Genomic DNA, 444,593 nt, shown 5'->3' with positions numbered 1-444,593 from the left:
GGCGCGGGCGTGGGCGAACGCCTGCTCCACGCTGCCTTTCGCCATCCGTGCGGCGGCGGAGTACTCCGCCACCATCGACCGGCGGATCGTCTCACGATGCACCGGGGACGCCGCGACGTCGGCATCCATCACCTCGATCCGCGCCGCCAGCAGCGCCGCCGCACGCGCCTCGAGCCGATTGATCTCGGCCCGCACCCCCACCCACTCGTCCAGCAGCTCACGCTGCCGGGCGAACGGATCAACAGGTGCGGTGGCCATACCAAGAGACTAGAACGCACCTCCGACATTCACCCCGGCCGCGACAGCAGCGGAGCTATCCGCGCGCGAGCCAGCGCTCCGTCTGGCGCGGATGCGTGAAGCGCACGACGGTGAGATGCGGATGCCGCGCCTCGACGCCCGGCATCCGCTCGGTCCACTTGTGCAGCGTCCTGGCCTGCCACCGCAGGATGTTGTCCTCGGCGCTGCGGTCGAAGAAGTCGAGTGCTGACCTCCGGTTCGGGAATATGCTGCCCGGGGCATGCGGTTGTCCCTGATGTGAGCGAACCCATCTCGATCGACATCTGGTCCGACATCGCCTGCCCGTGGTGCTACATCGGCAAGCGCAATCTCGAGAAGGGGCTCGCGGCCACCGCCGACGACGCGGACGCGCCGCGGGTGAACATCACCTTCCACTCCTTCGAGCTCTCGCCCGACACGCCGGTCGACTTCGACGGCGACGAGATCGACTTCCTCGCCGGGCACAAGGGCATGCCCCGTGAGCAGGTGGAGCAGATGCTCGCGCAGGTGACCGCGGTCGCCGCCGACGCCGGACTCGAGTACCGCTTCGACCTGCTGCAGCACACGAACACCGTCAAGGCGCACGAGCTGCTGCATCACGCGAAGGACAGGGGGATGCAGCACGAGATGGAGGAGCGGCTGATGTCGGCCTACTTCACGGAGGGCCGGCACGTGGGCCGCATCGACGACCTCGTCGCACTGGCCGCGGAGGTGGGACTGGATGCCGGCGAGGCGCGCGCTGTGCTGGAGTCCGGCGCGCACCTCGACGCCGTTCGCGCCGATCAGGTGCAGGCCCGCGCCTACGGCATCAACGGCGTGCCGTTCTTCGTGATCGACGGCCAGTACGGCGTCAGCGGAGCGCAGCCGCCGGAGGCCTTCGAGAGCGTCATCCGCGATGTCTGGGCGCAGAAGAGCGCTGCGATCGCCGCGAGCTGATCGGCCTGAACACGCCTGGGGCCCGCGCGGCGGATCAGCGCTGCGCGGCGACCAGCGCGTTCTCGATCGCCGCCACGATCTCCGGCGAGTCGGGAGTCTGACGCGGACGGAACCGCTGCACGCTGCCGTCGGGGCCCACCAGGAACTTCTCGAAGTTCCACTCCACCCGACCGGCCTTGCCGGCGGCGTCCGGAGTCTCTTTCAACGTCTTGTAGAGGTCGTGTGCGCTGCGTCCGTTCACCTTGACCTTGTCGTTGATCGGGAAGGTGATGCCGTAGCTCGTCGAGCAGAACTCGAGGATCTTCTCGATCGAGCCCGGCTCCTGACCGAAGAACTGGTTGCAGGGGAAGCCGACGACGCTGAAGCCACGACCGCCGAAGCGCCGCTGCAGCTCCTCGAGCTGCGTGTACTGCGGAGTGAGCCCGCACTTCGAGGCGACGTTGACCACCAGCAGGACGTCGGCGCCGATGTCGTCGAGGGTCTTCTCGACACCCTCGGCGTCGGTGAACGGGATCTGTCGCAGGGTCGCATCGGCCATCTCCACAGCCTAGGCGCGCTGTGCCCGGCCCCGGCCGCAGTCTGGGAGAATGGAGAAGACATGACTATCGCCGCTGACTTCGCACTCGACACCATTCCGGCTCCGGCACTGCGCATCGGACCGATCGAGCTCGACGTGCCCGTCGTGCTCGCGCCCATGGCGGGCATCACCAACACCGCGTTCCGGCGTCTGTGCCGCGAATACGGGGCCGGTCTGTACGTCAGCGAGATGATCACCTCGCGCGCGCTCGTCGAGCGCAACGCCATCACGATGCGGCTCATCCAGCACCACGAGAGCGAGACCCCGCGCTCGATCCAGCTGTACGGCGTCGACCCCGCGACCATCGCGGAGGCCGTGCGGATCATCGTCGCCGAGGATCGCGCGGATCACATCGACCTGAACTTCGGCTGCCCGGTGCCCAAGGTCACCCGCAAGGGCGGCGGAGCAGCTCTGCCGTGGAAGATCGGCCTGTTCTCGGACATCGTGCAGCGTGCGGTGAAGGCCGCCGGCGACGTGCCGCTCACGGTGAAGATGCGCAAGGGCATCAACAAAGACCACCTCACCTTCCTCGATGCCGGTCGCGCGGCGGAGGATGCCGGCGCCGCCGCCGTGGCGCTGCACGCGCGCACCGCGTCGGAGTACTACTCGGGCCACGCGGACTGGAGCGCAATCGGCGAGCTGAAGCAGGCGGTGACCAGCATCCCGGTGCTCGGCAACGGCGACATCTGGTCGGCCGACGACGCGGCGCGCATGATGGCGGAGACCGGCTGCGACGGAGTCGTCGTGGGCCGCGGATGCCTGGGCCGGCCGTGGCTGTTCGGCGAACTGGCCGCGGCGCTCGGCCCTTCGACAGGCTCAGGGATCCATTCGACAGGCTCAGGGATCCATTCGACAGGCTCAGGGACCCATTCGACCGGCTCAGGAACCAGGTCCGCTCCCGTCGTCGACGCGACGCTCGGCTTCGTCAAGGACGCCTTCCGCCGGCACGCCGAGCTGCTCGTGGAGTTCTTCGAGGACGAGGACCGCGGATGCAAGGACATCCGCAAGCACGTCGCCTGGTACTTCAAGGGCTACCCGGTGGGCGGCGAGCTGCGCGCGGCGCTCGCGCGCGCATCCACTCTGCAGGAGATCGACGACCTGCTCGGCACCCTCGGCGACGCGCCGTACCCCGGCGCCGGCGCGGAGGGCCAGCGCGGCCGCGCCGGTTCGCCGAAGCGCACCGCTCTGCCCGAGGGTTGGCTGGACTCGCGTGAGATCGGCGAGGGCGTCGGCGACATGATGCGCGGGGCGGAGACCGAGAACGATGGCGGCTGATCCTTCGGCAAGCTCAGGAACCCAGAGTTCGGCAAGCTCAGGAACCCGGAGTTCGACAGGCTCGGGAACCCGGAGTTACGGGGAGCATGATGCCGAGCGCTTCTTCGCCGAGACCCACCGCTCCGAGCGCGACGACTTCTCCCGCGACCGCGCACGCGTGCTGCACTCCGCGGCACTGCGCAGGCTCGCAGCGAAGACTCAGGTGCTCAGCCCCGCCAGCACCGCCGACTTCGCCCGCAACCGGCTCACGCACTCCCTCGAGGTGGCGCAGGTCGGCCGCGAGCTCGCGAGCGCCCTGGGTGTGTCCGCCGACGTGGTCGACACCGCATGCCTGAGCCACGACCTCGGGCATCCGCCGTTCGGGCACAACGGCGAACGGGCACTGAACGAGTGGGCCGAGGACATCGGCGGCTTCGAAGGCAACGCCCAATCGCTGCGCATCCTCACCCGCCTCGAGGCGAAGGTGCTCGACGACGACGAGCACTCGGTCGGTCTCAACCTCACCCGTGCGAGCCTGGACGCCACGTGCAAGTACCCGTGGACGGTCGACGAGCCCGTGCCCGATCCCGGCGGCCGGCTGAAGTTCGGCGTGTACCCCGAGGACGAGCCGGTGTTCCGGTGGATGCGCGAGGGGGCGTCCGGCCGCGAGCGCTGCATCGAGGCTGAGATCATGGACCTCTCCGATGACATCGCCTACTCGGTGCACGACTTCGAGGATGCGATCGTGAACGGCTATGTCGACGTGGCGCAGCTGTCGGATCCGGTCGAGCATCACCCGCTCATCGGTCGCATCCAGCAGTGGGTCGGCTACGACTACACGCGCGACGAGCTCGCCGACGCGCTGTACCGGCTCACGCGGGAGACGATGTGGATGCGGTCGTTCGACCGCTCGCGTCGTGATCTCGCCCGGCTGAAGAACCTCACAAGCGACATGATCGGCCGCTTCGCGCGAGGTTCGGTGGCGGCGACCAGGGCCGCGTACCCGGGCGAGACGCTCGCGCGCTACAGCGCGCACGTCGTCATCCCACGCGAGGTCGAGACCGAGATCGCGGTGCTCAAGGGCATCATGGGGCAGGCCATCGTCACGATCGACGCCCGCAAGGGCGTGTATCAGGAGCAGCGACGGGTGCTGCACCGCCTCGCCGACGCGCTGTGGTCGACGGACGCGCTGTGGTCGGCCGGTGCGGACGTGCTCGAACCCGCGTTCTCCGCGGACTTCCTCGCCGCCGACAGCGACGCGCAGCGCGCACGCGTGGTGGTCGACCAGATCGCCAGCCTCACCGATCAGACCGCCGTCGACTGGCACAACCGGCTCGTGGGCGAGATCGACCCCGCCGAGGTCGGGATCTGGTCGCCTCGGCACGCGCGCCCCGGCATCCGCCGCCGCGCCGAATCCCGGGTGGTCATCGAAGGGGCGCTCTGATGCCGCGGATCCTGCAGGCCGACGTCGAAGAGGTCAAGACCCGCACGAACATCGCCGACATCGTCGGCGAGCGGGTGGCGCTCAAGTCCGCCGGCGTGGGATCCCTCAAGGGACTGTGCCCGTTCCACGACGAGAAGAGCCCCAGCTTCCACGTGCGCCCGCAGGTCGGGTACTACCACTGCTTCGGATGCGGTGCCTCGGGTGACGTGTACTCGTTCCTGCGCGAGATGGATCACGTCAGCTTCACGGAGGCCGTCGAGCGCCTCGCCGCCCGGGTCGGGTACTCGCTGCACTACGCGGACGGCGGTGCGGCGCCGGAGACCAGCGGGCGCAGCCGGCTGTATGCGGCCAACACCGCGGCGGGCGAGTACTTCCGCGCCCAGCTGCTGAGCGCGGAGGCGGAGAGCGCGCGGCGGTTCCTCGGCGAGCGGGGCTTCGATGCCGGGGCTGCAGCGCACTTCGGGGTCGGCTACGCGCCGCGAGGCTGGGACAACATGCTCAAGGCGCTCACCGCGAAGGGGTTCACGCGCGATGAGCTCACCGCCGCCGGGCTGGTCTCGGCCGGCCAGCGCGGCGTCTACGACCGGTTCCGCGGGCGGGTGGTCTGGCCCATCCGGGATGTCACCGGCCAGACCATCGGCTTCGGCGCGCGCAAGCTCTACGACGACGACCAGGGTCCGAAGTATCTGAACACCCCGGAGACGCCGATCTACAAGAAGGCGCAGGTGCTCTACGGCCTCGACCTCGCCAAGCGCGACATCAGCCGGGGAGACCCCCGGCGCGTGGTCGTCGTCGAGGGCTACACCGATGTGATGGCCTGCCACCTCGCCGGTGTCACCACCGCCATCGCGACCTGCGGCACCGCGTTCGGCGCCGATCACATCAAGGTGCTGCGCCGGGTGATGGGCGATGACTCGGCGGCGGGCGAGGTGGTGTTCACGTTCGACGGCGACGAGGCCGGCCAGAAGGCGGCACTGCGTGCCTTCAGCGAGGACTCCCGGTTCACCGCGCAGACGTTCGTCGCCGTCGCGCCCGACGGTCTGGACCCCTGCGACCTTCGACTGCAGCGCGGGGATGCTGCGGTGCGTGGCCTGATGGACGCCAAGGTGCCGATGTTCGAGTTCGCGATCGACCGCAAGCTCGCCGGCTTCGACCTGTCGACCGTCGAGGGGCAGGTTGGCGCGCTGCGCGCCGCAGCCCCCATCGTCGCCGAGATCCGCGACGAGCTGCTGCGCCCCGGATACGAGCGCGTGCTCGCCCGCCGGCTCGGCATGGATCCCACCGCCGTGCACCAGCGGGTCGTCCGGGCCGCGCGCGGGGAGCGGGAGCAGCCGGTGCTGCGCGCGCGCGAGACTGCGGATGCTGCGCCGCAGGGCGCCACCAGGGTGCGGCTGGCCGACCTGCCGCGCACGCCCGAGGTGGCACTCGAGCGCGACGCGCTGATGGGGGTGCTGCAGTACGGCCACCGCCTCGAGCAGGCGAGCCTCGCCCGCGCGCTGAGCGAGTCGTTCCGGCATCCCGCCCTCGACGCCGTCCGCGAGGCCGTGGCGGCTGCCGGCGATCGCACCCGGGTGGGCTGGGCGACGACGGCCGCGGATGCCGTGCGCGAGCCGTACCGCGCTCTCGCGGGCGAGCTGCTGATGATGCCGTTCCCCGCCCGCGATGAGGAGGGCGCCCTCGCATCCGCGGCGGATCTGTGCCGACGGCTGATCCTGCGCTCGATCGAGCGCGAGAAGCACGAGCTGCTGGGCGCGGTGCAGCGGGTGCCGGCGGACTCCGACGGCGGTCGCGCGCTGCGGATGCGGCTGCGCGATGTGGATGCCGAGCGCATGCGCTTCACCGAGTCCTGAGCACGAACCGCCTCGGAACGGGCAGGATGGTGGCTATGCCTGCCGACAGCGAGTTCGCGATCGACTGCCACGATCTGGTCATCGACCGGAGCGGGCACGGCGGAACGACGCGCGCCGTGGACGGCGTGACGTTCTCGCTGCGCCCCGGCGAGCTGTTGTGCATCGGCGGTGCGACGGGGTCGGGCAAGTCGACCCTGGTCACCGCGCTGGCCGGGATGGGCGATGCGTCCGTGAAGGTCGCCGGCGGTCGCGCGACGGTGTGCGGTGTGGACATCCGCCGGCCCGGACGCCGGCGGCGCAGCCTCACGGCGCTGACCGGTCACGTCGGCCAGGGTGCCGGCGCGTCGCTGCCACCCCGGCTGACGGTCGGTGAGGCGATCTCCGAGCCCATCACCTCGCGTGAGAAGAAGGTCAACACCAAGGCCCTGGCGATCCGCGTGGCGTCGCTGCTGGACGAGCTGCACCTGCCGCTCGGACTGGCCTCGAAGTTCCCGTACGAGCTGAGCGCCGGTATGCGCCAGCGTGTCGCGATCGCACGTGCGCTGATGCTCGAACCGCTCGTGCTCATCGCCGACGAGCCGCTCGCGAACCTCGACCTGGAGGTGCGGCCGGTGGTCTTCGACGCCATCACCCGTCGGCGCACCGAGCGGGCGATGGCGGCCCTGCTCGTCACGAACGACGCCGCGTTCATCCGCGAGCTCGACGCCGAGGCCCTGCTGCTGAAATCCGGCCATGTCGTCGCCCGAGGCAGGGGCGCGAACCTGATCTGGGCGCCGAACGCCGAGGCCGATGTGGCGCCCTGACCGCGCCACGCCCGGGCCGCGCCCGTGTTCAGCAGTGCTCGTCGAGTTTGCTAAGCTGGGGGAGTTGCCCGCGCAGCGGGGAACGACCGAATGATCCTCGGTAGCTCAATTGGCAGAGCAGCCGGCTGTTAACCGGCAGGTTCTTGGTTCGAGTCCAAGCCGGGGAGCTCTTCACGAGCGGCCCCGCCATCACGGCGGGGCCGCTCGGCGTCTCCGGCCCGGTGTCAGAGCGGCCGGCGTGTCAGAGCAGCTCGGCGTGTCAGAGCAGCTCGGCGCGCAGCTGCTCCGCCGACTTCGGCGAGAGCAGACCGGGGGCGATGTCGAACGGCGTCATCGCACCGTGGTGACCGGAAGCCGCCAGTCGCGCCGCGGCGCGGGCATACGCGACCAGGACGCTGGAGGTGAACTCCGGATTCGACTGCAGCGCGAGCTGGAACTGCATCGTCTGCGCCGCGTCCTCGGAGGTGGTGCCGCTGCGGATCACGAAGCCGCCGTGCGGCGCCCCGGCGTGCTCGCGCGCGAGCTCCTCGGCCAATACGAACCGCACGGTGGTGTCGTAGGGCTCGAAGTAGTCGGGCATGGTCACGATCGCCTCGCGCACAGCATCCGGATCGGCACCGTCGTCAAGCACGACGAAGCACTCCCTGGTGTGCTTCTCACGTGTGCTCAGCTGCGGCTGGTCGCCGGCGCGCACGCGCGCCACCGCCTCCTCCGACGGGATCGTGTACTGCACCCCGGCCGCGACGCCGGGCACGCGGCGGATCGCGTCGGAGTGGCCCTGACTGAGCCCTCGGCCCCAGAACGTGTACGTCTCGCCCTGCGGCAGGATCGCCTCGCCGTACAGCCGCTGCAGCGAGAACAGGCCCGGGTCCCAGCCGGTGGAGATCACGGCCGTGGTGCCGGCGCCGCGTGCGGCGGCGTCCACCGCAGCGAAGTGCTCGGGGATGCGCGCGTGGGTGTCGAAGCTGTCGACGACGCTGAAGCGGGATGCCAGCGCCGGCGTCTGCTCGGGCAGATCGCTCTTCGATCCGCCGCACAGGATGAGCACGTCGACCTGGTCGCCCTGCCCCTCCAGTGCGCTGAGCGGACGCACGGCGACATCGGCCTCGAGCGTGCGCACCGCAGCCGGGTCGCGACGCGTGAACACGCCGACAAGGCGCATGTCGGAGGTCAGCGCGAGCGCACGCTCGACTCCCCGTCCCAGGTTGCCGTAGCCGACGATGCCGACGCAGATCGGACCTGCCACGGTCTCCTCCCTCGCCACGGTCAGACCCCGGCGTCCTTCATCGATGTCTCCAGCCTCGATCCGTCCCCGGCATACAGCACGCACTGCACGACGCGGTCGTCGAGCTGCGTCCAGCCGTCCTCGGTGGGGGAGAAGTAGGCGAACTCCAGCATCGACTCCTCGTACGAGACGCCGACGTACCCCTCGAACGCGTCCCCGCACTGCTCGAACGCCTCGCGCTCGATCAATGCGGCCGGCGGATAGACGCCGTCCTTCATCTCGAACTCGTGGTACACCTCCTCGTCGTGCGGCTCGGTGCACGAAACGATCCTGGTGTCGCTGAGCTGGCCGCTGGAGATGTCGTCCTCGAGCTTGCAGTCGCCCACCTTCAGATCGAAGATGTCGGTGCTGTCCACACCCGCGGCCGTCGGGTCGGGGGAGGACTGCGGACGCTCGTCGTTCGATGCGCCGTCGATCGGGATGCTGAGGGCGGTGCAGCCGGTGAGCGGAAGGCCGATGAGAGCGGCGACCGCGACGGCGGCACCGGTCAGGCGCGCACGATTGCGGAGGATGCGGGGCATGGGTGACTCCTCGAGGAAGCGACAGGGAAGGCGGCCGACGGGCCGACTCTCAGCACCGTAGTGATCGCTCAGGACGGCGGCAAATCCGTTCCGCGTTCAGCCCTCGAGGTCGTCGACGCCCGGCATCCAGCTGTGCGAGCCGCGATTCCAGCCCCGCTTGCGCGCGATCTTCTGCACCGTCTTCCAGTCGCCTTCGTCGAGGCGATCGACGTACAGCACGCCGTCGAGATGATCGAACTCGTGCTGCATGATCCGCGCTCGCCAGCCGCCGACCTCGATGCGCACCTCGCGGCCGTCGAGGTCGATACCCGTCACGAGCACGCGGTCGGAGCGGCGCAGCGCGAAGCGCTCCCCTGGGAACGACAGGCATCCCTCGGACTCCTCATCCGGATCGGGAGCGCCCGGCTCGAGCGGCGCCATCCACAGCACCGGATTGATGACCTCGCCGCGCCACGGATTGTCGTCGTCGTCCACGTACGAGTACACGTAGATGCGCAGTCCGACCCCCACCTGCGGTGCGGCCAGTCCCACCCCGGGAGCGATGTCCATGGTCTCGTACATATCGGCGACCAGCGTGCGGATCTCATCGGTGATCTCGCTCACCTCGCTCGCCGGCGCGTGCAGAACAGGATCGCCCATGATGCGGATCGGAAGAACAGCCACGCCACAACCCTAACGGCAGCGGTCCTGCCGATAGGGTGAAACGGTGCAGCACGGCGTGGACTTGGCAGGGAACGTGAGCGATCAGCTCGTCGGGGTGTTCCAGAACCCGGCGCTGCTGCTCGGCATCCCGCTCGCCCTCGCCGGAGCCGTGTTCATGTCGCTGGGTGCGCAGTACCAGCACCGCGGGGTGGAGAAGGTCGAGAAGCTCAGCGGCACCCAGGGTGCCTCCGGGCTCAGTGCCGCGCAGATCCGGGGGCTGCTGACGCGGCCGTCCTGGATCATCGGCACGATCATGCTCGGCTTCGCGATCGCCTGTCAGCTCAGCGCGATCGCCATCGCACCGCTCATCGTCGTGCAGCCGCTCGGGGCGATCGCGCTCGTCGTCACGACGCTGCTGAACGCCCGGATCTCGGGTCACGCCCCCACCCGGCAGTCGCTGGTCGCGATCGGCGCGTGTCTGGGCGGCATCTTCCTGTTCGTGATCCTCGCCGCGCTCTACGCGACCGAGCGCCCCATCAGCAACGACGACCTGTTTACGATCCTGACCACCCTGCTGGTCGTGATCATCGCGCTCGGAGCGTGCTGGCTGATCCTGCGTCGCCGGATGCGGGCGCTGTTCTACGTCACCGGCGCCGGCATCCTGTACGGCTTCGTGGCCACCCTCGCCAAGGCGGTGATCAGCCGCATCCAGGCGGCGAACTTCGAGTGGCTCACCGTGGTGTGCGTGATCGCCCTCATCGCCGCTGCGGCGGTGGGCGCGTACTTCGTGCAGACCGCGTACAGCTCCGGCCCGCCGGATCTGGTCATCGCCGGTCTCACCGTCGTCGATCCCATCGTCGCCGTGCTCATCGGCGCGCTGGTGCTCGGCGAGGCAGCCGCGGCGCCCCTGCCCGTGGTGATCTTCTTCGTCATCGCCGGCATCATCGCCATCTGGGGCGTGTTCAGCCTGGCGCGCTACCACCCGCAGGTGCTGAGCGGCAGCCAGGCTGCTCAGTAGTCGCGATCGATGAGGTCGGGCGAGACCTCTGCGGCTGCCGCCTCATCCACGAAGAACACCGTGCGACGGCGGCCTTTCGCACCCGCGGCGGGCACGCTCGCGTAGCTGGCACCCGCCAGCGCCAGCCCCAGCGCGGAGGCCTTGTCGGCGCCGGTCAGCACCAGCCAGACCCGCTTGGACGAGTTCAGCACCGGGCGGGTCACGGTGACCCGCTCCGGCGGCGGCTTCGGGGAGTTGCGCACCGGCAGCGCCGCGGCATCCGTCACCGTCACCTCGGGGCGATCGGGGAAGAGCGATGCGATGTGCCCGTCGGGTCCGACACCGAGGAAGCAGACTGCGAACGTGGGCCACTCGCCGTGCACGCTCGCGAAGCGCGCCAACTCCGCGGCGTACGCCTGCGCCGCCTCGTCGAGGCTCACCCCGTCGCTGGGCGCGGCGACTTCGTGGATGTTCTCGGCCGGCACCGGGATGTGATCCAGCAGCGCGGTGCGCGACTGCAGCGAGTTGCGGTCCGGGTCGTCCCGCTCCACGAAGCGCTCATCGCCCCACCAGAAGTGCACGAGCGACCAGTCCAGCTCCGCCACGCGCGGATCGGCGGCGGCCGCGGCGAGCACTGCACCGCCCATCGACCCACCGGTCAGACAGACGTGCGCGATGCGGCCATTGCGCGTGCGGGCCTGCAGGCGGGTGAGAAAGCGGTCGGCGACACGCTGCGCGAGGGCGGCGGGCGTCGACTCGACGACGACGGTCTTCGTCGATCCCTGGACCTTCATCGGCTCACACTCTCTGCTCGGGCGGACCGAGGCGCGACCAGCCGTCGGTGATGACTCGACCATAGAGCAGATCGGCGTCGAGGCGGCGCAGCTCCTCGGCGAGGCACTCGCGCAGCGTGCGCCGCGGCAGGTGCAGCTCGTGGTCGGGCTGCCCGGGCTGAGTGAGCACCGCGACGGTCGGCGAGGGCCGCTCGAGGAGGATGTCGCCGCTGGCGCGGCTGAGCCGGACGGACTTGATGCCCTCCTGCCACTCCGAAGGGTCCTCGTACGACCAGGTGACGCGCACCTGCAGCGCCATCTGCAGCCAGGCGGCGAGAAGCGCAGTGGACGGCGATGCCGCCGCGCCGCGCACCTCAGCGGAGGTGACCTCCTCGAACGGCGGCTGGTCGAGCACCGCCGCGAGCTGCTCGCGCCAGTGGGTCAGCCGCGTCCAGGCGAGGTCGGTGTCGCCGGGGGCGTGCGTCTTGCCCAGCAGCGACAGCCGGTCGCGCACGTCCGGGGTCGTGGCGGCGTCGGTGATCCGCCGCTGCGCGATCCGCCCGAGGGGGGACTCCGCGGCATCCGTGGGCGCCTCGTCGGGCCACCAGACGACGACCGGCGCGTCGGGCAGCAGCAGTCCGGTGACCAGGCTCTCGGCATTGCTGGCCGCATCGCCGTACGCGCGCAGCACGACCACCTCGCTGGCGCCCGCGTCGCCGCCGACGCGGATCTGCGCGTCCAGGCGCGACTCGCCCTCGCCGGCGGTGAGCACGATGACCCGCATGGGATGCTCGCGCGAGGCGTCGTTGGCGGCTTCGATCGCCGCCTCGGCGACGCCCTTGCGGGCGGCGATGATCAGGGTGAGCACGCGGCCGAGGGCGACGGCGCCGCCCTCCTCGCGCACCTTGACCAGCTGCTTGCCCACCTGGCTGACGGTGGTGTCGGGGATGTCGATGATCACGGGCGCCTCCAGACTCGTCCGTCGCGTGCCAGCAGGTCGTCTGCCGACGAAGGGCCCCAGGAACCGGGGGCGTACTGCTCCGGGCGGGTGTTCAGCGAGGCCCAGTAGCGCTCCACGGGGTCGAGGATCTTCCAGGAGAGCTCGACCTCCTCATGGCGCGGGAACAGCGGCGGATCACCCAGCAGCACGTCGAGGATGAGCCGCTCGTAGGCCTCGGGGCTCGCCTCGGTGAAGGCGTGCCCGTAGCCGAAGTCCATCGTCACGTCGCGCACCTGGGTGCCGGCGCCGGGGACCTTCGAGCCGAAGCGGATCGTGACGCCCTCATTCGGCTGCACGCGGATCACCAGGGCGTTCTGCCCGAGCTCGGAGGTGTGCCCGCTGAGCAGGTGCTGCGGTGCCCGGTTGAACACCACGGCGATCTCGGTCACGCGGCGACCCAGGCGCTTGCCGGTGCGGAGGTAGAACGGCACCCCCGCCCAGCGCCGGTTGGCGATCTCGAGCTTGAGGGCGGCATAGGTCTCGGTGGTGGACTGCGGGTCCATGCCCTCCTCCTGCAGGAAGCCGTTGACCTTCTCGCCGCCCTGCCATCCGCCGGCGTACTGCCCGCGTGCAGCGGCGTGCGAGAGGTCCTCCGGCAGGCGCACGGCTTCGAGCACCTTCTCCTTCTCGGCGCGCAGGTGCTCGGCTGAGAGGCTGTTGGGCTCCTCCATGGCGGTGAGCGCGAGCAGCTGCAGCAGGTGGTTCTGGATCACGTCGCGCGCTGCGCCGATGCCGTCGTAGTAGCCCGCGCGGCCGCCTACGCCGATGTCCTCGGCCATGGTGATCTGCACGTGGTCGATGTGGTTGCGGTTCCAGATCGGCTCGTACAGCTCGTTCGCGAAGCGCAGCGCGAGGATGTTCTGCACCGTCTCCTTGCCGAGGTAGTGGTCGATGCGGAAGATCGAGTCGGCCGGGAACGCCACCTCGAGTGCGCTGTTGAGCGCGCGGGCCGACTCCAGGTCGTCGCCGAACGGCTTCTCGATCACCACGCGGCGCCAGCAGCTGTCGTCGTCGCTGTGCTCACCGACCAGGCCCGACTCCTTGAGCTGGCGGGCGACGGTCGGGAAGTCCTTCGGCGGGATCGAGAGGTAGAAGGCGTGATTGCCCATGGTGCCGCGCTCGACATCCAGCGTCTCGACCGTCTCGCGCAGACGTGTGAAGGAGTCGGGGTCGTCGAACGTGCCCTGCACGAAGCGGATGCCCTGCAGCAGCTGCTGCCAGGTCTCCTCGCGGAACTCCGTGCGCGAATGCTCCTTGACGGCGTCGTAGACGACCTGCGCGAAGTCCTGGTCCTCCCAGTCGCGTCGCGCGAAGCCGACCAGCGCGAATCCCGGCGGCAACAGGCCGCGGTTGGCCAGGTCGTAGACGGCCGGCATGAGCTTCTTGCGCGAGAGGTCGCCGGTCACGCCGAAGATCACCAGGGCGCTGGGCCCGGCGATGCGGTTCAGGCGGCGATCGTCGGGATCGCGCAGCGGATTGCGTCCGCGGGAGATGGGGACAGTCATCGGCGGGGGATATCTCCAAATCGTGGGGACGAAGTCACTGGGCGGCCTCGAAGAGGGCCAGTACATCGTCCACGGCGTCTGTGATGGTGAGGGTCACGACGGGGCGCCCGAGGCCCGAGAGCACGGCCGCATCGCCGGCCGCCTGCGCCTCGATCAGCTGACCGAAGGTGAACGGCCGACCGGGGATCTCGAGGTCGACGTCGGTGCGCTGGACGATCTGCAGGAACACACCCTGCGCCGGACCGCCCTTGTGGTACTGACCGGTCGAGTGCAGGAACCGCGGCCCCCACCCGAAGGTGGTCGGCCGTCCGCAGTCGGCGGCGACCATCTCGCGCAGGCCCTGCAGCTGGGTCATGTCGGTGCGATCGACGTACGCCTGGATCGCGACGTAGCCGTGCTCGCCCAGCCGCTCCCACAGGGCGTCCAGAACGCCTGCCAGCGAGCCGGATGCCGCGAGCGCGGGGTCGGAGGCGCGAACCTCGATGCCGCTCTGCACGAACGCCGGCGCGGATGGCGCCGGTCGGGCATCGAGCAGGCCGCGCGCAGCGGACTTCGCGTTCTCGACGTCGGGCTGATCGAAGGGGTTGATCCCCAGCAGCCGTCCGGCGATCGCGGTGGCGTACTCCCACAGCAGGAACTGCGCGCCCAGGGTGCCGCTCACGAGGATCTCACCGGGGTGGCGCTCGGTGAGGTGGAACTCGTCCGCGTCGTCGACCAGACGCACGATCTGCAGGTCCGCCGGGCGCGACTCCAGCTCGGGGGAGACGGGCAGCAGGACGACGGGCAGGATGCCGGCGCCGGCCTTGCCGGTGGATTCGGCGATCAGCTGCTCGATCCAGTCGGGAAGCCCGTCGATGTGCGTGCCGTCGCTGACCAGACCGAGCTTGTCGCGGCGAGGCTCGACCCCGGTGATCGCGGCGGCCAGCCGCAGCGCGGGGTTCTCCGCGGCATCCACGGCGAACTGCAGCAGCGACGCCTCGGCCTCGTCGAGCAGCTCGGCGATGTCCGCGCCGGCGAGGCCGGCGGGCACCAGCCCGAACGCCGTGAGCGCCGAGTAGCGTCCGCCGACGTTCGGATCGGCACTGAAGATGCGGTATCCGGCATCCCGAGCCGATGCCTCCAGCGGCGAGCCCGGGTCGGTGACCACCACGATCCGCTCGGCAGGGTCGATGCCGAGATCGCTGAAGGCGGCCTCGAAGGCGCGTCGGTGACTGTCGGTCTCGATCGTCGTGCCCGACTTCGACGACACCACCAGCACGGTACGGGCGAGGTCGTCGTCGAGGGCGCGCAGCACCTGCGCGGGCGCGGTGCTGTCGAGGATCGTCAGCGGGACGCCGGCCGTGTTCGCGATGACCTCGGGAGCGAGCGACGAGCCGCCCATCCCCGAGAGCACGACGCGATCGATGCCGCGCGCCCTAAGGTCGTCGCGCAGAGCGACGACCTCAGCGACGAGCGGGCGCGAGTTCGAGACGGCGTCCACCCAGCCGACGCGCACGGATGCGTCAGCCGAGGCATCCGCACCCCACAGGTCGCTGTCGGACGCGGTGACACGTGATGCGACGAGGTCGTCGACCAGCCCGGGCACGAGCCGCTCGACCGCAGCCTGCGCCGCCTGCGACACGTGCACCGAGACGGTCATCGTGCGGCTTCCAGGACCTCTGTGACACTGTCGAGCAGCCCGTGCCACGAGTCGATGAACTTGGCCACGCCCTCCTCTTCGAGCACTCGGGTGACGTCGTCGAAGTCGACACCGACGGACTTGAGACCGGCCATGACCTCATGCGACTGCGCGTAGGTAGAGGTGATGGTGTCGCCGGTGACCTCGCCGTGGTCGAAGGTCGCCTCCAGGGTCTTCTCGGGCATCGTGTTGACGACGCCAGGGGCCACGAGCTCCGTCACGTAGAGGGTGTCCGGCAGGGAGGGGTCTTTGGTGCCGGTGGACGCCCACAGCGGACGCTGCAGGTTGGCACCCAGGGCGATGAGGTCCTGCGCCCGCTTCTCGGCGAACTTCTTCTCGAAGAGTTCGTAGGCGAGGCGGGCGTTGGCGAGCCCCGCCTTGCTCTTCAGCGCCAGCGCCTCCTCCGTACCGATCTCCTCCAGACGCCGGTCGGTCTCGGTGTCGACGCGCGACACGAAGAACGAGGCGACCGAGTGGATGCTCGACAGATCGAAGTCGGCGGAGTGCGCGCGCTCGAGGCCCGTGAGGTAGGCGTCGATGACGTCGTTGTAGCGCTCCAGGCTGAAGATCAGAGTGACGTTCACGCTGATGCCGGTGGCGATCGCCTCGGTGATCGCGGGCAGGCCGGCCTTGGTCGCCGGGATCTTCACCAGCAGATTGGGGCGGTCGATCTTCTGCCACAGCTCCTTGGCCGACGCGACCGTGCCCTCGGTGTCGTGGGCGAGGTCAGGGGACACCTCGATCGAGACGCGTCCGTCGACGTGGTTCGTCGCCTCCCATACCGGGCGGAAGACGTCGAGGGCGTCCCGCACATCCTGGGTGGTGGCGGCAAAGATCGCCTCGGACGCGCTGGCACCCGCGACGGCGAGCTCGTGCGTCTGCTCGTCGTAGGAGGTGTCGTTCTCATCCATCAGCGCGGTGGCGAAGATCGTCGGATTTGTGGTCACGCCGACGACGTTGCGGGTGTCGATCAGCTCCTGCAGGTTGCCGGACTCGATGCGGGTGCGCGACAGGTCGTCGAGCCAGATGCTGACGCCCGCGTCTGCGAGCTTCTTGGTGGGGGTGCTCATGATCTCTTGCTCTCCTTCTGCAGTGCTCAGCGTGCGGCCGCGGCGAGGGTCTCGCGGGCGGCGTGCACGACGGCCTCGGCTGTGATGCCGAACTTCTCGAACAGCGTCTTGTAGTCGGCGGAGGCGCCGAAGTGGTCGATGCCGATGGAGCGACCACGGTCGCCGACGATGCCCCGCCAACTGGCGACCGAACCGGCCTCCACCGACACGCGTGCGGTGACCGATGCCGGCAGCACCGACTCGCGGTACGCCTCGTCCTGCTCGGCGAACCACTCCAGCGAGGGTGCCGACACCACGCGGGCGTTCACGCCCTCCGCGGCGAGCGTCTCGCGTGCGGCGACCGCCAGCTGGACCTCCGAGCCGGTGGCGATGAGGATCACGTCGGGGGTGCCGTCGGGCGCCTCGGCGAAGACGTACGCGCCCTTGACGGCGTGCGACGCGGCGGCGAAGGTGTCGCCGGATGCCGTGTCTTCCCCGCGCTCGAAGACCGGGACGTTCTGACGCGTCAGGGCGAGCCCCGCGGGGCTGGCGTGCCGGCGCAGCAGCTCGAGCCAGACCACGGCGGTCTCGTTCGCATCGGCCGGGCGCACCACGGTGAGGTTGGGGATCAGCCGCAGCGAGGCGAGCTGCTCGATGGGCTGGTGCGTGGGCCCGTCCTCGCCCAGCGCGACGGAGTCGTGGGTCCAGACGAAGATGCTCGGCACGTTCATCAGCGCCGCGAGACGCACGGCGGGACGCATGTAGTCGCTGAAGATGAGGAAGGTGCCGCCGAAGGCGCGGGTGGGTCCGTGCAGCACGATGCCGTTGATGATCGCCGCCATGGCGTGCTCGCGGATGCCGAAGTGCAGCACCCGTCCGTAGGGGTTGCCCTTCCACTCGTGCGTCGACCACTCGGTGGGGATGAACGAGGCGGCGTCCTTGATGGTGGTGAGGTTCGACTCGGCGAGGTCGGCGGAGCCGCCCCACAGCTCGGGCAGCTGGGCGGCGAGTGCGTTGATGACCTGCCCGGATGCGGCGCGGGTGGAGACGTCCTTGCCCGCCTCGAACACGGGCAGCGCGTCGAGGATGTCGTCGGGCAGCTCGTGCGCCTCCAGGCGGTCCAGCAGCGCCTTGCGCTCGGGGTTCGCCTCGGCCCAGGCGTCGAACGACTTCTGCCACGCGGCGCGGGTCTCCGCGGCGCGCTGACCGAGCTCGCGGGTGTGCGCGAGCACGTCGTCGTCGACGACGAAGTGCTTGTCGGGGTCGAAGCCCAGCACCTTCTTGGTCGCGGCCAGCTCGTCGGCACCCAGCGCGGATCCGTGCACCTTGCCGGTGTTCTGCTTGCCCGGCGAGGGCCAGCCGATGATGGTCTTCAGGATGATCAACGAGGGCCTGGTCTGTTCGCCCTGCGCGGCCGTGATCGCGTCGTTGAGCTCGGCGACGTCCTCGACGTACTGACCGGTCTTCTTCCAGTCCACCGTCTGGACGTGCCAGCCGTAGGCCTCGTAGCGCGCGGCGACGTCCTCGGTGAACGCCACGTCGGTGTCGTCCTCGATGGAGATCTGGTTGGAGTCGTAGATCGCGATGAGGTTGCCCAGCTGCTGGTGCCCGGCTAGCGAGGAGGCCTCGCTGGTGATGCCCTCCTGCAGGTCGCCGTCGCCCGCGATGACGTAGACGAAGTGATCGAACGGGCTGGTGCCCGCAGCGGCATCCGGATCGAACAGCCCGCGCTCGTACCGGGCGGCGTAGGCGAAGCCCACCGCCGAGGCCAGACCCTGACCGAGCGGACCGGTGGTGATCTCCACACCCTTGGTGTGGCCGTACTCGGGGTGTCCGGGGGTCTTCGAGCCCCACGTGCGCAGCGATTCGAGGTCCTCGAGCTCGAGTCCGAAGCCGCCGAGGTAGAGCTGGATGTACTGCGTGAGCGAGGAGTGCCCCACCGAGAGGATGAAGCGATCGCGGCCGAGCCAGTCGGTGTCGGCGGGGTCGTGGCGCATGACGCGCTGGTAGAGCAGGTACGCCGCCGGAGCGAGACTCATCGCCGTGCCGGGGTGACCGTTGCCGACCTTTTCGACGGCATCGGCCGCCAGCACCCGCACGGTGTCCACCGCACGTCGATCGATCTCATCCCAGTGAAGTTCTGCCACGGTCATACTCCTTCAGACGCTTGCGGAGGCTCCCGTATTCCAGCGCGCGCCACTTCGGCGGGGAAGGGGATTGCGCTCGAAGCGGGGTGTGTGAGTGGGTCTCAGCATACCGACCGCACCCGTCGCCGTATCGGCGTGTTGCGCGCCTGGCGGGAGGCCGTCGCGACACGCCCGGTGGCCTAGACTGGAGGGACGTCCGTCATGCCAGCACAAGGAGGGGATCGCGATCACGACGACATCGCCGACCGCCGGGACTCACCACTCGACCGGTCAGAAGATCCGCGGCTACATCGCCCTCACGAAGCCCCGTGTGCTGGAGCTGCTGCTCGTGTCGACCGTGCCGGTGATGTTCCTCGCGGCAGACGGCATGCCCGATCTGTGGCTCGTGCTCGCAACGGTCATCGGCGGCGCGATGAGCGCGTCGTCGGCGGCATCGTTCAACATGTACCTCGATCGCGACATCGACGTGCACATGAAGCGCACCGAGAACCGGCCGCTCGTGACGGGCGAGGTCTCGCCGCGCGGTGCGCTGGTCTTCTCATGGGCGCTGGCGGTGGCGTCCACCGTCTGGCTGGCGCTCACCACGAACTGGCTCACCGCCGGGCTCTCGGTCAGCGCGATCTTCTTCTACGTCGTGATCTACACGATGATCCTCAAGCGCCGCACCGAGCAGAACATCGTGTGGGGCGGGATCGCCGGATGCTTCCCGGTGCTGATCGGCTGGACGGCCGTCACCGAGTCGCTGGACTGGCCGCCGCTGGTGCTGTTCGTGCTCGTGTTCCTGTGGACGCCGCCGCACTACTGGCCCCTGTCGATGAAGTACAAGGACGACTACGACGACGTCGACGTGCCCATGCTCGGCGTCACGCGCTCGGCATCGCAGGTCGGACTGCAGGTCATCCTCTACGCGTGGGCGACGGTGGTCTGCTCGCTGCTGCTGGTGCCCGTCGCGCACATGGGCCTGGTGTACACCGTCTCCGCGATCGTGTTCGGCGGATGGTTCATCTACGAGTCGCACCGGCTCTACAACCGCGCCGTGCACGGCAGCGAGGCGCGTCCGATGCGGGTCTTCCACGCCTCGATCACCTACCTGACGCTGATCTTCCTGGCCGTCGCGGTCGACCCGCTGCTGCCCTTCTGATCCGCGCGCGGCGCGCGGCTCAGTCGGCGCGCGCGGGGATCGGTCGGCGCAGCTTCAGCACGATCACCGTGTAGGTGGCGCCGGCCAGCGCCGCGATCACCATGTGCGCGCCGACCAGCACCGGGGGCAGCCCCTCGCGCGCCTGCCAGACGCCGATGACGACCTGCACGCCGATCACGGCGATGAGCGCGAACAGCCATCCGCGGATCGGCAGGCGCAGGATCACGGCGCCGATCGTCAGGGCGATCACCAGGGCCGTCAGCGTGTAGCCCGGCCAGGAGTGCACGTGGGCCAGCACGGTCGCGTCGAAGCCGTTGCGGACGACATCGGCATCGCCGGAGTGCGGGCCGGAGGCCGTGGTCAGCACGCCGAACAGGATGGTGACCGCGACCGCGAGGCCGCTGACATGCGCCAGCACGGTGAACCACCGCGGGGCGACGCGCTCGCGCGCACCCGCGGGCTCACGCGAGCGCACGAGGTACGCCGCGGTCACGCAGACGAGCGTGAGCGAGGCCACGTAGTGGAAGCCGACGATGAAGGGGTTCAGACCGGTGAGCACGGTGATGCCGCCGACGAAGGCCTGAGCGATCACGCCGATCAGCACGATCCAGGCGAGCACGACCAGATCGCGCCGCGTGGGGATCGTCCGCGCCGACTGCACCGCGGCGACGATGACGACGGCCAGCAGCGCGGCGGAGAAGAACGGGAAGCCGGGCAGCCCGGAGACGGCGGCCACGGCGTAGGCGACGGCGCCCGCACCCAGTCCGGCCAGCGCGAACTTCAGCGCGGTCGTGAACGGCCGGCGCCCGCCCACCGCGTGCAGGGTGCTCAGCAGCACCACGATCGCCAGCAGACCGACGATGCCGGTGATGGTGCGGTTGCCGAACTCGATCACGCCGTGGAGGCCCTGCTCGGGCGTGGGCACGAGCGACTCCGGGGTGCACAGCGGCCACTCCGAGCAGCCCAGGCCCGACCCGGTCAAGCGCACCGCGCCGCCGGTGCCGATGATGACGACCTCGAAGATGAACGAGAGCCAGGCGAACACGCGCACGCGGCGATCGATCGAGGCGGGCAGCCAGCGCAGCCGCTCGGGCGTCTGCCTGCGCGCGATCATATCCGGTGCGGCGGTGTCGGTCATGGTGCCTCCGGTCCGTGGAGTCGACGGGTGGGCGCGGCCCGCCCGTCAGGCGGAACCTGTAGAATCGGGTGGTGGTGAAAGACGCGCACGTCGCGTCGTCCGTCACTGACAGTTTAGGCGCGTGTCGCGTGCCGAAGATGAGGGCCCATGATCGGCATCCCTTCCCCTGCAGACTCGATGGGGATCCGGTATGCCGGGGCGGATGACACCGTCTGGGCCATGTGAGGAGAGTGTGTCATGTCGGATGTGCTGATCGACCGCCCGGAGCTCGAGAGTCTGGGGGTGTACGAGTTCGGCTGGCACGACCCCGATGCCGCCGGGGCCAGCGCCAAGCGCGGAATCTCCGAGGACGTGGTGCGTGACATCTCCGCCCTCAAGAGCGAGCCGGAGTGGATGCTGAAGACCCGTCTCAAGGGTCTCTCCCTCTTCGACCGCAAGCCGATGCCGACCTGGGGCGCCGACCTCAGCGAGATCGACTTCGAGAACATCAAGTACTTCGTGCGCTCCACCGAGAAGCAGGCGCAGAGCTGGGAAGACCTCCCCGACGACATCAAGAACACCTACGAGCGGCTGGGCATCCCCGAGGCCGAGCGTCAGCGTCTCGTCGCCGGCGTGGCCGCGCAGTACGAGTCCGAGGTCGTCTACCACCAGATCCGCGAGGACCTGGAGGCGCAGGGCGTCATCTTCATGGACACCGACACGGCGCTGCGCGAGCACCCCGAGTTCTTCGAGGAGTACTTCGGCACCGTGATCCCCGTCGGCGACAACAAGTTCGCCGCGCTGAACACCGCCGTCTGGTCGGGTGGATCGTTCGTGTACGTGCCCAAGGGCGTGCACGTGGAGATCCCGCTGCAGGCCTACTTCCGCATCAACACCGAGAACATGGGCCAGTTCGAGCGGACGCTCATCATCGCCGACGAAGACAGCTACGTGCACTACATCGAGGGCTGCACGGCGCCGATCTACAAGTCGGATTCGCTGCACTCCGCGGTGGTCGAGATCATCGTGAAGAAGAACGCCCGCGTGCGCTACACGACGATCCAGAACTGGTCGAACAACGTCTACAACCTCGTCACCAAGCGCGCCGTCGCCCACGAGGGCGCGACGATGGAATGGGTGGACGGGAACATCGGCTCCAAGGTGACCATGAAGTACCCGTCGATCTACCTGATGGGCGAGCGCGCCAAGGGCGAGACCCTGTCGGTCGCCTTCGCCGGTCCCGGTCAGCACCAGGACGCCGGCGCGAAGATGGTGCACATGGCCCCCTACACGCAGTCGTCGATCGTCTCGAAGTCGATCGCGCGCGGCGGCGGACGCTCCGGCTACCGCGGCGAGGTGCGCGTGGATCCGGCCGCACACCACTCGGCGAACTCCGTCGTGTGCGACGCCCTGCTGGTCGACACCCAGTCGCGCTCCGACACCTACCCGTCGATCGACATCCGCGTCGACGACGTGCAGCTCGGCCACGAGGCGACGGTGTCGAAGGTCAGCGCGGAGCAGCTGTTCTACCTGCAGTCGCGCGGCATCGAGGAGACCGAGGCCATGGCGATGATCGTGCGCGGCTTCATCGAGCCCATCGCACGGGAGCTGCCGATGGAGTACGCGATGGAACTGAACAAGCTCATCGAGATGGGCATGGAAGGCAGTGTCGGCTGATGACCGCCCCCACTCAGGCGCCCGAGCTGGCGCCGCAGACGAACGCGCACATCGACCCGGCCGCACAGGTCGCCGACGCCGGCTTCGTCCCGGTGCAGACCCGCTCGGAGCGCCCGCGGTCGTTCGACCCGGATGACTTCGGCGCCCCCACCGGACGCGAGGTGAACTGGAAGCACACGCCCGTCGCTCAGCTGAAGCCGCTGTTCACCCCCGTCGACGGCGCCGCGGGCATCACGCGCAGCGTGAGCCACGAGCAGTACCTCGGCGCACCGCTCGCGCACGGCACCGCGCCGCGCGGGCAGTTCTTCGTCCCGGAGGACGTCGTCTCGGCAGTGGCCTGGCAGGGTGCCGCTGACGCCGTGCACGTGCGCATCCCGAACGACGAGGAGGTCGCCGAGCCGATCGTCGTGACACTGCACGGAACCGGCGGCCGCGCCGACGACCACCTCGTCATCGAGGCCGGGCGGCACAGCGTGGCGACGGTCGTGCTGCAGCACACCGGCATCGCACAGTACGCCCAGAACGTGGAGATCATCGTCCGCGACGGTGCGAAGCTCAAGGTCATCTCGGTGCAGCGCTGGGACGACGAGGCCATCCACGCCTCTGCGCACCAGGCCCGCGTCGACCGCGATGCGGAGCTGACCCACATCGTGGTCAGCCTCGGCGGCGGCATCGTGCGCGTCAACCCGAGCGTCGAGCTCGCCGGCACCGGATCGCACGGCTACCTGTACGGGCTGTCGTTCGCCGACTCCGGACAGCACCTCGAGAGCCAGGTCTATTTGCACCACAAGGGCGCGCACACCACGGGTGACGTGCTCTACAAGGGCGCTCTGCACGGTGCGAGCGCGCGCAGCGTGTGGATCGGCGACGTGCTGATCGGACCGGATGCCACCGGCACCGACTCCTACGAGGCGAACCGCAACCTGGTGCTCACCGAGGGCGCTCGCGCGGACTCGATCCCCAACCTCGAGATCGAGACCGGCGACATCGCCGGTGCAGGTCACGCGAGCGCGACCGGTCGGTTCGACGACGAGCAGCTGTTCTACCTGCAGGCGCGCGGCATCTCCGAGGAGGAGGCACGCCGCCTGGTGGTCTTCGGCTTCCTCACCGAGATCGTCCAGCGCATCGGCATCCCGTCGCTGCAGGACGAACTCGTGGACGCTCTCGAGGGCGAGCTGGCCGCCGTGACCGCCGACGTCGCACTGAGCAGCCCGGGAGAGGCGAAGTGAGCGCGCAGCGCGCATGCGGCGTCAGCGAGCTCGAGCAGGACACTCCGCTGCGCGTCGAGCTCGACGGTGTCGCGATCTCGATCGTGAAGGACTCGGATGACATCATCCACGCGATCGGCGACCGCTGCACCCACGGCGACATCTCCCTCTCGGAGGGCTTCGTGGAAGGCAAGACGCTGGAATGCTGGGCCCACGGCTCGGCGTTCTCGCTCGAGACCGGCCGCCCCCTCAACCTCCCCGCTTACGAGCCCGTCCCGGTCTTCGTCGTGCAGATCGACGGCGACGACGTGCTCATCGACCCCACTGTCACAAAGGAAGTCTGAATGTCTGTTCTCGAGATCCGCGACCTGCACGTAACGGTCGAGACCGACCAGGGCGAGACCCCCATCCTCAACGGGATCGACCTGACCATCAACACGGGTGAGACGCACGCCATCATGGGCCCGAACGGCTCCGGCAAGTCCACCCTGGCCTACACGATCGCCGGTCACCCCAAGTACACCGTCACGCAGGGCACCATCACCTTCGACGGTGAGGACGTGCTGGAGATGAGCGTGGACGAGCGCGCCCGCGCGGGCCTGTTCCTCGCGATGCAGTACCCGGTCGAGATCCCCGGTGTCACCGTGACCAACTTCCTGCGCACCGCGAAGACCGCGATCGACGGCGAGGCGCCCTCGATCCGTCAGTGGACCAAGGACGTCAAGCAGGCCATGGGCAACCTGCGCATGGACCCGAAGTTCGCGCAGCGCAACGTCAACGAGGGCTTCTCGGGCGGCGAGAAGAAGCGCCACGAGATCATGCAGCTCGAGGTGCTCAAGCCCAAGTTCGCCGTGCTCGACGAGACCGACTCCGGTCTGGACGTCGACGCGCTGAAGATCGTGTCGGAGGGCGTCAACCGCGCCAAGGAGGCGACCAACCTCGGCGTGCTGCTGATCACGCACTACACGCGCATCCTGCGCTACATCCGCCCGGACTTCGTGCACGTCATCGTCAAGGGCCGGATCGTCGAGGAGGGCGGCTCCGAGCTCGCGGACCGTCTCGAGGAAGAGGGCTACGACCGCTTCCTCGACCCCGCCGAGCCCATCGAAGCGTAGGCTGGGAGCATGACCGCGACGCTCACCCCGGAGAAGTACGACGAGGTCACCGAGGCGCTCAAGGACGTCATGGACCCCGAGCTGGGGATCAACGTCGTCGACCTCGGGCTGATCTACGACCTGTCCTGGGATGACGAGAACGACGCGCTGGTGATCCACATGACGCTCACCAGCGCCGGCTGCCCGCTCACCGACGTGCTCGAGGAGCAGACCGCGCAGGCTCTGGACTCGGTGGTGGATCAGTTCCGCATCAACTGGGTGTGGATGCCGCCGTGGGGCCCCGAGCGGATCACGGACGACGGGCGCGACATGATGCGCGCCCTCGGATTCGCGATCTGAGATGACCGCGCGTCGCGTGTGAGCGCGCGTGCAGCGGTCGCGACGATCTGGGATCGGCCGCGGCTGGGGATCACCGTCGGATCGGTGGTGCTGATCTTCCTCGCCGCGATCGAGGCCCTCGCGGTCACGACCGTCATGCCGGTCGTCAGCGCCGACCTGAACGGCGAGGCGCTGTACGCGGCGGCCTTCTCGGGCACGCTGGCCACCAGCGTGGTCGGCATGGTCGCCGCCGGCACCTGGAGCGACCGCGCGGGCCCGCGCGCACCGCTGTACACGGCGGTCCTGCTGTTCGCGGCGGGGCTGCTCGTGTCCGGCCTCGCGCCGGACATGCGAGTGTTCCTGTTCGGCCGGCTGGTGCAGGGGCTCGGAGCGGGCGGGCAGACGGTGGCGCTGTACGTGGTCGTCGCGCGCGTGTACCCCGCGCAGCTGCACGGGCGCATCTTCGCGGCCTACGCTGCGGCCTGGGTGGTGCCCTCGATCGTCGGGCCCTTCCTCGCCGGCGTGGTGACCGAGCTGCTGCACTGGCGGTGGACGTTCCTGGGCGTCGCGGTGCTGACCGCCGGGGCCTTCGCGCTCGTGGCGCAGCGACTGCGCGCCGTGCCGCTCGACCGGCATGCCGCCTCCCGCGACCCGGCTGCGGAAGGCCCGCCGTCGAGCGGTGGCGAGCCGAACGGCGCGACATCGCAGGTCGCGGCCCGGCTGCTGCTCGCGTGCGTCGTCGCCGCGTGTGCGGTGCTGGTCGGCTTCACCGCCGACCTCGACCCGAACCTGGGCGTTCCGCTCGCAGCGGTCGGCATCGCCGTCACCGGCGTGGCGATCCTGCCGCTGCTGCCGCCGCGGTCGCTGCGCGCCGCTCCCGGTCTGCCCAGCGTGGTGCTCACCCGCGGGCTGGTCGCCGGGGCCTTCTTCGCCGCCGAGGCGTTCATCCCGAAGCTGCTCATGCAGGAGCACGGCTTCTCTCCCTCCACCGCTGGCCTCGCGCTGACGCTCGCCGCACTGGGATGGTCGAGCGCGTCCGCCGTGCAGGGACGCTACGGCGATCGGCTCGGCAGCACGCGCATCGTCGCGATCACCGTGACCCTCATGATGACCGCCCTGCTCATGGTGCTCGCCGTGGTGCTGCTGCGACCCGGGGCGTGGATGGTCGTGCTCGGCTGGGGCCTCGCCGGGGCGGGCATCGGCCTGCTCTATCCGCGACTGACCGTGCTCACCCTCGCCTACTCGTCCGAGCGGGACGAGGGCTTCAACTCGGCGGCGCTGTCGATCTCCGACGCCACCGGCTCGGCACTGGCCGTGGCTGTCGCGGGTCTGGGGTTCATCGCGCTGCCGCTGCTGGGCAGCGGCTACACGACGGTCTATCTCCTCGCCGTGCTGCTCGCGCTGCTGACGCTGGTGCCGGGACTCAGGATGGGCGACGGGCCGCGTTGATGCCGGACAGCGCGTGGATGCCGGCGCGGAAGACGTCCATCGCGCGTGCGGCAGGGTCTGCGGCATCCGCAGTGACGGCGCCGACACTCTGCGCGTGCATCCGCTGCTGCAGCAGGGTCACGTGGCCGAGGATGAACTCGAAGACGGCATCGGCGAGGGCGTCCCTGGTGCCGCTCGGGGGCAGGGACGCGGCCAGCGCGCGCTGCGCGCGATCGGCGCCCAGCCGCAGCGCGTAGGTGCTCATGACCACTTCCGCTCCGTCGCGGAAGGCGAGCAGCGCGTCGTGGATGGCGAGCGCGACGTCCATCAGCTCACGACCGTCGTCCGCGTCGGGCACCGCGACGAGGATGCGCTCGGCGACCGCCGCGAGCAGGGCCTGCTTGCTCGGGAAGTGCCAGTACAGCGCACTGGGCTGCACTTCCAGCGCCGTCGCCAGACGCCGCATCGACAGGTCGGGCAGGCCCACCTCGTCGAGCAGCCGCAGCGTGGACTCGACGATGCCGGAGCGATCGTGGCGCGGAGGGGACATGGCCCGAGTATAGTGAACGCTGTTCAGGTGAACGGTGTTCAGGAGAACGCCGTCCGCTTCGCTCCATCCTCGGAGGACCCATGACCGATGACCGCCGTCCGCTCAGCGCGGACCTCGCCCGCATCGCCGTGTTCGCGGCGCTCGTGATCGTGCTGGGCACGGTGATGGTGCCCCTTCCCGGCGGCGTGCCCATCACCGGCCAGACGCTGGGCGTGATGCTCGCCGGTCTCGTGCTCGGTGCGCGCCGCGGGCCCCTGGCCATCCTCACAGTGCTGGCTCTGGCGGCGATCGGGCTGCCGGTGCTGGCCGGCGGACGCGGCGGACTGGGCGCCTTCGTCGGCCCCACGGCGGGCTACCTGATCGGCTGGGTGGCCGCCGCCGCCGTGATCGGTCTGATCGCGCACTCCGGGCGTCTGAGCTGGTGGCGGGCCGGCCTCGCCGCACTGATCGGCGGCATCGGCGTCGTGTACCTCTTCGGCATCCCCGTGCAGGCGTGGGTCACCGGCGTCCCACTGGATCTCACCGCGCTCTCCAGCCTCGCCTTCCTGCCCGGCGACCTGCTCAAGGCCGCTCTCGCGACGGCCCTCGCGCTCGCACTGCGCCGGGCCTACCCGCGCGCCTTCCCCGCCCGCGCACTCCCGGCTTCTGACGCCCGGCACGCCCGCGACACCCGCACGGCCGTCCCCGCATCGTGACCGGCGCCGAGGTCGTCTTCGACGGCGTCGGCTGCCGTGTGGACGACACGGTCATCCTGCACGATGTGACCCTCGAGCTGCGCGCACGTCGCACCGCGGTGATCGGCGGCAACGGCTCGGGCAAGTCCACCTTCGCGCGGATGCTGAACGGGCTGCGCACCCCGACCAGCGGAACGGCACGCGTGCTCGGGCTGGATCCGTCGCGGGACGGGCCGCAGCTCCGGCGCCGGGTGGGGTTCGTGTTCACCAATCCCGAAGCACAGATCCTCATGCCCACTCCCGCGGAGGACCTGGCCCTGTCCCTGTCTGGGGTGCCTCGGGCGGAGCGGGCAGAGCGGGTCGCCGCCCTGCTGCAGCGCTTCGGGCTCGACGGGCGCGGAGAGCAGCCGGCATCCACCCTCTCCGGCGGGCAGCGTCAGCTGCTCGCCGTGGCCGCCGTGCTCGCCACCGAGCCCGACCTCGTCGTCGCCGACGAGCCGACCACCCTTCTGGATCTGCGCAACGCCCGGCGGATCGGCGATCTGCTGCTCGGTCTCGACGTGCCGGTGGTGATCGTCACGCATGACCTCGAGCTCGCGGCACGGTGCGACGAGGCGGTGCTGTTCGCCGACGGCGCGGTCAGGGCGGCGGGCGTGCCGGATGACGTCATCGCGTGCTACCGGGAGTCGGTGCGTGCGTGATCTCCCTGTATCGACCGGGCAGCAGCATCCTGCATCGATGGTCCGCGGGCGGGAAGCTGGCGGCGCTGATCGTCGTGGCGCTCGTGATCTCGCTGGCACGGCCCGGTGCGACCGCGACCGCGGTGCTTCTGGCGGCGGCATCGGCGCTGCTGCTGATCGCCGGGTTCGGGGTGCGCGGCCTGCTGCGCGCCTGGTGGGCGCTGCGGTGGCTGATCCTCGTGCTGGGCGGCGCGCTGTGGCTCTTCGTCGACGCGCAGACCGCCGTGCAGAGCACCGGCCGGGTGGTCACGCTGCTTCTGCTGGCCGAGCTGCTGACCGCCACCACGCGCACCGGCGACCTGCTCGACGCGCTGCGCGGGGCACTGCGACCGCTGCGGCGCGTCGGAGTCGACCCGGATGCCGTCGCGCTGACCATCTCGCTCACCATCGCGATGATCCCCGTGCTGGCCGGCTTTCTCGACCAGGTGCGCGATGCGCAGCGTGCGCGGGGGGTGCGCCTCGGACCGCGCGCGGCCCTGCCGCTGCTGGTGCTCACCATGAAGCACGCCGACGATGTCGGCGATGCCCTCGCCGCGCGCGGTCTCGCGCGCTGACCCGACGCCGACCGCGTGCGGCGCCCGGGGAGCGCTCAGGGGCACGTCCTATACTGGGAGGCTGGCCATTCGGCCGCTCACCCACCCCCGAAGATCGGATGACGCTGTGCTTGCCGTGCATGAACTCGAGATCCGCGTCGGAGCGCGCGTGCTCATGTCGGACGTGTCGTTCCGCGTCGCCGCCGGCGACAAGATCGGCCTTGTCGGTCGCAACGGCGCCGGCAAGACCACGCTGACCAAGGTGCTCGCCGGAGACGTGCTCGCATCCGAGGGCAAGGTGACCCGTTCGGGCGAGCTCGGCTATCTGCCGCAGGACCCCCGCACCGGCGACCCGGAGATGCTGGCGCGCACACGCATCCTCGACGCGCGTGGACTGGGCTCGATCCAGCTGACGATGGCGCAGGCCTCGCAGGACATGGCGTCCGACGACCCGAAGGTCGCCGACCGCGCGATGCGCAAGTTCGCGAACGCCACCGAGCGCTTCGAAGCACTCGGCGGTTACGCGGCCGAGGCGGAGGCCGCGTCGATCGCGCACAACCTCTCGCTGCCGGACCGCATCCTCGACCAGCCGCTGAGCACGCTGTCCGGTGGTCAGCGCCGCCGCATCGAGCTCGCCCGCATCCTGTTCTCGGATGCCGAGACGATGATCCTCGACGAGCCGACCAACCACCTCGACGCCGACAGCGTGGTGTGGCTGCGCGAGTTCCTGAAGAGCTACAAGGGCGGACTGATCGTCATCAGCCACGACGTCGACCTCGTCGGCGAGACGGTCAACCGCGTGTTCTACCTCGACGCGAACCGCCAGATGATCGACATCTACAACATGAACTGGAAGAACTACCTGCGCCAGCGTGTGGCGGACGAGGAACGGCGGAAGAAGGAGCGCGCGAACGCCGAGAAGAAGGCCACTCAGCTGCAGCAGCAGGCGGCGCGGTTCGGTGCCAAGGCGTCCAAGGCGGCGGCCGCGCACCAGATGGTCGCGCGCGCCGAGAAGCTGCTGTCCGGCCTGGACGAGGTGCGCCAGGTGGACCGGGTGGCGAAGCTGCGCTTCCCGAAGCCGGCGCCGTGCGGCAAGACGCCGCTGATGGCCTCCGGCCTGTCGAAGTCGTACGGGTCACTGGAGATCTTCACCGACGTCGACCTCGCGATCGACCGCGGCTCGAAGGTGGTCGTGCTCGGCCTGAACGGCGCGGGCAAGACCACGCTACTGCGCATCCTCGCCGGAGTCGACGCGCCCGACACCGGCCAGCTGGAGCCGGGTCACGGGCTGAAGGTCGGGTACTACGCGCAGGAGCACGAGAACCTCGACGTCGACCGGTCGGTGCTGGCGAACATGATGTCGGCGGCCCCCGACATCACCGAGACCGAGGCGCGCAAGGTGCTCGGCTCGTTCCTGTTCACCGGCGACGACGTGCTCAAGCCCGCGGGTGTGCTCTCCGGGGGTGAGAAGACGCGTCTCTCGCTGGCGACGCTGGTGGTGTCCTCGGCGAACATGCTGCTGCTGGACGAGCCCACGAACAACCTCGACCCGGCCTCGCGCGAGGAGATCCTCGGCGCGCTCGCGCACTACGAGGGCGCGGTGGTGCTCGTCTCGCACGACCCGGGCGCGGTGGAGTCGCTCAACCCGGAGCGGGTGCTCATCCTGCCCGACGGGGTGGAGGACATCTGGAGCCGGGAGTACCAGGAGCTCATCGAACTGGCCTGACGCCGAACGACGGTCACGCGCTCGCGCAACTGCGGGGATCGACAGCGGGTGGTCAGCGGGACACGGCGTCCAGCAGCGCGTCCTCATCGTCGGCGTCGCGATCGCGACGCCGACGCGGAGCGCGCACGGGGATCTCGCCGGCATCCTCCTTCGCCTTCACGATCTCGGTGCGGATGGCGTAGCCGATGAAGGCGAAGCCCATGACGGCGAACAGGATCCACTGGATGGCGTACGACAGGTGCGGACCGGGGTCCTCGGTGGGTGCGGTGAAGCCGCCCAGCCGGTCGGCGGCCGCCGGCTCCTCGGCGATCAGCTCGCCGTAGCCGCCCGTCGCCAGCGCGGCATCGACCCGCTCGGCGATCGTCGGGAGGTGGATGGTGGGCACCTGCCCCTCCGGGGCGCCGCGACCGGATGACGGCAGCCGCTCACCCGGTCGCAGCCGCACGGTGACGGTCGTCTCACCCGCCGGGGGAGCGGGAACGCTCTTCGGCACCGGATCCTCGCCCGGCGAGATCCAGCCGCGGTCGACCAGCAGCACCAGGCCGCTGTCATCGCGGAACGGCACGAGGACCTCGAAGGCGCTGGTGCCGCCGTGCGGGCGATTGCGCACCAGCAGCTGCTTCTCGGGCAGGTATTCGCCGTGCAGATGGACCGGGCGCCATTCGTCGGCCGGATCGAGCGCGCCGTCCGCGCCGATGAGGGCGGCGGCCGGGACAGGATCGGCGTCGTAGTTGCGCTCGACGAGGGCGATCTGCGCGGTGCGCGTCTCGTTGCGATCGAACTGCCACTGCGAGAGGAACACGCAGGCGACGGCGAAGGCGATGGCAACCAGCAGGTACCCGCCCCAGCGCAGCAGACGGCGGCTCACCCCGGGGCCCCGACCGCGTCGTCGCCGCCCACGGGCAGGGGCTCGATGCGGACGGGGAAGTCGCGCGCCCGCAGGTACTCGCTGAGGAATCCGACGTGCTCATCGCAGGCCGGCCAGATCTTACGGCGGTCCTCCGCATGGATGCGCGGGTTCCGCCAGACGATGTGGTGCGTGGCGTCCTCACGGCAATCGGCTCGCGCGCACTGGCTCGCGCCGCTCATCGTTCATCGGCTCCGCGATCGTCACGCTGCTCGACGATGGTGATGACCTCGGGGTCGGCCACCGGCGGCGTGGATGTGACGACCGGCGTGGACGCCTCCAGCTGGCGGGCGGGCGACTCGACGGCCGTCGGGGTGCTGTCGGAGCCCGCGTTCGCGTAGACGACCGCGATGTAGGGCAGGAAGATCGCCGCTGCGGCGAACGCCCAGGTCCACCAGCCGATGGGCTGGACGAACGCCATGAGCAGGAAGCACACGGTGCGGATCGCCATGGTCAGCGCGTAGCGGCGCACGCGATGCGTCGCCTCGTCCTGCGGCGACTGCGGCAGGGAGGTGACGGCGGGGGCGTGGCGCTGTGATCTCACGGTGCTTCCAGCCTACGCCGCGCGCGAGGGCCGCGGCGCGCGTCAGCTGAAGGACGGCGCGTCAGCTGAACGAGACGGGGGAGGTCGCGACGGTGCCGAGCAGGGCTACGCCGAACACGACCGCGGCGATCACGAGCAGCAGGCTGATCGCCAGCGGCACGTACCCGAGGATGAGACCGGTCAGCGCCATACCGGATCCGCCGAGGCCGGGGTCTCGCCGGATCTGCGCGCGCGCCATGTGGCCGAGCACGACCGCGGCGAGCGGCACGAGCACGGGCACCAGCAGGAAGGCGATGAGCGGGCTGCCGACGATCCCGACGATGCCGCACACGAGCGCGGCCACGGCCAGCCCGCTGGGGGGACGGCGGGTACTGTACGGCGACGGATACCCGTACCCCTGCGTGTAGGGAGCCGGTGCCGGCGGCTGGTACGGCGGGGGATCGTAGGGTCCCGGTGGATTGTTCGCGCTCATGGCGTCCCCTCTGCGGTGCTCTCGTCCGCTCTGCAGGCTCGCAGGCACCGCGCACCCTGTCAAATGGCGCGGTCGGATCGCGGTGATGGCGTCGGTAGGATGGCGTGCGGTCCGTCCCCCCAGTCAGGAGCCCTCATGAGCGCTGAGCGCGTCGTCCTCGTCACCGGTGGAAACCGCGGCATCGGCCGCGCCATCGCCGAACGCTTCGTCCGCGAGGGGTACCGGGTCGCGGTGACCGCGCGCAGCGGCGAGGGGCCCGAGGGCACGCTCACGGTGCGGGCGGACGTCACCGACGCGACGGCCGTCGACGCGGCCTTCTCCGAGGTCGAGCAGAAGCTCGGCCCGGTCGAGATCGTGGTCGCCAACGCGGGCATCACCAAGGACACCCTGCTCATGCGTATGAGCGAGGACGACTTCGACAGCGTCGTCGCGACCAACCTCGGCGGCACCTTCCGTGTCGTCAAACGCGCCTCCAAGGGCATGCTGCGGGCACGGTTCGGCCGCGTCATCCTCATCTCCAGCGTCGTCGGACTGTACGGCTCGGCGGGGCAGGTCAACTACTCCGCGTCGAAGAGCGCACTGGTCGGCTTCGCGCGTTCGCTCACGCGCGAGCTCGGCGGGCGCGGCATCACCGCGAACGTCGTGGCTCCGGGCTTCATCGAGACCGACATGACGGCAGAGCTGCCGGAGGAGACGCAGAAGCAGTACAAGGCGAGCATTCCGGCGGGCCGCTTCGCGAGCCCGGACGAGGTCGCCGGGGCGGTCGCGTGGCTGGCCGGTGACGACGCCGCCTACATCTCCGGAGCCGTCATCCCGGTGGACGGCGGCCTCGGCATGGGGCACTGAGCGCACATCGCACAGGCGGGTGCCGGCGCGCATCGGCGCTCACGGCAGCAGCGGGATGACCTCGGCGAGGTCCTGCGGTCCCACCACGAGCGCCGCCGCCGCGCGCACGGCCGGCTTCGCGTTGAAGGCGATCCCGAGGCCGGCGACCGCCATCATGGTGAGATCGTTCGCACCGTCGCCGATCGCGAGCGTCGCGTGTGCGGGGACGCCGAGCTCGTCCGCCCAGTCCCGCAGGGCGGCGGCCTTGGCGGCGGCATCCACGATCGGCCCCTCCACCGTCCCGGCCAGCGCATCGCCGGCGAGCGCGAGCCGGTTGGCGCGCCAGCGGTCCACGCCGAGGCCGGGGGCGATGTCGTCGAGGATCTCGTGGAACCCGCCCGAGACGACTCCCACCACGCCGCCGCGCTCGTGCACGGCCGCCGTGAGCGCCTGCACGCCGGGCGTCGGCTCGATGCGCGCGCGCACGCGGGCGAACGCGGAGGTCGGCACGCCCTCGAGGGCGCGCACGCGCGAGCGCAGGCTCGCGGCGAAGTCCACCTCGCCGCGCATGGCAGCCTCGGTCGCAGCCTGCACTTCCTCGCGTCGGCCGGCCTCGTCGGCGAGCAGCTCGATCACCTCGTTGCGGATCAGGGTGGAATCGGCATCGAGGACGACGAGGAAGCGCGCGGCGGTCACCCGTCCGAGCGTAGCGGTCAGCGGGTGATGCGCACGCCCTTGCCGACGACGGTGATGCCGGAGTCGGTCACGGTGAAGCCGCGTTCCAGGTCGCGCTCGCGGTCGACGCCCACGGTGGCCCCGTCGTCGAGGGTGACGTTCTTGTCGAGCACGGCGCGGTGCACCCGCGCGCCCAGGCCGAGGTGCACCTGATCGAGCAGCACGGAGTCGGTGATCGTCGAGCCGCCCAGCGCGACCCCTCCCAGCCCGATCACGCTGCGCTCGATGTGCGTGCCCGACAGCACCGAACCCGCCGCGACCACGGAGTCGATCGCGTTCCCGATGCGCCCGACGGCGTCGCGGACGAACTTCGCCGGCGGCATGTTCACGTTCTGCGTGCGGATCGGCCAGGCGGTGTTGTACAGGTTGAAGATCGGCAGGGTCGAGATGAGATCCATGTGCGCGTCGAAGTAGGAATCGATCGTGCCCACGTCGCGCCAGTACGAGCGGTCGCGAGGCGACGAGCCCGGCACGTCGTTCTGCTTCATGTCGTAGTAGCCGGCTTCGCCGCGCTCGACGAAGTAGGGGATGATGTCGCCGCCCATGTCGTGGCCGGACGAGGCGGACTCGCCGTCGGCCTCCACGGCGGCGATGAGCGCATCGGTGTCGAAGACGTAGTTGCCCATCGACACGAGCACCTCGTTGGGGGAGTCGGCGAGGCCCGCCGGGTCGGCGGGCTTCTCGAGGAAGTCGCGGATCCGGCCGGTCTCGGCATCCGCGTCGATCACGCCGAACTGTGAGGCGAGGGCGAGCGGCTGCCGGATGCCGGCGACGGTCGCCGGCGCTCCGGATGCCACGTGCGCGGCGATCATCTGCTGGAAGTCCATCCGGTAGACGTGGTCGGCGCCGATGACGACGACGATGTCGGGCTTCTCGTCGTTGATGAGGTTCAGGCTCTGCAGGATCGCGTCGGCCGACCCCGAGAACCAGCGCTTGCCCAGTCGCTGCTGTGCGGGCACGGATGCCACGTACGAGTCGAGCAGCGCCGACATCCGCCAGTTCTGGGAGATGTGCCGGTCGAGGCTGTGCGACTTGTACTGGGTCAGCACGACGACCTGCCGCAGCCCGGAGTTGATGAGGTTCGAGATCGCGAAATCGATCAGTCGGTACTGACCCCCGAAGGGCACGGCGGGTTTCGCGCGGTCCGCTGTGAGGGGCATGAGTCGCTTGCCCTCGCCGCCGGCGAGGATGATCCCGAAAACCTTCTTTGGTGCCGACATGCGTCAACCATAGAGGGCCGAGCGGTCGATGTACTACCGTGCAGTCATGCGCGTCGACATCATCACCAAGGAGTACCCGCCGGAGATCTACGGCGGGGCCGGTGTGCATGTGGCCGAGCTCGTGGCGGCGCTGCGCTCGAGCATCGAGGTGCAGGTGCGCGCCTTCGGCGCCGAGCGCGGTGAGCCCGGCACCAGCGCCTACCGCACCCCGGGCGAGCTCGCCGGAGCGAACCCGGCGGTGCAGACCCTGGGCACGGATCTGGTGATGGTGGGCGACATCGCGGGCGCCGATCTGGTGCACAGTCACACCTGGTACGCCAATTTCGCCGGTCATCTCGCCTCTCAGCTGCACGGCATCCCGCACGTGCTCACCGCGCACAGCCTCGAGCCGCTGCGGCCGTGGAAGGCCGAGCAGCTCGGCGGGGGCTACGCCGTCTCGAGCGGCATCGAGAAGCTCGCCTACGAGAACGCGGCCGGCATCGTGGCCGTCAGCGCCGGTATGCGCCAGGACATCCTGCGCAGCTATCCGCAGGTCGATCCCGCGCGCGTGCACGTGATCCACAACGGCATCGACGTCGAGCGCTGGCGCCCGGTCGACAACCCCGCCCTGCTGCGCGGCATGGGCATCGACCCCGCCCGACCCTCGGTCGTCTTCGTCGGACGCATCACGCGTCAGAAGGGTCTGCCGTACCTGCTGCGCGCCGCGCAGCAGCTGCCGAAGGATGTGCAGCTGGTGCTGTGCGCCGGGGCGCCCGACACTGCGGAGATCATGGCCGAGGTGCAGGAGGGCGTGCGCTTGCTGCAGCAGAGTCGCGAGGGAGTCGTGTGGATCGAGCGGATGCTGCCGCGTGACGAGTTGTCGGCCATCCTCACCGCGGCGACCACCTTCGTCTGCCCGTCGGTGTACGAGCCGCTCGGCATCGTCAATCTCGAGGCCATGGCCTGCGGCGCCGCTGTGGTCGGCACCGCGACCGGTGGCATCCCCGAGGTCGTCGCCGACGGCGTGACCGGGCGCCTCGTGCCGATCGAGCAGCTGCAGGACGGCACCGGCACGCCGGTCGATCCCGACCGCTACGTCGCGGATCTCGCTGCGACGCTCACCGAGGTGACCTCGGATCCGGCTCGCGCCAAGGAGTACGGCGAGGCCGGACGCGAGCGCGCGCGGACGCATTTCAGCTGGGGTGCGATCGCCGACACCACCCGCGCGCTGTACGAGGAGCTGACCTCCTGAGCCGATAGGCTGGTCGCCATGTCGAGCGCTCTGGAATTCACCGATGTCGTCGTGCGTCGGGAAGGTCGCAACATCGTCGATCGCGTGACCTGGTCGGTGTCGGAGGAGCAGCGCTGGGTGGTGCTCGGCCCCAACGGCGCCGGCAAGACCACCCTGCTGCAGCTGGCCGACACACTCATGCACCCGACCTCTGGCACGGTGAGCGTGCTCGGCGAGATCCTGGGACGCACCGACGTGTTCGAGCTGCGTCCGCGGATCGGCTTCGCCTCCTCGGCAATGGCCCGCCGCATCCCGCGCGATGAGACCGTGCTGAACACCGTGATGACGGCCGCGTACTCGGTGATGGGCCGCTGGAACGAGGCCTACGAGGGGATCGACGAGCGACGCGCGCGCCGTGTGCTGGCCGACTGGCGGCTGGATCACCTCGCCGAGCGGCTGTTCGGCACTCTCAGCGACGGCGAGCAGAAGCGCGTGCAGATCGCGCGCGCGGTGATGACCGACCCCGAGCTGCTGCTGCTGGACGAGCCGACAGCGAGCCTGGACCTGGGCGCGCGGGAGGAGCTGCTGCAGCTGCTCAGCGGATACGCCGCCTCACCAACGACGCCGGCGATGGTCATGGTCACGCACCACGTGGAGGAGATCCCGGTGGGCTTCACGCACGTGATGCTGCTGCGCGAGGGCCGCATCGTCGCCGCCGGCCCGATCGAGCAGACGCTCACCGCCGACGCGCTCACCGAGGCGTTCGGCATGCCGATCGTGCTGAGCGAGGACGGCGGACGCTACGCCGCGCGCGCCACGGCATCCTGAGAGCGCACGCGGGCGGAAGCACCCGGGCAGAGGTGCTAAAATTGCTCCTCGGTGCGCTCGCACCGCAGACTTCCCTCGTCCCTGGCAGAATCCAGGGCACCACGTAAGGAATCCCATGAAGACTGACATCCACCCCGACTACCAGGCCGTCGTGTTCCGCGACCTCGGCTCGGGAGAGACCTTCCTCACCCGCTCCACCGTCACCAGCGACAAGACGATCGAGCTGGACGGCGTGGAGTACCCCGTCGTCGACGTCGAGATCTCCTCGGCCTCGCACCCGTTCTACACGGGCAAGCAGCGCATCATGGACTCGGCCGGTCGCGTCGAGAAGTTCAACCAGCGCTTCAAGGGCTTCGGCGGCGCCAAGTAAGAGCCGCTCACACAGAAGGCCCCGCCTCGGCGGGGCCTTCTGCATGTCCGGCCCTGCCTTCGCTGGAGCGCTCAGTCCCGCACCGGCCACGCGCCGTCGAGCGGGTCCTCGGGGTCCAGTCGCCCGATCCTCACGAAGTGCTCGGTGAGGCTCTCCGCCTGCTCCCGTGCCCAGGCGATCTGCCGGGTGTGCAGTTCGAGAGCGGTGGCGGGAAGCGCGAATTCGCGAGCCAGCGCCAGGGCCACGCGCCCGACCGCGACCGCGTCGGCGGATGCCTCATGGGCGGCGTCGAGCTCTACGGCGTAGTGCTCGGCGACGACCGTGAGCGTGCGCTTGCCTCGGCGGTAGCGGTCGACCGCCTTGTCGATGACGAGCGGATCGATCACGGGTGCCGGCGCGCTGAGCTCGGGGATGCCGTACCGGCGGGCCTCGTGCGCGAGCAGCGAGAAGTCGTAGGAGGCGTTGTAGGCAACGATCGGCAGGCCCTGCGCGAACAGCATCCGCAGCGCCGCCGTGACCTCCGCCACCACCTCGTGCGCGGGTCGTCCGTGTGCACGGGCGTGCGCGGTGCTGATCCCGTGCACTGCGCTCGCGCCGTCGGGGATGGGGATGCCGGGATCGGCGAGCCAGTCGCGCGCGGCGATCTGGGTGCCGTGCCGGTCGAGCACGCCGATGTGCGCCGTGACGATGCGATCGCGCGTGACGTCGACGCCGGTGGTCTCGAGGTCGAACACGCCCACGCGGGTGAGCCAGGACGGATTCTCGATCGGAAGGGTCATGCCCTCACCGTAGGACCGGCCGCCGACATCGCGGCGTGCGCAGGGCCGGTCCGCACGTTCACTACGCTGTGCTGGTGACCTGGACGGTATGGCTCTCGCTACTCGCGGCCTGTGTGGTGATCAGCTTCACGCCCGGTGCGGGGGCGATCAACACCATGAGCAGTGCGCTGACGCAGGGCTGGCGACGGTCCCTCTGGGGCGTGCTGGGGCAGCAGGCGGCGCTCGTCGTGCATGTGGCGATCGTCGCGGCCGGGATGGGGCTGCTGGTGGCGCGCTCTCCGCTGCTGTTCGAGACGATCCGCTACGTCGGCGCGGCGTATCTCGTCTATCTCGGGATCCGGCTCATCCTCGCCCGGCCAGAGGCCGGGGGTCTGCAGGAGACCACGCGAGCGCGCGAGCATGCCGCGTCCATCTTCCGGCGCGGCTTCTGGGTGAACCTGCTCAACCCCAAGGCGGTGGTGTTCTTTCTCGCCTTCGTGCCGCAGTTCGTCCGGCTCGACCGCGACCCTCTGCCGCAGTACGCGATCCTGCTGGGCACCGTGATCGTCGTCGATGTGCTGGTGATGTGGTTCTTCTTCGCCGCCGCGGCGAAGCCGTTCCGCCGCTTCACCCGCCAGGCGCGCGGCCAGCACGTGCTCAACACGATCTTCGGGGTGCTCTTCGTGCTGGTCGCGGGGCTGCTGCTGTTCGTGCACTGAGCCGCGCCTCGCACCGCAAGGAGCATCGTCCTGCACAGTCGACGATCTGCGCGGGTTCTCCACCTGCGGTGGGAACAGCGTGCACGGCGCGACCGGCGCTCGGTGCACGCTGTTCCCAGCCGGGCCCGCCCCGGGATGACTGAGGAGCACGAGATGACTTTGATCCACGACACCGTCACGATCGCGGGGAACATCGGCAACGACCCGACGTTTCGCACCATGCCCAGCGGCGTGCCGGTGCTGAACTTCCGCGTGGGGTCCTCGTCGGGGTACCGCGATCGCCGCACCGGCGAATGGGTGGAGGGACAGACCAGCTGGTACGCCGTGTCGGCGTTCCGCGACCTCGCCGAGCACGGCCGGGCGTCGCTGCGCTGCGGCGATCCGGTGATCATCACCGGGACGCTGAAGGTGAAGGAGTGGGAGAACGACGTGCGCAAGGGGGTCAGCGTCGACATCGTCGCCGATGCCATCGGACACGACCTCAACCGCGGCACGAGCGCGTTCGTCCGCCGGCCGAAGGGCTCGACGGCGAGCGCTCCCGCCGCTGCGACGGCAGACGTCTCGAGCGCCGGCACCTTCTCTGCCGGACCTTTCGCTCCCGCCGCACCGGCGGACGACGGCCCGGCCCTGGACGAGGTACCGGCGGACATGCGCGACGCCTGGGGCCGGCACGGCCTGATCGATACCACGGCGGGGGAGGAGGCCGCCGAGGAGCCGCTCGACGAGACCACCTTCGCATAGTCGGTCAGGCTCGGCGGAGGACCTCGGGGACGCGAAGAGACTGCTGCCCGTGCCTCGAGGATCCTCCGCCCCGTGGTGAGCGGCACGCAGCGAAGGCCCGGGCGGGACGGGTAGGCTGGATGGTCGGCTCCCTCGTGGAGCCGAATCCGTGTGCGTGTCGACAGAAGGAGAGCTGCCCGGTGGCCGAGTACATCTATTCCATGGTGCGAGCCCGCAAGGCGGTGGGCGACAAGCTCATCCTCGACGATGTCACCATGGCGTTCCTGCCGGGCGCGAAGATCGGCATGGTGGGCCCCAACGGCGCTGGCAAGTCGACGATCCTGAAGATCATGGCCGGGCTGGACACCCCCTCCAACGGCGAGGCCAAGCTCACGCCGGGGTTCAGCGTCGGCATCCTCATGCAGGAGCCCGAGCTGGACGAGTCCAAGACGGTGCTGGAGAACATCCAGGACGGCGTGGCGATCAAGCCGAAGCTGGACCGCTTCAACGAGATCTCCGCCCTGATGGCCGACCCCGACGCGGACTTCGACTCGCTGCTCGCGGAGATGGGCGTGCTGCAGGAGGAGATCGACGCCGCGGACGGCTGGGACCTCGACTCGCAGCTCGAGCAGGCCATGGACGCGCTGCGCACGCCGCCCGCCGACGCCGCCATCGCCCCGCTCTCCGGGGGTGAGAAGCGTCGCGTCGCGCTGGCCAAGCTGCTGCTGCAGAAGCCAGACCTGCTGCTGCTCGACGAGCCCACCAACCACCTCGACGCCGAGAGCGTGCTGTGGCTCGAGCAGCACCTGAAGGACTACAAGGGCGCGGTCATCGCGATCACGCACGACCGGTACTTCCTCGACAACGTCGCGGAATGGATCGCGGAGGTCGACCGCGGCCGCCTGATCGGCTACGAGGGCAACTACTCCACCTACCTCGAGAAGAAGGCCGAGCGCCTCGACATCCAGGGCAAGAAGGACGCGAAGCTCGCCAAGCGCCTCAAGGACGAGCTCGACTGGGTGCGCTCCAGCGCGAAGGGCCGGCAGACCAAGTCGAAGGCTCGTCTGGCGCGGTACGAGGAGATGGCAGCGGAGGCCGAGCGCACCCGCAAGCTGGACTTCGAGGAGATCCAGATCCCCGCCGGCCCGCGCCTGGGCAACGTGGTCATCGAGGCGAAGAAGCTGGAGAAGGGCTTCGGTGACCGGATGCTCATCGACGGGCTCAGCTTCAGCCTCCCGCCGAACGGCATCGTCGGCGTGATCGGCCCCAACGGCGTGGGAAAGACCACGCTGTTCAAGACCATCGTCGGCCTCGAGCCGCTCGACGGCGGCGACCTGAAGATCGGCGAGACGGTCAAGATCAGCTACGTCGACCAGTCCCGCGCCAACATCGACCCGAACAAGACGCTGTGGGAGGTCGTCTCCGACGGACTCGACTTCATCACCGTCGGCAAGATCGAGATCCCCTCGCGCGCCTACGTGTCGAAGTTCGGCTTCAAGGGACCCGACCAGCAGAAGAAGGCCGGCGTGCTCTCCGGCGGTGAGCGCAACCGTCTGAATCTCGCGCTCACCCTGAAGGAGGGCGGCAACCTGCTGCTGCTCGACGAGCCCACCAACGACCTCGACGTCGAGACCCTCAGCTCGCTCGAGAACGCGCTGCTCGAGTTCCCCGGCTGCGCGGTGGTCATCACGCACGACCGGTGGTTCCTCGACCGCATCGCCACGCACATCCTCGCCTACGAGGGCACCGAGGAGAACCCGGCCCAGTGGCACTGGTTCGAGGGCAACTTCGAGGCGTACGAGGCGAACAAGATCGAGCGGATGGGTCCCGAGGCGGCCCGCCCGCACCGCACCACGCACCGCAAGCTCACGCGCGACTGATCGCTGCCGAGATGACCGACGGCCGGCGCCTGCACATCCCCATCCACCTGCGCTGGGGCGACCTCGACGCGTTCAATCACGTCAACAACACCTCGATGCTGAAGCTGCTCGAGGAGGCGCGCGTGCGCGCCTTCTGGAAGCCCGGCCCCGGGGAGCAGGCGCCGGAGACCGCGGTTCTCGACTCCGGCATCGATCAGGGTGTGCTCACGCTGATCGCGCGGCAGGAGATCGAGTACCTCGCGCCGGTGCCGTACCAGCGGCGGCCGCTCGAGGTGCAGATGTGGTTCGGCAAGCTCGGCGGCTCGAGCGTGGACGTCTGCTACGAGGTGCACAACCACCCCGACAGCGACCAGCGGACGATCTACGCCCGCTCGACGGCCGTGATCGTCCTCGTCGATGCCGCCACCGGCCGACCGGTGCGCATCGCCGAGGACATGCGCGCGGCCTGGGAGCCGTTCGTCGGCGAGCCGATCAGCTACGCGCGTCGCTGAGCGACGGGTCGTCGCCGGAGGGCACCCGTACCATGACCTCCTGCGCGACCGTCGCCAGCAGCGCGCCTGCGCGGTCGTAGATCCGCCCCGTGGCGAGGCCGCGGCCGCCGCGCGCGTTCGGCGACTCCTGCACGTACAGCACCCACTCGTCCGCGCGGCCGAAGCGGTGCCACCACATGGCGTGGTCCAGGCTCGCCACCTTCAGTCCCGGCGTGCTCCACGTGATGCCGTGACGACGCAGGATCGACTCCTGAATGGTCATGTCGCTGAGATAGGCGAGCGCGGCGCGGTGCAGGCGAGGATCGTCCGGCATCCGCGATCGCAGCCGCATCCACACCGCCTGGTGCGCGATGCGCTCCCCGGCGACGTCCACGAAGAGCGGCCCCTGCACATGGCGCACATCGGCGGGTCGCTCGGCGAGCATCTTCCTGGTGAGGGGATGCACCTCGCCCACCAGCTCCTCGTCCGGGCGCAGCTGCTCGGGACCCGGCACATCGCCCGGCATCGGGATGGCGTGCTCGAGGCCGGGGTCCTCGTCCTGGAATGAGGCGATCATCGAGAAGATCGGCACCCCGCCCTGGAACGCCTGGCAGCGACGCGTGGAGAAGGAGCGGCCGTCGTGGATGCGGTCCACGGCGAAGGTGATCCCGCTGGAGGTGTCGCCGGGACGCAGGAAGTAGCCGTGCATGGAGTGCACCACGCGCTCCTGCGGCAGCGTGCGCTCGGCGGCGACCAGCGACTGGGCCAGCACCTGGCCGCCGTAGATGCGCCCGGTCGGCATGAAGTGCGAGCGACCCGTGAAGATGTCCTCGGTGGTGCGCGCCTCCGAGGCGGACAGGTCGAGAACGTCGAGGAGGGCGTCGACGGATCGGCGGGCGGCCTGCTCAGCGGTCATCCGACTAGTTTAGGAGGAGTGACCAGACCTCTCGTGCTCGCCGACGCCCAGACCGCACGGGACGTGCTCACCTTCGCCGGGCGTGCCGCCAGGGCGGGCGCGGACGGTGTGCGGCTGCAGGCCGCGGGCGGTGTGCTCGCACTGACCTCGGCGGCCCTCGCCCCGCAGCACATCTTCGATGCCACCCCCACGATCCTGGCCATGCGCATCGTGCACGCCGACCCCGAGCTGCGCTGCGACATCGTCGTGGACGAGCTCACCCCTGGCGCCCAGCCCGCCGAGCTGACCCTGCCCGACACGGGGCGCGCGCCGGCGTGGGCGGGGGTCTCGCCGCCGCGCGGGAGCTGGGAGCACGTCGGCGAGCTGAGTGCGCAGATCGTCGCCGAGCGCGCGCAGTGGGGCATCTCGGCCGTCGCGCGGGGAAGCGCGCCGGGGGCCGGGGAGGAGGCGGTGCGCGAGCTGCGCGCGCGCGTGTGGGGCGAACCCGATGACGCCCTGCGGGATCTGCCGCGAGGGGTCGCGTTCGCGGCGCACGCGTTCGGCTTCCTGGCCGCCGGCCCTGCGGCCTTCGGCGCGGACGCCGAGCAGGTGCGCATCACCCGATCCGGGCGCTGGACGCGCCTCGCCTTCGCCCGCGGTCACGTGCTCAGCCGCGGTCCGTCGGTGACCGGGCTCACCGCGGTGCGCCTTACCGGCACGCTCGACTAGCGTCCCGCGGCACGGCCGGCCTGGCGGCCGGAGAACAGGCAGCCGCCGAGGAACGTGCCCTCCAGCGCGCGGTAGCCGTGCATCCCGCCGCCGCCGAAACCGCTCGCCTCGCCGGCCGCGAACAGGCCGGGGATGGGCGCACCTGCCGCATCCAGCACGCGGCCGTCGAGGTCAGTGTGCAGCCCGCCGAGCGATTTGCGGGTCAGCACGTGCAGGCGCACGGCGATCATCGGAGCTGCCGACGGGTCCTGCAGACGGTGCGGTGCGGCCGTGCGGATCAGCCGGTCGCCGCGGTAGGCGCGCATCGAGCGCAGCAGGCCGATCTGGGCGTCCTTGGTGAACTCGTTCTCGACTTCGCGGTCGCGCGCGATCACCTCCGCGCGCACCCGCTCGAGGTCCAGGGAGTCGCCACCCGCCAGCGCGGCCATCCCGGTCAGCAGCGCGTCGAGGTCCTCCTCGACGACGAAGTCGGCGCCCCGATCGAGGAACGCCTGCACGGGGGCGGTCGGGCCCTTCGCGAGCCGGGACCTCAGCAGCAGGCCGACATCGCGCCCGGTGAGGTCGGGGTTCTGCTCGCTGCCGGAGAGGGCGAATTCCTTCTCGACGACCCTCTGCGAGGTGATGAACCAGGAGTGGTCGTGGCCGATGCGGCGCAGATGGGCGAGCGTTCCCAGTGTGTCGAAGCCGGGGAACAGCGGCACCGGCAGACGTGCGCCGGTCGCGTCGAGCCAGAGCGAGGACGGGCCGGGCAGGATCCGGATGCCGTGCCCCGGCCACACCGGGTCCCAGTTCTCGATCCCCTCCACGTAGTGCCACATCCGGTCGCCGTTGATGACAGACGCCCCGGCGGCGCGTGCCACCTCCTGCATCGATCCGTCGACGTACGCGGGGACGCCGGTGAGCATCCGCTGCGGCGGAGTCCCGAGCCGCTCGGGCCAGGAGGCGCGCACGAGGTCGTGGTTGCCGCCGATCCCGCCGGAGGCGATGATCACGGCATCCGCCCTGATCTCGAACTCGCCCACCCGCTCCCGCGACGAGGCGACGCCGCGGGGACGGTGGCTGCGGGCGAGGACATCGCCGCGCGCACCGACGACGAGGCCGTCGTGCACGATCAGCTCCGACACCCGGTGTCGGCCGAGCACCGTCGCACGTCCTTCGGCCTCCGCACTCTCCACCGCGGCGAGGAACGGCGCGACGATGCCGGGACCGGTGCCCCAGGTGATGTGGAACCGCGGCACGGAGTTGCCGGGCCCGATCGCCCCGCCGCCGCCGCGCTCGGCCCATCCGACGACGGGGAAGAATCCGACGCCGTGCTCGCGCAGCCAGCTGCGCTTCTCGCCGGCCGCGAACTGCAGGTACGCCTCCGCCCAGCGACGCGGCCAGGCATCCTGCGGGCGGTCGAAGCCGGCGTTGCCGAACCAGTCCTCGCTCGCCAGCTCGAGGGAGTCGCGGATGCCCATCCTGCGCTGCTCGGGGGAGTCGACCAGGAACAGCCCGCCGAACGACCACCACGCCTGTCCGCCGAGGTCCTGCCGCGCCTCCTGATCGATGACGGTCACCCGTCGTCCGGCGCGCAGCGCCTCGGTCGCCGCCACCAGCCCCGACAGCCCCCAGCCGATCACGAGCACATCGGATGCGGGGCTGCGGGGGATGGTGGTCATGTGGTCTCCGTCGACTCCTGAGCGGCACGATGCTCGAGCGTCGGCCGGCCCTGCGGGGCGTGGCCGATGCCCGATGGCTCGAACGTGTTCACCATGGCATACGCGGCGCGTTCCAGGTAGTCCCAGAGCGTCGCCTCGTGCAGGGGGGAGAGGGCGACCTCGTCGAGGGCGGTGCGCATGTGGCGCAGCCACCGGTCGCGCGCATCGGGGTCGACGTGGAAGGGCACGTGGCGCATGCGCAGACGCGGATGCCCCCGTCGCTCGCCATACGTGGTCGGCCCGCCCCAGTACTGCACGAGGAACCACGTCAGCCGCTGCGCGGCAGGTCCGAGATCCTCCTCGGGGTACATCGGCTTCAGCACCGGGTCCAGCGCCACCTCGCGGTAGAACACCGACACGATGCGCTCGAAGGTGGGATAGCCCCCGACCTCGTCGTAGAACGTCACTGCGCGCCGCCTTCCTCATCGCTGCTCTTGCGCCGTCGCCAGATGCCGCGGTCGACGATCCGCGGCACGCCGGTGACCGCGGTGGGCCGGGTGACCGGCGGGTTCGCGCCGCGCACCCGCCGGGCGCCTTCGAGCCCGGTGAGGGTCACCGCCGCCATTCGCGGAATCGCGATGTCGCGCTCGGACAGCGCCGAGCGCAGGCGGCGCCGCAGCTCCTGCGAGACGTCGTCCATGGCGTTCGCGCGCGTCTTCACCACCACGCGCATGACCAGGGCGTCGCCGTCGATGCTCTCCAGCCCCCACACCTCCGGCTTGGCGATGATCCTGGTGCGCCATTTCGGGTCCTTCGCGAGCCCCTGCGCGGTGCTCAGCATGGTCTTCTCGACCACGTCGAGGTCGGCGTCGGGTGCGACGCCCAGGTCGACGATCGCGCGTGCCCAGCCCTGCGACATGTTGCCGATGCGGGTGACCTCGCCGTTGCGCACGTACCAGAGCGTGCCGTTGACGTCGCGCACCTGCGTGATGCGGACGCTGACGTACTCGACGACACCGGATGCCAGGCCGAGATCGACCACGTCGCCGATCCCGATCTGATCCTCGGCAACGAGGAAGATGCCGTTCAGCACGTCCTTGACGATGTTCTGCGCCCCGAAGCCGAGCCCGGCGCCGACCGCGGCGGTGAGCAGGGTGAGCGAGCCGAGCAGGCTGGGGAGGATGGCGTTCACGATGAGGACCAGCGCGATCACCACGAGCATCACGTTGACGATGTTCTGCAGGATCGAGCCGAGCGTGCGGGTGCGCTGGACGAGGCGCATGTCGGCGAGCGGTGATCGCTCGAGGGCCTGAGTGTCGTCGACGCGCGCCTTCGACTTGGCGCTGTTCACGATGCGCTGCACGACGCGGCGGATGACCAGGCGCAGGATGAACCCGATCGCCACGCAGCTCGCGATGATGATGACGACAGCGAGCGCCCGGCCGCCGATCGTCACCAGGATGTCCAGCATGCCGCTCCACCACCCCGGATCTGCGGGGTCGGGGGCGGGAGTCTCGGCGGCGAAGCGGATGTCCATCACCTCGAAGGGTCAGTCCTCCGCGTCGCGCGCCTGCGCCGCCAGTGCGCGCTCCACATCCGCCAGGTTCTCGTGCACCAGGCGCCGCAGCGCGGGCGCCGCGTCCTGGTGCGCGGACAGCCACGCCCGCGTGGCGTCGCGCAGCTCGACGCTCGCGAGCGAGCGTGGGAACAGCCCGACGATGAGATAGTCGGCGATCTGGTAGGTGCGGCCCTCCCAGATCGGCAGCAGCATGTCGAAGTACGGCTCGATGAACTCCCCGAGCACGTCGACTCCCGACGGGTGCACGAAGCCCTGGGCGGCCGAGCGCACGATGGTGTTGGGCAGCTCGTCGTTGTCGATCAGCGACGACCAGGCGGCGTGCTTGGCCTCGGCGGTGGGCAGCGCGGCCCGCGCCTGCGCGGCGAACTCGCCGCCCTTGGCGGTGTTGTCGGCGGCCAGGGCCGCATCGATCGAGCCCGCGTCGGTCGCCCCGGCGGCGGCGAGGCCGACCAGCAGCAGCCACGACAGGTCTGCGTCGATCTCCAGACCGGGCAGGGTCTCCTCGCCGGCGCGCAGCCGTCCGACGATGCCGGCCTGCTCGGGCGTGGCGATGGAGTTCGCGAAGGCGGTGACGAGCTGCAGCTGTCCGTCGCTGCCCGGCGCGGCCTGCTGGGCGAGCGCCCACAGGCCATCGGCGATCTTCTCCCGCGCGGCCGCGCGATTGTGCGGTGCGATGTAGATGTTCGCGGCGAGCTGCAGCTGCGCGAGGGTGGTGCGCACGGTGGTCGACTCGGTCTCCTGACCGATGTTTCCCAGCACGAGGTCGATGTAGTCGGTGGCCGTGCTCTCGGCATCCCGGGTCTGATCCCACGCGGCTCCCCACACGAGCGAGCGCGCCAGCGGATCCGCGATGTCGGAGAGGTGCGCGATCGCGGTGGCCAGTGAGCGCTCGTCGAGGCGGATCTTCGCGTAGGCGAGGTCGTTGTCGTTGAGCAGCACCATGTCCGGCCGCTTCAGCCCCTGCAGCTCGGGCACCTCGGTGCGGTCGCCGTCGATGTCGACCTCGACGTAGTGCGTGCGCACCAGCTCGCTGCGGCCACCGGCCTCGGTGAGCGAGTAGAAGCCGATCCCCATCCGGTGCGGACGAATGGTGGGGTAGTCCGCCGGAGCGGTCTGGGTGACCGCGAAGCGAGTGATCGTGCCGGCGGCGTCCTCGGCGATGACCGGGGCGAGGGTGTTCACGCCGGCCGTCTCGAGCCACTTGCGCGCCCAGGTGCTGAGGTCACGGCCGCTGGTGGTCTCCAGCTCGCTGAGCAGGTCGCTGAGCTCGGTGTTGCCCCAGGCGTGCTTCTGGAAGTACTGCGAGACACCGGCGAAGAACGCGTCGATGCCCACCCAGGCGGCGAGCTGCTTGAGCACCGAGCCGCCCTTCGCGTAGGTGATGCCGTCGAAGTTGACCATGACGTCTTCGAGGTCGTTGATCTCGGCGACGATCGGGTGGGTGGAGGGCAGCTGGTCCTGACGGTAGGCCCAGGTCTTCTCCATCGCGTTGAAGGTCGTCCAGGCGGCTTTCCACTCGGTGGCCTCGGCCGTCGCGATCGTGGAGGCCCACTCGGCGAACGACTCGTTCAGCCACAGGTCGTTCCACCACTTCATGGTGACGAGGTCGCCGAACCACATGTGCGCGAGCTCGTGCAGGATCGTCACGACGCGCCGCTCCTTGACGGCATCCGTCACCTTGCTGCGGAAGACATAGGTCTCGGTGAACGTCACCGCACCCGCGTTCTCCATGGCACCGGCGTTGAACTCCGGCACGAACAGCTGGTCGTACTTCTCGAACGGGTACGGCACACCGAACTTCGACTCGAAGTACGCGAAGCCCTCGCGCGTCTTGTCGAAGATGTAGTCCGCGTCCAGGTGCTGCCACAGGCTCTTGCGGCCGTACACGCCGAGCGGGATCACCGCACCGGAGGAGCTGGTGAGCTCCGAGAACGTCGCCTCGTAGGGACCGGCGATGAGCGCGGTGATGTACGACGAGATGCGCGGTGTGGGCGCGAAGCCCCACGTCGCGACCTTCTGCGTTCCGGAGTCCGTCGACGAATCATGCACGATCGGCTCGGGAGTGGGGGAGTTGGAGACGACCTTCCACGCGGCGGGCGCCGTGACCGTGAACTGGAACGTCGCCTTCAGGTCGGGCTGCTCGAAGACGGCGAACACGCGCCTCGAGTCGGGCACCTCGAACTGCGAGTACAGGTAGACCTCGCCGTCGACGGGGTCCACGAAGCGGTGCAGGCCCTCACCGGTGTTGGTGTACAGGCAGTCGGCGTCGACGATCAGCACGTTCTCGGCCTGCAGATCGCCCAGCGCGATGCGCGAGTCGGCGTACGCCGCCCCCGGGTCGATCTGCTCGCCGTTTAGGGTGATCTCACGCACGTCGCGCGCGATCAGGTCGATGAAGGTGAAGCTCCCGGGCGTCGCGGTGAACCGGACCACACTGCGCGAGCCGAACACCTCCGCGCCCTTGGTGAGGTCGAGCGAGACCTCGTACGACTGCGTGTCGATGAGGGCACGGCGCTCCTGCGCTTCGAGACGAGTGAGATTTTCTCCAGGCACGGCTGATTTCTCCCATTGGTGGAGGGGTGTCGAACTGCCCGACGCTGCTGGCGCCGACGGCAACCCTGACAGCCTACGCCAGCACCACGGCGGCGTGCAGGGATGCGCGGGAGTCGTTCCGCGCCCGCTCATAGGAAGCGGATGCCAGGATGGTCGCGTGAGCAGCTCAGAACCCATCGTCGTTCCCCACGCGTCGTCCGCCGCCGCCGGCGGCGCTGCGCACGTCACCGAGCCCGTCGCGTACGACGGCATCCTGCTCGCCGGCTTCGGCGGGCCGGAAGGTCAGGATGACGTCATCCCGTTCCTGCGCAACGTGACGCGCGGCCGGGGCATCCCGGATGAGCGGCTCGAGGATGTCTCGCACCACTACCGTCACTTCGGCGGCGTCAGCCCCATCAACGCGCAGAACCGCGCGCTGAAGGCGGCGCTCGAAGCGGAGCTCGCGGCCCGCTCGATCGATCTGCCCGTGTACTGGGGCAACCGCAACTGGGCGCCCTATCTCAACGAGGCGGTCGCCCAGGCGGCGGACAACGGCGACACCACCCTGCTCGCCTTCGCCACCAGCGCGTACAGCTCGTTCTCGAGCTGCCGGCAGTACCGCGAGGACTTCGCACGGGTGCTCGACGGCAGCCCCTACGACGGCGTGGTGACGATCGACAAGATCCGCCCCTTCTTCGACCACCCCGGGTTCGTGCAGGCCTTCGTCGAGGGCGTCCACGACGCGATCCGCAGCCGCCTGGACGAGGGGATGGCGCCGGGCGAGGTGCAGGTGCTCTTCTCGACGCACAGCATCCCCATGGACGACGCGAAGCGCTCCGGCCCGCGCGACATGGACCTCGGCGAGGGCGGCGCGTACGCCGCCCAGCACGAGGCGGTCGCGGCCTGGGTGATGCACCGCGTCGCCGAGCTCGCCCCCGCCGCCGCCGACGTGCCGTGGGAGCTGGTGTACCAGTCCCGCTCCGGTCCCGCCTCGCAGCCGTGGCTAGAGCCCGACGTGTGCGATGTCATCGCTGAGCTGCCCGCCCGCGGCCGTCGCGCCGTGGTCGTCGTTCCGGTCGGCTTCATGAGCGACCACATGGAGGTGCTCTGGGACCTCGACACCGAGGCCAAGGAGGCCGCCGAGGAGGCGGGACTCGCCTTCGTCCGCACGCCGACCCCCGGCGTCTCGCCGGCGTTCGTCGCCGGGATCGTCGATCTCGTCCAGGAGCGCCTGGAAGGACGCCCCGTCGCCGATCGCGCGCACACCACCGACCTCGGACCCTGGTTCGACGTGTGCCGTCCCGGCTGCTGCGAGAACATCCGCGCGGGATTCAAGCCCGCCGCGGCCGGCATCGCCCCCTGACCCTTCGACAGGCTCAGGGACCCATTCGACAGGACGGACACCGCTCCCGGCGCTGAATAGGATGGGAGCCATGCGCATCCACATCGCCACCGACCACGCCGGACTCGATTTCTCGCACCGGCTGCAGGAGCACCTGCGCAGCGCCGGCCACGAGGTCGTCGACCACGGACCGGTCGAATACGACGCGCTCGACGACTACCCGGCGTTCTGCATCCGCGCCGCACAGGCGGTCATCGCCGACCAGGAGTCCGGGGTCGCGGCGCTGGGCGTCGTGTTCGGCGGATCCGGCAACGGCGAGCAGATCGCCGCCAACAAGGTCGCGGGGGTGCGTGCGGCGCTGGTGTGGAACCTGTCGACGGCGCAGCTGGCCCGCGAGCACAACGATGCGAACGTCATCTCGATCGGCGCGCGCCAGCACAGCTTCGACGAGGTGACGTCGTTCATCGATCTGTTCATCGCCACGCCGTTCACCGGCGAGGAGCGGCACGTGCGCCGGATCGGCCAGATCGCCGCCTTCGAGAGGGACGGGTCGCTGCTGCCGGACCCGAGGGCCTGACATGCCCGAGGGGCATTCCGTCCACCGGATCGCACGGCAGTTCGCGCGCAACTTCGTGGGCCGGCCGGTGCAGGCATCCAGCCCGCAGGGCCGCTTCGCCGAGGGCGCCGCGGTACTGCAGGGACGCGAGATGCTGCAGGCGATGGCCGTGGGCAAGCAGATGTTCCTGGAATTCGAGGACGCGGTCTGGCTGCGAGTGCATCTCGGGCTGTACGGCGCATGGGATTTCGCCGGTGAGATCGTGGCGGACGCGACCATCGCCTCGGCGAACGGACGGATGGGCCAGACCAATCAGCGCGGCACCGACCTCGACGAGGCGATCTTCGACGACGCGGGTGAGAACTCGCTGACCTCGATCGGGGCGCCGCGACGCACGCGGGTGCACGTGCGCATGTCGGAGCAGACCAGTGGGCTGTCCGACGAGGGCGACGAATGGCCCCCGCCGGTCGTGGGGCAGGTGCGGCTGCGGCTGCTGAACGAGACCACGTGCGCCGATCTGCGCGGACCGACCGCCTGCGCGCTGCAGAGCACGGACGAGATGCTCGCCACGATCGCCAAGCTCGGACCCGATCCCCTCGTCGGCGATGTCGACGAGGGCGAGGAGCGCTTCGTGCGCACGGTGCGTCGCAAGCCCACCCCGATCGCGCTGCTGCTGATGGATCAGGCGGTCATCAGCGGGATCGGCAACGTCTATCGGGCGGAGATGCTGTTCCGAGCCCGCGTCGAGCCGCACACTCCCGGCCGCGACGTTCCCGAGGAGGTCGTGCGCGAGCTGTGGCGCGACTGGGTGCGGCTGCTGTCGATCGGCGTCGAGACCGGCCAGATGATGACGATGGACGGGCTGGGGGAGGCAGAGTACCGCGCGGCGATGGCCAGCCGCGACGATCGGCACTGGGTGTACCACCGGGCTGGACTGCCCTGCCGCGTGTGCGGCACCGAGATCGCACTCGAGGAGATCGGCGCGCGCAAGCTCTACTGGTGCCCGTCCTGTCAGCGCTGAGCTGCAGCGCCGACAGCGACGCGCGCGGGCGCGCCGCGTGCGAATCTGAGTGCCCGCTGTGAATAGGATGGCGGAATCCGTTCGCAACGACGCATGACAGGAGACGCTCATGGATCTGTCCGGCCTGGAAGCCGTGCTCGGCAACATCAGCTCGTGGATCTGGGGGCCCTGGTTCCTCATCCCGCTGCTGCTGGGCACCGGGCTCTATCTCACGATCCGGCTCGGGGGCCTGCAGTTCCTCAAGCTGGGTGCCGCGCTCCGGCTCGGCCTGTTCACGCGGCGTGATCCTGGCTCGGACGGCGACATCTCCCAGTTCCAGGCGCTCACCACCGCCCTCGCCGCCACGGTGGGGACGGGCAACATCGTCGGCGTCGCGACGGCCATCGGCATCGGCGGCCCCGGCGCGCTGTTCTGGATGTGGGTGACCGGACTGCTCGGGATGGCGTCGAAGTACTCCGAGGCGTTCCTCGGCGTGCGCTTCCGCACCACGGATGCCGCGGGCGAGAAGTCCGGCGGACCGCAGTACTACCTGGAGCGCGGCATCCCGAATCGCTTCGGCAGGTTCCTCGCCATCTTCTTCGCCATCGCCGCCGTCATCGCCTGCTTCGGCATCGGCAACATGACGCAGGGCAACTCGATCTCGGCGAACCTGCAGAACAGCTTCAACGTGCCCACCTGGGTCACCGGCATCGTCCTCACGGTGTTCGCGCTGCTCGTGCTCGTCGGCGGCATCAAGTCCATCGGCCGTGTCACCGCCGGTCTCGTCCCGGTCATGATCATCTTCTACGTGCTCGGCGCGATCTACATCCTCGTCGCCAACATCGGCGGCGTCCCGGCGGCGTTCGCGCAGATCTTCACCGACGCGTTCACCGGCACCAGCGCGATCGGCGGCTTCGCCGGATCCGCGATCATCATCGCCGTGCAGATGGGCGTCGCCCGCGGGATCTTCTCCAACGAGTCCGGCATGGGCTCGGCCGCGATCGCCGCCGCGGCGGCGAAGACCAGTCACCCCGTCCGTCAGGGTCTCGTGTCGATGACCCAGACCTTCATCGACACGATCATCGTCGTCACCTGCACGGGCCTGGTGATCATCACCACCGGCGTCTGGAACATGACGGACCCCGAGACCGGCGAGCAGATCAACGCGGCGCTGATGACGGGCGAGGCGTTCTCGCACGGACTGCCCGGGGAATGGGGGCACTACATCGTCACCATCGGCCTCGTCCTGTTCGCCGGATCCACGATCCTCGGCTGGTCTTATTACGGTGAGCGCAGCATCGAGCGTCTGCTCGGTCGCCGGGCGGTGATGCCGTTCCGCATCCTGTTCTCGCTGGTCGTGTTCGTCGGCTGCACGGTGCAGCTGGGTGTGGTGTGGGCGTTCTCCGACGTGATGAACGGGCTGATGGCCCTGCCGAACCTCATCGGCCTGCTCGTGCTCTCCGGTCTCGTCGCGCGTGAGACGAAGAAGTACCTCGACAACGATCCGAAGCTCACGGCCACGACCGAGCAGGTCGAGGCGTTCATGGCCGACGATCAGGCGTTCCAGGACTGGAAGACGCAGGCCATCCCGGTCGTGCGCAGCGCGGCGCGGTGAGCTCGTCGCCCATGCCGGGCGAGCGCGTCGATGTGGTGCGCGCCGCCCGGCTCTTCGGCTCTGCCGCAGTGGCGTTCGGGGACGAGCCGGTCGACCTGATCCTCGCAGACGGATGGATCGCCGACATCGCCCCGACCGGCGCGCTGCGCACCGCGGGTCGGGTGCTGGACGTCGCAGGCGCCCGCGTCGTGCCGGGGCTGTGGGACCATCACGTGCACACCGTGCAGTGGGCGCTGCACGCGGAGCGTACCTCGCTCGCCGCCGTCGGCAGCGCGGCAGAGGCCGCGCGGCTGATGAGCGAGGTCGAGCCGCTGGGCGACGGGCGCCGCATCGGCGTCGGGATGCGCGACGCGCTCTGGCCGGACGATCCCACGCTCGCGCTGCTCGACGAGCTCACCGGCGAGGTGCCCACCTATCTCATCAACGCGGACGTGCACAGCGTGTGGATGAACAGCGCCGCTCTGCGCCGCGAGGGATTCCCGCCGACGCCCGACGGGATGCTGCGCGAGGAGGACGCCTTCGAGATCTCGCGGCGCCTGAACGCCGCCGACGACGCGTCCGCCGACGCTGCGGTGCTCCGGGCGGGGCAGCGCGCCGCTGCGCGCGGGGTGACGGGGACGGTCGACTTCGACATGGCGTGGAACGCCGCCGCATGGCGGCGCCGGGCGGACGCCGGCTTCGCCGCCCACCGGGTGGAGTTCGCCTGCTACGCCGCCGACTTCGAACGGGCGGTCGCCGAGGGCCTGCGCACAGGCGACGAGTTGGCCGGCACCTCCGGTCTCGTGCACGTCGGTCCGCTCAAGCTCATCACCGACGGCTCGCTGGGCACGCGGACGGCGGCGTGCTCGCACGCCTACGACGATGACCCCGCCAACTTCGGCGTGCTCACGATCGACCCGGATGAGCTGCGCGAGCTGCTCACCCTGGCCACCGCGGCAGGTATGGAGGTCGCCGTGCACGCGATCGGGGACCGGGCGGTGGCATCGGCACTCGACGCGTTCACCTACACCCAGGCGCGCGGCACCATCGAGCACGCCCAGCTCGTGCGCCACGCCGACCTCGCGCGCTTCGCCCGACTCGGCGTCGTCACCAGCGTGCAGCCGGAGCACGCGGTCGACGACCGCGATCTGGTGGGATCGCTGTGGCAGCACCAGCAGGCGCTGAGCCATCCGCTCGCCTCGCTGCTGGCCGCCGACATCGCGGTGCGCTTCGGTTCGGACGCACCTGTCGCGCCACTGGATCCCTGGCTGACCATCGCCGCGGCTGTGCACCGCACCGGCGATGAGCGCGCGCCGTGGCAACCCGAGGAGCGGGTGGGCGTCGAGGCGGCTCTGCAGGCGAGCGCGCGGCATGGGACGGCCGAGACCTCGATCGGCGCTCTCGCCGATCTCGCGGTGTGCGGATCCGATCCGTTGACCGCCGGTCGCGACGAGCTGCGCCGGATGCCGGTCTCGGCCACCCTGCTCGGCGGCAGGATCACGCACCGGGCCTGAACGCGAGAGGGCGCCGCAGCCGAAGCTGCGACGCCCTGTGCACCGGCCGCGCTCAGGCGGCGATGTGCGAGATGAGGAACCAGCGGTCCTTCTCCAGCCCGCGCTGGATCTCGATGGCCACGTCCTGGCTGGTGAGATCGACCTCGTCGAGGCCCTCCACGGCAGCCTTCACTTCGACCAGGATGGCGTCGATCTCGCCGACGACCGCACGGATCATCTCGTCGGACTGTGCGAAGCCGGCCGGCACGCCGGTCTGGCCGGCCTTGTCGGCGACGGTCTGCACACGGGCGTCGATCGGCAGCCCCAGGGCGACGATGCGCTCGGCGGCGGTGTCGGCGAAGTCCCCGGCGTGCGCGACGATGGTGTCGAGCAGCTCGTGCACACCGACGAAGTTCGCGCCGCGCACGTGCCAGTGCGCCTGCTTGCCGTTCACGGTCAGCGCCTGAAGGCCGTGCACGACGGGGGAGAGGAACTGTGCGGCGGCGGCGGCGACGGTGGGGTCGACGGCGACAGTGGGGACGGTCTGGGCCTTGCTCATGTGAACCTCCGAGTGTCTGCTTCCGGTCTTTCGAGTACAACGCTACTCAGCCGGACGCATTCCGCAAGCAAGCCAAGGCAACGCTTACCGCGCGCGAGATCCGCGGAATCCCGCGGAAGTGCGGGTAGTGTCGCACCATGAGCATCGCCGCTGCCGCATCCGTCATCGCACTCGGCCCGCACGCGCCACAGGTGCCGTCCGACGCCTTCGTCGCCGACGGTGCGCGGATCGTGGGCGAGGTGCGGCTGGGGTCGGCGTCGAGCGTCTGGTACAACGCCGTGCTGCGCGCGGACTCGGCGTCGATCACGATCGGGCGCGCCAGCAACGTGCAGGACAACGTCTCGGTGCACGTCGACGCGAGTCATCCGGTGGTGATCGGCGACCACGTGTCGATCGGACACAACGCCGTCGTGCACGGCTGCACCATCGGCGACGGGTCGCTGGTGGGCATGGGCGCGGTCGTGCTGAGCGGGGCGGAGATCGGACGCGGCTGCCTCATCGCCGGGGGAGCGGTGGTGCTCTCCGGAACGCGGGTGCCGGACGGCTCGCTGGTCGCCGGTGTGCCGGCGTGGGTGCGCCGGCCGCTGAGTGCGCAGGAGCGCGAGGGTCTGATGGAGAATTCCCGGATCTACCTCGAGCACACACGCACCCACGCGGCGGCGATCGGCGAATCCCACAGGTAAGCTGGTGCTCTGCGGGGCGGTGGCCAAGCTGGTGAAGGCAGTGGGCTCATAACCCAACGATCGCGGGTTCAAGTCCCGCCCGCCCCACCGTGATCAGCCCACCGACTCAGGGGATGCCCGCTCCGCGGCGGGTCAGCGATGGCGGTCGTCGGATCCTGACCGCTCGCCTTCCCGGTCCGGCTCGTCGTCCGCGCTGAGCCGGATGCGGCGGCCCTCGGCGATGTCCTTCTTCTCCTTCTCTGCGCGCTTGTCGCTCTGGCGGGTGTCACGCGGGGGGAGCTGGACGTCTCGCTCGGCCGCGATGCCGGCCTGCAGTTCACGGCCGCGCTCGAGCTCGGCGTCGAACTCGGCGCCGAAGAGCAGGGCGAGGTTGGCGATCCACAGCCACAGCAGGAAGACGATCACGCCGGCGAGCGAGCCGTAGGTGCGCTCGTAGTTGGAGAAGTTGCTGACGTACACCACGAATCCGACGGTGGCGATCGCGAGGACGACGATCGCGAGCACCGCGCCCACGCTGATCCAGCGGAACCGGGGCTGCTTGACGTTGGGGGTGGCGTAGTAGAGCACCGCGATGAGGAACACGACGATGAACAGCAGCAGCGGCCAGCGCAGGATGGCCCACGCGATGCGCACCGCCTCGCCGGCTCCGATGGCCCTGCCGACGGCGTCGATCAAGTCGCCGGAGAGGGCGAGGGCGACCGCCGCGATCGCGAGGGCGACCACGGTGATGACCGTGACGAGCAGCTGCATCGGCCGGAGCTTCCAGAACGGACGGCCCTCGTCGATCTCGTAGATCCGGTTCATGGCTCGGCTGAAGGCGCCCACGTACCCGGATGCCGACCAGAGGGCGACCAGCAGGCCGGTGACCAGCGCGAGTCCGGCGCCGGGCGCATTGGAGAGCTGCTCGATCGGGCCGCGCAGAGCGTCGACGGTGTCTGCCGGCGCGACGTCGCGCAGGATGCCGAGCACCGCGTCAGCGGCGGCGCCGTCCTGACCGAACACGCCCAGCAGCGAGAAGATCGCGATGAGCGCGGGAAAGGTCGACAGCACCGCGTAGTAGGTCAGTCCGGCCGCGGCATCCATGCACTGGTCGGCGGAGAACTCGCGTGCGGTCTTGCCGAGGATGTACTTCCACGACCGCTTCTCGACGTCGGTCAGCGAGTCCGGCTTCCGATCCGCATCCGGTGCCGGTGCGTGCTGCTTGGTCGTGGTGTCGTGCTGCTCGGCCATTTGCCTCTCCCCTCCAAATGAGGAGGGCGGGAGTCGCCTCCCGCCCTCCTGAATCGGTCAGCTCCCGCTGACGTTGTCCTTCGCCTGCTGCGCCTGCCCCTTGACGGTGTCGGCCGCGTCCGCTCCCTCGGCCTTCACGGTCTCCACGGCGTCCGCAGCCCGGTCCTGCACGGCGGCCGCGGCATCGCGGGCGGGCTCCTTGAGATCATTCGCGACCTCCTTGGCGACGTCGCCGACCTCGTCCACCAACGGCTGTGCGGCGTCGCGCACCGACTGCGCCATCTCCTTCTCCCGGCGAGAGGCGGGGATCAGCGAGGAGATGAGCAGACCGGCGCCGAAGGCGATCAGTCCGACGGCGAGAGGAGCACCCTCGGCCTTCGCCTTGACGTGGTGGGCCATGTCACCGGCGTCGTGTGCGACGCCGTGCGCCATGTTCGAGGTGGCGGAGCCGGCGTCGTCCGCCGCGCCCATGACCCGGTCGCGCGCGGCGTTCACTGCGCCGCGCACCTTGCCGACCTGACGCTGGGCGATCTTCGACGGCGTGACCTTGTCGGCCAGTGCGTCGACGTCGTATCCGAGTTCGGCCCGGGTCCGCTCGATGTCCGCGCGGATGGCATCTGGTGAATCGCTCATCGGTTCTCCTCATTTCTCTTGAATGTCGGGGGGATCTCCTGCAGCGTCTCGACGGTCTGCGGCGCCCCCTGCACCTTCTTCATCTGGTTGCGGCCGACCACGAACAGCACGGCCGCGATGATCGCCCACACGACGGCGACGATGACTCCGGCCCATCCGCCGCCGACCAGGGTCGCGAGCGCAGCCCAGAGGGCGATCGACAGGAACAGCACGACCATCGAGGCCGCATATCCCGCGCCGCCCAGCATCCCGGCGCCCTTGGCGGACGTGGTGGCGGACTGCTTCAGCTCGGCCTTCGCGAGGGCGATCTCCTGGCGCATCAGCGTGGACAGGTCACGCGTGACCTCCCCGAGCAGCTCGCCCAGGGACGTCGACGCGGCGCGCTCCTCAGAGGGTGTCGGGTCGCTCATGTGTCACCCCCTGTCCGGTGGAGCCGTCGCCGGGGTACGCGGAACCGCCGCGTTCGGCGGCCGACTCGGTGTACAGCGGTGTCTCGTGCGAGGCAGGAGGGGGCGGTACCGGGGTGCCGGTCGCGCCGGCTCCGGCGATGCCGGCGCCGGGGGCGCCGACCATGGGGGCGCCGGTTCCGGAAGCGCCGGTTCCGACGGGCGACCCCACCGCAGGAGGAACAGGTGGCGCCGGCGGCATCGGCGGTACGGCCGCCGTCGTCGCGGTCGGAGCCAGGGCCGTGCTGGGCCGCGAGGACGACGAGTCGTCCTTCGCGTTCGCTGCCAGAGCGCGGGTGAGGCGGCCGGCCACGATACCGGCGACGAGTGCACCGCCGATGAACGCGCCAGGACGGCGGCGAGCGAACGACTTCACGTCCTGCATGACCTCCCCGGGCTCACGATCGCCCAGCCACGTCGCCATGCCGGAGATGCGGTCCGACGCCTTCTGCACGAGGTCGCTGGCGACGCCGTTGCCGTCGGAGTTGCGCGCCATCGAGCTCAGCTCGGAGCCGAGCGAGTCCAGCCCGCCGGCCAGCCGCTGCTGCTGCTTCGACGCCTGCTCGCTCAGCTCCTGGCGGGTCTGATCGAACAGGTCCTTCGCCTGGGCCTTCGTCTCGTGAGCGACCGCCTTCGCTTCGTCCTTGGCGGTGCCGGTGACGTCCTTCGCGGCATCCGTCGCGGTGTCCTTGAGGTCACTCGCCTCCTGCTTCGCCGTGTCGACCGCGCCGGGCCCGCCGCCCGTGCCGTAGGGTGTGCCGCCACTTACGGCGTTGGTGCCGTCTGACATGGTCTCTCCTTCGTTCGGTTTCCTTCGGTGTACTGCTGTGCCGGACGCGCGGTCCCCACCGCTCGTTCGGTGTAAGCGATCTTCAGCCACGCCGCGCGGCTGCAGATAGGGGTTGCGCATTCCCGGGAAGTGTGGGGGAAGCAGCGCATCGCCGCCATCCGAAACGCTGCTTCGCCTGAGGTACCTCGCGCCGCGAGCTGTCGGACTGAGTTGCGCGTCACTTGTCGCTGAGCTTGTCCCGGATCACGCCCTCGGCCTTGTCGATCACGTTCGGCCGGCCATCGGTGCCGTAAAGTCGCGGGTCCGGACGGGTGGGCGGGGGCATCGGCACCGATCGCTCGGGCGCTGCGAGGTAGGTGAACTCGCCGCCGTCCGGCGCCGGTCCGGAAGCCCACGATCCCTTCGCAGCGTCCTCGCCGTCGGAGAAGTTGATGTACTGATGGCTCGCGTCGCGCGCCTCCTGCGAGCGCGGGAAGTTGCTGGGCACGGGGATGTCCTCCACGCCCTCCTCACGGAGCTCCTGAGCGGCGGCGATCCACTGGTTCTGGTGCATCGTGTCGCGCGCGAGCAGGAACGACAGCAGCTCGCGCACGCCGTGATCGTCGGTCATGTTGTAGATGCGCGCGACCTGCAGCCGTCCCTGCATCTCGGCGTTGGCGTTCGCGGTGAAGTCCGCGAGGAGGTTGCCGCTCGCGGTGACGTACGAGCCCATCCACGGGTTGCCGTTGCTGTCGACGGGGCGGGCGCCCGCTCCCGAGACGATGGCGGACTGCACGTCCATGCCGCCCATCACCGCCCCCAGCACCGGGTCGGAGGCCGCGGCGGCTTCGGACTGCTCCACCGGGCTCTTCTCGAGCAGCTGCGCGATCATGATCGCCAGCATCTCGACGTGGCCGAACTCCTCCGCCCCGATGCCGTAGAGCAGGTCGCGGTACTTGCCGGGAATGTGCGCGTTCCAAGCCTGGAACCCGTATTGCATCGCCACGGTGATCTCGCCGTACTGCCCGCCGAGCACCTCCTGCAGCCGCCGGGCGAAGAGCGCGTCGGGCTTCGCCGGACTCGCTGAGAACTGCATCTCCTGCTTGTGGAAGAACATCGGAACCCCTTCGTCGTCGATGCCGCCGGCCGGCGGCGGAGCGGCAACCGTAGGCCGGTGGCGCGATCTCGACCAGGGGGGTTCCGTGTGCGAAAGCGCAGGCGTAACCTGCACCCGGATCGGACGGCTATGCGGAAGTGTCCTCGCCGGCGTCGGACGAACCGGCGTCCGCGGCATCCGCAGCGCCCTCCGTGTCGGTCTGCGGGCCGCCGATCACGCCGATGCCGACCGCGCTGTGATCAGGCTCGGGCTGGTCGGGGTGCTCCGCCTTGGGCTCCTGACCGGGGTCCTTCTCGGTGCTCGGCTCCTGCAGCTCCTCGGTGGTCGGCTCCTCGTCGCCGCGTGCGTGCGTGTTCTGCTGGTCGTCCGACATCGGGTCTCCTCTCGTCGCGTGAGCCGCGGTCGCGGTCTCCTGTCTTCCCCACGGTGCCCGGCCGAACCATGCCGGTGCAAGGGCTTGACGCGGCCGGCGCAGGACTAGCACCGGGCGCGTTCGCGCGGCAAGGCGGACGCCCGTGCGAAGCGGATGCGAGAGCATGAGGGCATCGGGTCGGATCCGGACGGGAAGCCATCATGAGCACACACGCCAATGCAGGACGCGGCAACGCGAAGCAGAGCAACGCGAAGCAGGACCACGCGAAGCGGGGCGACGCGAAGCAGAGCGACAGGGGCCAGGGGCGCGCGCGACTCGACGACGGGGAGCACCGCGCCGCGGCCGCGCTCATCATCCGTCGCGCCGCGCGCGGCTTCTTCCGCAACTACTGTCCGGATGCCGCTGCCGGGCTCACCTTCTACGCGCTCCTGGCGATGTTCCCGACGTTCATCGCGGCGTTCTCGGTGATCGGCGTGTTCGGTGAGAAGCGGGGGGCGGCGAAGGCCGTGCTCGACATCGTCCGAGAGGTGGCGCCGGATGACGTGATGCAGGCGCTGCGACGCCCGCTCGAGGAGGTCGCATCCGCGTCAGGGGCGGGCTGGCTGCTCGTGCTGGCTCTCGCGCTGGCGCTGTGGTCGGTCGCGCGCTACGTCACGGCGCTGGGCCGGATCATGAACCGCATCTACGGCGTTCCCGAGGGGCGGATGTTCTGGAAGGCGAAGCCCGCGCATCTGCTCGTGACCCTGGCTGTCTTCGTCCTCGTCACCATCGCCGTCGGCCTCGCGGTGATCAGCTGGCCGCTCGCGCAGGCCCTGGGCGAATCGATCGGGGCGGGGGAGACCGCACTGACCATCTGGCGCATCGCGCGCTGGCCCGCTGTGGTGATCGTCGTCTGCCTGATCGTGGCCATCCTCTACTACTTCGCTCCGAACATCGACCATCCCCGGTTCCGTCTGATGAGTCTCGGAGCACTGGTCGCGATCGCGGTGTTCGCTCTGGCCTCGCTCGGGTTCGGCTTCTACGTGACCAGCCTCGCCGACTACGACCGCGTGTACGGCTCGTTCGCCGGCATCGTCGTCTTCCTGCTGTGGCTGTGGATCGGCAACATCGCGCTGCTGATCGGGGTGCTCTTCGACGCCGAGGTCGAGCGCACGCGCGAGCTGCGGCGCGGGGAGCCGGCCGAGCGGGAGCTGCAGGTGCCGCTGCGCGACACCGAGCGGCTGGAGAAGCTCGCCGAGAACGACCTGATCGATGAGCGCCGCTCGCGGCGATTGCGCCGCTCGCGCCGCTGAGCGCGCGGGCGCTGCTGTCGCGCCATCCATGGCGATCCGACGCCCGCATTACACTTGCGGCGGGGGAGCGAAGGAGCAGCGATGACGGAACCGCGGCACGATCCCACGCGCGATGGTGCAGTCATCCGCGGCCACGTCGAACGCGAGCGGGGCCGTCTGACAGCCCGACAGCGTCCCTCCCCGGACGACGCCGATCGGCCCCCGGTCTCGAGCAGCGAGCTGCGTGCTCGCGGTCCGGCGGAGTTCGTCGAATCGACGCGCCCGCGCGTGAACCGTCCCGTCCTCATCATCTCCTCGTTGATCGTCCTCGCGTTCTCGCTGTGGGCCATCCTCCTGCCCGCTCAGGCGTCCGGGACGATGCAGCAGGTTGTCGGCTGGATCGCCACGAACCTGGGCTGGTACTACGTCCTCACCATCACCCTGATCATCCTGTTCGTGCTGTGGGTGGCCCTCTCCCGGGAGGGATCGGTGCGGCTCGGCCCCGATCACTCCCGCCCGCAGTACAACCTGTTCACCTGGGTCGCGATGCTGTTCGCGGCAGGTGTCGGCATCGACATGCTGTTCTTCTCGGTCACAGGACCGGTGACGCAGTACCTGGCGCCACCGGCGGTGACGCCAGAGTCTCTGCAGGCGGCGCAGGACGCGGTGGTGTGGACGATGTTCCACTACGGCGTGGCGGGCTGGGCAGTATATGCGCTGCTCGGGATGGCGATGGGGTACTTCGCCTACCGCTGGGGGATGCCGCTGTCGATCCGGGCCGTGCTGTATCCGCTGCTGGGCAAGCGCGTGCGCGGTCCGGTGGGAGCCACCATCGACGTGTTCGCGCTTGTCGGCACGGTGTTCGGGGTCGCCACCTCGATGGGCATCGGCGTCGTGCTGCTCGATGTCGGCTTCGCGTGGATCTTCCATCTGCCGAAGGGACTGTCGCTCGAGATCGCCCTGGTCGTCGTCTCCGTCGTCATGACGATCATCGCGTGCACCTCGGGCGTGGACCGCGGCATCCGAGTGATCTCCGAACTGAACCTGTGGGCCGCCGGAGCCATGGTGCTCTACATCCTGTTCACCGGACAGACCGCGTTCCTGCTCAACGCGATGGTCGAGAACGTCGGGCGGTTCCTGCTGACGCTTCCCGAGCGCACGCTGCAGACCTTCGGCTACGTCGAGGGCGGCGCAGAGTGGATGGCCGGCTGGACGCTGTTCTTCTGGGCGTTCTGGCTGGCCTGGGGCCCGTTCGTGGGGCTCTTCCTCGCTCGCATCTCGCGCGGGCGCACGCTGCGGGAGTTCGTGATCGCCGCGGTCACGGCCCCGGTGCTGTGCGACTTCTTCATCGTGAGCATCTTCGGCAACTCCGCCCTCAAGCGTGTGATGGACGGCGACCGCGCCTTCGCTGAACTCGCCGTCGCCGACCCGGAGGGCGGGTGGTACGCGCTGCTGGAGTCCTTTCCCGGCGCGGCGTTCCTCATCGGGCTGGCTACGCTGTCGGGGCTGCTGTTCTATCTGACCAGCGCGAACTCGGGCGCCATGGTGATGTCGAACTTCTCGTCGATCATCCGCGATCCCGGTCAGGACGGCCCGAAATGGCTGCGCATCTACTGGGCGCTGCTGACCGCAGTGCTGACGATCGCGATGCTCGTCGCCGGCGGGGTGACCACGATGGAGTACGCGACGCTCATCTTCGCCCTTCCTGTCACGGTCATCGCCTACCTCGTGATGGCATCGTTCTCGAAGGTGCTGCGGATGGAGCGCGCTGATCGCGAGGGGCGCACGCTGCGTCCGCGGCGGGCGGCACCCGGCGGCGGACAGGCGCCGGCGAAGAGCTGGCGACAGCGTCTGGCCGGCATCCGCTCGTACGCGTCCCGCGAGGCGGTGGTGCAGTATTCGCAGTCGACGGTCCTGCCGGCGCTGCAGGAGGTGACCGCGGAGTTCACCGAACTGGGCTACGACGTCGCGCTGACCACGGTGCCCGACCTCGACACGGGGGTGCCCGAGCACGTGCTGCGCGTGGCGATCGCTCCCGGCGAGCGGGATTTCCTGTATCGGGTGGCGGGCGTCGTCGCCCCGGTGCCGCTGTTCGGCGGTCGCACGATGACCAAGGGCACCGATGTCTACGTGCGCCTGGAGGTGTTCACCCAGACCGGCTCGGAGGGCTACGACATCGTCGGCCTCACCCGCCTGCAGGTGATCGAGGACGTCCTGGACCGCTACGAGGCGCACCTCGCCTTCCTGCAGTACTCCAGCGAGCACGCCTACGATTCGGTGCTCACTCCGCCACCGGCTGCGCCGGCGACGGACGCGATCGATGTGACCGGCGAAGAGCGTCCGGATCCCGGCGGTGCCACGGCTCGCGACGGTGCCTAGGGTCAGAGCGCCTCGCGCAGCAGCCGTGTGAGTGCGAGCGCATCGTGCGGCGCATAGCCGCGGGCGTCGTTGTCGAAGTACACGAACACGTCCCGTTCATCTGCGCCGCCGGTCCTCGCCCAGTGTCGGCACCGGTGCGCCCACAGCGCCAGCTCCTCGGCGGTGTAGCCACTGGCGTACAGCTCGGCCGCGCCGTGCAGGCGCACATAGACGAACGCGGCCGTGCCCGGTTCGAACTGCGGCCATCGCCCGGCCGTGTCGGCGACGGTGAGAGCGACGCCGTGCTCGTCCAGCAGCCGCCGTGCGGCGGGATCGGCGAATGACTCCGAACGCGGCTCGATCGCGTAGCGCAGCGGTCGGTCGACGTCGTCCTCCAGCCAGGTTCGACCCGTCATCCGCTCGTCGTGCTCCCGCGCGAGCGCGAGCGCCTCGTGGGTGGTGCGCGGCAGCACGTCGAGGAAAGATGCGAGCACGTCGGGCTCGAAACGCTGACGCTCGGGCAGCTGCCACAGGATCGGGCCGAGGGTGGGGCCGAGCGCGAGCAGGCCGGACGAGAAGAAGTTCGCCAGGGCCGCGCGAGCATCGCGCAGCCGCAGCATGTGCGAGATGTACCGCGATCCCTTCACCGCGAACACGAAATCGTCGGGCACCGCTGCCCGCCAGCGCAGGTAGCTCTGCGGACGCTGCAGGGAGTAGAACGACCCGTTCAGCTCCACCGTGGGCATCCGCTCGGCGAGATAGGTCAGCTCCGCGCGCTGCACGAGACCGGTCGGGTAGAAGTCGCCGCGCCACGACCGGTAGCGCCAGCCGGAGGTGCCGACGCGGAACGAGCCCGCTGCGGCCCGGTCGTGTGCGCTCGCGTCGCGGGCGCTCGCGTCGCGGTCAGTGCTCATCACCCGATGCTAGACAGAACCCGGCGGGCGGGAGCAACCCCCTGTGGGCGGAGGCCGCCTCGGACCATCATGGGAAGACGACGCCGGTCGGCGGCGCGGAGAGAAGGGAGCAGCGTTCATGCGCGATCACCAGGACGATCGGGTCGAGGTACCCGAGGCGGATGCGCTCGAGCAGCGCCGTGATGTGCACGAGGAGCCGCACGATCCGGAGCAGAGCGTGACAGGGCCCGAGCCCGAGGTCGCCGCTCAGCAGCTCGAGGCCGACCCGGCCGACGTCGCCGAGCAGAGCATCGACGTGCCGCTCGACGACGAGGAGCACGAGCAGCCCTGACCCCTCGTCACATCACGTTGCCGATGTAGGAGTACTTGACGAAGACCTCCGCGGCGATGCCGGATTCCTCCAGCACGCCCTGCAGGGCGGTCATCATGTAGTGCGAGTCCCACCCCATGTAGAGGAAGTGCGATTCGTCGAACTCATCCCACTGTCCCTTCCATGCCATCTCACCGTAGAGGGGCCCACCGTGCTTCGCGCTGTAGGCGAGGGCCGCGGCGCGGTCGTCCGTCCACGCCCGACGGAAGATGCGGTTGAACAGGGCGCGGACGTCCTTGACCTCCCAGTGCTCCCCGCGGTACTCGCAGTAGTCGAACTCGCGCTCCCAGCCCGCCGGCCAGCCGCGGCGGCGCACGGCGTCCAGCACGGGTGTCAGACCGTCGTCGTCGATCTCACCCACATCCGGGCGCGCCCAGATCCGCAGCAGCTCCGCGGTCAGGCGCACCGTGCGTGCGGAGATGGCGGCGGTGCTCCACGCGGGGATCTGCGCCAGCTCCCTGGTGGCCGAGACAGCGCTGCGGGCATAGGCCTGATCGCGCTTCTCGGGGAACGAGGCGCCGAAGACGCGGAGGGTGAGCGAGTCCTCCAGCAGCGTGAGGTTGCCGAGCGTCGGCGTGAGCGCGCGGTGGGCGTTCTGTTCGTCCTCGCTGTACTCGTTCCACGGGCGAATGCCGTCACCGCTCCACGAGGTGGCGGGAACCGGCGGGACGATCGTCTCGACGTCGTAGCCCGACAGATCGTCGATGCCCTCGATGCGACCGAGCACGTACGCCGGGTGGGGGAGCTCGCCGTACTTCAGCACCGCGCTGACGCGCTCGTCGGAGGGCGTGATGCGGCCGATGGCCCGCATGAGCGCGTCGTGACCCTCGGAGCGTGCGCGACACAGCCGGGCGATCAGGCGATCGGTGGGCAGCCCGACGATCGCGCGACGCAGGAACAGCGCCTGAACCCACTCCAGCACCTCGATGAGCTGCTCTCGCGTGATGAGCCCGCGCCGGTGATCGCCGTACGCGCTCATCACGAGCGGGTAGGCGGTGCGCCCGAACGTGTTCAGTCGCTGCAGCTGGCGCCGGATGCCGGCGTCGGGCTCACCTGCGGGTTCGAGCAGGATGCCGTAGATCTCCGCGTACGCGCGCCAGACCGACGCGTCCGGGCGCAGAGCGTCCGGGTCCAGCCGCGGAAAGGAGCCGCGGAAGGCGGCGTAGACGCCGTGCTCGCCCGCGGCATCGATCTCGCGGCCCGTGGTCATCATCAGGTAGTGGCGCCAGAAGGCGCCGATCGACTCGCCCGTATGCTGCTCGATCGGCAGCCAGAACTCCTCCTCGATCCGCAACTGCTCCGCGTGCGAGAGGCCCATCAGGATGTAGTTGTGGATCAGTTCGTGATCGCGCAGCGGCTGGCCCGTCGAGTTCAGGCTCTCGAAGATCTGCTGCGCGCTGGCGGCGGGGCCGAGCGTGATCGACACGTGCTCCAGACGCTGCAGGCCCCGCCAGATGGCGGCCGCTTCGTCGGCGTGGACCTGGCTGCGGAAGAACGCATAGTTGTCGTCGAAGCGGGACTCCCGATCGGCGTCGTCCCGGCGGTCGAGCACCACGGATTCGTACAGGTGCGCCCACGCGTCGTGCGGGCGGAGCTTGGTGCGGCGGGGGTCGTCGGCGCGCACGAGGACGCGCTCGAGCGCGGCTGAGAGCGGCGGGTCGCTCTCGCGCACGGCGTGGTGCAGCGCGGCGATGAGCAGCATGATCGTGGTGATGCGCTGCTGGCCGTCGATGAGGATCATGTCGCCGCCGTCGGCGCCCGCATCCACGTCTCGACCGGAGAGGATCGAGCCGATGAAGTGCCGGTGCCCGTCGTCCTCGCCGGCCACCGCGCGGATGTCGGAGAGCAGCTTCTCGCACCCGCCGATGTCCCAGCGGTACTGGCGCTGGTAGACCGGGACGACGATGTTGGTCGTGGGGGCCGAGAGCCATTCGATGGTCCCCGTTGCGTGCGCTTCGACATTGGTCGCCGTTGCCATGGCTGCGTGATTCCTCCGTGCGGCGGGGTGACGAGCCGCCGCGTCGAGTCTAGTCCGCGCCCATTTTCCCCGGCCCGGTCACCGGGAGCGCCGGGGAGCGGGAGGTAGGCTTGCCTAAGTAGGGCCTGTTAAAACGTGCTTGCCCCTAACGAAAGGACATGACTCAGATCATGGGATACATCAAGTCCGCCGCACTCGAGGACAAGGGATTCGTCATCCTCGACAGCTACGACAAGGAAATGGACCCGAAGGAATGGCTCGACATCGAGTATGTCGATTGGAAGTCCTCGGGTGACACCCGCTTCTCGCCGCTCGCCAGCGCCAAGGGCGAGATCGAGTGCAACGGCTTCTGGAACCACAAGCCGCCGCGCACCGACAAGGACGGCGTGTGGATCGAATCGCAGACCGCGATCGCCCCGACCCTCACCGCCCGCGCTCAGGAGCCCGGCGCGAACGTCGGCCGCTGCCGCGTCATCGAGCTGCAGCCGACTCCGTACGGCGAGTGCCTCTACAACCTGCACCAGGACGACAACAACCGCCTCAACCCGGACGGCACCGGCTGGGTCGTGCGCGGATTCTTCAACCTCACCGACGATAAGGACAGCTACTTCGTCCTGCGTGAGAACCGCACCGATCCGAGCGTCGAGTACCGCATCGCGCTTCCGGCCGGTGCTCAGCTCATCGTCGACACCCAGCGTCTGTGGCACGCCACCACGCACAACGGCACCGAGCCGCGCTACTGCCTGATCACCTCGTGGGAGTCGGGCCCCGAGCTCGACGCGTACATCGAGAAGTACCACGGCACCGACCAGCACGAGCAGGTCGAGGTCGCGCAGGACGTGCTCGAGGCCGGCTACGCCGAGCAGGCCCGTCGGGATGCCGCTCGCGCCGCCTACTACGCCGCGAAGGGCCAGCAGGCCAAGCTCGCGATGAGCGAAGCGTAACCCTTCGACAAGCTCAGGGACCCATCATGACAAGCTCAGGGACCCATCATGAGAACGGCCCCGGTCACCAGACCGGGGCCGTTCCGGCATCCGGAGTCACACGCTTGTGATTCGTTGCGTTCTGGGCGATAATCGCCGTACAACCGCATAGTTCGCCGCATCTTCGGATCAGGTCGTAGGGGAAGACGTACCTGATGAAACGGAGAGATCATGGCGACGGGATACGCACGCGGAGTGGTGTTCATCCACTCCGCTCCTCGCGCGCTCTGCCCGCACCTGGAATGGGCGGTCGGACGCGCTGTCGGTCGTGCCGTCAGCTTCGACTGGAGCGACCAGCCGGTCCAGCCCGGCACACGCCGCGCGGAGTTCTACTGGGACGGACCGGCGGGGACCGGTGCTGCGCTCGCGACGGCCATCCGCGGCTGGGAGCACCTGCGCTTCGAGGTCTCGGAGGACCCGACGCCGGGCAGTGAGGGCGGCCGCTGGCTGCACACGCCCGACCTCGGCATCCATTACGCGCAGACCGACACCGCCGGCAACATCGTGATCGGCGAGGACCGCATCCGCTACGCGATGGAGATCGCGGCAGGCAGCGCGGCCGAACTGCAGCGCGAGCTGGACGTGGCGCTGGGCTCGGCGTGGGACGAGGAGCTCGAGCCGTTCCGCCACGCCGGCGACGACACGCACGTGGTCTGGCTGCACAAGGTCGGTTGAACCGCGGTTCAGGGCGCGACGTACAGCAGCTCGAACCGCTCGCAGAGCACCGGCATGTCCGGCGCGAAGCCGCGCGGGCCCTCGGAGTGCTCTCGCCAGAACCGCTCGTGCACGGCCCGCCAGTACTGCAGTGTGCGATCTCCCTCGCCCTCGGCATGGGCGTGCTCCGCGGTGACCGCGTCGAACGGCACCACCTCCACAGCAGTGGTGCGAAGCACCGCGCGCGGACGGGCGCCGCCATCGAGGATCACACTGTGCTCGCCGACGACGGGCAGCGCATCGCCGGTGCTCTCGTAGTCCCAGACCGACGACGCCGTCGCGGTCTTGCGGCCCTCGATGACGAGGGCGAGCAGCGAATCCGCGTGCTCAGGGGTCGCGCCGAACGCCCATGCCGCGGGCACCGCGGACGGAAGAGCGGGCACAGCCGCGCGCGCGGCCTGCCAGAACCGCGTCAGTGCCGCCGGGTCCGGCTCGGTCACGAGGCGCTGCGGAAGGCGACGACGGCGTTGTGCCCGCCGAAGCCGAAGGAGTTGCTGATCGCGAGCAGGCTGCCGTCGCCGAGCGGCTGCGGCTCGGTGGACAGCTTGAACGGCACCGCCGGGTCGGGCTCGGTCATGTTGATCGTGGGCGGGGCGACCCGGTCGCGCAGCGCGAGGATCGTGTACACCGCCTCGAGCGCGCCGGTGCCGCCGAGCAGGTGGCCCGTGGACGCCTTGGTGGCGGAGACGGGGATGTCGTCGATCCGATCGCCGAAGACGCGCTTGAGCGCCTCGTACTCGTTGGGGTCGCCCACCGGAGTCGATGTCGCGTGGGCGTTGATGTGCGCCACCTCATCGGGGGACGCGCCGGCCTGGGCCAGAGCGGCCTCGACCGCGCGAGCGGCTCCGGCACCCTCGGGGTCGTTGCCGGTGATGTGGTACGAGTCGGCGGTGACACCGCCGCCCACCAGGTAGGCGTAGATCTTCGCGCCGCGAGCGGTCGCGTGCTCCTCGGTCTCGAGCACGAGTGCCGCGCCGCCCTCGCCCATGACGAAGCCGTCGCGATCGATCGCGCCCGGCCGTGATGCTGTGGCAGGGTCGTCGTTGCGTCGTGACAGGGCCTGGGCGGACGCGAACGAGGCGACGGTGATCGGGTGGATCGCGGATTCCGCGCCGCCGGCGATGACGACGTCGGCGAGGCCGTCCTGCAGGTGCTGGTACGCGTTCGCGATCGACTCGGTGCTCGAGGCGCAGGCGCTGACGACCGTGCGGGCGTACGCCTTCGCATTGAAGTGCAGCGAGAGGTTGCCGGCGCCGGCGTTGGGCATGAGCATCGGCACGGTCAGCGGCATGACGCGACGCGGGCCCTTCTCACGCAGCGTGTCCCACGCGTCGAGCAGCGTCCACACTCCGCCGATGCCGGTTGCCCAGTCGACGCCCAGACGCTCTGGGGCGACCTCCGGCGCACCGGCATCCTCCCACGCCTCGCGCGCGGCGATCAGCGCGAACTGCGTCGACGGGTCCAGCCGCTTCGCCTCATGACGAGGCAGCACCTCCTCCGGGCGCACGACGGCCTCCGCGGCGAAGTGCACGGGGATCTGGTACTTCTCGACCCAGTCGTGGGTCAGCGTGCGGGCGCCGGACACGCCGGCGAGCAGGTTCGCCCAGTTCTCGGGAGCCGTGCCGCCCAGGGCGGACGTGGCGCCGATGCCGGTGACGACGATGCGCTTGGTCATGAGGGTCCTTCGGGGGCGGGGTCGGAAGCGGAATCAGGGCAGGAAGGAGGATGCCACGCCCCGCACGGGGCGGGGGTGGCATCCGCGGGTCTCACTCCTGGCCGGCGACGATGAAGTTGACGGCGTCGGCGACGGTCTTGAGGTTCTTGACCTCGTCGTCGGGGATCGTGACGCCGAACTTCTCCTCGGCGTTGACGACGATCGTCATCATCGAGATCGAGTCGATGTCGAGGTCGTCGGTGAACGACTTCTCCATCTGGACCTCGGAGGCGTCGATGCCGGTCTCGTCGGTGACCAGCTCGGCGAGGCCGGCGAGGACCTCATCCTGGGAAAGGGCCATGGTGTTTCTCCTTTTCGGAAATGGTTGGGAACCGGTGAACAGTCTAGGGACTCCGCCGCGCGGCTCAGGGGAGCACGACGACCTGCGCGCCGAACACGAGTCCGGCGCCGAAGCCGATCTGCAGGGCCAGACCGCCGCTGAGCTCCGGGTGCTCCTCGAGCAGACGGTGCGTGGCGAGCGGGATGGAGGCCGCGGAGGTGTTCCCCGTCGTTTCGATGTCGCGGGCGATCACGGTGGTCTCCGGCAGCTTCAGCTGCTTGGCGAACTCCTCGACGATGCGCAGGTTCGCCTGGTGCGGGATGAACGCGGCGAGATCGGATGCCTGCACACCGGCGCTCTCCAGCGCTTCGCGCGCGACCTTGGCCATCTCCCACACCGCCCAGCGGAACACTCGGGGTCCCTCCTGGCGCAGCGTCGGCCAGGGGGCCTTGCCGTCGCGGAAGTCGGTGAGCGTGTGGTTCATGCCGACCAGGTCGGCCTTCGACCCGTCCGAGCCCCACACGGTCGGGGAGATGCCCGGGGTGTCGCTCGGGCCGATGACGACCGCACCGGCGCCGTCGCCGAGCAGGAAGGAGATGCTGCGATCGGTGGGGTCGACGACGTCCGAGAGCTTCTCGGCGCCGATCACCACGGCGTGGCGGGCGGCACCGGCGCGGATGAGCGCGTCGGCCTGTGCGATCGCGTAGGCGTAGCCCGCGCACGCGGCGTTCATGTCGTAGGCCGCGGCCGGGTTCGCCCCGATCCGGTCGGCGACGATGGCCGCGACCGACGGCGTCTGCTTGGGGTTGCTGATCGTCGCCACGATGACGAGGTCGATCTCGGCGGGGTCGACGCCCGATCGGCTGACGGCCTCGGCGGCGGCATCGGCGGACAGCTCGATGACCGTCGTCTCTGGCACTGCACGGGTGCGGGTGATGATGCCGGTGCGCTGGCGGATCCACTCGTCACTGGAGTCGATGGGGCCGACCAGGTCGTCATTGGGCACGGCGTTCTCGCCGCGTGCCGCACCCACCGAGTAGATGCGGGTGTGGGCCGGGCCGGTGGCCTGCTTGAGGATCACTGGGATTCACTCCGTTCGCTGGGTTCTGCCCGTTCGCTGGGTTCTGCCTGGTCGCCGGGGGCTGCCGAGCTCAGCAGCTCCACGGCTGCGTCGAGGTCGTCCGGGGTCTTCACGGCGACGTTCGGGACGCCGCGCAGCCCGCGCTTGGCGAGACCGACCAGTGCGCCGGCCGGGGCGACCTCGATGAACCCGGTGATTCCCGCCTCGGCGAAGGACTGCATGCACAGATCCCAGCGCACGGGCGACGAGACCTGGGTGACGATGCGCTTCAGCGCGTCGTGTCCGTCGGTCACGACCGCGCCGTCGCGGTTCGACCACAGAGTCAGCGCGGGGTCCGCCGCGCTGACACCGGAGACGGCTGCGCGCAGGGTCTCGACCGCGGGAGCCATGTAGGAGGTGTGGAACGCGCCGGCGACCTGCAGCGGCATGACCCGCGCGCCGCGCGGGGCGCGCTCGGCCAGCTGCGCGAGCGCGGGCAGCGCCCCCGCGGCGACGATCTGGCCGGCGACGTTGTAGTTAGCCGGGGTGAGCTCCAGCTCCTCGAGCAGGGCGATGACCTCGTCGGCGTCGCCGCCGAGCACTGCGCTCATGCCGGTGGGCGTGTGCGCGGCGGCATCCGCCATCGCTCGGCCCCGGATGCCGACCAGCCGCATGGCGTCCTGCCCGGCGAGCACCTGCGCGCCGACGAGGGCTGCGAGCTCGCCGACCGAGTGGCCGGCCACCCCGTCCGCGGTGCGACCGGCGCGGCGGGCGAGTTCGTCGGCGGCGATGAGCGAGGCAGCGACGATGAGCGGCTGCGCGATGCGGGTGTCGCGGATCGTGTCGGCATCCGACTCGGTGCCGTGAGCGATGAGGTCGACCTCAGCCGCGTCGGAGTATGCGGCCAGCTGGTCGGCGACGCCGTCCAGCTCGAGCCAGGGTGCGAGGAACCCGGGAGTCTGCGAGCCCTGTCCGGGCGAGGCGACGACGATCACCAGTCCAGTCTGCCAACGATCCGCTCCGCATGGTGGATGAAACATCACAACAATGTCGGAATCGATTGTGCGTGGCGCACAGTCGGGCTGCGGTCAGCGGCGGCGCGGCAGGGGACGACGACGCGACGGCTCGGCGGCGCCGATCGATCCGAGGATCAGCGCGGTCTGCAGGATGAGCGCCTCGCGCGGCCCCGTGGCGTCCCACCCGATCACCTCGGTCACGCGCTTGAGCCGGTAGCGCACCGTGTTGGGATGCACGAACAGCTCGCGGGCGGTGGCCTCCAGCGAGCGGCCGTTGTCGAGGTAACTCCACAGCGTGGTGACCAGATCGGTGGAATGGGCCTGCAGCGGGCGGAAGATCCGCTCGATCAGCGTCTGCTTCGCCAGCGTGTCGCCCGCGAGGGCGCGCTCGGGGAGCAGGTCGTCGGCCTCCACCGGTCGCGGAGCTCCTCGCCACGCCTTCGCCACGGCGAAGCCCGCGAGCGCGGCGCGCGCGCTCTGGCCCGCGTCGACGAGGGCGGAGACCGGAGGACCCAGCACGACGTACCCCGAGCCGAACGAGGGCTCCAGTCGCTGCGCGATCTCGCTGAACGGCAGCTCCTCGCCCTCGACCTCCTTGCCCGGCACGCGGGCTCGTCCGATCACCAGCACCAGCCGTGACCCCTGCACGCCGATGAGGACGTCCACCGAGAGGCGACGAGCGGTGCGGCGCACGAGGTCGACGTCGAACTGCGGCGGGGTGGTGCCCACTATCACGCACACCTCGCCGTGACCGTGCCAGCCGAGGGCCGCGATGCGGCTCGGCAGCTCCTCATCGGCCTCACCGGTGAGGATGGAGTCCACCACCAGCGCCTCGAGACGGGCATCCCACAGCCCCCGTGCCTCCGCAGCGCGCGCGTACACGTCGGCCGACGCGAAGGCCACGTCCCGCGAGTACAGCAGGATCGCCTCGCGCAGATCCTCGCCGCGGCCGGCCACGCGCTCCTCGGTGACCTCGACCGTGACGCGGATGAGCTGCAGCGTCTGCTGCAGGCTGACGCTGCGCAGCAGCTCGCGCGGAGCGGCGGCGAAGATGTCGGCGGCGATCCAGGGCGTGGAGGTGGGGTCCTCGTACCACTGGATGAAGGAGGTGATGCCTGCCTGGGCCACCAGCCCGACGGCGGAGCGCCGGGCCGGTGGCATGTCGGCGTACCAGGGCAGGGTGTCCTCGAGCCGCTTGATCGTCACCGTGGCGATGTCGCCGGAGATCCGGCGCAGCCAGGCGAGCGTCGCGGCCTTGTCCATGGCCTGCTGGGTGGTACTGCTCACAGGGTCAGCTCTCGCCGCCCGCGTTTCCGCTGGTGCCCGCGTTCACGTCGAACAGCCGGTACTTCTCGATCGCCTGGCCCACCACGGAGCGGTCGACCTTGCCCTCGTCGGCGAGCGCCTGCAGGGTGCGCACCACCATCGAGGGGCCGTCGATCTTGAAGAAGCGACGGGCCGCGGCGCGGGTGTCCGAGAAGCCGAAGCCGTCGGCGCCCAGCGTGTAGTAGGGGTTCGGCACCCAGTTGCGGATCTGGTCCTGCACCGCGTGCATGTAGTCGCTGACCGCGATGACGGGGCCCTCGGCATCCTGCAGCTTGCGCGTCAGGTACGCCGTCTGCGGCTCCTCCTCGGGGTGCAGGAAGTTGTGCTCGTCGACCGCGAGGCCGTCGTGACGCAGCTCGCTCCACGAGGTCACCGACCACACGTCGGCGCTCACGCCCCAGTCGCTCTGCAGCAGCTGCTGCGCCTCCAGAGCCCACGGCACGCCGACGCCCGAGGCGAACAGCTGGGCACGGTGGCCCTCGCCGCTGCCGGGCTTGATGCGGTGGATGCCGCGGATGATGCCGTCCACGTCGACATCCTCGGGCTCCTTCGGCTGCACGAGGGGCTCGTTGTAGACGGTGATGTAGTACATCACGTCGGGGTCGGGGTGGCTGCCGCCGTACATCCGCTCGAGGCCCGAGCGCACGATGTGCGCGATCTCGTACCCGTATGCGGGGTCGTAGGAGACCGTCGCCGGGTTGGTCGAGGCGAGCAGGGGGGAGTGACCGTCGGCGTGCTGGAGTCCCTCACCGGTCAGGGTGGTGCGTCCCGCAGTGGCTCCGATGATGAAGCCGCGTGCCATCTGGTCGCCGGCCGCCCACAGGGCGTCGCCCGTGCGCTGGTAGCCGAACATCGAGTAGAAGATGTAGATCGGGATCAGCGGCTCGCCCTGCGTGGAGTACGACGTGCCAGCGGCGGTGAACGCCGCGACGGCGCCGGCCTCGTTGATGCCGACGTGCACGATCTGGCCCTGCGGGCTCTCCTTGTACGCCAGCAGCAGCTCGCGGTCCACGGAGGTGTAGTGCTGACCGTTCGGGTTGTAGATCTTCGCGGTGGGGAAGTACGCGTCGATGCCGAACGTGCGGGCCTCGTCCGGGATGATCGGCACGATGCGGTTGCCGAAGTCCTTGGCGCGCAGCAGGTCCTTGAGCAGGCGCACGAACGCCATCGTGGTGGCGATCTCCTGCGTGCCGGAGCCTTTCTTCGGCAGCGCGTAGGTCGCGTCGTCGGGCAGCGTGAACGCGGTGTGCTGCGTCCGGCGCTCGGGGATCATGCCGCCCAGGCTGCGGCGCCGCTCCAGCATGTACTGGATCGTCTCGTCGTCCTTGCCGGGGTGGTAGTACGGCGGCAGGTACGGGTTCTCCTCGAGCTGCGCGTCGCTGATCGGGATCTGCATGGTGTCGCGGAACGTCTTGAGGTTGTCCAGCGTCATCTTCTTCATCTGGTGGGTCGCGTTGCGGCCCTCGAAGTGCGGGCCCAGGCCGTAGCCCTTGACGGTCTTGGCGAGGATGACGGTGGGCTGACCCTTGTGCTCCATCGCGGCCTTGTACGCCGCGTACACCTTGCGGTAGTCGTGACCGCCGCGGCGCAGGTGCCAGATGTCGTCGTCGGAGAGGTCCTTCACGAGGTCGGCGGCGCGCTCGTCGCGGCCGAAGAAGTTCTCGCGGATGAACGCACCTGATTCGGCCTTGTAGGTCTGGTAGTCGCCGTCCGGGGTCGCGTTCATGATGTTCAGCAGCGCGCCCTCGGAGTCGCGGGCGAGCAGGTCGTCCCACTCGCGCCCCCAGATCACCTTGATGACGTTCCAGCCCGCGCCGCGGAAGAACGACTCCAGCTCCTGGATGATCTTGCCGTTGCCGCGCACCGGGCCGTCCAGGCGCTGCAGGTTGCAGTTGATGACGAAGGTGAGGTTGTCCAGACCCTCGTTGGCCGCGACCTGGAGCTGACCGCGGCTCTCGACCTCGTCCATCTCGCCGTCGCCGAGGAAGGCCCAGACGTGCTGGTCGGCGGTGTCCTTGATGCCGCGGTTGGTGAGGTACTTGTTGGCCTGTGCCTGGTAGATGGCGTTGATCGGACCCAGACCCATCGACACGGTCGGGAACTGCCAGTAGTGCGGCATCGACCGCGGGTGCGGGTACGACGGCAGCGCGTGGCCCGCGTGCGACTTCTCCTGACGGAAGCCGTCCATGTCGGCCTCGCTCAGGCGCCCCTCGAGGAAGGAGCGGGCGTAGATGCCGGGGGAGGCGTGGCCCTGGATGAAGATCTGGTCGCCGCCGTTGGGGTGGTCCTGACCGCGGAAGAAGTGGTTGAAGCCGACCTCGTACAGCGACGCCGCGCCGGCATAGGTGGAGATGTGTCCGCCCACGCCGATGCCGGGGCGCTGCGCACGGTGCACCGTGATGGCTGCGTTCCAGCGGATCCAGTGCCGGTAGCGGCGCTCGATCTCCTCGTCGCCGGGGAAGTCGGGCTCGTTCTGCGCGGCGATCGTGTTGATGTAGTCGGTGGTGGGGACCATCGGCACACCCAGGTGGCGCTCCTTGGATCGCTTGAGCAGGCTGAGCATGATCTCCCGGCCGCGGCCGGGGCCCTTGGCATCCACCAGCTCATCGAGCGACTGCTGCCACTCGCCGGTCTCCTCCGGATCGCTGTCGAGAGGTGCCTGGGAGTACGGATCCTGGTCGTGGACGGTCACGTGGAGCCTTTCGTCAAGCTGGCAGGTCGTGCCAATGAAACGGGATGCCGCATCCGGAGCCTTGTCGGCTGCGCACAACGCGGACTGTGCTCAGCCTATATCCGTTCCCGAGGACGGGTATCGGCAATTCCGCACCGTAGAATGTGGGTGTCAGGGCCTTTAGCTCAGCTGGTAGAGCGCCACGTTTACACCGTGGATGTCGTCGGTTCGATCCCGGCAGGGCCCACCGTTCCTTCTTCATAGAACCCTTCATAGAACCCGGCCGTCTCAGCGGAACCGCACGCCGGCTCCTCGAGACAGGGCCGCCGACAACGCCTGCTCGGTTCCCGCTCGGATCCGCGGACGTCGCCACTGCCGGTGCGCATCCCACCACGCCGGGCCGCGGATCTCCGGCACTCCGCGCTGCATCCGGATCTCCCACCCGCTGGTATCGAGCGTGCGGTGATGATGCCAGCACAGCGCGACACCGTTGTCGGTGTGCGTGGGGCCGCCGTCGGCGTACTCGCGGACGTGATGCAGCTCGCACCAGTTCGCCGTCACGTGGCATCCCGGGATGACGCACTCGCGGTCGCGGAGGATGATCGCGCGGCGCTGCAGCGCGGTGAAGATGCGCGCGGTGGTGCCGAGGCCGACGATCGCACCGCGCTCGTCGAAGAGGACCCGCTGCACGCCACCGGCGCAAGCGGTGTGCCGGGCAACGGACGCGGGGACGTCCCACCCCGTGCCCTCGATGCTCGCGCGCTCCGCCCCCGATGCGAAGCCCTCAGCACTGATCGAGACGACGAGCGTCGGTGCGGCTCCGCCGAGCAGCGGGAAGCCGCCGGTGGCGGCCGCCGCGGTCAGTATCGATGCGAGCGCGTCGTGCCGCATCTGTGCCGGGCTGCGCGGGTCCACCGGATCCGGCAGCTCGCCGTCGCCCCCCGACCCGTCATCTGCTCGGTCGAGCCCCGGGGCCATCGCATCCGCGACCGCATCGGACTCCGCATCGGCTCCTGCGTCCGGCCGAGCGACCGGGTCCGCCTTGGGGGAGAGCAGGCTGTCGAGCAGACGCTGCAGCTGCCCGGCGACTTCGGGCAGAAGCGCGCCGGACACCGGCACGGTTCCATCTCGCAGCCGGCCCAGCGTCAGGCCGCGCCGGCGGTGCGCTCGCGCGTCTTCCGGCTCTTGCCCGTCGGGATCGAGCAGCAGCACGATCCGCTGCGCGAGGGCGCCGAGTTCGTCGGTGGTCGGCGGCGGACCGGCACGGCCGTCTTCCGCCGCGAGGTCCAGGCCGCGGGCCGCCTGCGCGAGGACGGCGTCCGCGTCGTCTCTGTCAGCCACGCTCAGGCGCGTGGCCACCCGGTCGAGAGGCGCGGTGCAGGCCAGTAGCCCGGCGATGGACAGATCTCCCTCACGCAGAGCGCGGCCGAGCTGCTCGTATCGCGCGGGCAGCGCAGTGCCGGAAGACAGCTCCATCTCGCGGTGCGTCGCCTGCGCACCGGCGACGTAACGGCGCGCGGCCGCCGTGTCGGTGCGCAGCGCACGCCGCAGCAGCTCGGTCGCGTCGCGGCATCCGGCCCTCTCACTGACCCGCGCCTCTCGCGGCTGCAGATCGCGGTCGAGGACCCGCCCGGTCGCGGTGGTGATCACGGCATCCAGCCGGCGCTGCACGGCGCCGGCGCGCACGAGCACCTCGATCAGCTCCGCGGCGGAGGCCGCATCGAACTGATCGTCGGGCTCGTCGGACATCGCGGAGGACTGAAGCAGCTGCTCGAGCTGATCCAGGACCGTGGCCGCCGTCGATGTCATACCGCCATTGAACAGGGGGCCACCGACATCGGAAGCGCTGATCAGGCGATGTTCTCGAACTGTGGATAAGTCATCGGCGATGACGGTTGTGCAGAAGGAGTGACCGCGCCGACCGTCACATCTCCTCGTGCGTGGCGGGGTCTGCGTCGAACAGCCGGCCGTCCTCCCGCCCGAGCGCCGTGATCGCCTCGACTTCGGCGTCATCGAGCACGACAGCGGCGGCGGCGAGGTTCGCGCGCTGGTGCTCGGCCGAGGATGCCTTCGGGATCGAGACCGTGCCGCGGGCGACGTGCCAGGCGATCACGGTCTGCACCGGGGTGATCTCGTGGGCGCGGGCGATCTCGACGATCACGGGTTCCTGCACGACCTCCTTCGCCCGCCCGAGCGGGCTCCACGCCTCGGTGAGGATGCCGCGCTCGGCGTGCAGGGCCAGGGCCTCGGCCTGCGGGAAGTAGGGGTGCACCTCGATCTGATTGACGACCGGCCGCACCCCGGTAGCGTCCTCGATGCGCTCGAGATGCTCTGGCAGGAAGTTCGACACGCCGATCTGGCGCACCGTGCCGCGCTCGCGGGCGTCGACGAGCGCCTGCCAGGCCTCGACGTACAGGTCACGGTCGGGGTTCGGCCAGTGGATGAGGTGCAGGTCGGTGATGTCGAGCCCGAGCCGCAGACGGCTCTCCTCGATGCTCAGGCGCGCGGGCGCGGCGGCGTGATGCCGCCCGGGAAGCTTGGTGGTCACGACGATCTCGTCCCGTTTCACGCCCGAGGCGGCGACGCCGGCGCCCACGGCTCCCTCGTTCTCGTAGTTGAACGCCGTGTCGATGAGGCGGTATCCGCTGCGGATGCCGGCGGCGACGGCATCCGCCCCCGCATCGCCGTTGAGACGGTACGTGCCCAGACCCACCGCCGGCAGACGGAAGCCGTTGTGGGCGGTGAACTGCGGCATCTGCTCGGACATGCTCTCTCCTTCGTGATCGCGGTCCCGCCAGCCTACGGCGCGGGCAGCGGCCGAGACGGTCACGGCTGGCACCATGGACTCATGTCCGAGATCGTGGTACCCGACCCCGCGCAGCGCTGTCCCTGCACGAGCGGCGATGCCTGCGGCAGCTGCTGCGGGCCGGTGCTCGCCTCCGGTTCGGCGCCGACCGCGGAGCGGCTCATGCGCTCGCGGTTCACGGCGTTCGCGATCGGCGACAGCGCCCACCTGCTGCGCACCTGGCATCCGTCGACGCGGCCCGCGACGCTCGACCTCGACGACAGTGTGCGCTGGACCCGTCTGGACATCCTCGACCGGCAGCAGGGCGGGCCGTTCGACGAGGAGGGCGTGGTCGAGTTCGAGGCGTTCCACCGCGGGCCGCACGGCGCCGGGTCGCTGCACGAGCGCAGCCGATTCGTGCGGGAGCGGCGCCAGTGGCTGTACGTCGACGGAGTGACCCGCAGCGGATAGATTTGAGGGGTGAAAGCCAGCCCCGAGAACCAGCGCCGACTCCTCGACATCGCCGACCTGGATCGGCGGATCGCCCAGACCGAGCGGGCGCGCACGCAGCCGGCGCAGGGACCGCGCATCAACGAGCTCGCTGCGCAGCGCCAGCGCCAGATGGGCGAGCTGACCACGCTCACCGGCGCGCTCGACGATGCGCGCGCCGAGCTCGGGCGGCTGGAATCGGACGTCGCCCTCGCCACCCAGCGCCGCGATCGCGACGCCCAGCGCCTGGAGTCGGCCACCGATGCGAAGCAGGCGCAGGCGCTCGAGAACGAGATCGACAGCCTCGGCCGGCGCATCAGCATGCTCGAGGACGCGCAGCTGGAGGCGATGGGACGCGTCGAGGAGGCGCAGGCCGCCGTCGACGCCCAGCAGGCCCTGGTGGATCAGACGCAGTCCGAAGGGGCGCAGCTGACCGCCGCGGCGAAGGCGGAGATGGCCGCGGCCGGCACGGAGGGGGAGCACCTCACCCGGGACCGCGCTGCCATCGCCGCGTCCATCTCGGCCGAACTGCTGGCGGAGTACGAGCGGCGCGCCGCGCGTGGCGGCATCGGCGTGGGTCTGCTGCGGCGCGGCATCTGCGAGGGATGCCAGATGGTGCTCGCCGGCATCGAGCTGAACGCGGTGCGCAACGCCGCCGTGGATGACGTGGTCTCGTGCCCCGAGTGCGGCGGCATCCTCGTGCGCACCGAGGAATCCGGGCTGTGACCGTCCGCTGCCGTCCGGGCGGCAGCGCTGATGCCGCACGTCGGTGAGAGACCGGATGCGGTGACGCGACCCGCCGAGCCGCCGCATGCCCTGGTGGGGCGCCGGCCGAGCGGGGAGTGGCTGATCGAGCTGCACGCCGAGGCCGGGACCGATGCGACGATCATCGAGGTTCGCGCCGGCGAGCTCGTCGCGCGGGTGCGGGAGATCGAGCAGCGGCTCTCGCCGCGCTGGACGGTGCGCAGTCTGCGCACGTTCTACCCACCGCTGCTGGCCGCCGGCGTGCGCCTGCGCCGCGCGCACGATCTGCTGCTCTGCCACGCGATCCTGCGCGACACCGCGTCGCTCTCGCACCCGCTGGCGGCGTCTGGTCGCTGGGTGCGCGGGGACGAGACGGCGGATGCCACGGCTCCGCCGAGCCTGTTCGATGCGGACGTCGTGGGCGCAGAACGCGACGACGACATCGACGAGGTGCGTGCCCAGTGGCGCGCGCAGCTTGCGGCACTGGCCTCGGCGCCCGACACCCGCCTGGCGCTGCTGTGCGCGGCGGAATCGACCGGTGCGCTCATCGCGGAGGAGATGACTGCGGCGGGCCTGCCGTGGAGCACCGCGACCCATCGCGGCATCCTCGCGCAGCAGCTCGGGCCGCGACCGCTGCGCGGAGCACGTCCGGCGCGGATGGCGGAGCTCGCCACGGAGATCGGGCACCGCCTGGATGACGCGAGCCTGAACCCCGACAGCCCACCCCGCCTGCTGCGCGCGCTGCACCGGGCGGGCGTGTTCGTCGAATCCACCTCGCGCTGGGAGCTGTCGCGCGTGGAGCATCCGGTCGTCGCACCGCTGCTGGAGTACAAGAAGCTCGCCCGGCTGTTCGCGGCCAACGGATGGGGATGGCTGGATGAATGGGTGCGCGACGAGCGGTTCCGCCCGATCTACCTCACCGGCGGCGTGGTGACCGGGCGCTGGGCCTCTTCCGGCGGCGGAGCGCTGCAGATACCGCGGCAGCTGCGCAGTGCCGTGCGGGCCGACCCCGGCTGGGTCCTCGTCGACGCGGACGTCGCCCAGCTCGAACCGCGGGTGCTCGCCGCGATGTCGCGTGACAGCGCGATGGTGGATGCCGCGCGCGGCCGGGACCTGTACGAGGGCGTTGTGCGCTCGGGAGCGGTGGCGACGCGCGATGAGGCGAAGTACGCCGTGCTCGGGGCGATGTACGGCGCGACCACCGGCAAGAGCGGCCAGCTCGTGCCGCGGCTGCGCACGGTGTACCCGCGGGCGATGGGGCTCGTGGACGCCGCGGCGCGCACCGGCGAGCAGGGCGGGGTGGTGAGCACGCTGCTCGGGCGCAGCTCGCCGCGACCCGACAATGCCTGGCGTCTCGCCCAGTCGCAGGCCGGCGGGCCGGATGCCGCAGGCGCCGAGGAGAGCCGCGCGCGCCGCAGCGCCCGCGATCGCGGGCGCTTCACCCGCAACTTCATCGTGCAGGGCACGGCCGCGGAGTGGGCGCTGCTGTGGCTGGCCGAGATCCGTCATCGCCTGATGGCGCTGCCACCGGCATCCGTGCCGGCGACGGCATCCGGCCCCGTCTTCCGCGAGCGCGCTCACCTCGCCTTCTTCCTGCACGACGAGGTGATCGTGCACGCCCCTGCCGAGCAGGGCGAGGCGGTCGCGGGCATCCTCCGTGATGCTGCCGATGCGGCGACCGCACGGCTGTTCCCGGGGTTCGCCGTCGATGTGCCGCTCGACGTGCACGTCGCGGAGGACGCGGCGAAGGACGGATAGCGGGGCGCGTAGACTCGAGGTGCGAGTGGGTCGGCCGGACGGCCGCGTGGCGCGTGAGCGCACCGAGGAACGTCCGGGCTCCACAGGGCAGGGCGGTGGGTAACACCCACCCGGAGCGATCCGCGAGACAGTGCCACAGAGAGAAGACCGCCCCCTCGGGGGTAAGGGTGAAAGGGTGGTGTAAGAGACCACCGGGGAGCGCGGTGACGCGCTCCGCCAGGTAAACCTCGCCCGGAGCAAGACCAGACAGAGGACGTCGACGCGGCCCGCCGAGTCCTCGGGTAGGTCGCTGGAACGACACGGCAACGTGTCGTCGAGAGAGATGGCCGTCAAGGGAGCGAAGAACTCCTGAACAGAACCCGGCGTACAGGCCGGCCCACTCGCCCCCGAACACCCAGAAGGACCCGACCACCGGAGTGATCGGGTCCTTCTGCGCGTGTGGGGCGGGTCAGCCCACAGACAGCGCGGCCGCGCCGATGATGCCGGAGGCGTTGCGGTGCACGGCCGAGACGATCGGGGTCTTCAGCTCCAGCAGCGGCAGGAACTTCTCGGGGTGCTTGGACACCCCGCCGCCGACGACGAACAGATCGGGGCTGAACAGGAACTCGACGTGCGAGTAGAACTGCTGCAGCCGCGCCGACCAGTCCTCCCACGACAGGCTCTCGCGCTCCATCGCGGAGTACGCGGTCCAGCGCTCGATCGACTCCCCGTCGCGCTGCAGATGGCCCAGCTCGGTGTTCGGGATCAGCTCGCCGTTATACAGGAAGGCCGAGCCGATGCCCGTGCCGAGCGTGGTCATGATGGTGAGTCCGCGCGCGTCGCGCGCCGCGCCGTGACGCGCCTCGGCGACGCCGGCGGCATCCGCGTCGTTGACGAAGGTGATGCTGCGGCCCAGGCCGTCCTCGAAGAACTTCTCGGCCTCGAAGTCGACCCACTCCTTGGAGATGTTGGCCGCCGACAGCGTCCTGCCGTACTTGACGATCGCCGGGAACGCGACGCCGAGGGGCAGCGTGGAGTCGCCGACGCCGAGCGTGTCGAGTACGTCGCGCACGGTGTCCAGCACGTCTGCGGGGTGCGCCCCCTCGGGAGTGGGCACGCGCACCCGATCCGAGTCGAGAGTGCCGGTGGCGAGGTTGACGATGCCCGCCTTGATGCCCGTTCCGCCGATGTCGACGCCGATTGCCTGTGCCATGGCGAATAGCCTAGCGAGGACGCGACCTGCGATTAGGATCGTGACGACACCCCCGACGAAGGAGCTGACATGTCCGACGGCGACGAGAAGTACTGGTACAACCTCAGCACGGGCGAGGTCGAGTTCGGCATGCAGTCCGCTGCGGTTGACCGGGTGGGTCCGTTCGACACGGCGGAGGCAGCGGCGCAGGCGCCGGAGACGCTGCGGCAGCGCTCGCGGGCGTGGGCCGAGGAGGATGCCGCCGACGACGCGTGGGGTGCGAGCTCTCTCGAGTCGGGAGAGTGACGATGGACAAGCAGCGCGACTTCGTGCTGCGCACCATCGAGGAGCGGGGCGTGAAGTTCGTCCGGCTCTGGTTCACGGATGTGATCGGCACGCTGAAGTCCGTCGCCATCGCGCCTGCCGAGGTGGAGGGTGCCTTCGCGGAGGGGATCGGCTTCGACGGCTCCGCCATCGAGGGGCTCACGCGCACCTACGAGTCGGACCTGCTCGCACAGCCCGATCCGACCACCTTCCAGATCCTGCCCTGGCGCGGTGAGGTCGACCCGACCGCGCGCATGTTCTGCGACCTGACCACCCCCGACGGCCGCCCCGCGGTCTCGGATCCCCGCAACGTGCTGCGTCGCGCCCTCGCGAAGGCCGCCGACGCCGGTTTCACCTTCTACACGCACCCCGAGATCGAGTTCTACCTGCTGAAGTCGTCGGAGATCGGTCCCGAGGGGCCGGTGCCCGCCGACAACGCGGGGTACTTCGACAACGTCCCCGGCGGCACGGCGCACGACTTCCGGCGCAGTGCGGTGCGGATGCTCGAGGACCTCGGCATCTCGGTGGAGTACAGCCACCACGAGGGCGGACCCGGCCAGAACGAGATCGATCTGCGCTACGCCGACGCGCTGACGACGGCCGACAACATCATGACCTTCCGCACCGTGGTCAAGGAAGTGGCGATCGAGCAGGGCGTGTATGCGACGTTCATGCCCAAGCCGCTCAACGACCATCCCGGCAGCGGCATGCACACGCACCTGTCGCTGTTCGAGGGCGACGTGAACGCCTTCTACGAGGCCGGCGCGGAGTACCAGCTGTCCATCACCGGGCGCCGCTTCATCGCGGGCCTGCTGCGGCATGCGAACGAGATCGCCGCCGTGACGAATCAGTTCGTAAACTCCTACAAGCGACTGTGGGGCGGTGACGAGGCGCCGAGCTTCCTCACCTGGGGCCACGCCAACCGGTCCGCGCTCATCCGGGTGCCGATGTACAAGCCCAACAAGGGCCAGTCCACTCGCGTGGAGTACCGTGCGCTGGACTCCGCCGCCAATCCGTACCTCGCCTACGCTCTCATGCTCGCCGCCGGGCTGAAGGGCATCGAGGAGGGGTACGAGCTGCCGCCGGAGGCGGAGGACAACGTGTGGTCGCTGAGCGACTCCGAGCGCCGCGCCCTCGGGTACGCGCCGATGCCGGCGAGCCTGGATCACGCCCTCGAGTACATGCGCGACTCGGAGCTGGTGGCCGAGACGCTCGGCGAGCAGGTCTTCAACTACGTGCTGCTGAACAAGCAGAAGGAGTGGGAGGCGTACCGCGGTCAGGTGACCCCGTTCGAGCTCAAGAACAACCTCGGGCTGCTCTGAGGCGCGGCGATGGCGCGTCCTGATGCGTCCGTGTCGCTGTCGGCGCTCGCCCGGCTCGGCTTCGTCGAGCTGACGTCGGCGTCGGCAGATCTGAGCGAGCTGAGCGAGCTGACCGGTCTGGACCGCGTCGAGCTCGCGGAGGGGATGAGCGCTGCGGATCCGGATGCCGCGGTGCGCGGCCTCCTGCACGTGGCGCGCCGCGACCGCGACCGCGTGGCGGCGGTGCTCGCCGATCCGGATGCCAGGGCCGGCGCATGGCGTCTGTTCGGCGCGTCACGGGGACTGGCGGCGTTCTTCGAACGGCATCCGCAGCTCTTCGAAGCGGCGGCGCTCACCCGCACGCAGCTGCCGGACGCGGACGAGCTGCGCGCACGGATGCGAGCGGCCGTCGGCGACGAGGACGGCTTCGCCGACGTCGCGCATCCGGTGCCGGCGCTGCGGATCGCCTATCGCCGCTGCCTGAGCGAGATCGCGGCCGTGGATCTCGCCGCCGCGGAGCCGACCATGGTGATCCCGGAGGTGTCCGCGGCCCTCGCCGACGCCGCCGGCGCAGCGCTCGAAGCGGCGCTCGCGGTGGCGCGCACCCAGCTCGCCTCCTCCGGCCGCGTCGGCACTCGCGCGGAGATCGCGGCGACCAGGCTCGCCGTCATCGGGATGGGCAAGGCCGGGGCGCGTGAGCTGAACTACCTCAGCGACGTCGATGTGATCTTCGTGGCGGGCACGGCCGACGAGGACGTGCTCCCCGAGCCGCGCGCGATCGACATCGGCACCCGGCTGGCTCGGGAGACCATGACCGTGCTCTCCGGCGTCGATGTGGAGCCGCCGCTGTGGGAGGTGGATGCCGCCCTGCGCCCGGAGGGCAAGCAGGGGGCGCTGGTGCGCTCGCTGGCATCGCATCGCGCGTACTACGAGCGCTGGGCGAAGAGCTGGGAGTTCCAGGCGCTGCTGAAGGCGCGGCCGCTCGCCGGCGATGCGCAGCTCGGCGCGGCGTACATCGACGCCGTGCAGCCGAAGGTGTGGGCGAGTGCGGAGCGATCCGACTTCGTCGATAGCGTGCAGCGGATGCGCGAGCGTGTCACCGATCACATCCCCGCCGAGGACGTGTCCTTCCAGATCAAGCTCGGCCCGGGCGGACTGCGCGACATCGAGTTCACCGTGCAGCTGCTGCAGCTCGTGCACGGACTCAGCGACGAGCGGCTGCGCACCCGGGGCACGCTGGAATCGCTGGACGCACTGGTGGAGGGCGGTTACATCGGCCGCGCCGAGGCGGCTGCGTTCGGCGAGCAGTACCGCATCCTGCGCCTGCTCGAGCACCGTCTGCAGATGCACGATCTCACCCGCACGCATCTCATGCCCCGCGACGACGAGGGCATGCGGCGTCTGGCACGCGCGACGGGCCTGGCCGACAGCGCGTCCGGTCTGCAGGCGGTCTGGGACGAGGTGCGCCGCGACGTGCGCGACCAGCACGTGCGCCTGTTCTACCGCCCCCTGCTGGCGGCGGTCGCCGCCCTTCCCGCCGAGGAGCGGGCGCTGTCCACCGCGCAGGCCGGCTCGCGCCTGGCCGCCATCGGCTTCCGGGACCCGGCCGGCGCGCTGCGTCACATCGCCGCGCTGACCTCGGGCCTGAGCCGCAAGGCCACGATCCAGAAGCACCTCATGCCGGTGATGCTGCGCTGGTTCGCCGACGGCACGGACCCCGATTACGGGCTAGTGGCCTTCCGGCGGATCAGCGAGCGGCTCGGCGACACGCACTGGTTCCTGCGCATGCTGCGCGACTCCTCCGGCGCCGCGGAACGGCTGACCCGGCTGCTCTCCAGCTCCCGCTACGTCGGCGAGCTCATGGAGTGGATCCCGGAGTCGGTGGCGTGGCTGGACACTCCCGCCGCGCTGCGACCGCGCGGCGGAGCGGCTCTCGACGAGGAGGCCCGGGCGATCCAGACCCGGCATTCCACCACCACGGCGGCGCTGCGCGCCGTGCGCGCGTTGCGGCGCCGAGAGCTGCTGCGCACCGCGATGGGAGCGGTGCTGGATCAGGTCGGCGTCGACGAGATGGCGCGCGCGCTGACCGAGATCACCGAGGCGACCATCCAGGCGGCCCTGCGAGCCGTCCGACGCGAGGTCGTGCCGCCCGAGGACGACGTGATGGACTTCTCGATCATCGCGATGGGTCGCTTCGGCGGCGCGGAGCTCGGTTTCGGCTCGGACGCGGACGTGCTGTTCATCTACGATCCGAACGGCGTCGACCCGCAGCGCGCGCAGCGGCACGCCGGCGCGATCGTCGCGGGCCTGCGCGAGCACCTCGCCGACCATCGGGTGCCCCTCGAGCTCGACGCCGATCTGCGTCCGGAGGGACGCAACGGACCGATCGTGCGCACCCTGGAGGCGTACACCCAGTACTACCGGCGCTGGTCGCTGTCGTGGGAGGCGCAGGCGCTGCTGCGCGCGCGCGGCGTCGCCGGCAGCGCCAAGCTCATCGCGCGCTTCACCGAGCTCGCCGACAGCATCCGCTATCCGGAGCGCGTCTCGATGCAGGACGTGCGGGAGATCAAGCGGATCAAGGCGCGCATGGAGGGGGAGCGGCTGCCGCAGGGCGCCGACCCCCGCCGGCATCTCAAGCTCGGTCCCGGCACCCTCAGCGATGTGGAGTGGATGGTGCAGGTGCTGCAGCTGCAGCACGCCCACCGCGTGCCGGATCTGCGCACCACCTCGACGCTGCAGGCGCTGGATGCCGCGGTGCTCGCCGACCTGTTCCCCGCAGCGGACGCCGAGCGCCTGCGTGAGGCGTGGGTGCTGGCCAGCCGGCTGCGCTCGGCGATGACGCTGCTGACCGGACAGACCAGGGACGTCCTGCCCGGCGAGATCCGGGAACTGGACGGCGTGGGGCGGCTTCTGGGATATCCTGACCGCTCCGCCACCGTGCTCGAGGAGGACTACCTCCGCGTCACGCGGCGGGCCCGCCGCGTCTTCGAGAAGCAGTTCTACGGCTGACGCCCAGCCGTGATGAAGGGGAAGCAGATGGCACAGCGTTTCGGAATCGTCTGGAATCCGACCAAGATCGACGGTGACGCGCTGCGGGATGCGGTCACCGCGGCCGTGCCCGCCGACACGGAGCTGATGTGGTGGGAGACCGCGGCCGACGATCCCGGCCGGGCGATGACAGCCGAAGCCGTGCATGCGGGCTGCGACGTGGTGGTCGCCGTGGGCGGTGACGGCACCGTGCGCACCGTCGCCGAGATCCTCGCCTCGGTGGGGGAGAAGGCGCCGGCGCTCGGCATCGTGCCGCAGGGCACGGGCAACCTGCTGGCGCGCAACCTCGGCATCCCGGTGGGGAGCATCCCCAAAGCGCTGGACGTCATCGCGGCCGGCAACGAGCGTCGCATCGACATGGGCTGGACCAGGACCGACGACGCCGAGGTCGAGACCGGATTCCTCGTGATGGTGGGCTTCGGTCTCGACGCGCACATGCTCGCCGAGACCGACGACGACCTGAAGGGCAAGGCGGGCTGGCTCGCGTACGTCGCCGCGATGGGACGCGCCGTGACGGCATCCGAGACCGTCGACTTCCGCATCACCCTCGACGACGGTGAGCAGCAGGCATTCAGCGGGCACACGCTGCTGATCGGCAACTGCGGCGACATCCAGGGCGGCTTCACCCTGCTGCCCGACGCGGTGGTCGACGACGGACGACTCGACCTCCTTCTCATCAGCGCCGAGAACGTCACTCAGTGGCTGCAGACGCTGCGCACGGTGATCTGGGACAACGGCATCCGGCGCCTGCTGGGCGGCGACGATGAGACCGTCAGCAACGATTTCACGCAGAACCTGACCGGCGAGGCGATCGCCGTCGCGCTGTCGGGACCTGTGCCCTTCGAGATCGACGGCGAAGAGGCCGGCAGCATCTCCAAGCTCGCCGTGCGCGTGCAGCCGGGTGCGCTGCGCGTGCTCTGCTGAGCCGTGGCGCGGAAGGATGCCGCACCTCGCATAGGCTCAGTGGGAAAGGAAGGTGCATGACCGCCCCCGACGCCCCGCTGCCTCCCGCTCGCATCGTGATCCCGTGGCGTTCCGCCCCTTCACGCATCGACGCGTTCGAACGCGTGATCGCGTGGTACGGCGAGAACCTCCCGCAGGTTCCGCTGGAGACCGTCGACACCGGCGACGTGCCCTTCGTCCTCGCCGCCTGCCGCAACACCGCGATGCGCAACGCGGCGATGCACGAGGTCGTGGTGATCGGCGACGCTGACACCATCCCGGAGCGTGCGCCGTTGATCGCGGCGATCCGCGCCGCCGCCGAGAGTCCCTTCGTGCACCTGCCCTACGACGAGTACCGCTGGCTCGGGCGCACCGGCTCGGCGGACCACGCCGTCGGTGTGCGGCTCGAGGACTGCGCCGTCGAGCAGTACGTGGACGGCGCCTGTTCGGGTGTGTACGTGGCGACGCCGCGCACATGGGCGAGTCACGGCGGGCAGGACGAGGGATTCCGCGGCTGGGGCTTCGAGGATGCGGCCTGGTTCCTCGCGCACTCGACGATCCTCGGGCAGCCGCCGGTGCGCCATCCCGGTCGTGTGTACGCCCTGCATCACGTCGGTGAGGTGCGCGAGGGTGCAGGGTACGACGCGAACGCCGCGCGCATGGAGCGCTACCGGGCCGCGGCCGGCGACCCGACGGCGATGGCGCGGATGGTGGGCGCGGTGCGCTACGCGGGGCCGTCGCCCGCAGCAGAGCGGCAGACGGTCGCGTAGGCGATCAACGGGCCCGGCTGCGCCGCCTGCGCTGCGGCCGCCGTGTTGAGCGTCGTTCGCCCGGAGAAGGCGGGATCGGCGAGCTCGCGCAGGGCTGCAGCCAGCTCGTCCACTGACGCCGCGTTCGGGTCGAGAGCGCGGCCCGTGCCGGTGCGCTCGATCGCGGCGGCGCCCGCGAACTGGTCGGTCGAGAACGGCAGCACGAGCACAGGGACCGCGTGGCCGATCGCCTCGGTGACCGAGTTGTTCCCGCCGTGCGTCACCGCCGCAGCCGCCGACGCGAGCAGTCGTATCTGCGGCAGGTACTCGGCGACCAGCCAGTCGGCGGGGATCGGGCCGAGCGCTGCGGCATCCGTCGTCCCCGTGGCGATGGCCGCACGCAGACCGGTCGCGCGCAGCGCCGCCGCGACTCGCGCGAGTACATCGCCACGCACGGACAGGAAGCTGCCGAAGCTCACGTACACGTACGGGCTGCCTGCGGCGATCCAGCCCTCGACGTCCGTTGCGACGGCCTCGTCGCGGGGAGTCGATCCGAGAAAGCGATGCGGCGGGAGCGTTCGCCCGTCGCCTGCGACGAGTTCGGCGGGGTAGTTGTAGAGCACGGTGTCACCATGCAGTGCGAACGCGTCGGTCACCGGCCGGGAGCGCGGGTCGAGCGCCGCGGCCGCGTCGTTCCACTGCGAAGTGAAGCGCCGCGACACCACCTCGCACAGCGCGCGCAACTCGGTCAGCTCCGCCGGCTGCGGGCTGAAGGCCGCCGGCCACGCGGGCGGGTAGCCGTACACCTCGCCCGCGACCGGCAACGCGCTCGGGTGCCCGAGCACGACGTCACCGTAGGCGATCCCCCGGGTGTGCAGGGCCAGGCGCGCACTGTAGGCGAGGTGATCGACGAGGATCGCGTCCGGGGCGACCTCATCGATCACCCTCAGCGTCGCGCGCGCCCGGTCAACCGGCTGCCACATGAGGTCGGTGAGGCGTTCGCGCGCCTGATAGGAGAGCGTGGGCACCATGCCAGTGCGCGTCGCGGCGAAGAAGCCCTCGAGGGAGGCGGCCTCCTCGGCCTGCTGCTCGGAGCTGCGGATGACTCCTGCGTTGGCACCGCGACCGAGGGGCAGGTCGACCCGACGATATCCGAAGTGCGCGACGATCGCCGCGGTGGCCGGGCCCGTGGCCACCACGACCTCCTCGCCGACATCCCGCCACGCCGTGCCGAGAGCGGCCAGCGGCAGCAGGTGCGAGGCGTAGTCCGGGCTGATGATCAGCAGGGTCATACCAGCAGCTCCGCAGCGCGCTGCAGCTCGGCCTCGGTGTGCGCGACCGATTCGTACACCGGGGCGAGCTTCGCGGCCATGCCCTGGATCGTGAAGCGCTCAGCCACCAGGTCGCGCGCACGTGCGGCTGCGCCCTCGTCTGCCGCAGCTGCACGTGCGGCGGCGTGACGCAGAGCACGTTCGGTCGCGGCCACCAGCTTGTGCGGGTCGGCGGTCTCGGTCAGGAAGCCCGTGTCGCCGTCCTCGACGTAGGTGGCCGGTCCGCCGCTGTCCGGCGCGACCACGAGCAACCCGGTGGCCATCGCCTCGAGGATCGCCAGGCCGAACTCCTCTTTCAGACTCGCGCACACGTACACCCCGTCGGGTGCTGCCCGGTGGGGAAGCCCGAAGCGCGCGGCCGCCAGCCACTCGGCGGCGACGTCGTTGGAGCGGTGGCCGGTCAGCAGCAGTCCGCGCGTCGCGTGCTGTGCGGGCGGGACGGCGGCGCGGATGCGGTCCAGCTGATCGCGCTCGTCGGCCGAGGGATGCGCGAGGTCGCCGCCGATCACGAGAAGATTCGCTGCGTCGGCGAGCGGACCCTCGGCCCATGCGCGCACGAGCGTGGCCATGCCCTTGATGCGATGCATCCGTCCGACCGTGACGAGCAGCGGCAGACGCCGGCGCTCGGCCGGCAGCGCGTCGAGCATGGCCGCGAGCTCGGCGAGCGCGCCGGAGGGCTCGGCGCCGTCCGCGACCGCGCGGGCCTGTGCGATGGCGCGGTCGACGACGTCGAGGTCGACGCCCTCGGCCACCACCGTGTGACGTTCGGGGCGCGAGGACATGTCGATGCCCACGAGCGCGCGCATGTCGCGCTCGAGCTGCGGTCGGGGGAAGAACACGGAGTGCGCGGCGGATGCGGCGAGGCTCTGCACCAGATGCGTACGGAACCAGAAGTGCTCGGCAAGGTCTGCCGCGCCGAAGTCCTCCCGGGTGAGCGTGCCGGAGCGCTCGAGCGAGGCGATGACGCTATGCGGGTCGGGCGCGACCGTGAACACGGTCGGGATGCCGAGCTCGCGGGCGACGTCGGCGGCGGCAAGGCTGCCGACATCCGCCATCCGCAGGTGGAGCACGTCGACCCGTCCCGCCGCACGCAGCAGGCGCCGGATGCCACGGCGCACGCTCACGCGCAGCGGCCAGGCGGCGGCCGAGCTCAGCGGCGGCGCGCTCAACGGGATGTGGCCGTACAGATGGCCCGCCTCGCCGCCGGCGACCTGCAGCAGGTCGGGGCCGGCCTGGGCGGCCGTCCCGCGCGAGAGGGTGAGAACGCGCTGCACGGCGGTGGGCTGGGCGACGAGCGCGTCACCCAGCCGCACGAGCAGAGTGGCGATGCCGCCGTTGTCACCGGCGCCTGCCGATGACAGCGACGGATCCACGTCGGCGTGCAGGAACAGCTGGGCCATGGTGAGTCCTTCGCTGCTCTCGCGAACGATCGGCGCGGGCTCGGCATCGATGAGGGCGAGTCGCGCGAGATCGCCCAGCACGCCGTCCTCGACGACGAGATCCTCCAGCGTCGAGATCGCGGCGGGGTCGCGCCGCTGACCGAGCGCGGCGACCGCCGCCTCCCGGACTGCCGCAGGGGCGGAGGCGTCGCTCGCCCACCCCCGCAGCGGGCGCACCGCGAGCGGATGGCGCACGAGCCCCAGGGTCTCGACGAGGCGGGCACGCGCGTCAGCGGGGAGCGTGCCCGTGCAGGCCGTCTCGAGGGCCACCGCGAGCAGCTCGCCCGCACCCGTCGACCACTTCTCGAGCGTGTGCTGGGCGAGCATGCCGGCGAAGCCGCCGTCGGCGACGAGGCGCACGAGGCGCCCGATGGCCTCTGGACGCGCTGGCCGACGCCCGAGCGCGTCGGCAGCGTGCTCGACGATGAAAGCCCGTGGTGAGGACAGCAGGCTCGACAGCACCCGCGCTGCCGCCTCGTCGTTCATCTCGGCGAGGGCGTGCACGGCGGCGATGGCAGCGAGGTCGTCGTCGGTGGAGAGCGCGGCCGAGAGCACGCGCAGGGTGCGCACGCCGGGGTCGCGGCCGGCTTCGAAGGCCAGATCGTCGGCGGCGCGCAGGGCGTCGACGATCGAGGCGGATTCGGTGATGCGGTCCATCGCCGTCTGAATACCCATGCTGCCTCCCGAACGGGCGCCGACACAGGCACCGAGAAGAATGGTACTGGGGCAGGGTGATCACAGCCTACGGTTGACAGGGCGTCGATCTTCGGCTCCGAATTCCGAGCGAAGGACAGGCATGAGCGTTCTCACCATCGGCGACATCGGCGTGCTGTCGGGCATGATCCATATCGGTGACGAGGCCATGTTCGAAGCAGCGCGCGACGAGCTCGCCGTGCGCGGTCTGGGCGTCGTCGGCATCTCATCGGCGCCGAGGGAGTCCGCTGCGCGCTACGGCGTGCTCAGCGTGCCGCGTCTCGGCTTCGTCGGGCTCGACCGCGATGCCGCCGCACGACGCTCCAGGCTTCTCGTCGATGCCGCCCGGGGACACACCGCCCTCGAGGCGGAGGACCCGGCCGCTGAGGTTCTGAACGCCCTCGCCGAGGCATCCGGGGTGCTCATCGCCGGAGGTGGCAACCTCGCATCGCGTTGGCCGGTGCACGTCTACGAGCGCACGACGCTGGCCGCGATGGCGCGAGTGCGCGATCTGCCCGTCGTGGTGTCGGGGCAGACATTCGGACCCGATCTCGACGACGCCGACGCGGAGCGGGTCGCCGCCATGACGCGTTCCGCCGCCCTGACCGGCGTGCGCGAGCACGCATCGGCGGAACTCGCCCGCCGGTGGGCCGCACAGGTGCACACCGGCGTCGACGACGCGTCGTTCCTCGGCGGTGGACCGACTGATCACGACGGACCGACCGCATCCGATCGCGTGCTGGTGAGCCTGTCCGGCTGGTTCGCCGGCCGTCCCGCGGCCGAGGTCGAGCACGCCATCGCGGCGCTGCTCGATCATGCCGCCGACACGGTGGGATCCGTCGTCTTCCATGCGCACTTCGGTCCCGAGTCGGCGGGTGCCGAGCCTGCCGGCGATGCTGCGCTGCACGAGCGGGTGCGTGCGCGGATGCGGCGCCCGAGCGAGGTCGTGCCCAGCGGCGACTCGCTGACCGCGGCGCGACTGGCCCGCACGTCGCGCCTGCTCGTGACCAGCCGCTATCACCCCGCCGTGTTCGCCGCGCCGGCGGGCGTACCGATCCTGGCTCTCGCGGCCGACGAGTACACGCGCATCAAGCTCAGCGGCGCGCTCGGTCACTGGGGGCAGGATGACGTCGTCGACCTGGATGCTCTGACGGATGCTCTCCCGCGCCTCTCGGCGATCGCCGCGTCCACGGCAGCCACGACGGATGCCGCCGCCGAGCGCATCGACGACCACCGCGCCACCGCCGCGGGCTGGTGGGACGCCGTCGCCGACGCACTGCGCTGACGCTCCGCGTCCCCTCTCTCAATGCGAGAAACCACTTCCCGCGTGAGACACGCGTTCGCGCGTGGTGTCTCCGGCAGGAAGTGGTTTCTCGGTAGGGGTGATGCTCAGCAGCCGTAGTACAGCTCGTACTCGTACGGGTGCGGGCGCTGGGCCATCGGCAGGATCTCGTTCTCGTACTTGTATGAGATCCAGGTGTCGATGAGCTCCTGGCTGAACACGCCGCCCTCGAGCAGGAAGTCGTGGTCGCGGCGCAGCGCCTCCAGCGAATCCAGCAGCGAGTTGGGCACCTGCGGGATGTTCGCGGCCTCCTCCGGAGGAAGCTCGTACAGGTCCTTGTCGATCGGCTCCATCGGCTCGATGCGATTCTTGATGCCGTCCAGTCCGGCCATCATCTGCGCGGCGAACGCGAGGTACGGGTTGCTGGAGGCATCCGGCACACGGAACTCGATGCGCTTGGCCTTCGGGTTCGATCCCGTCAGCGGGATGCGGATGGCGGCCGAGCGGTTGCCGGCGGAGTAGGCGAGGTTCACCGGCGCTTCGAAGTGCTTCACCAGGCGGTGGTAGCTGTTCAGCGTGGGGTTGGTGAAGGCCAGCACGGCATCCGCGTGCTTGAGCAGGCCGCCGATGTACCAGCGGGCGATGTCGCTGAGCTGGCCGTAGCCGGCCTCATCGAAGAACAGCGGCTTGCCGTCGAGCCACAGCGACTGGTGAGTGTGCATGCCCGACCCGTTGTCGCCGTACAGCGGTTTCGGCATGAAGGTGACCGTCTTGCCCCACTCCTCGGCGGTGTTCTTGACGATGTACTTGAACTTCAGCACGTCGTCCGCCGCGCGCACCATGGTGTCAAAGCGATAGTTGATCTCCGCCTGACCGGCGGTGCCCACCTCGTGGTGCGAGCGCTCCAGGATCAGGCCGGCGGCGCCGAGACGCAGGCACATGTCGTCGCGGATGTCAGCCTGCTTGTCGACCGGCGCGACGGGGAAGTAGCCGCCCTTCATCGGCGTCTTGTTGCCGAGGTTGCCGCCCTCCTCCTTGCGTCCGGAGTTCCAGGCCGCCTCGTCCGAGTCGATGCTGTAGAAGCTGCGGCCCGGGGTGACCTCGTAGCGGACCTCGTCGAAGATGTAGAACTCCGCTTCAGGGGCGAAGAACGCGGTGTCCGCGATGCCCGTGGACGCGAGGTACTTCTCGGCCTTCTTGGCCACCTGACGCGGGTCCTTCGCATAGATCTCACCCGTGCGCGGGTTGTAGATGTCGAAGACCATGATCAGCGTCTTCTCGATGCGGAACGGGTCGACGTAGGCGGTCGTCACGTCGGGGATGAGCTGCATGTCCGACTCGTGGATGCTGGCGAAGCCGCGGATCGAGGAGCCGTCGAAGAGCTGTCCGTCGCGGAAGAAGTCCTCGTCGACGGTGGAGGCGGGGATGTTGAAGTGCTGCTGGACCCCGGGAAGGTCGGTGAATCGGATGTCGAGGAACTTGACGTCGTTCTCCTCGATGTAGCGGATGACCTCTGCGGGCTCTGTGAACATGGACGACTCCTGATCGGCTATCGGTTGCATCAACCTTACGCAGGTTATGCCGAGGGGATTTCCCGGCCGTGTCGGTCGTGTTTCCAGCGTGTTACAGCCGCTGGGTAGGCTGGAGCGGTGAGTGATTACCCCGGCGAACGCCTCGGCATGCCCGCATCCGGACCCGGGAGCATCGCCCGTCCGGGACGGCGGATCGGCGCTCTGCTGATCGACTACACCGCCGCGACGATCATCGCGATCGGCTTCCTCGGCTACGACCCGCTGGCGCTGCCGTCCGAGGCGGGGTGGCGGCAGTTCGCTCCGATGATGGTGTTCGCCGTGCTGCAGATCGTGTTCCTGCCGACCGCGAACGGCAGCCCCGGACACCGGATGCTGGGGATGCGCGTGCAGCGCCTGGACGGCGCCTGGGTGGGGCTGTGGCGTCCGATCGTGCGGACGCTGCTGCTGGTGTTCGTGATCCCGGCGGTGATCTGGGATGCGGATCAGCGCGGGCTGCACGACAAGGCGGCCGGCACGGTGCTCATCCGCGGCTGAGTCGCGGGTCCGCGTCCTGCACTGGGTCGCTCAGCCCGTCGAAGCGTCAGCGCCCGCGGTTGCGGCGCCGCGCCTGCACGGGCGCACGCCCGCCGACATAGGAGCGCGCCGGGTCGACCACGAATCCCTGGCGCAGCGCCTCCCGCCCGATCAGCATCCGAAAGCCCATCTCGTCGCGGTTGGTGAGCGTCACCTCGGCGTCCACGTCGTGGCCGACGAGCCGCACCGACGTGACGATCACCACGCGGTGCTCGCTGTGGCCGGACGAGCTGCGCACCGCACGGCGATCGTGCACGCGCGCTTCGTGCACCACGGCATCCGCCGTGCTGTCCTGCCAGGGGTGCACGCTGAAGCGCACCCAGTCCTCGCCGTCGCGCTCGAACTCGACCACGTCGAAGGCGTGCAGCGACGACGTGCGCGCGCCGGTATCGACCTTCGCCTTGATCCACTCGATGCCCAGCCCCGGCAGGCCGACCCACTCGCGCCACCCCGTGGGCGTGTTTGAATGAGAGGACCGGTTCACCCCTACATCCTGGCAGGAATCATCTGTGAAGATCGCCGTCCTCTCCCGCGCCCCGCAGTCGTACTCCACACAGCGTCTTCGCGCCGCGGCGCAGCAGCGCGGTCACAACGTCAAGGTACTGAACACCCTGCGGTTCGCGATCGATCTCACCGGTGACGAGCCGGACCTGTTCTTCCGCGGCAAGCAGCTCAGTGAGTACGATGCGGTCCTGCCGCGCATCGGCAACTCGATCACCTACTTCGGCACGGCCGTCGTGCGCCAGTTCGAGCAGATGGACGTGTACACGCCGAACACCGCCAACGGCATCTCCAGCGCGCGCGACAAGCTGCGCGCCAACCAGATCCTCTCCCGGCACAACATCGCCATGCCGCCGACGGCGTTCGTGCGCAACCGCGCCGACGTCCGTCCGGCGATCGAGCGCGTCGGCGGCGCCCCCGTCGTCATCAAGCTGCTGGAGGGCACGCAGGGCATCGGCGTGATCCTCGCCCCGCAGGTGAAGGTGGCTGAGGCGATCATCGAGACTCTGCACTCCACCAAGCAGAACGTGCTGATCCAGAGGTTCATCGCCGAGAGCCGCGGACGCGACATCCGCGCGCTCGTCGTCGGCGACCGTGTCGTGGCAGCCATGCGCCGAGTCGCCGACGGCGACGAGTTCCGCTCGAACGTGCACCGCGGCGGTCGGGTGGAGCCGGTCACGCTCGACCCGGTGTACGAGCAGACGGCCGTGCGCTCGGCGCAGATCATGGGACTGCGGGTCGCCGGTGTCGACATGCTCGAGAGCGACGAGGGGCCGCTGGTCATGGAGGTCAACTCTTCACCGGGCCTGCAGGGCATCGAGACCGCGACGAAGCTCGACGTCGCCGGTGCGATCATCGACTACATCGCGAACCAGGTGGCGTTCCCCGACATCGACGTCCGTCAGCGCCTGAGCGTGTCGACCGGCTACGGGGTGGCGGAGCTGATGATCCACGCGAACGCCGAGCAGGTCGGCCGTCAGCTCGGGGATCTGGGGCTGTGGGACCGCGACATCACCGTGCTCACGCTGCACCGCGGGGTCAGCGTGATCCCCAACCCCCGCAAGCACGTCGTGCTCGAGGCGGAGGACCGGCTGCTGTGCTTCGGCAAGCTCGAGGAGATGCGCTCGATGATCCCCGAGAAGCGCCGCCGCCGTCCGCGCGTGCGCCGACTGCCGAAGGAGCCGCTCGGCGAGTGACGTACGAGAACGGCCCCTCTCGATCGAGAGGGGCCGTTTCGCATGCGTGCTCGTGCGCTGAGCTCTTCAGATCAGCGCACGGACGCCGCACGTCAGCGCGGGCGCTGCGAGCGCACCCGGGTGGGGTCGATGCCCTTGGGGATCGGCAGCGACGACAGCGACTGCGAGACCGACTCGATGCGCCGGATGACCGCGGCCATGGTGGCCTTGTCGATCGCCTTCGGGTACTTCTTGATGGTCTTGGCCAGGTCGGCGATGGCGACGTCGTCCTCGCCGTGCCCGACGTAGAGCACGTGCACCGGCACCCCGTGCGCCACGCGCTGTGCCTTCTGGCGCTCCTCGTTGATGAGGCGGGTCAGGCGACCGCGAGTGCCCTCGCCGACGATCACGATGCCGCCGCGACCGACGACGCGGTACACCGCCTCCTGCGTCTTGGGGTTGATTCCGACGGGAGTGTCGGAGGCCGACCAGCGCCGGCCGAGGCTGGTGCTGAGCACGTGACCGCTCGCCCCCGGCATGCCGTCGATCTTCGCGTACATGGCCTTCGTCGACAGCCGCGTCATCAGGAACATGGCGCCGAGCAGACCGAACATGAGACCGGTGATGCCCCACAGCACGAGGCCGAGCACGCTGCCGCCGCCGATGAGGAAGCCGATGATGAGGCCGATGAGCACTCCGCCGACGAGGATCGCGATCTGCGCCCACGGCAGCCAGCCGTACACGTCCCGGGTGAACCGGAACAGGGAACGCATCTGCGAGAAGAAGCCGGGTCGCTTCTCGGTGTCGGGAGCACTCTTTGCCATGCGTACAGCCTACCGATTCCAGACGGCGCGCATCCGCCGGATGCCGCGGTCACGGCTCTTCCTGCACGGCTGCGAACGCGGCGCGGGTTGTCCACAATCCGGCGCCGGACGGGTTCGCGTGCTCGTCTCTCGCGGTGAGATGAACGGATGGACGACACGGCAGTGCTGGTGCCCGGCGCGCACCGCGGCATCCGGCTGGTCGACGCCCGTGAATCCGCCGTCCCCGGCGAGCTCATCACCGACGGGGACGCGCTGCGAGTGCGGGTGGACGCCGCAGCGGTGCCGGACGCGCTCTGGCGCTTTGCGGGCGCGGAGCACGTCGCGGGCGTCTGCGACGTGGTGCGTCGACGCGACGGGCACGACGCGCTGCTGCCCTGGTGCACGGAGCGGGTCGAGGTCTTCCTCGGGAAGCGCATGGCTGCCGACGCTGCGCTGGCCCCGGGGGAGACGGTGACGCTCGTGGGCAGCCTGCTGCGCGGAGTGGTGGAGGTGGGCGAGGATCAGGCGACGGGGCAGTGGTGGCTGACCGACGAGATGCGACCGGTGTTCGTCCCGGGGGAGGGCGCCGCGTGCGAGGTGGCAGCGCGGGCTGTGGTGGGGCGACTGCGTGACTCCTGCGCGGACCGGGCGCTGCAGCGCACCCTGGCCGAGATCGATGCGGGGCTGGCGGACCGCCGAGTGGTCGCCGGCCGGGCGGACGGCTGGGAGCGCGAGCTCACCGAGCTCGCGTCGCCCAGGGCACTGCGGCGGGAAGCGCAGCTCGACGGCCCCGCTGCCATGCGTCCGCGGCGTGCCCGCGAGCTCTCCATGGCCGTTCCGGCGGCAGCGGGACCTGTCAGCGACACCGGGCTGCCGGTGACAGAGCGGCGAGGCGCGGTGCAGGGCCGGATGCTCGAGGGTGTGCGGCTCGTGATCCGGTCGGCAGGGGATGCGGCTCGCGGATCGCTGGCGGTGCTGCGCGGATCGCTGCAGGGCGTGCTGCCTGCCGCGCGTGCGCGCATCGCCCGCGGTGTGGACATCCACCCAGGGCTGCATGAACGCACCGGGGCTCCGGCGGGAGGGCGGCGGAGGCGCGGAAGAGCCGCGTCGACGCAGCAGCGGTCGCCGCGGCGACGGATGCTGCTGGTCGGCGCCGCCGTCGCGGGCCTCGTGCTCGCCGGGGGGATGCTGTGGCCGGAGTCGGATGCCGGCTCGGCGGCGAATGGCGCCCGCGCAGCGGACGCGCAGCGGCCTGCCGCTGATGACGACGAACGCGGGGCCGAGGCGGGGACGGCGGATGCTGGCGCCGGGACGGCGGCGCCGGTCGACGCGGGATCGTCCGCGGGCGGCGCGCCGGCCGATCGCCTGGAGCAGCAGGGCGCGGCGCTGCTGGAGCGCATCGCGTCGTGCACGGCCGACGGCGATCAGAACTGTGCGGCGGCGATCGCGGCAGGGTCGGCATCGCTCGTGCAGGAGCGGCTGCGGGGCGCGGCGGGGTCGCGCGCCGTCACGCTGGTCGACGACTACGGCGATGTCGCCGTGCTGCGTTTGGGTGCCTCCGGCGATCGCGGGGAGCAGATGCTCGTGCTCGTGGGGCAGGAAGACGGATGGCTGGTCCGCGACGTATACGACGTCGCAGACCAGCCATCCGGTCAGGGCTGAGTGCTCAGATCCCCAGGTTCGCGCCGAACTCGGCAGCCTCCAGGCGGGCCTTGATCGCGCCGAGGAAGCGGGCGGCATCCGCACCGTCGATCGTGCGGTGGTCGTACGAGATCGCGAGGTACACGTACGAGCGCACGGCGATGGCATCCACACCGTCGACCGTCACGACCCCGGGCCGCTTGAACACCACGCCGGTGCCCAGGATCGCCGACTGCGGCAGGAACACCAGGGGGGTGTCGAACAGCGCGCCGCGTGAACCGGTGTTGGTCACCGTGAACGTGCCGCCGGCCAGCTCGTCGGGCTTGAGCTTGTTGTCGCGGGTGCGTGCGGCGAGATCGGCGATCTCCTGCGCGAGCTGGGCGATGTTCTTCGTCCCCGCGTCGCGCACGACCGGCGTGAGCAGGCCGCGCTCGGTGTCCACGGCGATGGAGATGTTCTCCGACGCCGGGTAGACGATCGAGTCGCCATCCACGGTCGAGTTGATGATCGGGAAGGCCTGCAGCGCCTCTGCAGCGGCGAGCGTGAAGAACGGCAGGAACGAGAGCTTCGCGCCGGTCTTCTGGTTGAACTCGTCCTTCTTCGCCGAGCGGAAGGCCGCCAGCTTGGTGACATCCACCTCGACGAACGTCGTCAGCTGCGCGGTCTGCTGCATCGACGCCACCGCGCGCTCCGCGACGACCTTGCGCAGACGCGACATCTTCTGGGTGGTGCCACGCAGCGGCGACACCTCCAGGGGCGCGGCTGTCGGGGCCGGGGCGGCCGCGGCCGGAGCCTGCGACTTCGACTCGGCGGCCTTGAGCACGTCCTCCTTGCGGATGCGTCCACCGACGCCGGTGCCCTTGACCGTCGACAGGTCGATGCCCTGCTGGCCGGCCAGACGACGCACGAGCGGCGTCACGTAGAGCGAGTCCGACTCGCTCTCGTCCTGTGCCGGTGCCTGCTGCTGTGCCGGTGCCTGCTGCTGGGCCGGTGCCTGCTGCTGGGCCGGCGCCTGCTGCTGGGCCGGTGCCTGCTGCTGCGGGGCGGGAGTCTGCTGCTGCTGCGGTGCCGGAGCCTGCTGCTGCTGAGCCGGAGCCTGCTGCTGCTGAGCCGGAGCCTGCTGCTGGGCGGGTGCCTGCTGCTGTGCCGGAGCCTCCTGCGCTGCGGGTGCGCCCGAGCCGATGCGGGCGAGCACAGCGCCCACCTCGACCGTCTCGTCCTCTCCCGCGAGGATCTCCTGCAGCGTGCCGGCGACCGGCGACGGGATCTCGGTGTCCACCTTGTCGGTGGAGATCTCCAGCAGGGCCTCGTCGACCGCGACGTCATCGCCGACCTGCTTCAGCCAGCGGGTGACGGTGCCCTCGGTGACGCTCTCACCCAGCTCGGGCAGCACCACGTCGGTCGCGTCGCTCGCTGCGGCCGGGGCCGCAGCGCCGGACTGGTCGGCCGCCTGCTCTGCCTCGACCTCGTTCTCGGGCGGGGACGCCGGCGACTGCGCGGTGGCCGCGTCGCTGCTCTGCGCGTCGGACGACTGAGGCTGCTCGGCGGGAGCCTGGTCGGAGGGCTGCGAATCGCCGCCGCCGGCGTTGCTTCCGTCGCCGATGCGCGCGAGGAGCGCGCCCACCTCGACGGTCTCATCCTCGGCGACGAGGATCTCCTCGATGACGCCGCTCACGGGGGAGGGGATCTCGGTGTCCACCTTGTCGGTCGAGATCTCCAGCAGGCCCTCATCGGCCTGCACGGTGTCGCCGACCTGCTTCAGCCAGCGAGTGACCGTACCCTCGGTGACGCTCTCCCCGAGTGCGGGAAGGACCACGGCTGTGCTCATGACGAGTCTCCTTCAGAATTTGTGATGCCCCAAGCTTAGTGAACCGGGGGTGCTCGAATGTTGGTGCGTTCCTACAGTGCGTGCAGTGGTTTTCCGGCGAGTGCGAGGAAAGCCTCCCCGAGCGCTTCGCTCTGCGTGGGGTGGGCGTGCACGAGCGGCGCGATGTCCTCGGGGTGCGCCTCCCACGCCACAGCGAGCTGTCCCTCGGTGATCAGCTCTCCGACCCGATCGCCGAGCAGGTGCACGCCGAGGACGGGACCGTCCTTGCGGCGGACGACCTTGACCATCCCGCCGGTGCCGATGATCTCGCTCTTGCCGTTGCCGGCGAGGTTGTACTCGTACGACACCACCGCGTCCGCACCGTGCTGCGTGACGGCGGCCTCCTCGGTGATGCCGACCGACGCCACCTCGGGGCTGCAGTAGGTCACCCGCGGGATCTGCGCCTCCGGGACGGCGGGCACATCCATTCCCGCGATCCGCTCGGCGACGGCGATGCCCTGCAGGAATCCGCGGTGCGCGAGCTGCAGGCCGAAGACGATGTCGCCGACAGCCCACACTCCGGGCACTCCGGTGCGCAGCTGCTCGTCGACCTGCACGAATCCGCGCTCGAGGCGCACACCGGCCTCCTCCAGCCCCAGCCCCTGGGTGGCCGGACCGCGTCCGACCGCGACGAGCAGGTAGTCGGCGGTGAAGGTCTTGCCGTCCTCCAGCGTGACCGTCACCTCGCTGTCATCCTGCTCCGCCTTCTCGAAACGCGTGCCGAGGGAATAGGCGATGCCGCGACGGCGGAAGGCGCGTTCGAGGCCCTTGCTCAGCGTGATGTCCTCGTTGGGCACCAGGTGGGGCAGTGCCTCGATGATCGTGACGTCGACGCCGAATGAGCGCCAGACGCTCGCGAACTCCACGCCGATCACGCCGCCGCCGAGGATCACCACTCGAGAGGGGACCTCGTCCAGGGCGAGAGCCTGCTCGCTGGTGAGGATGCGACCGCCGATCTCCAGACCCGGCAGCGAGCGGCTGTACGAGCCGGTGGCCAGCACGACGTCGGCGCCGACGTAGCGGTCGTCGCCGACGCGCACCGAGCGGTCCGCCTCGAGGTGCCCCTCGCCGGCGATCGTGGTGATGCCACGCGCCTTGATCAGGCCCTCGAGGCCTTTGAACTTCTTCGCCACGATGCCCTCGCGGTAGGCGCGTACGCCCGCCGGGTCGATGCGCTCCAGCTGGGCGGAGACGCCCACCGAGGCGGCCGAGCGCACGTGATCGGCGACCTCTGCCGAGTGCAGCAGCGCCTTGGTGGGGATGCAGCCGCGGTGCAGGCAGGTGCCGCCGACCTTGTCCTTCTCGATCAGCGCGACCTTCCGGCCCAGCTCCGCGGCGCGCAGCGCGGCGGCGTAGCCGCCGCTGCCGCCGCCGAGCACCACCACGTCGAACTCGTGGGTAGCCATCAGGACTCCTCACCCGACGCGGCGGTGCAGGCGCGGGCGAACGCGATCAGCGAGCGCACGGTGGCGCCGGTCGGGCCCTTCTCGGTGAAACCGTACGGCGCGCCCTTGTGCTCGCCAGAGCCGGCGATGTCGAGGTGCACCCACGGGATGCGCGGAGCGTCTTCGGCATCCGACACCCGGCCGACGAAGCGCTGCAGGAACAGACCCGCGAACAGCGACCCGCCGGAGCGATCCGACATGTTCGCGTTGACCATGTCGGCGATGGGGGACTCCAGGCTCTCCTCCATGAACTCCGGCAGGGGCAGCGGCCACGCGTCCTCGCCGACTTCGCCGGCGGCCGCGAGATACTCCGCGACGGCCTCGTCCTGGCCCATCACGCCGGTGTGCCGCATGCCCAGCGCGACGATGATCGCCCCCGTGAGGGTCGCGACATCGATGATGACGTCCGGGTTCTCACGGCTCGCCGCGACGAGACCGTCGGCCATGACCAGTCGTCCCTCGGCGTCGGTGTTCAGCACCTCGACCGTCTGACCGTCGAGCATGCGCAGCACGTCCCCGGGACGGGTGGCGCGGCCAGACGGCATGTTGTCGGCGATGCACATCCACGCACTGACCCGCACCGGCAGCTGCAGGGCGGCGATCGCGCGGATGGTGGCGAGCACGGTCGCCGCTCCCGCCATGTCGAACTTCATCCCGACCATGCCGCTCGCGGGCTTCAGGGAGAGCCCGCCGGTGTCGAAGGTGATCCCCTTGCCGACCAGCGCGATGTGGCGGACGGCGTCCGCCGGTGCGTAGTCCAGGCGCACCAGGCGCGGCGGGCGGTCTGAGCCGCGCCCCACTCCGATGATGCCGCCGTAGCCCTGCTCCTCGAGCTGCTTCTCGTCGAGCACCTGCACGTCGATGGGCAGCTCCGACACGGCCTTGACCGCCTCGTCCGCCAGCTGCGCCGGGCTCTGCCACTCGGCGGGTGTCGTCACGAGGTCCTTCACCAGCGCCATGGCCTCCGCCACGGCGCGCGCGCCGCGCAGCGCATCCTCCGACAGCTCGGCGTGCAGCACGAGGGCGTCCGCACGAGCGGGCTTCTTCTCGGAGCGGTAGTCGTCGAAGCGGTAGCCGCCCAGAAGCGCCCCCTCGGCCGCGGCATCCGCGAACCGGTCGAGGTCGCCGGCGAAGCCGATGGCGAGCGTGCTGAAGCCGGTCAGGCTGCGCACACCGGTGGCGACGGCGTCACGGACAGCGGCGGCGTCCGGACGAGGTCCGGCGCTGACCACGGCGAGCGGCAGCGACGTCACTGTCGGCACGTGCACGCGGGTGAAGGCGGAGGGTGTTCCCTTGTACCCGATGCCTGCCAGGGTGTCGGCAAGACCCTCGAAACCGGCGAGTGCGTCGGTGGAGGGATCGGGGATGACGAGCACTGCGGCGTCTGCGGTGCCTCCGGGGAACGGATCGGTCGTGTGGGAGATCACGGGAAGCGTCATACCTTCCATCCTATGGAGGCGGTGTTCGCTGTGAGCGCCGAGCCGGGCACCCCTGGCGCAGGTGGGCCTCGTAGCATGGAGACATGCCCTCTCCCGCAGACCTCTACGAGTCGGTTCCCGGTGCGCCGGACGTGCCGACCGGCCTGCCGCTGGTCATCCTGCTGACCGGCTTCACCGACGCGGGCAGCGCGGTGGCCGGACTGATCGAGCACCTTCAGGCGACGACCGAACCGCGGGCGCTCATGACCTTCGACGACGACCTCCTGCTGGACTACCGCGCGCGTCGGCCGATCATGCTCTTCGATCAGGACCACCTCACCGAGTACCGGCCACCGCACCTCGAGCTCGCGGTCGCGCACGACGCGCTCGGACAGCAGTTCCTGCTGCTCTCCGGTTACGAGCCCGACTTCGCGTGGAATGCGTTCTCACGCGCGATCGTGGACCTCGTCGACGCGTTCCAGGTGTCGACAGTCACCTGGGTGCACTCGATCGCCATGCCGGTGCCGCACACCCGCCCGCTCGGCGTCACCGTCAGCGGCAACCGCCGCGATCTCACCGCCGTGCACTCGGTCTGGCGCCCGCGCACGCAGGTGCCGGCGACGGCCGCGCATCTGCTCGAGTACCGCCTCATCGAGCATGACGCGCGGGTCGCCGGCTTCGTGCTGCTCGTGCCGCACTACCTCGCCGACACCGATTACCCCGACACGGTCATCGCCGCCGCGGACAAGCTCATGGCCGGCACGGGCCTGGTGCTGCGGATGGACGAGGTGCACGCGCGCGGTGAGGACTTCCATGCGCGGGTCGCCGAGCAGGTGCAGGGCAGCGAGGAGCTGCTGCAGATGCTGCACAGTCTCGAGCAGCGCTACGACGCCTACATGGCCGGGCGCGACGAGGACGGCGACGACGGCGGCATCAACGAGCGCGATCTGCCCAGCGCCGACGAACTCGCCGCGGAGCTGGAGCGGTACCTCGCGACACGCCGCCCCGGCGACGACGACAAGCAGCGCTGACGGCGTCCGCGTGTCGGAAAGGGCGATCCTTGCGCTGGTGTGTGTGATAATGGAGGTTCGACCCGTTGTCAACAGTCATTCCACGCGGATGCCCTTGACAAGGGTCTTACTAGTGTCCGAAATGGCTCGGAGCGTGCGCACCGCTCCGTGAAAGGCGAAACGTGACTCCTGCCACGAGCAAGAACCCCCGGACGACGACGAAGACGAGCACCGCCGCCGCGGCCGAGGCGCCCGAGGTCGATGCGGCCGAGATCGCCGACGCGCCGGCGAAGAAGGCCGCCGCCAAGAAGGCTCCGGCCAAGAAGGCGCCGGCGAAGAAGGCCGCCGCCGGCACCAAGGCCGCGCCCGCCCGCCGGGCGAAGAAGAAGGACGACGAACCCGAGGCTCACGACGAGCCCGTCGATGTCGAGGACGCCGAGGAGGAGGAGGGCGACAAGAAGCCCGTCTTCACCGAGCCGCTGCCGACCGGCGCGATCGTGCTGACCTCCAAGGACGAGGACGACGTCCCCGTCTACTCCACGCAGATCACCGGCGCGACCGCGGATCCGGTCAAGGACTACCTGAAGCAGATCGGAAAGGTCGCGCTGCTGAACGCGGCCGAAGAGGTCGAGCTGGCGATGCGGATCGAGGCCGGTCTGTTCGCCGAGGAGAAGCTGTCGGCCATGTCGGCCGCCGAGAAGTCCAGTCAGCTGGGGCTCGACCTGCAGTGGGTCGCCCGCGACGGTCAGCGCGCGAAGAGCCACCTGCTCGGCGCCAACCTGCGCCTGGTCGTCTCGCTCGCGAAGCGGTACACCGGTCGCGGCATGCAGTTCCTGGACCTCATCCAGGAGGGCAACCTCGGTCTCATCCGCGCGGTCGAGAAGTTCGATTACACCAAGGGCTTCAAGTTCTCGACCTACGCCACCTGGTGGATCCGCCAGGCCATCACCCGCGCGATGGCCGACCAGGCGCGCACCATCCGCATCCCGGTGCACATGGTCGAGGTCATCAACAAGCTGGCCCGCGTGCAGCGTCAGATGCTGCAGGATCTGGGCCGCGAGCCCACGCCCGAGGAGCTCTCGCGCGAGCTCGACATGACGCCCGAGAAGGTCGTCGAGGTGCAGAAGTACGGCCGTGAGCCGATCTCGCTGCACACCCCGCTGGGCGAGGACGGCGACAGCGAGTTCGGTGACCTGATCGAGGACACCGAGGCGGTCGTGCCTGCCGATGCGGTCGGCTTCACCATGCTGCAGCGCCAGCTCGAGCAGCTGCTGGACTCGCTGTCCGAGCGCGAGGCCGGCGTGATCCGCATGCGCTTCGGACTCGGCGACGGCCAGCCCAAGACGCTCGACCAGATCGGCGACACGTTCGGGGTGACGCGCGAGCGCATCCGGCAGATCGAGTCGAAGACCATGGCCAAGCTGCGCCACCCGAGCCGGTCGCAGTCGCTGCGGGACTACCTCGAATGATGTCCAACGCACCCCAGGCGCGCTCAGCAGGCCTGCGGTACGTCTTCCCCGTGCTGGCGGGCAAGCTCGCGCGCTTCGCGACCCGTCTGCGCGGGGGAGGGTCCGCGTTCCCGGGCTATCTGACGAACCGGCTGGCGCCCACGCTGCTGCCCACCCTGGCCGACCAGTTCCCGTACGGCGTCGTCTTCGTGCTGGGCTCGAACGGCAAGACGACCACGACGCACATGATCAGCGAGGTGCTGCGTGCGCACGGGCTGAAGGTTTTCACCAACCCGACCGGCGCGAACCTGCCGCAGGGCGTGACCAGCGCGCTGCTGGCGGATGCCACACTCACCGGACGCATCCGCGCTGACGTCGCGGTGCTCGAGATCGACGAGGGCTTCGCCGCCGACCTCGCCGACCGGCTCTCGCCGTCGGTGATCCTGTCGCTGAACGTGCAGGTCGACCAGCTGTACCGCTTCTACGAGACCGAGCGTGTCGCGGACATGATGCTGGATGCCTCCCGACGCGCGTCCGCGCACGTCGTGATCAACCGCGACGACCCGTATCTGTCGAAGATCGACGTGGACGAGATGCGCGCTCCGGTCACCTTCTTCGGCGTGGCTCCCGAGATCGTCGCGGCATCCGCGCACGGCCTGGCCAACGCGGTCGACACGCGCAGCGGCACCGCCGGCATCCTCGAGCGCGACGCGTTCGCCGAGGTGCGCGCGGTGTCCGGACGTGACGTCGTCATCGCGGTCGGCGCGGCGGACGCCCGCATCACGCTGCCCGCCCGCGGCCTGCACTACGCCGCCGATGCGGCCGCCGCCCTTGCTGTGGCATCCGGCGTGCTCGGCGACCGCTTCGACACCGCCCGCGCGGCCACCGGGTTCGCCAGCATGGCCCCGGCCTACGGCCGCGGCGAGGTGATCCCGCTGCGCCGCGATCCGAACGGCGAGCAGGTCGAGTTCGTGATGTTCAAGAACGGCCCGAGCATCCAGATGAATCTCGACGCGCTGGACGACACGCCCGAGCGCGCCCTCATCGCCATCGACGAGGGCACCCCCGACGTCTCATGGCTCTACGACGTGGACTTCGCTGCGCTGCCCCGCGTCGACGTCGTCACCGGTGAGAAGGCGCACCAGCTGGCCCTCGCGCTGGCCTATGCCGGGGTCGAGATCGGCACGGTCGAACCGGACATGGAGAAGGCGGTGCAGATCATGCGCTCGTTCCCCCAGACCACGGCGGGGCGTCAGACCTGGTTCGTGAACTACGAGCTCATGATGATCGGCCGCCGCATCCTCGGCTACGGCGACCAGGAGGTGGCGCGCCGATGAACACGGTCCACATCGTCCAGCTGTACCCGGCCGAGCTCGGCATCACCGGCGATCGCGGCAACGTGCGCGCCGTCGAGCAGCGTCTCACCGCCCGCGGGGTCGAGCACCGCACGACGCGCGTGGCGCCGGGCGAGGCGACCCCCGACGACGCCGACATCGTCATCGTCGGCAACGGACCGCTCTCCGCACTGCGCGGCGTGCACGCCGATTTCCTCTCCCGCGCTGACGCGCTGCGCGCCCTCGTGGACGACGGCGCAGCGCTGTTCGCCGTGGGCGGGTCGGCGGAGCTGCTCGGTGCGCGCATCGAGCTGACCGACGGCGACAGGGTCGCCGGGGTCGGGATCCTGCCGTACCGTGTCGCGCGCACCCGTGACCGCCGCGTCGGCTACATCACCGTGGACACCCCGGATGCCAGGGTCGTGGGCTTCGAGGATCACGCGTCGGAGTGGACGCTCGACGATCCTGCAGACGCTTACGGAACGGTCATCGCCGGGCGCGGCAGCTATGCCCGCGGGGCGGGCCGTGGAGAGCTCGTGCGGCACCGCAACGCCATCGCCGGCAACGTGCAGGGCCCCGTCCTGCCGCTGAACCCTGCGCTGGCCGATGTGCTGGTGTCCGCCGTCGCGGACCGGCGCGGCCAGGCCGTGCCCGCGGCGCGTGCCGAGGAATTCGACGAGTACGCGCGCGGTGCCCGCGAGGCGATCGAGCGCGTCATCCACGACAAGGGCTTCAAGACGATCCAGCTCTGATCGGGACTGGCGGCGCGGAGGAGGCCCATGCAGAACGACGACCTGCTGTCCAGTGGTGCGGCGCCGCGCGTGCTCCTCTCGCGCGGTGCGCTCCTGCGTGCGACCGAAGCGCTGCCGGTTCGCGGCGCACGCGTCGATCTGCGTCATGACGGGTACGGCCACGGCGCGCTGGCGTGCGCGCGGATCCTCGCCGAGGCGGGGGTCCGCGAGGTCGTCGTCGACGATCACCGCCAGGCGGCTGCGCTGACCGCCGAGGGGATCGGCGCGCGCAGCAATGGCGCGGGTGACGTCGACCCGGCGATGCTGTTCGGCATCCCCTCGGATGCGGACCCGGCGCCCGCGACGGACCCCGTGATGAGCCTGCAGGGCCGGGTGCTCTCGACGAAGGTCCTTCGCGCGGGGGAGGCCGTCTCGTACGGGTACACGCACCGCGCGAGTGCGGACACGCGGGTCGCGCTGGTCACCGGCGGCTATGCGCAGGGGATCCTGCGCGCGCTGGGCAACCGGGTGCGGGTGCAGCTCGGGCAGCGGATGCTGCCGATCGTGGGAAGGATCGCGATGGACGTCTGCGTCATCGACCTCGAGGGGACCGACGTGGATGCCGGTGCGCCCGTCACCTACTTCGGCGGCGAGGGCGCCGCGCGCACCGCCCTCGCGGGCTGGGCGGGGGTCACCGGCCTCACCGCGCTCGAGATGGCTGTCGTCATCGGCCGGCACGGTCGCCAGGAGTGGGTCTCATGACCGATCCTGTGCTGGAGATCTCGCGCTCCGCGTTCGGCCGGAACATCGCAGCGGTGCGTGAGCGCATCGCGCCGTCCGAACTGCTCCTGGTGATGAAGGACGACGCGTACGGCTTCGGCGTCGAGTGGGCGGTGCCCCAGGCCGCGCAGGCCGGCGTGGCGTGGTTCGGCGGTTACGACATCGCGACGGCCCTGCGCATCCGCGCGCTCACCGACCGACGCGTGTACGCCTGGGCGACGTCGGGCACTGCCGAGATCGAGGCCGCGCTGTCGGCGGGCATCGACCTGGGCATCGGCTCACGCGCCTATCTGCGCGACGTGATCACGACGGCCGCCCGCATGGGCAGGACCGCACGCGTGCACCTGAAGATCGACACCGGTCTGCACCGCAACGGATTCCGCCCCGAGCAGTGGCCGGATGCCGTGCAGGAGGCGCTCGAGGCGGAGCGACAGGGCGCCCTTCAGGTGGTCGGGGTGTGGAGCCACCTCGCGGAGGCCAGCGACACCGAGGACGACGCGGCGCAGCGGGTGTTCCTCGACGCGGTGGCCCAGCTGCGGGCAGCCGGCGGGTCGCCCGAGGTGCTGCACCTCACCGCGTCGGCGGCGGCCTGGTGGCGACCCGAGCTGCGCGGCTCGCTCAGCCGCATCGGCGCGTTCTGCTACGGCATCCGCTCGGCCGACGGCCCCGCGCTCGACGGGCTCACCCTGATCGGGCGGCTGAGCGCGGAAGTGCTTTCGGTGGACGAGGGGGGCGTGCGCGTGGGGATCGGCGCCTTCCATGGCCTGCCCTCGATCCTCGCCGGCGCGGGGGTCGGCACGCCGGGCGGTCGCCGGCGCATCCTGTCCATCGCCGGCGCCGACATGCTCGTGGCGGCGTGGGACGGTGCGGCTGAGGGCCAGCGGGTCACCGTGTTCGGTCCGGGCGGGGACGGGGAGTCGGATGCGACCTCCCTCGCCGAGCGGATAGACACCGTCGGCGAGGAGATCATCACCCGGCTCACGCCCGCCGTACGGCGGGTCGTGTGCGATTGAGGGGCGTCAGGCCTCGATGAGACGCGCGGTCTCGTCGTGCCACGAGGTGGCGACGGCGCGCAGCTTCTCCTCGTACTTGCGTCCGTGGTGCGCGCAGAACAGCATCTCGGTGCCGTTGACCTCGGCGGCGATGTAGGCCTGCGCTCCGCAGGAGTCGCAGCGGTCCATTGCGGTGAGGCGGTACTCGTCGGTCTCGCGCTCTGTCGTGGCGTTCATCTCGGTGCCTCCTCAGCGGTCGGATCCCTTTGAGATCGTGCTCAATACAACCACGGCACGCTGGGATGCATGCCCGGATCGCGGCGTGTTTCGCTGTGCGCGTACGCGGGGCCGGGCGGGCCCCACGAGCGGGGAGTGTCGGCGTCGGGTCCGGCACTCGCGGAAATAGGATGGATGACTGTGACTGCCGAGTACTCCGCCCATCATCTGCAGGTCCTCGAGGGGCTCGAGGCCGTGCGCAAGCGACCCGGCATGTACATCGGCTCGAACGGCTCCCCTGGCCTCATGCACTGCCTCTGGGAGATCATCGACAATGCCGTGGACGAGGCGGTCGCCGGCAACGGCACGAAGATCGACATCACCCTGCACGACGACGGCAGCGTCGAGGTCGCCGACCGCGGCCGCGGTGTGCCCGTCGATGTGGAGCCGCGCACCGGCCTGACCGGTGTCGAGGTCGTCTACACGAAGCTGCACGCGGGCGGGAAGTTCGGCGGGGGCTCGTATGCGGCATCCGGCGGTCTGCACGGCGTCGGCGCCTCGGTCGTCAACGCGCTCTCGGAGCGACTGGACGTGGAGGTCGACCGCGGCGGGAAGACGTACGCGATGTCGTTCCACCGCGGCGAGCCGGGGAACTTCGACGACGACGGCGCGCCCCGACCGGATGCCCCGTTCACCCCGTTCGAGCAGCGCAGCGAGCTGCGCGTGATCGGCAAGGTCGCCAAGGGCGTCACCGGCACCCGCGTGCGCTACTGGGCCGACCGGCAGATCTTCACCAAGGACGCCGCGTTCCAGCTCGGCGAGCTGGAGACGCGCGCGCGGCAGACGGCCTTCCTCGTGCCGGGGCTCGAGATCGTGGTGCGCGATCAGCGCCCTACCGCCGAGGAGGACGCCGGTCCGGTCGAGACCTCGTATCGCTACGAGGGCGGCATCTCGGAGTTCGTGGACTTCCTCGCCGCTGACCCGCCCGTCACCGACACCTGGCGCATCCAAGGCAGCGGCTCGTTCACCGAGACCGTGCCCGTGCTGCAGCCGGACGGGCACATGAAGGCCACCGAGGTGCAGCGCGAGTGCGAGGTCGACATCGCGCTGCGCTGGGGCACCGGCTACGACACCACCGTCCGCTCGTTCGTGAACATCATCGCCACCCCCAAGGGCGGCACGCACCAGCAGGGTTTCGAGCAGGAGCTGCTGAAGACGCTGCGCGGCCAGGTCGAGCAGAACGCGCGCCGGCTGAAGGTCGGCAACGACAAGCTCGAGAAGGACGACGTGCTGGCCGGACTCACCGGCGTGCTGACGGTCACCGTGCCCGAGCCGCAGTTCGAGGGGCAGACCAAGGAGGTGCTCGGCACTCCTGCGGTGCGCACGATCGTCGCGCAGGTGGTGCGCAAGCAGCTCGCCGAGCGGTTCGCCTCGACGAAGCGCGACGACAAGAACCAGGCGTCGATGCTGCTCGACAAGATCGTCTCGGAGATGAAGGCCCGCGTCTCGGCGCGCGCGCACAAGGAGACGCAGCGGCGCAAGACCGCGCTCGAGTCGTCGTCGCTGCCCGCGAAGCTCGTCGACTGCCGATCGAAGGACTTCGAGCAGAGCGAGCTGTTCATCGTGGAGGGCGACTCCGCGCTGGGTACCGCACGTCATGCGCGCAACAGCGAGTTCCAGGCGCTGCTGCCCATCCGCGGCAAGATCCTCAACGTGCAGAAGGCGTCGGTCAGCGACATGCTCGGCAACGCGGAGTGCGCGGCGATCATCACCACCATCGGCGCCGGCTCCGGCCGCTCCTTCGATCTCAGCGGCGCGCGCTACGGCAAGGTGATCCTGATGAGCGACGCCGACGTCGACGGTGCGCACATCCGCACCCTGCTGCTCACCCTCTTCTTCCGCTACATGCGCCCCCTGGTCGAGGCCGGACGGGTGTTCTCGGCCGTGCCGCCGCTGCACCGGGTGATCGTGATGAACCCCGGCTCGAAGCCCAACGAGACGATCTACACATACTCCGAGGGCGAGCTGCACGCGCTGCTCGCGAAGCTGCAGAAGGCCGGCAAGCGCTGGCAGGACCCCATCCAGCGGTACAAGGGCCTGGGTGAGATGGATGCCGATCAGCTGGCTAACACGACCATGGAGAAGTCCGGCCGGCTGCTGCGGCGGGTGACGATCGAGGACGCCGAGTCGGCGGATGCCGCGGTGCGCACCTTCGAGCTGCTGATGGGCAGCGAGGTCGCTCCGCGCCGCGAGTTCATCATGACCTCCAGCGACCGGCTCAGCCGCGAGGCGATCGACGCCTGACCCGGCTCCTGAGCTTGTCGGAGGCCTGAGCCCTTGGAAGTGGCTCCCTGAGCTCGTCGAATTGGCTCCCTGAGCATGTCGAAGGGTCAGCCGATCGCCGTGCCGATCGAGTCGATCGCGGCGTCCAGCGGCTGGCCCGACCCGTCGCGCTTGGCTCCTGTCGCGGGCAGGGCGCGCACGGCGCCGTCGGCGGCGACCGGGCGCGGATCGGCGCCCACCCAGGCCAGCGTCAGGCGGTTCTCGCCCTTGAGGAAGGCGTGCGCGCGCACGCCTCCGGTGGCCCGGCCCTTGGCGGGGAACTCGGCGAACGCCGAGACCTTCGCGCGTCCGGCATCCGCTCCGGGCAGCACGGCATCCGAGCCGGAGACCGTGACCGCGACCGCCTCATCGGGGGAGGAGACGACCGTGAACGAGATCACCTCTGCAGCGGCGCTCACCTTCATGCCGGCCATGCCGCCGGCCGGTGCCCCCTGAGGGCGCACGCTCGCGGCGGGGAAGTGCAGCAGCTGCGCGTCGGAGGTGACGAACACCAGCGCGGCGCCGTCCGGCGCGGGGGCTGCCCCCACGACGCGGTCCTTCGGCTTCAGGCCGATGATGTCCAGCTCCGCTCGCGCCGCCAGCGTCGAGGGCACCACGCGCTTGACGATGCCGTCCTTCGTGCCGAGCGCGAGCGGGGTGTCATCGTCGAAGCGGATGAGCGCCAGGACGCGTTCTGTGCGGTCGGTGAGCCCGAGGTAGTCGGAGATGCGCACGCCCGCGCCCAGTCCGACCGAGGAGGCCGGGACGGCGGGGATGTCCACGGGGGTGAAGCGCAGCACGCGGCCGGCGCTGGTGACAGCGCCGATCTCGCTGCGCGTCGTGGTCTCGATCCGCGCCTGGATGGCGTCGTGCTTGCTGCGACGCGCGGGTGTGACGATCACCGCGCCCGGTTCCAGGTCTACGCGCACGGCGCGCCCGGTCGTGGACAGCAGCAGCGTCGTGGGCGCATCCGCGATCTGCAGCTCGGCGGCGGATTTCGTGCTGCGCGTCTTCGGGGGAGCGGCGTTGAGCAGCAGGGTGCGCCGGTGCGTGCCGAACTGCTCGGCGACGGCGTCGAGCTCGCGCGCGACCTGCGCGCGCACCAGGCCCGGCTCGGCCAGCAGCGTCTCGAGTTCGGCGATCTCGGCCAGCAGCTTGTCGCGCTCGGTCTCGAGCTCGAGGCGCGAGAACTTCGTCAGCCGGCGCAGGCGCAGCTCGAGGATGTACTCGGCCTGCACCTCGTCGAGGTCGAACACCTGCTGCAGCCGCGCGCGTGCGGTCTCCGAGTCGTCGGAGGAGCGGATGACCTGGATGACCTCGTCGATGTCGAGGATCGCGACGAGAAGTCCGCGCACCAGGTGCAGACGCTCGTTGCGTCGCGCCAGGCGGTAGCGGCTGCGCCGGGTGACGACGTCGATGCGGTGCTGCAGGTACACCCGCAGCAGCTCCTTGAGGCCGAGGGTGCGCGGCTGGCCGTCGACGAGCGCCACGTTGTTGATCGAGAACGAGTCCTCCAGCGGCGTGAAACGGAACAGCTGCTCGAGCACGGCAGCGGGGTCGAAGCCGGTCTTGACCGTGAAGACCAGCCGCAGGCCGTTCTTGCGATCGGTCAGGTCCTGCACATCGCTGATGCCCTGCAGCTTCTTCGCGCCGACGGCGTCCTTGACCTTCTCGATGACGCGCTCGGGGCCGACCTGATACGGCAGCTCGGTGACGACGATGCCGGTCTTGCGCGGCCCGAGCGGCTCGATGCACGTCTTCGCGCGAAGCTTGAACGCCCCGCGCCCGCTCTCGTACGCCTCCGTGACGCCGTCCAGGCCCATCAGGATGCCGCCGGAGGGGAAGTCCGGACCGGGCACGAACTCCATCAGCTCGGCGGTGGTGGCATCCGGATTCTCGAGCAGATGCGTCGCCGCCGCGACCACCTCGATGAGGTTGTGCGGCGCCATGTTCGTCGCCATGCCGACCGCGATGCCGCTGGCGCCGTTGACGAGCAGGTTGGGGAACGCCGCCGAGAGCACCGCCGGCTGCTGGAACTGCCCGTCGTAGTTGGGAACGAAGTCCACGACGTCCTCGTCGAGGCTCTCGGTCATGGCCAGGGCGGATGCCGCCAGACGCGCCTCGGTGTAGCGCGACGCGGCGGGGCCGTCATCGAGCGAGCCGAAGTTGCCGTGCCCGTCGACCAGCGGCACCCGCAGCGCGAAGTCCTGCGCGAGGCGCACCAGGGCGTCGTAGATCGCGGAATCGCCGTGCGGATGCAGCTTGCCCATCACCTCGCCGACCACGCGGGCGCTCTTGACGTGACCGCGATCCGGTCGCAGGCCCATCTCCGCCATCTGGTAGAGGATGCGGCGCTGCACGGGCTTGAGCCCGTCGCGCGCGTCGGGGAGGGCGCGCGAGTAGATGACCGAATACGCGTACTCGAGGAACGAGCCCTGCATCTCCTGAGACAGATCGATGTCCTGGATGCGCTCCTGGACGGGCTCGGATGACGAGGGCTTTGGCATGGACTTCCTGCTGGTCGCTCGGGCGGGACTCGCGACAGCGCTCGGGCGCGGTGCGTCGGGCCACCTGTGCGAGACTGACCCGGATGCCTCTCATCCTACCGACCGGCCTCGACTCCACTCGGAACATCACCGGGGTGGCGGCGCAGCTGCTGGGCGCCCTGCGTGGCGGCGCTGTCGAACTGCCGACCGCCCGCTCGGCCGTGCTCGTCGTCGTCGACGGTCTGGGGGCGCTTGCGCTGCGCGGCCACGCCGGGCACGCACGCACCCTCGCCGCGGCGATGGCGAAGAAGGACGTCGCCGGCTCGGTGTTCCCCACCACCACGGCTGCGGCGCTGACCAGCATGCTGACCGGCGTGGCCCCCGGTGCGCACGGGCTCGTGGGCTACCGCGTGCGCGATCCGCGCCGCGACGTGCTGGCGAACGTGCTCAGCGGCTGGGAGTCGGACGGGATCGACCCGCTGGACTGGCAGACCGCGCCGACGGTGTTCGAGCAGGCGGCCGCTCTCGGGGATGCCGCCTTCGCGGTCGGCATCGCCGAGCACGCGGGCAGCGGCTTCTCGCGGGCGACGCTGCGCGGGGCCGATTTCCGCTCCGCGGCCACCGCTGCCGAGCGCGTGGAGCTGGCCTGGGAGCTCGCCGACGCGCACGACGGCGCTCTGGTGTACTGCTATCTGCCGGAGGTCGACAAGGCCGGTCACCGCCACGGCATCGATTCCGCGCAGTGGGTCAGCGCGCTGGAGAACGTCGACGCCGCGCTGTCGCGGCGGGTGCCGGACGGGGTGGGTGTCGTGGTGACGGCCGATCACGGGATGGTGGATGTGCCGCACCACCGCCAGCTCGTGCTCGAGGCCGCGGACGGCTGGCACGACGGCGTCCGGCACATCGGCGGCGAGCCGCGGATGCTGCACGTGTACGCCGAGCCGGATGCCGACCACGCCGCGCTGCTGGCCCGATGGCGTCGCGACCTCGACGGGCATGCGGATGTGGTCAGCCGCGCCGAGGCGATCGATGCGGGCCTGTTCGGGCCGGTGGCGGACGCGGTGCGCGCGCGCATCGGCGACCTGCTGGTCATCGCGCGAGGAACGACCGCGCTCTACGACGCCGAGGCCGAGGACCAGCGCGGACGGGGCATGATCGGCCAGCACGGTGCGCTGACCGCGGAGGAGTGGCGGGTGCCCTTCATCCGGTTGGGCGTGTTCGCGCACTGACGAGCGGCGCTCGGCAGCTCACTCGTCGGTGCGCGCCCCGAACACGATCTCGTCCCACGACGGCATGGCGTTGCGGCGCTTGCGGCGCCCGCTGGGCTGCTCGGCGGGCTCGGGGTCGGGCGCCGGAGCCGGTGCGGGCTGCTCCTCCCGCTCGTCGAGCGCGTCGAACAGAGCGATCGGCGAGGGATCCTCGCCGTCCTCCTCGATCAGCGGCGCCGATTCGCGCTGACCACGGCGGCGGCGCAGCGCCTCGAGCAGATCGGCGGTCTCGGAGCTCGTGCGGTGCTCCTCCGGTGCGCGGCGCGCGGCGGCGTCCTGTGCGGCGACGCTGGAGTGCTCGGTGGTCGGGGCCTCGTCGGCGTGCTCCTGCGGAGGCAGCAGGCGCGGGCCGAAGGCGCCGGAGTCGAAGCGGCTGTCGTCCTTGTACGGCGACACGCGCTCCGCGTCGACGGCACGCAGCCGCGGGATCAGACCGTCCGGTAGCGAGCCCTGACGCGACAGCTGGGTGGCGTCGGCGTTGACGGGGGAGAGGGTGCTGCGGCGCGGGTCGAAGATCCAGCGGGCGTCGTGCGAGACCTCGCTCGCGGTGAACTCGAGCTTCACGGTCCAGCCGTGCTCGTCCTTCCAGCTCGCCCAGCGTTCGTCGGTGGCGGCGAGGTCGGCGAGCTTCGCGCGCACGGCGGTGCCGAAGGTGGGCTGGGCGTCGGGCTCGACCTCGCTGCCGATGAGCACCGGCACGGCGAGGGCCTGATTGACGATGTGCTCGCGCTCAGCGAGCACCGGCCCCTCGAAGCGCGCCACGTCGGATTCGCTCACGCCGAGCAGCGCGGCCACCTCGGCCGCGGAGAGTCCTGCGCGGATCTGCGCCTGGATGTCACGCGGGCTGGCGGCCAGACGCGTCGGCGCCGGCTCGGTCTCGCGGGTCGCGCGACGCACCTCCCGGTGCAGGACGTCGTCGATGGGCAGCGCGAAGCGCTGCCCGGACTCGGTCGCGAGGACCAGGACTCCCGCTTCCGTTCCGACGATGGTGACGTTTTCCATACCGATGCCCCTCTGATGGGATGTGCGTTCATGCTGTCATGCGCGAGGGCGCCCGGGCGGGAATACGCCGGGCGTGCCGCGAGTTTCCCCGGACGGACCGACAGGCATTTGCGAAATGGGTCGCAGTGGTGCAAACTATGGCCCGCCGATCACCCGAAATCGGATCCCCCCGCCCCGACACCCGTACCACGGAAGTGGAGATTCACCGCATGGCCACCGATTACGACGCCCCTCGCAAGAGCGAAGACGACTCCGAGTCGATCGAGGCGCTCAAGGAGCGCGTGCCGAGCAGCCAGACCGGCGCCGGCGACGTCGAGGACTCCGACAACCCCACGGGTTTCGAGCTCCCCGGCGCTGACCTCTCCGACATGGAGCTCGATGTCGTCGTGCTGCCCGCGCAGCAGGACGAGTTCACCTGCATGAGCTGCTTCCTCGTGAAGCACCGCTCTCAGCTCGACCACGAGGGCGCGGACGGCCCCATCTGCAAGGAATGCGCCGCCTGACCGCATCCGCACGATCCACGCACGCGCCCCGGCCCTCTCGGCCCGGGGCGCGTTCTGCGTTCACCTGCCGGCACAGCCGGTGGGCCCGGATCAGGCGAGCTCGATGCGCGCCGCGCGGATCGCGGCCGCCAGTCGATCGGGCGTGCGTGACGAGATCGTCCAGCTGTGCACCGGGTCGGCCGGGTCGGTGAGCGGCACCACGACCACGCCGTCCACACCGCCGCGCAGCAGGTTCCATCCGTCGCGGGCGATGCCGTGCGTGCGCCGCACGCGCGCCTGCTCGCCGGTGAAGTGCTCGGGTTCGCCGAGCCAGCGCACGTCGATGCGCGCCCGGCCGGCGTACAGCACGCCATCGGCGACGCGCACGGTGGGCGAGAGCGCGATGCTGAGCGCGACCAGCAGCAGCGACACGACCGCCCCCACCGCCAGCGCGAGGTTCGCGTCGAGCGGTGTGAGCACGAGCGCGACCATGGGTCCGGCCAGGGCGATCGTGACCAGCAGCCACAGCCCCGGGCTCAGCCGCTCGCGGTAGCTCTCCCGCACGTCGGGTCGAATGTTCTGCATTAGCCTCATGGGGTGACTCATTCCGTTGCCGTTCCCATTATCGCCGCGACCGCGCCGGTCTACGCCCACCCCGGGGACGCCGGCGCCGACCTGGTCGCCGCCGAGGCCGTGCGTCTGGAGCCGGGGCAGCGCGCGCTGATCGCGACGGGCGTGCGGATCGCGCTGCCGGACGGGTACGCCGCGTTCGTCGTGCCCCGCAGCGGCCTCGCCGCCCGGCACGGCATCACCGTCGTCAATGCTCCCGGCACGGTGGACGCCGGCTACCGGGGCGAGATCAAGGTGACCCTGCTGAACACCGACAGCCGGGAGGCGTACGATGTGGCGGTCGGCGACCGGATCGCGCAGCTGATCGTGATGCCGGTCGTGCAGGCCCGCTTCGAAGCCGTGGACGTGCTGCCCGACAGCGTGCGCGGCGAGGGTGGATTCGGGTCGACCGGCTATACCCAGGGAAAGAGCGAATGACCGAAGAGATCGAGCCGACGCTGAAGTCCGCGCCCGAGGACCGTGCCACGGCCGGGCCCTTCGACGACAGCGAGGCGAACCCCGTGCGTCCCTACATCGACCTGGGCGGGATCAAGGTGCTGCCCCGGGAAGGGCTCAACCTGCGGCTGGAGGTCGAGGAGCAGACCAAGCGCATCGTCGCGGTCGGCCTCGACTACGCGGGTTCGTCGCTGCAGGTGCAGCCGTTCGCCGCGCCCCGGTCGCGCGGGCTGTGGGATGAGACCCGCGTGCAGCTGCGCGATCAGATCCGCACGCAGGGCGGGCGCGTCGAGGAGCGCGAGGGTCCGCTCGGCAAGGAGCTGCTCGCGGAGGTGCCCGCCTCGGCCGTGGAGGGCTCCGGAATGCGTCTGGCGCGCTTCGTCGGCGTCGACGGACCGCGCTGGTTCCTGCGCGGAGTGATCGGCGGCGATGCGGCATCCGACCCGTCTGCCGCTGAGCAGGTCGAGGACCTGTTCCGCTCGATCGTGGTCGTGCGTGGCGGATCGCCGATGCCCCCGCGCGACCTCATCCCGCTGAAGATGCCCTCCACGCCGGGCTCGGCGTGACCCGCGAGGACGACCAGCGCGAGCGTCCTGCGGAGGAGCCCTCGGCCGCCGACGTGCTCGGCGCGGCTCTGGGCGGAGCGGCCCGGCGCGCCGGTCTCGGCGCCGAGCCGGGGGAGCGCACCCAGCACGTCGTGTGGAGCGCGATGGGCGGCTGGCGCGGTGTGCTCGAATCCGTGCTGCCGAGTCTTGCCTTCGTCGTCCTGTTCACCGTGCGTCCGCAGCCGCTGCTGCTCTCGCTGGGCGTCTCGGTCGGCATCGCCGCGGTGTTCACGCTCGTGCGACTCGTGCAGAAGTCGCCACCGGCCGCCGCGGTCGGCGGTCTGGTCGCCGCCGGGGCGGCGGCCGCGCTGGCACTGTGGACCGGCCGCGGCGCCGACAACTTCGTGCCCGGACTGATCACCAACGCCGTGTACGGCACGGCGATGGTGGTCGCCGCGCTCGGGGGCTGGTCGATCATCGGACTGGCCGTGGGCTACCTGATGGGAGAGGGTACCGCGTGGCGCGCCGACCGGCGCAAGCGCCGGGCGTTCTTCTGGCTCGGTCTGGCCTGGGGCGTGCTGTTCCTGCTGCGTCTCGCCGTGCAGCTGCCGCTCTACCTCACCGATCAGGTGACCATGCTGGGCACGCTCAAGCTGATCATGGGACTGCCCCTGTTCGCACCGATGGTGGCGGTGACCTGGCTGGTCGTGCGGGCACTGTACCCACGCGCGAGATGAGCCCCGGCGGTCGCTGCCCATCTGCTAGATTTATCTTGACATCAAGATAAATGGCGGTTCTCGCCGAGCACCGCTGACAGGGCGCGGACGGTAAGGCCAGCCTTGCTAGCCCTGACGCTCGTTCGGCGAGCAAGATGGAAGGCGCCTGTCGCTCCCATCCGATCAGAAGGAGACGGATTCGTGTCCACGGTGAACAGCTTCGGTGCCAAGAGCACCCTGACGGTCGGCAGCACCGACTACGAGATCTTCCGCATCGACGCGGTGCCCGGTCACGAGAAGCTGCCCTTCTCGCTGAAGGTGCTGCTCGAGAACCAGCTGCGCACCGAGGACGGCGCGAACGTCACCAAGGCGCAGATCGAGGCCCTCGGCTCGTGGGACCCGTCGGCGGACCCCGACACCGAGATCCAGTTCACACCGGCGCGCGTGGTCATGCAGGACTTCACCGGCGTGCCCTGCATCGTCGACCTCGCGACCATGCGCGAGGCGGTCACCGCGCTGGGCGGCGACCCGAACCGGATCAACCCGCTCTCACCGGCCGAGATGGTCATCGACCACTCCGTCATCGCCGACCTGTTCGGCCGACCCGACGCGATCGAGCGCAACGTCGAGATCGAGTACCAGCGCAACGGTGAGCGGTACCAGTTCCTGCGCTGGGGCCAGACCGCGTTCGACGACTTCAAGGTCGTCCCCCCGGGCACCGGCATCGTGCACCAGGTGAACATCGAGCACCTCGCCAAGGTGATCTACGACCGGGACGTCGACGGCGTGCTGCGCGCGTACCCCGACACCTGCGTCGGCACGGACTCGCACACCACGATGGTCAACGGCCTGGGCGTGCTCGGCTGGGGCGTCGGCGGCATCGAGGCCGAGGCCGCCATGCTCGGTCAGCCGGTGTCGATGCTCATCCCCCGCGTGGTCGGCTTCAAGCTGACCGGCGAGATCCCCGCCGGCGTGACCGCCACCGACGTGGTGCTGACGATCACCGACTTGCTGCGCCAGCACGGCGTGGTGGGCAAGTTCGTCGAGTTCTACGGCGCCGGCGTCGCATCCGTCCCGCTCGCCAACCGCGCCACGATCGGCAACATGTCGCCGGAGTTCGGCTCGACCGCGGCGATGTTCCCCATCGACGACGTCACCCTCGACTATCTGCGCCTCACGGGCCGCGACGAGCACGCGGTCGACCTCGTCGAGCAGTACGCCAAGACGCAGGGCCTGTGGCACGACGCAGACAAGGAGCCCTCGTACTCCGAGTACATGGAGCTCGACCTGTCGACGGTCGTCCCCTCGATCGCCGGCCCGAAGCGCCCGCAGGACCGCATCCTGCTCTCCGAGGCCAAGGAGCAGTTCGAAAAAGACATCCTCAACTACGCCTCGCCCTCCGAGGGCGCAGTCGAGGTGGAGGGCACCTTCCCGGCGTCCGACCCGGGCACCGCCCCCGGCGTGGAGCGCGAGCACGTCTCGGAGGAGGGCGTGTCGTACCAGCACGAGAGCGCGCACAACGAGTCGATGCTGATCTCGGGCAGCGACCACGGTGCCTCCAACCCGGTGCCGGTGACGACCCCGGACGGCCAGCAGTACATCCTCGACAACGGCGCCGTCACGCTCGCGGCGATCACCTCGTGCACGAACACCTCGAACCCGTCGGTGATGATCGCCGCCGGCCTGCTCGCCCGCAAGGCGCGCGAGCGAGGCCTCAAGCAGAAGCCGTGGGTGAAGACCACGCTCGGCCCCGGCTCGAAGGTCGTCACGGACTACTACGAGAAGTCGGGCCTGGACAAGGACCTCGAGGGCCTCGGGTTCTACACCGTGGGCTACGGCTGCACGATCTGCATCGGCAACTCCGGTCCGCTGATCGAGGAGGTCTCGACCGCGATCAACGAGAACGACCTGGCCGTCACCGCCGTGCTCTCGGGCAACCGCAACTTCGAGGGCCGGATCAGCCCCGACGTGAAGATGAACTACCTCGCCAGCCCGCCGCTGGTGGTCGCCTACGCCCTCGCCGGCTCGATGCACTTCGACTTCGAGAACGACGCGCTGGGACAGGATGCCGACGGCAACGACGTGTTCCTCAAGGACATCTGGCCGGCGACCGAGGAAGTGCAGGAGATCATCGACAGCTCGATCTCGCGCGACCAGTTCATCAAGCAGTACGAGACGGTCTTCGACGGCGATGAGCGCTGGCGCAACCTGCCGACCCCCACCGGGCCGATCTTCGAGTGGGACGAGAACTCGACGTACGTGCGCAAGGCGCCGTACTTCGACGGCATGGAGCTGACGCCCGCCCCGGTCACCGACATCACCGGCGCGCGCGTGCTGGCCACCCTGGGCGACTCGGTCACCACCGACCACATCTCCCCGGCCGGCAACATCAAGGCGGGCACGCCCGCGGCGCAGTACCTCACCGAGCACGGCGTCGAGCAGCGCGATTTCAACTCGTACGGCTCGCGTCGCGGCAACCACGAGGTGATGATCCGCGGCACGTTCGCGAACATCCGCCTGAAGAACGCGCTCGTCAAGGCCGTCAACGACGGCAGGCAGATCGAGGGCGGCTTCACGCGCGACTTCACCCAGGACGGCGGTCCGCAGGCGTACATCTACGACGCCTCGCAGAACTACCAGGACCAGAACATTCCGCTGGTGATCTTCGGCGGCAAGGAGTACGGCTCCGGCTCGTCGCGCGACTGGGCGGCCAAGGGCACGAACCTGCTCGGTGTGAAGGCGGTCATCTGCGAGAGCTTCGAGCGCATCCACCGCTCGAACCTCATCGGGATGGGCGTGGTCCCGCTGCAGTTCCCGGCGGGCGAGACCTGGGAGAGCCTGGGCCTGGACGGCACCGAGATCGTCTCGATCGAGGGTCTGACCGCCCTCAACGAGGGCACCACGCCGAAGACGGTCAAGGTCACCGCGACGCCGAGCGAGTTCTCGGCCGAGGGCCGTGAGCCGATCGAGTTCGACGCGGTGGTGCGCATCGACACCCCCGGTGAGGCGGACTACTACCGCAACGGCGGCATCCTGCAGTACGTGCTGCGCTCGCTGGTCTGACCCGCGAAGGGAGGGGCTCGGATGCCGTGGCATCCGAGCCCCTTCGTCATCCCGCGTTAGAATGGCGGGATGCGCGCGACCATCCTGTCGCGCGGACGTAGAGTCGCGGAGGAGCGCTCATGCCGATCCTGCCGAGCATCACCGGTCCACGTGACCTCGACGCGCTCTCGCCGGCGGAGCTGACCGAGCTCGCCGCCGAGATCCGCGCTTTCCTGGTCGAGAACGTCGCTCGCACCGGCGGTCACCTGGGTCCGAATCTCGGCGTGGTCGAGCTGACCATCGCGCTGCATCGGGTGTTCTCATCCCCCGAGGACCCGTTCATCTTCGACACCGGCCATCAGTCCTATGTGCACAAGCTGCTCACCGGTCGTCAGGACTTCTCGCAGCTGCGCTCGCGCGGCGGCCTGGCGGGCTACCCGCAGCGGGCCGAGAGCGCGCACGATGTCGTGGAGTCCTCGCACGCCTCCAGCTCGCTCAGCTGGGCCGACGGGGTGTCGCGGGCGCTGACGGCGACCGGACGCGCCGACCGCCATGTCGTCGCGGTGGTCGGCGACGGCGCCCTCACCGGCGGCATGACCTGGGAGGCGCTGAACAACATCAGCGACGACAACGACCGCAATCTCGTGATCGTCGTCAACGACAACGGCCGCTCGTACGCGCCCACGATCGGCGGCATGTCGCGGTACCTCAACCGGGTGCGCACCACCGGCGCCTACCGTGACCTGCACCGCCGCTCCGACCGGCTGTTCCGCGCGTTCGGCCCCCTGGGCCGCGCGGTGTTCCGCGGCGTGCGCGGCGGCACGCACGGCTTCCTGGCCCGCTTCACGAACAACGTCGCGCTGTACTCCAACCTCGACATCAAGTACCTCGGCCCCGTGGACGGGCACGACATCCCGGCCCTGCTCGAGACGCTGCGCCTGGCGAAGGACTACGGCGCCCCGGTCATCGTGCACGCGATCACCGAGAAGGGCCGCGGGTATCAGCCCGCGCGCGATGACGAGGCCGACCAGTTCCACGCGGTGGGACGCATCGACCCGAAGACCGGCGGTGCGCTGTCGTCCTCCTCGGGCACCGCCTGGACGTCGGTGTTCGCGGACGCACTCGTGCAGGCCGGCCAGCGCGACGAGCGCGTCATCGCGATGACGGCGGCGATGCTGCGCCCCACCGGGCTCGCGCCGTTCGCGGAGCGCTACCCCGAGCGCGTCTACGACGTCGGCATCGCCGAGCAGCACGCCGTCGCCTCCGCGGCCGGGCTCGCCTTCGGCGGGCTGCACCCGGTCGTCGCCATCTACGCCACGTTCATGAACCGCGCCTTCGACCAGGTGCTGATGGACGTCGCCCTGCACCGCGCCGGCGTCACCTTCGTGCTCGATCGCGCCGGCGTCACCGGTCCGGACGGTCCGAGTCACCACGGTGTCTGGGATCTCGCGATGCTGCAGCTGGTGCCCGGCATCCGCATCGCCGCACCGCGCGACGGGCAGCGGCTGCGCGAGCTTCTCGACGAGGCAGTGACCGTCGACGACGCGCCGACGGTGCTGCGGTATCCGAAGGGCGACGTGCCCGACGCGATCCGGGCGCTGGAACGCCTGGCGGACGGCACCGACGTGCTCGCGCGTGGCGGGACGGACGATGTGCTCATCGTTGCGATCGGCGCGTTCGCACCGCTCGCGCTCGACGTGGCATCGCGGCTCGCGGACGCCGGTGTCGGCGCGACGGTGATCGACCCGCGGTGGGCGGTGCCCGTGCAGCCCGCGGTGGTCGAGCTCGCTGGACGGCACCGCCTGGTCATCACCCTCGAGGACGGCATCCGCGTCGGCGGCGTCGGCACCCGGGTCCGCCAGGTGCTGCGGGAGGCGGGTGTGGACACGGCCGTGGACGAGCTGGGTCTGCCCGGGGAGTTCCTCGAGCACGCCACGCGCGACGAGATCCTCGCCGACGCGGGACTCACCGCCGAGAAGATCACCTCCGACGTGCTGGCGCAGGTCAGCGGCACGCGGCTGCCGGTGGCCAAGGGAGCCGTGCGCACCGACGAGGACGTGCCGCTGCACGGCAACCGCTGACCTGCGGCTCAGCCTTCTTCCGCGAGCTCGGCGGCGACCACCTGCTCGACCAGCGGCAGCCAGCGACGGCGCTCCTCGTCGTCCAGGCCGATGCGTGTGCGCCGGTCCAGCACGTCCTCAGCGGTGCGTGCGCCTTCGCCGCGTACAGCCCGCTCGGCCGCCGCGCGCACCGACTCCTCGGTCGGCCTCGTCGGCGCGTCGTCCCACGCGCTGCTCGCGGTAGCGACGAGCGGCAGCGCGGATGTCGCACTGGCGGGGGCGCTGATGCCGCGGATGCGCAGCGCCAGGTCGACCGCGTCCTCGGCCATCCGTCGGTAGGTGGTCAGCTTGCCGCCGAGCACGGTGATGAACCCCTCGTCGGACACGGCGACCAGATGCCGGCGCGAGATGTCGGCGGTGGACTCCGCGCCGGTGTCGACCAGGGGGCGCAGACCGGCGAACGAGCCGCGGATGCTGCCGTGGCCGATCGGCTCGGTCAGCACCCGATTCACGCTCGCGAGGAGGAAATCGACCTCCGCGGCGGTCGGAGCCGCCGTGCGGGGAATCGGGCCGGGAGCATCCTCGTCGGTGAGGCCGACGATCACGCGGCCGGAGTGCTGCGGCAGCGCGAACACGTACCTGCTGGTCGAGCCGACCCTCGGCACCATGAGCGCGGCGGCGGGGTACCCGAGGTGGGCGGCGTCCAGGACGACGTGCGTGCCGCGACTGGGGCGCACCGCGATCGACGGGTCGAGCCCGCCCGCCCACACCCCGGTGGCGTTGATCACGCTGCGCGCCCGCAGCGTGAGAGTTTCTCCGGTGATCTCGTCCACCGCGTCGGCGCCGTCGCCGCGGAGGACCGTCGCGCGGACCCGGGTGAGGATGCGGGCTCCGCAGGCGGCCGCGGTGCGCGCCACGTCGACGACCAGGCGCGCGTCGTCGACGAGCTGACCGTCGAATGAGAGCACACCGCCGCGCAGCCGCTCCGCGCGCAGGGCGGGGACCAGACGCAGCGCCGTGCGCGGTGACACCGGCCGCGGCGCGGGCAGGACCGTCCCGGGTGTGCGGGCGTACCGTCGCAGCAGGTCGCCGAGGCACAGCCCGAGCCCGCCCGTCACCCGCTGTCCGGCGGTCACGCCGGGCAGGAAGGGCAGCAGCTGCGGCATCGGCCGGATCAGATGCGGTGCGATCACCGTCATCAGCAGGTGCCGCTCCCGCGCGCTCTCCACCGCCGTGGCCACGTCACCGGTGGCCAGATAGCGCAGCCCGCCATGCACGAGCTTCGAGCTGAACCTGCTCGTGCCGAACGCGAGGTCCTCCGCTTCGATCATGGTGACCCGCAGGCCGCGGCTCGCGGCATCCAGGGCGACGCCGGCCCCGGTGATCCCGCCACCGATCACCAGCACATCGGCGGTCTCGTCGGAGGCGCGACGCAGATCGAACCGGCGACGCGCCGGGGTGAGATCCGCGTCGCAGGAGGTCATGGTCGCAGATGCCCATCCAGGGCTGCGCGCAGCTCGCTGTGCCAGGCGTCCTCGTCGATGAGGTCGGCGACGGTGCCGTGGGAGAGGACAGCCGACTGCGCGATCATCAGGAGCATGACCGAGATCTGCCGTGCGTCTCCGCGACGCGCCGAGCCGTCATGTTGCGCCGCGGACACCGCGTCGGTCAGCCAGGCGAGGATCATCCGCTGGCTCGCGCCGACCCGCTGCAGTGTGTACCGCGTGAACACTTCGGGTTCGTCCTCGAGCAGACGGGCGAAGACGGCGTCGGACCGGAAGCGGCCGATGAAGCGCAGAATGTCATCGACCACCCCGGCTCGCCCGGGTGGAGGGGGCGTCAAGTCGGCGAGGATCGAGACGATTCGTCGCAGCAGCGCCGATCGCACCACGTCGTCGGCGTCGTTCCAGCTGCGGTAGATGGTCGGCCGGCTCAACCCCGATCGGCGGGCGAGCTCCGCCACGGTGAGGCCCCGCACGCCCCGTTGTGACAGAAGTCCGTCCGCAGCGTCGAGCACCCGCTGCTGCGTCGCATCCCACGTCGGCATCGATTGACGTTCTTCCATGATGTGTCACACTGTAACGCATGACGAGGGACATGGTCAGCGCGGACCCGGTCGGCCCGCCGCGCTGGAACGGATGGGGTGACCCCGACCGCGCGGTGACGCTGCCCGGCGCGGTCCGAGTGCTGCTGCCGGTGCTGCTGGGCCGCATCCGCCGTCCCGCTCCCGCGGCGACCCTCGCCGAGGTGCGTCTGGCGCCCTCCCGGCTCACCCCGGCGGACCTGGACGCGCTGCGATCCGTCGTCGGCGCTGAGGCGGTCGACACGACGGACGAGGCGCGGATCCGCCACGCCGGGGGCCGCTCGACGATGGATCTGCTGCGACGCCGCCATCCGGAGCAGGCCGCACCGGATGCCGTGCTGCGCCCCGCCGACCACGATCAGGTCGCCGCCTGCCTGCGATCGGCCGCGCAGCGCGGTGTCGCAGTCGTCCCCTACGGAGGCGGAACGAGTGTGGTGGGCGGTCTGGACCCCGAGCGCCGTGCGCACCGTGCCGTGGTCAGTCTGGATCTGCGTCGGCTGAGCGGCCTCATCGCGCTGGACGAGGTGAGCGGTGAGGCGGTCTTCGGTGCGGGAACCGCAGGCCCCGAGGCCGAGGCGCTCCTCGCCGCGCACGGTCTGGAGCTCGGCCATTATCCGCAGAGCTTCCGCTACGCCACGCTCGGTGGCTTCGCCGCCACGCGGTCGTCGGGGCAGAACTCCGCCGGATACGGACGCTTCGAGACCATGGTCACGGGACTGCGTGTTGCAGCACCCGGCGGCGATCTGGACCTCGGCCGCGCGCCGGGCTCGGCTGCCGGACCGGATCTGCTGCGCCTGTTCCTCGGATCGGAAGGCGCTCTCGGGGTCATCACCGAGGTGCGAGTGCGCGTGCACTCCCGTCCGAGCGAGCGCATCGTGGAGGCGTGGCGCTTCCCCAACTTCACCGCGGGGGTGGACGCCCTGCGCCGGGTCGCCCAGCAGGGCACCGGAGCGACGGTCATCCGTCTCTCCGATGAGTCCGAGACGGCGGTGAGCCTCGCGCAGATGGGTCGGATCGGACGCGCACTGAGCCGCGGGGCCTCGGCGGTGACCGTGTTCGAGGGTGCGGATGCCGCCGGGCGCCGGGAACGCACCGCGGCGGTCCTGCGGGTGGCCGGCGGAACCTCCGCCGGGGAGCACGATGCCGATGACTGGCTGCGCTCGCGCTTCGACGGCCCGTACCTGCGCGACGCCCTGCTGGATGCCGGAGTCTTCTGCGAGACACTCGAGACCGCGGCGAACTGGAGCCGCCTGCACGCGCTCAGGGGCGCAGTCGACCAGACACTGCGACGCGGGTTCGCGGATGCCGGCGCGAGGCCGTACATCATGTGCCATATCTCCCACATCTACCCGACCGGCGCCTCGCTGTACTTCACCGTGCTGGCCGGGGGGATGCCGGCGGACGCGCTGACGGCCTGGCTGCGGATCAAAGCCGCGGTGAACGACGCGATCATCGCGGCGAACGGCACCATCACGCATCATCACGCGATCGGCCGCGACCACGCGCCGTGGCTCGCCGACGAGATCGGCGAGACGGGCGTGCGCATCCTCGCCGCCGTCAAACGCGAACTCGATCCGAACGGCATCCTGAACCCCGGAGCGCTCGTGGCGGCCGTGTCGCAGAAGGGGTCCTGAGGTGGCGGGGCACATCGCGGTGCTCGGCAACCCGCGCGCGGGCATGGGACGCGGTCGGCGCGCGACCGACGGTGCGGTGGCCGCTCTGCGCGACGCCGGCGCCGATGTGCGGGTGCACGTGGGCCGATCGGCGGCGGAGACGGCTGCCCTGGCCGCCGGTGCCCTGGCGGAGCATCCGTCGGCGCTCGTGGTCGTCGGTGGCGACGGCACGCTGTCGGGCATCGTGCACCTGCTGCAGGACGGCCCCGTGCCCCTGGTGATCGTACCCGCCGGCACCGGCGACGATCTGGCCCGCGCGCTCGACCTGCCCAGGCGCGATCCGGCGGCGGCAGCGCTGCTGGCGCTGCACGGACGCGAGCGCACAGTGGATGTCGGCGAGGTGCGCAGCGGCGCGTCCGTGCATCCGTTCCTCACGGTCGCAGCCTTGGGCTTCGACGCCTGCGTCAGCGACCGCACGAACCGGCTGCGCTGGCCCCGTGGGCGCGGGCGCTACCATCTGGCGGTCGCGATCGAGGTGCTGCGGCTGCGCGCGCTGGAATTCGTCATCACCATGGACGGCGCGCCGCCCGAGCACGCACCTGGCACGCTCATCGCAGTGGGCAACACCGCCAGCTACGGTGGCGGCATGCCCATCTGCACCGGCGCCGACGTGGGCGACGGCCTGCTCGACATCGTCGAGGTCGCGCCGCTGAGCCGCGGCAGACTGGTGCGCCTGTTCCCGCTGCTGCTGCGCGGCGCGCACCTGCACCGCCGGGAGGTGCGGCACCGGCGGGCACGATCCGTGCACGTCAGCGCTGCGGGCCTCGTGGTGTATGCCGACGGCGAGCGGCTGGGCGAGGAGGAGTGCACCATCACCGTGCGTCCGTCCGCGCTGCGGATCATGACCGCGGGCGGGGGTGAGCGCGATGTCCGAGTTCGATGAGGACGTGGTGGTGGTCGGCTCGGGTTTCGGCGGTGCCGTCGCCGCCCTACGGCTGAGCGAGAAGGGCTACCGAGTGCGTGTGATCGAGGCCGGACGCCGCTTCGAGGACGCCGACTTCGCCCGCACGTCCTGGGACGTCCGGCGGTACCTGTGGGCACCTGCGCTGGGCTGCTTCGGAGTGCAGCGCATTCATCGGCTGCCGCACGTGATGATCCTCGCCGGCGCCGGGGTGGGCGGCGGCTCGCTGAACTACGCGAACACGCTCTATCAGCCGGGTGCAGCTTTCTTCGCCGACCCGCAGTGGCCGGCCGGCGTGGACTGGCAGGGCGCGCTCGAGGAGCATTACTCGACGGCGCGCCGGATGCTGGGAGTCGTGGAGCACTACCCGCACGAGGGACCGGTGGAGCGCATCATGCGCGCTGCCGCGGCCGACCTGGGTGTGGAGCACACGTTCCGCGCGGCACCGGTGGGCGTGTTCCTCGGCACGCCGGGGGTGCGGGTGCCGGATCCGTTCTTCGACGGTGCGGGTCCTGCGCGAACGGGGTGCACGCTGTGCGGCAACTGCATGGTCGGATGCCGGGTGGGCGCGAAGAACACGCTGATGAAGAACTACCTGGCACTCGCCGAGCGACGTGGCGCCGTCATCGAGGCGCTGCGCACCGTGACCGAGATCAGCGAGGATCCCCGCGGCGGCTTCCGGGTGACCACTCGTCCCAGTGGTGCATGGACCCACCGGCGGACGCGCACGATCCGCGCCGAGCAGGTCGTGCTCGCCGCCGGCACCTGGGGAACGCAGCAGCTGCTGCACCGGATGCGTGCGAGCGGAGCCCTGCCGCGGCTCTCCGCGGCGCTGGGGCGGCTCACCCGCACCAATTCCGAGGCGCTGGACGGCGCCGTCGCCACCCGGGTGCCGGCACGCGCGCGGCTCGCGGAGGGCGTCGCCATCACGACCTCATTCCACATCGACGAGCGCACGCACGTCGAGAACGTGCGGTACGGGCCGGGGTCCAACCTCATGGGCGCGCTCGCGACGCTGCTGGTGCGGGGGGAGCGTGCGCTGCCGCTGCGGCTGGCCGCTGTGTTCGGCGCCCTCGCGCGCCATCCCCTGCGTCAGCTGAGCCTGGGCTCGCTGCGCCGCTGGAGCGAGCGCAGCATCATCGCACTGGTGATGCAGAGCGCCGACAACTCGCTCACGCTCTCGCTGCGGCGGCGCTGGGGTCGCCCTGCGCTGACCAGCGTGCAGGGCCACGGCGAACCCAATCCGTCGTTCCTGCCGCAGGCCCACGTCGCGGCCAGCGCCATCGCGCGACGGATGCAGGAGGAGACCGGCGTGCACAGCGAAGCCCGCGGATCCTGGCCGGAGGTGTTCGGCATCCCGCTGACCGCGCACTTCCTCGGCGGGGCGGTGCTCTCCGACAGCCCCGACGGCGGAGTGGTCGACGCGTACCACCGGGTGTGGGGTCACCCGGGTCTGCATGTTGTCGACGGCGCGGCGGTGCCGGCGAACCCGGGGGTGAATCCTTCGTTGACGATCACCGCGCTGGCCGAGCGGGCCATGTCGCATTGGCCCTGCCGGGGCGCCCGCGACCTGCGACCTGCGCAGACGTCCTGACGGACGGCTGAGGGGCGGAGGGCGTCAGCCCACCGCCCCTCGTACGGTGCGCTCAGCGAGCCGCGACACCGCGGATCGGGGGCGTGTGGAAGGTGGCGCCGAAGACCCGCTCCGACGCGCCCTCCCGGTCGAGGTACGGCGACGCGCCGCCGTCGATGAAGGGCCAGCCCGCGCCGAGGATCAGGCACAGATCGATGTCCTGCACCTCGGGCACCACGCCCTCGTCGAGCATGAGCCGGATCTCCTGGGCCAGACCGTCCTGCACGCGGGTGAGGATCTCCGCGGCGGATGCCGGCGACGAGCCCACCGCGCCCTTGAGCGTCTTCTGCGCGGCCTTCGTCCAGCCGGTCACTCGACCGCCCTTGTCCTTCTCGACGACCTGGTCCAGTTCGGCCAGGGCGTGGAAGTTCTCGTTGGCGTAGAACCTGTCGGGGAAGGCGCGCACCATGGTGTCCTGCACGTGCGCGGCGACCTTCCAGCCGACGAGGTCGATGAGCTGGAACGGCCCCATCGGCAGACCGAGCGGCCCGAACGCCTTCTCGACGTCGGCGATCGGCGTGCCCTCGTAGACGGCGCGAGCGGCCTCTCCCATCACCTTCGCCAGCAGGCGGTTGACGACGAAGCCGGGGGTGTCGGCGGTGAGCACGGCGTTCTTGCCCAAGCCCCTGGCCACGACGAACGCGGTCGACAGGGCGGCGTCGGTGGTGTGCGAGGTCTTCACGATCTCGATCAGCGGCATCACCGCGACCGGGTTGAAGAAGTGGAAGCCCACCAGACGCTCGGGATGCGCCAGCTTCGCGCCGATCTCGGCCACCGACAGCGAGGAGGTGTTCGTGGCGAGGATGGCATCCTCCGCCACGATCCGCTCGATCTCGCCGAACACCTGCTGCTTGACCCCGACCTCCTCGAACACGGCCTCGATGACGAAGTCGCAGTCGGCGTACAGCGTCTTGTCGGTCGTGCCGGTGACCAGCGAGCGCAGCTTGTTCGCGGTGTCCGCGTCGATCCGGCCCTTCTGCTCGAGCTTGCCGATCTCCTCGTGGATGTGGGCGACGCCCTTGTCCACGCGCGCCTGGTCGAGGTCCGTGATCAGCACGGGCACCTGCAGTCGGCGCACGAACAGCAGCGCAAACTGGCTCGCCATCAGGCCCGCCCCGATGATGCCGACCTTCGTGACCTTCTTGGCGAGCGTCTTGTCGGGGGCGCCGACCGGCCGCTTGGCGCGCTTCTGCACGAGGTCGAACGCGTACATCGACGCGGCGAACTGATCGCCGGTGACGAGTTCTGCCAGCGCTTCGTCCTCCCGGGCGAAGCCCTCGGCCTTGGTGCCGCTCTTCGCCTTCTCGAGCAGGTCGAGCGCGACGTAGGGCGAGCGGGGCACGGTGCCGATCTTCGACTCCAGCATGTTGCGGGCCATCTTGATCGCGACGGGCCACTTCACGGTGCGCTCGATCTTGCCCGGCTCGTTCCTGCGCTCGACCTTGCGTCCGCCGAGCACGGCGTCCGCCCAGGCGAGGGAGTCCTCCAGGAAGTTGGCCGCCGGGAAGATGGCATCCATCAGCCCGAGCTCGAACGCCTGCTGCGGCTTGAGCATGCGGTTCTGCTTGAGCGGGTTCGAGATGACCACCTCGAGCGCCTTCTCGATGCCGATGAGGTTCGGCACGAGATATGCTCCGCCCCAGCCCGGGATGATGCCGAGGAAGACCTCGGGCAGCGCGAGGGCCGCGGCCGAGGCGTCGACGGTGCGGTAGCTGGAGTTCAGCGCGATCTCCATGCCGCCGCCCAGCGCGAGGCCGTTGACGAACGCGAAGGAGGGCACCCCGAGCTCGCTGAGCGAGCCGAGCACCTTGTGCCCGAGCTGCGCGATGAGACGGGCGTTGTCCTTCGAGCCCAGCCGGCTGATGTCGGACAGGTCGGCGCCGGCGGCGAGGATGTACTGCTTGCCGGTGATGCCCACCGCCTGGATCTCGCCCGCCGTCGCGCGGCGCTTCAGACCCTGCAGCGTCTCGCCGAGCTCGGTCAGCGTGGCGGGGCCCAGCGTGTTGGGACGGGTGTGATCGCGACCGTTGTCGAGCGTGATCAGCGCGAGGACCTTGCCTGAGGCGAGGCGGATGTCGCGCACGGGGGAGTGCGTGATCACCTCACCGTCGGCGAGGGCGGAGAGCGGCGTGAAATCGACGTCGGAATACTGCTCGTTGATCGTGTCGGCCATCGGGGTCACTTCCTCTTCTTGCCGTCGTAGTGCGGGTTCTCCCAGATCACGGAACCGCCCTGGCCGAGACCGACGCACATCGCGGTCAGCCCGTAGCGCACGTCCGGACGCTCGGCGAACTGCGCCGCGAGCTGGATCATCAGGCGGACCCCGGATGCCGCGAGGGGGTGACCCACCGCGATCGCACCGCCCCACTGGTTGACCCGGGGGTCGTCGTCGGCGATCCCGAAGTGATCGAGCAGGGAGATGACCTGGATGGCGAACGCCTCGTTCAGCTCGAACAACCCGATGTCGGAGATCGACAGGCCCGCCTTCTGCAACGCCTTCTCGGTGGACGGGATGGGCCCGATGCCCATGATCTCGGGCTGCACGCCGGCGAAGGCGAACGAGACCATCTTCATCTTCGGGGCGAGTCCGAACTCCTTCACGGCGCGGCCACCGGCCAGCAGCGACATGGTGGCGCCGTCGGTGAGCGGCGACGAGGTGCCGGCGGTCACGCGCCCGTGCGGGCGGAACGGCGTCTTCAAAGCGGCGAGGTCGGCCATGGTGGTGTTCGGCCGGCGTCCCTCATCCTCGGTCGCCAGACCCCAGGCGCCGTCGGCGTCCTTCACGGCGACCGGCACGAGGTCGGGCTGGATCTTGCCGGCGTCGTAGGCGGCCTGCACCTTGTGCTGGCTCAGCATGCCGAAGCGGTCCGAGCGCTCCTTGGTCAGGTGCGGGAAGCGGTCGAAGATGCGCTCGGCGGTGACGCCCATGTTGAGCGCGCCCGGATCGACCATCTTCTCCGCGACGAAGCGCGGGTTGGGGTCGGCGTTGCCGCCGATGGGATGGTGGCCCATGTGCTCGACACCGCCGGCGAGGGCGAAGTCGTACATGCCGACGCCGATGGAGGCGGCCATGGTGGTGACGCTCGTCATCGCGCCCGCGCACATGCGCTCCACGGCGAGACCGGGCACGGTCTGCGGCAGGCCGGCGAGGATGGCCACCGAGCGGCCGAGAGTGAGCCCCTGATCCCCGGTCTGCGAGGTCGCGGCGATCGCGACGTCATCGATGCGGTCGCCGGGGACGGCCGCATTGCGCTGCATCAGGCCGATGGTCGCCTTGACGGCGAGGTCATCTGCGCGGGTGTTCCAGTACATGCCCTTTTCGCCGGCGCGCCCGAATGGGGTGCGCACTCCATCGACGAAGAAGACGTCCGAGATCTCGGCCACTCTGCCTCCATAGGTTGGGGTTCTCCTCCACCCTAGGGAGCGGCAAATGGCGCCCGGAATCGGTTGGGTCGAACCTACGAAGCGGTGGGGAACCCGTCCGCGGCGGCTTGCGTCCCCTCTACAAACGCATCGGCGATCTTCTGTGCAGTATGCGCAACCTGCCAGGGTCGCGCGCCGAGCGCGATGAGCGCGGCACCGATGCTCGCCGCGTCGAGCTCGGCCGGCGGCTGCCAGGCCAGACGGCGCAGATGATCGGGTGTGAGCAGGTTCTCGGTGGGCATGTGCAGCTCGTCGGCGATCGCCTCGACCACGCGGCGGGCCGCCTTGAGGCGCAGGTCCGCTTCCGGGTTGCGATCCGACCATGCGCGCGGCGGCGGCAGGGCATCGCTGGGTACACGCTCGCGGGGCAGGTCGTCGGTGCTGCGGCCGCGTTCGATCGCCGCCCACCAGCGATCCAGCTGAGTGCGGCTGGCGCGGCCGTTGAACTCCTTCAGCCCGACGAGCTCCTGCTTCGAGCGGGGTGCGGCGAGCACGGCGGCCAGCAGCGAGCGATCGGGCACCAGGCGGCCGGGGGAGACATCGACGTGCTCGGCGTACTGCTCCCGCGCGTTCCAGAGCTCGCGGGCGACGGCCAGCTGACGCGCCCCGCGCACGCGGTGCAGCCCGCTCAGCCGCCGCCAGGGCTCCTCGCGCGCAGGCTTCGGTGGTCGCGCGAGAGTGGCGGTGAACTCCTGCTCGGCGATGTCGAGCTTGTTCGCTTCCGCCAGCTCGGCCACGAGGGCGTCCCGCACGTCGACCAGGTGCAGCACGTCGAGTGCGGCGTACTCCAGCCAGGGTGCCGGCAGCGGGCGCGTCGACCAGTCGGCGGCGGAGTGCGCCTTGGCGAGCGAGATGCCCAGCGTGTGCTCGACGACAGCGGCCAGTCCGAAGCCCTCGCTGCCCAGCAGGCGAGAGGCGAGCTCCGTGTCGAAGATGCGCGACGGCGTCAGAGCGAGCTCGCGCAGCGACGGCAGATCCTGGCTCGCGGCGTGGAACACCCATTCCGCGTCGCCGATCGCCTCCTGCAGCGCGGTGAAGTCCCCGATCGCGGGCGGGTCGAACAGGAACACGCCGGCATCCCGCCGGTACACCTGCACGAGGTAGGCGCGCTGGGAGTAGCGGAAGCCGGATGCCCGCTCCACGTCGACCGCGACCGGACCCGACCCGTCCGCGAGTGCGGCCGCGGCCCGCTCGAACTCCGTACGCTCATCGATCACGGAGTACTCAGCCACGTGCGCCCCTTCTCGCGCCGAACACGGCGACGTCCTCTGAACCGGGCGGCAGACCTGCCAGCATCCCGACCAACTCCGCCCATGCTTCCACATGCGGGCGCAGGGGGGCGTGCGGGGTCCAGGACGCGCGCAGCTCGATCTGCGCGCCGTCGCCCTCCGCGGCCAGGCCGCCGAAGCCCTTGGAGAGCATCTTGGTCGATGTGCCCGACTCGGAATGGTATCCGGCCCCGCGCGAGTCGAGGGCGTCGACGAGCCACGACCACGCCACGTCCGCGAGCAGCGGGTCGGTGCCGATCTCGGGTTCGAGGGGCGCCTGTGCGAACGCCACGATCCGCCACGCACCGCCCCACGCGTCCGGCTCCTCGGGGTCGTGCAGCAGGACGAAGCGTCCGGTGCCGTACAGCGAGTCCCCGTGGTCGTCGGGCCGGACGTCGGCGGCGAGGGCGAGGGTGAACGGGGCGAGTCCGGTGGGGGAGGGGATCTCCCGCACCACGATGTCGGCGCGGAACGGGGTCTCGCGCAGCTCTGCCGCCGCAGCGGAGAACAGCGCTGCGGCATCCGGGTGTGCGGTCACGTCGACAGGCTAGAGTCAGGAGGCGATGAAGAGTCTCAGGCACGCCGTAGCCATCGCCCTCCCTGCCGCGGCCGCCGCGGGCGCGGCGCTGACATACGGGGTGCTCTCCACCGCGCGGCGTGTGGTCACGCCCGCGCCGCGGCGCAGCGACACGCAGATCCTCGCCGTCGACACCGGCGCGCAGACCATCCAGCTCAGCCGCACGGCGGACACCGAGCTGCCGGGGCGCTACGGGCTGTTCACGACGGGCACGTACGGGTACGTGAAGCTGGGCGCGGTGCTCGACCTGGACGCCCGTTCGGTGCGGCGCAAGCTGCTCACGCAGATCGAGACGGGCGCGCAGGTTGACCGCGATGCGGCGTTCAGCGGCTGGTACCACGTCACCCCCGCCGAGCTGCATCTGCCCTGGGAGAGCGTCCTGATCGGCTCACCGGCCGGCCCCTGCCCGGCGTGGCTGTTCCCCGCAGCGTCGTCCACCTGGGTCATCCAGGTGCACGGGCGCGGCACGACTCGATCCGAGTGCCTGCGCGCGGTGCCGGTGCTGCACGCGCTCGGGCTGCCCAATCTCGTGATCTCCTACCGCAACGACGACGAGGCACCGCGCTCGCGCGGCGGCGGCTACGCGCTCGGGGCCGCGGAGTGGGAGGACGTGGATGCCGCGATCGCGTACGCGCTGCATCACGGCGCGACCCGGGTGGTGCTGATGGGCTGGTCGATGGGCGGGGCGATCGCGCTGCAGACGGCGGTCTCGTCACGGCACCGTGACGCCGTGGCCGGACTCATCCTGGATTCCCCGGTCGTCGACTGGCGCACGGTGCTGCGCTTCCAGGCGCGCGAGGCCGGACTGCGCGAGCCGCTGCCGGCACTCGCGATGGGTGCGCTGCAGAACTCCGTCCTCGCCCGTCTCAGCGGGGCCGACAAGGCGATCCCGTTCGATCGACTTGACATGGTCGCGCGCGCCTCCGAGCTCGAGGCGCCGATCCTCATCCTGCACAGCGACGACGACGGCTTCGTGCCCTCCGACGCGTCGCACGCGCTGGCGCAGGCCCGTCCGGATCTCGTGACCATGCCGCCGTTCGCGGTGGCGCGGCACACGAAGATCTGGAACTACGACCAGGACGGCTGGAGCGCCGCGATCACCGACTGGATCACCGCGCAGGGGCTGCACGCGGCACCTCGATGAAGTGCGGCGCGGCTCAGCGCTTCGCCTCCACCTGCCGCTTGGCGCGCATCAGCATCCCGGTCATCCCGCCGATCCGCAGCGGGGAGACCAGCCGGGTCAATCCGATGCTCTGCGGATAGTCGTTGGGGATCGCGAGCACCTCGTCGACCGTGAGACCGGTGATGCCCTGCGCGAGGATGCTGGCGAAGCCGCGCGTCGTCGGGGCCTCCGGCGGCGCCATCGCGTGCATCGCGACGACGCCGTCGGTGACCTCGACGTAGATGTAGACGGGGGACTGGCACTCGGCGACGCGCTCGCACATCTCCGGATGCCCGGCGATCTCCTCCGACACCGGAGGCAGCTCGTTCGCGAACTCCAGCAGCAGCTCGAGGCGGTCGGCTTCGGGGAGCTCGAGGAACTCGTCGCGGAACTCGGCGAGAACAGCAGGGACGGTGGTGTCAGTCATCCCTGCCATCTTCGCATCTCAGAGCGTGCCCGGCTCGCTGCCGCTGACGATCGGCACGCGCACCGCGCTGCCCCACTCGGTCCACGAGCCGTCGTAGTTGCGCACCTTGTCGATGCCCAGCAGGTGCTTGAGCACGAACCAGGTGTGACTGGAGCGCTCACCGATGCGGCAGTACGCGATCACGTCGTCGCTCTCGCCGATCCCCGCCTCGTCGCGGTAGATCGCCTCGAGCTCAGCGCGAGGCTTGAAACCGCCGTCCTCGGCGACCGCCCGGCCCCACGGCACGCTCTGCGCGGTGGGGATGTGACCCGCGCGCAGCGACCCCTCCTCGGGGTAGGCCGGAGCGGTGGTGCGCTCACCGGTGTACTCCTCGAGGGAGCGCACATCGATCAGGGGCCCCTGGCCGATGAACGCCAGCACGTCCTCCTTGTACGCGCGCAGCTGCGAGTCATCCCGCTCGACGACGGGGTACTCGGTCGCGGGCCGCTGCGGCTTCTCGGTGGTCAGCTCGCGACCCTCGGCAATCCACAGGTCACGTCCTCCGTCCAGCAGACGGACATCCTCGTGGCCGAACAGCGAGAACACCCACAGGGCGTACGCGGCCCACCAGTTGTTCTTGTCGCCGTAGATGACGACCGTGTCATCGCGAGCGATGCCCTTGCGGCTGAGGAGCTCGGCGAAGCCCTTCCCGTCGACGTAGTCGCGGACCACAGGGTCGTTCAACTCGGTGTGCCAGTCGATCTTGACCGCGCCGGGGATGTGGCCGGTCTCGTACAGCAGCACGTCCTCGTCGGATTCCACGACGACCAGGCCCGGGGTGTCGAGGCGCTCGGCGAGCCATTCGGTGCTCACCAGCCGTTCGGGAACGGCGTACTCGGCGAACTTGGCGGATGACGTGTCGTGATCGACGGCCACGGTGGCTCCTCTGGGTCGGGCGGGCAGGCGACGGCGTAAAGTTGAGCCGTCCCTACCGACGATAGATCCCCTGACGCGCACCTGCATCCGGATCGTAAGACTATGACCTCAGGAACGTGATGACCCCGCAGACCAGCACGGAGGCCGTGCACCTCACCGAGCGCACGCCCGTCGTGACCGGAACCGAGATGCTGGCGAGTCTCGTCCCGCCGCCGCAGTTCGACGCCGCGACGTTCGACAGCTATCGCGCCGACGAGCGCTATCCCTCGCAGGAGGCGGCGAAGCAGCTGCTGCAGCGCTTCGCCGGCGGCGTGGCGCCGGTGCGCCGCGGCAGCCTGTTCCGTCGCGCGCCGAAGGAGACCCCGATGAAGCCGGGGGTGTACCTCGACGGCGGGTTCGGCGTGGGAAAGACCCACCTGCTCGCGGCGGTGTACCATGCCTTCCCCGCCCGCAGGAAGTACTTCGGGTCGTTCATCGAGTACACCGCGCTGGTCGGCGCGGTCGGCTACAAGAACACGGTCGATCTGCTGCGCGGCTCCGACCTGCTCTGCATCGATGAGTTCGAGCTCGACGACCCCGGCGACACGATGGTCATGACCCGGCTGCTCGGCGAGCTGGTGGCATCCGGCACCCGCCTGGCCGCCACCTCGAACACGCCGCCGAATGCGCTCGGCGAGGGCCGCTTCGCCGCGCAGGACTTCCTGCGCGAGATCCACGCGATGTCCCAGAGCTTCGAGACGCTGCGCATCGACGGCGTCGACTACCGCCAGCGCGCGATCGACGGCACGGCGCGCGTGGCCGACGACGCGCAGTACGCGGCGGCGATAGAGGCGGCCGCGGCGAAGGGCAGGGCATCGGACGACGCGTTCCCGGCACTGATCCAGCACCTCGCGCAGGTGCATCCCTCGCGCTACATCCGCCTCATCGACGGCCTCGACCTGGTGGGGCTGCGCGACGTGAGGGTGCTGACCGACCAGTCCGAAGCGCTGCGCTTCGTCGCGTTCGTCGACCGGGTCTACGACGCGCAGCTGCCGATCGTCGCGACCGGCGTCTCGCTCGACGAGGTCTTCGCCGATGAGATGCTCGGCGGCGGGTACCGGAAGAAGTACCTGCGCGCTGTCTCGCGCCTGAACGCGCTGACGCACTCGGTCGCGCCGTGACCGCCGCCGCGTAACACGATCGTCACACCGCGCGGCGACGCGTAACGCGCACGCAACACGACGCGACGGCGGGGGAAACATCACCGCCGCAGACTTGCCTCGTTCGTTCAGACGAAGGAGGTTCGACATGGATGCGACCGGCAACGTGTCGTGGGTGATCACCGCGACCGCGCTCGTGCTGCTGATGACGCCGGGGGTGGCGTTCTTCTACGGCGGTCTGGTGCGCGCGAAGAGCGTCATCAGCATGATGATGATGAGCTTCGGGGCGATCGGGCTCATCGCGGTGCTGTGGATGCTGTACGGCTACTCGATGAGCACGGTCTCGTCTCCCGAGCAGTTCGCCGGTGACCCGTTCGCGGACTTCGGGCTGGCGGCCGCAGCCGCCTCCCCGGACGCGAACGTCGCCCTGCTCAGCGTGGCCTACGGCGCGACGTTCGCGATCATCACCGTGGCCCTGATCTCGGGAGCCATCGCCGATCGCGCGCGCTTCGGCGCGTGGCTGATCTTCGTGGGTGTCTTCGGCACCGTCGGCTACTTCCCGGTGGCGGCGTGGGTGTGGGGCGGCGGATGGATCATGCACCTCGGCACGACGCTGTTCGGCGCCGACAGCGGGATCGCCGTCATCGACTATGCCGGGGGCACGGCCGTGCACATCAACGCCGGCGCGGCGGCGCTCGCGCTCGCCCTCGTGCTCGGCAGGCGGATCGGGTTCGGCCGCGAGCTGCACAAGCCGCACAACGTCCCCCTGACGCTGCTGGGGTCGGCCCTGCTCTGGTTCGGGTGGTTCGGCTTCAACGCGGGTGCGGAGTGGCTCTCCGACGACATGAGCAAGGTCGGGCTCATCGCGGTGAACACACTCGGCGCGGCGGCGGCGGGAATCCTCGGCTGGGTGCTGGTCGAGCGGCTGCGCGCGGGTAAGCCGACCTCGGTCGGCGCGGTGTCGGGGCTGGTCGCCGGCCTGGTGGCGATCACACCGGCGTGCGCGAACCTCGCTCCGGGGTGGGCGCTGCTGCTGGGAGCGCTGGCGGGGGCGGCGTGCGCGCTGGCGGTCGAGGTGAAGTTCCGCCTCGGCTTCGACGACTCGCTGGATGTGGTGGGTCTGCACCTGGTGGGTGGACTGCTCGGCACGGTCTATCTCGGATTCTTCGCGACTGGCCAGGGGCTGTTCACCGGTGGCGACGCACGGCTGCTCGCGGTGCAGGTGCTCGCGGCCGGTGGGGTGATGGTCTACTCCTTCGTGGTGGCGTTCGCGATCGGCTCGGCCATCCAGCGCACGATCGGCTTCCGGGTCACCGGCGAGGACGAGATCGCGGGAGTCGACCTGGCCGTGCACGGTGAGGAGGGGTACGCGCTGGCCCCGGTCGGCGCCGGCCCGACGGCGGCAGAAGCTCGCTGACCCCGATCCGGGGGCGCGGGTAGGGTGGGCGGGTGAGCTCTAGAAGCAGGATCGCCGCCGCTCTCGCCGGCGCCCTCGGTCGGCTGCTGCAGCCGCGCACGCAAACCGTGCAAATCGACCCGGGGCGGGTGTCCGACGTCCGCGTCGGCTATTCGCCGTCTCGCAACCGCCTGCCGGATTCCGGGGAGGTCATCTGGACGTGGGTGCCCTACGCCGAGAACGACGGCCGCGGCAAGGACCGTCCGGTGCTCGTGATCGGCAGGCACCGAGGCGGGCGCGTCTACGCCGTGCGCATGACCAGCCGCGCTCATGACGGCGAGCGCGACTTCATCGGTATCGGATCCGGCGCCTGGGATGGTCAGGGACGCGAGTCGTGGGTCGACATCGAGCAGCTCTACAGCGTGCATCCGGAGGGGATGCGCCGCGAAGCCGCCGTGCTGGATCGACGTCGCTACGAGCGAGTGGCACAGGCGCTGATCGCCCGGTACGGCTGGGCCCGCATCTGACCGGACGCGGTTAGCATCTTCCCCCGGCCGGCGGCAAGGCGGGTGCGGACGGTCCGACCCGGGGACACAGTGTCGGCATGGGCAACAGAGCGACGGGACTGACGGAGCCGGCTCCGGGCGTGCACCGCCTGGATGTCGCGCATGTGAACTGCTATCTGGTGCGCACCGACGACGGGCTCACCCTGGTCGACGCAGGCCTGCCGCGCAGCGCGCGCCTGCTCGATACGCTGCTGAAACGCCTGGGCGCCCGGCGTGGCGACATCGACGCGGTGGTGCTCACCCACGGCCACTTCGACCATGTCGGCATGGTGCGAGCGCTTGTCGGCGAGGGTGTGCCCGCGGTCGTGCATCCGGCCGATCGGCGTCTGGTGCGCCATCCCTACCGCTATGCGCACGAGGCCCCGATCTGGAGCTATCCGCTGCGGCATCCGCAGATCCTGCCGACGATGGCCGCGATGGCCTGGAACGGCGCCCTCACGGTGCGCGGCGCCGACGTCGCCGCATCGCTCGCCGACGGAGAGATGCTCGACGTCCCCGGCCATCCGCGCGTGATCGCGACGCCCGGGCACACAGATGGACACTGCGCCCTGTTCTTCGAGCACCTCGGGGTGATGATGTGCGGCGACGCACTGGTCACCCTCGACCCGTACACCGGTCACCGCGGACCGCAGATCGTCGCCGGTGCGGCCACTGCCGACAGTCCGCAGGCGCTCGCCTCGCTGGAGGCGCTGCGGCAGGCGGGGGAGCGCATCCTGCTGCCAGGGCACGGCGACCCGTGGACCGGCGGTGCGAGTGCGGCGATCGATGCCGCGCTGCGACTCGGCGCACACTGACCGCTTCCGCCCGCACCGCTCGTCAGGAGACGGACGGACCGCCGTCGCCGGCCTCAGCCGACTGCGGCGGCGATGGCGGCCTCGGCGGTCGGCTGCGCGAAGGAGAAGCCGCTGCTGGTCAGCGTCCGGGGTGTGACGTCGGCGTCGGAGAGCAGCAGCGAGTCCGCCGCCGGGTGGCCGAGCACCAGCCGCAGCGCCCACGCTGGGGCGGGCAGCAGGTACGGCCGGTGCAGCCGGGCGGCGAGCGTGCGTCCGATCTCATTCGCGGTGGCGCGCGTGGGGCCGGCGAGGTTGACCGGTCCGGCGATGTCGCTGTCGATCAGGCGCCGGATGGCGCGCACCTCGTCGTCCAGCGAGATCCACGGCCATACCTGCCGCCCCGAGCCCAGCGGTCCGCCCAGGCCCAGGCGGGTCAGGGCGATCATCGGCTTCAGCACGGCATCCGGATGCAGCAGCGGCGCCGTGCGCAGCAGGACCACGCGAGTCGCGTCGGCCGCACGGCGTGCCTCCGCCTCCCACCGCACGCACACCTCGGCGAGGAAGGTGCGCCCGGGCGACGAGGACTCGTCGAGACTCTCCCCGGGGCGATCGCCGTAATACCCCACGGCGGAGGCGGAGAGCAGCGCCGGCGCGGACGTGCCCAGCGCGATGAGCGCATCCGCGAGCACCGCGGTGGGCTCGATGCGCGAGCGCAGCAGCGTCTGCTGGTACTGCCGGCCCCATGGCAGGCGCCCGATGCTTGCACCGTTCAGGTTGATCACTGCCGTCGCCCCGGCGAGCACCTCGGGATCGAGTGGCGCACCGGTCAGCCACTCGATCTCGTCCGCCCCGCGCGGCGGACGTCGCACGAGGTGCACGACCCGGATGCCATCGGCGCGCAGCGACTGGGTCAGCGCGCCTCCGATGAGCCCGCTCGCCCCTGAGATCACCACGCGCGATGCGCTCATCCGATCCGCCCTCCTCTGACCGCCGCCGATGGCGCGCCGGTGCCGCCGATCATAGGGCACGCCCGGAATCGGCGGCTCCGGGGCGCAGCACGACCTTGATGCAGCCGTCCTCCTTGCGCTGGAACTTGCGATACAGATCCGGTGCCTCGGTGAGCGCAGCGTGATGGGTGGTGAGATCCATCACACCGAGCGGATCCGCCGGGTCTTCCACGAGGGGGAGGACCTCGTCCGTCCACCGCTTGACGTTGCACTGTCCCATGCGCAAGGTGATCTGCTTGTCGAACATGGTCTTCATCGGCAGGATGTCGGCATCGCCGGCGTACACGCCGCTGAGCGAGACCGTGCCGCCACGGCGCACGATGTCGATGGCGCTGTGCAGTGCGGCCAGCCGGTCCACGCCGGCGTGCTCGAGGACCGTCCGCGAGAGCGGGTCGGGCAGCAGACCGACCGCCTGCTGCAGCACAGAGATGCCGGGGCTGCCGTGCGCCTCGAGCCCGACGGCGTCGATGACGGCGTCCGGACCCCGCCCCTGCGTGAGATCGCGCAGCTGCTCCGGAGTGTCTCCGTCGAGATCGAACACCTCGATGCCGTGCCGAGCCGCCATCGCGCGCCGCTCCGGCACGGGCTCGACAGCGAGCACGCGGTGCCCGCGTGAGCGGGCGATCCGCGCGGCGAACTGTCCGACCGGACCGAGACCGAGCACCGCGACGGTTCCGTCGGTGGGAATCTGCGCGTATTCGACGCCCTGCCACGCGGTGGGCAGGATGTCGCTGAGGAAGAGGTAGCGCTCGTCGGGAAGATCGTGGCCGACCTTGACGTGGTTGTAGTCGGCGAGCGGAACGCGCAGGTACTCGGCCTGGCCGCCGGGAACCTGGCCGTACAGCTTGGTGTAGCCGAACAGCGCCGCGCCGCTGCCGTACTCGCGCACCTGGGTCGTCTCACACTGCGACTGCAGTCCGCGGCGGCAGAACCAGCAGGTACCGCAGGAGATGTTGAACGGGATGACCACCCGGTCACCGGGCTGCAGGGTGCGGATGTCGGCGCCGACCTCCACGACCTCGCCCATCGTCTCGTGACCGAGGATGTCGCCGCGATCGAGGAAGGGGCCGAGCAGCTCGTACAGATGCAGGTCCGAGCCGCAGATCGCCGTGGAGGTGACGCGGATGATCGCATCGGTGGGTTCGATGAGCACCGGATCGGGGACGTCGTCGATGCGGACGTCGCGCTTGCCGTGCCAGGTCAGTGCCTTCATGAGTCGCTCCTTGTCTCGGCGCCCGCGTTCGCGAGCGGCATCTGCGTGGTCTGTGCGGGGGCGCGATCGCGCGCGGCGGCCGCGTGGACGCAGCCGCCGGACGCCGGCATGGTGGGCAGGCGCCGCCGGTCGACCGTGAGCCCCTCGCCGGAGATCTGCACGCGGGGGTCGCTCAGCGCGGCGATGGCGGCGGCGAGCCCGACCACCGCCAGCTTCTCGCCGGGGCAGCGGTGCCCGCTCTGCACCTGTGCGCCGCCGTGCGGGATGAACGTCTCGATGGCCTCGTAGTCCGGCTGAGTGAGGAAGCGCTCGGGGCGGAACCGGGCGGGGTCGTCCCACGAGGACTCGTCGAGGTCGGTGCCGAGGATGTCGATCACCACGCGACCGCCTGCGGGGACGTGCTGGCCGTCGAAGGCGATGTCGGTGAGGGCGCGTCCGGGCAGCATCGGCACGAAGGGCGCCGTGCGGCGGATCTCCTGGGCGAAGGCGGTGGCGAGCGGGCCGCCGACGAGCTGCTCGCGTTCGGCGGTCTCGGCGTGGATGCGGCTGCGCCACTGCGGGTGCTCGTGCAGGCGGCGCGCGGCGAAGGCCACGAAGCGGGCGACGGCGATGAGGGGCCGGATGCTGTTCTGCAGCTCGACGCCGGCCAGCCGATCGGTCAGCAGGCGGCCGTCGTGGTCGCGGTGCCAGGCCCACTGGTGCAGCGCGGTGTGCTCCGGCGGGGTGAGGACGCCGTCGCGCACGGCGCGGATCAGGCGGGCGGCCTGCCGGTCGGACCAGATGCGGTTGAACAGCGCGAGCGTGAAGGCCGGCGTGAGCGGACGACCGAACCCGTCGACGATCTGCGCGAGGCGCTGGGCCCAGCGGGTGCGCGCGTCGGTGGTGCCGGGCAGCCCTGCCCACGTCATCCCGGCCCGGCCAAACACGCCGACCGCCGCGTCGTAGGCGCTGCGTCGCACTCCGGCGACCCAGTCGTGCAGCGCACGCTGCCATTCGCGTTCGAGCTCGGGCAGCAGTCGGCGCACCTGGGCGTCCTCGTAGGCCACGTCGACGAAGGTCGCCTTGCGGTGCAGGTGCGCGGCGCCGTCGAGGCTGTGCACCGAGCCGTGCCCGAACAGCGTCTCCTGCACGAAGCGCGGCAGGGCCCCGTGCCGCGCGATCCGGCTCTCGTCGTAGAACAGCCGCACGCCCTCCGCGCCGCGCACGAACACGGCGCGGTGACCGAGCAGCCGCATCGGGGCGCCGCGGGCGCCGTCACGTACCCGCGCCCAGATCCGCGAGCCGAGGTCGTATCCGTGCACGAAGAGCAGGGGAGCGTCGTCTGTGAGGCGGGGGAGCATGCCGACAAGCCTGCGCTCTGCCGGTGCGACGCGGAACGGGGGCGCGCATCGCGCGTGACTGTGCTAACGGCAGAGGCGCGCATTGAGACGAAGAAGACCCCGTCAGGATGCTGACGGGGTCTTGCTGGTGGGCGATGCCGGACTCGAACCGACGACCTCTTCCGTGTGAAGGAAGCGCGCTACCAACTGCGCCAATCGCCCATGTGGAGTTGTGCTGTGCACGGTGGCACAGTCAGAAAGCATACCCGATGAGCGGCTTCGCCCTGACACCGGACAGCCTGCCGGGCGTGGCGCAGAGGCCGGTGGCGGTGACACGCCCGGCAGCCGGGGGCGGTTTGGCGATGGGCCGATCCTGGGCTAATGTATTTCAAGTGCCCGGGACGCCGGGAACGAAACAGAATATGCGGATGTAGCGCAGTTGGTAGCGCATCACCTTGCCAAGGTGAGGGTCGCGAGTTCGAGTCTCGTCATCCGCTCGAGTGCAGAAGCCCCCTTCGGGGGGTTTCCGCATGTGGGTTCGAATCCACCTCGCGGTGGCGTGGCCGAGAGGCTAGGCACCGGCCTGCAAAGCCGTTTACACGGGTTCGAATCCCGTCGCCACCTCTCGCACAACTGAACAGCCTTCTAGGCGCGATTGGCGCAGCGGTAGCGCGCTTCCCTGACACGGAAGAGGTCACTGGTTCGATCCCAGTATCGCGCACAGACGAAGACCCCCGGCTCTCGCCGGGGGTCTTCTGCGTTCCCCGCGCCCGGCGTGCGCTCAGCGGCCGCGCTTGACCACGTCGTAGGCGGCCAGTGCCGCCTTGCGGCTCTCACCCAGGTCGACGATCGGCTCGGCGGGGGCATCCGCCGCCCACTCGCGCACGTAGTGGCCGTCGGCGTCGAACTTCTTCGCCTGCAGCTCGGGGTTGAAGATGCGGAAGTAGGGTGCGGCATCCGCGCCGGAGCCGGCGACCCACTGCCAGTTGAACGCGTTGGCGGCCTCGTCGGCGTCGACGAGTGTGTCCCAGAACCATTGCTCGCCGTGTCGCCAGTCGATCAGCAGATTCTTGATCAGAAACGATGCCGTGACCATGCGCACCCGGTTGTGCATGTACCCCGTGTGCCAGAGCTCTCGCATCCCCGCGTCGACGAGCGGGATGCCGGTGCGCCCCTGCTGCCAGGCGCGCAGGTGGGTCGGCTTGAGCCGCGGCCACGGGAAGCGGTCGAACTCGGGGCGCAGATTCTTCGTCGCCAGGTCGGGGAAGTGGTAGAGGGTGTGCCAGGCGAACTCGCGCCAGCCGATCTCGGAGAGGAACCGGCCCGCCCCGTCGACATCGGTCGCCTCGTGCCACACCGTGAACGGGCTGACCTCGCCCCACCGCAGCCGCGGGGAGAGCTGCGAGGTGGCGCCCGCGGCGGGTTCGTCGCGGGTCCGGTCGTAGTGCGCGAGATCCTCGGTGAGGAACGCCCGCAGGCGCCGGCGGGCGGCTGGCTCTCCGGGCTCCCATGTCTCGCGCAGGCCGCCGGCCCAGTGCGGGCGCGTCGGCAGCAGCCCCCACGAGTCCAGGGAGTCGGATGCCGGCGTGCGGCCGGGGCCGTGCAGTTCACGCGGCTCCGGTAAGGGAGCGCGTGGCGCGGGCAGGGCCAGGCAGGCCTGCCAGAACGGGGTGAAGACCGAGAAGTGCGTGCCGGAACCGGTGCGCACGGTCCACGGCTCGAAGAGCAGCGAACCGGCGAACGAGCGCACCTGGACGCTGTCCTCGCGCAGCCGGGCCTTCAGCGCCGTGTCGATCTCCCGTTCCGCGCCGCCATACCGGCGGTTCCAGAACACCGCTCCGGCGCCGGTCTCGGCGACGAGCCGCGGGATCACCCGTTCTGCGGCGCCGCGGCGCAGCACCATCGCTGCGCCGCGCTCCTGCACACGTTCGCGCAGCGACGCCAGCGAGTGGTGCAGCCACCAGCGCGCCGCCCCGCCGTGGGCGCGCATCCCCGGGGACTCCTCGTCGAGCACGAAGACGATGATGATCGGCTCGTCACGGTCGACCGCCGCACGCAGCGCGGGATTGTCGGCGAGCCGGAGGTCGTCGCGCAGCCAGACCAGGGAGGGGGATGCCATCGGCCCAGCTTCTCAGACAACGCACGGCCGCGTCACAGAAATCGCTCTCGCACGGTTCGAGGGCCGCCGTCAACCCCCTGACCGCCTTTCGCGGACCGCCCGTAGATTCGTAGCACAGCGAGTCCGAACGGGCTCGACGATGGGAAAGGTACGGTCATGAATCCTCTTCTGATCATCATCGCGGTCATCGCGATCATCCTCGCGATCACGGGTGGGCTTGTGCAGTCTCTGAACTTCCTGCTGTGGGTCGGACTGGTCCTTCTCGCGCTCGCGGTGATCGCGTGGCTCATCAGGGCGGTCTCGGGTCGTAACACGAGCGTGTGACCTCCGACCTGGTGTCGATCGTGAACGGGTAACGATCGCCACCCAGCCCCGGTGCGCAGAGCGGACGCTCGTGCACCGGGGCTTTCTCGTGTCCGCACCCGGATGCGAGCGGCCGCGGCGACCGGCGTAGACTCGGCTCATGGCATCCGGGACGACATCCGATCTGATGGTCGTCGCCGATGCCCTCGCGCGAACTACGGGGGCCTGAGCGGGCAGGACGCGGTCGCGTCCGCAGCTGAGTCGCCTCATCCCATCGCCCATCTGGAGAAACCCGTGTCAGACATCGCCCAGTCCCGCGCCGAGCAGCGCGACGGCTTCGCCCTGTTCACCGATCGAGCCGTCATCGCCATGCGCGTGAACGGCGAGCTGAAGGATCTTGCTGCAACGATCACCGATTCCGACGTCGTCGAGCCGGTGACCGTCGACAGTCCGGCCGGCCTCGAGATCCTGCGGCATTCGACCGCCCACGTCCTGGCGCAGGCGGTGCAGCGCATCCGTCCGCAGTCGAACCTCGGCATCGGTCCGCCGATCACCGACGGCTTCTACTACGACTTCGGCGTCGACGAGGCGTTCACCCCGGAAGACCTCAAGGCCATCTCGAAGGAGATGCAGCGCATCATCCGCGAGGGTCAGCGCTTCACGCGCCGCGTCGTCAGCGAGGACGAGGCCCGTGCAGAGATGGCGGACGAGCCGTTCAAGCTCGAGCTCATCGACCTCGCCGGCGGGCCCGGTTCCGGCGCGGACGCAGCGGAGGGCGCATCCGCCGAGATCGGCGCCGGCGAGCTCACCATCTACGACAACGTCACGAAGGACGGCGAGGTCGCCTGGAAGGACCTCTGCCGCGGTCCGCATGTGCCCAGCACCCGGATGATCGGCAACGGCTGGGACCTCACCCGCGTCGCCGCCGCTTACTGGCGCGGCAGCGAGAAGAATCCGCAGCTGCAGCGCATCTACGGCACGGCCTGGCCGACCAAGGACGAGCTGCGCGCCTACCAGGAGCGCCTCGCCGAGGCCGAGCGACGTGATCACCGCAAGCTCGGCGTCGAGATGGACCTGTTCTCGTTCCCCGATGAGATCGGCTCGGGGCTTGCGGTCTTCCATCCCAAGGGCGGCATCATCCGCTACGAGATCGAGGAGAACCTGCGTCGGCACCTGCTGCGCAACGGCTACGACGTGGTGAACAGCCCGCACATCACCAAGAAGGACCTGTTCCAGACCTCGGGGCACCTGCAGACCTACGCGGACGGCATGTTCCCCCCGATGCACCTGGACGAGGTCGTCGACGAAGAGGGCAACGTCACCCGGCAGGGTCAGGACTACTACCTGAAGCCGATGAACTGCCCCTTCCACAACCTGATCTTCCGCTCGCGCGGGCGCAGCTACCGTGAGCTGCCGCTGCGCATGGCGGAGTTCGGCACGGTGTACCGCTACGAGAAGAGCGGCACGCTCTCGGGCCTGACGCGCGTGCGCGGCCTGACCCAGGACGACGCGCACATCTACGTCACCCAGGACCAGGTGCGCGACGAGCTCGCGACCAACCTGAACCTCGTCCTGACGCTGCTGCGCGACTACGGCCTGAACGACTTCTACCTCGAGCTGTCCACCAACGAGGAGGGCAACGACAAGTTCCTCGGGGACCCCCAGCAGTGGAAGACCGCGATCGACACCCTGCGCGAGGTCGCCCTGGAATCCGGGCTGGAGCTCGTCGCCGACCCGGGCGGCGCGGCGTTCTACGGCCCGAAGATCTCGGTACAGGCGCGGGATGCGATCGGACGCACCTGGCAGATGTCGACCATCCAGCTCGACTTCAACCAGCCCGAGCGCTTCGAGCTCGAGTACACCGGGCCCGACGGGCAGAAGCACCGACCGGTGATGATCCACCGCGCGCTGCTCGGCTCGGTCGAGCGCTTCTTCGCGATCCTGCTCGAGCACTATGCCGGTGATTTCCCGCTGTGGCTCGCGCCGGTGCAGGTGATGGGCGTGCCCGTCGCCGACCAGTACGCCGAGTACCTGGACGGGGTGATCGGTCAGCTCCGGGATGCCGGCGTGCGCGCCGACGTCGACCACTCCGACGACCGGATGCAGAAGAAGATCCGCAACCACACCACCGCCAAGGTGCCGGTCATCCTCATCGCCGGTGAGCAGGACCGCGCCGCCGGAACGGTCTCGTTCCGCTTCCGGGACGGTTCACAGCAGAACGGCGTGCCGATCGCGGATGCCGTGTCGCGGATCCGCTCCGCGATCGCGAGCCACACGCGGGTCATGAGCGCCGAGGACCTCGCATGAGCGACGGCGAGCGCGAGGTGGAGGACGGCGCTCACCTGGCCGGCGTGCCGGACGAGTTCCAGCGGCTGTGGACACCGCACCGGATGGCGTACATCCAGGCCGGTCCCGAGCCGCTGCGCGAGGACTGCCCGTTCTGCGAGGCGCCGCAGCACGACGACGCGGAGCGTCTGATCGTGGCGCGCGGCAAGACGGCCTACGTGCTGCTGAACCTGTTCCCCTACAACTCCGGTCACCTGCTGGTGTGCCCGTACCGCCACATCGCCACATACGATCAGGCGACGCCCGAGGAGGTCGCCGAGATCGGCGCGCTCACGCAGACCGCCATGCGCGTGCTGCGCGAGGTATCGCGCTGCACCGGCTTCAACCTCGGGATGAACCAGGGGGAGGTCGCCGGCGCCGGCGTCGCCGCCCATCTGCACCAGCACATCGTGCCGCGCTGGGCGACGGACGCGAATTTCTTCCCGATCATCGCGAAGACCAAGGCGCTTCCGCAGCTGCTCGGCGAGGTGCGCGAGGCCGTGGCGAACGCGTGGCCCGCCGCCGGCGTGTGAGCCGGCCGGCGCGTCAGCGCACCTGGCGCGCCGTGAACTCCATCGCGGGGTGTGCGAACGCCTCCTGAGACTCGACCAGGCGCAGCTCGCGGTCGCCCGAGTCCAGGGTGTTCTTCAGCAGGGCGAACACGCTGGACACCGTGCGCTCGAGCGCGAGGCTGGCGTCGCCGGTGGCGACGTAGTGCGCGGTGAACAGAGCCGCGGTGACATCCCCCGAGCCGTTGGCCTTCATCGGCAGGTGGGGGGTGCTCACCAGCCATGCCCCGCTGCCGTCCGCCGCGAGCATCTCGATCGTGCCCTCCTCGCGATCCGGGCGCTCCACCGAGGTGACCAGCACCGTCGATGGGCCCATGGCCATCGCCGCGTCGACCGAGGCGAGGGTCGAGTCGAGGTCGCCGGGCTCGGTGCCGGTGAGGTATCCCAGCTCGAACTGGTTGGGCGTGATGATGTCGGCCACCGGCACGACGCGGTCTCGCAGCAGGTCGGGGATCGCCGGGGCGACGAAGCAGCCCGACTTGGCGTTGCCCATCACCGGGTCGCACGCGTACACGGCATCCGGATTGACCGCCTTCACGCGCGCGACGGCGTCGATGATGACGTCGCCGATGCCCTCGCCGCCCTGATATCCGCTGAGCACGGCATCGATCTGACCGAAGACTCCGCGCTCCTCGATCCCGGTGATGACCTCGCGCACGTCGACCGGGTCGATCATCGGACCGCGCCAGGCGCCGTAGCCGGTGTGATTGGAGAAGTTCACGGTGTACACCGGCAGCACGTCGACGCCGATGCGCTGCAGCGGGAAGACGGCCGCGGAGTTTCCGACGTGGCCGTGCGCGACGGCGGACTGGATCGAGAGGATCTTCATCCGTTCATCCTCTCACCGCGGCGGCCGCGAGGTCATCGACGAGCCGCGCCGTTTCGGCATCCGTCAGGTCGTGCACGGTCAGGCGCAGATGCTGTGACGGCGGCGCGTTGTCGTCGAGCAGGAACTCGTCGCCGGGACGCGCGAGCCACCCGCGACGCATCAGCTGCTCCGCCGCACGACGGGCGGGTACGTCCAGACGCACCCACAGGCTCAGCCCGTCGGTCGAGAGGGTGCGGATCCCGCGGGTGGCCAGGGCGGCACGGAAGGCGGCGTTGCGCGACGCGTAGTGCGCGGCCGCGCGGTCGATCCCGGCGCGCGCGTCGGGGTCGGTGAGCTGTGCGTGCGCGAGCCGCTGCAGCAGATGGCTCACCCACGTCGTGCCGGGGCTGAGCCGCATCGCGAGGCGCTCGGCGGTCACGGGGTCGGTGCCGGCGAGGGCCACGCACATGTCGGGGCCGAGGAACTTCGACACCGAGCGGATCAGGGCGTAGCGCTCGTGATCGGCACCGATCAGCGTGGCGTACGGGTGCGGGGAGAGCAGCGAGAAGTGGTCGTCCTCGATGATCAGGACGTACGGGTGGTCGGCGAGCACCTCGCGCAGCGCCTCGGCCCGGGCGGGGGAGAGACTCGCGCCCGTGGGATTCTGCGCGCGGGGCGTGCTGATGATCGCCCGCACGCCCGCGTGCAGCGCCGCGCGCAGGCCTTCGACGGTCATGCCCTCCTCGTCCACCGGGACGGGAACCGCGCGGTAGCCGCCCAGACGGACGGTGTGGATGCTGGCGAGGAAGCACGGGTCCTCCAGGGCGACCGCGTCGTCGCGCGTCAGCGCCTGGGCGAGCAGCCGCTCGACCGCGTCGACCGCGCCGCTGGTGACCACGATCTGCAGGTCGTCGCGCGGCAGGTCGGCGCGCATCCACTCGCGGGTGAATCGCTCGAGACCCGCGTCGATGACCGGTTCGCCGTACAGCACCGGCCGGCCGACGATCGATCCGAGCGCCCGCGTCGGGTCGGGGATGAGGGCGGGATCGGGGTTGCCGGATGCCACATCGCGCAGCACCGTGTCGGCCACGCCCTCCTGCGCGACGGGCGCACCGCCCGCGATCACCGTGCCTGCCCGACCCCGGGAGACGACGAGGCCGGCCTGCGCGAGCTGTCGGTACGCGGCGACCGCGGTGTTGCGGTTCACGCCCAGGGTCGATGCGAGTTCGCGCACCGGCGGCAGCGGATCGCCGGATCGCAGCATTCCGCGCTCGCGCAGCGCGCGGACGCTGTCGGCGATCTCCGCGGCTGTGGTCCCGCTGATCATGTCGTCCATCGCTCCGATCCTACGGTGCTATCTTTTGACATAGGCCAAAGTGCGGATTGTCACAACGAGGAGTGATCATGGCAGCCACCGAACAGAACCCGTCCACCGGATCCCAGCGCGTCAAGCGCGGTCTCGCCGAGATGCTCAAGGGCGGGGTGATCATGGACGTCGTGACCGCCGAGCAGGCCAAGATCGCCGAAGACGCCGGTGCTGTCGCGGTCATGGCGCTGGAGCGCGTGCCGGCCGACATCCGCGCTCAGGGCGGCGTGTCGCGCATGAGCGATCCGGACATGATCGACAGCATCATCGACGCTGTGTCGATCCCCGTGATGGCCAAGGCCCGCATCGGCCACTTCGTCGAGGCGCAGGTTCTGCAGGAGCTCGGCGTCGACTACATCGATGAGTCCGAGGTGCTCTCGCCCGCCGACTACGTGAACCACATCGACAAGTGGCCCTTCACCGTGCCGTTCGTGTGCGGCGCCACCCATCTCGGCGAGGCGCTGCGCCGCATCACCGAGGGCGCCGCGATGATCCGATCGAAGGGCGAGGCCGGCACCGGCGACGTCTCGGAGGCGATGAAGCACATCCGCAAGATCCGCGGCGAGATCGCCGCCCTGGGTGCCCTGTCGAAGGATGAGCTGTACGTCGCGGCCAAGGAGCTGCAGGCCCCGTACGAGCTCGTCGCGGAGATCGCCGGAACGGGTGCGCTGCCCGTCGTCCTCTTCGTCGCCGGCGGCGTGGCCACGCCCGCTGACGCCGCGATGATGATGCAGCTCGGCGCCGACGGCGTGTTCGTCGGGTCCGGCATCTTCAAGTCCGGCGACCCGGTCGCGCGAGCCAAGGCGATCGTCAAGGCCACCGCGTTCTACGACGACCCGAAGGTGATCGCCGAGGCGTCGCGTGGCCTCGGCGAGGCGATGGTGGGCATCAACGTCTCCGACCTGCCGGCTCCGCACCGCCTCGCCGAGCGCGGCTGGTGACGATGCCGCGCGTCGGGGTGCTCGCATTGCAGGGCGACGTGCGAGAGCATGCCGCCCTGCTCGAGCGCCTCGGAGCGGACGTGCTGCGGGTGCGCCGACCCGAGGAGTTCACCGCCGTCGACGGCCTCTTGATCCCCGGCGGCGAGTCGAGCGTGATCGACAAGCTCGCGCGCATGTTCGGCCTCGCCGACCCGATCCGCGCCGCCATTCGCGACGGGATGCCGGTGTTCGGCACCTGCGCGGGACTGATCATGCTCGCCGACCGACTCGTCGACGCGATCGAGGGGCAGCAGACGTTCGGCGGGCTCGACGTCACCGTGCGGCGCAACGCGTTCGGCCGTCAGGTCGATTCCTTCGAGGGCCCGGTCGCCGTGCCGGCTCTCGGCGACCAGCCAGTGCACGCCGCGTTCATCCGCGGTCCGGTGGTGGAGACGGTGGGACCGGAGGCCACTGCGCTGGCAACTCTGCAGGACGGCAGCGTCGTCGCCGTGGAGCAGGGGAACCTGCTCGGCATCAGCTTCCACCCCGAGATCTCGGGCGAGACGCGGTTCCACGATCGGTTCCTGCAGCGCGTCGCCTCGCGTAGCTGAGGCGCTTTGCTCACGATTCGATAGAATGGACGACGCCCTGGAGGCGACTCCGGGCGCAGACGACGAGCGGAGACACATGTCCGGGCATTCCAAGTGGGCCACGACCAAGCACAAGAAGGCCGTCATCGACGCGCGCCGTGCCAAGTCGTGGGCGAAGCTCATCAAGAACATCGAGGTCGCGGCAAAGCTCGGCGGACCCGATCAGGCCGGAAACCCGACGCTCTTCGACGCGGTGCTCAAGGCCAAGAAGATGTCGGTCCCGAAGGACAACATCGACCGCGCGGTGAAGCGCGGGGCAGGCATAGGCGGCGAAGCCGTCGAGTACACCTCGATCATGTACGAAGGCTACGGACCCAACGGCGTCGCCCTCATGATCGAGTGTCTGACCGACAACAAGAACCGCGCCGCTGCCGAGGTGCGCACCGCGCTCACTCGCAACGGCGGCACGCTGGCCGACCCCGGTTCGGTCGCCTACAACTTCACCCGCAAGGGCGTCATCGTCGTCGGCGCAGAGGGAACCACCGAGGACGACGTGATGATGGCCGCCCTCGAGGCGGGTGCTGAGGAGGTCGAGCCGCACGCCGAGGGCTTCCAGGTCATCGCCGAGGCCACCGACCTGGTGGCGGTGCGCACCGGCCTGCAGGAGGCCGGCATCGACTACGACTCCGCGGATGTCGAGTTCGTGCCGAACCTCAAGGTCGAGATCGACGCCGACACCGCGCGCAAGGTCTTCCGTCTCATCGACGCCCTCGAGGACAGCGACGACGTGCAGAACGTGTTCGCGAACTTCGACCTCACCCCGGACGTGCAGGCCGAGCTCGAGAGCGACGACGAGGAATAGTCAGCGGACAGCAGCTGATCGGCCCCGGGCGCGCCTGCGCCCGGGGCCGATCAGCACCTCCTAGCCTGAAGGAGTGCGTCCCCTCCGCGTCCTCGGCATCGACCCCGGCCTCACCCGCTGCGGCATCGGGATAGTCGACGTCGACCGTTCGCGACGGGCGACCCTCGTCCACGTCGGTGTGGTGCGCACCCCGGTCGATGCGGACCTCTCCACCCGGCTGGCGGCGGTGGCCGCCGGCATCCGTCTTGCAATCGACGAGCACGGCCCCACCGCGGTCGCCGTCGAGCGGGTCTTCGCGCAGCACAACGTGCAGACGGTGATGGCGACAGCGCAGGCATCCGGTGTCGCCCTGCTCGTCGCGGCAGAGGCAGGACTGCCGGCGGCGACGCACACGCCCAGCGAGGTGAAGGCGGCCGTCACCGGCTACGGTTCGGCCGACAAGCGCCAGGTGCAGTCGATGATCGCGCGGATCCTGCGTCTGGATGCGCCGCCGCAGCCCGCGGATGCCGCGGACGCGCTGGCGATCGCGCTGTGCCACGCGTGGCGCGGCGGTGCCGTCGCGGCACCGTCCGGCGCCGGACTCACCCCCGCGCAGCAGGCGTGGGCGAATGCCGAGCGCGGGGCCCGTGTCTCTAGAACATATCTCCGATAGGCTGGCGTCATGATCTCGTCCCTGCGCGGCACTGTGCTGCACACCGACTCCGCCCACGTCATCATCGAGACGGGGGGAGTGGGCTTCGCCGTCTTCGTGCCCGCCGACGTCGCGCACACAGCCGTGCTCGGCGAGCCGCTGCAGCTGCACACCAGCCTGATCGTCCGCGACGACGCGCTCACGCTCTACGGCTTCAGCGACCGCGACGAACTCGAGATCTTCGGTCAGCTGCTCAGCGTCACCGGGGTCGGTCCGAAATCCGCGCTCGGCGTGCTCTCGCACCTCACCGTCGACCAGATCGCCGAAGCGGTGACCGCCGAGGACGACGCGCCGTTCCGCCGGGTGTCGGGCATCGGGCCGAAGACCGCGAAGCTCATCGTGGTGCAGCTGGCGGGCAAGGTGCAGCCCCGCGTCGCCTCCTCGGCGGCCGGCACGGCCCCGAGCGGCACCGTCGAGCAGGTCGCAGCGGCGCTGGTCGGCCTGGGCTGGAGCGAGAAGGTGGCGGCCGAGTCCGCGACGCAGAGTGCCGCGGATGCCACGGACGCCGAGCGCGAATCGGTGCCGGCGCTGCTGCGACGCACTCTCGCCGCGATGGGACCGGGGGCAACACGTGGCTGAGGACGCTCGGGCGGCCGGCGAGCCTCTCGACGAGACCGAGCTCGCCATCGAGGGTGCGCTGCGCCCCACCAGCCTCGACGAGTTCGTCGGTCAGCCCAAGGTGCGCGGTCAGCTGCAGCTGCTGCTGCAGGCGGCGCACATCCAGGAGCGCCCGGCCGATCACATCCTGCTGGCCGGCCCGCCCGGCCTGGGCAAGACCACCCTGGCCATGATCGTCGCCCACGAGAGCGGCCGGCCGCTGCGCCTGTCGAGCGGCCCGGCGATCCAGCACGCCGGTGACCTCGCCGCCCTGCTGTCGAGCCTCACACCCGGCGAGGTGCTCTTCATCGATGAGATCCACCGGATGGCGCGATCCGCCGAGGAGATGCTGTACCTCGCCATGGAGGACTTCCGCATCGACATCATGGTCGGCAAGGGCGCCGGTGCGACCAGCATCCCCCTCGATCTCGCACCGTTCACTCTCGTCGGGGCGACGACGCGCTCCGGACTGCTGCCGAACCCGCTGCGCGACCGCTTCGGCTTCACCGGGCACCTGGAGTTCTACGACGAGGGCGACCTCGAACAGGTGATCGCGCGCTCGGCGAACGTGCTCGGGGTCACCCTGCCACACGACTCGCTGGCCGAGATCGCCCGGCGCTCGCGCGGCACGCCGCGTATCGCGAACCGCCTGCTGCGGCGGGTGCGCGACTACGCGCTGGTGCACGGCGGGGGAGCGGCCGCGACGATCGACGACGTGCGTGCGGCACTCGAGCTGTACGACGTGGACGCCATCGGACTCGACCGTCTCGACCGGGCGGTACTGGACGCCCTGGTGCGCCGCTTCCGCGGCGGTCCGGTGGGGCTGAGCACGCTCGCTGTCGCCGTAGGCGAGGAGGCGGAGACCGTGGAGAGTGTCGTGGAGCCGTACCTCGTGCGCATCGGCTTCCTCGGTCGCACGCCCCGCGGACGCGTCGCGATGCCGGAGGCATACCGTCATCTGGGCGTCGCGCACCCCGAGGGTGCGGCATTGTTCGATGACCTATAATCGCTGAAGGCTTCCCGGCTTCCCGGCTTCACCTCCACGCACCGCCGCGTTCGGCGTGCACCTTGAAAGGCTCTCGCTCTTATGGAAATCATCCTGTTCGGTCTTCTCGCCGTGATGCTCGTGTTCATGTTCCTGAACACGCGCAAGCGCCAGAAGCAGATGAAGGAGCAGCAGGAGGAGAAGGCCACCAAGACCGTCCCCGGTGCGCGGGTGCTGCTGCAGGGCGGCCTGTACGGCACGGTCGTCTCGTACGACCCGGTCGACCTCGACAAGCCGGCGCGCATCGAGATCGCCCCCGGCGTGGTCATCGACGTGCACAGCCAGGCCATCCTCCGCCTCGTCGAGGACACCGCGCCCGAAACCGTCGCCGCCGAGCCCGGTGACGGCCTCGTCGAGCCGACGCCGGCCGCGCAGAGCCCCGACGGCATCGAGTCGATCCAGGTCGAGACCCCGGAAGAGACCCGGGCGCGCCTCGAGCGCAACGACGAGAACTGATCACGGCACGGCCCCTCGCGCGGAAAGCGGAACTCTGTGGCATCCTCATCTCCGACCCGTCATGCGTGGCGGGTCCTGCTCGGCCTGCTCATCGTCATCGTGGCGCTGTTCGGCATCAACGCGCTGGGCGTGTACGGCTTCAAGAAGAGCTCCTGGGCGCCTGAGCTGGCCCTCGACCTGCAGGGCGGGACGCAGATCATCCTCAGCGCCGAGTCGCCGAACGGTGCCGCGCCCACCGAGGATCAGCTGAACCAGGCCGCCTCGATCATCCGTCAGCGCGTCGACGCGTCCGGCGTCGCCGAGTCGGATGTGACCACCGAGGGCGGGCGCAACATCGTCGTGCAGATCCCCGGCGCCGCCGATGCGGAGACCCGCGCCCGCATCCAGGCCAGCGCGAAGCTCGAGCTGCGACCGGTCATCCTCGCCACCGACCCCGCGTCGTCGTTCGTGGGGGAGGACGGCAAGAAGACGCCGTACCCGACACCCGCCGACACCCTCGCCGCCACGCCCACCGCATCCCCCACCGACGCGTCCGACCCGAACTGGGCGACCGAGCAGCGTCAGGCCGAGCTGCGCGCCTACGACTGCTCCGCCAAGCACGATGAGCCGAATTCCCCCGAGGATGAGCCGATCATCGCCTGCGACGAGAACGGCATGGCGAAGTACCTGCTGGGTCCGGTCGAGCTCGACGGCACCGTCATCGACGATGCCACCGCCGGCCGCGAGCAGCAGAGCGGACGCTGGACGGTCAATCTCGACTTCGACGCCAAGGGCACCGAGATCTTCGGTAAGGTCAGCCAGCGTCTGAACGCCAACCGCCTCGCACAGCTGTCGCCGCGCGACCAGTTCGCGTTCGTGCTCGACGGCAAGGTGCTCTCCGCCCCGGTCATGCAGGCCGTCATCCTCAACGGCAAGCCGAGCATCTCGGGTGACTTCACGCAGGAGAGCGCGAAGGCCCTCGCCGACCAGCTGCGCTACGGCGCGCTGCCACTGAGCTTCACCGTGCAGAGCTCCGACACCATCTCCGCGACCCTCGGCTCGCAGCAGCTGGAGATCGGCCTCATCACCGGTCTCATCGGACTCGGTCTCGTCGCGATCTACTCGCTGATCAGCTACCGCGCGCTGGGCTGGGTGATCATGGCCTCCATCGGCGTGATGGGCGTGCTCACCTACATCATCATCGCGATCCTGGCCTGGCGCATGGGCTTCCGCCTCTCGCTCGCCGGCGTCGCAGGTCTGATCGTCTCGATCGGATTCACCGCCGACTCGTTCATCGTGTACTTCGAGCGCATCCGTGACGAGCTGCGCGACGGCAAGTCGATCGTCGCCTCGGTCGAGGACGGCTGGGGACGCGCGAAGCGCACGATCTACATCTCCAAGTCGATCAACATCCTCGCCGCCGTGGTGCTGTACATCCTCGCCGACGCGACGGTGAAGGGCTTCGCGTTCACGCTCGGGCTCACCACCCTGATCGACGTGTTCATCTTCGTGATCTTCACGCACCCGGTCATGCAGCTGCTGGCCCGCACCCGCTTCTTCGGCGGCGGACACAAGCTCTCCGGTCTCGATCCTGACGCGCTCGGCGCGGTCTACCGCGGTCGCGCGCAGTTCCGCGACGTGCGCACCGGCTCGACCGGACGTGCTGCGCGCAACAAGGGCGCCCGCGGCGAGGCCGAGAAGCGCCAGACGATCGCCGAGCGCAAGCGCGCTGAGGCCCTCGCAGCATCTCCGGATGCCGGAAAGGACTCCGACGCCTGATGTTCTCCATGAATGAGTTCGGCAACAACCTCTACTCGGGCAAGACCTCCTTCCCCTTCGTCGGCCGGCGCCGACTGTGGTTCATCATCGCCATCCTGCTGGTGGCGGGCTCGGCGCTCGTGCCGCTGATCCGTCCGATCCAGTTCTCCATCGAGTTCACCGGCGGTTCGCAGTTCGTCGTGCTGTCGCCGTCGTCGACCGACCAGTCGCTGGCGACGGATGCCGTACGCGAGATCGTCCCCGAGGCGGCTACGAAGGTGGTCACCGTGAACGGCGAGGACGTGCGCGTCCAGACCGATCAGATGACGCCCGAGCAGAGCCAGCAGGTCAAGGCGGCTCTGGCGAAGACGTACGACGTGGACGACGCGGAGATCACCGACTCGTTCATCGGCCCCGCCTGGGGAGAGAACGTGACGCGGCAGTCGCTGTGGGGTCTGGCGATCTTCCTCGCGCTGACGTTCCTGATCCTGGCGATCTACTTCCGCACCTGGAAGATGTCGGCGGCGGCCATCATCGGTCTGCTGGACGTGCTGCTGATCACCGTCGGCATCTACGCCCTCGCAGGGTTCGAGATCTCGCCGGCCGCGGTGATCGGCTTCCTCACCATCCTCGCCTACTCGCTCTACGACACCACGGTCGTCTTCGACAAGGTGCGGGAGAACACCACCGAGGATGCCAACCAGACCACGCGCACCTTCGGCGAGTCGGTCAACCTCGCGGTGAACCAGACGCTGGTGCGCTCGATCAACACCTCGGTCGTCGCGGCGCTGCCGGTCGGTGCGATCCTGTTCATCGGGTCGTTCTGGTTCGGGGCAGAGACGCTCACCGACATCTCGCTGTCGATCTTCGTCGGCATCCTCGTCGCGACCTACTCCACGCTGTTCGTCGCCGCGCCGCTGTACTCGCTGTTCCGCGAGAAGGAGCCCGAGATCGTCGCGCACGACGCCAAGGTGCGCGAGGCGCGCGAGCGCGCTGCCGCAGCCACGGTGTGAGGCCGCACCGGGCGGTGGTGCACCCGGTCACGCGTAGGATGATCTGATCGGGAACGGGAGCACGGAATGGCGGATTCGCAGGCCACATCGCAGGGTTCGAGCCTGCGCCGGCTGGTGCCGCGCATCTTCTCCCGCGCACCCCGCGTCAACGACCTCGACAACCTGATCCGCACGGTGCGGGCGAACCACCCGCGCGGTGACCTGCCGATCATCGAACGCGCCTACCGCGTCGCGAAGGAGAAGCACGAAGGGCAGCTGCGCCAGAGCGGTGAGCCGTACATCACGCATCCTCTGGCCGTCGCGCAGATCCTGGCCGAGCTCGGCCTCGGCCCGCGCGCGATCGCCGCCGCGCTGCTGCACGACACCGTCGAGGACACCGGCTACGCGCTGACCGAGCTGACCGCGGAGTTCGGCGACGAGGTCGCCATGCTCGTCGACGGGGTCACCAAGCTCGACAAGGTCAAGTACGGCGAGAGCGCCCAGGCCGAGACCGTCCGCAAGATGATCGTCGCGATGTCGAAGGACATCCGGGTGCTGCTCATCAAGCTCGCCGACCGTCTGCACAACGCCCGCACCTGGGGCTTCGTGCCGCCCGAGAAGTCGGCGCGCAAGGCGAAGGAGACGCTGGAGATCTATGCGCCGCTCGCGCATCGACTCGGAATCCAGACCATCAAATCCGAGCTCGAGGACCTCTCGTTCGCGGTGCTGCATCCGAAGATCTACGCCGAGATCAACAGCCTGATCGCGCAGCGCACCCCGCAGCGCGAGAAGTACCTGCAGAGCGTCATCGACTCGATCAACGAGGACCTGCGCGAGCTGCGCATCCGGGGCAAGGTCGTCGGACGTCCGAAGCAGCTGTACTCCGTGTATCAGAAGATGGTCGTGCGCGGTCGCGAGTTCGACGACATCTACGACCTGATCGGCATTCGCGTGCTGGTGGGCTCGGTGCGCGACTGCTATGCGGTGCTCGGCGCGATCCACGCCAGATGGACCCCGCTGCCCGGCCGGTTCAAGGACTACATCGCGACGCCGAAGTTCAACCTCTACCAGTCGCTGCACACCACCGTCATCGGCCCGTCCGGCCGCACCGTCGAGATCCAGATCCGCACGCACGAGATGCACCAGCAGGCGGAGTTCGGCGTCGCCGCGCACTGGATGTACAAGGAGCGGATGAACGGCGGGAAGGTCGACGCGCGCGCGACGGATGCCGACATGGCCTGGCTCGCGCACATCTCCGACTGGCAGGCCGAGACCGCAGACCCCAGCGAGTTCCTCGACTCGCTGCGCTTCGAGATCGGGGCGAAGGAGGTCTACGTCTTCACGCCGAAGGGACGCGTCATCGGACTGCCGGCCGGCGCGACGACGGTCGACTTCGCCTACGCCGTGCACACCGAGATCGGGCACCGCACCATGGGCGCCAAGGTCAACGGGCGTCTGGTGCCGCTGGAGACCCAGCTCAAGAGCGGCGACGTGGTGGAGGTCTTCACCTCGAAGAACCCGGACGCGGGCCCCAGCCAGGACTGGCTGAGCTTCGTCAAGAGCACGCGCGCACGCAACAAGATCCGCGGCTGGTTCACGAAGGAGCGTCGCGAGGAGGCGATCGAGCAGGGCAAGGAGTCCATCGCCCGCGCGATGCGCAAGCAGAACCTGCCGCTGCAGCGCCTGATGAACCAGGAGTCCTTCGCCGAAGTCGCGCGGCAGCTGCGCTACGAGGACGTCTCCGGCCTGTACGCCGCGGTGGGGGAGGGTCACGTCTCCACGCAGTCGGTGCTCGAGAAGGTCACCGCGCTCGTCGCGGCCGACGACGACACCAGCACCGGCGCGATCCAGCTGCCCGGACAGGCACCGGCACGCGAGCCGCGCACCAGCGACTCGGGCGTGCTCGTGCGCGGTGCATCCGACATCCTCGTCAAGCTCGCCCGCTGCTGCACCCCGGTGCCCGGCGACCCGATCGTGGGCTTCGTCACCCGAGGCAGCGGCGTGTCGGTGCACCGGCAGGACTGCGTCAACGTCAAAGCGCTGGGATCGGACCCGGAGCGGTTCATCGAGGTGGAGTGGGCACCCACCACGAAGAGCGTGTTCCGCGTGCAGATCCAGGTGGAGGCGCTCGACCGCTCCGGACTGCTCTCCGATGTGACGCGGGTGCTCAGCGAGCACCACGTGAACATCCTCTCGGCGACTGTCTCGACCACCGACGAGCGCCTGGCGCTGAGCCGGTTCGTGTTCGAGATGGGCGACTCGGTGCATCTGGACCGGGTGCTCAACGCCGTGCGGCGCATCGACGCGGTCTACGACGTGTACCGAGTCACGACCTCCTGACGACGCATCGGGCGCGCGGCGGCCGACCGTCGCGCGCCCCATCGGGCGCACCATCGAGTGCGTCGGGCGGAGCGCACAGCTCACCCAGCAGCCGCCGTGCGTGCTGTGCCCCCGGGCGCCGGACCGGGTCGGTCACCCGCCGACGCAGGTCGCCGGCTAGGCCCGGTGTCACCGCGATCAGCGCACGCAGCCAGCGCTCGTCTTCGGACGCGCGAGCAGAGCTGAACAGCAGCGAGGCCGCGGTGCTGACGGCTGTCGCCACCCGGACGCCGCCCACCATCTGCACGTCTTCGACGGCAAGACACCGCTCGTGATGCACCACGCGCGTGCTGAACTCGACCCGCTGCCGGCTGGCGCTGATCCGTGTGATGTGATGCACCGCCGGGGGCTGATCCCCCGCGCCGTGCACCCAGGCGGCGCTGGCGCCGCTCAGGGCAGTGCCCGCTGGCGCGAGCCGCGCGAGGCTGAAGGCGCGCGCGGCGGGTTCCTCCACTGTGTCGGCCGGCATGTAGCCGTCGCCGACCTCCACCACGTCGCCGTCCAGGCGCGCCGCACTCAGCTCCGGCAAGGAGAGCCGCTCACCGGGTCGGTAGAACAGGGCGGGGTGCACGCTGAACAGTATGAGCCTGCCCGCCCCGCAGCGGGTCGGCACGGCTCACGCTGTGGACAACCGGTCCGCTCAGCCTCCGAGAGCGCTCAGCCAGGCGCGCCGTGCCGAGAGGGCCTCGGTCGCCTGCTTCACCGCGCGGTTGTCGCCGGACTTCTCGGCCGCCGCGAGCTCGGCCTCGAGCTTCTCGATCGCCTCGATCAGCTGCGAGCTCATGTCATTGGCCCGCGCCTTGGTCTCGGGGTTGTTCTTCTTCCAGTCGACGTCCTCACGCGACTTCAGCGCCTGCTCGATCGAGCGCATCCGATCGTCGAGGGCGCGCTCCTTCTCGCGCGGGAAGATGCGGCCCACCTCGTCCCACTGACGCTGGATGCCTGTGAGCAGCGCACGAGCGCGCTTGAGGTTCGGCTCGTCGGCGACGGCCTTGGCCTCTTCCAGCAGCGCCTCGCGTGCTTCGATCTTCGGCGCGGAGTCGGCCTCCTCGGCGGCGGCCTGCTCCGCGCGAGCGGCGTAGAGCGCGTCGCCCGCGGCCTTGAACCTCGCCCACAGCGCGTCGTCGGCCTTGCGGCCTGCGCGCCCGGACGCCTTCCACGCGTCGAGCAGGTCGCGGTACGCGGGGATGCCGTCGACGCCGCGGGGCGCGAGCGCCTCGGCGCGCTCGACGAGTCGCGCCTTCGCGTCGCGGGCGGCGCGGTGCGTGTCGTCGAGTTCGGAGAAGAATGCGCGGCGGGCCTTGTCGACCGTCGTGCGGGCGTCGCGGAAGCGCTTCCAGAGCTGCTGGGCGACACCCTTCGGCAGACGCGGCGCGTTCTGCTGGTGCGCCTGCCACGCATCGAAGAGCTCGGTCATCTCCGCGGTGACCTGCTTCCACTGCACCTTCGAGAGGTCGCGGGCGGCGACCGCTTCGGCCTTCTCCACGATCTGCGTGCGCTCGGCGATCGCGGCGTCGAGCGCCGCCTTGGCGGCTGCCGACTCCTGGGCCGCGGCCTCGGCGAGCGAGGCGAGCAGAGTGTCGATGCGCTCGCGCAGCCCGGCCAGGTCGCCGACAGCGGCAGCATCGGTCGCCTCACCGCGCAGGTGGGTCGCCTGCTTGGTCAGATCGGATGCCGAGGTCCCGCCCTTCTGCGCGCGCGTCTCGAGCGTGCCGAGCTTGACGGCCAGATCGTCGTACTTGCGTGCGTAGTAGGCCAGGGCCTCCTCCGCGGTGCCATCGGGGTACTGCCCGACCGCACGCCACGACTCGCCCTCGCGCACTTCGACGGTGCCGTCCTCGGTCACGCGGCCCCATTCCGCGGCGTCCGAGGCGACCGGAGCGGCGGGTGCCGCAGCGACAGCCGGAGCGGCTGCGGGCATGGGCCGGCGCGGCGGTGCCGGCATGGGAGGGCGAGGCACGGGAGGGGTGGGCGTGGGGGCGTCGTTGTCAGACACGATGTGCTCCTTGCGCGGTCGTCCGCGGGAGTGGGAAAGGACGCTGCTCAGCCTAGTTCACTCACCGGACGTCTGCGTGGGAACGGGAGATGGCGTCGACGCGGGGACGGTGACCTGAGCGTGCAGGGTCTGGCTGACCACGGCGCCGATCACGATGACGGCGCCGACGAGGACGGAGATGAAGGTGTCACGGCGGCGACGGCTGACCGAGCGCTCGTGCCACGCGGCGCGCGCCGCGTAGATCCGTGCCCGCTCGGCTGCCGCGCGGGCGCGCTGGGTGTCGCGGGAACCGCGTGCTGCCATGGGGGTCCTCCTGATCCGTGCGAGAGCGGGTGCACCGGCAGAGAGCCTACCGGCCACGCTCCGCCGTCCCCCGTCCCGGCTAGCCTGGGAGCATGACCTCCGCCGCTCTGTTCCCGGGCCAGACGCCGCTCGCGGTGCGCATGCGGCCCGTCTCGCTGGACGAGGTCGCCGGACAGCAGCATCTGCTGCGCGCGGGGTCGCCGATCGTGGCGCTGGCCGACCCGGATGCCGCGGCGCCGGGCGCCGTGTCGATCATCCTGTGGGGTCCGCCTGGCACCGGCAAGACCACGCTCGCCCAGGCGATCGCGCGCTCCTCCGGGCGGCGCTTCGTGGAGCTGTCGGCGATCACCGCCGGAGTGAAGGATGTGCGGGAGGTGATGCAGGAGGCGGTCACGCAGCGCGACCTGTACGGCCAGTCGACGATCCTCTTCCTCGACGAGATCCACCGCTTCACGAAGGCACAGCAGGACGCGCTGCTGCCGGGCGTGGAGAACGGATGGGTGATCCTCATCGCCGCGACCACCGAGAACCCGTCCTTCTCGGTGATCTCGCCGCTGCTGTCGCGGTCCCTGCTGCTGACGCTCAAGCCGCTGACGGACGAGGACATCGGCGTGCTCCTCGACCGTGCCGTCTCGGACGCGCGTGGGCTCGCGGGTGCGGTCCGCGTCTCGGGCGACGCCCGTGCCGCGCTCATCCGGCTCGCCTCCGGCGATGGCCGGCGCGCGCTGACGGGGCTCGAGGCCGCCGCAGCGGTGGCCCTCTCGACCGCCGAGGCGGACGACGGCGACGACGGCGAGGCTGACGAGGCATCGGCGCTCGTCTCCGACGAGCACGTCGCACAGGCGGTGGATCGGGCGCTGCTGCGTTACGACCGCCAGGGCGATGAGCACTACGACGTGATCAGCGCGTTCATCAAGTCCATCCGCGGCTCCGATCCGGATGCCGCCGTGCACTACCTGGCGCGCATGATCGAGGCGGGGGAGGACCCGCGCTTCATCGCGCGGCGACTGGTCATCTCCGCCGCGGAGGACATCGGTCTCGCCGACCCGCAGGCGCTGACCATCGCGACCGCCGCCGCCGACGCGGTCGCCTTCATCGGCATGCCCGAAGGCCGCATCCCCCTGGCCGAAGCCACCATCTACCTGGCGACCACCGCGAAATCGAACGCCGCGTACGCGGCCATCAACCAGGCGATCGCCGATGTGCGCGCCGGCGGTTTCGGGCGTGTGCCCATCCACCTGCGCGACGCGCATTACGCGGGCGCGAAACGTCTCGGCCACGGCAAGGGATACCGCTACCCGCACGACGCCGAGGCCGGCATCCTCGCCCAGCAGTACCTGCCCGACGAGCTGGTCGGCCGACGCTACTACACCCCGAAGAACCTCGGCGCCGAGCGCGACATCACGCCGCGTCTGGAACGCATCCGGCGCATCCTCGACGGGCGCTGAGCGCGCCCAGCCCGATCTGTTAGCATTGAGCGGCTCGAAACCGAGTTTTCGGGCATCCCTCCACTCCTGTACCACTTCCCGATGCGCCCCGGCGTGCGCAGCGAGAAGGCGGAAGCGAGGCGATACGTCCGTGAGACGCGAGAGTCGCGTCCACGTCATGGAAGGAACACTTCGTGGTCACGAAGTCCCAGGACCGCCGCAAGGTCCGTCTCAGCCGCGCGCTGGGCATCCCGCTCACCCCGAAGGCCGCCCGCTACCTCGAGAAGCGTCCCTACGCTCCCGGTGAGCACGGCCGCACCAAGCGCAAGGCCGACAGCGACTACGCCGTCCGGCTGCGTGAGAAGCAGCGTCTGCGCGAGCAGTACGGCATCCGCGAGAAGCAGCTGCGCATCGCGTTCAACGAGGCCCGCCGCAAGGACGGCCTGACCGGTGAGAACCTGGTCGAGCTGCTCGAGATGCGTCTGGACGCGCTCGTCGTGCGCGCCGGCTTCGCCCGCACCACCGCGCAGGCCCGCCAGCTGGTGGTGCACCGCCACATCCTCGTCGACGGCCAGCTCGTCGACCGCCCGTCGTTCCGCGTGAAGCCGGGCCAGCTCATCCACGTCAAGCCGAAGAGCGAGGCTCTCGAGCCGTTCCAGGTTGCAGCCGCCGGCGGTCACGCCGAGGTCCTGCCCCCGGTTCCGGGCTACCTCGAGGTGGAGCTCGACAAGCTCCAGGCCCGCCTGGTGCGTCGTCCGAAGCGCGCTGAGGTCCCCGTGACCTGTGAAGTGCAGCTCGTCGTCGAGTACTACGCAGCTCGATAAGACACTGGGTGCCTGAGCCGGCCGAAGGCCAGCACGAGAGGCGTCGGGGATTCCCCGGCGCCTCTCGTCGTAGGATGGGGTGATGAAGAGACTGTCGTGGTTCCTGATCGGCGTGATCGGCGGTTTCGTCGCCGCCCACTTCATGAACAAGGACCCCCGCGGGCAGGAGATCTTCGCCGACCTCGACGCCCGGCTGTCACAGGTCACCGCCATCATGGGCGACGCGTACCGCCAGCAGGACGCCCGCCTGTCCGATCCCGCAGACGCCTGATCTGATCGCCCCTCGCCGCGCTCTCGGGCGCGGCGCTCGCACGCAAGGAACACCACGAGCTCTATGAAAACTGCGGAGATCGCGCAGCGGTATCTCGACTTCTTCGAGAAGAACGACCACCTCATCGTCCCCTCCGCCTCGCTGGTCAGCGACGACCCCTCGCTGCTGTTCACCGTCGCCGGCATGGTGCCGATGATCCCGTACCTCACCGGCGTGGTCCCGGCCCCGCATCCGCGCATCGCCGATATGCAGAAGTGCATCCGCACCAACGACATCGAAGAGGTCGGCCGCACCGCCCGGCACGGCACCTTCTTCCAGATGCTCGGCAACTGGTCGTTCGGCGACTACTTCAAGGAGGGGGCGATCCGCTACGCGTGGGAGCTGCTGACCTCCTCCGAGAGCGACGGCGGCCTCGGCTTCGACGAGAAGGACCTGTGGGTCACCGTCTACGAGACCGACGATGAGGCCGAGGCGATCTGGCGCGACGTGATCGGGCTGCGGCCCGAGCGCATCCAGCGCCTGGGCCGCGCGGACAACTACTGGAACACCGGCCAGCCGGGCCCCGGCGGTCCCGACTCCGAGATCTTCTTCGACCGCGGACCGTCCTACGGCAAGGACGGCGGCCCCGCCGTCGACGACACGCGCTTCCTGGAGATCTGGAACCTCGTGTTCATGCAGGACTTCATCGAGAACATCCGCGGCAAGACCGAGTTCGACATCGTCGGCGAGCTGCCGCAGAAGAACATCGACACGGGTATGGGCCTCGAGCGCGTCGCCTTCCTCAAGCAGGGCGTCGAGAACATGTACGAGACCGACCAGGTGCGCCCGGTGCTCGACCGCGCCGTCGAACTGTCCGGGCGTCGCTACGGTGCCGTGCACGAGGACGACGTGCGCTTCCGCGTCATCGCCGACCATGTGCGCTCGTCGCTCATGCTGCTCTCCGACGGGGTGCGCCCGTCCAACGAGGGCCGCGGCTACATCCTGCGCCGGCTGATGCGTCGCACCGTGCGGGCCATGCGCCTGCTGGGCGTGGACACCCCGAGCTTCCCCGAGCTGTTCGCCGCGTCGCGGGACGCCATGAAGTCGGCATACCCGGTGCTGGAGACCGAATGGTCGACCCTGTCATCGGCGGCCTTCGCGGAGGAGGAGACCTTCCGCCGGACCCTCGCCCAGGGCTCGACCATCCTCGACCTGGCGCTGGACGAGACGAAGAAGAAGGGAGCGTCGACCCTCAGCGGCTCCGAGGCGTTCCTGCTGCACGACACCTACGGCTTCCCGATCGATCTCACGCTCGAAGTCGCCGAGGAGGCCGGACTCGACGTCGATCGCGGTGCCTTCGACACCCTGATGAAGGAGCAGCGCGACCGCGCCAAGGCCGACGCGCGCAACCGCAAGCGCCAGCTCGCCGACGTCTCGGTCTACCGCGAGTTCCGCGCACTCGGCGAGACCGGCTTCGCCGGCTACACCGACCTGCAGACCGAGTCCCGGGTACTCGGACTGATCGTCGACGGCGCTTCCGTGCAGACCGCCTCCGATGGGCAGGTCGCCGAGGTCATCCTCGCCGAGACCACCCTGTATGCGGAATCCGGTGGTCAGGTCGCCGACAAGGGCACCATCGTCGGCACGGGCTTCGAACTCGACGTGCTCGACGTGCAGCGCCCGGTGCCCGGGCTGATCAGCCACACCGTGCACGTGGCATCCGGTTCCGTCGCGCTCGACGACCGCGCCACGAGCGTCGTCGACGCCGCGAATCGGCGCGCCGCGCGTCAGGCGCACTCCGCGACGCACCTCGTGCACGCCGCCCTGCGCGACACCCTGGGCAAGAGCGCCACGCAGTCCGGATCGCTCAATCGCGCCGGGTACATGCGCTTCGACTTCGCGTGGTCGCAGCCGCTCTCGGCCGACACGCGCTCGGAGATCGAGGACATCACCAACCGCGCCGTCAACGACGCGCTCGAGGTGACCACTCGCATCGTCTCGCTCGACGAGGCCAAGGAGGCCGGCGCCATGGCGCTGTTCGGCGAGAAGTACGGCGACGTGGTGCGCATGGTCGACATCGGCGGACCCTGGTCGCGCGAGCTGTGCGCCGGCACTCACGTGTCGACGAGCTCGGAGATCGGTCTGGTGAGCCTGGTGGGCGAGTCGTCGGTCGGCGCCTCCAACCGCCGCATCGAGGCTCTCGTCGGGCAGGACGCCTTCCGCGAGCTCGCGGCCGAGCGCACCGTCATCTCGCAGCTGACCGCCGCGCTGAAGACGCCGCGCGATCAGCTCGGCGCGCGCATCGAAGAGCTGCAGGCCGGCCTCAAGGCTGCCGAGAAGCGCATCGCGCAGTTCGAGGCCAAGGAGCGCGAGGGCCGCGTGCCCGCGCTGGTCGAGTCGGCCGTGCGCGTGGGCGGGTACCGGGTGGCATCCGCGTCGCTGGGCGAGGTCGGATCCGCCGACGACGTGCGCACCCTCGCGCTGAGCGTGCGCGAGCGACTGGGGTCGGATGCCGCGGTCGTGGCGTTCGGGGGAGTGGTCTCTTCTCGTCCGATCGTCGTCGTCGCCACCAACGACGCCGCCCGCGCAGCCGGCGCGAAGGCGGGGGCACTGGTGCGCATCGCCGCGGGCCTGCTCGGCGGCGGCGGAGGAGGCAAGGACGACGTCGCACAGGGCGGCGGCACCGACGCCTCGGCGCTGGACGGCGCGCTGTCGGCGATCGTCTCGGAGCTCGGAGGCGCGTGAGCGGCTTCCGCCGGGGCACGCGGCTCGGAATCGACGTCGGCAAGGCCCGGGTCGGCGTCTCACGCTGCGACCCGGACGGGATGCTGGCGGTTCCCGTCGAGACCGTGCCGCGCTCGGACACGGCTATCGCGCGGATCCTGGAGATCGTCGCGGAGTGGCAGCCGATCGAGATCGTCGTCGGACTGCCCGTGAACCTGCGCGGCGACGAGACCCTGTCGACGGCCGATGCGCGCGAGTTCGCCGGGGAGCTGCGCCGGCAGTGCGCAGTCGACGTGCGTCTGGTCGACGAGCGGCTGAGCACCGTGACCGCCCACGCTGCCCTGCGCTCGTCGGGGCGCTCGCAGAAGAAGTCTCGTAGCATTGTCGATCAGGTGGCGGCAGTGGTGCTGTTGCAGCACGCGGTCGACACCGAGAAGAGCACCGGACGCCCGACCGGAACGCTGATCCCCTCTCCCCAGGAGCCGCCGCGCGATGTCTGATCCGCACGACCGCACGCCCGATCCTCTCGGCGACTTCTTCGACAACGTGCCGACGGCGTCTTCTCCGCTGCCCGAGCAGGAAGCCCGCGACGAGCCCGCGCCGGGGTCGCGTCGTGCTCGGCGGGCAGCCGCGGCGCGTACAGACGCGCAGCCCGAGCCCTCCCCACGCGACGCCGCGCCGGCGACAGTCGTGCCGGGCGCCGCGGCCGCGAACGTCGCGGTGGACGCCCCGGCGCACGACGAGCCGACCGACCCCGAGCACGGGTCGCTCGAGGCGCTGTTCACCCCGGAGAGCACGCCCGCCGTCTCTCGCCCGCGCCGTGGACGCGGTTGCCTGATCGCACTGATCATCCTGCTCGTCGTGGCGGGCGGGATCGCCGCCGGCGGCGCATACGTGTGGAACATCTACGGCGATCGCATCAGCGACGCGATGGGCTGGGGCGAGCCGAAGGACTACGAGGCGGGGATCGCGACCGGCGAGGCGATCGTGACGATCAACAAGGGCGACACGGGCTCGCCGGTCTCGACCGCGCTGTTCGAGGCGAAGGTCACCAAGACCGATCGGGTGTTCTACGACTACCTCATCGAGCACGAGCCGGACGCGCAGTTCTTCCCCGGCGTGTACAAGCTGCAGCAGAAGATGACGGCAGCTGCCGCGCTCAAGGCACTCGAGGATCCCGCGAACCGCATGGCGAACACCGTGCGCATCGAGGAGGGCAGCACCGTCGAGAAGTCGCTGCCGCAGATCGCCGCGGGCGTCGACATCCCGCTGGAGGAGCTGCAGGCCGCGGTCAAGGACCCGGCAGCGTACGGCGTGCAGGCGGAACGGCTCGAGGGCTGGCTGTTCCCCGCGACTTACACGTTCGATCCCGGCGTCACGGCGACCGACGTGATCACCGCGATGGTACAGCGCACGCGCGCCTCGCTCGCCGACGCGGGTGTTCCGGATGCCGATGCGCAGCGCGTGCTGACGGTGGCGTCGATCATCGAGCGCGAGGCGCGCACCGCCGACTTCGCGAAGGTGTCGCGCGTGATCGAGAACCGTGTGGCTGACGGCATGATGCTGCAGATGGACTCCACCGCGCAGTACGGGTACGGCGAGCTGCACGCGGGCAAGGCGAGCACCTCGGACGAGGCGCAGTACGACGACAACGCGTGGAACACCTACGTGATCACCGGGTTGCCGAAGACGCCGATCGCGAACCCCAGCGACGATGCCATCAAGGCGGCGATGCACCCGGCTGACGGACCGTGGCTGTACTTCGTGACGGTGGACTTCGAGACGGGCGAGACCCAGTTCTCGACCACGTACGCCGAGCACCAGCAGGGCATCGAGAAGATGCGCTCGTGGTGTCGGGCGCACTCCGAGTACAAGGGCTGCTGAGGTGGCCGAGGTGCCCGAGGCTGTCGAGGTGGGGGCCACCCGACTCGCCGTGTGGGGTGACCCGATCGGACACAGCCGCTCGCCGGCGCTGCACACCGCCGCCTACCATCAGCTCGGACTGGACTGGACGTACGAACGCCGACGCGTCGACCGCGAGGGCTTCGCCCCGGCGCTGTCGACGCTCGACGACTCCTGGCGAGGGTTGTCGCTGACCATGCCCCTCAAGGAGGTCGCGCACGACGCGGCCGACGAGCTGGACCGCCACGCGGCACTCACGGGTGCCGTGAACACGCTGCGGCTTGGCAGCACGATGCGCGGATTCAACACTGACGTGGGCGGCATCGTCGATGCCCTCCGCCACGCCGGTGTGAGCGAGGTGCGCCGTGCACGCGTGCTGGGGGCGGGGGCGACGGCGGCGTCGGCACTGGTCGCCCTGCGAGAGCTCGGCGCGGAGGAGATGGAGGTGCGTGCGCGCCGGCCTGAGGCCGCTGCGCGGCTCACCGCCATCGCCGAGCGGCTCGGCGTCGACCTGCGCGTGCGGGACTTCGACGCGGTGGCATCCGACGTCGACGCGACGGTCGCCACCCTGCCCAGCGGCACCGTGCTCGATTCCGAGATCGCCGCCCCGCTCGTCGCCGTCGGCGGCACGCTGTTCGAGGCCGCCTACGCGCCGTGGCCGTCCGCACTGGCCGCGCTGTGGCCGCCGCAGAACGTGATCTCCGGGTTCGAGATGCTGCTGTTCCAGGCGGTGCGGCAGATCCGCATCTTCCGCCACGGCGACCAGCAGATCCCCCTGCCCGACGAGGCCGTCACAGTCGACATCATGCGCGCAGCGGGCATGGGAGACTAGAGCAATGCTCCGCGTGCTCACCGCCGGCGAATCGCACGGCCCCGAACTCATCGCCATCGCCGAGGGCCTGCCCTCGGGCGTGTCGATCTCCGCCGAGGCCATCCAGGCCGACCTGCAGCGACGCAAGCTCGGTTACGGACGCGGTTCGCGGATGAAGTTCGAGCAGGACGAGCTGACGATCTCCAGCGGCGTCCGGCACGGGCTCACACTCGGCAGCCCGATCGCCCTGCGCATCGGCAACACGGAATGGCCGAAGTGGGTCGAGGTGATGAGCGCGGCACCGGTCGAGCTGACCGAGCGCTCCCGCGGCCGAGGAGCGGCGCTGACGCGGCCGCGCCCCGGGCACGCCGATCTGGTGGGCATGCAGAAGTACGACTTCGACGAGGCGCGTCCGATCCTCGAGCGCGCGAGCGCGCGTGAGACCGCCGCGCGTGTCGCTCTGGGCGCGCTCGCCAGGGCGTTCCTCGCCGAGCTCGGCATCCGCCTGGTGAGCCACACGCTCTCGATCGGTCCGGTGCAGGTGCCCGAGGGCGCCGCGCTGCCGACCCCGGACGACGTGGACGCGCTGGATGCCGATCCACTGCGCTGCTTCGACCCGGAGACCTCGGCGCGGATGGTCGCGGAGGTCGACGACGCACGAAGGTCCGGTGACACGCTGGGCGGCATCGTCGAAGTGCTCGCGTACGGCCTGCCGCCGGGGATCGGCTCACACGTGCACTGGGATCGCCGGCTGGACGGCCGTCTGGCCCAGGCGCTGATGAGCATCCAGGCGATCAAGGGGGTCGAAGTCGGCGACGGGTTCGAGACCACCCGCCGGCGCGGTTCCGCCGCGCATGACGAGCTGTTCGGCACCGACGGCGGCATCACCCGCTCCTCAGATCGCGCCGGCGGCATCGAGGGCGGCATGAGCACGGGGACAGTGCTGCGTGTGCGCGCGGGAATGAAGCCGATCGCGACCGTGCCGCGCGCGCTGCGCACGGTGGACGTGGCCTCCGGCGAGTCCGCCACCGCGCACCACCAGCGCTCCGACGTCTGCGCCGTGCCCGCCTCCGGCGTGGTGGCCGAGGCGATGGTGGCGATCGAGCTGGCGAACTCGCTGCTCGAGAAGTTCGGCGGCGACAGCATCCGCGAGACGCGTCGGAACCTCGAGTCCTACCTCGCGGGGATTCCCGACGCGCTGCGCACGGCACCAGCGTCCGAGGCGGCGCTGCTCGTCCATGATGAGCTCGGCTGAGCAGCCGCTGACCCTCGTGCTCGTCGGCCCGATGGCGGCGGGCAAGACGAGTGTGGGGCGCAAGGTCGCCCGGCTGCTCGCTGTGCCGTTCGTCGACACCGACAAGCGCATCGCCGCCGACCACGGCCCGATCCCAGAGATCTTCACGACGCACGGCGAGGCGCACTTCCGAGCGCTCGAGCGCGACGCGGTCCGTGCCGCTGTCGCCGAGGGCGGCGTGATCTCCCTCGGCGGGGGAGCGGTGACCGACTCCGCGACCAGAGCGCTGCTGCGGCGGCATCCGGTTGTCTTCCTCACCGTCAGCGCGGATGCCGTGGCGCAGCGCATCCGGGGATCCGCACGCCCGCTGCTCGCCGGCGAGGACGACCCCGTCTCCCGCTGGCGCGACATCTTCGATCAGCGACGCAGCTGGTACGAGGAGGTCGCGGATCTGACCGTCGACACATCGCGTCGCCCCATGCGGGCACTGGCGGAGGAGATCGCCGCCTGGAGGAGGAAGCAGTCATGAGCACGACCACCATCAGCGTCACCGGTGCGAGCCCGTACGACATCACGGTCGGGCGCGACATCCTGGGCCGCGTCCGGGCCGCTCTGGATCCTGCGGTGCGCAAGGCGCTCGTCGTGCATCCGCCGACCCTGGCGAAGCGCGCGGCCGAGCTGCGTGACCGGCTGATGGCCGACAGCGGCCTCGAGGTGCTGCTCGCGGAGATCCCCGATGCCGAGGCCGGCAAGCGCATCGAGGTGGCCGCGTTCTGCTGGCAGGTGATGGGCCAGGCCGACTTCACCCGTACCGACGCTGTGATCGGCTACGGCGGCGGATCGGTCACCGACGTCGCCGGATTCGTGGCCGCGACCTGGCTGCGGGGCGTGCAGGTCGTGCAGGTGCCCACGACGGTGCTGGGCCTCGTGGATGCCGCGGTCGGCGGCAAGACGGGCGTGAACACCGCCGAGGGCAAGAACATGGTCGGCGCGTTCTGGGCGCCGCGGGCGGTGATCGGCGATCTCGACGAGCTGCAGAGCCTCAGCGCGAACGAGGCAACGGCCGGGTACGCCGAGGTGGTGAAGGCGGGCTTCATCTGGGCGCCGGAGATCCTCGACATCGTCGAGGCCGCGCCGGAACGGGCGGTCGATCCCTCGACTGAGGAGTTCCGTCGCACGGTGGAGCTGGCGATAGAGATGAAGGCGAAGGTCGTCTCGGATGACTTCCGCGAAGCCGGGCTGCGCGAGATCCTCAACTACGGTCATACCCTCGGCCACGCGATCGAGCACGCGGAGCGGTACCAGTGGCGGCACGGGGCGGCGATCTCGATCGGGATGATGTACGCCGCCGAGCTGTCCCGGCTCGCGGGCCGGCTCTCGGATGCCGGTGCTGATCGGCACCGCTCGGTGCTGGAGTCGCTGGGCCTGCCGACGACGTACCGGGCCGGCGCGTGGCCGCAGCTGCTGGCGACCATGCAACGCGACAAGAAGGCGCGCGGTGGGATGCTGCGCTTCATCCTGCTCGATGACATCGCCAAGCCCACGGTGGTGCAGGCACCGGACGAGTCGCTGATGTTCGCCGCCTACCAGGAAGTGGCCGGATGAGCGTCGTGGTGCGCCGGGTGCGCGCAGACGAGTGGCGCCGGGCGCGGGACTTGCGCCTGGAAGCGGTGCGCGATCCCGCGGCGCGGATCGCCTTCCTGCACTCCTACGAGGAGGAGGCGGCGCGTGAGGACGCGTTCTGGCAGTCGCGCGCGCGCGGCGCAGCCGTCGGGGCCGAGGTCGCGCAGTTCGTCGCCGAGTCGGGCGAGGACTGGGTCGGCACGCTGTCGGTGCTGCGCCGCGAGGCGGGCACGCCTGACCATCACGGGCGCATCGTCGAAACGCCGCGCGCCGATGTGGTCGGGGTGTACGTGCGCCCGGACAGCCGCGGCGAGGGCACGATCGAGGCGCTGTTCGACGCGGCCGCCCAGTGGACGCGCCGCCTTGGCGATGGCTCGCTGATGCTGGACGTGCACGTCGACAACGTCCGTGCTCAGGCGGCGTACCGGCGCTGCGGGTTCGCCGAGACCGGTCTGCGGTTCACCGGCAGCATCGGGCCGGAACTCGAGATGGCGTTCGCCCTCGACGCCGACGCGGCGGGGGAGGGAAAGTGAGCCGGTCGGTGCCGCGGCGACTGCTGCTCGTCAACGGTCCGAATCTCAACCTGCTCGGCACTCGCGAGCCGGGCATCTACGGATCGGCGACGCTCGCCGATGTCGAGCGTCTGACGACGGATGCCGCCACCGCGCTCGGCTACGAGGTGCGGGCGGCGCAGAGCAATCACGAGGGCGCGCTCATCGATGCGATCCACGCGGCGCGAACCGACTGCGCGGGAGTGGTGATCAACCCCGGCGGCCTGACGCACACCTCCGTGTCGCTGCGCGACGCGCTGACCGGGGTCGGGCTGCCGTTCGCCGAGGTGCACATCTCAGACGTGCACGCTCGAGAAGCTTTCCGCCACTTCTCGTATCTGGAGGATGTCGCCGCGGTGCGCGTGATCGGGCAGGGCGTCGACGGCTACGCGCGCGCGGTGCACGAGCTCGTGGCGCTGCTCTGAGGGTCGGCGTGATGGCGGGGATTGTCCGGGGCGATCATCCTGGCCGGGCGAGAGGGCTGCTCGCGATCGCCGTCACGTCGCTGCTGTGGGGCACGACGGGGACGGCCGCCACGTTCAGCACGGTGGGTCCGTTCGCCATCGGGGCGGCAGCGCTCGGGATCGGCGGGCTGCTGCAGGCGGTGGTGGCGATCCCCGCGCTGCGCGGCATGCGTTCCCGACTGTGGGAGCGCCGTGCGATCGTCGCGGTGGGTGCCCTGGCCGTCGCGGTCTACCCGCTCGCGTTCTACAGTTCGATGCATCTGGCGGGGGTGGCGGTCGGTTCGGTCGTCTCGCTCGCGTCGGCACCACTGTTCTCGGGCGTTCTGGAGCGCGTGATCGACAAGCGTCCGCTGTCGCGCTCGTGGATGCTGGCGGCGCTGCTCGGCGTCCTCGGAAGCGTGCTGCTGTGCGTCTCTCGGCTGGATTCCGGCCCGCAGGTCGGCGTCGACTCGATGGTGGGCGTCGCTGTCGGGCTCGTGGCCGGCGCGACGTACGCGACGTACTCATGGGCGTCCCGCCGGCTCATGGACGACGGCGTCGATCGCGGTGCGGCGATGGGGGCGGTGTTCGGCGTCGGCGGGCTGCTGCTCATGCCCGTTCTCGTGATCACCGGCGCTCCGCTGATCAGCTCATGGCAGAACGCCGCCGTCGGTGCGTACATGGCACTCGTTCCGATGTTCCTGGGCTATCTGCTGTTCGGCTACGGGCTGACGAAGATCCCCTCGAGCACGGCGACCACCGTCACGCTCACGGAGCCCGCGGTCGCGACGCTGCTCGCCGTGCTCATCGTCGGGGAGCGGCTCGATGCGGTCGGCTGGACGGGCATCGCCACCATCGGGGTGGTCCTGATCGTGCTCGCGCTGGCGCCGACAGGTCGATCACGCACGGGCGAGACCTGATCGGCCCCCGAGGTATGACCGTCGCTCCGAACGGCGTCGACGATCTAGCTTCCCTGGATCAGCGCGACGACGGTCTCCGGGTCATGTTTCTGTGTGAGTCCGAGCGTCACATGGTCGCCATTGAGCGGTTCCATGACCGATACCGCCGCGATGATCTCGTGTCCGACCTTCACGAGAAGTCTGAATTCCGCGCCGGCACCGCTTGCCTGGGCCGTGAGATCGTTGAGGACTTCAGCGCCATTGTCAGTGAACGTGACATCGACAGAGTCGCTGCGCGCCACGGCGTTTTCGACAGCTGCGTTCTCGAAAGTGGAAGGCAGCAGCACGCGTTCACTGCCCACAGGAATGCAATGCGGATCAGACGCGTCGTCGCATGTCGTCGAAAGCGCCAGTTGAAGGGATGCTCTGGTGGACGCCGCTGTGGTCTCGCTGTCGCCTGCGGCAGCACACCCGCAAAGGCTGAGCAGTGCAAGGACGACGAGCATGCATCGCGTAGTCCGCTGGGTCATTCCTACTCCTCGCTCGGGTGGCAGCGGGCGATTGGGTAAGCCGCCGTCTCTGCAATGATGCGCCATACATGGACCTGACCGCCCGCGACGGCCGCCCCTGAGCCGTTTCGGTGTCGTGCCGTTACTGACCCGGTTCTAGTACTTCGTTCAGCACGCGACGCGCGAAGGCTGCTTGCCCGTGCGCTGTGTTCGTCAGCATGATGAGGCCCTTCCAGAGGGCCCACCCTGCTCCGCGCGCCCATGTCGCATCGTCGAGTTCGAGGGTGGATCGAAAAGCGCGTCGAGCTGGTCCGCGAAACTGGGTCCAATAGATCACCGTGTCGCATGCGGGGTCGCCGACTGCCGAGCAGCCGAAGTCGATGATGGCGGAAAGTGCTCCGCGGCGGTCAACGAGCAGATTGTTGATCGCGACGTCGCCGTGGAGCCACACAGCCGCTTCACATTCCGGAGCTGACGTCACGCTGCGCCAGAGTGCGGCGGCGCGGTCTCGTTCGCGAACGTCGAGTAATGGGAGCCGACTCTGCACCTGGTCGTCCCACTGGGTCACCGGCGCACCGCGATAGGCGCTGTGCAAGCCGGGCGCCGGGCCACCTGCAGCATCCGCTCGGCGCAACGAGGTCAGGAACAACCCGAGATCGACAGCCGTCGTGACGTCGCCGCTCAGGCGGGCGGGGTCGGGTCGACGACCTTCGACCCATCTGTAGATCGACCACGGCGCCGGGAACGTCTCGCTCGGTCGTCCACAATCGACGATGCTCGGGATCGGCCACGGCAGCTGCGGCGCGAGCCTCGGCAACCACTGCTGCTCCTTCCGAACCTGCGGAACGTAGGCAGCGGCTGCTGGCAGGCGAACAACGAGAGCTTCCCCGAGGCGGAACATGCGGTGATCGTTCCCCGCGTCCGCGATTGCACGCAACGGCAGAGCCGCCCACTGCGGAAACTGCTCTCGCACGAGTTTCTGCGCCAACGCTTCGTCGATCGCGACGCGGCTGGGAAACAGCACGCTCACCCCGCCGCGCTCGACATACGTCGGATGGCATCTTGAAGCAGTCCCATCATCTGTGGGCCCCCGTGTCCCTCATCGCGGATCTGGACGAATTCGCTCGCGGGCCAGGCGCGGTGCAGATCGAACGGGACGGACATGCTGGAGCTCAGATCCCTCGAGCCGTGCACCATGAACCCTGGCACCGTTGCGAGGCCTTCGACGTTCTCGAGGATGCCGGCGTCGCCCAGGAAGGCATGATTCGCCCAGTAGTGCAGCACCAGGGTGGCCAGTTCGAGTCGCCGGTGAGGGTCTTCCCACCGTGAGTCCGGAGAGAAGTGGGGATCGAGGGAAGGGTGGGTGTTCTCCCACCGCCCCCAGGCGATCGCGGCAGTATCCCGCGCCTCGGGGTCCGAGCTCGTGACGGCGCGATAGAGAGCGTCGACCACGCGCTCGGACGGATGAGGATCCGCGCTGCTCTGGAGTTGAGCCCACTCCTCGGGAAACACCCGACGCAGGTCCTGCGTGATCCATTCCACCTCCGCCCGGCTGGTCGTCGTGACGGCTCCGAGCGCGAGGGCGGTCACTCGCTCGGGGTGAGCCTCCGCATAGGCGAGAGCGAGCGTTGCTCCCCAGGAGAGCCCCACGACGATCCACCGTTCGAATCCGACCGATTCGCGCAAAGCCTCGATGTCCTCAATCAGCGTCCGTGTGTTGTTGTGCGCAAGGGAAGCGAGGTCGTCGGCCGCCGACGGCGTGCTGCGTCCGCATCCTCGTTGATCGAAGGCCACGACACTGTTCAGCGCTGGATCGAAAAGGGTGCGATAGAAGTCGGAGATCCCCGATCCGGGGCCACCGTGCAGGAACAGGGCCGGTGCGGGACCATGTCCGAACCGCTCCCAGTAGATGCGGTCGCCGGGAGGGCGGTCGAGGTAGCCGTGGGCCATCGGTGCTGTCACGCTCTGACGCTAACGACGCCTCGGCGCCATCGGAAGCCTCCACCGGATCGCCGGCATCACACGCCCTAGGCGAGCAGGCGAGCCAGACGTGAACGCACCGCAGGATTCGAAGGACTGCCCGGTTCGAACGGCAGTCGGAGGCGATCTCGGTCCGCGTCGCTGTACCGAGGAAGCTAGTCGTGCCGGGAGTCAGAACGGCGGGGGAGCAGTGCTCTCGAAGCCGGTCGGGGAGACGACCTGCACGGTGCGATCGGGGCGGGTGCGATAGACGAATCTCGTGCGATGTCGGTGGGCGTGGTCGCGCGAACACAGCGGGCGAAGCTGCAGGGCGTCGGTCGTCCCGCCGTGTGCCCAGGGTCTGTCGTGATCGAGATCCGCGTCGACGGCCAGTCGGGTGCATCCATCGCGGGAGCAGGTGCCGTGCCGCAGGATGAGCCAGTCGCGCTGGGAGCGCGTGGGCCGGTAGACGCGGCGGTCCATGTCGAGCAGAACGCCCTTGATGGGGTCGGTGATCACGCGGCGGAACGACTTGGCGTCGAGGAACATCTGCTTCGCCGTGAGGGGATCGATCGTGTCGCCGCCGACGATGCGCGCCTGCTCGACGGGGACGGGCTCGCCTGCGAGCAGCTGCACAGGGATCGTGACGAACACCTTTGTCCGCACGGCGGTAGGGGTGCCTTCGCCACGCAGCCAGGCGCTGAGCAGATCGGTGCGGATCTGATCGCGCGTGCGACCCTCGCGGCGGTCCTTCTGCATGTGCTTCGCAGTGGCGCTCAGGCGCCGCATCGCCGCCTCGGCTTCCTGCGTGGACATCAGTGCCGTCAGCCACGACATCCCATCACCGGCCGGGGTGCAGACGACCTTCCGGTCCGCCATCGCCCGGGTGTGCCGACGCGCCGCAGAGTCTCCGGTGATGCGGTCGACAAGGCGCTTCGCCCGCTGTCGCAGCGCAACAGCCGAGCACGTCAGCACCCATCCCGCGGCCGCCTCGTCGAGCGCGGCGAAACCGGCATCCGACTCGGCACGGATCTCGGGCGCAGCGTCCACCGGGGGCAGCAGGGCCATCGCCGCCGAGACCACCGTCGTGACGGCGTGCATCGATGCGAACCCGTCCCGCGCTCGCGCCCAGAGCAGCGGCAGGTGCTGAATGGCGGTCTCGGCGATCGCGCGGATCTCGCGCACCCGATTCTCGGACACCCGCAGGCGCAGCGACAGCTCGAGCAACACGGCACGCTCAGCCATGTCCGGATCGGCTCCGACGGTGTAGACCTCGCAGTGGCGCCGCGCGAACTCGACGACGTCGACGATGTGCTCCGCCTGCTGAGCGGCGCGGCGGTCAGCATCCCGGCCGATGCACGTGAGGTCGTCGAGGAGGATGCGGAGAACGTCACCCGCATTCAGCGGAGCGAGTGACAGCGTCGCGTGATCCTCCAGCGGGTCGTGATCCTCGTCGATGTCCATGTCTTCACACTAGGACTGGCCTCCGACATTGAATCCGGGCTGCGCGAGGTGGCCGGAAACCGCACACAGGAGCGCGGGAACAGCATCCGATAGAATCGTTCCTCGGCCCTCTTCGATGCGCGCATCCGCGCCGGCCGACGAACCTTCGACATGAACGGACTCCCACCACCATGGCATCCACCGCAGACATCAAGAACGGCGTCGTCATCAAGATCGACGGGCAGCTCTGGAGCGTCGTGGAGTTCCAGCACGTCAAGCCCGGCAAGGGCGGCGCGTTCGTGCGCACCAAGCTGAAGAACGTCGTCACCGGCAAGACGGTCGACAAGACCTACAACGCCGGCACGAAGATCGAGATCGAGAACGTCGATCGTCGCGACTTCACCTACCTGTACACCGATGGCGACAGCTTCGTCTTCATGGACCAGGAGGACTACGACCAGATCAACGTGCCCGCGGCCACGGTCGGCGACGCCGCGAACTTCATGCTCGAGAACCAGCAGGTGCAGATCGCGCTCAACAACGGCAACCCGCTGTACGTCGAGCTGCCCGCCTCCGTCGTGCTCGAGGTGACCTACACCGAGCCGGGCCTGCAGGGCGACCGCTCGTCCGCGGGCACCAAGCCCGCCACCCTCGAGACCGGCTACGAGGTGCAGGTGCCCCTGTTCCTCGAGCAGGGCACCAAGGTGAAGGTCGACACCCGCACGGGTGACTACCTCGGCCGGGTCAACGACTGACTTGAGCGCCCGCACCAAGGCGCGAAAGCGCGCCCTCGACATCCTCTTCTCGGCCGACGTGCGCGGCGAGGAGATCGCCGTCGTCCTCGCTGCCGCTGCGAAGCGCGCGGCCAGCGAACCGGCGCGCGAGGCCTCTTGGCTGTACGCGCGCGACATCGTCGACGGGATCATCGACAACCGCGGCGATATCGACGAGCAGATCACCACGCACAGCCGTGACTGGCGCCTCGAGCGGATGCCCGCGGTCGACCGCGCCCTGCTGCGCATCGGCACGTGGGAGATCGTCTACAACGACGAGGTGCCCACCGCCGTCGCGATCGATGAGGCCGTGGAGCTGGCCAAGGAGCTCTCGACCGAGGACTCGGGCGCATTCGTCCACGGTGTGCTCGCACGCATCGCGCGTTCGGTGTGACGCACGCGCACCGCTGAGCGCATGTCGGTGGTGGCGGGGAGGATGCTGACATGAGCTCTCCCCGTCCGGACACGGCCGCGCTGCGCGAACTCGCTGGCGATGGCGGGTACCAGCGAGGACTCGACTACGCGCGCCAGGGCAGGGTCGCGCGCGCGAGCTGGGACGCCGCCGCGCAGGCGCTCACCGCCGAAGTGCTCGGCAGCGAGAGGGCGCCGTACCGGTGCCGCGTGCGCTTCGACGGTCCGCGCATCATGACGAGCAGCTGCTCCTGTCCGATGATCGCCGGCTGCAAGCACGTCGTCGCCGCGGTGCTCGTCGGGGCGGATGCCGGGGAGGGCGCCGCAGAGGACGTCCGCGAGTCGGATGCCGTGAGGGTGGCTCCGCCTCCACCGCCCCCACCGCCGCGCGATATCTGGGAGCAGTTCGGCGTCTTCGCGCGCCCGGCGCCGCAGCCGGCCTGGCGGGCGCTGCTGAGCGCACCCGGGACCGGTGTCACGAGCGAGAGCCTCGCGCTCGGCATCGAATTGCGCGTGCGGTCGGGGAACGCCCTCGAGCGCTGGGGACCGGCGGCTCTGCGCTCGGCGACGCCGCGCGATCTCGCCGGCGAGCACGGCGAGATCATGCTCGTGGTGCGTCCCCTCATGCGCAGCAGGTCGACGGGGAAGTGGATCCACGGCGATGTCTCGTGGGATTCGATGCGCCGGACCTCGGGTCGCTTCAGCGCCGATCACGTGCGATGGTTCGCCGATTTCCTCAGCATCGCCCGCGATTCCCTGCTGTCCGGCACCGCAGGGGACTGGATCGCGCTCGATCGTGTCGAGTCGTCGCTGCTGTGGCAGCACCTCGACGCGCTGCGCGCGACCGGCATCCCGATCGTGCCCACCCAGAAACACACGACCGTGCGCTTCGCCGCGGCGGCGGAGACCGCGCTGCGCCTCGACCCCTCGGACGACGGCGGCGTCACCGTCAGCGTGGAGGCGAGGATCGACGGCGACCCCGCGCCGGTGACGGGCCTGCGCCCGATCGGCCGCATCGGCCTGTACCACTGGCAGCTGCGGGGCGGCGGCATCGATGTCACGCTCGCGCCGGTCGTACTCGCGCCGGCGCTGCTGGCTGCGATCAACGCGGCCGACCCCATCGACGTGCCCCGCGAGGACCGCGCCGGCTTCCTCAGCGAGGTCTATCCCGCCCTGGCTCGGCAGGTCCCCGTTCGCGCCGCCGAGGATCTGGCCCTTCCCCCTCTTGCGGTGCCCGAGCCGGTGCTCCGTGTGGCGTTCCGCACCGGTCACCGCATCGACTACCGGTTCGAGTGGGAGTACGCGGGGCACGGGACGGTGTTGTTCGGCCCGGGTGCCGAGCCGTTCCGCGACCCGGACGCCGAGCATCGTCGTTCCCGCGAGATCGAGGCGATCTGGAGCGGCGGGACCGCATCCCCGTTCCGCCCGCGCGCGGAGCTCGAGCAGATCGCAGCGGCCGAATGGGCGGCCGACGTGCTCTCCGCATTCGAGGACAGCGCGATCAAGGTCGTCGTCACCGGCCGGCGCACGAAGTACCGCGAGCTCACCGGCATCCCGGAGATCTCCGTGTCGACCGTGGAGTCAACCGATCCGGACTGGTTCGACATGGGCATCATCGTGCGCATCGACGGGCACGCCATCCCGTTCGCACCGCTGTTCACCGCCTTGGCCCTGCGCCGCACGAAGCTCATGCTCGTGGACGGCACTTACTTCTCCCTCGCGCACCCGGCCCTGCAGCGGCTGCGTGAGCTCATCGACGAGGCGGGCGCGCTCACGGAATGGGAGACCGCGCCCCGGATCAGCAGGTACCAGAGCGCGCTCTGGGAGGATTTCGAGGACCTCGCCGACGAGTCCGAGCCGGCGGTGAGCTGGCGAGCCACGGCCGAAGGGCTGCGCGGTGTGGATCATGTGCCGTCGACCGCTGCGCCGCGAGGACTGCATGCCCAGTTGCGCCCGTACCAGCAGCAGGGTCTGGACTGGCTGGCGTTCCTGTGGCGGCATCGCCTGGGTGGCATCCTCGCCGACGACATGGGACTCGGCAAGACGCTCCAGCTGCTCGCGCTGATCGCACACGCGCGCGAGACGGGGGAGCGGCGTCCCTTCCTCGTCGTCGCGCCGACGTCGGTGCTCGGCACGTGGCGCGGGGAGGCCGCGCGCTTCACCCCGGGGCTGCGAGTGCACGTGGTGGAGGGGACCGCCGTGCGCCGCGCCGCGAGCATCAGCGAGCTCACCCAGGGCAGTGACGTCGTCGTCACCTCGTACGCTCTCATGCGGCTGGATGCCGAAGAATACGGACGCGTCGAGTGGGCCGGCGCGATCATCGACGAGGCGCAGTTCGCCAAGAATCCCGCGACGAAGGTGCACCGCGCCCTCGCCGATCTCGCGGCCGACGTGAAGATCGCCGTGACCGGCACGCCGCTCGAGAACAGTCTCACCGATGTGTGGGCGCTGTTCTCGCTCACGGCTCCCGGCCTGTTCCCGTCGAAGCGCCGGTTCCGCGAGGACTACGTGCAGCCCATCGAGCAGGGCAAGGTGCCCGAGAACGAGGAAGGCGCGCCGTACCGCCAGCGGCGACTGGAGCGGCTGCGCCACCGCATCCGTCCGCTCATGCTGCGGCGCACCAAGGAGCTGGTCGCCGCAGAACTGCCCGAGAAGCAGGTGCAGGAGGTCTTCGTCGACCTCAGTCCCGCGCATCGCGCGATGTACGACACCGTGCTGCAGCGCGAACGACAGAAGGTGCTGGGTCTGCTGGCCGACCTCGACCGCAACCGCTTCATCGTCTTCCGCTCGCTCACGATGCTGCGGATGCTCGCGCTGTCGCCCCAGCTGATCGATCCGGATGCCACGGGCGAGACCTCCGCCAAACTCGACGTTCTGCTCGAACACGTCCAGGAGCTGCGCGCCGAAGGCCACCGCGCCCTCGTGTTCAGCCAGTTCACCTCCTACCTCGAGATGGCCGCCGAGAGGCTGCGTGCCGCCGGCATCCGGTATGAGTACCTGGACGGATCCACGCGACGGCGTGAGGGCGTGATCGACGCGTTCCGCGCCGGCGATGCGCCGGTGTTCCTCATCAGCTTGAAGGCCGGCGGGTTCGGCCTCACGCTCACCGAGGCGGACTACGTCTTCCTCCTCGATCCGTGGTGGAATCCGGCCGCCGAGGCCCAGGCGATCGATCGCACCCACCGCATCGGGCAGACGCATCGCGTGTTCGTGTACCGCCTCATCGCCGCGGGCACGATCGAGGAGAAGGTGCTCGCCCTGCAGCAGCGCAAGGCGCGGCTTTTCACCGCGGTCATGGACGACGAGGCGCTGTTCGCGCAGGCGCTGAGCGCCGATGACATCCGCGGACTCCTCGAGGGCTGACGTCGCCGGGGGCACGTGACGTCAGCCGGATATGCACGGCCGGTCACCGACGCCGCTCAGCCACGCCTCGGTAGAATCGTTCGGTCCACACCCAGAGGAGAGACATGCGGATCACGGGACTCGGCCACGCCGGGATGTTCATCGAGACCGTCGGCGGAAACATCATCTGCGACCCGGTCCTCGGGCCCTCGTTCTACGGCTCGTGGTTCCCGTTTCCCGATAACCGCGGCCTCGACTGGGAGCGCTTCGGGCGCGAAGCCGACTTCCTGTACATCTCGCACCGGCACCGCGACCATTTCGATCCGCGTCTGCTGGAGAGGTACATCCGCAAGGACATCGAGGTGCTGCTGCCCGAGTATCCGGTCAACGACCTCGAGCAGGACATCCGCGCGCTGGGATACGAGAACATCACCTACGCCCCGGCGGGTCAGGTGATCGAGCGCGGCGAGCTGAAGATCATGATCACGCCGCTGCGCGCGCCCAGCGACGGGCCGATCGGCGACTCATCGTTGAGCATCGACGACGGCACCGCGTCGATCCTCAACCAGAACGACTCCCACCCGCTCGACCTCGAGGCTCTGCTGTCGTTCGGCAAGCCCGAGGCGTACTTCACGCAGGTCTCCGGCGCGATCTGGTGGCCGATGGTCTACGACCTGCCGCAGGACGCGAAGCAGAACTTCGCGCGGCTCAAGCGCGAAGCGCAGAACAAGCGCGCCATGTACTACATCGAGAAGGTCGACGCGCCGCACGTGTTCCCGATGGCGGGGCCGCCGATGTTCCTGCGTGACGAGCTGTTCCGCTTCAACGGCAAGGGCCAGGACGACGATTCGATCTTCACCGATCAGAAGGAGTTCCTGGCGCACATGAAGGAGCTCGCGCCGCAGTACGACGGGCACCTGTTCGTCCCGGGCACGGTCGTCGAGATGAACCACGGTGAGATGAACGTGTCGCAGAGCCTGTACACCCAGGACGAGATCGACCACATCTTCGACGAGAAGTGGGACTACCTCGAAGAGCAGCGCGCGACGCGCCAGCAGGAGATCCGCGATGAGGAGGCCTCACGCGCGGAGATCATCCCGCCGGCCGAGATGCTCGCGGCCATCAAGGAGTGGTGGGAGCCGCTGCTGAAGAAGTCGCGCACCATCCGCCTCGGCGTCGGCGGCAATGTGCGCTTCCGGATCGGCGAGCTGGACATGGTCGTCGACTTCCCCAAGGCGAAGGTGCGCGAGTACGCGGGGGAGGAGTGCATCTACTGGTACACGATCCCCGCCGATCTCGTCTCGACGAACATCCGCGACCACGAGATCGACTGGTCGAACTCGATCTTCCTGTCGATGCAGTTCTCGGTGGGCCGCAGCGGCAAGTTCAACGAGTTCCTCACCACATTCCTCAAGTGCCTCTCGGTGGATCGCATCGAATACGTCGAGAACTGGTACCAGGAGCAGACCGACCAGACCGAGGATGCCGAGATCGGCGACTGGGTCGTGCAGCGACGCTGCCCGCACCTGCGCGCCGACCTCACCCGCACCGGAAAGATCGAGGACGGCATCCTCACCTGCAGCATGCACGACTGGAAGTGGGACCTGAAGACGGGCAAGTGCCTGACGACGACCGGCCACCCGATCCGCGCCGAGCACTGCCCGGTGACGGAGGAGGCGCTTCGCCTGGGCGCCTGAGCGCGAGACGTCCACCCGCCTGATTCACCCGGCGAAGGAGAAAGCACCGAGGAAGGTCGGATTCCCGTGGAATCGTCCTTCCCTCGGTGGATCTCCTTCGCCGAGTGAAACACCGACGGACGCTCGGTCTCAGCCACCGGCGCGCATTCGGTAGACTGGTCGACATCACCAACCTTTAACCCCGTCCAGAGAGGCGGAGAAGGGAAGTGGCCGATGACTGCACGCACAGTGCTGCACGAAGCCGACATCGCTCGTGCCCTGACGCGCATCGCCCATGAGATCCTCGAATCCAACCGCGGCGCCGAAGGACTCGTCCTGCTCGGCATCCCGACCCGCGGCGTGACCCTCGCCGAACGGCTCGGTCCGATCATCTCGAGCATCGCCGAGACCGACATCCCGGTCGGCTCGCTCGACATCACGCTGTTCCGCGACGACCTGGCGAAGCACCCCACCCGCGCCCCGAAGCGCACCGAGATCCCCGAGGACGGCATCGACGGCCGCACGGTCGTCCTGGTCGACGACGTGCTGTTCTCCGGCCGCAGCATCCGCGCCGCCCTCGACGCCCTGCAGTCCATCGGCAGGCCGTCAGCCGTCCGCCTGGCGATCCTCGTCGACCGCGGACACCGCGAGCTGCCGATCCGCCCCGACTTCGTCGGCAAGAACATCCCCTCCGCCCGCTCAGAGCGCGTGAACGTGCGCCTGCGCGAGCTGGACGGCGCCGACGAGGTGACGATCGAATCATGAGACACCTGCTCGACACCCGCACCCTCGACCGCGAGCAGGCGCTGCGCATCCTCGACGTGGCCGAGGACATGGCCGACACGCAGTCCCGTCAGGTCAAGAAGCTGCCCACCCTGCTCGGCAAGACCGTGGTCAACCTCTTCTTCGAGGACTCCACGCGCACGCGCATCTCTTTCGAAGCGGCGGCCAAGCGCCTCTCGGCCGACGTCATCAACTTCGCCGCGAAGGGCTCCAGCGTGTCCAAGGGCGAGAGCCTGAAGGACACCGCTCAGACCCTGCAGGCGATGGGGGCGGATGCCGTGGTCGTGCGCCATTCGGCATCCGGAGCACCTCGCACACTCGCGACGAGCGGCTGGATCTCCGCCGGCGTCGTCAACGCCGGCGACGGCACCCACGAGCACCCCACGCAGGCGCTGCTCGACGCCTACACGATCCGCAAGCGCCGCTTCGGGGCCGACAGCCGTGGCCGCGACCTCTCCGGGCTGCGGGTCGCGATCGTCGGCGACGTGCTGCACTCGCGCGTGGCGCGCTCGAACGTCTGGCTGCTCTCGCTGCTGGGCGCCGAGGTCACCCTCGTCACGCCGCCCACCCTCGTGCCGCAGAACGTTTCGGAGTGGCCGGTGCGCGTGCTCTACGACCTCGACCAGGCGCTGGCGGAGGGCCCGGATGCCGTCATGATGCTGCGCATCCAGGCGGAGCGGATGCACGCCGCGTATTTCCCCACTGAGCGGGAGTATTCCCGCCTGTGGGGGTTGGACGCAGTGCGGGCGGCGTCGCTGCCGGACGATAGCATTGTGCTGCACCCCGGCCCCATGAACCGCGGTCTCGAGATCTCGTCCGAGGCGGCCGATTCCCCCCGCTCCACGGTGCTGGAGCAGGTCACCAACGGCGTCTCGGTGCGCATGGCCGTGCTCTACCTGCTGCTCGCAGGTGAGCGCAACGACGAACGAGGAGAAGTGTGATGAGTCAGACCCTCGTCATCGCAGGAGCCCACCTGCTCGGGCGCGACAGCGCGGACATCGTGATCGAGAACGGCGCGATCGCCGAGATCGGCACCGGCCTGAGCCGCAGCGGCGCGCGGGTCATCGACGCAGCCGGCCTGATTGCCCTGCCCGGCCTCGTCGACCTGCACACGCATCTGCGCGAGCCCGGGTTCGAGGCGTCCGAGACCGTGCTCACCGGCACGCGCGCCGCCGCGGCGGGCGGGTTCACCGCGGTCTTCGCCATGCCGAACACCCAGCCCGTCGCCGACACCGCCGGCGTCGTCGAGCAGGAGCTCGCGCTCGGGGAGGCAGCCGGATACGCGACAGTGCAGCCCATCGGCGCCGTCACCGTCGGGCAGAAGGGGGAGCGCCTCGCCGAGCTCGGCGCCATGGCGGGCTCCCGTGCCAAGGTGCGCGTCTTCAGCGACGACGGCTTCTGCGTGTGGGATCCGCTGATCATGCGCCGCGCGCTGGAGTACGTGAAGTCGTTCGACGGCGTCATCGCCCAGCACGCGCAGGATCCGCGGCTCACCGAGGGCGCGCAGATGAACGAGGGCGTCGTGTCGGCCGAGCTCGGACTCGCCGGCTGGCCGGCGGTCGCCGAGGAGTCGATCATCGCCCGCGACGTGCTCCTCGCCGAGCATGTCGGCTCGCGGCTGCACGTGTGCCACCTGTCCACCGCCGGATCGGTCGACATCATCCGGTGGGCGAAGAAGCGCGGCATCCAGGTCACCGCCGAGGTCACCCCGCACCACCTGCTGCTCACCGACGACCTCGTGCGCGACTACGACGCCCGCTACAAGGTGAATCCGCCGCTGCGCACCGCCGAGGACGTGCAGGCTGTGCGCGACGGACTGGCCGACGGCACCATCGACATCGTCGCGACCGACCACGCGCCGCACCCCGCCGAGAACAAGGCGTGCGAGTGGCAGGCGGCCGCGAACGGCATGGTCGGGCTGGAGAGCGCGCTGCGCGTCGTGCACCAGGCCATGGTGGCCACCGACCAGCTGGACTGGTCGGACGTCGCACGGGTGATGAGCACCGCGCCGGCGCGCATCGGGCGGCTGGACGGCTTCGGCGCGCTCGAGGTCGGCCGACCCGCGCACGTGACCCTGTACGATCCCAGCGTCCCCGGCGTGTTCACCGAGGCGGATCTGCACGGGCGCAGCCACAACTCGCCCTACCTCGGGCGGGAGCTGCCCGGGCGCGTGCACGCGACCATCCACGGCGGTGTCCTCACCGTCGACGACGGCGCCCTCGTCGAGGAGCTCGCCCGCAACACGGAGAACGAGGTCCGGTGAGCCGCGAGGCCGCGGTGCTCGTCATCGCATTCGTCGCCGCGATCGTCCTCGTCGCGATGTTCCTCGGCTGGCGCCGCCGACTCCGACGCGACGCCGGTCTCTCGGCACCGCTCGGAGTCCCCGAGCACGCCGAGGTGACCGGCCGCCACGAGATCCTCTACGTGGCGACGACGCAGCACGATCAGCCGCTCGAGCGACTGGCCGTGCGCCCGCTCACCTACCGCGCGCGCGGGGAGCTCGTGCTCACCGATCGCGGGGTGGCGCTCAGCCTCGACGGTGCGCCCACGGTATTCCTCGCCGCATCCCGGCTGATCGCCGCCGACCGGACCAACCTCGTCATCGACCGCGTCGTGGAGCGCGACGGCCTGATCCGCCTGGTCTGGCAGCTGGCCGACGGCACCCCTGTCGATTCCTTCATCCGGCTCGCCTCCGGCGGGCCCGCAGACATCCTTCCGGAGCTCGAGCGCCTGTGCGCCGCCCCGGAGAACGGAGAGAACTCGTGACATCCCCCGACCAGGGCCCTTCGACAAGCTCAGGAACCCAGACCGCCGCCTCAGGAACGCAGACCGCCGCCGTGCTCGTACTCGAGGACGGCACCCGCTACCAGGGCCGTGCCTACGGCGCACGCGGCACCACGCTCGGCGAGGTCGTCTTCGCCACCGGCATGTCCGGCTACCAGGAGACGCTGACCGACCCGTCCTACGCCGGACAGATCGTGCTGCAGACCGCGCCGCACATCGGCAACACCGGCATGAACCGCGAGGACGAGGAGTCGTCGCGCATCTGGGTCGCCGGCTACATCGTGCGAGACCCCGCCCGACGCGTGTCCAGCTGGCGGGCCGAGGAATCCCTCGACGACGCTCTGGTGCGCGAGGGCATCGTGGGCATCAGCGGCATCGACACGCGCGCTCTCACCCGCCGCATCCGCGACGCCGGTGCCATGCGCGGCGGCATCTTCTCGGGCGCCGACGCCGCCCTGGAAGCCGACGAGCAGCTGCGCCGGGTCAGCGCCGCGCCCGAGATGGCGGGTCAGAACCTGTCCTCGACCGTTTCGGTGACCGAGACGAGGGTCATCCCGGCCAGCACCGAGCGCGTCGGCAACGTCGCCGTGCTCGACCTCGGGGTCAAGCAGTCCACCCTCGACAACCTCGCCGCCCTCGGCTTCGACGTGCACGTCCTGCCGCAGTCGGCCGCGTTCGCCGACATCGCGGCCGTAGAACCCGACGCCGTCTTCTACTCCAACGGCCCCGGCGACCCGGCGGCCTCCGATCAGCAGGTCGCCGTGCTGCGTCAGGTGCTCGACGCCCGCATCCCGTACTTCGGCATCTGCTTCGGCAACCAGCTCTTCGGTCGCGCGCTCGGGCTGGGCACGTACAAGCTCACCTTCGGGCACCGCGGCATCAACCAGCCCGTCGTGGACAAGGCCACCGGACGGGTGGAGATCACCGCGCACAACCACGGGTTCGCCGTCGAGGCGCCCATCGACGAGGTGTTCGAGAGCCCGCAGGGCTACGGCCGGGTCGAGGTGAGCCACGTCGGGCTCAACGACCAGGTCGTCGAGGGGCTGCGCGCACTCGACATCCCGGCGTTCTCCGTGCAGTACCACCCGGAGGCGGCGGCGGGTCCGCACGACGCCCACTATCTCTTCACCCGATTCCGCGAGCTCGTCCTCGCCAGCAAGAAGGGCGCCAACTGATGCCGAAGCGCGAAGACATCTCATCCGTCCTGGTCATCGGCTCCGGCCCCATCGTCATCGGCCAGGCCTGCGAGTTCGACTACTCCGGCACCCAGGCGTGCCGGGTGCTGCGCGAGGAGGGCGTGCGCGTCATCCTCGTCAACTCCAACCCGGCGACGATCATGACCGACCCGGACTTCGCCGACGCGACCTACATCGAGCCGATCACCCCCGAGGTCATCGAGACGATCATCGCGAAGGAGAAGCCGGATGCCATCCTGCCCACCCTCGGCGGCCAGACCGCGCTCAACGCCGCCATGGCGCTGCACGAGCGCGGCATCCTGGAGAAGTACGACGTCGAGCTGATCGGCGCGCGCGTCGACGCGATCCGCCGCGGTGAGGACCGGCAGGTCTTCAAGGAGCTGGTGCTCGAGGCCGGCGCGGACGTTGCCAAGTCGGTCATCTGCCACACGATGGACGAGCTGCTCGCCGGCGCCGAACAGCTCGGCTACCCGCTCGTCGTGCGCCCGAGCTTCACGATGGGCGGCCTGGGCTCGGGCTTCGCCTACGACGAGACCGACCTGCGCCGCATCGGCGGCGCGGGCCTGCACGACTCCCCGACCAACGAGGTGCTGCTCGAGGAATCGATCCTCGGGTGGAAGGAGTACGAGCTCGAGCTCATGCGCGACACCGCCGACAACACGGTGGTGGTCTGCTCGATCGAGAACGTCGACCCGGTCGGCGTGCACACCGGCGACTCGATCACCGTCGCTCCGGCGCTCACGCTCACCGACCGCGAGTACCAGAAGATGCGCGACATCTCGATCGACATCATCCGCTCGGTGGGCGTCGACACCGGCGGCTGCAACATCCAGTTCGCCGTCGACCCGACCAACGGGCGCATCATCGTCATCGAGATGAACCCCCGCGTGTCCCGCTCGTCGGCCCTCGCGTCGAAGGCCACCGGCTTCCCGATCGCCAAGCTCGCCGCGAAGCTCGCGCTGGGCTACCGCCTCGACGAGATCCCCAACGACATCACCGGCGTGACCCCCGCCAGCTTCGAGCCCGCCCTCGACTACGTCGTGGTGAAGGTGCCGCGGTTCGCGTTCGAGAAGTTCCCCGCCGCGGATGCCACACTCACCACGACCATGAAGTCGGTCGGCGAGGCCATGGCGATCGGCCGCAACTACACGACCGCGCTGCAGAAGGCGCTGCGCTCGCTCGAGAAGCGCGGCTCGAGCTTCCACTGGGGCGAGGAGAGCCGCTCGGTCGACGAGCTGCTCGAGGTCGCGAAGATCCCGACCGACGGACGCATCGTGGTGCTGCAGCAGGCGCTGCGCAAGGGCGCCACGATCGAGCAGGCGTTCGACGCGACCGCCATGGACCCGTGGTTCCTGGACCAGATCGTGCTGATCAACGAGGTCGCGGCATCCGTCGCCGCCGCCACCGACCTGGATGCCACCACGCTGCGCCACGCGAAGGAGCACGGCTTCTCCGACCTGCAGATCGCCGAGCTGCGCGGGGTCACCGAGGCCGAGGTGCGCTCGATCCGCCACGGTCTCGACGTGCGCCCGGTGTTCAAGACCGTCGACACGTGCGCAGGGGAGTTCCCGGCCCTCACCCCGTACCACTACTCGAGCTACGACTTCGAGACAGAGGTCGCGCCCAGTGAGCGCACCAAGGTCGTCATCATCGGCTCGGGTCCGAACCGCATCGGGCAGGGCGTCGAGTTCGACTACTCGTGCGTGCACGCGTCGTTCGCGCTATCGGATGCCGGCTACGAGACCGTCATGGTCAACTGCAACCCCGAGACGGTCTCGACCGACTACGACACCTCGGACCGCCTGTACTTCGAGCCGCTGACGCTCGAGGACGTGCTCGAGGTGCTCGACGCGGAGGCGCGCAGCGGCACGATCCTCGGCGTGGTCTGCCAGCTCGGCGGCCAGACTCCGCTGGGTCTGGCGAAGGGCATCGAAGCGGCCGGGTACACCGTGCTGGGCACCAGCCCCGCCGCGATCGACCTCGCCGAGGAGCGCGAGCTGTTCGCGCGCCTGCTCGATGACGCCGGGCTCGTCGCCCCGCGCAACGGCACGGCGATCGACGTCGACGGCGCCGTGCGCATCGCCGAGGACATCGGCTACCCGGTGCTCGTGCGTCCGAGCTTCGTGCTCGGCGGCCGCGGCATGGAGATCGTCTACGACACCACCTCACTGCGCGACTACTTCGTGCGCACCGCCGGCGAGGTGGTGATCGAAGAGGGCAAGCCGCTGCTGGTCGACCGCTTCCTCGATGATGCGATCGAGCTGGATGTGGACGCGCTGTACGACGGCACCGACCTGTACATCGGCGGCGTCATGGAGCACCTCGAGGAGGCCGGCATCCACTCCGGCGACTCGAGCTGCACCCTGCCGCCCGTCTCGCTCGGGCGCACCGACATCGACCGCGTGCGCACGGCGACGCTCGCGATCGCGCAGGGCGTCGGTGTGCGCGGCCTGCTGAACGTGCAGTTCGCGATCAGCGCCGGCGTGCTCTACGTCATCGAGGCGAACCCGCGGGCCAGCCGCACGGTGCCGTTCGTGTCGAAGGCGCTGGGCATCCCGATGGCGAAGGCTGCCAGCCGCCTCATGGCTGGTGCGACGATCGCCGAGCTGATCGACGAGGGCATGCTCCCGGCTCAGGACGGATCCCGCGTGCCGCTGGGCGCCCCGGTGGCCGTGAAGGAGGCGGTGCTGCCGTTCAAGCGGTTCCGCACCCACGACGGCAAGGTCGTCGACTCGGTGCTCGGCCCGGAGATGCGCTCGACGGGTGAGGTCATGGGCATCGACCGCGACTTCCCGACCGCCTTCGCGAAGAGCCAGTCCGCCGCGTACGGCGGGATGCCGACATCGGGAACCGTGTTCATCTCCGTCGCCGACGCCGACAAGCGCGAGGTCATCCTGCCCGCGCATCGGCTGCAGCAGCTCGGCTTCTCGCTGGTCGCCACCGAGGGCACTGCGGAGATCCTGGGACGCAACGGCATCGACGCCCAGGTCGTGGCGAAGTTCAGCGAGACCCAGGAGAGCGGTGAGCGCAACATCGTCGATCTGATCAACGACGGCGAGATCGACATCGTCGTGAACACCCCGAGCGGGGGAGCGGCTCGCGCCGACGGGTATGAGATCCGCGCGGCCGCTGTGGCCGCCGACAAGGCGCTGTTCACCACGATGGCGGTGCTCGGCGCTGCGGTGACGGGAATGGATGCCACTCAGGAGGGCTTCCGGGTGCGCAGCCTGCAGGAGTACGCGCAGGATCGTCAGGGAGCGTGATGACCGAGTCGTTCGGGGCGCGCCTGCACGCGGCGATGCAGCGGTTCGGACCACTGTGCGTGGGCATCGATCCGCACGCCGCGCTGCTCGAGCAGTGGGGTCTGAGCCAGGATGCTGAGGGGCTGCGCGCGTTCGGTCTGGCCGTGGTCGATGCCGCGGCCGGCCGCGCCGCGGCCGTGAAGCCGCAGGTGGCCTTCTTCGAGCGCTTCGGCTCGCGCGGCTTCGCCGCGCTCGAGGAGGTCATGGCAGCCGCGCGCGCCGCGCACCTGCTCGTGATCGCCGACGCCAAGCGCGGCGACATCGGCTCGACCATGGCCGGCTACGCCGCGGCCTGGCTCGCCCCCGGCGCGCCGCTCGAGGCCGATGCCGTGACCGTCAGTCCCTACCTCGGACCGGAGTCGCTGCGCGACACGCTGACCACCGCGGTCCGCGCCGGAAAGGGCGTCTTCGTGCTCGCCGCGACGAGCAACCCCGAGGCCGCGGCACTGCAGAGCGCGCGCACGGTGGACGTAGCGGCCGGTGACGAGCAGACCGTCGCGCAGCGCGTGGTGCGCGATGTCACCTGGGTCAACGGCTCCGCGGCCTTCGCAGGCGGCTCGCTCGGTCTGGGCCCGATCGGTCTGGTCATCGGCGCCACCGTCGATCGCAGCGAGTTCGGCCTGAGCGACGACCTGCTCGTGGGCGCGCCGATCCTCGCGCCGGGGTTCGGTGCACAGGGGGCCGCCCCCGAAGACCTCGCCGCCCGCTTCGGCGGTGTCGCCCGCCAGGTGCTGGCGAGCGAGAGCCGCAGTATCCTCGGGATCGGGCCCAGCCGAATCGCCGAGACGATCAGCGCCCGCAACGCGCGATACCAGGAGGTCCTCCGTGACTGAACGCCCAGCTGTGCCCGAGGTGGACCGCGTTGCGGCATCGCGTCGCGCGCTGGAGCGGCGGCGCGGCCGCGCGGCCCTGAAGCGCGACCTCGCCACGCGCGTCGTCGCCCCCCAGGAGGTGCTGCGCCGCGCGATGGCGGATGCCGACTCCGACGCGGCCACGATGCGCGTCACCGACTTCCTGATGGCCCTGCCCGCGATCGGCGCGGGCAAGCGCGATCGGGTACTCGCCGAGCTGCACATCGCACCCGTGAAGCGTCTGGGCGGACTCGGCGTGCGACAGCGCAGTGCGCTGGGCGCGTGGCTCGACGAGCGCTTCCCGCCGCACCGACCCCGCCCGGCGCGCAGCCGGCTGCTCGTGCTCGCGGGGCCCACCGCGGTCGGCAAGGGCACCGTCGCCGCTCGCATCCGTGAGACGCACCCCGAGATCCACCTCTCCGTCTCGGCCACCACGCGTGCGCCGCGCCCCGGTGAGATCGACGGCGTGCACTACTTCTTCGTCGACGACGCGGAGTTCGATCGACTCATCGCCGACGGGCAGCTGCTGGAGTACGCGGTGGTGCACAACAAGCACCGCTACGGCACGCCGCGCGGGCCGGTCGACGCGGCTCTCGCCGAGGGCAAGACGGTGCTGCTGGAGATCGATCTGCAGGGCGCGCGGCAGGTGCGGGCCGCCGAGCCGATGGCATCCCTGGTGTTCCTGCTTCCGCCGAGCTGGGACGAGCTCGTGCACCGCTTGGTGGGCCGCGGCACCGAGGACGCGGAGGAGCGGGCCCGCCGGCTGCGCACGGCGCGCATCGAACTGGCCGCGCAGAACGAGTTCGACTACCTCGTCGTGAACGCCGACGTCACCACCGCCGCCGAAGAGGTCGTAGAATTGTCGTCAGACTCCGCGCGCCGGCCGGGCTTCTGAGCCCTGTGAAGCCGCGCTGCACCGATTTTCGCGACACGTCGTCACCCGACGACAGCGTCGCCTGACCAGGAGGTCCCCCATGGCTGCACACGAAAACGGCATCATCGACCCGCCCATCGACAACCTGCTCGAGCGCGTCGATTCGAAGTACGAGCTCGTGATCTACGCGTCCAAGCGCGCCCGCCAGATCAACGACTACTACTCCGACCTGCACGAGGGCAACCTCTTCGACAACGTCGGCCCCCTCGTCGACTCCTCGGTCGAGGACAAGCCCCTCACGATCGCGCTGCACGAGATCAACGAGGACAAGCTCCGCATCCGCCACGCGGAGTGAGCGCGTCCGCACGCTGAGCCGCCGACATCCGCATGCGGATGTCGGCGGCTTGCTGCACACTGGCGTCGAGCCGCACCGGTTCCGCCCGTCAACCCGTTTGGAGCATCGATGAGCGCGCTGCGCCTGTTCACGTCCGAGTCCGTCACCGAGGGCCATCCCGACAAGATCTGCGATCAGATCTCCGACAGCATCCTGGACGGCCTGCTGTCCGTCGACCGCGACTCCCGCGTGGCGGTGGAGACCCTTGTCACCACCGGGCTCGTGCACGTCGCGGGCGAGATCCGCACCGAGGGCTACGTCGACATCCCCACGATCGTGCGCGACGTCGTCAACGGCATCGGCTACACCTCCAGCGACACCGGGTTCGACGGCTCGTCGTGCGGTGTGAGCATCTCGGTCGGCGAGCAGTCCACCGACATCGCCAACGGGGTCGACCAGGCGCAGGAGCAGCGCGACGGGGGTTCGACAGACCCGCGCGACGAGCTCGGTGCGGGTGACCAGGGCATCATGTTCGGCTTCGCCACAAACGAGACGCCGCAGCTCATGCCGATGGCGGCGTGGACGGCGCATCGGATCGCCGAGCGCCTCACCGAGGTGCGCCGCTCGGGCGAGCTGGCGTTCCTGCGTCCAGACGGCAAGACGCAGGTGACCCTCGGCTACGACGGCTTCACTCCGAAGACCGTCGACGCCGTCGTGCTGTCCACCCAGCACCACCCCGACATCTCCCAGGACGAGCTGAAGCAGCTCGTGCGCGCATCCGTGATCGATCCCGTGCTCGAGCAGACCGGCCTCGATCTCGCCGACGACCTGAAGTACTACATCAATCCCGCCGGCCCGTTCGTGACAGGCGGACCGAAGGGCGATGCCGGGCTCACCGGGCGCAAGATCATCATCGACACCTACGGCGGCGCGGCCCGTCACGGCGGCGGCGCGTTCAGCGGGAAGGATCCCTCGAAGGTCGACCGCTCCGGAGCGTACGCCATGCGCTGGGTGGCGAAGAACGTCGTCGCGGCCGGGCTCGCCGACCGCGCCGAAGTGCAGGTCGCGTACGCGATCGGCGTCGCGCGCCCGGTGGGGCTGTACGTCGAGACCTTCGGCACCGGCCGCGTCTCGGACGAGACCATCACCGAGGCGATCTCCAGCGTGTTCGATCTGCGCCCGCAGGCGATCATCGAGGAGCTCGACCTGCTGCGCCCGATCTACGCGCAGACCGCCGCGTACGGCCACTTCGGTCGTGAGCTGGCCGACTTCACCTGGGAGCGCACCGACCGCGCCGACGACCTGCGTCGCGCTGCCGGACTCTGACGCGGCCATGTCCGCCGCTCGTGCCGAGCCGACGCCGCCGAACGAGGGCCGGCGCATCGCGCGAGTGCTCATCGACTCGCCGCTGCCGCAGCTGGATCGGCTGTTCGACTACGCGGTGCCCGACGCGCTCGGCGACGTCGAACCGGGTGTGCGGATCAAGGCGCCGCTGCGCACGGCGGGGCGGGTGATCGACGGCTACATCGTCGAGATCGACGTCGAACCGGATGCCACGCGCACCCTTTCCGAGATCGAGAGCGTGGTCTCGCCGACCGTGGTGCTGCCGGAGCGGCTGTACCGCCTGGCGCGGCGGGCCGCCGATCGCGCAGCCGGATCGGCGTCGGACGTGCTGCGTCTGGCGATCCCGAAGCGGCAGGTGCGGGTGGAGAAGGCGTGGACCGCGGACGAGGAAGCCGCTGTCGTCGAGCCGGACCGGCTGCAGCACGCCCACGGCGTCATCGGGCAGTACGACGGGCTGGCGGAGGTGATCGAGCAGAGCGGACGGGCCGCCGTCGAAGCGATCCCGGTGCAGGTCGGCGAGACCCCCGGATGGGCGGCTCTGCTGGCCGCGGCCGCCACCGCGCAGCTCGCTCAGGGCCGCTCGAGCGTCCTCGTCGTGCCCGACTACCGTGATCAGGAGCTGCTGCTGGCCGCCCTCGACGGGCTGCTCCCCGCCGGAGCGGTGGTGCGTCACGACGCGCGGCAGTCGAATCCCGACCGGTACCGCGCGTTCCTGCGCACCCTCGACGCGGCGCCCTGCGTGGTCGTCGGGAACAGATCGGCGGTGTACTCGCCGGTGCGCGCCGGCCTGGTGGCGATCTGGGACGACGGGGACCCGCTGCTCGCCGAGCCGCTCGCGCCGTACGTGCACGCCCGCGACGCGGCGCTGCTGCGACAGGAGCAGGAGGGCGGCGCGCTGCTGCTCGCCGCGCACACGCGCTCCACCGACGTCGAGCGTCTCGTCCAGCACGGCTGGCTGCGTGACATCACGGCCGCGAGACGCGTGATCCCGAACGTGCGGCTGAGCACGGCGCAGGAGCTCGAGCAGAGCGCGCAGCGCATCCCGTCCACCGCCTTCGCCACGGCCCGCGCGGCGATCGCTGACGGGCCGGTGCTCGTACAGGTGGCGCGTCCCGGCTTCGCCCCGACGCTGGTGTGCGCCACCTGCCGGCACCCGGCGCGCTGCCGGCACTGCGGCGGGCCGCTCGGTGCGCGCCGACGCGGGGCGGTCCCGGTGTGCGCGTGGTGCGGTCGCGCGGCGCATGCCTGGCGGTGCCCGGAATGCGACTCCGACCAGGTGCGTCTGGCCTCCTCGGGCACCGAGCGCACCGCCGACGAGCTCGGCCGCGCCTTCCCGGGCGTGCGGGTGCTCGTCTCGGACGGCGCGCACCCCGTGCAGCACGTCGACGCCCGCCCCGCGCTGGTCGTCGCCACGCGAGGCGCGGAGCCGATCGCCGAGGGCGGATACCGCGCCGTCATCCTGCTCGACGGGGCGCGGATGCTGCAGGCCCCCGAGCTGCGCATCGCGGAGTCCTGCCTGCGCTGGTGGTCGAACGCCGCCGCTCTCGCGGCGCCCGGTGCGTCCGTGCATCTCGTCGGGGTCGACGGGCCGGTCGCGCGAGCGCTGGCCACCTGGTCGGCCCCCGCCTACGCGCGCAGCGAGCTCGCGGCGCGTCTGCCCCTGCACATGCCGCCGACCGCACGCGTCGCGCAGATCGAGGGCCTTCCGGCATCCGTGCGCACCGCCCTCGACGCCCTCGCCGCCACCGGTCTGACGCGCGACGCCGTGCTCGGTCCCGTGCCCGTCGACGACGACGGGCGGGTCAGGGCGCTGGTGCGCTTCCCGTACGCCGCCGGGCAGACCGTGGCCGACACCCTGCGCGCCGCCGTCGTCGCCGAGGCCGCGCAGAGCCGCCGCGGACGCACGCGAGCCCGAGTGCCGCTCTCGGTGCACCTCGATATCCTCGAACCGGACATCTGATCGATCCGTCCGAGCAGAGCATCACCGACCGGAGAACCTTCATGCGCCTCGTCTTCGCGGGCACGCCCGCCGTGGCTGTGCCCACACTGCGCGCCCTGGCGGCGCAGCACGAGCTCGTCGCGGTCATCACCCGCCCCGACGCGCCCCTCGGGCGCAAGCGCGTGCTCACGCCCTCACCCGTCGCCACCGCCGCCGAAGAGCTCGGCCTGGCCGTGATCAAGGCCGCCCGACTCGATGACGAGGTCACCGAGCGCATCACCGCCCTGCACGCCGAGCTCGGCGTGATCGTCGCGTACGGCGGCATCGTGCGCGATCCGCTGCTGTCGGCGCCCGAGCGCGGCTGGATCAACCTGCACTTCTCGCTGCTGCCGCGTTGGCGCGGCGCGGCGCCTGTGCAGCGCGCGCTGATCGAAGGCGACAGCGAACTGGGCGTGAGCGTGTTCCAGCTCGTGCCCGCGCTCGATGCCGGTGACGTGTTCGCGATGCGCGCCGTGGCGGTTCCGGCGCAGTCCACCGCCGACGTCGCCCTCGACGTGCTGGCGAAGGACGGCGCGGCGCTGACCGCGGACGTCGTCGCCGGCATCGCAGACGGCTCCGCACGGGCGCATCCCCAGCAGGGCGAGCCGACGCTCGCGCCGAAGCTGACGCTCGAGGACGGCGTGCTGGACTGGACCCTGCCCCTCGACGCCGTGCACGCCCGGTATCGCGGGACGACCCCCGAACCCGGGGCGCACACCACCCTCGACGGCGCGCGTCTGAAGATCGTCGCCGCGACCCCTGCCGCACCGCTCGTCGACCGGCTCGGCCCGGGGGAGATGCGCGGGACGAAGAACGGTGTGCTCATCGGCACGGCCACCGAGGCGCTCGAGGTGACGCGCGTGCAGCCGGCCGGAAAGGGCGCCATGAACGCCGCGGACTGGTGGCGCGGGCAGCGCGACACCGACTCGCTGAGGGCCGGCTCATGAGTGCACCGAAGATCCAGGCCGCCCGCTGGGTGGCCTACGACGTCCTTCGGGCCGTCTCGGACGACGACGCCTACGCGAATCTCCTGCTGCCGAAGCTGATCGGCGATGCCGGACTCAGCGGCGCCGACGCGGCGCTGGCCACCGAGCTCGCCTACGGCACGCTGCGCCGTCGCGGAACCTATGACGCCATCATCGCCGACGCCGCTAGGCGCCCGATCGCGGACATCGATCCGGCGGTGCTCGACGCGCTGCGACTCGGTGCGCACCAGCTGCTCGCCACGCGGGTCGCTGCGCACGCGGCGGTCAACGAGTCCGTGAACCTTGTGGCGGCCGAGGTCGGCCGCGGCGCCGCCGGATTCGCCAACGCCGTGCTGCGCCGGATCGGTCGCGACGACGCCGCCGGGTGGCAGGATCGCATCGAGTCCGCTGCACGCTCCGACGATGAACGGCTGGCACTGCGCAGCGCGCACCCGGTCTGGGTGATCCGCGCGCTGCGACGCGCGCTGGCGGCCGAAGGGCGGGTCGACGAGCTCGACGCGCTGCTGCAGGCCGACAATGCGGCGCCCGAGGTCACGCTCGCCGCGCTGCCGGGCCTCGCCGAGCCGGGCGAACCCCGCCGGCCCTACGCCGCGACCGCATACGGCTCACCGGGCGGCGATCCGCGCGAGGCGATCGAGCACGCTGACGGCGCGGTGCGGGTGCAGGACGAGGGCTCCCAGCTCATCGCCCTCGCCCTCGCGGCGGCGGCACCGGTGCGTGCGGGGGAGCGCTGGCTCGATCTGTGCGCCGGTCCGGGCGGTAAGACGGCGATGCTCGCCGCGCTCGCGCACCGGGGCGGCGCTGCGCTGGAGGCAAACGAGGTCGTTCCCGCCCGCGCCCGGCTCGTCCGCCAGGCCGTGCGGCCGCTGCCGGTCGACGTGCCCGTGCACGAGAGCGACGGGCGGATGCTGGCGCAGCGGTATCCGGCATCCTTCGACCGCATCCTTGTCGACGCGCCCTGCACGGGCCTCGGCGCGCTGCGCCGGCGCCCCGAGGCGCGCTGGCGCAAGTCGCCCGCCGACGTCGCCGCGCTCGTCGAGCTGCAGACCGAACTGCTGGACGCGGCTGTGGACGCCCTCGCACCGGGCGGCATCGTCGCTTACGCCACCTGCTCGCCGCACCTGGCCGAGACCACCGGGGTCGTCGCCGAGATCCTGCGTCGCCGCGACGATCTCACCGAGCTCGACAGCCGGGCGGTGATGACCGGGCTCGCGCAGTCGCCCATCGATCTCGCGCCGCGCGGCACCGACGCACCCGGGGCCAGAAGCGTGCAGCTGTGGCCGCACCGCCACGGCACCGACGCGATGTACCTCGCGCTGCTGCAGCGCACCGATCTGGAAAGGACGCACCCGTGACCCTCCCCGCCGCACCGCGCATCAACCCGAGCATCCTCGCCGCTGACTTCGCGAACATGCAGGCCGAGCTCGCCCGCATCGCGTCGGCGGACTTCGCGCATGTGGACGTGATGGACAACCACTTCGTGCCGAACCTCACGTTCGGACCGCAGATGGTCGAGCGCATCCAGGCCACCAGCCCCATACCGCTGGACGTGCATCTGATGATCACCGACCCCGATCGCTGGGCGCCCGGCTATGCCGAGCTCGGCGTCGCCAGCGTGACCTTCCACCTGGAGGCCGCCGCCGACCCGGTGGGCCTGGCGCGTCGGCTGCGTGCGATCGGCGCGCGCGCGGGGGTCGCGATCAAGCCCGGTACCGCGGGGGAGGCGCTGTACGACATGCTCGACGAGTTCGATCAGATCCTCGTGATGACGGTCGAACCCGGCTTCGGCGGCCAGGGCTTCATGCCCGAGGCGATGCCGAAGCTGCGGGCGCTGCACGACGAGGCGCGCAGGCGCGGCTCCGACGTGTGGCTGCAGGTCGACGGCGGCATCTCGGACGACACGATCGCGCAGGCGGCGGCGGCAGGTGCGGACACCTTCGTCGCCGGCTCGGCGGTGTACGGCGCTGCGGACGTCGAGGCCGCCGTCATCGGTCTTCGCGAGCGTGCGCGAGCGGCTAGCCTGGAATCGTGAAGACTTTCGACGAACTGTTCGCCGAGCTCAGCGCCACCGCGCAGGCCCGCCCCGAGGGCTCGGGCACCGTCGCACAGCTGGATCGCGGCGTGCATGCGATCGGAAAGAAGATCGTCGAAGAGGCCGCCGAGGTGTGGATGGCTGCCGAGTACGAGTCGGATGAGAACGCCGCCGAGGAGATCTCGCAGCTGCTCTACCACCTGCAGGTGATGATGCTGGCCAAGGGCCTGACCCTGGAGGACGTCTACCGACATCTGTGAGCGCCGCTCAGACGACCGTTCACACGAGACGAAAGACATCCATGCTGCGCATCGCCGTTCCGAACAAGGGCTCGCTCTCCGAGACCGCCGCCGAGATGCTCGCCGAGGCCGGCTACACCGGTCGCCGCGACCCGAAGACCCTGCACGTGATCGACGCCGACAGCGGCGTCGAGTTCTTCTACCTGCGTCCGCGCGACATCGCCACCTACGTCGCGTCGGGCGCCCTCGACGTCGGGATCACCGGGCGCGATCTGCTGCGCGACGTGCGCCAGGACGACGCGCGCGAGATCGAGCAGCTCGGCTTCGCCCGCTCGACGTTCCGCTTCGCCGCCCCTCCCGGGCGCTACGACAGCATCCAGGACCTCGAGGGCTTGCGCGTGGCCTCCGCCTACCCGGGGCTCGTGGACGACTTCCTCCGCGAGAACGGGGTGCGCGCGACGCTGGTGCCGCTGGACGGCGCCGTGGAGTCCGCCGTGCAGCTCGGCGTCGCAGACGTCATCGCCGACGTGGTCGAGACCGGCACCACGCTGCGCCAGGCGGGACTGGACATCTTCGGACCGGTGATCATCGAGTCGGAGGCGGTGCTCATCAGCCGCCCCGGCGATGCGCCCGGCACCGACCGGCTGCTGCGACGGCTGCGCGGGGTGATGGTCGCACGTCAGTACGTGCTGCTGGACTACGACCTGCCCGCGCATCTGGTCGACCAGGCCGTCGCGATCGCCGGCGGCCGGGAGTCGCCGACCATCTCGCCGCTGCGCGACCCGGAATGGGTGGCCGTGCGGGTGATGATCCCGCGCAAGGGCATGAACCAGGTGATGGACGACCTGTACGCGCTGGGCGCGCGGGCCATCCTCGTCACCGCGATCCACGCGGCGAGGCTCTGATGACCCTCGCCGCCCGTGTCATCCCGTGCCTCGACGTCGCCGCTGGACGCGTCGTCAAGGGCGTGAACTTCCAGAACCTGCGCGACATGGGCGATCCCGTCGAACTCGCCGCGCACTACGCCGCGCAGGGCGCGGACGAGATCACCTTCCTCGACGTGACCGCGACCGTCGACGACCGCTCCACGACGTACGACGTGGTGCAGCGCACCGCGGAGAACGTGTTCGTCCCGCTCACCGTCGGCGGGGGAGTGCGCAGCGTGGACGACGTCGCGCGCCTGCTGTCGGTCGGCGCCGACAAGGTCGGCGTGAACTCCGCCGCCATCGCCCGCCCGGCCCTGATCGACGAGATCGCCGACCGCTTCGGCGCGCAGGTGCTCGTGCTCTCGCTCGACGTCAAGCGCGCGCCCGGCACCCCGTCGGGGTTCGTCGTGACCACGCACGGCGGCCGCACCGCGACCAGTCTGGACGCCGTGGAGTGGGCGCGTGAGGCGATCGACCGCGGCGCGGGCGAGCTGCTGGTGAACTCCATCGACGCGGACGGGACGAAGGACGGCTTCGACCTCGATCTCGTGCGGCTGATGCGGGATGCCTCCGCCGTTCCGGTGATCGCCTCGGGCGGCGCCGGCCGCGTCGAGGACTTCGCTCCGGCCATCGCCGCCGGCGCCGACGCGGTCCTCGCCGCGAGCGTCTTCCACAGCGGCCAGCTGTCGATCGCCGAGGTCAAGGACGCGCTGCACGCGGGCGGGGTGGTGGTGCGACGGTGAGCGGCCATCTCGACGAGGACATCGCGCGGGTCGCCTGGAACGATGCCGGCCTCGCCCCGGTGATCGTGCAGCAGCACGACACCGGCGAGGTGCTCATGCTCGCGTGGATGGATGCCGAGGCGCTGCGGCGCACCCTCACGGGCGCACGCGCGGTGTACTGGTCGCGCTCGCGCGGGGAGTACTGGCGCAAGGGCGACACCTCCGGGCACACCCAGCAGGTGGTGGCGGCGTCCGTCGACTGCGACGGCGACACGATCCTGCTGCAGGTGGACCAGCACGGCGCCGCCTGCCACACCGGAACACGCACCTGCTTCGACGGACGCGCCCTGACCGTGCGCGGAGGCGACTGACGTGCTGCGACGCGCGCGGATGCTCGGAGTGCTCTCGTTCCTGCTCGCGGGCGGCGTGGGCATCATCTCCGCCACGCAGACGTGGGCAGCCGTGCAGCGCGCCGACGCAGGTGAGACGCTCAGCGTCGCCGGCGCGGACGCGTTCCCCCTGCTCGCCCCGCTCTCGCTCGCTGTGCTCGCGCTCGGTGCGGCCCTCTCCATCGCCGGGCCGGTGCTGCGCTGGGTCATCGCCGCGCTCGGACTCGGGGCCGCAGTCGTGCTGCTGATCGGCACCGTGCCGCTGATCGGCGAGGCCCCGCTGTCCGCGGTCGCCGCGACAGTCACCGAGGCAACCGGCCTCGGCGGTGAGAAAGCGCTGCGCGACGTCGTCGCCGCCGCCCCCGCCACGGCCTGGCCCGTCATCGCGGTGCTGTGCTGGGCCCTGCTCGCGGCGGCGGCCGTCTTCGTGCTGGCCACCGCGCGTCGGTGGCCCGTCGTCGGACGGCGCTACCGCACCGCACCCGATGCCGCCCAGCACCGTGGCGGGCCGCTCGACGCCGTCGATTCCTGGGACGACCTGTCGCACGGCACCGATCCCACGGACTGAGCCGGATAGACTGGTCCCAACGCCCTAGCCACCCGGAGGAGAACATGACCAACCCGATCGCCGACCCCGGCCACGGACACTCGCCTGCTGCCTGGACGGCCGTCGTGATCATGCTCATCGGCTTCACCGCCGGCACGGTCTTCTTCTGCCTGCAGATGCCCGTGGCGGTGTGGGTGTGCGCGGGTATCGTGCTCGTCGGCCTCATCGTCGGCTGGGCGATGGCGAAGGCCGGCTGGGGTGTGAAGGGCCCGAAGTACTCGCCGAAGGCGCACTGATGGTCCTCGCCGACCTGACGGCCGGCGCGGTGCAGGATGCCGAGCGTCGCGCCCAGACGCGTCCGCTGGCGATGGTGGAGCGCGCGGCGGCCGCACGCCCCGCGGCGCGCGACGCACGCGCAGCGCTCGCCCCGGCGGACCGCGTGAAGATCATCGCCGAGGTCAAGCGCGCCAGCCCCTCGCGCGGGGCGCTGGCAGACATCCCCGACCCGGCACTGCAGGCCTCGCGCTACGAGCAGGGCGGCGCCTCGGCGATCAGCGTGCTCACCGAGGGCCGACGGTTCGGCGGCAGCCTCGCCGACCTCGAGGCGGTCACCGCGAAGGTGACGCTTCCCGTGCTGCGCAAGGACTTCATCGCGACGCCGTACCAGGTGCTCGAGGCGCGCGCCGCGGGAGCAGACCTGGTGCTGCTCATCGTCGCCGGCCTGTCGCGTCCCGTGCTGGAACAGCTGCACGCCCTCATCCTGGAGCTGGGCATGACGCCGCTCGTCGAAACGCACTCCGCCGAGGAGCTCGAGGTGGCCGTCGACCTGGGCGCCCACCTGATCGGCGTGAACGCGCGCAACCTGCACACCCTTGAACTCGACCGCGACCTGTTCGCCCGGCTCGCCGACCGCATCCCCGACTCCGCCGTGCGCATCGCGGAGTCAGCGGTGCTGCAGCCCGACGACGTCGCCCGGTACCGGGATGCCGGCGCCGATGTCGTGCTGATCGGCGAGGCGCTAGTCACCGGCGACCCGATCGCCACCCTGAACGCATTCCTCGCCGCCGGAGACACGCCGGTGCGCGGGAGGACGGAGTCGAAGTGCGCCGCACTGAGCGACCGGAGGGAGTCGAAGTGAGTCTGCGCGAACAGCACGGCCCGTTCTTCGGGGATTTCGGCGGCCGGTACATGCCCGAATCGCTCATCGCGGCGATCGACGAGCTGACCGCCGCGTACGAGGATGCCATCGTGGATCCCGCCTTCCGCGCGGAGCTCGCATCGCTGCTGCACTCCTATGCCGGGCGCCCGTCGCCGATCACCGAGGTGCCGCGCTTCGCCGCGCACGCGGGCGGTGCCCGCGTCTTCCTCAAGCGGGAGGATCTCAACCACACCGGCTCGCACAAGATCAACAACGTGCTCGGTCAGGCCCTGCTCACCCGCCGGCTGGGCAAGACGCGCGTGATCGCCGAGACCGGCGCCGGCCAGCACGGCGTCGCCACAGCCACGGCCGCCGCCCTGTTCGGTCTGGACTGCACGATCTACATGGGCGAGGTCGACACCGAGCGCCAGGCGCTGAACGTCGCCCGGATGCGCCTGCTCGGCGCCGAGGTCGTGGCGGTCACCACCGGATCGCGCACCCTCAAGGACGCCATCAACGATGCGTACCGCGACTGGGTCGCGAGCGTCGAGACCACGAACTACATCTTCGGCACGGCGGCCGGACCGCATCCCTTCCCCGCCATGGTGCGCGACTTCCAGAAGATCATCGGCGAGGAAGCCCGCGAGCAGCTGCTCGCTGAGGCCGGCCGGCTGCCCGACGCCGTGGTCGCCTGCGTGGGCGGCGGCTCGAACGCGATCGGCATGTTCGACGCGTTCCTCGACGACGACGCGGTGGCGCTGTTCGGCGTGGAAGCCGCCGGCGACGGCGTGGACACGCCCAAGCACGCGGCATCCATCGGCCGGGGCCGACCGGGGGTGCTGCACGGCGCGAAGACGTATGTGCTGCAGGACGAGGACGGCCAGACCGTCGAATCGCACTCGATCTCCGCCGGGCTCGACTACCCCGGCGTCGGACCCGAGCACGCCTGGCTCAGCGACATCGGACGGGCGCAGTACATCCCGGCCACCGACGACGAGGCCATGCAGGCACTGCGGCTGCTGAGTCGCACTGAGGGCATCATCCCCGCGATCGAATCCGCGCACGCCCTCGCGGGCGCGCTGCGCCTCGGCCGCGACCTGGGACCGGACGGGATCATCGCGGTGTGCCTGTCGGGCCGGGGCGACAAGGACATGGACACTGCCGCGCGCTACTTCGACCTCTACGACGCGCAGGAGAGCGAGTCGTGAGCCGCGTCGAGTCCGCCATCCAGCGCGCGCACGACGCCGGTCGTGGCGCCTTCGTCGGATACCTCCCGGTCGGATACCCCGATCTGGACACCAGCATCCAGGCGGCGCTGACCCTCGCTCGCAACGGCGTGGACGTGATCGAGCTCGGCCCGCCGTACTCCGACCCGGTCATGGACGGCGCGGTCATCCAGGAGGCGACCCAGCACGCGCTCGCGAACGGCTTCCGCATGCGCGACCTGTTCACCGCGGTCAAGGCGATCACCGACGAGACCGACGTGCCGGTCGTCGTGATGACCTACTGGAACCCCGTCATGCAATACGGCGTCGACCGCTACGCCGACGACCTGCTCGCCGCCGGCGGCGCGGGCCTGATCACCCCCGACATCACTCCGGACGCCGCAGGGGAGTGGATCGCGGCCAGCACCCGCACCGGACTGGATCGCATCTTCCTCGCGGCTCCCACCTCGAGCGACGAACGCCTCGACCTGGTGCTGGCCTCGTCGACCGGGTTCGTGTACACGGTCTCCACCATGGGCATCACCGGTGAGCGAGCCGAGCTCGACCGCGCGGCGCGCACCCTCGTGGACCGGATGCGGGCGCGCGGCGACGTCCGCGCGTGCGTGGGGATCGGCATCTCCAACGCCGACCAGATCGCCGGGGTCGTCGAGTACGCCGACGGCGCCATCGTCGGCACGGCCCTCGTCAAGGCGCTGCGCGACGGCGGCTTGGACGCCCTCGCGGAAACCACCAGAACCCTCGCCGGCGGCACGCCGACGACGCGATACTAGGATCTCTCTCATGCCCTTCGCGCCCTTCAGCAGCCTGTCCACCGTGCCCGCGAGCATCCCGAGCCCACCGGACAGCGCCTTCCAGATCGGCCCGCTGACCATCCACTACTACGCGCTGTGCATCATCGCCGGCATCATCGCGGCGGCGCTGCTGACCAACCACCGCCTCACCCGCCGCGGGGCGGAGAAGTGGGTCGTCCTCGACATCGCCATCCCCGCGGTGGTGCTCGGCATCATCGGCGCGCGGATCTTCCACGTCCTCACCCACCCGAACTTCTACTTCGGCGCGGGGAAGAACACCTGGAACCCGTTCGAGTACGGCTCGGTGTGGGCGATCTGGGAGGGCGGGATCGCGATCTTCGGCGCCCTGCTGGGCGGCGCCGTGGGTGCGTGGATCGGATGCCGCTGGACCGGCATCCGGTTCTGGACCTTCGCCGACGCGCTCGCGCCCGGCATCCTGCTCGCACAGGCGATGGGCCGCTTCGGCAACTGGTTCAACCACGAGCTGTTCGGATTGCCCACCGATGTGCCGTGGGGTCTGGAGATCGAGTCGACCAACCCGGCCTTCCCCCCGGGCCTGCCCGAGGGGACGCTGTTCCACCCCACGTTCCTGTACGAAGTGCTCTGGAACGGTCTCGGCGTGCTGGTGCTGCTGTGGCTCGGTCGCAAGGTGTTCTTCCAGTGGGGCCGGCTGTTCGCGATCTACCTCATCTGGTACAGCGCCGGCCGCATCGTGTGGGAGTCCATCCGCATCGACCCGAGCGAGATCCTGCTCGGGCTGCGCAGCAACGTGTGGGCGGCGATCATCGGCGTGCTCGTCGGCATCGTCATCCTCGTCGTGCAGACCCGCCGTCACCCCGGTGTCGAGCCGTCACCGTACGTGCCCGGTCGTCTGCCGCAGACCGAGGATGTAGAATCGCAGCACGATTCCTCGGATTTCGTCGACGTGAGCGAGCCTCCCGTCGCCGCCGGGGCCGAGTAGGAGCCATCGCCACAAGCACCGCTCCCGTCATGCGGGTCCGTCCGGACCCCTTTCCGCGCGAGAGATCGCACTGAACGCACGGGCCGATGATGTCCCCGGGTTCGCTTGAAATCTGAGGACGGTGACTGGTGTACTTCCAGCCTCCCTACGGCGCCTCCGGCGCCTACCCCCCGAAGCAGGGTCTGTACAACCCCGCCCACGAGAAGGATGCCTGCGGCCTGGCCATGGTCGCAACGCTCCGCGGGGAACCCGGCCATGACATCATCGCGCTGGCGCTGGAAGCGCTGCGCAACCTGGAGCACCGCGGTGCGATCGGCTCTGACGCCGGCACCGGCGACGGCGCAGGCATCCTCACCCAGATGCCGGACGCGTTCCTCCGCGAGGTCGTCTCATTCGACCTCCCTCCCGCCGGCGAGTACGCCGCGGGACTCGCGTTCCTCCCTCGGGAGTCGAGCACCCGCCGCGAGCAGAAGGCCGGTATCGAGCGGATCGCCGCTGAAGAGGGCCTCGCCGTGCTCGGATGGCGCGGCGTCCCCACCGCGAACGAGCACCTCGGCACGCTGGCCGACGAGGCCCGCCCGGCCTTCGAGCAGCTCTTCGTCAGCATCCCCGGCCCGGGCGGAGTCTCACCCCTGGCACTCGACCGGCTCGCCTACCGGCTGCGCAAGCGCGCCGAGCACGAGCTCGGCGCCTACTTCGTCTCGCTCTCCTGCCGCACCCTCGGCTACAAGGGGATGCTGACCACCCTGCAGCTCGAGCCCTTCTACCCGGATCTGCAGGACGAGCGGTTCGCCTCCGAGCTGGCCGTGGTGCACTCCCGGTACTCGACCAACACGTTCCCGTCGTGGCCGCTCGCGCAGCCGCTGCGGATGCTCGCCCACAACGGCGAGATCAATACGGTCGGCGGCAACCGCAACTGGATGCGGGCCCGGCAATCCCAGCTGCGCTCCGAGATGCTCGGCGACATCCGCCCACTGCTGCCGATCTGCCGTGACGGTGGCAGCGACTCCGCCTCGTTCGACGAGGTGCTCGAACTGCTCACCCTGACCGGGCGCAGCCTGCCGCACGCGGTGATGATGATGGTCCCGGAGGCGTGGGAGAAGCAGCCCGACATCGACGCGGACCTGCGCGCGTTCTACGAGTACCACGACATCCAGATGGAGCCGTGGGACGGCCCTGCCGCGCTGATCTTCACCGACGGCACGCAGGTGGGCGCCACCCTCGACCGCAACGGGCTGCGTCCGGGCCGGTGGACCGAGACCGTCGACGGTCTCGTCGTGATCGGCAGCGAGACCGGCGTGCTCGACTTCGCGCCCGAGCGCATCAAGCGACGCGGGCGATTGCGCCCCGGCCGGCTCTTCCTCGTCGACACCGCACAGCGCCGGATCATCGAGGACGACGAGGTCAAGCGCGAGCTGGCCACGATGCACCCGTGGCAGGAGTGGCTCGATGAGGGCGCCGTGCGTCTCGCCGACCTGCCCGAGCGCGAGCACATCGTGCACCCCGCGGCATCCATCACCCGCCGGCAGCGCACCTTCGGCTACACCGAGGAGGAGGTGAAGGTGCTGCTCACCCCGATGGGGCAGACGGGTGCCGAGCCCCTCGGCGCCATGGGCAGCGACACGCCCATCGCTGTGCTCAGCGAGCGTCCGCGGCTGCTGTTCGACTACTTCGTGCAGCAGTTCGCACAGGTCACCAACCCGCCGCTGGACGCCATCCGCGAGGAGGTCGTCACCAGTCTGCGTCTCGGGCTCGGCCCGCAGCGCAACCTGCTCGAGTGGGGTCCTGCGCACGCGAGGACGGTGAGCCTGGACTTCCCGGTGATCGACAACGACGAGCTGGCGAAGATCAAGCACGTCGACCGGGCGCTGCCCGGCCGCATGAGCGCCACCCTCAGCGGGCTGTACCACTTCGACGCCGGGCCGCAGTCGCTGCCCGAGCGGCTCGCCGAGATGTGCGCGGAAGCGGATGCCGCGATCGAGCGCGGCGCGGAGTTCCTGATCCTCTCCGACCGGGACTCCGACAAGGACCTCGTGCCGATCCCTTCGCTGCTGATGCTCTCGGCCGTGCACCACCACCTCATCCGCCGTGAGACGCGGATGCGGGTCGGCCTGATCGTCGAGGCCGGGGACGTGCGCGAGGTGCACCACGTCGCGACGCTGATCGGATACGGCGCCGCCGCGGTGAACCCGTACCTGGCCATGGAGACCGTCGAGCACCTGGTGCGCACCGGCTTCATCACCGGGGTCTCACCCGAGCAGGCCGTGCACAACCTCATCCACGCACTGGGCAAGGGCGTGCTGAAGATCATGTCGAAGATGGGCATCTCGACGGTCTCCTCGTACGCCGGCGCGCAGGTGTTCGAGGCGATCGGACTCAGCCACGACTTCGTCGACCGCTACTTCACCGGCACCGAGACCAAGCTCGGCGGCATCGGCATCGACGACATCTATGCCGAGAACCAGAAGCGGCACGACTACGCGTATCCGCAGGATGCCGCGCCGCGCGCACATGAGCGCCTGTGGACCGGCGGCGAGTACCAGTGGCGGCGCGACGGGTCACCGCACCTGTTCAATCCCGAGACGGTGTTCCGTCTGCAGCACGCCACGCGCACGCGTCGCTACGACATCTTCCGCGAGTACACCCGGCTGGTCGACGATCAGGCCCGCGAGCTGAAGACCCTGCGCGGCCTGTTCGAGCTGCGCACCGGCGAGCGCCCGCCGGTTCCCCTCGACGAGGTCGAGCCGGTCAGCGCGATCGTGAAGCGGTTCTCGACCGGAGCCATGAGCTACGGCTCGATCTCGCAGGAGGCGCACGAGACGCTGGCGATCGCGATGAACCGCCTCGGCGGCAAGTCGAACACCGGGGAGGGCGGGGAGGACCCCGAGCGCCTCACCGATCCTGAGCGCCGCAGCGCCATCAAGCAGGTCGCCTCAGGCCGGTTCGGCGTGACCAGCCAGTACCTCACCGAGGCCGACGACCTGCAGATCAAGCTCGCCCAGGGCGCCAAGCCCGGCGAAGGCGGGCAGCTGCCGCCGCAGAAGGTGTACCCCTGGGTGGCGAAGACCCGCCACGCGACACCGGGTGTCGGACTGATCTCGCCGCCCCCGCACCACGACATCTACTCGATCGAGGACCTCAAGCAGCTGATCTTCGACCTGAAGCGCGCCAACCCGAGGGCCCGCATCCACACGAAGCTCGTCAGCCAGTCCGGCATCGGCGCGGTCGCCGCGGGCGTGGCCAAAGCGCTCAGCGACGTCGTGCTCGTGTCCGGGCACGACGGCGGCACGGGTGCGAGCCCGCTGAACTCGCTGAAGCACGCCGGCACCCCCTGGGAGCTGGGGCTGGCCGAGGTGCAGCAGACGCTCATGCTGAACGGCATGCGCGACCGGGTGGTCGTGCAGGTCGACGGACAGCTCAAGACCGGACGCGATGTGGTGATCGGCGCGCTGCTGGGGGCGGAGGAGTTCGGCTTCGCCACGGCGCCTCTGGTGGTCAGCGGCTGCATCCTGATGCGCGTGTGCCACCTGGACACCTGCCCGGTCGGCGTGGCGACGCAGAATCCTCTGCTGCGCCAGCGCTTCACCGGCAAGCCGGAGTTCGTGATCAACTTCATGGAGTTCATCGCCGAGGAGGTGCGCGAGCTGCTCGCCGCCCTCGGATTCCGCTCGATCGACGAGATCGTCGGCCGGCACGACCTGCTGCGCACCGCCCCCGCCGTACGGCACTGGAAGGCGGAGGGACTCGACCTCGCACCGATCCTCGACGGGCCCGCGTTCCCCGCCGGTGAGCCACGACGGCACGCCCGCGCGCAGGACCACGAGCTCGACAAGCACTTCGACACCGCCCTGATCACGCACGCGGCGGAGGCGCTCGAGTCGGCGCTGCCGGTGGTGATCGAGCTGCCGATCCGCAACACCGAGCGCGCCGTGGGCACCATGCTCGGCCATCTCGTGACCGCACGCCACGGCGCGGCCGGACTGCCGCGCGAGACCATCGACGTCACCCTGCACGGCACCGCCGGTCAGTCGCTGGGCGCCTTCCTGCCGCCGGGCATCGTGCTGCGGCTGGAGGGCGACGCGAACGACTACGTCGGCAAGGGCCTGTCGGGTGGCGACATCGTGCTGCGACCACCTCGCGGAGCGCGCTTCGCGCCGCACCGCAACGTCATCGCCGGCAACGTCATCGGCTATGGCGCGACCAGCGGGACGATGTTCATCTCGGGCGTCGTGGGGGAGAGGTTCCTCGTGCGCAACTCCGGCGCGACGGCGGTCGTGGAGGGAGTGGGCGACCACGCACTCGAGTACATGACCGGCGGAGTCGCGGTGATCCTCGGTGAGGCCGGGCGCAACCTCGGCGCCGGCATGTCCGGTGGCGTCGCCTACGTCCACCGGCTGAGCGAAGACCAGGTGAACACCCTCGCCCTGCACACGGGCGAGCTGCTGCTCACCCCGCTCGGGCGCGATGATGCCGAGGTGCTGCGCGAGCTGCTCGTCGAGCACGTCGAGCGGACGGCATCGCCGCTGGCATCCGCTCTCCTGGACGACTTCGAGAGCGTCCTCGATCAATTCACCAAGGTGCTGCCGCGCGACTACGCGGCCGTGCGCACCATGCGCCAGGAGGCGGCGGCGGCGGGCATCGACCCCGACGGCGACGTCATCTGGGACCGGATCCTGGAGGTGACCGGTGGCTGACCCCAAGGGCTTTCTGAAGACGACCGAACGCGAGCTGCCGGCCCGGCGGCCGGTGCCCGTGCGCATCATGGACTGGAAAGAGGTCTACGAACCGGGGGACCGCGCGGTGCTGAAGCGCCAGGCCGGCCGCTGCATGGACTGCGGCGTGCCGTTCTGCCACTCCGGATGCCCGCTCGGCAACCTCATCCCGGAATGGAACGACCTGACCTGGCGCGGCGAGGATCGCGCCGCCATCGAGCGGCTGCACGCGACGAACAACTTCCCGGAGTTCACCGGCCGGCTGTGCCCGGCCCCGTGCGAGAGCGCTTGCGTGCTGGGCATCAACCAACCCGCCGTGACCATCAAGCAGGTCGAGGTGTCGATCATCGACGAGGCCTTCGAGAGGGGGTGGGTGCAGCCGCAGCCGCCCCAGCGCCTCACCGGGCGCACGGTCGCCGTCGTCGGATCCGGTCCCGCCGGGCTCGCCGCCGCTCAGCAGCTCACGCGCGCCGGGCACACCGTGGTGGTGTTCGAACGCGACGACCGCATCGGCGGGCTGCTGCGCTACGGCATCCCCGACTTCAAGATGGAGAAGCGCCACCTCGAGCTGCGGCTGCAGCAGATGACGGAGGAGGGCACCCGCTTCCGCGCCGGTGTGGAGATCGGACGCGACCTCTCGTGGGATGAACTGCGCGACAGGTACGACGCCGTCCTCATCGCCACCGGCGCCACCGTGCCGCGCGACCTGGTCATCCCCGGGCGTGATCTGAGCGGCGTGCACTTCGCCATGGACTACCTCGTGCCGTCCAACCGCGTCGGCGCAGGCGATGTCGTCGCGGACCAGATCACCGCCGGCGGGAAGCACGTCGTGGTGATCGGCGGCGGCGACACCGGAGCGGACTGCATCGGCACCGCGCACCGGCAGGGCGCGCGCAGCGTGACCAACCTCGCCATCGGGCGACGCCCGGGCACGGAGCGCTCGGACGATCAGCCGTGGCCCACCATGCCCACGCTGTTCGAGGTGCAGTCCGCGCACGAGGAGGGCGGAGAGCGCACCTACCTCGCCTCGACCGTCGAGTTCCTCGGCGACGCGGATGGACACGTGCGTGCCGTACGGGTGGCCGAGACGGAGTTCGTGGACGGACGCCGGGTGCCGCGCAGCGGCACGGAGCGGGAGATCCCCGCTGAGCTCGTGCTGATCGCGATGGGGTTCACCGGCCCCGAGACCGGCTCGTTCGCGAACGGCACGACGCCCGCGCTCACCGAGCGCGGAACACTGCGCCGCGACGACCAGTACGCCACGGCCCTGCCGGGGCTGTACGTGGCCGGGGATGCCGGGCGCGGTCAGTCGCTGATCGTGTGGGCCATCGCCGAGGGGCGCTCTGCCGCCGCTGCGATCGATCGGCATCTGATGGGGACGACGGTGCTGCCCGCGCCCGTGGGTGTCGCCGATGTCGCGTTCGGCGTCCAGCCCGCGTAGGCTGAGCCCGGCAGCGTCGCCATGAATTCCCCCACCCTTCCAACTCTGGAGATGATGTTGAGACGCGCGAAGATCGTCGCCACACTCGGCCCCGCAACCTCGACCTATGAGAAGGTCCGTGCCCTGATCGATGCCGGTGTGGATGTCGCCCGGCTGAACCTCAGCCACGGCGACTACTCGGTGCACGACGCGAACTACGCCAACGTGCGCCGCGCGGCCGAGGACTCCGGACGCGCGGTGGCGGTACTCGTCGACCTGCAGGGCCCGAAGATCCGTCTCGGGCGCTTCGAGGACGGACCGTACGAGCTCGAGGTCGGCGACATCTTCAAGATCACCACCGAGGACATCGTCGGCAATCGGGAGATCTGCGGGACTACGTTCAAGGGCCTGCCCCAGGACGTCAAGCCGGGGGACTTCCTGCTCATCGATGACGGCAAGGTGCGCGTGGAGGTCGTCGAGACCGACGACACGGTCGTCACCACGAAGGTCGTCGTCGCCGGAGCCGTCTCGAACAACAAGGGCATCAACCTGCCCGGCGTGGCCGTGAACGTGCCGGCGCTGAGCGAGAAGGATGAGGACGACCTGCGCTGGGGTCTGCGCACCGGCGCCGACGTCATCGCCCTGTCGTTCGTGCGCAACGCCTCCGACGTCACCCGGGTGCACGAGATCATGGCCGAGGAGGGCGTGCGCGTTCCCGTCATCGCCAAGATCGAGAAGCCGCAGGCTGTCGACGCGCTCGAGGAGATCGTCGACGCGTTCGACGGCATCATGGTCGCCCGCGGCGACCTCGGCGTGGAGCTGCCGCTCGAGGCGGTGCCGATCGTGCAGAAGCGCGCGGTCGAGCTGGCGCGCCGCAACGCGAAGCCGGTCATCGTCGCGACGCAGATGCTGGAATCGATGATCTCCAGCCCGGTGCCCACCCGCGCGGAGACCTCCGACGTCGCCAACGCCGTGCTCGACGGCGCCGACGCGGTGATGCTCTCGGGCGAGACGAGCGTCGGCGAGTACCCGATCGTCGTGGTCGAGACCATGGCGCGCATCATCGAGTCCACCGAGGAGCACGGCCTGGAGCGGATCTCGCCGCTGCGCACCAAGCCGCGCACGCAGGGCGGCGCGATCACCCTCGCCGCGCTCGAGGTGGCCGAGTTCGTGGGCGCGAAGTACCTGTGCGTGTTCACCCAGTCGGGTGACTCCGCACGGCGTCTCTCACGCCTGCGCTCCCGGATCCCGATGCTCGCGTTCACACCCGAGCCGGGCATCCGCCGGCGCATGGCCATGACGTGGGGCATCCGCTCGACGCTCGTCGACATGGTGCAGCACACCGACGCGATGTACCTGCAGGCCGACCAGTACCTGCTCGAGAGCGGCATGGCGCAGGAGGGCGATGTCATCGTCGTCATCTCCGGATCGCCTCCCGGGATCATCGGCTCGACCAACGACATCCGCGTGCACAAGGTCGGCGACGCCGTCGGCGGTGCGGCACCGGTGTACAAGACCGGCGTCTGAGCCGGATCGAAGCGCCGGGGACGGGGTTCACAGGAACCCCGTCCCCGGCGCTTCGTGTCAACCCCCGTGGTATCCGGGGGTGAAGCGGGGCGCCAGAGGATACGGTGCTGTGATGAGCCAGGAGCCTGCCACCCGCCGACACCGCGTGGGCGGGCTGGTGTTCCGCACGCTCACCTCTTCCGGACCGGGCACCGCCATCGTGGTGCTCGTGCACGGCATCGGCATGTCGCATCGGTATCTGGCGCGCCTGCATCGCCGGCTCACGGCCTACGCCACTGTCGTCTCGGTGGATCTGCCCGGCTTCGGTGGACTTCCTCGGCCCGCGCAGGACGTGGACGTGACGGCCATGGCGGATGCGCTGGCGGACGTCCTCGACGAGCTCTTGCCCGCGAGGCGTGAGGGCCTGGTGCTGGTGGGACAGTCGATGGGCACCCAGTGGGTCACCGAGCTGGCCGTGCGGCATCCGGAGCTCGCCGACGCCGTCGTGCTGATCGGGCCGGTGACCGACGACCGCCGGCGCACGGTGCTCGCGCAGGCCGCGCTACTGGCGCTGGACACGCTGCGCGAGCCGCCCGGAGCTAACGCGCTCGTCTTCAGCGACTATCTGCGCTGCGGGCCGGTCTGGTATCTCACCCAGCTGCGGCACATGCTGCGCTACCCGATCGAGGACCGCGTGCGCGGATCGGGTCGTCGGCTGCTGATCGTGCGCGGGTCGCGCGATCCGATCGCGGGACGGGACTGGTGCCGCCGGCTGCGCGACGCCGCTCGTCGGGGAGGGACACCGGTCGCGCTCGTGGAGATACCGGGCCGCGCGCACAACGCCCAGCATTCGGCGCCGGGAGCGGTGGCGGCCGCGATCGTGCACACGCTCGGCGACCTGCTCCACCGACAACCGGAGAATTCTTCCGCGCCGCTCTCGGAGAGCCGCAACTCGTGAACGGCGTGCTGCGTCGGGCCGCGTGGTGGGCCGAGGACTACGCCTACGCTGCCGTATGGCAGGCACGTGCCTTCGCCAGTCGCGTGGATCCGGAGAGCTTCCTGTCCGGCACGGGCACACCGATCGTGATGCTGCCGGGAATCTACGAGACCTGGAAGTTCATGCAGCCGCTCGCGATGCGCGTGCATGAGCTCGGGCACCCCGTGCACGTGCTGGATACGTTGCACCGCAACCTGCAGCCGGTGGCGGAGATGGCCGACGGTGTCGCCGCCTACCTCGTCGCCCACTCGCTGCAGGACGTCGTGCTGCTGGCGCACAGCAAGGGCGGCCTGGCGGGGAAGCTGGTTATGCTCGGCGCCGAGCACCAACGGATCCGCGGCATGGTGGCGGTGGCGACGCCGTTCGGCGGATCGCGCTACGCCCGGCTCATGCTGCCGCGCAACCTGAGGGCACTCTCGCCGCGCGACCCGTCGATCGTCCGCCTCTCCGCGCAGCACGAGGTCAACGCGCGGATCGTCTCGGTCTACGCCCGATTCGACCCGCACATCCCGGAGGGCAGTGAGCTCCCGGGGGCGAAGAACGTGCCGCTGGACACCGGCGGCCACTTCCGCATACTCGCGCATCCGCGTGTGATGGCCGAGGTCACAGCTCTGGCTGCCTGATCATCGGGGGTCAATCAACCGCACTCCGAACTCGTCGCGCCGCCCGTCTCCGCCCGCTGCGCTCCGGTATGAGTTCCTGCCGCTCATTCGGTGCGTAGGCGACAGAAACTGATACCGGAAGTCGGCGGGTCATGCCGGAGGCCGGAGGCCGGGGGTGCGAGGAGGCGAGGAGTCGCCCGGGGCGGACCTGTCATTCACTGTGCCGGCGGTGGGACTCGAACCCACACGCCCTTGCGGACAGAGCATTTTGAGTGCTCCGCGTCTGCCATTCCGCCACGCCGGCCTGCGCCGGCCCGTCGGCGCCGCACAGACGACTGTATCGCAGGGCCGGCACCGCGCGTATCGGACGTGCCCGCCGGATGGGCGGTTCCATTAGGATGGACGGGTGACTGAGCAAGAGCAGCCCGAGCAGCCCACGGCATCCGCCCCGCGTCGCGTCGTCGTCGCCGAGGATGAGTCGCTGATCCGCCTCGACATCGTCGAGATCCTGCGCGACAACGGCTTCGACGTGGTCGGCGAGGCCGGCGACGGTGAGACCGCCGTGCAGCTGGCCACCGAGCTGCGTCCGGACCTCGTCGTGATGGACGTGAAGATGCCGCAGCTCGACGGCATCAGCGCGGCCGAGAAGCTGCACAAGGCGAACATCGCCCCGGTGGTGCTGCTCACCGCATTCAGCCAGAAGGAGCTCGTCGAGCGCGCGAGCGAGGCGGGTGCGCTCGCGTACGTCGTCAAGCCGTTCACGCCGAACGACCTGCTGCCCGCCATCGAGATCGCCCTCGCCCGCCACGAGCAGATCATCACGCTCGAGGCCGAGGTCGCGGACATGGTCGAGCGCTTCGAGACGCGCAAGCTCGTCGACCGCGCCAAGGGCCTGCTCAACGAGAAGATGGGCCTGTCTGAGCCGGAGGCGTTCCGCTGGATCCAGAAGGCGTCGATGGACCGCCGCCTCACCATGCAGGATGTCGCGAAGGCGATCATCGAGCAGCTCGCCCCCAAGAAGTGAGTCGGCTGCGGGTCACGGCCGCGAAGCGGACTTGACGCGAGTCGACTCAGATTGAGCAAGCGGAGCGAGACGAAATCTCGCTCCGAAACGAAGAGGCCCCGCCGATCGGCGGGGCCTCTTTCGCGTTCATCCGTCAGGCGTCGACGCACCTGATCATGTTCGTGATGCGGATGGTGGAGCAGCGCCGGCCCTGCTCGTCGGTGACCGCGATCTCGTGCACGGTGAGGCTGCGACCCAGGTGAACCGGGGTGCAGACGCCCGTGACGAAACCGGAGGTCGCCGAGCGGGTGTGCGTGGCATTGATGTCGATACCGACAGCGAGGCGTCCGGGACCGGCGTGCAGATTGGCCGCCATCGAGCCGAGGGACTCGCCGAGCACCACGTACGCGCCCCCGTGCAGCAGACCCACGGGCTGCGTGTTGCCCTCCACGGGCATGGTCGCGACGGCACGCTCGACCGAGAACTCGGTGAACTCGATGCCCATCTTCTCGGCCAGCGCGCCCATTCCGCGGTGGGTGGCCCACTCCAGGCCGCTCATCTCGGTCTGCTCGGTCTGCTTGGTCACACGTCCTCCTCGGCGAGTGTCCGCCACGCTCGTTAGGCTTGCAGGGTGACGGACTCCGCAAAGCCTACCCTCATGGTCGTCGACGGCCATTCGCTCGCCTACCGGGCGTTCTTCGCCCTCCCGGTCGAGAACTTCACCACCAAGGACAATCAGCACACGAACGCCATCTACGGGTTCCTCTCGATGCTGGTGAACCTCATCAAGGCCGAGAAGCCGACTCACATGGCGATCGCGTTCGACACGTCGCGTCACTCCTTCCGCACCGAGGCGTACCCCGAGTACAAGGCGACCCGGTCCGAGACGCCGAGCGAGTTCAAGGGGCAGATCCCGCTGCTGCAGGACTGCCTCGCCGCGATGTCGATCCCCGTGCTGACCCAGGAGGGCATCGAGGCCGACGACATCCTCGCGACCCTCGCCAAGCAGGGTTCCGCGCAGGGCTTCGACGTGCTGGTGGTCTCTGGCGATCGTGACACGATCCAGCTCGTCAACGACGACGTCACGCTGCTGTATCCCTCGGTGCAGGGCGTCTCGCAGCTCAAGCGCTACGATCCGCCGGCCGTGCACGAGCGCTACGGCGTGCGCCCGGAGCAGTACCCCGACATCGCTGCCCTGGTCGGCGAGACCAGCGACAACCTCCCCGGCGTGCCGAAGGTGGGCGAGAAGACGGCGGTGAAGTGGCTCACGCAGTTCGGCAGTCTTGACGAGCTGCTCGAGCGAGCGGGGGAGATCAAGGGTGTCGTCGGTGGGAACCTGCGCGAGCACATCGATGCGGTGCGACGCAACCGCCAGCTCAACCGGCTGCTCGACGACGTCGAGTTGGCCCTGGGCCCCACCGACCTCGCGGTGACTCCGATCGACGCGCAGGCGGTGCGCGACATCTTCGCGCGCCTGGAGTTCCGTACCCTGCTGCCGCGCGTGTTCGAGGCGGTCGGTGCTCCAGACGAGCCCGCTCACGACGAGCCGGCCGTGGAGCTGCCCGCGGCGACCCAGAGCGCACCGGACGCGATCGCGGGGTGGCTGGCCGAGCAGGACGGCGAGGTGGGGCTGACCCTCGTCATCGCCGGCGGTGGGATCACGCGCATCGGGGTGGCGAGCGAGGACGACCTGCACGAATGCGACTGGAACCCGGCGAGCGCCGATGCCCTGCGCGCCTGGCTGGAATCCGCGGCCCCCAAGGTGCTCAGCGACGCCAAGCCGCAGGTGAAGGCGCTGCTGCGCGCCGGCATCCGGCTCGGTGGGCTGGCCTTCGACGCGCTGCTCGCGGGCTGGCTGATGCGCCCGAGCTTCCCCGACAAGACCCTGGCGCACCTGGTCGGCCGGTACCTCGACGAGAAGCTGCCCGAGGCCGATCCCACCCAGCTCGTCCCCGAGACCGAGGGTGTCACCCCCTCCCAGGAGGCGTGGTTCACGCTGCGCACGGCGGTGGCGCTGCGCGAGGCCATGCCGGAATCCGTCGCACGGGTGCTCACCGACATCGAGCTGCCCGCCGTGATCGCCCTGGCCGACATGGAGTCGGCCGGCGTCGCCGTCTCGCACGAGGTGCTCTCGACGTTCTCGGGCGAGCTGCTCACGCGCACCGACGCCCTGGCGGCGGAAGCGTTCGCGCTGGTCGGCCGCGAGTTCAACCTCGGCTCGCCGAAGCAGCTGCAGGAGGTGCTGTTCGAAGACCTGCAGCTGCCGAAGACGCGCAAGACCAAGACGGGGTACTCGACGGATGCCGCGGTGCTCGCGGATCTGCAGGAGAGTCACCCGCATCCGTTCCTCGCCCTGCTGCTGCAGCATCGCGAGGCGACCAAGCTGCGCCAGATCATCGAGACCCTCGACACCTCGATCGGCGCCGACCGTCGCATCCACACCACCTACGTGCAGACCGGCAGCCAGACCGGCCGGCTCTCGAGCACCGACCCGAACCTGCAGAACATCCCCGTGCGCACTGAGGAGTCCCGCCGCATCCGCAGCGCGTTCGAGGTGGGGGAGGGATACGAAACGCTGCTCACCGCCGACTACTCCCAGATCGAGATGCGCATCATGGCGCACCTGTCCGGCGATGCCGGTCTCATCGAGGCGTTCAACTCGGGCGAGGACCTGCACCGCTTCGTCGGCGCGCGAGTGTTCGGCGTGCAGCCCGAGGAGGTCACCGCGGCCATGCGCACCAAGGTCAAGGCGATGTCGTACGGGCTCGTGTACGGCCTCAGCGCCTTCGGACTGTCGAAGCAGCTGCGCATCGAGCAGTCCGAGGCCAAGCAGCTCATGCTGGAGTACTTCGCCCGCTTCGGCGCCGTGCGCGACTATCTGCGCGCCTCGGTGATGCAGGCCAAGGAGGACGGCTACACCGAGACGATCTTCGGGCGGCGGCGGCCCTTCCCCGACCTGACCAGCCCGAACCGGGTGCTGCGCGAGAACGCCGAGCGTGCCGCCCTGAACGCGCCCATCCAGGGCAGCGCCGCCGACATCATGAAGATCGCGCTCAATCACATCCACGCCGACCTGCGCGAGCGCGAGCTCTCCTCCCGCGCTCTGCTGCAGATCCACGACGAGCTCGTCGTCGAGGTCGCCGCGGGGGAGTGGGACGAGGTCGAGCGGGTCGTGCGCACGCGGATGGCCGGCGCTGCCGAGCTCACCGTTCCGCTTGAGGTGCAGGTCGGACGCGGGCGCGACTGGAACGAAGCGGCGCACTGAGCTCTTCCGATGGCGGGGCGGGCGCGCGCACTAGGCTCGAGATCATGAGCTCTGAGCCGCGCACCCCCTCCGCCGTCGACCGGATCGCCGAGGACTGGGTCGACACGCTGGTCGACCTCTCACCCGTTCTGGCGACCTACATCGGGCGCAACGAGGCCAACGGTCGCCTCGACGACCTGAGCCCGGAAGGGCACGAGCGCGCGGCCGCGGCAGCTCGCGACGCGCTGGCCAGACTGGATGCCGCCGAGCCAGTGGACGCGGTCGACCAGGTGACCAAGGCCGACCTGTCGGCAGAGCTGCGCCTGCAGCTCGAGCTGCATGACGCGCAATGGCACCTGCGCGACCTGAACGTCATCGCCTCGGCGCCGCAGGACTTCCGCCAGGCGTTCGATCTCATGCCCACCGACAGCGTCGAGGACTGGACGCAGGTCTGCGAGCGGCTGGCCGCGCTGCCGGCGGCGCTGCGCGGGTACACCGAGACGCTCCACGAGGGCATCCGGCAGGGAGTCGTACCGGCGCGCCGGCAGGTCACCGAGGTCGCCACACAGATCGCGCGATACAGCGCCGACCAGGGCTTCTTCGCCGCCCTCGCCGCGAACGCCGCGCCCTCCGAGGGTCAGCTGCCGGCATCCCTGGCTCGTGACATCGCCGACCACGCCGGGGCAGCCCGCGTCGCCTACGACGCGCTGCGTACTTTCCTGCTCGACGAGCTGGCCTCGGTCGCCGGCGAGCAGGATGCCGTCGGACGCGAGCTGTACGCGCTGAACTCGCGACGTTTCCTCGGCGCGACGATCGACCTCGACGAGACCTACGAGTGGGGACGCGAGGAGCTGCAGCGGATGGTCGCCGAGCAGGAGGCGATCGCCCGCGAGATTCTTCCCGGCGCAAGCGTCGAAGAGGCGGTCGCGCACCTCGAGGCCGATCCGTCGCGTCGGCTGCACGGCACCGACGCACTGCAGGAGTGGATGCAGCAGACCAGCGATCGCGCGATCGCCGAGCTCGGCGCGAGCCACTTCGACATCCCCGAGCAGATCCGCGAGCTGGAGTGCATGATCGCGCCCACTCAGGAGGGCGGGATCTACTACACCGGCCCGACCGACGATTTCTCCCGTCCCGGCAGGATGTGGTGGTCGGTGCCCGAGGGCGTCACCGAGTTCGACACCTGGCGCGAGCTCACGACGGTCTACCACGAGGGTGTCCCGGGGCATCACCTGCAGATCGCGCAGGCGACGTACAACCGTGCGGAGCTGAACACATGGCGGCGCGTGCTGGCCGGCACCTCCGGCCACGCCGAGGGATGGGCGCTCTACGCCGAGCGCCTCATGGAGCAGCTCGGCTACCTCGACGATCCGGCCGACCGGCTGGGCATGCTGGATGGACAGCGCATGCGCGCGCTGCGTGTGGTGCTCGACATCGGCGTGCACCTCGGCAAGCCCACGCTCGAGGGCGATGGGATCTGGGATCACGACTATGCACTCGAGCAGATGCGCCGCCACGTGAACATGTCCGACGAGTTCCGCCAGTTCGAGGTGAACCGCTACCTCGGCTGGCCGGGGCAGGCTCCGTCGTACAAGGTCGGCCAGCGCATCTGGGAGCAGATCCGCGATGCGGTGCGCACCCAGCAGGGCGACGCCTTCTCGTTCAAGGACTTCCACAAGCGCGCGCTCGATCTCGGCGGCGTCGGTCTGGACACGCTGCGCACGGCGCTGCTGCCGTAGCCCGTGCAGCGCCAGCACCGCACCCGTTTAGGCTGAGGAGATGGCGGCTGTGCGTTTCGTGGCGATCGGCGACTCCTTCACCGAGGGGGTGGGCGACGAGCTGCCCGACGGCACGGTGCGCGGGTGGGCGGATCTCGCTGCGCAGGGCTGGGCGGACGCCCTCGACACACCCGTGCACTACGCGAACCTCGCCATCCGCGGCCGGCTGATCTGGCCGATCGTCGAGGAGCAGCTCGAGCCGGCCCTCGCGCTCGGGCCCACCCACCTGTCGTTCAACGGCGGTGGGAACGACATCCTCCGCCCGAACGCGAACATCGAGCACATCGCGGACGCGTTCAGCCGCGTGCTGCGCCGCTGCGATGAGGAGGGCGTGACCCTCATCGTCCTCTCCGGGGCGAACCCCAGCGCGCAGCTGCCGATGGGACCGGTGTTCCAGCGTCGCGGCGACGCGCTCTCGGCGGCGGTGCTGCGCCGCATCGAGGACCGCCCCGACGTCATCCGCGCGCTGAACTGGCCCGACACCGAGCTGTCGCAGCCCAGGTACTGGTCTCAGGACCGCCTGCACATGAACGCGAACGGCCATCACCGAGTGGCCGCGCGGGTGCTGAGCGCGGTCGGCGTGGAGCCGCCCGCGCGGTGGTGGACGCCGAGCACGGAGCTGCCGACTGGGCCGGCCGGCCTCGCCTACTACCGCGAGTTCGTCGGCCCCTGGGTGCGTCGACGCCTCACCCGCACTTCGTCGGGCGACGGACGGAGCGCGAAGTACGCGCAGTGGGCTGAGCGGAGACCGCAGTGAGCGGCACTCCCGCAGCGATGCGAGCGGGACGAAGAACATCGAGCCGCCGGATGCCACGGCGAATCGCGCAGCTGCTGATCGGACTGTTCCTCTACGGGATCGGCATCGCCTTCATCGTACGCAGCGCCCTCGGGGCAGCGCCGTGGGACGTGCTCACCCAGGGCATCACCCGGCACGTGCCGCTGAGCTTCGGCGTGGTGACGACGATCGTCAGCGGCATCGTGCTGCTGCTGTGGATCCCGATCCGCCAGCGACTCGGCGTCGGCACCGTGGTGAACGCCGTCGCGGTCGGACCGTCCGCCGACGTCGGCTTCCTCTTCATCCCCGAGGGCGAGCAGCTCTGGCAGCAGATTCTGCTGTTCGCGATCGGTCTGATGGTGCTCTCCGCCGCAACCGGACTGTACATCGGTGCGCACTTCGGCCCCGGCCCGAGGGACGGCCTGATGACTGGTCTGCACCAGCGGCTCGGGCGACCGATCTGGCTGGTGCGCACCTGCCTGGAGGTCACCGTCGTCGTGATCGGCTGGGCGCTGGGCGGCCTCGTCGGCGTCGGCACGGTGCTGTTCGCACTGCTGGTCGGCCCGCTGTGCCAGTTCTTCCTGCGGATCTTCGCCGTGCCGATCGAACTGCGTCCCGCGCGGACGAGGGAGGACTGAGTCATGGATCTCTGGGAGCTGCGCCGACTGCCCGCAGGCGCTGTCACACTGCGTGACGGCGGAAGCGACACGCACCGCACGGTGCACCTCGAGTCGTTCGAGATCGGCGTCTTCGCGGTGACCGAGGAGCAGCTCGCCGAGGTGATCGGCGTGCCCGCGCAGCATCCGCGTCGTCCTGCACGCGAACTCAGCTGGTACCGCGCCATCCGCTTCTGCAACGCCGCCTCGGAGTGGGAGGGACTCGACCCCGCATATTCCGTCGACGGCGAGGACGTCACCTGGCACGTGGACAGCGACGGATACCGGCTGCCGTCCGAGGCGGAATGGGAGTACGCGTGCCGCGCCGGCGCGACCGGACCGCACTACGGCCCGCTGCCGGATGTCGCCTGGACGGCGCTGGACGGCGTCGCGCACCCGCAGGACGTGGGCATGAAGCTGCCCAATCTGCACGGGCTCTTCGACACGCTCGGCAACGTCTGGGAGTGGTGCTGGGACCTCGTCGATCCCGAGCGGAACGACCACCGCGTGTTCCGCGGCGGCGGATTCGCCGATGGCGCGTGGGATGTGCGCGCCTCGGTGCGTCGCGGCGCTGACCCGCGTTCGCACCACGACGACGTGGGCATGCGGCTCGCGCGCGGCGCAACAGCAGCAGCAGCAGGGAGAGCATGATGGCAGGACCGATCGAGTTGATCGTCTCGCAGGGACGCGTCGGCGACCGCACCGACGGCGCGCTGCCCGGCGCACGGAAGGTCGCCCGGGCGCTCAGCGAGCTGTTGGGCGTCCAGCCGCGCATCGTCGGCACCCCCTCCTCTGCCCGCCTCGATGACTGGTCCGAGAGCCTGCCGGCGGCTCGCGAGACCCTCGCGGGGCTGCGGGCCGGACTCGACGACGTCCTTTCGCGGGGAGCCCTGCCGGTGCTGGCGACCAACACCTGCGGTGCGAGCCTGGGCACACTGCCCGCGGTCGCCGAGCGCTTTCCCGATGCCGTCGTGCTGTGGATCGACGCGCACGGCGACTTCAACACTCCGCAGACGACCGAGTCGGGCTATCTCGGCGGCATGGTCGTCGCCGCGGCGTGCGGGTTGTGGGACAGCGGGCACGGCGCAGGTCTCGATCCGCGGCAGGTGATCATCGTGGGCGGACGCGACATCGATCCGGCCGAGCAGGAGCTCCTGGACCGGCACGGGGTGACGGTGCTGCCGCCCGCGCAGAGCACACCCGCCCGGGTCGCCGAGCTCGTCGGTGGGCGTGACGTGTGGATCCACGTGGACTGGGACGTGCTGGAGCCGGGTTACATCCCCGCCGCCTACCGTGTGCAGCACGGGCTGCTGCCGCATCAGATCGCGGCCATCTTCGCCGCCCTGCCCACGCAGCAGGTGCGCGGGGTGGAGCTGGCGGAGTTCGAGGACGGCGACGCCGAGGTGCCCGCGCGGGTGAGCGTCGAGCTGATCGTGCAGACCTTCCAGGCACTGCGCCTCTGACGTCGCTCGGCTGAAGCACCGGCGCGCCGCACCACCGTCAGCGGCGGCGTCTGCGCTCCGGGTCGAGACCCATCCGGATGCGGGTGCTCTTGCGCTCGTGGATGATGAAGCCCGCACCGAGCGCCCACAGCGGCAGCTGCGTGGCGAACGCCCAGCGGAACGCGTCGAGGGAGTACGTCTGAGGTGTCCCCGCTCCCTGCAGATCGAGGGTGAGCCCGATGAGGAAGATGGCCGTCAGAGCCGCGAGGAAGCCGCCCGAGTTCGTCACGCCGGTCGCCGTGCTCAGCCGATGCGCGGGGTTGTGCGACCGGGCGTGGTCGAAGGCGACCATCGATGCCGGACCGCCCGCGGCGAGGCAGATGACGAGGATGCTGAGCAGCCAGATGGGGGCGGGACCGGGCCAGAGGATCACCGCGCTCCACGCGATCACCTGCACGCCGACGCTGGGCAGCACGAGCGCCAGCGAGCGCCGGGTGGGGATGCGCCGGGACAGCATCCCCAGCACCGGGCTCAGCGCCATGCTCACGACCACATTGAGCGAGAGGATGCCGGCGGCGGCCGCCGGCGCGAGCCCCTGACCGGCTGTGAGAAACGGCATGCCCCACAGCAGCAGGAAGGCGGTGCTCGCGAACGGCGTCGTGAAATGCGACCAGAAGGCCAGGCGGGTGCCCGGGTGCGCCCACGCGGCGCGGATGCCCACGCCGGTGTCGATCGCCGAGGTGATCACCTGCACCACGCCGGTCTCGGTGTTCACCGTGACGTCGGCGCTGCGCTCGGGGGGATGGTTGCGCACGACCGCCCACACCAGGATCGCGAACAGCAGACCGAGCCCGGCGATGCTGCTGAACGTGATCGTCCAGCTCGTCGAGTGCAGCAGCGCCGCCAGCGGCAGCAGCGCGGCCAGCTGCCCGGTCTGACCGACCAGACCCGTCATCTGGCCCATGACCGGCCCTCGCTGCGCGGGAAACCAGGTGGCGACCAGGCGCAGCACGGCGGGGAAGATCGCCGCGTCGCCGCCGCCCAGCAGCACACGGGCGAGGAGCGCCACCCCGATGCTGGGCGAGACGGCCATGACGAACTGGCCGACAGCCATCAGCAGCATCCCGATCACCATGATGGGCCGGGAACCGTACCTGTCCAGCAGCACACCGATGGGGATCTGCAGTCCGCCGTACACCGCGAGCTGCACGACGGCGAAGAGCGACAGCGTGGCGGCATCCGCCTGGAACCGCTCGGCGGCGTCGACGCCCACCGCGCTCAACGAGCTGCGGTTCGTGATGGCGAGCATGTACGCAGCCACCGCGACGCCCCACACGACCCACGCGCGCCAGCCCGGAGCGGAGCGGGGGAGGGCGGCGGCGGTCACGGATCAACGCTACTCCCTGGGCACGGGCACCGCCCGCCGGCTGCGCCGACCGCGTAGGTTCGATGCATGAGAATCGCCGTCATCGGAGGCACCGGGCACATCGGCTCGTTCCTCATCCCGCGTCTTGTCCGCGCCGGCCACGAGGTGGTCTCGTTCAGCAGGGGAGTGGCCGACCCGTACACCGCGGGAGCGGAGTGGCAGCAGGTGCAGGAGGTCGTCGTCGACCGGGCGGCCGAAGACGCCGAGGGCCGGTTCGGGCGCACCGTCCTCGCTGCGCGGCCGGATGCCGTCATCGATCTGATCTGCTTCACCGCACGGTCCGCCGCCGCGCTCGTCGAAGCGCTGCGCGGCGAGGTCGGGCACCTGCTGCACTGCGGATCGGTGTGGCGGTACGGGCCGAGCCGCAAGCTGCCGATCGCGGAAGGGTCGGATGCCGCCGACGACCCGTGCGACGAGTACGGGGTCCAGAAGGCGCGCATCGCCGCGCTGCTGAAGGAGGAGACCGCGGCTGGGGGACTCGTCACGACCTCCCTGCATCCCGGCCACATCGTCGGCCCGGGCTGGCAGCCGATCGGCCCGCTCGGCAACCTCGACCCGTCGCTGTGGAGCGCGCTGTCGGCCGGCCGCAGCATCCCGATCCCCGGCAGCGGTGCGGAGATGCTCCATCACGTGCACGCGGATGACGTCGCCCAGGCGTTCGAGGGCGCCCTGCACCACCGTGAGACCGCGGCGGGGGAGGACTTCAATATCGTCGCGCCGACAGCGCTCAGCGTCCGCGGGTACATCGAGATCGCCGCGGGGTGGTTCGGGCAGGAGGCGAAGATGCACAGTGTCGGCTGGGAGCGCTTCCGCGAGATCACGTCGCCCGAGCACGCGGATGTCAGCTGGAGCCACCTGCACCGCAGCCAGGTCTTCACGATCGAGAAGGCACGGAGCCGGATCGGCTACGCCCCCCGCTACGAGCCGGAGGCCGCCGTCCTCGAGGCGGTGCGCTGGCTGATCGACCACGACCGGCTGCACACGCAGACGCCACTGCTGGATTCGTGACGCCACTGCTCCGTTCCTGAGACCGGCGGGCAGCGCTACTCTCAGCACATGAGAGTGCCCGCACCCCCATCGATCGCGCTGCGACGTGTGCGGCTGCTGCCGCGCTGGGTGCGTCGCCTCGACGCCCGCGCCGCGCGCGCGGTCAACGGCCACCGGCACCTGCCCGAGCTCGACGGCGCGCTGGCCCGGCTCTCGCATCGCGCCGACCGCAGCCGCCTCTGGTTCACGATCGCCGCTGTGCTCTACGCGCTGGGCGGGCGGAGGCGGCGTGCAGCAGTGCGGGGTGTCGCATCGCTGATCGTCGGCAGCGTGCTCGCGAACCTCGTCGGCAAGCGAGTCTTCGGCGGCGACCGGCCGCTGCTCAAGGACGTGCCGGCGCCGCGCCGGCTGAAGCGCACGCCCACCTCGGCATCCTTCCCCTCCGGGCATTCCGCATCCGCCGCCGCCTTCGTGACCGGCGTGGCGCTCGAGTCCGGGCGCACCGGCGCGGCGCTGACGCCGCTCGGCGCGGCGGTCGCGTACTCGCGCCTGCACACCGGAGCGCACTGGCTGTCGGATGTGCTGGGCGGCGTGGCGCTCGGCTCCGTGGTCGCGCTGGTCGGCCGGATGCTGGTGCCCGCGGCGCCGGAGCGCGAACCGGAGCACGCCGCGCCGGCCGTCGCACTGCCCGCCCTCGCCGACGGAGCGGGCGCGTTGATCTTCGTCAACCCCTCCTCGGGCATCGACCCGCTGCGGCCGGAGCCGGTCGCGTTCCTCGGCGACGCCCTGCCACGGGCGCGGGTGCACTCACTCGAGGAAGGGGAGGAGATCGCCGTACTGGTCGACGACGCCCTCAACGCCGCCGACCCTCCCCGGGTGATCGGAGTGTGGGGCGGCGACGGCTCGGTCGCGACCGCGGCGGACGCGGCGCGGCGGTCAGGGGTGCCGCTGCTGATCTTCCCCGGTGGCACGTTCAACCACTTCGCGCGCACGGTCGGGGCGGCGACCCTCGAGGATGCTGTCGAGGCGCTGCGCACGGGCTCGGGCAAGCGCGTGGACGTCGCAGAGCTGCACCTCACGAACCCTGACGACGTGCAGGGCACAGGGCCAGGTGCGCCCGGGCCGGTCACCGTGACGAACGTCGCCTCGGTCGGCGTCTACCCCGAGTTCGTCGCTGTCCGCGAGGACATGGAGCCGGCGCTGGGCAAGCCGGTCGCGGCCGTCATCGCCGCGGTCCGCGTGCTCGCGCGCGCGAAGAAGATCGACGTCGTCGTGAACGGGCGTCCGGCGAGCGTCTGGTCGGTCGCCGTGGCGGCCGGCGAGAACTCGTCGGCGTCCATGGTGCCGCTGCAGCGTCGCCGCCTGGACGACGGCGTGCTCGACGTGCGGGTCCTGCATGCGCATGGACGGATGCCCCGTGTGCGCGGTCTGGTGGCGCTGGCGTTCGGGATGCGGGCCTCCGCAGTGCTGGATCGCTTCCCCGGGCAGGTCACCCTTGCCACGATCGAGGCGTTCACTGCCGAGGAGGTGCGCATCGAGGCGCGATCGAGCATCGGCGAGAGCGTGAGCATCGCGCACGACGGCGAGGTGACGACAGCCTCCGACGACGGGCGCCCGGCTCTGGCCACGGTCCGTATCGTGCGCGGTGGCCTGGACGTCTACGGCCTGCGCACCGCGCACTCCGTGACCGGTCAGCGCGCGTAGCTCGCCGCGAGGCGCGCCAGTCCCTCGTCCAGCGAGACCGAGGGCGACCAGGAGAGCGCGCGACGCGTCTCACGCTGATCGAACCAGTGTGCGGTGGAGAGCTGCTCGGCGAGGAACCGCGTCATCGGCGGTTCATCCCGTCCCGGCCGCAGCCGCCAGGCGCCCTCCACGATCGAACCCGCCGCCCTGCCGAGCCACGCGGGGACGCTCCAGCCGGGTGGCCGCACGCCGCCGGCCAGGCAGATCCCGGCCAGCAGCTCGCCCACCGGTCGCGGTTCGCCGTTCGTCAGCACGTACGCCGCCCCGTGAGCGGTGTCCGCATGGTCGAGCGCGGCGACGATGCCTGACGCGGCGTTGTCGATGTACGTGCTGTCGATGAGCGCGGTGCCATGATTCAGCAGCGGCAGACGGCCGGCCCGCGCGCGTTCGACGATGCGCGCGACGAGCTGGGTGTCACCGGGCCCCCAGACCAGGTGCGGACGGACGGCCACGACCGGCATCCGAGCGGAATCGCGGGCGAGGGCGAGCAGTTCGGCCTCCGCCTTGGTGCGCGCGTACTCGCCTCGCGCGTGTTCGGGTGAGGCGGGCTCTGCGCCCACCCCCACCAGCGCAGCGCCCGCGTGGGCGACGGAGGGGGAGGAGACGTGCACGAATCGGCGGACGCCCGCCTGCTCCGCGGCGTCCAGCAGGACCCGGGTGCCCTCGACGTTCACCGCGTGGAACTCGGCCGGAGCGCCGGCCAGTGAGACCTTCGCGGCGAGGTGCACCACGGCGTCGGCGCCCTCGAGCGCGCGGGCCAGGAGTGGGGCATCCGTGATCGAGCCGAGGACGTCTTCAACGCCGTCCACGCGCGAGGCGCGGCGCTGCAGGCTGCGCACGTGGTGGCCGGCGGCCACGAGTTCGCCCGCGACGGCACGACCGAGAAAACCGGACGCTCCGGTGATGAGCACGCTCATGGTGTCGTGGGCCTCTCACCCGCAAGCAGCCGCTCGGCCCACTCAGAGAGTCGAGTCCGGTCGATCTTGGAGTTGTGGCGGATGTCCGTCGGAAGCCGGGGCACGCTCAGCACCGCGGCGAGAGGCTGCGAGGTGCTGGCGCGCACGGCGGCCGACAGCTCGGGGGAGGCCAGCCCCGGTCGAGCCGATCCGGTCTCCACGACCGCGACGGCCTGCTGCAGGCCCGAGGGTCCGACCCCGACCAGCGCGGCACGGCGGACCTCTGCCAGCCGCTCGATCTCCTGCTCAGCGCCCACCGGCGCGAGAGGACCGGAGTCGGTGACGAGCACGTGCGGCAGGCGGCCCTCCACCCACAGCCGGCCCTGGTCGTCGAGATGGCCCACGTCGCCGGTGCGATGCCAGCGCTCGACGCCGGCGGCAGTGGCATCCGTCCCCGAGCCCGTCTCACGCAGAGACGCCCGGTCGGTGAGCCACAGGCGGTCGTAGTGGTCCTTGAGGTGGGGGGCCGACACGACGATCTCGCCGAGCACTCCGGGTTCAGCGCTGAGCGCGCCGGTCGCGTCACCGTCGGCGTCAAGGCCGCTGATGAGGACGCGGTTGTGGCCGATCGGCGTGCCCACGCACACTCCGGCGTCGGGTGCGGCGGCGGCCGCGCGGATGCCGGCGAGGGTGATGTCCGTCACGAGCAAACACTCGGTCATGCCGTACGGGGTGTGCGCCGTCGCGTTCGGCATCAGCTCTGCGGCGGCGGCGAGCAGCTCGGGGCCCACCGGTGCGCCGGTGGACAGGAACGTGCGCACCCGGCGAAGCGCCTTCCGGTCATCCGCGCTCAGCTCGTCCGCGGTCGCGACGACGTTGAGGATCGCGGCGGGGGAGAGGAAGACGATGCGCCCGGACGCTTCGCGCACCGCGGCGGCGACAGCACGTGCGGTGAGCGTGCGTGGAGAGGAGACGTCCATGTCGGGCGTGACCGACAGAGTGCCCAGTGCCGGCCCCAGCAGCGCGAACGGCGCGAACCCCGTCACCAGTCCGGACTCCGCGGTCACCTCGAAGTGCGCGGCGAGGATGTCGCGCAATGCGGAAAGCTGCCGGTGGCGGTAGACGACGCCCTTCGCCGGGCCGGTGGATCCCGAGGTGAAGAGCACGGCGGCCGCGTCATCCGGTTCCGGGGGCGCCGGGAGGGCGCGATCGGCGCCGAGCTCGGCGATCTCAACCAGGCTGTACGAGGTGCCGAGCGCGGCGCGCGCGGCCCTCGGCAGGCGCGCTGCGGAGATGCGGATGCCTGGCCAGCCGAGTGCGCGAGCCGCGAGCAGTCCCGGCACTTCGCCGATGATCACATCGGGCCAGCTGCCGCGCACGGCGCGCGTGAGTCCGCGGATGCCGAGCCCGGCGTCGGCGACGACCACCACCGCGCCGATGCGCAAGCACGCGTAGAGGACTGCGGTCAGGGTCGGCCCGGGTGGGACGAGCAGCGAGATCCGGTCGCCCTTCCGCACGCCGATGCGGGTCAGCCCCGCCGCGATGCGGCGGACGCGGTCATCCAGCCGGCGCCAGCTCACCCGTCTCGCGGCCCGGCCGCTGCGGCCCATGTCGATGACCGCTGCACTGTCGTCGTCGCGCAGCTGTTCGAGCCGGTCCCAGAGTGGGCGGTAGTCGGCGTCAAAGGCCGCGGCCGCGAGGGGCCGGTCGGCGGCGGCGGACTGCTCCGCCGTGCCGTCACCCGGTGCGGCGGCGGCGGATGCGAGCAGCGGGGTGCGGTGCTCCGCGAGCCATGTCAGTATCGCGTCGGCATAGGGCCGGTCTTCGGCGAGAAGATGCCCGGCGCCCTCGAACCGGTGCACCTCGGCGTGGGGGAGGCGGTCGCACAGATCGTCGAGGTAGCGGTCCGTGAAGATCGGATCCTGCGGTCCCCACAGCAGCAGCGCCGGTACCTCGAGCTGCGCGACACGTGCGGCGATGGCATCCAGCGCAGTCCGGCTCTGGTGGCGGGAGTCCGCCGGGATGTCGGCGACGAAGCCCGCGATTCCTGCGCGACGAGCGCTAGCACGGTACGGGGCGCGGTAGGCGCTCTTGACCGACGGGTCGAGCGCGGGTCGGGCGAGGGCGAGCGTGGTGTCGAGGAACGCGGTCGTGTGCCGGGTCGATCCGGCGAGGACGCCGCGCAGACCCGCCAGTCGCAGCGGGGCGGGGATCGGCGTGCCATCCGGGTGATGGATGGCGGTGTTCAGCAACATGATCCCCGCGAGCTCGGTGGCGTGCTCGACCGCCCAGCCGAGTGAGACCACTCCGCCCCAGTCGTGGCCCAGGCTCACGACAGGGCCGCGAAGGCCGAGCGCGGCGGTGAACCCGGCGAGATCCTCGACGCGCTGGGCGAGCGGGCGATGCACGCCGGTGCGCTCGGAGAAGCCCATTTCCAGCTGATCGACGGCGATCACGCGCCATGGAGCAGCACCGGCTTCGGCCGCGCGGATGGATGCCGTCAGCAGATCGCGCCAGAGGTACGACCACGTCGGGTTCCCGTGCACCGCCAGGACGGTGCCGACGGGGGAGAGGCCGAGACTCTCGAGGGCCGCGCCGGTGTCGAGGTAATGCCATTCGCGTTGCAGCCCCGTGTCGACCCCGCGGCCGGGAACGCTGAGGATGCGGCTGAGCTCGGAGGGCAGCCCGGGCAGGTCCACAGGGGGATGGGCTGCCCGCGCCATCCGAGCGACTGTCACCACGCGATCTCCATCATGGCGGTGTTCAAGCCGGAACCCACGCCCATCAGCAGGACCCGGTCGCCCTTCGCGAGAGTGGCCTGCTCCTCGACGAGGGTGATGGGGATGGATGCCGGGCCGACGTTGCCGAATCGGGGGAAGGTGACCGGGACACGGCCGCGGTCCAGCCGGGCGGCCTTGATGATCGCGTTCGTGTGCACGGACGAGACCTGGTGGGTGATGTACCGGTCCATCGAGGACCAGTTCCACTCGGCTGACGCTTCCTTCCACGCCGAGACCACCAAATCCAGACCGCCCTTGAGCAGCGCCTTGGCGTCGGTGAACATGCCATCCACGCTGCCCACGCACAGGCCGTGGAACTGGGTCGCGGCGCGGGTGACCCCGCCGAGGATCCGGTGCCCGCCGGGATGCTCGTCTGCGCGTCCCAGCACAGCGGCCGCGGCTCCGGAGCCGAGCGTGAGGGAGGCGAACTCGCTCATGAAACCGTCGCGGTCGGCGTCCTCGCGCAGCAGACGCTCGATGGTGTTCACCTGGATCTCGTCGGCATCCTCGCCGTTGATGACCACCGCGTAGTCGATCTGCCCGGACTCGATCATGTTCGCGGCGAGGTTCATGCCGCTCACGAAGCCCAGGCACGCATTGGTGATGTCGAAGTTGATCGCCGAGCTGGGCAGTCCCAGTCCGTGGTGCAGCCGCACCGCGACGGAGGGCTCGAGGTGCTTGCGGGTCACCGAGGTGTTGACGAGCAGGCCGACCTGGCCGGGCGAGACTCCGGCTTCGGCAAGGGCGCGCCGACCGGCGGACTCCGCGGCGTCGTCGGAGGATTCGCCGGGCGCCCAGTTGCGGCGCTCGAGCACTCCGGCGACGCGCTGCAGCAGACCGCCGGGCAGCTTGAGGCGCGAGAGGGCGGATGCCAGGCGCGTCTCGATGTCTTCGGACGTCGTCACACGGCTGGGCAGCGTGCTGGCGACGGACAGCAGTGAGACGTTCGAGAACCGCGAGGTGGCGTTGCCCGTCGTCGCCCCGTCGCCCTTCCTGCGCTCACGCACGGGTGGCCACCCGGGTCTCGATCTCCACGCCGCTCATCCTCGCCTGCGGAAGGGGCGGGCGTGCGGAGGAGGACGGAGAGCGCATAAGGGAAATGGTAGGCGCGAAGAAGGATGCAGTTGAAATCGTTGTCCGCATAGGGGAGTGGGAGTATCATGTCGGCCCGTCGCAATGCCGATACCCCGTGTTCAAATGAAGGGTATGGACGACACGGCAGCAGCCCTGGATCGGCTCGCCGCCGACCTGAACCTGCTGCTGTGCGGCGACAGGCTGGCCGATCTGACCGACGCCGAGCGGTGGCTCGTCCTGGCGCGGATCGGTGCAGTGCAGCGACGTGTCGAGGCGCTGGTAGTGGAGACGGTCGCGACAGCGGCCGTTGTGCGCGAGATCGTCAACGCCGCGCAGGAGAGGACTATCTGCAGATCGTGCGAATAGTCTTCTTGTGTGCTGACATAATGTACATTATCGGCGTATAGTCTGCCTGGAGTCGCGTTAGATGCAACCATGACCTTATCGGCGTCGCTAGAGCCAGTCGATGGAGGTCTAGTTCGTCGGGCCTAGGGCGGGCGCAGGATTGTAGCTGCGAGCCTTACTGGAACGAGGAGTCACCTCGGGCGCTGGGTTCGAGCCGTGCTCGCCAGAGCGACCGCGAGAGCATCTTCGTTTCCGTCAACTAGCTGTACCGCCTCGACATGACCCCTGACGAAGCGCTTTGACCGTCGCACATAAGGCGTAGCCGGTTAGCGCCTCTCCAGCGTCGAAGTCAGAGTGCTCGCCCAGTTGGACGCGCTGGCAGGAATGAGCTGCATGCCCCACGCCCTATTCGACGGCCGTGTCGCACCTCAGGGGCCCACCTGCTGCCCCGTGGACTCTGGATGTCGCCGGCAGGGTGAAGAAATGGGGGCAGAAATCCGACGACGGAGAGGTCGCTCATGGCGGGTAGTGGTGCTCATCCGAGGCGGCTTCGCTCAGGCGCACAGGGCGTAGACCCGCAACGATGAGGGCAGCGGACAGCGGTGGGTGGACTTCGAGTCGATCCGCGATCACGTCGGCGGGATATCCGGCGGTGAGCAACGCTTCCTCCGAATCCCAGCGAGCATCGGCGCTGACGTACCTCTGCCTGGTCGCACCATCGCACACGTGGACGGCAAGCCGGCATTCGTCCCCCAGCTGGCCCTGCTTCCCTGGGAGCACTCCCCCGCTTGATTCAAACAAGTGGTTGACATGGTTGACATCCCGGCGCAGACTGGTCTCAGTAGGCGTGGAAGCTGTGAACTCACCTACTCCGCCCTCAGGAAGAGGAGGCGCTACGCATGGCTAACTTCAGCGGCGCGGACGTTCAATCTCTGCGCGAGCAACTCGGCACCGGAATGGTCGAGACGAAGAGGGCACTTGAGGAAGCGGGCGGAGACGTCGATTCGGCTGTGGAGATCCTGAGAAGGGCGGGCTTTACTACCGGGAACGTGGACAAGGGGGACATGATCACCCTCTATCCGGGGCACTCCAGCCAGCAGCAGCAGGAACAAGCTGCTCGCAAGATCGGCGAGGAGGTCACGTCTCAGTTACTTCGGCAGGCTGCCAGTGGTGCGAACCTCATGGCGCTCGGGCCCCTCAAAGAATTGGCCCGCGACATAGTCGCCCGCCTTCCCCTCGCCCAGAACCCCTGGTCTGACATCGTCGGCCCCTGCTATACGAGCGGTGCCCTGCAACGTGAGCTCGGAATCACGCGCGCGGCAGTGTCCCGCGCGGTCGGCGAGAACCGTCTGCTGCGGGTGACGACTTCTGACGGCGTGAACCTCTACCCCGCCTTCCAGGTGCACGCCGGCGCTGTCGTGCCCGGTCTCGGCCGAGTCCTCCGCGCGCTCAGCGGCGGTACGAACAGCACGTGGACCTGGGCACAGTGGCTCAACGCCACCATCATGGACGAGAACGGTGACCCTCTCCCCCGCAACATCGAGCGCCTCATCAGCGGGCACGTCGACGACGTCGTCCGCGACGCGCAGCATGACGCGGCGGTCTGGGCCGCATGAGCGCAGTCCAACACCCGCCAGCGCCCCACCTCGATCTGTCGCAGTTCCCGGACTCCACCGTACGCGCCGGGCAGGAGGTGTATCGGGCCCATGGGTCCACCCGAAGCGCGTGGTGGTTCGACAACGGAACCGCCGGCAGGTTCAATCTGCGCGGGCACCGGGGAAGCTGCTGCACGGCGACGACAGTGGACACTGCGGTGCGAGAGCGCGTTCGCGAGCATGTGAGCCAGACCGGGATGGTGGACCCCGTGTTCGCGTCGGAGTTCGTCGTCTCCAGAGCTAGCGCACCACTTCCCCATCGGTGCGCCGCCGTCAGCCACACCGAAGCCGCCCGCCACGACATCGTTCGAGAACTGGTCACCATGCATGACTACACGGTCCCCCAGGCGTGGGCGGCCGCTTTCGATGAGTCCGGCTTCGACGGCGTCTTCTACGCCAGTGCCTTCACAACCGGTGAGGCCAGTGCGTACGCGCTCTTCGGGGACGCCGGCGCTCCCGACGCTGAGGCAGGATACGCAGAGACAATGCACCTCAGCGGCACCGAAGCGTGTGAACAGCTCGGATGGATTGTGGCTCTTCCCTCCTCGCGAGGGATGATTGTCATCGAGTAACCCTTCGCGCGGACGAAGTCCGGGTATGAGCGATTTCGCTCGCATATGAGGGTGAATCGCGTAGAACATGCACGGAGTGAAGGATGTAGCTTTACAAGCTGACCTAAGGTGCATTCTCGGCTTATTTGCTTCGGGTGTGGTCCGCGGTGTCCGGTTCTGCACGCAGCACGTCGGCGATCTCCTCCTCGGGGCGCGGTGCAATCGTCTCGTCTTGCTCGATCTCCGGAACGCTCGCCTCGCCCGGCGCGGGAACGTGCGCCGGCGCCGGCTCGTCGCCCGTGTGCTCGTCGTCATTCATGGCTGATCCTTCCGTTCGGATGATCACACCCTACGTGCGTCCACCTGCGCCACGGCGATGAGATGCGCGCTCATGTCGCGGATGCCCGGAACGGATGCCGCGGCGCGCGCCACCGTGAGCGACGCGTCGATGAGCTCAGCGCTGGCGCCGGCCACGGATTCCAACAGCCCGCCGGCGGGCCCTTCCACGCCCACGACCTCCAGCAGCCGCAGCCCGGCTGCGCTCACCTCCTCCCCCAGTTCTTCCGCAGTGTGGAAATGGCCAGCAGGAAACCGCAGGCCCGCCGGCGGTGTGCCGTGCGCGGTCAGTGCCGTCCACTCCGCCGGGTACGGCTCGGGCACGGGCCGCCCGAGAGTGGCCATGCCGAAGGCGATGTAACGGGACAGTCCGGCGGCGAAGACGAAACCGCCTGGTGCGACGACCCGAGCCGCTTCCCGCAGCGCCTGCAGCCGGTCGTCGCGGGAGGACAGATGGTAGAGCGGTCCGAGCATCAGAGCACCGTCGAACACGTCATCCGGGAACGGCACCTCGCGAGCATCCGCGACCTGCGCGTGCAGACCGTCCGACCGGGCCTGCTCGACGTGCCGGGGCACCGGGTCGATCATCTGCACGTCGAAGCCGTCGCGCTGCAGTGCCCGTGCGTGGATTCCCGAGCCGCCGCCGATGTCGACCACGCGACCGGGCGCGAGACGCGCGCGCACGATCTCCTGCGTGCGCAGGAACTCCACCGGGCCTTGTGGGGAACGCGTCGTCAAGCGCGCGTGCTCGTCGAACACCTCGGCGTAGTACGACTGGATACGCGCGTCGATGGCTTCCTGCTGCGTCATGCGACGTACTCCGCGAGGTGCTCCCCCGTCAGCGTCGACTTCGACCGCACCAGCTCGGCGGGCGTCCCCTCGAAGACGACGCGACCGCCGTCGTGACCGGCACCCGGTCCGATGTCGATGATCCAGTCCGCACGGGCCATGACGGCCTGATGGTGCTCGATGACGATCACCGTCCGGCCGGCATCCACCAGTCGGTCCAGCAGACCCAGCAGGTTCTCGACGTCGGCGAGGTGCAGACCGGTGGTCGGCTCGTCGAGCACGTACACGTCGGCCGTCTCCCCCATCTGGATGGCGAGCTTCAGCCGCTGGCGCTCACCGCCCGACAGCGTCGTCAGCGGCTGACCGAGCGTCAGGTACCCCAGTCCGACGTCCGCCATGCGCGACAGGATCGACACGGCGGCAGGGATCCTCGTCTCCGGTGCCGCGAAGAACGTCAGCGCCTCGGCGACGGGCAGATCGAGCACCTGGGTGATGTCGAGCCCGCCCAGCCGGTACTCCAGCACCGCCGGCTGGAAGCGCTTGCCCCCGCAGTCCTCGCAGGGCGTCTCGATCGTGTCCATGAAGCCGAGCTCGGTGACGATGACCCCTGACCCCTTGCACGTCGGGCAGGCGCCCTCGCTGTTGGCACTGAACAGCGCCGGCTTCACCCCATTGGCCTTGGCGAACGCCTTGCGGATCGGCTCGAGCAGGCCGGTGTAGGTCGCGGGATTGCTGCGCCGCGACCCTTTGATCGCCGTCTGATCGATCGCGACGACGCCCTCGCGCGGCGCGATCGAACCGTGCACGAGTGAGCTCTTGCCCGACCCGGCGACGCCCGTGACCACGGTGAGCACCCCGGTCGGCACATCCACGTCGACATCATGGAGGTTGTTCGTGTCGGCTCCGCGCACCTCGATGACCCCGGTTCGCTCGCGCACGGCATCCTCCAGCGCGACGCGGTCGTGCAGGTGGCGACCGGTGAGCGTGTCGCTGGCGGTGAGCTCGTCGAGCGTCCCCTCGAAGCAGATCTCGCCCCCGCCGCTGCCGGCTCCCGGGCCGAGATCGACGATGCGATCGGCGATCGCGATCGTCTCGGGCTTGTGCTCGACGACGAGCACAGTGTTGCCCTTGTCGCGCAGCTGCAGCAGCAGCGCGTTCATCCGCTGGATGTCGTGCGGATGCAGTCCGATCGTCGGCTCATCGAAGACGTACGTGACGTCGGTGAGCGATGAGCCGAGGTGCCGCAGCAGCTTGATCCGCTGCGCCTCTCCCCCGCTCACCGTGCCCGACGGACGCTCGAGGCTGAGATACCCCAGCCCCAGCGAGACGAATGCGTCGAGGTTCGCCCGCAGACCGTCCAGCAACGGCCCGGCGCCCGGCAACTGCAGCGCCCGCACCCACTCGGCGAGGTCGGTGATCTGCATGCGGCACACGTCGGCGATGCTGCGCCCGTCGATCTTCGAAGATCGCGCCCCCTCGGTGAGCCGCGTCCCGTCGCACTCCGGGCAGGTCTGGAACGTCGCGACGCGCTCCACGAACGCGCGGATGTGCGGCTGCAGCGCGTCGAGGTCCTTCGAGAGCATCGACTTCGTGATCTTCGGGATCAGGCCCTCGTAGGTCATGTTGATGCCCGAGATCTTGACCTTCGTGACCTCTCCGTAGAGGAACATGTGCCGCTGCTTCTCGGTGAACGACGAGATGGGCTTGTCGGCGGGATAGAACCCCGACTGCGAGAAGCCCTTCACCATCCAGCCATCCGCCGTGTACCCGGGCACCATGATGGCGCCCTCGTCGAGCGACTTCGACTCGTCGACGACCCGGCTCAGGTCGATGTCCGACACCACTCCCCTGCCCTCGCACCGCGGGCACATGCCGCCGAGGTAGACGGCGTCCTTGACGATCTTCTTCTCGCCCTTCGGGCCCGTCATGACCCCGCTGGCCTTCTGGGTCGGAATGTTGAACGAGAAGGCGGTCGGGCCGCCGATGTGCGGGTCGCCGAACTTGGCGAAGAGGATGCGCAGCATCGCGTTGGCATCCGTTACCGTGCCCACCGTCGATCGCGGGTTCGCGCCCAGCCGCTCCTGATCGACGATGATGGCCGTCGTCAGCCCCTCCAGCACATCCACGTCGGGCCGGGGCACGGAGGGCATGAACCCCTGCACGAACGCGCTGTAGGTCTCATCGATCATTCGGCGAGACTCCGCCGCGATGGTGTCGAAGACCAGTGAGCTCTTACCCGATCCCGACACGCCGGTGAAGACGGTCAGACGGCGCTTGGGCAGGATGACCGAGACGTCCTTGAGGTTGTTCTCGCGCGCGCCCTCCACGCGGATGACGTCGTGGTTGTCGGCGGGATGGCTCTGCGACACGGTGCTCCTTCAGCTGCGTGGGTCGATGACGACGGGATGCCCGGATGCCGTCACGCGGCGGCCTGATCGATGCGGACGAAGTTACCGGCCGGATCGCGGAATGCGCAGTCGCGCACGCCGTAGGGCTGATCGATGGGCTCCTGCACCACGTCCGCTCCCCTGGCCTCGATCTCGGCGAAGGCGGCATCCACATCATCGGTGGTCAGCACCACTCCACCCCAGCTGCCCTTCGCCATCAGTTCGAGGATCGTCCGGCGCTCGTCCTCGGTGATGCCGGGATCCACCGCGGGCGGGGTGAGCACGATGGCGGTGTCGGGCTGGTTCGGCGGCCCGACGGTGATCCAGCGCATGTCGTCGTAGCCGACGTCCTTGCGCACCTCGAAGCCGAGCACGTCGCGGTAGAAGGCCAGCGAGGCCTCGGGGTCGACGTGCGGGAGGAAGCTGACGCTGATCGTGATGTCCATGGCTGCGACGCTACTCACCGCGCCTCGGACGCGCTTCTCGATTCCTGATCGGTCTGGTGGCCTGCTTCTCGAGCCACGAGGGGATCCCGGGCCCCAGCCCGGGGTCGCGGCGGTAGCCGCTGGGCGAGACTCCCACCAGCTCACGAAAGCGCGTGCTGAACGTCCCCAGTGACGAGAACCCGACGGCGAAGCACGCTTCGGTGACGCTCACGTCCCCGCGACGCAGGAGCGCCATCGCCCGCTCGATGCGCCGAGTCATGAGGTAGGAGTACGGCGACTCCCCGAACACCTGGCGGAAGCGCCGGCTGAGGTGCCCGGCCGACATGTGCTCGCCATGCGCGAGAGTCTCGACGTCCAGTGCAAGCGCGTACTCGCGGTCGATCCGATCGCGTACCCGGCGCAGCCTCACCAGCTCGTCGAGCCGATACTGCTCGTCGTCCACTCCGGCCACACACCGATCCTGGCATCCGATAGCGTGTGCGCGTAGCCTCCGCACCCGAAAGGACCCTCATGAGCGACTTCCGCTACGCCGAGACCGGCTTCCTGCGCGCCGTGCGGGTCTTCCTGCGCATCGCCGGCGCCGTCACTCTGGCCGCGGGCCTGGTGCTGCTGATCTGGCCCGCCAAGTCGGCCGTGATCGTCACCGGCATCTTCGCCAGCTACCTCGTCATCAGCGGCCTGGTGTACCTGGCCCTCGCGGTGTTCACCGGCCGCGGCGGCGGCTGGGTCCGCGCCGGACACACCGTGCTGGGCCTGCTGTTCATCGCCGCGGGCGTGGTCGCATTCGCCAACCTCGCTGCGGCCACGGTGACGCTGGCGATCATTGTCGCGATCTTCATCGGCGCAAGCTGGATCGCTGACGGCTTCGTGGCGCTGAGCCTGCGCGGGCACTCCCGCTCGCGCCGATGGACGCTGCTCTACGCGATCCTCGCGATCGTGGCCGGCATCGCCGTGCTGCTCTCGCCGCTGTACGCGGCGACGCTGCTGTGGCTGCTGCTGGGCGTCTCGCTCGTGGTCCTCGGCGCCCTGCAGCTGGTCCGTTCGTTCACCCTGCAGGAGGAGCAGTTCGCCGATCCCACCGATCTCGGGATCTGAGCCCCGCCCTCACTCCGCGGCGAAGTCGGAGGTGTCGCCGACCAGGCGGGTGTTGTCGGCGGGCACGGGCTCGACGGCCGCCTTTGCCACCTCCGCGGCGAACTCGGAGACGTTGTACAGCTTGCCCGCTGACTCACGACGGCCGGCGATCGCACCCGGGTTGGCGCGCTCGAGCAGCGTCGCGGTGATGGTGCCCTCGATCATGTCGCCCGACACGACGGTGAAGCCGATGCCCTTCTCGGCGAGACCGGGGATGAGCTCGCGCAGCGCATCCTCGCCGGCACGCTTCGAGCGTGCGACCGGCTCGTACTCGGGCATCGTGGGCGTCGTGCGGATGAAGTGCGCCTGGTGGCTGGTCACGAACACCACCCGCGCGCCGTCCTCGAGAAGCGGCTCTGCGGTCTGCAGCACATTCACCTGCGCGTCGCGGTTGAGGGTGAGCGCGTAGTCCTCCGCCATGCCCGACTCCATGCCGCCGGAGGCATTGAGCACCAGCACGTCGAGACGACCGAACTCCGAGCGCACCTGGTCCAACATCGCCGCCACCGAAGCCGGGTCGGTGAGGTCGGCGCCGACCACGAGCGCACGGCGGCCGAGGGCACGCAATTCGTTGGCGAGCTTCTCCGCCCGCGGCGCCTTGTTGCGGAAATTGATGACCACATCCGCGCCGGCTTCGGCGAAGTAGCGGACGGTGTCGGCGCCGATCCCGCGCGACGATCCGGTGACGAGCGCCACCTTGCCGTCCAGGGATCCGGCGGGCAGGACCTGAGTCATTTCGGCTCCTCTAGATGCGGGGGAAGATCGCGCGAACGGCGACATCCCACCCTACAACGGCGCTTGCGCCGGCCGAGGAGACCGCGTGGTAGGTTGACGCCAGGAGGGCGCATGGACGGGTTTGCGACGTTCTTGACGGATGTCGGGCAGTGGGCGTGGATCGCGTGGTTGGTGCTGATCGCGATCTTCCTGGTGATCGAGATGCTCACGCTCGACTTCACTTTCCTGATGCTGTCCTTCGGCGGTCTCGTCGGCCTCGTCGGCGGCCTGCTCGGCCTGCCGTGGTGGGCGCAGCTGATCGTCGCTGCCGTCGCCGCGGCGCTGTTCATCTTCTTCCTTCGGCCCCCGCTGCTGCACCGGCTGCGCCGTGGCGAGGATCCCGCGAAGTCCAACGTCGACGCGCTGATGGGTCTGCGCGGCACCGCCCTGCTGGACATCACCCAGGTCACCGGGCAGGTGAAGCTGAGCAATGGCGACATCTGGACGGCTCGCAGCGTCGACGGACTGCCCATCCTCGCGGGCACCCGCATCGCCGTCGCCGACATCAGCGGCGCCACCGCCATCGTCCGTCCCGTCACCGAATAAGGAGAATGATGAACGACTCCTCGTTCATTCCGACCGCCATCGCATGGATCCTGGCCGCCGCGGTCATCATCTTCGTGCTGGTCACGATCGCCCGCTCGATCCGGATCATCCCGCAGGCCACGGCCGGTGTGGTCGAGCGGCTCGGTCGGTACCACAAGACGCTCCAGCCCGGCCTGAACCTGCTGGTGCCATTCATCGACCGGCTGCGTCCGCTGATCGACATGCGCGAGCAGGTCGTCTCCTTCCCGCCGCAGCCGGTGATCACCGAGGACAACCTGGTGGTCTCCATCGACACCGTGGTCTACTTCCAGGTGACCGATGCGCGGGCCGCGACCTACGAGATCGCCAATTACCTGGGCGCTGTCGAGCAGCTCACCACGACCACGCTGCGCAATGTCGTGGGTGGGCTGAACCTCGAAGAGGCGCTGACCAGCCGCGACGAGATCAACGGTCAGCTGCGCGTCGTGCTCGACGAGGCCACCGGCAAGTGGGGCATCCGCGTCTCCCGCGTCGAGCTGAAGGCGATCGACCCGCCCGTCTCCATCCAGGACTCCATGGAGAAGCAGATGCGCGCCGAGCGTGAGCGCCGCGCCACCATCCTCACCGCCGAGGGGTCGAAGCAGTCGCAGATCCTCGAGGCCGAAGGACAGCGCCAAGCTGCGATCCTCAAGGCGGAGGGTGACAAGCAGGCGGCCGTGCTGCGCGCACAGGGCGAGGCGGAGGCGATCCAGAACGTCTTCAGCGCCATCCACCAGGGCCGCCCGGACGACAAGCTGCTCGCGTACCAGTACCTGCAGATGCTTCCGAAGATCAGCGAGAGCGAGTCCAGCAAGCTGTGGATCATCCCCAGCGAGCTGACCGAGGCACTCAAGGGCATCGGCTCCGCCTTCACACCGCGCCCGGATGCCACGGGCGAGACGCACGGGGGCGTGTGACCCACCCGTTCTTCGCCGGCGCCCGCCACCCGCGCGTCCTCGCCCACCGCGGCTGGCTGCCGGCGACGGAGGAACCCAGCGTCTGGGAGAACACCGCCGCGTCGTTCGCCGCCGCTCACGCCGCCGGCGCGGAGTACATCGAAACCGACTGCCGTCTCACCGCCGACGGCGAGGTGGTGCTGTTCCACGATGAGACGATGCAGCGCCTGACCGGCGACCCTCGCCCCATCTCGGAGGTGCGCCATCGTGAGCTCGAGCGGATATTCGCCGATCACGGCGGGCTGCTCAGCGTCGCCGCAGCGCTCGACGCCTTCCCCGAGACGCGCTTCAACATCGACGTGAAGACCGCCGAGGCAGCGGCACCCCTGGGTGCACTCGTCGCCGCCCACACCGAGCGGGTGCTGGTGACGAGCTTCTCCGACCGCGACCGCCGTGCTGCGCTGCAGGCGACGGCAGCCGCAGGCGCGACCATGCCCCCGGCCACCTCCGGTGGGCGGTCGGTGATCGCCCGGCTGCGCGCGGCCACTGCCGTCGGCCTCTCCCCCGCCGGCGCGCTGCGCGACGTGGATGCCGTGCAGATCCCGGTCAGTCACCGCGGCATCCGTCTGTTCACCCCCGCGCTCGTGCGGGCCGCGCACCGCCTCGACGTCGAAGTGCATGTGTGGACGGTCAACGACCCTGCCGAGATGCGCAGGCTGGTCGAGGCGGGCGCAGACGGGATCGTGACAGACCGCACCGAACTCGCACTCGATGCGCTGAACTGATCCCTGCGACGGCGCCGGCCTCCTTATCCGCGACGCAGGGTGCCCTGGGATTCGCCTGTGAGTTCGCGTGCCAGGGCGTGCGCGTGGATGAAGCGCACAGGCGCGAGCGTTATACCTGACACCGACGAGAGGACCACACAATGGCAGATCGCAGCCTTCGCGGCATCCGGCTGGGTGCCCAGAGCCTTCAGAGCGAGGAGGGCGTCGTCTTCATGGAGCGGCGCGCCACCTCGTACCGGTGTGACACGTGCGGCCAGGAGACCACTCTGATGTTCGCGGCCGATGCCGAGGCACCGCAGACGTGGGAGTGCCGCCACTGCGGCGCCGAAGCGGTGCTGCAGGTCGACGGTGCGTCGGTCAAGGTCGAGGAGAACGACGAGAAGGCGGGACGCACGCACTGGGACATGCTCCTCGAGCGTCGCACCCGCGAGGAGCTCGAGGAGCTCCTCGCCGAACGCCTCGCCTACGTCCGCGCCCGCCGAGGCGCCGGCGAAGACCCGAATCGAGCGCGAATCGCCTGATTCAACCCCGTCGCCGCGACAGCAGTCCGGCGGCGACCAGAAGAGGTACTGAACCCAGCATCCCCAGTTGGATCCAGGGCCCCAGCACGACCCCCGCCGTGAGGCCGGAACGCAGCTCGACATCCTCGAGAAGCGCTCCGGCCTCATCTGCGTCCAGCGACGATACGGTGGTCCCGTCGGGGCGGATGATCTGGCTGGTGCCGACGGTCGAGACGTTCACGACGCTGCGTCCCGTCTCGATGGCGCGCATGCGCGCGAATGCCAGCTGCTGCAGGTTCTCCGCCGTGCCACGGAAATCGGCGTTGTTCGTCTGGAACACCAGCACCTGCGCGCCCGCGTGCACGCTCTCGCGGATCACCTCGTCGTAGATCACGTCGAAGCAGATCGCCAGCCCCACGCGCACGCCGTCGACGTCGACCCACGGCGGGTTGGTTCCCGGGGTGTACTCCCTGCCGAGCAGGCCGATGAGATCCGGTGCGAGTGCGTAGTAGAAGTCGCGATCGGGTACGTACTCGCCGAACGGCACCGGATGGCGCTTGTCGTGCAGCTGCGATGCCGTGCCGTCGGCGGTCCACAGGAACGAGGTGTTATAGATGTCCGACCCGCGCTCGGTCGCAGTGTTCGCCAGCAGCGAGGCACCCACCTGGGACACGATGCGCGTCAGCCGCCGGTCGGTCGCCCAGTCCTGGAACGGGTCGTAGTCCACTCCCCCCTCCGGCCAAACCAGGAGATCCACATCCTCGCCGACGAGCGGCTCGGTCGCGTCGAGCTGCGCGGTGATGACCGAGTACGCCTCCCGCTCATCGAAGTAGCCCGTGGGCCCGTCGCCCTGCACCGCGGCGATGCGCATGGCCCCGCTGGGTGCCGTTGGGAACAGCGGCGTGACCAGCAGCACCAGCAGCGTGGCCGCGGCGGCGATGAGCGGAGCCCGCCCCCGTGTGACGCTGCCGACGGCCACGCAGCGGGAAGCACGCATACCGGCGAGCACGAGGAAGGCGGCCTCGACGAGCAGCGCCACGACGGCGACGATCGCGAAGCTGAGGCCGCTGACACCGACCCACGAGGCGACAGCGGCGAACGGCCCCTGCGACTGCGACATGCCCAGCCGCGCCCACGGGAAGCCGCCGTAGGGCCAGTTGCCGAGGAACAGCTCGTGCACGGTCCACAGCGCGGCGACCGTCAGCGGCAGCACGAGCACCCGGGCGCGCGGCCATGCGCGCGGCACCCAGCGATACGCCAGCGCGATCGGCACCAGGGCGATGGCCGTCAGCATCCCCTCGACCACCGTCAACGCGAGCCACGGCACTGGTCCCAGATAGCGGGCGGTGAACGACACCTGCAGGCTGAAGAACACCAGCCCGTACGCCGCGGCCACCGCCATGGCGCCGCCCATGCGGCGTCCCTTCAGCGCCGGCAGCAGCAGGGCGAGAGCGACGAACGACAGCGGCCACGCCGCGACCGCGGGGAACGCCGCGGCCATCAGCATCCCCGCCACCGCGGCCGTCGGCAGCGCCGCCCACACCGGCAGCGGGGCGTGCGTGAGGGCGCCGCGGTCAGTAGCGGGCATGCGTCATACCGCCGTGTAGACGACGATCCCCCGGCGCACGCCGTCCAGCGCCCGGCGTGCCGTGCGCGCGAGATCACCGTCCTCGGCGACGATCGAGAGCTGATCGAGCAGGTCGATCGTCTGCTTCGCCCAGCGCACGAAGTCGCCCGCCGCCATGTCGGCGTCGATGAGCACGCGGTCCAGCGAGCCGCCGCGGGCCCAGGCATGCATCGCCGCCGCCAGCCCTGGCGCCAGCGGTTCGGTGCGCGGCAGTGAGAACTCGTGCTCGAGTTCGTCGAGCTCGGCCCACAGGCGCATCGTCGCGTCGTATGCGAGCCGGAAGGCGCCGCGCGGCAGGCCGCGCTCGCCCATGTTCTGCTCGTCGCGTCGCGGCTCGTACACCAGACAGCTGGCCATCGCCGCGAGCGACGGGGCGTCCAGGGTGCGCCACAGTCCCTGCCGCAGCGATTCGGCGACGAGCAGGTCGCGCTCACCGTAGATGCGGCGCATCGTGCGGCCGGCATCCGTCAACGACAGCGCGTCACCCTCCCCCTCGAGGTAGCCGACGACCTGCAGCACGTCGATGACGCGGTCGAAGGTGCGCGCGACGGTGCCCGTGCGCGTCTCGATCTGCCGGCGGATGCGGTCGGTGTCCCGCTTCAGCGAGTAGTAGCGCTCGGCCCAGCGCGCGTGGGATTCCCGGTCGGGGCAGCCGTGGCATCCGTGCCGCTGCATCCGATTGCGCAGCGACTGTATCTTGCGCATGCGCTTCTCGCGCGCGACGCGCGGCCCCCCGGCGTCGCGGCGGTTCTTCTTCTCGAGGTCGCTGACCTCACGCCGCATCGCGGCGTACTCCAGGAAGTCGCCGTGCTCGCACTGCATCGCCGCCTGGTACCCCTCAAGCGACTCCTCGGCCGCGCGGACCTTGCGAGCCAGTCCCACCACTGCGCGATCGGCCTGGAACTGCGCGAACGAGGACTCCAGGATCTCGCGCGCGCGTGGACGCCCGAACCGGTCGATGAGGTTCACGGCCATGTTGTACGTCGGCCGGAAGCTGGAGTTCAGCGGGTACGTGCGACGGGATGCCAGCGCCGCGACGGCCTGCGGATCCATGCCCTCGGTCCATTGCACGACGGCGTGTCCCTCGACGTCGATCCCGCGGCGCCCGGCGCGGCCGGTGAGCTGCGTGTACTCTCCCGAGGTGATCGCGACGCGCGCCTCGCCGTTGAACTTCTCCATCTTCTCCAGCACGACGGTGCGCGCCGGCATGTTGATCCCCAGCGCGAGCGTCTCTGTGGCGAACACCGCCTTCACCAGCTTGCGCTGGAAGAGCTCCTCGACGACCTCCTTGAACGCCGGCAGCATGCCGGCGTGGTGGGCCGCCACCCCCCGTTCGAGGTCGTCGCGCCACTGCCAGAAGCCGAGGACATCGAGGTCCTCATCCTGCAGTGCCCGGGTGCGATCGTCGACGATCTCGCGGATGAGCGCGCGCTCCTCGGGCGTGGTGAGCCGCACCCCCGACCGCCGGACCTGCTGCACAGCGGCGTCGCAGCCGACGCGGCTGAAGATGAAGAAGATGGCCGGCAGCAGGCTGGCGCGCTCGAGCAGGCGCACCACCTCGGGCCGGTCCATCCGCTCGACGCGAGGCATGTTCGCCGCGCGCACCGGGCGTCTGCCGCCGCGCGAGGGTCGCTGCATCTGACGGCCGGCGTGGCGACCGCTGCTGTACTCCTGCGCGCGACGGTTGCTGTCGTAGCGGGAGCCGGTGAACGAGCGGATGCGCAGCAGCTCCTGGTTGACCGCGGCGGTGGCGATGCCCGCGCGCTCGTCGAACAGCGGCAGCAGATCGTCGCGCACCAGGACGTGCTGCTCGAGCGGTACCGGACGCGTCTCGGACACGATGACGTCGGTGTCGCCGCGCACGGTGTCGAGCCAGTCCCCGAACTCCTCGGCGTTCGAGACGGTCGCGCTGAGCGAGACCAGCCGGACCTCCGGCGAGAGGTGCAGGATGACCTCCTCCCACACCGGGCCGCGGAAGCGATCGGCGAGGTAGTGCACCTCGTCCATCACGACGAACCGCAGCCCGCGCAGCGCGTCGGAACCTGCGTAGAGCATGTTGCGCAGCACTTCGGTGGTCATCACCACGATGCGGGCGTTGCCGTTGATGTTCGTGTCGCCGGTGAGCAGCCCCACCTCGTCGGGGCCGTACACGTCGACCAGCTCGCGGAACTTCTGATTCGACAGCGCCTTCATCGGCGTCGTGTAGAACGCCTTGTCGCCGGCGGTCTGCATCGCCAGGTGGATCGCGAACTCGCCCACGATGGTCTTGCCCGCGCCGGTGGGCGCGGCCACGAGCACGCTGCGGCCGCTCTCCAGCGCGTAGCAGGCGTCGATCTGGAAGGGATCGAGCTCGAAGCGCTGGCGCGCCGCGAAGGCCAGCGTCTGCGGATGCTCGCTGGCGGCTCGCGCGGCCGCGTAGCGATCTGCGGGCGAGCTCATGCGGCCGGCAGATCCGGATCGAGGCCCTCGGCGATACGGCGCCGGTGCTTGCGCCGGTCGAAGAACATCGAGAGGAACGCGGCGATGAAGTACAGCACGATCAGGATGCCGGCGAGCAGCAGCATCGAGCCGATGTCGGCCGCGGGCGTGGCCACGGCGGCGAAGAGCGCTGCCACGAGAACCGCGATCCGCCATGCTCGGAGCATGGCCTTGCCCGTCACGATGCCGGCGAGGTTCAGCGCGACCATGAACACGGGCAGAACGAACGAGACCCCGATCACGAGCACGAACTTCAGGATGAAGTCGTAGTAGTAGTCGGAATCGAGGAAGTTCTTGCCGACTTCGGGCACGAAGCTCGACATGACCTCGATGACGTGCGGGGCCACCATCACTGCGACGTAGCCGCCGGCGAAGAAGAGCGGGACCGCGGCGGCGACGAAGGCGATCGTGTACTTGATCTCCTTCCGCGTCAGACCGGGCATCACGAAGGCCCAGATCTGCCAGAGCCAGACCGGAGCGGACAGGAGCAGCCCGATGGAGAGCGCCATGCGGATGCGCAGGTTGAATCCGGACGAGATCTTGGTGAACATCAGCTCGGCGAACTCCGCACCGCGCTGCTGGTTGATCGTGTCGATCGGCAGGGTCATGAACGCGATCACGGAGTCGGTCACGATGAACGCGACGACCATCCCGACCGCGAGGCCGATCACGGCGATGATCAGACGTCGACGAGCCTCACGCAGATGGTCTCCGAGCGACATCCGTCGATCGTGCCGACTCTCGGATTGCGCGTCGACGTTCAGCTCGGTCACGGCCTATGAGGCGCGGGGTGGCGTGTCCTGATCGGCAGGACGGTCGACCCCGGGTGCAGCGGTGCCGGACGACGAGGCAGGAGCGCCCGGAGCAGGCGCATCCGGAGTCGCGTCGTCCTCCTTCATCGCCTTCATCTCGCCCTTGAACACCCGAGCGGACTGGCCGAGGCTCTTCGCCAGCGCCGGCAGCTTCGCCGCGCCGAACAGAAGAAGGATGATGATCAGGATGATCCACAGGTGCGGGCCTGCGAAGAGATTGCCCATGGAAGTGCTCCTCTGATGGGTCGGATGCGGTTCAGTCTACCTACACATCCACTGCGTCGGTCGCTGCGTAGAGGTCGAGTCCCGCCGCTGCCCACTCCCGGGTGGTGTCGCGCGCGAGAGGTGGATGGAGCACCTCGAGGGCACCGCCGAACCGTGCCGCGATGCGCTTGATCCCGCGAGGGTCGGCCATGCGGATGCGCAGGGTCACCTGCCCGCCGTATCGGTCGATCTCCTCCTGGGGGAACGAGCCGATCAGCGACGCCATCCGCTCGGGCACGCGCACGGTCACCTCGCCGGCAGCGGCATCGTCAGCGCCGACCTCCGCCGGCACCGTGGCATCAGCGTGCGTGATGGCGATGTCGGTGAGAGCCGGGTCGCTGACCCGGTCGAGGTGGAACGTCCGGGTGGCGGTGCGCAGGTGGCACCACCCCTGCAGGTACCACTGGCCGTCGTCGATGCGGATCTGCATCGGGTCGACGGTGCGTGTCGTCGGTGCGGCATCCGGAGCCTGGTACTGGAAGGTGACCGCCACACCCTCCTGCAGCGCGCGGGAGACGACCTCCTGCACCTCACTCACCGCGGGCGGCGCGACGACCAGGGCCGGCGGCGCGTCGGCGGCGCCGCGCGCGAGCTTCGCCATCAGGCCGGCGACCAGTCCGGACTCGGCCACCGCGGGCACCGAGGCGACCATCTGCAGACCGGTCAGCAGGGCGGCAGCCTCCCTCGCCGTCAGCCGCGGCACGCGGCGCAGCGCGACGTCGTTGGTGATCTCGATGATGTCGTGCTCTTCGAGCAGCCCCCAGTCGATGTCGAACATCTCCTGCGGCAGCTGCCAGTAGCCGGAGTCCCCGGGCAGGCCGATGACGGTGAGCTTCTCGACCATGGCGCGCAGCTCTGCCGGGGTGACGCCGAAGTCCGCGGCGGCCTCGTCGACGGTGACCTGGCCGCGCTCGAGGAGGTAGGGCACGAGGGTCAGATACAGCCGCACGCGGTCGGCGGCGAGCAGCGGAGCCGGCGAGGGAGTCATCCGCGGTCCTCTTTCCCCTCGTGACGGGCGACCACCGCACGCAGCCGCTCGACGACTGCGTCGCGCAGTGCCGTCGGGGCGACGACGCGCACCTCCGGTCCGTAGCTCGCCAGTTCGTCCGCGAAGATGTGCAGGTCGACGTACGGCACGGCGATACCCTGCGTCTGCGGCTGCGCGCGGCGGCGCAGCCGCAGAGCGGCCTCGGTGCCCGGGGTGACCTCGAGCTGCGCCTGCTGGGCGGCGGCCAGCCCGTGCAACCCGGTCAGCGCCCGCTCGGCCGCGCCCTGACGCAGCGCCACGTCGAAGCTCTGCCGGGTGACCTTCACGTCGCCGACGATCCTGCTGAGCAGGAAGGTGCGCTCGGCATCCGCATCGAGGTCGATGCCGAACAGGTGCCACCGAGCCTCGTACTCCACCTGGGCGAGCGGGCGCACGCGGCGACGGGTGGGGGTGCGCTCTCCTGGCTTGAGGTAGTCGAACACCACGACCCGGCATCGTTCGATGCCCTCCTGAAGCGCGGGGAAGGCCGCATCGCGGGCGGCGAGACGCGGTGCGAAGCCGATGATCGGCTCATCTCCGTCGATGCCGAGGGCTCGGATCTTGCGCACCCCGGAGAGCGCGTCCATCGAAACGGACTCGGTGCTCCAGACGCTGCCGGCCAGGCGCAGCACGGCGAGCTCGCCGGGTGTGAAGTCGATGTCGGCGGGCAGGTCGTACTCGGCCTGCGGGATGCGGTAGCGCGCCTCGCGGAGGTCGTGCGGGTCGGTCGGGTCGCCGATGGTCTCGATGGGAACGCCGAGCGAGCGCAGCTCGTCCTTGTCGCGCTCGAACATCTTCTCGAGCGCGTCGGGCTTGACGCCGGCGTCGACGCGTTGACGGTACCCCGAGACGTTCTCGAGGATCTGCTGCTTGGTGAGCCCGATCTCCGTGGCCATGAGCGCCACGACGAGATTCGTCAGGCGCTCCTCGGCGGGGATCTGGGCGGGCGTCACTGCTGCGTCAGCTCATCGGGGATGACACCGAGCACGTCGACCACGTACACCGTCGCGTCGTCGCCCGCCTCGTCGGGCACGACGACCATGAGCTGCGAGCCGATGCGCGCCTTCGACACCGCGTCGGCGACCTCCTCGGGCAGTCCGTTGACTCCCGTGACCGAGCCGTCCCATGAGGTGCGCTGGACACTGCGGTCGTTCCAGCCTACGGAGGTCGAGTGGATGAGGGCGACGCTGTCGCCGACCTTCTCGTGCTCGCCGCGCAGGAGTGCCTGGGTGACGGCCTTCTTCGGTGCCGCGACGTCGGGCACGATCACGCCGGGGCGCCCGTCCGGTGCCCGCACGACGGAGGGCAGGCCGGAGGCGTCGTTGAACACGGGTGCACCGTCGGCCTGGGACAGGGCGACATAGCGCACGTCGTAGACCGCGAGCAGGTGGTCCTTCGCGCCCAACCCGATCTGCGAGGCCGCTCCCTCCGGAAGCTCGCTCGAGGGGATCGAGACGACGATGCGGCTGCCCTCGGTCGCGCATGCGAGAGCCTCATCGACTCCGGGAAGTTCGGCTGCCGCCGAGTCCGGGCTCCACAGCCCGAGCTGCGCATCGACGGTGGCGCCGGTGCGTCCGTCCACGAGCACCCGAGTGAGGATCGCGCTCTGGTCGGATTCTGCGATCCGGTCGCCGTCGCCGCGGATGACGTCGGCGTAGGTGACCTCTCCCGTGCGCAGCGGAGTGTCGAGGCTCACCCGCGGCGAGCCGAACTCGCCGGAGACGTCGGCCAGGAGCTCGAGCGCCTCCGAGCTGTCGCGGTGGCAGGGCGCGCCGTCGAATGTCGGCGCGGCGGCCGAGCAGCCGGTCAGGGCGAGGACGGAGAGGCTGAGGGCCGAGAGGGCAGCGGTCGATCTACGCACGCGCTCCAGTCTATTGCGATGCCTGCTCCGCGTCGCGCGAGGCCGCGGCCACCCGCGCGCCGCCGGCTGCCTTCTGCGCCTCCCGCACCCGCTTGCGCAGGTTCTTGTCGGTGATCTCGCGATCGCCGACGGCCCCCGGCGTCCACAGCTCGACATCCTCGTCGCCGTAGCTCGACTTGGACGCGCGACGACGCACCTCCGGCGGGACCGCACCCGGTGCGAGCCGGCGCGCGGTGAGCAGGAAGCCGGTGTGCGCGACCATGCGATGATCGGGCCGCACGGCCAGCCCCTCGACGTGCCAGCCGCGCACCATCGTCTCGGAGGCCTCCGGCTCGGTGAACAGCCCGGTGCCGCGCAGGAACTCCGCCACGCGCGACAGCTGAGTCGCCGTGGCGATGTAGCAGATCACCACTCCACCCGGGGTGAGCGCTTCAGCGACAGCCTCGATGCACTCCCAGGGTGCGAGCATGTCGAGCACGACCCGATCGACGCTGCCCGCCGCGTGATGCGCGCCGAGCTCGGTGGCCAGGTCGCCGACGACGACCTGCCAGGTGTCCGGAGTCTCGCCGAAGAACGTCTCGACGTTCGCCCTGGCCACCTCCGCGAAGTCCTCACGGCGCTCGAAGGAGGTCAGGGTGCCTTCCGCGCCGATCGCGCGGAGCAGCGCGAGCGAGAGCGCTCCCGAGCCGACTCCGGCCTCGACGACGACAGCCCCGGGGAAGATGTCCGCCTGCATGACGATCTGCGCAGCGTCCTTGGGGTACACGATGGCCGCCCCGCGCGGCATCGACATGGCGAAGTCGCGCAGCAGCGGACGAAGTGCCAGATAGTCGTGACCCGAGCTGTTGGTGACGACAGAGCCGTCCGGCTGCCCGATGAGATCGGCGTGACGGAGCACCCCGTGATGCGTGTGCAGTTCACCGTCGGCGCGCAAAGTGACGGTGTGCAGTCTGCCCTTCGGCCCCGTCAGCTGCACCCGGTCGCCCTCGCGGAACGGTCCGCTGGGTCGTGCCGCACTCATCGTGTGCCCTGCTTCGCGAGGCGGGCGTGCAGGTCGGCGAGGTCGGCGGTCGTGCGCCCCGCCAGGGTCGGCCACAGCTCGTCGGCCCCGCATCCATCCAGCGCGACGATGTGCGGCACGCCGAGAATGACGGCTCCGGATGCCGCTCCCGCGGCCACCCCTGTCGGGGAGTCCTCGATGACCACCGCGTCCGCGATGTCCACCTCGAGCAGCGCCGCCCCGGTCAAGTACGGGTCGGGGTAGGGCTTGGGCCGTGTGACCTCGTCGCCGCCGATGATGACGTCGAAGGCGGTGAAGTCGATCAGCTCGACCACGTCGAGGGCCATGCGCCGCATCGACATGGTCACCAGTGCGGTCGGCACGCCATTGGCGCGCAGGTCGGCGAGCAGCTCGCGGGCACCGGGACGGAAGGGTACCCCGCGCGTACGCAGCATCGCCGCGACCCGATCGGTCATCAGATCGACGATCTCCTGCGGCTGCATGTCGACTCCGGCCTGCTGCAGCACTTTGCCGCTCTCGAGCAGGCTGTTCCCGACGAGCTGCAGCGCGTCGTCATGGCTCCAGGTGCCGCCGAAGGACTCGACCAGTTCGGTCTCGACCTCCATCCAGTACGGTTCGGTGTCGACGAGGGTGCCGTCCATGTCCCACAGGACCGCTCCGGGCTTGATGCTCATTGCACCCATGCTAGCCGGGTCGCCGCGCCTCGTCGGCGGCGGAGGTCTAGCCTGGAGGGACACTTCGGCGCGACCCGGAAGGAGACCGATGGACGTCCTCGGCTCTCGCATCATCATCGCCGCGTTCGACGGCTGGAACGACGCCGGCGAAGCGGCCAGCGGGGCCATCGCGAGTCTGCGCGCTGCCGGCGGCTACGAAGCCGTGCACTCGGTGGATCCCGAGCTCTACTTCGATTACCAGTACACGCGCCCCTCCAGCCGCCTGGACGCGACCGGGCGGCGCGAGCTGCATTGGCCCGAAGCGACCCTGTGGCGCCCGACCACGCCGACCGACGGGCCCGAGCTGTGGCTGCTGAGCGGATCGGAGCCTGCCCGCGCATGGCAGGCCTTCGTCAGCGAGTTCGTCGACGTCGCCCTGCGCGACGACGTGTCGGGGCTCATCACGATCGGCGCGATGCTCTCGGATGTGCCGCACACCCGGCCGATCTCGGTGTTCGCCTCCAGCCAGGATGACCGGGTCCGCGAGACGCACGGGCTTGACAAGTCCACCTACGAGGGGCCCGTCGGCATCCTCAGCGTCTTCGATCACTTCTTCAGCCGTGCCGAGATCCCCTCTGCGAGCCTGTGGGCGAGCGTGCCGCACTACGTGGCATCCGCCGCTCCCTCGCCCAAGGCGACTCTGGCGCTGCTCGACCGTCTCGAGGAGCTGATCGGGGTGGGCCCGGCGCGTGAGCACCTGCGCACCGAGGCGGCGGCGTGGGAGGCGTCGATCGACGCGGCCGCGGCCGAGGACGAGGAGATGGCGGACTACATCCGCCAGCTCGAGCGCACGCGCGACACCTGGGACTCCCCGGACGCGTCGGGCGACGCGATCGCCCAGGCGTTCGAGCGCTACCTGCGCCGCCGCGGCGACGGATTCGACAAGCGCTGACCCGCCTCAGACCGCGGGGATGACTCCGGTCGCGAGCAGCACGATGATCACGGCGCCGAGCAGCACGCGATAGACGACGAACGGCAGGAAGCTGCGCTTCGAGATCCAGCTCATGAAGAAGGCGATCACCCCGAGCGCAACCACGAAGGCCAGCCCCGTCGCGGCGAACGTCTCACCGAGCCCGAAGTGCTGGTTCGGGTCATCCCAGTGCTTGACCAGCTGGTAGAAGCCGCTGCCGAAGACCGCCGGGATCGCGAGCAGGAAGGCGTAGCGGGCTGCCGCCGCTCGTTCGTACCCCAGGAACAGGCCCATGGTGATCGTGCCGCCCGAGCGCGACACCCCGGGCACGAGCGCGAGCGCCTGGGCGAGGCCGAACGCGATGCCGTGCGGGTAGGTGAGCTGGTCGAGCCGGCGGCGCTTGGCTCCGACGTAGTCGGCGATGCCGAGCAGCACGCCGAAGACGATGAGCATGATCGCCACCACCCACAGCGAACGCAGCACGGTCTCGATGGAGTCCTGGAAGAGCAGGCCGAGCACGACGATCGGGATGCTGCCGAGGATGATCAGCCAGCCCATCCGCGCGTCCGGATCGTTGCGCGGAACCTTGCCGACGAGCGAACGGAACCACTGCCCGATGATGCGTACGATGTCGCGCCAGAAGAAGACCACCACGGCCGCCTCTGTGCCGATCTGGGTGATCGCGGTGAAGGCCGCTCCCGGATCCTCGCCCGAGGGCAGGAACGTGCCGAGGATGCGCAGGTGCGCGCTGGAGGAGATGGGCAGGAACTCGGTGAGTCCCTGGACGACGCCGAGGATGAGGGCTTCGAGCAGGTTCATGCAGCGCTTTCGGGAAGGCGGGGCGGATGCCGATCAGCACCGGCGCAGGAAGTCGGCCAGCACCTGCTGACCGAAGACAAGCGATTCTACGGGCACGCGCTCATCGACCCCGTGGAACATCCCGGTGAAGTCGAGATCGGCCGGCAGCCGCAACGGCGCGAAGCCGTATCCGGTGATGCCGATAGAGGCCAGCGCCTTGTTGTCCGTGCCGGCACCGAGCAGGTACGGGATCACCGGCACGCCGGGGTCGTGGCGGCCGATGGCGGCGACCATGTCATCGACGAGGACGCCTGCGAAGGGCGTCTCCATGCCGATGTCTCGCACTACGATCTGGATCTCGATGTCATCGCCGACGATCCGCTGCAGTTCGGCGAGGACGTCATCCTCGGTGCCGGGGATGACCCGGACGTCGATCAGTGCCTGCGCCGTCTCCGGGATGACGTTGTGCTTGTACCCGGCGGTCAGCGCAGTGGGATTCGCGGTGGTGCGGAACGTGGAGCGCAGGAAGGCCGCGGCGGGACCGGCCGCGGCGGCGAGGGCGTCCGGTTCGTCACCAGGGCGACCCGTCAGGGCGCCGAGACCGGCGAGCAGGGCCTCGGTGGTCGGCGTCAGCCGGATGGGCCATCGGGTGCGGCCGATCGCGGCGACCGCCTCGGCGAGTCGGGTGACGGCGTTGTCGTCGTGGTGGCGGCTGCCGTGACCGGCGCGCCCCTTCGCCACCAGGCGCAGCCACAGCAGCGCCTTCTCCCCCACCTGCAGCAGGTAGGCGCGGCGGTCATCGATGCTGATCGAGTATCCGCCGACTTCGCTGATCGCCTCGGTGGCACCCGTGAACCACTCCGGGCGGTCCTTCACGACCAGTGCGGAGCCCTCGATGCCACCGTTCTCCTCATCTGCGAAGAAGACCAGGATGAGGTCCCGCTCGGGCTGCTCCCCCGCGCGCAGGATGTCGGCGACGGCGGTGAGGATCATCGCGTCCATGTTCTTCATATCGACCGCGCCGCGACCCCAAAGCATCCCGTCGCGCACCACGCCCTCGAAGGGATCGACGCTCCAGTCCTCCGCCATCGCCGGCACGACGTCGAGGTGGCCGTGCACGACGAGGGCCGGACGTTGCGGATCACGACCGGGCACGCGGGCCATCACGTTCGTGCGACGCGGGACGGGTTCGTAGTACTGCGGCTCGAGTCCCAGATCCTGCAGGTAGGCGCCGACGTACTCGGCCGCCTCGCGCTCGCCGTGCGCGCTGCCGCCACCGAAGTTCGAGGTGTCGATGCGGATCAGGTCGCGGGCGATGCGGGCGACCTCGGGCAGCGCAGTGTCGGGCATGCCCTCAGGCTACCCAACCCCCATGCCACGCCCGGGCGTCACCCTGGTTCGAAGCGGCTCGCATGGCGTGCTAGAGTCGATCTTCGTTCGGCAACGAACAGTTCATCACCTGCGCGGGTGGCGGAATAGGTAGACGCGCTAGCTTGAGGTGCTAGTGCCCGCATAGGGCGTGGGGGTTCAAGTCCCCCCTCGCGCACGAAACGGCCCCGGATCATCGATCCGGGGCCTTCTTCGTCTAACGGCAGTTCTCGTCTCTTCCGATGTCGGTCTCCGTCTCCGTCACCGCCGGCGTCGCCATGCGCGCAGCCAGCGGCCGGGCGGGAACTCCGCCGGCCAGTGCACGAACACCGTCCGGAAGCCACGGGCGATGCGTCGCAGCAGACCACGCCCACTGAAGAAGGGGCGCATCGAGATGCCCATCGGTCGTCCTGACAGGCGGCCGATGCGGCCACGTCGACCGATATGGAACGAGAGGTCGAGATCATCGTGGATCTCAGGGTCGTGACGGTGCACCTCGTCCCGCACGCGACGCCAGGCAAGCGCGGTGAAGGCCATGTTGGAGCCGAACAGTGGCCGTTGACCGAGCGCGGCGCCGGAGGCCAGCGTGTACGCGCGCAGGTACAGGGCGGCAGTGCCTCGCAGGAGTCGTGGGCCGTCCACGAAGACGGCGCCTCCGGTCACGGCATCCGGTGCGTCGGGCACACGTAAAGCGGCTACGACGTCCTTCACCCAGGTGGGCGGGGGGACGCAGTCCGCGTCGAGTCGGAGGATCAGATCGCCGGTGGCGGCGTCGTAGCCGGTGGCGGCGGCCGGTGCGATGCCCACCTGCGGGCAGGTCAGCACGCGCGCTCCTGCCGACGCGGCGATCGCCGCCGACGCGTCCGAGGACGCATTGTCGACGACGATCACCTCGTCCGGCGGCGTGAGCTGGGAGTCCAGCGCCTGCAGACAGCGAGCGAGCAGCGCCGCGTCATCGCGTACCGGGATGACGACCGAGACGCGCACGCCTGCGTCAGGCGTCGACGTCGCCGCGCCAGGCGCCGGTCTCGGTGCCTCGGCTCTCGATGTACTTCTTGAAGTTGTCGAGGTCCTTCTTCACGGCGTGCGACCCGGCACCGACGAGGGATCCGACCTTCTCGAGCAGACCCTCGGGCTCCCAGTCGATCTGCACGGTGACACGGGTGCTCGCGTCGGTGAGCTTGTGGAAGGTGACGACGCCGGCGTGCGCGGTCTCGCCGCCGATGCTGCGCCATGCCACCCGCTCGTCCGGGTGCTGCTCGGTGATCTCGGCGTCGAACTCGCGCTCGGCGCCGCCGACGTTCACGACCCAGTGGTTGTGCGTGTCATCGATCTGCGTGATCGAGACCACCTCCTCGAGGAAGTGGGGAAAGCTCTCGAACTGCGTCCACTGGTTGTAGGCGGCGGTGACGGGGACATCCACATCGACGGTCTCGATGATCTGGGCCATGTTCTTCAACTCCTCGCTTCGGGAGTCTCCAGTCAGCCCGATCGCCGTCGCATGTGCGAGGGGGTTGACGCGAGGCCCGTGGTGCCTAGACTCGTACGGCTGTGCCGCCCGCGGGCGGCGCACTCAGACGGCCCCGACCCCGAACAGCAGACCGAGCAGATAGGTGATCGCCGCCGCTCCGAAGCCGATCGCGAGCTGACGCAGCGCGCGTTTCAGCGGCGGCCCGCCCGAGAGGATCCCCACCATCGCGCCGGTCGCGAGCAGCGCGATGCCGACGAGCACGAGCGCGAGCACGATCGCCGCGCCGCCGCTCAGGCCGAAGATCCAAGGCAGCACCGGCACGATGGCTCCGGAGGCGAACAGCAGGAAGCTGGAGATGGCCACCGACCAGTCGCCGCCGACGATGTCGTGATCCGGCTGGATCGCGATGGGGCTGGTCGCCTCGCGGCGGATGCCCTCCTGGGCGGCGGAGACGACCCGCTGCGCGCGCGCCAGCGACTCCTCCTCCCCCATCCCTCGGGCCCGGTATACAAGTGCGAGTTCGTTCGCGTCGATGTCGAGGTCGGCCGCCGCGGCATCCGCGTCGTTGTTCTCCGCCGTCGCGTCCAGCAGCTCGCGCTGCGATCGCACCGACACGAACTCTCCCGCGCCCATGGAAAGTGCGCCCGCCAACAGGCCGGCGATGCCGCTGAAGAGCACGAAGCCGGCTCCGGCGCCCGTTGCGCCGATGCCGAGCACCAGCGCGAGGTTGGAGACGAGGCCGTCGTTGGCGCCGAACACGGCGGCGCGGAACGAGCCGGACAGCCGTCGGCGGCCGCGCGCGGCGAGACCGCGCACGACCTCGTGGTGCACCTTCTCATCGGCGCGCATGGCGGGCGTGGCGTACTGCTCCGCGTCGTACGGCGAGCGGGCCTCCGCGCTCTGCGCGAGAGCCAGCACGAAGATGGAGCCGAAGCGCCCGGCCATCCAGCCGAGCATCCGGGAGCGCAACCCAGCGCGGGGCAGGCGTTCCGGCTCGCCGCCGAGCAGGTCGAGCCAATGCTGCTCGTGGCGACGCTCGGCGTCGGCGAGCGAGAGCAGGATCTCGCGCTCCTCGCCCTTCCGGCGCGCGGCGAGGCGCGCGTAGACGGCGCCCTCCGCGCGCTCCTCGACGAGATAACGTGCCCACTGCCGGCGGTCGGCGGCGGTGGGTTCTGCGGGCGCGATCATGCATCCTCCGAGAGGGTGGTGGGAACATTCCACGCTACCGAGGCGCACCGCCGACGACGGCTCTGAAGCCGGTATTGGCAGGTTTTCGGAGAGCCGAACAGAACGCGGGTGCCGGCCGATCACTGGTCAGGAGCGCACGCGCTTGCGCAGCACGTCGATGCGGGACTGCAGCTGGGTCACCGTCGCCTGCGCGACGGCGGGCCCTCCGCACACGCGCCGCAACTCGGCGTGCACCGCGCCGTGCGGCTCACCGCTCTGGCGGGCGTACAGCCCGACCAGACTGTTCAGCAGCTGCCGTTGCTCGCGCAGGGTGCGATGCAGCGGCGCCGGCAGCGTGGTCGTCGCCTCCGGAGGTGCGCTGGCCTCGCGCGCCTCCCGCAGACGGCTCTGGCGCGACTGACGCTGCATGAGGAGCTCGTGCACGTGCTCGGGCTCGAGCAGGCCAGGGATGCCGATGAACTCCTCCTCCTCCGGCGTCCCCGGTTCGGCGAGCTGGCCGAAGTCCTTCCCGTCGAACACGACGCGGTCGAAATGCGCCAACGAGGAGATCGCCTGATAGCTGAACTCCTGGGTGAGGGCGTCGGAGGCGTCGTCCTCACGGTTGGCGCTCTCCAGCAGCGAGTCCTCGAGACCGTCCTCGTCCTTGCTCTGCCGGTCGAGGGCGTGATCGCGCTGCTTCTCCATCTCGTTCGCCAGCGTCATCAGCACCGGCACGTTCGGCAGGAAGACGCTGGCCGCCTCCCCGCGTCGGCGGGCGCGCACGAAGCGGCCGATCGCCTGCGCGAAGAACAGCGGCGTCGACGAGGAGGTGGCGTACACCCCGACGGCAAGACGGGGTACGTCGACACCCTCGGACACCATGCGCACCGCGACCATCCAGCGTCGCTGGCTCTCGCTGAACTTCTCGATCCGCTCCGAGGCCGCCGCGTCGTCGGAGAGCACCACGGTCGGCTGCTCACCGGTGATGCTGTGCAGGATCTTCGCGTAAGCGCGCGCGACGGTCTGATCGGTCGCCAGCACCAGCCCCCCGGCGTCGGGGACATGATGACGGATCTCGCTGAGGCGGCGGTCGGCGGCCGAGAGCACCGCCGGCATCCATGCGCCCTCCGGATCCAGCGCCGTGCGCCACGCCTGCGAGGTGACGTCCTTCGTGTTGTCCTGGCCGAGGTGCGCCTCGAGCTCATCGCCCGCGCTGGTGCGCCAGCGCATCTTGCCGGCGTACATGTGGAACAGCACGGGGCGCACGACGCCGTCGGCGAGGGCCCGCCCATAACCGTACGCGTAGTCCGTGCTGGAGATCCGCGCGCCGGACTCGTCGGGCAGGTACGACACGAACGGGATCGGCGCGGTGTCGCTGCGGAACGGCGTGCCCGACAGCAGCAGGCGCCGGCGGGCCGGCCCGTAGGCATCGCGGATGGCGTCGCCCCAGCTGAGGGCATCGCCGCCGTGATGCACCTCGTCGAGGATCACCAGCGTGCGCGCGTCCTCGGTGAGGTGGCGGTGCACGGACGACTTCGCGGCGACCTGCGCGTACGTGACGACCACACCGTGGTATTGCCGAGACGGCGCCCAATGGCTGTTCTTGAACCGGGGGTCGAGGCGGATGCTGACGCGGGCGGCGGCATCCGCCCACTGCGTCTTCAGGTGCTCGGTGGGCGCCACGACGATGATGCGGTTGACCTCTCCCATACGCAGCAGCTCGACCGCGAGTGTGAGGGCGAACGTCGTCTTGCCGGCGCCCGGCGTCGCGGCCACCAGGAAGTCGCGCTGATCAGCCTCGAAGTACTGCTCGAGAGCCTCCCGCTGCCAGGCCCTCAGCTTGTCCGCGGTGCCCCACGGGGCGCGCTGCGGAAAGGACGGGGAGAGCATTCCCCCTACGATAATCGAGGCCGCTGACAGTCGCGTACGCCGCCGAGGTAGGCTCGGATGCCGTGCCCGGGCACGGCCTGCGGCACCGCTGCGGAAGGAGAGACGATGCTCGATCAGGAGTCGTCGCGCACACCCTACGTCGCCAATGAGGGCCCGCATCCCTGGCGGCGCTTCGTCGCCGTGGGCGACTCGTTCACGGAGGGCATCGGCGATCCGGATCCTGCTGCACCGGGCGGCAACCGGGGGTGGGCGGATCGCGTGGCCGAGGTGCTCGCTCAGGACGTCGATGACTTCGCATATGCCAACCTCGCGGTGCGCGGCAAGCTCATCGGTCAGATCGTGACCGAGCAGATCGATCCGGCCGTCGCGCTCAAGCCGGACCTGGTGTCGATCTGCGCCGGCGGCAACGACGTGATCCGCCCGCGCACGGACCCGGATGCCATCGCGGCCCAGCTCGAGGGCGCGGTGGCGCAGCTCGCGTCGACCGGGGCGGCGATCGTGCTCTTCACCGGCATCGACACGAACTTCACCCCGGTGTTCCGGCCGTTTCGCGGCAAGGTCGCGATCTACAACGAGAACGTGCGGACGATCGCCGAGCGTCACGACTGCATCGTCGCCGATCAGTGGGCGCTGAAGGTGATCCAGGACCCCCGGTTCTTCGCCGATGACCGCCTGCATCTGAACGCGCTCGGCCACCACGAGGTGGCTCGCATGGTGCTGCGCGCACTGAACGTGCCGAACGATCTGCAGGCCATGCAGCCCGATCCGATCCCCGCCCGCACCTGGCGCCAGGCGCGTACCGAGGACATCGACTGGGCGCGCGAGCACCTCGTGCCGTGGGTGCTGCGGCGGCTGCGGCACCAGTCCTCGGGAGACCACATCGTGGCCAAGCGTCCGGCCGCGATGCCGTTCCGGCGTACCGACGAGGTCTGACGAGCGAACGCGGCCTGATCGAGCGGACGCGTCAGCGAGTGGCGTAGAACGCGACGGCCGAGGCGGCCGCGACGTTGAGCGAGTCCACTTCCCCCGTCATGGGTATCGTCACGCGGCGGTCGAGTCGCTCATCGGTGTCGGCGCGCAGACCATCGCCCTCGGTGCCGAACACCAGCGCGAGCCGAGGCGCCGCCTCGGCGACCAGTGCATCGAGCGGGATCGCCCCGGCGCCCAGGGTCAGCCCCGCGACGAGGTAGCCGGCGCGCTGCAGAGTCGCGATGCCATCCGGCCAGCTGGGCAGACGGGTCCACGGAACCTGGAAGACCGTTCCCATCGACACACGAACCGCGCGCCGGTACAGCGGGTCGGCGCAGGTTGGGGTGACGAGCACCGCGTCGACACCGAGCGCTGCCGCCGAGCGGAACACCGCCCCGACGTTCGTGTGATCGGTCAGGCCCTCCAGCACCGCCACACGCGAGCGCGCGGGAAGCCCCGCGAGCACTTCCGCGACGGGAGCCGGCGTCGGGCGGTGCATGGCAGCCAGCACGCCGCGGTGCACGGCGAAGCCCGTGAGCGTCTCGGCGACGTGGTCGGCGACGACGTAGACCGGCACGTCGCCGCCTCCTGGCAGGTCCTCGAGAAGGCGGATGACGGCATCCGTCCACTTCTGCTGCGTGAGCACCGACCTGGGGCGGTGACCGGCGGCGAGGGCCCGCTCGATCACCTTCGCCGATTCGGCGATGTACAGACCGCCCGCCGGCTCGCGCACGCGCCGCAGAGCGGTGTCGGTCAGCGACCGGTAGTCGTCCAGGACGGGATCGGCGGGATCGCCGATGTGGAGCAGGGGCATCCCGCCATGTTGTCAGGGCCCGGACACTGCGGGCGAGTCGGAGGGCGGGTGCACACGGGTGCAGCCACGACCCTCCGCGTGTCCGGCGCACATAGACTGCACACGTGCAGTCGCTCGTGTACCCGGCATCCGATGCACTGGACCGCGCCGCGGAGCTGCTGTGCGGTCGCTCGGTGGCGGCGTTGACCGGCGCCGGCATCTCCACCGACTCGGGCATTCCCGCCTATCGCGGGGTGGACGCCCCGCCACGCTCGAAGCCGATGACGATCCAGACGTACCTGTCCGACGAGACCGCGCGGCGGCGCTACTGGCTGGGCGGGCATCTCGGCTATCGGGCCTTCACATCGCCGGATGCCAACGGCGGGCACCTCGCGCTCGCCGCGATGGAACGCACGGGCGCGGTCAGTGGCGTAATAACGCAGAACGTCGACGGACTGCACCTGCGCGCGGGCAGTCGTCGCGTCGTCGAGCTGCACGGGACCATGCACCGCACGCTGTGCCTGAACTGCGGGCAGGTGTACGACCGGCGCGCGATCGCCGAGCACATCGAGGCGCTCAATCCCTGGATCCTCGTGCCGGAGAACATCGTGCTCAATCCCGACGGCGATGTGTCGCCCGAGACCACGGAGGGCTTCCGCATCCCGCCCTGCCCGATCTGCGGCGGCATGCTCAAGCCCGACGTCGTGTACTTCGGGGAGTTCGTGCCCGCACCTCGCTTCCGCCTCGCGGAGTCGCTCATGCGCTCCTCCGACGCCCTGCTCGTGGCCGGCACCTCGCTGGTGGTGAACTCCGGCATCCGCGTGATCGAGCGCGCGCGCCGGCGTGGCATCCCGCTGGTGATCGTCAACCACGAGCCGACCCGCGCCGACGTCTGGGCCGACGAGGTGATCGCCGGCGGGACCACCGAGGTGCTCACCGCGCTGGCCGATCGCCTCGACGCCGCCTGAGCGCGCCTCGCCTATGCTCGAATGGTGACTCTGCTTACTCTCGTGCGCCATGGACAGACCGACTGGAACCTCGACCGGCGCATCCAGGGCAGCACCGACATCCCCCTCAACGACACCGGACGGGCGGATGCCCGCGCAGCGGCGGGCGCGCTCGCCGGGGTGCGTTACGACGCGATCTATGCCAGCCCACTCGTGCGCGCGCAGGAGACGGCGCAGATCATCGCCGCCGAGCTCGGTCTGGACGCCCCCGCACTCACGCGTGGTCTGCGCGAGCGCGAATTCGGCGACGGCGAGGGGATGCTCGTCGAGGACTACCTCATGCAGTGGACGGACTGGACGACCACCGTGCCGGGCGCCGAGACCCTCGACGAGGTGCGCGACCGTGCGCTGGACTCGCTCGAGCGCATCGCCCTCGCATCCCGGCGTCGCTCCGCACCGCGGGCGGAGTCGATCATCGTGGTCAGCCACGGTGGCGTCATCCGCTCGCTGCTGATGCACGTTTCGGGCGGTTCGCTGCCACGACCGGATGACGTGCTGCGCAACGGCTCGATCCACCGGTTCGTGGCGGAGCCGGGCAGCCTGCGCCTGCTGGAGAGCATCGCGGCCTGACCCTTCGACGGGCTCAGGGACCCAGGACGGGCTCAGGGAACGAGCGCTCAGGGATCGAGGCGGTCGAGCACGGCGCGGGCATGACGCAGCACCGGCTCATCGATCATGCGCCCCTCGAAACGGAACACGCCGCGTTCACCGTCCGCCGCCTGAAGCACCGCGCGCGCCCAGCGCACCGCCGTCTCGTCCGGACGGTACGCGTCGCGGATCACCGCCACCTGACTGGGATGGATGCACGCCGTCGCACCGAAGCCCGAGGCGACCGCGTCAGCCGCCTCCGCGGCGAGGCCGCCGAGGTCCGCGATGTCCAGGTGCACGGCATCGATCGCGGTGCACGCGTACGCGCCGGCGGCGAGCAGCACCTGCGACCTGGCGGTGCGGGCGACATCGCGATAGCGCCCGTCCGGAAATCGGCTGGCCGTGCCGCCCAGCGACGCCACGAGATCCTCCGCTCCCCACATCAGGGCCACCGTGCGCTCGTGAGCGGCGATCTCCCCGGCACGGTGCACGCCGCGGGCGGTCTCGCACAGCGCGATCAGCTCGTATTCGTCGCCGAAGACGTCGAACGCCCTCGGGTCCTCGCTCTTCGCCACCATCACGGTGTGAAACGGTGTGCGCCGCACGGCCTCCACATCGAGCGCGAACCCCGCCGTCGACGGCGCGTTCACCCGCACGATCACGCGGGCGGGGTCGAGCTCAGCGGCGACGATGTTCTCCCGCGCCTGCGCTTTGGCATCCGGCAGCACCGCGTCCTCGAGGTCGAGGATCACGGCATCCGCCTTCTGCAGCGCTCCGGCGAACCGCTCGGGCCGATCCGCAGGGCAGAACAGCAGCGCGGGACCCATCGACAACGTCATCTACTCCCCCTCCGGACGGCACCGCATCAGCGCGGTACGGGTGGCCTTGGCAACGATCACACCGTCCTGGTTGCGCCCGGTGTGCTCGATGGTGCAGATGCCCTGCCCTGGGCGGGAGGCGGAGAGCCGTTTGTCGACGATCACGCTCTCGGTGTACAGCGTGTCCCCGTGGAACAGCGGATGCGGGAACGAGATGTCGCCGAGACCCAGCTGCGCCACCAGGGTGCCCTGGGTGAGCTGGGCGACCGAGGCGCCGACCATGGTCGACAGCGTCCACATCGAGTTCATCAGCCGCTGACCGAACGGCTGCTGCGCGTCGGAGAACGCCGCATCCAGGTGCAGCGCCTGCGTGTTCATGGTGAGCGTCGTGAACAGCACGTTGTCGGCTTCGGTCGCTGTGCGGCCGGGCCGGTGCAGGTAACGGGCGCCGACCTCGAACTCCTCGAAGTACAGCCCCCGCTGAACGATGTCGGTCATGATCGCACGCTATCCGACCAGGCCCAGCGACCGGGCGATGACGAGCAGCTGCACCTCGGTGGTGCCCTCGCCGATCTCGAGGATCTTCGAGTCGCGGTAGTGCCGGGCGACGGGGTACTCGTTCATGAAGCCGTTGCCGCCGAAGATCTGCGTCGCATCGCGGGCGTTGTCCATCGCCGCCTCGCCCGACACGAGCTTCGCGATCGCCGCCTCCTCGGCGAACGGGCGCCCCGCGTCACGCAGCCGCGCGGCGTGGTGCCAGGCCAGGCGGGCGGTGTGCACCCGGGCGCGCATCCGCGCCAGGGTGAACTGGGCGTTCTGCCGGGTGCTCAGCGCCGCGCCGAAGACCGTGCGCTTCCCGGCGTAGTCGACCGCTGCTTCCAGGCAGCCCTCGGCCGCACCGGTCGCCAGCGCCGCGATCGCGATGCGCCCCTCGTCGAGGATGCTGAGGAAGTTGCGGAATCCCTGCCCGCGCTCGCCCAGCAGGTTCTCCTCGGGCACCCGCACGTCCTGCAGGGTGAGCGGGTGCGTGTCAGAGGCGTTCCAGCCGACCTTGTCGTACGCCGGCTCGACGGTGAAGCCGGGGGTGCCGTTCGGGACGATGATCGTGGAGATCTCCTTGCGCTCCCCGCCGCCCGCGCGCTGCGCCGTTCCCGTCACTGCCGTCATGGTGACGAAGCGGGTGATGTCGGTGCCCGAGTTGGTGATGAACTGCTTGCTGCCGTTGAGCACCCACTCGCCGCCCTCGAGGCGCGCGGTGGTGCGCGTGGCGCCGGCGTCGCTGCCGGCCTCCGGCTCGGTGAGGCCGAAGCCCGCCAGCGCCTCGCCGGCGAGAAGGGCCGGCAGGTACTCGCGCTTCTGCGCCTCGGTGCCGAAGCGGTAGACGGGCATCGCGCCCAGGCTCACGCCCGCCTCGAGGGTGATCGCGAGCGACTGGTCGACCCGGGCGATGCCCTCGATCGCGAGGCCGAGCGCGAGGTAGTCACCGCCCTGCCCGCCATACTCCTCAGAGAACGGCAGACCGAACAGGCCCATCTCGCCCATCTGCCGCACGACGTCGAGATTCAGGGTGTGCGTGCGATCGGCCTCATACGCCTGCGGCGCGACGACCTGCTCGGCGAACTCGCGGACCATCGCGGCGAGTTCGCGCTGCTCCTCGTTCAGATCGACACCGGTGAGTTCGGTGCTGGCGCTCATGCTGTCTCCTCTTCGCTGACTCGTGCGACGGGCTGATCCCGCCGCACCTGGTCGCCGAGCGCGACCAGCAGGTGCACCGTGCCGTCGTGCGGCGCGAGCACCGGATGCTCCATCTTCATCGCCTCGATCGAGACGAGCGGGTCGCCCTCGCGCACGCTGTCGCCGTCGCCGACGTGCAGGGCCACGATGCTGCCCGGCATGGGCGCGCGGCCCTCAGGCTCGCGGGGACCGGCGGCGCGCTGCTGCTCCGCGAGGCGCTGCTGCAGACGCGCCCGGCGGGTGAGCGGGCGAAGTCGCATCGTCGTCCCCTCGTGAAACACCCACACCGCGCCTTCGGCGTCGCGTGCCGCGGGCAGATGCCGCTGCCCTTCCGCGCCCGGCGTCACCTCGAACACCCGGTCGTCGTCGGTGCGGAGCGTCACCGGCATCTGCGCCGCCGTCGACCCGAGGCGCCAGCCGGCGAGCTCGCGCCAGAGCCTCGACGCCCCGTCGGAACCGGCCGGTGACGTCTTCGAGTCCACGGACGCCAGCACCGCTGCCGCGGAGCGCAGCATCCGCTCGTCGGGGGTGGGCGCGGAGACCGGAAGCATGGTGTCGATCAACCCGGTGTCGAGGTCGCCTGAGACCACCCGCTCGTGACGGCACAGCGCGCGCAGGAAGGCGATGTTCGTCTCCACGCCGAGGACGACGGTGCGTGCCAGGGCGAGATCGAGCCGGCGCAGTGCGGTGCGACGATCCGGAGCGTAGGCGATGACCTTGGCGATCATCGGATCGTAGAACCCGGTGACTTCCGAGCCCGTCTCGACGGCCGCATCCACACGCACTCCCTCCGGCGCGTCGAAGAGCAGCACCCGCCCGGTAGAGGGGAGGAATCCGCGCTCGGGCGACTCGGCGTACACGCGCGCTTCGACCGCGTGGCCGTGCACGGCAGGGGGCGCCTCCAGTGCACCGTCGGTCGCCACATGCAGCTGCAGCGCGACCAGATCGAGCCCGGTGACCTCCTCGGTGACCGGATGCTCGACCTGCAGGCGGGTGTTCATCTCGATGAAGAAGAACTCGTCTACGGCATCCGCCTCGACGAGGAACTCGACAGTGCCCGCGCCGACGTATTCGACGCTCTGCGCGGCGGCCACCGCCGCAGCGAGCAGACGGCTGCGCACCTCCTCGGGCAGATGCGCGGCGGGCGCCTCCTCGATGACCTTCTGGTGACGACGCTGCAGCGTGCACTCGCGCTCGCCGAGAGCGACGACCGTGCCGTGCGCATCGCCGAACACCTGCACCTCGATGTGCCGGGGTCGCTGCACGAGGCGCTCGAGCACCATGGAGTCGTCGCCGAATGCGGAGATCGCCACCCGACGCGCGGCGGAAAGCGCACCGGCGAGCTGATCGGCCGAGCGCACCACCTCCATGCCCTTGCCGCCGCCACCCGCGCTGGGCTTGACCAGCAGCGGATAGCCGACCTCGTCCGCGCGTGCGCGGATCTGCCCGTCATCGAGCCCCGTCGCGTCGAAACCGGGCACCACCGGCACGCCGTGCCGAGCCACGTGCTCACGCGCGCGCGCCTTGTCACCCATGACCTCGAGCGCGTGCTCGCCGGGGCCGATGAAGACGACGCCCGCTTTCGCGCAGGCGCGCGCCAGCTGGACGCTCTCGGAGAGGAAGCCGTACCCGGGATGGATCGCCTGGGAGCCGGATGCCGCCGCGGCGGCCATGATGGCATCCACGTTCAGGTAGGAGTCAGCGGCGGCCGCGGCGCCGATGCGCACCGCGACGTCGGCCTCACGCACGTGTGGCGCGTCGGCGTCGGCGTCGCTGTACACCGCGACGCTGCGGATGCCCAGATCGCGCAGCGTGCGGATGACGCGGCGGGCGATCTCGCCGCGATTGGCGACGAGGACGGTGTCGATGGTCAGCATGATCACATCCGGAAGAGGCCGAAGCGGGGGGCGGGAAGCGGCGTCCGCGAGACGACGTCGAGTGCGAGACCGAGCAGGTCCCTGGTCTGGTCAGGGTCGACGATTCCGTCGTCCCACAGCCGGGAAGTCGCGTAGTACGGCTCGCCCTGCGCCTCGTACTGCGCGCGGATCGGGGCCTCGAACTCGGCGCGCTCCTCGGTGGTCCACGGCGTGCCCGCCGCGCGCAGCTGGTCGTCCTTGACGGTGCCCAGCACGGATGCCGCCTGTGCGCCGCCCATCACCGAGATGCGACTCGCCGGCCAGCTCCACAGGAACCGTGGCGAATAGGCACGGCCGCACATCGAGTAGTTGCCGGCACCGAACGATCCGCCGATGATCACGGTGAGCTTCGGGACGCGGGTGGTGGCCACGGCGGTGACCATCTTGGCGCCGTCCTTCGCGATCCCGCCCGCCTCGGCATCCGTACCGACCATGAAACCGGTGATGTTCTGCAGGAACAGCAGCGGGATGCCACGCTGATCGCAGAGCTCGATGAAGTGGCCGCCCTTCAGCGCCGACTCGCTGAACAGCACGCCGCGGTTGGCGACGATGCCGACCGGGTGGCCGTGCAGGCGCGCGAAGCCGGTGACGAGCGTCGTGCCGTACTCGGGCTTGAACTCGCTGAAGGTCTCCGCGTCGACGAGTCGGTCGATCACGTCGTGCACGTCATAAGCGGCGTTCACGTCGACCGGCACCACGTCGTAGAGACTTCCGCTCTCGCGCGGCGCGATGCTCGGCACGACGTGCCATGCCGGCGACGCCGGCTGCGGCAGTGTGGCGACGACGTCGCGCAGGATCTCGAGGGCATGCTCATCGTCCTCGGCGAGGTGGTCGACGACTCCCGAGCGGCGGGCGTGCAGCTCACCCCCGCCGAGCTCCTCGGCGGTCACGACCTCGCCGATGGCCGCCTTCACCAGCGGCGGGCCACCGAGGAAGATGGTGCCCTGGTTGCGCACGATCACGGTCTGGTCGCTCATGGCCGGCACGTACGCGCCCCCTGCGGTGCACGATCCGAGCACCGCCGCGAGCTGCGGAATGCCCTCGGCCGACATGCGCGCCTGGTTGTAGAAGATGCGGCCGAAGTGATCGCGGTCGGGGAACACCTCGTCCTGCTTGGGCAGGAATGCGCCGCCGGAGTCGACGAGGTAAAGGCACGGCAACCGGTTCTCGAGTGCGATCTCCTGCGCGCGCAGGTGCTTCTTCACCGTCAGCGGGAAGTAGGTGCCGCCTTTGACGGTCGGGTCGTTGCAGACCACCATCACGTGCCGACCGTGCACGAGCCCGATTCCTGCGATGACACCTGCTGCGGGTGCTTCGCCGCCGTACATGCCGTCCGCGGCCAGCGGCGCCACCTCCAGGAAGGGGCTGTTCTCGTCGAGCAGGCGGGTGACGCGATCGCGTGGAAGCATCTTGCCGCGGGCGACGTGCCGCTCGCGGGAGCGCTGGGGTCCACCGAGCGCGGTGGTGGCGAGTCGCTCGCGCAGCTCCTCGGCGAGTGCCTGCTGGGTGACGGGCATCGCGGGTCCTCCTCGACCGTTGCTGAATTTTCGCACCAGAAGGGTTAGTGTTCACTAACCCGGCAATTCAGGTTAGCGAGGATTAACCGGAATGACAACGCCCGTCACCGCCCGCGATCGCGCCAAGGCCGAGCGCACCGACGCGATCCTCGTCGCCGCGGCCGGCCTGTTCGCCGCGCGCGGCTACTCGGGCGTGAGCTTGGAGGACATCGGTGCGGCGGTCGGTGTGTCAGGGCCGGCGGTGTACCGGCATTTCGCGGGCAAGCAGGCACTGCTCGGCGCGCTCCTGATCGGTGTGAGCGAAGGGCTGGTGTCCGGCGGCCAGCGGGTGCTAGAAGACGCCGCAGTCCCCGACGTGCGCATGTCCATGCTCGTGGACTTCCACGTCGACTTCGCGCTGCGCAACGCCGACGTGATCCGCGTGCAGGACCGCGACCTCGCGCACCTCTCCCCCGAATCACTTGCGGATGTGCGCCGGCTGCAGCGCGCCTACATCGAGCTGTGGATCGACACGCTCAGCCGGCTGGTCCCCGCCGATCGCGACGCGCTGCGGTTGCGTGTGCAGGCGTGCTTCGGTCTGCTCAACTCCACGCCGCACAGCACCAGCGCAGCGCTGCGCGCGCGCCCCGGTACGGCCCGCCTGCTGCAGGCCATGGCGATGGCCGCCCTGACCGCTCGCAGCTGAGCGGGCGGCCAGGGCGGCCAGGGTCCAGAGTCAGAACAGCAGCGCCCGGCCGGGCTGCTCGAGGATATCTGCCACATCCTTCAGGAAGCGGGCGCCTTCCGCGCCGTCGACCAGCCGGTGATCGAACGACAGGCTCAGCGTCATCATCTGCCGCAGGGCGATCTCGCCGCGGTGCTCCGCCGGCTGGCGTCGCACTGCGCCGACGGCGAGGATCCCCGACTGTCCCGGGGGCAGGATGGGCGTTCCCGCGTCGATGCCGAACACGCCGATGTTCGTGATCGAGAACGTGCCGCCCGCGAGGTCCGCCGGGCTCGTGCGGCCCGCTCGTGCGGTCTGCGTCAGCTGCGTCAGGGCATCCGCGAGCCCGGTCAGCGAGAGGCGCTCGGCGTCGCGGATGATCGGCACGATCAGTCCCCGCTCCGTGGCCGCGGCGATCCCCAGATCGACGAAGTGGTTCTGCACGATCTCGCCGGCCGCCTCGTCCCACGTCGCGTTCAGCGAGGGGTTGCGACCGAGCGCGAGGGTGACCGCCTTCGCGACGACGACGAGCGGTCCGATGCGGTGCTCGGCCAGGGCGCGGTCGGCCTTGAGCTGCGCGATGAGCTCCATGGTCGCGGTCACGTCGACGGTGTGGAAGGTGGTGACGTGCGGGGCCGTGAAGGCGCTGTGCACCATGGCCTGCGCGGTGTGCTTGCGCACGCCCTTGATCGGTATCCGGGTCTGCGCGCGTTCGCCGGCGGGCATCCGAGCACTGCCGACCGACGGCGCCGGGGCGGCGGCATCCGACGGCCGGAGGTCCGCGCGCTCCGCCACGCCGACCCGCCGTGCGTAGTCGTCGATTTCTTCGCGGGTGATCACCCGGTCGCCGACCTCGGCGGCGACGAGGACGAGATCCACGCCCAATCGCTTCGCGTAGGCACGCACGGGCGGGGTCGATCGCGGGCGCTCACCGGTCGCGGGTTCCGCGACGCTGGGGGGCAGCGCGTCGTGCGGGGCGGCGGCGAGCACCTCGGCATCCGCCGGCGACGTCGAGGCAGCGGCTCCGCGTCGCGCGCGCCGGGCGGGGCGACCGCCGGATGCCGGCGCGGCACCGTAGCCCACCAGGTTCGGCTGCGCCTTCTCCTCCCCTGCCGCACCGGCCTCGGCGCTCCCTGCCGTATCGGACCCCGCCGGCGCGGGCTCGTCGCCGGCGACCTCGAAGGCGATCAGCGGCGCTCCGACCGGCACCGTCTCGCCGGCGTCGGCGTGCAGCGATGCGATGGTTCCCTCGTAGGGCGATGGCAGCTCCACGATGGCCTTGGCGGTCTCGACCTCCGCGAGCGTCTGGTTCAGCGCGACGGTGTCGCCGGGCTGCACCATCCACTGCACCACTTCGGCCTCGGTCAGCCCCTCGCCCAGGTCAGGCAGGTGGAATTCGGCGATCAATGCGTCTCTCCATTCGCTTCGGCGGCACCGCTGAGGCTGTGCGGGCGATCCATCACCCGGTCGACGGCATCGAGGATGCGGTCGAGGTCGGGCAGGTGGAACTTCTCGAGCTTCGCCGGCGGGTACGGGATGTCGTGTCCGGTGACCCGCACCGGCGCCGCCTCGAGGTACTCGAAGCAGAATTCGGTGATGCTGGCGATCACCTCTGCCGCGACGCCTGCCTCGCGGGAGGCCTCGTGGGCCACGACGACGCGGCCGGTGCGGCGCACCGACGCCGACACGGTCTCATAGTCGACCGGCGACAGCGAGCGCAGATCGATCACCTCGAGCGAGATCCCCTCGTCCTCGGCGGCGGCAGCGGCATCCAGAGCGGTGCCGACCATCGCGCCGTAGGTGATCACGGTGGCATCCGTACCCGTGCGCACGACGCGCGCGAGGCCCATCGGCGGGGCATCCGCGAGTGATGCGTCGAGGTCGACCTCGCCCTTGTGGTGGTACAGCCGCTTCGGCTCGAAGAACAGCACCGGATCGTCGCTGGCGATGGCCTGACGGAGGCAGCGGTACGCGTCCTGCGGGTCGGACACGGCGATCACCCGTAGTCCGGCAGTGTGCACGAAGTACGCCTCGGGTGACTCCGAGTGGTGCTCGGCCGCGCCGATGCCACCCGCCCACGGCACCCGGATGGTCAACGGCATCTTCACGCGGCCCTGCGTGCGGTAGTGCAGCTTCGCCACCTGCGAGACGATCTGGTCGAACGCCGGGTAGATGAAGCCGTCGAACTGGATCTCGATCACCGGGCGATACCCGCGGAAGGCGAGTCCTACCGCTGCGCCGACGATGCCCGACTCCGCCAGCGGCGTGTCGATGACGCGCGGGGCGCCGAACTCGGCCTTCAGCCCGTCGGTGATGCGGAACACACCGCCGAGGGTGCCGATGTCCTCACCGAGCAGCACGACCCGGTCGTCGTCGGTCATGGCCTGGCGGAGGGCGGCGTTGAGCGCCTTGCCCATCGTCATCTGGGTCATCTCAGGCCTCCTCGAACGATGCGAGGTACGCGGAGTACTCGTCGCGCTGACGCTGCAGTCCGGAGTGCGGCTCGGCGTAGACCCGATCGAACACCGCGAGAGCAGGACGGCTCTGCATTCCGATGCAGGCCGCGCGCATGTCTCGGGCCACAGCGTCCGCCTCGGCCTGGACGGCGTCGAGGTGCTCCTGCGAGAGCTCGCCCGCGGCGCGCAGGTGCGCCTCGAGCCGGGTGATGGGGTCGCGCTCGCGCCACGCGGCGAGCTCGGCGTCATCGCGGTAGCGCTTGGGGTCGTCGGCGGTGGTGTGCGGTCCCATCCGGTAGGTCACGGCCTCGAGGTACGCGGGCCCCTCCCCCGAACGGGCGTGATCGAGCGCCCAGCGCATCGCCGCCATGCAGGCGAGGACGTCGTTGCCGTCCACGCGCATGCTGGGGATGCCGAAGCCCGGCGCTCGTCCTGCCAGCGGGTACTGCGACTGCAGGCCGACCGGCTCGGAGATCGCCCAGTGGTTGTTCTGGCAGACGAAGACGACCGGGGCGCGGAACGACGAGGCGAAGACCATGGCCTCGTTCACGTCACCCTGGCTGGTGGCACCGTCGCCGAAGTAGGTCACCGCGACCTCGTCGGCGCCGTCGTGCAGGATGCCCATGCCGTAGCCGACGGCGTGCAGCGTCTGCGCGCCGATGATGATCTGCAGGGGGGCGATTCCCAGTTCGGCGGGGTCGTACGCCGAACCCTCCTCGCCGCGCCACATGCGCACGTAATCGCCGGGTTGCGCGCCGCGCGCGTACATCACACCGGTCTCGCGGTAGCTGGGGAACACGAAATCGCGCGCGGCAAGAGCACGCGCGGTGCCGATCTGCGCGGCCTCCTGCCCGTTGCACGGGGCCCACAGTCCGAGCTGGCCCTGACGCTGCAGGGCGACGCCCTCCGCGTCGATACGACGCAGCACCACCATGTCGCGGTGCAGATCCCGCATCCGTGCCGCGTCGACGTCCTTGATCAGCCGGTCCAGACGCGGGTTGGGCACACGCGTGCCGTCCGGAGCGAGAATGCGTTCGGTGAGCTCGAGATCGTTCTGCGTGTCGACGATCGGAGTGGTGTGCGGTGACATCGGCGTCCTCCTGACGTGGCGGCCTTCGTGGGGCCTGCACGGCTTTCCGACGGCTGCGTCGGACCTACTCGCATGCTACGTCGGCCTGACACCTCGCTCAAGCATGTCCGCGCCCGCTGAGCATGTTGCACAATATAGGCGCGGCAGGCCCTGATATCGTGTGGCACTATGCCCGCCCTGGATCGGATCGACCTCGAACTGCTCACCGCGCTCGCAGAGGACCCGCGGATGACGGTCGTCAAGCTCGCTGATCGGCTGCGACTCTCTCGCAACACCATCCAGGCGCGGATGGCGCGGCTGGAGCAGACCGGAGTGTTCGAGTCGTACGAGCGCTCGTTCTCGACCGAGGTGCTCGGCTTCCCGCTGCAGGCTTTCATCAGCATCGGCGTGCGCCAGACCGAGCTGCCGCGTATCATCGCCGAGCTCTCGCGGGTGCCGGAGATCGTGCAGGTGCACGGCCTGAGCGGGTCGATCGACCTGCTCGCCCGGGTGGCCTGCCGTGATGCGCGTCATCTGTTCGACACCGACGCGCGCATCCTCTCGATCGACGGGGTCGAGCGCACCGAGACGTCGCTCGCAATGGGTGAGGTCATCCCGTTCCGCGTCGCCGGGCTCATCGGCCTCGCTCGGCGGGAAGTCTGAGGAAGCGCCGGATCGCCGTCGCCGCCTCACCGGGCGTCTCGTAGTGAATGAGGTGACCCACGTCCGCGATCTCGACGAGCTCGGCGCGGGGGAACATCGTGGCCAGTCGACGTTCGGCCTCGATCGGAGTGATGTCGTCGCGCTGCGCGGCGACGAGCAGGGTCGGCACCTCGATGGCGCCGGCGAACGCGCGCACGTCGTGTGAGACGCTGGTGACGAAGGCATCGTGCAGCACGTCGCGGTCAGCGAACCGTGAGAAGTAGCGATCGTGCTGATCGTGGATGAAACGCCGCAGGGCTCGGTCGCGGGTCTTCGCCATCGCGATGCTCATCACCCGCACGATCAGCGGATGCCGCAGCAGCCCGGTGCCGAGTCGTTCCGGCAGGCGCGCACCCAGCGCGTAGTACAGCACCGCGAGACGTGTGAGCACACCTTTCGGTCCCTCCAGCGCGGGGGCGCCGATGGGGTTCACCAGGATGAGCCGCGGCGTGGGCAGCCCGCCGGCGACGGCCGCACTGGTGACGATCGACCCGAAGGAGTGCCCGAGGATGACCGCGCCGGGGGCCACGGCTGCGGCGAATGCCGTGAGCCATTCGACGTACAGTGCGAGGTCGTGCGTGCGTCCGGGGATCGGCGGCGTCTCGCCGAAACCCGGCAGGTCGGGTGAGATGATCCGGATGCCGGGCAGGTGCGCGACCACCGGTTCCAGGCCGTGGTGCTCGCCGCGGAAGCCGTGCACGGCGATGATCGTCGCGGCGCCCTCTGCGGCCTCCCCGTACGCCCAGTAGGCGGTCGTCGAAGCGAGCACCTGCACCTCTTCGCGGCGCACCGGAATCGCCCGCAATCGGGCGGCATAGGGCGAGTCGACGGGCATGCGGTGAGTCTACGGGACGGAATGTCGGTGCCCGTCCGTACGTTCGAATCAAGGAAGGAGTCACCATGAACACCCTCACCGATTCACTGCCCGCCCTGCGCTGGCAGACCCCGCCGCTGCGCAGCAGGGCCGAGCACCTCGACCGCGCCGGCGAGCGGCTGTGGCGGGTCGTCGACGCCCGCGGCGTGATTCGCGGACACCTGCGCGTCGTCGCGGACCCGCTCGGCATCCGCTACCGCGCAGAGCGGCTGCACCTGGCGTCCGGCGCGTTCCTGCTGGTGGGCGAGTTCTGGGATCCGGACGACGCGGTGGCGTCGCTGCGGAGTTGAGGACGTGCCCCCTGCAGGATTCGAACCTGCGACCAACGGATTAGAAAGCCGATGCTCTTCCTCTGAGCTAAGGAGGCGCTGCTCCGCCCAGATTACCGTGTCGGGCCCGTCGCTAGGATCGAGTCATGGTTTCTGCGTCTGAGAACGATCGGCTCGTCTGGATCGACTGTGAGATGACGGGCCTCGACCTCTCGGTCGACGAGCTCGTCGAGATCGCAGTCGTCGTCACGGACTTCGAGCTCAACCCCGTCGACCACGGGTTCCAGATCGTGATCAAGCCGAGTGACGACGCGCTGTCGCACATGAACGACTTCGTGACCGACATGCACCGCGCGTCCGGGCTCATCGATGAGATCCCTGCAGGTGTGAGTCTGGCCGAGGCCGAGCAGCAGACGCTGGACTACATCCGTCGTTTCGTCCCCCTCGAGCGCAAGGCTCCATTGGCGGGCAACACGATCGGCACCGACCGGATGTTCCTGGCGAAGTACATGCCGCGAGTCGATCAGTACCTGCACTACCGCAACGTGGATGTGTCCAGCGTCAAGGAGCTCTCTCGCCGCTGGTATCCGCGGGTCTTCTTCCGCGCCCCGGAGAAGAACGGCGGACACCGTGCGCTCGCCGACATCCTCGAGTCCATTCGCGAGCTGCGCTACTACCGCGATGCCGTCTTCGTCGCCACCCCCGGTCCCAGCTCCGACGAGGCACGCGAGATCGCCGATCGCACCGTGTCCGAGTTCACTCCGAACATGTAATAGACTTGTGGAGTTGCCTGCTCCGGCGGGCGCATGGTGGGTATAGCTCAGCTGGTAGAGCACCGCGTTGTGGTCGCGGGGGTCGCGGGTTCAAGCCCCGTTACTCACCCTGAAGGAAGCCCCCGGCAATCGCCGGGGGCTTCTGCATTCCCTAGCGAGGATCGCCATCACTGCGCCCCGATCGCGAGGGCGTCGAGGTCGGCATCCGGCTGCCGATCAACGCTGCCCACGCGTGCGCTCGGTCACGTGGGGTCTCCTTGACCAACTCGTAGACCATGGTGCGGTGCAGACGCTGCTGCGTGATGAGCGAGTACCCATGCCGGCGCAGCGCGGCGAGATCCGCGGATGCCGTGGCCGCGTGTTTCGATTCGATCAGCCAGACTGTGCGCTCGCGAAGCCCTGCGGCGATGTCCTGCACCGGCGCGAGTTCGTCCCACAGACCTGCGCGGGCGTCGAAGGCGGTGACGAGTTGGGGGTCCCGCAGGCCGCCGAAGGAGTCGGGGTACAGGCGGTACGCCAGACGAGCAGTGCGAGAGGGTCGCGGTCCCTGGCCGAACAGCACTGCGTCGCCCGGGTGCGCCTGCTGTGCGATGGTGTCGGCAACGGCTCGGAAGTCGGCGCCGCCATCTTTCGCGTAGGGGGTCCGCTGATGCAGGTACCGCGGCACTGTCACGCCGAGCACGAGCACGGACAGCGCCGCTGCGCCCCCGATCAGCGCCAGACGGTGCGCGCTCAGCACGCCGAGCAGACCGGTGATCCCCCGGGCTGCGAGAAGAGCCGCCGCTCCGAGACTGATGGCCAGATAGCGGGAGTCGTAGGTGGGTGAGACGAGCAGATGCAGGGTGATCATCACCAGCGCGGGCACGAGCAGCCAGGCCAGCGCGAGCGGCACCCAGCTGCGGTCCGCGCGGTCGCGTAGACCGTGCACGACGCCCCACGCCATCAGCGCCCAGAACACCACGGCGACCGTCACGGCCGCGAACCAGGGGGTGACCAGCACCCCGGTCACGCTGAGATAGCCGCGATGACCGAGGAAGGCCACCTGATGCCGCTGCAGTGCGGCGAGGGTGATGATCGGCAGAGCCACCACCGCGGCGGTGATCCCGGCCCGGATCAGGTCGGCCACCGGCTCCCCCGCGACGCCGCGACGGCGTCGCACGGCCACGGAGATCACGACGGTCGCGATCAGCGCGAGCGGCACGAGAAGCAGGTAGAGGAAGAACCAGGACGCCGCCCCCGACAGCACCCCGTACCCGATCCACCGCGAGGGCGACGTGCGGCGCGCACGCAGCACCACGAACAGGATCACCAGCCACACCGAGAGCGCCTCTGTGATGGCATAGCCGCGCGCCTCCATCGCAAGAGCACTCGAGCGTGGGATCACTGCGACGAGAAGACCCGCGACGACTCCCGTCCGCTGACCGGCCCAGCGCCTTCCCAGCACGACGAGACCCGCCGCGAACACGCCCGTGGCCATCACGCTGAGGGTCCTCGTCGCCCACTCGCCGCTTCCGAACAGGCCGATCCACACGTGCAGCACGGCGTAATAGATGCCATGCACGGCATCCACTGCGCTCAGTTCCCGAAGCATACTCGGCAGGGTCCGCTGCGCGGACATCACGCTCGCCGCTTCGTCTCCCCAGTACGACGGCACACCGGCGCCGTTGAGAACGATCAGAGCCACCGCCACGCCGACCGCCAGGGGCACCACCCACGTCGGACGAAGCGCCGCGCTCCATCCGACGCGGGCATCGCGCGCATCCGTCCCTCCGGTCACGGTCATGACTCCAGTGAACCCCCGATCCGTGCCCAGACGCTGTGAGAACGGCGTCCGCCTCATGAGAGTCCGCACACGTGCCGGACGCGGATAGCATCGAGACATGCCCCTTTCCGACTCCCGCGAAGCCGAGGTCACCGGACCTGGTGGAGTCGAGGACGCGCCGCCACGACCTCTAGTCGGGATGACGGTGGAGGAGTTCGAGGCCCTGGTCACCGACGAGCTCGATCGGCTGCCCGACGACATGGTGGACGGTCTGGAGAACGTCGTCTTCGTCGTGGAGGACGCGCCGGAGGACGGCAGCGACCTGTTCGGACTGTACGAGGGTTTCGCGCTGACCGAGCGGGGCCAGTACGGCATGGGCGAGCTGCCGGACCGCATCATCGTGTACCGCCGTGCTCATCTCGACGCGTGCGCGGACGAGGCCGAGCTGCGCGACGAGGTGCACACCACCCTCGTCCACGAGATCGCGCACTTCTACGGCATCGACGACGAGCAGCTGCACGAGCTGGGGTGGGCATGAGCACGCCGGCATCCACTCCGCTGCTCGACGAGCAGCTGACCGTCGCGCCGCTCGTGCCATGGCAGCTCGTCGTCTGGGACGATCCCGTCAACCTCATGAGCTACGTGGTGCGCGTGTTCCGCCGCTACTTCGGATACCCCGAGGAGCATGCGACTGCTCTCATGCTCGCCGTGCACAACGAAGGGCATGCCGTGGTCGCCACCGGGCCGCGGGAGACGATGGAGGTGCACGCTCAGGCGATGCACGACTTCGGGCTGTGGGCCACCATCCGGCGGGTCCCGCAGTGAGCGTGATGATCTCGATCGCGTGGATCGAAGGACGCAACCTGCTGCATCTGATCGACGAGTTCCTCGAGCTCGTCGACAGTCCGCGCTCGAGCGACGATCCCGCGCTCGAAAGACTCGCCCCGGCCGCCTACCCCGATGACGACGCCGCAACCGCCGAGTTCCGCCGCGGCACCAGGGGTGAGCTGTTCGACCGCCGCCGCAAGGACGGCCTCGTCATGCGCGGGGATCTCATCGGCTTCGACACGGACGATGACGACGATCGCGACGTGCTGGCCACGCACGCCCTCGGTATCCCCCTCGCGCACGTCGACGCGTGGATGCGCACTCTCGCCGCGGTCCGGCTGGTCGTCGCGTCACGCCTCGGGGTCGAGCACGACGACCACCACGACCCCGAAGACCCGCGGTTCCACGTGTACGACTGGCTCGGATATCGACTGGACGACCTGATCCAGCGCGCTGACGAGGCGGACGCCGCTACGGCGTAGACACCCGCACGTGAGCGAGCCGCTGCGGCTCGTGCCGGGCGATGTGCGCATCCTCCTGGGCCGCCCACATGTCCCAGTGGCTGCGGAAGCCGTCGCCGTCGCGTTCGAGAGCGCGACGCCGCCGCGAGTCCGGCGGTCCGTCGACCCAGACGGTCACGTCCGCGAGCGGCGCCGTGGCGGGCGTCAGAGCGCCGCAGCCTTCGACGATCAGTCCGAGGGCCGGGTCGACGGCATGGGCCTCGGCCTCTTCCCTCAGCTCCCAATCCCACCGCCGCCAGGTGCCGATCAGACCGCGTCCATGCGGACGCAGCACCTGATCACGCGCGATCTCCGCGCCGCGCTCGAGCCCGCCCCAGCCCGGGTACACCGAGTCGAGCGCGAGCAGCTGCACGGGCGTGTGCAGCGGCCACGCCCTGGCGACGCGCGAGGCGAGACTGCTCTTGCCCGCACCGCTGCGACCGTCGATCACCACGACCGGATTCGACGCCGACACCGCCGTGACCGCACCGCAGATGCGCGCCGTAGCCGCACTCAGACGCTCTCCGAAGGGGTCAGAGGCAGCGGCTGTGGGCATGGTACTCACGCTATCGAATCCCCGGTCCCGTCACTCACGGCCGAACGGCCGCGGCTCCACCGCGTTCCCACCGCGCCGTTCCGTCGCACCGACGTGTCGCGCACGGGTGATCATGCCGACGCCGAACCGCGCCCGCGCGTCGTCGAGGGTGCCTTCGAGACGACGCTGATCCTCGTCGTCGTCCCACAGCGCCATGGCCGATGCTCCGGCCGCCCGCAGCTTCTCGGCGCGCACCCCGACCAGCCGCACGGGATCCCTGCGCTCGATCTGGGCGAACAGGGCGACCGCCGTCTCTCCGATGCGCTGGCCCACATCGGTCGGCTCGGACAGTGACACGGTGCGGCTCAGCGTGGTGAAATCGGCGAAGCGGATCTTGATCGCCACCGCTCCCGCCTGCCATCCCGATGTGCGCAGGCGCGCCCCCACGCGGTCGGCGAGGCGCAGCAGCTCGGAGCGCAGCAGGTCTCTATCGACGATGTCGCGATCGAAGGTCTCTTCGTGGCCGATGCTCTTCTCAACCCGCTCGGTCTCGACCGAGCGGGCGTCGAGACCGCGGGCGAGGTCCTGTATCCGCTGTCCGAGCGCAGGGCCGACGGCGCGCTCCAGCGCTTCGGCCGGCGCCTCACGCACATCCCGGATCAGACGGATGCCCCGGCGCTGCAGCGCTTCGGCGGCCTTCGGCCCCACGCCCCACATGGCGCCGACCGGTCGCGGGTCGAGGAACTCCTGCGTCCGCGCGGCGGGGACGACGAGCATCCCGTCCGGCTTGGACACGGTGGATGCCATCTTCGCGACGTGCTTCGTGGCCGCGACCCCGACGCTGCAGGTGATGCCGACCTCGTCGCGTATCCGCCGCCGGATGAGGCCCGCGATCTCGCCCGGGCTGCCCCAGAGGCGACGCACCCCACGCACGTCGAGGAACGCCTCGTCGATCGAGAGCGGCTCGACGAGCGGTGTGATGCTCTGGAAGATCTCCATCACCTGGGCCGAGACAGCCCGATAGCGACTGAAGTCCGGTGGAACCACGCGGGCGGTCGGGCACAGCCGCAGCGCGTGGGCGACAGGCATCGCGCTGCGCACCCCGAACCGACGCGCTTCGTACGATGCACTCGACACCACCGAGCGGCCGTCGCGCCCGCCGATGATCAACGGCAGCCCGCGCAGGGACGGGTCGTAGAGCACCTCGACCGCCGCGTAGAAGGCGTCCATGTCGACATGCAAGATGCCCGTGCCGCTGTCGTCCGCGCCCTCCCGCGAGACGATGCGGCCGGATCCGTCCCCGCGTCCCATGCGTCCATCCTGCCCGGTGCCACCGACATCGCGTCGGTGGCACCGAAGATCACTGCGCGGCGCGCTCGAGGATCAGCTCGCGCACGCGCGCGGCGTCGGCCTGACCCTTCATGGCCTTCATCACCGCGCCGATGACCGCTCCGGCGGCCTGCACCTTGCCGTCCTTGATCTTCGCCAGCACGTCGGGCTGGGCCGCGAATGCGTCGTCGATCGCGGCGATCAGCGCGCCGTCGTCGGAGACCACCGCCAGTCCGCGCGCGTCGACGACCTGCTGCGGCGATCCCTCACCGGCGATGACGCCTTCGAGCACCTGACGGGCGAGCTTGTCGGTGAGAGTCCCGGCATCCACCAGGCCCTGCAGAGCGGCGACGTCGGCGGGCTCGATCAGCCCGCTCGCATCGCGCTCCTGAGAATTGGCGATGCGGGTGATCTCGCCCGTCCACCACTTCCGCGCCGCAGCCGGGGCCGCACCGGCCGCGATCGTGGCCTCGACCTCATCGATGAGCCCGCCGTTGCGCACATCCTGGAACTCCAGGTCAGTGAAGCCCCAGTCGGCCTTGAGACGACGACGACGTGCGACCGGCTGCTCGGGCAGCGCGGCCCGCAGCTCTTCCACGAGCTCGCGCGACGGCTGAACGGGCAGCAGGTCGGGCTCAGGGAAGTAGCGGTAGTCGTCGGCATCCGACTTCGGTCGGCCCGGCGACGTGGTGCCGGTGTCCTCGTGCCAGTGCCGCGTCTCCTGGATGATCGTCCCGCCGTCGGCGAGGATCGCGGCCTGACGCTGGATCTCGTAGCGCACGGCGCGCTCGACCGAGCGCATCGAGTTGACGTTCTTCGTCTCGGTGCGCGTGCCCAGCTTCTCCTGTCCGCGGGGCCGCAGCGACACGTTCGCGTCGCAGCGCAGGTTGCCGCGCTCGAGACGCGCCTCGGAGATCCCGAGGCCCCGCACGATGTCGCGGATCGCGGCGATGTACGCCTTGGCGTACTCCGGAGCACGGTGCTCGGCGCCGAAGATCGGCTTGGTGACGATCTCGACGAGCGGCACGCCGGCGCGGTTGTAGTCCACCAGCGAGTACTCCGCACCCTGGATGCGGCCGGTCGCCCCACCCATGTGGGTGAGCTTGCCGGCATCCTCCTCCATGTGCGCGCGCTCGACCGGGATCGTCACGAGCGTGCCGTCCTCGAGCTCCACCTCGACGGATCCCTCGAAGGCGATGGGCTCGTCGTACTGGGAGATCTGGTAGTTCTTGCCGAGGTCCGGGTAGAAGTAGTTCTTCCGAGCGAAGCGGCTGGACTCGGCGATCGAGCAGCCCAGCGCGAGCCCCAGACTGATCGACGAGCGCACGGCCGTCGCGTTGACCACCGGCAGCGAACCGGGCAGGCCGAGATCGACCGGCGCGATGAGCGTGTTCGGCTCCGCCCCATGGAACTCGTCGTTGGCGGGGTTGGGCGCATCCGAGAACATCTTCGTGCGGGTGTTGAGCTCGACGTGCACCTCGAAGCCGAGCACGGGCTCGAACATCTCAAGAGCCTTGTCGAAGTCCATGAGCTTGGCGGCGGCCATCAGCGGGTTCCTTCTTCCTTGGGTCCCTGAGCCTGTCGAAGGGCGGGCGCCTTCGACAGCAGCGGCGCGCCCCACGAGTCGATGAGCGCAGCCTCGAGAGCGGCGCCGACGCGGTACAGACGGGCGTCCTCGTGCGCGGGCGCGAGGAATTGGATGCCGACCGGCAGCCCGTCCTCCGCCGCGAGACCGGACGGGATAGAGATCCCGGGCACACCGGCGAGGTTCGCGGGGATGGTGGTGAGATCGTTCAGGTACATCTGCAGCGGATCATCGATCTTCTCGCCGATGCGGAACGCGGTGGTCGGTGCCGACGGCGTCGCGATGACGTCCACTTCGGCGAACGCCCGGTCGAAGTCGCGCTGGATGAGCGTGCGCACCTTCTGCGCGCTGCCGTAGTAGGCGTCGTAGTAGCCGGCCGAGAGCGCGTAGGTGCCGAGGATGATGCGGCGCTTGACCTCGGGCCCGAAGCCCGCCTCGCGCGTCGCGGACATGACATCCTCCACCGTCGGATTGCCGTCGGGGGTGACGCGCAGGCCGAAGCGCACGGAGTCGAACTTCGCCAGGTTGCTGGAGGCCTCGGCGGGCAGGATCAGGTAATACGCCGCCACGCCGTACTCGAAGTGCGGGGCGGAGATCTCCACGATCTCCGCGCCCTGCCCCTGCATCAGCGCGAGCGAGTCGCGGAACGACGCGGCGACGCCCGGCTGGAAGCCCGAGTCCGCGAGCTCCTTGATCACACCGACCTTGAGTCCCTTGAGGACTTCGCCGTTCGCGCCCTCGCGGGCGGCGGCGGCGAACGAGGGCCATTCATGGGCGAGGGAGGTCGAGTCCTTCGGGTCGTGTCCGCCGATGATGTCGTGCAGCAGGCCGGAGTCCAGCACGGTGCGGGTCACGGGGCCGACCTGGTCGAGGCTGGATGCCAGGGCGATCGCTCCGTACCGGCTGACACCGCCGTAGGTCGGCTTGATGCCGACGGTCCCCGTCACGTGGGCGGGCTGACGGATGGAACCGCCGGTGTCGGAGCCGAGTGCCAACGGAGCCTCGAACGCCGCGACAGCGGCGGCGGAGCCGCCTCCGGAACCGCCTGGGATGCGGTCGAGGTCCCACGGGTTGCGCGTGGGGCCGTAGGCGGAGAACTCCGTGGAGGACCCCATGGCGAACTCGTCCATGTTGGTCTTGCCCAGCGGCACGAGGCCGGCGGCTCTGGCGCGTGCGACGACCGTGGCGTCGAACGGGGACATGTAGCCCTCAAGGATCTTCGAGCCGCTCGTCGAAGGCATGTCGGTGGTCACCAGCACGTCCTTGACGGCCAGTGGCACGCCCGCGATCGGGCCGAGCTGCTCGCCCGCGGCGCGGCGGGCGTCGATCTCGGCGGCGGCGTCGAGGGCGTGGTCGCTCACGTGCAGAAAGGCGTGCACGTCGCCGTCGACGGCGGCGATGCGGTCGAGGTGCGCCCGGGTGGCCTCCACGCTCGAGATCTCGCCGGCGGTCAGCTTCTCGCCGAGCTCCGCGGCGGACAGGCGGATGATGTCGTTCACTGCTCTTCTCCGAGGATCGCGGTGACGCGGAAGCGTCCGTCGACGGCATCCGGTGCGTTCTGCAGCACCTGCTCGCGGTTCAAGGTCTGGCCCACCTCGTCCGGCCGGTACACGTTGCTCATCGCGATCGGATGGCTGGTCGCCGGCACGTCGGGCGTCGCCACCTGCGAGACCTTCGCGATGTTGTCGACGATGGCGTCGAGCTGACCGGTCAGCCGGCTCACCTCGTCGTCGGAGAGCTGGATGCGCGCGAGCACGCCGAGATGGCGCACGAGATCAGGGGTGATTTCAGACACCACGACAGTCTACGAGAGCGCCGGGGGTGCACACGTAAGCTGAAGAGGTGACGACGTTCGTGCCTCCTCGCCCCTGGACCGCAAGCTACGCCGACGGTGTTCCCGAGGACCTGGACGAGATCAGCGGCTCGCTGGTCGCCATCGTAGAAGCCTCCGCGCGCGACTTCCCGGAGGCGCCGGCCCTGCAGTTCTTCGGCCGCGAGACGACGTATCGCCGGATGCAAGATGCCATCGATCGGGCGGCGGCCGGACTGCGCGACCTGGGTGTGCGCGCGGGCGACCCCGTCGCCCTGGTGCTGCCGAACTGCCCGCAGCACATCATCGCGTTCTACGCCGTGCTGCGTCTGGGCGCCGTCGTCGTCGAGCACAACCCGCTCTACACGGCTCGCGAGCTGCGCAAGCAGTTCGAGGACCACGGCGCCAAGCACGCGATCGTGTGGAGCAAGGTCGTCGCGACGGTGCAGGACTTCCCTGTCGACCTGGCCGTCACCAGCCTGATCTCCGTGGACGTCACCAAGGCGATGCCGGCCGCCATGCAGCTCATGCTGAAGCTGCCGATCGCGAAGGCCCGCGAGTCCCGGGATGCACTGACTTCCAGGGTGCGGGGTGCGATCAGCTGGGACTCCGTGGTGGCATCCGACCCGATCCCCGCCACGCACCCCCGGCCGGCGACCGACGATCTCGCGATCATCCAGTACACGTCCGGCACGACCGGCACGCCGAAGGGCGCCGCACTGACCCATCGCAACCTGCTCGCCAACGCGGCCCAGGCGCGTGCGTGGGTGCCTTCGATCACGCGCGGAGACGGCTGCGTGGTGTACGCCGTGCTGCCGATGTTCCACGCCTACGGGCTGACGCTCTGTCTCACCTTCGCGATGTCGATGGGCGCGCGGCTGGTGCTCTTCCCGAAGTTCGATCCCGATCTCGTGCTCGACGTCGCCCGCCGGCATCCGGCCACCTTCCTTCCCCTCGTGCCGCCGATCGCCGAGCGGCTGCTCGCCGCCGCGACGGAGAAGGGCGTCTCCCTCGCCGGCACCGAGGTCGCGATCTCGGGCGCCATGGCGCTGTCGCATGACCTCGTGGTGCCCTTCGAGGAGGCGACCGGCGGCTACCTCGTCGAGGGATACGGCCTGAGCGAGTGCTCCCCCGTGCTGATGGCCAACCCGGTCAGCGACAACCGCGTGGCCGGCACGGTGGGCCTGCCACTGCCCGGCACGGAGTGCCGCGTCGTCGACCCCGAGAACCCGACGGTCGACGTGCCGGCAGGTTCCGCGGGCGAGCTGATCGTGCGCGGACCCCAAGTGTTCTCCGGCTACTACGGCAAGCCCGAGGAGACCGAGGCCGTGTTCGTCGACGGGTGGTTCCGCACCGGCGACATCGTCACGATCGACGAGCGCGGGTTCGTGCGCATCGTGGACCGGATCAAGGAGCTCATCATCACGGGCGGCTTCAACGTCGCGCCCACCGAGGTCGAGGGCGCTCTGCGCCAGCATCCGGATGTCGTCGACGCGGCCGTCGTGGGCCTTCCGAGCGACCGCTCCGGCGAGGAGGTCGTCGCCGCGATCGTCGTCGAGCCCGGCGCCGATCCGGATGTCGAGGCGATCCGTGCGTTCGCGCGCGGCATCCTCACTCCGTACAAGGTGCCGCGGCGCCTGTTCGTGGTGGACGAGCTGCCCAAGTCGCTGATCGGCAAGGTGCTGCGCCGGCAGGTGAAGGAGCGCCTGCTCGCCCTCACCTCCGGGGAGTGAACGGCCAGCAGTCTCCCATGCTCAGGCACTATCGTTGACAGGTGACTGCCGACGACATCGCCCCTGCCGCCCCCGAGACCGACGCCGCTGAAGAGAGCGTGACCGGTCCGAGCTTCGAGGATCTGGGCATCACCGGCTCGCTGCTCAAGGCGATCAAAGACCTCGGCTATGAGACCCCCTCGCCCATCCAGGCGGCGACGATCCCCACGCTCCTGCAGGGCCGTGACGTGGTCGGCATGGCGCAGACCGGCACGGGCAAGACCGCGGCGTTCGCGCTGCCCGTGCTCGAGCGACTGGAGCCGGGGCAGAAGACGCCGCAGGCGCTCGTGCTCGCGCCCACCCGCGAGCTGGCGCTGCAGGTGTGCGAGGCGTTCGAGTCGTACTCGACGAAGATGAAGGGCGTGCACGTGCTGCCCGTCTACGGCGGTCAGGGCTACGGCGTGCAGCTGTCTGCGCTGCGCCGCGGCGTCGACGTCGTCGTCGGCACGCCCGGACGCATCATGGACCATCTCGCGAAGGGCACGCTCGACCTGTCGCAGCTGCGCTACCTCGTGCTCGACGAGGCCGACGAGATGCTGAAGATGGGCTTCGCCGAGGACGTCGAGCAGATCCTCGCGCAGACTCCGGAGGAGAAGCAGGTCGCGCTGTTCTCGGCCACCATGCCCGCCAGCATCCGTCGCCTCGCGCAGCAGTACCTGCGCGATCCAGAGGAGATCACGGTCAAGTCGAAGACCGCGACCAACACCAACATCACGCAGCGCTACCTCGTCGTCTCCTACGCGCAGAAGGTCGACGCCCTGACCCGCATCCTCGAGATCGAGAACTTCGACGGGATGATCATCTTCGTCCGCACGAAGAACGAGACCGAGACCCTGGCCGAGAAGCTGCGTGCCCGCGGATACTCCGCCGCCGCCATCAACGGCGACGTGCCGCAGGTGCAGCGCGAGCGCAGCGTGAACCAGCTCAAGGACGGCAAGCTCGACATCCTGGTGGCGACCGATGTCGCCGCGCGCGGACTCGACGTCGAGCGGATCAGCCACGTCGTCAACTTCGACATCCCGACCGACACCGAGTCGTATGTGCACCGCATCGGCCGCACCGGCCGCGCCGGCCGCACGGGTGACGCGATCAGCTTCATCACGCCGCGCGAGCGCTACCTGCTCAAGCACATCGAGAAGGCCACCCGCCAGGCCCCGACCCAGATGCAGCTGCCGACCACCGAGGACGTGAACACCACCCGCCTCGCGCGCTTCGATGACGCGATCACTGCGGCGCTCGAGGAGACTCGGCGCATCGAGGCGTTCCGCGACATCATCGCGCACTACGTCCGCAACCACGACGTGCCCGAGGCCGATGTCGCCGCGGCGCTGGCCGTGGTGGCGCAGGGCGAGACCCCGCTGCTGCTCGACCCCGAGAACGATGCGCTCTCGCGGGCGGTGGAGCGTGACAACCGCCCCCCGCGCGAGCGCAACGAGCGCTCCTTCGATCGAGGAGACCGGGGCGACCGAGGCGACCGAGGACCGCGTGAGCGGCGCGGGCGGGGAGACTACGCGCCGTACCGCATCGAGGTCGGCCGGCGCCAGCGCGTGGAGCCGCGGCAGATCGTCGGTGCGCTGGCGAACGAGGGCGGTCTGGGTCGCGACGACTTCGGCGCGATCGCCATCAAGCCGGACTTCTCGATCGTCGAGCTGCCGGTGAACCTGGATCCCTCGGTACTCGACCGCCTGCGCGACACGCGCATCTCCGGGAAGCTCATCGAGATCCGCCCCGATCGCGGCGTTCCGAACCGTCGCGGTCCGCGCGACAGCGACCGCTCGCCTCGCGACGACAGTCGTGACGACCGTCCTGGCCGTGACGACCGTCGCGGCGGCTACTCCCGCGACGGCTACTCGCGCGACGAGCGCAAGCCGCGCCACCGCAACTGACCCTCCCCCTCCAAGAGGGGTCAGAAAACGTCGCATCCGCACCCCCGCATCCGACATTTCTTGACCCCCCTTCACGTGAGAGGGGTCAGAAAATGCGGAATGCGCGCCCTGCATGCGGCATGTTTTGACCCCTCTCGAGGGAGGGGTCAGGAGTCGAGGGCGGCGGGACCCTCAGTGACGAGGATGTGGAACTGGGCGGCGTCCAGGATGCGCACGCCGAGCGCCTCCGCCTTCGCCAGCTTCGAGCCCGCACCGGGACCGGCGGCGACGAAGTCGGTCTTCTTCGACACCGAGGATGCCGCCTTGCCGCCGGCCTTCATGATCGCCTCCTCTGCGCCCTCCCGGGAGTACCCCTCAAGCGAACCCGTCGCGACGATCGTGAGCCCGTCGAGCACACCGCCGTGCGCGGCCGCAGCACCGGGACCGGGATGCCCGGGCGTCGACCACTGCACACCGGCATCCGCCCACTGCTGCACGATGTCCTGATGCCAGTCCACCTCGAACCAGCTGAGCAGCGAATCCGCGATGATCCCGCCGACGCCCTCCACGGCGGCGAGCTCGTCGCGGCTGGCCGCGCGGATGGCGTCCAACGAACCGAACCACTGCGCGAGGGCGCGCGCCGCGACGGGGCCGACGTGCCGGATGTTCAACGACACGAGCAGGCGCCACAGCTCCTTGGTCTTCGCCTTCTCGAGCTCGGTGAGCAGCTTCACTGCCTGCGACGACGGCTGCGGCCCGACGAGGCCATGTTTCTTCTCGGCAGCGGTGGGATTGCGCCGGAACGGCGAGCGGGTCTTCACCACGCCATCGTCGTCCTCTTTGGGCAGACCGGTCTCGGAGTCGCGCACGATCACCTCGATGGGCACGATCTGCTCCAGGGTCAGATCGAACAGCCCCGCCTCGGTGTGCAGCGGCGGATCACTGGGCCTGCTCGGCTGGGTCAGCGCCGCTGCCGTCACCTCGCCGAGCGCTTCGACATCGAGCGCACCGCGTGAGCCGATGTGCTCGACACGACCGCGCACCTGCGCGGGGCACGAGCGCGCATTCGGGCACCGCAGGTCGATGTCGCCCTCCTTCATGGGCCGCAGCGGCGTGCCGCACTCGGGGCACTCCTCGGGCATCACGAACTCGCGCTCGGACCCGTCGCGCTTCTCGACGACAGGACCGAGCACCTCGGGGATGACATCCCCGGCCTTGCGCAGCACGACCGTGTCGCCGATCAGCACGCCCTTGGCCTTGACGACGTCCTTGTTGTGCAGCGTCGCCTGACGCACGACGGAACCGGCCACGTGCGCCGGCTGCATGACCGCGAACGGCGTGGCCCGGCCGGTGCGGCCGACGGAGACGACGATGTCGAGCAGCCGGGTCTGCACCTCCTCGGGCGGGTACTTGTAGGCGATCGCCCAGCGCGGTGCGCGACTGGTGGTGCCCAGCTCGTCGTGCAGCGCGAGCTCGTCGACCTTGACGACGATCCCGTCGAGCTCGTGCTCGATGTCGTGCCGGTGCTCACCGAAGTGCGCCACGTACTCAGCGACCTCATCGATGCTGTGGCACACCTTCGTGTGCGGGCTGGTCGGCAGACCCCACTGCGACAGCAGCTCGTAGACCTCGCTCTGCGCCGCCACGGGCGGGTTCGTCCACGCGCCCACGCCGTGCACGTACAGCGAGAGCGACTCGATGCGCAGCAGACCGGCTTCCAGCTCGAGACCGCTCTTCTTGTCGATCTGCTGGCGCAATCCGCCGCTGGCGGCGTTGCGGGGGTTCGCGAACGCGGGGAAACGGCGTGCAGCTGCGGTGCGCGCCCGCTCCTCGTCGAAGGGACGCTTCGCGCCCGGCCTCTCCTCCCAGCGCTGTCGTGACTCGTCGTACACCCGGTCGCGGAAGGCCGCCTGCGCGGCGTTCAACCGCTCGAACGCCGCCACCGGGATGAACACCTCGCCACGCACCTCGACGATCGACGGATGCCCCTCCCCCTGCAGCCTCTCGGGGATGTCGGCCAGTCGCAGCGCGTTCTCGGTGACGATCTCCCCCACCCGGCCGTCGCCGCGCGTCGCCGCGGAGGTGAGCACGCCGTGCTCGTAGCGCAGGTTGATCGCCAGACCATCGATCTTCAGCTCGGTCAGCCAGGCGACGTCGCGACCTGCCGCGGCCTCGGTCTTGATCGCCCAGTCGCGCAGCTCGTCGATCGAGAAGACGTTGTCGAGGCTGAGCATCCGCTCCGCGTGCTCGATCGTCGCCAGCCCGGTCTCCCCGGCCGCGCCCACCATCTGCGTCGGCGAGTCCTGTCCCTGCAGCTCCGGATGCAGCCGCTCGAGCTCCTCGAGCCGTCGCATCCATCCGTCGTACGTGGCATCGTCGACCAGAGAGGTGTCGCGACCGTAGTAGGCGTCCTTCGCCTCGAGGATGCGGGTGGTGAGCTCTTCGGCTTCGATGCGGGCGTCAATCAGCTTGTCGGGCACCCCGCAAGTCTACGAGCGGCCACCGACATCCCCAGGCCCTTGACGCGTCCGCGCCCGCCGCGCGCACCGCCCGCACTTTCACGGCCCCGCCCAGGTCGACGAGAGCGACTCAGGCGCCGACGGGCAGCGCAGACACGGTCGTGTCGATCGTGAACTGGCCGAGCACGCGAGTGCCGATGTACAGCACGGCGCTCTGCCCTGGCGCGACGCCGTCGAGCGGGTTCGCCGGCACCACCCGCACCCCGCGATCGCTCACGAACGCACGCGCGGGCACCGGATCCGCGTGCGCGCGGATCTGCACCTCACACGAGAAATCGGATGCCACCGGGGCGGCTCCGGCCCACGAGAACCGCTCGCCGGAGATCTCCGCGATCGCGAGTGCCTCCTTGGGTCCGACCACGACCGTGTTCGAGACCGGCCGCACCTCGAGGACGAACCGCGGCTTGCCGTCCGGCGCCGGCACTCCCAGGCGCAGACCGCGCCGCTGGCCCACGGTGAACGCGTGCGCGCCGTCGTGCGCGCCTACGACGGCACCCGCGCGGTCGACGACGTCGCCGGCGGCGGTGCCGACCTTCTCGGCGAGCCAGCCGCGCGTGTCGCCGTCCGGGATGAAGCAGATGTCATGGCTGTCGGGCTTCTGCGCGACGGTGATCCCGCGCTGTGCGGCCTCAGCGCGCACCAGCGCTTTCGACGGCGTGTCCCCGAGCGGGAAGTAGGTGTGCGCGAGCTGCTCGGCAATCAGCACGCCCAGCACGTAGGACTGATCCTTCGCGGAGTCCGATGCGCGATGCAGCTCGAGCCCGCCGGACCCGTCGACGAGGGTGGCGTAATGGCCCGTGCAGACCGCGTCGAAACCCAGTTCGATCGCGCGCTCGAGCAGCGCGGCGAACTTGATCTTCTCATTGCAGCGCAGGCACGGGTTGGGCGTGCGTCCGGCCTTGTACTCCGAGATGAAGTCGTCGATGACGTCGTCGCGGAAGCGCTCGGAGAAGTCCCACACGTAGAACGGGATGCCGAGCAGGTCGGCCACCCGCCGCGCATCCATCGCATCCTCCACCGTGCAGCAGCCACGGCTGCCGGTGCGCAGCGTGCCGCCCGCGCGCGACAGCGCGAGGTGCACTCCGACCACGTCGTGCCCGGCGTCGACGGCGCGTGCCGCCGCGACGGCGGAATCCACCCCGCCACTCATCGCCGCCAGAACTCGCATGCCCTCAGTCTACGAGCGCACGTCTGGACGGGCCCCGGCAATGGGCAGTGGAACAGGCAACGGGCAGTGGAACCAGCCGCGCAGGTGCCGGGCTTAGCGGGATGCACGCGCGACGGCATCCCCGATGACCGCGATCACCGCATCGACGTCCGCGTCGGTCGAGCGCGCACCCAGCGTGAAGCGCAGGACGCTGCGAGCCTCGCGCTCGCTGCGTCCCATCGCCATGACCACGTGCGAGGGCTCCGCGACCCCCGCCTGACAGGCCGACCCGGTCGACGCGGAGATGCCGGCCATGTCGAGCAGGAACAGCAGGCTCTCCCCCACCGCACCGGGGAAAAGCAGATGCGCGTTGCCCGGCAGTCGCAGTGCGGGATCGCCGAGCAGCACCGCCGCGGGAACGGAGTGCCGGATGCCGTCGACGAGCCGGTCGCGCAGCGCGGCGAGCCGCACGCTCTCGCTCTCGCGCTGCGCCTCCGTCTCCTCCAGCGCCGTCGCCAGGGCGACCGCCCCGGGGACGTCCTGCGTGCCGGCGCGCAGCCCGCGCTGCTGGGCCCCGCCGTGCAGCAGCGGGGCGAGCCGGGCTGTGCGGGCGACCACCAGCGCGCCGGTGCCGGCGGGTGCGCCGATCTTGTGCCCCGCCACGCTCATCGCCACCAGACCCGCTCCGGCGTCGGCGTCGCCGCGCAGCCGGCGAAACGACAGCGGAAGCTGCCCGCAGGCGGCCACCGCGTCGAGATGAAGCGGCACCTGTGCTCGCGCGGCTGCCGCGCTGAGTTCGGCGGCATCGTTGACCGTGCCGACCTCGTTGTTCGCCACCAGCGCGGTCGCCAGCGCCACCGCACCAGCGGTCCCGCCGACCCAGTCGTGCGCCGCGCCGCGCCCGTCCGCGAGAGCGGCGGCGAACGCCGTGACGTCGATTCTGCCCAGCCCATCGACCGACACCGGGCGCACCCGTGCACCTTCGGCTGTCAGTGCCGCCGCCGTGTCGAGGGTGGCGTGGTGCTCAGCGTCGGGCAGCACGAGCACCTCCGTGCCCGGGCGGCGGGCCGCCCACAGGCCACGCAGCGCGGTGTTGATCGACTCGGTGCCCCCCGAGGTGAACACCAGCTCGATCGGCTCGCAGTCCAGGACCGCCGCGGCCCTCTCCCGAGCGTCCTCCAGCATCCGTCGCACCGTCTGCCCCGCGCCGTGAGTCGAGGACGCGTTGCCCACATGCTCGGTCGCGGCCAACCACGCCTCGCGCGCGCTCGCTCGCAGCGGCGCCGAGGCCGCATGGTCGAGGTACACGCGCATGCGTCCAGTTTCGCACCCCTGTGCGCACCCTTGACGACACTCAGAGCCGGATCCGGTGAGACTCGGATTCACCAGTGCGCCCCGCGAGGACTTACGCTGTTGCTCATGCCCGCCCTGCCCACGCCGCCGCCCGGTGGCGACGCTCTCGACGACCTCGGCGTGCGCCTGCACGACGGGGTGGGAACTCTGCGCGTGTGGTCGCAGAACGCCTCGTCGATCGAGCTCGTGCTCTTCGACGAGGACGATCTGGACTGGGAGACCGCCACCCTGCCGCTGGAGCGCCGCGCCGGCGGCGTGTGGCAGGTGAGCACCGAGCTGCTGCACCCGGGCGCGCGCTATGCGCTGCGCGTCGACGGGCCGCACGGTCCCGGGCACGTGTTCAATCCCGAGGCGCTGCTGCTGGATCCGTACTCGCGCGGCTTGGCGCAGGGCGACGGGTACGAGTTGTGGCGCTCCGTCGTCATCGCCGACGGGTTCGACTGGGGCGGGGTGCAGAAGCCACGCATCCCGCTCGACGAGACCGTGATCTACGAGGGTCACATCAAGGGGCTCACCAAGCGCCATCCGGGTGTTCCCACGGCCCTGCACGGCACCTACGCCGGGCTCGCACATCCCGCCATGACCGCGCACCTGCGCTCGCTCGGCGTGACCAGCATCGAGCTGCTGCCGGTGCACGCCTTCATGCCCGAGCCGCGTCTGCTCGAGCGCGGGCTCACGAACTACTGGGGCTACAACACCCTGAACTTCTTCACCCCGCACACCGCCTACGCCACGGAAGCGGCCCGCAAGGCCGGCCCCGAGGCCGTCCTCGCGGAGTTCAAGGGCATGGTGAAGCTGCTGCACGAGGCGGGCTTCGAGGTGATCCTCGATGTGGTCTACAACCACACCAGCGAGGAGGGCATCGGCGGTCCGCGCTCGAGCCTGCGCGGAATCGACAATGCCCTGTACTACCGCCAGCAGCCCGACGGCGCCTACATCGACACCACCGGCGTCGGCAACACGGTCAACACCGCCACCGACGCCGCCGCCCGCCTCGTGCTCGACTCGCTGCGCTACTGGGCGACCGAGATGCAGATCGACGGATTCCGCTTCGATCTGGCGACATCGCTGTTCCGCAACGCCGCGCACGAGTACGACCTCGAGCATCCGCTGCTGCGCGCGATCCACGACGACCCGGCGCTGCAGGACGTGAAGATCATCGCCGAGCCGTGGGACGTCGGACTCGGCGGCTGGCAGACCGGCAACTTCCCGGCGGGCTGGAGCGAGTGGAACGACCGCTACCGCGACCGGGTGCGCAACTTCTGGCTCAGCGACATCGACTACGCGCGCCGGGCGACCGCACCCGTCGGCGTCGGCGGGTTCGCGAACCGCCTCGCGGGCTCCGCGAACACTTACGATCCGGAGCGCGGGCCTCTCGCCAGCGTGAACTTCGTCACGGCGCACGACGGCTTCACGCTGCACGACCTCGTCGCGTACGACGTCAAGCACAACGAGGCCAACGGCGAGAGCAACCGCGACGGCGCTGACGTCAACCGCTCCTTCAACCACGGCGTCGAGGGCGACACCGACATCCCGGCGATCCTCACCGCGCGCCGGAAGGCGATGCGCAACCTCATGGGCACCCTGCTGCTCTCGGCTGGGATTCCGATGATCACCGCAGGCGACGAGTTCGGCCGCACTCAGCGGGGCAACAACAACGCCTACTGCCACGACTCGCCGCTGACGTGGCTGAACTGGAACCACGAGCCCTGGCAGGAGGACCTGCTGGCGCACGTCGCGCTGCTGACCCGGCTGCGCGCGGAGAATCCCGCCCTGCGACCCGCGCGCTACGCGGTGATCGGCGAGCATGTCCCCGGCGCGTCAGAGATGGACTGGTTCGATCAGGACGGCAGGACGATGTCGGCTGAGCAGTGGAACGATCCGCGTCACCGCACCCTCCAGTACGTCGCCGCCAGCGCTCCGGAGGACGGCCGCAGCAACCGCATCCTGCTGATCGTGCACGGCACCGAGACCCCCATCGACGTGCGTCTGCCGAAGGATCTCGACGGCGCCGGCTGCTTCATCCCGCTGTGGTCCAGCGCAGAGGAGAGGCCCTCCGCCGACGAGCGCCGCCACCTGCCCGGCGAGGTGCTGCCGATCCCCGGCACCTCGATGCGCCTGTTCCGAGTGGAGTGACGCCCACCCGCTCGCACGGTACATTCAAGGTGTGGCAGCACAGCGAGCATCAGCATCTGCGGGCCTGAGAAGCCCCGCCCAGATCCCTCTGCGCCCAGCCGCCGAGACCATCACGCGAGCGGGACTGAGCGCCGGCCGCATCCCGCTGTTCGATCCTCGACCTCACGTGCCGCAGGGCTACCCGGCTAAGGCGTTCGTCGGCGAGGCCGTGCCGTTCGACGTCGTCTCGTTCCGCGAGGGCCACGACCGCATCGGCGTGCATCTGCGTCTGGCCGACCCGCAGGGCGCGGAGACGCTGCACGACATGACCCCGCTGGAGGACGGCACCGACCGCTGGCGCGCCACCGTCGCGTTGGATGCCGCCGGCACCTGGCAGTACCGGTTCGAGTCCTTCGCCGACGACTTCGCGACCTGGGCGCACGCCGCCGATGTGAAGGCCGTCGCCGGCGTCGACGTGCCGGTGATGTGCGCGCTCGGTGCGCGGCTGCTCGCAGCGGCGGTGAAGGAGAAGGACCGCCCCGCCGCCGAGCTGCGGACGCTGCGGGCGTCCGCGACCGCACTGCGCCGCGCAGAGTCCGCGGCGGATGCGCAGGCGCTGCGCGCCGTGGCCGTCGACCCGGCCCTGGCGGCGGCGTTCGCCGCTCGCCCGATCGCCTCGGTCGGCTCGGTCACCGACTGGATGCCCCTGCGCGTGGAGCGGGAGCGGGCCGGCGTCGGCGCCTGGTACGAGTTCTTCCCCCGCTCGGAGGGCGCGGTGCGCCGCAAGGACGGCTCGGTGAAGAGCGGCACCTTCCGCTCCGCGGCGAAGCGGCTGCCCGGTGTCGCCGGCATGGGGTTCGACGTGATCTACCTCGTGCCGATCCATCCCATCGGCACGACCAACCGCAAGGGACGCAACAACACCCTCACGGCGGAGCCCGGGGATCCCGGCTCGCCGTACGCGATCGGATCCGCGGAGGGCGGCCATGACGCCATCCACGCGGAACTGGGCACCGAGAAGGATCTGCGCGCCTTCGTCCGCGCTGCCGCGAAGGAGGGTCTCGAGGTCGCACTCGACCTCGCCCTGCAGGCCTCCCCCGACCATCCGTGGGTCGACACGCACCCCGAATGGTTCACCACGCTCCCGGATGGGTCGATCGCGTACGCCGAGAACCCCCCGAAGAAGTATCAGGACATCTATCCGCTGAACTTCGACAACGATCCGGCCGGGATCTATGCGGAGATGCTGCGTGTCGTGCTGCACTGGGTGGGTCTGGGCGTGAAGATCTTCCGCGTCGACAACCCGCACACCAAGCCGCTGCAGTTCTGGGAGTGGCTCATCGGCGAGGTCAACGCGCAGCACCCGGAGGTGATCTTCCTCGCCGAGGCGTTCACCCGCCCCGCCGTCATGCGTGCGCTCGCGGCCGTCGGCTTCCAGCAGAGCTACTCGTACTTCACCTGGCGCAACACCAAGGCCGAGCTCGAGGAGTTCCTCACCTCGGTGTCGCACGAGACCAGTGACTACATGCGGCCCAACCTCTTCGTCAACACGCACGACATCCTCACGGAGTACCTGCAGTTCGGCGGAAGGGCGGCGTACCGCATCCGCGCGTGCATCGCCGCGACCGCCGCCCCGGTCTGGGGCGTGTACGCCGGCTACGAGCTCATCGAGAACGTCGCACGGCCGGGTTCCGAGGAGAACATCGACAACGAGAAGTACGAGTACAAGTTCCGCGACTGGGAGGGCGCCGAGCAGAACGGCGAATCGCTCGCCCCGCTGCTGCGGCGACTGAACGAGATCCGCCGCGCACATCCCGCGCTCGGCCAGCTGCGCAACTTCGCCGCGCACTGGAGCGACGACGACGCCGTGCTGGTGTACTCCAAGCACCTCGACGCGGCGTTCACCACGACCGGTGCGGCGGACACGATCATCGTCGTCGCCAACCTCGACCCGCACTCGGTGCGCGAGACCACCGTGCATCTGGACACGCGCATCTGGGGCGTCGAGCCCGGGCACTCCTACCAGGTCGAGGACCTGCTCACCGGCGCGGAGTGGACCTGGACCGATCACAACTACGTGCGCCTCGACGCGTTCGCCGAGCCGGTGCACATCCTGAAGGTGAAGGAGCGACCATGAGCTACCTCGAAGACGTCTCGGCCTCTGCGGAATGGGCCGGTGCCGCACAGGGCACGCATCACGACCCGCACTCGATCCTCGGAGCGCATCCGCGCACGGATGCCGTCGGACGCACGGGCACCGCCGTGCGGGTGCGCCGGCCACTGGCGCGCAGCGTTCAGCTCGTCTTCGACGATGGCACCCGACTCGATCTCGAGCACGTCGCGCACGGCATCTGGGAGGGCACGCACGACGGTCCGCCCGTGCCGTATCGCATCGCGACGACCTACGAGGGCGGCGAAGAGCAGATCGCCGGCGACCCCTACCGCCATCTCAGCGCCATCGGCGAGCTCGACCTGCATCTCATCGGCGAGGGCCGCCACGAGCGGCTCTGGGACGTGCTCGGCGCGCACCCGCGCGCCCTGGACGGCGAGCAGGGCGTCGATTTCGCCGTCTGGGCGCCCAACGCCGGCGCGGTCCGCGTGGTCGGCGACTTCAACGGCTGGGACGGCCAGGGACACGCCATGCGCTCGATGGGATCGAGCGGGGTATGGGAGCTGTTCATCCCCGACGTGGCAGTCGGCAGCCGCTACAAGTACGAGATCCGCGGGGCGGACGGGCACTGGCGGCAGAAGGCCGATCCGATGGCACAGCAGGCCGAGGTGCCCCCGGCCACGGCATCCGTCGTCACGCTCAGCGCCTACCGCTGGAACGACGACGCCTGGCTCACCCGCCGGGCCGCCGGGCACGCCGTGTCGCAGCCGATGTCGGTGTACGAGGTGCACCTGGGGTCATGGCGTGGTGGGCTGAGCTACCGCGAGGCGGCCGAGCCACTGATCGCGCACGTGCAGCAGACCGGCTTCACCCACGTCGAGTTCCTTCCGCTCGCGGAGCACCCGTTCGGCGGCTCCTGGGGCTACCAGGTGACCGGCTACTACGCCGCGACCAGCCGGTACGGCACCCCGGACGATCTGAAGTACCTCATCGACCGCCTGCACCAGGCGGGCATCGGGGTCATCATGGACTGGGTGCCGGGGCACTTCCCCAAGGACGAGTTCGCTCTCGCGCGCTTCGACGGACGTGCGCTGTACGAGCACGCCGACCCGCGCCGCGGTGAGCACCAGGACTGGGGCACCCTCGTCTTCGACTACGGACGCAACGAGGTGCGCAACTTCCTCGTCGCCAACGCCCTGTTCTGGTTGGAGGAGTTCCACGTGGACGGTCTGCGCGTGGACGCGGTCGCCTCGATGCTCTACCTCGACTATTCGCGGCGAGCCGGCGAGTGGGAGCCGAACATCCACGGCGGACGGGAGAACCTCGAGGCGATCCGCTTCCTGCAGGAGGTCAATGCCACCGCCTACCGGCGCTACAAGGGCATCGTGATGATCGCCGAGGAGTCGACCGCCTTCCCCGGCGTGACCGCCCCCACCAACCACGCAGGTCTCGGCTTCGGCTTCAAGTGGAACATGGGCTGGATGAACGACTCGCTCCAGTACATGAAGCGCGATCCGCTGCACCGCTCGCATCACGAGGGCGAGATCACCTTCTCGTTCGTGTACGCGTTCGGCGAGAACTACCTGCTGCCCATCAGCCACGACGAGGTCGTGCACGGCAAGGGCAGTCTCATCTCGCGCATGCCGGGCGATCATGACCAGAAGCTCGCGAACCTGCGCGCCTATCTCGGGTTCATGTGGGGCCATCCGGGCAAGAAGCTGCTGTTCATGGGCCAGGAGTTCGGCCAGATCGGTGAGTGGTCGGTCGACCGGGAGCTGGACTGGTGGCTGCTCGATCAGCCCTCGCACAGCCAGCTGCTGGAGTTCGTGGGCGCCCTCAACACCGTGTACCGGACGCAGGCGCCGCTGTGGGAGCGCGACAGCGACGGCAGCTCGTTCAGCCGGCTCGGCGCACCCTCCTGGGATCCCAGCGTGGTCGCGTTCGAGCGCCGTGACGCGCACGGCGGCAGGCTCGTGGTGATCACCAACTTCGCCGGCGTCACCCGCACCGGCCACCGTCTCGCACTGCCCGCGGAGGGCGCGTGGCAGGAGATCCTGAACACGGATGCCGCCATGTTCGGCGGTCACGACGCCGGGAACCTCGGCATGATCACCGCCCGCCGGGAGGCGGACGACGCGCCCGCCGTCGCGACGATCACCCTGCCGGCGCTGTCGACGCTGTGGTTCCGCTACCAGCCCGAGCCGCACGTGCCCACGCCCAGTCAGTACTGAGCGCGGGCGGGTTCAGAAGAGAAGCGAGGTGAGGCGGGTGCGCGCAGCGGCCACCCGCCCATCACCCGCGCCGATCAGGTCGAACAGCTCGACCAGGCGGGTGCGGATGCGGGCGCGGTCGGGTGCATCCGCCGCGGCGAACAGGTCGAGCAGGCGCCCGAACGCGTCGTCGACGTGGCCACCCGCGATGTCCAGGTCGGCGACCTGGAACTGCACGTCGAGATCCTGCGGCGCAGCAGCAGCCGCAGCCCGCACCTGCTGCAGGTCGAGTCCCTGCACACGGTGCAGGAGCCGGACCTGACCGAGGCCCGCCTTCGCGTCCTCGTCGCGCGGGTTCTCCGCGAGTGCACGCTCGTACGCGCTGATGGCGCGCGCGTAGTCGCCCGCCTCGATGGCCTCGAACGCCTCCGCGTGCAGCGGCGGCAGCGGCGCCTCCTCGGGCTCCTCCCCCGTGGCGGCGTCTGCATCACCGACCGGCACCGAGCCGTTCACGCCGTTCTGCGCCGCCACCTCGAGCAGACGTGCGAAGACCTCGCGCACCTGCTCCTCCGGGACCGCGCCCGTGAACATCGGCACAGGCTGGCCGCCCAGCAGTGCGACCACCATGGGGATCGACTGCGCACGGAACGCCTGGGCGATCTGCGGATTGGCATCCACGTCGACCTTGGCGAGCACGACGCGACCGTTCTGCTCGCGCGTCACCTTCTCGATGATCGGGCTCAGCTGCTTGCAGGGGCCGCACCATTCCGCCCACAGGTCCACCACCACGGGCACCGAGCGCGACAGCTCGACGATGTCGCCGAATGTCTGGTCGGTGACGTCGACGACGACGTCGCCACCGCCTTCCGCCGGCGCCGGCGCCGCCGCGGGCGGCTGGGCGGGGCGGTTGCGCAGGGATGAGAGGTCGACGGCGCCGCGGAGCGCGGCAGCGGAGATTTCGGTCACGGGATCACCTTCACGCTGAGGAGGTCCTGGTGGTAGGCCAGGAGGCGGATCTGGTCGTCGGAACCCTGTGCGGGGATGGAGAAGAACAGCTGGATGCCGTACGTGGTCGTGAACCCCTTGCCGGACTCCTTCACGCCGGTGAGCGCGCTGGCCTCGGCGTTGTCGCCGATGCGGATCACCGCGTCGCCGGTGGTCGGCTTGATGGTCTCGGTGTCGGTCACGCTGACGGCCACGACGGCTCCGCTGCCCAGCGTGGCCAGCGAGAGCGGTGCGGCGTCGGTCGGCGCCATGTCGAACGTCACCTTCGAGGTTTTGTCGGCCTTCTTCTCGGCGAGGCCGGTCACGATCGCATTGCGGCTCTCGCGGATGCTGGCCGCGAGCTTCTCCGCCGTCTCGTTGAAGCGTCCGGCGAACTCGCTCTTGTCGGCTTCGTCGACGTAGCTCGAGAAGGCCTCGGCGAGCTGTGCGGGCGCGAGGGCGAGGAACGGCGACTCCTCGGGCACGCGCGTCGTGCCCAGCCAGGCAGGCGCGACGTCGGGGAACTCCGCGGATGCCGGCATGTCTGCCATCTGAGTGATGCGGTAGTTCGACCACGGATCGGCTTGCGTCATCATGAGCAGCACCGGCGGCACCGTGTCGTCCTTCTCGGACACCGTCAGCGCCAGCACGGTGCGCGGCCAGCTGTCGGTGGCTTCGGGCAGCAGGATCTTGACGCGGTCCTGGGGGGCGGTCAGGGCGCCAGTCCGATCGGCGATCTTGTCGCGAAGGGTGTACTCGGTCTTGCGTCCGTCGAGCGCCAGACCGGCGAGCCTGGTCTGAGCCAGGTCGATGTCGAGGTCGGCGTCCGCCTTCGCGAGCGTCTCACGGACCTGCGTGACGATGCGCTGGCCCTGCTTCTCGGTGACCACGGGAGGCTTCTGGCCCTCGGGAGTGACGACCGTGGGAGTGGGCGTCGGGGTCGGGGTCTCCGCACTGAAGTCGGGCCAGGACTCCGCCGAGCATCCGGTCGCGAGGATCGCGGTGAGCGCGAGCGCCGGTACGCCGAGAGCGAGGCGACGGCGAACGGCGGTGCGCTCGGTCCGGCCGTTCTCGGCGTCGCGCGGGCGCGGCGGTGCCGGATCCGCGGCGGGCGCCGGTTCATCCGAGTCGGATTCGATCGCCTCACGCGGCGGGGACGGCTCGACTGCTTCCCGCACCGGAGCGGGAGCGATGGCGATGGGCTCGGTCTCGGGCAACGGGGCCGGGCCCTTCCGCAGCGGGCCGCGGCCACGTCGCTGGTGACGGATGGCGAGGATGTAGAGCACGACGCCGGTCAGCAGCAGCAGGGCGCCGGCGGCCATCAGCGGCCCGGCGAGCGGTGTGCGCGTGTCGAGTGCCCAGCTGACGAAGATCTCCGACGGAGCGGGCGCGGCTCCGTCGCGCGCGATGAGCACGCTGTGGCCGGGGGTGAGCTGCATCTTGGTGACGAGGGTGTCCTCGTCGGTGAAGGAGTCGAGCCAGAGATCGGATCCGGCCGGGTTGCGTCCGGAGGTCTCGCCGCCCGCCGTCGGAGGCTGCTGCGCGGAGACGGTCGTGCGCTTCGGCTTGTCGTTCTTGCCGAGCGTGACGTCCGTGTACGCCGTATCCGACAGCCATGCCTTCACATCCGCGGAGCGGCCGTAGGCGACGAAGATCTCGCCTTCGCCGCGCACCAGCAGGGTCTGCAGCCCGGGCAGCGCGTTCAGCACCTCGGCATCCACCACGACGTACGGCTGCGGGTCATCGACCGACAGCTCCATCCGCTCTTCGGACGGGCCCATGAAGACGGTGCGCTGAGCGATCCCGGCTCCGATGAGAACCGTGGCCAGCACGAAGGCCACGACGGCCCATACGAAACGCACGAATCAACTCCTTACGTGACCTCGGGCATTCGCCGACGGTCTCCGCTCGACATTTCAGATTAGCGAAATCACCTGTGCATTGCCCACGAGCAGCCGCGCCGCGTCGGTGTCCACGCCGACCGCTAGGCTCTTCGCAGGTCGATCAGGAGAGCCATGAAGATCCACAGCCCGTTCCGCACCGCTCTGGTGGCGACGCTCGGCGTCGGGCTGGGCATCCTCCTGATCAGCGGCGTGCAGACGCTGTCGACGGTGATCCTGTACATCGGCACCGCGCTGTTCCTCAGCCTGGGGCTCGACCCGCTGGTCACCGCCCTTGAGAGCAGGGGGCTGCCGCGCTGGTGCGCGGTGCTGCTGACGATCCTCGCGGTGCTCGGTGTGTTCGCCGCCGTCGTGCTGATCGTGCTTCCCGTGCTGATCGATCAGATCTCCCAGCTCGTCACCAAGATCAGCCCACTGTTGCAGGACGGCACCCGCACCATACAGAACCTCAGGGACTGGATGACGGCGACGTTCCCCAACCTCGCCGTCGACGAGGTCTTCGCGTACATCAACGACTGGATGGCGCGCGACGAGTGGCAGAGCACCGTCGCCGGCTGGACGGAGTGGATCGGCCAGGGTGTGCTCGTCGTGGGCGCCACCGTGCTCGCCGGGCTCTTCGGCGCCTTCATCGTCCTGGTCCTCACCATCTACCTCACCGCCTCGACACCATCTCTCAAGCGCGCGGTGTATCAGCTGGTCCCCGCCTCCCGTCGGGACCGCTTCATCGACATCGCCGACCAGATCACCGACTCCGTCGGTCACTACGTGATGGGTCAGGTCTCACTGGGGGTGATCAACGGCATCCTCAGCGTGATCTACCTGTCGATCATCAACGCGCCGTTCACGGCGGTGCTCGCCGTCGTAGCGTTCTTCTTCTCGCTCATCCCGCTGGTGGGCACCCTGACTGGTTCGACGATCATCGTCCTCGCCTGCCTGCTGCCCGGAGTCGGTTCGCCGGGCACCGCCCTGGCGGCCGCGATCTACTACCTCATCTACATGCAGGTCGAGGCGTACTTCATCGCGCCGCGCATCATGAGCCGCGCCGTCTCGGTACCCGGCGCAGTGGTCGTGATCGCCGCCCTCTCCGGTGGTGCGCTGCTGGGTCTGCTGGGTGCGCTGATCGCGATCCCCGTCGCCGCCAGCATCCTCATCATCTACCGGCAGGTGCTCATCCCTCGCATGAACGACCGCTGACGCCTCGGGTCAGGCGATGCGCCAGCAGTGCTCGTGCCAGTGCCGGCGCGCGGCGAGATCCGCGCTCTCGCCCAGCACACCGTCGGCGCGCCACACGACGACATGCGCCGTGCCGGGCGTGACCGTGCCGCCGCATCCAGGACAGCGGTACTCCTTGACCGCCTGGGCGGCCGACAGCGGCTGCACCGTCCATTCGCGACCGCGGCGGATCTCAGTGCGCTTCCAGCCGGTGAGGAGACGGTCGAAGGACGCCTCTGCGGCGGAGTGCTCAGGACGACGGCGATGCGAACGGGGCATGCCGTCGGCTCACCACCAGTGGTTGTGCGACCAGAAGTTGTACGCGCCGGCCCAGCTGCCGTAGCGCCCGACCGCGTATCCGTTGCCCCAGCGCAGGTTGTCGACGGGGTTGTAGCCGTTGCCCGGCACCTTGCTGCAGGGCAGCGCCTGCACCAGCCCGCAAGCGCCGGACGAGGCGTTGGTGGCGTTGGGGTTCCAGCCGCTCTCGTGCGAGACGATGTAGTCGACGTACGCCCAGTCACCGCTGGCGATGCCGGCAGCGCTCATCCAGTCCTCCTTGGACCCCCCGCCGCTGTACTGCGGTCGTGAGGGGGCTGAGGGAGTGCTGCTTCCCGAGCGCGAGCCGCTCGGCGCGGAGGCGACCTGCGGCTTCGGCTTCGGCTTCGGCTTGGGCTTCGGCTTGACGTAGACGTCGAAGCCACTGCGGGCCACCGGCTCGATCGCCGCACCTTCCACGGTGACGGTGATGCTCTGCGTGTCGGCTGTGGCCAGCGAATAGGCGGTGAGCGGCGCGTCGGTCGGAGCAGGCTCCGCGACCGCACTGCCGGTCGGCGCCATCATGGCGGCGGAGATGCCGACCACCGCGAGGCTCGCCAGAACGGCACTGGCACGGCGGCGCGTGGAATGCGTCTTCTTCGAACCGGAGGCGTTCGGGCGCGTCGAGTTCGAGATCAATTCGTTATCGGGAGTCACGATGGCCCCGAGTCTACGCACATGTGCCTGGAACATCCATGAGAACTCACCGGGAACGCTCAGCGCACCGCGAGGATGACCTCGACCGTCGCGTCCAGCAGCGCGTCCACCTGCTCCTCGCGGTACCCCCCGCGCTGCATGCGGAATGCGGCGTCGCGCACCTGTTCGGCGGCGAGCGGCTCTCCGTCGCGCAGGAATGCGACGATGCGATCGGCGACGTGATCGACCTCCTCGATGCGGTAGCCGAAGTTCAGGATGCTGGTCCGCGTGAAGCGCTCCCGCGCCGGGCGGCTCAGGTGGTCGAGCACCTGCTGCGCGTCCTCCCGGGCCCGTGCCACCCATACGTCGACGCCGACCTTCTGGATCTCACGCTCCCGGGTGCGCCGCGCGAAGGCGTCCTCGACTCGCGCGAGCGCGGCATCCACGTCAGCGATCACGTAGCCCTCGCGCACGAGCGGGAACGACGCCGCGCGCACGTCGTCGGCGCCGAAGTCCGTCCGTTCCGCCTCGAACGCGGCGCGCGCGGAGTCGAGGAAGCTGTCCACTGCAGCGCGGTGGTAGCCACGCTGCCGCCCGGTGGTCACCGCGAAGGCGGGTGGGGCCTCGTCAGCGGCGCTGACGGGCGCGTCACTATCTGCGTGGGCCATCAGGATCCGATCAGAGGGGCGAAGAGGAGGTACAGCGCCAGCGCGGGAACCGTGGACGGGAGGATGCTGTCCAGCCGATCGAGCAGCCCGCCGTGCCCGGGCAGCCAGGAGCTCATGTCCTTGATGCCCAGGTCGCGCTTGAGCATCGACTCGCCCAGGTCGCCCAGTGTCGCCACGGCGAGGATCGCGCCGCCGAGCACGAGCCCGCACCACCAGGGCAGCTGCAGCAGCAGAATGGCCAGCAGCACGCCGACGGCCAGCGATCCGACCACGGCGCCGGCGAAGCCCTCCCAGGTCTTCTTGGGGCTGATCCGCGGAGCCATGGGATGCTTGCCGAACGCAAGGCCCGCGGCGTACGCGCAGGTGTCGGCAGCCACGGCCACCGCGACGAAGGTGAGCACCCACCACTCGCCGTGCTCACGGCTGAGCAGCATCAGCGCCACCGAGGTGAGGAAGGGCACGTACACCTGCACGAACGCGCCGACGAGGACGTCTCCGAGCACCGCGCCGTAAGTGCGGCCGTCCGCCGCGATCATCTGCGCCATCATGCGCCACACGATGACGAAGGCGACGGCGGCGATCAGCACCACCCAGCTCAGCCAGAGGGCTGCGAAGGGGCCGGTGAGCAGCACGGCGGTGCCCGCGACGAGCTGCGGCCAGACGTCGACGCGGCGCCCGCCGGCTCGCAGCGCGCGGGACAGCTCGTAGGTGCCCAGGAGGCCGGCCGCGACGGCGATCGGGATGAACAGCCACTTGATGAACAGCAGCGAGGCGATCAGCACCGCGCCGAAGCCGACGCCGATGAGGATCGCGACGATCAGATCGCGGCCGGTGCGCTGTTTGATGCGCGCGTTCGCCTGGTCGAACTGCTCGCGGGCCTGCGTCACGTGCGACTCGAACTCCCCACGGGCGGCGCGCCACTGCTCGCGTGCGCCTCGCTGCTCGCGGGGCGTGTCGTGCTCGTCAGATCCGCTCGCCGGCATGGGAGGGCGCGGTGGGATGCGCTGGGCGTCGAACGTCGGGAACGCCCCATCGGAGAGCGCGGTTCCGCGCACCGGGGTGTCGACGTCCTCCGCGTCGGGGGTCGCTGGGCTCTCCCCCGACTCCGACGGCGCATCGCCCCGACGAGCAGCGCGCCGGGTCAGCGGCTGCTCGTCGGGATCGTTCTCTCCTGCCATGCCGTTCAGACCTCGAGAAGCTCGGCCTCTTTGCGCTTGAGCGCGTCGTCAATCGCGTCCACGTACTGCCGCGTCAGCGCATCGAGCTCCTTCTCGCCGCGGGCGATCTCGTCCTCGCCGACCTCGTTCTTGAGCGCGTCGAGCTGATCCTTGGCCTTACGCCGGATGCCGCGCACCTGCACCTTGGCGTCCTCGCCCTTCGAGCGCACGAGCTTGACGTACTCCTTGCGGCGCTCCTCGGTCAGCTCGGGCATCGTCACGCGCACGATGTTGCCGTCGTTCGTCGGGTTCGCTCCGAGGTTCGGCATGTCGCGGATGGCCTGCTCGATCGCCTTGAGGGCGCTCTTGTCATACGGCGTGACGATGAGTGTGCGCGCCTCGGGATTGGCCATCGACGCGAGCTGCGCGATCGGCGTGGGCGAGCCGTAGTAGTCGACCATCAGCTTCTGGAACATCTGAGGGTTCGCGCGACCGGTGCGGACCGTGGCGAAGTCCTCCTTGGCGGCGTCGACCGCGCGGGTCATGCGTGCGGTGGTATCTGCGAGGACGTCCGCGATCACGGGGGCTCCTTAGGTCGTGGTTTTGAACGATTCTATCCGGCGCTCGGCGGTCGGATCCTGAACGGCCGCGCCGTCAGGGGGTGACGAGTGTGCCGATCGGCTCGCCGAGCAGTGCCCTGGTGACGTTGCCGGCCGGCTCCATGCCGAACACGCGCATGTCCATGCTGTTGTCCATGCACAGACTGAACGCGGTCGAGTCGACGACTTTGAGACCGCGCTGCAGCGCGTCGCGGTACGTGACCTGCTCGATCCGCTCTGCGGTGGCGTCCTTGTTGGGGTCGGCGGTGTAGATGGCATCCACGCCGTTCTTGGCGACGAGCACCTCCCGCGCACCGATCTCGAGAGCGCGCTGCGCGGCGACGGTGTCAGTGGAGAAGTAGGGCAGTCCGGCGCCCGCGCCGAAGATCACCACCCGGCCCTTCTCCATGTGGCGCTCCGCGCGCAGCGGGATGTACGGCTCAGCGACCTGCGTCATCGAGATCGCCGACTGCACCCGCGTCGCCGCTCCGGCCTGCTCGAGGAAGTCCTGCAGGGCGAGGGCGTTCATGACCGTGCCGAGCATGCCCATGTAGTCCGCACGACCGCGGTCCATGCCCCGCTGGCTCAGCTCCGCCCCGCGGAAGAAGTTGCCACCGCCGACGACCACGGCGACCTCGACGCGATCGACCGCTGCGGCGATGTCGCGAGCGATCTGGCTGACGATGTCGGGGTTGACGCCGAGCTGGCCACCACCGAACGCCTCGCCGGACAGCTTCAGGAGGACGCGTCGGCGTCCAGTGCCTTCGGTCATGGATGAGTTCCTCTCGTCGCTCTCAAGATAGTGCCTCGTGGGCATGAAGAAGGGGGTTCGGATCACAGATCCGAACCCCCTGAAGGATGTTACGCGCCGACCTTGAAGCGGGCGAAGTCGGTGACGGTGATACCGGCATCCTTCGCCACCTGCGCCACGGACAGCTTGTTGTCCTTCGCGTAGTCCTGCTCGAGCAGGGCGACCTGCTTGAAGAACGCGGTTACGCGCCCCTCGACGATCTTCGGCAGGGCAGCCTCGGGCTTGCCCTCGTTGCGCGAGATCTCGGTGACGATGTCGCGCTCCTTCTCGACCTCGGCCGCGGGGACGTCCTCGCGGGTGAGGTACGAGGGGTTCGCGAACGAGATGTGCTGCGCGATGCTGCGCGCGGTCTCGGCGTCGTCACCCGAGTAGGCGACGGCGACACCGATCTGCGGAGGCAGGTCCTTGCTGGTGCGGTGCAGGTACACCGACACCGCGTCGCCCTTGAGCGTGCGCACCCGGCGGAGTTCGACCTTCTCGCCGATGATGGCAGCCTCGTCGGAGATGAGCTGCTCGACGGTCGCGTCGCCGGCCGGAGCGGCCAGGGCCGCCTCGAGCGAGTCGGCGCTCACCGCGGAGACGGCGTCCGCGACCTTGTCGGCGAGCGTGATGAAACGGTCGTTCTTGGCGACGAAGTCGGTCTCGCAGGCGAGCTCGATCAGCGTGACGCCGCCGTCGACCTCGCGTGCCGCGACCAGGCCCTCGCTGGTGGAGCGATCGGCGCGCTTCGCGTTGCCCTTCGCACCCTTCAGGCGCAGGATCTCGGTAGCCTTCTCGACGTCTCCGTCAGCCTCCTCGAGCGCCTTCTTGGTGTCGACCATTCCGGTGCCGAGCTGCTCGCGCAGCGCCTTGATGTCGGCGATGGTGAAGTTGGCCATGTGTGGTGGCTCCTTGCTTCGTGTCTGTGCGTGTGTGGGGATGACTTACTTGGCGTCTGCCTCGGCCGGAGCCTCAGCGGCGGCCTCGTCGGCTGCAGGAGCCTCGTCGGCGGCGGGAGCCTCAGCGGCCTCGTCCGTGGCGGGAGCCTCAGCGGCCTCGTCGGCTGCAGGAGCCTCAGTGGCCTCGTCGGCTGCAGGAGCCTCAGCGGCCTCGTCGGCTGCAGGAGCCTCAGCCGGGGTCTCAGCAGCATCCGCCTCGCCACCGGTGAGCAGCTCGCGCTCCCACTCGGCGAGGGGCTCGGCGTCGCCGGCGTCCGGGTTGTGCTTCTGCTGCAGGCCCTCGGCGGCGGCGTCGGCGATGATGCGCGTCAGCAGCGAGACCGAGCGGATGGCGTCGTCGTTGCCGGGGATCGGGTACTGGAAGTCGTCCGGGTCGGCGTTGGTGTCGAGGATGCCGATCACGGGGATGCCGAGCTTCTTGGCCTCGTCGATCGCGAGGTGCTCGCGCTTGGCGTCGACGACCCAGAGGGCCGACGGGGTCTTCGACAGGTTGCGGATGCCGCCGAGCGACTTGTGCAGCTTGTCGAGCTCGCGCTTCTTGAGCAGCAGCTCCTTCTTGGTGAAGCCCGAGGCGGCGGGGTTGTCGTAGTCGAGCTCCTCGAGCTCCTTCATACGGGCGAGACGCTTCGCGATGGTGGAGAAGTTCGTGAGGAGGCCGCCCAGCCAGCGCTGGTTGACGTAGGGCTGACCCACGCGGTCGGCCTGCTCGGCGAGGATCTCCTGCGCCTGCTTCTTGGTGCCGACGAAGAGGATGGTCCCGCCGCGGGCGACCGTCTCCTTGACGAAGTCGTACGCCTGGTCGATGTACGACAGCGACTGCTGCAGGTCGATGATGTGAATGCCCGAGCGCTCGGTGAGGATGAAGCGCTTCACCTTCGGGTTCCACCGGCGGGTCTGGTGTCCGAAGTGCACACCGCTGTCGAGCAGCTGGCGGATGGTGACCACAGCCATGGTCGTCTCCTTGTTCTGACGCTTCGCGTCGTTGAGGTTGAGTCGCCGGTCGGTCGACCGGCAGTCCTGGCGCCCGGCGCACACCCGCCCCTTCGAAGAAGGGGACCTGTGGGAGTGGATGCCACGACCGAAGTCGCTGTGGGCACGCGTAGTCACCCCGATTTCGAGGTGCTCTCCCAGTGTACAGGATCACCTTCCGCCCGATGCGCGGTCACCGGCGTCGCACTGCCTCGTCTGCACAGCCCCGTCTGCACAGCCCCGACCGTTTCCGCGGTTCTCCCCCGCGCCCGGGTTCCGCCGGAGCTGGGACGGCGGGATCGCCCACAGTGTAGGGATGCGCTGCGCGTCGATCGCCCTTCTGCTGTGTCTGTCGCTCCTGCCCGGCCAAGCCGGTGCTGGCGGCGACGACGGCTCCGCAGCGGTTCCCGGCTATCCGTGGCGGTGGCCGGTGGCCGCTCCGCGCACGGTCGTCGAGCCCTTTCGCGCACCCGCGCACGAGTACGGTCCGGGCCACCGCGGGATGGATGTCGCCGCAGACGCGGGCGCACAGGTGCGCGCACCGGCCGCCGGCGTGGTCGCCTTCCGCGGCACCGTGGTGGATCGTCCGCTGATCACCGTCGACCACGGCCGCGGGCACGTGAGCACCTGGGAGCCGGTGCTCTCCACTCTTCCGCCCGGTCAGGCAGTCGAGGCGGGCGCACTGCTCGGGGTGGTGGCCGCCGGCGGACATGCCGCTGCCGGCACGCTGCACGTGGGAGTGCGGGTGAACGGGGAGTATGTCAATCCCCATCCGCTGTTCGGGCACGTGCCGCGCGCCATCCTGCTGCCCTGCTGCTCCCCATTTCCGTGACCGATGTCGGCGTGGCGCTCACGCCCGCGGATGCGCGAGCCGGTACGCGGCGGCGAGGCGTTCGGACGACACGTGCGTGTAGATCTGCGTGGTGCCCAGGCTGGCGTGGCCGAGGAGCTCCTGCACGGCACGCAGGTCGGCTCCGCCGTCGAGCAGATGGGTCGCGGCGGAGTGCCGCAGCGCGTGCGGCCCGATGTGTTCGGCGCCCACGAGCGGCCCCAGCACCCGGTCGACCAGCGCGTACACCGCGCGCGGGCCGATCCGTCCGCCGCGCGGGCCGAGCAGCAACGCAGGAGTGGCACGGGCCGCACGCGCCAGCAGAGCGGGACGGGCCCGGGTGAGGTAGGCGCCGACGGCGCGCGCGGCGGGGGCGCCGAACGGGATGACACGCTCTTTGGCCCCCTTCCCCATCACGCGTACGGTACGCCGGTGCAGGTCCACGTCGTCGAGATCGACGCCGCAGATCTCCGACACCCGCGCGCCCGTGGCGTAGAGCAGCTCCAGCACCGCGTGATCGCGCAGTGCGATCGGGTCGCCGTCCGCCGCTTCCCTTCCGCAGGCCTCGAGCAGTTCGCGCATGCCGTCCGCCGATGCGACGGCGGGCAGGGTGCGGGGCAGCTTCGGTGTCACCAGGCGCAGGCTGGGGTCTAGCGGTATCAGCTCGCTCTCGTGCGCCCAGCGGAAGAACGAGCGCGCTGCGGCGGCTCTGCGGGCCATCGTCGACCGGGCATCCCCGCGCTGGGTGGCCTGCCAGAGCCACGAGCGCAGGTCCTCGAGGTCGACGTCTCGCAGCAGCGCATCGCCCACCAGGGCGCCGAGATCCGTGAGGTCGCCGCGGTACGCCCGCACCGTGGCCGGTGACAGGCGCCGCACCTGCTCCAAGTAGGAGGTGAAGGATTCCACCGCGCTCGAGTACCGCACCTCACCAGGATGGCGCTTCCCCGCTGTTCCGGGCGGCTCCCACGCGGTGGTGCGCCGCCCGCACCCCTATCACGGGCTGCGCACCCAGCCCGCCGCTCGCTGCTGCACTTCGCCCTCGAGGTCCAGCACGCCGAGCAGCGCGCGCACCCGATCCACCGACAGACCGCTGCGGCGAGCCAGGTCGATCGGCTCGCGCGGGCTGCGGATGCTCAAAGCATCCAGCAACCGGGTGCGATCGTGATCGATCGCGGGGTGCGGCTGCTGCTCCGACTCGTCGTCCTCGCCCCAGAGCTCGCGCACCTGGCGTGCGTCAGTCACGCAGATCGCGTCGTATTCGCGCAGCAGCCGGTGGCATCCCGCCGACGCGGCCGACGTCACCGGCCCCGGCACCGCGCCGAGCGGGCGGCCGAGAGCGGAGGCATGCCCGGCGGTGTTCAGCGTGCCGCTGCGCCAGCCCGCTTCGACGACCACCGTCGCCAGGGACGCGGCGGCGATCATGCGGTTGCGCGCGAGGAAGCGCCATTTGGTGGGCGCCGACCCGCACGGCACCTCGCTGAGCACCACCCCCGCCTGCCGGATCCTCTCGAAGAGCTGCTGGTGGCCGATGGGGTACGAGCGGTCCACTCCGCCCGCGAGGAAGGCCGCCGTCGCGCCGCCGCTACCGAGCGCCGCACGGTGGGCAGCACCGTCGATCCCGTACGCCCCGCCCGAGACGACGAGCGTCCCCCGGGCTGCCAGGTCACCGGCGATCTCGCCCGCGACAGCCTCGCCATAGGAGGTGGCAGCGCGCGCGCCGACGATCGCCGCTGCCGTGAGGGCGCCCAGCACCGTCGGGTCGCCGCGCGACCACAGCAGCACGGGAGCGTGGGCCTCGAGATCGTCCAGGCCGCGCGGCCAGAGGTCGTCCGTGGGCAGCAGGACTCGGGCGCCGACCTCCTGGGCGGAGATCAGCGCGTCGAGCACAGCGCGCGGCTGCGCGCGCGGAAGCCAACGGGCCAGGGCCTCGTGCAGAGCACGCGGCGGCACCAGGGCGCTCGAGAGAAGGCCGGTCTGCCCGAACGCGATACGCAACGCATCAGTGGCCCCGCATGCCCGGATGAGCGCGCCGGCCACCGCATCGCCCGGTTCGATCAGCACTGACCAGGCAACCCGAGCGGTGACCTCCTCGGTGTCCGCGTCGGGTCGCAGCCGCCCTGCGGCGCGACGGATGTCGTCGTCGTGGATCAGCGGGAGTCCTCTGCGCGTCCGCGTCATGCGAGCAGTCCTTTCTTCAGGAACAGCGCCTGTCCGAGCTCGTCGGCCCCGGGCGTCGAGCGTCCGGCGAGGTCGGCGAGGGTCCAGGCGATTCGCAGCACCCGGTCGTAGGCCCGCAGCGTGACCCTCCCACGCTCGAGCGCGCGGTCCAGCGGCGCGCGGACCGCTGCCGGCAGGCGCAGCGAACCCTGGCGCAGGCGCTCTCCCGGCACATCCGCGTTGACGCGCCACGGTGTGCCGTACCAGCGTTGTGCGGCACTCTCCCTGGCAGCGGCGACGAGGCGGCGCGCCTCCGCCGAGCTGAGCGCCGACCGCTCCCCCGATGTCGCCCGAGACGCGGCGACGCGCGCCACCTGCAGGTCGATGTCTATGCGGTCGCGCAGCGGCCCCGACAGTCGCCCGGCGTAGCGGCGGATCGCGGTGGGCGGGCAGCTGCACTCCCCGCCGCGCACACCGTACTGTCCGCATGGGCAGGGGTTCATCGCCATGACGAGCTGGAACCGCGCCGGGAAGCTCGCGGCGAATCCCGCCCTGCTGATCTCGATGCGTCCGGATTCCAGCGGCTGGCGCAGCGCGTCCAGCGCGACGCGCTGGAACTCGGGCGCCTCATCGAGGAAGAGCACGCCGCGATGAGCACGCACGATCGCCCCCGGGCGGGCGGTGCGCGAACCGCCGCCGACCAGCGCTGCTGCGGACGCGCTGTGATGCGGCGCCTCGAAGGGCGCGACGGTGTCGAGCCGGGTGACGGCGTCGCCGGTGAGTGAGCGGATCGCGGCGACCTCGAGCGCCTCGTGCTCGGTCAGCGCAGGAAGGATGCCGGGAAGCCGCCGGGCGAGCATGGTCTTGCCCGCCCCCGGCGGTCCGCTCAGCATCATGTGATGCCCACCGGCGGCCGCGGTGATCAGCGCGTGCACGGCTTCGTCCTGACCGATCACATCGGCGAGCTCCAGTGGCTCGAGAGCCTCGAGCGGCCGGCTCGGCAGCGCCACCGGCTCCGTGTCGGCGACGGCGATGTCCGCGCCGTGCGCCGCCGCCACCTCCGCCAGCGTCGCTGCGGCGTGCACCTGCACATCGGGCACCAGGCGGGCCTCCGCTGCGTTGGCATGCGGTACCACGATCCGCTCGAACCCGGCTCGAGCGGCCGCGTACACGGCGGGAAGAACGCCGGGTACCGGGCGCAGCCGGCCGTCGAGCCCGAGCTCGCCGATGTGCACTGTGCGCCGCACTGAATCGCGGCGCAGCGCGCCCGTGGTGGCGAGGGTGGCGACCGCGACGCTGAGGTCGAACCCGCTGCCCGCCTTGGGCAGGTTGGCGGGCGAGAGGTTGACCGTCAGGTGGCGTCGCGGGAAGTCCAGCCCGGCGTTCACACAGGCGTTGCGCACACGCTGGGCGGCCTCGCCGAGCGCCTTGTCAGGCAGGCCGATGATCTGGAAGGCCGGGGTCTGATTGCTGAGATCCGCCTCCACCTCGACCATGTGTCCGTCCACCCCGGTCAGGGCGACTGCCCAGGTGCGCGCCGTGCTCACCGCACGTCCTCGAGGTGCTCGAGGCGGGCGGTGGCGGCATCCGGTCCGGTCAGGGCGATCGCCTGCAGCCGCAGGCTGCGCCCGCGCGCCGACTCGGGGTGCGCCTGTGCCCATGCGAACGCGAGCCGCCACAGCCGGCGGCGCTTGCGCTCGTCGATCGCCTCGAGCGGGTGGCCGAAGCGCTCTGAGCGCCGGGTCTTCACCTCCACGACGCACAGCAGATCCTGCCGCGCCGCGATGATGTCGAGTTCACCCTGCGGGCATCGCCAGTTGCGGTCGAGCACGGTGTATCCGAGGGATCTCAGATGCTGCGCCGCGCGCTCCTCACCCGCTCGCCCGAACTCGTCTTTGGCTGCCATGACGACAGCCTGCGGTGCGGCTCGGACGCCGGCACGTGGCGATCACGGTGATTGTGGAGAACCCGCCGATGTCCCCGGATTGGGGACGACCGTCACTTGCCGTCGAGCGAGAGCTCCTCGGGCAGCTCGAACTCGCGGCGCTGCAGCTCCTCGACGTTGACGTCCTTGAACGTCAGCACGCGCACCGCCTTCACGAACCGGTCGGCGCGGTAGATGTCCCACACCCACACGTCGGTCATCGAGATCTCGAAGTAGAAGTCGTGCTCGGTGTCGCGACGCACCACGTTCACCTCGTTGGCGAGGTAGAACCGCCGCTCGGTCTCGACGACGTACTGGAACTGGCCGACGACGTCCCGGTACTCGCGGAACAGCGCGAGCTCGAGCTCGCGGTCGTAGTCGTCGAAGGCATCCTCATCCATGATGACTCCATCCTAGGAGCACGGCAGCCGGAACGCGGATTCGTCAGAACAGCGTGGGCGCGTCCGCGATCGCCCATGACGCCCGGTGCAGCGGCGAAAGGCCCCGTTCCCGGATCGCCTGGCGATGCTCCGGGCTCGCGTAGCCCTTGTTCCGGTCCCACTGGTACGCGGGATGCTCCGGATGCTGCGTCGCCATGAATTCATCCCGGGCGACCTTCGCGATCACCGACGCGGCAGACACAGAGGCGCAGTCCCGATCGCCCTTGACGACCGTGCGCACGGTCAGCGGCGCGGCGTGCACCCGGGACACGTAGTCGTAGTTGCCGTCCAGGATGACCAGTGTGCGCTCCAGCCCGACGCCGCGATCGACCACCGCCTGCACCGCCCGCGATGCGGCGAGCCCCAGCGCCCGCATGATGCCCACCTCGTCGATCTCCGCCGAGCTGGCCCAGCCGACCGCAGACACCGGCACCCAGGCGCGGGCGCGCTCGGCCATCTCCGGGCGCCGCCGCTCGGTGATCATCTTCGAGTCACGCAGACCCGCGATCACGCGGCGGCGGGCGCCCGCGGCATCCATCACCGCGGCGCCCACTGCGACGGGTCCCGCGAGCGCGCCGCGACCGACCTCGTCGAGCGCGATGATCAGCTCGAACTCCTTCAGCAGCCGGCGCTCGAGGGTCAGGGTGGGCGCGACGACGTTCATTCCCGCTCCGGAACGGCGCGGAACACCTCGTCGTGGGTGTCGATCAGACCGAACCGGTCCAGCGGCCAGGTGGTGAGGAACGCCCGCCCGACGACGTCCTCCAGCGGCACGAAGCCACCGCCGGGCAGATCCTGATGCGCGCGGGAGTCCTGGGAGCGGTCGCGGTTGTCGCCCATCACCCAGATGCGGTCGGCGGGGACGGTGACATCGAACTCGGTGTTCGACGCGGCAGTGTCGCCCTGCGGCAGATCGAGGTAGCTGAGCTCGTTGATCGGCGAGCCGTTCACGGTGATCTGTCCCAGCGCGTTGCAGCACACCACGTGATCACCCGGCATGCCGATCACCCGCTTGACCAGGTGATCCTGCGCGTCGGTGGTGGAGATGCCCACGAAGGTGAGCGCCCAGTCGACGGCCTCGATCATCGCTGGCCGGGCCGGCCGCTGCGGTGCGGGCGGCAGCCAACCGCCCGGGTCGCGGAACACGACCACGTCACCGCGGTCGTAGCCGCTCCAGCGCGGCGTGAGCTCGTCCACGAGGATGCGGTCGTTGATGAGCAGGGTGCGCTCCATCGAACCGGACGGGATGTAGAACGAGCGCACCACGAATGTCTTGACGACGAACGACACCAGCGCGGCGATGAGGATGATCACCAGCACATCCCGCAGGAAGACGAGTGCGCCCCTGCGCCGCTGCGGCCGTCGGGTTGCCGCGGGGGCATCGGATGTCATCTGGTTCCTCTTCATCGGGTGGTCGCGCGAGCGCGGCACTACAAGGGTCGCACACCGTCCTGTCGACGACAGAACCCCGGGACGAGCGTGTCCCGGGGTTCTGGTGCAAGGCTGCGGCGAGTCAGTTCTCGCGCTTCTCCTTGATCTTGGCCTTCTTGCCGCGCAGGTTGCGCAGGTAGTACAGCTTCGCGCGGCGCACGTCTCCGCGGGTGACGACCTCGATGTGGTCGATCACCGGCGAGTGCACCGGGAAGGTGCGCTCCACGCCCACCTGGAAGCTGATCTTGCGCACCGTGAAGGTCTCGCGCACGCCATCGCCCTGACGGCCGATGACGACGCCCTGGAACACCTGGATACGGGAGCGCGAGCCCTCGGTGATGTTCACGTGCACCTTGACGGTGTCGCCGGGGTGGAAGACAGGAATGTCGGAACGGAGCGAAGCCGCGTCGACGACGTCGAGGATCTGCATGATCGTCTCTCTCTGCACTCGCCACAGGTCGGATGCATGAATCAAAGGGATGAGAACGGGTGTGTGCCGAGCGGCGCGCGAGGCGTCCGCGGGTTCCCCTGAGGCAGAACCGGTTCACGGCACAAGCATCCATTCTGCCACGGTCGACCCCCGCGCGCCAATCGTGCGAGAGGGGGATCGTCGCAGGGATCAGGAGTCGCGCGTGCGGGTCTCCTCGACGATCATGACCCTCGGATCCGCGGCCGAGTCGTGCGTCCGCGGCGGGTTCGAGAGGGTCGACCAGGCGATGGTCTCGCGCAGTCGCGCTCCGGCCCCGCGCGCCTCGCTCCACAGCTGACGCAGCTGCAGCCAGAACAGCGCGAGCACGGCCACGACCGCACCGGTGAGCAGCCAGGGGAAGGCGCCGTCGATGAAGCAGCCGACCAGGATCGTGAGCACATGCCATACCCCGAATCCTGCGACGTCCGACCACGACAGGGCGCGCTCGGCACGCACCGACGGGCGCGAGCGGGTCATCAGCGTCAGCGCGAGCTGCGCGATGAACACCGACGGCATCGCGATCAGCAGCACCCACAGCAGGCCCCAGCCGCTCTGGCCGAAGATCGCCCAGCCCACCAGCAGCCACAGCGGCAGCACGAACGCAGCCGGCAGGAGCCATCGGAAGAAGGCCTGTCGCATCACCATGCACCGATGCTACGTCCGCCGGTCGCGGGATGGTGTGCTGTTCGCTGTGAGCATCCGGCACCCCGCATCGGGGAGAATGGATGCCGACGAGAGGAACACCCATGATCGAACTGCGCACACCCGCCGAGATCGACGAGATGCGCGCCGCCGGACGCTTCGTCGCCGAGACTCTGGCGACCCTGCGCGACGAGACGAAGGTGGGGACCAACCTGCTCTCGATCGACGCTCGCGCGCACGACCTGATCCGCAGAGCCGGCGCCGAGTCCTGTTACATCGACTACGCACCCTCCTTCGGGCGCGGCCCCTTCGGGAAGGTCATCTGCACCTCCATCAACGACGCCGTGCTGCACGGGCTCCCGCACGACTACGCGCTGCGCGACGGCGACCTCGTCTCGCTGGACTTCGCGGTGTCCGTCGACGGCTGGGTGGCCGATTCCGCAGTGTCGTTCGTCGTCGGCACGCCTCGCGACGAGGATCTGCGCCTCATCGACACGACGGAGCGCGCACTGGATGCCGCGATCGCCGCTGCCGTAGTCGGCAACCGGATCGGCGACATCTCGGCCTCCATCGCCGCGGTCGCACACGGCGAGGGCTACTCGATCAACACCGACTTCGGCGGCCACGGTGTCGGCCGCATCATGCACGGCGACCCGCACGTGCCCAACGACGGGCGCGCCGGGCGCGGCTTCCCGCTGCGCGAGGGACTCGTGTTCGCCCTCGAGCCGTGGTTCCTCGCCACCACGGACGAGCTCCTCACCGATCCGGACGGCTGGACGCTGCGCAGCGCCGACGGCTCGCGCGGCTCGCACTCCGAGCACACCGTCGCGGTGACGAAGGACGGCCCGATCGTGCTGACCGACCGCTCATTCCTCGGCGTGGACTGACCCGAGCGCTGCGCTCAACGCGCCCGGTACACGTACACGTCGGTCAGATGCGGCAGCTCGAAGCGATCGTGATCAGCAGTCTCCGAATTCCCGTCGAGGATCTGCCCGAGCGCTGCGAGCATCCGCGCGCGCTCGGCTTCCGAGGCGGCGAGGAACGAGCTCACGGTCAGCCACCGTGAGAGGTAGTCGGCGCGGGTGATGCCCTCCGACCAGCGGATGGTCGTCAGCTCCTCGAACACGAAGCCCGGCAGCTCCTCGGCTGCCGAATCGGTCGTCTCGTCGGTGTCTCCGACCGCCGGATGGGCGATCCGATGACAGGCGTGGTCCCAGCTGCAGGAGGGGTCCGAGCGATTCCAGACCAGGCCGAGGACACCGCCGGGCTCGAGCACCCGGTGGATCTGTGCACATGCCGCTTCCCTGTCGAACCAGTGGAACGCCTGGGCGACGGTGACGACGGACGCCGCTGCATCGGCGACGGGGATGGCCTCGGCCGAACCGATGACCGCCTCGGCTCCCGGCAGCTTGCGCCGCAGCACTGCGAGCATCCGCTCGGACGGCTCGACGGCGATGACGCGCGCGGCCCGCTCGATCAGAAGCTCGGTGAACTTGCCCGTGCCGGCGCCCAGGTCGAGAGCGGTGCGCACCGGCCGCGGCACGATGGCATCCGCCGCCGTTGCGGGGAAGCCGGGACGATACCGGTCGTAGTCCTCCCCCGCATCGAGGAACGATCGCGCCAGGAGCTGATCAGCCATCACACGACCGTAACAGCCGGCGAGAGAGCGCCGTGTTCTCAGGCGGCGATTGCCGATGCGCCGACACCGAGTGCCAGCTGGAAGGCCGCGAGCAGCGCCAGGATGACGGTCAGGGCGAGAGCGAACGGCATGACAGCAGTATGTCAGCGCCGTGCTCGTCAGTCGGCGAGCAGATCCGGACGGCGCAGCCGCGTGCGCTCGAGCTGCTGCTCCCGTCGCCAGGCGGCGATCGCGCCGTGGTGTCCGCTCAGCAGCACCGGGGGCACCTCGCGCCCGCGCCAGAGCGACGGCTTGGTGTAGGAGGGGTACTCGAGCAGACCGTCCTCGTGAGACTCCTCGACGAGGCTCTCGGGGTTGCCGACCACGCCCGGGATCAGACGGCCGATGGCCTCCACCATCGCCATCACCGCGACCTCTCCCCCGTTCAGCACGTAGTCGCCGAGGCTGAGCACGCGGACCTCGCCGAGATCGGCCGCATACTCGAAGACGCGCTCGTCGATGCCCTCGTAGCGTCCGCAGCCGAAGATCAGGTGCTCACGAGTTGCGAGCTCGCGCGCCGTGGCCTGTGTGAAGACCTCGCCCGCGGGTGAGGGGAAGATGATGGTCGGCCTGTTCGACGGGCTCATGAGCTCGTCGAGTGCGAGTCCCCAGGGTTCGGGCTTCATCACCATTCCGGCGCCACCGCCGTAGGGCGTGTCGTCGACGGTGCGATGCCGATCGGAGGTCCAGCCGCGCAGGTCGTGCACGTGGAGGTCGAGGATGCCCGAGTCGCGCGCCTTGCCCAGCAGCGAGAGCGCGAGCCCGTCGAAATAGGACGGGAAGATCGAGACGACGTCGACTCTCATCGCAGAATCCCGTCGCTCATTCGGATGGCGTGTCGTCACTCGCATCCGCTGCCTGGAGCTCTTCGAAGAGCCCGGGGGGCGGGGTGACGATGACACGGCCGGCGGCGACGTCGACGGTCGGCACGATCGCCTCGACGAACGGGACCATCACCTCGGCCGAGTCGGTCTTCACGATCAGCAGGTCCTGCGCGGGGAGGTGCTCGACCCGCGCGACGCGGCCGACGACGACGTCGTCGCGCACGACGTCCAGCCCGACGAGCTGATGCGCGTACCAGGCGTCGTCCTCCACCTCGTCGTCCTCGTCCATCCAGAGGATGGCTCGCACGAGTGATTCGGCAGTGGTGCGATCCTCGACGCCCTCCAGGAACACGACGGAGTTGCCGTTCATCACGCGGTAGTCGCGGATGGTGACGCTCTTGCCGTGCCAGCTGGACGCCTCGGGCACCTGCAGCGTGAACTCGGCTCCGGGTACGAACCGGCGCTCGGGGGCGTCGGTGTACAGCTCGAGCTTCAGCGCGCCCTTGAGTCCGTGGGCCTTGAGCAGACGGCCGACGCGGAGCTGGTTCCTCTCGGCGGCCACGTCAGCCGTCCGCGACGTCGACGCGCACGCGGCGTCCGTCGGCGAGGGCGGAGATCAGGGTGCGCAGCGCCTTGGCGGTGCGGCCGCCGCGCCCGATCACGCGACCACGGTCATCCGGGTGCACGTGCACCTCGAGCAGGTCGCCGCGAGGCGATGCGGATGCGGTGATGCGGACGTCATCCGGGTGATCGACGATCCCCTTGACGACGTGTTCGAGCGCGGCGGCGAGCACGGCGGATTACTCTGCGTCGGAAGCGGTCTCGGCCGCGTCGTCGGCGGGAGCCTCGGCAGGAGCCTGCTCGGCCTTCTTCTCGGCCTTGGGCTTGATGACGGACTTCTTCGCCGCGTCGATCTCGAACGGCGCCTTCGGCTCGGCGACCTGGACGGTCGACTTCGCGTCCTTGTCGCCCTTGAACCGGCCCCAGTCGCCGGTCAGCTTGAGCAGCGCGGTGACCTGCTCGGTCGGCTGCGCGCCGACCGAGAGCCAGTACTGCGCACGCTCGGAGTCGACCGTGATCACCGAGGGGTTCTCGGTGGGGTGGTACTGACCGATCTCCTCGATCACGCGACCGTCGCGCTTGGTGCGCGAGTCGGCGATGACGATGCGGTAGTGGGGTGCACGGATCTTGCCCATGCGCTTGAGGCGGATCTTGACAGCCACGATTCTCCTGAATGGTGTGGAAAGAAAGATGAACCGGTCGCCTGGAGAGTGGGGTGCACATCCGGCGGAAGCTCTGAAGGGGGGACGGATGCTGGATAGAGGGTCGAGCAGCCGTCCGACCCTCTATTCTGCCAGATCCCCGAGCCGCGCGCGAAACGACACGTCGCGCGCGGCGCGCCCCGTCATCCCCGCGTGTCAGACTGTGCGCGTGCCGATCGATTTCGCCGCCTCCGCCCGCTCCACCGTCGGGCTCGAATGGGAGGTCATGCTCGCCGACCCCGCGACGGGCGACCTCGTCGGACGCGCGCCGGAGCTGCTGACTCTGCTCGAGCAGCAGAGCGCCCACGAGCGGCACACCGTGACCGGCGAGCTGCTGACCAACACCATCGAGGTCACCAGCGGTGTGGGGCCGACGGTCGCGGATGCCGTGGATGACATCGCCCAGGCGATCGCAGCGGTGCGCCGCTCGACGGATCCGGCCGGCATCGAGCTGCTCTCGGCGGGAAGTCACCCCTTCGCGCAGTGGTACGACCAGCGCGTCACCGACAAGAACCGGTATCGGAAGCTCATCGAGCGCACCCAGTGGTGGGGGCGCAACATGATGATCTGGGGCATCCACGTGCACATCGGTGTGGACGACCGCGACAAGGTGCTCCCGATCATCGGGGCGCTCTCCTCCTTCCTGCCGCATCTTCAGGCGCTGTCGGCGTCGAGTCCGTACTGGGCCGGTGAGCGCACCGGTTACGCATCGAACCGTGCCCTTGTCTTCCAGCAGCTGCCCACCGCGGGTCTGCCGTGGTCGATCGAGTCCTGGGCGCAGTTCGAGACGTACGTCGACGACATGACCCGCACCGGCGTGCTGGAGGATCCCTCGGAGATCCGCTGGGACATCCGCCCGGCGCCCAAGTGGGGCACGATCGAGGTGCGTGCCTGCGACGGCATGTCGACCCTCGCCGAGCTGGCATCCGTCGCCGCGCTCACGCAGACCCTTGTGGAGTTCTTCTCGCGCGAGATCGACGAGGGCCGGCCGCTGCCCACTCTGCAGCCGTGGTTCCACCGCGAGAACAAGTGGCGCGCTGCGCGCTACGGCCTGGATGCCCGGGTGATCGTCGATCGCGCGGGCTCGCAGGTGCCGGTCAGCGCGCATGTGGAGGCGCTGCTCGAGGACCTGTCGCCCATCGCCGAGGACCTGCGCTGCACCCGCGAGCTGGCCGGGGTGCGACGGATACTCGAGCGGGGCGCGAGCTATTCGCGTCAGCTGGAGGCTGCGGATGCCGCGGACGGCGATCTGCGCGAGGTGGTGCACCACCTCATCCGGGAGTTCCGCGCCGGCCCCGCCGGGTCCGTCGCCGACTGAGCGCATCGGCGCTTCGAGGGTCACTCCGTGCGCAGCACGGCGATCCTCACTCTGCGTCGACCAGTCGCCGCGCGAGGGTCTCGTCGAGCACGACGTCGGTGATGAGTCCGGCGGCGATGGCGGCACGCAGGGAGCCGAGCTTGGCGGAGCCGGACACGATGCACACGCGCCGTGGCACTCGCCGCAGCCGGTCCAGCCCCGGGCCGGTGGAGCGCGCGTTGAGGCGCACGTCGCGCCAGCTGCCGTCTGCGCGGAAGAACACCGTCGCCACGTCGCCGATCACGCCGTCCTCACTGAGGCTCTGGTAATCGTCGCGCCCAAGGTAGCCGCCGACGTAGACCCGACTGGGCACGTCGGACTGCGGGGAGCCGAGCCCGAAGACCGCGATGTCCATTTTGGCCTGATAGGCGAGCACGCGCCGGGTGCTGCGCTCGCGCCACATGGCGTCGCGGGTGTCCGGGCTGTCGAAGAACGCCGGCACCGGGAACTGCTCCACCTGCGCACTGAACGCCTGACCGAAGCGCTGCAGGATGTCGCTGGAGTACTCCAGACCGCTGGTCTGGGTGTTGCCGGCGCCGTTGAGCTGCACGAAGGTCGTGCCGTGGGTCTCCTTCTGCACGAGTGACCGGCTGACCATGCTGATCGTCGAGCCCCAGGCGACGCCGACGACCATGTTCGACTCCACGAACTGCGACAGCAACCGACCCGCAGTGAGGGCGACGCGCTCGAGCCGCTCGACCTCGCTGACGCGCTCCGGGATCGGCACGATGTGCGCGGCGACGCCGTGTCGTTCTCCGACCCGCTGCTCGAGCATCCCCAGACGCTCCAGGGGCGAGTTGATCCGGATGTCGACGAGCCCGACCTCGCGGGCGAAGCTGAGCAGCCGGGAGACCGATGAGCGCGAGGTGCCGAGCTCGCGTGCGATGACCTCCATGGTCTGATCCTGCATGTAGTAGAGCTGCGCCGCGGTGAGAGCGGCGATGAGCTTGCGCTCGCGTGCGTTCCTCTCCGGCATTGCTCCTCCGATCACAATACTTGCACATATGTGCACTTCGCTTGCACACGATGCGATGGAGGTCGATGCTGGGGGTCACCCGAAGATAGAGAGGTCGAAGATGATCGAGTCGACACACTCAGCGCCCGAACGTGACGCGGTCCGCGCCGTTCGAGAGGCAGGACGCACCACGGTGCTCATCATCGGAGCGGGCATCAACGGAATATCCACGTTCCGGGATCTCGCGCTGCAGAACGTGGACGTCCTCCTGGTCGAGCGTGGCGACTTCGCATCCGGAGCCTCCTCCGCATCGAGCCACATGATCCACGGCGGCATCCGCTATCTCGAGAACGGCGAGTTCCGCCTCGTGCGCGAGTCGGTGCAGGAGCGCAACGGGCTGCTGCGGATCGCACCGCATTACGTCAAGCCGCTGCAGACCACCATCCCGATCTACTCCACGTTCTCAGGCATCCTCTCCGCACCGCTGCGCTTCCTCACCCACCGCAGCGGAAAGCCGAAGGAGCGCGGTGCGTTCCTGATCAAGCTGGGCCTGACGATCTACGACACCTTCTCGCGCGACGGCGGCATGGTTCCCCGCCACCGGTTCCTGGGTCGCAAGCGCTCGCTGGCAGAACTGCCCGAGCTCGATCCGCACATCAAGTACACCGCCACCTACTACGACGCCTCCATGCACGACCCGGAGCGGCTCGCCCTCGACGTGCTGCAGGACGGCCTCGCTGCGCACAGCGGCGCCAAGGCGCTGAACTACGTCGAAGCCATCGGTCGCGGCCCCGACGGCGTGCGCCTGCGTGACCTCGAGAGCGGCACGGAGTTCACCATCGCCGCCGATGTCGTGGTCAACGCGTCCGGCCCGTGGACCGATCTGACCAACGGGGCCCTCGGCGACGAGACCCGCTTCATGGGCGGCACCAAGGGCTCGCACATCGTGCTCGATCACCCTGAGCTGCTCGAAGCCACCGGCGGGCGCGAGATCTTCTTCGAGCACTCCGACGGCCGCATCGTGCTGATCTACCCGCTCAAGGGTCGCGTGCTGGTGGGCACCACCGACATCGACGCGGACCCGCGAGAGGTCGCGGTGTGCACCGAGGAGGAGATCGACTACTTCTTCGACCTCATCCATCACGTCTTCCCCACCATCGCGGTCAGCCGCGATCAGATCGTGTACAGCTTCTCGGGCATCCGCCCGCTCCCCCGCCACGAGGACACCGCGCCGGGCTTCGTCTCCCGCGACTATCGCATCGAGGTCGACCGACAGGGCAGCGTGCCGCTGGTCAGCCTGGTCGGCGGCAAGTGGACCACCTTCCGCGCACTCGGCGAATCGCTTTCCGATGTCGTGCTCGATCTGCTCGGGCGCAGCCGGTCCGTGTCGACGAGCGGCCGACCGATCGGCGGCGGCGAGGGCTTCCCGCGCACCGCACGCGCCCGCCACACCTGGCTCGGACAGCACCTGCCCGGCGCCGGTGAGCGGGCAGAGCGCCTGCTCACCCGGTACGGCACCCGGGCGGCGGAGGTCTGGGACTTCATCCGCGAGGGGGACGACGCCCCACTCGCATCCGGAGACCTCTCCACTCGCGAACTCGCCTGGATGGTCGAGCACGAGCATGCCGTGCGCCTGCAGGACATCGTGCTGCGGCGCACCAGTCTCGCCTTCACCGGCGACGTCGACCGCGGTGTGCTCGAGGAGCTGGTCGACGCGCTCGCGCCGCTGCTCGGCTGGGACGCCGCCCGACGCGATGCCGAAGTCGAAGACACCCGCCGTCTGCTCAACGAGCGCCACGGTCTGAGCCTGCCCGAATTCCCGTCCCGCCATCTCGGCTGACGGGTCTCATCGTCGCTCTCCTCGCGATGTATACCCCCATCTAGCGCCCGCTTGGGGAGGGCTGGCGCGCACGAAAGGTCAATGACGACATGCCAGATATCAACCTCGGCCTGTATTTCCTCTCCGAGTTCGTCGGCACAGCGATGCTGATCCTGCTCGGTTGCGGCGTGGTGGCCAACGTCGCTCTCGCCAAGAACAAGGGCTTCGGCGGCGGTTTCCTCATGGTCAACTGGGGGTGGGGCCTGGCCGTGTTCGCCGGTGTGCTGGCATCGGCCTACTCGGGTGCCCTGATCAACCCCGCGGTCGGGCTCGGCCTGCTGCTGGCGGGCAAGATCACCTTCGTCGCCTTCCTGGTGGCGACCGCGGCGGAACTGCTCGGCGCGATCGTCGGCGCGGTCCTCGTGTGGCTCGCCTACAAGCAGCACTTCGACGCCGAGGAGGACCCGGCCAACAAGCTGGGCGTGTTCTCGACCGGCCCCGCGATCCGCTCCTACGGGTGGAACCTCGTCACCGAGATCATCGGCACGTTCGTGCTGATGTTCGTGATCTTCGCCTTCGCGGACTACGGCGACATCCAGATCGGCACCCCGGGAGGCCTCGGCCCGCTGACCGCGCTGCCGGTCGCCCTGCTCGTCGTCGGCATCGGCGCGTCGCTCGGTGGACCGACCGGGTACGCCATCAACCCGGCGCGTGACCTCGGGCCCCGCATCGCGCACGCCATCCTGCCGATCCATGGCAAGGGATCCAGCGACTGGTCGTACTCGTGGGTGCCGGTCGTCGGCCCGTTCATCGGTGCGGCGATCGCCGCTCTCCTCGCGCCCGTCCTGCTGAACCTCGCCTGAACCCTGACCCGCATTTCAAAGGAGAAACACAATGGCTGAATACATCATCGCCATCGACCAGGGAACGACCTCCAGTCGCGCCATCATCTTCGACCGCAAGGGCAGCATCATCGCCACCGGCCAGAAGGAGCACGAGCAGATCCTGCCCAAGGCGGGGTGGGTCGAGCACGACGCGACGGAGATCTGGCGCAACGTGCAGGAGGTGATCGGTCTGGCTCTCAGCCGCGCCGACCTGACCCGCCACGACATCGCCGCCGTGGGCATCACCAACCAGCGGGAGACGGCGGTGGTGTGGGATCGCACCACCGGCAAGCCGGTGTACAACGCGATCGTCTGGCAGGACACCCGCACTCAGGAGATCGTGGACCGGCTGGCCGAGGACGGCGGCGTCGAGCGCTTCAAGCCGATCGTGGGGCTGCCGTTGGCGACCTACTTCTCCGGCACCAAGATCGCCTGGATCCTCGAGAACGTCGAGGGTGCACGCGAGAAGGCCGAAGCCGGCGACCTCATGTTCGGCACGACCGACTGCTGGGTGCTCTGGAACCTCACCGGCGGAACCGACGGCGGCGTGCACGCCACCGACGTGACCAACGCCTCGCGGACGCTCTTCATGGACCTCGAGACGCTCGAGTGGCGCGATGACATCCTCGAGGTGTTCGGCGTGCCCCGCTCGATGATGCCCGAGATCCGCTCGTCGTCGGAGGTCTACGGCACCGCCGAGAGCTCGTCGCTGCTGCGCGAGACCCCGATCGCCGGCATCCTCGGCGACCAGCAGGCGGCGACGTTCGGTCAGGCCGCGTTCGACACCGGCGAGAGCAAGAACACCTACGGAACGGGCTGCTTCCTCATCTTCAACACCGGTGAGGAGATCGTGCACTCCAAGAACGGCCTGCTCACCACCGTCGGGTACAAGCTCGGCGACGGGCCGACCCACTACGCGCTGGAGGGCTCGATCGCCGTCACCGGATCGCTGATCCAGTGGCTGCGCGACCAGCTGGGCATCATCAGCACCGCACCCGAGGTCGAGGACCTGGCCCGTCAGGTCGACGACAACGGCGGCGTCTACATCGTCCCGGCGTTCTCGGGCCTGTTCGCGCCGTACTGGCGTCCGGACGCCCGCGGCGCGATCGTCGGCCTGACGCGCTACTCGAACCGCAACCACATCGCGCGCGCCGCCCTCGAGGCCGTCGCGTTCCAGACCCGCGATGTGCTCGACGCGGTGAACGCCGATGCCGGCGTGGACCTGTCGGAGCTGAAGGTGGACGGCGGGATGGTCGCCAACGACGCGCTGATGCAGTTCCAGGCGGATGTGCTGGGTGTGCCGGTGGTCCGTCCCGTGGTGGCCGAGACCACGGCACTGGGCGCGGCGTACGCTGCGGGTCTCGCCGTGGGCTTCTGGAACGGGCTCGACGACCTGTCGGCCAACTGGCAGGAGGACAAGCGCTGGGAGCCGAGCATGGACGCCGAGGAGCGCGACCGTCAGCTGCGTCTATGGCGCAAGGCGGTCTCGAAGTCAATGGACTGGGTCGACGCCGACGTGAGGTGATGGCCTCGTGACCAGGCGGGCCCGGAGAATTCTCTCCGGGCCCGCCTTTCGTCATTCACTCTCGGGAAGGAGCGCTTCGATCACGGCGAGGAACGCCCGCGCGACCGCGCGCGGCGCCCGCGCGTCCCACGCGGCGTACTCCACCCGGAGTGGACCGTCCAAGACCTCGACGGGGACGACGTCCGCCCGCGATCGGATGACGACACCCGGCGACAGCAGCGTGACCGCGAGTCCCGCGGCAACGAGTCCGAGCATCAGTTCCGCGGAGTCCGCTTCGAAGGCGACATCGCGACCCAGACCGGATGCCGCGAACGCCGCGTCGCCCTGCGCCCGTCCGGACGTCCCCGCCGGGAAGTCCGCGAATACGGCGCCCGCGAGATCGTGAAGGCGGATGCTTTCTCGTCCGGACAGCTCATGACCCGGTGGCACGGCGACGACGAGCCGCTCCTGGGCGAGCACGCGCAAGCCGACGCCGCCGGGGACGATCTCGGCGCGGAGCCCCAGGAGCGCGACGTCGAGTTCGCCCCGGCGGACGGCGGCAATGAGCGCGTCGCTGTTCCCGACCGTCAGCTCGACCCGAACGGCAGGGTGCACGGCGCGGAAACGTGCGATCAGCGCCGGCACGTCGATGGCGGCGACCGTCGGGATGACGCCGACGCGCAGCGTGCCGATCACTCGCCCCGCCGCCGCCGCGGCATCCTCCTTCGCCGCATCCGCCGCGGACACGACGATCCGCGCCTGCCGCAAGAAGGCTTCACCCGCCTCGGTCAGACGCACGCTCCTGCTGGTGCGGGTGAACAGCGTCTGTCCAAGTTCTCGTTCGAGCGCGGCGATCTGATGGCTCAGTGCGGACTGGGTGACGAAGCAGCGTGCAGCCGCGCGCGTGAAACTGCCGGTGTCGGCGACCTCGACGACATAGCGCATCTGCTGCAGGTCCATGGATTCATGATCCCAGTTCATGCCTATGAAGCAAAGTATGCGTTGGACTCATGACCAAGACAGGAGCACGCTGAAACCATGAACCGGCCGACCCTGCTGCTCCTCACCGCCCTCGCCCCGATGGCCTGGGGCACCACGTACCTGGTCACCACGGAACTCCTGCCCGCGGGGCATCCACTGCTCGCCGGTCTCCTGCGCGCGCTCCCAGCCGGCTTACTCGCGATCGCGATCGGCCGCACGCTCCCCCGCGGGGCATGGTGGGGCAAGGCGGCGGTCCTCGGCATCCTCAACATCGGCGCTTTCTTCGCGCTGCTGTTCCTCGCCGCCGAGCGCCTTCCCGGGGGCGTCGCGGCCGCCGTCGCAGGCGTGCAGCCGCTCATCATCCTCGGACTCGGGTCGCTCATCCTCAAGGAACGCATCCGTCCGCTCACGGCGGCCGCGGCGGTGGCCGGTACCGGCGGTGTGGCACTGGTCGTGCTCGGCCCGGCCGCCGAACTCGACCTGATCGGCATCCTCGCCGCGCTCGGTGGCATCACGGCCACCGCGTTCGGCATCATCCTCACCAAGCGGTGGGGCCGGCCGAGTGGCGTCGGCCCGATCGCCTACGCGGGCTGGCAGTTGACCGCGGGCGGGCTCTTCCTCCTCCCGCTCACGCTGCTCCTCGAGGGCGCACCGACGACCGTCGACGCCGGAGCCGTCGTCGGCTACATCTGGCTGGGCACGGCCGGCGGTCTCATCGCCTACACGCTCTGGTTCCGCGGCATCCAGCAGCTGCCGGTGGCCGCTCCAGGTCTGCTCGCCCTTCTCTCGCCCGTCGTCGCCACGGCGCTCGGCGCGCTCGTGGCCGGGGAGACTTTCACACCGATGCAGGTCGTCGGCCTGGTGCTGGTCTTGACCGCGCTCATCGCCGGTCAGATCTTCGCTCAGCGGACCAGTGATCCATCCACGCCGCACGCCGGGGAGACCCGCGCGGACGAGCTCATCCGGCGCTGACTGATCAGCTCTTGCCGAACAGCTTCTGGATCTCGGCGAGATCCGCCTCGCTGGGCGCCTTCTGTCCGCCCAGCCCGAAGCCGCTGCCGGTCGGGTTCGCATTCGCGGTGGTGAGGCCGGCGTTCTCCGCCGCGCGCTTGGCCGGATTGCCCGACCGCGAGCCGCCGCCCTTGCCCTTCGCCCCCTTCTTGCCCCGCTTGCTGGAGGCGCCTGGCTTGCCCATCGGGCCCATGCCGGGAATGTTCGGGGTGCCGCCGCGCGCGACGGTCTTCATCATCTTCGCTGCCTGCTCGAAGCGCTGCACGAGCTGGTTGACGTCGGTGACCGTCATGCCCGATCCCTTCGCGATGCGCAGACGTCGCGAGCCGTTGAGCACCTTCGGGTTGCGTCGCTCGCCGGGGGTCATCGAGCGGATGATCGCCTCGGTGCGGTCGATCTCGCGCTCGTCGAAGTCCTCGAGCTGCTGCTTCATCTGGCCCATGCCCGGCAGCATGCCGAGCATCTTCTTCATCGAGCCCATCTTCTTCATCTGCTGAAGCTGCTCGAGGAAGTCCTCGAGCGTGAAGGCCTCGTTCGCGAGCTTCTCGGCGACCTTCATCGCCTCTTCCTCGTCGAAGGCCAGCTGCGCCTGTTCGATGAGAGTGAGGATGTCGCCGAGGTCGAGGATGCGGCTCGCCATGCGGTCGGGGTGGAACGGCTCGAGGTCCTCGAGGTTCTCCCCCGTCGAGGCGAAGATGATCGGGCGGCCGGTGACGGATGCCACCGAGAGCGCCGCGCCACCGCGCGCGTCGCCGTCCAGCTTGGACAGCACGACGCCCGTGAAGTCGACGCCCTCCTGGAAGGCCTTCGCGGTGTTCACCGCATCCTGGCCGATCATCGCGTCGATGACGAACAGCACCTCGTCGGGGCTGGTGGCGCGCCGGATGTCGGATGCCTGCTTCATCAGCTCCGCGTCCACGCCCAGGCGTCCCGCGGTGTCGATGATGACGACATCGTGCTGGTGGCGGCGGGCGTACTCCACGCCGTCCTTCGAGACGCGGATCGGGTCGCCGACCCCGTTGCCAGGCTCCGGCGCGAAGATCGTCGCTCCCGCCCGCTCGGCCACGACCTGCAGCTGGTTCACCGCGTTGGGGCGCTGCAGGTCGGCGGCGACGAGCAGCGGCGTGTGCCCCTCGCCCTCGAGCTGCTTGGCCAGCTTGCCGGCGAAGGTCGTCTTTCCCGAACCCTGAAGGCCCGCGAGCATGATCACCGTCGGCGGGTTCTTGGCGAACTCCAGGCGGCGCTGCTCGCCACCGAGGATCGCGACGAGCTCCTCGTTGACGATCTGCACCACCTGCTGAGCGGGGTTCAGCGCGCGGTTGACCTCGTCGCCGAGCGCGCGTTCACGCACCTTGGCGGTGAAGTCCTTGACGACGACGAGAGCGACGTCGGCGTCGAGGAGAGCGCGTCGGATCTCCCGTACTGTGCCGTCGACGTCGGCGGGGGTCAGCTTTCCCTTCGTGCGCAGATTGCGGAAGGTCTCGGTGAGCCGATCGGAGAGCGTGCCAAAGGTAGCCATGGTGCCTCTGATTCTACGCGAGCGCTCGCAATCCTCCGGCCTCCCTCGGCGACGCGAGCCGGCACCGCTTTCCGCTCACCCCCAGGGCAGATCGTGGATGCTGCGCAGGGCCTCGTCGAACTGCGTCTCGAGCGAAGCCTGTCCGGCGCCGTGCTCAGCCCACACCCGCAGCGATGAGAGCACCGCGGTGGCCAGCGCGGCGCCGAGGATGACCGCGCGCACCTCGTCCACCCCGGCGCTGCGCGCGGTCGCCGCAATGGCCGAGGCGATTCGCGCGTGGCGCAGCCCGGTGTCGCGCAGCAGCTCGCCCTCCACACCCATCGCCGCGGCGTTGCGCAGCGCGAGCGCGAGTGGGTCGGGCGCGAAGCCCTGCAGCATGGGCCGCAGCGCCTGCTGCACGGCTGGACCGTCGGCATCCGTGCCCAACCGGGCCAGCGCGATCAGGGCGGCGTCGACACGTGCGTCGAAGTTGGACCACAGCACATCGCTCTTCGACGAGAAGTAGTTGAAGAAGCTCGACCGGCTCACTCCGGCACGGCGGGTGATGTCCACGATGGACGTCGCGTCGTAGCCCTGCTCGAGGAAGAGCTCGCACGCAGCTTCGGCGAGCGTCTCGCGCGACGAGGCCCGCGGTCGGCCGGCACGGGGGACGGTGTCCATACCGATCAGCGTAGTCGCGACCGTGGCCGCGCCTACGTCAGCGCACGCGTAGCGGCGTAGAGTGTGGTGCGATAGTTCTTGGACACCATCCAACAATCGGAGAATACGCTGATGCTCGACATCCAGATCCGTGGTCTCGCCCCCGACTACGTGCCGTACCTCGAGGGGTGGGAGCTGCAGCGCAGCATCCACCGCGACATCGTTGCCGGCGCGCGCCCGGACACTCTGCTGCTGCTCGAGCACGAGCCGGTGTACACCGCCGGGGCACGCACTGCACGTCACGAGCGCCCGCAGGATGGCACGCCGGTGGTCGACGTCGACCGCGGCGGCAAGATCACGTGGCACGGCCCCGGACAGCTCGTCGGGTATCCCCTCGTGCGCCTGCCCGAGCCGATGGATGTCGTCGCGCACGTGCGCCGGCTGGAGGGACTGCTGATCGAGGTGCTGCGGCCCCTCGGCGTCGACGGCTACCGCGTCGAGGGACGCAGCGGTGTCTGGGTGCGGCGTCCGCTGGGTGAGGACAAGGTCGCCGCGATCGGCGTGCGCGTGCAGAAGGGCGTCACGATGCACGGCTTCGCCCTCAACTGCGACAACACGCTGGCCGGGTTCCGCGGCATCGTGCCCTGCGGCATCACGGATGCCGGCGTCACCACCCTGAGCGAGGTGACCGGCTCCCACATCACGCCGACGGACGTGGTGCAGCAGGTGGCAAACGCATTCGCCGCGGAGTACGCGACGGAGGTCGCCGCGTGAGCGCGGCACGTCCGGAGGGGCGCCGGCTGCTGCGTCTGGAAGTGCGCAACGCCGAGACTCCCATCGAGCGCAAGCCGGAGTGGATCAAGACCAAGGCGAAGATGGGCCCGGAGTACACGGCCCTGCAGTCGCTGGTCAAGACCGAGGACCTGCACACCGTCTGCCAGGAGGCCGGCTGCCCGAACATCTTCGAGTGCTGGGAGGATCGCGAGGCGACCTTTCTCATCGGTGGATCGCAGTGCACGCGCCGCTGCGACTTCTGCCAGATCGACACCGGCAAGCCCGACGACTACGACATCGACGAGCCACGCCGGGTGGCCGAGAGTGTCCAGCGGATGGGACTGCGCTACGCCACGGTGACCAGCGTCGCGCGCGACGACCTGCCCGACACCGGCGCGTGGCTGAACGCCGAGACCGTGCGGCAGATCCATGCGCTGAACCCGAACACCGGCGTGGAGCTGCTCGCCAACGAGCACAACGCCGACCCGGCATTCCTGGGGCGGATCTTCGACGCACGGCCTGAGGTGTTCGCGCACAATGTCGAGACCGTGCCGCGCATCTTCAAGCGCATCCGGCCCGCGTTCACGTATGAGCGCTCGCTGAGCGTGATCACCCAAGGGCACGAGGCCGGACTCATCACGAAGTCCAACCTCATCCTCGGCATGGGCGAGGAGCCCGAGGAGGTCGTCCAGGCGCTGCAGGATCTGCGGGATGCCGGATGCGACATCATCACCATCACCCAGTACCTGCGCCCCACGCCGCGCCATCTGCCGGTCGCCCGCTGGGTGAAGCCCGCGGAATTCGTCGAGTTCAAGACGGAGGCCGAGCGGATCGGCTTCCTCGGCGTGCTCGCCGGTCCGCTGGTGCGCTCGTCGTACCGGGCCGGGCGGCTCTGGGCGCAGTCGATGGTGTCGAAGGGACGCGAGATCCCGCCGCATCTGTCGCACATCGCCGAGAGCGCCGAGCTCGGCTTCGCTCAGGCGGTCTGAGCGGTCTGAGCGGCTGCGTGCGGCTTCGTGCAGTCAGTCGCCGCTGGTGACGGACTGCACGGATCCGTCGGAGGCGAGGTTGACCAGCAGCACCTCGTCATCGATTTCGGCGTCGAGCGTGTACTCGAGCACGGCGAACGGGTCCGAGCCGCCGTGCTCATCGGCGAGGATCGTCATGCTCGACAGACGCAGCGAGCGGATGATGTCCACGGCGGCGTCGCCGCTGACATCCACCAGCACGTCCTCGAGCTCGTCGCCGAGCGACTCCTGCTGGTGCAGGATGTACTCCGTCACCTCGCTCGTGCGGTCATCGACCTCGGTGAGCATGGCGCCGCGCACGGTGGCATCCAGCTCCTCCAGGCCGGCGATGAGCGCGGCTGCCACGTCCAGTGCGGCAAGCGAGACGTCGTCCTGATCGGGAGCGGTCAGATCGACGGTGACCGACTGGTCGCCGAAATCGATTCGCTCGGTCCAGAAGATGGCGCCGTCGGGACCCGAGGACAGCACCCCGAAGTAGTCGTGTTCGATCGCCATATCGCTATGAAACCAGCCTCTCCGCTCGGGCGGTAGTCCTAGGCGCCGACGAGCGACGAGACGAACACGTGCGGCGTGAAACCGGTGAGATCATCGATCCCCTCGCCCTGGCCGAGCAGCTTGACGGGGATGCCCGTGCGCTCCTGCACGGCGAGGACGAAGCCGCCCTTCGCCGAGCCGTCGAGCTTCGTGATGACGAGGCCGGTCACGCCCGCGTGCTGCAGGAACGACTCCGCCTGCATGACGCCGTTCTGACCCGTGGTGGCGTCCAGCACGAGCAGCACCTCGCTGATCGGCGCCTGCTTCTCGATCACGCGGCGCACCTTCGAGAGCTCGTCCATGAGGCCGCTCTTGGTGTGCAGGCGCCCGGCGGTGTCGATGATGGCGATCTCGATGCCCTGGTTCTTCGCGAACTCCACCGTCTGGAACGCGACGGAGGCCGGATCCTGGCCCTCCTGCTGCGGGCGGACGATGGCCGCTCCCCCGCGCTGTGCCCAGGTCGCGAGCTGCTCGACGGCCGCCGCGCGGAACGTGTCGGCGGCGCCGACCACGACGCTGCGCTCGTAGCCGCGGAGGAACTTGGTGAACTTGCCGATCGTGGTGGTCTTTCCGACGCCGTTCACCCCGACCACGAGCACGACCGCAGGACGCTCGGTGAGCTTCAGTGTGGTGTCGAACTTGGCGAAGCGCTCTTCCAGCGTCTCGCGCAGCATGCGCTGCAGGTCGCGCGGGTCGGTGGTGCGGTAGCGGTCGACCTTCGCACGCAGTTCGTCGAGCAGCTGCTCGGTGATGTCTGGACCGAAGTCCGCGGTGATGAGCGCCGTCTCGAGGTCCTCCCACGTCGTCTCATCGATGGTGGGCTTGACGAACATGCCGCGCAGCGCGCGACCGAGGGACCAGGACTTCTCCGCCATGACTCCAGCCTACGATGACGGGAAGAGCCCGCGTCGCCTGTCGAGATCCACGACGGATTGATCGAGGGAAGGAGAAAGCGCGGGTGAAGGATGCTGCGGCCCGCATGCGTCCGTCGCTGAAAGGATTTCCTTCCTCCGATCACGCCTTCAGCCCGGGCAGGCGTCAGGCGGATGCCGCCGCGCGGTCACCCACGCGCTGACCGACCACCGCGGATACGCCGTCCTGGCGCATCGAGACGCCGTACAGGGCATCCGCGATCTCCATCGTGCGCTTCTGGTGGGTGATCACGAGCAGCTGGGAGTTCTCGCGCAGCTGCTCGAACACCGTCAGCAGGCGACCGAGGTTCGCGTCGTCGAGCGCAGCCTCCACCTCGTCGAGGATGTAGAAGGGGCTTGGCCGCGCCTTGAAGATCGCGACCAGCAGCGCCACGGCCGCGAGGGAGCGCTCACCGCCGGAGAGAAGCGAGAGCCGCTCGATCTTCTTGCCGACCGGGCGCACCGCCACCTCGATGCCGGTGGTGAGCATGTCGTCGGGGTTGGTCAGGGAGATGCTGCCCGATCCCCCGGGAAACAGCAGCGGGAACACTTCGCCGAACGCCTGCCGGGTGTCCTCGAAGGCCGCGGCGAAGATCGTCTGCATGCGCTCGTCGAGTTCGGCGATGATCGTCAGCAGATCCTGCCGCGTCTTGGTGAGGTCGGCGAGCTGTTCGGTGAGGAAGGCATGGCGCTGCTCGAGTGCCGCGAACTCCTCCAGCGCGAGCGGGTTCACCCTTCCCAGCTGCACGAGCTTGCGCTCCGCGTCCTTCAGACGCCGCTCCTGAATGCGCCGGTCGAAGGGAATACCGTTCTCGGCATCCTCACCCTCGTCGATCGGCCGGTCATCCTGCGGGTCTCGGGGAACAAGCTGGTCGGGTCCGTATTCCGCAACGAGAATGTCTTCTTCCAAGGCGAGCTCGGATGCCACCCGATCCAGCAGGCTCGTCAGGTGCAGCTTCTTCTCGTGGATCTGCAGCTCGAGTCCGTGCACGCTCTCGGTCAGCCCCGAGAGCCGATCCCGCAATAAGCTCTCCTGACGGCGCAGGGCGACCAGCTCCTCGTTGTGCGCGGCCCGCTCCGCCTCGGCGGACGCCAGCGCGAGCCGCGCTTCGCTCACCGAGCGATCCAGCGAGTCGAGCACCCGCGGCAGCTCCGCCACCACGGCGGACGCCGCTGCGCGCTGGCCGCGACGGATCACGGCGCGCCGCGCCGCTTCGGCTGCGGCCGTGCGCTCCTGCTCGCGCTGCCGCTCGAGCGTCGCCACCCGCGCCTGCGCGGCGCGGATCCGTTCGCGCAGCGTCTCGATCTCGAGGCGAGCACGCATCTCGCCCTCCCGCGCCCGCTCCAGCGTCTCCAGCAGGCCGTCGCGGGCGGATGCATCGAGCACCGGTCGCGGCTCCTGCTCCGCCGCAGCGAGCTCGTCCTTCGCCGCGGCCGCCGCGCGCTCGGCATCCGCGACCGCTGTCTGCGCCTGTGCAAGCCCAGACTCGAGACGTTCGCACTCTGCGACCGCCGCCTCGTGCTGCACGGTGACCCGGTTCAACTGCTCCGCATGACCGGCGAGGGCGGCGTCGTGCTCACGCAGCGCGTGCAGCGCGTCCTTGGCCGCGCGTCGGGCGTCTTCGACGCGGTCGGCGGCATCGACCCGCGCCTCACGCAGGGGGTCGACGACGACACGCACCTCGGCGAGCCGATCGGCGGCGGCGTCGCGTTCGGCGGCGAGCTCGAGGCGGGACGCCTCACCCGACCCGGCGCGCATCGTGTGAGCCGTGATCACCTCGCCGTCGCGGGTGACCACGGTCAGCCGGTCGTCGCCCGTGCCGTCGAGCTGACGACGAGCGGCGCGAGCACGATCCAGATCGTCGGCGATGAGCACGTGGGCGAGCAGGGCGCGCACACCGTGCGGTGCGTCGACGACCTCGCTCGCGGGCACGGTGCCGGCGACTTCGCCGGTGATGGGCAACGCGCTGACCGTGCCCTCGGCGACGACGAGATCGACCAGCGCCCCGGTGCTCACCCCGAGCAGCGTGAATCCGTGCTCGGCGGAGTCGACGAGCACGCCCTCGGCGAGGGGGCCGAGCACCGCAGCGACCGCCGCTTCGTATCCCGCGCGCACATGCACGGCGTCGCCGACGAGCCCGCGCACCCCCTCCGCACCGGATGCCACGATCTCGGCCGCTCCCCCGGTGAGCGAGAGCGCGCTGCTCAGCGCCGCCGCCTTCGCCGTCATGGCATCCGCTTCGCGCTCGGCTGCGTGCAGTCGCTCGCGCAGGGCATCGCGTTCGCCCTCCGCAGCCGTCAGCGTGCGCTGCGCCTCCTCGTACGCGGCCGCGAATTCCGCTGACGATCCCTCCAGAGCATGGGCGTCGTCGATGTCCTCCAGCGCCTGCGCGGCCTCGCGGCGGCGCTGGTGCGCCGCTTCCAGAGCCTGCTCCTGTCGCAGCACCGCGCCGCGGACGGCGGCCAGGGCGGATGCCGCGGCATCCGCGGTGCCGCGCAGCGCGCTGAGGCGCATGTCGTACTGCGACACCAGCGCGCTCTGCTCGGCGATGTCGACGTCGAGGGCGTCGAGCTCGGCGCGCGCGCTCACCACCTCGCGGCTCGCGGCCACCGCTGCATCCTGCGCGTCGCGCAGACCGTCTGAGATGCGAGTGATCTCGTCCTTCGCCTCATCGATGACATCCTGCGTCACGGTGATCGCCGTGACCGCATCGTCGTCGTCGGCACCCAGCAGCGCGAGACGCTGGTTGGCGAGGGTGAAGAGGCTGCGCATGCGGTCCTGCGCCTGCTCGAGGCCGAACGCGATGCCACGCGCCCGATCGACCGCCGCGGAGTTCTGCTGCTGTTCCAGACGCTGGATGCCGGCGCGCACCGTCTCGGCCTGCTCCGAGAGCACCAGACGCTCGGTGTGCCGCTCGTGCTCGGTGCGGGTGTGATCGGCCAGCGCCGAGCGCAGCGCGACGACGTCGTCGGCGAACAGGCGTGCCTTGGCGTCGCGCACCACCGCGGCGATGGTCTGCGCTTCCCGCGCGATCTCGGCCTGCCGGCCCAGCGGCTTGAGCTGGCGACGGATCTCGCCTGCCAGGTCGCTCAACCGCGTGAGGTTGGTCTCCATCGCGTCGAGCTTGCGCACCGTCTTCTCTTTGCGGCGACGGTGCTTGAGGATGCCGGCGGCCTCCTCGATGAAGCCACGGCGCTCCTCTGGCGAGGCCTGCAGCACGGTGTCGAGTCGTCCCTGACCGACGATGACGTGCATCTCACGGCCCAGCCCGGAATCGCTCAGCAGCTCCTGCACGTCGAGCAGGCGACATCCGGAGCCGTTGATCGCGTACTCGCTGGAACCGTTGCGGAACAGGGTGCGGCTGATCGTCACCTCGGCGTACTCGATCGGCAGCGCGCCGTCGCTGTTGTCGATCGTCAGCTGCACCTCCGCGCGTCCCAGCGGTCCGCGAGTGGACGTGCCGGCGAAGATGACGTCCTCCATCTTGCCGCCGCGCAGTGTCTTCGCGCCCTGCTCGCCCATCACCCAGGCGAGTGCGTCGACGACGTTCGACTTGCCCGATCCGTTCGGTCCGACGATGCAGGTGACGCCGGGCTCGAAGACGAAGGAAGTCGGCTGCGCGAACGACTTGAAGCCTTTCAGCGTCAGGCTCTTCAAGTGCATGAGCGCGCCTTCGGGATCGGGGACTTCACGGTTCAGACGCTACCGGAATGCCGACCGTGCGCTCGGATCCCGCGCGGTGTCGCGGGTGGTTGCCGGCAGGCGACACGCCGCACGGGGAAGAAAGTTCTTGACGCCGGCGACGAAATACCGCTAGCGTGACTGCTCGATCACAAGAGAGGAGGTCACCGATGATGATCACGAAGCTCGACGCCTGGTTCCCAGTGTCGCCCGTCTGCGCCCCGAATGGCGCCGCTCCGGTGACCTTCGCCCGTTCTCTCGGCTAGAACCGCACCGCCTCTCCCGATCTCTCAGACGCCTTCGCGGCGTCGGATCGATGATCGTCCTCGCTGTCACTCGCACAGCCGCCCGCCTCGCGGGCTCCGCCCGTCAGCGTCCTGACTCCGGCCGAGCTGAGCCTCGACCGCCCGTCGTGGAACGCTGCGTTCCCGGGCACCGGCGTCGCCGTCCATGGCGACCGCGCCCAGCCACCATCACAGAAAGCGCACACCATCGTGAGCACCGTTCTGCTGTCCGACGATCGACAGCACACCACCATCCACCCGCCGGATACCGAGGGTCGTCAGATCCTCAGCATCCCCGACCACGACGAACTGCGTCGACTCGGCCTCGCCGACCGGCTCGGCTTCCGATTCGGGCTCTGGCTTCTGCAGCGCAGCATCCGGATCCGCGAGAGTGCCGCGCCCCGCACCCCCGAGTTCGACCGTCGTCCGCTTCGTGAGAGCGAAGCGATGGCGCTGCTGGCGTGGGGCCTGCAGCGTCACATGCTGTGAGGATCCGATGACCATCGTCACTCTTCCGAACGGCGCCACCCTGCGTCCGCTCGAGCTTCCGGCCCGAGCGGACGCAGGGCCCACCCCGCTGGTGCGGCGCTACGCCGAGGTGCGCAACACCGTCATCCGCCAGGTCACCGGCCGCGACGACGACGTCGTGCCTGCCGAGTCCCTGCTGCCTCTGCTCCGCAGCGATGCGGACGTGGTGCGCCGGCAGTGGTACATCGAACGCGGGGGCGAGCTGATCGGCTGTGCGCCGCTGAACATTCCCCAGGATGACGGCGACACCATCGCGACCGGCACCATCGCCCTGCTGCGCGAGCACTGGAGCCGCGGGATCGGCAGCGCCGTGCTGAACGTGCTCGAAGAGCATGCCAGGGCGGCGGGCGCGCAGCGGATGCTGTGCTGGGAGGAGCATCACGGCGACGACGGCACCCAGATGCTCCGGTCTCCCACGGGCGTCGGCGCAGTGCCGCGGGATCACGCCGCACGTTTCCTGGATCGGCACGGCTTCCGGCTCGAGCAGGTCGAACGTGCGAGTGAGCTCGCCCTCGATGCAGCAGCCGACCAGCGCATCTCCGCACTGCACGACGCGGCTCTGCGCCACGCCGCCGAATACCGCACCGTGCAGTGGATGCTTCCCACCCCGCCCGAGCACCTCGACGACTACGCATGGCTGAAGTCACGCATGTCGACGGATGTCCCCGACGGGCAGCTGGGTATGCCGGTGGAGGTCTGGGATGCCGAGCGCGTGCGCCGTCATGATGAGCGCTATCTCCGGCGCGGCGCGGCCGTGCTGGTGACCGCCGCCGAGCACATCGCCACACGACGGCTGGTGGCGTTCACCGAGCTGGCGATGTTCGGCGACGACGACACAGCCAAGGGCGACCAGCAGGACACCCTCGTGCTCGCAGAGCACCGCGGGCACCGTCTGGGCACTCTCGTGAAGACCGCCGCGCTGCAGTCGTGGCGGCGCCGGTATCCGCACTCCCCGCGTGTGGTCACCTACAACGCGGAGGACAACCGACCCATGCTCTCGATCAACGAAGCCCTCGGCTTCACCCCCGTCGCCCATGAGGGCGCCTGGCGGAAGGACCTTCTATGAACCCCACCCTCGCACCTCGGTCGACCCCGGCCTCGACGCCGTCGCCGTCGCCGTCGTTCACGATCAGCGAGATGACCGTGCCGGCGACCCTGGACGACGAGGCGGCCGCGGACTTCCTGACGCTCGTCGCCCTCAACAACGCCGTCTGCCTGAGCGACACAGGCCTAGAGGACTTCGCCCGCACGCCCGAGGAGCTGCTGCCGCATCTGCAGGACGGCGTCGACGAGAAGCATCTGACCCTGCTCGCACGCGAGGGGTCGCGCATCATCGGCGCGGTCACCGTCAGTCACGCCACCGCCGAGCCCAGCAGCGCCGAGTTCGATCTCATGGTGCTGCCGCCCGACTGGGGTCGCGGCGTCGAGAATGCGCTGCTGGACGCCGCGGAGGCGCATGCGCGCGCGCTCGGTCGCAAGGTGCTGCAGACGTGGACGCTGCACCGTGCGGATGCCGGGGACCCGGCGCTCGTGCCGCGCACGGGATGGGGTCGCGTGTCACCGACCCCGCACGCGCAGCTGCTGCTCGAGCGGGGATTCACCCTCGAGCAGGCCGAGCGCAACAGCGCCCTCGACCTGCACGCCGACGACGCGCCGGTCGAGCGGATGCTGGCCGAAGCCCTCGCCGCCGCCGGCGACGACTATCGCGTGGTCGAGTGGACTCTGCCAACACCGCCCGAGCTGCGCGACGGCTACGCCTGGGCCCTCTCGCGCATGTCGACGGATGCGCCCAGCGGCGACCTCGAGATCGACGAGGAGGTCTGGGACGCCGAACGGATCGCGCGCCGGGACGCGCGTTTCGTCGACGGCGGCCAGACCGTTTCCGTGGCGGCCGTCGAGCACGTGCCCACCGGAACCCTCGCGGCGTTCAACGAACTCGCCATCGGGGCGGATCCGTCCGGCGTCACCCACCAGTACTGCACGCTCGTATTGAAGGAGCACCGCGGGCACCGGCTGGGACAGATCGTGAAGTGCGCGAACGTGCTGCGCTGGCGAGCGATCGCCCCGCATTCCCCGCGCATCAGCACATTCAACGCCGAGGAGAACCGTCCGATGCTCGACATCAACGAGGCGATGGGCTTCACCCCGGTCTCGTACGCGGGCGCCTGGCAGAAGCGACTGGAGTGATGATCCTCAGCGGCCGTCGATGATCGACATGAATCCCGCGAAGGCGAACAGCCCGGGCACGACATACAGGAAGGCCAGCGTGGCGTACCAGCCGATGGCTCCGAAGAGGGACCACGGTCCCACGCGGCGGTCGCGCATCCTCAGACGCCGTCCCGCCGCGTCGATCCGCCGTTCCGGTTCCACCCAGGTGACAGTGGGGTCTGCCATCACGGCCCGGAACGCGCTGACGGCGGTGGGTTCTCCCTGCCCGGTGACCCGGTCGTCGCGGTAGCGGGCTGCGGCGCGCAACACCACCGGGACGGCGCCGCTGAGGAGTCCGCCGAAGTCCTGCCATGTCTCGGCGCTCGTGAACTCGGCCGCGCCCGGAGCGAAGAAGACCACGGTGTCGTCGACCATCTCGATGTTGAAGGACGCGGCATGGTCGAGGAGCGCAGACATCACATCGGGCGCGAGCAGGTACAGAGCGTCGGTGCCGTAGTCGGCGGGCGCGAAGAGGTGGAAGTGCCGGTCGAAATCACCCTCCAGCGAGATCCGCTGCCCCTGCTCCAGGTGCACGGGGAGCTGCTTCGAGATGCCACCCGCCTTCGCGGAGCCGAGGATCAGGTGCGGGACGGGTGCGGGCAGCCGGAGCATCAGATACTGCCAGTCGTCGCTGGCGGCGCGCTTCGTTCTGAGCTGGCCGAACTCGACGTTCTGCGCGACGAATCGGGGATGGAAGTACGTCGCCGCAGCACCCGTCGTGATCAGGGATCGGAACCGCGCTGCGCGAGTGGAATCGGGCTCGAAGCCGTTGGCGAGCGCAGTCAGGGTCTGACGCCAGCTTGCCATGCGCGAGCGCCGCGACGGCGGCAGCTTCGACCAGCGCCACAGCAGAACGGCGCCACTGCACCAGATCAGGAAGACGACGGTCAGGACCACGATGTCGCGCACATCGACCGCGGTGACCCGGTTGTCCTGAAGCGTGTCTATCCGCACGCCGAGCGTGAACCAGACGATGCAGAGGTACCACAGCATCAGGCAGTGGTTCACGTGCACGATCAGCCGGCGCACCGTCGGCATCCAGCGCGGACGCGCATCGCGGCGAGCCCGGTCGATCGCCGCCGCGACGTCGGGCGCCGGCGCGCTCAGCCATCGCAGATCCATCTCCGCGCCCTGCATCATCAGCGCTTCCGCTGGCAGCGCGGGCAGTAGTGGCTCGACCGGTTCATGAACGCCTCACGACGGATGGGTGTGCCACAGCGCGGGCAGGGCTGCCCGCCCCGGCCGTAGGCGTTCAGGGAATGAGCGAAGTACCCGGCCTGCCCGTTGACGTTGACGTACTGCGCGTCGAAGCTCGTCCCGCCCTCCGCCAGCGCCTTCTCGAGAACGAGACGCACTTCGGCGAGCAGCCTTCGCAGCGCCGACACGGATACCGCGGTGCCGTGCGTCTCGGGGTGGATGCGGGCCGCCCACAGCGACTCATCGGCGTAGATGTTGCCGATACCGCTGACGAGCGTCTGGTCGAGCAGGATTCGCTTGATCGCGCTGCTGCGACGGCGCACCGCGTCGACGAAGGCCTGGTCTTGGAACGCCGGGTCGAGAGGATCGCGCGCGATGTGCGCGACCTGCGAAGGCACCAGCGGGTCGGGTGCGCCGTAGCCACCCGCCGCGTCGTCCGGTGTGGGCAGGAGCGGGTCGACGGCCAGAGAGCCGAAGGTGCGCTGATCGGCGAAGACAATCGCGAGGGCACCGTGCCGGGGATGCTCGATGTGCATCCGGATGCGTTCGTGGCGTTCCGATGCGGCATCCGGTGCGCGCAGCAGTATCTGCCCGCTCATCCCCAGGTGCGCGACCAGCGCCTCGGGCGCCGTCGATTCTTCATCGCTCAACGGCAGCCAGAGGAACTTGCCGCGACGCGCCGCCGCGCGCAGGTCACGGCCCTCCAGTCGCGAGACGAAGTCGGCCGCGCCGCGGGGATGGCGGGTCAGCGCGCGTTCATCGAGCACGTCGACAGCGAGGATGCGGGCATCGGTGACAGCCGGCGCGAGTCCGTGGCGGACCACCTCGACTTCGGGAAGTTCGGGCACCCCGCACTCAGCTCCGCACGTTGAGCAGGCGCCACGCGGTCAGCGCGGCGGCCATCTCGGCGGTCTTCTTGCTGGTGCCGACGCCGGTGGTGTCCAGCTCGCCCACGCGGACCGTGGCGGTGAAGACGCGATTGTGGTCGGGGCCGGCGGACTGGATCGAGTAGACCGGCGGCGCCGCGCCGAGGCGCGCCGCCAGCTCCTGCAGGCTCGTCTTCGGATCCATCGCGGCGCCGTAGCGCTCGGGGTCATCGAGCAGCGGTGCGGTCAGTCGCAGCACCAGATCGGTGGCGGCATCGGGCCCCGCCGAGAGGAACGCGGCGCCGAAGACTGCCTCCATGGTGTCGGCGAGGATCGAGTCCTTGTCGCGACCGCCGGTCTGCTCCTCGCCCCGGCCCAGGCGCAGGTACTGGCCGAGCCCGATACCGCGAGCGACCTCGGCGAGGGCGACCGTCGAGACGACGCTTGCGCGCCGTTTCGCCAGCTGACCCTCGTCGAGGTCGGGGTGCGTCGTGAAGAGCATGACGGTCACCGCGAGCCCGAGCACCGAGTCCCCGAGGAACTCGAGACGCTCGTTGTTCGGGATGCCGCCGTGCTCGTACGCGTAGGAGCGATGCGTGAGAGCCTGCTCCAGCAGCTCGGGATCGATCGCGACGCCGAGTCTCTGCGCCAGCGAGGCCCGCTGCGCGAGGATCTCGGACATGGCGATCCGATCAGATGTCAGCGACCTTGCGGCCCTTGTACTCGAGGAACAGCTCGGTGCCCTGCGAGTCGGTGACGACCTTCGCCTGGTGCGGGCGGCTGTAGACGACCTTGCCGTTCTCGACGGTCTTGACCAGCGCGGGAGCCTCGGCCTTCCACTGCGCGCGACGCGAGCGGGTGTTCGAACGGGAGACCTTGCGCTTCGGGGGGTTACCAGCCATGATCAGCTCTCTTCTTTCTCGGCGGCACGGCTCTCTGCCGCACCGTCCTGGTCTGTGATGTGTCGGAGCGCGCTCCACCGTGGATCGATGGGAGCGGGGCTCTCTGCGCCGGCGCTCTCGGTCAGCTTCTCACCCGTTGTCGGGTCGAGGCCCGGGCAGTCCGGCTGACACACCGGCTGAAATGGAAGCGACAACACGATCGCATCCCTGACCAGAGTTTCAAGATCCACGTGGTCGTCTTGAACCTCGAAGTCAGTTTCTTCCTCACCAGGATACGCGAAAAGCTCCTGGAACTCGACTTCGACAGGCGCAGTGATGTCGGTGAGGCAGCGACCGCACACCCCGGTGTACTGGGAATCGGCGGTTCCGGACGCGAGGATGCCCTCGTGCACCGATTCCAGGCGCACGTCGATGTCGAGCGTCTCACCGGCTTCCACGGCGACGATGCCCTCACCCCATTTCTCGGGAAGGGTCACCTCGAAGCGGTGTTCGCGCATCTCCCCCGGCTTGCGGACGATGTCGCGGACGGGCAGGAAGAAAGGACCGTTCACTCGGGATTTCACCCCGCCATGCTACCCGTCGTCAGATGGACGGGGGCTGAACGGCTAGAGCCCGCGCGCCCCGGTGTCGAGGAACGACGCGACCACAGGTGGCACGAACGGCGACACGTCGCCGCCGAGTGCGGCGACCTGACGCACCAGAGAGCTGGAGACCAGCGCGTGAGCGGGATCGGGAAGGAGGAAGACCGTCTCGATGTCGGCGAGATGCCGGTTCACGATCGCCATGGGGGACTCGTAGGCGACGTCGACCTGCGAGCGGATGCCCTTGACGAGCACACCGGCGTCGACGTCGCGGGCGTAGTCGACGAGCAGGCCCATGCTCCACGACCCGACGATGATGTGGCCCTCGAGGCCCGCCTCAGCGATCGACTGCTCGAGGAGGTTCATCCGCTGCGCGATCGGCAGCATCGCCTCTTTGCCGGGGTTGTGCACCACGAGCACGTGCAGCTCGTCGTAGAGTCGCGCCGCACGGGCGATCACGTCGAGATGCCCGAGCGTTGGCGGGTCGAAGGATCCGGGGACGACGGCGATCCGAGAATTCACTTCGACTCACTCCGTTCGCTCAGTACAGGCACGATCACAGACTATGACACCGCACCCTCAGTTCTTGCTGAGCGCTGCCCGGTCGGCTTCGCTCACACGTCCGGCGATGGCGGTGCGCAGACCGGCGTGATCCACCAGCATCGGATCGTCGCGCAGGATGTCAGCGGCGATGTCGCGGGCGTACGCGATCAGGCCGGCATCCTTCACCACCCGCAGCAGCCGCAGCGAGGACTTCACCCCGGCCTGTGCGGCGCCGAGCACATCACCCTCGCCGCGCAGCTCGAGGTCGACCTCGGCGAGTTCGAAGCCGTCGAGCGTGGCGGCGACCGCCTCCACACGCTCCCGAGCGAGCGAGCCCGCTTCGGCCTCGGTCACCAGCAGGCAGAGTCCGGCATGCTCGCCTCGTCCCACACGTCCGCGCAGCTGGTGCAGCTGCGAGACGCCGAACCGGTCGGCGTCCATGATGACCATCGTCGACGCGTTGGGCACGTCCACACCGACCTCGATGACCGTCGTGGCGATGAGCAGGTCGATCTCTCCGCGGCCGAAGGCGCGCATGACGGCATCCTTCTCGTCCGCGGGCATCTTGCCGTGCAGGACCGCTCGTCGCACGCCGCCGAGCACCGGATGCGTCGCCAGCAGCTGATCCAGCTGGACCACCCCCCAGCGCGGGCCTTTTCCCTCCACGTCGGACGGCTCCGCCTCCGGCGGGGCCTGTTCGACCGCGTCCGCGCTGTCGCTGGTCGTGTCGATCGCGGCGCACACGGCGAAGACCTGGCGCCCCGCGGCGATCTCCTCGGCCGAGCGCGCCCAGACGCGCTGGAACCAGTCGGGGTGCTCGGCCAATGGCGCCACGAAGGTCTTGATGCCGGCGCGTCCGGCGGGCATCGATCGGATCACCGACGTGTCCAGGTCGCCGAACACGGTCATCGCGACCGTACGAGGGATGGGCGTCGCGGTCAGCACCAGGGCGTGCGGGGCGGTCCCCTTCGCGCGCAGCGACTCGCGCTGCTCGACGCCGAACCGGTGCTGCTCGTCGACGACGACGAGCGCGAGATCGGCGAAGGTGGTCTTCTCGGACAGCAGCGCGTGGGTGCCGATCACGATGAGCGATTGACCGGATGCCACGCGCAGCGCGGCCTTGCGCCGCGCCGGTGCGCTCATCTGACCGGTCAGCAGGGTGGGGATCAGCTCGGCCGACATGTCGGGCCCGAGCATCTTCGTGATGGAGCGGAGATGCTGCGCGGCGAGCACCTCCGTGGGGGCGATGAGCGCCGCCTGCCCGCCCGACTCGGCCGTCTGCAGCATGGCCCGCAATGCGACGAGGGTCTTTCCCGAGCCGACCTCGCCCTGGATGAGCCGGTTCATCGGCCGCTCGGCCTCGAGGTCCGCGGCGATCTCGGCCCCCACCCGCTGCTGGTCGGCGGTGAGCGTGAACGGCAGCGTCGCGTCGAAGCGCTCCAGCAGTCCGCCCGGACGTGCCGCACGCGGTGCCGCGGTGAGAGAGCGCACCCGCACGCGCTGCTGCAGAAGAGCGGCCTGCAGCACCAGTGCCTCGTGCATGCGCAGGGTGCGCACGGCCGGGTCGATGTCGGCGCGGCGGCGCGGCCGGTGGATGCTCTCGAGTGCCTCGCGTGCCGTGAGCAGCCCCTCCCGCGCCCTGATATCGGCGGAGAGCGGATCCGGCACCTCATCGAGCCGGTCGAGCACCGCCCCGATGAGCTTGGCGATCTGCCAACTCTGCATCGCCGAGGTCGCCGGATAGATCGGGATGGGCACGTCCTGCAGGGCATCCGCTTGCCGGTATGCGGACTCGCTGTCATCGAAGAGCTGGTAGTCCGGATGCGCGAACTGCACCGTGTCCTTGAACTTGCCGACCTTGCCCGAGAAGATTCCGCGGCGGCCGACCGCGAGCTCCTTCCTGCGCCACTCCGCCTGCGCGAGGTTCTTCGCGAAGAACGTCAGCGACATGCGCCCCACCCCGTCGCCGATGATCACCTCGAGCATCGCGCCGCGACGGTTGCGCATCTCGCGTGCGGTGGCCGAGAGGACCTCGGCGACGATGGTGACCGTCTCGCCGATCGGCAGCTCCAGGATCGGAGTCAGCTCTCCACGGTCGGCATAACGGCGCGGGTAGTGTCCGAGCAGCTCTCCCACCGTCTGCATGCCGAACGCGCGCGCGAGGGTCTTAGCCGTTGATGCCCCGGCGGCTGTCGTCAGCGGCGTGTCGAGCTCGAAGGACATGCTCCGAGTCTAGGCAGGGCCGGGGACGCCGCTGATCGTGTCGTATCGTGATCGGGTGACGAGGATCATCGCAGGCGCTGCGCGAGGGGCGCGACTGGACGTCCCCGGAGCAGGCACCCGTCCGACCAGCGACCGAGTGCGGGAATCGCTCTTCGGTGCGCTGGAATCGATGGATGCGCTGCACGGGGCGCGGGTGCTCGACCTGTACGCCGGCAGCGGTGCGCTCGGGCTGGAAGCGCTGAGCCGAGGCGCGGAAGGTGTCGACCTCGTCGAGATCTCGCGCTCGGCCGCGAACACGGCCGGGCGCAACGCGGCGGTCGTCGCCAGGGCGATGGCGGCGGCCACAGCGGCGAAGGTGCATCAGAGCGCGGTCCGTGCCTACCTCTCCCGGGCGCAGGGACCCTACGACCTCGTCTTCACCGACCCGCCCTACGACCTCGACGACGCGGCGATGACCGCTGACCTCGTCGCGCTGAGACCGCTGCTCTCGGCAGACGCGGTGGTGGTCATCGAGCGCGGCAAGCGTTCGACGCCGCCGGACCTGGCAGCAGCGGGCCTCGCGCTGCTGCGCGAGAAGACCTACGGCGACACGCGGGTGTGGTGGGCGGAACCGGCGTGAGTGAGAGCGCTCAGCGCGCGTGATCCCAGTCCCGGTACGGGTCCCACCCCGTCTCGGTGACTGGATCGCCATCGAGCAGCACCGGTGCGCCGGAGCGCGGGATCACGGTGCCGATGCGCGTGAAGCCGGCGGGCAGGTCGCTCGAGGGGAATGCCGCCAGCAGGCCGTGATCCTCTCCCCCGCCCAGCGCCCTGCCCCGATCGCCGCCGAATGCCAGCGCATCCAGCGCGGACCCCGAGAAATCGATCGTTACGTCGGACGCATCGGCGAGGCGGGACGCATCGAGCGCGAGCCCATCGGAGACGTCCATCATCGCGGTCGCCCCGGCATCCGCCGCCAGCGGGCCGAGCCGCAGAGGCGGCTCGGGGCGCAGCTGACGATCGAGCGCCCGCTGCTGTAAGGGATCCAGACTCGCGCGGTCGGCGGGAACGGGCACCGCACCGCGGCGGAACCGTCCAAAAAGCAGGCCGAGGCCGGCGGCGGCCACCCCCAGCTCGCCGGCGAGGGCGACGATATCCCCCGCTCGCGCACCGGATCGGGTGACCGCGACGCGTCCGCCGAGGTCGCCCAGCGCGGTCACCGCGATCAGCAGCAGCTCGGAGACGGTGAGATCCCCGCCGACGACCGAGCAGCCAGGGGCGAGCTGCGCACAGCATTCCCGGATGCCGTCGGCCATGGCCTCGATGAACGACAGTCGGGTGTCGGCCGGCACCGCCAACGAGACGAGGAGCGCCGTGGGCACGGCGCCCATCGCAGCGATGTCGGAGAGGTTGACGGCTGCCGCCTTCCAGCCCAGGTCGTAGCCGCTCGACCAGGCGAGGCGGAAGTCCGGCCCCTCCACCAGAGTGTCGGCGCTCGCGACCACCGCGCCCGACGGCGTGGCGAGCACAGCCGCGTCGTCACCGGGGCCGAGCAGCGTGTGCGACGCCGGCGCCGTGCGCGCCAGGATGGCCCGCAGCACCGCTCCCTCGCTGAGATCGCCGATGTGCGGGTCGTCGTTCGGAGCGGATGCCATGGCGACAACGGTAGCCTGGAAACATGCTGCGCCGTTTCGCCCTGATCTGCTGCGCGGTGTCGCTGCTGGTGCTCACCGGATGCTCCACGACCGTCGCGCTCACGCCCGCGCCGGACGCGAACAATCCGCTGTGCGCCGAGGTCAGCGTGCGTCTGCCGAAGAGCGTGGCCGAGCAGGACAGACGCTGGACCGACGCGCAGGCGACCGGGGCGTACGGGACGGATGCCGGCACCAGCGTGATCGTCACCTGCGGTGTGAAGGTGCCCGGCCCCACGGCGGAGCTGCAGTGCGTGACGCTCGAGGGCATCGACTGGCTGGTCGACGACTCCGAGGCTCCGCGCATGCGGATGACCACCTACGGGCGCGACCCCGCCGTGCAGGTCTTCGTCGACACGTCCGTGGTCAGCGCGAACCGGGTGCTCGCCAACAGCGGCATCGTCTCGGGCGTGCGGATGATCCCCGCCACGAGCGCCTGCACGGCGCCCGACGAACTGCCGGAATAGCCCTTCAGCGGCGCAGCCCGCCCTCGATCAGCTCCGAGATCAGCTCGCTGTAGCTGAGCCCGGATGCGATCCAGCACTTCGGGAACATCGAGATCGGGGTGAACCCGGGCATGGTGTTCAGCTCGTTGACGACGATCTCGCCCTCGGCCGTGAGGAACACATCCACGCGTGCGAGACCCTTGCCGTCCACCGCCTCGAAGGCCCGCACGCCCACGCGCTGCACGGCTGCGATCTGCTCCTCGTCCAGCGCGGCGGGGCAGACCACCTCGACACCCTCTCCGCCGAGGTACTTGCCCTCGAAGTCGTAGAAGCCGCGCGAGGTGAGGACGATCTCGCCGGGCAGCGAGGCGCGCACGCCCTCCGCGCCCTCGAGGATGGCCACCTCGATCTCACGGCCGACGATGCCGGTCTCGACGAGCACCTTCTCGTCCTCCGCGAACGCGACCTCGAGCGCGGCATCCAGCTCGCCGAGATGAGCGACCTTCGACACCCCGACGCTGGAGCCGGCTCGCGCGGGCTTGACGAACACCGGCATGCCGAGCTCGGCGATGGCCGCGCGCAGCCGAGCGGAATCGGCGCGCCACGCCCGCTCGCGCACGGTCACCCAGGGCGCGACAGCGATGCCGTCGGCTTCGAGCGCGACCTTCATGAAGTGCTTGTCCATGCACATCGCCGAATCCAGCACCCCTCCGCCGGCATAGGGCAGCTCGAGGGTGTCGAAGTAGCCCTGGATGGTGCCGTCCTCGCCGTGCGCGCCGTGCAGGATCGGCAGCACGACGTCCACCTCGCCCAGCTGCACGAGCGAGCCGTCGGGGGCCACCACGCGCAGCATCCGGTCCCCGCCGGCCTCGGGCCATCGGATCCGGGTGCCGTTGTCGACCACCTCGGGCATGCGGGCGGCGTCGAGGGCGAACTTCTCGGGATCATCCTGCTCGAGCACGAACGCGCCCTCGCGGGTGATGCCGACCGGGATCACCGCGTAGCGGTCACGGTCGATCGCCGCCAGCACTCCGCCCGCCGTTGCGGAGCTGATCGAATGCTCGCTGGAACGCCCGCCGAAGAGCACCACCACCGTCTGCTTGTCCATGATTGGTCCTCTCCTCCTGCGGAGTGTCGTCGTCGGTGGTCAGGTGAGGGGCGATGTCACGAGGATCCATCCGCCCGTCGAGCACCATCTTCACCTGCTGCACGATGGGCATGTGCACCTCGGACTCGTGTGCGAGCTGCAGCACCGGAGCGACCGATGCGAGTCCCTCGGCGGTCTGCTGCATCTGCTTCACGACATCCTGGAAGCTGTAGCCCTGACCGAGCAAGCGGCCCGCGGTGTTGTTGCGGCTCAGCGGCGACTGGCAGGTCGCGATGAGATCACCCAGGCCCGCGAGTCCCTGCAGGGTCTCCGGGCGCGCGCCGTTCGCCACGGCGAAGTCGGTCATCTCGACCAGACCTCGGGTGATGATCGACGCCTTGGTGTTCTCACCGTAGCCGACCCCGTCGACGATGCCGATCGCGACGGCGATGAGGTTCTTCAGCACGCCGCCGAACTCGGTGCCGATGACGTCGGTGTTCACGAACGAGCGGAAGTAGCTGTTGCGCGCCGTGCGCGCCACAGCGTCCGCGGTCTCCTGGCTGTGTGAGGCGATCACCGCGGCCGTGGGCTGCTCGCGTGCGATCTCGAGCGCGAGGTTCGGGCCGGATGCGACGGCGATGAGATCTGGGTCGCAGCGCAGCTCCTGCTCGATGACCTGACTCATCCGCAGCCCAGAGGAGCGCTCGACGCCCTTCATCAGACTGACGACCCGCACGTCGCGCCCAGCGAGCAGCGGTCGCAGCGCTTTCAGGTTCTCACGCAGAGTCTGGCTGGGCACCGAGAGGTACACCTGCTCGGCGCCCTCGAGCGCCAGTGCGAGCTCGTGGGTCGCCTGCATCGTGCGTGGCAGGTTGACCCCGGGCAGGTACTTCGAGTTGCGCTTCGCTTCGCTGATCTCATGGGCGAGCTCGGGACGGCGGGCCCACATCGTCACCTGCGCTCCGCCGTCGCAGAGCACCTTGCCGAAGGTGGTCCCCCAGCTTCCGGCGCCGATCACCGCGGCCCGGGTGCCTGAGGGCTGCGGCGTTCGCTTATGGATCAAGGCGCCCCGTCTCCTTCTGCCCGTGCTCGGCGGGGTTCCAGCGCTTCGCGGGCGCCTTCTCGTCGCGCAGCTGCTCGAGCAGCGCGGTGATGGCGGCCATGAGTCGCTCGGTGGCCTCGGCGAGCACGCCGGGCTCACCCGCGCGTCCGCGCAGGTCCGACAGGTCCACGGGGTCGCCGAACACGACGCGCACCGGCTTGCGGAGCGGCCAGAGGCTGAGGCCCTTCTGATATCGAGCCATGATGGCCTGAGTGCCCCAGTGCGCCACGGGGATGAGCGGGATGTCGGCGGTGAGCGCCAGACGCACCGCGCCGGACTTGCCGCGCATCGGCCACATCTGCGGGTCGCGCGTGAGGGTTCCCTCCGGGTACACGATCACGCCCCGGTCGTTCTCGACGAGCTCTCGCGACGCGGCGAGGGTCTGCTTCGCGGCCGACGCCGACGAGGTGCGCGCCACCGGGATCATGCCGGTGCGCCGCAGCACCCAGCCGAGCACCGGCACGCGGAACAGGCTGTCCTTGGCCATGAAGCGCGGCAGGCGCCCGGTGCGGTACACCGCGATCGCCACGATGAGCGGATCGAACTCGGAGTAGTGGTTGGGGGCGAGCACGAACGGCCCCTTGCGGGGCAGCTTGTGCGCGTCGGCGACCGTGATCTTCGCCAGCAGCGAGACGAGCGGGATGACGATCACCGCGAGCGGCCAGAAGAGGCTGGGGCGGCTCCGTTCGGAGGCGGGCATCACGTCACCGGACGACGTCGAAGTCGGCGCCCAGCGCGCGCAGCTTGTCGAAGAACTTCTCGTAGCCGCGGCTGAGGATGTCGACGCCCGAGACCTGCGACTCGCCCTGCGCGGTCAGCGCCGCGATCACGTGGCTGTAGCCGCCTCGCAGGTCGGGGACCACGATGTCGGCGGCGTACAGCGGAGTAGGGCCGGTGATCACCGCGGCCTGCTCCAGCTCGCGTCGGGCAACCCGTCGCGGACCGTTCTGCAGACCGTGCGGGTGCACCTCGATGTCGGCGCCCATCTTGACCAGCGCCTGTGTGAACCCGAAGCGGTTCTCGTACACCGTCTCGTGCACGATCGAGCGCCCGTGGGCCTGCGTGAGCGCCACGATCAGCGGCTGCTGCCAGTCGGTCATGAACCCGGGGTGCACGTCGGTCTCCACCGTCACCGGCTTGAGCTCGCCGGCACGGCGGAACAGGATGCCGTCCTCCTGCACATCGAACCAGCCGCCGGCCTTGCGGAACACGTTGAGGAACGTCAGCATCTCCTGCTGCTTCGCGCCGCCGACGAAGATCTCCCCGTCAGTGGCCAGCGCAGCACACGCCCAGGACGCGGCCTCGTTGCGGTCGAAGATGCACCGGTGGTCGTAGCCGCGCAGCGTCTGGACGCCCTCGATGAGGATCACGCGGTTCGGCTCGTACGAGATGATGGCGCCCATCTTCTGCAGCACCGCGATGAGATCCATGATCTCGGGCTCGATGGCGGCGTTGAGCAGCTCGGTGACGCCCTGCGCGCGCACCGCCGTCAGCAGCACCTGCTCGGTGGCGCCGACGCTGGGGTAGGGCAGGTGGATCTTCGCGCCCTTGAGTCCCTGCGGGGCCGAGAGGCGGATGCCGTTGGGCTGCTTCTCGACGACGGCGCCGAACTTGCGCAGCGCGTCCAGGTGGAAGTCGATGGGCCGGTCGCCGATGCGGCATCCACCGAGGTCGGGAATGAACGCCTGCCCGAGACGGTGCAGCAGCGGTCCGCAGAAGAGGATGGGAATGCGCGACGCACCGGCGTGCGCGTCGATCTCCTCGTAGTGCGCGGACTCCACCATGCTGGGGTCGAGCACGAGCGAACCGGGCTCGTCGCCCTCGGTCACGGTCACACCGTGCACCTCGAGCAGCGAGCGCACCACGGCGACGTCGCTGAGGTCGGGGACATCGCGCAGCGTGCTGGCGGTCTCCCCGAGCAGGGTGGCGACCATCGCCTTGGTGGCGAGGTTCTTCGCGCCCTTCACATCCACGCGTCCGCGCAGCGGTCTGCCGCCACGGATCGCGAGGACGGATCCGGCGACAGCCGGAGCCTGGTCGACTACAGCAGCTCGTGGCGGTGTCGTCATTCGGACCTCATCTTCATCGGGACATCGTGGCGTTCGCCGCGATGTCTGCGTCTCTCACGGCGGATGCCGCGGGGCTCAGGGCCCCCGGCCCACGACTTCCGGTTCCTAGCGGACCGGGAGTGTGCGTGGCCGCCACGATTCGCGACGGGCCTCGAACTGCGCGATCTTGTCCTCATTGCGCAGCGTGAGCCCGATGTCATCGAGCCCTTCGAGGAGCCGCCATCTAGTGTAATCGTCGATCCCGATGGGCGCCTGGAAGACGGGCTCCGCGCCGGCATCCGATTCGCTGTCGCCCCCCGAGACTGCGGGCACCGTCACCGTGCGCGCTTCGAGGTCCACGGTGATCGCGCGTCCGGGCTGCTCGTCGATCAGCTGCCAGATCCGTTCGATGTCCGCGTCGTCGACGGTCGCGGCCAGCAGGCCCTGCTTTCCGGAGTTGCCGCGGAAGATGTCGGCGAAGCGCGACGACAGGACGACCTTGAAGCCGAAATCGCGCAGCGCCCACACCGCGTGCTCACGGCTGGAGCCGGTGCCGAAGTCGGGGCCGGCGACGAGCACGGACGCGCCCAGGAAGGGTGCCTGGTTGAGCACGAACTGCGGATCCTGGCGCCAGCCGTGGAACAGCGCGTCCTCGAAACCGGTCTTCGTGACCCGCTTGAGGAAGACCGCGGGGATGATCTGATCGGTGTCGACGTTCGAGCGCTTCAGGGGCGCTGCGATTCCGGTGTGCGTGGTGAACTTCTCCATCAGATGCTCCCCTCCAGGTCTGCGGGGCTCGAGAGGGTGCCGCGGATGGCGGTCGCCGCCGCGACCAGCGGCGACACCAGGTGGGTGCGGCCGCCCTTGCCCTGGCGTCCCTCGAAGTTGCGGTTGGATGTCGACGCGCAGCGCTCCCCCGGCGCGAGCTGGTCGGGGTTCATACCCAGGCACATGGAGCATCCGGCGAAGCGCCACTCGGCGCCGAACGCCTCGACGATCTTGTCGATGCCCTCGGCTTCGGCCTCCAGGCGCACGCGGGCGGAGCCCGGGACGACCATGACGCGCACGCCGTCGGCCTTCTTCTTGCCGTCGATGATCGATGCGAAAGCGCGCAGGTCCTCGATCCGGCTGTTCGTGCACGAGCCCATGAAGACCGCATCCACGCGCACATCCTTCAGCGGCGTGCCCGGCGCGAGGTCCATGTACTGCAGCGCCCGCTCGGCGGCGGCGCGCTCGTTCACGTCGTCGAAGTCAGCCGGATCCGGCACCGACGCCGACAGCGAGCTGCCCTGACCGGGGTTGGTGCCCCAGGTGACGAACGGCTCGAGCTCGTCGGCGTCGATGAACACCTCGGCGTCGAAGGTCGCGCCCTCGTCGGTCGGCAGGGTGCGCCAGTACGCGACGGCATCCTCCCAGTCCTGCCCCTCGGGGGCGTGCGGCTTGCCCTTCACATAGGCGAAGGTCGTTTCGTCGGGGGCGACCATGCCCGCGCGGGCACCGGCCTCGATCGACATGTTGCAGATGGTCATGCGCCCCTCCATCGAGAGGGCCCGGATAGCGCTCCCGCGGTACTCGAGTACGTAGCCCTGTCCCCCGCCGGTGCCGATCTTCGCGATTACGGCGAGGATGATGTCCTTCGCGGTCACCCCTGGACGCAGCGTGCCCTCGACGTTGATCGCCATCGTCTTGAAGGGCTTCAGCGGCAGCGTCTGCGTGGCCATGACGTGCTCGACCTCGCTGGTGCCGATGCCGAGCGCCATCGCGCCGAAGGCGCCGTGGGTGGAGGTGTGCGAGTCGCCGCAGACGACCGTGATGCCGGGCATGGTCAGCCCTAGCTGCGGGCCGACGACGTGCACGATGCCCTGTTCCGCGTCGCCGAGCGAATGCAGCCGCACCCCGAACTCCTCGGCGTTGCGACGCAGCGTCTCGATCTGCGTGCGGCTGGTGAGGTCGGCGATCGGCTTGTCGATGGCGAGGGTCGGCGTGTTGTGGTCCTCGGTCGCGATAGTGAGGTCGAGCCGGCGCAGCGGGCGACCCTCTGCGCGCAGCCCGTCGAACGCCTGTGGGCTGGTGACCTCGTGCACGAGGTGCAGGTCGATGTAGATGAGGTCCGGTTCGCCGTTCTCGCCCTTCACGACGAGGTGGTCGTCCCAGACCTTCTCGGCCAGGGTGCGCGGCGTGGTGCTGCTGGTCATGCGGTGTGTTCCTTTGATGGCTCGAAGGGTCGGCCCATGAGCGACTCCGCGACGAGGAAGGCCTAGATCGAGGTCCCGTCGCGGCTGCTAAGAAGAAGAACCACCCGCCGCATGCCGGTCAGTTTACATGGCGCCGCCAGCCCTCCCCGCGCGATGTTTCACACAGCGGAACAGCACCTCATCGCTCGATCGCCTCGCGCTTCTCGCGTCGTGACGCCACGAGGCTGGAGATGGTCGCGACGGCCATCGAGGCGAAGATGACCCCGAGCGAGACCCAGTTGTTGATGTCGGGAGCCCATTCGATGGGCTGGCCGCCGTTGATGAACGGCAGCTCGTTCTCGTGCATGGCGTGCAGGATCAGCTTCACGCCGATGAAGGCGAGGATGAACGCCACGCCGTAGTGCAGATAGCGCAGCCGGTCGAGCAGGTCGCCGAGCAGGAAGTAGAGCTGGCGCAGACCCATCAGCGCGAACAGGTTCGCGGTGAAGACGATGAAGGGGTTCGTTGTGACGCCGAAGATGGCGGGGATGGAGTCGACCGCGAACATCAGGTCGGTGACACCGAGCGAGACGAACACGATGAGCATCGGGGTGAAGATCTTGCGGCCGGCCACGACCGTGCGCAGCTTCGGGCCGTCGTACTCATCGCTGATCGGGATCACACGTCGGATCTGGCGGACGATGAAGTTCTCGGTCTTCGCGTCGTCCTGCTCCTTGTCGGGCATCGCCTGGCGCACCGCGGTGAAGACGAGGAAGGCGCCGAAGACGTAGAAGATCGGACTGAGATGTTCGACCGCGGCGCCGACGATGATGATGAAGATGGCCCGCAGCACCAGCGCGATGATGATGCCCACCATCAGCGCCTCCTGCTGGTAGCGTCGCGGCACCGAGAACTGCGTCATGATCAGCACGAAGACGAAGAGGTTGTCGATCGAGAGGCTGTACTCCATCGCCCAGCCGGTGAGGAAGTCGAGCGACGCCCTCGTATCGCCGATGAAGAACAGCGTCGCGGCGAAGACGAGCGCCAGGGCCACGTAGAACGCGACCCAGAGGCCCGACTCCTTCGTGGACGGGATGTGCGGGCGCTTGAGGATGAGCAGGAGGTCCGCGATGAGGATCACGGTGAGCACGATGAGGGAGGTTACTTCGAACCAGACGGGAATCAAGGGCTGACGCCTTTCGGAGGGTGCGGTGAACGCCGAAAGTCTCTCCCCGCATGTGTGGCATGCCCCGCGCGGCCGGAGCAGCTTTGATGGTGCTCGTGATGACGATCCGCGCGATGTCGGGATACTCCCCCTCGCTGCAACGATGCTATCGGATCCTGAGACGATCTCGTCCTTCCCGACACTCATGTGATGAGAGACACTCTGACAAGCGACGGTGATCGGAACGGAGATGCCGGTGAGCACGCAGGACCGCGAGTGGACGACACGGGCGGCGTCCGGTGACCAGGACGCCTTCCGATCGATCTATCGCGCCTACGCCCGGGCCGTGTACTGGATCGCGCACGGCATCCTCGACTCGCCGGCGGATGCCGAGGATGTCATGCAGGAGACGTTCGTCGTGGCGTGGCGGAAACTGCCCGGGTTCGAGCTGCTCGGCGAGTCGCTGCTGCCGTGGCTGACCACGATCTGCCGCTTCCAGGCGGCGAATCGCCTGCGCGTGCTGCGGCGCGACCGCTCGCACACCTCCGCCGGCCTGGATGACGCCCTGCCCGCCGCGGTGAGCGTGGAGGACCAGGTCATCTCGGCCGCGCTCGCGGAGCGCATCGCCGCTGAAGTCGGACGCCTGGACGAGATCGATCGGCGCATCTTCCGGTTGTGCGCCGTCGACGGCTACGCGTACCAGGCGGCTGCTGCCGAGCTGGGCGTGAGCCACGCGGTGGTCCGCAACCGTCTCTCCCGGGTGCGCTCGCGACTGCGCGGCGCCGTAAAGGAAGCGAGAGACGCATGAGTGGGAACAGCGCACTGCCGCCGCTGAGCGACGAGAGCATCGCGCGCATCGAGCGAGCCGTCTTCGACAGGATCGCCGACGAGAAGCGACCCCGCACGACGGCCCCTGTGCGGCATCCACGACGTCGCGCGTGGCTGACCGGGCTGGGCGTCGCCGCCGCGTTCGTGGCGGGCGCACTCATCGCCCCACCGCTGCTCGATGGCGTCGGCCCGGGCGGGCCCGCCTCCGTACAGTATGACGGGGCCGGCTCGACCGGGTTCGACCCCTCGATGGGCCAGCCGGAGACCGCCGACGGCGGAGCGGACTCGGGCGGAGCGGACTCGGGCGATTCGACCTCGGGAGGGATGGTGGCTCCGCGCGACGACCCGGGAGCGAAGGGCGCGGACGCGCCGATCGGCTCCGTCGACGATGCTCGCGAGATCATCACGACCGCCCAGACGAGTCTGCGCGTGAAGTCCGTCGCCCGGGCGGCGGATGCGATCACGACGCTCGCCGCCGAGCACGGCGGGTACGTGGAATCCTCGTCGCTGGGGCTCGACCCGGATGCCGGCGACATCGCCCCCGAGGAGCCGCGCCGTGCGGGCGAGGGGCGGATCGGCATCCGGATCCCCGCCGCCGACCTCGAGAAGGTGCTGACCGCGCTCGCGGATGAGGGCGAGATCCTGCGCTCATCGATCTCGCGAGACGATGTCACCGCGACGGCTGTGGACCTGCGGGCGCGCATCGACGCGGCGCGCACGTCGGTGAAGCGCCTGACCGAGCTGATGGGCAAAGCAGGCTCGGTGGGCGATCTGCTCTCCGCCGAATCGGCGCTCAGTGAACGGCAGGCGCAGCTGGAGAGCTACGAGCAGCAGCTGAAGAGCCTGGATGAACAGGTGTCGATGTCCGCGATCCAGATCGAGCTGACCGAGCAGACCACCCCGGCGGTGGCTGACCCGGCGGGCTTCGGCGATGGCCTGCTGGCCGGCTGGAACGGTCTCGTGGCGGGGCTGAACGGCCTCGTCATCGTCGTCGGCTTCCTGCTGCCCTGGCTGGCGATCGCGGCGGTCGCGCTCACTGCGATCTGGCTCGTGCGCCGCCGCCGACTTCGCGTCGCACAGCGGGGAGATACAGAATCCGCGTGATTCGGGGGTATACAAGAAACCTTGTGGAGCGGATGAGCCAGCCCTAGCGTTGCCGACGTGGAAGAGATCTCCGTCATCACCGCCGTGCACCACCCCCTGCGCCGTCGAATCGTCGATCATCTGCTGCTGCACGAGACTGCGCAGGTCGGCGTGCTCGCCCGTGCACTGGACGCACAGGTGGGAAGCATCAGCCATCACCTTCGGATGCTGCAGCGCGCGGGCGTCGTCGAGCAGGTCGCCGATCCGGCGGGCGACCGGCGCACGAGCTGGTGGCGGCTGGTGCGGCGCTCTCTGAGCTGGTCGAGCAGAGACTATGCAGGCTCCCCTGCCGATGCCTATCTGGCCCGAGAGGCGCAGCGACTGAACCTCAGGCATCAGCTGGAGCGGCTGCAGCAGTGGAACCGCGTCAGTGAGAGCAGCCAGGTCGAGGCGTTCAGCACCGATGCGCTCACCTGGGCGACCGCCGAGGAGCTGATCGAGTTGCAGCAGCGAGTCTCCGCGACCGTCGATGCGTGGCGAGCGGGCATCGACCGGGAAGATGGCAGACCTCGGATGCCGGTGTTCTTCTTCGCCTACGGCTTTCCCACGGAGGTCTGAGGTGTCGGCTGCGGATGCCGTGATGGTGCGCGTGCCGCCGCCGTTCCGGCGGGATGCGACAGTGCAGACGTGGCTGGTGGTGAAGGCGCTCTCCGACGCCGGAGATGCGGTGTGGACGATCGCCGTCGCGTGGACCGCCGTGCAGATCGCGTCTCCGGCTGTGGCCGGACTCGTGGTCGCCGCCGGGACGATCCCGCGTGCGCTCATCCTGCTGGTCGGCGGGGCGGTGGCCGACCGTGTGGATGCTCGGCGGATGATGCTGCTGTTCAACAGCTTGCGGGTGCTCGCGCTGGTGGTGGCGGCGAGCTGGATTCTCATGACGGGGCCCACCGTGATGATTCTTCTGATCGCCACGGTCGCCTTCGGGATCTGTGACGCCTTCTACGAGCCGGCCGCCGGAACGATCCCGCGGCAGCTGGTGCGGCCGGCGGACCTTCCGGTGTACTCAGCGCTCAGCCAGACCCTCAGCCGGCTCGGGACGATGGCGGGCGCAGCAGTGGGCGGCTTCCTGGTCGCGTGGATGGGGATGCCGGGCAGCGCCGCCACCGACGCGGTGACGTTCTCGATCGTCATCGCATTCATCGCGATCTGGCTGCGCCCGCGCTTCGCGCTGCCACGCAGCGGAAGCGACGCTTCGGTGCTTCAGGGCGTGGCATCCGGCTTCCGCCATCTCGGCAACGATTCGACGACTCGCACGCTCGTCATCGCGCTGTCTGGACTCAATCTCGCGGTCGGTCCGGCACTCGCCATCGGTCTGGCGCTGCAGGCGAGGCACAACGGCTGGGGCGCCGCCTCGGTCGGCCTCTTCGAGGCGCTCGTCGGCGCGGGAGCGATGATCGGCGCCCTCGCCGTGGTGCGCCGGCGTCCGCGTCATGAGGCGATCGGAGCGTTCTGGTCGCTCGTCGTCCAGGGGTTCGGCATCGTCCTGCTCGGCGTCGGCGCACCGGGGGTGGTGGGCGTCGGCTGCGTGATCATCGGCCTCACCGCCGGCTTCGCCTCGGTGCTGCTGGGGGCCACCTTCGCGGCGACGGTCGCCCCCGACTATCTCGGACGCATGTCGTCGATCACCCGGCTGGGCGACGACTGCTTGATGCCCGTGGCCATGGCGGCGTTCGGTGCGCTGGCCGCCGTGCTGCCGCTCTGGGTGCCGTTCGCGCTGTACGGCAGTGCACTCGCGCTGCTCATGGTGATCCCGCTGCGCAATCCGCGCCTGCGCGCGATCGCACTGCGTGAGCAGAGCGCGGTGACGCAGGGTGCAGAGGCGAGGGCATAAGCCATGCCGGCTCACCGTGGAAGCCCCTGCTGCCGGATCGCACCAATCGGTAGCTTTCCGGAATGACAGCACAGTTCTCCCCCCGGCGGGCGATCGTCACCGCATCCGACTCCGGCATCGGCGCGGCCACCGCGCTCGCGCTCGCCGAGGCCGGCATGGACGTCGGCATCACCTGGCACAGCGATGAGGAGGGCGCAGAGGCGACCGCCGACGGCGTGCGCGAGCGCGGCCGACGCGCGGTCGTGACGCGCTTCGACGCGACGCGCCTCGACGAGGTGTCCGCAGTGATCGACGGGCTCGCCGATGAGCTCGGCGCGCTGGATGTATTCGTGAACAATGCCGGAGCGAGCACGGCGCGACCCTTCCTCGAGGTGCCGCTGGCCGAGTGGCGCGAGACCGTCGCGTTGAACCTGGACGGCGCGTTCGCGGGGCTGCAGACGGCAGCGCGGCGCATGGTGCACGCCGGCAACGGCGGACGGATCATCGCCGTGACCAGCGTGCACGCTCATCAACCGCGCGTGGGGCTGGCCGCCTACATCGCGGCGAAGCATGGTCTGTCCGGCCTGATCAAGACCATGGCACAGGAGCTGGGTCAGCACGGCATCACCGCGAACGCTGTGGCGCCCGGCGAGATCGCCACGGCCGCAAGCGGGCGCGATTCGGAGGACGCCGACCGCACGCATCGACCGGGCGTGCCTCTGGCGCGCCCGGGCAAGGCCGAAGAGGTCGCTGCCGTGATCGCCTTTCTCGCGTCGCCCGAGTCGAGCTACGTGACCGGCGCGGACTGGACCGTGGACGGCGGGATGCTGCAGATGGGACCGCAGGCCGGCTCGCACCTGATGGATGACGGGTGGCGCGAGGGCTGAGCCCTTCAAGACGTCAGAAGGCCCTCCGATATTGGAGAGCCTTCTGACTGTCGGTGACCCCAGCGGGATTCGAACCCGCGTTACCGCCGTGAGAGGGCGGCGTACTAGGCCGCTATACGATGGGGCCGTCACTGCAACCGTTCAAGTATGCCATGTCGCATCCGGCCGACCAAATCGAGCGGACACCGACGAAGAAGGCCCTCCGATCGCTCGGAGGGCCTTCGTGTCGCTGTGACCCCAGCGGGATTCGAACCCGCGTTACCGCCGTGAGAGGGCGGCGTACTAGGCCGCTATACGATGGGGCCGTCCGACCCGTGGGGGTCGTGCTGGCAACCGTAGAAGTCTGTCACGACCGGGCGAGCGTTGCCAAATCCGCGCCCCGCGGCCGTCGATCACGGGCGTGTCGGATGCCAGGGCTTGCCTGCAGCGGCGCTGCGGAGTTGACTGCCGCCATGCGCATCACCAAGTTCGAGCACGCTGCCCTGCGAGTGGATGAGGGCGGGCAGACGCTGCTGATCGACCCCGGCTCGTTCACCGCTCCCCTCGATGACCTCGACCGCGTCACCGCCGTGGTGATCACGCACGAGCATCCTGACCACTGGACGCCCGAGCATCTCGAGCGCATCCGCGCGGCGGCGCCCGAGGCGCGGATCTACTCGACTGCCGCAGTCGCCGAGTCCGCGGGCGCCGACGTCTCCCCCGTCGAGCCCGGAGACGAGGTCGTCGCCGGAGCGTTCCGGCTGCGCTTCTTCGGCGGCGACCACGAGGTGATCCACTCGTCGATCCCGCAGATCCGCAACGTCGGCGTGCTGGTGAACGAGACGCTGTACTACCCGGGAGACTCGTACGCAGTCCCCGAGGGCGTCGAGGTCGACGTGCTCGCCGCGCCCCTCGGAGCGCCGTGGCTGCGCATCGCCGATGCCATCGACTTCGTGCTCGCCGTCGCGCCGCACCATGCCTTCGGCACGCACGACATGACCCTCTCCGACGCCGGACGCCGCATGCATCGTCAGCGACTGCAGTGGGCCAGCGAGCAGCGCGGCGGCCGATTCCACGAGCTGGACCCGGGCGACGCGATCGAGGTCTGAGTCAGCCCTGCGCCGCCCGGACTCGCAGGTCGCGCGCGAGGTCGTCACTTGACTCGATCACCAGACGGCGCAGCGCGCCCGGCGCATCGCCGTTCTCGGCGAGCCAGGCGTCGACGGCGTCGGTGCTGTCGGTCGCGGGGAACAGCCCGAGCACCAGGCGCTGCGCGAGCTCGATGCTGCGCTCGGACCACGCGTCACGGATGCGCGTGAAGTACTCGGCGTCGAAGCCCTCGATGAGGTCGCGCCGCCCACCGGCACGGAACCCGGCGATCGTGGCGTCCAGGTGATCGTTGCTCAGTGTCAGGTCGTTCCACGCGGCATGCCACGCGGCGGCGCGCACGGAGGCGTCCGGCCGGGATGCGAGGGCGCGGATCTCCGCGGTGTGCCCGGCGGCCGTGTCATCCTCGGCGCGCTCGGCGGCGATCCGCTCCGCGTCGGCATGCCCGGTGGCGGCCAGCGCCGTCAGCAGCAGCCAGCGCAGGTCGGCATCCATCGGCAGCCCCTGCGGTGCGTCGCCGTCGAGGATGGCGCGCACGTCGTCGGAGCGCGCGTCGTCGAACGCCGATGCCGCCGCGAAGGCACGGGCCCATGCCAGCTGCGCGTCGCTGCCGGCATCCGCATGCTGGAGCGCCGTCCACGTCGTGTCGACCCACGCGCGGCGCTGGTCAGGACGCTGCGCGTCGGTGACGTAGTGCGCGATCGCGAACGCGGCGTTGAGCAGCGTGGCGCTGAGCAGTGCGACGTTCGGCTCGGCCGGCGAATGCCGGCGCACGATGTCGAGGTAGCGGGCCGCGTCGAGCTCGCCATCGCGCGTCGCGTTCCACAGCGACGACCAGACGAGTCCGCGCGCGAGGTCGTCCGAGAGCGACGACAGCGCCTCGGTGACCGTGCTGAGCGACCGCTCGTCGAGGCGCACCTTCGCATAGGTGAGGTCCTCGTCGTTGAGCAGGGTGAGGTCGGCATCCGGGATCTCGACCTGCGTGCGCTCCTGGTCCACCGTCAGATCGATGCGCTCTCGCAGCGCCAGCCCGCCGTCGTTGCGGTCGTAGAGGCCGACACGAAGGCGATGAGGGCGCGGGGCGACCTCTCCGCCGTCCTGCACGAGGAAGCGGCGGCCGTCGCCGTCGCTCTCCAGCCACAGCGCCGAGACACCACTCGTCTGCAGCCACGCCTGTGACCAGTCGCGCAGCGGCTGGCCGGAAGCGGCTTCGAGCTGGTCGAGCAGATCGCCGAGCGAGGTGTTGCCGAACGCGTGAGCGGCGAAGTAGCGGCGGGCGCCCTCGAAGAAGGCATCCTCGCCCACATACGCCACCAGCTGCTTGAGCACCGACGCGCCCTTGGCGTAGGTGATGCCGTCGAAGTTGAGCTTCGCCGCCTCGAGGTCGGGGATGTCAGCGACGATCGGATGCGTGGTCGGCAGCTGGTCCTGGCGGTAGGCCCATGTCTTGCGGCTGTTCGCGAAGCGCGCCCAGGCGTCGGTGAACCGGGTCGCGGCGGCGGACGCGTGCGTTCCCATGTAGTCGGCGAACGACTCCTTCAGCCACAGGTCATCCCACCAGCGCATCGTGACGAGGTCGCCGAACCACATGTGGGCCATCTCGTGCAGGATCGTGTTCGCCCGGGCGCCGCGCTGCGCGTCGGTGGCTGCACCGCGGGTGATGTACGCCTCGGTGAAGGTGACCAGCCCGGGGTTCTCCATGGCCCCGAGGTTGTACTCGGGCACGAAGATCTGATCGTACTTTCCCCACGGATACGGGTAGGCGAAGGCGTCGGTGAAGAAGTCCAGACCCTGGCGGGTGACTTCGAGGATCTCGTCGGCCTCGAGGTGCTCGGCCAGCGAGGCGCGGCACAGCACGCCGAGAGGGATGTGCTGGTCACCCCGGCTCCACTGCCCTTCGATGCGGGCGTAGGGGCCCGCGGCGACCGAGGTGATGAAGCTCGAGATCGGCAGGGTCGGCGCGAATTCGACGATCTGCACCCCGATGCCCTCGGTGACGTGCGCGGCGGACTGATTCGAGAGAACATGCCAGCCGGCCGGCGCTGTCACCGCGAAGGTGAAGCGGGCTTTGAGGTCGGGCTGCTCGAAGCAGGCCATCACGCGACGCGAATCGGCGGGCTCGTACTGCGTGTAGAGGTAAGTCTCGCCGTCGACCGGGTCGTGGAAGCGGTGCATGCCCTCTCCCGATCGGCTGTAGGCGGCAACGGCCTCGACGCGGACCTCGTGCTCGCCCGCGAGCCCGTCCAGCGCGATGCGCGCACCGTCCCAGCGCACCTCGCGCTCCTCGCCGTCCACGGTCACCTGCGTGACCTTCTCCCCGATGAAGTCGAGCCACGTCTCCGGCTCGCTCGCTTCGAAGCGCAGCGTGGTGACGGTGGGGAATCCGCTGCGCGCGCGCTCGGGGGCGCCGGTGAGATCGAGTTCGACGCGAACCTCGTGCAGCGTGATCGACGCGGCCCGACGAGCGGTCTCCTCGCGGGACAGATTGGCAGAGCTCATGAATCCATCGTGTCATGCCGCGAGCTCTCATGCAGTGGGCTGCACCGCCGCGCGCAACCCCCTTCCGCTGCAGCGCGCCGGGCGGAAGCGTGGCATGCGCACCCGTCCAGTGAAAAGGAGCGGCCATGACCGACGAGAACACCACCGACCAGCTGACCTTCCAGAACCCCGTGGATCGCTTCCCCGCGATCACCCCGCCCAAGCAGCACCAGCCCGAGCCGGGGCTGGACGAAGAGCTGGAGCCGAAAGCCGACAGGGGCGAGCAGTCCTACCGGGGCACAGGGCGGCTCGAGGGACGCCGAGCCCTCATCACCGGCTCGGACTCCGGAATCGGCTCCGCGGTGGCGATCGCGTTCGCGCGCGAAGGCGCCGACGTCGCTCTGTCGTACCTGCCCCAAGAGGAGGAGGACGCACAGCACGTGAAGTCGGTGATCGAGGAGTGCGGGCGCCGCGCGTTCCTGTTCCCCGGCGACCTGACCGACCCCGGTTACTGCGAGGAGCTCGTCGACAAGGCGGTGCAGGCGCTGGGCGGACTGGACGCGTTGGTGAACAACGCCGGCAAGCAGATCGCCGTCGAGGACATCGCCGACCTCGATGACGCTCAGGTGACCGAGACGTTCACCACGAACATCATCGCGATGTTCCGCATCTCGCGCGCGGCTCTGGCACACATGCCCGCGGGGTCCACGATCGTCAACACGACGTCGATCCAGGCGTACGAGCCGTCGCCGCACCTGCTGGACTACGCCTCGACGAAGGCTGCGATCAACAACTTCACCAAGGGCCTGGCGCAGCAGGTCGCCGCGAAGGGCATCCGTGTCAACGCGGTGGCGCCCGGGCCGATCTGGACGCCGCTGCAGGTCTCGGACGGCCAGCCGAAGGACGCGCTGCCTGAGTTCGGCAAGAGCACCCCGCTCGGCCGGGCGGGTCAGCCCACCGAGCTCGCCCCGGCCTACGTGTTCCTCACCTCGCCGGAGTCCAGCTACGTCCTCGGCGAGACGCTGAACGTGAACGGCGGCAGTCCCACACCCTGACGCGGCGAAGACGTCGTGCGCCGGTCACGCCGGGGCCTGCACCGGCGCCTTCGCGAGCGCCTGCTCGAGGTCGGCGTGCAGGTCGTCGACGTTCTCGAGGCCGATCGAGAGGCGCACGACGTCGGCGCCCGGTCGCGCTTCCGGGGCGACCGGGCGGTGCGTGAGCGCGGCCGGATGCTGGATCAGCGAGTCGACGCCACCGAGGGAGACCGCGTGCGTGAACAGGCGCACGGCGCCGGTGAGCGCTTCGGCCGCCGCGTACCCGCCGGCCAGGCGGATGGAGATCATCGCCCCACCGCCGCGCATCTGGCGCCCGATGAGCCCGCGCTCGTCGCCGAGCTCCGGATAGAGCACCTCGGTCACGGCGGGGTTCTGCTGGAGGACATCGACCAGGGCCCGTGCCGATGCCTGCTGGGCGTGGATGCGCATGGGCAGCGTCGCGAGTCCTCGGTGCAGCAGGTAGGCGCCGAGCGGATGCAGCAGCGCCCCCGTGATCGCGCGCACCCGGCGCAGCGCCTGCGCGGTCTGCTCACTGCAGGAGATCACTCCGGCGATCACGTCACCGTGGCCGCCGATGTACTTGGTGGCGCTGTGCATCGACATGGCCGCACCGAGATCGAGCGGGTTCTGCAGCAACGGGGTCGCGAAGGTGTTGTCGACCAGCACGGGGATGCCGCGGGAGTCCGCGACGACCGCGGCGATGTCGACGAGATCGAGCGTGGGGTTGGCCGGCGTCTCGAGCACGATCAGTCCGGTGTCGGGCCGGATGCTGTCGGCGACCTCGTGCTCGTGGCAGAAGCTGACCTCTGCGCCGAGCAGGCCGGAGTCGAGCAGATGGTCGGTGCCGCCGTACAGCGGGCGTACGGCGACGACGTGGCGCTTGCCGATCGCCGTGGTGTGCGCGAGGATCGCGGCCGTCATGGCCGCCATGCCCGAGCCGAAGGCGACCGAGGCCTCGGCGTGCTCGAGTTCGGACAGGGCCTCCTCGAACCGCGCGACCGTCGGGTTCCAGAGCCTGGCGTAGACATTGCCGCCGTCCGGCAGCGGGTGGCCGCCGGTGGCCATCGACTCGTAGGAGTCGCCGCCGTGCAGGATGTCGGGCAGCGGATTGGTCGAGGAGAGGTCGATCGGAGCGGCATGCACGCCCAGCGCGCCGAAGTCGGCGCGGCCGGCGTGGACGGCGACGGTGTCAGGGTGCAGCGGCATATCGGGCATGAAGCGATCCTGCTCCTTGCACCGGGCGCAGTCCAGCCGAGTTGTCGCGCCGCGTCACCGTCCCGGTTTAGGTTGTTCTCAGAACAATTCGAAGGCGATATCGGGAGCGGAAATTGCCGTCAGCACAGCAGGGAGTTGTCGATGAGCTCGATCTGCGGATCCTCGCCGCGCTGATCGATGCGCCACAGGCGCCGATCAAGGAGGTCGCCGAGAGCGTCGGGATACCGGCATCCACCTGCGCCTTCCGGCTGCGTACCCTGCGCTCCCGCGGCGTCGTGTCCGGACCGCGTCTCGAGATCGATCCGGGCGCTCTCGGCGCTCCGGTGCAGGCGATGATCCGCGTGCGGCTCGGCAACCACAGCAAGGACGGCGTTGAGGCGCTGTTCGACGCGCTGGCGGCGACCCGCGGCGTGCTGCAGGTGTTCCACATCGCCGGAGCCGACGACTTCCTCGTGCACGTGGCGGTGGCGGATGCCGCAGCGCTGCGCGACATCGTGCTGGAGCGCATCACCGTGCACGAGATCGTGCGCGCCACCGAGACCCAGCTCGTGTTCGAGCTGCGCGAGGGCGCCGGAGTGCTGCCGCGACCGTGGGGGCGCGGCGGGCGGCTCAGTCCTCCGCGGCCGGGGTCACGGCCGGGGCCGAGAATCGGCGGCTCACCAGCCACAGCACCACTCCGACGGCGAGCAGCACCGCGGCGAACAGCCACACGATCGGGCGCTGCTGGCTGAGCAGCACCAGGCACGAGATGACCCCCAGCACGGGCACGAAAGTCCACACCCGGAAGTGATCGTGCTCCACGCGGTCACGACGCAGCACGAGCACCGAGACGTTCGCGCTGATGAACACGAGCAGCAGCAGCAGCACCACCGTCTCGGCGAGCGTCGCCAGGTCGCCGACCAGCGTCAGCAGCATCGCCACCACCGTCGTCGCGGCGATCGCCACCCACGGCGTGCGCCGGTTCGGCAGCACGCGGGCGAGCGGCGCGGGCAGCAGCCCCTGCTCGGCCATGCCGTAGGCGAGCCTGCTGGCCATGATCATGGTCAGCAGTGCGCCGTTCGCCACGGCGATCAGCGCGATCAGGCTGAACAGCCACGACGGCACGCTCAACCCGGTGGCCTCGACGACCGCCAGCAGGGGTCCGGTCGAATCCTGCAGCTCTGCGGTGGGCAGAGCGGCGGCGCTCGCGACGCCGACCAGGACGTACACCACGCCCGCCGTCAGCAGGGCGCCGAAGAGCGCACGCGGATACACGCGGCTGGGCTGCTTGACCTCCTCGATGACGTTCGCCGAGGTCTCGAAGCCGACGAAGGAGTAGTACGCGACGATGGCTCCCCCGAGCACGGCGCCCGCGATGCCGACGCCTTCGGGCAGCTGGGTGGTGCGGCTGAGGTCTCCCCCGCCGCCGGCCACGAAGATGCCCACGACGACGATGACGATCACCAGACCACTCAGCTCGATCACCGTCATGACGAGATTCGTGCCCATCGACTCGCGGATGCCGCGCAGGTTCAGCAGTGCCACCAGCACGAGGAAGACCATCGCGGCCGGCACCACCGGCACGTCGATGAAGGTGGCGAGGTAGGCGCCCGAGAACGCGATCGCGAGACCGGCGGCGCTGACCACTCCGGCGGCCAGCATGCTGAAGCCCACCAGGAACGACAGCAGCGGGCTCTTGAAGGCGCGTTCCGCGAACACCGCAGCGCCGCCGGCGCGCGGGTACTTCGTCACCAGCTCGGCGTAGGAGCCGGCCGTCAGCAGCGCCAGCAACAGAGCGACGATCAACGGCGCCCACAGCATCCCACCGGCGTCCTCGGAGAGCACGCCCATCAGAGCGTAGATGCCGGCGCCGAGCACATCGCCGAGGATGAAGGCGTACAGCAGGGGCCCGCTGATCGCTCTGCGCAGGCGTGGGGTCGTCTCAGCGATGTCCATGCTCTGGACGCTACGGTCCGCGCCGCTGAGCCGCACGAGCCTTGACAGCGCCGCGCAGCGGCGGGTAGGCCGCGACGAATCCGCGCGGACAGTGCGAGTCAGGCGGTGGCCTCCGCGTCGCGCCGCGGCAGCACCCAGCCCGCGCGCGGGAAATGGCAGGTGTATCCGTTCGGGTAGCGCACCAGATAGTCCTGATGCTCGGGCTCCGCCTCCCAGAACGCACCGGCCGGTTCGATCGTGGTCACTGCCGGAGCGGGCCACAGGCCCGACGCGTCGACGTCGGCGATGGTCTCGCGTGCGACGCGCTCCTGCTCGGCATCGAGCGGGAAGATCGCCGACCGGTAGCTGGTGCCGATGTCGTTGCCCTGACGGTTGAGGGTGGAGGGATCGTGGATCTGGAAGAAGAAGGCGAGGATGTCGCGGTAGTCGGTCTGCTGCGGATCGAACACGATCTCGATCGCCTCGGCGTGTCCGGGGTGGTTGCGGTAGGTGGCGTGGTCGTTCTCGCCGCCGGTGTACCCCACTCGCGTGGCGAGCACACCGGGCTGCCGGCGGATGAGGTCCTCCATGCCCCAGAAGCAGCCGCCTGCGAGCACGGCCGTCTCGGTGCCCGGTCGGCGGGTGATGGTTCCGGTGTCGTCGCTTCCGCTGCTCATGCTCGGTCTCCTCGTCGCTGCTCGGGTGTGCTCTCTCATTCTGCCGCGCTCGGGCGGCAGGAGGGCCGATCCTCGGCATCCGCCCCGCCGGACGCCGGAATGCTCTCCGACGCGTCTAGGTTGGTGGCAGAGAGAGACCGGTGAGCACGTGGCTGTGCGCCGGCATCCATCATCGGCATCCGAGGAGAGTCATGCGTCCGTATCTCGACAAGTCCGCCCCCGATGCGTGGAAGGCGATCGGGGAGTACTCCGCTGCGGTGGCTGCCGCAGCCGAGCGCAGCGGCCTGACGCTGCAGGAGACCGAGTTCATCAAGGTGCGCGCGTCGCAGCTCAACGCCTGCGCGTTCTGCCTCGACCTGCACGCCCGTGAGGCGCGGCGCTCGGGGATCACGCAGCAGAAGCTCGATCTCATCCCCGCGTGGCGTGAGACGACGCTGTTCACCGAGCGTGAGACGGCGATGCTCGCCATCGCCGAGGCGGTGACCAGGATGCCACTGACCGAGGAAGCCAAGGCCGATCTCGCTGGTACGCGCTCTGTGCTCGGCGACGAGGCGTTCGCCGCGGCGGAATGGGTGGCACTGACGATCAACGCGTTCAACCGCATCTCCATCCTCAGCGAGCACCCCGTGCGACCGCGCGGCGACGACCGGAGGGCACTGTCATGAGCGCAGAGCGGTTCGTGGTGCGCGATGTGCCCGAGGAGTCCCGCTACGTGCTGCTCGATCGCGGCGAGGACGGCCGCCAATCGGCCGAGATCGGCGAGGAGTCGTACGTCGACGTGGGCGATGATCGGGTGCTGCACCACACCGAGGTGTCCGAGGAGTACGGCGGACAGGGGCTCGCGTCGACGCTCGTGCGTGCCGTCGTGGACGACGCAGTCGCGTCGGGCCGGAGCATCGTCGCCGTCTGCCCCTACGTCGTCGGGTGGCTGGGCAAGCATCCGGAGTATCAGCAGCACGCGGTGGAGCGCCGCAGCGAGCACATCGCCGCCATCAAGGCGCAGCAGGGCTGATCGCGCGGGTGGCACCCCGGACGCGGTGAGGTCAACCCCCTCCTCGTCCGCCGCGGCAGGGCGGACTCTGAGATAGATCACGTGGGAGAGGTCCGTTCCGCCCACCCGACGTCAGGAGTCCACATGAGCACTTCCAATTCAGATCGTCGTGGCCAGGAGCCGGCAGCCGTATCCGCCGAGCGCGGCCCCACTCAGCGCGAAGAGGTGCTGGGACGCGAGCAGGAGCGATTCGGCGGATTCAAATGGGGCTCCGCCTTCTTCGGCTGGCTCACCGCGACCGGGACGGCGGTTCTGCTGACGGCGCTTCTGAGCGCGATCGGGGCCGGTCTCGGCCTGGGCGTCGCGGAGGGCGATGTCGAGAGCGCCGCGGAGAAGGTCGGGGCGAATGCCCAGACTGTCACGATCGTCGGCGCGATCGCTCTGGCCGTCGTGCTGTTCGTCGCCTACTACTGCGGCGGCTACGTCGCGGGGCGGATGGCGCGGTTCTCGGGGGTCAAGCAGGGTCTGGCGGTGTGGATCTGGGCGATCGTCATCGCGATCGTCGTGGCTGTCATCGCTGCAGTGGCCGGTTCGCAGTTCAACGTCCTCGGTCAGCTGAACAGCTTCCCGCGGATTCCGGTTGACGAGGGAACTCTGACGGTCACCGGGATCATCACCGCGATCGTCGTGGCGCTCGTCAGTCTGGGTGGCGCGATTCTCGGTGGCATCGGCGGCATGCGCTACCACCGCCGCGTGGACCGGGCAGGGCTCGGACGATGAACTGTCGGCGGGCAGAGGCAGCAGCCTCTGCCCGCCGCCTGACAGGAAGGCAACCCATGATCGATTCGTACAAGATCAACAGCCTGTTCGACGCGGACGTCGTCGACTCCGACGGGTCGAAGATCGGCACGGTGAAGCACGTGTACGTCGACCCGGACGGCGGCCGACCGCTGTTCGCTGGCGTCACAACCGGCTGGTTCGGCCGGGCGGAGTCGTTCGTGCCGCTGGACGACGCCGACTTCGACGGCGAGGTCCTCCATGTCGAGTACGACAAGGACACGGTCAAGCACGCACCTCGCATCGATGCTGACGGCACTCTGACCGATGACGACATCGACCGCATCCAGGACTACTACGACGGCGGGAGCACCGACGACGACGCACACGATTACGACCTACACGACGACGACGACGCACGCGACGACGACGGCGCTGTGAAGGCCGAGTCCGTCGTCGTGGACGAGCAGCGCCCTCCGCGCAAGCGGATCCGCGTGCACAGATACGTCGTCACGGATGAGCGGGCTGGCACCACTGCGCTCACGGATGACGACGCGTCGCTGAATCGTGGACGTCCGGTCGATGAGACCCAGTACGAGACGGTGGAGGAAGCCCGCGTCGACCGGTTCGACGAAGCGCCTGCACGCGGTGCGGACGAGTCTCTCGATGGCCGGGATCGGCCCCGGCGGCACGCGGAATGAGCACCGGCTGCGCCTCCGCTCAGCCGCGGGGGCGCAGCCGCGTGCTGGGCAGCGGCGGCGCCGGCAGCGGCGCGGGCTGACCCTCCGGATACGGGCCGAACAGCGGCTGCTCGTGGCGATCCTGCATCGCCTCACCGGACCCGGCGGGCTGCTCGAAGCCGAGCTCCTCCTGATAGCGCTGACGGAACCGCTCGATCTCGTCGTGGCTGCGGCCGACGAAGTTCCACCACATGACGATCTGCTCCCCCAGCGGCACACCGCCCAACAGGATCACTCGCGCTCCCGCCGCTCCGGCCCTCAGCACCATGCTGTCCGAGCCGACCGGGCGGTAGCCGAGTTCACGGTGCTGCACGGGTGCACCGTCGAGCATGAACGTCCCGGTCTCCGCGAGCGCAGCGTGCTCGAAATCGGCGCGCACCGGAAGGCGCACCTCGGCATCCGGCTCGAGAACGACCTCCGCGCCGAGGAGGTCGGGGGTGCGCGTATCGACCGGGGAGGTCGAGCCGAGCAGCGAGCCGATGAAGACGCGCAGCTGCGCACCGGGCAGACCTAGCGTCTCGGGCACGTGGTGCGCGAACGCATGCTCGGAGAAGCGCGTGGCGTCGGGCAGCGCATACCAGAGCTGCACACCGTGCAGCACGCGGGTGTCGGGCGTGCTGAGCTCCTGATGGGTGATGCCCCGGCCGGCGATCATGAGGTTCAGCTCGCCGGGCAGCACGGCGGCGGCGACGCCGCTCGAATCGAGGTGGTCGATGCGGCCGGTGAACAGCCACGAGACTGTGGCCAGGCCGGTGTGCGGATGCCGCGGCACCCGCATGCCGCCCGTCTGCGCGACCCGATCGGGACCGTAGTGGTCGAGGAAGCACCAGGCTCCGACGAGAGAACGCCGGCGCTGCGGCAGCGTGCGGTACACCGTCATCGCACGGATGCCACCCAGGGGCACCTCGCGCGGAGCGAGCACCTCGACCTCAGCGCACCTGTCACCCGACTGCAGCACGTTCAGCGGCGGATCCTTCTCGAGATTGGTCAAGGCGGTCTCCTCGCTGCGCTTCGCTGATGCTCAGGCTAACGCCGACGCGGCGCCCCTGGGGCTCAGTCGCGAGAGACTGGTGGCATGAACACGGTCAGCGCGGTTCTCGGCGACATCACCACTCAGCAGGTCGACGCGGTGGTGAACGCCGCCAATCGCCGAATGCGTGGCGGTGGCGGTGTCGACGGGGCGATTCACCGTGCCGGTGGTCCGGACGTGCTCGCGGACTGCATCGCCCGCTTCCCACGCGGGCTCGACACCGGAGATGCGGGGTGGACGACCGGCGGAGACCTGCCGGCCCAGTGGGTGATCCACACCGTCGGACCGAACTACGCCGCGGGAGAACGCGATCCTTCCCTTCTCGTGTCGTGCTATCGCCGCGCTCTGCAGGTCGCCGATGACCTCGGCGCCGGTCAAGTGGCGTTCCCGCTCATCAGCGCGGGGATCTACAGCTGGCCGCTCGTCGATGCGATCGCCGTCGCGGTGGACACCCTGCGCAGCACCGAGTCCGCGGTCCGTGACATCCGGATCGTCGTGCGCGAGAGGCCGATCCTGGAGCTGGTGCACGACCGCCTCGGTTCCGCACCCGCGGTCTAGGTCAATCGACGAAGACCTCACCGCTGTCGGCGTCGACCGTGACCTCGACCTCGTCCGTGCCCTGCATGAGGTCGAACTGGTACTCGCGGCGTCCGTCGTCCCACTCGAGCTTCCAGCCCCGCAGCGGCCCGTCCACCTTCCCGGTTGCCAGTTCGAGCGCCTTGTCGTAGCTCATGGGGGAGGTCAGGCTGATCTCCTGCTCCTGGTCGTCTGTCGTGTCCTTCTTCTGCGACACGATCTCGCCGCTGTTCGCGTCGATCTCGATCTCGTGATCGGTGCTGCCGTCGAGGATCTTGACCTCCCACTCCCACGCCGCGTCCCGCTCGTCGTAGTCGAGTTCGATGCTGTGCATGAATCCCGCCCCGACGGCATCCATCGCGGTCTTCACCGCGTCCTGCGCACTGATCGGCAGCTGCGTCTCACGAAGGTCGATTTCGGCTCCGTTCCCCGTGGTGGCCGACGAGGTGGGAGAGGAGGGTTCCGCGGTGCCCGTCGTCGGGGCGCCGGTGTCGGCGGCGGAGGCAGTCGGCGACGGCGTGCTGCTCTCCGGTGCGCACCCCGCGAGCCCGAGCGCGAGGGCGATGGCGCCCGCGCCGATGCCGGTGCGGATGAGGGCCGAACGGGTGCTGAGGTGCAGGGTGGTGCGGGACATGCGGTTCTCCTGTCGTCTGCTGCTGTTCTTCGGTGCGGTCACTGCGCGTGCGACATCAGGGCGAGCTCTGCAGCGCGTCGACGATCTCCTGCACACCGGGATACACCGACACTGCTCCGGCCTCGGTCAGCACCAGCCGGTCGGTGCCGCCGGTCTCGACGGCGACGGCGGCGACCCCCGCCTTCGCCGCGGCGATGACGTCCCACCTGGCGTCGCCGATGGCCACGCAGCGCGCAGCCGGCACGCCGGCGCGTTCGATCGCCACGTCGAAGACATCCGGTTCGGGTTTGGCGGTCTGCACATCCTCCGCCGTGGTGACCGCGTCGATCCACTGCTCGGCGTCGAGCACGGCCAGCTGGCGGTCGACCTCCTCCTGCGGCGCGGAGGTCGCGAGCACCACGCGCACGCCGCGCTCATGCAGGACGCGCAGCAGGTCGCGAGCCCCGGGCAGCAGGCGCAGCTCATCGGAAAGGTCGCCGTAGTGCGCGGAATGACCGGAGAGGATGCGCTCACGCAGGTCGTCGTCGGCGTCGGGGACGATGCGATCGAGCAGCTTGTCGGAGTCGAGACCGATCGCGGCGTGGATGGATGCCGCCGGAGCGTCAGTGCCCACATCGCGCAGCGCGCGCTGCCAGGCGAGAACGTGCAGATAGTTCGAGTCGACGAGCGTGCCGTCGACGTCGAGCAGATACGCGTCGGCGGTCAGCAGCGGGTCGCCGTGCTCGGATGCCGGCGACGACGTCTGCGATGGAAGCTGTGATGGCGTCTGTGATGCGGAGCCCATGTGCCTCTCCCCTGTCCCGTTTCTCGGTGCCGGCCGAACCGGCCGCGGTCGTCCAGACGACCATGAGGCGCTCGACGATGCAAGCCCCTCGCGGCGCGCGACGAGAGCCACTACCCGGAGGGTGCGAGTGGCGGAGAAAGGGCTCAGTCGTCGATGTCCTCGAGGAGTTGCTTCAGCGCGTTCTCGATCGACGTGTGGTCGTACTGACCCGCTCTGCTCTCGGCCGAGATCACTGCGCACCGGTGCAGCCGGCGGAAGTCGCCGTAGGGAAAGCTGTACCGACCCTTCGTGCCCTCGGTCGCGCTGGTGTCCTCGCCCAGATGCCACAGCGCGAACTCGTCCATGCCGTGCTTGTCGATGAACTTGTTCTCGTCGGCGGTGCTTGGCGCGTGCTCGCTCCAGTCGTCGCGTTCGTCGCGGACGACGTCGCCCTTGCGCAGCAGAGCTTGCGCGTGCTCGAGTGCCTTCTTGTTCAGACGGGTGCTCATGCGGATCTCCTCTCCGTCACTGCTTCACGACGCAGTTCCGGAAGTAGATCACATTCGCTGCCGCGATCGCACCGTCCGGGGACTCGATGATGCTGTTGATGCCCGGCTGTTCACGGCCGTCACCCAGCGCACACCGGTCTTGAGAAGCGCGCGCATCCACTCGATCGTCGGTGCATCGAACCCCTGGTGCGGGATCGTGCGCGTGGCTAGCATCGGGGCTGAGGGCCGGGCCTCTGCACGCAGGCGCCGCAGACCTGCCGTACTGTCAGGAGGACACTGTGGTCAAAGAAGTCCATCGGATCGGTGAGGGGCTGGTCTCGTCCACCTTTCGTCAAGACGGCGTGTTCGTCTTCACCTATCCGCCGGGTAACGTCCCCCGCGAATCTGTCGTCAACGGTGCTGCGGACGACGAGGATTCTGGCGGGCTCCCCACTCTCGGCGGCGGCTTCGGCTCGAGCATCGTCTTCCAGAGCGGCGCAATCAGCCGGCGGCTGAGCGACGAGCCGTCTTCCGGTGCCCGGGTGGTCGAGGTGGACGTCAAGCCGGATGATCTCGACCTGGCCCAGGCGGAGGCATTCGAAGCACTCGCGGGCCAAGATGACGGCGACTACGTCGTGCTCATCCGAGAACGGCCCGTCGATGGCTGACGACGCCGCCAACGACAATGGTTTGAAGGCGGCCTCCGACCGGATCCGCGAGACAGCGAAGTGGCTGACCGTAACACTTGGTGCGGTCGGCGCGCTCCTGCTGGCCGGCACGCAGCTGAGTAACATCGGGGAAATCGAGGTGGGAAGCCAACGGTTCTTCGTCGCGATGATCGGCGGCGGTGTTGCGGCTGCAGGCACGATCGCGGTGCTGATCGCCAGCGTGCTCGTCGCCACCACTCCCGTGATGAGCTTGACTCGCCTCACGTCTACGCCGATCCCCGACGGCGCCGAGAACGCCCTCGGTGATCAGTACTTGAGGATGGGCTACGCCGACGTCAGCGCCCTCGCCGAGGACTATGCCCAGGCGCTGGAGGCTCGCAAAGCAGCAATCGAGCAACACGGTGCACTCGCTCCGGAAAGCAAAGCCGCGCATGCGAGGGCGGCGACGATCGATGGCATCGTCACCCGGCTGGTGCTGGTCAGTTCTCACATGAACCTAGCGCGCCGATGGCGCAACGCCATGTGGCCGATCTGCATCGGCGCCATCGTGGCAGGCGTCGGGGTCGTGCTGTTCGTGTGGGCAGCCAACCCGCCCGATGACGCGAAGGCCTCGACCAACTCCCCCGGCATGCTCAAGAACGCGAAAGCGGCCGTTCTCGTACTCAATGAGACCGGCCAGAACGCCCTCCAAGAGGCGGCCGAATGTGATGTCGACGGCAGACTGCAGGTGCTGATACTGGAAGCGACCAGCGGCGGTGTAGACGTTGTCATCATCGAGCCCGGCTGCAAGACAGTGCGAGCGGTGATCACCGACGCTTGGGGGTCGGTCAAGGAGGACTGATCGCGAGGCACTCCAAAGTGTCCAGCCGGAAGAGCGAGAAGCGGTGGCAAGCGCACGCAAAAACCCCCGTCTGAGCAGGGGTTTTCAATGCTGGGGTACCTGGACTCGAACCAAGAACAACTGAACCAGAATCAGCCGTGTTGCCAATTACACCATACCCCAAGGGCGAGACCGGAGTCTCGCACCGAGAGTCAAGCTTACCCGAGCGGTGCGCAGATGGCGAATCGACGCGGGGCGCCCGGGCGTGGCGTCACAGCTCCCCCATGCGCGCGGGACGCGCCCACCGCAGGAAGATCGTGGAGCGGGTGATGCGCGCGAGATCAGCGACGAGCGCGCCCACCTTCGTGCCGATGCACAGGCTGAGGAACATCATCGGCGCCGAAGCGAGCGCCTGCGCATCGAAGCTCGCCAGGGCCACCAGTCCGATCGTTCCGGGCACGAGCAGCAGGAAGGCCGGCTGGAACGACACGGTGGCAGGCACCGCGAGCATCACCCGTTCGAGCACGCGGGCGGCGACGAAGAGCACCGCCGCAGCGATCCCCGTCGCCACGATGCTGCCGACGTGCGGGCTGAACGAGGCGAGCACCGCGTACGTGCCGACCATCACGACCACGCACACGAGGGTCAGGCGCAGGCCGGATCCGAATGCCAGGCCGATGCCGACGGCGAGCACGAGCACCGCCAACCACGCCGTCCACAGCGGCGGCAGCGCGGCCCAGCCGGTACCGGGGCTCGTCAGATGCACCGCCTCACCGACGAGCGCGGCCGACGCCGAGTCGATGCGCAGGCCGGTGAGGTATGCGCCGGCATAGAGCCCGGCGGCCATGAACGCCAGCATGATGAGGCCGTACATCAGCCGGGACGCGCCCGTGACGATGTCGGTGGAGGTGAGCTCGAGCAGAGCGTTCGTGATGAGCGCCCCGGGAACGAGGATCGCCACGGGCGCGCATACCGCGAACAGCGGCACCGGGCCCAGATCGAGAGCGTTCGCGGTGACGCCGACGAGGATCGTCGACACGAACGCGGACACGAAGGGCGCCACGGCGGCGGCCGCGCGCACACGCATCATCAGGATCGTCAGGCCGCCGACCAGCAGGCCGACGACGAGCGCGAGCAGCGCCGCCCACCATGGGCAGCGGAACAGCACGGCCAGCGACGCCGAGAGCAGGCCGCAGCCGATCACACTCTGCGCCCCGGGCATCCGACGCGGAGTCGCACGGATGGCCGCCATACGTGCGGGGGCCGCCTCAAGCGGAACGGTGCCCATCTCCAGGTCGCGCACGAGGCGACTGGCTCGAGCCGACTGCCGGAACGTCAGCGCCTCGCCCTTGCCGATCACAGTCGTCGTGGCAGATGCCGCTCCGGGGCGACTGACCATCACCATCTCCGGCAGAATCGCGAACTCGAGCGTCGTCTCCGGCGCGGCACGTCGGCTCACCTGCTCGAGCGACCCGCGCACGTCTGTGACGGACGTGCCGCACTCGAGCAGCAGGACGCCCAGATCGCCGAGGATGACATCGGTCTCGGCCGCCGGCATCCCGGCATCCAGTGTCGCGGCAACCGGTGCCCCGGCATCCGGCGGTGCCGGCCGGCTCACGCCAGGAAGTCAGCGAGCCCGCGCAGTCGCCGCAGCGACTCGTCCTTACCCAGCAGCTCCATCGACTCGAACAGCGGCGGCGAGACCCGGCGCCCGGTCAGGGCGACACGTGGCGGACCGTACGCGACACGGGGCTTGAGCCCGAGCTCGTCGACGAGCTTCGCGGAGAGCGCGGCCTGAATGGCATCCGGAGTGAACTCCTCCACCGGCTCAAGAGCCGCCGCGCACGCCTCGAGCACCTCGGCGGCGTTCGCCGGCAGCCCCTTGAGCGCGTCGGCCTCGTACGAGACGTTGTCGGTGAACAGGAAGCCGAGCATTCCGGCCGACTCGCCGAGCAGCTGCATCCGCTCCTGCACGAGCGGCGCCGCGCGGAACGCGAGCACGATCTGCTCGTGCGTCGGCTCGCCGCCGAACACGTCGGCAGCCGCGAGATACGGCAGCATCCGCTCGGCGAAGTCCTTCGCATCCAGCATGCGGATGTGGTCGCCGTTGATCGACTCGGCCTTCTTCTGGTCGAAGCGCGCCGGGTTCGGGTTCACGTCGGCGATGTCGAACGCGGCGATGAACTCATCGAGCGAGAAGACGTCGCGGTCCGCTGCGATCGACCAGCCCAGCAGCGCCAGATAGTTCAGCAGGCCCTCGTGGATGAAGCCGCGATCGCGGTGCAGGAACAGGTCCGCCTGCGGGTCGCGCTTGGACAGCTTCTTGTTGCCGGTCTCGCCGAGCACGAGCGGCATGTGCGCGAAGCGCGGCACGAAGGTGGTGACGCCGGCCTGGATCAACGCGTCGTACAGCGCGAGCTGGCGCGCCGTCGACGGCATGAGGTCCTCGCCGCGCAGCACGTGCGTGATGCCCATCAGCGCATCGTCGACGGGGTTCACGAAGGTGTACAGCGGCACGCCGTTGGGGCGCACGACCACGAAGTCGGGGAACGAGCCGGCCGGGAAGGTCACCTCGCCGCGGATGAGGTCGACGTAGGTGAGGTCTTCGTCGGGCACGCGCAGGCGCAGCGCCGGCTGACGACTTTCGGCGCGGAACGCGGCCTTCTGGTCGTCGGTGAGGTCGCGGTCGAAGTTGTCGTAGCCGAGCTGCTTCGCCCGGCCGTTGGCCTCGTTGCGGGCGTCGATCTCCTCTGCCGTGGAGTAGCTCTCGTACAGCGCGCCCGTCGCGAGAAGCTTCTCGATCACGCCGCGGTAGATGTCATGGCGCTCCGACTGCCGGTACGGCGCGTGCGGACCGCCGACCTCGACGCCCTCGTCCCAGTCGATCTTCATCCAGGTGAGCGCGTCGACGAGCTGGCGGAAGCTCTCCTCACTGTCACGCGCGGCATCGGTGTCTTCGATGCGGAAGATCAGCTTCCCGCCGTTGTGCCGGGCGTACGCCCAGTTGTACAGGGCCGTGCGCACCATGCCGACGTGCGGCAGGCCGGTCGGCGAGGGGCAGAAGCGCACGCGGACATCGGATCCGGTCGCGGTGGTGGTGAGGGGATGCACGGTAGCCATATCCCCTCGATTCTATCCGTGACGGATGCCGGGTCCCGACGCGCTCACACGCGACCGGTCGCCCTCAGCACAGATGCTCGGGGCGATCGCGGCGGTCTGCGTCATCGGCATCCGTCCGCCCTCGCTGCGATCCGCGGTCAGTTCGTCGAACGCCATCTGGAAACGAGCGCGATCAGCGCCCGCGAGCGTCGCGTAGAACGCACCCGCACCGGCCACTCCCCCGGTGACCGACCGCCACAGCACCTCCGGTTCGACGTGCCACGTCCAGGTGAGCTCGGTGACCGCGGGGTGCCATCCCACCTCGGTCAGCATGCGCCGAAGGCCCTCGGCGGTGCGCGCGAAATCCTTCTCGGGCGGAAGTCGGCTGCCGGATGCCGGGGCGAGACCGGCGCGCGCCGTGACCTCGCCCCACAGCGCCGTGGGTGAGGCCGACCAGGTCGTGGCGATGACGAGGTCGCGCGCCACCCGCCGCAGCTCGGCGGCGGCGGCTCGCGGATCGGGCACGTGATTCAGCACGAAGTTCGCCGTCACGACATCGAACCTGTCGTCGTCGAACGAGAGATCGGGGAGCGCGTCGCGGACGAGCTTGAGCTTCGGATGCCGGGCGCGGGCGGCCTCTCGCATGCTGGGTTCGGGCTCGGCCGCGGTGACTCGCCAGCCGGCATCCGTCCATGCCGCCGCGAGTGTGCCGTCGCCCGCGCCGACGTCGAGCAGCGTGCGGCCACGACCAGGCCCGGCGATCTCACGCAGCCGCTCGCCCGTACCCGCGCACAGCGCTGCGTAAGAGGCAGCGAACGCCTCTCCGGTGCCCGCCCAGCTCACGCTGTGCACTCCCGGGTCATGCCGTCTCGCGGATGCGGCCGAACGGCGAGAGGGCGGTGATCGCGATCACGAGCACCAGTGCGACAGTGGCGAGGCCGCCGTACCCGAACTGCGTGAGCACGATCCCCGCACCCGCTGCGCCGACCGCGGCGGTGAGGCTCATCAGCGAGTCGCTGATCCCCTGTCGCCGGGGGCGCATGAGCACAGTCGACGATTCAGTCAGCAGCGCCGCGCCGGCGACGGTCGCGGCACTCCAGCCGAGGCCGAGCAGGATCAGGGCGACCATCACGCCGACCGGATGCTGCCCGGCGAAGATCGCGGTGAGCAGCGACGCGGTGAGCACGGCCTGTCCGAGCAGCACCACGCGGATGCGGCCCCACCGGTCGGCGAGGATCCCGAACAGCGGCGACAGTCCGTACATGCCGGCGACATGCAGGGCGATCGTGACGCCGACGAGCAGCGTCACCTCCTGGGTCGAGCCATGCCCGCCGCCGTGCGCCATGTGTTTGAGGTGGATCGGCGTCATCGCCATGACCGAGGCCATCACAGCGTGCGATCCCGACACGGCGAAGATCGCGTACCGGGCGACGGTCGGGCGGTCGACGTCAGCGCCGATCACCGCGCCCTTCGCCGACGTTCCGGCGAGGCGCATGACGGTCAGCAGCGGATCAGGACGCAGCGCGACCAGGTACAGCGCGAGGGCCGCAGCTTGGGCGACGAGCGAGAAGAGGTACGAGCCGGTGAGCGGCGGCATCCCGATCGCCGCTCCGACTTGCTCGCCGACCGGCAGCAGCAGCGGTCCGGTCACTCCACCGACGGTGGTCGACCAGACGACGATCGAGAGGTCCCGGCCGCGATGCTCGGGAGCGGCCAGGTCGGTCGCGGCGAACCGCGACTGCAGATTGCCGGCGTTGCCCATGCCGATCATGATGATGCCGACCAGCAGCAGCGGGAACAGCCGCAGCGCGGCGGCCGCGATGACCACGCCGATGCCGATGAGGGCCAGCAGGTTGCCGGTGGTCAGCGACATCCTGCGTCCGCGCCGCGCCGCGAACCGGGCGAGCGGGATGGCGAAGGCCGCCGCTCCCAGGGTGACTGAGGCGGTCGCCAGGCCCGACAGTGCATCGTCGCCGGAGAGATCGGCGGCGAGCAGCGCACCGAGAGAGACGGTCGCACCGAAGGCGATGCCACCCAGCACCTGCCCGAGCGCGAGCACGCCGACGGTGCGGCGCTGGATCGCGCGCAGGTCGCCGGTCGGCGGCGTGGTCACTGCTGTCACGCGGCGGGAGCGGTCGAGGTGGCGTCGCGCACCGTGTTCCGCAGCACGCCGATCCCGCCGATCTCGATCTCGATGCTGTCGCCCGCGACGATCTCGCTGACGCCCGCGGGGGTTCCGGTCAAGATGACGTCCCCCGGCAGCAGCGTGAAGACCGCGGAGGCGTACGCGATGATGTCGGCGACCGAGTGGATCATGTCGGTCAGCCGGGCATCCTGGCGCACGTCGCCGTTCACCCTGGTCTGGAGGCGAGCGGATGCCGCATCGAACTCGGTCTCGATGATCGGGCCCAGCGGGCAGAAGGTGTCGAAGCCCTTGCCGCGCGTCCACTGGCCGTCTTTGCGCTGCAGGTCGCGAGCGGTCACATCGTTGCCGATCGTGTAGCCGAAGACGTAGTCGAGCGCGTTCTCGGCCGTCACGTTCTTGGCGATGCGACCGATGACGGCGACGAGCTCGCCCTCGAACTCGGTGCGCTCGGAGATCGGCGGGCGCACGATGCTATCGCCCGGGCCGATCACGGCGGTGTTGGGCTTGAGGAAGAGCAGCGGCTCTTCGGGTGCGACGTTGCCGAATTCGGCGGCGTGGTCGTGGTAGTTGCGGCCGACGCATACGACCTTCGATCGCGGAATCACCGGAGCGAGCAGCGCGACGTCGGCGAGGGGCACGCGCTCCCCCGTCGGTTCGAAGCCGGCGAACATCGGGTCGCCGTCGAGCACGACGATGTCGCTGTCGTCGAGGATGCCGTACCGGATGCCGTCGTTGTGACTGAAACGCGCGATCTTCACCCGATCAGCCTATCCCCGCCGGCATCCCTCTCCCCGTCTCCCTCCAGGAAGACCCGCATCCGCCGACACCCCCAGTTCGCACCGACACCCCCACCTAGGAGCGTCCGTACGTGGGGGTGTCGGCGCGAAGTGGGGGTGTCGGGCATGGTGGGAGAGCGCGACCGAAGAACAGCAAAGAGTTCAGCCGGGCGGACGCACGCCGAACGCAGCGAGGCGCGCTCCAAGGGCGTCAGGCGTGCGGATGTGCTCGTATTCCCAACGCACGAAGCTCCAGCCGGTGACGCCTCGGATGTCATCTTCACGCTGCTTCTCGGCCAGCACCGCTTCATCCGGAGAAACCGCGGTGCGAAGGTCGGGATCGAGGTACTTGTCCTTGCCATCGAACTCGCCGAACCGCCGCGCCCGAAGGAAAGCAAAGTCCACCCAATACCGATCGCCCTGCGCGCCGGTTATGGGAACCTGCAGATCATAGTTCGAGAAGCCCAGCTGGTGCAGTCGCACGCGGCTGACGCTCTCGCCGGGCAGCTGTGCCCTCCCGTCAGCGAACTCGATCACTTCTCGGCCCTGACGCACGCCGCGCAAGCCAGGACGGGCGAGTCGTCGGGCTCCAGCGCGCCACAGGGCATCCGCCTCGGCATCCACCACCTGCCCGCTCACGGCGCGCCTGCGCAGGGCCGCGTCGGCGCAGCTCACCGCGGTGTCGAACGCCGCTGTGCGCGCGACGTCGAACGCCGTGCGAATCAGCGACGTCACGCGGAAGCCCTCTACCTCGGCGATGTCCTCGTCATCGATGCGCATGTCGCGGCGCACAACTCCAGCGATCACCCGACTATGCCGGGTCCCGTCGACGACGGTCTGCACAGGTTGATCACGCATCCGGTACATCGGCAGCCCCCAGAGCACCGCTGCCGAGGCGTGACTGAACAGCGGTCCTCCCCCGGTGCTCGCTGCCTTCACCGCCAGCACCTTCAGGAGGTGCTGGCCCTCCCACCAGAGCGACGTCCGGGGTGTCGGCGCGAAGTGGGGGTGTCGGCGAAACAGGAGAAGAGAGCGGGGTCTCAGTCGACCCGCACCAGCCAGCTGTGCTTGTCCTCGCGGCGGCCGTACTGGATGTCGGTCAGCTCCTCGCGCAGTGAGAGTGCCAGATCGCCCAGAGGCTGCTCGTCCTCGAAGTCCTCGGCCACGAGCGCGCCGATCGGCGTCACCACGGCCGCCGTGCCGCATGCGAACACCTCGACGATGTCGCCGGATGCCACGCCCTGACGCCACTCGTCGAGCGAGACCGGGCGCCGCTCGACCGTCAGTCCGCGGTCCTCGGCGAGCTGCAGCAGCGAGTCGCGCGTGATGCCCTCGAGGATGCTGTCGGACTGCGGCGTGACGATGCGGCCGTCCTTGTAGACGAACACGACGTTCATGCCGCCGAGCTCCTCGACGTTGCCGTCCTGGTCGAGGAAGATCACCTGGTCGCAGCCCTTCGACGTGGCCTCTGCCTGCGGCAGCAGGCTCGACGCGTAGTTGCCGCCCGTCTTCGCCGCCCCGGTGCCGCCCTTGCCGGCACGAGCGTAGGTGGTGGACAGCCAGATGCGCACGGGCTTCACGCCGCCGGTGAAGTACGCGCCGGCCGGCGAGGCGATCAGGTAGTAGGCGACCTTCTTCGCCGGGCGCACGCCGAGGAACGCCTCCTTGGCGAACATGAACGGCCGCAGATACAAGCTCTGATCCACTCCGGAGGGCACCCAGTCGCCGTCCACGGCGATGAGCTCGCGGATGGACTGCAGGAAGTACTCGGTGGGCAGCTCGGGCAGCGCGAGACGACGGGCGCTGCGGCGCAGCCGCTCGGCGTTGCGGTCGGGGCGGAAGGTGTGCACCGAGCCGTCGGCGTGACGGTAGGCCTTGATGCCCTCGAATATCTCCTGGCCGTAGTGCAGCACGGCCGCGGCGGGATCGAGTGCGATCGGCCCGTAGGGCTGCACGCGCGGGCGGTGCCAGCCGCCCTTCTCCGACCAGCAGATGTCGACCATGTGGTCGGTGAAGTTGGTTCCGAAGCCGGGGCTCTGCAGGATCTCCTCGCGCTGAGCGGGGCTCTTCGCAGCGAGGTTCTTCGTCACGGCGAATGTGAGCGCAGCGATGTCGGAGCTGGCCGTGGTGGCGGTGTCGGTCATGTCTGTCCTCTGTCGGATGCGGCGGCGATGCGCGCGTGTTCTCAGATTACGCCTGCAGCCGGGCGAGGATCGCGTCGCCCGTCTCGGCCGTGGTGCGAGCCCCGGTACGGCTCGCGATATCGGCTTCGACCGCTCGCTGAACACGCGCGGATTCGTCGCGCAGGCCGAGGTGGTCGAGCAGTAGGGCGACCGAGAGGATCGCCGCGGTCGGGTCGGCCTTCTGCTGCCCGGCGATGTCGGGGGCCGAGCCGTGCACGGGCTCGAACATCGACGGGAACGCCCCGTCGGGATTGATGTTGCCGGATGCCGCCAGGCCGATGCCACCGGTGACGGCCCCGGCGAGGTCGGTGAGGATGTCGCCGAAGAGGTTGTCGGTGACGATGACATCGAAGCGCGCCGGATCGGTGACGAGGAAGATGGTCGCGGCGTCGACGTGCAGGTAGTCCACGGCGACCTGCGGATGCTCGGCGGCGACCTCGTCGACGATCCGCTTCCAGATCGCGCCCGCATGTACGAGCACATTGGTCTTGTGCACCAGGGTGAGCTTCCCGCGGCGGCGTTCGGCGAGCTCGAACGCATGGCGCACCACGCGCTCCACGCCGAACGCGGTGTTGACGCTGGTCTCGTTGGCGACCTCGTGCGGGGTGCCCCTGCGGATCGCCCCGCCGTTGCCGACATACGGCCCCTCGGTGCCCTCACGCACGACGACGAAGTCGATCTCGCCCGGGTCGGCGAGCGGACCCGATGCACCGGGGAACAGCTTCGACGGACGCAGATTCACGTAGTGGTCGAGCTCGAAGCGCAGCTTCAGCAGCAGCCCGCGCTCGATGTTGGCATCCTTGAGTCTCGCGTCGCCGGGCGTACCGCCCACCGCGCCGAGCAGGATCGCGTCATGCGCGCGGATGGCGGCGAGGTCGTCATCGGTGAGGGTGTCGCCGGTCGCGAGGTAGCGGTCCGCGCCGAGCGAGAACGCCGTCTTCTCGAAGGTCACATCGCCGTCGGCGGTGACCGCGTCGAGCACGCGCTCCGCCTGGGCGATGACCTCTCGTCCGATCCCGTCGCCGGGGATGACGGCCAGCTTCACGACGCGCGACATGGGGCTCCTTGGCAAGAGTCTCGTCCGCCACGCCGGTCGCCGCGGACACTGCATCCAGCGTAGCGGCGCGCATGGCGCGCTCACGCCGGATGTCAGCGGGAGGGGCGCAGCGTGACAGCCGCGACCACGATGGCGGATGCCACCAGCAGCGCACCGATCAGCGAGGTCGTCACGATGCCGGAGTCGAAGGCGTGCGTCGCCGCCTGCCACAGCGCGTCGGCCTGGGGGCCGGGCAGATCCTGCGCGGCCGCGAAGGCACCGGCGAGGGTCTCGCGCGCCTGATGAGCGGATGCTGGCGGCACTGCGTCGGGAATCGTCAGCGCACCTCGGTAGAACGCCGTGATGATGCCGCCGAGCACCGCAGTGCCGAGCACTGCACCCAGCTCGTAGGCCGTCTCCGAGACCGCGCTCGCCGCGCCCGCCTTCTCGACCGGCGCGTGGGCGAGGATCAGCTCGTTCGAGATCGTCTCGGCGGCGCCGATGCCGATTCCCAGCACGACGAACGCGGCGACCAGCCACGCGACGCTGTTCCACTGCGCGGTGAGGGCGACCACGAGGTAGCCGCCGACGGACAGCAGCAGGCCCGCCGGAACGACGATGTGCGGGGGCACACGCCGCGAGATCGGCACGACGCTGAGACCGGCGATGATCATGGCGACCATGCCCGGCACCAGCGCGAAACCCGCGACCATGGGCGACAGTCCCAGCACGAGCTGCAGCTGCTGAGGCACGAAGTAGAGGAAGCCGACCAGGGCGATCACGCTGAGCAGATTGACCAGGATCGCGCCGCTGAAACCGCCACGGCGGAACAGGCTCATGTCGAGCATCGGCGTCTGCGTGCGCAGCTGTCTGCGCACGAACAGCCAGCCCATGACGAATCCGATGAGCACGAGGGCCCCAGCGGTCACGGTCGGGCCGTCCACGGCGAATGACTTGATCGCGTACACGACAGGGGTCATGGCCGCCATCGAGAGCAGGATGCCGACCGGATCGATGCGTCCCGGGGCCGGATCGCGACTCTCGGGCAGCAGCCAGTACCCGCCGATGAGCAGCGGGACGAGCATCGGAACGGCGATGAGGAAGACCGACCCCCAGGCGAAGTGCTCGAGCAGGAAGCCGCCGACGACGGGCCCGAGCGCCGAGCCGGCGGAGAACCCGGACGCCCAGATCGCGATCGCGAGGCGGCGCTGGTCGCGGTTCGGGAAGATCGAGCGCAGCAGTGACAGCGTCGACGGCATCAGCATGGCGCCGAAGAAGCCGAGGGCGGCGCGGGCGGCGATGAGCAGCCCTGCGGTGGGTGCGAAGGCCGCCAGCACGGACACCACGGCGAAGCCCGTCGCGCCGATGAACAGCATCCGACGTCGACCGAACCGGTCACCCATCACGCCCATCGTGACGAGCAGTCCGGCGAGCACGAGCGAGTAGACGTCGATGACCCAGAGCTGCTCGGCGCCGGAGGGACGCAGCGCGAGCGAGATCTCCGGCAGCGCGAAGCTGAGCACCGTGTTGTCCACCGAGACCAGCAGCACCGGCAGCATGAGCACTCCCAGCGCCGCCCACCCGCGAGCACCGACGCGGGCGCCGGTCTCCTGAGTGAGTCTGATCGACGCGGTGACTGACATGACTGAATCCTTCCTAAACCGTCCGGATGGTACAGTAACACGAGCGAACGATCAGGAGAAGCCGATGCCTCGCCCCCCACTCGCCCGTGAACGCGTGCTCGACGCGTACCAGAACATCCTCGTCGCCGACGGTGAGCGAGCGGCCACGCTGGAAGCCGTCGCGCGCGAAGCCGGGGTCTCGAAGGGCGGCCTGCTCTATCACTTCGCGTCGAAGGACGATCTCACGCGCGGGCTCGCGGCACGTCTGGCGACGCTGACCGACGAGGACCTCGAGCGGATGTCAGCGGCAGAGGACGGACCCATCGCCTACTACGTGCGCACCTCGGTGATGGAGGACGACGCGCTCGACCGCACACTCATCGCCATGACCCGGCTGGCACAGGGCGGGTCGGCGACGGCATCCGATGCCCTGCGCGAGGTGCGCACCCGATGGGCAGACGCGATCCGCCCGCACGTGCGCGACGAGACGGCACTCGATCTGGTCATGCTGCTCAGCGACGGGCTGTACTTCAACAACTCGCTCGCCGAGCCCACGGGCAGCCCGGCTGCCCTGGGCGAGTTCGTGCCCACGGGAAGGGCGCTCGCTCAGCTGATCGACCTGGTGGTGAACGCGACGACGCGGACCGCGGGCTGAACCCAGCTCCGCGTCACGCGCCCAGCCCGCGCGCGCGTGTCACCGCGCGCGTGTCCGGGAGCCACATGCCGGCTACGCGGCGTGCATGACCGACATATGGCTCCCCGCCGGAGCCGACGCACAGCCCGGGTGGGAGCGATCAGACCTCCGCGATCTCGATGCGGCGGAACAGGTCGGCGTCGATCGCGGCGCTGACGTCCTCGAGCAGCTCGTCCGCAACGGGCGAGTCCAGCGTCAGCACGCTGAGGGCTTGCGCGCCGGCCGCCTCTCGAGCGATCTGCATGCCGGCGATGTTGATGCCGGCATCGCCGAACTTCTGACCGTACACGGCGACGATTCCGGGGCGATCCGTGTAGAGCATCACGACATGGTGGGTCTCGATGGGCAGCTCGATCGCGTGCTCGTTGATGGCGACGAGCTTCTCGATCTGCTTCGGGCCGGTCAGAGTGCCCGACACCGCGAGCTGGGTGCCGTCCGAGAGCGCGCCGCGCAGCGTGATCACGTTGCGGTACTCCTCGCTGACGTCGTCCTGCACCAGTCGCACCGCGATGCCGCGCTGCTCGGCGAGCAGCGGGGCGTTCACGTACGAGACGGTCTCGCTGACGATGTTCGTGAACACGCCCTTGAGCGCGGCGAGGCGCAGCACGCTGACGTCGTAGTTGCTGAGCTCACCGTGCACCTCGACGTCGAGGCTGGTCAGCGGCGCCTGCGCCAGCGCCGAGAAGATCTGGCCGAGCTTCTCGACCAGCGGGATGCCGGGGCGCACGTACGGGTCGATGACACCGCCCGCGACGTTGACCGCGTCCGGCACGAGGTCGCCGCCGAGCGCCAGGCGCACCGAGCGCGCCACCGAGACGCCCGCCTTCTCCTGGGCCTCCTCGGTGCTGGCACCCAGGTGCGGTGTGACCACGACGTTGGGCAGAGCGAGCAGCGCCTGCGCGGTGCCGCCCTCGGCGGGCGGCTCCGAAGTGAACACATCGAGACCAGCGCCGGCGATCTCGCCGGCCACGAGGGCCTCGTGCAGGTCGGCCTCGTCGATCAGGCCGCCGCGGGCGACGTTGACGACGAATGCGGTCGGCTTCATCGCGGCGAACTGCTCGGCGCCGATCATGCCCGTGGTCTCGGGGGTCTTCGGCATGTGGATCGTGAGGAAGTCGGCCTCGGCGACCAGCTCGTCCAGACTCACCAGCTGCACGCCCAGCTGCTGCGCGCGCGCACTGGTGACGTAGGGGTCGTACGCGATCACGCGCATGTCGAAGGCGTTCAGCCGGGCCGCGACGAGCGCCCCGATGCGGCCCAGCCCCACGATGCCGACGGTCTTCTCGAAGAGCTCGGCTCCGGTGAACGAGCTGCGCTTCCACGCTCCGGCCGCCAGCGAGGCGTGCGCCGCGGGAATGCGCCGGGCGAGGCTGAGGATGTGGCCGACGGTGAGCTCGGCGGCGGAGACGATGTTCGAGGTCGGCGCGTTGACGACCATGACGCCCGCGGTGGTGGCGGCCTTGATGTCGACGTTGTCGAGGCCGACTCCGGCGCGCGCGACGACCTTCAGCTTGGGTGCGTGTGCCAGCGCCTCGGCATCGATCCTGGTGGCGGAGCGCACGAGCACGGCGTCGGCGTCGGCGAGCGCGGCGAACAGCGACTCGCGCTCGGTGCCGTCCACCTCCCGCACGTCGAAGTCGGGGCCGAGCGCCTCGATCGTCGCGGGCGAGAGGACCTCGGCGAGCAGGACGACGGGCTTTGTGGCGGAGTTGTTCGGCACGGAGTTGTTCGGCACGGAGATCCTTCGAGGCAGGCGGGGATGGGCCGATGCGCCGCACGCCGTCGGGGCGCGATCGGGAGACACATTACCGCAGGCCGCCTCACGCCCCACGCCGTGTGACGCCGCGGACTACCGCAGCCGCCGGGGCGCTCAGCTCAGCAGCGAGGCGCCGTTGCGCAGCGCGAAGCTGAGGGTGTCCAGCCAGAACACCGCGCTGAGGCCCAGACCGGCGAGCATGACCACGATGAACACGCCCAGTGTGCGCCTGCGTGCCAGCAGCAGCGCGATGACGAAGACGACGATCGGCACCAGCACGGGCATGAGCAGAACGGTCCAGCCGTAGCCGCTGATGCCTGCCTGCGCCATCTCGGTGAGATAGAACGTCGCGTTCCACACCAGGAAGGCGTACGCGAGGCCGATGAGCCCGGTGAAGACACCGCGCAGCACGCGGACCACGCGGGATCCCATCGGCGCGCGCGCGGCCGAAGAGGTGCTCTCGGTCACAGCGCTCCTCCTCCCCCGGCGACCACGAACGGCCAGGGTACGAGCAGCAGCGCACCGACGAACAGGGCGACGATGCGCACCCAGTCTCGGGCGCCGCGAGTGAGAAGCAGGGTCGCGGTGAACCACAGCACGGGCGCGAGCACGGCGATCCACATGCTCGCCAGGTACAGCGGTGCAGGCAGCATGAACATCGCCTTCGCCTGCATCCCGACCCCGGCGATGACCCAGCCGACGGTGTACAGCAGATAGACGCCGCCGAGGATCCCGAGCAGCACGAGGGTCGCCGTTCCGACGCCCTCCGCCTCGTCATCGGCGTCCCCACCCGGATGCCGAGGCGACTCCGGATGCATGGCCACCGCCTCCGGGGTCACGTCCGCGGTGTCTCCGCGAGACTCCTCACGCGCGGGCGGCACCTCGCGCCGCCGCGGAGCGGGTCGCCTGGCCTCGAGCGCGTCGTCGCCGTCCCAGTGCAGGGCGTCGTCCTCGGAGTCGGAGTTCACCTCTTCAGCGTACCCGCGCTGTGTGCGCCGCTCCTTCCCTCCAGTAGGATCGGGGTCCCTACCGCAGGAGCAGCGCATGGCATCCACCACCTCCCCCACATCGCCGCACGATTGGCACCCGACTGCTGAGGCGAGAAAGCGGGCGAACCTGCTGCGGGTCATCGCCGGCGTGCTCTGGGCTCTCGCGATCGGATGCGAGGCCGTCGCCATCTTCTGGCTGCTGAAGCAGCGTGATGTCGTCGGCGCTGACGGAGCGCTGCGGCGCGATCCGCAGAGCGGCCTGCTGACCGAGGGCGGCGGCGACGCCGTCTTCCCGCAGTGGGCGTTCATCACACTGCTCGTGCTGCTCGTCGTGATCGCCGCGCTGTCGATCGTCGGATCGATCCTGTGGAAGCGGGCGAACCGTCTCGACCCTGCGCGCCGGTCCGACACCGTGCGCTTCTTCGTGCAGAACCAGCTCGGCGCGATCATCGCCGTCGTGGCCTTCCTGCCGCTGATCGTCATGGTGTTCCTGAACAAGGACATGGACAAGGGGCAGAAGACGATCGCCGGTGCCGTCGGCATCGTGCTTGCGGTGATCGCCACCATCGTCGGGGTGGATGTGAACCCACCGTCCGTCGAGAAGTACACCGCCGACCAGTCGACCGTGATCCAGCTCCTTGGGGACGACGCCGTCACCTGGGTCGACGGCGGCAAGGTCTACCACGTGTGCGACCAGGTGTCTGACATCCAGACCGGCAGCGAGATCCGCTACGGCACCACCGCCGAGGCCGTCGCCAGCGGGAAGCAGCGCCTCACCCTGAAGTTCGCCTCCGAGCTCGAGAGATGCGGCCTGCCCGTGCCCGCCAACGCCACCGAGATCAGCGACGCGCTGCGGCGGATCCAGAGCGGTCAGACGGTGGCCCTGCCCGCACCGCAGTGGGCCGACGGCGAAGCTCCCATCGTGATCGAGAACGCCCCGTCCTGACCGACCGGCGGCTGACGCGAACCGCTACACCCGCGCCCGCGCGCACTCCAGCGCAGCGCGAGCAGCAGCCACGATCGCCCGGTCGGTGACGTCGAACCCCGTCGCGCCGCCGCCGGGTCCCGCGGGCGAGGAGTCCACGGCCGCCGCGCGCGCCGACAGGTGCACGGCGTCCGCCCCGGCTGCCACCAGCGCGGCGATGTCATCCGGCCGCACACCGCCGCCGGCCATGACCTGCACCCGGCCGGCGGACTGGCGGGAGATCTCGCTGATGACCGCGAGGCCGTCGATGCTGCGCCCGGCACCGCCGCTGGTGAGCACGCGGTGCACGCCGAGCTCGGCGAGCCGGTGCGTGATCGCCGGCGGGTCCGGCAGCGCGTCGATGGCGCGATGGAACACCACATCGGCGCCGGCCGCGGCATCCGTCCACCGCCGCATCGCGTCCTCGTCCACGGCGCCGGCGGCCGTCAGCGCTCCGACGACCACCGCACCGGCACCGCGACGCACGACGTCCCGGATGTCGGCGGACACCAGGGCGATCTCCTCGGGGTCGTAGACGAAGCCGCCCGGCCGCGGACGCACGAGCACCGCCACCCGATCGGGCCTCCCCGCCGCCTGCACGACCGCGTCGACGGTTCCCGCCGACGGGGTCAGCCCGCCGGTGCCCGCAAGCGCCTGGCACAGTTCGACACGGTCCGCACCGGCGTCGAGCGCGGTGCGCGCCCCGGCGGCGTCCTGCACAGCGATCTCGAGCATCGCCCGAGCACTCATGAGACGGTCGCCGTCGCGACCGGCTGCTCGCGCAGCGCGGGCGGGACGGTGAGCACGGTGGAGCCGTCCGCCGCGGTGCGGGCGTGCGCGATCGACCCATCGGCCCAGCGGGCTTCGCGCCCGGACAGCTCAGGGGGCAGCGTCAGCTGCCCCTGAGCGGGGTCCATGGCGTGCACGTGCACGCCCGCCGCAGAGGCCGTGTATCGCACCGGGCTGACCGGCTCGCCGAAGCGGATCCAGGGCCGGGTTCCGTAGATCGCGGCGCCGTTCTGCGCAAGCCACGCGCCCATGGTGCGCATCGCCTCGCGCTGCAGCTGCGGGATCGCCCCGTCCGCGGCAGGGCCGACGTTGATGAGCAGATTGCCGTTCTTGGACACCACATCCACGAGCATGCGCACCAGTTCGGCGCCCGAAAGCGAGTGCCGCTCATCCTCGGCCTGGTTGAAGCCGAACGAGTAGCCGAGACCACGCGTCGATTCCCAGGGCGTGTCGAGGATGCCGGGAATGTGCCGGTACTCGCGGGTGAGGAAGCCGTGATACGGCACACCCCAGCGGTCGTTGACCACGCCCTCGGGCACCGCGGCGAAGTAGCGCTCGAGCAGGGCTGCGACGGCGTAGTCGTCGCGGCCCTTGCCGCCGTCCGGCCACTCGATGTCGTTCCACAGCACATCCGGAGAGAAGCGCTGCACGAGCTCGTCGAGCTGCGCGGCGGCATAGCGCGCGAAGTGGGCGTCGTTGCGGCGGAAGCGGAACAGGTCGGTGTCGGATTCGATGGGCGGGAAGTCGCTGACATGCCAGTCCAGAGCACCGGAGTAGTAGACCCCGAAGCGGGCTCCGGCCCGTCGGGTCGCGTCGTGGAATTCGCCGATGAGGTCGCGCCGCGGACCGCGGGCGACCGCGTTGAACCCCGTCGTGCGCGTGTCCCACAGGCAGAAGCCCTCATGGTGCTTGGTCGTGGGGATGATGTACCGGGCGCCCGCGCCGACGAGCTCGCCGACGAACGCGTCCGCGTCGAAGGCGGCGGCGTCCCAGAGATCGGCGAGGTCCTCGTACGAGGTGCCGGGGCCGTAAAGCTGCTGGTGCCTCTCCCAGGTCGGGCTGCCCGCGATGCGCACGGTGTTGCCGTACCACTCGGCGTACTGATGCCAGGCGTAGGCGTCCTCGGCGGGGATGTTGACCCCTTCGCCGTGCTGCACCGCCCAGGCGGGCACCGAGTACAGGCCCCAGTGCACGAAGAAGCCCAGCTTCGCGTCGCGGTACCACTCGGGCACGCCGTTGCTCGGGTAGGCGGGCGCGTCGGCGCCGAAGTCCGGGCCGGTGCGGGTCTCGAAGTTCAGCATGCCGGGCTCTCCTCGCGTCGGCTCACGTGTGCGGTCAGTGCGGGGGTCCCGTCGGTGTCGAACGGGAACACTCCCGGCTGCAGGCGGTGATGTCCCAGTCGCAGCAGATCCTGGTCGACGCCGCCCGGGGTGAGCGCGAGCGTCCAGTCCGCGGCCAGTCGGTACAGCTCGGGTTCGAGGTAGCCGATCTTCACCACGACGATGTCGGCGCCCTCCGGGTCCAGCCCCAGCATGCGGAAGTCCTCGAGGTGGTGGAAGGGCTTGCGGCGCTCGGTGATGATGGCATGCAGCCCGCCCACCCGGATGACCGCCTGCGTGCCGGCATCCGGGTCGCCCTCGGTGAGGGAGAAGACCTCGCCGGTGATCTGCAGCGGCCCGCGCGGCCCGTCGTCCACCTGCGCACCCGCGGTGAGGGTCACGCTGGCCCCGACACCGGCCGCCACGGCAAGCGCGACCGCGTCGGCGTCGAAGATCGAGGCGACCAGCGTGATGTGCGAGCCATCGATCAGCTCGGGCCGGGCGAGCAGCTCGCCGAGCGTCCAGGTCACGTCGCCGGCACCGCCCGCGGTGGGGTTGTCGCCGGAATCCGAGATGACGTAGGGCCGTGCCGCATCGGGCGCGAGAGCCTTCTGCAGCGCACCGTCCAGCGTGGCCGTGGGCGCGACGAAGACGAAGTCCTCTCTGGCGTCCCAGAACTGTCGCGCGATGCGCTCTGCCTCACGGGCGATGAGCTGCTGGTCGTCGCCGATCACCACGACGTACGCCTGGCAGCGCGGTTCGTCGGCCCACGCGTAGCCGATCCAGACCGACGCGTCGATGACCCCGTCCATCGCCTCGATCCCCGGCAGCTCGGCGTAGATGCTCAGCGCAGGCTCGAGGCGGGTCGAGGTCTTCTCGCCCGGCAGCAGCACCGGCACGGGCACCCATGCCTTGAACGGCCAACGGCGCACCGGGTCGGCGCCGTGTTCGCCGCGCAGCCGCGCGAGCAGGTTCCACACCGCCCGCTCCTTCGTGTTCAGCCAGTCCTCGTGGGGTGCCATCCGGTAGCAGGTGAGCAGATCGACCTGGTCGCGCAGCACCTCCGAGACGTTGCCGTGCAGGTCCATGGAGGTCGAGATCAGCGTGTCTGGACCCAGCGCTTCCCGCACCGCCGTGGCGAGGTCACCCTCGGCGTCCTGCATCCCGATCACGCTCATCGCGCCGTGGATGTCGAAGAAGAAGCCATCGAACGGTCCTTCGGCGCGGATCGCGTCGAGGATGGCGGTCTTCATCCGCTGGTAGGTGGCCGGGTCGACGGCGCCGCCGGGCAGGGAGCGACCGTGGTGCAGCGGCACCCAGGTGGCCGCTTCGCGCAGCTCGCGCCCCTCGTCGAGGAAGGGGTAGTAGCCGATCAGGTCCGCTCCGGTACGGATCGTGAACGCCTCGTCGCCCGACACGTGCGGGGAGAAGGTGCTGGACTCGATGGAGATGCCGGCGATGCCGATGCGCGGCGCGCTCAGGCCGCCCTCGGCCACATCCGGCAGCGGGCCCATCCAGATCTCACTGGCTTCCGGTCGTTCGGTCACTGTCGCTCCTTCGGACGAGAGATGGGTCAGGATGCCGCAGTCAGCACGAGGCTGCGTGCGGTCTCGATGGCGCCCAGCGCCACCGCGTCGCCGCCCAGGCGGGCGGGCAGGATGTGCAGGGGGATGCCGGAGACGGGTGCGTCGGTGTGCAGCGCCTCGTCTATTCCGGGACGCAGCAGCTCCCACGCGTGCGCGACTCCCCCGCCGACGATGGCGCGCGGCAGGTCGAGCAACGTGGCGGCGCTCGCGCACGCGCGTCCCAGCGCCCGTCCGGCAGCGTGGAACGCGGCCCGCGCGTCGGCATCGCCGTCGCGGGCGAGGGCTGCGACCTCACGCGAACCGCCGACGTCCCGGCCGCTGCGTTCGGTGTAGCGCAAACCGATCGAGGTGCCCGAGGCGAGCGTCTCGAGGTGTCCGATCTGCCCGCAGGTGCAGACGAGATCGCTGTAGCCGGGAGTGTGACCGATCTCACCGGCCGCCCCGTGCGGGCCGCGTCGCAGCTCGCCGTCGATGATCACCGCCCCGCCGACACCGGTGCCGAGCATGACCCCGAGGACGTCGTCACGGATGCCGGCGGCGGCCGCTTCCCCGAGCAGGAAGGCGTTCACGTCGTTCTCGACGCCGACCGGCACGCCCAGGCGCGCCGAGAGCTCCGCGCCGAGCGGGAATCCGGTCCAGCCGACGAATGTGGCCGACGCCGCGCGGATCGATCCGCTCGCGTGATCGATGACACCGGCGGCGCCGACGCCCGCGCTGCGGAGCCGGACGCCGGCCCGGGCGGCGAGTGCGGCCGCCAGCGCTGCGGCGGCATCCGCCATCGCCGTGCCGCCCTCGCGAGCAGGCGCGGGCACACTGCCGCGCGAACGGATCTCTCCGGCGTCGTCGACGATGAGGGCGGAGATCTTCGTCCCACCGATGTCGATGCCGGCGTGGCCGGGAACGGCCACGGTCTCGTGTTGCTGTGCCATGCCGGGATCAGCGCCCGCCGAGTCCGGCCATGGCGATCCCCTTGACCAGGTGCTTCTGCAGCGCGACGACCAGCAGCGTGGTCGGGATCATCGAGATGATCGACGCGGCCATCTGCAGGTCCCAGCGCGTGCCCGTCAGGCCGGAGAAGCTGGCCAGTCCCACCGGCAGCGTCCCGTGCGCGTTGTAGTCGACCGTGACGATCAGCGGCCAGAGATAACTGTTCCAGAAGGACAGGAACGTGAACACCGCCAGCACCGCCACCGCAGAGGTCGACAGCGGCAGGATGATTCGCAGGAAGCAGCGCAGCGGCCCGGCTCCGTCGACGCGCGCGGCCTCCTCGAGCTCGTAGGGGATGCCACGGAAGAACTGGCGCATCAGGAAGGTGCCGAACGCGGTGAACGCGAACGGGAAGATCAGGGCCTGGTAGGTGTCGACCCACCCGAACCACTGCATGACCTGGAACATGGGGATCACGAGCACCTCTGCGGGCACCATGAGAGTCGCCAGGAAGAGCACGAACACCGCATCGCGGCCCTTCCAGCGCAGCCGTCCGAAGGCGTAGCCGGCCGTGGTCGAGACCAGCAGCACGACGAGCGTGCCGGCGACCGAGGTGAACAGCGAGTTGCCGATGTAGGTCCAGAACGGGCCGAAGGCGAACACCTCTGCGAAGTTCGACCAGCGCACCTCCGAGCCGATCAGGCGCGGTGGCATCGAGAAGATGTCGTTGTTCGGCTTCAGGGCGGAGAAGAACGCGTAGACCAGCGGAAGCATGAACAGCGCGGCGGCGACATAGATGCTGATGTGGCCGATGATCAGGCGCACGCGTGCCGCGGGTGTTATGGGCGCACGGCCCCGGCGTCCCTCGACGTGCACGTGCACGTCGTCGGGGGTGGCGGTGAGAACCGGCTGGACGACGGTGTCAGTGCTCATAGTGCACCCACTTCTTCTGCGCCCCGAACTGGAGCGCGGTGATGATGATGATGAGGGCGAACAGGATCCAGGCGCCTGCGGCCGCGAGACCGAGATCCTGGAACTTGAAGCCCTGGTTGTAGATCCACATGACCAGCGGCATGGTTGAGTTGCCCGGGCCACCGCCGGTGAGCAGCTGCGGCTGCACGAACACCTGCAGCGAGGTGATCATGGTCATGATCGTGGCGAAGAAGATCGCCGGCGAGATCATCGGGATCATCACGCTCCAGATCATGCGCAGTCCCCGCGCGCCGTCGATGCGGGCCGCTTCCACCACGCTCTCGGGCAGCTGCTCCAGCGCCGCGGAGAAGATGAGCATGTTGTAGCCGAGTCCCTGCCAGACGCTCATGACGACGACCATGATCATCGCCCACTGCCGGTCGGCGAGGAAGTTCGGTAGTTCCACGCCGAACCAGGTCTGTGCGAGGCCGTTGAACAGGCCCTGCGGCTGCAGCAGCATCTTCCAGACGAGGACGTTCGCCACCATCGGCGTCACGACCGGGATGAAGAACAGCACGCGCAGCGCCCCTCGGCCGCGGATGCGGGGGCCGAGGCCGAGCGCGAGCGCCAATGAGAGCGCGATGCTGACCGGAACGTAGAGGACCGTGAACACCAGCGTGTTGCGCAGCGACGGGAGGAAGTTCGGGTCCTCGAACAGGCGCAGGTAGTTGGCTCCGCCGTTGAAGGTGCGATCGCCGAAGGTCGGCCAGTCGAAGAAGCTCATCACGACGGACAAGACGACGGGCACGATCGTGAACAGGGCGAGGCCCACCAGGGCTGGGCTTGCGAAGCCCAGCGCCTGGCGCGCCTCGACCTTGGCGAACGACCCGCGACGACGCTGCGGGGCGGTCGAGATGGTCATCTGCGTTTCCTTTTTCAGGGCGAGTGCCCCGGATCGATGTGTCAGTTGCCGAACTGCTGCTGTGCAGAGGTGAGCACGTCCTTCATGGACGTCTGACCGTTGTAGACGCTCACGAGCTCGGGCTGGACGAAGGTGCCGACCTTGGCCCAGTTGTCCGAGACGTACTGGCCCTGCACGTTGGCGAAGGCTGCGTCGAACACCGACTGCACCTCGTCGCGGTAGGCCTCGTCGAGCGACTCGAAGTACAGCGGCTGGCTCTCGGCACGCGCCGGGTAGCTGCGCCCGGACGAGGCGATGTAATCCTGCGCGTCCTTGCTGAGCAGCGAGCCGAGCACCTTCAGAGCCGCCTCCTTGTTCTCGCACGACTTGGCGATACCGAAGCCCGAGCCGAGGATGAGGCTGAGATCGCCGTTCTTCCCGGTGGGCAGCGGCGCCATACCCGCGGCGAAGCCGTCGTCGTTGGTGAGGTAGCCCACGGCGTTCCACGTGCCGTCGACGGCCATCGCCGCGTTCTGGCCGGTGAACTGGTTCTCGCCCCAGCCGGTGTCGGAGGCGGATGCCACCGGCGCGGCGACCTTCTGGTCGGTGACCAGACCGGCGTACCACTCGGCGGCCGACACGAAGTCCTTGTCGGTGAGCTGCAGCGTGCCGTCCTCGGCGACCGGCTGGGTGCCCGACTTCGCGATGGGCAGCGCCTGCCACTGGAAGTCGCCCATCCCGATGCCGAAGCCGTACTTGCCCCCGGTCGTCGCCTTCTTGGCGATGGCCTCGAAGTCGTCGAAGGTCCAGCCCACGGCGGGCATGTCGGCGCCGGCTGCGGTGAGCATGTCCTTGTTGTAGTACGTCAGCATGGTCGCGACGTCGAACGGCAGACCGTACATGTCGCCCTTGTTCTTCAGGATCTCGGTCGCGCCGTCGGCGAAGTCGCTCTCGGCGAGCCCGGCGGTCTTCAGGTCGTCGGCGGTCAGCTTGACGAAGCCGTCCGTGTAGCTGGCCAGCTGGCCGGAGTTCATCCCCGTCACGCACGCCATGTTGCCGGAGGCCATGTTCGTCGTGAGCTTGGTGAAGAAGTCTCCCCACGGCGCGGTGCGCAGCTCGATCTTGAGATCGGGGTTCTGCTTCTTCGCCACCTCGATCTGCGCCTCGAGCGCGGCGGTGTCGTCCTCGCTGCCGGACCACATGTCGACGACGATGGCGTCTCCGTCTGCTCCGCCGTTCGCGTTGCCGCTCCCGCTCGCGCAGCCGGTCATCGCGACCGCGCCGACCGCGATGACAGCGATGGCGCTCACCCGCATCTTCTTCATTGAATGCCTCCTTGCTCAAGGTGCTGGACCGTTATTTCGGTCTTCGAAACAACATCTGATTGTTTTGCAGGAAGTTACCGTGTCATGATTCGATTCCAAGCGCAAGCCGAACATCGGATGTTTTTTCCGACCGGGCCGCACCGACATCGATGAGAGACGAGCAGCATGGCCGCCACGACGACTGACGACACCCGCCGGATCCTGGACCTGGTCGCCAGCGGGCGGGCTCGCTCGCGCTCCCAGCTGGCCGCTCAGCTCGGCGTCGCGGCCTCGACCGTCGGACTGCGCGTGCAGGCCCTGCTGGATTCTGGGGTGCTGCAGGAGGCCGGTGAGGGCAGCTCGCGCGGCGGACGACGTCCGCGCATGCTGCGCGTCGCGGATGACGGCGGGGTCGTGCTGACCGCCGATCTCGGAGGCGGCCATGCCCGCATCGGTCGTCACGGTCTGTCTGGAGCGATCCAGCGCACCCAGACCATCCCCATCGACCTGACGGAAGGGCCCGAGCGCACGCTCGTGCTTATCGGCGCGGCGATGGAGAAGATGGTGACCGGCTCACCTGTGCGAGCCGTCGGAGTGGGGCTCCCGGGACCCGTGCGCGTGGAGTCGGGCAGCGTTGATCAGCCTTCCCGTATGCCGGGGTGGGCCGGTTTCCGCGTCGGCGACCACCTGCGCGGACGATTCGGAAGTGCACCCGTCGTGGTGGACAACGACGCGAACCTCGCCGCTCTCGGCGAGCACCGCGCCCAGTTCGGCACCTCTCAGCACAGCATCACCGTGAAGGCGGGCACGGCGATCGGCAGCGGGATCATCGTCGGGGGTCACGTGCATCGCGGCGCAAGCGGCGCAGCCGGCGACATCACGCACACCCGCATCGACGGAGGCGGCGACGTGCCCTGCTCCTGCGGCAACACCGGCTGCCTCGAGACGGTGGCCAGTGGCGCCAGCCTCGTGCGCCAGATGACCGAGCGGGGCATCACCGGCATCCGCTCGGCGGAACAGGTGCTGGCGCTCGCGCGCGACGCCGACCCGGTCGCCACCACGCTCGTGCGCACGGCGGGCACTCACCTCGGCCAGGCCCTGTCGGGGATGGTCAACTTCTTCAACCCGCACGCTGTCTTCCTGACTGGGAGCATGAGCGCCTCCGAACCCTTCCTGGCCGCGGTGCGCAGTCGCGTGTACGAGGCCTGCCACCCGTTGGCGACCCAGACGCTGCGCATCGAAGCCGCGGGCACGGGTGCGGATGCGATCGTGCTGGGCGCGGCGCGGCTGGCGCTGGACGCCCTCGAACTGCCCGCCGCCTGAGCCGCGCTCAGTTGAGGGTCAGCTCGATCACCGGCATCAGCACATCCGGCCGCCGCACCGGAAGGTGCACGGTCAGCGTCCCGTCCGCCTCGCCGGCCGGCGTCATGTGCGACGCCTGCTGCCCCGGATCGGTCACCGAGGTCCTCAACCACGACCCGTCGTTCAGCAGCCGGGCGAAGGCGACCCGCCCCGCGAGAGCCGGCAGGTGCACGAAGCCGAGCGGCCAGGTGAACAGGTGCAGGTAGAGCCGGTTCCCGCGACGCGTGTAGACGCCCTCGCGCGGCGGGGTGAAGTCGGTGTGGCCGGCGCCGACGATGGCATCGCGGTGCAGCAGCATCCACTCGCCGATCTCGTCGAGTGTGCGTACGTCCCGGGGTGCGAGTGCACCGCGACCGTCGGGGCCGACGTTCAGCAGCATGTTGCCGTCCATCGAGACCGAGTCGGCCAGCATCTGCACCAGCAGCGTCGGCGACTTCTGATCGGTGTTGTCTCGGTGGTAGCCCCATGAGCCGTTGAGCGTCTGGCACGCCTCCCACACCTGTGGCACGCCGTCGACGACCAGCGGAGATGTCGGCTGGTACTGCTCCGGAGTGACGAGGTCGGCGGGGATGCCGAGTCGGTCGTTGACCAGCATGTCGGGCTGCAGTTGGCGGCACAGCCGCAGCAGCGCGGCGGCGTCCCAGTCCTCCGGCCCCTTCCCGGCCCAGCCCTCGCGATGTTCCGGATAGGTGAAATCGAAGAAGAGATAGTCGATCGCTCCGTAGCCGGTGAGCAGCTCGCGAACCTGCCTGTGCAGATACTCGCGGTAGCGAGCCATCTCGCGGTCCTGGTTGAGGGCCGGGGCGTGCGCATCGTCGCGGCGCGGGTGGTTCCAGTCGACGGTGAAGTCGGGGTGGTGCCAGTCGATGAGCGAGTAATACAGCCCCACCCGGAGGCCCTCGGCGCGCAGAGCATCCACGTACTCGCGCACGAGGTCGCGGCCGCACGCGTGCTGCGCGGTGAACTCGGTGAGGGCCGAGTCGAACAGGCAGAAGCCGTCGTGGTGCTTGGCGGTGAGCACGACATATGACATCCCGGTCTCCTTCGCGCGACGCGCGAGTGCGCGGGCATCGAAGCGGTCGGGCTCGAAATGGTCGAAGTACTGCCGGTACTCGTCGTCGGACAGTCGCTCATAGCTTTGGACCCACTCGTGCCGCGCGGCGATGCTGTAGACACCGAAGTGCACGAACATGCCGAAGCGCGCGGTGTCGAACCATTCCTGTCGCATGCACTCATCCTTGCACAGACATCCGATGTCTCAACGGCAAAGACGAAGAAGGGAGGCACCCGCGAACAGGTGCCTCCCTCTCTTGCCGACGGTCAGCGCGCGGCGCTGCCCTCGACGTAGTCCTCGTCCTGCGACTTCCAGGCGAACAGCGAACGCAGCTCCTTGCCGGTCGCCTCGATGGGGTGTCCCTGTTCCTTCTCGCGAAGGGCGAGGAACTCCTCGGCACCGTTGTCCTGGTCCTCGATGAAGCGCTTCGCGAATGCGCCCGACTGGATGTCGGCGAGCACGCCCTGCATCCGCTCCTTCACACCGGCGTCGATGACGCGCGGGCCCGACACGTAGTCGCCGAACTCCGCGGTGTCCGAGATCGACCAGCGCTGCTTGGCGATGCCGCCCTCCCACATCAGGTCGACGATGAGCTTGAGCTCGTGCAGCACCTCGAAGTAGGCGATCTGCGGCTGATAGCCCGCCTCGACGAGGGTTTCGAAGCCCGCCTGCACGAGGTGGCTCATGCCGCCGCACAGCACGGCCTGCTCGCCGAACAGGTCGGTCTCGGTCTCCTCGGTGAAGGTCGTCTTGATGACGCCGGCCCGGGTGCCGCCGATGGCCTTCGCGTACGACAGGGCGAGGTCCCACGCCTTGCCGGAGGCGTCGCGCTCGACCGCGATGATGTCGGGGATGCCGCGCCCGGCGACGAACTCGCGACGCACGGTGTGCCCCGGCGCCTTGGGGGCGACCAGAATCACGTCGACGCCCTCGGGAGCGTCGATGTAGCCGAAACGGATGTTGAAGCCGTGCGCGAAGGCGAGCGCCTTGCCTGCGGTCAGCTTGTCCTTGATCGACTCGTTGTAGATGGTGCGCTGGTGCTGGTCCGGCGCGAGGATCATGATGACGTCCGCCCACTCGGCCGCGTCGGCGACGCTCTTCACGGGGAAGCCGGCCTCTTCGGCCTTGGCGATCGACTTCGAGCCCTCCTTGAGGGCGATGGCGACCTCGACGCCCGAGTCGCGCAGGTTCATCGCGTGGGCGTGGCCCTGCGAGCCGTAGCCGACGATCGCGACCTTCTTGCTCTGGATGATCGAGAGGTCGGCGTCCGCGTCGTAGAAGATCTCGGTGCTCACGGTGTTCTTTCTCCTTGCTAGTGGTTTGCGGGCCCTTCGACAGGCTCAGGGACCCAGAAGTTCGTATCGTCGAGGGGTCAGCCGCGCAGGACGCGCTCGGTGATGCTCTTGCCGCCGCGTCCTATGGCGAGCAGGCCGGACTGCGCGAGCTCCTTGATGCCGAACGGATCGAGGGCGCGCAGCAGCGCCTGCACCTTCCCCTGGTCCCCGGTCACCTCGACGACGAGCGCGTCGGGAGCGTAGTCGACGATGGAGGCGCGGAACAGGTTCACGATCTCGAGGATGTTCGAGCGCGTGTTGTTGTCGGTGCGCACCTTGATGAGCATGTGCTCGCGCTGCACGGACGTCGACGGCTCCAGCTCGACGATCTTGATGACGTTGACCAGCTTGTTCAGCTGCTTGGTCACCTGCTCGAGCGGCAGGGCGTCGACGTCGACCACCACGGTGATGCGCGAGATGCCGGCGACCTCGGTCACACCGACCGCGAGGGAGTGGATGTTGAAGCCACGGCGCGCGAACAGGCCGGCGACGCGGGTCAGGATGCCGGGAGTGTCCTCGACCAGCAGACTCAGCACGTGGGTGGACATGGCTCAGCTCTCCTCGTCGAACGCCGGGGCGTGGTCGCGGGCGTACTGGATGTAGCTGTTGCTCACACCCTGCGGCACCATGGGCCACACCATCGCATCGGCGCTCACCACGAAGTCGATCACCACGGGCCGATCGTCTGTCTCCAGAGCGGTCTTGATCGCGGCATCCACCTCGTCCTCGGTCTCGACGCGCAGCGCGAGACAGCCGTACGCCTCGGCGAGCTTGACGAAGTCCGGGATGCGCACGCTGCCGTGGCCGGTGTTCAGGTCGGTGTTCGAGTGCCGACCGTCGTAGAACAGCGTCTGCCACTGACGCACCATGCCCAACGAGGAGTTGTTGATGATGGCGACCTTGATCGGGATGTTGTTGATGACGCAGGTCGCGAGCTCCTGGTTCGTCATCTGGAAGCAGCCGTCGCCGTCGATCGCCCAGACCACGCGATCCGGTTCGGCGACCTTGGCCCCCATCGCGGCAGGCACCGAGTAGCCCATCGTGCCGGCGCCGCCGGAGTTCAGCCAGGAGTTCGGCCGCTCGTACTTGATGAACTGCGCCGCCCACATCTGATGCTGGCCGACGCCCGACGCGTAGACCGCCTCCGGGCCGGTGAGCTCGCCGATGCGCTGGATCACGTACTGCGGCGAGAGGTGACCGTCGTCGGTGGACGCGTAGCCCAGTGGGAACTCCGACTTCAGTCCGTCCAGGTACGACCACCACTCGTCGGTGTCCGGCTTGCGCCCGGCGATCGCCCCACGGTAGGCCGTGTCGAGGTCGACGAGCACCTCGCGCACGTCGCCCACGATGGGCACGTTCGCTGTGCGGATCTTGGAGATCTCAGCCGGGTCTATGTCGACGTGCACGACCTTGGCGTCCGGCGCGAACAGCGCGGCCTTGCCCGTGACGCGATCGTCGAAGCGCGCGCCCAGCGAGACGATGAGGTCGGACTCCTGCAGTGCGAGCACCGCGGGGACGGTGCCGTGCATGCCCGGCATCCCCAGCTGCTGCGGATGCGAGTCGGGGAAGGCGCCGCGGGCCATCAGGGTCGTGACCACCGGCGCACCGGTGGACTCGGCCAGCGTGAGCAGTTCGGCGGAGGCATGCGCGCGGATCACACCGCCGCCCACGTACAGCACGGGCTTCTTCGCCTCGGCGAGCATCGCCGCCGCGGCCTGGATCTGCTTGCCGTGCGCCTTGGTGACCGGGCGGTAGCCGGGCAGGTCGATCTTGGGCGGCCAGATGAACGGGGCGACCTGCTGCTGGGCGTCCTTCGTGATGTCCACCAGCACGGGGCCGGGGCGCCCCGTCGAGGCGATCTCGTACGCGGCCGCGATCGCACCGGGGATGTCCGCGGCGGACTTGACCAGGAACGAGTGCTTGGTGATCGGCATCGTGATGCCGACGATGTCAGCCTCCTGGAACGCGTCCGTGCCCATCAGCGTCGAGAACACCTGCCCGGTGATGGCCAGCAGCGGCACGGAGTCCATGTAGGCGTCGGCGATGGCGGTGACGAGGTTGGTCGCGCCCGGGCCGGAGGTGGCGATGCACACGCCGACCTTGCCGGTCGCCGAGGCGTAGCCCTCCGCCGCGTGCCCCGCGCCCTGTTCGTGGCGTACCAGCACGTGCCGCAGGCCCGACGAATCCATCAGCGGGTCGTAGACCGGCATGATGGCGCCGCCCGGGATGCCGAAGACATCCGTGACGCCGAGGTTCTCGAGCGAGCGGACCACGGCCTGAGCTCCGGTGAGCTCAGGGGCGGCGGCGGGGCGTGCGGGCGGCCGCGGCACGGCTGGCGCGGTGTCAGGAGTCATTTCGCATCCTTGGTGTCTCATACGCTCTGGACGTTGCGTCCTCGAGCTTGTCGAAGGGTCAGCCCGTCACCGCTCCCTGTGCGGCGGAGCGCACGAGACGGGAGTACTTGGCGAGGACGCCACGGGTGTAGCGCGGGGGCAGCGGCTCCCAGCCTTCCCGGCGGGAGTTCAGCTCGGACTCCTCGACGAGTAGCTCGAGGGAGCGAGCCGCGATATCGACCCGTATCAGATCACCATCGCGCACGAAGGCGATCGGACCGGCGTCCACCGCTTCGGGTGCTATGTGGCCGATGCACAGGCCGGTTGTGCCGCCTGAGAATCGTCCGTCCGTCAAGAGTAGTACATCTTTTCCGAGGCCCGCGCCCTTGATGGCCGCGGTGATGGCGAGCATCTCACGCATTCCCGGGCCGCCCTTGGGGCCCTCGTAGCGGATCACGATCACGTCGCCGGGGTTGATCTCTCCGGCGGCCAGGGCATCCATCGCGCCCCGTTCGCGCTCGAAGACGCGTGCCGGTCCCTCGAACACGTCGGCGTCGAAACCGGCCGACTTCACCACGGCGCCCTCCGGGGCGAGCGAGCCGTGCAGGATCGTGATGCCGCCGGAGGAGTGGATCGGGTTGTCGAAGGTGTGGATGACGTCGCCGTCGACCGGGTCCGGGTTCAGCTCGCGCAGGTTCTCAGCCACGGTCTTGCCGGTGACGGTGAGCGCGTCGCCGTGGATGAGCCCCTTGTCGAGCATCGCCTTCATGATGACCGGGATGCCGCCGTGGCGGTCGACGTCGTTCATGACGTACTGGCCGAACGGCTTCATGTCCGCCACGTGCGGGGTGCGGCTGCCGATGCGGTTGAAGTCGTGCAGCGAGAGCTCGATGCCGGCCTCGTTCGCGATGGCGAGCAGGTGCAGCACCACATTCGTGGAGCCGCCGAGGGCCATGGCGAGCGCGATGGCGTTCTCGAAGGACTCCTTGGTGAGGATGTCCTTCGTGGTGATGCCTTGGCGCAGCAGGTTCACGACGGCCTCGCCGGAGCGGTGCGCGAAGTAGTCGCGGCGGCGGTCGGCGGCGGGCGGGGCGGCGGAGCCGGGCAGGCTCAGTCCGAGGGCCTCGGCGACGGAGGCCATGGTGTTGGCGGTGTACATGCCGCCGCAGGCGCCCTCGCCCGGGGCGAACGCGCACTCGATGCGCTTGAGGTCCTCCTCGGTCATGCGCCCGGCGCGGCAGGCGCCGACTCCCTCGAAGGAGTCGATGATCGTGATGTCCTTCTCGGTTCCGTCCGAGAGCTTGACCCATCCTGGTGCGATGGATCCGGCGTACAGGAACACGCTCGAGAGCCCCAGGCGAGCGCTGGCCATCAGCATGCCGGGGATGGACTTGTCGCACCCGGCGAGCAGCACCGTCCCGTCCAGCCGCTCCGCCATGATCACGGTCTCGACCGAATCGGCGATGACCTCGCGGGAAACGAGCGAGAAGTGCATTCCCTCGTGCCCCATCGAGATGCCGTCCGAGACGGAGATGGTGCCGAACTGCAGCGGGTAGCCGCCGCCGGAGTGCACGCCCTCCTTCGCGCCCTGCGCCAGACGGTCCAGGCTGAGGTTGCAGGGGGTGATCTCGTTCCAGCTCGAGGCGATCCCGACCTGCGGCTTGTCCCAGTCCGCGTCGCCCATGCCGACCGCACGCAGCATGCCCCGCGAGGTGGTCGCCTCGATCCCGTCGGTGACGACGCGGCTGCGGGGCTTGATGTCGATGTCGGGAGCGCTGCCGGTCGCGCCGGGCTGAGAATCACGGGTGGACATGACGGAAGTCTATTCCGGCCGGGTGCTCCGCACCGACGCGATGACGTCCAGAACTTCCGCGATCTGCTGTGGGGATTCCACACGCAGCGCTGCGGCTGTCTGTCCCGGTCCCACCCGCACCCCGAGGTCGTCCGCCCCGAGCACGCGCATCGCGTCCTCGTCGGTCACGTCGTCACCCGCGAAGAGGATGCCGGTGGCGGCGGTGCGCTCGCGCAGCACCGAGATGGCGGTGTCCTTGCCCTCGTCCCGCGACGCGTACTCGAGGATGCGGTCGCCGGTGCGCCGCCGCCAGTGCGCGGCACGTCGGGCGAACACCTCGTCCACGGCGGTGAAGGCGGCCTTCTCCACCTCGGCCGACGCGGGTCGCCCGTGCACGCCGATGCCGAAGGTCTTGCGCTCCAGCTCCACGCCCGGATACTCCGCGATCAGGGGGGTCAACTCATCCAGCATCGCATCGCGCAGCTCGCGCTCGGACTCGCCGTCCTCGCTGCCTGCCTCCCCCTCCCCCGGGTACCAGAACTGCGCGCCGTGCGAACCCGAGAGCACGATCGGCGAGTCGTCAGCGTGCTCGGCGATCTCGCGCAGGTGCACCAGGCTGCGACCGGAGACGAAGGCGACGGTGGTGTCGGCCAGTTCGCTCAGGCGCTCGATCGCGGCGCGCACCGCGGGCACCGCGCGCGCCGACATGGGATCGTCGACGAGCTCGGATGCCGTGCCGTCGAAGTCGAGGGCGACGAGCAGGCGTGGTGTGCGGGCGATCCGCTCGACGGCGTCGTCGGGAGCTGCGTGGTCCCAGGTGTGCGTCATCACTGCTCCCCCTCCCCCGCGACGTCGGCGGGACTGTGCTCGTGAGCGTGACCGTGCCCGTGTCCGCGGTGGCGATGGCGTCCCGCGTGATCGAGCGCCTTCAGGAACGACCGCGACCACGCGGTGACGTCGTTCTCGAGCACGCGCTTGCGCAGCGCGCGCATGCGCTTGCCCTGCTCGGGGCGCGGCATCTCGATGGCATCCACGATCGCGTCCTTGAGTCCCTCGATGTCGTGCGGGTTCACCCGCAGAGCCTGACGCAGCTCGTCGGCGGCACCGGCGAACTCGCTGAGCACGAGCACACCGCGGTTGTCGGAGCGAGTGGCGACGTACTCCTTCGCGACGAGGTTCATGCCGTCGCGAAGTGCCGTGACCAGCATGACGTCTGCGGCGAGATACATGGCCACCATCTCCTCGCGCGGGAAGCCCTGATGCAGGTAGCGGATCGCCGTGTGACCGAGGGTGTCGTGGTCGCCGTTGATCCGGCCGATCGACAGCTCCACCTCGTCGCGCAGGTGCATGTACGCGTCCACCCGCTCACGGCTCGGGCTGGCCACTTGGACGAAGGCGACATCCTCGACCGAGATGCGCCCTTGATCGAGCAGTTCTCCGTACGCCTTGATGCGGTGCCGGATGCCCTTGGTGTAGTCGAGTCGATCGACGCCGAGCAGGATGTGCTTCGGGTGGCCGAGCCCCTCGCGGATCTCCATCGCGCGAGCGCGGATGTCGGGGCGCTGCGCCAGCTCGCGGTATGGGGTCGTGTCGATCGAGATGGGGAACGCCTTCACCAGCGGCGTGCGCCCGTCGGGCAGGGTGATGCTCGTCGCCTTGGTCTCGTGGCCGAGACGCCGCTTGGCGGCGGCGAGGAAGTTCGAGGCGTCCTGCGCGCGCTGGAAGCCGATCACGTCGGCGCCGAGCAGTCCGCGCAGCACCTGGTCCCGCCAGGGCAGCTGCGCGTACAGGCCATGCGCCGGGAACGGGATGTGGTGGAAGTAGCCGATGGTGACATCGGGGCGCAGCCCGCGCACCATCTCGGGCACGAGCTGGAGCTGGTAGTCGTGCACCCACACCGTGCCGCCCTCGGCGACCGCGGCGGCGGCGGCCTCGGCGAAGCGGAGGTTGACCGTGACGTACGCCTCCCACCACTGCCGGTCGTACTGCGGCGGCGCGATCACGTCGTGGTACAGCGGCCAGATGGTGTCGTTGGAGAACCCCTCGTAGTAGTCGCGCACCTCCTGCTCGCTCAGCGTCACCGGAAGCAGGCGGATGCCGTCGGCCTCGAACGGCGCGAACTCGAGGTCCGGCTGGCCTGCCCACCCGACCCAGGCCCCGTCGACGCTGCGCATCATCGGCTCGAGAGCGGCGACCAGGCCGCCCGGCGAGGTGCGCCAGATCTCCTCACCCTCGGGCGTGACGATCCGGTCCACCGGAAGGCGATTGGCGACGACCACGAACTCTGCGGCGACCATGTGACTCCTCTGTTCGGTGTCTCCAGGCTACCCAGGCCGCGGATGCACCGCCGGGCCTTGACGAGCCCGGGAGTCGGTGTCAGCGCTGCACGGGGCTGAGCAGCCGGTTGCCGATCCCCGCGATCACCACGACGGCGGCCGCGACGAGCGGCATCAGCAGCGCGGGTGCCGAACCGCCCTGCTCGGCGATTGCGCCGGTGACGGCGGACGCCGCCGCCTGCCCTACGACGACTCCCGAGCCGAGCATCGTCATCACGGTCGCGGAACGGCCGAGCGGGCTGCGCGCAGCGCCGAGGCTGTACTGCGTGACGATGGTGGGCCCCACCCCGACGCCCACCACGGCGAGGGCGAGGAGCATGAGGGGCACCGTCTCGGCGAGCGCGAACAGCACCGATCCACCGAGGAGGATTCCGCCGAATACCAGCCAGCGCGCGTGCAGGGTGAACCGCGCCGGCAGCCAGGCCACGCCCAGGGCGAGCACCGCCGATCCGACGCCCATCACGCCGTACAGCAGGCCGGCCTGCTCGGGGGCGCCGCGGTCCGCCATGAACGAGGTGAGCGAGGTGAGGGACGCGCCGAAGAACAGCCCGACTCCGAAGATGCCGACCACGACGACCAGCAACGCTGGCCGGAACAGCTCGGTGGCCGATGACGGCGCGCTGCCGTCCGAGCGGCGCTGCGCCGACACGTGCCGCGCGGTGGGATGCAGCGCGAACGCGCCCACGAAGACCAGGGTCAGCAGCGACGCGATCGCGATGGGCGCCCAGGGCGCGATGAGCGACGCCAGCACGCCCACCAGGAACGGCCCGAAGACGAACACGGTCTCGTCGGCGGCGGACTCGTACGACATGGTCGACGAGGTCGTGCGGACCCGGCGCTCCGCCGGCATCCGCTCGGCGATCAGCGTCACCAGCCGCGACCGCGACATGGGCGACACCTGGGGGGCGCTCGCTCCGATCGCGAAGGCCGACAGCAGCACCACGGCGTCGGCGAGCGGCGTGTACACGACGACCGCGAAGCTGGCGAGCATGGTCGCGTTCACCGCGGCGCACACCAGCAGCACCGGCCGCTGCCCGCACCGATCGGCCGCCGCGCCGAGGAACGGGCCGACCAGCGCGGTACCCAGCCCCACTGAGGCGGAGGTCAGCCCGCCGAGCGACAGCGATCCGCGCACCGTGACCACCATCGTCAGCACGCCGACCACCATCATCGCGAAGGGCAGTCGCGCAGTGAAAGCGATGAGGAAGTACGGCAGGCCGGCCAGGCGCAGCAGGCTGGAAGAGGAAGGGGTGGTCTGTGTCATGGCTCTCGCACGTCGAACGACGCAGGTCGGGTGCCGCCGTTGTCCGCCGGAGTGCCGGCGGCCGGTAGATACACAGCAGGATCAGCTGTCAACCCTACCGGAGCAGGCGTCCGCCTCGGCTAGCGTGGTCGCATGCGCTATCTGCTTCACACCGGCCTCTTCAGCGCCATCACCACCGGCTTCACTCTGCTGCGCCATTCCCGCAGCCAGCAGATCACCTGGCGTGCGGTGCTCGCCTGGGTGAGCTGGATCATCACGCTCTCCCTGGCGATCGGTGGGGTGAAGGACATGCGCCGACAGGAGAAGGGGCTGCCGGTGGCGGCCGACTCGCCGTTCGCCCCCAAGCCCGACAAGAAGGATCGCCGGGCGAAGCGCCGCGACGAGGTCAAACGCATCTCGAAGAAGCGCTGACCCCGTCGCGCGCACATCTCAGCGGGTGAGGATGAGCGCCTCGCCCTGCCCGCCGCCGCCGCACAGCGCCGCGACAGCGGTGCCCGAGCCGCGCTGAGCCAGCTGGTGCGCGAGATGCACCACCAGACGCGCGCCGCTGGCGCCGATGGGGTGTCCGATCGCGATGCCGCCGCCGTGCACGTTGACGATGTCGCTCGAGACGCCGAGCTCCTGCTGCGACCGGGCCACGACCGCGCCGAACGCCTCGTTGATCTCGATGAGATCGAGCTGGGCCACGCCGATGCCCTGCTTGTCGAGCGCTCGACGGATGGCCTGAGCGGGCTGCGCCTGCAGCGAGTTGTCTGGCCCTGCGGTCTGCCCGCTGGCGCCGATCACAGCCAGCACGGACCACCCCTGGGCGTCGGCGTTCTCGCGTGTCGTCACGACGACGGCGGCCGCGCCGTCGGAGATCTGCGAGGCGTTGCCGGCGGTGATCGTGCCCCCCTCGGCGAACGCGGGTCGCAGCCCTGCGAGGGACTCCACGGTGGTGCCGGGACGTACCCCCTCGTCCTTCGTCAGCACGAGCGGATCGCCCTTGCGCTGCGGCACGGTGACCGGCACGATCTCTGCCTCGAATACGCCCGAGTCCAGACCGGCCGCGGCACGCTGGTGCGAGAGCGCGGCGATGGTGTCCTGCATCTCGCGTGTCATCTCGAAGCGCGGGTTGTGGCGCTCGGTCGACGCTCCCATGCTCTCGCGGTCGTAGGCGTCGGTGAGTCCGTCGTAGGCCATGTGATCGAGCACCTCGACGCTGCCGTAGGTCCAGCCATCGCGTGAGCCCATCAGCAGGTGCGGGGCGCGGGTCATCGACTCCATGCCGCCCGCGACGACAGTGGTGGCATCCCCGGTGCGGATCATGCGCGCCGCGTCGATGATCGCCGTCAGCCCCGAGAGGCAGACCTTGTTCACCGAGCTGGCGGGAACATCCCAGCCGATCCCCGCCCCCACAGCCGCCTGACGCGCGGCATTCTGGCCGGAGCCCGCGGCGAGCACCTGCCCCATGATGACGGCGTCGATGGCATCCGGGGCGATCGCGGCCTGCTCCAGCGCGCCGCGGATGGCCAGCGCGCCGAGCTGCGGTGCGGTGAACGAGGCGAGCTGTCCTTTCAGACGGCCCTGGGGGGTGCGGGCGGCGGCGACGATGACGATGTCGCTCATGAGCTCTCCTTCAGCGTATCTGCGATGGTCAGTGTGGGCTCGGTGGCGTCCATTACCTGCTGGACGCTCACTCCGGGCGCGGTCTCGACGAGCACGAGCCCGTCGTCGGTCACGTCGATCACGGCGAGATCGGTGATGATGCGATCGACCACTCCCCTGCCGGTCAGCGGCAGCGAGCATTCGTCCACGATCTTGGCCGACCCGTCGCGTGCGACGTGCTCCATCAGGACGATCACCCGGCCGGCGCCGTGCACGAGGTCCATCGCCCCGCCGGGACCCTTCACCATCTTGCCCGGGATCATCCAGTTCGCCAGGTCGCCGTTCGCCGACACCTGCATGGCGCCGAGGATCGCGGCGTCGATCTTCCCGCCCCGGATCATGCCGAAGCTGGTGGCCGAGTCGAAGAACGCCGCCCCCGGCAGGAGGGTGACGGTCTCCTTGCCGGCGTTGATCAGGTCGGGGTCGACGTTCTCCTCGGTGGGGTACGGCCCGACGCCGAGGATGCCGTTCTCGGACTGCAGCACGACGGTGACGCCCTCGGGGACGTGGTTGGGCACCAGGGTCGGCAGGCCGATGCCCAGGTTGACGTACTCGCCGTCGGCGAGCTCCTGCGCGGCACGGGCCGCCATCTCGATGCGGGTGAGCGCCATGATCAGGCTCCTTCCTGGACGGTGCGTCGTTCGATGCGCTTCTCGATGTCCGCGCCGACCTCGACCACCCGGTGCACGTACACGCCGGGCAGGTGGATGCAGTCGGGATCCAGCTCGCCCGGCTCGACCAGCTCCTCCACCTGCGCGATGCAGATGCGCCCGGCCATGGCCGCCAGCGGGTTGAAGTTGCGCGCGGCCTTGTTGAAGATGAGGTTGCCGTGCCGGTCGCCCTTCAGCGCGTGCACGAGCGCGAAATCGGTGGTGATCGACTCCTCGAGCACGAAGTCGCGCTGCTCCCCGTGGAAGTCGAAGCTGCGCACCTCCTTGACGGGAGAGGCCACCGCGATCGCGCCGTCGGCGCTGTAGCGCCGGGGCAGCCCGCCTTCGGCGACCTGCGTGCCGACGCCCGTCTGGGTGAAGAACGCGGCGATACCGGAGCCGCCGGCACGCAGCTTCTCGGCCAGCGTGCCCTGCGGGGTGAGCTCGAGCTCGAGGTCGCCCTCCAGGAACTGGCGCTCGAACTCCTTGTTCTCGCCCACGTAGGACGAGGTCATCTTGCTGATGCGGTGGGCGCCGAGCAGGATGCCGAGGCCCCAGTCGTCGACGCCGCAGTTGTTGCTGACGACGCTGAGACCGCCGGTGCCCTGCGCGTGCAGGGCCTCGATGAGCTTCATCGGGTTGCCCGACAGACCGAAGCCGCCGACGGCGAGCGAGGCGCCGTCCGGGATGTCTGCCACGGCCTCGGCCGCGGATGCGAACTGCTTGTCGATCAAGACCACTCCTTCGTGTGCGATTCCTCCAGCATCCGTCCGGCGCGGGCCGGCGGGCAAGGCGGCGCTTGCGATGTGGTCGGCAAGGCGACTAGCGTCCACGATGTGGAACAGCACTCCAGCGGCAGACGATCCGTCCCCGGCGCCCAGGCGGTGGCCAGAGCGGCGGCGCTGCTGCGCCTGGTCTCGTCGTCGCCGGATGGTGCGACGCTGCAGTCCCTGGCACGGGATGCCGGCCTCAGCCGCTCCACCGCCCATCGGCTCCTGACCGCGCTGCGGGTGGAGGGCCTGGTCGACCAGGACGCCGCCACCGCCCGCTGGATGCCAGGGCCGGAGCTCTATCTGATGGGAACGGTCGCGGCGGCGCGCTACGACATCACCGAGCTCTCTCGCGACATCGTGCGTTCACTGGCGGTGAAGACCGAGGAGAGCGCGTTCCTCTCCACACGTCGCGCCGACGAGACCGTGTGCCTCATGCGGGAGGAGGGATCGTTTCCCATCCGCTCCTTCGTCCTCAGCGAGGGGGTGCGCTTCCCGCTCGGGGTGGCCAGTGCGGGTCTCGCGATCCTCGCCTTCCTGCCTGACCACGATGTGGATGCCTACCTGGAGCGGCATCCGGAGCTGGTCGAACGGTGGGGCGCCGCTCACGGCGAAGGGCCGCTGCGCCGCCGCCTGCGCGAGACGAAGGCGCACGGCTACTCGGTCAACCCGGGCCTGATCGTCGAGGGGTCGTGGGGCATGGCGGCGGCGGTGTTCGATCGCGAAGGCCGTCCGGAATGGGCGCTGAGCATCACCGGGGTGGAGTTCCGCTTCGCGCCCGATCGTCTGCCGCAGCTGGGTCGCACGCTGCTCTCCCACGCGCATCAGCTCTCCTCCCGGATCGCCGGCGCACGGCGCTAGCCGATTCTATACCAGGAGGTATATACTGTGGGGTATGCAAAAAGCCGAAGCCATCACTGCGATCGTGCTCGCCGCGCACGCGCTGGCGAGGGTCGCCGCACATGACGCGGGAAACGAGGCGCCGTCCGCGCAGTGGCGTGCGCTCAGCATCCTGAGCCAGCAGGGCGGCATGCGCCTGGGTGCCCTGGCGTCCGCATCGCGCACGACCCAGCCGGGCATGACCCGGCTGATCGGTTCGCTCGAGAAGGCGGGTCTCGTGGAGCGCACGGCCGACCCGGCGGACTCGCGTGCCACGGTCGTGAACGCGACAGCCGCCGGCATCCGCGCGCTGCACGAGTGGCGCGCGGAGCTGGGCGCCACGCTCGCCCCGCGCTTCAGCGGGCTGAGCCGCGCGGATTGGGACGCGATGGAACGCGCCGCCGCCATCCTCGGCGAGCGCTCGCAGAGCACAGCCGACGACCCGACGACAGCAGACGAAACGACGACAGGAGCCAGCGAATGAGCGGAACACCACAGGGATCGGTCTGGCGACAGCCCGCACAGGTCTGGGCGGTGGCGTTCGCCTGCGTCGTCGCGTTCATGGGCATCGGTCTGGTCGATCCGATCCTGCCCGCGATCGCGGATTCGCTGCAGGCCTCCCCCGTCGAGACCGAGCTGCTGTTCACCAGCTACCTGCTGGTGACCGGGCTCGCAATGCTCATCACCAGCTGGATCTCCAGCCGCATCGGGGCCAAGGCCACGCTGCTGGTGGGTCTCGGGCTGATCGTGATCTTCGCACTGCTGTGCGCGATGAGCGGCAGCGTCGACTGGGTGATCGGCTTCCGCGCCGGCTGGGGGCTGGGCAACGCGCTGTTCATCTCCACCGCCCTCGCCACTATCGTGGGCGCCGCGGCCGGGGGCAGCGGTGCCGCGATCGTGCTCTACGAGGCAGCCCTCGGTCTGGGTATCGCCGTGGGTCCGCTGCTGGGCGGGCTGCTGGGTGAGCTGAGCTGGCGCGGTCCGTTCTTCGGCGTCGTCGCCCTCATGGCGATCGGCTTCATCGCCGTGCTCGCACTCGTGCGCCCCGATGGCGAGCGCAGGGAGCCCATGCCGTTCTCCGCCCCGTTCCGCGCGCTTCGCCGGCCGGCACTCGCCGTGCTCGCCGTCGCCGCGCTGTTCTACAACATCGGCTTCTTCGTGCTTCTGGCGTTCTCGCCGTTTCCCCTCGGCTTCGGAGCCATGGGCATCGGCCTGACCTTCTTCGGATGGGGTGTGGCCCTCGCCGTCACGAGCGTCTGGGTGGCTCCCGCGCTGATGCGCCGCACCTCACGCACATCGGTCATCCTCGTCACGCTGCCGCTGCTCGCCGTCGATCTCATCGCCGCCGGTCTCGTGGTCGGCAATGCCGCCGCCCTCGTGGTGTGCATCGTCGTCGGCGGACTGCTGCTGGGTGTGATGAACACCGTGCTGACCGAGGCCGTGATGGAGGCAACCGACCTGCCCCGCTCGGTGGCATCGTCGGCGTACTCCGCAGTGCGCTTCCTCGGCGGGGCGATGGCTCCCCCGGTGGCCGCCGCCCTCGCGCACGCGTTCAGCGACACCGTCCCTTACCTGTTCGCCGCAGCGGCTGTGCTGATCGCCGCCCTGACGGTGCTGCTCGGCAGGCGCGCCCTGGCCCACATCGACGATCCGGCCCGCGGTGCGGCCGACGACGCAGCGGCTATCCTCGTCGGGGACGCCGCCTGACCGCCTCCGCGGCGCATCCTGCGGGTCGTCTGAGACACTGCCGGGCTACTCGACCATCAAGTCGTCGATTTCGAGGTCCTCGTCCAGCAGGCAGTAGATGATGAGGTCGGGGTATTCCTCGGGCGCGATGTAGAGCAGCGTCAGCCCGCCGTCGCCGAACACCACCACTCCGTCGAGGGCGATGTCCTCCTTCAGCGCCTCGAGCGCCTCCGCCAACTCGACCTCGTCGTCATCGTCTTCCACGGCTGCTTCGGCGAGCTCTTCGACCACCTCCTGCTCGCGGGCGTCGAGGATCTCCTCGGTGAGCCGGGCGAGCGCGTGCTGCACGGTCTGCTGCATGGTGTCGAGGTCGGGGAGGTCTTCACGTTCGACGGGCTCGTCGTCCTCGTCATCGTCTTCTTCGTCGTCATCGCGATCGAAGTCCTCATCGAATTCGTACTCGACGGTGATGCGGCGCCCCCCGGGAAGCTCGGCGGTCGCGGTGAGCGCGCCGTCCTCGTCGGTATCGATGTCGTCGAGATCGATCATGAGAGCTCCTCCGGTCGGCCACGTCTTCCCGGACATGTTCTCACCGCGGCGCGTGGGAGGGAAGAGCCGATCCGCGCATCGCAGGAGGTGGACGGTCGCCTAGTGTCGGAGGATGAGAAGAACGCGCGGCCGCGTCGTCGACATCGACTCGGTGGAGGACCTCGACCGGCGACTGGCGGCGGGCGCGCGCTCGCTCTCGGGATGGCGACTGCGCTCACTCGATCTCACCGGCCGCGGGCGGCAGCTGCGCGGTGTGGATGTATCGGGTGCCCTCTTCCTCGGCTGCACGCTCACCCTGGACGACGAGGTGTCGGTGCGCGCCCGCGGCGCCGTCGTGTTCCCCATGGTCCCCGACGTGCCGATCGACACCTTCCGCACCACGCTCTACACGCCCGACGAGCTCTACTCCGCCGCGGAGTCGGACGCCGCGGAGCCGGCCACCGCGGAGCCGGCTGAACCGGCTTCCTACACACGCAGCCTGGATGCCCGTGCCTACGCCTGGTCCCGCGAGCAGAGTTCGCGTGATGCCGCACTCGCGCAGGCCCTGCACGACCACAGCATCGGACTCGCCCTCGCGGACTGGATCGCCCGCCGGCGCCTCGTCGGCGTCATGGGCGGGCACGACATCCCCCGCGGGCGCCCGGAGTACGCGGACGGGGTCCTGCTCGGGCAGCGACTGTCGCGGAGCCTCACGGTCGCCACGGGCGGCGGCCCGGGTGCGATGGAGGCGGTCAATCTCGGCGGCCACCTCGCGCGGCAGGGCGACGATGCCCGGCACCGCGCGCTGGAAGTGCTCTCCGCCGTGCCGGATTTCATCCCGAGCATCGGCGCGTGGGCACGTGCGGCCTTCGCCGTGCGTGCGATGTTCCCCGACGGTGGGGAGTCGCTCGGCATCCCGACCTGGCACTACGGGCACGAGCCGCCCAACCCGTTCGCGAGCGCGATCGCGAAGTACTTCCGCAACGCCCAGCGCGAGGCAATCCTGCTCGAGGTGTGCCAGGCCGGCATCATCTTCCTCCCCGGTGCGGGCGGCACGGTGCAGGAGATCTTCCAGGACGCCTGCGAGAACTACTACGCCGACGAGTCGTCCGTGGCTCCGATGATCCTCGTCGGGAAGCAGTACTGGACGCAGCAGCATCCGGCCTGGCAGCTGCTGGCCTCCCTCGCTGCCGGGCGCCCGATGGAGCAGCACGTGCACCTCGTCGAGACCGTGCAGGAGGCAGCCGATCTCGTCCTCAGCGGCGGCTGAGCACCGCCGTCGACGCACGGAAGCGGGAGGACGCGCCCGACGTCCGCGGGCGATTTGGCGGCCACCGCACGCGCTGGTAATGTAATTCCTCGGCCGGGGATGCTTCCCGGGCCACGCACCTCTAGCTCAATCGGCAGAGCAACTGACTCTTAATCAGTGGGTTCAGGGTTCAAGTCCCTGGGGGTGCACGGACAAGCCCCGGTAGATCTCGCCATCTACCGGGGCTTCTCTGCATGCCCGGGCAGTGCGCAGCCTCGCCCGCGCGACACCTCATCGCACATTCATCGTCTAGATCTACGCCCTCCCGTTCTCGAGCGAATCGAGTACCCGTATCTATTGATGGTGGATGCGCGTAGCGTGAGGAACATGTGGACCGTCCTCGTTATCCTGCTCGTGGTTTGGGCTGTGCTGTCGGTCGTCGGTTTCGCGATCAAGGGCCTCTTCTGGCTGGCGGTCATCGGAATCATCCTGTTCGTCGGGACAGTAGTCTTCGGGCTCGTGAGGAACCACGGCCGCAAGGGCCGGCAACGTCCCTGAGCACGCCCGCCTGCTCTTGGCGGGTACGAACAAGGAGCACGTCATGTCCGTTGGAGACCACATCAAGGCGGCGTCCGAGGGCGCCTCTCATCTCTCTCAACGAGTGGTCGACGCCAACGACGCTGAGCACCGCCAGGAAGCAGACAAAGCAGCTGCGGATGCGGAGGAGCAGGACGCGGCCGAGCACTGGGCGGACGACGGGGGCAATGAGTCGCGGCCGGTCGATCGCTCAGATCGCGAGAAGAGGTGGGCGAAAGCGACGGGGCGCCACTGGCATCCGTACGAGGCGACGCCGGAGACGCAAGAGCGAGCGGCCGACGAGGGCTGGTCGCGGCCGCTGAAACCGGACCATATTCCGAGTCAAGCGCCAGACGATCGCAGCTGAACGCATCACCTCTCTTGCTCGGCGACAAGGGGGGATCCCGGCGTAGTCGTTCAGCGTCCGCACCCGGAGCGGGTTCCGGATCCCCGGTGTCGGGCGTGGGTGCACGGATCAGCCTCGAGGACTCTCGTCGGTCTCCGGGGCTCTTCTGCTTCCGGCCGGGTCCGGTTTCGTGTCTGTACCGATATGCCCGAGGCCGTTCCTGCACCAAGGCCCGGATTATCCTGGATAGGTGACCGACAGCCGCGCCGACACCGATCTGGATGCCGACCTCGCGCTTGCGCTCCGCCTCGCGGATGCCGCCGACGCGCAGTCGCTGTCCCGCTTCGACGCGGCCGACCTGCAGGTCTCCCGCAAGGCGGACCGCTCGCATGTCACCGATGCCGACCTCGCCACCGAACGCGCCATCCGCGCGCTGCTGACCGAGGAGCGCCCCCACGACGGGATCTTCGGCGAAGAGTACGGCGCCGCCGGCGACACGCACCGGCAGTGGATCATCGACCCGATCGACGGCACCGCGAACTTCCTTCGCGGGGTACCGCTGTGGGGCACGATGATCGCCCTCGCCGTCGACGGCGTCCCCCACGTCGGCGTGGTCAGCATGCCGGCGCTGAAGCGACGGTGGTGGGCAGCGGCCGGCCACGGCGCCTGGACGAACACCGTCGACGCGCCCCGCCGGCTGCACGTGTCGGACGTCGCCTCCCTCGACGACGCCAGCGTGAGCTTCCAGAGCATCGCGCAGTGGGCGGATGCCGGACAGCTCCCGCAGCTATTGGCGCTCGCCGACCGGGTCTGGCGCGACCGCGCCTACGGTGACGTGTACAGCTACATGCTGCTGGCCGAGGGCCGCATCGACATGGTCGCCGAATTCGACGTCAAAGAATACGACATCGCCGCAGCCGTGGCGATCGTCCGAGAAGCCGGCGGTCGCATGACCGCCTTCGACGGTTCCGAGACCCTGTCGGCGCTGTCCACGCTCGCCACGAACGGCATCCTGCACGACACCTTCCTGTCCCTGTTCCGCGACGCACAGCGCCCCTGACAGCCGCCCCGTCGCGTTCCGTCCCCTCCGGATCCATGAGCCCCCGCATCCCTCTCCTCTTCAGTGCGCTCGCCGGCGCCCTGCTGCTGGTCTCCTGCTCCGCGCCCTCCCCTGGGCCGCAGACCGCCCAGCCGGCACCGACCGGCAGCCGGTCCACGACGGTGACCTCCACCAGCGGCCCCGTGGAACACAACACCCCGCGCCCGGACGCCGACCCCACGTGCGAGACGATCATCACCGCCGGAACCGTTGAGGCTCTCACGTCGCAGGGCTGGACCGTCAAGCAGCAGGAGCTGCGCATCGGCGACAACACCACAGGCCTCCTCGTCGAGGACGGCCTGCTGTGCATGTGGGCCGACTACAGCACGGCATCCGACCACGGGCAGATGTACGGCTGGGGGACGCTGGACGCGCGCACTGCGGATTCCGCCAAGGCGAACCTGCAGCGCGACGGCTGGCTGCGCTCGAGCAGGGGCGACGTCGTGTACTACACCGAGGACCCGGCCTACGCGATCTCGACCGATGAGGACGGCTTCGGCATGACGTATGAGTTCGGTGACGGCTGGGTGAAGTTCGCCGACACCAAACAGGGCCTGCTGCTCATCGAATGGGAGGGATGAGCGGGCAGACCCCGGATGCGACGGTGCCGCCCTCTGGGCGGCACCGGAAAGTCACTTCTGGCGCTGGTTCCAGTTGTCGGTGCGCCGCGTCGCGCTGCCGCGCTGTCGCATGACGTACGCCATCGCGAGGCTGACGAGGATGATGCCGCCGCTGAACGCGAGACCCTGAGCCGTGGGCATCTCCCAGGCGGCGCCGAAGAGCCAGATCCCGCCGAGGAACAGGACCATGAACACGATGAAATCGAACACGTCGACACCTTCCAGATCGTCGGATGACCTCTCCAGCTTAGCCGCCCGGGACCGCCGCGCCGATCCCCTCTCGCGGGAGCCCGGTCGCATTAGGGTGGGAGGCATGGTGAGGGGGAGCATGGATGCCGCGCGCCGCTCGCGTCGCGGGCGCCCCGGTCATGACCGAGCCGACGTGATCCGCGCCGGCGTGCAGCTGTTCAACGAACAGGGCTACGACGCGACCTCGGTCTCGGACCTCACCGCTCGACTGGGGGTGACGAAGTCCGCGCTGTACCATCACGTCGACTCCAAAGAGCAGATCCTCGCGGTCGCCCTGGACGACGCACTGGGGGCTCTCGAGGATGCCCTGGCCACCGCCCTCGCGCACCCGACCGCGCAGGCCCGCCTCAGCGCGATCATCGACGGTGCGGTGCGGGTGCTCGCCGAGCGTCAGCCCGAGGTGACCCTGCTGCTGCGTCTGCGCGGCAACAGCGCGCTCGAGCTCGCTGCTCTCGAGAGACGACGACGCTTCGACCATGCCGTCACCGAGCTCGTGCGTGCGGCACAGGAGCAGAAGCTGGTGCGGACGGATCTGGATGCCGGTGTCGCGACGCGTCTGATCTTCGGAATGATCAACTCGGTCGTGGAGTGGTATCGGCCGGAGGGCCCGGTCGATCCGCGTTCTCTGGCCGTGTCGATCAATGCGGTGGCACTGGAGGGTCTGCGTCCGCGCTGACCAGCTCCGCAGCCGCGAGCGCTCGGGCCTGCTCGGCCGTATCGGCGTGCAGCACCGCCGCTGCCGCTCGACGGCACTGCTCGGTGGATACCGAGCGCAGAGTCTGCGCCACGGGCCCCAGCGCGCGCGGCGTCATCGACAGGCTCGTCGCGCCGAGGCCGACCAGGACGGGGGCGAGCGCCGGGTCGCCCCCGGCTTCCCCACACACCCCGACATCGCGGCCCGTACGGCGCCCCGCCTCCCCGATGCGCCCGATGAGCCGCAGCACGGCCGGCTGCCAGGGGTCGTTCAACTCGCCGAGCTCGCCGAGCTGGCGATCCGCGGCCAGGGTGTACTGAGTGAGGTCGTTCGTGCCGATACTGACGAAGTCGGCGACGCGCAGGATCTCGTCTGCCATGATCGCCGCGGCGGGCGTCTCGATCATCACCCCCACCCGATCCAGGCCAGCCGCGCGGGCCTGGGCGACGAACGCCTCGGTCTCCTCGATCGTCGAGACCATCGGCGCCATCACCTCCACGTGCGCGGACTCCGCCTGCGCGGCGAGCGCGAGTGCCTCCAGCTGCGTGACGAGCAGCTGCGGCGCTCGGCGGGAGATGCGCAGCCCGCGCACGCCGAGGGCGGGATTCTCCTCCGTTTGGGAAGAGACGAACGGCAAGGGCTTGTCGCTGCCGGCGTCGAGGGTGCGCACGACGACCGTCCGTCCGGAGAACGGCGCCAGCACCTCACGGTATGCGCGCACCTGCTCCGCCACCTCCGGCGCGTCGCTCCGATTCAGGAAGCAGAACTCGGTGCGGAACAGGCCGATTCCCTCGGCACGGGCCTCCGCCGCCGCGCGCGCCTCTACGCCGCTGCCAACATTCGCCCGCAGCGGCACGCGGAGACCGTCCGCGAGCCGCCCGCCCCCGTCGAACTCGGCAGGGCCGTCGGCCACGACCGCGAGGGCGAGGCGCTCGGGAGTCGGGTCGATCTCGATCCGCCCCGATCCGCCGTCGACGAGCGCCATGCGCCCCTCCGGCACACGGGTGGCGCCGGGGACGGCGACCACAGCCGGCAGACCGAGCGCACGCGCGATGATCGCGGTGTGTGAGGTGGGCCCACCCCGCTCGGTGATCAGCGCCACACACCCGCTTCCGCCCAGCGCGGCGGTGTCCGCAGGCGCGAGATCCTCGGCGACCAGCACGAACGGGGCGTCCCCGCGGGGCACCCGCATCGACGCCGCGGCGTCGTGTCGCCAGTCGTCGCCGGCGGCGCCCTGCAGCAGCGCGATCATCCGGTCGCGCACATCCCGCACGTCCGTCGCGCGCTCGGCGGCGCGGCCGCCAAGTGCCTCCAGAGCGTGGATGCTGGATGCGCTCGCCTCGTAGACCGCCCGCGCGGCGCTCACGCCGTCGCTGGTCACCCGTTGTGCTGCGTCGTCCTGCAGCTCCGGGTCGGCGGCCATCAACGCAGCCGCTTCGAGGATGTCGCGGGTCTCGCCGTCGGCGTCTCGCGCCTGCCGACGGAACTCCTCAGCGACCGTGCCGGCTGCGTCGCCGATCCGGGCCGCCTCCGCTGCGCGGGAGTCCGCGAGAACAGCCTCGCCGGCGGCGGGTTCGACGCTGCGCGCGCGCAGATGCACGATCGGCCCGGCCGCTCGTCCGGCGCTCACGCCCCGACCGTGCAGGACGGAGCCGTCCTCCCCGTCCGACGGGTCGCCGCCCCGCTCCGGGGAGTCGTCGGCAGGTGCGCTCGCTACGCTGCCCTCGCCGAACCCATCGTCGAAGAGCGCACTGAGCCGGTCCAGCACCCCGACGGCGTTCTCGCCCTCCGCGATCAGCTCGACCTCGTCTCCCGCGCGCACCCCGAGTGCGAGCAGGCGCGAAAGACTCGCGGCGGAGGCATCCGGTCCGGCAGGCAGCCGGCGCAGCCGCACATCGGCTCCCGCCGCCGCCTCGGCGAGGAGGGCGGCCGGGCGAGCGTGCAGTCCCAAGGCGTTGCGGACGCGCACCACTCTGCGCTGAGCGGCCCCGCTGACATCGCTCGCCTCACCGGCCGCGACGGCCTCCTCCGCCGGCTGCAGCTGCGCGGTCTTGGCATCCAGCGCCCGCAGGGCTTCTTCGGCGACTGCATCGAGCGATCCGCCTGCCCCTGCCGCGACGACGGCGCCGAGCAGACCCTCCACGAACGGCGCAGCCACCAGGCGCACGGGCACATCGCTCAGGCGCAGTTCGAGGGCGAGCTCAGCGCTGAGCACGGCGGAGCCGAGATCCATCAGGATCAGAACCCCCTCGCTGCGTTCGGACAGCTCATCGATCGCCTGGGCGACAGCCGTCGCGTCGGTTCCGAGCACCGGCATGCCGGAGTCGTCCACTCCGGCACCGGCCGCCACCCGCACGGGGACGGCGTCGCCGGGCATCATCTGGGTGGCCAGCTCCAGTGCGGCATCACCGAGCCGCGCGCTGTGCGAGACCGCGACGATGCCGATCATGCCGCGTCAGTCGCCGCGGCGAGGGCCGCAGACAGCGCGGCGAAGAGCAGAGCGGTGGACGCCGCCCCCGGATCGAGGTGCCCGGCGCTGCGCTCGCCGAGATAGCTGGCCCGCCCCTTCCGCGCGACCAGCGGCAGAGTCTCGTCCCGACCCTGCTCGGCGGCCGACGCAGCGGCGGCCACCGCCTCGCTCAGCTCGCCCCCTCCGGAGAGGCGGTCGTCGAGCGCATCGATCGCGGGGATCATCGCGTCGAGCATCGTCTTATCCCCCGCCTGCGCCTTCCCTCTGGCGATCACGCCGTCGAGCCCGGCCCGCAGGGCTGCTGCGAGTGCGGGACCGTCCAGTTCGGTCACGGCCCCCGCCGTCATCCCCATCCGCAGGAAGAACGTGCCGTAGAGCGGCCCGCTGGCGCCCCCGACCGAGCTCACCAACGTCATCCCGACCGCCTTGAGCACGGCGTCGGCTGTCGGGGCCGAGCCCTGCTCGGCGAGCTTCGCCACGACGGCATCCATGCCGCGGGCCATGTTGGCGCCATGATCGGCATCGCCGATGGCCGAATCCAGCTCTGTGAGCCAGTCGCGTCTGTTCGCGATCTGGTCGCGGAAGCGGGAGATCCAGTCGATCAGCGCGGTGGTGGGGACTGTGGTGTTCATCTCGCTCCTTCAAGCGTGTTCGAGGCGCGAGTCGGATGCTCGCGTGCGGGTCGACGAAAAGGCGGGGGCGATCACGCGCCCCAGCGCAGGCCGGGCGTCACCACCGGCGCATCCCACAGGCGCAGGATCTCATCGTCGGCCTTGAGGACGGTCACCGAGCAGCCCGCCATGTCGAGCGAGGTGATGTAGTTCCCGACCAGGTTCCGCACGATCTGCACGCCCGCCTTCTCGAGCAGCGCCGCGACCTCGGCGTACATGAGGTAGAGCTCGATCAGCGGTGTGGCGCCCATGCCGTTGAGCATGACGATCGCGGGCCCGGCGAAGTCGAGGTCGCCGAGGATGGGCTGCACCAGCTGCCGGGCGATGTCGGCGGCCGGCGCGAGCGGCTCACGATGCCGTCCCGGCTCACCGTGGATGCCGATCCCGATCTCCATCTGGTCGTCGGGCAGCTCGAAGGTCGGCTTCCCGGCGGCGGGAACCGTGCAGCTGGTCAGCGCCATGCCCATCGAACGCCCCTGCGCGTTGATCCGCTCGGCCAGAGCGGCGACCGCGGCGAGGTCCTGTCCCTCCTCGGCGGCCGCGCCGACGATCTTCTCCAGCAGCACGGTGAGACCGACCCCCCGGCGGCCCGCGGTGTAGAGCGAGTCCTGCACGGCGACATCGTCGTCGACGATGACGGCGCGCACCTCGGTGCCCTCCATCGATGCCAGCTCCGCCGCCATCTCGAAGTTCAGCACGTCACCGGTGTAGTTCTTCACGATGTGCAGCACTCCCGCCCCGCGATCGACCGCCTGGGTCGCCGCTTGCACGCGGTCAGGCGTCGGCGAGGTGAAGACCTCGCCGGCGACCGCCGCATCCAGCATCCCGACGCCGACGAACCCGCCGTGCAGCGGCTCGTGCCCGGACCCGCCGCCGGAGACGACCGCGACTTTCCCCTCGGCCTTCGGCGTCGAACGCGTGATCACGTGCGTCTCCAGGTCGACGGAGAGCTCGGGGTGCGCGGCGGCGACGCCTCGCAGCGACTCGACGAGAACGTCCTCCGGCCTGTTGATGAGCTTCTTCATCGTGCGATCTCCCTTGATCTCAGTCTGCGCGAAGAGCACCATGGTGCTCTCTGTCGAATATCCATCGCTTCGCGCCCCACGTCAATGTGTGCGCGCCGGACACCAGAAGAGGCCGCCCGAAAACGGACGACCTCTTCTGGTCACAGTGACAGCGGCTGGTGGAGCTGGGGGGAATCGAACCCCCGTCCGACGCTGCTCATCCACGTCTTCTCCGGGCGCAGTCTGTGGAGGCGTTCTGCTCGGCTCCGACCTTTGTCACAGACACCTAAGTCGACGAGCCCAGTCTGGGAAGAGTCCCACGTGACGTCCAGACGCCGTCACGCAGCAAGACCCCTAGATGACGCCAGGGTCCGTATCGGGATCACATACGGTCTGACGGACTATCGGGCTCGCTTATGCAGCGAGGGCGAAGTCGTTGCGCTTGGATTCGGCAACTATTGGTTCGCAGGGAGCGTTCACGAGATAACCCTGCATCCTCGGCCCGCTTCTCGTCGATACACAGGCGCCGTCGAAACCGATCAGCCCCGTGGACCTTCTCGCGAAGGAGCCGCTGTCACACTGTGGAATTACCAGCGGGAGCAGGTGCTCCCGAGCATCACAGACTACAACGGATCCCGCGCGGATGCTATTCCGCACCAGCCCTGTCGGAGCGGTGCCGTACTCTCGCTCACATGAGCGAAGTCATCATCACCGTCCGCGGCGAGCACGAGCTGCGCGTCGCGCCCGAGCGCGCGACCATCCAGCTCTCGGTGTCGCTCGAGGGCCCCGACCGCGCGGAGGTCGTCGAACGCACCCTCGCCGCGGCGGCCCCGGTGCGCCAGGGCATCGAGGCCCGGAAGGCCGCGGGAAGCATCACCGAGTGGAGCAGCCAGCGGATGAGCGTGTACGCGCAGCGGCCGTGGAACAAGGACGGCCGCAAGCTCGCACCCGTGTACCGGGCGAGTGTCGACTTCACCACGACGTTCGCGGACTTCTCGGAGATGTCGCTCTGGGTGATTGAGATCTCGACCGACGACGGGCTGGCCATCGGATCGATCGACTGGCACCTCACCCCGGAGACCGAGCGCGAGGTCGAGCGGGAGGCCGCCACCCGGGCGGTCGGCGTCGCCGTGTCCCGTGCGCAGGCCTACGCCCAGGCGCTCGGACTGCAGAACGTCGCACCGCGGGAGATCTCCGACCAGGGCCTCATGTCCACCGAGCGCGCCGCTTTCATGCCCGTCGCCACGACCGGCGCCGGGATGGACTCGGCGATGGCCCTGGAGTTCCGGGGCGAGGAGATCACGGTCTCCGCGACCGTCGAGGGCCGCTTCTCGGCATCCTGAGTCGACGCCCCCACGTCGAACCCTCAGCGGGAGGTGAACGGGGCGAGCTCGGCCGCAAGGCGCTCTGAGACATGCGCGTGCACAGCCGTGCCGTGCTCCTGGTGCTCCGCCGACAGCAGGACGCCGCTCTCGTGCACGGCCGAGATCAGGTCCCCGCGATCGTACGGCACCAGAGCGTGCACTTCGACCGCCGGCATCGGCAGCATCCGCTCGATCGCCTCGCGCAACGCGTCGATGCCCTCGCCCGTGCGGGAGGAGACGAAGTGCGCGTCGGGTGCGAGCCCGCGCAGCACCAGCCGCTCGTCCTCGTCGATCAGGTCGGCCTTGTTGAAGACGACGATCTCGGGGATGTCCCGGCCGCCGACGTCGCCGATCACGTCGCGCACCGTCTGCAGCTGCGCGGAGGGGTCCGGATGCGAGCCGTCCACGACGTGCACCAGGAGATCCGCTTGGCCGACCTCCTCCAGCGTGGAGCGGAACGCCTCCACGAGCTGGTGCGGCAGGTTGCGCACGAAGCCGACCGTATCGGTGAGCGTGTAGACGCGGCCGTCAGCGGACTCCGCGCGGCGGACGGTGGCGTCCAAGGTCGCGAACAGGGCGTTCTCGACCAGCACGCCGGCGCTGGTCAGAGCGTTGAGCAGACTCGACTTTCCCGCGTTCGTGTATCCGGCGATCGCGACAGAGGGGATCGTGTTGCGCTTTCGCTCCGCGCGCTTCGCGTCGCGGGCGGGGGCGAAGTCGCGGATCTGCCTGCGCAGCTGCGCCATGCGGGTGCGGATGCGGCGGCGATCCAGTTCGATCTTCGTCTCACCGGGACCGCGCGAGCCCATTCCGGCGCCGCCCGCGCCGACCTGGCCACCGGCCTGGCGGCTCATCGACTCGCCCCAGCCGCGCAGGCGCGGCAGCAGATACTCGAGCTGAGCGAGCTCGACCTGCGCCTTGCCCTCGCGGCTCTTCGCGTGCTGGCTGAAGATGTCGAGGATCACCGTGGTGCGGTCGATGACCTTCACCTTCACGACGTCCTCGAGCGCGCGGCGCTGGCTGGCAGCCAATTCGGTGTCGGCGATGACCGTGTCGGCGCCGACGGTGGCGACGATGTCCTTGAGCTCCTGCGCCTTCCCGCGCCCGAGATAGGTCGCCGGATCCGGATGCGGGCGGCGCTGCAGCAGCCCGTCCAGCACGACCGCGCCGGCGGTCTCTGCCAGGGCGGCCAGCTCGCGCAGCGAGTTCTCGGCGTCGCTCTGCGCACCCTGCGGGTACACGCCCACCAGCACGACGTTCTCGAGTCGCAGCTGTCGGTACTCGACTTCGGTGACGTCCTCGAGCTCGGTGGACAGCCCCGCGACGCGCCGCAGCGCGTGCCGGTCCTCGAGGTCCCACTGCTCGCCGTCGGCGTCGGTGTGCGCCGCCGATCCGGCATCCTGAAGCGCCTGCGCCGCTCCGAACACGCGAGCGCGCGTGCGCGGCTCGGCGTTCGCCAGCACGCGATCGAGCGCGTCCTCGGTCATGTTCTCGTCGTCGATGTTCGTCATCCGGTGGTGAACTCTGTCCTCTCTGAAACGGCGCCTTAACCTTAGCCCTCGGTGTCCGGTACGCTCACTGCATGCCGTCCGATCATTACTTCAGTGCGGCCCCGGCGAGTGCCGAGAACCTCCGCACGATCACCGTCACCCTGGCCGGGCGATCGCACGAGGTGACCACCGCGGGCGGTGTGTTCAGCCCCGACCGTCTCGACACCGGTACGGCGGTGCTGTTCGCCAACATGGCTCCCCTGCCACCCAGCGGCGACTTCCTCGACCTCGGATGCGGCTGGGGGCCCATCAGCCTGACGATGGCGCTCAGCGCCCCACGCGCCACCGTCTGGGCCGTCGACGTGAACGAGCGGGCCTTGGATCTGACCCGTCGCAACGCCGAATCGCTCGGCCTCACCAATGTCAACGCCGTCACACCCGACGATGTTCCCGACGAGGTTCGATTCACCACGATCCGCTCGAACCCGCCGATTCGCGTCGGCAAGACCGAACTGCACGGCATGCTCGAGCGCTGGGTCCCCCGCCTGGACGAGCGCAGCGACGCCTGGCTGGTCGTGCAGCGCAACCTCGGCTCGGACTCGCTGCAGCGCTGGATGTCGCAGGTCTTCGCGCCCGACTGCACCGTCACCCGCGCGGCGACCGGCAAGGGGTACCGCGTCCTCAGGGTCCGTCGGCACGGCAGTCCGCGCACCGAACCGGTCGTCCTGCCCGCGTGAGGCGTCGGTCTCAGACGAGGTCGATCTCGCCCCGATAGACGAGCTGCGCGGGTCCGGACAGCGCGACGTGCTCGCCGTCCTCTGCGGGGAACATCCGCACCCCCAGCACGCCGCCAGGCACCTCGACCCTCCACTGGTGCGGCGCACGCGAGCCCGCCCAATGCCGCACGGCCAGGGCGGTCGCCGCGACGCCGGTGCCGCAGCTGAGGGTCTCACCGACCCCGCGCTCGTGCACGCGCATGCGCACGTGTCCGACGCCGTCTCGCACCAGCGGCTCGCCGGGCACGACGAACTCGACGTTGGCCCCCTCGAGGGGCGCGGGGTCGAGTACCGGAGTGGGGTTGAGATCGAGCCCCGCCAGTTCGTCGTCGGAGGCCAGCGCGACCACGACGTGCGGGTTGCCGAC

The 444,593-nt window shown here is 69.9% G+C and carries 419 protein-coding genes, 15 tRNA genes, 2 other RNA genes and 2 pseudogenes (1 of these 438 running past the window's edge); 218 read left to right on the top strand and 220 right to left on the bottom strand.

The window, feature by feature from the left end; translation table 11 throughout:
- Window positions 1-258: pseudogene (locus tag WFG93_RS07545) on the bottom strand (hypothetical protein); the annotation flags it as partial.
- A gap of 276 nt (window positions 259-534) precedes the next feature.
- On the opposite strand from WFG93_RS07545, the gene WFG93_RS07540 reads away from it, so the two are divergent.
- A complete protein-coding gene (locus tag WFG93_RS07540) occupies window positions 535-1,212 on the top strand; it encodes a DsbA family oxidoreductase (RefSeq protein ID WP_336645687.1) in 678 nt (225 codons plus the stop codon).
- 34 nt (window positions 1,213-1,246) lie between these two features.
- On the opposite strand, the gene WFG93_RS07535 is transcribed toward WFG93_RS07540, so the two are convergent.
- Complete coding sequence (locus tag WFG93_RS07535; protein WP_336645686.1) at window positions 1,247-1,750, bottom strand: glutathione peroxidase; 504 nt, start codon at window positions 1,748-1,750, stop codon at window positions 1,247-1,249.
- Between the two features lie 60 nt (window positions 1,751-1,810).
- Here WFG93_RS07535 and dusB point away from each other — a divergent pair, with 60 nt between their 5' ends.
- The 5 genes from dusB (at window position 1,811) to WFG93_RS07510 (ending at window position 7,307) form a co-directional block, all read left to right on the top strand.
- A complete protein-coding gene (dusB, locus tag WFG93_RS07530) occupies window positions 1,811-3,064 on the top strand; it encodes a tRNA dihydrouridine synthase DusB (protein ID WP_336645685.1) in 1,254 nt (417 codons plus the stop codon).
- On the top strand, window positions 3,054-4,487 hold the full coding sequence (locus WFG93_RS07525) for a deoxyguanosinetriphosphate triphosphohydrolase (RefSeq protein WP_336645684.1): 1,434 nt from the start codon (window positions 3,054-3,056) through the stop codon (window positions 4,485-4,487). The genes dusB and WFG93_RS07525 overlap by 11 nt, the downstream gene beginning before the upstream one ends.
- Window positions 4,487-6,337, top strand: coding sequence for a DNA primase (dnaG, locus tag WFG93_RS07520; protein ID WP_336645683.1), 1,851 nt, complete (start codon window positions 4,487-4,489; stop codon window positions 6,335-6,337). The genes WFG93_RS07525 and dnaG overlap by 1 nt, the downstream gene beginning before the upstream one ends.
- A gap of 35 nt (window positions 6,338-6,372) precedes the next feature.
- Window positions 6,373-7,140, top strand: coding sequence for an ATP-binding cassette domain-containing protein (locus tag WFG93_RS07515; RefSeq protein WP_336645682.1), 768 nt, complete (start codon window positions 6,373-6,375; stop codon window positions 7,138-7,140).
- A 94-nt stretch (window positions 7,141-7,234) separates the two neighbouring features.
- Window positions 7,235-7,307: transfer RNA gene (locus WFG93_RS07510), tRNA-Asn, on the top strand.
- A gap of 92 nt (window positions 7,308-7,399) precedes the next feature.
- Here the strand turns inward: WFG93_RS07510 and WFG93_RS07505 are convergent.
- The 3 genes from WFG93_RS07505 to def all read right to left on the bottom strand — a co-directional run bounded on the left by WFG93_RS07505 (window position 7,400) and on the right by def (window position 9,609).
- A complete protein-coding gene (locus WFG93_RS07505) occupies window positions 7,400-8,386 on the bottom strand; it encodes a diaminopimelate dehydrogenase (protein ID WP_336645681.1) in 987 nt (328 codons plus the stop codon).
- Window positions 8,387-8,406: 20 nt separating this feature from the next.
- The gene (locus tag WFG93_RS07500) at window positions 8,407-8,946 is read right to left on the bottom strand and encodes a septum formation family protein (protein ID WP_336645680.1); all 540 of its coding nucleotides are present in this window, start codon (window positions 8,944-8,946) and stop codon (window positions 8,407-8,409) included.
- A 96-nt stretch (window positions 8,947-9,042) separates the two neighbouring features.
- Window positions 9,043-9,609 (bottom strand): peptide deformylase, encoded by a 567-nt coding sequence (gene def / locus WFG93_RS07495; protein WP_336645679.1) that lies wholly within the window; start codon window positions 9,607-9,609, stop codon window positions 9,043-9,045.
- Between the two features lie 73 nt (window positions 9,610-9,682).
- On the opposite strand from def, the gene WFG93_RS07490 reads away from it, so the two are divergent.
- Window positions 9,683-10,606, top strand: coding sequence for a multidrug DMT transporter permease (locus WFG93_RS07490; protein ID WP_336645678.1), 924 nt, complete (start codon window positions 9,683-9,685; stop codon window positions 10,604-10,606).
- Here the strand turns inward: WFG93_RS07490 and pgl are convergent.
- Genes pgl through tkt form a run of 6 tightly spaced genes read right to left on the bottom strand, consistent with a single transcriptional unit; the run spans window position 10,600 to window position 18,737 of the window.
- Complete coding sequence (pgl, locus tag WFG93_RS07485) at window positions 10,600-11,379, bottom strand: 6-phosphogluconolactonase (protein ID WP_336645677.1); 780 nt, start codon at window positions 11,377-11,379, stop codon at window positions 10,600-10,602. The two genes, WFG93_RS07490 and pgl, sit on opposite strands and share 7 nt — an antisense overlap.
- 4 nt (window positions 11,380-11,383) lie before the next feature.
- Window positions 11,384-12,319 (bottom strand): glucose-6-phosphate dehydrogenase assembly protein OpcA, encoded by a 936-nt coding sequence (locus WFG93_RS07480; RefSeq protein ID WP_336645676.1) that lies wholly within the window; start codon window positions 12,317-12,319, stop codon window positions 11,384-11,386.
- Window positions 12,316-13,863 (bottom strand): glucose-6-phosphate dehydrogenase, encoded by a 1,548-nt coding sequence (zwf, locus tag WFG93_RS07475; RefSeq protein WP_336645675.1) that lies wholly within the window; start codon window positions 13,861-13,863, stop codon window positions 12,316-12,318. Before zwf ends, WFG93_RS07480 begins: the two co-directional genes overlap by 4 nt.
- A gap of 34 nt (window positions 13,864-13,897) precedes the next feature.
- Window positions 13,898-15,502 carry a glucose-6-phosphate isomerase gene (locus WFG93_RS07470; RefSeq protein ID WP_336645674.1) on the bottom strand — a complete coding sequence of 535 codons (1,605 nt, stop codon included), beginning with the start codon at window positions 15,500-15,502 and terminating at the stop codon, window positions 13,898-13,900.
- Entirely contained in the window at window positions 15,499-16,611 is a 1,113-nt protein-coding gene (gene tal, locus WFG93_RS07465) for a transaldolase (protein WP_336645673.1), read from the bottom strand. Before tal ends, WFG93_RS07470 begins: the two co-directional genes overlap by 4 nt.
- A gap of 26 nt (window positions 16,612-16,637) precedes the next feature.
- Window positions 16,638-18,737: a transketolase gene (gene tkt / locus WFG93_RS07460; protein WP_336645672.1), complete on the bottom strand. Its 2,100-nt coding sequence runs from the start codon at window positions 18,735-18,737 to the stop codon at window positions 16,638-16,640.
- Between the two features lie 226 nt (window positions 18,738-18,963).
- Between tkt and WFG93_RS07455 the strand changes: the two genes are divergently transcribed.
- Window positions 18,964-19,878 carry a heme o synthase gene (locus WFG93_RS07455; RefSeq protein ID WP_442928244.1) on the top strand — a complete coding sequence of 305 codons (915 nt, stop codon included), beginning with the start codon at window positions 18,964-18,966 and terminating at the stop codon, window positions 19,876-19,878.
- A gap of 19 nt (window positions 19,879-19,897) precedes the next feature.
- Here WFG93_RS07455 and WFG93_RS07450 read toward each other — a convergent pair whose 3' ends face one another.
- The gene (locus WFG93_RS07450) at window positions 19,898-21,016 is read right to left on the bottom strand and encodes a COX15/CtaA family protein (RefSeq protein WP_336645671.1); all 1,119 of its coding nucleotides are present in this window, start codon (window positions 21,014-21,016) and stop codon (window positions 19,898-19,900) included.
- Between the two features lie 237 nt (window positions 21,017-21,253).
- On the opposite strand from WFG93_RS07450, the gene sufB reads away from it, so the two are divergent.
- The 6 genes from sufB to WFG93_RS07420 are packed head-to-tail and all read left to right on the top strand — an operon-like array spanning window position 21,254 to window position 26,762.
- The gene (sufB, locus tag WFG93_RS07445; protein ID WP_336645670.1) at window positions 21,254-22,672 is read left to right on the top strand and encodes a Fe-S cluster assembly protein SufB; all 1,419 of its coding nucleotides are present in this window, start codon (window positions 21,254-21,256) and stop codon (window positions 22,670-22,672) included.
- Window positions 22,672-23,901: a Fe-S cluster assembly protein SufD gene (sufD, locus tag WFG93_RS07440; protein WP_336645669.1), complete on the top strand. Its 1,230-nt coding sequence runs from the start codon at window positions 22,672-22,674 to the stop codon at window positions 23,899-23,901. Before sufB ends, sufD begins: the two co-directional genes overlap by 1 nt.
- Window positions 23,898-24,224, top strand: coding sequence for a non-heme iron oxygenase ferredoxin subunit (locus WFG93_RS07435; RefSeq protein ID WP_336645668.1), 327 nt, complete (start codon window positions 23,898-23,900; stop codon window positions 24,222-24,224). The genes sufD and WFG93_RS07435 overlap by 4 nt, the downstream gene beginning before the upstream one ends.
- Entirely contained in the window at window positions 24,225-24,995 is a 771-nt protein-coding gene (sufC, locus tag WFG93_RS07430) for a Fe-S cluster assembly ATPase SufC (protein WP_336645667.1), read from the top strand. It abuts the gene before it with no gap.
- Between the two features lie 9 nt (window positions 24,996-25,004).
- A complete protein-coding gene (locus tag WFG93_RS07425; RefSeq protein WP_099196638.1) occupies window positions 25,005-25,334 on the top strand; it encodes a metal-sulfur cluster assembly factor in 330 nt (109 codons plus the stop codon).
- Window positions 25,335-25,352: 18 nt separating this feature from the next.
- Window positions 25,353-26,762: an MFS transporter gene (locus WFG93_RS07420; protein ID WP_336645666.1), complete on the top strand. Its 1,410-nt coding sequence runs from the start codon at window positions 25,353-25,355 to the stop codon at window positions 26,760-26,762.
- Here WFG93_RS07420 and WFG93_RS07415 read toward each other — a convergent pair.
- Window positions 26,737-27,291: a TetR family transcriptional regulator gene (locus WFG93_RS07415; RefSeq protein WP_336645665.1), complete on the bottom strand. Its 555-nt coding sequence runs from the start codon at window positions 27,289-27,291 to the stop codon at window positions 26,737-26,739. The two genes, WFG93_RS07420 and WFG93_RS07415, sit on opposite strands and share 26 nt — an antisense overlap.
- Window positions 27,292-27,371: 80 nt before the next feature.
- Here WFG93_RS07415 and WFG93_RS07410 point away from each other — a divergent pair, with 80 nt between their 5' ends.
- From WFG93_RS07410 to WFG93_RS07395, 4 genes are all read left to right on the top strand, one after another.
- Complete coding sequence (locus tag WFG93_RS07410; protein WP_336645664.1) at window positions 27,372-27,986, top strand: biotin transporter BioY; 615 nt, start codon at window positions 27,372-27,374, stop codon at window positions 27,984-27,986.
- The gene (locus tag WFG93_RS07405; RefSeq protein WP_336645663.1) at window positions 27,983-28,666 is read left to right on the top strand and encodes an energy-coupling factor ABC transporter ATP-binding protein; all 684 of its coding nucleotides are present in this window, start codon (window positions 27,983-27,985) and stop codon (window positions 28,664-28,666) included. Before WFG93_RS07410 ends, WFG93_RS07405 begins: the two co-directional genes overlap by 4 nt.
- Window positions 28,663-29,259 carry an energy-coupling factor transporter transmembrane protein EcfT gene (locus WFG93_RS07400; RefSeq protein ID WP_336645662.1) on the top strand — a complete coding sequence of 199 codons (597 nt, stop codon included), beginning with the start codon at window positions 28,663-28,665 and terminating at the stop codon, window positions 29,257-29,259. Before WFG93_RS07405 ends, WFG93_RS07400 begins: the two co-directional genes overlap by 4 nt.
- A 106-nt stretch (window positions 29,260-29,365) precedes the next feature.
- Entirely contained in the window at window positions 29,366-30,964 is a 1,599-nt protein-coding gene (locus WFG93_RS07395; protein WP_336645661.1) for an ABC-F family ATP-binding cassette domain-containing protein, read from the top strand.
- A gap of 52 nt (window positions 30,965-31,016) precedes the next feature.
- On the opposite strand, the gene WFG93_RS07390 is transcribed toward WFG93_RS07395, so the two are convergent.
- The 4 genes from WFG93_RS07390 to WFG93_RS07375 all read right to left on the bottom strand — a co-directional run bounded on the left by WFG93_RS07390 (window position 31,017) and on the right by WFG93_RS07375 (window position 32,887).
- Window positions 31,017-31,832 carry an SURF1 family cytochrome oxidase biogenesis protein gene (locus WFG93_RS07390; RefSeq protein ID WP_336645660.1) on the bottom strand — a complete coding sequence of 272 codons (816 nt, stop codon included), beginning with the start codon at window positions 31,830-31,832 and terminating at the stop codon, window positions 31,017-31,019.
- Complete coding sequence (locus WFG93_RS07385; RefSeq protein ID WP_336645659.1) at window positions 31,829-32,053, bottom strand: hypothetical protein; 225 nt, start codon at window positions 32,051-32,053, stop codon at window positions 31,829-31,831. Before WFG93_RS07385 ends, WFG93_RS07390 begins: the two co-directional genes overlap by 4 nt.
- The gene (locus WFG93_RS07380; protein WP_336645658.1) at window positions 32,050-32,415 is read right to left on the bottom strand and encodes a DUF3099 domain-containing protein; all 366 of its coding nucleotides are present in this window, start codon (window positions 32,413-32,415) and stop codon (window positions 32,050-32,052) included. Before WFG93_RS07380 ends, WFG93_RS07385 begins: the two co-directional genes overlap by 4 nt.
- A gap of 61 nt (window positions 32,416-32,476) precedes the next feature.
- On the bottom strand, window positions 32,477-32,887 hold the full coding sequence (locus tag WFG93_RS07375) for a DUF4190 domain-containing protein (protein ID WP_336645657.1): 411 nt from the start codon (window positions 32,885-32,887) through the stop codon (window positions 32,477-32,479).
- Window positions 32,888-33,022: 135 nt separating this feature from the next.
- Between WFG93_RS07375 and WFG93_RS07370 the strand changes: the two genes are divergently transcribed.
- Complete coding sequence (locus tag WFG93_RS07370; RefSeq protein ID WP_336645656.1) at window positions 33,023-33,733, top strand: beta-ketoacyl-ACP reductase; 711 nt, start codon at window positions 33,023-33,025, stop codon at window positions 33,731-33,733.
- A 39-nt stretch (window positions 33,734-33,772) separates the two neighbouring features.
- Here the strand turns inward: WFG93_RS07370 and serB are convergent, their stop codons facing one another.
- Window positions 33,773-34,408 carry a phosphoserine phosphatase SerB gene (gene serB, locus WFG93_RS07365; RefSeq protein ID WP_336645655.1) on the bottom strand — a complete coding sequence of 212 codons (636 nt, stop codon included), beginning with the start codon at window positions 34,406-34,408 and terminating at the stop codon, window positions 33,773-33,775.
- 17 nt (window positions 34,409-34,425) lie between these two features.
- Window positions 34,426-35,667: a glucose-1-phosphate adenylyltransferase gene (locus tag WFG93_RS07360; RefSeq protein ID WP_336645654.1), complete on the bottom strand. Its 1,242-nt coding sequence runs from the start codon at window positions 35,665-35,667 to the stop codon at window positions 34,426-34,428.
- Between the two features lie 46 nt (window positions 35,668-35,713).
- Here WFG93_RS07360 and glgA point away from each other — a divergent pair, with 46 nt between their 5' ends.
- From glgA to WFG93_RS07345, 3 genes are all read left to right on the top strand, one after another.
- Window positions 35,714-36,898: a glycogen synthase gene (glgA, locus tag WFG93_RS07355; protein WP_336645653.1), complete on the top strand. Its 1,185-nt coding sequence runs from the start codon at window positions 35,714-35,716 to the stop codon at window positions 36,896-36,898.
- An 18-nt stretch (window positions 36,899-36,916) separates the two neighbouring features.
- Window positions 36,917-37,705 carry an ABC transporter ATP-binding protein gene (locus WFG93_RS07350; RefSeq protein WP_336645652.1) on the top strand — a complete coding sequence of 263 codons (789 nt, stop codon included), beginning with the start codon at window positions 36,917-36,919 and terminating at the stop codon, window positions 37,703-37,705.
- Between the two features lie 115 nt (window positions 37,706-37,820).
- Window positions 37,821-38,075: a type B 50S ribosomal protein L31 gene (locus tag WFG93_RS07345; RefSeq protein WP_336645651.1), complete on the top strand. Its 255-nt coding sequence runs from the start codon at window positions 37,821-37,823 to the stop codon at window positions 38,073-38,075.
- A gap of 71 nt (window positions 38,076-38,146) precedes the next feature.
- Here WFG93_RS07345 and WFG93_RS07340 read toward each other — a convergent pair whose 3' ends face one another.
- Complete coding sequence (locus WFG93_RS07340; RefSeq protein ID WP_336645650.1) at window positions 38,147-38,854, bottom strand: 3'-5' exonuclease; 708 nt, start codon at window positions 38,852-38,854, stop codon at window positions 38,147-38,149.
- A 74-nt stretch (window positions 38,855-38,928) separates the two neighbouring features.
- Between WFG93_RS07340 and WFG93_RS07335 the strand changes: the two genes are divergently transcribed.
- The 4 genes from WFG93_RS07335 (at window position 38,929) to WFG93_RS07320 (ending at window position 42,643) form a co-directional block, all read left to right on the top strand.
- Window positions 38,929-39,552, top strand: a complete 624-nt coding sequence (locus WFG93_RS07335; protein WP_336645649.1) for a LysE family translocator — start codon at window positions 38,929-38,931, stop codon at window positions 39,550-39,552.
- A gap of 153 nt (window positions 39,553-39,705) precedes the next feature.
- Entirely contained in the window at window positions 39,706-40,293 is a 588-nt protein-coding gene (locus tag WFG93_RS07330) for a single-stranded DNA-binding protein (RefSeq protein ID WP_336645648.1), read from the top strand.
- Window positions 40,294-40,472: 179 nt separating this feature from the next.
- The gene (gene ettA, locus WFG93_RS07325) at window positions 40,473-42,152 is read left to right on the top strand and encodes an energy-dependent translational throttle protein EttA (protein ID WP_336645647.1); all 1,680 of its coding nucleotides are present in this window, start codon (window positions 40,473-40,475) and stop codon (window positions 42,150-42,152) included.
- An 11-nt stretch (window positions 42,153-42,163) separates the two neighbouring features.
- A complete protein-coding gene (locus WFG93_RS07320) occupies window positions 42,164-42,643 on the top strand; it encodes an acyl-CoA thioesterase (RefSeq protein ID WP_336645646.1) in 480 nt (159 codons plus the stop codon).
- Here WFG93_RS07320 and WFG93_RS07315 read toward each other — a convergent pair.
- Window positions 42,624-43,538 (bottom strand): acyl-CoA thioesterase, encoded by a 915-nt coding sequence (locus tag WFG93_RS07315; RefSeq protein ID WP_336645645.1) that lies wholly within the window; start codon window positions 43,536-43,538, stop codon window positions 42,624-42,626. The genes WFG93_RS07320 and WFG93_RS07315 overlap by 20 nt on opposite strands.
- Window positions 43,539-43,556: 18 nt before the next feature.
- Between WFG93_RS07315 and WFG93_RS07310 the strand changes: the two genes are divergently transcribed.
- The gene (locus WFG93_RS07310; protein WP_336645644.1) at window positions 43,557-44,246 is read left to right on the top strand and encodes a hypothetical protein; all 690 of its coding nucleotides are present in this window, start codon (window positions 43,557-43,559) and stop codon (window positions 44,244-44,246) included.
- Here the strand turns inward: WFG93_RS07310 and WFG93_RS07305 are convergent.
- From WFG93_RS07305 to pepN (WFG93_RS07290), 4 genes are read right to left on the bottom strand one after another with little or no spacing between them, the layout of a single operon-like run.
- A complete protein-coding gene (locus WFG93_RS07305) occupies window positions 44,243-45,907 on the bottom strand; it encodes an FAD-binding dehydrogenase (protein WP_336645643.1) in 1,665 nt (554 codons plus the stop codon). The two genes, WFG93_RS07310 and WFG93_RS07305, sit on opposite strands and share 4 nt — an antisense overlap.
- Complete coding sequence (locus tag WFG93_RS07300) at window positions 45,904-46,353, bottom strand: globin (protein ID WP_336645642.1); 450 nt, start codon at window positions 46,351-46,353, stop codon at window positions 45,904-45,906. The genes WFG93_RS07305 and WFG93_RS07300 overlap by 4 nt, the downstream gene beginning before the upstream one ends.
- Window positions 46,350-47,423 carry a mechanosensitive ion channel family protein gene (locus WFG93_RS07295; RefSeq protein WP_336645641.1) on the bottom strand — a complete coding sequence of 358 codons (1,074 nt, stop codon included), beginning with the start codon at window positions 47,421-47,423 and terminating at the stop codon, window positions 46,350-46,352. The genes WFG93_RS07300 and WFG93_RS07295 overlap by 4 nt, the downstream gene beginning before the upstream one ends.
- A 12-nt stretch (window positions 47,424-47,435) precedes the next feature.
- A complete protein-coding gene (gene pepN / locus WFG93_RS07290; RefSeq protein ID WP_336645640.1) occupies window positions 47,436-50,018 on the bottom strand; it encodes an aminopeptidase N in 2,583 nt (860 codons plus the stop codon).
- 157 nt (window positions 50,019-50,175) lie between these two features.
- Here pepN (WFG93_RS07290) and WFG93_RS07285 point away from each other — a divergent pair, with 157 nt between their 5' ends.
- The 5 genes from WFG93_RS07285 (at window position 50,176) to WFG93_RS07265 (ending at window position 56,003) form a co-directional block, all read left to right on the top strand.
- A complete protein-coding gene (locus WFG93_RS07285) occupies window positions 50,176-51,360 on the top strand; it encodes a ferrochelatase (RefSeq protein WP_336645639.1) in 1,185 nt (394 codons plus the stop codon).
- A 70-nt stretch (window positions 51,361-51,430) separates the two neighbouring features.
- A complete protein-coding gene (locus WFG93_RS07280; protein ID WP_336645638.1) occupies window positions 51,431-51,916 on the top strand; it encodes a ribose-5-phosphate isomerase in 486 nt (161 codons plus the stop codon).
- A gap of 1 nt (window position 51,917) precedes the next feature.
- Window positions 51,918-52,916 (top strand): Fpg/Nei family DNA glycosylase, encoded by a 999-nt coding sequence (locus WFG93_RS07275; protein ID WP_336645637.1) that lies wholly within the window; start codon window positions 51,918-51,920, stop codon window positions 52,914-52,916.
- 109 nt (window positions 52,917-53,025) lie between these two features.
- Window positions 53,026-54,510 (top strand): alanine/glycine:cation symporter family protein, encoded by a 1,485-nt coding sequence (locus tag WFG93_RS07270; protein ID WP_336645636.1) that lies wholly within the window; start codon window positions 53,026-53,028, stop codon window positions 54,508-54,510.
- A gap of 11 nt (window positions 54,511-54,521) precedes the next feature.
- Window positions 54,522-56,003 (top strand): amidohydrolase, encoded by a 1,482-nt coding sequence (locus WFG93_RS07265; RefSeq protein WP_336645721.1) that lies wholly within the window; start codon window positions 54,522-54,524, stop codon window positions 56,001-56,003.
- A gap of 52 nt (window positions 56,004-56,055) precedes the next feature.
- Here WFG93_RS07265 and WFG93_RS07260 read toward each other — a convergent pair whose 3' ends face one another.
- The gene (locus WFG93_RS07260; RefSeq protein ID WP_336645635.1) at window positions 56,056-56,541 is read right to left on the bottom strand and encodes a Dps family protein; all 486 of its coding nucleotides are present in this window, start codon (window positions 56,539-56,541) and stop codon (window positions 56,056-56,058) included.
- Window positions 56,542-56,678: 137 nt separating this feature from the next.
- Between WFG93_RS07260 and WFG93_RS07255 the strand changes: the two genes are divergently transcribed.
- Window positions 56,679-57,224 carry a gamma carbonic anhydrase family protein gene (locus WFG93_RS07255; RefSeq protein ID WP_336645634.1) on the top strand — a complete coding sequence of 182 codons (546 nt, stop codon included), beginning with the start codon at window positions 56,679-56,681 and terminating at the stop codon, window positions 57,222-57,224.
- A gap of 13 nt (window positions 57,225-57,237) precedes the next feature.
- Window positions 57,238-57,311: transfer RNA gene (locus WFG93_RS07250), tRNA-Ile, on the top strand.
- A gap of 45 nt (window positions 57,312-57,356) precedes the next feature.
- On the opposite strand, the gene WFG93_RS07245 is transcribed toward WFG93_RS07250, so the two are convergent.
- The 6 genes from WFG93_RS07245 to WFG93_RS07220 form a co-directional block, all read right to left on the bottom strand.
- On the bottom strand, window positions 57,357-58,454 hold the full coding sequence (locus WFG93_RS07245; RefSeq protein WP_336645633.1) for a YihY/virulence factor BrkB family protein: 1,098 nt from the start codon (window positions 58,452-58,454) through the stop codon (window positions 57,357-57,359).
- Window positions 58,455-58,511: 57 nt separating this feature from the next.
- The gene (locus WFG93_RS07240) at window positions 58,512-59,087 is read right to left on the bottom strand and encodes a DUF3618 domain-containing protein (protein WP_336645632.1); all 576 of its coding nucleotides are present in this window, start codon (window positions 59,085-59,087) and stop codon (window positions 58,512-58,514) included.
- The gene (locus WFG93_RS07235) at window positions 59,084-59,497 is read right to left on the bottom strand and encodes a phage holin family protein (RefSeq protein ID WP_336645631.1); all 414 of its coding nucleotides are present in this window, start codon (window positions 59,495-59,497) and stop codon (window positions 59,084-59,086) included. Before WFG93_RS07235 ends, WFG93_RS07240 begins: the two co-directional genes overlap by 4 nt.
- Window positions 59,475-60,323 (bottom strand): hypothetical protein, encoded by an 849-nt coding sequence (locus WFG93_RS07230; RefSeq protein WP_336645630.1) that lies wholly within the window; start codon window positions 60,321-60,323, stop codon window positions 59,475-59,477. The genes WFG93_RS07235 and WFG93_RS07230 overlap by 23 nt, the downstream gene beginning before the upstream one ends.
- A 217-nt stretch (window positions 60,324-60,540) precedes the next feature.
- A complete protein-coding gene (locus WFG93_RS07225; RefSeq protein ID WP_336645629.1) occupies window positions 60,541-61,419 on the bottom strand; it encodes a manganese catalase family protein in 879 nt (292 codons plus the stop codon).
- A 127-nt stretch (window positions 61,420-61,546) separates the two neighbouring features.
- On the bottom strand, window positions 61,547-61,792 hold the full coding sequence (locus WFG93_RS07220) for a hypothetical protein (RefSeq protein ID WP_336645628.1): 246 nt from the start codon (window positions 61,790-61,792) through the stop codon (window positions 61,547-61,549).
- Between the two features lie 200 nt (window positions 61,793-61,992).
- On the opposite strand from WFG93_RS07220, the gene WFG93_RS07215 reads away from it, so the two are divergent.
- Together WFG93_RS07215 and betT are read left to right on the top strand one after the other, a co-directional pair.
- Entirely contained in the window at window positions 61,993-63,084 is a 1,092-nt protein-coding gene (locus tag WFG93_RS07215; RefSeq protein ID WP_336645627.1) for a YihY/virulence factor BrkB family protein, read from the top strand.
- Window positions 63,085-63,165: 81 nt separating this feature from the next.
- Window positions 63,166-65,442 carry a choline BCCT transporter BetT gene (gene betT / locus WFG93_RS07210; protein ID WP_336645626.1) on the top strand — a complete coding sequence of 759 codons (2,277 nt, stop codon included), beginning with the start codon at window positions 63,166-63,168 and terminating at the stop codon, window positions 65,440-65,442.
- Between the two features lie 2 nt (window positions 65,443-65,444).
- On the opposite strand, the gene WFG93_RS07205 is transcribed toward betT, so the two are convergent.
- Window positions 65,445-66,335 carry a DUF72 domain-containing protein gene (locus WFG93_RS07205; protein WP_336645625.1) on the bottom strand — a complete coding sequence of 297 codons (891 nt, stop codon included), beginning with the start codon at window positions 66,333-66,335 and terminating at the stop codon, window positions 65,445-65,447.
- Between the two features lie 118 nt (window positions 66,336-66,453).
- Here WFG93_RS07205 and WFG93_RS07200 point away from each other — a divergent pair, with 118 nt between their 5' ends.
- Window positions 66,454-66,666: a hypothetical protein gene (locus WFG93_RS07200; protein WP_336645624.1), complete on the top strand. Its 213-nt coding sequence runs from the start codon at window positions 66,454-66,456 to the stop codon at window positions 66,664-66,666.
- A 7-nt stretch (window positions 66,667-66,673) separates the two neighbouring features.
- Here the strand turns inward: WFG93_RS07200 and WFG93_RS07195 are convergent, their stop codons facing one another.
- On the bottom strand, window positions 66,674-68,683 hold the full coding sequence (locus WFG93_RS07195) for a DUF262 domain-containing HNH endonuclease family protein (RefSeq protein ID WP_336645623.1): 2,010 nt from the start codon (window positions 68,681-68,683) through the stop codon (window positions 66,674-66,676).
- Between the two features lie 170 nt (window positions 68,684-68,853).
- On the opposite strand from WFG93_RS07195, the gene WFG93_RS07190 reads away from it, so the two are divergent.
- Together WFG93_RS07190 and WFG93_RS07185 are read left to right on the top strand one after the other, a co-directional pair.
- Complete coding sequence (locus tag WFG93_RS07190; RefSeq protein ID WP_336645720.1) at window positions 68,854-69,627, top strand: hypothetical protein; 774 nt, start codon at window positions 68,854-68,856, stop codon at window positions 69,625-69,627.
- Window positions 69,628-69,837: 210 nt separating this feature from the next.
- A complete protein-coding gene (locus tag WFG93_RS07185; RefSeq protein WP_336645622.1) occupies window positions 69,838-70,341 on the top strand; it encodes a DUF3145 domain-containing protein in 504 nt (167 codons plus the stop codon).
- A gap of 8 nt (window positions 70,342-70,349) precedes the next feature.
- Here the strand turns inward: WFG93_RS07185 and WFG93_RS07180 are convergent, their stop codons facing one another.
- From WFG93_RS07180 to aceE, 7 genes are all read right to left on the bottom strand, one after another.
- The gene (locus tag WFG93_RS07180) at window positions 70,350-70,820 is read right to left on the bottom strand and encodes an ASCH domain-containing protein (protein WP_336645621.1); all 471 of its coding nucleotides are present in this window, start codon (window positions 70,818-70,820) and stop codon (window positions 70,350-70,352) included.
- Window positions 70,817-72,055, bottom strand: a complete 1,239-nt coding sequence (locus tag WFG93_RS07175) for a beta-ketoacyl-[acyl-carrier-protein] synthase family protein (RefSeq protein ID WP_336645620.1) — start codon at window positions 72,053-72,055, stop codon at window positions 70,817-70,819. Before WFG93_RS07175 ends, WFG93_RS07180 begins: the two co-directional genes overlap by 4 nt.
- A gap of 91 nt (window positions 72,056-72,146) precedes the next feature.
- A complete protein-coding gene (locus tag WFG93_RS07170) occupies window positions 72,147-72,395 on the bottom strand; it encodes an acyl carrier protein (protein ID WP_336645619.1) in 249 nt (82 codons plus the stop codon).
- Between the two features lie 64 nt (window positions 72,396-72,459).
- Window positions 72,460-73,461 (bottom strand): beta-ketoacyl-ACP synthase III, encoded by a 1,002-nt coding sequence (locus WFG93_RS07165; protein WP_336645719.1) that lies wholly within the window; start codon window positions 73,459-73,461, stop codon window positions 72,460-72,462.
- Complete coding sequence (locus tag WFG93_RS07160) at window positions 73,452-74,429, bottom strand: ACP S-malonyltransferase (RefSeq protein ID WP_336645618.1); 978 nt, start codon at window positions 74,427-74,429, stop codon at window positions 73,452-73,454. The genes WFG93_RS07165 and WFG93_RS07160 overlap by 10 nt, the downstream gene beginning before the upstream one ends.
- A 93-nt stretch (window positions 74,430-74,522) precedes the next feature.
- Window positions 74,523-75,713 (bottom strand): PucR family transcriptional regulator, encoded by a 1,191-nt coding sequence (locus WFG93_RS07155; protein WP_336645718.1) that lies wholly within the window; start codon window positions 75,711-75,713, stop codon window positions 74,523-74,525.
- A gap of 28 nt (window positions 75,714-75,741) precedes the next feature.
- Window positions 75,742-78,468, bottom strand: a complete 2,727-nt coding sequence (gene aceE / locus WFG93_RS07150; RefSeq protein WP_336645617.1) for a pyruvate dehydrogenase (acetyl-transferring), homodimeric type — start codon at window positions 78,466-78,468, stop codon at window positions 75,742-75,744.
- Window positions 78,469-78,621: 153 nt separating this feature from the next.
- Between aceE and WFG93_RS07145 the strand changes: the two genes are divergently transcribed.
- A tRNA-Val gene (locus WFG93_RS07145) sits at window positions 78,622-78,694 on the top strand.
- Between the two features lie 41 nt (window positions 78,695-78,735).
- Here the strand turns inward: WFG93_RS07145 and WFG93_RS07140 are convergent.
- A complete protein-coding gene (locus WFG93_RS07140) occupies window positions 78,736-80,256 on the bottom strand; it encodes an HNH endonuclease signature motif containing protein (RefSeq protein ID WP_336645616.1) in 1,521 nt (506 codons plus the stop codon).
- Window positions 80,257-80,371: 115 nt separating this feature from the next.
- Entirely contained in the window at window positions 80,372-81,214 is an 843-nt protein-coding gene (locus tag WFG93_RS07135; protein ID WP_336645615.1) for an aldo/keto reductase, read from the bottom strand.
- An 81-nt stretch (window positions 81,215-81,295) separates the two neighbouring features.
- Here WFG93_RS07135 and WFG93_RS07130 point away from each other — a divergent pair, with 81 nt between their 5' ends.
- The 4 genes from WFG93_RS07130 (at window position 81,296) to rnpB (ending at window position 84,606) form a co-directional block, all read left to right on the top strand.
- Window positions 81,296-81,703 (top strand): YchJ family protein, encoded by a 408-nt coding sequence (locus WFG93_RS07130; RefSeq protein ID WP_336645614.1) that lies wholly within the window; start codon window positions 81,296-81,298, stop codon window positions 81,701-81,703.
- A 9-nt stretch (window positions 81,704-81,712) separates the two neighbouring features.
- Entirely contained in the window at window positions 81,713-82,447 is a 735-nt protein-coding gene (locus tag WFG93_RS07125; protein WP_336645613.1) for a zinc ribbon domain-containing protein, read from the top strand.
- A gap of 60 nt (window positions 82,448-82,507) precedes the next feature.
- Window positions 82,508-84,223, top strand: coding sequence for a bifunctional 3'-5' exonuclease/DNA polymerase (locus WFG93_RS07120; RefSeq protein ID WP_336645612.1), 1,716 nt, complete (start codon window positions 82,508-82,510; stop codon window positions 84,221-84,223).
- 26 nt (window positions 84,224-84,249) lie between these two features.
- An RNA gene (rnpB, locus tag WFG93_RS07115) (RNase P RNA component class A) lies at window positions 84,250-84,606 on the top strand.
- Window positions 84,607-84,671: 65 nt separating this feature from the next.
- Here the strand turns inward: rnpB and ppgK are convergent.
- A complete protein-coding gene (ppgK, locus tag WFG93_RS07110) occupies window positions 84,672-85,415 on the bottom strand; it encodes a polyphosphate--glucose phosphotransferase (RefSeq protein WP_336645611.1) in 744 nt (247 codons plus the stop codon).
- 69 nt (window positions 85,416-85,484) lie between these two features.
- On the opposite strand from ppgK, the gene WFG93_RS07105 reads away from it, so the two are divergent.
- From WFG93_RS07105 to WFG93_RS07085, 5 genes are read left to right on the top strand one after another with little or no spacing between them, the layout of a single operon-like run.
- A complete protein-coding gene (locus tag WFG93_RS07105; RefSeq protein ID WP_336645610.1) occupies window positions 85,485-85,700 on the top strand; it encodes an SPOR domain-containing protein in 216 nt (71 codons plus the stop codon).
- Between the two features lie 2 nt (window positions 85,701-85,702).
- Window positions 85,703-87,040, top strand: coding sequence for a glutamine synthetase family protein (locus WFG93_RS07100; protein WP_336645609.1), 1,338 nt, complete (start codon window positions 85,703-85,705; stop codon window positions 87,038-87,040).
- A 9-nt stretch (window positions 87,041-87,049) separates the two neighbouring features.
- Complete coding sequence (locus WFG93_RS07095; RefSeq protein ID WP_336645608.1) at window positions 87,050-90,028, top strand: bifunctional [glutamine synthetase] adenylyltransferase/[glutamine synthetase]-adenylyl-L-tyrosine phosphorylase; 2,979 nt, start codon at window positions 87,050-87,052, stop codon at window positions 90,026-90,028.
- 27 nt (window positions 90,029-90,055) lie between these two features.
- Window positions 90,056-90,991 (top strand): diacylglycerol/lipid kinase family protein, encoded by a 936-nt coding sequence (locus WFG93_RS07090; protein WP_336645607.1) that lies wholly within the window; start codon window positions 90,056-90,058, stop codon window positions 90,989-90,991.
- Window positions 90,992-91,047: 56 nt separating this feature from the next.
- Window positions 91,048-91,779, top strand: a complete 732-nt coding sequence (locus WFG93_RS07085; RefSeq protein ID WP_336645606.1) for a hypothetical protein — start codon at window positions 91,048-91,050, stop codon at window positions 91,777-91,779.
- Here the strand turns inward: WFG93_RS07085 and WFG93_RS07080 are convergent.
- Both WFG93_RS07080 and WFG93_RS07075 read right to left on the bottom strand, forming a co-directional pair.
- Window positions 91,734-93,050, bottom strand: a complete 1,317-nt coding sequence (locus WFG93_RS07080; RefSeq protein ID WP_336645605.1) for a nucleotide disphospho-sugar-binding domain-containing protein — start codon at window positions 93,048-93,050, stop codon at window positions 91,734-91,736. The genes WFG93_RS07085 and WFG93_RS07080 overlap by 46 nt on opposite strands.
- A complete protein-coding gene (locus tag WFG93_RS07075) occupies window positions 93,047-95,185 on the bottom strand; it encodes a glycosyltransferase (protein ID WP_336645604.1) in 2,139 nt (712 codons plus the stop codon). The genes WFG93_RS07080 and WFG93_RS07075 overlap by 4 nt, the downstream gene beginning before the upstream one ends.
- Before the next feature lie 139 nt (window positions 95,186-95,324).
- Here WFG93_RS07075 and WFG93_RS07070 point away from each other — a divergent pair, with 139 nt between their 5' ends.
- A complete protein-coding gene (locus WFG93_RS07070) occupies window positions 95,325-96,506 on the top strand; it encodes a polysaccharide pyruvyl transferase family protein (RefSeq protein WP_336645603.1) in 1,182 nt (393 codons plus the stop codon).
- Window positions 96,507-96,610: 104 nt separating this feature from the next.
- Here the strand turns inward: WFG93_RS07070 and glnA are convergent, their stop codons facing one another.
- Window positions 96,611-98,035: a type I glutamate--ammonia ligase gene (gene glnA / locus WFG93_RS07065; RefSeq protein WP_336645602.1), complete on the bottom strand. Its 1,425-nt coding sequence runs from the start codon at window positions 98,033-98,035 to the stop codon at window positions 96,611-96,613.
- Window positions 98,036-98,182: 147 nt separating this feature from the next.
- On the opposite strand from glnA, the gene WFG93_RS07060 reads away from it, so the two are divergent.
- Entirely contained in the window at window positions 98,183-98,569 is a 387-nt protein-coding gene (locus tag WFG93_RS07060; RefSeq protein WP_442928243.1) for an RDD family protein, read from the top strand.
- 46 nt (window positions 98,570-98,615) lie between these two features.
- On the opposite strand, the gene WFG93_RS07055 is transcribed toward WFG93_RS07060, so the two are convergent.
- Window positions 98,616-99,092: an ATP-dependent zinc protease family protein gene (locus WFG93_RS07055; protein WP_336645600.1), complete on the bottom strand. Its 477-nt coding sequence runs from the start codon at window positions 99,090-99,092 to the stop codon at window positions 98,616-98,618.
- A gap of 25 nt (window positions 99,093-99,117) precedes the next feature.
- On the opposite strand from WFG93_RS07055, the gene WFG93_RS07050 reads away from it, so the two are divergent.
- Window positions 99,118-100,305, top strand: coding sequence for a RimK family alpha-L-glutamate ligase (locus tag WFG93_RS07050; protein ID WP_336645599.1), 1,188 nt, complete (start codon window positions 99,118-99,120; stop codon window positions 100,303-100,305).
- 92 nt (window positions 100,306-100,397) lie between these two features.
- Here the strand turns inward: WFG93_RS07050 and WFG93_RS07045 are convergent, their stop codons facing one another.
- Window positions 100,398-101,108 carry a DUF4191 domain-containing protein gene (locus WFG93_RS07045; protein WP_336645598.1) on the bottom strand — a complete coding sequence of 237 codons (711 nt, stop codon included), beginning with the start codon at window positions 101,106-101,108 and terminating at the stop codon, window positions 100,398-100,400.
- A 147-nt stretch (window positions 101,109-101,255) separates the two neighbouring features.
- Here WFG93_RS07045 and WFG93_RS07040 point away from each other — a divergent pair, with 147 nt between their 5' ends.
- The gene (locus WFG93_RS07040) at window positions 101,256-102,749 is read left to right on the top strand and encodes a hypothetical protein (RefSeq protein ID WP_336645597.1); all 1,494 of its coding nucleotides are present in this window, start codon (window positions 101,256-101,258) and stop codon (window positions 102,747-102,749) included.
- A gap of 4 nt (window positions 102,750-102,753) precedes the next feature.
- Here WFG93_RS07040 and sucB read toward each other — a convergent pair whose 3' ends face one another.
- The 3 genes from sucB to WFG93_RS07025 form a co-directional block, all read right to left on the bottom strand.
- Window positions 102,754-104,556, bottom strand: a complete 1,803-nt coding sequence (sucB, locus tag WFG93_RS07035; RefSeq protein WP_336645596.1) for a 2-oxoglutarate dehydrogenase, E2 component, dihydrolipoamide succinyltransferase — start codon at window positions 104,554-104,556, stop codon at window positions 102,754-102,756.
- A gap of 71 nt (window positions 104,557-104,627) precedes the next feature.
- Window positions 104,628-106,001, bottom strand: a complete 1,374-nt coding sequence (lpdA, locus tag WFG93_RS07030) for a dihydrolipoyl dehydrogenase (RefSeq protein ID WP_336645595.1) — start codon at window positions 105,999-106,001, stop codon at window positions 104,628-104,630.
- Window positions 106,001-107,479 (bottom strand): leucyl aminopeptidase, encoded by a 1,479-nt coding sequence (locus tag WFG93_RS07025; RefSeq protein ID WP_336645594.1) that lies wholly within the window; start codon window positions 107,477-107,479, stop codon window positions 106,001-106,003. Before WFG93_RS07025 ends, lpdA begins: the two co-directional genes overlap by 1 nt.
- Window positions 107,480-107,562: 83 nt before the next feature.
- On the opposite strand from WFG93_RS07025, the gene WFG93_RS07020 reads away from it, so the two are divergent.
- The 6 genes from WFG93_RS07020 to WFG93_RS06995 all read left to right on the top strand — a co-directional run bounded on the left by WFG93_RS07020 (window position 107,563) and on the right by WFG93_RS06995 (window position 113,774).
- Entirely contained in the window at window positions 107,563-108,489 is a 927-nt protein-coding gene (locus WFG93_RS07020) for a proteasome assembly chaperone family protein (protein WP_336645593.1), read from the top strand.
- Window positions 108,490-108,650: 161 nt separating this feature from the next.
- The gene (locus tag WFG93_RS07015) at window positions 108,651-109,937 is read left to right on the top strand and encodes an RNA polymerase sigma factor (protein ID WP_336645592.1); all 1,287 of its coding nucleotides are present in this window, start codon (window positions 108,651-108,653) and stop codon (window positions 109,935-109,937) included.
- Entirely contained in the window at window positions 109,937-111,253 is a 1,317-nt protein-coding gene (locus WFG93_RS07010) for a MurT ligase domain-containing protein (RefSeq protein ID WP_336645591.1), read from the top strand. The genes WFG93_RS07015 and WFG93_RS07010 overlap by 1 nt, the downstream gene beginning before the upstream one ends.
- Window positions 111,250-112,002 (top strand): glutamine amidotransferase, encoded by a 753-nt coding sequence (locus WFG93_RS07005; RefSeq protein WP_336645590.1) that lies wholly within the window; start codon window positions 111,250-111,252, stop codon window positions 112,000-112,002. Before WFG93_RS07010 ends, WFG93_RS07005 begins: the two co-directional genes overlap by 4 nt.
- Before the next feature lie 27 nt (window positions 112,003-112,029).
- Entirely contained in the window at window positions 112,030-112,743 is a 714-nt protein-coding gene (locus WFG93_RS07000; RefSeq protein WP_336645589.1) for an alanine racemase C-terminal domain-containing protein, read from the top strand.
- Window positions 112,740-113,774 (top strand): alanine racemase, encoded by a 1,035-nt coding sequence (locus WFG93_RS06995; protein ID WP_336645588.1) that lies wholly within the window; start codon window positions 112,740-112,742, stop codon window positions 113,772-113,774. The genes WFG93_RS07000 and WFG93_RS06995 overlap by 4 nt, the downstream gene beginning before the upstream one ends.
- Window positions 113,775-113,780: 6 nt before the next feature.
- Here WFG93_RS06995 and WFG93_RS06990 read toward each other — a convergent pair whose 3' ends face one another.
- Window positions 113,781-113,990, bottom strand: coding sequence for a DUF7455 domain-containing protein (locus tag WFG93_RS06990; RefSeq protein WP_336645587.1), 210 nt, complete (start codon window positions 113,988-113,990; stop codon window positions 113,781-113,783).
- Window positions 113,991-114,164: 174 nt separating this feature from the next.
- On the opposite strand from WFG93_RS06990, the gene WFG93_RS06985 reads away from it, so the two are divergent.
- Window positions 114,165-116,273 carry a DNA gyrase/topoisomerase IV subunit B gene (locus tag WFG93_RS06985; RefSeq protein ID WP_336645586.1) on the top strand — a complete coding sequence of 703 codons (2,109 nt, stop codon included), beginning with the start codon at window positions 114,165-114,167 and terminating at the stop codon, window positions 116,271-116,273.
- 86 nt (window positions 116,274-116,359) lie between these two features.
- Here the strand turns inward: WFG93_RS06985 and WFG93_RS06980 are convergent, their stop codons facing one another.
- Window positions 116,360-118,798 carry a DNA gyrase/topoisomerase IV subunit A gene (locus WFG93_RS06980; protein WP_336645585.1) on the bottom strand — a complete coding sequence of 813 codons (2,439 nt, stop codon included), beginning with the start codon at window positions 118,796-118,798 and terminating at the stop codon, window positions 116,360-116,362.
- A gap of 83 nt (window positions 118,799-118,881) precedes the next feature.
- On the opposite strand from WFG93_RS06980, the gene WFG93_RS06975 reads away from it, so the two are divergent.
- Entirely contained in the window at window positions 118,882-120,006 is a 1,125-nt protein-coding gene (locus WFG93_RS06975) for an alkaline phosphatase family protein (RefSeq protein WP_336645584.1), read from the top strand.
- 18 nt (window positions 120,007-120,024) lie between these two features.
- Here the strand turns inward: WFG93_RS06975 and sepH are convergent, their stop codons facing one another.
- Window positions 120,025-121,047, bottom strand: a complete 1,023-nt coding sequence (gene sepH, locus WFG93_RS06970) for a septation protein SepH (RefSeq protein ID WP_336645583.1) — start codon at window positions 121,045-121,047, stop codon at window positions 120,025-120,027.
- Window positions 121,048-121,256: 209 nt separating this feature from the next.
- On the opposite strand from sepH, the gene WFG93_RS06965 reads away from it, so the two are divergent.
- Window positions 121,257-121,550 carry a DUF4193 domain-containing protein gene (locus WFG93_RS06965; RefSeq protein WP_336645582.1) on the top strand — a complete coding sequence of 98 codons (294 nt, stop codon included), beginning with the start codon at window positions 121,257-121,259 and terminating at the stop codon, window positions 121,548-121,550.
- Between the two features lie 90 nt (window positions 121,551-121,640).
- On the opposite strand, the gene WFG93_RS06960 is transcribed toward WFG93_RS06965, so the two are convergent.
- Window positions 121,641-122,123 (bottom strand): DUF3093 family protein, encoded by a 483-nt coding sequence (locus WFG93_RS06960; protein ID WP_336645581.1) that lies wholly within the window; start codon window positions 122,121-122,123, stop codon window positions 121,641-121,643.
- A 3-nt stretch (window positions 122,124-122,126) separates the two neighbouring features.
- On the opposite strand from WFG93_RS06960, the gene dut reads away from it, so the two are divergent.
- The 5 genes from dut (at window position 122,127) to dxs (ending at window position 128,978) form a co-directional block, all read left to right on the top strand.
- A complete protein-coding gene (dut, locus tag WFG93_RS06955; protein ID WP_336645580.1) occupies window positions 122,127-122,576 on the top strand; it encodes a dUTP diphosphatase in 450 nt (149 codons plus the stop codon).
- Complete coding sequence (locus WFG93_RS06950) at window positions 122,573-123,160, top strand: DUF3710 domain-containing protein (protein WP_336645579.1); 588 nt, start codon at window positions 122,573-122,575, stop codon at window positions 123,158-123,160. Before dut ends, WFG93_RS06950 begins: the two co-directional genes overlap by 4 nt.
- Window positions 123,157-123,876 (top strand): DUF3159 domain-containing protein, encoded by a 720-nt coding sequence (locus WFG93_RS06945; protein ID WP_336645578.1) that lies wholly within the window; start codon window positions 123,157-123,159, stop codon window positions 123,874-123,876. The genes WFG93_RS06950 and WFG93_RS06945 overlap by 4 nt, the downstream gene beginning before the upstream one ends.
- Before the next feature lie 180 nt (window positions 123,877-124,056).
- Window positions 124,057-126,918 carry an aconitate hydratase gene (locus WFG93_RS06940; RefSeq protein WP_336645577.1) on the top strand — a complete coding sequence of 954 codons (2,862 nt, stop codon included), beginning with the start codon at window positions 124,057-124,059 and terminating at the stop codon, window positions 126,916-126,918.
- Between the two features lie 119 nt (window positions 126,919-127,037).
- A complete protein-coding gene (dxs, locus tag WFG93_RS06935; RefSeq protein WP_336645576.1) occupies window positions 127,038-128,978 on the top strand; it encodes a 1-deoxy-D-xylulose-5-phosphate synthase in 1,941 nt (646 codons plus the stop codon).
- 8 nt (window positions 128,979-128,986) lie between these two features.
- Here dxs and WFG93_RS06930 read toward each other — a convergent pair whose 3' ends face one another.
- Both WFG93_RS06930 and WFG93_RS06925 read right to left on the bottom strand, forming a co-directional pair.
- Window positions 128,987-130,441 carry a glycerol-3-phosphate dehydrogenase/oxidase gene (locus WFG93_RS06930; RefSeq protein ID WP_336645575.1) on the bottom strand — a complete coding sequence of 485 codons (1,455 nt, stop codon included), beginning with the start codon at window positions 130,439-130,441 and terminating at the stop codon, window positions 128,987-128,989.
- A complete protein-coding gene (locus WFG93_RS06925) occupies window positions 130,438-131,022 on the bottom strand; it encodes a TetR/AcrR family transcriptional regulator (RefSeq protein ID WP_336645574.1) in 585 nt (194 codons plus the stop codon). Before WFG93_RS06925 ends, WFG93_RS06930 begins: the two co-directional genes overlap by 4 nt.
- Window positions 131,023-131,042: 20 nt before the next feature.
- Here WFG93_RS06925 and WFG93_RS06920 point away from each other — a divergent pair, with 20 nt between their 5' ends.
- From WFG93_RS06920 to WFG93_RS06910, 3 genes are read left to right on the top strand one after another with little or no spacing between them, the layout of a single operon-like run.
- Window positions 131,043-132,674, top strand: a complete 1,632-nt coding sequence (locus tag WFG93_RS06920; protein WP_336645573.1) for an FAD-binding oxidoreductase — start codon at window positions 131,043-131,045, stop codon at window positions 132,672-132,674.
- A 1-nt stretch (window position 132,675) separates the two neighbouring features.
- Window positions 132,676-133,596, top strand: a complete 921-nt coding sequence (locus WFG93_RS06915) for a diacylglycerol kinase family protein (protein ID WP_336645572.1) — start codon at window positions 132,676-132,678, stop codon at window positions 133,594-133,596.
- A complete protein-coding gene (locus WFG93_RS06910) occupies window positions 133,580-135,208 on the top strand; it encodes a GMC family oxidoreductase (protein WP_336645571.1) in 1,629 nt (542 codons plus the stop codon). Before WFG93_RS06915 ends, WFG93_RS06910 begins: the two co-directional genes overlap by 17 nt.
- Before the next feature lie 52 nt (window positions 135,209-135,260).
- Here the strand turns inward: WFG93_RS06910 and WFG93_RS06905 are convergent, their stop codons facing one another.
- From WFG93_RS06905 to WFG93_RS06890, 4 genes are all read right to left on the bottom strand, one after another.
- Entirely contained in the window at window positions 135,261-137,420 is a 2,160-nt protein-coding gene (locus WFG93_RS06905; RefSeq protein WP_336645717.1) for a 3-hydroxyacyl-CoA dehydrogenase NAD-binding domain-containing protein, read from the bottom strand.
- A gap of 5 nt (window positions 137,421-137,425) precedes the next feature.
- Window positions 137,426-138,631 carry a thiolase family protein gene (locus WFG93_RS06900; protein ID WP_336645570.1) on the bottom strand — a complete coding sequence of 402 codons (1,206 nt, stop codon included), beginning with the start codon at window positions 138,629-138,631 and terminating at the stop codon, window positions 137,426-137,428.
- A gap of 74 nt (window positions 138,632-138,705) precedes the next feature.
- Window positions 138,706-139,902 carry a ribonuclease D gene (locus WFG93_RS06895; protein WP_336645569.1) on the bottom strand — a complete coding sequence of 399 codons (1,197 nt, stop codon included), beginning with the start codon at window positions 139,900-139,902 and terminating at the stop codon, window positions 138,706-138,708.
- Window positions 139,895-140,476 carry a DUF3000 domain-containing protein gene (locus tag WFG93_RS06890; protein WP_336645568.1) on the bottom strand — a complete coding sequence of 194 codons (582 nt, stop codon included), beginning with the start codon at window positions 140,474-140,476 and terminating at the stop codon, window positions 139,895-139,897. Before WFG93_RS06890 ends, WFG93_RS06895 begins: the two co-directional genes overlap by 8 nt.
- Before the next feature lie 25 nt (window positions 140,477-140,501).
- Between WFG93_RS06890 and WFG93_RS06885 the strand changes: the two genes are divergently transcribed.
- Window positions 140,502-141,659 carry an alpha/beta hydrolase family protein gene (locus WFG93_RS06885; RefSeq protein ID WP_336645567.1) on the top strand — a complete coding sequence of 386 codons (1,158 nt, stop codon included), beginning with the start codon at window positions 140,502-140,504 and terminating at the stop codon, window positions 141,657-141,659.
- Window positions 141,660-141,672: 13 nt separating this feature from the next.
- Here the strand turns inward: WFG93_RS06885 and WFG93_RS06880 are convergent, their stop codons facing one another.
- Both WFG93_RS06880 and WFG93_RS06875 read right to left on the bottom strand, forming a co-directional pair.
- The gene (locus WFG93_RS06880) at window positions 141,673-142,104 is read right to left on the bottom strand and encodes a SufE family protein (protein ID WP_336645566.1); all 432 of its coding nucleotides are present in this window, start codon (window positions 142,102-142,104) and stop codon (window positions 141,673-141,675) included.
- 18 nt (window positions 142,105-142,122) lie between these two features.
- On the bottom strand, window positions 142,123-143,019 hold the full coding sequence (locus tag WFG93_RS06875; RefSeq protein ID WP_336645565.1) for a sulfurtransferase: 897 nt from the start codon (window positions 143,017-143,019) through the stop codon (window positions 142,123-142,125).
- Window positions 143,020-143,138: 119 nt separating this feature from the next.
- Between WFG93_RS06875 and zapE the strand changes: the two genes are divergently transcribed.
- The 4 genes from zapE (at window position 143,139) to WFG93_RS06855 (ending at window position 146,914) form a co-directional block, all read left to right on the top strand.
- Window positions 143,139-144,179, top strand: a complete 1,041-nt coding sequence (gene zapE, locus WFG93_RS06870; protein ID WP_336645564.1) for a cell division protein ZapE — start codon at window positions 143,139-143,141, stop codon at window positions 144,177-144,179.
- Between the two features lie 127 nt (window positions 144,180-144,306).
- Window positions 144,307-145,575, top strand: a complete 1,269-nt coding sequence (locus WFG93_RS06865) for an ammonium transporter (RefSeq protein ID WP_336645563.1) — start codon at window positions 144,307-144,309, stop codon at window positions 145,573-145,575.
- Between the two features lie 32 nt (window positions 145,576-145,607).
- Window positions 145,608-146,081, top strand: coding sequence for a type II toxin-antitoxin system PemK/MazF family toxin (locus WFG93_RS06860; protein ID WP_442928235.1), 474 nt, complete (start codon window positions 145,608-145,610; stop codon window positions 146,079-146,081).
- A 77-nt stretch (window positions 146,082-146,158) separates the two neighbouring features.
- Window positions 146,159-146,914 carry an MBL fold metallo-hydrolase gene (locus WFG93_RS06855; protein WP_336645562.1) on the top strand — a complete coding sequence of 252 codons (756 nt, stop codon included), beginning with the start codon at window positions 146,159-146,161 and terminating at the stop codon, window positions 146,912-146,914.
- A 53-nt stretch (window positions 146,915-146,967) separates the two neighbouring features.
- Here the strand turns inward: WFG93_RS06855 and WFG93_RS06850 are convergent, their stop codons facing one another.
- The 4 genes from WFG93_RS06850 to WFG93_RS06835 form a co-directional block, all read right to left on the bottom strand.
- Entirely contained in the window at window positions 146,968-147,861 is an 894-nt protein-coding gene (locus WFG93_RS06850) for a TIGR01777 family oxidoreductase (protein ID WP_336645561.1), read from the bottom strand.
- A gap of 49 nt (window positions 147,862-147,910) precedes the next feature.
- Entirely contained in the window at window positions 147,911-149,113 is a 1,203-nt protein-coding gene (locus WFG93_RS06845) for a zinc-dependent alcohol dehydrogenase (protein WP_336645560.1), read from the bottom strand.
- Window positions 149,110-150,453: a cytochrome P450 gene (locus WFG93_RS06840; RefSeq protein WP_336645559.1), complete on the bottom strand. Its 1,344-nt coding sequence runs from the start codon at window positions 150,451-150,453 to the stop codon at window positions 149,110-149,112. The genes WFG93_RS06845 and WFG93_RS06840 overlap by 4 nt, the downstream gene beginning before the upstream one ends.
- Window positions 150,454-150,578: 125 nt before the next feature.
- Window positions 150,579-150,654: transfer RNA gene (locus WFG93_RS06835), tRNA-Val, on the bottom strand.
- Between the two features lie 202 nt (window positions 150,655-150,856).
- On the opposite strand from WFG93_RS06835, the gene WFG93_RS06830 reads away from it, so the two are divergent.
- The 3 genes from WFG93_RS06830 to WFG93_RS06820 all read left to right on the top strand — a co-directional run bounded on the left by WFG93_RS06830 (window position 150,857) and on the right by WFG93_RS06820 (window position 151,153).
- Window positions 150,857-150,929, top strand: a tRNA-Gly gene (locus WFG93_RS06830).
- Between the two features lie 56 nt (window positions 150,930-150,985).
- Window positions 150,986-151,056, top strand: a tRNA-Cys gene (locus WFG93_RS06825).
- A 25-nt stretch (window positions 151,057-151,081) separates the two neighbouring features.
- Window positions 151,082-151,153, top strand: a tRNA-Val gene (locus WFG93_RS06820).
- Between the two features lie 60 nt (window positions 151,154-151,213).
- Here WFG93_RS06820 and WFG93_RS06815 read toward each other — a convergent pair.
- A complete protein-coding gene (locus tag WFG93_RS06815) occupies window positions 151,214-152,551 on the bottom strand; it encodes a cryptochrome/photolyase family protein (protein WP_336645558.1) in 1,338 nt (445 codons plus the stop codon).
- Window positions 152,552-152,707: 156 nt separating this feature from the next.
- On the opposite strand from WFG93_RS06815, the gene WFG93_RS06810 reads away from it, so the two are divergent.
- The 3 genes from WFG93_RS06810 (at window position 152,708) to WFG93_RS06800 (ending at window position 155,712) form a co-directional block, all read left to right on the top strand.
- Entirely contained in the window at window positions 152,708-152,875 is a 168-nt protein-coding gene (locus WFG93_RS06810) for a hypothetical protein (protein WP_177243763.1), read from the top strand.
- Window positions 152,876-153,223: 348 nt separating this feature from the next.
- Complete coding sequence (gene thrS / locus WFG93_RS06805) at window positions 153,224-155,161, top strand: threonine--tRNA ligase (protein WP_336645715.1); 1,938 nt, start codon at window positions 153,224-153,226, stop codon at window positions 155,159-155,161.
- On the top strand, window positions 155,158-155,712 hold the full coding sequence (locus WFG93_RS06800; RefSeq protein WP_336645557.1) for an HIT family protein: 555 nt from the start codon (window positions 155,158-155,160) through the stop codon (window positions 155,710-155,712). The genes thrS and WFG93_RS06800 overlap by 4 nt, the downstream gene beginning before the upstream one ends.
- A gap of 13 nt (window positions 155,713-155,725) precedes the next feature.
- Here the strand turns inward: WFG93_RS06800 and pdxY are convergent, their stop codons facing one another.
- Window positions 155,726-156,577, bottom strand: coding sequence for a pyridoxal kinase PdxY (gene pdxY, locus WFG93_RS06795; protein WP_336645556.1), 852 nt, complete (start codon window positions 156,575-156,577; stop codon window positions 155,726-155,728).
- A gap of 4 nt (window positions 156,578-156,581) precedes the next feature.
- Window positions 156,582-157,892 (bottom strand): aminotransferase class I/II-fold pyridoxal phosphate-dependent enzyme, encoded by a 1,311-nt coding sequence (locus WFG93_RS06790; RefSeq protein WP_336645555.1) that lies wholly within the window; start codon window positions 157,890-157,892, stop codon window positions 156,582-156,584.
- 68 nt (window positions 157,893-157,960) lie between these two features.
- Here WFG93_RS06790 and pdxS point away from each other — a divergent pair, with 68 nt between their 5' ends.
- The 10 genes from pdxS to WFG93_RS06740 all read left to right on the top strand — a co-directional run bounded on the left by pdxS (window position 157,961) and on the right by WFG93_RS06740 (window position 168,152).
- Window positions 157,961-158,863 (top strand): pyridoxal 5'-phosphate synthase lyase subunit PdxS, encoded by a 903-nt coding sequence (gene pdxS / locus WFG93_RS06785; protein ID WP_336645554.1) that lies wholly within the window; start codon window positions 157,961-157,963, stop codon window positions 158,861-158,863.
- Between the two features lie 2 nt (window positions 158,864-158,865).
- Window positions 158,866-159,453 (top strand): pyridoxal 5'-phosphate synthase glutaminase subunit PdxT, encoded by a 588-nt coding sequence (gene pdxT, locus WFG93_RS06780; protein WP_336645714.1) that lies wholly within the window; start codon window positions 158,866-158,868, stop codon window positions 159,451-159,453.
- Between the two features lie 76 nt (window positions 159,454-159,529).
- On the top strand, window positions 159,530-160,294 hold the full coding sequence (locus WFG93_RS06775; protein WP_336645553.1) for a YebC/PmpR family DNA-binding transcriptional regulator: 765 nt from the start codon (window positions 159,530-159,532) through the stop codon (window positions 160,292-160,294).
- 73 nt (window positions 160,295-160,367) lie between these two features.
- Entirely contained in the window at window positions 160,368-160,946 is a 579-nt protein-coding gene (gene ruvC, locus WFG93_RS06770; protein ID WP_336645552.1) for a crossover junction endodeoxyribonuclease RuvC, read from the top strand.
- Between the two features lie 9 nt (window positions 160,947-160,955).
- Window positions 160,956-161,564, top strand: coding sequence for a Holliday junction branch migration protein RuvA (ruvA, locus tag WFG93_RS06765; RefSeq protein ID WP_336645551.1), 609 nt, complete (start codon window positions 160,956-160,958; stop codon window positions 161,562-161,564).
- Window positions 161,557-162,588, top strand: a complete 1,032-nt coding sequence (gene ruvB, locus WFG93_RS06760; protein ID WP_336645550.1) for a Holliday junction branch migration DNA helicase RuvB — start codon at window positions 161,557-161,559, stop codon at window positions 162,586-162,588. Before ruvA ends, ruvB begins: the two co-directional genes overlap by 8 nt.
- Window positions 162,589-162,669: 81 nt before the next feature.
- On the top strand, window positions 162,670-163,083 hold the full coding sequence (locus WFG93_RS06755) for a preprotein translocase subunit YajC (protein ID WP_336645549.1): 414 nt from the start codon (window positions 162,670-162,672) through the stop codon (window positions 163,081-163,083).
- Window positions 163,084-163,119: 36 nt separating this feature from the next.
- Complete coding sequence (gene secD, locus WFG93_RS06750) at window positions 163,120-164,841, top strand: protein translocase subunit SecD (protein WP_336645548.1); 1,722 nt, start codon at window positions 163,120-163,122, stop codon at window positions 164,839-164,841.
- On the top strand, window positions 164,841-165,833 hold the full coding sequence (gene secF / locus WFG93_RS06745) for a protein translocase subunit SecF (protein WP_336645547.1): 993 nt from the start codon (window positions 164,841-164,843) through the stop codon (window positions 165,831-165,833). Before secD ends, secF begins: the two co-directional genes overlap by 1 nt.
- A gap of 66 nt (window positions 165,834-165,899) precedes the next feature.
- A complete protein-coding gene (locus WFG93_RS06740) occupies window positions 165,900-168,152 on the top strand; it encodes a RelA/SpoT family protein (protein ID WP_336645546.1) in 2,253 nt (750 codons plus the stop codon).
- On the opposite strand, the gene WFG93_RS06735 is transcribed toward WFG93_RS06740, so the two are convergent.
- The 3 genes from WFG93_RS06735 to WFG93_RS06725 form a co-directional block, all read right to left on the bottom strand.
- Window positions 168,139-168,762: an SAM-dependent methyltransferase gene (locus tag WFG93_RS06735; RefSeq protein WP_336645545.1), complete on the bottom strand. Its 624-nt coding sequence runs from the start codon at window positions 168,760-168,762 to the stop codon at window positions 168,139-168,141. The genes WFG93_RS06740 and WFG93_RS06735 overlap by 14 nt on opposite strands.
- Before the next feature lie 69 nt (window positions 168,763-168,831).
- Window positions 168,832-170,187 carry a DUF349 domain-containing protein gene (locus WFG93_RS06730; RefSeq protein ID WP_336645544.1) on the bottom strand — a complete coding sequence of 452 codons (1,356 nt, stop codon included), beginning with the start codon at window positions 170,185-170,187 and terminating at the stop codon, window positions 168,832-168,834.
- Window positions 170,188-170,244: 57 nt separating this feature from the next.
- A complete protein-coding gene (locus tag WFG93_RS06725; protein ID WP_336645543.1) occupies window positions 170,245-170,490 on the bottom strand; it encodes a hypothetical protein in 246 nt (81 codons plus the stop codon).
- A 92-nt stretch (window positions 170,491-170,582) separates the two neighbouring features.
- On the opposite strand from WFG93_RS06725, the gene WFG93_RS06720 reads away from it, so the two are divergent.
- The 13 genes from WFG93_RS06720 to WFG93_RS06660 all read left to right on the top strand — a co-directional run bounded on the left by WFG93_RS06720 (window position 170,583) and on the right by WFG93_RS06660 (window position 183,199).
- Complete coding sequence (locus WFG93_RS06720) at window positions 170,583-171,938, top strand: replication-associated recombination protein A (RefSeq protein ID WP_336645542.1); 1,356 nt, start codon at window positions 170,583-170,585, stop codon at window positions 171,936-171,938.
- A 173-nt stretch (window positions 171,939-172,111) separates the two neighbouring features.
- A complete protein-coding gene (rpsD, locus tag WFG93_RS06715; protein WP_336645541.1) occupies window positions 172,112-172,741 on the top strand; it encodes a 30S ribosomal protein S4 in 630 nt (209 codons plus the stop codon).
- An 82-nt stretch (window positions 172,742-172,823) separates the two neighbouring features.
- Window positions 172,824-173,012 (top strand): hypothetical protein, encoded by a 189-nt coding sequence (locus tag WFG93_RS06710; RefSeq protein WP_336645540.1) that lies wholly within the window; start codon window positions 172,824-172,826, stop codon window positions 173,010-173,012.
- Window positions 173,013-173,075: 63 nt separating this feature from the next.
- Window positions 173,076-175,736, top strand: a complete 2,661-nt coding sequence (gene alaS / locus WFG93_RS06705; RefSeq protein ID WP_336645539.1) for an alanine--tRNA ligase — start codon at window positions 173,076-173,078, stop codon at window positions 175,734-175,736.
- Window positions 175,733-176,215, top strand: coding sequence for a Holliday junction resolvase RuvX (gene ruvX, locus WFG93_RS06700; RefSeq protein WP_336645538.1), 483 nt, complete (start codon window positions 175,733-175,735; stop codon window positions 176,213-176,215). The genes alaS and ruvX overlap by 4 nt, the downstream gene beginning before the upstream one ends.
- Window positions 176,208-177,599 carry an endolytic transglycosylase MltG gene (mltG, locus tag WFG93_RS06695; protein WP_336645537.1) on the top strand — a complete coding sequence of 464 codons (1,392 nt, stop codon included), beginning with the start codon at window positions 176,208-176,210 and terminating at the stop codon, window positions 177,597-177,599. Before ruvX ends, mltG begins: the two co-directional genes overlap by 8 nt.
- A 1-nt stretch (window position 177,600) precedes the next feature.
- Window positions 177,601-178,449, top strand: coding sequence for a shikimate dehydrogenase family protein (locus tag WFG93_RS06690; protein WP_336645536.1), 849 nt, complete (start codon window positions 177,601-177,603; stop codon window positions 178,447-178,449).
- Between the two features lie 4 nt (window positions 178,450-178,453).
- Window positions 178,454-179,683: a chorismate synthase gene (gene aroC, locus WFG93_RS06685; protein ID WP_336645535.1), complete on the top strand. Its 1,230-nt coding sequence runs from the start codon at window positions 178,454-178,456 to the stop codon at window positions 179,681-179,683.
- Window positions 179,670-180,191, top strand: a complete 522-nt coding sequence (locus tag WFG93_RS06680; protein ID WP_442928242.1) for a shikimate kinase — start codon at window positions 179,670-179,672, stop codon at window positions 180,189-180,191. Before aroC ends, WFG93_RS06680 begins: the two co-directional genes overlap by 14 nt.
- Window positions 180,188-181,267, top strand: coding sequence for a 3-dehydroquinate synthase (gene aroB / locus WFG93_RS06675; protein ID WP_336645533.1), 1,080 nt, complete (start codon window positions 180,188-180,190; stop codon window positions 181,265-181,267). Before WFG93_RS06680 ends, aroB begins: the two co-directional genes overlap by 4 nt.
- Window positions 181,264-181,818 carry a GNAT family N-acetyltransferase gene (locus tag WFG93_RS06670; RefSeq protein ID WP_336645532.1) on the top strand — a complete coding sequence of 185 codons (555 nt, stop codon included), beginning with the start codon at window positions 181,264-181,266 and terminating at the stop codon, window positions 181,816-181,818. The genes aroB and WFG93_RS06670 overlap by 4 nt, the downstream gene beginning before the upstream one ends.
- Window positions 181,815-182,261, top strand: a complete 447-nt coding sequence (locus WFG93_RS06665) for a type II 3-dehydroquinate dehydratase (RefSeq protein ID WP_336645531.1) — start codon at window positions 181,815-181,817, stop codon at window positions 182,259-182,261. Before WFG93_RS06670 ends, WFG93_RS06665 begins: the two co-directional genes overlap by 4 nt.
- Window positions 182,262-182,272: 11 nt before the next feature.
- The gene (locus WFG93_RS06660; protein WP_336645530.1) at window positions 182,273-183,199 is read left to right on the top strand and encodes a DMT family transporter; all 927 of its coding nucleotides are present in this window, start codon (window positions 182,273-182,275) and stop codon (window positions 183,197-183,199) included.
- Window positions 183,200-183,243: 44 nt separating this feature from the next.
- Here the strand turns inward: WFG93_RS06660 and WFG93_RS06655 are convergent, their stop codons facing one another.
- The 4 genes from WFG93_RS06655 to WFG93_RS06640 all read right to left on the bottom strand — a co-directional run bounded on the left by WFG93_RS06655 (window position 183,244) and on the right by WFG93_RS06640 (window position 187,110).
- Complete coding sequence (locus WFG93_RS06655; RefSeq protein WP_336645529.1) at window positions 183,244-183,708, bottom strand: hypothetical protein; 465 nt, start codon at window positions 183,706-183,708, stop codon at window positions 183,244-183,246.
- Between the two features lie 121 nt (window positions 183,709-183,829).
- On the bottom strand, window positions 183,830-184,717 hold the full coding sequence (locus WFG93_RS06650; RefSeq protein WP_336645528.1) for an aminoglycoside phosphotransferase family protein: 888 nt from the start codon (window positions 184,715-184,717) through the stop codon (window positions 183,830-183,832).
- Window positions 184,714-185,649: an alpha/beta fold hydrolase gene (locus WFG93_RS06645; protein ID WP_336645527.1), complete on the bottom strand. Its 936-nt coding sequence runs from the start codon at window positions 185,647-185,649 to the stop codon at window positions 184,714-184,716. Before WFG93_RS06645 ends, WFG93_RS06650 begins: the two co-directional genes overlap by 4 nt.
- Window positions 185,650-185,838: 189 nt before the next feature.
- On the bottom strand, window positions 185,839-187,110 hold the full coding sequence (locus tag WFG93_RS06640; RefSeq protein WP_336645526.1) for an HNH endonuclease signature motif containing protein: 1,272 nt from the start codon (window positions 187,108-187,110) through the stop codon (window positions 185,839-185,841).
- Between the two features lie 170 nt (window positions 187,111-187,280).
- On the opposite strand from WFG93_RS06640, the gene efp reads away from it, so the two are divergent.
- From efp to WFG93_RS06475, 33 genes are all read left to right on the top strand, one after another.
- The gene (gene efp / locus WFG93_RS06635; RefSeq protein WP_336645525.1) at window positions 187,281-187,844 is read left to right on the top strand and encodes an elongation factor P; all 564 of its coding nucleotides are present in this window, start codon (window positions 187,281-187,283) and stop codon (window positions 187,842-187,844) included.
- A gap of 1 nt (window position 187,845) precedes the next feature.
- The gene (gene nusB, locus WFG93_RS06630; RefSeq protein WP_336645524.1) at window positions 187,846-188,256 is read left to right on the top strand and encodes a transcription antitermination factor NusB; all 411 of its coding nucleotides are present in this window, start codon (window positions 187,846-187,848) and stop codon (window positions 188,254-188,256) included.
- A gap of 50 nt (window positions 188,257-188,306) precedes the next feature.
- The gene (locus WFG93_RS06625) at window positions 188,307-191,636 is read left to right on the top strand and encodes a DEAD/DEAH box helicase (protein WP_336645523.1); all 3,330 of its coding nucleotides are present in this window, start codon (window positions 188,307-188,309) and stop codon (window positions 191,634-191,636) included.
- Window positions 191,637-191,740: 104 nt separating this feature from the next.
- Window positions 191,741-193,312: a Rieske 2Fe-2S domain-containing protein gene (locus tag WFG93_RS06620; protein WP_336645522.1), complete on the top strand. Its 1,572-nt coding sequence runs from the start codon at window positions 191,741-191,743 to the stop codon at window positions 193,310-193,312.
- A gap of 213 nt (window positions 193,313-193,525) precedes the next feature.
- Entirely contained in the window at window positions 193,526-194,056 is a 531-nt protein-coding gene (gene pyrR, locus WFG93_RS06615) for a bifunctional pyr operon transcriptional regulator/uracil phosphoribosyltransferase PyrR (RefSeq protein WP_336645521.1), read from the top strand.
- Complete coding sequence (locus WFG93_RS06610; protein WP_336645520.1) at window positions 194,053-195,015, top strand: aspartate carbamoyltransferase catalytic subunit; 963 nt, start codon at window positions 194,053-194,055, stop codon at window positions 195,013-195,015. The genes pyrR and WFG93_RS06610 overlap by 4 nt, the downstream gene beginning before the upstream one ends.
- Window positions 195,015-196,337 carry a dihydroorotase gene (locus WFG93_RS06605; protein WP_336645519.1) on the top strand — a complete coding sequence of 441 codons (1,323 nt, stop codon included), beginning with the start codon at window positions 195,015-195,017 and terminating at the stop codon, window positions 196,335-196,337. The genes WFG93_RS06610 and WFG93_RS06605 overlap by 1 nt, the downstream gene beginning before the upstream one ends.
- Entirely contained in the window at window positions 196,334-196,840 is a 507-nt protein-coding gene (locus WFG93_RS06600; RefSeq protein ID WP_336645518.1) for a PH-like domain-containing protein, read from the top strand. The genes WFG93_RS06605 and WFG93_RS06600 overlap by 4 nt, the downstream gene beginning before the upstream one ends.
- A gap of 71 nt (window positions 196,841-196,911) precedes the next feature.
- Entirely contained in the window at window positions 196,912-198,033 is a 1,122-nt protein-coding gene (gene carA / locus WFG93_RS06595; protein ID WP_336645713.1) for a glutamine-hydrolyzing carbamoyl-phosphate synthase small subunit, read from the top strand.
- Window positions 198,033-201,317: a carbamoyl-phosphate synthase large subunit gene (gene carB / locus WFG93_RS06590; RefSeq protein WP_336645517.1), complete on the top strand. Its 3,285-nt coding sequence runs from the start codon at window positions 198,033-198,035 to the stop codon at window positions 201,315-201,317. Before carA ends, carB begins: the two co-directional genes overlap by 1 nt.
- Complete coding sequence (gene pyrF / locus WFG93_RS06585; RefSeq protein ID WP_336645516.1) at window positions 201,317-202,189, top strand: orotidine-5'-phosphate decarboxylase; 873 nt, start codon at window positions 201,317-201,319, stop codon at window positions 202,187-202,189. The genes carB and pyrF overlap by 1 nt, the downstream gene beginning before the upstream one ends.
- Window positions 202,182-203,102: a guanylate kinase gene (gene gmk, locus WFG93_RS06580; protein ID WP_336645515.1), complete on the top strand. Its 921-nt coding sequence runs from the start codon at window positions 202,182-202,184 to the stop codon at window positions 203,100-203,102. The genes pyrF and gmk overlap by 8 nt, the downstream gene beginning before the upstream one ends.
- Window positions 203,103-203,181: 79 nt before the next feature.
- Window positions 203,182-203,436: a DNA-directed RNA polymerase subunit omega gene (rpoZ, locus tag WFG93_RS06575; protein WP_336645514.1), complete on the top strand. Its 255-nt coding sequence runs from the start codon at window positions 203,182-203,184 to the stop codon at window positions 203,434-203,436.
- Window positions 203,437-203,544: 108 nt separating this feature from the next.
- Window positions 203,545-204,741, top strand: coding sequence for a methionine adenosyltransferase (gene metK / locus WFG93_RS06570; protein WP_336645513.1), 1,197 nt, complete (start codon window positions 203,545-203,547; stop codon window positions 204,739-204,741).
- 7 nt (window positions 204,742-204,748) lie between these two features.
- The gene (locus WFG93_RS06565; protein ID WP_336645512.1) at window positions 204,749-206,719 is read left to right on the top strand and encodes a primosomal protein N'; all 1,971 of its coding nucleotides are present in this window, start codon (window positions 204,749-204,751) and stop codon (window positions 206,717-206,719) included.
- Window positions 206,720-206,760: 41 nt separating this feature from the next.
- On the top strand, window positions 206,761-207,684 hold the full coding sequence (gene fmt / locus WFG93_RS06560; protein ID WP_336645511.1) for a methionyl-tRNA formyltransferase: 924 nt from the start codon (window positions 206,761-206,763) through the stop codon (window positions 207,682-207,684).
- A complete protein-coding gene (locus tag WFG93_RS06555; protein WP_336645510.1) occupies window positions 207,681-209,078 on the top strand; it encodes an RsmB/NOP family class I SAM-dependent RNA methyltransferase in 1,398 nt (465 codons plus the stop codon). Before fmt ends, WFG93_RS06555 begins: the two co-directional genes overlap by 4 nt.
- Window positions 209,075-209,755: a ribulose-phosphate 3-epimerase gene (gene rpe / locus WFG93_RS06550; RefSeq protein WP_336645509.1), complete on the top strand. Its 681-nt coding sequence runs from the start codon at window positions 209,075-209,077 to the stop codon at window positions 209,753-209,755. Before WFG93_RS06555 ends, rpe begins: the two co-directional genes overlap by 4 nt.
- Window positions 209,752-210,015, top strand: coding sequence for a phosphoribosyl-ATP diphosphatase (locus tag WFG93_RS06545; protein ID WP_336645508.1), 264 nt, complete (start codon window positions 209,752-209,754; stop codon window positions 210,013-210,015). The genes rpe and WFG93_RS06545 overlap by 4 nt, the downstream gene beginning before the upstream one ends.
- A 41-nt stretch (window positions 210,016-210,056) precedes the next feature.
- Entirely contained in the window at window positions 210,057-210,899 is an 843-nt protein-coding gene (gene hisG, locus WFG93_RS06540) for an ATP phosphoribosyltransferase (RefSeq protein WP_336645507.1), read from the top strand.
- Window positions 210,899-211,663, top strand: a complete 765-nt coding sequence (hisF, locus tag WFG93_RS06535) for an imidazole glycerol phosphate synthase subunit HisF (RefSeq protein ID WP_336645506.1) — start codon at window positions 210,899-210,901, stop codon at window positions 211,661-211,663. Before hisG ends, hisF begins: the two co-directional genes overlap by 1 nt.
- The gene (gene hisI / locus WFG93_RS06530) at window positions 211,660-212,013 is read left to right on the top strand and encodes a phosphoribosyl-AMP cyclohydrolase (protein WP_336645505.1); all 354 of its coding nucleotides are present in this window, start codon (window positions 211,660-211,662) and stop codon (window positions 212,011-212,013) included. The genes hisF and hisI overlap by 4 nt, the downstream gene beginning before the upstream one ends.
- A gap of 1 nt (window position 212,014) precedes the next feature.
- Entirely contained in the window at window positions 212,015-212,599 is a 585-nt protein-coding gene (locus WFG93_RS06525) for a Trp biosynthesis-associated membrane protein (protein WP_336645504.1), read from the top strand.
- A gap of 44 nt (window positions 212,600-212,643) precedes the next feature.
- Window positions 212,644-212,874: an HGxxPAAW family protein gene (locus WFG93_RS06520; protein WP_336645503.1), complete on the top strand. Its 231-nt coding sequence runs from the start codon at window positions 212,644-212,646 to the stop codon at window positions 212,872-212,874.
- On the top strand, window positions 212,874-213,716 hold the full coding sequence (trpC, locus tag WFG93_RS06515; protein WP_336645502.1) for an indole-3-glycerol phosphate synthase TrpC: 843 nt from the start codon (window positions 212,874-212,876) through the stop codon (window positions 213,714-213,716). The genes WFG93_RS06520 and trpC overlap by 1 nt, the downstream gene beginning before the upstream one ends.
- Window positions 213,713-214,924 (top strand): tryptophan synthase subunit beta, encoded by a 1,212-nt coding sequence (trpB, locus tag WFG93_RS06510; RefSeq protein ID WP_336645501.1) that lies wholly within the window; start codon window positions 213,713-213,715, stop codon window positions 214,922-214,924. Before trpC ends, trpB begins: the two co-directional genes overlap by 4 nt.
- Entirely contained in the window at window positions 214,921-215,712 is a 792-nt protein-coding gene (trpA, locus tag WFG93_RS06505; RefSeq protein WP_336645500.1) for a tryptophan synthase subunit alpha, read from the top strand. The genes trpB and trpA overlap by 4 nt, the downstream gene beginning before the upstream one ends.
- 10 nt (window positions 215,713-215,722) lie before the next feature.
- Window positions 215,723-216,694, top strand: a complete 972-nt coding sequence (gene lgt, locus WFG93_RS06500; RefSeq protein WP_336645499.1) for a prolipoprotein diacylglyceryl transferase — start codon at window positions 215,723-215,725, stop codon at window positions 216,692-216,694.
- A gap of 128 nt (window positions 216,695-216,822) precedes the next feature.
- A complete protein-coding gene (gltB, locus tag WFG93_RS06495; protein WP_336645498.1) occupies window positions 216,823-221,388 on the top strand; it encodes a glutamate synthase large subunit in 4,566 nt (1,521 codons plus the stop codon).
- Window positions 221,381-222,847 carry a glutamate synthase subunit beta gene (locus WFG93_RS06490; RefSeq protein ID WP_336645497.1) on the top strand — a complete coding sequence of 489 codons (1,467 nt, stop codon included), beginning with the start codon at window positions 221,381-221,383 and terminating at the stop codon, window positions 222,845-222,847. The genes gltB and WFG93_RS06490 overlap by 8 nt, the downstream gene beginning before the upstream one ends.
- A 57-nt stretch (window positions 222,848-222,904) precedes the next feature.
- On the top strand, window positions 222,905-224,353 hold the full coding sequence (pyk, locus tag WFG93_RS06485; protein ID WP_336645712.1) for a pyruvate kinase: 1,449 nt from the start codon (window positions 222,905-222,907) through the stop codon (window positions 224,351-224,353).
- A 112-nt stretch (window positions 224,354-224,465) separates the two neighbouring features.
- On the top strand, window positions 224,466-225,290 hold the full coding sequence (locus WFG93_RS06480) for an alpha/beta fold hydrolase (protein WP_336645496.1): 825 nt from the start codon (window positions 224,466-224,468) through the stop codon (window positions 225,288-225,290).
- Window positions 225,287-225,952: an esterase/lipase family protein gene (locus tag WFG93_RS06475; protein ID WP_336645495.1), complete on the top strand. Its 666-nt coding sequence runs from the start codon at window positions 225,287-225,289 to the stop codon at window positions 225,950-225,952. Before WFG93_RS06480 ends, WFG93_RS06475 begins: the two co-directional genes overlap by 4 nt.
- A 200-nt stretch (window positions 225,953-226,152) precedes the next feature.
- Here the strand turns inward: WFG93_RS06475 and WFG93_RS06470 are convergent.
- A tRNA-Leu gene (locus tag WFG93_RS06470) sits at window positions 226,153-226,235 on the bottom strand.
- A gap of 102 nt (window positions 226,236-226,337) precedes the next feature.
- Here WFG93_RS06470 and WFG93_RS06465 point away from each other — a divergent pair.
- The gene (locus WFG93_RS06465) at window positions 226,338-226,955 is read left to right on the top strand and encodes an ANTAR domain-containing response regulator (RefSeq protein WP_071644465.1); all 618 of its coding nucleotides are present in this window, start codon (window positions 226,338-226,340) and stop codon (window positions 226,953-226,955) included.
- Between the two features lie 133 nt (window positions 226,956-227,088).
- Here the strand turns inward: WFG93_RS06465 and WFG93_RS06460 are convergent, their stop codons facing one another.
- Window positions 227,089-227,493 (bottom strand): hotdog fold thioesterase, encoded by a 405-nt coding sequence (locus WFG93_RS06460; protein WP_336645711.1) that lies wholly within the window; start codon window positions 227,491-227,493, stop codon window positions 227,089-227,091.
- A gap of 72 nt (window positions 227,494-227,565) precedes the next feature.
- On the opposite strand from WFG93_RS06460, the gene polA reads away from it, so the two are divergent.
- From polA to WFG93_RS06430, 6 genes are read left to right on the top strand one after another with little or no spacing between them, the layout of a single operon-like run.
- Window positions 227,566-230,199, top strand: a complete 2,634-nt coding sequence (gene polA / locus WFG93_RS06455) for a DNA polymerase I (protein ID WP_336645494.1) — start codon at window positions 227,566-227,568, stop codon at window positions 230,197-230,199.
- A gap of 44 nt (window positions 230,200-230,243) precedes the next feature.
- Window positions 230,244-231,917, top strand: coding sequence for a DUF885 domain-containing protein (locus WFG93_RS06450; protein WP_336645493.1), 1,674 nt, complete (start codon window positions 230,244-230,246; stop codon window positions 231,915-231,917).
- A 40-nt stretch (window positions 231,918-231,957) separates the two neighbouring features.
- The gene (locus WFG93_RS06445; protein WP_336645492.1) at window positions 231,958-232,713 is read left to right on the top strand and encodes an SGNH/GDSL hydrolase family protein; all 756 of its coding nucleotides are present in this window, start codon (window positions 231,958-231,960) and stop codon (window positions 232,711-232,713) included.
- 50 nt (window positions 232,714-232,763) lie between these two features.
- Window positions 232,764-233,369, top strand: a complete 606-nt coding sequence (yczE, locus tag WFG93_RS06440) for a membrane protein YczE (protein WP_336645491.1) — start codon at window positions 232,764-232,766, stop codon at window positions 233,367-233,369.
- A gap of 3 nt (window positions 233,370-233,372) precedes the next feature.
- Complete coding sequence (locus tag WFG93_RS06435) at window positions 233,373-234,038, top strand: formylglycine-generating enzyme family protein (protein WP_336645490.1); 666 nt, start codon at window positions 233,373-233,375, stop codon at window positions 234,036-234,038.
- Window positions 234,038-234,850 carry an arginase family protein gene (locus WFG93_RS06430; RefSeq protein WP_336645489.1) on the top strand — a complete coding sequence of 271 codons (813 nt, stop codon included), beginning with the start codon at window positions 234,038-234,040 and terminating at the stop codon, window positions 234,848-234,850. The genes WFG93_RS06435 and WFG93_RS06430 overlap by 1 nt, the downstream gene beginning before the upstream one ends.
- A gap of 37 nt (window positions 234,851-234,887) precedes the next feature.
- Here WFG93_RS06430 and WFG93_RS06425 read toward each other — a convergent pair whose 3' ends face one another.
- The gene (locus WFG93_RS06425; protein ID WP_336645710.1) at window positions 234,888-236,138 is read right to left on the bottom strand and encodes an MFS transporter; all 1,251 of its coding nucleotides are present in this window, start codon (window positions 236,136-236,138) and stop codon (window positions 234,888-234,890) included.
- Between the two features lie 144 nt (window positions 236,139-236,282).
- Between WFG93_RS06425 and WFG93_RS06420 the strand changes: the two genes are divergently transcribed.
- Both WFG93_RS06420 and WFG93_RS06415 read left to right on the top strand, forming a co-directional pair.
- Window positions 236,283-237,263 carry an NAD-dependent epimerase/dehydratase family protein gene (locus tag WFG93_RS06420; RefSeq protein ID WP_336645488.1) on the top strand — a complete coding sequence of 327 codons (981 nt, stop codon included), beginning with the start codon at window positions 236,283-236,285 and terminating at the stop codon, window positions 237,261-237,263.
- A gap of 48 nt (window positions 237,264-237,311) precedes the next feature.
- A complete protein-coding gene (locus WFG93_RS06415) occupies window positions 237,312-238,946 on the top strand; it encodes a bifunctional phosphatase PAP2/diacylglycerol kinase family protein (protein ID WP_336645487.1) in 1,635 nt (544 codons plus the stop codon).
- Here WFG93_RS06415 and WFG93_RS06410 read toward each other — a convergent pair.
- The 3 genes from WFG93_RS06410 to WFG93_RS06400 are packed head-to-tail and all read right to left on the bottom strand — an operon-like array spanning window position 238,934 to window position 243,668.
- The gene (locus WFG93_RS06410) at window positions 238,934-239,902 is read right to left on the bottom strand and encodes an NAD-dependent epimerase/dehydratase family protein (RefSeq protein WP_336645486.1); all 969 of its coding nucleotides are present in this window, start codon (window positions 239,900-239,902) and stop codon (window positions 238,934-238,936) included. The genes WFG93_RS06415 and WFG93_RS06410 overlap by 13 nt on opposite strands.
- A complete protein-coding gene (locus WFG93_RS06405) occupies window positions 239,899-242,604 on the bottom strand; it encodes an alpha/beta fold hydrolase (protein WP_336645485.1) in 2,706 nt (901 codons plus the stop codon). The genes WFG93_RS06410 and WFG93_RS06405 overlap by 4 nt, the downstream gene beginning before the upstream one ends.
- Before the next feature lie 11 nt (window positions 242,605-242,615).
- Complete coding sequence (locus WFG93_RS06400; RefSeq protein WP_336645484.1) at window positions 242,616-243,668, bottom strand: 3-oxoacyl-ACP synthase III; 1,053 nt, start codon at window positions 243,666-243,668, stop codon at window positions 242,616-242,618.
- A 199-nt stretch (window positions 243,669-243,867) separates the two neighbouring features.
- Here WFG93_RS06400 and WFG93_RS06395 point away from each other — a divergent pair, with 199 nt between their 5' ends.
- From WFG93_RS06395 to WFG93_RS06385, 3 genes are all read left to right on the top strand, one after another.
- A complete protein-coding gene (locus WFG93_RS06395) occupies window positions 243,868-244,101 on the top strand; it encodes a hypothetical protein (protein WP_336645483.1) in 234 nt (77 codons plus the stop codon).
- Between the two features lie 878 nt (window positions 244,102-244,979).
- Window positions 244,980-245,696, top strand: a complete 717-nt coding sequence (locus tag WFG93_RS06390) for a hypothetical protein (protein WP_336645482.1) — start codon at window positions 244,980-244,982, stop codon at window positions 245,694-245,696.
- Window positions 245,693-246,307, top strand: a complete 615-nt coding sequence (locus WFG93_RS06385; RefSeq protein ID WP_336645481.1) for an RES family NAD+ phosphorylase — start codon at window positions 245,693-245,695, stop codon at window positions 246,305-246,307. The genes WFG93_RS06390 and WFG93_RS06385 overlap by 4 nt, the downstream gene beginning before the upstream one ends.
- A gap of 121 nt (window positions 246,308-246,428) precedes the next feature.
- On the opposite strand, the gene WFG93_RS06380 is transcribed toward WFG93_RS06385, so the two are convergent.
- The 5 genes from WFG93_RS06380 to WFG93_RS06360 are packed head-to-tail and all read right to left on the bottom strand — an operon-like array spanning window position 246,429 to window position 250,695.
- Window positions 246,429-246,605, bottom strand: coding sequence for a hypothetical protein (locus tag WFG93_RS06380; RefSeq protein ID WP_336645480.1), 177 nt, complete (start codon window positions 246,603-246,605; stop codon window positions 246,429-246,431).
- Between the two features lie 23 nt (window positions 246,606-246,628).
- Window positions 246,629-247,432: a class I SAM-dependent methyltransferase gene (locus tag WFG93_RS06375; RefSeq protein WP_336645479.1), complete on the bottom strand. Its 804-nt coding sequence runs from the start codon at window positions 247,430-247,432 to the stop codon at window positions 246,629-246,631.
- Window positions 247,429-249,780 carry an excinuclease ABC subunit UvrA gene (locus WFG93_RS06370; protein ID WP_336645478.1) on the bottom strand — a complete coding sequence of 784 codons (2,352 nt, stop codon included), beginning with the start codon at window positions 249,778-249,780 and terminating at the stop codon, window positions 247,429-247,431. Before WFG93_RS06370 ends, WFG93_RS06375 begins: the two co-directional genes overlap by 4 nt.
- Before the next feature lie 50 nt (window positions 249,781-249,830).
- Window positions 249,831-250,244: a VOC family protein gene (locus WFG93_RS06365; protein WP_336645477.1), complete on the bottom strand. Its 414-nt coding sequence runs from the start codon at window positions 250,242-250,244 to the stop codon at window positions 249,831-249,833.
- Between the two features lie 10 nt (window positions 250,245-250,254).
- Entirely contained in the window at window positions 250,255-250,695 is a 441-nt protein-coding gene (locus tag WFG93_RS06360) for a helix-turn-helix transcriptional regulator (protein WP_336645476.1), read from the bottom strand.
- Between the two features lie 59 nt (window positions 250,696-250,754).
- Here WFG93_RS06360 and WFG93_RS06355 point away from each other — a divergent pair, with 59 nt between their 5' ends.
- Window positions 250,755-251,339: an HdeD family acid-resistance protein gene (locus WFG93_RS06355; RefSeq protein ID WP_336645475.1), complete on the top strand. Its 585-nt coding sequence runs from the start codon at window positions 250,755-250,757 to the stop codon at window positions 251,337-251,339.
- 9 nt (window positions 251,340-251,348) lie between these two features.
- Here WFG93_RS06355 and WFG93_RS06350 read toward each other — a convergent pair whose 3' ends face one another.
- On the bottom strand, window positions 251,349-252,113 hold the full coding sequence (locus WFG93_RS06350; RefSeq protein WP_336645474.1) for an SDR family oxidoreductase: 765 nt from the start codon (window positions 252,111-252,113) through the stop codon (window positions 251,349-251,351).
- Window positions 252,114-252,224: 111 nt separating this feature from the next.
- Between WFG93_RS06350 and WFG93_RS06345 the strand changes: the two genes are divergently transcribed.
- From WFG93_RS06345 to WFG93_RS06330, 4 genes are all read left to right on the top strand, one after another.
- Window positions 252,225-252,698 carry an NfeD family protein gene (locus tag WFG93_RS06345; protein ID WP_336645473.1) on the top strand — a complete coding sequence of 158 codons (474 nt, stop codon included), beginning with the start codon at window positions 252,225-252,227 and terminating at the stop codon, window positions 252,696-252,698.
- Between the two features lie 8 nt (window positions 252,699-252,706).
- Window positions 252,707-253,633 (top strand): SPFH domain-containing protein, encoded by a 927-nt coding sequence (locus WFG93_RS06340; RefSeq protein WP_336645472.1) that lies wholly within the window; start codon window positions 252,707-252,709, stop codon window positions 253,631-253,633.
- Window positions 253,630-254,397 (top strand): glycerophosphodiester phosphodiesterase family protein, encoded by a 768-nt coding sequence (locus WFG93_RS06335; protein ID WP_336645471.1) that lies wholly within the window; start codon window positions 253,630-253,632, stop codon window positions 254,395-254,397. The genes WFG93_RS06340 and WFG93_RS06335 overlap by 4 nt, the downstream gene beginning before the upstream one ends.
- A 140-nt stretch (window positions 254,398-254,537) precedes the next feature.
- A complete protein-coding gene (locus tag WFG93_RS06330) occupies window positions 254,538-254,918 on the top strand; it encodes an RNA polymerase-binding protein RbpA (RefSeq protein ID WP_336645470.1) in 381 nt (126 codons plus the stop codon).
- Window position 254,919: 1 nt separating this feature from the next.
- Here the strand turns inward: WFG93_RS06330 and lnt are convergent, their stop codons facing one another.
- From lnt to WFG93_RS06285, 9 genes are read right to left on the bottom strand one after another with little or no spacing between them, the layout of a single operon-like run.
- On the bottom strand, window positions 254,920-256,485 hold the full coding sequence (lnt, locus tag WFG93_RS06325) for an apolipoprotein N-acyltransferase (RefSeq protein WP_336645469.1): 1,566 nt from the start codon (window positions 256,483-256,485) through the stop codon (window positions 254,920-254,922).
- Window positions 256,486-256,488: 3 nt separating this feature from the next.
- Window positions 256,489-258,963: a DEAD/DEAH box helicase gene (locus WFG93_RS06320; protein ID WP_336645468.1), complete on the bottom strand. Its 2,475-nt coding sequence runs from the start codon at window positions 258,961-258,963 to the stop codon at window positions 256,489-256,491.
- Complete coding sequence (tatC, locus tag WFG93_RS06315) at window positions 258,960-259,724, bottom strand: twin-arginine translocase subunit TatC (RefSeq protein WP_336645467.1); 765 nt, start codon at window positions 259,722-259,724, stop codon at window positions 258,960-258,962. The genes WFG93_RS06320 and tatC overlap by 4 nt, the downstream gene beginning before the upstream one ends.
- A gap of 54 nt (window positions 259,725-259,778) precedes the next feature.
- A complete protein-coding gene (tatA, locus tag WFG93_RS06310; RefSeq protein WP_336645466.1) occupies window positions 259,779-260,039 on the bottom strand; it encodes a twin-arginine translocase TatA/TatE family subunit in 261 nt (86 codons plus the stop codon).
- A 40-nt stretch (window positions 260,040-260,079) separates the two neighbouring features.
- Complete coding sequence (locus WFG93_RS06305) at window positions 260,080-261,066, bottom strand: helix-turn-helix transcriptional regulator (RefSeq protein WP_336645465.1); 987 nt, start codon at window positions 261,064-261,066, stop codon at window positions 260,080-260,082.
- On the bottom strand, window positions 261,063-262,001 hold the full coding sequence (locus WFG93_RS06300) for a helix-turn-helix transcriptional regulator (protein ID WP_336645709.1): 939 nt from the start codon (window positions 261,999-262,001) through the stop codon (window positions 261,063-261,065). The genes WFG93_RS06305 and WFG93_RS06300 overlap by 4 nt, the downstream gene beginning before the upstream one ends.
- Before the next feature lie 53 nt (window positions 262,002-262,054).
- Window positions 262,055-262,966 carry a hypothetical protein gene (locus WFG93_RS06295; protein ID WP_336645464.1) on the bottom strand — a complete coding sequence of 304 codons (912 nt, stop codon included), beginning with the start codon at window positions 262,964-262,966 and terminating at the stop codon, window positions 262,055-262,057.
- A 10-nt stretch (window positions 262,967-262,976) separates the two neighbouring features.
- Window positions 262,977-263,987, bottom strand: coding sequence for a tRNA (adenine-N1)-methyltransferase (locus WFG93_RS06290; RefSeq protein ID WP_336645463.1), 1,011 nt, complete (start codon window positions 263,985-263,987; stop codon window positions 262,977-262,979).
- Entirely contained in the window at window positions 263,984-264,661 is a 678-nt protein-coding gene (locus tag WFG93_RS06285) for an HAD family hydrolase (RefSeq protein WP_336645462.1), read from the bottom strand. The genes WFG93_RS06290 and WFG93_RS06285 overlap by 4 nt, the downstream gene beginning before the upstream one ends.
- An 88-nt stretch (window positions 264,662-264,749) precedes the next feature.
- Between WFG93_RS06285 and WFG93_RS06280 the strand changes: the two genes are divergently transcribed.
- Window positions 264,750-265,592: a PAC2 family protein gene (locus WFG93_RS06280; RefSeq protein ID WP_336645461.1), complete on the top strand. Its 843-nt coding sequence runs from the start codon at window positions 264,750-264,752 to the stop codon at window positions 265,590-265,592.
- Between the two features lie 6 nt (window positions 265,593-265,598).
- Here the strand turns inward: WFG93_RS06280 and WFG93_RS06275 are convergent, their stop codons facing one another.
- Window positions 265,599-266,429, bottom strand: a complete 831-nt coding sequence (locus WFG93_RS06275) for an undecaprenyl-diphosphate phosphatase (RefSeq protein WP_336645460.1) — start codon at window positions 266,427-266,429, stop codon at window positions 265,599-265,601.
- A gap of 33 nt (window positions 266,430-266,462) precedes the next feature.
- Window positions 266,463-267,758, bottom strand: coding sequence for a M20/M25/M40 family metallo-hydrolase (locus WFG93_RS06270; RefSeq protein WP_336645459.1), 1,296 nt, complete (start codon window positions 267,756-267,758; stop codon window positions 266,463-266,465).
- Between the two features lie 111 nt (window positions 267,759-267,869).
- On the opposite strand from WFG93_RS06270, the gene WFG93_RS06265 reads away from it, so the two are divergent.
- Window positions 267,870-267,954 (top strand) — tRNA-Leu (locus WFG93_RS06265).
- Window positions 267,955-268,037: 83 nt separating this feature from the next.
- Here WFG93_RS06265 and WFG93_RS06260 read toward each other — a convergent pair.
- From WFG93_RS06260 to WFG93_RS06245, 4 genes are all read right to left on the bottom strand, one after another.
- A complete protein-coding gene (locus WFG93_RS06260; RefSeq protein ID WP_336645458.1) occupies window positions 268,038-268,763 on the bottom strand; it encodes a glycosyltransferase family A protein in 726 nt (241 codons plus the stop codon).
- A 7-nt stretch (window positions 268,764-268,770) separates the two neighbouring features.
- On the bottom strand, window positions 268,771-269,226 hold the full coding sequence (locus WFG93_RS06255) for an SRPBCC family protein (RefSeq protein ID WP_336645457.1): 456 nt from the start codon (window positions 269,224-269,226) through the stop codon (window positions 268,771-268,773).
- Window positions 269,227-269,349: 123 nt separating this feature from the next.
- Window positions 269,350-270,435 carry a VIT1/CCC1 transporter family protein gene (locus WFG93_RS06250; RefSeq protein ID WP_336645456.1) on the bottom strand — a complete coding sequence of 362 codons (1,086 nt, stop codon included), beginning with the start codon at window positions 270,433-270,435 and terminating at the stop codon, window positions 269,350-269,352.
- A 126-nt stretch (window positions 270,436-270,561) separates the two neighbouring features.
- Window positions 270,562-272,304 carry a DEAD/DEAH box helicase gene (locus WFG93_RS06245; protein WP_336645455.1) on the bottom strand — a complete coding sequence of 581 codons (1,743 nt, stop codon included), beginning with the start codon at window positions 272,302-272,304 and terminating at the stop codon, window positions 270,562-270,564.
- A gap of 105 nt (window positions 272,305-272,409) precedes the next feature.
- Here WFG93_RS06245 and WFG93_RS06240 point away from each other — a divergent pair, with 105 nt between their 5' ends.
- On the top strand, window positions 272,410-273,237 hold the full coding sequence (locus WFG93_RS06240) for an SGNH/GDSL hydrolase family protein (protein ID WP_336645454.1): 828 nt from the start codon (window positions 272,410-272,412) through the stop codon (window positions 273,235-273,237).
- A 31-nt stretch (window positions 273,238-273,268) separates the two neighbouring features.
- Here WFG93_RS06240 and WFG93_RS06235 read toward each other — a convergent pair whose 3' ends face one another.
- The gene (locus tag WFG93_RS06235) at window positions 273,269-274,087 is read right to left on the bottom strand and encodes a TrmH family RNA methyltransferase (protein WP_336645453.1); all 819 of its coding nucleotides are present in this window, start codon (window positions 274,085-274,087) and stop codon (window positions 273,269-273,271) included.
- 104 nt (window positions 274,088-274,191) lie between these two features.
- On the opposite strand from WFG93_RS06235, the gene WFG93_RS06230 reads away from it, so the two are divergent.
- Both WFG93_RS06230 and WFG93_RS06225 read left to right on the top strand, forming a co-directional pair.
- A complete protein-coding gene (locus WFG93_RS06230) occupies window positions 274,192-275,034 on the top strand; it encodes a Sir2 family NAD-dependent protein deacetylase (protein ID WP_336645452.1) in 843 nt (280 codons plus the stop codon).
- Between the two features lie 21 nt (window positions 275,035-275,055).
- The gene (locus WFG93_RS06225; RefSeq protein ID WP_336645451.1) at window positions 275,056-275,643 is read left to right on the top strand and encodes a histidine phosphatase family protein; all 588 of its coding nucleotides are present in this window, start codon (window positions 275,056-275,058) and stop codon (window positions 275,641-275,643) included.
- Window positions 275,644-275,690: 47 nt separating this feature from the next.
- Here the strand turns inward: WFG93_RS06225 and WFG93_RS06220 are convergent, their stop codons facing one another.
- From WFG93_RS06220 to WFG93_RS06200, 5 genes are read right to left on the bottom strand one after another with little or no spacing between them, the layout of a single operon-like run.
- Window positions 275,691-276,500 (bottom strand): HpcH/HpaI aldolase/citrate lyase family protein, encoded by an 810-nt coding sequence (locus WFG93_RS06220; RefSeq protein WP_336645450.1) that lies wholly within the window; start codon window positions 276,498-276,500, stop codon window positions 275,691-275,693.
- Complete coding sequence (locus WFG93_RS06215; protein WP_336645449.1) at window positions 276,501-276,977, bottom strand: MaoC family dehydratase; 477 nt, start codon at window positions 276,975-276,977, stop codon at window positions 276,501-276,503. It abuts the gene before it with no gap.
- A 9-nt stretch (window positions 276,978-276,986) separates the two neighbouring features.
- Window positions 276,987-278,174: an acyl-CoA dehydrogenase family protein gene (locus WFG93_RS06210; protein ID WP_336645448.1), complete on the bottom strand. Its 1,188-nt coding sequence runs from the start codon at window positions 278,172-278,174 to the stop codon at window positions 276,987-276,989.
- The gene (locus WFG93_RS06205) at window positions 278,171-280,090 is read right to left on the bottom strand and encodes an acetyl/propionyl/methylcrotonyl-CoA carboxylase subunit alpha (RefSeq protein WP_336645447.1); all 1,920 of its coding nucleotides are present in this window, start codon (window positions 280,088-280,090) and stop codon (window positions 278,171-278,173) included. The genes WFG93_RS06210 and WFG93_RS06205 overlap by 4 nt, the downstream gene beginning before the upstream one ends.
- Before the next feature lie 2 nt (window positions 280,091-280,092).
- Window positions 280,093-281,646 (bottom strand): carboxyl transferase domain-containing protein, encoded by a 1,554-nt coding sequence (locus WFG93_RS06200; protein WP_336645446.1) that lies wholly within the window; start codon window positions 281,644-281,646, stop codon window positions 280,093-280,095.
- A gap of 91 nt (window positions 281,647-281,737) precedes the next feature.
- Between WFG93_RS06200 and WFG93_RS06195 the strand changes: the two genes are divergently transcribed.
- On the top strand, window positions 281,738-282,331 hold the full coding sequence (locus WFG93_RS06195) for a TetR/AcrR family transcriptional regulator (protein ID WP_336645445.1): 594 nt from the start codon (window positions 281,738-281,740) through the stop codon (window positions 282,329-282,331).
- 30 nt (window positions 282,332-282,361) lie between these two features.
- On the opposite strand, the gene WFG93_RS06190 is transcribed toward WFG93_RS06195, so the two are convergent.
- The 3 genes from WFG93_RS06190 to pdhA are packed head-to-tail and all read right to left on the bottom strand — an operon-like array spanning window position 282,362 to window position 285,895.
- Window positions 282,362-283,756 (bottom strand): dihydrolipoamide acetyltransferase family protein, encoded by a 1,395-nt coding sequence (locus WFG93_RS06190; RefSeq protein WP_336645444.1) that lies wholly within the window; start codon window positions 283,754-283,756, stop codon window positions 282,362-282,364.
- Complete coding sequence (locus WFG93_RS06185) at window positions 283,753-284,781, bottom strand: alpha-ketoacid dehydrogenase subunit beta (RefSeq protein WP_336645443.1); 1,029 nt, start codon at window positions 284,779-284,781, stop codon at window positions 283,753-283,755. The genes WFG93_RS06190 and WFG93_RS06185 overlap by 4 nt, the downstream gene beginning before the upstream one ends.
- A gap of 1 nt (window position 284,782) precedes the next feature.
- Entirely contained in the window at window positions 284,783-285,895 is a 1,113-nt protein-coding gene (gene pdhA, locus WFG93_RS06180; protein WP_336645442.1) for a pyruvate dehydrogenase (acetyl-transferring) E1 component subunit alpha, read from the bottom strand.
- Window positions 285,896-286,063: 168 nt separating this feature from the next.
- Here pdhA and WFG93_RS06175 point away from each other — a divergent pair, with 168 nt between their 5' ends.
- Window positions 286,064-286,537, top strand: a complete 474-nt coding sequence (locus WFG93_RS06175; protein ID WP_336645441.1) for an Lrp/AsnC family transcriptional regulator — start codon at window positions 286,064-286,066, stop codon at window positions 286,535-286,537.
- Here WFG93_RS06175 and WFG93_RS06170 read toward each other — a convergent pair.
- Window positions 286,509-287,411 carry an alpha/beta fold hydrolase gene (locus tag WFG93_RS06170; RefSeq protein WP_336645440.1) on the bottom strand — a complete coding sequence of 301 codons (903 nt, stop codon included), beginning with the start codon at window positions 287,409-287,411 and terminating at the stop codon, window positions 286,509-286,511. The genes WFG93_RS06175 and WFG93_RS06170 overlap by 29 nt on opposite strands.
- 65 nt (window positions 287,412-287,476) lie before the next feature.
- On the opposite strand from WFG93_RS06170, the gene WFG93_RS06165 reads away from it, so the two are divergent.
- Window positions 287,477-287,740, top strand: a complete 264-nt coding sequence (locus WFG93_RS06165; RefSeq protein WP_336645439.1) for a hypothetical protein — start codon at window positions 287,477-287,479, stop codon at window positions 287,738-287,740.
- A 5-nt stretch (window positions 287,741-287,745) separates the two neighbouring features.
- On the opposite strand, the gene WFG93_RS06160 is transcribed toward WFG93_RS06165, so the two are convergent.
- Window positions 287,746-287,817: transfer RNA gene (locus tag WFG93_RS06160), tRNA-Arg, on the bottom strand.
- A gap of 48 nt (window positions 287,818-287,865) precedes the next feature.
- On the opposite strand from WFG93_RS06160, the gene orn reads away from it, so the two are divergent.
- Both orn and WFG93_RS06150 read left to right on the top strand, forming a co-directional pair.
- Window positions 287,866-288,492 carry an oligoribonuclease gene (orn, locus tag WFG93_RS06155; RefSeq protein ID WP_336645438.1) on the top strand — a complete coding sequence of 209 codons (627 nt, stop codon included), beginning with the start codon at window positions 287,866-287,868 and terminating at the stop codon, window positions 288,490-288,492.
- Between the two features lie 36 nt (window positions 288,493-288,528).
- Window positions 288,529-288,601, top strand: a tRNA-His gene (locus WFG93_RS06150).
- Window positions 288,602-288,643: 42 nt separating this feature from the next.
- Here the strand turns inward: WFG93_RS06150 and WFG93_RS06145 are convergent.
- Window positions 288,644-290,275 (bottom strand): glycosyltransferase family 39 protein, encoded by a 1,632-nt coding sequence (locus tag WFG93_RS06145; protein ID WP_336645437.1) that lies wholly within the window; start codon window positions 290,273-290,275, stop codon window positions 288,644-288,646.
- A gap of 178 nt (window positions 290,276-290,453) precedes the next feature.
- Here WFG93_RS06145 and WFG93_RS06140 point away from each other — a divergent pair, with 178 nt between their 5' ends.
- Genes WFG93_RS06140 through WFG93_RS06130 form a run of 3 tightly spaced genes read left to right on the top strand, consistent with a single transcriptional unit; the run spans window position 290,454 to window position 291,564 of the window.
- Window positions 290,454-290,792 (top strand): metallopeptidase family protein, encoded by a 339-nt coding sequence (locus tag WFG93_RS06140; protein WP_336645708.1) that lies wholly within the window; start codon window positions 290,454-290,456, stop codon window positions 290,790-290,792.
- A complete protein-coding gene (gene clpS, locus WFG93_RS06135; RefSeq protein ID WP_336645436.1) occupies window positions 290,789-291,079 on the top strand; it encodes an ATP-dependent Clp protease adapter ClpS in 291 nt (96 codons plus the stop codon). The genes WFG93_RS06140 and clpS overlap by 4 nt, the downstream gene beginning before the upstream one ends.
- A 5-nt stretch (window positions 291,080-291,084) precedes the next feature.
- Complete coding sequence (locus WFG93_RS06130; protein ID WP_336645707.1) at window positions 291,085-291,564, top strand: DUF2017 family protein; 480 nt, start codon at window positions 291,085-291,087, stop codon at window positions 291,562-291,564.
- On the opposite strand, the gene WFG93_RS06125 is transcribed toward WFG93_RS06130, so the two are convergent.
- Genes WFG93_RS06125 through gatC form a run of 5 tightly spaced genes read right to left on the bottom strand, consistent with a single transcriptional unit; the run spans window position 291,554 to window position 296,826 of the window.
- Window positions 291,554-292,138 (bottom strand): hypothetical protein, encoded by a 585-nt coding sequence (locus WFG93_RS06125; protein WP_336645435.1) that lies wholly within the window; start codon window positions 292,136-292,138, stop codon window positions 291,554-291,556. The two genes, WFG93_RS06130 and WFG93_RS06125, sit on opposite strands and share 11 nt — an antisense overlap.
- Window positions 292,139-292,168: 30 nt before the next feature.
- Complete coding sequence (gene dinB, locus WFG93_RS06120; RefSeq protein ID WP_336645434.1) at window positions 292,169-293,428, bottom strand: DNA polymerase IV; 1,260 nt, start codon at window positions 293,426-293,428, stop codon at window positions 292,169-292,171.
- Window positions 293,429-293,477: 49 nt separating this feature from the next.
- Window positions 293,478-294,992, bottom strand: a complete 1,515-nt coding sequence (gene gatB / locus WFG93_RS06115; RefSeq protein WP_336645433.1) for an Asp-tRNA(Asn)/Glu-tRNA(Gln) amidotransferase subunit GatB — start codon at window positions 294,990-294,992, stop codon at window positions 293,478-293,480.
- Window positions 294,992-296,530, bottom strand: coding sequence for an Asp-tRNA(Asn)/Glu-tRNA(Gln) amidotransferase subunit GatA (gene gatA, locus WFG93_RS06110; protein WP_336645432.1), 1,539 nt, complete (start codon window positions 296,528-296,530; stop codon window positions 294,992-294,994). The genes gatB and gatA overlap by 1 nt, the downstream gene beginning before the upstream one ends.
- On the bottom strand, window positions 296,527-296,826 hold the full coding sequence (gene gatC, locus WFG93_RS06105) for an Asp-tRNA(Asn)/Glu-tRNA(Gln) amidotransferase subunit GatC (protein ID WP_336645431.1): 300 nt from the start codon (window positions 296,824-296,826) through the stop codon (window positions 296,527-296,529). Before gatC ends, gatA begins: the two co-directional genes overlap by 4 nt.
- Before the next feature lie 47 nt (window positions 296,827-296,873).
- On the opposite strand from gatC, the gene WFG93_RS06100 reads away from it, so the two are divergent.
- Together WFG93_RS06100 and WFG93_RS06095 are read left to right on the top strand one after the other, a co-directional pair.
- Window positions 296,874-298,574: a long-chain-fatty-acid--CoA ligase gene (locus WFG93_RS06100; protein WP_336645430.1), complete on the top strand. Its 1,701-nt coding sequence runs from the start codon at window positions 296,874-296,876 to the stop codon at window positions 298,572-298,574.
- Window positions 298,575-298,630: 56 nt separating this feature from the next.
- Window positions 298,631-300,499: a DEAD/DEAH box helicase gene (locus WFG93_RS06095; RefSeq protein WP_442928240.1), complete on the top strand. Its 1,869-nt coding sequence runs from the start codon at window positions 298,631-298,633 to the stop codon at window positions 300,497-300,499.
- Window positions 300,500-300,645: 146 nt separating this feature from the next.
- Here the strand turns inward: WFG93_RS06095 and ligA are convergent, their stop codons facing one another.
- The 3 genes from ligA to WFG93_RS06080 all read right to left on the bottom strand — a co-directional run bounded on the left by ligA (window position 300,646) and on the right by WFG93_RS06080 (window position 305,458).
- Entirely contained in the window at window positions 300,646-302,832 is a 2,187-nt protein-coding gene (gene ligA / locus WFG93_RS06090; protein ID WP_442928239.1) for an NAD-dependent DNA ligase LigA, read from the bottom strand.
- A gap of 235 nt (window positions 302,833-303,067) precedes the next feature.
- The gene (mnmA, locus tag WFG93_RS06085; RefSeq protein WP_336645428.1) at window positions 303,068-304,165 is read right to left on the bottom strand and encodes a tRNA 2-thiouridine(34) synthase MnmA; all 1,098 of its coding nucleotides are present in this window, start codon (window positions 304,163-304,165) and stop codon (window positions 303,068-303,070) included.
- A gap of 93 nt (window positions 304,166-304,258) precedes the next feature.
- On the bottom strand, window positions 304,259-305,458 hold the full coding sequence (locus WFG93_RS06080; RefSeq protein ID WP_336645427.1) for a cysteine desulfurase family protein: 1,200 nt from the start codon (window positions 305,456-305,458) through the stop codon (window positions 304,259-304,261).
- Window positions 305,459-305,563: 105 nt separating this feature from the next.
- Between WFG93_RS06080 and glgX the strand changes: the two genes are divergently transcribed.
- From glgX to glgB, 3 genes are read left to right on the top strand one after another with little or no spacing between them, the layout of a single operon-like run.
- Complete coding sequence (gene glgX / locus WFG93_RS06075) at window positions 305,564-307,633, top strand: glycogen debranching protein GlgX (RefSeq protein WP_336645426.1); 2,070 nt, start codon at window positions 305,564-305,566, stop codon at window positions 307,631-307,633.
- Window positions 307,634-307,664: 31 nt separating this feature from the next.
- A complete protein-coding gene (locus tag WFG93_RS06070) occupies window positions 307,665-309,749 on the top strand; it encodes an alpha-1,4-glucan--maltose-1-phosphate maltosyltransferase (protein WP_336645425.1) in 2,085 nt (694 codons plus the stop codon).
- Window positions 309,746-311,953 carry a 1,4-alpha-glucan branching protein GlgB gene (gene glgB / locus WFG93_RS06065; RefSeq protein WP_336645424.1) on the top strand — a complete coding sequence of 736 codons (2,208 nt, stop codon included), beginning with the start codon at window positions 309,746-309,748 and terminating at the stop codon, window positions 311,951-311,953. Before WFG93_RS06070 ends, glgB begins: the two co-directional genes overlap by 4 nt.
- A gap of 12 nt (window positions 311,954-311,965) precedes the next feature.
- Here glgB and WFG93_RS06060 read toward each other — a convergent pair whose 3' ends face one another.
- Window positions 311,966-312,898, bottom strand: coding sequence for a tetratricopeptide repeat protein (locus tag WFG93_RS06060; protein WP_336645423.1), 933 nt, complete (start codon window positions 312,896-312,898; stop codon window positions 311,966-311,968).
- The gene (locus WFG93_RS06055) at window positions 312,895-314,778 is read right to left on the bottom strand and encodes a glycosyl transferase (protein WP_336645422.1); all 1,884 of its coding nucleotides are present in this window, start codon (window positions 314,776-314,778) and stop codon (window positions 312,895-312,897) included. Before WFG93_RS06055 ends, WFG93_RS06060 begins: the two co-directional genes overlap by 4 nt.
- A 153-nt stretch (window positions 314,779-314,931) precedes the next feature.
- Between WFG93_RS06055 and WFG93_RS06050 the strand changes: the two genes are divergently transcribed.
- Complete coding sequence (locus WFG93_RS06050) at window positions 314,932-316,011, top strand: AI-2E family transporter (protein ID WP_336645421.1); 1,080 nt, start codon at window positions 314,932-314,934, stop codon at window positions 316,009-316,011.
- A gap of 9 nt (window positions 316,012-316,020) precedes the next feature.
- Here the strand turns inward: WFG93_RS06050 and WFG93_RS06045 are convergent, their stop codons facing one another.
- From WFG93_RS06045 to rpsB, 8 genes are all read right to left on the bottom strand, one after another.
- Complete coding sequence (locus WFG93_RS06045; protein ID WP_336645420.1) at window positions 316,021-316,308, bottom strand: hypothetical protein; 288 nt, start codon at window positions 316,306-316,308, stop codon at window positions 316,021-316,023.
- Between the two features lie 9 nt (window positions 316,309-316,317).
- The gene (locus tag WFG93_RS06040; protein WP_336645419.1) at window positions 316,318-317,001 is read right to left on the bottom strand and encodes a transglycosylase SLT domain-containing protein; all 684 of its coding nucleotides are present in this window, start codon (window positions 316,999-317,001) and stop codon (window positions 316,318-316,320) included.
- Between the two features lie 59 nt (window positions 317,002-317,060).
- A complete protein-coding gene (locus WFG93_RS06035; protein ID WP_336645418.1) occupies window positions 317,061-317,648 on the bottom strand; it encodes a DivIVA domain-containing protein in 588 nt (195 codons plus the stop codon).
- A complete protein-coding gene (locus tag WFG93_RS06030; protein WP_336645417.1) occupies window positions 317,648-318,826 on the bottom strand; it encodes a phosphatidate cytidylyltransferase in 1,179 nt (392 codons plus the stop codon). Before WFG93_RS06030 ends, WFG93_RS06035 begins: the two co-directional genes overlap by 1 nt.
- A 5-nt stretch (window positions 318,827-318,831) precedes the next feature.
- Window positions 318,832-319,386 (bottom strand): ribosome recycling factor, encoded by a 555-nt coding sequence (gene frr / locus WFG93_RS06025; RefSeq protein WP_336645416.1) that lies wholly within the window; start codon window positions 319,384-319,386, stop codon window positions 318,832-318,834.
- Between the two features lie 73 nt (window positions 319,387-319,459).
- Window positions 319,460-320,176: a UMP kinase gene (gene pyrH, locus WFG93_RS06020; RefSeq protein WP_336645415.1), complete on the bottom strand. Its 717-nt coding sequence runs from the start codon at window positions 320,174-320,176 to the stop codon at window positions 319,460-319,462.
- Between the two features lie 89 nt (window positions 320,177-320,265).
- Window positions 320,266-321,093 (bottom strand): translation elongation factor Ts, encoded by an 828-nt coding sequence (gene tsf, locus WFG93_RS06015; protein WP_336645414.1) that lies wholly within the window; start codon window positions 321,091-321,093, stop codon window positions 320,266-320,268.
- A gap of 45 nt (window positions 321,094-321,138) precedes the next feature.
- Window positions 321,139-322,104: a 30S ribosomal protein S2 gene (rpsB, locus tag WFG93_RS06010; protein ID WP_336645413.1), complete on the bottom strand. Its 966-nt coding sequence runs from the start codon at window positions 322,102-322,104 to the stop codon at window positions 321,139-321,141.
- Window positions 322,105-322,438: 334 nt separating this feature from the next.
- On the opposite strand from rpsB, the gene WFG93_RS06005 reads away from it, so the two are divergent.
- Window positions 322,439-322,954 carry a murein hydrolase activator EnvC family protein gene (locus WFG93_RS06005; RefSeq protein WP_336645412.1) on the top strand — a complete coding sequence of 172 codons (516 nt, stop codon included), beginning with the start codon at window positions 322,439-322,441 and terminating at the stop codon, window positions 322,952-322,954.
- Between the two features lie 18 nt (window positions 322,955-322,972).
- On the opposite strand, the gene WFG93_RS06000 is transcribed toward WFG93_RS06005, so the two are convergent.
- The 9 genes from WFG93_RS06000 to WFG93_RS05960 all read right to left on the bottom strand — a co-directional run bounded on the left by WFG93_RS06000 (window position 322,973) and on the right by WFG93_RS05960 (window position 330,017).
- Window positions 322,973-323,875: a tyrosine recombinase XerC gene (locus tag WFG93_RS06000; RefSeq protein WP_336645411.1), complete on the bottom strand. Its 903-nt coding sequence runs from the start codon at window positions 323,873-323,875 to the stop codon at window positions 322,973-322,975.
- A 69-nt stretch (window positions 323,876-323,944) separates the two neighbouring features.
- Window positions 323,945-325,129, bottom strand: a complete 1,185-nt coding sequence (gene dprA / locus WFG93_RS05995; RefSeq protein ID WP_336645410.1) for a DNA-processing protein DprA — start codon at window positions 325,127-325,129, stop codon at window positions 323,945-323,947.
- Window positions 325,126-326,655, bottom strand: coding sequence for a YifB family Mg chelatase-like AAA ATPase (locus WFG93_RS05990; protein WP_336645409.1), 1,530 nt, complete (start codon window positions 326,653-326,655; stop codon window positions 325,126-325,128). Before WFG93_RS05990 ends, dprA begins: the two co-directional genes overlap by 4 nt.
- Window positions 326,652-327,014: a YraN family protein gene (locus WFG93_RS05985; RefSeq protein ID WP_336645408.1), complete on the bottom strand. Its 363-nt coding sequence runs from the start codon at window positions 327,012-327,014 to the stop codon at window positions 326,652-326,654. Before WFG93_RS05985 ends, WFG93_RS05990 begins: the two co-directional genes overlap by 4 nt.
- A 92-nt stretch (window positions 327,015-327,106) precedes the next feature.
- Window positions 327,107-327,433, bottom strand: a complete 327-nt coding sequence (locus WFG93_RS05980; RefSeq protein WP_071644723.1) for a DUF2469 family protein — start codon at window positions 327,431-327,433, stop codon at window positions 327,107-327,109.
- A 43-nt stretch (window positions 327,434-327,476) separates the two neighbouring features.
- Window positions 327,477-328,136, bottom strand: a complete 660-nt coding sequence (locus tag WFG93_RS05975; RefSeq protein ID WP_336645407.1) for a ribonuclease HII — start codon at window positions 328,134-328,136, stop codon at window positions 327,477-327,479.
- Window positions 328,133-328,864, bottom strand: a complete 732-nt coding sequence (lepB, locus tag WFG93_RS05970) for a signal peptidase I (protein ID WP_336645406.1) — start codon at window positions 328,862-328,864, stop codon at window positions 328,133-328,135. The genes WFG93_RS05975 and lepB overlap by 4 nt, the downstream gene beginning before the upstream one ends.
- A 121-nt stretch (window positions 328,865-328,985) precedes the next feature.
- Window positions 328,986-329,333 (bottom strand): 50S ribosomal protein L19, encoded by a 348-nt coding sequence (gene rplS / locus WFG93_RS05965; RefSeq protein WP_336645405.1) that lies wholly within the window; start codon window positions 329,331-329,333, stop codon window positions 328,986-328,988.
- 189 nt (window positions 329,334-329,522) lie between these two features.
- Window positions 329,523-330,017 (bottom strand): MFS transporter permease, encoded by a 495-nt coding sequence (locus WFG93_RS05960; protein ID WP_336645404.1) that lies wholly within the window; start codon window positions 330,015-330,017, stop codon window positions 329,523-329,525.
- A 101-nt stretch (window positions 330,018-330,118) separates the two neighbouring features.
- Between WFG93_RS05960 and map the strand changes: the two genes are divergently transcribed.
- On the top strand, window positions 330,119-330,901 hold the full coding sequence (gene map, locus WFG93_RS05955; protein WP_336645403.1) for a type I methionyl aminopeptidase: 783 nt from the start codon (window positions 330,119-330,121) through the stop codon (window positions 330,899-330,901).
- 14 nt (window positions 330,902-330,915) lie between these two features.
- Here map and WFG93_RS05950 read toward each other — a convergent pair whose 3' ends face one another.
- From WFG93_RS05950 to rpsP, 5 genes are all read right to left on the bottom strand, one after another.
- Complete coding sequence (locus WFG93_RS05950) at window positions 330,916-331,653, bottom strand: class I SAM-dependent methyltransferase (RefSeq protein ID WP_336645402.1); 738 nt, start codon at window positions 331,651-331,653, stop codon at window positions 330,916-330,918.
- A gap of 158 nt (window positions 331,654-331,811) precedes the next feature.
- The gene (trmD, locus tag WFG93_RS05945; RefSeq protein ID WP_336645401.1) at window positions 331,812-332,498 is read right to left on the bottom strand and encodes a tRNA (guanosine(37)-N1)-methyltransferase TrmD; all 687 of its coding nucleotides are present in this window, start codon (window positions 332,496-332,498) and stop codon (window positions 331,812-331,814) included.
- Between the two features lie 16 nt (window positions 332,499-332,514).
- Window positions 332,515-333,078, bottom strand: coding sequence for a ribosome maturation factor RimM (gene rimM, locus WFG93_RS05940; RefSeq protein ID WP_336645400.1), 564 nt, complete (start codon window positions 333,076-333,078; stop codon window positions 332,515-332,517).
- A gap of 1 nt (window position 333,079) precedes the next feature.
- Window positions 333,080-333,310, bottom strand: coding sequence for an RNA-binding protein (locus tag WFG93_RS05935; RefSeq protein ID WP_336645399.1), 231 nt, complete (start codon window positions 333,308-333,310; stop codon window positions 333,080-333,082).
- A 6-nt stretch (window positions 333,311-333,316) separates the two neighbouring features.
- On the bottom strand, window positions 333,317-333,739 hold the full coding sequence (gene rpsP / locus WFG93_RS05930; RefSeq protein WP_336645398.1) for a 30S ribosomal protein S16: 423 nt from the start codon (window positions 333,737-333,739) through the stop codon (window positions 333,317-333,319).
- Window positions 333,740-334,004: 265 nt separating this feature from the next.
- Between rpsP and WFG93_RS05925 the strand changes: the two genes are divergently transcribed.
- Window positions 334,005-335,096 carry a glutamate--cysteine ligase gene (locus WFG93_RS05925; RefSeq protein WP_442928238.1) on the top strand — a complete coding sequence of 364 codons (1,092 nt, stop codon included), beginning with the start codon at window positions 334,005-334,007 and terminating at the stop codon, window positions 335,094-335,096.
- Window positions 335,097-335,142: 46 nt separating this feature from the next.
- Here the strand turns inward: WFG93_RS05925 and WFG93_RS05920 are convergent, their stop codons facing one another.
- Entirely contained in the window at window positions 335,143-336,111 is a 969-nt protein-coding gene (locus WFG93_RS05920) for a sugar-binding transcriptional regulator (protein WP_336645396.1), read from the bottom strand.
- A 100-nt stretch (window positions 336,112-336,211) separates the two neighbouring features.
- Between WFG93_RS05920 and WFG93_RS05915 the strand changes: the two genes are divergently transcribed.
- The 3 genes from WFG93_RS05915 (at window position 336,212) to glpK (ending at window position 340,318) form a co-directional block, all read left to right on the top strand.
- Complete coding sequence (locus WFG93_RS05915) at window positions 336,212-337,930, top strand: glycerol-3-phosphate dehydrogenase/oxidase (protein ID WP_336645395.1); 1,719 nt, start codon at window positions 336,212-336,214, stop codon at window positions 337,928-337,930.
- An 89-nt stretch (window positions 337,931-338,019) separates the two neighbouring features.
- Window positions 338,020-338,772, top strand: a complete 753-nt coding sequence (locus tag WFG93_RS05910; protein WP_336645394.1) for an MIP/aquaporin family protein — start codon at window positions 338,020-338,022, stop codon at window positions 338,770-338,772.
- 31 nt (window positions 338,773-338,803) lie between these two features.
- Window positions 338,804-340,318, top strand: a complete 1,515-nt coding sequence (gene glpK / locus WFG93_RS05905; protein ID WP_336645393.1) for a glycerol kinase GlpK — start codon at window positions 338,804-338,806, stop codon at window positions 340,316-340,318.
- 51 nt (window positions 340,319-340,369) lie between these two features.
- Here the strand turns inward: glpK and WFG93_RS05900 are convergent, their stop codons facing one another.
- Complete coding sequence (locus WFG93_RS05900; RefSeq protein ID WP_336645392.1) at window positions 340,370-341,257, bottom strand: LysR family transcriptional regulator; 888 nt, start codon at window positions 341,255-341,257, stop codon at window positions 340,370-340,372.
- Between the two features lie 78 nt (window positions 341,258-341,335).
- On the opposite strand from WFG93_RS05900, the gene WFG93_RS05895 reads away from it, so the two are divergent.
- Entirely contained in the window at window positions 341,336-342,250 is a 915-nt protein-coding gene (locus WFG93_RS05895; RefSeq protein WP_336645391.1) for an EamA family transporter, read from the top strand.
- 4 nt (window positions 342,251-342,254) lie between these two features.
- Here WFG93_RS05895 and ffh read toward each other — a convergent pair whose 3' ends face one another.
- Window positions 342,255-343,808, bottom strand: a complete 1,554-nt coding sequence (gene ffh, locus WFG93_RS05890) for a signal recognition particle protein (RefSeq protein ID WP_336645390.1) — start codon at window positions 343,806-343,808, stop codon at window positions 342,255-342,257.
- A gap of 75 nt (window positions 343,809-343,883) precedes the next feature.
- Entirely contained in the window at window positions 343,884-344,468 is a 585-nt protein-coding gene (locus WFG93_RS05885) for a TetR/AcrR family transcriptional regulator (RefSeq protein WP_336645389.1), read from the bottom strand.
- Window positions 344,469-344,579: 111 nt separating this feature from the next.
- On the opposite strand from WFG93_RS05885, the gene lipB reads away from it, so the two are divergent.
- Together lipB and lipA are read left to right on the top strand one after the other, a co-directional pair.
- Window positions 344,580-345,221 (top strand): lipoyl(octanoyl) transferase LipB, encoded by a 642-nt coding sequence (gene lipB / locus WFG93_RS05880; protein ID WP_336645388.1) that lies wholly within the window; start codon window positions 344,580-344,582, stop codon window positions 345,219-345,221.
- On the top strand, window positions 345,218-346,210 hold the full coding sequence (lipA, locus tag WFG93_RS05875) for a lipoyl synthase (protein WP_336645387.1): 993 nt from the start codon (window positions 345,218-345,220) through the stop codon (window positions 346,208-346,210). The genes lipB and lipA overlap by 4 nt, the downstream gene beginning before the upstream one ends.
- A 33-nt stretch (window positions 346,211-346,243) precedes the next feature.
- Here lipA and WFG93_RS05870 read toward each other — a convergent pair whose 3' ends face one another.
- From WFG93_RS05870 to smc, 3 genes are all read right to left on the bottom strand, one after another.
- On the bottom strand, window positions 346,244-346,744 hold the full coding sequence (locus WFG93_RS05870; protein WP_336645386.1) for a DUF2004 domain-containing protein: 501 nt from the start codon (window positions 346,742-346,744) through the stop codon (window positions 346,244-346,246).
- 38 nt (window positions 346,745-346,782) lie between these two features.
- Entirely contained in the window at window positions 346,783-347,658 is an 876-nt protein-coding gene (ftsY, locus tag WFG93_RS05865) for a signal recognition particle-docking protein FtsY (protein WP_336645385.1), read from the bottom strand.
- 163 nt (window positions 347,659-347,821) lie between these two features.
- Window positions 347,822-351,358, bottom strand: coding sequence for a chromosome segregation protein SMC (gene smc, locus WFG93_RS05860; protein WP_336645384.1), 3,537 nt, complete (start codon window positions 351,356-351,358; stop codon window positions 347,822-347,824).
- A 512-nt stretch (window positions 351,359-351,870) separates the two neighbouring features.
- Here smc and WFG93_RS05855 point away from each other — a divergent pair.
- From WFG93_RS05855 to WFG93_RS05845, 3 genes are read left to right on the top strand one after another with little or no spacing between them, the layout of a single operon-like run.
- Entirely contained in the window at window positions 351,871-352,149 is a 279-nt protein-coding gene (locus WFG93_RS05855; protein ID WP_336645383.1) for a hypothetical protein, read from the top strand.
- Between the two features lie 7 nt (window positions 352,150-352,156).
- Window positions 352,157-353,254, top strand: a complete 1,098-nt coding sequence (locus WFG93_RS05850; RefSeq protein ID WP_336645382.1) for a GNAT family N-acetyltransferase — start codon at window positions 352,157-352,159, stop codon at window positions 353,252-353,254.
- Complete coding sequence (locus tag WFG93_RS05845; protein ID WP_336645381.1) at window positions 353,251-354,375, top strand: GNAT family N-acetyltransferase; 1,125 nt, start codon at window positions 353,251-353,253, stop codon at window positions 354,373-354,375. Before WFG93_RS05850 ends, WFG93_RS05845 begins: the two co-directional genes overlap by 4 nt.
- 6 nt (window positions 354,376-354,381) lie before the next feature.
- Here the strand turns inward: WFG93_RS05845 and WFG93_RS05840 are convergent, their stop codons facing one another.
- From WFG93_RS05840 to WFG93_RS05810, 7 genes are read right to left on the bottom strand one after another with little or no spacing between them, the layout of a single operon-like run.
- Window positions 354,382-355,536, bottom strand: coding sequence for a hypothetical protein (locus WFG93_RS05840; protein WP_336645380.1), 1,155 nt, complete (start codon window positions 355,534-355,536; stop codon window positions 354,382-354,384).
- Window positions 355,536-356,441 (bottom strand): bifunctional DNA-formamidopyrimidine glycosylase/DNA-(apurinic or apyrimidinic site) lyase, encoded by a 906-nt coding sequence (mutM, locus tag WFG93_RS05835; protein WP_336645379.1) that lies wholly within the window; start codon window positions 356,439-356,441, stop codon window positions 355,536-355,538. Before mutM ends, WFG93_RS05840 begins: the two co-directional genes overlap by 1 nt.
- Before the next feature lie 7 nt (window positions 356,442-356,448).
- Window positions 356,449-357,141, bottom strand: coding sequence for a ribonuclease III (gene rnc, locus WFG93_RS05830; RefSeq protein ID WP_336645378.1), 693 nt, complete (start codon window positions 357,139-357,141; stop codon window positions 356,449-356,451).
- A gap of 10 nt (window positions 357,142-357,151) precedes the next feature.
- On the bottom strand, window positions 357,152-357,361 hold the full coding sequence (gene rpmF / locus WFG93_RS05825) for a 50S ribosomal protein L32 (protein WP_040165203.1): 210 nt from the start codon (window positions 357,359-357,361) through the stop codon (window positions 357,152-357,154).
- Between the two features lie 2 nt (window positions 357,362-357,363).
- Complete coding sequence (locus tag WFG93_RS05820) at window positions 357,364-357,912, bottom strand: YceD family protein (protein WP_336645705.1); 549 nt, start codon at window positions 357,910-357,912, stop codon at window positions 357,364-357,366.
- A 54-nt stretch (window positions 357,913-357,966) separates the two neighbouring features.
- Window positions 357,967-358,464 (bottom strand): pantetheine-phosphate adenylyltransferase, encoded by a 498-nt coding sequence (gene coaD / locus WFG93_RS05815; RefSeq protein WP_336645377.1) that lies wholly within the window; start codon window positions 358,462-358,464, stop codon window positions 357,967-357,969.
- Window positions 358,465-358,521: 57 nt separating this feature from the next.
- The gene (locus tag WFG93_RS05810) at window positions 358,522-360,708 is read right to left on the bottom strand and encodes an ATP-dependent DNA helicase RecG (protein ID WP_336645376.1); all 2,187 of its coding nucleotides are present in this window, start codon (window positions 360,706-360,708) and stop codon (window positions 358,522-358,524) included.
- A gap of 55 nt (window positions 360,709-360,763) precedes the next feature.
- On the opposite strand from WFG93_RS05810, the gene rsmD reads away from it, so the two are divergent.
- Window positions 360,764-361,327, top strand: a complete 564-nt coding sequence (gene rsmD, locus WFG93_RS05805; RefSeq protein ID WP_336645375.1) for a 16S rRNA (guanine(966)-N(2))-methyltransferase RsmD — start codon at window positions 360,764-360,766, stop codon at window positions 361,325-361,327.
- A 10-nt stretch (window positions 361,328-361,337) separates the two neighbouring features.
- On the opposite strand, the gene thiL is transcribed toward rsmD, so the two are convergent.
- Complete coding sequence (gene thiL, locus WFG93_RS05800; RefSeq protein WP_336645374.1) at window positions 361,338-362,342, bottom strand: thiamine-phosphate kinase; 1,005 nt, start codon at window positions 362,340-362,342, stop codon at window positions 361,338-361,340.
- Window positions 362,343-362,365: 23 nt separating this feature from the next.
- On the opposite strand from thiL, the gene WFG93_RS05795 reads away from it, so the two are divergent.
- On the top strand, window positions 362,366-362,845 hold the full coding sequence (locus WFG93_RS05795; protein WP_336645373.1) for a DUF3515 family protein: 480 nt from the start codon (window positions 362,366-362,368) through the stop codon (window positions 362,843-362,845).
- Window positions 362,846-362,849: 4 nt separating this feature from the next.
- Here the strand turns inward: WFG93_RS05795 and WFG93_RS05790 are convergent, their stop codons facing one another.
- From WFG93_RS05790 to WFG93_RS05760, 7 genes are all read right to left on the bottom strand, one after another.
- Complete coding sequence (locus tag WFG93_RS05790; RefSeq protein ID WP_336645372.1) at window positions 362,850-363,932, bottom strand: D-alanine--D-alanine ligase family protein; 1,083 nt, start codon at window positions 363,930-363,932, stop codon at window positions 362,850-362,852.
- The gene (locus WFG93_RS05785) at window positions 363,832-364,974 is read right to left on the bottom strand and encodes an NAD(P)H-dependent glycerol-3-phosphate dehydrogenase (RefSeq protein ID WP_336645371.1); all 1,143 of its coding nucleotides are present in this window, start codon (window positions 364,972-364,974) and stop codon (window positions 363,832-363,834) included. The genes WFG93_RS05790 and WFG93_RS05785 overlap by 101 nt, the downstream gene beginning before the upstream one ends.
- Entirely contained in the window at window positions 364,964-365,713 is a 750-nt protein-coding gene (locus WFG93_RS05780) for a lysophospholipid acyltransferase family protein (protein ID WP_336645370.1), read from the bottom strand. Before WFG93_RS05780 ends, WFG93_RS05785 begins: the two co-directional genes overlap by 11 nt.
- 4 nt (window positions 365,714-365,717) lie before the next feature.
- Window positions 365,718-367,082 carry a UDP-N-acetylglucosamine 1-carboxyvinyltransferase gene (gene murA, locus WFG93_RS05775; RefSeq protein ID WP_336645369.1) on the bottom strand — a complete coding sequence of 455 codons (1,365 nt, stop codon included), beginning with the start codon at window positions 367,080-367,082 and terminating at the stop codon, window positions 365,718-365,720.
- Window positions 367,083-367,187: 105 nt separating this feature from the next.
- Window positions 367,188-367,829 carry a 3-isopropylmalate dehydratase small subunit gene (gene leuD / locus WFG93_RS05770; RefSeq protein WP_336645368.1) on the bottom strand — a complete coding sequence of 214 codons (642 nt, stop codon included), beginning with the start codon at window positions 367,827-367,829 and terminating at the stop codon, window positions 367,188-367,190.
- Window positions 367,829-369,256: a 3-isopropylmalate dehydratase large subunit gene (gene leuC / locus WFG93_RS05765; protein ID WP_336645367.1), complete on the bottom strand. Its 1,428-nt coding sequence runs from the start codon at window positions 369,254-369,256 to the stop codon at window positions 367,829-367,831. The genes leuD and leuC overlap by 1 nt, the downstream gene beginning before the upstream one ends.
- Before the next feature lie 178 nt (window positions 369,257-369,434).
- Window positions 369,435-370,385 carry a TerC/Alx family metal homeostasis membrane protein gene (locus tag WFG93_RS05760; RefSeq protein WP_442928234.1) on the bottom strand — a complete coding sequence of 317 codons (951 nt, stop codon included), beginning with the start codon at window positions 370,383-370,385 and terminating at the stop codon, window positions 369,435-369,437.
- Window positions 370,386-370,650: 265 nt separating this feature from the next.
- On the opposite strand from WFG93_RS05760, the gene WFG93_RS05755 reads away from it, so the two are divergent.
- From WFG93_RS05755 to WFG93_RS05735, 5 genes are all read left to right on the top strand, one after another.
- Window positions 370,651-371,208 (top strand): RNA polymerase sigma factor, encoded by a 558-nt coding sequence (locus WFG93_RS05755; RefSeq protein WP_336645704.1) that lies wholly within the window; start codon window positions 370,651-370,653, stop codon window positions 371,206-371,208.
- Window positions 371,205-372,332: a DUF4349 domain-containing protein gene (locus WFG93_RS05750; RefSeq protein WP_336645365.1), complete on the top strand. Its 1,128-nt coding sequence runs from the start codon at window positions 371,205-371,207 to the stop codon at window positions 372,330-372,332. Before WFG93_RS05755 ends, WFG93_RS05750 begins: the two co-directional genes overlap by 4 nt.
- 57 nt (window positions 372,333-372,389) lie before the next feature.
- Window positions 372,390-372,929: a helix-turn-helix domain-containing protein gene (locus WFG93_RS05745; RefSeq protein ID WP_336645364.1), complete on the top strand. Its 540-nt coding sequence runs from the start codon at window positions 372,390-372,392 to the stop codon at window positions 372,927-372,929.
- Window position 372,930: 1 nt separating this feature from the next.
- Window positions 372,931-374,202, top strand: coding sequence for an MFS transporter (locus WFG93_RS05740; protein WP_336645363.1), 1,272 nt, complete (start codon window positions 372,931-372,933; stop codon window positions 374,200-374,202).
- Between the two features lie 62 nt (window positions 374,203-374,264).
- A complete protein-coding gene (locus WFG93_RS05735; RefSeq protein WP_336645362.1) occupies window positions 374,265-375,068 on the top strand; it encodes an SDR family oxidoreductase in 804 nt (267 codons plus the stop codon).
- Between the two features lie 54 nt (window positions 375,069-375,122).
- Here the strand turns inward: WFG93_RS05735 and WFG93_RS05730 are convergent.
- Window positions 375,123-375,195, bottom strand: a tRNA-Glu gene (locus tag WFG93_RS05730).
- A gap of 105 nt (window positions 375,196-375,300) precedes the next feature.
- Window positions 375,301-375,373: transfer RNA gene (locus WFG93_RS05725), tRNA-Glu, on the bottom strand.
- 147 nt (window positions 375,374-375,520) lie between these two features.
- On the opposite strand from WFG93_RS05725, the gene WFG93_RS05720 reads away from it, so the two are divergent.
- Window positions 375,521-376,156, top strand: coding sequence for an MBL fold metallo-hydrolase (locus tag WFG93_RS05720; protein WP_336645361.1), 636 nt, complete (start codon window positions 375,521-375,523; stop codon window positions 376,154-376,156).
- A gap of 1 nt (window position 376,157) precedes the next feature.
- Here the strand turns inward: WFG93_RS05720 and pepN (WFG93_RS05715) are convergent, their stop codons facing one another.
- Window positions 376,158-378,653, bottom strand: a complete 2,496-nt coding sequence (gene pepN, locus WFG93_RS05715) for an aminopeptidase N (protein WP_336645360.1) — start codon at window positions 378,651-378,653, stop codon at window positions 376,158-376,160.
- Between the two features lie 125 nt (window positions 378,654-378,778).
- On the opposite strand from pepN (WFG93_RS05715), the gene WFG93_RS05710 reads away from it, so the two are divergent.
- Complete coding sequence (locus WFG93_RS05710; RefSeq protein WP_336645359.1) at window positions 378,779-379,687, top strand: SDR family oxidoreductase; 909 nt, start codon at window positions 378,779-378,781, stop codon at window positions 379,685-379,687.
- A 24-nt stretch (window positions 379,688-379,711) separates the two neighbouring features.
- Here WFG93_RS05710 and WFG93_RS05705 read toward each other — a convergent pair whose 3' ends face one another.
- Window positions 379,712-380,902 (bottom strand): trans-sulfuration enzyme family protein, encoded by a 1,191-nt coding sequence (locus WFG93_RS05705; protein ID WP_336645358.1) that lies wholly within the window; start codon window positions 380,900-380,902, stop codon window positions 379,712-379,714.
- Window positions 380,903-381,015: 113 nt separating this feature from the next.
- Here WFG93_RS05705 and WFG93_RS05700 point away from each other — a divergent pair.
- Window positions 381,016-381,447: pseudogene (locus WFG93_RS05700) on the top strand (Lrp/AsnC family transcriptional regulator); the annotation flags it as partial.
- A gap of 64 nt (window positions 381,448-381,511) precedes the next feature.
- Here WFG93_RS05700 and WFG93_RS05695 read toward each other — a convergent pair.
- Complete coding sequence (locus WFG93_RS05695; protein WP_336645357.1) at window positions 381,512-382,837, bottom strand: APC family permease; 1,326 nt, start codon at window positions 382,835-382,837, stop codon at window positions 381,512-381,514.
- 98 nt (window positions 382,838-382,935) lie between these two features.
- Window positions 382,936-383,493 carry a peptide-methionine (S)-S-oxide reductase MsrA gene (gene msrA, locus WFG93_RS05690; protein ID WP_336645356.1) on the bottom strand — a complete coding sequence of 186 codons (558 nt, stop codon included), beginning with the start codon at window positions 383,491-383,493 and terminating at the stop codon, window positions 382,936-382,938.
- 191 nt (window positions 383,494-383,684) lie between these two features.
- On the opposite strand from msrA, the gene WFG93_RS05685 reads away from it, so the two are divergent.
- The 4 genes from WFG93_RS05685 to WFG93_RS05670 all read left to right on the top strand — a co-directional run bounded on the left by WFG93_RS05685 (window position 383,685) and on the right by WFG93_RS05670 (window position 385,962).
- Complete coding sequence (locus WFG93_RS05685; RefSeq protein ID WP_336645355.1) at window positions 383,685-384,158, top strand: carboxymuconolactone decarboxylase family protein; 474 nt, start codon at window positions 383,685-383,687, stop codon at window positions 384,156-384,158.
- Complete coding sequence (locus tag WFG93_RS05680) at window positions 384,155-384,505, top strand: GNAT family N-acetyltransferase (RefSeq protein WP_336645354.1); 351 nt, start codon at window positions 384,155-384,157, stop codon at window positions 384,503-384,505. The genes WFG93_RS05685 and WFG93_RS05680 overlap by 4 nt, the downstream gene beginning before the upstream one ends.
- Window positions 384,506-384,628: 123 nt before the next feature.
- The gene (locus WFG93_RS05675) at window positions 384,629-385,264 is read left to right on the top strand and encodes a hypothetical protein (protein WP_336645353.1); all 636 of its coding nucleotides are present in this window, start codon (window positions 384,629-384,631) and stop codon (window positions 385,262-385,264) included.
- 56 nt (window positions 385,265-385,320) lie between these two features.
- Window positions 385,321-385,962, top strand: coding sequence for a PRC-barrel domain-containing protein (locus WFG93_RS05670; RefSeq protein ID WP_336645352.1), 642 nt, complete (start codon window positions 385,321-385,323; stop codon window positions 385,960-385,962).
- A 19-nt stretch (window positions 385,963-385,981) separates the two neighbouring features.
- Here the strand turns inward: WFG93_RS05670 and WFG93_RS05665 are convergent, their stop codons facing one another.
- A complete protein-coding gene (locus tag WFG93_RS05665; RefSeq protein ID WP_336645351.1) occupies window positions 385,982-386,992 on the bottom strand; it encodes a pirin family protein in 1,011 nt (336 codons plus the stop codon).
- Between the two features lie 84 nt (window positions 386,993-387,076).
- Here WFG93_RS05665 and WFG93_RS05660 point away from each other — a divergent pair, with 84 nt between their 5' ends.
- Window positions 387,077-387,589 carry a macro domain-containing protein gene (locus WFG93_RS05660; protein ID WP_336645350.1) on the top strand — a complete coding sequence of 171 codons (513 nt, stop codon included), beginning with the start codon at window positions 387,077-387,079 and terminating at the stop codon, window positions 387,587-387,589.
- A gap of 1 nt (window position 387,590) precedes the next feature.
- Here the strand turns inward: WFG93_RS05660 and WFG93_RS05655 are convergent, their stop codons facing one another.
- From WFG93_RS05655 to WFG93_RS05645, 3 genes are all read right to left on the bottom strand, one after another.
- A complete protein-coding gene (locus WFG93_RS05655) occupies window positions 387,591-388,241 on the bottom strand; it encodes a PepSY domain-containing protein (protein WP_336645349.1) in 651 nt (216 codons plus the stop codon).
- Between the two features lie 55 nt (window positions 388,242-388,296).
- Window positions 388,297-389,025: an HAD family hydrolase gene (locus WFG93_RS05650; protein WP_336645348.1), complete on the bottom strand. Its 729-nt coding sequence runs from the start codon at window positions 389,023-389,025 to the stop codon at window positions 388,297-388,299.
- 143 nt (window positions 389,026-389,168) lie between these two features.
- On the bottom strand, window positions 389,169-389,513 hold the full coding sequence (locus WFG93_RS05645; protein WP_336645347.1) for a hypothetical protein: 345 nt from the start codon (window positions 389,511-389,513) through the stop codon (window positions 389,169-389,171).
- Between the two features lie 278 nt (window positions 389,514-389,791).
- On the opposite strand from WFG93_RS05645, the gene WFG93_RS05640 reads away from it, so the two are divergent.
- Together WFG93_RS05640 and WFG93_RS05635 are read left to right on the top strand one after the other, a co-directional pair.
- Window positions 389,792-390,160 (top strand): hypothetical protein, encoded by a 369-nt coding sequence (locus tag WFG93_RS05640; protein WP_336645346.1) that lies wholly within the window; start codon window positions 389,792-389,794, stop codon window positions 390,158-390,160.
- On the top strand, window positions 390,153-391,001 hold the full coding sequence (locus WFG93_RS05635) for a hypothetical protein (RefSeq protein ID WP_336645345.1): 849 nt from the start codon (window positions 390,153-390,155) through the stop codon (window positions 390,999-391,001). The genes WFG93_RS05640 and WFG93_RS05635 overlap by 8 nt, the downstream gene beginning before the upstream one ends.
- A 90-nt stretch (window positions 391,002-391,091) precedes the next feature.
- On the opposite strand, the gene WFG93_RS05630 is transcribed toward WFG93_RS05635, so the two are convergent.
- From WFG93_RS05630 to WFG93_RS05585, 10 genes are all read right to left on the bottom strand, one after another.
- Window positions 391,092-391,163, bottom strand: a tRNA-Gln gene (locus tag WFG93_RS05630).
- 88 nt (window positions 391,164-391,251) lie between these two features.
- A complete protein-coding gene (locus WFG93_RS05625; protein ID WP_336645344.1) occupies window positions 391,252-392,598 on the bottom strand; it encodes a threonine/serine exporter family protein in 1,347 nt (448 codons plus the stop codon).
- The gene (gene gltX / locus WFG93_RS05620; protein WP_336645343.1) at window positions 392,595-394,100 is read right to left on the bottom strand and encodes a glutamate--tRNA ligase; all 1,506 of its coding nucleotides are present in this window, start codon (window positions 394,098-394,100) and stop codon (window positions 392,595-392,597) included. The genes WFG93_RS05625 and gltX overlap by 4 nt, the downstream gene beginning before the upstream one ends.
- 12 nt (window positions 394,101-394,112) lie before the next feature.
- Window positions 394,113-394,922, bottom strand: a complete 810-nt coding sequence (locus WFG93_RS05615) for a class I SAM-dependent methyltransferase (RefSeq protein WP_336645342.1) — start codon at window positions 394,920-394,922, stop codon at window positions 394,113-394,115.
- A gap of 16 nt (window positions 394,923-394,938) precedes the next feature.
- Window positions 394,939-396,201, bottom strand: coding sequence for an MFS transporter (locus tag WFG93_RS05610; RefSeq protein ID WP_336645341.1), 1,263 nt, complete (start codon window positions 396,199-396,201; stop codon window positions 394,939-394,941).
- Complete coding sequence (locus WFG93_RS05605) at window positions 396,198-396,983, bottom strand: fumarylacetoacetate hydrolase family protein (protein ID WP_336645340.1); 786 nt, start codon at window positions 396,981-396,983, stop codon at window positions 396,198-396,200. The genes WFG93_RS05610 and WFG93_RS05605 overlap by 4 nt, the downstream gene beginning before the upstream one ends.
- A gap of 180 nt (window positions 396,984-397,163) precedes the next feature.
- Window positions 397,164-397,844 (bottom strand): hypothetical protein, encoded by a 681-nt coding sequence (locus WFG93_RS05600; protein ID WP_336645339.1) that lies wholly within the window; start codon window positions 397,842-397,844, stop codon window positions 397,164-397,166.
- Window positions 397,845-398,041: 197 nt separating this feature from the next.
- Window positions 398,042-399,145, bottom strand: a complete 1,104-nt coding sequence (locus WFG93_RS05595; protein ID WP_336645338.1) for a branched-chain amino acid aminotransferase — start codon at window positions 399,143-399,145, stop codon at window positions 398,042-398,044.
- A gap of 46 nt (window positions 399,146-399,191) precedes the next feature.
- Window positions 399,192-400,241, bottom strand: a complete 1,050-nt coding sequence (locus WFG93_RS05590) for a 3-isopropylmalate dehydrogenase (protein ID WP_336645337.1) — start codon at window positions 400,239-400,241, stop codon at window positions 399,192-399,194.
- Between the two features lie 92 nt (window positions 400,242-400,333).
- On the bottom strand, window positions 400,334-401,863 hold the full coding sequence (locus WFG93_RS05585; RefSeq protein ID WP_336645336.1) for an MFS transporter: 1,530 nt from the start codon (window positions 401,861-401,863) through the stop codon (window positions 400,334-400,336).
- A gap of 64 nt (window positions 401,864-401,927) precedes the next feature.
- Here WFG93_RS05585 and WFG93_RS05580 point away from each other — a divergent pair, with 64 nt between their 5' ends.
- Window positions 401,928-402,497, top strand: coding sequence for a TetR/AcrR family transcriptional regulator (locus WFG93_RS05580; protein WP_336645335.1), 570 nt, complete (start codon window positions 401,928-401,930; stop codon window positions 402,495-402,497).
- A gap of 139 nt (window positions 402,498-402,636) precedes the next feature.
- Here WFG93_RS05580 and serA read toward each other — a convergent pair whose 3' ends face one another.
- The 3 genes from serA to WFG93_RS05565 form a co-directional block, all read right to left on the bottom strand.
- On the bottom strand, window positions 402,637-404,271 hold the full coding sequence (gene serA / locus WFG93_RS05575; RefSeq protein WP_336645334.1) for a phosphoglycerate dehydrogenase: 1,635 nt from the start codon (window positions 404,269-404,271) through the stop codon (window positions 402,637-402,639).
- A 135-nt stretch (window positions 404,272-404,406) separates the two neighbouring features.
- Window positions 404,407-404,760 (bottom strand): hypothetical protein, encoded by a 354-nt coding sequence (locus WFG93_RS05570; RefSeq protein WP_336645333.1) that lies wholly within the window; start codon window positions 404,758-404,760, stop codon window positions 404,407-404,409.
- Window positions 404,757-405,260 carry a hypothetical protein gene (locus WFG93_RS05565; protein ID WP_336645332.1) on the bottom strand — a complete coding sequence of 168 codons (504 nt, stop codon included), beginning with the start codon at window positions 405,258-405,260 and terminating at the stop codon, window positions 404,757-404,759. Before WFG93_RS05565 ends, WFG93_RS05570 begins: the two co-directional genes overlap by 4 nt.
- A 76-nt stretch (window positions 405,261-405,336) precedes the next feature.
- Between WFG93_RS05565 and WFG93_RS05560 the strand changes: the two genes are divergently transcribed.
- Window positions 405,337-406,227, top strand: coding sequence for a hypothetical protein (locus WFG93_RS05560; RefSeq protein WP_336645331.1), 891 nt, complete (start codon window positions 405,337-405,339; stop codon window positions 406,225-406,227).
- A 24-nt stretch (window positions 406,228-406,251) separates the two neighbouring features.
- Here the strand turns inward: WFG93_RS05560 and WFG93_RS05555 are convergent, their stop codons facing one another.
- From WFG93_RS05555 to WFG93_RS05525, 7 genes are read right to left on the bottom strand one after another with little or no spacing between them, the layout of a single operon-like run.
- Window positions 406,252-406,980 carry a copper homeostasis protein CutC gene (locus WFG93_RS05555; protein WP_336645330.1) on the bottom strand — a complete coding sequence of 243 codons (729 nt, stop codon included), beginning with the start codon at window positions 406,978-406,980 and terminating at the stop codon, window positions 406,252-406,254.
- Window positions 406,981-406,991: 11 nt separating this feature from the next.
- Window positions 406,992-408,335: an alpha-L-fucosidase gene (locus tag WFG93_RS05550; protein WP_336645329.1), complete on the bottom strand. Its 1,344-nt coding sequence runs from the start codon at window positions 408,333-408,335 to the stop codon at window positions 406,992-406,994.
- A complete protein-coding gene (locus WFG93_RS05545; protein WP_336645703.1) occupies window positions 408,329-409,867 on the bottom strand; it encodes a M81 family metallopeptidase in 1,539 nt (512 codons plus the stop codon). The genes WFG93_RS05550 and WFG93_RS05545 overlap by 7 nt, the downstream gene beginning before the upstream one ends.
- Window positions 409,868-409,926: 59 nt before the next feature.
- Window positions 409,927-410,868: an ROK family protein gene (locus WFG93_RS05540; RefSeq protein ID WP_336645328.1), complete on the bottom strand. Its 942-nt coding sequence runs from the start codon at window positions 410,866-410,868 to the stop codon at window positions 409,927-409,929.
- Window positions 410,869-410,875: 7 nt separating this feature from the next.
- Window positions 410,876-411,799 carry a carbohydrate ABC transporter permease gene (locus WFG93_RS05535; protein WP_336645327.1) on the bottom strand — a complete coding sequence of 308 codons (924 nt, stop codon included), beginning with the start codon at window positions 411,797-411,799 and terminating at the stop codon, window positions 410,876-410,878.
- Window positions 411,789-412,700, bottom strand: coding sequence for a carbohydrate ABC transporter permease (locus tag WFG93_RS05530; RefSeq protein WP_336645326.1), 912 nt, complete (start codon window positions 412,698-412,700; stop codon window positions 411,789-411,791). Before WFG93_RS05530 ends, WFG93_RS05535 begins: the two co-directional genes overlap by 11 nt.
- Window positions 412,701-412,741: 41 nt before the next feature.
- Window positions 412,742-413,989: an ABC transporter substrate-binding protein gene (locus tag WFG93_RS05525; RefSeq protein WP_336645325.1), complete on the bottom strand. Its 1,248-nt coding sequence runs from the start codon at window positions 413,987-413,989 to the stop codon at window positions 412,742-412,744.
- A gap of 180 nt (window positions 413,990-414,169) precedes the next feature.
- On the opposite strand from WFG93_RS05525, the gene WFG93_RS05520 reads away from it, so the two are divergent.
- Entirely contained in the window at window positions 414,170-415,306 is a 1,137-nt protein-coding gene (locus WFG93_RS05520) for an ROK family transcriptional regulator (protein ID WP_336645324.1), read from the top strand.
- Between the two features lie 7 nt (window positions 415,307-415,313).
- On the opposite strand, the gene WFG93_RS05515 is transcribed toward WFG93_RS05520, so the two are convergent.
- The 8 genes from WFG93_RS05515 to WFG93_RS05480 form a co-directional block, all read right to left on the bottom strand.
- Window positions 415,314-416,573 carry an alpha-L-fucosidase gene (locus tag WFG93_RS05515; protein ID WP_336645323.1) on the bottom strand — a complete coding sequence of 420 codons (1,260 nt, stop codon included), beginning with the start codon at window positions 416,571-416,573 and terminating at the stop codon, window positions 415,314-415,316.
- Window positions 416,574-416,665: 92 nt separating this feature from the next.
- On the bottom strand, window positions 416,666-417,694 hold the full coding sequence (ilvC, locus tag WFG93_RS05510; RefSeq protein WP_336645322.1) for a ketol-acid reductoisomerase: 1,029 nt from the start codon (window positions 417,692-417,694) through the stop codon (window positions 416,666-416,668).
- A gap of 77 nt (window positions 417,695-417,771) precedes the next feature.
- Entirely contained in the window at window positions 417,772-418,281 is a 510-nt protein-coding gene (gene ilvN / locus WFG93_RS05505; RefSeq protein ID WP_336645321.1) for an acetolactate synthase small subunit, read from the bottom strand.
- A gap of 3 nt (window positions 418,282-418,284) precedes the next feature.
- Window positions 418,285-420,087 carry an acetolactate synthase large subunit gene (locus tag WFG93_RS05500; protein WP_336645320.1) on the bottom strand — a complete coding sequence of 601 codons (1,803 nt, stop codon included), beginning with the start codon at window positions 420,085-420,087 and terminating at the stop codon, window positions 418,285-418,287.
- Between the two features lie 58 nt (window positions 420,088-420,145).
- Window positions 420,146-421,879 (bottom strand): dihydroxy-acid dehydratase, encoded by a 1,734-nt coding sequence (ilvD, locus tag WFG93_RS05495; protein ID WP_336645319.1) that lies wholly within the window; start codon window positions 421,877-421,879, stop codon window positions 420,146-420,148.
- A gap of 9 nt (window positions 421,880-421,888) precedes the next feature.
- Window positions 421,889-422,686: a trehalose-phosphatase gene (otsB, locus tag WFG93_RS05490; RefSeq protein WP_336645318.1), complete on the bottom strand. Its 798-nt coding sequence runs from the start codon at window positions 422,684-422,686 to the stop codon at window positions 421,889-421,891.
- On the bottom strand, window positions 422,686-424,155 hold the full coding sequence (locus WFG93_RS05485; RefSeq protein WP_336645317.1) for an alpha,alpha-trehalose-phosphate synthase (UDP-forming): 1,470 nt from the start codon (window positions 424,153-424,155) through the stop codon (window positions 422,686-422,688). Before WFG93_RS05485 ends, otsB begins: the two co-directional genes overlap by 1 nt.
- Before the next feature lie 79 nt (window positions 424,156-424,234).
- Window positions 424,235-425,458, bottom strand: a complete 1,224-nt coding sequence (locus WFG93_RS05480; protein WP_336645316.1) for an MFS transporter — start codon at window positions 425,456-425,458, stop codon at window positions 424,235-424,237.
- Between the two features lie 132 nt (window positions 425,459-425,590).
- Between WFG93_RS05480 and WFG93_RS05475 the strand changes: the two genes are divergently transcribed.
- On the top strand, window positions 425,591-425,869 hold the full coding sequence (locus WFG93_RS05475) for a hypothetical protein (protein ID WP_336645315.1): 279 nt from the start codon (window positions 425,591-425,593) through the stop codon (window positions 425,867-425,869).
- Between the two features lie 18 nt (window positions 425,870-425,887).
- Here the strand turns inward: WFG93_RS05475 and WFG93_RS05470 are convergent, their stop codons facing one another.
- From WFG93_RS05470 to WFG93_RS05460, 3 genes are read right to left on the bottom strand one after another with little or no spacing between them, the layout of a single operon-like run.
- Entirely contained in the window at window positions 425,888-427,066 is a 1,179-nt protein-coding gene (locus WFG93_RS05470) for an acetyl-CoA C-acetyltransferase (RefSeq protein WP_336645314.1), read from the bottom strand.
- Window positions 427,063-427,716, bottom strand: a complete 654-nt coding sequence (locus tag WFG93_RS05465; RefSeq protein WP_336645313.1) for a CoA transferase subunit B — start codon at window positions 427,714-427,716, stop codon at window positions 427,063-427,065. The genes WFG93_RS05470 and WFG93_RS05465 overlap by 4 nt, the downstream gene beginning before the upstream one ends.
- 2 nt (window positions 427,717-427,718) lie before the next feature.
- Entirely contained in the window at window positions 427,719-428,489 is a 771-nt protein-coding gene (locus WFG93_RS05460) for a CoA transferase subunit A (protein WP_336645312.1), read from the bottom strand.
- 102 nt (window positions 428,490-428,591) lie between these two features.
- Here WFG93_RS05460 and WFG93_RS05455 point away from each other — a divergent pair, with 102 nt between their 5' ends.
- Genes WFG93_RS05455 through WFG93_RS05445 form a run of 3 tightly spaced genes read left to right on the top strand, consistent with a single transcriptional unit; the run spans window position 428,592 to window position 431,111 of the window.
- A complete protein-coding gene (locus tag WFG93_RS05455; protein WP_336645311.1) occupies window positions 428,592-429,386 on the top strand; it encodes an IclR family transcriptional regulator in 795 nt (264 codons plus the stop codon).
- A gap of 34 nt (window positions 429,387-429,420) precedes the next feature.
- A complete protein-coding gene (locus WFG93_RS05450) occupies window positions 429,421-429,888 on the top strand; it encodes a MarR family winged helix-turn-helix transcriptional regulator (protein WP_336645310.1) in 468 nt (155 codons plus the stop codon).
- Window positions 429,885-431,111, top strand: coding sequence for an MFS transporter (locus tag WFG93_RS05445; protein WP_336645309.1), 1,227 nt, complete (start codon window positions 429,885-429,887; stop codon window positions 431,109-431,111). The genes WFG93_RS05450 and WFG93_RS05445 overlap by 4 nt, the downstream gene beginning before the upstream one ends.
- Window positions 431,112-431,156: 45 nt before the next feature.
- On the opposite strand, the gene WFG93_RS05440 is transcribed toward WFG93_RS05445, so the two are convergent.
- Window positions 431,157-431,639 carry a hypothetical protein gene (locus WFG93_RS05440; protein ID WP_336645308.1) on the bottom strand — a complete coding sequence of 161 codons (483 nt, stop codon included), beginning with the start codon at window positions 431,637-431,639 and terminating at the stop codon, window positions 431,157-431,159.
- A 112-nt stretch (window positions 431,640-431,751) separates the two neighbouring features.
- On the opposite strand from WFG93_RS05440, the gene WFG93_RS05435 reads away from it, so the two are divergent.
- The 6 genes from WFG93_RS05435 (at window position 431,752) to WFG93_RS05410 (ending at window position 435,469) form a co-directional block, all read left to right on the top strand.
- Complete coding sequence (locus WFG93_RS05435; RefSeq protein ID WP_336645307.1) at window positions 431,752-432,888, top strand: LOG family protein; 1,137 nt, start codon at window positions 431,752-431,754, stop codon at window positions 432,886-432,888.
- Between the two features lie 115 nt (window positions 432,889-433,003).
- Window positions 433,004-433,076 (top strand) — tRNA-Lys (locus WFG93_RS05430).
- A 178-nt stretch (window positions 433,077-433,254) separates the two neighbouring features.
- Window positions 433,255-433,425 carry a hypothetical protein gene (locus tag WFG93_RS05425; RefSeq protein WP_336645306.1) on the top strand — a complete coding sequence of 57 codons (171 nt, stop codon included), beginning with the start codon at window positions 433,255-433,257 and terminating at the stop codon, window positions 433,423-433,425.
- A 43-nt stretch (window positions 433,426-433,468) separates the two neighbouring features.
- Entirely contained in the window at window positions 433,469-433,810 is a 342-nt protein-coding gene (locus WFG93_RS05420; protein WP_336645305.1) for a hypothetical protein, read from the top strand.
- A gap of 229 nt (window positions 433,811-434,039) precedes the next feature.
- Window positions 434,040-434,849, top strand: coding sequence for an inositol monophosphatase family protein (locus WFG93_RS05415; protein WP_336645304.1), 810 nt, complete (start codon window positions 434,040-434,042; stop codon window positions 434,847-434,849).
- Window positions 434,850-434,884: 35 nt separating this feature from the next.
- Complete coding sequence (locus WFG93_RS05410; RefSeq protein WP_336645303.1) at window positions 434,885-435,469, top strand: hypothetical protein; 585 nt, start codon at window positions 434,885-434,887, stop codon at window positions 435,467-435,469.
- A gap of 51 nt (window positions 435,470-435,520) precedes the next feature.
- On the opposite strand, the gene WFG93_RS05405 is transcribed toward WFG93_RS05410, so the two are convergent.
- Window positions 435,521-435,718, bottom strand: a complete 198-nt coding sequence (locus WFG93_RS05405; protein ID WP_336645302.1) for a hypothetical protein — start codon at window positions 435,716-435,718, stop codon at window positions 435,521-435,523.
- A 103-nt stretch (window positions 435,719-435,821) separates the two neighbouring features.
- Between WFG93_RS05405 and WFG93_RS05400 the strand changes: the two genes are divergently transcribed.
- Window positions 435,822-436,433 carry a TetR/AcrR family transcriptional regulator gene (locus tag WFG93_RS05400; RefSeq protein ID WP_336645301.1) on the top strand — a complete coding sequence of 204 codons (612 nt, stop codon included), beginning with the start codon at window positions 435,822-435,824 and terminating at the stop codon, window positions 436,431-436,433.
- On the opposite strand, the gene ptsP is transcribed toward WFG93_RS05400, so the two are convergent.
- The 4 genes from ptsP to ssrA all read right to left on the bottom strand — a co-directional run bounded on the left by ptsP (window position 436,396) and on the right by ssrA (window position 441,143).
- Window positions 436,396-438,900: a phosphoenolpyruvate--protein phosphotransferase gene (gene ptsP, locus WFG93_RS05395; RefSeq protein WP_336645300.1), complete on the bottom strand. Its 2,505-nt coding sequence runs from the start codon at window positions 438,898-438,900 to the stop codon at window positions 436,396-436,398. The two genes, WFG93_RS05400 and ptsP, sit on opposite strands and share 38 nt — an antisense overlap.
- Entirely contained in the window at window positions 438,897-439,553 is a 657-nt protein-coding gene (gene dhaL / locus WFG93_RS05390; protein WP_336645299.1) for a dihydroxyacetone kinase subunit DhaL, read from the bottom strand. Before dhaL ends, ptsP begins: the two co-directional genes overlap by 4 nt.
- A gap of 71 nt (window positions 439,554-439,624) precedes the next feature.
- On the bottom strand, window positions 439,625-440,617 hold the full coding sequence (gene dhaK / locus WFG93_RS05385; RefSeq protein WP_336645298.1) for a dihydroxyacetone kinase subunit DhaK: 993 nt from the start codon (window positions 440,615-440,617) through the stop codon (window positions 439,625-439,627).
- Between the two features lie 156 nt (window positions 440,618-440,773).
- Window positions 440,774-441,143: a transfer-messenger RNA gene (ssrA, locus tag WFG93_RS05380) on the bottom strand.
- Window positions 441,144-441,288: 145 nt separating this feature from the next.
- Between ssrA and WFG93_RS05375 the strand changes: the two genes are divergently transcribed.
- Complete coding sequence (locus WFG93_RS05375) at window positions 441,289-441,939, top strand: SIMPL domain-containing protein (RefSeq protein WP_336645297.1); 651 nt, start codon at window positions 441,289-441,291, stop codon at window positions 441,937-441,939.
- Window positions 441,940-441,962: 23 nt separating this feature from the next.
- On the opposite strand, the gene hflX is transcribed toward WFG93_RS05375, so the two are convergent.
- Window positions 441,963-443,471: a GTPase HflX gene (gene hflX / locus WFG93_RS05370; protein ID WP_336645296.1), complete on the bottom strand. Its 1,509-nt coding sequence runs from the start codon at window positions 443,469-443,471 to the stop codon at window positions 441,963-441,965.
- Between the two features lie 71 nt (window positions 443,472-443,542).
- On the opposite strand from hflX, the gene WFG93_RS05365 reads away from it, so the two are divergent.
- Window positions 443,543-444,187 (top strand): class I SAM-dependent methyltransferase, encoded by a 645-nt coding sequence (locus tag WFG93_RS05365; RefSeq protein WP_336645295.1) that lies wholly within the window; start codon window positions 443,543-443,545, stop codon window positions 444,185-444,187.
- Between the two features lie 10 nt (window positions 444,188-444,197).
- On the opposite strand, the gene dapF is transcribed toward WFG93_RS05365, so the two are convergent.
- Window positions 444,198-444,593, bottom strand: partial view of a diaminopimelate epimerase gene (gene dapF / locus WFG93_RS05360; RefSeq protein ID WP_336645294.1) — the 3' portion only. The gene runs 477 nt beyond the window's last position; 396 of the gene's 873 nt are visible here — the last part of the coding sequence; its start codon lies beyond the right edge, outside the window — the gene reads right to left on this strand; its stop codon occupies window positions 444,198-444,200.

Source organism: Microbacterium sp. USHLN186 (genome assembly GCF_037145155.1).
Taxonomy (GTDB): Bacteria; Actinomycetota; Actinomycetes; order Actinomycetales; family Microbacteriaceae; genus Microbacterium.
The sequence above is the reverse complement of the archived record's forward strand: the minus strand, read 5'-3'. Positions and strand labels throughout refer to the sequence as shown.

Excerpts from the sequence above, each read along its gene's own strand:
- WFG93_RS07535 (WP_336645686.1), bottom strand. The coding sequence starts at position 1,750 with ATGGCCGATGCGACCCTGCGACAGATCCCGTTCACCGACGCCGAGGGT.
- dusB (WP_336645685.1), top strand. The coding sequence starts at position 1,811 with ATGACTATCGCCGCTGACTTCGCACTCGACACCATTCCGGCTCCGGCA.
- WFG93_RS07525 (WP_336645684.1), top strand. The coding sequence starts at position 3,054 with ATGGCGGCTGATCCTTCGGCAAGCTCAGGAACCCAGAGTTCGGCAAGC.
- dnaG (WP_336645683.1), top strand. The coding sequence starts at position 4,487 with ATGCCGCGGATCCTGCAGGCCGACGTCGAAGAGGTCAAGACCCGCACG.
- WFG93_RS07515 (WP_336645682.1), top strand. The coding sequence starts at position 6,373 with ATGCCTGCCGACAGCGAGTTCGCGATCGACTGCCACGATCTGGTCATC.
- WFG93_RS07500 (WP_336645680.1), bottom strand. The coding sequence starts at position 8,946 with ATGCCCCGCATCCTCCGCAATCGTGCGCGCCTGACCGGTGCCGCCGTC.
- pgl (WP_336645677.1), bottom strand. The coding sequence starts at position 11,379 with ATGAAGGTCCAGGGATCGACGAAGACCGTCGTCGTCGAGTCGACGCCC.
- zwf (WP_336645675.1), bottom strand. The coding sequence starts at position 13,863 with ATGACTGTCCCCATCTCCCGCGGACGCAATCCGCTGCGCGATCCCGAC.
- WFG93_RS07470 (WP_336645674.1), bottom strand. The coding sequence starts at position 15,502 with ATGACCGTCTCGGTGCACGTGTCGCAGGCGGCGCAGGCTGCGGTCGAG.
- tal (WP_336645673.1), bottom strand. The coding sequence starts at position 16,611 with ATGAGCACCCCCACCAAGAAGCTCGCAGACGCGGGCGTCAGCATCTGG.
- WFG93_RS07450 (WP_336645671.1), bottom strand. The coding sequence starts at position 21,016 with ATGACCGACACCGCCGCACCGGATATGATCGCGCGCAGGCAGACGCCC.
- sufB (WP_336645670.1), top strand. The coding sequence starts at position 21,254 with ATGTCGGATGTGCTGATCGACCGCCCGGAGCTCGAGAGTCTGGGGGTG.
- sufD (WP_336645669.1), top strand. The coding sequence starts at position 22,672 with ATGACCGCCCCCACTCAGGCGCCCGAGCTGGCGCCGCAGACGAACGCG.
- sufC (WP_336645667.1), top strand. The coding sequence starts at position 24,225 with ATGTCTGTTCTCGAGATCCGCGACCTGCACGTAACGGTCGAGACCGAC.
- WFG93_RS07425 (WP_099196638.1), top strand. The coding sequence starts at position 25,005 with ATGACCGCGACGCTCACCCCGGAGAAGTACGACGAGGTCACCGAGGCG.
- WFG93_RS07415 (WP_336645665.1), bottom strand. The coding sequence starts at position 27,291 with ATGTCCCCTCCGCGCCACGATCGCTCCGGCATCGTCGAGTCCACGCTG.
- WFG93_RS07410 (WP_336645664.1), top strand. The coding sequence starts at position 27,372 with ATGACCGATGACCGCCGTCCGCTCAGCGCGGACCTCGCCCGCATCGCC.
- WFG93_RS07385 (WP_336645659.1), bottom strand. The coding sequence starts at position 32,053 with ATGAGCGGCGCGAGCCAGTGCGCGCGAGCCGATTGCCGTGAGGACGCC.
- WFG93_RS07375 (WP_336645657.1), bottom strand. The coding sequence starts at position 32,887 with ATGAGCGCGAACAATCCACCGGGACCCTACGATCCCCCGCCGTACCAG.
- WFG93_RS07370 (WP_336645656.1), top strand. The coding sequence starts at position 33,023 with ATGAGCGCTGAGCGCGTCGTCCTCGTCACCGGTGGAAACCGCGGCATC.
- WFG93_RS07360 (WP_336645654.1), bottom strand. The coding sequence starts at position 35,667 with ATGTCGGCACCAAAGAAGGTTTTCGGGATCATCCTCGCCGGCGGCGAG.
- glgA (WP_336645653.1), top strand. The coding sequence starts at position 35,714 with ATGCGCGTCGACATCATCACCAAGGAGTACCCGCCGGAGATCTACGGC.
- WFG93_RS07350 (WP_336645652.1), top strand. The coding sequence starts at position 36,917 with ATGTCGAGCGCTCTGGAATTCACCGATGTCGTCGTGCGTCGGGAAGGT.
- WFG93_RS07345 (WP_336645651.1), top strand. The coding sequence starts at position 37,821 with ATGAAGACTGACATCCACCCCGACTACCAGGCCGTCGTGTTCCGCGAC.
- WFG93_RS07340 (WP_336645650.1), bottom strand. The coding sequence starts at position 38,854 with ATGACCCTTCCGATCGAGAATCCGTCCTGGCTCACCCGCGTGGGCGTG.
- WFG93_RS07330 (WP_336645648.1), top strand. The coding sequence starts at position 39,706 with ATGACTTTGATCCACGACACCGTCACGATCGCGGGGAACATCGGCAAC.
- WFG93_RS07320 (WP_336645646.1), top strand. The coding sequence starts at position 42,164 with ATGACCGACGGCCGGCGCCTGCACATCCCCATCCACCTGCGCTGGGGC.
- WFG93_RS07315 (WP_336645645.1), bottom strand. The coding sequence starts at position 43,538 with ATGACCGCTGAGCAGGCCGCCCGCCGATCCGTCGACGCCCTCCTCGAC.
- WFG93_RS07305 (WP_336645643.1), bottom strand. The coding sequence starts at position 45,907 with ATGACCACCATCCCCCGCAGCCCCGCATCCGATGTGCTCGTGATCGGC.
- WFG93_RS07295 (WP_336645641.1), bottom strand. The coding sequence starts at position 47,423 with ATGGACATCCGCTTCGCCGCCGAGACTCCCGCCCCCGACCCCGCAGAT.
- WFG93_RS07280 (WP_336645638.1), top strand. The coding sequence starts at position 51,431 with ATGCGCATCCACATCGCCACCGACCACGCCGGACTCGATTTCTCGCAC.
- WFG93_RS07275 (WP_336645637.1), top strand. The coding sequence starts at position 51,918 with ATGCCCGAGGGGCATTCCGTCCACCGGATCGCACGGCAGTTCGCGCGC.
- WFG93_RS07270 (WP_336645636.1), top strand. The coding sequence starts at position 53,026 with ATGGATCTGTCCGGCCTGGAAGCCGTGCTCGGCAACATCAGCTCGTGG.
- WFG93_RS07265 (WP_336645721.1), top strand. The coding sequence starts at position 54,522 with ATGCCGGGCGAGCGCGTCGATGTGGTGCGCGCCGCCCGGCTCTTCGGC.
- WFG93_RS07260 (WP_336645635.1), bottom strand. The coding sequence starts at position 56,541 with ATGAGCAAGGCCCAGACCGTCCCCACTGTCGCCGTCGACCCCACCGTC.
- WFG93_RS07255 (WP_336645634.1), top strand. The coding sequence starts at position 56,679 with ATGAGCATCGCCGCTGCCGCATCCGTCATCGCACTCGGCCCGCACGCG.
- WFG93_RS07245 (WP_336645633.1), bottom strand. The coding sequence starts at position 58,454 with ATGGCCGAGCAGCACGACACCACGACCAAGCAGCACGCACCGGCACCG.
- WFG93_RS07240 (WP_336645632.1), bottom strand. The coding sequence starts at position 59,087 with ATGAGCGATTCACCAGATGCCATCCGCGCGGACATCGAGCGGACCCGG.
- WFG93_RS07235 (WP_336645631.1), bottom strand. The coding sequence starts at position 59,497 with ATGAGCGACCCGACACCCTCTGAGGAGCGCGCCGCGTCGACGTCCCTG.
- WFG93_RS07230 (WP_336645630.1), bottom strand. The coding sequence starts at position 60,323 with ATGTCAGACGGCACCAACGCCGTAAGTGGCGGCACACCCTACGGCACG.
- WFG93_RS07225 (WP_336645629.1), bottom strand. The coding sequence starts at position 61,419 with ATGTTCTTCCACAAGCAGGAGATGCAGTTCTCAGCGAGTCCGGCGAAG.
- WFG93_RS07220 (WP_336645628.1), bottom strand. The coding sequence starts at position 61,792 with ATGTCGGACGACCAGCAGAACACGCACGCACGCGGCGACGAGGAGCCG.
- WFG93_RS07215 (WP_336645627.1), top strand. The coding sequence starts at position 61,993 with ATGAGCACACACGCCAATGCAGGACGCGGCAACGCGAAGCAGAGCAAC.
- betT (WP_336645626.1), top strand. The coding sequence starts at position 63,166 with ATGACGGAACCGCGGCACGATCCCACGCGCGATGGTGCAGTCATCCGC.
- WFG93_RS07205 (WP_336645625.1), bottom strand. The coding sequence starts at position 66,335 with ATGAGCACTGACCGCGACGCGAGCGCCCGCGACGCGAGCGCACACGAC.
- WFG93_RS07200 (WP_336645624.1), top strand. The coding sequence starts at position 66,454 with ATGCGCGATCACCAGGACGATCGGGTCGAGGTACCCGAGGCGGATGCG.
- WFG93_RS07195 (WP_336645623.1), bottom strand. The coding sequence starts at position 68,683 with ATGGCAACGGCGACCAATGTCGAAGCGCACGCAACGGGGACCATCGAA.
- WFG93_RS07190 (WP_336645720.1), top strand. The coding sequence starts at position 68,854 with ATGGGATACATCAAGTCCGCCGCACTCGAGGACAAGGGATTCGTCATC.
- WFG93_RS07185 (WP_336645622.1), top strand. The coding sequence starts at position 69,838 with ATGGCGACGGGATACGCACGCGGAGTGGTGTTCATCCACTCCGCTCCT.
- WFG93_RS07175 (WP_336645620.1), bottom strand. The coding sequence starts at position 72,055 with ATGACCAAGCGCATCGTCGTCACCGGCATCGGCGCCACGTCCGCCCTG.
- WFG93_RS07170 (WP_336645619.1), bottom strand. The coding sequence starts at position 72,395 with ATGGCCCTTTCCCAGGATGAGGTCCTCGCCGGCCTCGCCGAGCTGGTC.
- WFG93_RS07155 (WP_336645718.1), bottom strand. The coding sequence starts at position 75,713 with ATGGACAAGGCCGCGACGCTCGCCTGGCTGCGCCGGATCTCCGGCGAC.
- WFG93_RS07140 (WP_336645616.1), bottom strand. The coding sequence starts at position 80,256 with ATGACATCGACGGCGGCCACGGTCCTGGATCAGCTCGAGCAGCTGCTT.
- WFG93_RS07135 (WP_336645615.1), bottom strand. The coding sequence starts at position 81,214 with ATGTCCGAGCAGATGCCGCAGTTCACCGCCCACAACGGCTTCCGTCTG.
- WFG93_RS07130 (WP_336645614.1), top strand. The coding sequence starts at position 81,296 with ATGTCCGAGATCGTGGTACCCGACCCCGCGCAGCGCTGTCCCTGCACG.
- ppgK (WP_336645611.1), bottom strand. The coding sequence starts at position 85,415 with ATGGCACAGGCAATCGGCGTCGACATCGGCGGAACGGGCATCAAGGCG.
- WFG93_RS07105 (WP_336645610.1), top strand. The coding sequence starts at position 85,485 with ATGTCCGACGGCGACGAGAAGTACTGGTACAACCTCAGCACGGGCGAG.
- WFG93_RS07100 (WP_336645609.1), top strand. The coding sequence starts at position 85,703 with ATGGACAAGCAGCGCGACTTCGTGCTGCGCACCATCGAGGAGCGGGGC.
- WFG93_RS07095 (WP_336645608.1), top strand. The coding sequence starts at position 87,050 with ATGGCGCGTCCTGATGCGTCCGTGTCGCTGTCGGCGCTCGCCCGGCTC.
- WFG93_RS07090 (WP_336645607.1), top strand. The coding sequence starts at position 90,056 with ATGGCACAGCGTTTCGGAATCGTCTGGAATCCGACCAAGATCGACGGT.
- WFG93_RS07085 (WP_336645606.1), top strand. The coding sequence starts at position 91,048 with ATGACCGCCCCCGACGCCCCGCTGCCTCCCGCTCGCATCGTGATCCCG.
- WFG93_RS07080 (WP_336645605.1), bottom strand. The coding sequence starts at position 93,050 with ATGACCCTGCTGATCATCAGCCCGGACTACGCCTCGCACCTGCTGCCG.
- WFG93_RS07075 (WP_336645604.1), bottom strand. The coding sequence starts at position 95,185 with ATGGACCGCATCACCGAATCCGCCTCGATCGTCGACGCCCTGCGCGCC.
- WFG93_RS07070 (WP_336645603.1), top strand. The coding sequence starts at position 95,325 with ATGAGCGTTCTCACCATCGGCGACATCGGCGTGCTGTCGGGCATGATC.
- glnA (WP_336645602.1), bottom strand. The coding sequence starts at position 98,035 with ATGTTCACAGAGCCCGCAGAGGTCATCCGCTACATCGAGGAGAACGAC.
- WFG93_RS07060 (WP_442928243.1), top strand. The coding sequence starts at position 98,183 with ATGCCCGCATCCGGACCCGGGAGCATCGCCCGTCCGGGACGGCGGATC.
- WFG93_RS07045 (WP_336645598.1), bottom strand. The coding sequence starts at position 101,108 with ATGGCAAAGAGTGCTCCCGACACCGAGAAGCGACCCGGCTTCTTCTCG.
- WFG93_RS07040 (WP_336645597.1), top strand. The coding sequence starts at position 101,256 with ATGGACGACACGGCAGTGCTGGTGCCCGGCGCGCACCGCGGCATCCGG.
- sucB (WP_336645596.1), bottom strand. The coding sequence starts at position 104,556 with ATGAGCACAGCCGTGGTCCTTCCCGCACTCGGGGAGAGCGTCACCGAG.
- lpdA (WP_336645595.1), bottom strand. The coding sequence starts at position 106,001 with ATGGCTACCCACGAGTTCGACGTGGTGGTGCTCGGCGGCGGCAGCGGC.
- WFG93_RS07025 (WP_336645594.1), bottom strand. The coding sequence starts at position 107,479 with ATGACGCTTCCCGTGATCTCCCACACGACCGATCCGTTCCCCGGAGGC.
- WFG93_RS07020 (WP_336645593.1), top strand. The coding sequence starts at position 107,563 with ATGCCCTCTCCCGCAGACCTCTACGAGTCGGTTCCCGGTGCGCCGGAC.
- WFG93_RS07010 (WP_336645591.1), top strand. The coding sequence starts at position 109,937 with ATGTCCAACGCACCCCAGGCGCGCTCAGCAGGCCTGCGGTACGTCTTC.
- WFG93_RS07005 (WP_336645590.1), top strand. The coding sequence starts at position 111,250 with ATGAACACGGTCCACATCGTCCAGCTGTACCCGGCCGAGCTCGGCATC.
- WFG93_RS07000 (WP_336645589.1), top strand. The coding sequence starts at position 112,030 with ATGCAGAACGACGACCTGCTGTCCAGTGGTGCGGCGCCGCGCGTGCTC.
- WFG93_RS06995 (WP_336645588.1), top strand. The coding sequence starts at position 112,740 with ATGACCGATCCTGTGCTGGAGATCTCGCGCTCCGCGTTCGGCCGGAAC.
- WFG93_RS06990 (WP_336645587.1), bottom strand. The coding sequence starts at position 113,990 with ATGAACGCCACGACAGAGCGCGAGACCGACGAGTACCGCCTCACCGCA.
- WFG93_RS06985 (WP_336645586.1), top strand. The coding sequence starts at position 114,165 with ATGACTGTGACTGCCGAGTACTCCGCCCATCATCTGCAGGTCCTCGAG.
- WFG93_RS06980 (WP_336645585.1), bottom strand. The coding sequence starts at position 118,798 with ATGCCAAAGCCCTCGTCATCCGAGCCCGTCCAGGAGCGCATCCAGGAC.
- WFG93_RS06975 (WP_336645584.1), top strand. The coding sequence starts at position 118,882 with ATGCCTCTCATCCTACCGACCGGCCTCGACTCCACTCGGAACATCACC.
- sepH (WP_336645583.1), bottom strand. The coding sequence starts at position 121,047 with ATGGAAAACGTCACCATCGTCGGAACGGAAGCGGGAGTCCTGGTCCTC.
- WFG93_RS06965 (WP_336645582.1), top strand. The coding sequence starts at position 121,257 with ATGGCCACCGATTACGACGCCCCTCGCAAGAGCGAAGACGACTCCGAG.
- WFG93_RS06960 (WP_336645581.1), bottom strand. The coding sequence starts at position 122,123 with ATGAGGCTAATGCAGAACATTCGACCCGACGTGCGGGAGAGCTACCGC.
- WFG93_RS06950 (WP_336645579.1), top strand. The coding sequence starts at position 122,573 with ATGACCGAAGAGATCGAGCCGACGCTGAAGTCCGCGCCCGAGGACCGT.
- dxs (WP_336645576.1), top strand. The coding sequence starts at position 127,038 with ATGCCGATCCTGCCGAGCATCACCGGTCCACGTGACCTCGACGCGCTC.
- WFG93_RS06930 (WP_336645575.1), bottom strand. The coding sequence starts at position 130,441 with ATGACCTCCTGCGACGCGGATCTCACCCCGGCGCGTCGCCGGTTCGAT.
- WFG93_RS06925 (WP_336645574.1), bottom strand. The coding sequence starts at position 131,022 with ATGGAAGAACGTCAATCGATGCCGACGTGGGATGCGACGCAGCAGCGG.
- WFG93_RS06920 (WP_336645573.1), top strand. The coding sequence starts at position 131,043 with ATGACGAGGGACATGGTCAGCGCGGACCCGGTCGGCCCGCCGCGCTGG.
- WFG93_RS06910 (WP_336645571.1), top strand. The coding sequence starts at position 133,580 with ATGTCCGAGTTCGATGAGGACGTGGTGGTGGTCGGCTCGGGTTTCGGC.
- WFG93_RS06905 (WP_336645717.1), bottom strand. The coding sequence starts at position 137,420 with ATGGCCGACACGATCAACGAGCAGTATTCCGACGTCGATTTCACGCCG.
- WFG93_RS06885 (WP_336645567.1), top strand. The coding sequence starts at position 140,502 with ATGAAGAGTCTCAGGCACGCCGTAGCCATCGCCCTCCCTGCCGCGGCC.
- WFG93_RS06880 (WP_336645566.1), bottom strand. The coding sequence starts at position 142,104 with ATGACTGACACCACCGTCCCTGCTGTTCTCGCCGAGTTCCGCGACGAG.
- zapE (WP_336645564.1), top strand. The coding sequence starts at position 143,139 with ATGACCCCGCAGACCAGCACGGAGGCCGTGCACCTCACCGAGCGCACG.
- WFG93_RS06865 (WP_336645563.1), top strand. The coding sequence starts at position 144,307 with ATGGATGCGACCGGCAACGTGTCGTGGGTGATCACCGCGACCGCGCTC.
- WFG93_RS06855 (WP_336645562.1), top strand. The coding sequence starts at position 146,159 with ATGGGCAACAGAGCGACGGGACTGACGGAGCCGGCTCCGGGCGTGCAC.
- WFG93_RS06850 (WP_336645561.1), bottom strand. The coding sequence starts at position 147,861 with ATGAGCGCATCGCGCGTGGTGATCTCAGGGGCGAGCGGGCTCATCGGA.
- WFG93_RS06845 (WP_336645560.1), bottom strand. The coding sequence starts at position 149,113 with ATGAAGGCACTGACCTGGCACGGCAAGCGCGACGTCCGCATCGACGAC.
- WFG93_RS06840 (WP_336645559.1), bottom strand. The coding sequence starts at position 150,453 with ATGCTCCCCCGCCTCACAGACGACGCTCCCCTGCTCTTCGTGCACGGA.
- WFG93_RS06815 (WP_336645558.1), bottom strand. The coding sequence starts at position 152,551 with ATGGCATCCCCCTCCCTGGTCTGGCTGCGCGACGACCTCCGGCTCGCC.
- WFG93_RS06810 (WP_177243763.1), top strand. The coding sequence starts at position 152,708 with ATGAATCCTCTTCTGATCATCATCGCGGTCATCGCGATCATCCTCGCG.
- thrS (WP_336645715.1), top strand. The coding sequence starts at position 153,224 with ATGCGCGTGAACGGCGAGCTGAAGGATCTTGCTGCAACGATCACCGAT.
- WFG93_RS06800 (WP_336645557.1), top strand. The coding sequence starts at position 155,158 with ATGAGCGACGGCGAGCGCGAGGTGGAGGACGGCGCTCACCTGGCCGGC.
- pdxY (WP_336645556.1), bottom strand. The coding sequence starts at position 156,577 with ATGAAGATCCTCTCGATCCAGTCCGCCGTCGCGCACGGCCACGTCGGA.
- WFG93_RS06790 (WP_336645555.1), bottom strand. The coding sequence starts at position 157,892 with ATGGACGACATGATCAGCGGGACCACAGCCGCGGAGATCGCCGACAGC.
- pdxS (WP_336645554.1), top strand. The coding sequence starts at position 157,961 with ATGGCAGCCACCGAACAGAACCCGTCCACCGGATCCCAGCGCGTCAAG.
- pdxT (WP_336645714.1), top strand. The coding sequence starts at position 158,866 with ATGCCGCGCGTCGGGGTGCTCGCATTGCAGGGCGACGTGCGAGAGCAT.
- WFG93_RS06775 (WP_336645553.1), top strand. The coding sequence starts at position 159,530 with ATGTCCGGGCATTCCAAGTGGGCCACGACCAAGCACAAGAAGGCCGTC.
- ruvA (WP_336645551.1), top strand. The coding sequence starts at position 160,956 with ATGATCTCGTCCCTGCGCGGCACTGTGCTGCACACCGACTCCGCCCAC.
- WFG93_RS06755 (WP_336645549.1), top strand. The coding sequence starts at position 162,670 with ATGGAAATCATCCTGTTCGGTCTTCTCGCCGTGATGCTCGTGTTCATG.
- secF (WP_336645547.1), top strand. The coding sequence starts at position 164,841 with ATGTTCTCCATGAATGAGTTCGGCAACAACCTCTACTCGGGCAAGACC.
- WFG93_RS06740 (WP_336645546.1), top strand. The coding sequence starts at position 165,900 with ATGGCGGATTCGCAGGCCACATCGCAGGGTTCGAGCCTGCGCCGGCTG.
- WFG93_RS06725 (WP_336645543.1), bottom strand. The coding sequence starts at position 170,490 with ATGGCAGCACGCGGTTCCCGCGACACCCAGCGCGCCCGCGCGGCAGCC.
- WFG93_RS06720 (WP_336645542.1), top strand. The coding sequence starts at position 170,583 with ATGACCTCCGCCGCTCTGTTCCCGGGCCAGACGCCGCTCGCGGTGCGC.
- WFG93_RS06710 (WP_336645540.1), top strand. The coding sequence starts at position 172,824 with ATGAAGAGACTGTCGTGGTTCCTGATCGGCGTGATCGGCGGTTTCGTC.
- alaS (WP_336645539.1), top strand. The coding sequence starts at position 173,076 with ATGAAAACTGCGGAGATCGCGCAGCGGTATCTCGACTTCTTCGAGAAG.
- mltG (WP_336645537.1), top strand. The coding sequence starts at position 176,208 with ATGTCTGATCCGCACGACCGCACGCCCGATCCTCTCGGCGACTTCTTC.
- aroC (WP_336645535.1), top strand. The coding sequence starts at position 178,454 with ATGCTCCGCGTGCTCACCGCCGGCGAATCGCACGGCCCCGAACTCATC.
- WFG93_RS06680 (WP_442928242.1), top strand. The coding sequence starts at position 179,670 with ATGAGCTCGGCTGAGCAGCCGCTGACCCTCGTGCTCGTCGGCCCGATG.
- aroB (WP_336645533.1), top strand. The coding sequence starts at position 180,188 with ATGAGCACGACCACCATCAGCGTCACCGGTGCGAGCCCGTACGACATC.
- WFG93_RS06670 (WP_336645532.1), top strand. The coding sequence starts at position 181,264 with ATGAGCGTCGTGGTGCGCCGGGTGCGCGCAGACGAGTGGCGCCGGGCG.
- WFG93_RS06660 (WP_336645530.1), top strand. The coding sequence starts at position 182,273 with ATGGCGGGGATTGTCCGGGGCGATCATCCTGGCCGGGCGAGAGGGCTG.
- WFG93_RS06655 (WP_336645529.1), bottom strand. The coding sequence starts at position 183,708 with ATGACCCAGCGGACTACGCGATGCATGCTCGTCGTCCTTGCACTGCTC.
- WFG93_RS06640 (WP_336645526.1), bottom strand. The coding sequence starts at position 187,110 with ATGGACATCGACGAGGATCACGACCCGCTGGAGGATCACGCGACGCTG.
- efp (WP_336645525.1), top strand. The coding sequence starts at position 187,281 with ATGGCATCCACCGCAGACATCAAGAACGGCGTCGTCATCAAGATCGAC.
- WFG93_RS06625 (WP_336645523.1), top strand. The coding sequence starts at position 188,307 with ATGAGCTCTCCCCGTCCGGACACGGCCGCGCTGCGCGAACTCGCTGGC.
- WFG93_RS06620 (WP_336645522.1), top strand. The coding sequence starts at position 191,741 with ATGCGGATCACGGGACTCGGCCACGCCGGGATGTTCATCGAGACCGTC.
- pyrR (WP_336645521.1), top strand. The coding sequence starts at position 193,526 with ATGACTGCACGCACAGTGCTGCACGAAGCCGACATCGCTCGTGCCCTG.
- WFG93_RS06610 (WP_336645520.1), top strand. The coding sequence starts at position 194,053 with ATGAGACACCTGCTCGACACCCGCACCCTCGACCGCGAGCAGGCGCTG.
- WFG93_RS06605 (WP_336645519.1), top strand. The coding sequence starts at position 195,015 with ATGAGTCAGACCCTCGTCATCGCAGGAGCCCACCTGCTCGGGCGCGAC.
- carB (WP_336645517.1), top strand. The coding sequence starts at position 198,033 with ATGCCGAAGCGCGAAGACATCTCATCCGTCCTGGTCATCGGCTCCGGC.
- pyrF (WP_336645516.1), top strand. The coding sequence starts at position 201,317 with ATGACCGAGTCGTTCGGGGCGCGCCTGCACGCGGCGATGCAGCGGTTC.
- rpoZ (WP_336645514.1), top strand. The coding sequence starts at position 203,182 with ATGGCTGCACACGAAAACGGCATCATCGACCCGCCCATCGACAACCTG.
- metK (WP_336645513.1), top strand. The coding sequence starts at position 203,545 with ATGAGCGCGCTGCGCCTGTTCACGTCCGAGTCCGTCACCGAGGGCCAT.
- WFG93_RS06565 (WP_336645512.1), top strand. The coding sequence starts at position 204,749 with ATGTCCGCCGCTCGTGCCGAGCCGACGCCGCCGAACGAGGGCCGGCGC.
- fmt (WP_336645511.1), top strand. The coding sequence starts at position 206,761 with ATGCGCCTCGTCTTCGCGGGCACGCCCGCCGTGGCTGTGCCCACACTG.
- WFG93_RS06555 (WP_336645510.1), top strand. The coding sequence starts at position 207,681 with ATGAGTGCACCGAAGATCCAGGCCGCCCGCTGGGTGGCCTACGACGTC.
- hisG (WP_336645507.1), top strand. The coding sequence starts at position 210,057 with ATGCTGCGCATCGCCGTTCCGAACAAGGGCTCGCTCTCCGAGACCGCC.
- hisF (WP_336645506.1), top strand. The coding sequence starts at position 210,899 with ATGACCCTCGCCGCCCGTGTCATCCCGTGCCTCGACGTCGCCGCTGGA.
- WFG93_RS06520 (WP_336645503.1), top strand. The coding sequence starts at position 212,644 with ATGACCAACCCGATCGCCGACCCCGGCCACGGACACTCGCCTGCTGCC.
- trpC (WP_336645502.1), top strand. The coding sequence starts at position 212,874 with ATGGTCCTCGCCGACCTGACGGCCGGCGCGGTGCAGGATGCCGAGCGT.
- lgt (WP_336645499.1), top strand. The coding sequence starts at position 215,723 with ATGCCCTTCGCGCCCTTCAGCAGCCTGTCCACCGTGCCCGCGAGCATC.
- WFG93_RS06480 (WP_336645496.1), top strand. The coding sequence starts at position 224,466 with ATGAGCCAGGAGCCTGCCACCCGCCGACACCGCGTGGGCGGGCTGGTG.
- WFG93_RS06460 (WP_336645711.1), bottom strand. The coding sequence starts at position 227,493 with ATGAGCGGCCTGGAGTGGGCCACCCACCGCGGAATGGGCGCGCTGGCC.
- WFG93_RS06450 (WP_336645493.1), top strand. The coding sequence starts at position 230,244 with ATGAGCTCTGAGCCGCGCACCCCCTCCGCCGTCGACCGGATCGCCGAG.
- WFG93_RS06445 (WP_336645492.1), top strand. The coding sequence starts at position 231,958 with ATGGCGGCTGTGCGTTTCGTGGCGATCGGCGACTCCTTCACCGAGGGG.
- yczE (WP_336645491.1), top strand. The coding sequence starts at position 232,764 with ATGCCACGGCGAATCGCGCAGCTGCTGATCGGACTGTTCCTCTACGGG.
- WFG93_RS06435 (WP_336645490.1), top strand. The coding sequence starts at position 233,373 with ATGGATCTCTGGGAGCTGCGCCGACTGCCCGCAGGCGCTGTCACACTG.
- WFG93_RS06430 (WP_336645489.1), top strand. The coding sequence starts at position 234,038 with ATGGCAGGACCGATCGAGTTGATCGTCTCGCAGGGACGCGTCGGCGAC.
- WFG93_RS06425 (WP_336645710.1), bottom strand. The coding sequence starts at position 236,138 with ATGCTCGCCATCACGAACCGCAGCTCGTTGAGCGCGGTGGGCGTCGAC.
- WFG93_RS06420 (WP_336645488.1), top strand. The coding sequence starts at position 236,283 with ATGAGAATCGCCGTCATCGGAGGCACCGGGCACATCGGCTCGTTCCTC.
- WFG93_RS06415 (WP_336645487.1), top strand. The coding sequence starts at position 237,312 with ATGAGAGTGCCCGCACCCCCATCGATCGCGCTGCGACGTGTGCGGCTG.
- WFG93_RS06410 (WP_336645486.1), bottom strand. The coding sequence starts at position 239,902 with ATGAGCGTGCTCATCACCGGAGCGTCCGGTTTTCTCGGTCGTGCCGTC.
- WFG93_RS06405 (WP_336645485.1), bottom strand. The coding sequence starts at position 242,604 with ATGGCGCGGGCAGCCCATCCCCCTGTGGACCTGCCCGGGCTGCCCTCC.
- WFG93_RS06395 (WP_336645483.1), top strand. The coding sequence starts at position 243,868 with ATGGACGACACGGCAGCAGCCCTGGATCGGCTCGCCGCCGACCTGAAC.
- WFG93_RS06390 (WP_336645482.1), top strand. The coding sequence starts at position 244,980 with ATGGCTAACTTCAGCGGCGCGGACGTTCAATCTCTGCGCGAGCAACTC.
- WFG93_RS06385 (WP_336645481.1), top strand. The coding sequence starts at position 245,693 with ATGAGCGCAGTCCAACACCCGCCAGCGCCCCACCTCGATCTGTCGCAG.
- WFG93_RS06380 (WP_336645480.1), bottom strand. The coding sequence starts at position 246,605 with ATGAATGACGACGAGCACACGGGCGACGAGCCGGCGCCGGCGCACGTT.
- WFG93_RS06375 (WP_336645479.1), bottom strand. The coding sequence starts at position 247,432 with ATGACGCAGCAGGAAGCCATCGACGCGCGTATCCAGTCGTACTACGCC.
- WFG93_RS06365 (WP_336645477.1), bottom strand. The coding sequence starts at position 250,244 with ATGGACATCACGATCAGCGTCAGCTTCCTCCCGCACGTCGACCCCGAG.
- WFG93_RS06355 (WP_336645475.1), top strand. The coding sequence starts at position 250,755 with ATGAGCGACTTCCGCTACGCCGAGACCGGCTTCCTGCGCGCCGTGCGG.
- WFG93_RS06350 (WP_336645474.1), bottom strand. The coding sequence starts at position 252,113 with ATGACTCAGGTCCTGCCCGCCGGATCCCTGGACGGCAAGGTGGCGCTC.
- WFG93_RS06345 (WP_336645473.1), top strand. The coding sequence starts at position 252,225 with ATGGACGGGTTTGCGACGTTCTTGACGGATGTCGGGCAGTGGGCGTGG.
- WFG93_RS06340 (WP_336645472.1), top strand. The coding sequence starts at position 252,707 with ATGAACGACTCCTCGTTCATTCCGACCGCCATCGCATGGATCCTGGCC.
- WFG93_RS06330 (WP_336645470.1), top strand. The coding sequence starts at position 254,538 with ATGGCAGATCGCAGCCTTCGCGGCATCCGGCTGGGTGCCCAGAGCCTT.
- lnt (WP_336645469.1), bottom strand. The coding sequence starts at position 256,485 with ATGCCCGCTACTGACCGCGGCGCCCTCACGCACGCCCCGCTGCCGGTG.
- WFG93_RS06320 (WP_336645468.1), bottom strand. The coding sequence starts at position 258,963 with ATGAGCTCGCCCGCAGATCGCTACGCGGCCGCGCGAGCCGCCAGCGAG.
- tatC (WP_336645467.1), bottom strand. The coding sequence starts at position 259,724 with ATGTCGCTCGGAGACCATCTGCGTGAGGCTCGTCGACGTCTGATCATC.
- tatA (WP_336645466.1), bottom strand. The coding sequence starts at position 260,039 with ATGGGCAATCTCTTCGCAGGCCCGCACCTGTGGATCATCCTGATCATC.
- WFG93_RS06305 (WP_336645465.1), bottom strand. The coding sequence starts at position 261,066 with ATGACTCCCTCGCCGGCTCCGCTGCTCGCCGCCGACCGCGTGCGGCTG.
- WFG93_RS06300 (WP_336645709.1), bottom strand. The coding sequence starts at position 262,001 with ATGGCCACGGAGATCGGGCTCACCAAGCAGCAGATCCTCGAGAACGTC.
- WFG93_RS06290 (WP_336645463.1), bottom strand. The coding sequence starts at position 263,987 with ATGAGTGCGGCACGACCCAGCGGACCGTTCCGCGAGGGCGACCGGGTG.
- WFG93_RS06285 (WP_336645462.1), bottom strand. The coding sequence starts at position 264,661 with ATGAGCATCAAGCCCGGAGCGGTCCTGTGGGACATGGACGGCACCCTC.
- WFG93_RS06280 (WP_336645461.1), top strand. The coding sequence starts at position 264,750 with ATGGACGTCCTCGGCTCTCGCATCATCATCGCCGCGTTCGACGGCTGG.
- WFG93_RS06275 (WP_336645460.1), bottom strand. The coding sequence starts at position 266,429 with ATGAACCTGCTCGAAGCCCTCATCCTCGGCGTCGTCCAGGGACTCACC.
- WFG93_RS06270 (WP_336645459.1), bottom strand. The coding sequence starts at position 267,758 with ATGCCCGACACTGCGCTGCCCGAGGTCGCCCGCATCGCCCGCGACCTG.
- WFG93_RS06255 (WP_336645457.1), bottom strand. The coding sequence starts at position 269,226 with ATGGCCCAGATCATCGAGACCGTCGATGTGGATGTCCCCGTCACCGCC.
- WFG93_RS06250 (WP_336645456.1), bottom strand. The coding sequence starts at position 270,435 with ATGATCGCGCCCGCAGAACCCACCGCCGCCGACCGCCGGCAGTGGGCA.
- WFG93_RS06245 (WP_336645455.1), bottom strand. The coding sequence starts at position 272,304 with ATGCTCTCCCCGTCCTTTCCGCAGCGCGCCCCGTGGGGCACCGCGGAC.
- WFG93_RS06240 (WP_336645454.1), top strand. The coding sequence starts at position 272,410 with ATGCTCGATCAGGAGTCGTCGCGCACACCCTACGTCGCCAATGAGGGC.
- WFG93_RS06235 (WP_336645453.1), bottom strand. The coding sequence starts at position 274,087 with ATGCCCCTGCTCCACATCGGCGATCCCGCCGATCCCGTCCTGGACGAC.
- WFG93_RS06225 (WP_336645451.1), top strand. The coding sequence starts at position 275,056 with ATGGTGACTCTGCTTACTCTCGTGCGCCATGGACAGACCGACTGGAAC.
- WFG93_RS06220 (WP_336645450.1), bottom strand. The coding sequence starts at position 276,500 with ATGACGTTGTCGATGGGTCCCGCGCTGCTGTTCTGCCCTGCGGATCGG.
- WFG93_RS06215 (WP_336645449.1), bottom strand. The coding sequence starts at position 276,977 with ATGACCGACATCGTTCAGCGGGGGCTGTACTTCGAGGAGTTCGAGGTC.
- WFG93_RS06210 (WP_336645448.1), bottom strand. The coding sequence starts at position 278,174 with ATGAGCGCCAGCACCGAACTCACCGGTGTCGATCTGAACGAGGAGCAG.
- WFG93_RS06205 (WP_336645447.1), bottom strand. The coding sequence starts at position 280,090 with ATGCTGACCATCGACACCGTCCTCGTCGCCAATCGCGGCGAGATCGCC.
- WFG93_RS06200 (WP_336645446.1), bottom strand. The coding sequence starts at position 281,646 with ATGCCCGTCACCCAGCAGGCACTCGCCGAGGAGCTGCGCGAGCGACTC.
- WFG93_RS06195 (WP_336645445.1), top strand. The coding sequence starts at position 281,738 with ATGACAACGCCCGTCACCGCCCGCGATCGCGCCAAGGCCGAGCGCACC.
- WFG93_RS06185 (WP_336645443.1), bottom strand. The coding sequence starts at position 284,781 with ATGACCCAGATGACGATGGGCAAGGCGCTCAACGCCGCCCTCCGCCAG.
- pdhA (WP_336645442.1), bottom strand. The coding sequence starts at position 285,895 with ATGTCACCGCACACCACTCCGATCGTCGACACGCAGAACGATCTCGAG.
- WFG93_RS06175 (WP_336645441.1), top strand. The coding sequence starts at position 286,064 with ATGCCCGCCCTGGATCGGATCGACCTCGAACTGCTCACCGCGCTCGCA.
- WFG93_RS06170 (WP_336645440.1), bottom strand. The coding sequence starts at position 287,411 with ATGCCCGTCGACTCGCCCTATGCCGCCCGATTGCGGGCGATTCCGGTG.
- WFG93_RS06165 (WP_336645439.1), top strand. The coding sequence starts at position 287,477 with ATGAACACCCTCACCGATTCACTGCCCGCCCTGCGCTGGCAGACCCCG.
- orn (WP_336645438.1), top strand. The coding sequence starts at position 287,866 with ATGGTTTCTGCGTCTGAGAACGATCGGCTCGTCTGGATCGACTGTGAG.
- WFG93_RS06145 (WP_336645437.1), bottom strand. The coding sequence starts at position 290,275 with ATGACCGTGACCGGAGGGACGGATGCGCGCGATGCCCGCGTCGGATGG.
- WFG93_RS06140 (WP_336645708.1), top strand. The coding sequence starts at position 290,454 with ATGACGGTGGAGGAGTTCGAGGCCCTGGTCACCGACGAGCTCGATCGG.
- clpS (WP_336645436.1), top strand. The coding sequence starts at position 290,789 with ATGAGCACGCCGGCATCCACTCCGCTGCTCGACGAGCAGCTGACCGTC.
- WFG93_RS06130 (WP_336645707.1), top strand. The coding sequence starts at position 291,085 with ATGATCTCGATCGCGTGGATCGAAGGACGCAACCTGCTGCATCTGATC.
- WFG93_RS06125 (WP_336645435.1), bottom strand. The coding sequence starts at position 292,138 with ATGCCCACAGCCGCTGCCTCTGACCCCTTCGGAGAGCGTCTGAGTGCG.
- dinB (WP_336645434.1), bottom strand. The coding sequence starts at position 293,428 with ATGGGACGCGGGGACGGATCCGGCCGCATCGTCTCGCGGGAGGGCGCG.
- gatB (WP_336645433.1), bottom strand. The coding sequence starts at position 294,992 with ATGGCCGCCGCCAAGCTCATGGACTTCGACAAGGCTCTTGAGATGTTC.
- ligA (WP_442928239.1), bottom strand. The coding sequence starts at position 302,832 with ATGCGACGGCTCGAGGAGCTCGAGCGGCTGCATCCGGAGCTGCAGGGA.
- mnmA (WP_336645428.1), bottom strand. The coding sequence starts at position 304,165 with ATGCGAGTTCTGGCGGCGATGAGTGGCGGGGTGGATTCCGCCGTCGCG.
- WFG93_RS06080 (WP_336645427.1), bottom strand. The coding sequence starts at position 305,458 with ATGCGCGTGTACCTCGACCATGCGGCCTCGGCGCCGCTGCGAGCGAGC.
- glgX (WP_336645426.1), top strand. The coding sequence starts at position 305,564 with ATGCCCGCCCTGCCCACGCCGCCGCCCGGTGGCGACGCTCTCGACGAC.
- glgB (WP_336645424.1), top strand. The coding sequence starts at position 309,746 with ATGAGCTACCTCGAAGACGTCTCGGCCTCTGCGGAATGGGCCGGTGCC.
- WFG93_RS06050 (WP_336645421.1), top strand. The coding sequence starts at position 314,932 with ATGAAGATCCACAGCCCGTTCCGCACCGCTCTGGTGGCGACGCTCGGC.
- WFG93_RS06045 (WP_336645420.1), bottom strand. The coding sequence starts at position 316,308 with ATGCCCCGTTCGCATCGCCGTCGTCCTGAGCACTCCGCCGCAGAGGCG.
- WFG93_RS06035 (WP_336645418.1), bottom strand. The coding sequence starts at position 317,648 with ATGGCCCACGCAGATAGTGACGCGCCCGTCAGCGCCGCTGACGAGGCC.
- WFG93_RS06030 (WP_336645417.1), bottom strand. The coding sequence starts at position 318,826 with ATGGCAGGAGAGAACGATCCCGACGAGCAGCCGCTGACCCGGCGCGCT.
- pyrH (WP_336645415.1), bottom strand. The coding sequence starts at position 320,176 with ATGACCGAAGGCACTGGACGCCGACGCGTCCTCCTGAAGCTGTCCGGC.
- tsf (WP_336645414.1), bottom strand. The coding sequence starts at position 321,093 with ATGGCCAACTTCACCATCGCCGACATCAAGGCGCTGCGCGAGCAGCTC.
- rpsB (WP_336645413.1), bottom strand. The coding sequence starts at position 322,104 with ATGGCTGTGGTCACCATCCGCCAGCTGCTCGACAGCGGTGTGCACTTC.
- WFG93_RS06005 (WP_336645412.1), top strand. The coding sequence starts at position 322,439 with ATGCGCTGCGCGTCGATCGCCCTTCTGCTGTGTCTGTCGCTCCTGCCC.
- dprA (WP_336645410.1), bottom strand. The coding sequence starts at position 325,129 with ATGACGCGGACGCGCAGAGGACTCCCGCTGATCCACGACGACGACATC.
- WFG93_RS05985 (WP_336645408.1), bottom strand. The coding sequence starts at position 327,014 with ATGGCAGCCAAAGACGAGTTCGGGCGAGCGGGTGAGGAGCGCGCGGCG.
- WFG93_RS05980 (WP_071644723.1), bottom strand. The coding sequence starts at position 327,433 with ATGGATGAGGATGCCTTCGACGACTACGACCGCGAGCTCGAGCTCGCG.
- WFG93_RS05975 (WP_336645407.1), bottom strand. The coding sequence starts at position 328,136 with ATGAACGTCGTCGCGCCCACCCTGACCCTCGAGCGCCGGCTGCTGAAG.
- lepB (WP_336645406.1), bottom strand. The coding sequence starts at position 328,864 with ATGACATCCGATGCCCCCGCGGCAACCCGACGGCCGCAGCGGCGCAGG.
- rplS (WP_336645405.1), bottom strand. The coding sequence starts at position 329,333 with ATGCAGATCCTCGACGTCGTCGACGCGGCTTCGCTCCGTTCCGACATT.
- WFG93_RS05960 (WP_336645404.1), bottom strand. The coding sequence starts at position 330,017 with ATGGTGATGCGACAGGCCTTCTTCCGATGGCTCCTGCCGGCTGCGTTC.
- map (WP_336645403.1), top strand. The coding sequence starts at position 330,119 with ATGATCGAACTGCGCACACCCGCCGAGATCGACGAGATGCGCGCCGCC.
- WFG93_RS05950 (WP_336645402.1), bottom strand. The coding sequence starts at position 331,653 with ATGGCTGATCAGCTCCTGGCGCGATCGTTCCTCGATGCGGGGGAGGAC.
- trmD (WP_336645401.1), bottom strand. The coding sequence starts at position 332,498 with ATGAGAGTCGACGTCGTCTCGATCTTCCCGTCCTATTTCGACGGGCTC.
- WFG93_RS05925 (WP_442928238.1), top strand. The coding sequence starts at position 334,005 with ATGCTCGCCGACCCCGCGACGGGCGACCTCGTCGGACGCGCGCCGGAG.
- WFG93_RS05920 (WP_336645396.1), bottom strand. The coding sequence starts at position 336,111 with ATGCCGGAGAGGAACGCACGCGAGCGCAAGCTCATCGCCGCTCTCACC.
- WFG93_RS05915 (WP_336645395.1), top strand. The coding sequence starts at position 336,212 with ATGATCGAGTCGACACACTCAGCGCCCGAACGTGACGCGGTCCGCGCC.
- WFG93_RS05910 (WP_336645394.1), top strand. The coding sequence starts at position 338,020 with ATGCCAGATATCAACCTCGGCCTGTATTTCCTCTCCGAGTTCGTCGGC.
- glpK (WP_336645393.1), top strand. The coding sequence starts at position 338,804 with ATGGCTGAATACATCATCGCCATCGACCAGGGAACGACCTCCAGTCGC.
- WFG93_RS05900 (WP_336645392.1), bottom strand. The coding sequence starts at position 341,257 with ATGGACCTGCAGCAGATGCGCTATGTCGTCGAGGTCGCCGACACCGGC.
- WFG93_RS05895 (WP_336645391.1), top strand. The coding sequence starts at position 341,336 with ATGAACCGGCCGACCCTGCTGCTCCTCACCGCCCTCGCCCCGATGGCC.
- ffh (WP_336645390.1), bottom strand. The coding sequence starts at position 343,808 with ATGGCTACCTTTGGCACGCTCTCCGATCGGCTCACCGAGACCTTCCGC.
- WFG93_RS05885 (WP_336645389.1), bottom strand. The coding sequence starts at position 344,468 with ATGGACACCGTCCCCCGTGCCGGCCGACCGCGGGCCTCGTCGCGCGAG.
- lipB (WP_336645388.1), top strand. The coding sequence starts at position 344,580 with ATGCTCGACATCCAGATCCGTGGTCTCGCCCCCGACTACGTGCCGTAC.
- WFG93_RS05870 (WP_336645386.1), bottom strand. The coding sequence starts at position 346,744 with ATGGCGATCGAACACGACTACTTCGGGGTGCTGTCCTCGGGTCCCGAC.
- ftsY (WP_336645385.1), bottom strand. The coding sequence starts at position 347,658 with ATGGCGGAGAAGTCCTGGTCCCTCGGTCGCGCGCTGCGCGGCATGTTC.
- smc (WP_336645384.1), bottom strand. The coding sequence starts at position 351,358 with ATGCACTTGAAGAGCCTGACGCTGAAAGGCTTCAAGTCGTTCGCGCAG.
- WFG93_RS05850 (WP_336645382.1), top strand. The coding sequence starts at position 352,157 with ATGACCATCGTCACTCTTCCGAACGGCGCCACCCTGCGTCCGCTCGAG.
- WFG93_RS05845 (WP_336645381.1), top strand. The coding sequence starts at position 353,251 with ATGAACCCCACCCTCGCACCTCGGTCGACCCCGGCCTCGACGCCGTCG.
- WFG93_RS05840 (WP_336645380.1), bottom strand. The coding sequence starts at position 355,536 with ATGATGCAGGGCGCGGAGATGGATCTGCGATGGCTGAGCGCGCCGGCG.
- rnc (WP_336645378.1), bottom strand. The coding sequence starts at position 357,141 with ATGTCCGAGATCCTCGCGCAGCGGGCCTCGCTGGCGCAGAGACTCGGC.
- rpmF (WP_040165203.1), bottom strand. The coding sequence starts at position 357,361 with ATGGCTGGTAACCCCCCGAAGCGCAAGGTCTCCCGTTCGAACACCCGC.
- WFG93_RS05810 (WP_336645376.1), bottom strand. The coding sequence starts at position 360,708 with ATGTCCTTCGAGCTCGACACGCCGCTGACGACAGCCGCCGGGGCATCA.
- thiL (WP_336645374.1), bottom strand. The coding sequence starts at position 362,342 with ATGGCATCCGCTCCGAACGACGACCCGCACATCGGCGATCTCAGCGAG.
- WFG93_RS05795 (WP_336645373.1), top strand. The coding sequence starts at position 362,366 with ATGCTGCGCCGTTTCGCCCTGATCTGCTGCGCGGTGTCGCTGCTGGTG.
- WFG93_RS05790 (WP_336645372.1), bottom strand. The coding sequence starts at position 363,932 with ATGGACAAGCAGACGGTGGTGGTGCTCTTCGGCGGGCGTTCCAGCGAG.
- WFG93_RS05780 (WP_336645370.1), bottom strand. The coding sequence starts at position 365,713 with ATGCCCGCCTCCGAACGGAGCCGCCCCAGCCTCTTCTGGCCGCTCGCG.
- murA (WP_336645369.1), bottom strand. The coding sequence starts at position 367,082 with ATGACGACACCGCCACGAGCTGCTGTAGTCGACCAGGCTCCGGCTGTC.
- leuD (WP_336645368.1), bottom strand. The coding sequence starts at position 367,829 with ATGGAGAAGTTCACCACGCACACCGGAATCGCAGCGCCCCTGAAGCGC.
- leuC (WP_336645367.1), bottom strand. The coding sequence starts at position 369,256 with ATGACCAGCAGCACCACGCCGCGCACCCTGGCCGAGAAGGTCTGGGAC.
- WFG93_RS05755 (WP_336645704.1), top strand. The coding sequence starts at position 370,651 with ATGCCGGTGAGCACGCAGGACCGCGAGTGGACGACACGGGCGGCGTCC.
- WFG93_RS05750 (WP_336645365.1), top strand. The coding sequence starts at position 371,205 with ATGAGTGGGAACAGCGCACTGCCGCCGCTGAGCGACGAGAGCATCGCG.
- WFG93_RS05735 (WP_336645362.1), top strand. The coding sequence starts at position 374,265 with ATGACAGCACAGTTCTCCCCCCGGCGGGCGATCGTCACCGCATCCGAC.
- WFG93_RS05720 (WP_336645361.1), top strand. The coding sequence starts at position 375,521 with ATGCGCATCACCAAGTTCGAGCACGCTGCCCTGCGAGTGGATGAGGGC.
- pepN (WP_336645360.1), bottom strand. The coding sequence starts at position 378,653 with ATGAGCTCTGCCAATCTGTCCCGCGAGGAGACCGCTCGTCGGGCCGCG.
- WFG93_RS05710 (WP_336645359.1), top strand. The coding sequence starts at position 378,779 with ATGACCGACGAGAACACCACCGACCAGCTGACCTTCCAGAACCCCGTG.
- WFG93_RS05705 (WP_336645358.1), bottom strand. The coding sequence starts at position 380,902 with ATGCCCGATATGCCGCTGCACCCTGACACCGTCGCCGTCCACGCCGGC.
- WFG93_RS05695 (WP_336645357.1), bottom strand. The coding sequence starts at position 382,837 with ATGGACATCGCTGAGACGACCCCACGCCTGCGCAGAGCGATCAGCGGG.
- msrA (WP_336645356.1), bottom strand. The coding sequence starts at position 383,493 with ATGAGCAGCGGAAGCGACGACACCGGAACCATCACCCGCCGACCGGGC.
- WFG93_RS05685 (WP_336645355.1), top strand. The coding sequence starts at position 383,685 with ATGCGTCCGTATCTCGACAAGTCCGCCCCCGATGCGTGGAAGGCGATC.
- WFG93_RS05680 (WP_336645354.1), top strand. The coding sequence starts at position 384,155 with ATGAGCGCAGAGCGGTTCGTGGTGCGCGATGTGCCCGAGGAGTCCCGC.
- WFG93_RS05675 (WP_336645353.1), top strand. The coding sequence starts at position 384,629 with ATGAGCACTTCCAATTCAGATCGTCGTGGCCAGGAGCCGGCAGCCGTA.
- WFG93_RS05670 (WP_336645352.1), top strand. The coding sequence starts at position 385,321 with ATGATCGATTCGTACAAGATCAACAGCCTGTTCGACGCGGACGTCGTC.
- WFG93_RS05660 (WP_336645350.1), top strand. The coding sequence starts at position 387,077 with ATGAACACGGTCAGCGCGGTTCTCGGCGACATCACCACTCAGCAGGTC.
- WFG93_RS05655 (WP_336645349.1), bottom strand. The coding sequence starts at position 388,241 with ATGTCCCGCACCACCCTGCACCTCAGCACCCGTTCGGCCCTCATCCGC.
- WFG93_RS05650 (WP_336645348.1), bottom strand. The coding sequence starts at position 389,025 with ATGGGCTCCGCATCACAGACGCCATCACAGCTTCCATCGCAGACGTCG.
- WFG93_RS05645 (WP_336645347.1), bottom strand. The coding sequence starts at position 389,513 with ATGAGCACCCGTCTGAACAAGAAGGCACTCGAGCACGCGCAAGCTCTG.
- WFG93_RS05635 (WP_336645345.1), top strand. The coding sequence starts at position 390,153 with ATGGCTGACGACGCCGCCAACGACAATGGTTTGAAGGCGGCCTCCGAC.
- gltX (WP_336645343.1), bottom strand. The coding sequence starts at position 394,100 with ATGGCTACCGTGCATCCCCTCACCACCACCGCGACCGGATCCGATGTC.
- WFG93_RS05595 (WP_336645338.1), bottom strand. The coding sequence starts at position 399,145 with ATGACCGACACCGCCACCACGGCCAGCTCCGACATCGCTGCGCTCACA.
- WFG93_RS05590 (WP_336645337.1), bottom strand. The coding sequence starts at position 400,241 with ATGTCGCGCGTCGTGAAGCTGGCCGTCATCCCCGGCGACGGGATCGGA.
- WFG93_RS05585 (WP_336645336.1), bottom strand. The coding sequence starts at position 401,863 with ATGTCAGTCACCGCGTCGATCAGACTCACTCAGGAGACCGGCGCCCGC.
- WFG93_RS05580 (WP_336645335.1), top strand. The coding sequence starts at position 401,928 with ATGCCTCGCCCCCCACTCGCCCGTGAACGCGTGCTCGACGCGTACCAG.
- WFG93_RS05560 (WP_336645331.1), top strand. The coding sequence starts at position 405,337 with ATGGCATCCACCACCTCCCCCACATCGCCGCACGATTGGCACCCGACT.
- WFG93_RS05555 (WP_336645330.1), bottom strand. The coding sequence starts at position 406,980 with ATGCTCGAGATCGCTGTGCAGGACGCCGCCGGGGCGCGCACCGCGCTC.
- WFG93_RS05550 (WP_336645329.1), bottom strand. The coding sequence starts at position 408,335 with ATGCTGAACTTCGAGACCCGCACCGGCCCGGACTTCGGCGCCGACGCG.
- WFG93_RS05545 (WP_336645703.1), bottom strand. The coding sequence starts at position 409,867 with ATGGGCCCGCTGCCGGATGTGGCCGAGGGCGGCCTGAGCGCGCCGCGC.
- WFG93_RS05540 (WP_336645328.1), bottom strand. The coding sequence starts at position 410,868 with ATGGCACAGCAACACGAGACCGTGGCCGTTCCCGGCCACGCCGGCATC.
- WFG93_RS05535 (WP_336645327.1), bottom strand. The coding sequence starts at position 411,799 with ATGAGCACTGACACCGTCGTCCAGCCGGTTCTCACCGCCACCCCCGAC.
- WFG93_RS05530 (WP_336645326.1), bottom strand. The coding sequence starts at position 412,700 with ATGACCATCTCGACCGCCCCGCAGCGTCGTCGCGGGTCGTTCGCCAAG.
- WFG93_RS05520 (WP_336645324.1), top strand. The coding sequence starts at position 414,170 with ATGGCCGCCACGACGACTGACGACACCCGCCGGATCCTGGACCTGGTC.
- WFG93_RS05515 (WP_336645323.1), bottom strand. The coding sequence starts at position 416,573 with ATGCGACAGGAATGGTTCGACACCGCGCGCTTCGGCATGTTCGTGCAC.
- ilvN (WP_336645321.1), bottom strand. The coding sequence starts at position 418,281 with ATGTCCACCCACGTGCTGAGTCTGCTGGTCGAGGACACTCCCGGCATC.
- WFG93_RS05500 (WP_336645320.1), bottom strand. The coding sequence starts at position 420,087 with ATGACTCCTGACACCGCGCCAGCCGTGCCGCGGCCGCCCGCACGCCCC.
- ilvD (WP_336645319.1), bottom strand. The coding sequence starts at position 421,879 with ATGTCCACCCGTGATTCTCAGCCCGGCGCGACCGGCAGCGCTCCCGAC.
- otsB (WP_336645318.1), bottom strand. The coding sequence starts at position 422,686 with ATGACGCACACCTGGGACCACGCAGCTCCCGACGACGCCGTCGAGCGG.
- WFG93_RS05485 (WP_336645317.1), bottom strand. The coding sequence starts at position 424,155 with ATGGTCGCCGCAGAGTTCGTGGTCGTCGCCAATCGCCTTCCGGTGGAC.
- WFG93_RS05480 (WP_336645316.1), bottom strand. The coding sequence starts at position 425,458 with ATGACACAGACCACCCCTTCCTCTTCCAGCCTGCTGCGCCTGGCCGGC.
- WFG93_RS05475 (WP_336645315.1), top strand. The coding sequence starts at position 425,591 with ATGCGCTATCTGCTTCACACCGGCCTCTTCAGCGCCATCACCACCGGC.
- WFG93_RS05470 (WP_336645314.1), bottom strand. The coding sequence starts at position 427,066 with ATGAGCGACATCGTCATCGTCGCCGCCGCCCGCACCCCCCAGGGCCGT.
- WFG93_RS05465 (WP_336645313.1), bottom strand. The coding sequence starts at position 427,716 with ATGGCGCTCACCCGCATCGAGATGGCGGCCCGTGCCGCGCAGGAGCTC.
- WFG93_RS05450 (WP_336645310.1), top strand. The coding sequence starts at position 429,421 with ATGCAAAAAGCCGAAGCCATCACTGCGATCGTGCTCGCCGCGCACGCG.
- WFG93_RS05445 (WP_336645309.1), top strand. The coding sequence starts at position 429,885 with ATGAGCGGAACACCACAGGGATCGGTCTGGCGACAGCCCGCACAGGTC.
- WFG93_RS05440 (WP_336645308.1), bottom strand. The coding sequence starts at position 431,639 with ATGATCGATCTCGACGACATCGATACCGACGAGGACGGCGCGCTCACC.
- WFG93_RS05435 (WP_336645307.1), top strand. The coding sequence starts at position 431,752 with ATGAGAAGAACGCGCGGCCGCGTCGTCGACATCGACTCGGTGGAGGAC.
- WFG93_RS05425 (WP_336645306.1), top strand. The coding sequence starts at position 433,255 with ATGTGGACCGTCCTCGTTATCCTGCTCGTGGTTTGGGCTGTGCTGTCG.
- WFG93_RS05420 (WP_336645305.1), top strand. The coding sequence starts at position 433,469 with ATGTCCGTTGGAGACCACATCAAGGCGGCGTCCGAGGGCGCCTCTCAT.
- WFG93_RS05410 (WP_336645303.1), top strand. The coding sequence starts at position 434,885 with ATGAGCCCCCGCATCCCTCTCCTCTTCAGTGCGCTCGCCGGCGCCCTG.
- WFG93_RS05400 (WP_336645301.1), top strand. The coding sequence starts at position 435,822 with ATGGTGAGGGGGAGCATGGATGCCGCGCGCCGCTCGCGTCGCGGGCGC.
- ptsP (WP_336645300.1), bottom strand. The coding sequence starts at position 438,900 with ATGATCGGCATCGTCGCGGTCTCGCACAGCGCGCGGCTCGGTGATGCC.
- dhaL (WP_336645299.1), bottom strand. The coding sequence starts at position 439,553 with ATGAACACCACAGTCCCCACCACCGCGCTGATCGACTGGATCTCCCGC.
- dhaK (WP_336645298.1), bottom strand. The coding sequence starts at position 440,617 with ATGAAGAAGCTCATCAACAGGCCGGAGGACGTTCTCGTCGAGTCGCTG.
- WFG93_RS05375 (WP_336645297.1), top strand. The coding sequence starts at position 441,289 with ATGAGCGAAGTCATCATCACCGTCCGCGGCGAGCACGAGCTGCGCGTC.
- hflX (WP_336645296.1), bottom strand. The coding sequence starts at position 443,471 with ATGACGAACATCGACGACGAGAACATGACCGAGGACGCGCTCGATCGC.
- WFG93_RS05365 (WP_336645295.1), top strand. The coding sequence starts at position 443,543 with ATGCCGTCCGATCATTACTTCAGTGCGGCCCCGGCGAGTGCCGAGAAC.